The sequence below is a fragment of the Pseudomonas sp. CFBP 8772 genome, from assembly GCF_014841665.1.
In the GTDB taxonomy this organism is placed as follows: Bacteria; Pseudomonadota; Gammaproteobacteria; order Pseudomonadales; family Pseudomonadaceae; genus Aquipseudomonas; species Aquipseudomonas graminis_B.
On sequence record NZ_JACYUI010000003.1, the window covers coordinates 338,618 to 700,288 of the forward strand.

307 protein-coding genes, 3 tRNA genes, 8 pseudogenes and 1 riboswitch (1 of these 319 running past the window's edge) are annotated in these 361,671 nt (G+C 60.8%); of the genes and pseudogenes, 169 read left to right on the plus strand and 149 right to left on the minus strand.

What is annotated here, in order from left to right; all coding sequences use genetic code 11:
• From IFT99_RS08345 to IFT99_RS26730, 19 genes and pseudogenes are all read left to right on the plus strand, one after another.
• Nucleotides 1–997 carry the 3' end of an ATP-binding protein gene (locus tag IFT99_RS08345; RefSeq protein WP_192131503.1) on the plus strand. It extends 2,405 nt beyond the left edge of the window, so 997 of the gene's 3,402 nt are visible here — the last part of the coding sequence; its start codon lies beyond the left edge, outside the window; its stop codon occupies nt 995–997.
• Nucleotides 972–1,643, plus strand: coding sequence for a response regulator (locus IFT99_RS08350; protein ID WP_192131505.1), 672 nt, complete (start codon nt 972–974; stop codon nt 1,641–1,643). The genes IFT99_RS08345 and IFT99_RS08350 overlap by 26 nt, the downstream gene beginning before the upstream one ends.
• 602 nt (nt 1,644–2,245) lie before the next feature.
• Nucleotides 2,246–3,280 (plus strand): annotated as a pseudogene (locus IFT99_RS26715) (HAMP domain-containing protein); the annotation flags it as partial.
• Between the two features lie 93 nt (nt 3,281–3,373).
• Nucleotides 3,374–4,138, plus strand: a complete 765-nt coding sequence (locus IFT99_RS26720; RefSeq protein WP_410930093.1) for a methyl-accepting chemotaxis protein — start codon at nt 3,374–3,376, stop codon at nt 4,136–4,138.
• A 1,112-nt stretch (nt 4,139–5,250) separates the two neighbouring features.
• Entirely contained in the window at nt 5,251–6,084 is an 834-nt protein-coding gene (gene phnC, locus IFT99_RS08360; RefSeq protein ID WP_192131509.1) for a phosphonate ABC transporter ATP-binding protein, read from the plus strand.
• Nucleotides 6,085–6,157: 73 nt separating this feature from the next.
• A complete protein-coding gene (gene phnD / locus IFT99_RS08365; RefSeq protein WP_192131511.1) occupies nt 6,158–7,162 on the plus strand; it encodes a phosphonate ABC transporter substrate-binding protein in 1,005 nt (334 codons plus the stop codon).
• Nucleotides 7,163–7,252: 90 nt separating this feature from the next.
• On the plus strand, nt 7,253–8,041 hold the full coding sequence (gene phnE, locus IFT99_RS08370) for a phosphonate ABC transporter, permease protein PhnE (protein ID WP_074887601.1): 789 nt from the start codon (nt 7,253–7,255) through the stop codon (nt 8,039–8,041).
• A gap of 96 nt (nt 8,042–8,137) precedes the next feature.
• The gene (gene phnF, locus IFT99_RS08375) at nt 8,138–8,875 is read left to right on the plus strand and encodes a phosphonate metabolism transcriptional regulator PhnF (RefSeq protein ID WP_192131513.1); all 738 of its coding nucleotides are present in this window, start codon (nt 8,138–8,140) and stop codon (nt 8,873–8,875) included.
• A 14-nt stretch (nt 8,876–8,889) separates the two neighbouring features.
• Nucleotides 8,890–9,372: a phosphonate C-P lyase system protein PhnG gene (gene phnG / locus IFT99_RS08380; RefSeq protein WP_192131515.1), complete on the plus strand. Its 483-nt coding sequence runs from the start codon at nt 8,890–8,892 to the stop codon at nt 9,370–9,372.
• A gap of 26 nt (nt 9,373–9,398) precedes the next feature.
• A complete protein-coding gene (gene phnH, locus IFT99_RS08385) occupies nt 9,399–10,046 on the plus strand; it encodes a phosphonate C-P lyase system protein PhnH (RefSeq protein WP_192131975.1) in 648 nt (215 codons plus the stop codon).
• Complete coding sequence (locus tag IFT99_RS08390; protein WP_192131517.1) at nt 10,046–11,119, plus strand: carbon-phosphorus lyase complex subunit PhnI; 1,074 nt, start codon at nt 10,046–10,048, stop codon at nt 11,117–11,119. The genes phnH and IFT99_RS08390 overlap by 1 nt, the downstream gene beginning before the upstream one ends.
• Nucleotides 11,116–12,003 (plus strand): alpha-D-ribose 1-methylphosphonate 5-phosphate C-P-lyase PhnJ, encoded by an 888-nt coding sequence (locus IFT99_RS08395; protein WP_192131519.1) that lies wholly within the window; start codon nt 11,116–11,118, stop codon nt 12,001–12,003. Before IFT99_RS08390 ends, IFT99_RS08395 begins: the two co-directional genes overlap by 4 nt.
• On the plus strand, nt 12,000–12,830 hold the full coding sequence (gene phnK, locus IFT99_RS08400) for a phosphonate C-P lyase system protein PhnK (RefSeq protein ID WP_065991652.1): 831 nt from the start codon (nt 12,000–12,002) through the stop codon (nt 12,828–12,830). Before IFT99_RS08395 ends, phnK begins: the two co-directional genes overlap by 4 nt.
• A 22-nt stretch (nt 12,831–12,852) precedes the next feature.
• Nucleotides 12,853–13,593: a phosphonate C-P lyase system protein PhnL gene (gene phnL, locus IFT99_RS08405; RefSeq protein WP_192131520.1), complete on the plus strand. Its 741-nt coding sequence runs from the start codon at nt 12,853–12,855 to the stop codon at nt 13,591–13,593.
• Nucleotides 13,587–14,750 carry an alpha-D-ribose 1-methylphosphonate 5-triphosphate diphosphatase gene (locus IFT99_RS08410; RefSeq protein ID WP_192131522.1) on the plus strand — a complete coding sequence of 388 codons (1,164 nt, stop codon included), beginning with the start codon at nt 13,587–13,589 and terminating at the stop codon, nt 14,748–14,750. Before phnL ends, IFT99_RS08410 begins: the two co-directional genes overlap by 7 nt.
• The gene (gene phnN / locus IFT99_RS08415; protein ID WP_065991655.1) at nt 14,750–15,316 is read left to right on the plus strand and encodes a phosphonate metabolism protein/1,5-bisphosphokinase (PRPP-forming) PhnN; all 567 of its coding nucleotides are present in this window, start codon (nt 14,750–14,752) and stop codon (nt 15,314–15,316) included. The genes IFT99_RS08410 and phnN overlap by 1 nt, the downstream gene beginning before the upstream one ends.
• Complete coding sequence (gene phnP / locus IFT99_RS08420; RefSeq protein ID WP_192131524.1) at nt 15,307–16,056, plus strand: phosphonate metabolism protein PhnP; 750 nt, start codon at nt 15,307–15,309, stop codon at nt 16,054–16,056. Before phnN ends, phnP begins: the two co-directional genes overlap by 10 nt.
• Before the next feature lie 230 nt (nt 16,057–16,286).
• Nucleotides 16,287–17,078: pseudogene (locus IFT99_RS26725) on the plus strand (cache domain-containing protein); the annotation flags it as partial.
• A gap of 417 nt (nt 17,079–17,495) precedes the next feature.
• Nucleotides 17,496–18,203, plus strand: coding sequence for a methyl-accepting chemotaxis protein (locus tag IFT99_RS26730; protein WP_446731127.1), 708 nt, complete (start codon nt 17,496–17,498; stop codon nt 18,201–18,203).
• A gap of 229 nt (nt 18,204–18,432) precedes the next feature.
• Here IFT99_RS26730 and moaA read toward each other — a convergent pair whose 3' ends face one another.
• The 3 genes from moaA to IFT99_RS08440 form a co-directional block, all read right to left on the minus strand.
• Nucleotides 18,433–19,431, minus strand: coding sequence for a GTP 3',8-cyclase MoaA (gene moaA, locus IFT99_RS08430; RefSeq protein ID WP_065991658.1), 999 nt, complete (start codon nt 19,429–19,431; stop codon nt 18,433–18,435).
• 75 nt (nt 19,432–19,506) lie between these two features.
• Nucleotides 19,507–20,334 carry a formate/nitrite transporter family protein gene (locus tag IFT99_RS08435; protein WP_065991659.1) on the minus strand — a complete coding sequence of 276 codons (828 nt, stop codon included), beginning with the start codon at nt 20,332–20,334 and terminating at the stop codon, nt 19,507–19,509.
• Nucleotides 20,335–20,652: 318 nt separating this feature from the next.
• Complete coding sequence (locus IFT99_RS08440; protein ID WP_192131528.1) at nt 20,653–22,002, minus strand: cation:proton antiporter; 1,350 nt, start codon at nt 22,000–22,002, stop codon at nt 20,653–20,655.
• A 158-nt stretch (nt 22,003–22,160) separates the two neighbouring features.
• On the opposite strand from IFT99_RS08440, the gene IFT99_RS08445 reads away from it, so the two are divergent.
• Both IFT99_RS08445 and IFT99_RS08450 read left to right on the plus strand, forming a co-directional pair.
• Nucleotides 22,161–22,376 (plus strand): DUF6434 domain-containing protein, encoded by a 216-nt coding sequence (locus IFT99_RS08445; RefSeq protein ID WP_192131530.1) that lies wholly within the window; start codon nt 22,161–22,163, stop codon nt 22,374–22,376.
• 17 nt (nt 22,377–22,393) lie between these two features.
• Entirely contained in the window at nt 22,394–23,020 is a 627-nt protein-coding gene (locus IFT99_RS08450; RefSeq protein ID WP_192131532.1) for a glutathione S-transferase family protein, read from the plus strand.
• A 12-nt stretch (nt 23,021–23,032) separates the two neighbouring features.
• Here the strand turns inward: IFT99_RS08450 and IFT99_RS08455 are convergent, their stop codons facing one another.
• Complete coding sequence (locus IFT99_RS08455) at nt 23,033–23,842, minus strand: helix-turn-helix domain-containing protein (RefSeq protein ID WP_192131977.1); 810 nt, start codon at nt 23,840–23,842, stop codon at nt 23,033–23,035.
• 123 nt (nt 23,843–23,965) lie between these two features.
• On the opposite strand from IFT99_RS08455, the gene IFT99_RS08460 reads away from it, so the two are divergent.
• Nucleotides 23,966–24,922 (plus strand): threonine dehydratase, encoded by a 957-nt coding sequence (locus tag IFT99_RS08460; RefSeq protein ID WP_192131534.1) that lies wholly within the window; start codon nt 23,966–23,968, stop codon nt 24,920–24,922.
• Nucleotides 24,923–24,970: 48 nt separating this feature from the next.
• Here IFT99_RS08460 and IFT99_RS08465 read toward each other — a convergent pair whose 3' ends face one another.
• The 3 genes from IFT99_RS08465 to IFT99_RS08475 form a co-directional block, all read right to left on the minus strand.
• On the minus strand, nt 24,971–25,753 hold the full coding sequence (locus IFT99_RS08465; protein WP_192131536.1) for a YkgJ family cysteine cluster protein: 783 nt from the start codon (nt 25,751–25,753) through the stop codon (nt 24,971–24,973).
• 171 nt (nt 25,754–25,924) lie between these two features.
• Nucleotides 25,925–26,698 (minus strand): L-iditol 2-dehydrogenase, encoded by a 774-nt coding sequence (locus IFT99_RS08470; protein ID WP_192131538.1) that lies wholly within the window; start codon nt 26,696–26,698, stop codon nt 25,925–25,927.
• A 55-nt stretch (nt 26,699–26,753) separates the two neighbouring features.
• Nucleotides 26,754–28,067, minus strand: coding sequence for an ABC transporter substrate-binding protein (locus tag IFT99_RS08475; protein WP_192131540.1), 1,314 nt, complete (start codon nt 28,065–28,067; stop codon nt 26,754–26,756).
• Nucleotides 28,068–28,358: 291 nt separating this feature from the next.
• Here IFT99_RS08475 and IFT99_RS08480 point away from each other — a divergent pair, with 291 nt between their 5' ends.
• Nucleotides 28,359–29,288 (plus strand): helix-turn-helix domain-containing protein, encoded by a 930-nt coding sequence (locus IFT99_RS08480; protein WP_192131543.1) that lies wholly within the window; start codon nt 28,359–28,361, stop codon nt 29,286–29,288.
• A gap of 126 nt (nt 29,289–29,414) precedes the next feature.
• On the opposite strand, the gene IFT99_RS08485 is transcribed toward IFT99_RS08480, so the two are convergent.
• The 3 genes from IFT99_RS08485 to IFT99_RS08495 all read right to left on the minus strand — a co-directional run bounded on the left by IFT99_RS08485 (nt 29,415) and on the right by IFT99_RS08495 (nt 32,676).
• Nucleotides 29,415–29,576: a hypothetical protein gene (locus IFT99_RS08485; protein WP_141695236.1), complete on the minus strand. Its 162-nt coding sequence runs from the start codon at nt 29,574–29,576 to the stop codon at nt 29,415–29,417.
• Nucleotides 29,577–29,807: 231 nt separating this feature from the next.
• On the minus strand, nt 29,808–31,391 hold the full coding sequence (locus IFT99_RS08490) for a putative bifunctional diguanylate cyclase/phosphodiesterase (RefSeq protein ID WP_192131545.1): 1,584 nt from the start codon (nt 31,389–31,391) through the stop codon (nt 29,808–29,810).
• Between the two features lie 97 nt (nt 31,392–31,488).
• Nucleotides 31,489–32,676, minus strand: coding sequence for an MFS transporter (locus IFT99_RS08495; protein WP_192131547.1), 1,188 nt, complete (start codon nt 32,674–32,676; stop codon nt 31,489–31,491).
• A gap of 72 nt (nt 32,677–32,748) precedes the next feature.
• Here IFT99_RS08495 and IFT99_RS08500 point away from each other — a divergent pair, with 72 nt between their 5' ends.
• From IFT99_RS08500 to IFT99_RS08510, 3 genes are all read left to right on the plus strand, one after another.
• Nucleotides 32,749–33,354: a CGNR zinc finger domain-containing protein gene (locus IFT99_RS08500; RefSeq protein ID WP_192131549.1), complete on the plus strand. Its 606-nt coding sequence runs from the start codon at nt 32,749–32,751 to the stop codon at nt 33,352–33,354.
• A gap of 154 nt (nt 33,355–33,508) precedes the next feature.
• Nucleotides 33,509–34,054 carry a glutathione peroxidase gene (locus IFT99_RS08505; RefSeq protein ID WP_192131551.1) on the plus strand — a complete coding sequence of 182 codons (546 nt, stop codon included), beginning with the start codon at nt 33,509–33,511 and terminating at the stop codon, nt 34,052–34,054.
• Between the two features lie 3 nt (nt 34,055–34,057).
• The gene (locus tag IFT99_RS08510) at nt 34,058–34,666 is read left to right on the plus strand and encodes a dTMP kinase (protein ID WP_192131553.1); all 609 of its coding nucleotides are present in this window, start codon (nt 34,058–34,060) and stop codon (nt 34,664–34,666) included.
• Between the two features lie 146 nt (nt 34,667–34,812).
• Here IFT99_RS08510 and IFT99_RS08515 read toward each other — a convergent pair whose 3' ends face one another.
• Nucleotides 34,813–35,952: a glutathione-independent formaldehyde dehydrogenase gene (locus IFT99_RS08515; protein WP_192131554.1), complete on the minus strand. Its 1,140-nt coding sequence runs from the start codon at nt 35,950–35,952 to the stop codon at nt 34,813–34,815.
• A 355-nt stretch (nt 35,953–36,307) separates the two neighbouring features.
• On the minus strand, nt 36,308–38,554 hold the full coding sequence (locus tag IFT99_RS08520; RefSeq protein WP_192131557.1) for a putative bifunctional diguanylate cyclase/phosphodiesterase: 2,247 nt from the start codon (nt 38,552–38,554) through the stop codon (nt 36,308–36,310).
• A gap of 564 nt (nt 38,555–39,118) precedes the next feature.
• On the opposite strand from IFT99_RS08520, the gene IFT99_RS08525 reads away from it, so the two are divergent.
• Nucleotides 39,119–40,885, plus strand: coding sequence for a methyl-accepting chemotaxis protein (locus IFT99_RS08525; RefSeq protein ID WP_192131559.1), 1,767 nt, complete (start codon nt 39,119–39,121; stop codon nt 40,883–40,885).
• Nucleotides 40,882–42,381, plus strand: coding sequence for a chemotaxis protein CheW (locus IFT99_RS08530; protein WP_192131561.1), 1,500 nt, complete (start codon nt 40,882–40,884; stop codon nt 42,379–42,381). Before IFT99_RS08525 ends, IFT99_RS08530 begins: the two co-directional genes overlap by 4 nt.
• A gap of 27 nt (nt 42,382–42,408) precedes the next feature.
• On the opposite strand, the gene IFT99_RS08535 is transcribed toward IFT99_RS08530, so the two are convergent.
• Together IFT99_RS08535 and baeS are read right to left on the minus strand one after the other, a co-directional pair.
• On the minus strand, nt 42,409–43,092 hold the full coding sequence (locus tag IFT99_RS08535) for a response regulator (RefSeq protein WP_065991678.1): 684 nt from the start codon (nt 43,090–43,092) through the stop codon (nt 42,409–42,411).
• 3 nt (nt 43,093–43,095) lie between these two features.
• A complete protein-coding gene (gene baeS / locus IFT99_RS08540) occupies nt 43,096–44,481 on the minus strand; it encodes a sensor histidine kinase efflux regulator BaeS (RefSeq protein WP_192131563.1) in 1,386 nt (461 codons plus the stop codon).
• Nucleotides 44,482–44,624: 143 nt separating this feature from the next.
• Between baeS and IFT99_RS08545 the strand changes: the two genes are divergently transcribed.
• The 4 genes from IFT99_RS08545 (at nt 44,625) to IFT99_RS08560 (ending at nt 51,144) form a co-directional block, all read left to right on the plus strand.
• Nucleotides 44,625–45,809: an efflux RND transporter periplasmic adaptor subunit gene (locus tag IFT99_RS08545; RefSeq protein WP_192131565.1), complete on the plus strand. Its 1,185-nt coding sequence runs from the start codon at nt 44,625–44,627 to the stop codon at nt 45,807–45,809.
• A gap of 2 nt (nt 45,810–45,811) precedes the next feature.
• Entirely contained in the window at nt 45,812–48,946 is a 3,135-nt protein-coding gene (locus IFT99_RS08550) for an efflux RND transporter permease subunit (RefSeq protein WP_192131567.1), read from the plus strand.
• Nucleotides 48,943–50,337, plus strand: a complete 1,395-nt coding sequence (locus IFT99_RS08555; RefSeq protein WP_192131568.1) for an efflux transporter outer membrane subunit — start codon at nt 48,943–48,945, stop codon at nt 50,335–50,337. The genes IFT99_RS08550 and IFT99_RS08555 overlap by 4 nt, the downstream gene beginning before the upstream one ends.
• Before the next feature lie 105 nt (nt 50,338–50,442).
• Nucleotides 50,443–51,144 (plus strand): MlaA family lipoprotein, encoded by a 702-nt coding sequence (locus IFT99_RS08560; protein WP_244656929.1) that lies wholly within the window; start codon nt 50,443–50,445, stop codon nt 51,142–51,144.
• Nucleotides 51,145–51,251: 107 nt separating this feature from the next.
• Here IFT99_RS08560 and IFT99_RS08565 read toward each other — a convergent pair whose 3' ends face one another.
• Nucleotides 51,252–52,490: an acyl-CoA dehydrogenase family protein gene (locus tag IFT99_RS08565; protein WP_192131572.1), complete on the minus strand. Its 1,239-nt coding sequence runs from the start codon at nt 52,488–52,490 to the stop codon at nt 51,252–51,254.
• A gap of 14 nt (nt 52,491–52,504) precedes the next feature.
• Here IFT99_RS08565 and IFT99_RS08570 point away from each other — a divergent pair, with 14 nt between their 5' ends.
• Together IFT99_RS08570 and sfnG are read left to right on the plus strand one after the other, a co-directional pair.
• The gene (locus IFT99_RS08570; protein WP_192131574.1) at nt 52,505–52,765 is read left to right on the plus strand and encodes a hypothetical protein; all 261 of its coding nucleotides are present in this window, start codon (nt 52,505–52,507) and stop codon (nt 52,763–52,765) included.
• A gap of 124 nt (nt 52,766–52,889) precedes the next feature.
• Nucleotides 52,890–53,990, plus strand: coding sequence for a dimethylsulfone monooxygenase SfnG (gene sfnG, locus IFT99_RS08575; RefSeq protein ID WP_192131576.1), 1,101 nt, complete (start codon nt 52,890–52,892; stop codon nt 53,988–53,990).
• Here the strand turns inward: sfnG and IFT99_RS08580 are convergent.
• A complete protein-coding gene (locus IFT99_RS08580) occupies nt 53,955–55,238 on the minus strand; it encodes an MFS transporter (protein ID WP_192131578.1) in 1,284 nt (427 codons plus the stop codon). The genes sfnG and IFT99_RS08580 overlap by 36 nt on opposite strands.
• A gap of 142 nt (nt 55,239–55,380) precedes the next feature.
• Between IFT99_RS08580 and IFT99_RS08585 the strand changes: the two genes are divergently transcribed.
• The gene (locus tag IFT99_RS08585) at nt 55,381–55,839 is read left to right on the plus strand and encodes a winged helix-turn-helix transcriptional regulator (protein ID WP_192131580.1); all 459 of its coding nucleotides are present in this window, start codon (nt 55,381–55,383) and stop codon (nt 55,837–55,839) included.
• Nucleotides 55,840–55,935: 96 nt separating this feature from the next.
• On the opposite strand, the gene IFT99_RS08590 is transcribed toward IFT99_RS08585, so the two are convergent.
• The 4 genes from IFT99_RS08590 to araD1 all read right to left on the minus strand — a co-directional run bounded on the left by IFT99_RS08590 (nt 55,936) and on the right by araD1 (nt 61,623).
• Nucleotides 55,936–57,516 carry an aldehyde dehydrogenase (NADP(+)) gene (locus tag IFT99_RS08590; protein ID WP_192131582.1) on the minus strand — a complete coding sequence of 527 codons (1,581 nt, stop codon included), beginning with the start codon at nt 57,514–57,516 and terminating at the stop codon, nt 55,936–55,938.
• A 107-nt stretch (nt 57,517–57,623) separates the two neighbouring features.
• Complete coding sequence (locus IFT99_RS08595) at nt 57,624–59,180, minus strand: UxaA family hydrolase (protein ID WP_192131584.1); 1,557 nt, start codon at nt 59,178–59,180, stop codon at nt 57,624–57,626.
• A 55-nt stretch (nt 59,181–59,235) separates the two neighbouring features.
• Nucleotides 59,236–60,555: an MFS transporter gene (locus IFT99_RS08600; RefSeq protein ID WP_192131586.1), complete on the minus strand. Its 1,320-nt coding sequence runs from the start codon at nt 60,553–60,555 to the stop codon at nt 59,236–59,238.
• A 69-nt stretch (nt 60,556–60,624) separates the two neighbouring features.
• Nucleotides 60,625–61,623: an AraD1 family protein gene (gene araD1 / locus IFT99_RS08605; RefSeq protein ID WP_192131588.1), complete on the minus strand. Its 999-nt coding sequence runs from the start codon at nt 61,621–61,623 to the stop codon at nt 60,625–60,627.
• A 103-nt stretch (nt 61,624–61,726) separates the two neighbouring features.
• Here araD1 and IFT99_RS08610 point away from each other — a divergent pair, with 103 nt between their 5' ends.
• A complete protein-coding gene (locus tag IFT99_RS08610; protein ID WP_065991691.1) occupies nt 61,727–62,671 on the plus strand; it encodes a LysR family transcriptional regulator in 945 nt (314 codons plus the stop codon).
• Between the two features lie 98 nt (nt 62,672–62,769).
• On the opposite strand, the gene IFT99_RS08615 is transcribed toward IFT99_RS08610, so the two are convergent.
• Nucleotides 62,770–63,228, minus strand: coding sequence for a GNAT family N-acetyltransferase (locus IFT99_RS08615; RefSeq protein WP_192131590.1), 459 nt, complete (start codon nt 63,226–63,228; stop codon nt 62,770–62,772).
• Between the two features lie 167 nt (nt 63,229–63,395).
• Nucleotides 63,396–64,022, minus strand: coding sequence for a glutathione S-transferase family protein (locus tag IFT99_RS08620; protein ID WP_192131592.1), 627 nt, complete (start codon nt 64,020–64,022; stop codon nt 63,396–63,398).
• 255 nt (nt 64,023–64,277) lie between these two features.
• Between IFT99_RS08620 and IFT99_RS08625 the strand changes: the two genes are divergently transcribed.
• Nucleotides 64,278–64,526, plus strand: a complete 249-nt coding sequence (locus tag IFT99_RS08625; protein ID WP_192131594.1) for a CsbD family protein — start codon at nt 64,278–64,280, stop codon at nt 64,524–64,526.
• Nucleotides 64,527–64,734: 208 nt separating this feature from the next.
• On the opposite strand, the gene IFT99_RS08630 is transcribed toward IFT99_RS08625, so the two are convergent.
• Nucleotides 64,735–65,091, minus strand: coding sequence for a hypothetical protein (locus IFT99_RS08630; protein WP_192131596.1), 357 nt, complete (start codon nt 65,089–65,091; stop codon nt 64,735–64,737).
• A 598-nt stretch (nt 65,092–65,689) separates the two neighbouring features.
• Here IFT99_RS08630 and IFT99_RS08635 point away from each other — a divergent pair.
• From IFT99_RS08635 to IFT99_RS08660, 6 genes are all read left to right on the plus strand, one after another.
• On the plus strand, nt 65,690–66,316 hold the full coding sequence (locus IFT99_RS08635; protein WP_192131598.1) for a hypothetical protein: 627 nt from the start codon (nt 65,690–65,692) through the stop codon (nt 66,314–66,316).
• 184 nt (nt 66,317–66,500) lie between these two features.
• The gene (locus tag IFT99_RS08640; protein WP_192131600.1) at nt 66,501–68,327 is read left to right on the plus strand and encodes a Mu transposase C-terminal domain-containing protein; all 1,827 of its coding nucleotides are present in this window, start codon (nt 66,501–66,503) and stop codon (nt 68,325–68,327) included.
• Nucleotides 68,328–68,329: 2 nt separating this feature from the next.
• Complete coding sequence (locus IFT99_RS08645; protein WP_192131602.1) at nt 68,330–69,193, plus strand: TniB family NTP-binding protein; 864 nt, start codon at nt 68,330–68,332, stop codon at nt 69,191–69,193.
• A gap of 6 nt (nt 69,194–69,199) precedes the next feature.
• Complete coding sequence (locus tag IFT99_RS08650) at nt 69,200–71,842, plus strand: TniQ family protein (RefSeq protein ID WP_192131604.1); 2,643 nt, start codon at nt 69,200–69,202, stop codon at nt 71,840–71,842.
• Between the two features lie 971 nt (nt 71,843–72,813).
• On the plus strand, nt 72,814–73,191 hold the full coding sequence (locus IFT99_RS08655; protein WP_192131606.1) for a hypothetical protein: 378 nt from the start codon (nt 72,814–72,816) through the stop codon (nt 73,189–73,191).
• Nucleotides 73,192–73,294: 103 nt separating this feature from the next.
• Entirely contained in the window at nt 73,295–73,678 is a 384-nt protein-coding gene (locus tag IFT99_RS08660; RefSeq protein WP_060405751.1) for a histone-like nucleoid-structuring protein, MvaT/MvaU family, read from the plus strand.
• 528 nt (nt 73,679–74,206) lie between these two features.
• Here IFT99_RS08660 and IFT99_RS08665 read toward each other — a convergent pair.
• On the minus strand, nt 74,207–75,961 hold the full coding sequence (locus IFT99_RS08665; RefSeq protein WP_192131608.1) for a hypothetical protein: 1,755 nt from the start codon (nt 75,959–75,961) through the stop codon (nt 74,207–74,209).
• A 321-nt stretch (nt 75,962–76,282) separates the two neighbouring features.
• Between IFT99_RS08665 and IFT99_RS08670 the strand changes: the two genes are divergently transcribed.
• From IFT99_RS08670 to IFT99_RS08685, 4 genes and pseudogenes are all read left to right on the plus strand, one after another.
• Nucleotides 76,283–78,421, plus strand: a complete 2,139-nt coding sequence (locus IFT99_RS08670; RefSeq protein ID WP_192131610.1) for a KAP family P-loop NTPase fold protein — start codon at nt 76,283–76,285, stop codon at nt 78,419–78,421.
• A gap of 194 nt (nt 78,422–78,615) precedes the next feature.
• Nucleotides 78,616–79,377: a pentapeptide repeat-containing protein gene (locus IFT99_RS08675; RefSeq protein ID WP_192131612.1), complete on the plus strand. Its 762-nt coding sequence runs from the start codon at nt 78,616–78,618 to the stop codon at nt 79,375–79,377.
• A 287-nt stretch (nt 79,378–79,664) separates the two neighbouring features.
• A pseudogene (locus IFT99_RS08680) lies at nt 79,665–80,018 on the plus strand (transposase domain-containing protein); the annotation flags it as partial.
• Nucleotides 80,019–80,348: 330 nt separating this feature from the next.
• Complete coding sequence (locus IFT99_RS08685) at nt 80,349–82,403, plus strand: hypothetical protein (protein ID WP_192131614.1); 2,055 nt, start codon at nt 80,349–80,351, stop codon at nt 82,401–82,403.
• Between the two features lie 740 nt (nt 82,404–83,143).
• Here the strand turns inward: IFT99_RS08685 and IFT99_RS08690 are convergent.
• The 3 genes from IFT99_RS08690 to IFT99_RS08700 are packed head-to-tail and all read right to left on the minus strand — an operon-like array spanning nt 83,144 to nt 85,165.
• Nucleotides 83,144–83,971: a DUF6216 family protein gene (locus IFT99_RS08690; RefSeq protein ID WP_192131616.1), complete on the minus strand. Its 828-nt coding sequence runs from the start codon at nt 83,969–83,971 to the stop codon at nt 83,144–83,146.
• A gap of 57 nt (nt 83,972–84,028) precedes the next feature.
• Complete coding sequence (locus tag IFT99_RS08695) at nt 84,029–84,631, minus strand: hypothetical protein (RefSeq protein ID WP_192131618.1); 603 nt, start codon at nt 84,629–84,631, stop codon at nt 84,029–84,031.
• 54 nt (nt 84,632–84,685) lie between these two features.
• Nucleotides 84,686–85,165 (minus strand): helix-turn-helix domain-containing protein, encoded by a 480-nt coding sequence (locus IFT99_RS08700; protein ID WP_192131620.1) that lies wholly within the window; start codon nt 85,163–85,165, stop codon nt 84,686–84,688.
• 385 nt (nt 85,166–85,550) lie between these two features.
• On the opposite strand from IFT99_RS08700, the gene IFT99_RS26735 reads away from it, so the two are divergent.
• The 5 genes from IFT99_RS26735 (at nt 85,551) to IFT99_RS08720 (ending at nt 88,249) form a co-directional block, all read left to right on the plus strand.
• The gene (locus tag IFT99_RS26735; protein WP_446731128.1) at nt 85,551–85,889 is read left to right on the plus strand and encodes a DUF6957 family protein; all 339 of its coding nucleotides are present in this window, start codon (nt 85,551–85,553) and stop codon (nt 85,887–85,889) included.
• Between the two features lie 115 nt (nt 85,890–86,004).
• Entirely contained in the window at nt 86,005–86,742 is a 738-nt protein-coding gene (locus tag IFT99_RS08705) for a metallophosphoesterase (protein ID WP_244656930.1), read from the plus strand.
• Nucleotides 86,743–86,775: 33 nt separating this feature from the next.
• Nucleotides 86,776–87,102, plus strand: a complete 327-nt coding sequence (locus tag IFT99_RS08710; protein WP_192131621.1) for a hypothetical protein — start codon at nt 86,776–86,778, stop codon at nt 87,100–87,102.
• A gap of 53 nt (nt 87,103–87,155) precedes the next feature.
• A complete protein-coding gene (locus tag IFT99_RS08715; protein ID WP_192131623.1) occupies nt 87,156–87,548 on the plus strand; it encodes a DUF6957 family protein in 393 nt (130 codons plus the stop codon).
• Nucleotides 87,545–88,249: an HAD family hydrolase gene (locus tag IFT99_RS08720; RefSeq protein WP_244656931.1), complete on the plus strand. Its 705-nt coding sequence runs from the start codon at nt 87,545–87,547 to the stop codon at nt 88,247–88,249. The genes IFT99_RS08715 and IFT99_RS08720 overlap by 4 nt, the downstream gene beginning before the upstream one ends.
• Before the next feature lie 444 nt (nt 88,250–88,693).
• Here the strand turns inward: IFT99_RS08720 and IFT99_RS08725 are convergent, their stop codons facing one another.
• The 3 genes from IFT99_RS08725 to IFT99_RS26275 form a co-directional block, all read right to left on the minus strand.
• Nucleotides 88,694–89,782 (minus strand): reverse transcriptase family protein, encoded by a 1,089-nt coding sequence (locus IFT99_RS08725; protein WP_192131625.1) that lies wholly within the window; start codon nt 89,780–89,782, stop codon nt 88,694–88,696.
• A 72-nt stretch (nt 89,783–89,854) separates the two neighbouring features.
• Nucleotides 89,855–90,106, minus strand: coding sequence for a hypothetical protein (locus IFT99_RS08730; protein WP_192131627.1), 252 nt, complete (start codon nt 90,104–90,106; stop codon nt 89,855–89,857).
• 648 nt (nt 90,107–90,754) lie between these two features.
• Complete coding sequence (locus IFT99_RS26275) at nt 90,755–91,603, minus strand: hypothetical protein (RefSeq protein WP_244656932.1); 849 nt, start codon at nt 91,601–91,603, stop codon at nt 90,755–90,757.
• 1,443 nt (nt 91,604–93,046) lie between these two features.
• Here IFT99_RS26275 and IFT99_RS08740 point away from each other — a divergent pair.
• The gene (locus tag IFT99_RS08740; RefSeq protein WP_123531451.1) at nt 93,047–93,412 is read left to right on the plus strand and encodes a histone-like nucleoid-structuring protein, MvaT/MvaU family; all 366 of its coding nucleotides are present in this window, start codon (nt 93,047–93,049) and stop codon (nt 93,410–93,412) included.
• Nucleotides 93,413–93,818: 406 nt separating this feature from the next.
• On the opposite strand, the gene IFT99_RS08745 is transcribed toward IFT99_RS08740, so the two are convergent.
• Complete coding sequence (locus IFT99_RS08745; protein ID WP_192131629.1) at nt 93,819–94,817, minus strand: tyrosine-type recombinase/integrase; 999 nt, start codon at nt 94,815–94,817, stop codon at nt 93,819–93,821.
• Nucleotides 94,818–94,977: 160 nt separating this feature from the next.
• Here IFT99_RS08745 and IFT99_RS08750 point away from each other — a divergent pair, with 160 nt between their 5' ends.
• The 7 genes from IFT99_RS08750 (at nt 94,978) to IFT99_RS08780 (ending at nt 102,544) form a co-directional block, all read left to right on the plus strand.
• Entirely contained in the window at nt 94,978–96,039 is a 1,062-nt protein-coding gene (locus IFT99_RS08750; RefSeq protein WP_192131631.1) for a DNA-binding protein, read from the plus strand.
• Between the two features lie 2 nt (nt 96,040–96,041).
• Nucleotides 96,042–96,287, plus strand: a complete 246-nt coding sequence (locus tag IFT99_RS08755) for a hypothetical protein (RefSeq protein WP_192131633.1) — start codon at nt 96,042–96,044, stop codon at nt 96,285–96,287.
• Between the two features lie 934 nt (nt 96,288–97,221).
• Nucleotides 97,222–99,171, plus strand: coding sequence for a KAP family P-loop NTPase fold protein (locus IFT99_RS08760; RefSeq protein WP_192131635.1), 1,950 nt, complete (start codon nt 97,222–97,224; stop codon nt 99,169–99,171).
• The gene (locus IFT99_RS08765; RefSeq protein WP_192131637.1) at nt 99,171–100,010 is read left to right on the plus strand and encodes a hypothetical protein; all 840 of its coding nucleotides are present in this window, start codon (nt 99,171–99,173) and stop codon (nt 100,008–100,010) included. The genes IFT99_RS08760 and IFT99_RS08765 overlap by 1 nt, the downstream gene beginning before the upstream one ends.
• Complete coding sequence (gene qatC / locus IFT99_RS08770; protein ID WP_192131639.1) at nt 100,007–101,272, plus strand: Qat anti-phage system QueC-like protein QatC; 1,266 nt, start codon at nt 100,007–100,009, stop codon at nt 101,270–101,272. The genes IFT99_RS08765 and qatC overlap by 4 nt, the downstream gene beginning before the upstream one ends.
• A complete protein-coding gene (gene qatD / locus IFT99_RS08775; RefSeq protein WP_192131641.1) occupies nt 101,272–102,024 on the plus strand; it encodes a Qat anti-phage system TatD family nuclease QatD in 753 nt (250 codons plus the stop codon). Before qatC ends, qatD begins: the two co-directional genes overlap by 1 nt.
• Nucleotides 102,025–102,070: 46 nt before the next feature.
• A complete protein-coding gene (locus IFT99_RS08780; protein ID WP_192131643.1) occupies nt 102,071–102,544 on the plus strand; it encodes a hypothetical protein in 474 nt (157 codons plus the stop codon).
• A 382-nt stretch (nt 102,545–102,926) separates the two neighbouring features.
• On the opposite strand, the gene IFT99_RS08785 is transcribed toward IFT99_RS08780, so the two are convergent.
• A complete protein-coding gene (locus IFT99_RS08785) occupies nt 102,927–103,241 on the minus strand; it encodes a DUF7693 family protein (RefSeq protein WP_192131645.1) in 315 nt (104 codons plus the stop codon).
• A gap of 366 nt (nt 103,242–103,607) precedes the next feature.
• Between IFT99_RS08785 and IFT99_RS08790 the strand changes: the two genes are divergently transcribed.
• Entirely contained in the window at nt 103,608–103,835 is a 228-nt protein-coding gene (locus IFT99_RS08790) for a hypothetical protein (RefSeq protein WP_192131647.1), read from the plus strand.
• Between the two features lie 473 nt (nt 103,836–104,308).
• Here IFT99_RS08790 and IFT99_RS08795 read toward each other — a convergent pair whose 3' ends face one another.
• Both IFT99_RS08795 and IFT99_RS08800 read right to left on the minus strand, forming a co-directional pair.
• A complete protein-coding gene (locus IFT99_RS08795) occupies nt 104,309–105,061 on the minus strand; it encodes a hypothetical protein (RefSeq protein ID WP_192131649.1) in 753 nt (250 codons plus the stop codon).
• A 165-nt stretch (nt 105,062–105,226) separates the two neighbouring features.
• Complete coding sequence (locus IFT99_RS08800) at nt 105,227–105,394, minus strand: hypothetical protein (RefSeq protein WP_192131651.1); 168 nt, start codon at nt 105,392–105,394, stop codon at nt 105,227–105,229.
• A gap of 115 nt (nt 105,395–105,509) precedes the next feature.
• Here IFT99_RS08800 and IFT99_RS08805 point away from each other — a divergent pair, with 115 nt between their 5' ends.
• The 5 genes from IFT99_RS08805 (at nt 105,510) to IFT99_RS08825 (ending at nt 109,936) form a co-directional block, all read left to right on the plus strand.
• Nucleotides 105,510–105,845 (plus strand): hypothetical protein, encoded by a 336-nt coding sequence (locus IFT99_RS08805; protein WP_192131653.1) that lies wholly within the window; start codon nt 105,510–105,512, stop codon nt 105,843–105,845.
• 167 nt (nt 105,846–106,012) lie between these two features.
• On the plus strand, nt 106,013–106,843 hold the full coding sequence (locus tag IFT99_RS08810; RefSeq protein ID WP_192131654.1) for a hypothetical protein: 831 nt from the start codon (nt 106,013–106,015) through the stop codon (nt 106,841–106,843).
• Nucleotides 106,840–106,995 carry a hypothetical protein gene (locus IFT99_RS08815; protein WP_192131656.1) on the plus strand — a complete coding sequence of 52 codons (156 nt, stop codon included), beginning with the start codon at nt 106,840–106,842 and terminating at the stop codon, nt 106,993–106,995. Before IFT99_RS08810 ends, IFT99_RS08815 begins: the two co-directional genes overlap by 4 nt.
• Nucleotides 106,996–107,142: 147 nt before the next feature.
• The gene (locus tag IFT99_RS08820) at nt 107,143–109,536 is read left to right on the plus strand and encodes a hypothetical protein (protein WP_192131658.1); all 2,394 of its coding nucleotides are present in this window, start codon (nt 107,143–107,145) and stop codon (nt 109,534–109,536) included.
• Nucleotides 109,520–109,936 carry a hypothetical protein gene (locus tag IFT99_RS08825; protein ID WP_244656933.1) on the plus strand — a complete coding sequence of 139 codons (417 nt, stop codon included), beginning with the start codon at nt 109,520–109,522 and terminating at the stop codon, nt 109,934–109,936. The genes IFT99_RS08820 and IFT99_RS08825 overlap by 17 nt, the downstream gene beginning before the upstream one ends.
• A 685-nt stretch (nt 109,937–110,621) precedes the next feature.
• Here the strand turns inward: IFT99_RS08825 and IFT99_RS08830 are convergent.
• Both IFT99_RS08830 and IFT99_RS08835 read right to left on the minus strand, forming a co-directional pair.
• On the minus strand, nt 110,622–111,554 hold the full coding sequence (locus IFT99_RS08830; protein ID WP_192131660.1) for a hypothetical protein: 933 nt from the start codon (nt 111,552–111,554) through the stop codon (nt 110,622–110,624).
• Nucleotides 111,555–112,046: 492 nt separating this feature from the next.
• The gene (locus tag IFT99_RS08835; protein ID WP_192131662.1) at nt 112,047–113,441 is read right to left on the minus strand and encodes a hypothetical protein; all 1,395 of its coding nucleotides are present in this window, start codon (nt 113,439–113,441) and stop codon (nt 112,047–112,049) included.
• 1,423 nt (nt 113,442–114,864) lie between these two features.
• On the opposite strand from IFT99_RS08835, the gene IFT99_RS08840 reads away from it, so the two are divergent.
• On the plus strand, nt 114,865–116,169 hold the full coding sequence (locus IFT99_RS08840) for a tyrosine-type recombinase/integrase (protein WP_192131664.1): 1,305 nt from the start codon (nt 114,865–114,867) through the stop codon (nt 116,167–116,169).
• A 41-nt stretch (nt 116,170–116,210) separates the two neighbouring features.
• Here the strand turns inward: IFT99_RS08840 and IFT99_RS08845 are convergent, their stop codons facing one another.
• The 9 genes from IFT99_RS08845 to IFT99_RS08885 form a co-directional block, all read right to left on the minus strand.
• Nucleotides 116,211–117,293 (minus strand): protein-glutamate methylesterase/protein-glutamine glutaminase, encoded by a 1,083-nt coding sequence (locus IFT99_RS08845; protein ID WP_192131666.1) that lies wholly within the window; start codon nt 117,291–117,293, stop codon nt 116,211–116,213.
• Entirely contained in the window at nt 117,256–117,789 is a 534-nt protein-coding gene (cheD, locus tag IFT99_RS08850; RefSeq protein WP_192131668.1) for a chemoreceptor glutamine deamidase CheD, read from the minus strand. The genes IFT99_RS08845 and cheD overlap by 38 nt, the downstream gene beginning before the upstream one ends.
• Nucleotides 117,786–118,595 (minus strand): CheR family methyltransferase, encoded by an 810-nt coding sequence (locus IFT99_RS08855; protein ID WP_192131670.1) that lies wholly within the window; start codon nt 118,593–118,595, stop codon nt 117,786–117,788. Before IFT99_RS08855 ends, cheD begins: the two co-directional genes overlap by 4 nt.
• An 11-nt stretch (nt 118,596–118,606) precedes the next feature.
• Nucleotides 118,607–119,146, minus strand: coding sequence for a chemotaxis protein CheW (locus tag IFT99_RS08860; protein WP_065990844.1), 540 nt, complete (start codon nt 119,144–119,146; stop codon nt 118,607–118,609).
• Nucleotides 119,147–119,182: 36 nt separating this feature from the next.
• Nucleotides 119,183–120,841, minus strand: coding sequence for a methyl-accepting chemotaxis protein (locus tag IFT99_RS08865; RefSeq protein WP_192131672.1), 1,659 nt, complete (start codon nt 120,839–120,841; stop codon nt 119,183–119,185).
• Nucleotides 120,842–120,870: 29 nt separating this feature from the next.
• On the minus strand, nt 120,871–122,925 hold the full coding sequence (locus tag IFT99_RS08870; RefSeq protein WP_192131673.1) for a chemotaxis protein CheW: 2,055 nt from the start codon (nt 122,923–122,925) through the stop codon (nt 120,871–120,873).
• A 66-nt stretch (nt 122,926–122,991) separates the two neighbouring features.
• Nucleotides 122,992–123,279 carry an STAS domain-containing protein gene (locus IFT99_RS08875; protein WP_192131676.1) on the minus strand — a complete coding sequence of 96 codons (288 nt, stop codon included), beginning with the start codon at nt 123,277–123,279 and terminating at the stop codon, nt 122,992–122,994.
• A gap of 23 nt (nt 123,280–123,302) precedes the next feature.
• Nucleotides 123,303–123,671 (minus strand): response regulator, encoded by a 369-nt coding sequence (locus tag IFT99_RS08880; protein WP_065990830.1) that lies wholly within the window; start codon nt 123,669–123,671, stop codon nt 123,303–123,305.
• A 9-nt stretch (nt 123,672–123,680) separates the two neighbouring features.
• Nucleotides 123,681–124,895, minus strand: a complete 1,215-nt coding sequence (locus IFT99_RS08885; RefSeq protein ID WP_192131678.1) for a methyl-accepting chemotaxis protein — start codon at nt 124,893–124,895, stop codon at nt 123,681–123,683.
• 572 nt (nt 124,896–125,467) lie between these two features.
• Between IFT99_RS08885 and IFT99_RS08890 the strand changes: the two genes are divergently transcribed.
• Together IFT99_RS08890 and IFT99_RS26280 are read left to right on the plus strand one after the other, a co-directional pair.
• On the plus strand, nt 125,468–125,992 hold the full coding sequence (locus IFT99_RS08890) for a cyclophilin-like fold protein (protein WP_192131680.1): 525 nt from the start codon (nt 125,468–125,470) through the stop codon (nt 125,990–125,992).
• 187 nt (nt 125,993–126,179) lie between these two features.
• Entirely contained in the window at nt 126,180–126,575 is a 396-nt protein-coding gene (locus IFT99_RS26280; RefSeq protein WP_244656934.1) for a PA0061/PA0062 family lipoprotein, read from the plus strand.
• A gap of 79 nt (nt 126,576–126,654) precedes the next feature.
• On the opposite strand, the gene IFT99_RS08900 is transcribed toward IFT99_RS26280, so the two are convergent.
• From IFT99_RS08900 to IFT99_RS08920, 5 genes are all read right to left on the minus strand, one after another.
• Entirely contained in the window at nt 126,655–129,033 is a 2,379-nt protein-coding gene (locus IFT99_RS08900; RefSeq protein ID WP_192131681.1) for a membrane-bound PQQ-dependent dehydrogenase, glucose/quinate/shikimate family, read from the minus strand.
• 60 nt (nt 129,034–129,093) lie between these two features.
• A complete protein-coding gene (locus tag IFT99_RS08905; RefSeq protein ID WP_192131683.1) occupies nt 129,094–130,287 on the minus strand; it encodes an MFS transporter in 1,194 nt (397 codons plus the stop codon).
• 237 nt (nt 130,288–130,524) lie between these two features.
• Nucleotides 130,525–131,430, minus strand: coding sequence for a LysR family transcriptional regulator (locus IFT99_RS08910; protein WP_065990892.1), 906 nt, complete (start codon nt 131,428–131,430; stop codon nt 130,525–130,527).
• 163 nt (nt 131,431–131,593) lie between these two features.
• Nucleotides 131,594–132,040: a (R)-mandelonitrile lyase gene (locus IFT99_RS08915; protein WP_244656952.1), complete on the minus strand. Its 447-nt coding sequence runs from the start codon at nt 132,038–132,040 to the stop codon at nt 131,594–131,596.
• A 207-nt stretch (nt 132,041–132,247) separates the two neighbouring features.
• Nucleotides 132,248–132,775, minus strand: a complete 528-nt coding sequence (locus IFT99_RS08920; protein ID WP_192131685.1) for an AAA family ATPase — start codon at nt 132,773–132,775, stop codon at nt 132,248–132,250.
• A gap of 450 nt (nt 132,776–133,225) precedes the next feature.
• Between IFT99_RS08920 and IFT99_RS08925 the strand changes: the two genes are divergently transcribed.
• Nucleotides 133,226–133,468 carry a hypothetical protein gene (locus IFT99_RS08925; protein WP_065990812.1) on the plus strand — a complete coding sequence of 81 codons (243 nt, stop codon included), beginning with the start codon at nt 133,226–133,228 and terminating at the stop codon, nt 133,466–133,468.
• A gap of 60 nt (nt 133,469–133,528) precedes the next feature.
• Here IFT99_RS08925 and IFT99_RS08930 read toward each other — a convergent pair whose 3' ends face one another.
• The 9 genes from IFT99_RS08930 to IFT99_RS08970 all read right to left on the minus strand — a co-directional run bounded on the left by IFT99_RS08930 (nt 133,529) and on the right by IFT99_RS08970 (nt 141,918).
• A complete protein-coding gene (locus IFT99_RS08930; protein ID WP_407073248.1) occupies nt 133,529–133,879 on the minus strand; it encodes a RidA family protein in 351 nt (116 codons plus the stop codon).
• A 37-nt stretch (nt 133,880–133,916) separates the two neighbouring features.
• Entirely contained in the window at nt 133,917–135,077 is a 1,161-nt protein-coding gene (locus tag IFT99_RS08935; RefSeq protein ID WP_342214612.1) for an NAD(P)/FAD-dependent oxidoreductase, read from the minus strand.
• 22 nt (nt 135,078–135,099) lie between these two features.
• Nucleotides 135,100–136,494: an FAD/NAD(P)-dependent oxidoreductase gene (locus IFT99_RS08940; RefSeq protein ID WP_192131690.1), complete on the minus strand. Its 1,395-nt coding sequence runs from the start codon at nt 136,492–136,494 to the stop codon at nt 135,100–135,102.
• On the minus strand, nt 136,491–136,874 hold the full coding sequence (locus IFT99_RS08945; RefSeq protein WP_192131692.1) for a (2Fe-2S)-binding protein: 384 nt from the start codon (nt 136,872–136,874) through the stop codon (nt 136,491–136,493). The genes IFT99_RS08940 and IFT99_RS08945 overlap by 4 nt, the downstream gene beginning before the upstream one ends.
• Entirely contained in the window at nt 136,864–138,006 is a 1,143-nt protein-coding gene (locus IFT99_RS08950; protein ID WP_192131694.1) for an NAD(P)/FAD-dependent oxidoreductase, read from the minus strand. Before IFT99_RS08950 ends, IFT99_RS08945 begins: the two co-directional genes overlap by 11 nt.
• Complete coding sequence (locus IFT99_RS08955) at nt 138,003–138,800, minus strand: ABC transporter permease (protein ID WP_192131696.1); 798 nt, start codon at nt 138,798–138,800, stop codon at nt 138,003–138,005. Before IFT99_RS08955 ends, IFT99_RS08950 begins: the two co-directional genes overlap by 4 nt.
• Before the next feature lie 6 nt (nt 138,801–138,806).
• A complete protein-coding gene (locus IFT99_RS08960) occupies nt 138,807–139,679 on the minus strand; it encodes an ABC transporter permease (RefSeq protein WP_192131698.1) in 873 nt (290 codons plus the stop codon).
• Nucleotides 139,666–140,739 carry an ABC transporter ATP-binding protein gene (locus IFT99_RS08965; protein WP_192131700.1) on the minus strand — a complete coding sequence of 358 codons (1,074 nt, stop codon included), beginning with the start codon at nt 140,737–140,739 and terminating at the stop codon, nt 139,666–139,668. The genes IFT99_RS08960 and IFT99_RS08965 overlap by 14 nt, the downstream gene beginning before the upstream one ends.
• A gap of 102 nt (nt 140,740–140,841) precedes the next feature.
• A complete protein-coding gene (locus tag IFT99_RS08970) occupies nt 140,842–141,918 on the minus strand; it encodes an ABC transporter substrate-binding protein (protein WP_342214613.1) in 1,077 nt (358 codons plus the stop codon).
• A gap of 222 nt (nt 141,919–142,140) precedes the next feature.
• Between IFT99_RS08970 and IFT99_RS08975 the strand changes: the two genes are divergently transcribed.
• Nucleotides 142,141–143,031: a LysR substrate-binding domain-containing protein gene (locus IFT99_RS08975; RefSeq protein ID WP_192131702.1), complete on the plus strand. Its 891-nt coding sequence runs from the start codon at nt 142,141–142,143 to the stop codon at nt 143,029–143,031.
• Between the two features lie 310 nt (nt 143,032–143,341).
• On the opposite strand, the gene IFT99_RS08980 is transcribed toward IFT99_RS08975, so the two are convergent.
• Nucleotides 143,342–145,711, minus strand: coding sequence for a membrane-bound PQQ-dependent dehydrogenase, glucose/quinate/shikimate family (locus tag IFT99_RS08980; RefSeq protein ID WP_192131704.1), 2,370 nt, complete (start codon nt 145,709–145,711; stop codon nt 143,342–143,344).
• 775 nt (nt 145,712–146,486) lie between these two features.
• Between IFT99_RS08980 and IFT99_RS08985 the strand changes: the two genes are divergently transcribed.
• Entirely contained in the window at nt 146,487–146,738 is a 252-nt protein-coding gene (locus tag IFT99_RS08985) for a hypothetical protein (RefSeq protein WP_410930128.1), read from the plus strand.
• A 56-nt stretch (nt 146,739–146,794) separates the two neighbouring features.
• Nucleotides 146,795–149,488: a beta-glucosidase gene (locus IFT99_RS08990; RefSeq protein ID WP_192131990.1), complete on the plus strand. Its 2,694-nt coding sequence runs from the start codon at nt 146,795–146,797 to the stop codon at nt 149,486–149,488.
• A gap of 63 nt (nt 149,489–149,551) precedes the next feature.
• On the opposite strand, the gene IFT99_RS08995 is transcribed toward IFT99_RS08990, so the two are convergent.
• From IFT99_RS08995 to IFT99_RS09010, 4 genes are all read right to left on the minus strand, one after another.
• Nucleotides 149,552–150,202, minus strand: coding sequence for a TetR/AcrR family transcriptional regulator (locus IFT99_RS08995; protein WP_192131707.1), 651 nt, complete (start codon nt 150,200–150,202; stop codon nt 149,552–149,554).
• 55 nt (nt 150,203–150,257) lie between these two features.
• Nucleotides 150,258–151,613: an MATE family efflux transporter gene (locus IFT99_RS09000; RefSeq protein WP_192131709.1), complete on the minus strand. Its 1,356-nt coding sequence runs from the start codon at nt 151,611–151,613 to the stop codon at nt 150,258–150,260.
• A gap of 81 nt (nt 151,614–151,694) precedes the next feature.
• On the minus strand, nt 151,695–154,280 hold the full coding sequence (locus IFT99_RS09005; protein WP_192131711.1) for a bifunctional diguanylate cyclase/phosphodiesterase: 2,586 nt from the start codon (nt 154,278–154,280) through the stop codon (nt 151,695–151,697).
• A 32-nt stretch (nt 154,281–154,312) separates the two neighbouring features.
• Nucleotides 154,313–155,320 carry a DNA-binding protein gene (locus tag IFT99_RS09010; protein ID WP_192131713.1) on the minus strand — a complete coding sequence of 336 codons (1,008 nt, stop codon included), beginning with the start codon at nt 155,318–155,320 and terminating at the stop codon, nt 154,313–154,315.
• A 179-nt stretch (nt 155,321–155,499) separates the two neighbouring features.
• On the opposite strand from IFT99_RS09010, the gene IFT99_RS09015 reads away from it, so the two are divergent.
• From IFT99_RS09015 to IFT99_RS09025, 3 genes are all read left to right on the plus strand, one after another.
• The gene (locus IFT99_RS09015; protein WP_192131715.1) at nt 155,500–156,465 is read left to right on the plus strand and encodes a tyrosine-type recombinase/integrase; all 966 of its coding nucleotides are present in this window, start codon (nt 155,500–155,502) and stop codon (nt 156,463–156,465) included.
• A gap of 204 nt (nt 156,466–156,669) precedes the next feature.
• On the plus strand, nt 156,670–157,038 hold the full coding sequence (locus IFT99_RS09020) for a histone-like nucleoid-structuring protein, MvaT/MvaU family (RefSeq protein ID WP_065990779.1): 369 nt from the start codon (nt 156,670–156,672) through the stop codon (nt 157,036–157,038).
• Nucleotides 157,039–157,247: 209 nt separating this feature from the next.
• Nucleotides 157,248–158,138, plus strand: coding sequence for an alpha/beta fold hydrolase (locus tag IFT99_RS09025; protein ID WP_192131717.1), 891 nt, complete (start codon nt 157,248–157,250; stop codon nt 158,136–158,138).
• A gap of 27 nt (nt 158,139–158,165) precedes the next feature.
• Here the strand turns inward: IFT99_RS09025 and IFT99_RS09030 are convergent, their stop codons facing one another.
• The 11 genes from IFT99_RS09030 to vgrG all read right to left on the minus strand — a co-directional run bounded on the left by IFT99_RS09030 (nt 158,166) and on the right by vgrG (nt 168,962).
• On the minus strand, nt 158,166–158,339 hold the full coding sequence (locus tag IFT99_RS09030) for a hypothetical protein (RefSeq protein ID WP_167355811.1): 174 nt from the start codon (nt 158,337–158,339) through the stop codon (nt 158,166–158,168).
• Nucleotides 158,340–158,450: 111 nt separating this feature from the next.
• Nucleotides 158,451–158,780 (minus strand): hypothetical protein, encoded by a 330-nt coding sequence (locus tag IFT99_RS09035; protein WP_192131719.1) that lies wholly within the window; start codon nt 158,778–158,780, stop codon nt 158,451–158,453.
• A 99-nt stretch (nt 158,781–158,879) separates the two neighbouring features.
• Nucleotides 158,880–159,245, minus strand: a complete 366-nt coding sequence (locus tag IFT99_RS09040; protein WP_065990774.1) for a response regulator transcription factor — start codon at nt 159,243–159,245, stop codon at nt 158,880–158,882.
• Nucleotides 159,246–159,337: 92 nt separating this feature from the next.
• Nucleotides 159,338–160,726 carry an ATPase domain-containing protein gene (locus tag IFT99_RS09045; RefSeq protein ID WP_192131721.1) on the minus strand — a complete coding sequence of 463 codons (1,389 nt, stop codon included), beginning with the start codon at nt 160,724–160,726 and terminating at the stop codon, nt 159,338–159,340.
• 273 nt (nt 160,727–160,999) lie between these two features.
• Nucleotides 161,000–161,206 (minus strand): hypothetical protein, encoded by a 207-nt coding sequence (locus IFT99_RS09050; protein WP_192131723.1) that lies wholly within the window; start codon nt 161,204–161,206, stop codon nt 161,000–161,002.
• A 78-nt stretch (nt 161,207–161,284) separates the two neighbouring features.
• The gene (locus IFT99_RS09055) at nt 161,285–162,169 is read right to left on the minus strand and encodes a manganese catalase family protein (RefSeq protein ID WP_192131726.1); all 885 of its coding nucleotides are present in this window, start codon (nt 162,167–162,169) and stop codon (nt 161,285–161,287) included.
• A 355-nt stretch (nt 162,170–162,524) separates the two neighbouring features.
• Entirely contained in the window at nt 162,525–162,788 is a 264-nt protein-coding gene (locus IFT99_RS09060; protein ID WP_065990645.1) for a PAAR domain-containing protein, read from the minus strand.
• A gap of 217 nt (nt 162,789–163,005) precedes the next feature.
• Nucleotides 163,006–163,644 (minus strand): DUF2931 family protein, encoded by a 639-nt coding sequence (locus IFT99_RS09065; protein WP_192131728.1) that lies wholly within the window; start codon nt 163,642–163,644, stop codon nt 163,006–163,008.
• The gene (locus IFT99_RS09070; RefSeq protein ID WP_192131730.1) at nt 163,641–164,183 is read right to left on the minus strand and encodes a hypothetical protein; all 543 of its coding nucleotides are present in this window, start codon (nt 164,181–164,183) and stop codon (nt 163,641–163,643) included. The genes IFT99_RS09065 and IFT99_RS09070 overlap by 4 nt, the downstream gene beginning before the upstream one ends.
• Nucleotides 164,184–164,301: 118 nt before the next feature.
• Complete coding sequence (locus IFT99_RS09075; protein WP_065986138.1) at nt 164,302–164,940, minus strand: DUF2931 family protein; 639 nt, start codon at nt 164,938–164,940, stop codon at nt 164,302–164,304.
• Nucleotides 164,937–168,962, minus strand: coding sequence for a type VI secretion system tip protein VgrG (vgrG, locus tag IFT99_RS26740; RefSeq protein ID WP_192131732.1), 4,026 nt, complete (start codon nt 168,960–168,962; stop codon nt 164,937–164,939). The genes IFT99_RS09075 and vgrG overlap by 4 nt, the downstream gene beginning before the upstream one ends.
• A gap of 249 nt (nt 168,963–169,211) precedes the next feature.
• On the opposite strand from vgrG, the gene IFT99_RS09085 reads away from it, so the two are divergent.
• Nucleotides 169,212–170,354, plus strand: a complete 1,143-nt coding sequence (locus IFT99_RS09085) for a MalY/PatB family protein (protein WP_192131734.1) — start codon at nt 169,212–169,214, stop codon at nt 170,352–170,354.
• A 229-nt stretch (nt 170,355–170,583) separates the two neighbouring features.
• Here the strand turns inward: IFT99_RS09085 and IFT99_RS09090 are convergent, their stop codons facing one another.
• The 3 genes from IFT99_RS09090 to IFT99_RS09100 all read right to left on the minus strand — a co-directional run bounded on the left by IFT99_RS09090 (nt 170,584) and on the right by IFT99_RS09100 (nt 174,535).
• Nucleotides 170,584–171,768, minus strand: coding sequence for a DUF1624 domain-containing protein (locus tag IFT99_RS09090; protein WP_192131736.1), 1,185 nt, complete (start codon nt 171,766–171,768; stop codon nt 170,584–170,586).
• A gap of 193 nt (nt 171,769–171,961) precedes the next feature.
• Nucleotides 171,962–173,689: a gamma-glutamyltransferase gene (ggt, locus tag IFT99_RS09095; protein ID WP_192131739.1), complete on the minus strand. Its 1,728-nt coding sequence runs from the start codon at nt 173,687–173,689 to the stop codon at nt 171,962–171,964.
• 162 nt (nt 173,690–173,851) lie between these two features.
• On the minus strand, nt 173,852–174,535 hold the full coding sequence (locus IFT99_RS09100) for a TIGR04211 family SH3 domain-containing protein (RefSeq protein ID WP_192131741.1): 684 nt from the start codon (nt 174,533–174,535) through the stop codon (nt 173,852–173,854).
• On the opposite strand from IFT99_RS09100, the gene IFT99_RS09105 reads away from it, so the two are divergent.
• Nucleotides 174,534–174,725, plus strand: coding sequence for a hypothetical protein (locus IFT99_RS09105; RefSeq protein ID WP_192131742.1), 192 nt, complete (start codon nt 174,534–174,536; stop codon nt 174,723–174,725). The two genes, IFT99_RS09100 and IFT99_RS09105, sit on opposite strands and share 2 nt — an antisense overlap.
• A gap of 236 nt (nt 174,726–174,961) precedes the next feature.
• On the opposite strand, the gene glgB is transcribed toward IFT99_RS09105, so the two are convergent.
• From glgB to IFT99_RS09120, 3 genes are read right to left on the minus strand one after another with little or no spacing between them, the layout of a single operon-like run.
• Nucleotides 174,962–177,211, minus strand: a complete 2,250-nt coding sequence (gene glgB, locus IFT99_RS09110; protein WP_192131743.1) for a 1,4-alpha-glucan branching protein GlgB — start codon at nt 177,209–177,211, stop codon at nt 174,962–174,964.
• A 2-nt stretch (nt 177,212–177,213) separates the two neighbouring features.
• On the minus strand, nt 177,214–180,534 hold the full coding sequence (gene treS, locus IFT99_RS09115; RefSeq protein ID WP_192131744.1) for a maltose alpha-D-glucosyltransferase: 3,321 nt from the start codon (nt 180,532–180,534) through the stop codon (nt 177,214–177,216).
• 16 nt (nt 180,535–180,550) lie between these two features.
• Nucleotides 180,551–182,587 (minus strand): alpha-1,4-glucan--maltose-1-phosphate maltosyltransferase, encoded by a 2,037-nt coding sequence (locus IFT99_RS09120; RefSeq protein ID WP_192131746.1) that lies wholly within the window; start codon nt 182,585–182,587, stop codon nt 180,551–180,553.
• A 360-nt stretch (nt 182,588–182,947) separates the two neighbouring features.
• Here IFT99_RS09120 and IFT99_RS09125 point away from each other — a divergent pair, with 360 nt between their 5' ends.
• Nucleotides 182,948–183,124, plus strand: a complete 177-nt coding sequence (locus IFT99_RS09125; protein ID WP_167355807.1) for a hypothetical protein — start codon at nt 182,948–182,950, stop codon at nt 183,122–183,124.
• A 273-nt stretch (nt 183,125–183,397) separates the two neighbouring features.
• On the opposite strand, the gene IFT99_RS09130 is transcribed toward IFT99_RS09125, so the two are convergent.
• Nucleotides 183,398–183,943: an MgtC/SapB family protein gene (locus IFT99_RS09130; RefSeq protein ID WP_065990617.1), complete on the minus strand. Its 546-nt coding sequence runs from the start codon at nt 183,941–183,943 to the stop codon at nt 183,398–183,400.
• A gap of 228 nt (nt 183,944–184,171) precedes the next feature.
• On the opposite strand from IFT99_RS09130, the gene mapR reads away from it, so the two are divergent.
• Entirely contained in the window at nt 184,172–185,608 is a 1,437-nt protein-coding gene (mapR, locus tag IFT99_RS09135; RefSeq protein ID WP_192131748.1) for a GntR family transcriptional regulator MpaR, read from the plus strand.
• Between the two features lie 235 nt (nt 185,609–185,843).
• Here the strand turns inward: mapR and IFT99_RS09140 are convergent, their stop codons facing one another.
• The 8 genes from IFT99_RS09140 to IFT99_RS09175 form a co-directional block, all read right to left on the minus strand.
• Nucleotides 185,844–186,590 (minus strand): SDR family oxidoreductase, encoded by a 747-nt coding sequence (locus IFT99_RS09140; protein ID WP_065990613.1) that lies wholly within the window; start codon nt 186,588–186,590, stop codon nt 185,844–185,846.
• A gap of 48 nt (nt 186,591–186,638) precedes the next feature.
• Nucleotides 186,639–188,729 carry a putative bifunctional diguanylate cyclase/phosphodiesterase gene (locus IFT99_RS09145; protein ID WP_192131750.1) on the minus strand — a complete coding sequence of 697 codons (2,091 nt, stop codon included), beginning with the start codon at nt 188,727–188,729 and terminating at the stop codon, nt 186,639–186,641.
• Between the two features lie 126 nt (nt 188,730–188,855).
• Nucleotides 188,856–190,334 (minus strand): efflux transporter outer membrane subunit, encoded by a 1,479-nt coding sequence (locus IFT99_RS09150; protein WP_192131992.1) that lies wholly within the window; start codon nt 190,332–190,334, stop codon nt 188,856–188,858.
• Nucleotides 190,335–190,342: 8 nt separating this feature from the next.
• The gene (locus IFT99_RS09155) at nt 190,343–193,450 is read right to left on the minus strand and encodes an efflux RND transporter permease subunit (protein ID WP_192131752.1); all 3,108 of its coding nucleotides are present in this window, start codon (nt 193,448–193,450) and stop codon (nt 190,343–190,345) included.
• 112 nt (nt 193,451–193,562) lie between these two features.
• Nucleotides 193,563–196,658, minus strand: a complete 3,096-nt coding sequence (locus IFT99_RS09160; protein WP_192131754.1) for an MdtB/MuxB family multidrug efflux RND transporter permease subunit — start codon at nt 196,656–196,658, stop codon at nt 193,563–193,565.
• Nucleotides 196,655–197,995: an MdtA/MuxA family multidrug efflux RND transporter periplasmic adaptor subunit gene (locus IFT99_RS09165; RefSeq protein WP_192131994.1), complete on the minus strand. Its 1,341-nt coding sequence runs from the start codon at nt 197,993–197,995 to the stop codon at nt 196,655–196,657. Before IFT99_RS09165 ends, IFT99_RS09160 begins: the two co-directional genes overlap by 4 nt.
• 197 nt (nt 197,996–198,192) lie before the next feature.
• Nucleotides 198,193–198,693 (minus strand): thiol peroxidase, encoded by a 501-nt coding sequence (gene tpx / locus IFT99_RS09170; RefSeq protein WP_192131756.1) that lies wholly within the window; start codon nt 198,691–198,693, stop codon nt 198,193–198,195.
• A gap of 87 nt (nt 198,694–198,780) precedes the next feature.
• Nucleotides 198,781–199,710 carry a LysR family transcriptional regulator gene (locus IFT99_RS09175; protein WP_192131758.1) on the minus strand — a complete coding sequence of 310 codons (930 nt, stop codon included), beginning with the start codon at nt 199,708–199,710 and terminating at the stop codon, nt 198,781–198,783.
• A 126-nt stretch (nt 199,711–199,836) separates the two neighbouring features.
• Here IFT99_RS09175 and IFT99_RS09180 point away from each other — a divergent pair, with 126 nt between their 5' ends.
• On the plus strand, nt 199,837–200,832 hold the full coding sequence (locus tag IFT99_RS09180) for an aldo/keto reductase (protein ID WP_192131760.1): 996 nt from the start codon (nt 199,837–199,839) through the stop codon (nt 200,830–200,832).
• Nucleotides 200,833–200,938: 106 nt separating this feature from the next.
• Here the strand turns inward: IFT99_RS09180 and IFT99_RS09185 are convergent, their stop codons facing one another.
• The 3 genes from IFT99_RS09185 to IFT99_RS09195 all read right to left on the minus strand — a co-directional run bounded on the left by IFT99_RS09185 (nt 200,939) and on the right by IFT99_RS09195 (nt 207,075).
• On the minus strand, nt 200,939–204,559 hold the full coding sequence (locus tag IFT99_RS09185) for a translocation/assembly module TamB domain-containing protein (RefSeq protein ID WP_192131996.1): 3,621 nt from the start codon (nt 204,557–204,559) through the stop codon (nt 200,939–200,941).
• A 68-nt stretch (nt 204,560–204,627) separates the two neighbouring features.
• Nucleotides 204,628–206,358 carry an autotransporter assembly complex protein TamA gene (locus IFT99_RS09190; RefSeq protein ID WP_192131762.1) on the minus strand — a complete coding sequence of 577 codons (1,731 nt, stop codon included), beginning with the start codon at nt 206,356–206,358 and terminating at the stop codon, nt 204,628–204,630.
• A gap of 66 nt (nt 206,359–206,424) precedes the next feature.
• Nucleotides 206,425–207,075, minus strand: a complete 651-nt coding sequence (locus tag IFT99_RS09195) for a GNAT family N-acetyltransferase (RefSeq protein ID WP_065990601.1) — start codon at nt 207,073–207,075, stop codon at nt 206,425–206,427.
• A 221-nt stretch (nt 207,076–207,296) separates the two neighbouring features.
• Between IFT99_RS09195 and xthA the strand changes: the two genes are divergently transcribed.
• Together xthA and IFT99_RS09205 are read left to right on the plus strand one after the other, a co-directional pair.
• On the plus strand, nt 207,297–208,109 hold the full coding sequence (gene xthA / locus IFT99_RS09200; protein WP_192131764.1) for an exodeoxyribonuclease III: 813 nt from the start codon (nt 207,297–207,299) through the stop codon (nt 208,107–208,109).
• A 139-nt stretch (nt 208,110–208,248) separates the two neighbouring features.
• Nucleotides 208,249–209,595, plus strand: a complete 1,347-nt coding sequence (locus IFT99_RS09205; RefSeq protein WP_192131766.1) for a substrate-binding domain-containing protein — start codon at nt 208,249–208,251, stop codon at nt 209,593–209,595.
• A gap of 52 nt (nt 209,596–209,647) precedes the next feature.
• Here the strand turns inward: IFT99_RS09205 and IFT99_RS09210 are convergent, their stop codons facing one another.
• A complete protein-coding gene (locus IFT99_RS09210) occupies nt 209,648–210,880 on the minus strand; it encodes an acyl-CoA dehydrogenase (RefSeq protein WP_192131768.1) in 1,233 nt (410 codons plus the stop codon).
• A gap of 158 nt (nt 210,881–211,038) precedes the next feature.
• Between IFT99_RS09210 and IFT99_RS09215 the strand changes: the two genes are divergently transcribed.
• From IFT99_RS09215 to IFT99_RS09245, 7 genes are all read left to right on the plus strand, one after another.
• Complete coding sequence (locus IFT99_RS09215; protein ID WP_192131770.1) at nt 211,039–211,983, plus strand: LysR family transcriptional regulator; 945 nt, start codon at nt 211,039–211,041, stop codon at nt 211,981–211,983.
• A 232-nt stretch (nt 211,984–212,215) separates the two neighbouring features.
• Nucleotides 212,216–212,596 (plus strand): MerR family transcriptional regulator, encoded by a 381-nt coding sequence (locus IFT99_RS09220; protein WP_192131772.1) that lies wholly within the window; start codon nt 212,216–212,218, stop codon nt 212,594–212,596.
• Between the two features lie 54 nt (nt 212,597–212,650).
• Nucleotides 212,651–213,550, plus strand: coding sequence for a hydroxymethylglutaryl-CoA lyase (locus tag IFT99_RS09225; protein ID WP_192131775.1), 900 nt, complete (start codon nt 212,651–212,653; stop codon nt 213,548–213,550).
• A 689-nt stretch (nt 213,551–214,239) separates the two neighbouring features.
• A complete protein-coding gene (locus IFT99_RS09230) occupies nt 214,240–215,403 on the plus strand; it encodes an isovaleryl-CoA dehydrogenase (protein WP_065990591.1) in 1,164 nt (387 codons plus the stop codon).
• A gap of 16 nt (nt 215,404–215,419) precedes the next feature.
• On the plus strand, nt 215,420–217,027 hold the full coding sequence (locus IFT99_RS09235; RefSeq protein ID WP_192131776.1) for a carboxyl transferase domain-containing protein: 1,608 nt from the start codon (nt 215,420–215,422) through the stop codon (nt 217,025–217,027).
• A 17-nt stretch (nt 217,028–217,044) separates the two neighbouring features.
• The gene (locus IFT99_RS09240) at nt 217,045–217,896 is read left to right on the plus strand and encodes a gamma-carboxygeranoyl-CoA hydratase (protein WP_192131779.1); all 852 of its coding nucleotides are present in this window, start codon (nt 217,045–217,047) and stop codon (nt 217,894–217,896) included.
• Nucleotides 217,896–219,872: an acetyl/propionyl/methylcrotonyl-CoA carboxylase subunit alpha gene (locus tag IFT99_RS09245; protein ID WP_274605117.1), complete on the plus strand. Its 1,977-nt coding sequence runs from the start codon at nt 217,896–217,898 to the stop codon at nt 219,870–219,872. The genes IFT99_RS09240 and IFT99_RS09245 overlap by 1 nt, the downstream gene beginning before the upstream one ends.
• 173 nt (nt 219,873–220,045) lie before the next feature.
• Here IFT99_RS09245 and IFT99_RS09250 read toward each other — a convergent pair whose 3' ends face one another.
• Nucleotides 220,046–223,531 carry an indolepyruvate ferredoxin oxidoreductase family protein gene (locus IFT99_RS09250; RefSeq protein ID WP_192131781.1) on the minus strand — a complete coding sequence of 1,162 codons (3,486 nt, stop codon included), beginning with the start codon at nt 223,529–223,531 and terminating at the stop codon, nt 220,046–220,048.
• 211 nt (nt 223,532–223,742) lie between these two features.
• Between IFT99_RS09250 and IFT99_RS09255 the strand changes: the two genes are divergently transcribed.
• The 3 genes from IFT99_RS09255 (at nt 223,743) to IFT99_RS09265 (ending at nt 226,497) form a co-directional block, all read left to right on the plus strand.
• Complete coding sequence (locus tag IFT99_RS09255; RefSeq protein ID WP_074883228.1) at nt 223,743–224,210, plus strand: Lrp/AsnC family transcriptional regulator; 468 nt, start codon at nt 223,743–223,745, stop codon at nt 224,208–224,210.
• Nucleotides 224,211–224,685: 475 nt separating this feature from the next.
• Nucleotides 224,686–225,201 carry a DUF4880 domain-containing protein gene (locus IFT99_RS09260; RefSeq protein ID WP_244656954.1) on the plus strand — a complete coding sequence of 172 codons (516 nt, stop codon included), beginning with the start codon at nt 224,686–224,688 and terminating at the stop codon, nt 225,199–225,201.
• A 156-nt stretch (nt 225,202–225,357) separates the two neighbouring features.
• Nucleotides 225,358–226,497 (plus strand): M14-type cytosolic carboxypeptidase, encoded by a 1,140-nt coding sequence (locus tag IFT99_RS09265; RefSeq protein ID WP_192131785.1) that lies wholly within the window; start codon nt 225,358–225,360, stop codon nt 226,495–226,497.
• A 92-nt stretch (nt 226,498–226,589) separates the two neighbouring features.
• Here the strand turns inward: IFT99_RS09265 and IFT99_RS09270 are convergent, their stop codons facing one another.
• The 4 genes from IFT99_RS09270 to IFT99_RS09285 all read right to left on the minus strand — a co-directional run bounded on the left by IFT99_RS09270 (nt 226,590) and on the right by IFT99_RS09285 (nt 230,095).
• A complete protein-coding gene (locus tag IFT99_RS09270; RefSeq protein WP_192131786.1) occupies nt 226,590–227,135 on the minus strand; it encodes a cytochrome b in 546 nt (181 codons plus the stop codon).
• Nucleotides 227,132–228,217 (minus strand): catalase family peroxidase, encoded by a 1,086-nt coding sequence (locus IFT99_RS09275; protein ID WP_192131787.1) that lies wholly within the window; start codon nt 228,215–228,217, stop codon nt 227,132–227,134. The genes IFT99_RS09270 and IFT99_RS09275 overlap by 4 nt, the downstream gene beginning before the upstream one ends.
• A 282-nt stretch (nt 228,218–228,499) precedes the next feature.
• Entirely contained in the window at nt 228,500–229,582 is a 1,083-nt protein-coding gene (locus IFT99_RS09280; RefSeq protein WP_192131789.1) for a lactate dehydrogenase, read from the minus strand.
• A 129-nt stretch (nt 229,583–229,711) separates the two neighbouring features.
• Nucleotides 229,712–230,095 carry a hypothetical protein gene (locus IFT99_RS09285; RefSeq protein WP_192131790.1) on the minus strand — a complete coding sequence of 128 codons (384 nt, stop codon included), beginning with the start codon at nt 230,093–230,095 and terminating at the stop codon, nt 229,712–229,714.
• A 246-nt stretch (nt 230,096–230,341) separates the two neighbouring features.
• Between IFT99_RS09285 and IFT99_RS09290 the strand changes: the two genes are divergently transcribed.
• Nucleotides 230,342–230,587, plus strand: coding sequence for a hypothetical protein (locus tag IFT99_RS09290; RefSeq protein WP_065990575.1), 246 nt, complete (start codon nt 230,342–230,344; stop codon nt 230,585–230,587).
• A 95-nt stretch (nt 230,588–230,682) separates the two neighbouring features.
• Nucleotides 230,683–231,123 (plus strand): tryptophan-rich sensory protein TspO, encoded by a 441-nt coding sequence (gene tspO / locus IFT99_RS09295; RefSeq protein ID WP_065990573.1) that lies wholly within the window; start codon nt 230,683–230,685, stop codon nt 231,121–231,123.
• Between the two features lie 6 nt (nt 231,124–231,129).
• Here tspO and IFT99_RS09300 read toward each other — a convergent pair whose 3' ends face one another.
• Nucleotides 231,130–232,335: an MFS transporter gene (locus IFT99_RS09300; protein WP_192131792.1), complete on the minus strand. Its 1,206-nt coding sequence runs from the start codon at nt 232,333–232,335 to the stop codon at nt 231,130–231,132.
• Nucleotides 232,336–232,440: 105 nt separating this feature from the next.
• Between IFT99_RS09300 and IFT99_RS09305 the strand changes: the two genes are divergently transcribed.
• Nucleotides 232,441–232,989 (plus strand): TetR/AcrR family transcriptional regulator, encoded by a 549-nt coding sequence (locus IFT99_RS09305; protein WP_192131794.1) that lies wholly within the window; start codon nt 232,441–232,443, stop codon nt 232,987–232,989.
• A 91-nt stretch (nt 232,990–233,080) separates the two neighbouring features.
• Nucleotides 233,081–234,364 (plus strand): leucine-rich repeat-containing protein kinase family protein, encoded by a 1,284-nt coding sequence (locus tag IFT99_RS09310; RefSeq protein WP_192131796.1) that lies wholly within the window; start codon nt 233,081–233,083, stop codon nt 234,362–234,364.
• Nucleotides 234,365–234,618: 254 nt separating this feature from the next.
• Here the strand turns inward: IFT99_RS09310 and IFT99_RS09315 are convergent, their stop codons facing one another.
• From IFT99_RS09315 to IFT99_RS09340, 6 genes are all read right to left on the minus strand, one after another.
• Nucleotides 234,619–235,323 carry a YebC/PmpR family DNA-binding transcriptional regulator gene (locus tag IFT99_RS09315; protein WP_065990568.1) on the minus strand — a complete coding sequence of 235 codons (705 nt, stop codon included), beginning with the start codon at nt 235,321–235,323 and terminating at the stop codon, nt 234,619–234,621.
• Between the two features lie 191 nt (nt 235,324–235,514).
• Complete coding sequence (locus IFT99_RS09320; protein ID WP_192131798.1) at nt 235,515–236,288, minus strand: enoyl-CoA hydratase; 774 nt, start codon at nt 236,286–236,288, stop codon at nt 235,515–235,517.
• An 85-nt stretch (nt 236,289–236,373) separates the two neighbouring features.
• Nucleotides 236,374–237,585: an acetyl-CoA C-acyltransferase gene (locus IFT99_RS09325; RefSeq protein WP_192131800.1), complete on the minus strand. Its 1,212-nt coding sequence runs from the start codon at nt 237,583–237,585 to the stop codon at nt 236,374–236,376.
• 16 nt (nt 237,586–237,601) lie between these two features.
• Nucleotides 237,602–238,369, minus strand: a complete 768-nt coding sequence (locus IFT99_RS09330) for a 3-hydroxyacyl-CoA dehydrogenase (RefSeq protein ID WP_192131802.1) — start codon at nt 238,367–238,369, stop codon at nt 237,602–237,604.
• Between the two features lie 178 nt (nt 238,370–238,547).
• Nucleotides 238,548–239,231 (minus strand): TetR/AcrR family transcriptional regulator, encoded by a 684-nt coding sequence (locus IFT99_RS09335; protein ID WP_192131804.1) that lies wholly within the window; start codon nt 239,229–239,231, stop codon nt 238,548–238,550.
• A gap of 88 nt (nt 239,232–239,319) precedes the next feature.
• The gene (locus tag IFT99_RS09340) at nt 239,320–241,263 is read right to left on the minus strand and encodes a bifunctional sugar phosphate isomerase/epimerase/4-hydroxyphenylpyruvate dioxygenase family protein (RefSeq protein ID WP_192131806.1); all 1,944 of its coding nucleotides are present in this window, start codon (nt 241,261–241,263) and stop codon (nt 239,320–239,322) included.
• A 265-nt stretch (nt 241,264–241,528) separates the two neighbouring features.
• On the opposite strand from IFT99_RS09340, the gene IFT99_RS09345 reads away from it, so the two are divergent.
• The gene (locus IFT99_RS09345) at nt 241,529–242,806 is read left to right on the plus strand and encodes an MFS transporter (protein WP_192132000.1); all 1,278 of its coding nucleotides are present in this window, start codon (nt 241,529–241,531) and stop codon (nt 242,804–242,806) included.
• An 11-nt stretch (nt 242,807–242,817) separates the two neighbouring features.
• On the opposite strand, the gene IFT99_RS09350 is transcribed toward IFT99_RS09345, so the two are convergent.
• Entirely contained in the window at nt 242,818–243,705 is an 888-nt protein-coding gene (locus IFT99_RS09350; protein WP_065990546.1) for a DMT family transporter, read from the minus strand.
• A gap of 222 nt (nt 243,706–243,927) precedes the next feature.
• Here IFT99_RS09350 and IFT99_RS09355 point away from each other — a divergent pair, with 222 nt between their 5' ends.
• Nucleotides 243,928–244,839, plus strand: coding sequence for a LysR substrate-binding domain-containing protein (locus IFT99_RS09355; protein ID WP_192131809.1), 912 nt, complete (start codon nt 243,928–243,930; stop codon nt 244,837–244,839).
• A gap of 139 nt (nt 244,840–244,978) precedes the next feature.
• The gene (locus tag IFT99_RS09360; protein WP_192131810.1) at nt 244,979–245,743 is read left to right on the plus strand and encodes a 2-keto-4-pentenoate hydratase; all 765 of its coding nucleotides are present in this window, start codon (nt 244,979–244,981) and stop codon (nt 245,741–245,743) included.
• 341 nt (nt 245,744–246,084) lie between these two features.
• Here IFT99_RS09360 and IFT99_RS09365 read toward each other — a convergent pair whose 3' ends face one another.
• Entirely contained in the window at nt 246,085–246,993 is a 909-nt protein-coding gene (locus IFT99_RS09365; RefSeq protein ID WP_192131812.1) for a LysR family transcriptional regulator, read from the minus strand.
• Between the two features lie 108 nt (nt 246,994–247,101).
• Between IFT99_RS09365 and gcl the strand changes: the two genes are divergently transcribed.
• From gcl to IFT99_RS09380, 3 genes are all read left to right on the plus strand, one after another.
• Entirely contained in the window at nt 247,102–248,877 is a 1,776-nt protein-coding gene (gene gcl, locus IFT99_RS09370; protein WP_192131814.1) for a glyoxylate carboligase, read from the plus strand.
• A gap of 50 nt (nt 248,878–248,927) precedes the next feature.
• Complete coding sequence (gene hyi / locus IFT99_RS09375) at nt 248,928–249,710, plus strand: hydroxypyruvate isomerase (protein WP_192131816.1); 783 nt, start codon at nt 248,928–248,930, stop codon at nt 249,708–249,710.
• A gap of 130 nt (nt 249,711–249,840) precedes the next feature.
• A complete protein-coding gene (locus IFT99_RS09380) occupies nt 249,841–250,743 on the plus strand; it encodes a 2-hydroxy-3-oxopropionate reductase (protein ID WP_192131818.1) in 903 nt (300 codons plus the stop codon).
• A gap of 223 nt (nt 250,744–250,966) precedes the next feature.
• On the opposite strand, the gene IFT99_RS09385 is transcribed toward IFT99_RS09380, so the two are convergent.
• Entirely contained in the window at nt 250,967–252,289 is a 1,323-nt protein-coding gene (locus IFT99_RS09385; protein WP_192131820.1) for an OprD family porin, read from the minus strand.
• 636 nt (nt 252,290–252,925) lie between these two features.
• On the opposite strand from IFT99_RS09385, the pseudogene IFT99_RS26745 reads away from it, so the two are divergent.
• From IFT99_RS26745 to ada, 5 genes and pseudogenes are all read left to right on the plus strand, one after another.
• Nucleotides 252,926–253,435: pseudogene (locus IFT99_RS26745) on the plus strand (MCP four helix bundle domain-containing protein); the annotation flags it as partial.
• Nucleotides 253,436–253,858: 423 nt separating this feature from the next.
• Nucleotides 253,859–254,563 (plus strand): methyl-accepting chemotaxis protein, encoded by a 705-nt coding sequence (locus IFT99_RS26750; protein WP_410930013.1) that lies wholly within the window; start codon nt 253,859–253,861, stop codon nt 254,561–254,563.
• A 232-nt stretch (nt 254,564–254,795) separates the two neighbouring features.
• Complete coding sequence (gene copC / locus IFT99_RS09395) at nt 254,796–255,182, plus strand: copper homeostasis periplasmic binding protein CopC (RefSeq protein ID WP_065990527.1); 387 nt, start codon at nt 254,796–254,798, stop codon at nt 255,180–255,182.
• 4 nt (nt 255,183–255,186) lie between these two features.
• A complete protein-coding gene (gene copD, locus IFT99_RS09400; RefSeq protein ID WP_192131824.1) occupies nt 255,187–256,050 on the plus strand; it encodes a copper homeostasis membrane protein CopD in 864 nt (287 codons plus the stop codon).
• A gap of 107 nt (nt 256,051–256,157) precedes the next feature.
• Nucleotides 256,158–257,255 carry a bifunctional DNA-binding transcriptional regulator/O6-methylguanine-DNA methyltransferase Ada gene (gene ada, locus IFT99_RS09405; RefSeq protein WP_192131826.1) on the plus strand — a complete coding sequence of 366 codons (1,098 nt, stop codon included), beginning with the start codon at nt 256,158–256,160 and terminating at the stop codon, nt 257,253–257,255.
• 56 nt (nt 257,256–257,311) lie between these two features.
• Here the strand turns inward: ada and IFT99_RS09410 are convergent, their stop codons facing one another.
• A complete protein-coding gene (locus IFT99_RS09410; protein WP_065990514.1) occupies nt 257,312–257,587 on the minus strand; it encodes a type II toxin-antitoxin system RelE/ParE family toxin in 276 nt (91 codons plus the stop codon).
• The gene (locus tag IFT99_RS09415) at nt 257,587–257,859 is read right to left on the minus strand and encodes a CopG family ribbon-helix-helix protein (RefSeq protein WP_065990867.1); all 273 of its coding nucleotides are present in this window, start codon (nt 257,857–257,859) and stop codon (nt 257,587–257,589) included. Before IFT99_RS09415 ends, IFT99_RS09410 begins: the two co-directional genes overlap by 1 nt.
• 235 nt (nt 257,860–258,094) lie before the next feature.
• Between IFT99_RS09415 and parS the strand changes: the two genes are divergently transcribed.
• Complete coding sequence (gene parS / locus IFT99_RS09420) at nt 258,095–258,544, plus strand: type II RES/Xre toxin-antitoxin system antitoxin (RefSeq protein ID WP_244160384.1); 450 nt, start codon at nt 258,095–258,097, stop codon at nt 258,542–258,544.
• Entirely contained in the window at nt 258,544–258,987 is a 444-nt protein-coding gene (locus IFT99_RS09425; RefSeq protein ID WP_192131828.1) for an RES family NAD+ phosphorylase, read from the plus strand. Before parS ends, IFT99_RS09425 begins: the two co-directional genes overlap by 1 nt.
• Here the strand turns inward: IFT99_RS09425 and acuI are convergent, their stop codons facing one another.
• Complete coding sequence (acuI, locus tag IFT99_RS09430; RefSeq protein ID WP_192131829.1) at nt 258,988–259,971, minus strand: acrylyl-CoA reductase (NADPH); 984 nt, start codon at nt 259,969–259,971, stop codon at nt 258,988–258,990.
• A gap of 49 nt (nt 259,972–260,020) precedes the next feature.
• Nucleotides 260,021–260,659 (minus strand): acrylate utilization transcriptional regulator AcuR, encoded by a 639-nt coding sequence (gene acuR, locus IFT99_RS09435; protein ID WP_192131831.1) that lies wholly within the window; start codon nt 260,657–260,659, stop codon nt 260,021–260,023.
• A gap of 92 nt (nt 260,660–260,751) precedes the next feature.
• Here acuR and IFT99_RS09440 point away from each other — a divergent pair, with 92 nt between their 5' ends.
• The 7 genes from IFT99_RS09440 (at nt 260,752) to IFT99_RS09470 (ending at nt 268,562) form a co-directional block, all read left to right on the plus strand.
• On the plus strand, nt 260,752–261,828 hold the full coding sequence (locus IFT99_RS09440) for an NAD(P)H-dependent flavin oxidoreductase (RefSeq protein ID WP_192131833.1): 1,077 nt from the start codon (nt 260,752–260,754) through the stop codon (nt 261,826–261,828).
• Between the two features lie 149 nt (nt 261,829–261,977).
• Entirely contained in the window at nt 261,978–262,745 is a 768-nt protein-coding gene (modA, locus tag IFT99_RS09445; RefSeq protein ID WP_192131835.1) for a molybdate ABC transporter substrate-binding protein, read from the plus strand.
• A complete protein-coding gene (modB, locus tag IFT99_RS09450) occupies nt 262,746–263,432 on the plus strand; it encodes a molybdate ABC transporter permease subunit (RefSeq protein ID WP_192131837.1) in 687 nt (228 codons plus the stop codon). It begins immediately after the preceding gene.
• Nucleotides 263,429–264,517, plus strand: a complete 1,089-nt coding sequence (gene modC, locus IFT99_RS09455; protein WP_192131839.1) for a molybdenum ABC transporter ATP-binding protein — start codon at nt 263,429–263,431, stop codon at nt 264,515–264,517. Before modB ends, modC begins: the two co-directional genes overlap by 4 nt.
• Before the next feature lie 101 nt (nt 264,518–264,618).
• Nucleotides 264,619–265,689 carry a DNA topoisomerase IB gene (locus IFT99_RS09460; RefSeq protein WP_192131841.1) on the plus strand — a complete coding sequence of 357 codons (1,071 nt, stop codon included), beginning with the start codon at nt 264,619–264,621 and terminating at the stop codon, nt 265,687–265,689.
• Entirely contained in the window at nt 265,686–265,859 is a 174-nt protein-coding gene (locus IFT99_RS09465; RefSeq protein ID WP_192131843.1) for a hypothetical protein, read from the plus strand. Before IFT99_RS09460 ends, IFT99_RS09465 begins: the two co-directional genes overlap by 4 nt.
• A 36-nt stretch (nt 265,860–265,895) precedes the next feature.
• The gene (locus tag IFT99_RS09470; RefSeq protein ID WP_192131845.1) at nt 265,896–268,562 is read left to right on the plus strand and encodes an excinuclease ABC subunit UvrA; all 2,667 of its coding nucleotides are present in this window, start codon (nt 265,896–265,898) and stop codon (nt 268,560–268,562) included.
• 162 nt (nt 268,563–268,724) lie between these two features.
• On the opposite strand, the gene IFT99_RS09475 is transcribed toward IFT99_RS09470, so the two are convergent.
• Together IFT99_RS09475 and IFT99_RS09480 are read right to left on the minus strand one after the other, a co-directional pair.
• The gene (locus IFT99_RS09475; RefSeq protein WP_192131847.1) at nt 268,725–270,377 is read right to left on the minus strand and encodes a methyl-accepting chemotaxis protein; all 1,653 of its coding nucleotides are present in this window, start codon (nt 270,375–270,377) and stop codon (nt 268,725–268,727) included.
• Nucleotides 270,378–270,961: 584 nt separating this feature from the next.
• Nucleotides 270,962–271,147: pseudogene (locus tag IFT99_RS09480) on the minus strand (chemotaxis protein); the annotation flags it as partial.
• Nucleotides 271,148–271,262: 115 nt separating this feature from the next.
• Here IFT99_RS09480 and IFT99_RS09485 point away from each other — a divergent pair.
• Both IFT99_RS09485 and IFT99_RS09490 read left to right on the plus strand, forming a co-directional pair.
• Nucleotides 271,263–271,511, plus strand: a complete 249-nt coding sequence (locus IFT99_RS09485) for a hypothetical protein (protein ID WP_065990493.1) — start codon at nt 271,263–271,265, stop codon at nt 271,509–271,511.
• 47 nt (nt 271,512–271,558) lie between these two features.
• Nucleotides 271,559–272,230 (plus strand): annotated as a pseudogene (locus tag IFT99_RS09490) (Heme peroxidase); the annotation flags it as partial.
• A gap of 538 nt (nt 272,231–272,768) precedes the next feature.
• Here IFT99_RS09490 and IFT99_RS09495 read toward each other — a convergent pair.
• A complete protein-coding gene (locus tag IFT99_RS09495; RefSeq protein ID WP_141695208.1) occupies nt 272,769–273,515 on the minus strand; it encodes a hypothetical protein in 747 nt (248 codons plus the stop codon).
• A gap of 402 nt (nt 273,516–273,917) precedes the next feature.
• Here IFT99_RS09495 and yejK point away from each other — a divergent pair, with 402 nt between their 5' ends.
• Nucleotides 273,918–274,931 carry a nucleoid-associated protein YejK gene (yejK, locus tag IFT99_RS09500; protein ID WP_192131851.1) on the plus strand — a complete coding sequence of 338 codons (1,014 nt, stop codon included), beginning with the start codon at nt 273,918–273,920 and terminating at the stop codon, nt 274,929–274,931.
• Nucleotides 274,932–274,956: 25 nt separating this feature from the next.
• Nucleotides 274,957–275,811 (plus strand): DNA adenine methylase, encoded by an 855-nt coding sequence (locus IFT99_RS09505; RefSeq protein WP_192131853.1) that lies wholly within the window; start codon nt 274,957–274,959, stop codon nt 275,809–275,811.
• Here the strand turns inward: IFT99_RS09505 and IFT99_RS09510 are convergent.
• Together IFT99_RS09510 and IFT99_RS09515 are read right to left on the minus strand one after the other, a co-directional pair.
• Complete coding sequence (locus tag IFT99_RS09510) at nt 275,778–276,536, minus strand: DUF5677 domain-containing protein (protein WP_192131855.1); 759 nt, start codon at nt 276,534–276,536, stop codon at nt 275,778–275,780. The genes IFT99_RS09505 and IFT99_RS09510 overlap by 34 nt on opposite strands.
• A gap of 311 nt (nt 276,537–276,847) precedes the next feature.
• Nucleotides 276,848–277,738, minus strand: coding sequence for a hypothetical protein (locus tag IFT99_RS09515; protein WP_192131857.1), 891 nt, complete (start codon nt 277,736–277,738; stop codon nt 276,848–276,850).
• A 761-nt stretch (nt 277,739–278,499) separates the two neighbouring features.
• Here IFT99_RS09515 and IFT99_RS09520 point away from each other — a divergent pair.
• Nucleotides 278,500–280,689: a DNA cytosine methyltransferase gene (locus IFT99_RS09520; RefSeq protein ID WP_192131859.1), complete on the plus strand. Its 2,190-nt coding sequence runs from the start codon at nt 278,500–278,502 to the stop codon at nt 280,687–280,689.
• Here the strand turns inward: IFT99_RS09520 and IFT99_RS09525 are convergent.
• Together IFT99_RS09525 and IFT99_RS09530 are read right to left on the minus strand one after the other, a co-directional pair.
• Nucleotides 280,686–281,039, minus strand: coding sequence for a hypothetical protein (locus IFT99_RS09525; protein ID WP_192131861.1), 354 nt, complete (start codon nt 281,037–281,039; stop codon nt 280,686–280,688). The genes IFT99_RS09520 and IFT99_RS09525 overlap by 4 nt on opposite strands.
• Nucleotides 281,032–281,478 carry a hypothetical protein gene (locus IFT99_RS09530; RefSeq protein WP_192131863.1) on the minus strand — a complete coding sequence of 149 codons (447 nt, stop codon included), beginning with the start codon at nt 281,476–281,478 and terminating at the stop codon, nt 281,032–281,034. Before IFT99_RS09530 ends, IFT99_RS09525 begins: the two co-directional genes overlap by 8 nt.
• Before the next feature lie 75 nt (nt 281,479–281,553).
• On the opposite strand from IFT99_RS09530, the gene IFT99_RS09535 reads away from it, so the two are divergent.
• From IFT99_RS09535 to IFT99_RS09555, 5 genes are read left to right on the plus strand one after another with little or no spacing between them, the layout of a single operon-like run.
• Nucleotides 281,554–281,883: a hypothetical protein gene (locus IFT99_RS09535; protein WP_192131865.1), complete on the plus strand. Its 330-nt coding sequence runs from the start codon at nt 281,554–281,556 to the stop codon at nt 281,881–281,883.
• Nucleotides 281,880–282,623 (plus strand): morphogenetic protein, encoded by a 744-nt coding sequence (locus IFT99_RS09540; RefSeq protein WP_192131867.1) that lies wholly within the window; start codon nt 281,880–281,882, stop codon nt 282,621–282,623. Before IFT99_RS09535 ends, IFT99_RS09540 begins: the two co-directional genes overlap by 4 nt.
• Nucleotides 282,620–282,850, plus strand: coding sequence for a hypothetical protein (locus tag IFT99_RS09545; protein ID WP_192131869.1), 231 nt, complete (start codon nt 282,620–282,622; stop codon nt 282,848–282,850). Before IFT99_RS09540 ends, IFT99_RS09545 begins: the two co-directional genes overlap by 4 nt.
• Before the next feature lie 54 nt (nt 282,851–282,904).
• Nucleotides 282,905–283,162, plus strand: a complete 258-nt coding sequence (locus IFT99_RS09550; RefSeq protein ID WP_192131871.1) for a hypothetical protein — start codon at nt 282,905–282,907, stop codon at nt 283,160–283,162.
• Nucleotides 283,163–283,183: 21 nt separating this feature from the next.
• Nucleotides 283,184–283,399: a helix-turn-helix transcriptional regulator gene (locus IFT99_RS09555; RefSeq protein WP_172612002.1), complete on the plus strand. Its 216-nt coding sequence runs from the start codon at nt 283,184–283,186 to the stop codon at nt 283,397–283,399.
• On the opposite strand, the gene IFT99_RS09560 is transcribed toward IFT99_RS09555, so the two are convergent.
• Both IFT99_RS09560 and IFT99_RS09565 read right to left on the minus strand, forming a co-directional pair.
• A complete protein-coding gene (locus IFT99_RS09560) occupies nt 283,396–284,622 on the minus strand; it encodes a tyrosine-type recombinase/integrase (RefSeq protein WP_192131872.1) in 1,227 nt (408 codons plus the stop codon). The two genes, IFT99_RS09555 and IFT99_RS09560, sit on opposite strands and share 4 nt — an antisense overlap.
• Nucleotides 284,623–284,785: 163 nt before the next feature.
• Nucleotides 284,786–284,872 (minus strand) — tRNA-Leu (locus IFT99_RS09565).
• 232 nt (nt 284,873–285,104) lie between these two features.
• On the opposite strand from IFT99_RS09565, the gene sodC reads away from it, so the two are divergent.
• Nucleotides 285,105–285,623: a superoxide dismutase family protein gene (gene sodC, locus IFT99_RS09570; protein ID WP_192131874.1), complete on the plus strand. Its 519-nt coding sequence runs from the start codon at nt 285,105–285,107 to the stop codon at nt 285,621–285,623.
• Between the two features lie 785 nt (nt 285,624–286,408).
• Here sodC and IFT99_RS09575 read toward each other — a convergent pair.
• From IFT99_RS09575 to IFT99_RS09605, 7 genes are all read right to left on the minus strand, one after another.
• A complete protein-coding gene (locus IFT99_RS09575; RefSeq protein WP_192131876.1) occupies nt 286,409–287,062 on the minus strand; it encodes a DUF6036 family nucleotidyltransferase in 654 nt (217 codons plus the stop codon).
• A gap of 301 nt (nt 287,063–287,363) precedes the next feature.
• A tRNA-Cys gene (locus tag IFT99_RS09580) sits at nt 287,364–287,437 on the minus strand.
• Between the two features lie 45 nt (nt 287,438–287,482).
• A tRNA-Gly gene (locus tag IFT99_RS09585) sits at nt 287,483–287,558 on the minus strand.
• A 61-nt stretch (nt 287,559–287,619) separates the two neighbouring features.
• A complete protein-coding gene (pgsA, locus tag IFT99_RS09590) occupies nt 287,620–288,180 on the minus strand; it encodes a CDP-diacylglycerol--glycerol-3-phosphate 3-phosphatidyltransferase (RefSeq protein WP_065990459.1) in 561 nt (186 codons plus the stop codon).
• Between the two features lie 32 nt (nt 288,181–288,212).
• On the minus strand, nt 288,213–290,036 hold the full coding sequence (gene uvrC / locus IFT99_RS09595) for an excinuclease ABC subunit UvrC (RefSeq protein WP_192131878.1): 1,824 nt from the start codon (nt 290,034–290,036) through the stop codon (nt 288,213–288,215).
• Nucleotides 290,037–290,681 carry a response regulator transcription factor GacA gene (gene gacA, locus IFT99_RS09600; RefSeq protein ID WP_065990451.1) on the minus strand — a complete coding sequence of 215 codons (645 nt, stop codon included), beginning with the start codon at nt 290,679–290,681 and terminating at the stop codon, nt 290,037–290,039.
• Nucleotides 290,682–290,873: 192 nt separating this feature from the next.
• The gene (locus IFT99_RS09605) at nt 290,874–291,224 is read right to left on the minus strand and encodes a helix-turn-helix domain-containing protein (RefSeq protein WP_065990449.1); all 351 of its coding nucleotides are present in this window, start codon (nt 291,222–291,224) and stop codon (nt 290,874–290,876) included.
• Between the two features lie 81 nt (nt 291,225–291,305).
• Here IFT99_RS09605 and IFT99_RS09610 point away from each other — a divergent pair, with 81 nt between their 5' ends.
• The 11 genes from IFT99_RS09610 to IFT99_RS09660 all read left to right on the plus strand — a co-directional run bounded on the left by IFT99_RS09610 (nt 291,306) and on the right by IFT99_RS09660 (nt 304,439).
• Nucleotides 291,306–291,533, plus strand: coding sequence for a DNA-binding protein (locus IFT99_RS09610; protein WP_192131880.1), 228 nt, complete (start codon nt 291,306–291,308; stop codon nt 291,531–291,533).
• A gap of 587 nt (nt 291,534–292,120) precedes the next feature.
• Nucleotides 292,121–293,206, plus strand: a complete 1,086-nt coding sequence (locus IFT99_RS09615; protein WP_192131882.1) for a 3-deoxy-7-phosphoheptulonate synthase — start codon at nt 292,121–292,123, stop codon at nt 293,204–293,206.
• A gap of 301 nt (nt 293,207–293,507) precedes the next feature.
• Nucleotides 293,508–294,389, plus strand: a complete 882-nt coding sequence (locus tag IFT99_RS09620; protein WP_192131884.1) for an esterase/lipase family protein — start codon at nt 293,508–293,510, stop codon at nt 294,387–294,389.
• A gap of 108 nt (nt 294,390–294,497) precedes the next feature.
• Nucleotides 294,498–294,779 carry a peptidylprolyl isomerase gene (locus IFT99_RS09625; protein ID WP_065990442.1) on the plus strand — a complete coding sequence of 94 codons (282 nt, stop codon included), beginning with the start codon at nt 294,498–294,500 and terminating at the stop codon, nt 294,777–294,779.
• Between the two features lie 211 nt (nt 294,780–294,990).
• Entirely contained in the window at nt 294,991–296,859 is a 1,869-nt protein-coding gene (locus IFT99_RS09630; protein ID WP_192131886.1) for an extracellular solute-binding protein, read from the plus strand.
• Entirely contained in the window at nt 296,859–297,923 is a 1,065-nt protein-coding gene (locus IFT99_RS09635) for a microcin C ABC transporter permease YejB (RefSeq protein WP_192131888.1), read from the plus strand. The genes IFT99_RS09630 and IFT99_RS09635 overlap by 1 nt, the downstream gene beginning before the upstream one ends.
• Nucleotides 297,923–298,945 carry an ABC transporter permease gene (locus tag IFT99_RS09640; RefSeq protein WP_192131890.1) on the plus strand — a complete coding sequence of 341 codons (1,023 nt, stop codon included), beginning with the start codon at nt 297,923–297,925 and terminating at the stop codon, nt 298,943–298,945. Before IFT99_RS09635 ends, IFT99_RS09640 begins: the two co-directional genes overlap by 1 nt.
• Nucleotide 298,946: 1 nt before the next feature.
• Nucleotides 298,947–300,530 (plus strand): ABC transporter ATP-binding protein, encoded by a 1,584-nt coding sequence (locus IFT99_RS09645; protein ID WP_065990434.1) that lies wholly within the window; start codon nt 298,947–298,949, stop codon nt 300,528–300,530.
• A 63-nt stretch (nt 300,531–300,593) separates the two neighbouring features.
• A complete protein-coding gene (locus IFT99_RS09650) occupies nt 300,594–302,009 on the plus strand; it encodes a sigma-54 interaction domain-containing protein (RefSeq protein WP_192131892.1) in 1,416 nt (471 codons plus the stop codon).
• Nucleotides 302,010–302,266: 257 nt separating this feature from the next.
• Nucleotides 302,267–303,658 carry a GntP family permease gene (locus IFT99_RS09655; RefSeq protein ID WP_192131893.1) on the plus strand — a complete coding sequence of 464 codons (1,392 nt, stop codon included), beginning with the start codon at nt 302,267–302,269 and terminating at the stop codon, nt 303,656–303,658.
• Between the two features lie 10 nt (nt 303,659–303,668).
• On the plus strand, nt 303,669–304,439 hold the full coding sequence (locus IFT99_RS09660) for a 3-hydroxybutyrate dehydrogenase (RefSeq protein ID WP_065990430.1): 771 nt from the start codon (nt 303,669–303,671) through the stop codon (nt 304,437–304,439).
• 154 nt (nt 304,440–304,593) lie between these two features.
• On the opposite strand, the gene IFT99_RS09665 is transcribed toward IFT99_RS09660, so the two are convergent.
• Nucleotides 304,594–305,760 carry a PilT/PilU family type 4a pilus ATPase gene (locus IFT99_RS09665; RefSeq protein WP_065990428.1) on the minus strand — a complete coding sequence of 389 codons (1,167 nt, stop codon included), beginning with the start codon at nt 305,758–305,760 and terminating at the stop codon, nt 304,594–304,596.
• Between the two features lie 255 nt (nt 305,761–306,015).
• Here IFT99_RS09665 and IFT99_RS09670 point away from each other — a divergent pair, with 255 nt between their 5' ends.
• Entirely contained in the window at nt 306,016–306,291 is a 276-nt protein-coding gene (locus IFT99_RS09670; RefSeq protein ID WP_037009819.1) for a peptidylprolyl isomerase, read from the plus strand.
• Nucleotides 306,292–306,480: 189 nt separating this feature from the next.
• Here the strand turns inward: IFT99_RS09670 and IFT99_RS09675 are convergent, their stop codons facing one another.
• From IFT99_RS09675 to IFT99_RS09710, 8 genes are all read right to left on the minus strand, one after another.
• Nucleotides 306,481–307,422 (minus strand): sugar kinase, encoded by a 942-nt coding sequence (locus IFT99_RS09675; RefSeq protein ID WP_192131895.1) that lies wholly within the window; start codon nt 307,420–307,422, stop codon nt 306,481–306,483.
• Between the two features lie 12 nt (nt 307,423–307,434).
• A complete protein-coding gene (locus tag IFT99_RS09680) occupies nt 307,435–308,640 on the minus strand; it encodes an amino acid deaminase (protein WP_192131897.1) in 1,206 nt (401 codons plus the stop codon).
• A 40-nt stretch (nt 308,641–308,680) separates the two neighbouring features.
• Entirely contained in the window at nt 308,681–309,442 is a 762-nt protein-coding gene (locus tag IFT99_RS09685; protein WP_065990421.1) for an IclR family transcriptional regulator, read from the minus strand.
• 156 nt (nt 309,443–309,598) lie between these two features.
• A complete protein-coding gene (locus IFT99_RS09690; protein WP_065990419.1) occupies nt 309,599–309,985 on the minus strand; it encodes a RidA family protein in 387 nt (128 codons plus the stop codon).
• A gap of 24 nt (nt 309,986–310,009) precedes the next feature.
• Entirely contained in the window at nt 310,010–310,801 is a 792-nt protein-coding gene (locus IFT99_RS09695; RefSeq protein WP_065990418.1) for an amino acid ABC transporter ATP-binding protein, read from the minus strand.
• On the minus strand, nt 310,798–311,460 hold the full coding sequence (locus IFT99_RS09700) for an amino acid ABC transporter permease (RefSeq protein ID WP_065990416.1): 663 nt from the start codon (nt 311,458–311,460) through the stop codon (nt 310,798–310,800). The genes IFT99_RS09695 and IFT99_RS09700 overlap by 4 nt, the downstream gene beginning before the upstream one ends.
• 12 nt (nt 311,461–311,472) lie before the next feature.
• Nucleotides 311,473–312,135, minus strand: a complete 663-nt coding sequence (locus IFT99_RS09705; protein ID WP_065990414.1) for an amino acid ABC transporter permease — start codon at nt 312,133–312,135, stop codon at nt 311,473–311,475.
• 75 nt (nt 312,136–312,210) lie between these two features.
• Entirely contained in the window at nt 312,211–313,059 is an 849-nt protein-coding gene (locus tag IFT99_RS09710; RefSeq protein WP_192131899.1) for a transporter substrate-binding domain-containing protein, read from the minus strand.
• A 583-nt stretch (nt 313,060–313,642) separates the two neighbouring features.
• Here IFT99_RS09710 and IFT99_RS09715 point away from each other — a divergent pair.
• The 7 genes and pseudogenes from IFT99_RS09715 to IFT99_RS09740 all read left to right on the plus strand — a co-directional run bounded on the left by IFT99_RS09715 (nt 313,643) and on the right by IFT99_RS09740 (nt 320,608).
• Nucleotides 313,643–314,011 carry an NUDIX hydrolase gene (locus IFT99_RS09715; protein ID WP_192131901.1) on the plus strand — a complete coding sequence of 123 codons (369 nt, stop codon included), beginning with the start codon at nt 313,643–313,645 and terminating at the stop codon, nt 314,009–314,011.
• A 319-nt stretch (nt 314,012–314,330) separates the two neighbouring features.
• Nucleotides 314,331–315,017: pseudogene (locus IFT99_RS26755) on the plus strand (PAS domain-containing protein); the annotation flags it as partial.
• Nucleotides 315,018–315,119: 102 nt separating this feature from the next.
• A pseudogene (locus IFT99_RS26760) lies at nt 315,120–315,551 on the plus strand (methyl-accepting chemotaxis protein); the annotation flags it as partial.
• A gap of 152 nt (nt 315,552–315,703) precedes the next feature.
• On the plus strand, nt 315,704–316,234 hold the full coding sequence (locus IFT99_RS09725) for a GAF domain-containing protein (protein WP_065990408.1): 531 nt from the start codon (nt 315,704–315,706) through the stop codon (nt 316,232–316,234).
• A gap of 332 nt (nt 316,235–316,566) precedes the next feature.
• Nucleotides 316,567–318,153, plus strand: a complete 1,587-nt coding sequence (locus IFT99_RS09730; protein ID WP_074883050.1) for an ABC-F family ATPase — start codon at nt 316,567–316,569, stop codon at nt 318,151–318,153.
• Nucleotides 318,154–318,474: 321 nt separating this feature from the next.
• Nucleotides 318,475–319,701 carry an MFS transporter gene (locus tag IFT99_RS09735; RefSeq protein WP_192131903.1) on the plus strand — a complete coding sequence of 409 codons (1,227 nt, stop codon included), beginning with the start codon at nt 318,475–318,477 and terminating at the stop codon, nt 319,699–319,701.
• 157 nt (nt 319,702–319,858) lie between these two features.
• On the plus strand, nt 319,859–320,608 hold the full coding sequence (locus IFT99_RS09740; protein WP_197985933.1) for an endonuclease/exonuclease/phosphatase family protein: 750 nt from the start codon (nt 319,859–319,861) through the stop codon (nt 320,606–320,608).
• A 12-nt stretch (nt 320,609–320,620) separates the two neighbouring features.
• Here IFT99_RS09740 and IFT99_RS09745 read toward each other — a convergent pair whose 3' ends face one another.
• Nucleotides 320,621–320,785 carry a hypothetical protein gene (locus IFT99_RS09745; RefSeq protein ID WP_167355805.1) on the minus strand — a complete coding sequence of 55 codons (165 nt, stop codon included), beginning with the start codon at nt 320,783–320,785 and terminating at the stop codon, nt 320,621–320,623.
• A gap of 226 nt (nt 320,786–321,011) precedes the next feature.
• On the opposite strand from IFT99_RS09745, the gene IFT99_RS09750 reads away from it, so the two are divergent.
• The 5 genes from IFT99_RS09750 to IFT99_RS09770 all read left to right on the plus strand — a co-directional run bounded on the left by IFT99_RS09750 (nt 321,012) and on the right by IFT99_RS09770 (nt 326,196).
• Nucleotides 321,012–322,007 carry an aldo/keto reductase gene (locus tag IFT99_RS09750; RefSeq protein ID WP_192131907.1) on the plus strand — a complete coding sequence of 332 codons (996 nt, stop codon included), beginning with the start codon at nt 321,012–321,014 and terminating at the stop codon, nt 322,005–322,007.
• A 60-nt stretch (nt 322,008–322,067) separates the two neighbouring features.
• A complete protein-coding gene (locus IFT99_RS09755) occupies nt 322,068–322,790 on the plus strand; it encodes an aspartate/glutamate racemase family protein (protein WP_192131909.1) in 723 nt (240 codons plus the stop codon).
• A gap of 220 nt (nt 322,791–323,010) precedes the next feature.
• A riboswitch (cobalamin riboswitch) is annotated at nt 323,011–323,204 on the plus strand.
• A gap of 144 nt (nt 323,205–323,348) precedes the next feature.
• Nucleotides 323,349–324,350, plus strand: coding sequence for an ABC transporter substrate-binding protein (locus IFT99_RS09760; RefSeq protein WP_192131911.1), 1,002 nt, complete (start codon nt 323,349–323,351; stop codon nt 324,348–324,350).
• 11 nt (nt 324,351–324,361) lie between these two features.
• Nucleotides 324,362–325,393, plus strand: a complete 1,032-nt coding sequence (locus IFT99_RS09765; RefSeq protein WP_192131913.1) for a FecCD family ABC transporter permease — start codon at nt 324,362–324,364, stop codon at nt 325,391–325,393.
• Entirely contained in the window at nt 325,390–326,196 is an 807-nt protein-coding gene (locus IFT99_RS09770; RefSeq protein WP_192131915.1) for an ABC transporter ATP-binding protein, read from the plus strand. Before IFT99_RS09765 ends, IFT99_RS09770 begins: the two co-directional genes overlap by 4 nt.
• A 924-nt stretch (nt 326,197–327,120) precedes the next feature.
• Here the strand turns inward: IFT99_RS09770 and IFT99_RS09775 are convergent.
• Nucleotides 327,121–328,356: a M20/M25/M40 family metallo-hydrolase gene (locus IFT99_RS09775; protein WP_192131917.1), complete on the minus strand. Its 1,236-nt coding sequence runs from the start codon at nt 328,354–328,356 to the stop codon at nt 327,121–327,123.
• 132 nt (nt 328,357–328,488) lie between these two features.
• Between IFT99_RS09775 and IFT99_RS09780 the strand changes: the two genes are divergently transcribed.
• Nucleotides 328,489–330,858 carry a DNA polymerase II gene (locus IFT99_RS09780; RefSeq protein ID WP_192131919.1) on the plus strand — a complete coding sequence of 790 codons (2,370 nt, stop codon included), beginning with the start codon at nt 328,489–328,491 and terminating at the stop codon, nt 330,856–330,858.
• Nucleotides 330,859–330,882: 24 nt separating this feature from the next.
• Here the strand turns inward: IFT99_RS09780 and IFT99_RS09785 are convergent, their stop codons facing one another.
• Nucleotides 330,883–331,782 (minus strand): LysR family transcriptional regulator, encoded by a 900-nt coding sequence (locus IFT99_RS09785; RefSeq protein WP_192131921.1) that lies wholly within the window; start codon nt 331,780–331,782, stop codon nt 330,883–330,885.
• Between the two features lie 94 nt (nt 331,783–331,876).
• Between IFT99_RS09785 and IFT99_RS09790 the strand changes: the two genes are divergently transcribed.
• Nucleotides 331,877–332,332 carry a (R)-mandelonitrile lyase gene (locus IFT99_RS09790; RefSeq protein ID WP_244656938.1) on the plus strand — a complete coding sequence of 152 codons (456 nt, stop codon included), beginning with the start codon at nt 331,877–331,879 and terminating at the stop codon, nt 332,330–332,332.
• 21 nt (nt 332,333–332,353) lie between these two features.
• On the opposite strand, the gene IFT99_RS09795 is transcribed toward IFT99_RS09790, so the two are convergent.
• Nucleotides 332,354–333,292, minus strand: coding sequence for an AraC family transcriptional regulator (locus tag IFT99_RS09795; RefSeq protein ID WP_244656939.1), 939 nt, complete (start codon nt 333,290–333,292; stop codon nt 332,354–332,356).
• Nucleotides 333,293–333,514: 222 nt separating this feature from the next.
• On the opposite strand from IFT99_RS09795, the gene IFT99_RS09800 reads away from it, so the two are divergent.
• Nucleotides 333,515–334,543, plus strand: a complete 1,029-nt coding sequence (locus tag IFT99_RS09800) for an alpha/beta hydrolase (RefSeq protein WP_192131923.1) — start codon at nt 333,515–333,517, stop codon at nt 334,541–334,543.
• Between the two features lie 105 nt (nt 334,544–334,648).
• On the opposite strand, the gene IFT99_RS09805 is transcribed toward IFT99_RS09800, so the two are convergent.
• A complete protein-coding gene (locus IFT99_RS09805) occupies nt 334,649–335,518 on the minus strand; it encodes an isocitrate lyase/PEP mutase family protein (RefSeq protein WP_065986037.1) in 870 nt (289 codons plus the stop codon).
• A gap of 530 nt (nt 335,519–336,048) precedes the next feature.
• Between IFT99_RS09805 and IFT99_RS09810 the strand changes: the two genes are divergently transcribed.
• The 5 genes from IFT99_RS09810 to xylB all read left to right on the plus strand — a co-directional run bounded on the left by IFT99_RS09810 (nt 336,049) and on the right by xylB (nt 342,236).
• The gene (locus IFT99_RS09810; protein ID WP_192131925.1) at nt 336,049–337,626 is read left to right on the plus strand and encodes a sugar ABC transporter ATP-binding protein; all 1,578 of its coding nucleotides are present in this window, start codon (nt 336,049–336,051) and stop codon (nt 337,624–337,626) included.
• A gap of 15 nt (nt 337,627–337,641) precedes the next feature.
• Entirely contained in the window at nt 337,642–338,634 is a 993-nt protein-coding gene (locus IFT99_RS09815) for an ABC transporter permease subunit (protein ID WP_065987077.1), read from the plus strand.
• 64 nt (nt 338,635–338,698) lie between these two features.
• Complete coding sequence (locus IFT99_RS09820; RefSeq protein WP_192131927.1) at nt 338,699–339,640, plus strand: ABC transporter substrate-binding protein; 942 nt, start codon at nt 338,699–338,701, stop codon at nt 339,638–339,640.
• A gap of 26 nt (nt 339,641–339,666) precedes the next feature.
• Complete coding sequence (locus IFT99_RS09825; protein ID WP_192131929.1) at nt 339,667–340,665, plus strand: substrate-binding domain-containing protein; 999 nt, start codon at nt 339,667–339,669, stop codon at nt 340,663–340,665.
• 86 nt (nt 340,666–340,751) lie between these two features.
• Nucleotides 340,752–342,236: a xylulokinase gene (gene xylB, locus IFT99_RS09830; RefSeq protein WP_192131931.1), complete on the plus strand. Its 1,485-nt coding sequence runs from the start codon at nt 340,752–340,754 to the stop codon at nt 342,234–342,236.
• A gap of 262 nt (nt 342,237–342,498) precedes the next feature.
• Here xylB and IFT99_RS09835 read toward each other — a convergent pair whose 3' ends face one another.
• The 4 genes from IFT99_RS09835 to IFT99_RS09850 form a co-directional block, all read right to left on the minus strand.
• The gene (locus IFT99_RS09835) at nt 342,499–344,730 is read right to left on the minus strand and encodes a xanthine dehydrogenase family protein molybdopterin-binding subunit (RefSeq protein WP_192131933.1); all 2,232 of its coding nucleotides are present in this window, start codon (nt 344,728–344,730) and stop codon (nt 342,499–342,501) included.
• 14 nt (nt 344,731–344,744) lie between these two features.
• Nucleotides 344,745–345,728, minus strand: coding sequence for an FAD binding domain-containing protein (locus IFT99_RS09840; RefSeq protein ID WP_192131935.1), 984 nt, complete (start codon nt 345,726–345,728; stop codon nt 344,745–344,747).
• Nucleotides 345,728–346,399, minus strand: coding sequence for a (2Fe-2S)-binding protein (locus IFT99_RS09845; RefSeq protein ID WP_192131937.1), 672 nt, complete (start codon nt 346,397–346,399; stop codon nt 345,728–345,730). The genes IFT99_RS09840 and IFT99_RS09845 overlap by 1 nt, the downstream gene beginning before the upstream one ends.
• Nucleotides 346,400–346,789: 390 nt before the next feature.
• Nucleotides 346,790–347,854, minus strand: coding sequence for an NAD(P)-dependent alcohol dehydrogenase (locus IFT99_RS09850; protein ID WP_133771504.1), 1,065 nt, complete (start codon nt 347,852–347,854; stop codon nt 346,790–346,792).
• 377 nt (nt 347,855–348,231) lie between these two features.
• Between IFT99_RS09850 and IFT99_RS09855 the strand changes: the two genes are divergently transcribed.
• From IFT99_RS09855 to IFT99_RS09870, 4 genes are all read left to right on the plus strand, one after another.
• Nucleotides 348,232–351,063, plus strand: a complete 2,832-nt coding sequence (locus IFT99_RS09855; protein WP_244656956.1) for a sensor domain-containing phosphodiesterase — start codon at nt 348,232–348,234, stop codon at nt 351,061–351,063.
• A gap of 117 nt (nt 351,064–351,180) precedes the next feature.
• Nucleotides 351,181–352,365, plus strand: coding sequence for a DUF2252 domain-containing protein (locus tag IFT99_RS09860; RefSeq protein WP_065987092.1), 1,185 nt, complete (start codon nt 351,181–351,183; stop codon nt 352,363–352,365).
• A 96-nt stretch (nt 352,366–352,461) separates the two neighbouring features.
• Nucleotides 352,462–352,893, plus strand: a complete 432-nt coding sequence (locus IFT99_RS09865) for a RidA family protein (RefSeq protein WP_192131941.1) — start codon at nt 352,462–352,464, stop codon at nt 352,891–352,893.
• Between the two features lie 489 nt (nt 352,894–353,382).
• Nucleotides 353,383–353,859 carry a hypothetical protein gene (locus IFT99_RS09870; protein ID WP_065987095.1) on the plus strand — a complete coding sequence of 159 codons (477 nt, stop codon included), beginning with the start codon at nt 353,383–353,385 and terminating at the stop codon, nt 353,857–353,859.
• On the opposite strand, the gene IFT99_RS09875 is transcribed toward IFT99_RS09870, so the two are convergent.
• Nucleotides 353,849–354,778 (minus strand): polyprenyl synthetase family protein, encoded by a 930-nt coding sequence (locus IFT99_RS09875; protein WP_192131943.1) that lies wholly within the window; start codon nt 354,776–354,778, stop codon nt 353,849–353,851. The genes IFT99_RS09870 and IFT99_RS09875 overlap by 11 nt on opposite strands.
• Nucleotides 354,779–354,976: 198 nt before the next feature.
• Between IFT99_RS09875 and fni the strand changes: the two genes are divergently transcribed.
• Genes fni through IFT99_RS09900 form a run of 5 tightly spaced genes read left to right on the plus strand, consistent with a single transcriptional unit; the run spans nt 354,977 to nt 360,968 of the window.
• Nucleotides 354,977–356,032, plus strand: coding sequence for a type 2 isopentenyl-diphosphate Delta-isomerase (gene fni / locus IFT99_RS09880; protein ID WP_192131945.1), 1,056 nt, complete (start codon nt 354,977–354,979; stop codon nt 356,030–356,032).
• Nucleotides 356,029–357,303: a glycosyltransferase gene (locus IFT99_RS09885; RefSeq protein ID WP_192131947.1), complete on the plus strand. Its 1,275-nt coding sequence runs from the start codon at nt 356,029–356,031 to the stop codon at nt 357,301–357,303. Before fni ends, IFT99_RS09885 begins: the two co-directional genes overlap by 4 nt.
• Nucleotides 357,300–358,490, plus strand: a complete 1,191-nt coding sequence (gene crtY, locus IFT99_RS09890; protein ID WP_192131949.1) for a lycopene beta-cyclase CrtY — start codon at nt 357,300–357,302, stop codon at nt 358,488–358,490. Before IFT99_RS09885 ends, crtY begins: the two co-directional genes overlap by 4 nt.
• 1 nt (nt 358,491) lies before the next feature.
• Nucleotides 358,492–359,982: a phytoene desaturase gene (locus tag IFT99_RS09895; protein WP_192131951.1), complete on the plus strand. Its 1,491-nt coding sequence runs from the start codon at nt 358,492–358,494 to the stop codon at nt 359,980–359,982.
• Nucleotides 359,979–360,968, plus strand: a complete 990-nt coding sequence (locus tag IFT99_RS09900; RefSeq protein WP_197985907.1) for a phytoene/squalene synthase family protein — start codon at nt 359,979–359,981, stop codon at nt 360,966–360,968. Before IFT99_RS09895 ends, IFT99_RS09900 begins: the two co-directional genes overlap by 4 nt.
• On the opposite strand, the gene IFT99_RS09905 is transcribed toward IFT99_RS09900, so the two are convergent.
• Complete coding sequence (locus tag IFT99_RS09905; RefSeq protein WP_192131953.1) at nt 360,850–361,395, minus strand: sterol desaturase family protein; 546 nt, start codon at nt 361,393–361,395, stop codon at nt 360,850–360,852. The genes IFT99_RS09900 and IFT99_RS09905 overlap by 119 nt on opposite strands.
• Nucleotides 361,396–361,671 lie beyond the last annotated feature (276 nt).

Below are 361,671 nucleotides of genomic sequence, written 5' to 3' on the forward strand. Positions count from 1 at the left end.
TCTGATCAACCTGCTGGGCAACGCGATCAACTTCACTGACAGCGGGGAAGTCTGCCTGCGGGTCAGTTACCGGCGCGAAACCGCGACCTTCGACATCATCGACACCGGAATCGGCATCGCGCCGGATCAGATCGAACGGATTTTTCAGCCGTTCGAACGGGGCGGGCTGGTACGCCAGGACAACGGTGTGGGCCTGGGGCTGACCATCACGCGGATGCTCACGGCGCTGATGGGCGGCGCCTTGTCCGTCAGCAGTCAGCCGGAGGAAGGCACGCGGTTTCAGGTGCGGCTGTTCCTGTCCGAAGTGCGGGTGCCCAAGGCGATCATCGACGTCAACCACGACGTCATCGGTTACGACGGTCAACGGCGGCTGATTCTGGTGGTGGACGATCACATCGAGCACCGCAAGGTTATCAGCGGCATGCTCATGCCCCTGGGTTTTGACGTCGTGCAGGCGGCCAACGGGCAAGAGGCGGTCAGGCAGGTCTCGCTGTTGCACCCGGACCTGATCCTGATGGACCTGTCCATGCCGGACATGGACGGATGGGCGACCAGCCGTATGATCCGCCGCAACGCGCTGTCCCTGGCGCCGATCATCGTGCTGTCGGCCAACGCCAATGCCTTCGCCGATGACAAGGAACGCAGCCTGCAGGTGTGCAATGACTACCTGGCCAAACCCCTGCATTTGCCGCAACTGCTGGACCGGATTCAGCACCATCTGCAACTGACCTGGCAGCGGCGTTTGCGCAGCGCCCCGTTGCTCGTGCAAACGCCGGTGGTGTTGCCGTCGCGCGAAGATCTGGAAGAACTGTATGAGCTGTGCGGCCTGGGCTATATCCGCGGCATCCAACAAAAACTCGACGCCATCGAGCGCGAGAACACCCACAGCACCGGTTTTGTCACCCGCCTGCGAGCCCTGGCGTCAGGTTTTCGCCTGGATGAACTCAGTCTTCAATTGAAGGATGCCCTTAATGGACGCCATGACCCGAGCCGCTGAAAACGGCGTCATTCTGATCGTCGATGACGTACCCGATAACCTGGCACTGCTGTCCGATGCCCTGGACGAGGCGGGGTACATGGTGCTGGTGGCGCTGGACGGACAGAGCGCGTTGACCCGCATCCAGCGTCGGCGTCCGGACCTGATCCTGCTGGACGCGATGATGCCCGGCCTGAACGGCTTCGACACCTGCCGCCAGATCAAGGCACAACCGGACACCGCCAACATCCCCGTGCTGTTCATGACCGCGCTGACCGACAGTGAGCACGTGGTGCAGGGTTTCGAGGCTGGTGCCATCGACTACGTCACCAAGCCGATCGAGTGCGCTGAAATGCTGGCCCGGGTCGCGTCGCATTTGCGCACCGCGCGCATCCTGCACACCGCCCGCACGGCGTCGCAGCCGGTGACGTTCGAAGACAAATCCGCCTACGGCAAACTGTCCCGCCGCTTCCAGCTCACCGACCGGGAAATCGAAGTGCTGCGCTGGGTGTCCTTCGGCAAAACCAACAAAGACATCGCCGACATCCTGCAACTGAGCCCGCGAACGGTGAACAAACACCTGGAACACATCTACATCAAACTGGGCGTCGAAACCCGCACCGCCGCCACCTCCGTGGCCATGGCGGCAATGACCGAGCGGGTGTGATCCCCGGGATACGAAGATCAAAAGCAGATCAAGAGCTTCCCGGCTGAAGCCGGTCCTACAGTCAGAGCCAATCCCACTGGCTGCACCCGGTCTCCTTGTGGGACCGGCTTTAGCCGGGAAGAGGCCGGTTTGAGCGCTGCCAATTCTGCGGTATTGATTAATGGGGACTTGATTAATGGGGACTGATTTATTTACAGGGATTAATGGGGACTGATTTATTTACAGCGCTTCACCGTAAATTAATCTGTCCCCGTGTCCCCGTGTCCCCGTGTCCCCGTGTCCCCGCGCGTCACAGGTCTCACTGACGGGATGAGGTGCTTGTGCAGGACCGGCTTCAGCCGGGAAGGCGCCAGGCTGCACACCCTCAATCTTTGGATCCAGCCACGCCATAAACGCCCCGCGTTTGGATAGAAGCTGAATCGCTTAACCCCTCAAATAACCACTCCCGATCTTCATTACTCACCGGCCCTAAATTCCCCGTCTTCCCAGCCGAAACATGTTCAGGCCGTGCCTTCTCGTTCTTGCAGCCCTCGTGCAAAGCGCAGCGCACCTATCGGCATCGCACTCTCGTCGCTGTCATCTCTGGTTATGGACACACGCATATGATCAAACGTCTGGGTTTCAGCAAAAAGATCCTGCTGGCCGCTGCACTCATCGTGGTAGTTGCCTTCTCGTGTTTCATTCTGGTGAACGACTTTCGCCAGCGCGAAACCCTGAAGAACAGCGTCGCCTCCGAACTTCAACAGATGGGCAGCCTGACCACGCAAAACATTCAAACCTGGCTCGACAGCCGCACGCAGTTGCTCAACTCCATGGCCCAGCAGATCGCGGTTGACGGTCCGGCGGTGAGCAGCCTGCAACGGGCGATCGGTCTGCCGGTTTACCCGGACAACTTTCAGCTCAGTTATTTCGGCAGCAAGGACGGCGTGATGTTTTCCGTGCCCACGGGCAACCGCCCCGCCGACTATGACCCCCGTGCCCGTGGCTGGTACAAGGCGGCCGATGCGGCGCAGGGCATCATCGTGACTGAGCCGTACATCGCCGCCTCGTCGGGCAAGCTGGTGGTGACACTGGCCACGCCGGTGCGCCAGCAAGGGCAGATGATCGGCGTCGCGGGCGCGGACATTTCCCTGGACGCCATCAGCAAGACCATCAACTCGCTGAACTTCGGCGGCCATGGTTATGCGTACATTGTCAGTGCCGACGGCAAGATTCTGATCCACCCGGACACCAAGCTGATCCTGAAGAATGTCAGCGAGGCCTACCCGAGCGGCGCACCGACCATCGCGCCGGGCGTGGCGGAAATCGAGTCCGGCGGCAAGGCGCAGATCATCTCGTTCACCAAGGTAGAAGGGCTGTCGTCGGCCAACTGGTACGTGGCCCTGGTGCTCGACCGCGACGCGGCCTACTCGATGCTCAGCGAATTCCGCTCGTCGGCGATTCTCGCCATGGTCATTGCCGTGGCGATCATCATGGTGCTGCTGGGGCTGTTGATCCGCGTGCTGATGCAGCCGTTGCACCAGATGGGCCGGGCGATGCAGGACATTGCCGACGGCGAGGGTGACCTGACCATGCGTCTGGCCATCGTGTCCCAGGATGAGTTCGGCGCGCTGGCGCAGTCGTTCAACCGTTTCGTGGAGCGTATTCACAGCTCGATCCGCGAAGTAGCGTCGACCGCCGGGCAACTGGGGGAAGTCGCGGCGCGCGTGGTCGGGGCCTCGAACTCGTCGATGGGCAATTCCGATCAGCAGACCAGCCGCACCAGCAGCGTGGCCGCGGCGATCAATCAGCTCGGCGCCGCCGCCCAGGAAATCGCCCAGAACGCCGCGCTGGCGTCGCAGCATTCCAGCGACGCCACGCAACTGGCCAGCGAAGGCCAGGGCGTTGTCAGTCAGACGATCAAGGCGATGAACCAGCTGTCCGAGAAGATCAGCGAGTCGTGTGCCAACATCGAGACGCTGAACAACAAGACCGCGAACATCGGGCAGATTCTGGAAGTGATCACCGGTATCTCTCAGCAGACCAACTTGCTGGCGCTCAACGCCGCCATCGAAGCGGCGCGGGCAGGGGAAGCGGGTCGTGGCTTTGCGGTGGTGGCGGACGAGGTGAGGAACCTGGCGCACCGCACCCAGGATTCGGCGCAGCAGGTGCAGGGGATGATTGAGGAATTGCAGGTGGGCGCGCGGGACGCGGTGATCAACATGACCGAGAGCCAGCGTCAGAGCGAGAACAGTGTGACGATCGCCAATCAGGCGGGCGAACGGCTCAATAGCGTGACCCGCCGGATCAGTGAGATCGATGGGATGAATCAGTCGGTGGCGACGGCGACCGAGGAGCAGACGGCGGTGGTCGAGGCGATCAACGTGGACATTACCGAGATCAATACGCTGAATCAGGAGGGGGTCGATAACCTGAAGTCCACTCTTGATGCTTGTGCGCACTTGGAGCATCAGACGGCGCGGTTGCAGCATTTGGTGGGGACTTTCAGGATCTAAACGCAAGATCAAGATCAAGATCAAGATCAAGATCAAGATCTAGAGCGACGGCCTAACGGCCTCTGTTTCGCCTTCGGCGAGTTACTTGGAAAAGCACCCCAAGTAACCAAGGGTGCTTGCTCCTGGCTTGGTTCCTCCTTCGTCGGAATACCCTCACTCCGACGACGCTCCGTGGGCCCGCGCCGAACGGACATCCATGTCCTGACGGCGCTCTCGCCGCATCCCTGCGGCTCGGCCCACTACGCGTCGTCTACGTTCAGCCTGCACCCAAGTCGCGATGGGCGTCGTCTGAACTATTTGTGTTTCAAGATCAAAAGCAGATCAAAGCACGCGTAGTAGGACCGGCTTTAGCCGGGAAGAGGGTAGTTCAGGCGCCAACATTTGATCGTTCCCTACGCTCCGCGTGGGAATGCATCCCCTGACGCTCCGCGTCACAGGTCTCACTGACGGGATGCGGTGATCTTGTGGGACCGGCTTCAGCCGGGAAGAGACCAGTCTCCAAACCCTCAATTCTGCAGCGCGCCATCCGACGCCTTCCCAGCTAAAACCAGTTCTACGGTCGAAATGCATTTCCATAGTGGGACCGGCTTCAGCCGGGAAGGGGCCAGTCTCCACACCCTGGATCTTGAGGCGTGACACCCGACGTCTTCCCGGCTAAAGCCAGTCCTACGGTCGAAGTGCATTTCCATAGTGGGACCGGCTTCAGCCGGGAAGAGGCCAGCCTTTTACACCCTCAATCCCGCAGCGCGCCATCCGACGCTTTGCCCGCTAACGCTGGTACTGCTAACCCCATAGCGTTGTGCCAACGGACCAACGGCACGAATTATTTGTTTCAGTCTTGGCATTGACCCCGCTGTCCTGCCTTCAACATCCGCGTAACTTGTCTAGCCCGCACGGCGGCTAGACCGCCGTTGCACGTCGACCTGTCCACGAGTCCCGCGAAATATCTCCCCTCAAACCGTCTCCGAAGTGCAATCCCACAGTCATCGTCGGTTCATGGAACTGCCACAGGCTGCCCCTAATGTCACTCGCACCGAACGCGGCCATGGACGGTCGTGCGGCTGATCATTCACTCCCGGCAGGACGCTGGAATCACAAAACCAGAGAAGCCCATGACCGCAGCCATCCACGTCGACCGCCTCAACAAGACCTTCGCCCGAAAGACCGCTTTGGTTGACCTTGCATTGTCTATACAACACGGGGAGATGGTCGCGCTGATCGGCGCGTCCGGGTCCGGTAAATCCACGCTGTTGCGTCACCTGGCCGGGCTGGCCTGTTGCGACCGCAGCAATGGCGGCAGCGTCCAGGTGCTGGGTCGTGAAGTGCAGGCCTCGGGACGGCTCAACGGCAAGGTGCGTCGCCTGCGCGCGGATATCGGCTACATCTTTCAGCAATTCAATCTGGTCAATCGCCTCAGCGTACTCGACAACGTCCTGCTCGGCTGCCTGGGTCGCATGCCGCGCTGGCGTGGAAGCCTCGGCCTGTTCAACGCCGAGGAGAAAGCCCGGGCCATGGCCAACCTTGACCGCGTCGGCCTTGCCGATCTGGCGCCGCAGCGGGCCTCGACCCTGTCCGGCGGCCAGCAGCAGCGGGTGGCCATTGCCCGCGCGCTGACCCAGCAGGCCGAAGTGATTCTTGCCGACGAACCCATTGCCTCCCTCGACCCCGAGTCCGCGCGCAAGGTCATGGAAATCCTCGCCGACATCAATCGCCGGGACGGCAAGACCGTCGTTGTCACCCTGCATCAGGTGGATTACGCCGTGCGCTATTGCCCGCGTGCCGTGGCACTCAAGGGCGGGCGCATTCACTTCGACGGCAACGGCGCCGAGCTCAACAGCCAGTTTCTCAACGACCTGTACGGCGCCGACGCTGACACCAGCCTGATGTTCGACGGCAGCGCGCGGAACACCGAACGACCGCCCCAACTGCTGATGGCCCGCGCCTGATTCAGTTGCGGCACTGACAAACCACATAAACCAGACAACACCCCAACAACCAACCCAGCTCCGGGAGTTCCCCATGTTGAACCGTATCGGGCGCGTCTTCGCGTCTGCCGCTGTCGTCGCCGGTTGCCTGATGGGCACTGCGCAGGCTGATGACAACGTCATCAACTTCGGCATCATGTCCACTGAGTCGTCGCAGAACCTGAAGAGCGTCTGGCAGCCGTTCCTCGACGACATGACGAAAAAGACCGGGCTTAAAGTCAACGCCACCTTCGCCTCCGACTACGCCGGCCTGATCCAGGGCATGCGCTTCAACAAGGTCGATGTGGCCTGGCTCGGCAACAAGGCGGCCATGGAAGCGGTGGACCGTTCCGGCGGCGAGATCTTTGCCCAGACCGCTGCTGCCAACGGTGCGCCCGGGTACTGGAGCGTGATCATTGCGCGCAAGGACAGCCCGATCAATTCGGTCGAGGACATGCTCAAGCACGCCAAGGAACTGACCTTCGGCAACGGTGACCCGAACTCCACCTCGGGCTATCTTGTGCCGGGCTACTACGTCTTCGCGCAGAACCACGTAGACGCTGCCACCGCCTTCAAACGCACGCTGAACTCCAGCCATGAAGTCAACGCCCTCAGCGTAGCCAAAGGGCAACTGGACGTCGCCACCTTCAACACCGAGAGCTGGGACCGTCTGGCAGTCACCCAGCCGGACAAGGCCGCCATGCTCAAGGTCATCTGGAAATCGCCGCTGATCCCCGCCGACCCGATGGTCTGGCGCAAGGGCCTGTCGGACGCGGACAAGAACAAGATCCGCGATTTCTTCGCCAACTACGGCGACACCGACGAAGAAAAGGCCGTGCTGAAGAACATGCAGATGGGCAAGTTCCTCAAGTCCTCGGACGACCAGTTGCTGACCATCCGCCAGCTCGAGCTGTTCAAGCAGAAGACCGAAACCACGGCCAGCACCACCCTCAGCGCCGAAGAGAAGGCCACCCGCCTGAAAGACATCGACGCCGGGCTGACCAAGCTGCAGGACCGTATTTCCGAGCTGGAAAAACAAGGCACCGCCAAGGCGGGTTGATGCACGGGGCGCGCCTGCCTGTGGGGACCAACCCCGTGCAGGCACGGCGCGCCAGTCATGACGCTTCATCCGTTCGCAACCGGACTTTTTATGACCACTCACGCTGCTTACATCGAAGCCGCCGGCAAGCGCAGCTGGCCGCAATACCTGGGCTGGGGCCTGTTCCTGGCGATGATGGCCTGGGCCTGGCACGGCGCGGAAATGAACCCGCTGGCGCTGTACCGCGACTCCGGCAACATGGCGACCTTCGCCGCCGACTTCTTCCCGCCTGACTTCCACGAATGGCGCGCGTACCTCAAGGAAATGATCGTCACGGTGCAGATCGCCCTGTGGGGCACGCTGCTGGCGATCGTCTGCTCGGTACCGCTGGGCATTCTCTGCGCCGACAACATCACGCCGTGGTGGATTCACCAGCCATTGCGCCGGGTCATGGATGCGTTCCGCTCGATCAACGAAATGGTCTTCGCCATGCTCTTCGTGGTCGCTGTCGGCCTGGGCCCGTTTGCCGGTGTTCTGGCGTTGTGGATCAGCACCACCGGCGTGCTCGCCAAGCTGTTCGCCGAAGCGGTGGAAGCGATTGATCCGGGCCCGGTCGAGGGCGTGCGCGCCACCGGCGCCAGTGCGTTGCAGGAAGTGATCTTCGGGGTCATCCCCCAAGTCATGCCGCTGTGGATTTCCTACGCGCTGTACCGATTCGAATCCAACGTGCGCTCGGCGACGGTGGTGGGGATGGTCGGTGCCGGCGGGATCGGCGTGATCCTCTGGGAAAACATCCGCGCCTTCCAGTTCACCCAGACCTGCTCGGTGCTGCTGGTGATCATCGTGGTGGTGAGCGTCATCGACATTTTCTCCCAGCGCCTGCGCAAGCAGTTCATCTAACGACCACGACAGGAGAGGGTGCGAACCCTTTTTTTAGCCATGCAGTTGTCTAGACAAACCGACACGATGAACCGCGGGTCATTGCCCCGTGAATCCATGACCCGTGAGCCCCTGCAGCGTGAACCCCTGCACCGTGAACCCCTGCACCGTGAACCCAGGTACCGCGAACTGGCGCAGACCCTGCGCAGTGAACTCGACCGCTACACCGCCGGCGAATACCTGCCCGCCGAAGTCCAGCTGGCCGCGCGCTTCGAGGTCAACCGCCACACCGTGCGCCGGGCCATCGACGAACTGGTGCGCGAAGGCAGCCTGCTGCGCCGACAGGGCAAAGGCACCCAAGTGCTGGGCCGTCCGCTGGTGTACCCGGTCGCCGCTGGCAGTGCCTACAGCGAATCCCTCGCCGCGCTTGGCCACGGCGTCGAAGCGGTGCTGCTGCAACGCCGGCGTTGCACCGCGACGATGGAGGAGGCCGCGCATCTGGGCCTCGAACCCCACGCGCCGCTGATCGAACTGCAAACCCTGCGCCGCCTCGACGGCCAGCCGGTCTGCCTGATTCGCCACCGTTACTGCGCCACCCGCGCGTCGTTGATCGCCGACTACGTCAGCGGCTCGGTGCGCCAGTTCCTCACCGAAAGGCAGTTGCCGTTGACCCGGACCTTCAGCCTGATCGGCGCGCGCCTGCCCAGTCGCGAAGAGGCCAGCGTGCTGCTGATGCCGCGCCACTTGCCGGCGCTGACGGTGCTGACCCTTTCCCACGATGCGCACGGAAACCCGGTGGAGATTGCCCATTCCACCAGCCGCTCCGACCGCTTCCAGTATCAGATCGTCACCTGATGGAGATGCCCTCGATGACTGCCACACCCGTTTCCTCCAACGCGGCCGACGCCCCGGCACCCGACCATGCCGCTCGCCAGCACTGGATCGGCGTGCTGTCGCGCAGCCGCCGCGCCGAACTGCAGGCCCACGAAGCCGCCCTGCGTGACGCCGACTACCAACTGATCCGCGCGCCGGAAATCGGCATGACCCTGGTGCGGGGCCGCATGGGCGGCAGCGGCGCGCCGTTCAACGTCGGCGAGATGACCGTGACCCGCTGTGTGGTGCGCCTGGCCGATGGCCGCACCGGCTTCAGCTACCTGGCGGGGCGCGACAAGGCCCACGCCGAGCTCGCCGCCCTGGCCGACGCCCATTTGCAGGGCGCGCAACAGGCCCACTGGATCAGCGACCTGATCGACCCGCTGGCCCGCGCGCAAGACCTGCGCCGGGCCCAACAACAAGCCGAAACCGCCGCGACCAAAGTGGACTTCTTCACCCTGGTCAGAGGAGAAAACTGATGAGCACCTCTCTCGCCACTCAATCCTTGCCCGCCTCGCTGTTGCAGCCGGCATTCACCGATCCGGTGCTGGATGCCCAGCGCAGTTTTCGCGCCGCGCTCAAGGCCCTGGCCGGCCCCGGTGTCGCCCAAAGCCTGCTCGCCACGCAAACCCCGCCGCACCTTGAAGGCCTTGCCGCGGCCAGCCACGCCCTGTGCCTGGCCTTGCTGGACATCGACACGCCGCTGTGGCTCGCGCCGAAGTTCGACACCCAGGCCATCCGCGCCAACCTGACCTTCCATTGTGGCTGCCCCATCGTCAGCGACCGGCAGAACGCCCGCTTCGCGCTGCTCGACGACAGCCAGTTGCACGACCTCAGCGGTTTCGACCTGGGCAACGATCGATACCCCGACCAGTCCTGCACGCTGCTGGTTCAGTTGCCGAGTCTGCAGGGCGGTACGCAACTGGCCTGGCGCGGGCCGGGGATCGAAAGCAAAAACCACGTCAGCCTGCCGTTGCAGGAGGCGTTCTGGCAGGAGCGCGAAGCGCGCAATGACTTCCCGCGCGGGATCGACGTGTTCTTCGTCGCCGGCAGCGAATTGCTCGGTTTGCCGCGCAGCACCCAAGTGCTGTTCAAGCCGCAGCCGTCCAGTCTGCAGCCGTCCAGCCCTCAACCGTCGACAGGAGCCGTCTGATGTACGTTGCCGTCAAGGGTGGCGAACAGGCCATCGACAATGCCCACAAACTGCTGGCGAAACGACGCCGGGGCGACACGTCCGTCGCCGAACTGGGCGTGGAACAAATCCGTCAGCAATTGCCTTTGGCCGTCGCCCGGGTGATGACCGAAGGCTCGCTGTACGACGCCGAACTCGCCGCGCTGGCGATCAAGCAATCGGCCGGCGATCTGGTCGAAGCGATCTTCCTGCTGCGCGCCTACCGCACCACGCTGACCCGCTTCAGCGCCAGTCTGCCCATCGACACCTCGGCCATGCAGCTCAACCGGCGTCTGTCGGCCACGTTCAAGGACGTTCCCGGCGGGCAACTACTGGGCCCGACCTTCGACTACACCCACCGCTTGCTGGATTTCACCTTGCTGGCCGAGGGCGCATTCCCTGGCCCTGAAGGGCAGGCCGACGCGGCCGTTCAGGATTGTCCGCGGGTGCTGGGGCTGCTCGCCAAAGAAGGCCTGATCAAGGAAGAACAGGACACCGGCGCGCCGGTCGCTGACATCACCCGCGAGCCGCTGGAGTACCCGGCCAGCCGTGCCGAACGCCTGCAAGCGCTGGCCCGCGGCGATGAAGGCTTTCTCTTGGCGCTGGGCTATTCGACCCAGCGCGGCTACGGCCGCAACCACCCGTTTGCCGGCGAGATTCGCGTCGGTGACGTGGAGGTGTGGATCGAGCCGGAAGAGCTGGGCTTCCCGATCTCCATTGGCGCCATCGAGGTGACCGAGTGCGAAATGGTCAACCAGTTCGTCGGTTCCGCCACCGAGCTGCCGCAATTCACTCGCGGCTATGGCCTGGCCTTCGGGCACGCTGAACGCAAAGCCATGGGCATGGCGCTGGTGGACCGCTCGTTGCGCGCCGGGGAATACAGCGAGGAAATCGTCTCGCCGGCCCAGCAGGAAGAATTCGTCCTTGCCCACTGCGACAACGTCGAAGCCGCCGGTTTCGTTTCGCACTTGAAACTGCCGCACTACGTGGACTTCCAGTCGGAACTGGAACTGATCCGCACACTGCGCACGCCCTCCAAGGAGCAGGCCCAATGAACGCCGCCACGCCGCCACGTCTTCAGCCACAGGCCCCCCGAGACGAGGCCTACAACTTCGCGTATCTGGATGAACAGACCAAACGCATGATCCGTCGCGGCCTGCTCAAAGCCGTGGCCATTCCCGGCTATCAAGTGCCCTTCGGTGGCCGTGAAATGCCGCTGCCTTACGGCTGGGGCACCGGCGGCATGCAGCTGACCGCCGCGATCCTCGGCGCCGAGGACGTGCTCAAAGTCATCGATCAGGGCGCCGACGACACCACCAACGCCGTGTCGATTCGCCGCTTTTTCGCCCGCACCGCCGGCGTCGCCACCACCGAGCGCACACCCGAGGCGACGATCATCCAGACCCGTCACCGCATCCCGGAAACGCCGCTGCACGCCGACCAGATCATGGTCTATCAGGTGCCGATTCCGGAGCCGTTGCGCTTTATCGAGCCGTCGGAGACCGAGACCCGCACCATGCACGCGCTGAACGACTACGGCGTCATGCACGTCAAGCTCTACGAAGACATCGCCACCTTCGGCCACATCGCCACGGCCTACGCCTACCCGGTGACCGTCGATGAACGCTACGTCATGGACCCGTCGCCGATCCCCAAATTCGACAACCCGAAACTCGACATGAGCCCGGCATTGATGCTGTTCGGCGCCGGTCGCGAAAAGCGTCTGTATGCGGTACCGCCGTTCACTCGCGTCACCAGCCTGGACTTCGAGGATCACCCCTTCGAGGTGCAGAAATGGGCGCACAACTGCGCCATCTGCGGCAGCCACGAGTCGTTCCTCGACGAGCTGATCCTCGACGATCAGGGCACCCAGAGCTTCGTCTGCTCGGACACCGACTACTGCGCGCAACGGGTCAGTCAGGGGAGGGCCGCGCAATGAATGCTGCTCAACAGATCGACCGTGATGCCGTCAGCGACCGCACCCAGCCACTGCTGAAAGTGCGCGGACTGACCAAGTTGTACGGTCCGGAGAAAGGCTGCCAGGACGTCAGTTTCGAGCTGTACCCCGGCGAGGTGCTGGGCATCGTCGGCGAATCCGGCTCCGGCAAGTCGACGCTGCTGTCGCTGCTCAGCGGCCGTTGCCCGCCCGACCGGGGCGTCATCGATTACCGCCTCGCCGACACCCATAAAAATGCCGGCCAATGGTTGGACCTGTACAGCGCCAGCGAGGCCGAGCGCCGCACACTGCTACGTACGGAATGGGGCTTCGTCGAGCAGAACCCTCGGGACGGCCTGCGCATGGGCGTTTCAGCCGGTGCCAATATCGGCGAGCGGCTGATGGCCCAGGGCGTGCGCAATTATCAGGCGCTGCGGGCGGCGGGGCTGGACTGGCTCAACCAGGTGGAGATCGACCCGGCGCGCATCGACGACTTGCCACGGACCTTTTCCGGCGGCATGCAGCAGCGCCTGCAAATCGCCCGAAATCTGGTGTCCGGCCCACGGTTGGTGTTCATGGACGAGCCCACCGGCGGCCTTGACGTGTCTGTGCAGGCGCGTTTGCTCGACCTGATGCGCGGGCTGGTGCGCGAGCTGGACCTGGCGGTGGTGATCGTCACCCACGACCTGGCCGTGGCCCGTTTGCTCGCCGATCGGCTGATGGTCATGCGCCGTTCCCACGTGGTGGAAACCGGCCTGACCGATCAGATCCTCGACGACCCGCAACATCCGTATTCGCAGCTGCTGGTGTCTTCGGTGCTGCAGCCATGATCCGACTTTCGGGATGCCTTCAATGAACACGCTGATCGAGGTCCGTGACCTCTCGAAAACCTTCACCCTGCACCAGCAGAACGGCGTGGTGCTCAACGTGCTGCGCGGCCTGAATTTCTCCGTCAGCGGCGGCGAGTGCCTGGTGCTCCACGGCCATTCCGGCGCGGGCAAAAGCACGCTGCTGCGCACCCTCTACGGCAACTACTTGCCGGCCGGTGGCAGCATTCGCGTGCAGCATCAGGGCGAGTGGCTGGAACTGGTCGGCGCTGCGCCCCGGGAGGTGCTGCAAGTGCGGCAGCAAACCCTCGGCTACGTCAGCCAGTTTCTGCGGGTTATTCCCCGCGTCGCCACCGTCGAGGTGGTCATGGAACCGGCGCTGGCCCGTGGCTGGAAGCGCGAAGACGCCCAGGCCCACGCCGAGCATCTGCTCGCCCGGCTGAACATTCCCCAGCGCCTCTGGCAACTGGCGCCGGGGACGTTTTCCGGCGGCGAACAGCAGCGCGTCAACATCGCCCGCGGCTTCATGGTGCCGTGGCCGGTGATGCTGCTGGACGAGCCGACCGCGTCGCTGGACGACGGCAACCGTCAGGTGGTCCTCGAATTGATCAATGAGGCGAAGAGCGCCGGTGCTGCGGTGATCGGCATCTTCCACGACCGTCTGGCCCGGGAAGCGGTGTCCGACCGTCATCTGGACATGACCCCGCCCGATCTTGACCCGCAAGCCTCAATGGCATCGAGCCCGAAGGAGACCGAACAATGCTGAACGAACAGATCCTTACCCACGCCAAGGTCGTCACCGCCGGGCGCGTCTTCAGCGGCACCGTGGTGCTGCGTGACGGGTTGATCAGCGAAGTCGATGACAGCATCAGCCAGCTGCCCCAGGCGCAGAAACTTAACGGTGATTACCTGCTGCCGGGGCTGGTCGAGCTGCACACCGACAACCTGGAAAAACACCTGAGCCCGCGCCCCGGTGTGGACTGGCCGTCAGCTTCGGCGGTCATGAGCCACGACGCGCAAATCATCGCGGCGGGCATCACCACGGTGTTCGACGCGCTGTCCATCGGCGACGTCAACCCCAAGGGCAAGCGCATGCAGCAACTGCCGGGCATGGTCGAGGCGATCGCCAAGGCCAACGCCGCCGACATGACCCGCGCCGAGCACCGCCTGCACCTGCGCTGCGAGGTCTGTCACCCGGACACCCTCAGCGTGTTCCGCGACCTGGTCGAGCAGCCCCTGGTGCAGCTGGTGTCGGTCATGGACCATTCGCCGGGCCAGCGCCAGTTCGCCCTGGAATCCAAGTACCGTGAGTACTACATGGGCAAATACCACCTGAGCAGCGAGCAGATGGACGCCTTCATCGTCGAGCAGGTCGCCAACTCGAAGACCTACAGCGACCGTTATCGCCGGGCGATTGTCGATATCTGCCTGGCACGCGGGCTGTCGGTGGCCAGTCACGACGACGCGACACTGGCCCACGTCGAGGAATCGGCGGCCTACGGCATGAGCATCGCCGAGTTCCCGACCACCCTTGAAGCGGCCCAGGGCTGCCGGCGTCTGGGCATGAGCGTGTTGATGGGCGCGCCGAACATCGTCCGTGGCGGCTCGCACTCGGGCAACATCGCGGCGGCGACATTGGCCGAAGAAGGGCTACTGGATATTCTCTCCAGCGATTACTATCCGGCCAGCCTGTTGCAGGCGGCGTTCACCTTGGGCGCCCAGTTGGATGCAGCGGACGACTCGACAGGCGCCGGGCTGGCCCGGGCGGTGACCACGGTCAGCCTGGCGCCGGCCCGTTCGGCGGGCTTGCAGGATCGCGGCGAGATCCGCGTCGGCCTGCGCGCGGACCTGATCCACGCCCGGGCTGTGGGCACACTGCCGATCATTCAACAAGTCTGGCGACAAGCGAAGAGGGTGTTCTGATGGCAGGCAGGTTGATCTATCTCATCGGGCCGTCGGGTTCGGGCAAGGACAGCCTGCTGGACGCGGCCCGGGAGGCATTGGCCGCGCGGGACTGCCGCATCGTGCGGCGGGTCATCACCCGCTCGGCAGAAGCCAAGGGCGAAGCGGCCCAGGCCGTCAGTGTCGAGCGTTTCGAGGCCCTGCAGGCCCAGGGCGCGTTTGCCTTGAGCTGGTTCGCCAACGGCCTGCATTACGGCATCCCCAACGAGATCGACCAATGGCTGGCCGACGGGCACGACGTCCTGGTCAACGGCTCGCGCGGCCATCTGCCCCACGCGCGGGCGCGTTATCCGTCGCTGTGGGTGGTGTTGCTGACCGTGGATCAATCGGTGCTGCGGGATCGATTGCTCAGTCGGGCGCGGGAATCGGCGGATGAGATCGAAACCCGACTGGCGCGCAATGCCCAGTTCGCTGACGATTTGCAGATGAGTGACCCGTCAATGATCGTGCTGGACAACTCCGGCGCGCTGGATCAAACCGTCGCCCGACTGTTGCAGCGACTGGAGCGAACCCCCGCATGCGCCTGACCCTGCTCGGCACGGGGGATGCGCGGCAAGTGCCGGTCTACGGCTGCGAATGCCCGGCCTGTCGCGTCGCCCACGCCGACCACCGCCTGCGCCGCCGGCCCTGTTGCGCTCTGGTGGCACTGGGCGAGCAACGCTGGCTGATCGACAGCGGTTTGCCCGACCTGACCGAACGCTTCCCGCCGCGCAGCCTCAGCGGCATCCTGCAAACCCATTACCACGCCGATCACGCCCAAGGCCTGCTGCACCTGCGCTGGGGCCAGGGCTTGGTGATTCCGGTGCACGGCCCGGTCGACCCGGAAGGATTATCGGACCTGTACAAGCACCCGGGCATTCTCGATTTCAGCCAGCCTTTCATGCCCTTCGAAAGCCGCGCGCTGGGCGACCTGCAAGTCACCGCACTGCCGCTGCTGCACTCCAAGCCGACGCTGGGTTATCTGCTGGAAGGCGGGGGACGGCGCATCGCCTACCTCACCGACACCGTCGGCTTGCCCCATGACACCCAGGCCTTTCTGCAGCGCGAGGCGCTCGACGTGCTGGTCCTCGACTGCTCCATGCCCCCTCAGCCGCAGACGCCGCGCAACCACAACGATGTGAACCTGGCGCTGCAGATCATCGACGCGCTCAAGCCCGAACAGGCCGTGCTGACCCATGTCGGGCATACGCTGGATGCGTGGCTGATGGAACATGCCGCAGAACTGCCTGACCACGTTAGGGTGGCGCGGGACGCCATGGAAGTCTGACCGGGGCGGGGAAGGCTGACGTTAGGCGAGTCATCCTATGACCTCCTGTCGCTCAGGTCGCTTAAACACCTGTCCGGCTTCAACTTTTGCCTGTCACGGCCGTTGCAAATGTAGCCCTACATTTCCTTCGGAGCTTGACCATGTCGTTGATTCCTCGCCGCATCGCTGGACGAATGACCCTAGGGATCCTGACATTGCTGGTGCTGACGGCGGTGGCGATTTACGCGGTCATGACCCTGGGCGGCAAACCCCAGCTGGTGGCTGCCGGCACCGAGTCGGCGGAGCAGTCAGCCAGCGCCATCACCCGTCAGCTGGCGTTACCGTTGAGCCGCATCGAAGGGACGGCGGCGGCCATGGCGCTGCTGGCAGAGACGTTGCCCCACGACGAAACCCTATACATGAGCAATTTCCCCGGCCTGATCGACAGCCAGGGGGATTCCGCCATTGCCGGTGGCGGCGTGTGGCCGGAGCCCAACGCCTTTGCGGCAGGCACCGAGCGTCGCAGTTTTTTCTGGGCACGGGACAGCGGCAATCGGCTGGAATTTTCGGACGAATACAACCAGGCCAAAACGCCGCCTTATCAGGCTGAGTCCTGGTACACCGGGGCCAAGTCCTCACCGGCAGGGCGTTGCGTCTGGTCCGATGCGTATCAGGACCCGGTCAGCGGCGTGGCAATGACCACCTGCAGCGTGCCTTACCGGGCCCAGGGCGCGTTCGCCGGTGTCGCGACCATCGACCTGAAGCTGGACGGTCTGGCGGCGTTCCTTAAAGACAAAGGCGGCGTCACCGACGGCTACGCTTTCGCGGTCGATCCGTCAGGGAATCTGCTGTATTTCCCCGATGCGAAGGGCACCAAGGGCCTGTTGACCATTACCGGATTGAGCCAGGAGCAAACCTGGTTCAAGCCGGTGGCTGATCAGCTTGCGAGCAACACTTCGGCCCTCTCGACCCTGAGGATTGAGCACGACGGTCGGCTCAACGGCCCGGCCTACGTCACCCTGGCGACCATGGCCGGCACAGGCTGGCGCATTGGGCTTGTGACCCCGGAAGCCCGGGTTGTCGGCCTGGCCAACCGCCTCACCGGACAGATTCTGTTGTTCCTGTTGCCGCTTTTGGGCGTGCTGCTGGGTCTGGCCTGGCTGGCCGGCAAGCGGCTGCTGGCGCAACTGGAGGAAACCACTGCTCAGATCTCAAGCCTGGGCCAAGGCGGTCAGACTGACACTCAACTGGCGATTTTGCGCGCCGACGAGATCGGCGCGTTGCGTGAGTCGGTCAACCGCTATGCCGGTTCCCTGCGCGACATGCTGCACCGCATCGCCGAGGAATCGGTGTCTCTGGAGCACCAGGCCAACGAGCTGGCGCAGCTGTCCCAAGGCGTCGCCGAACGGGCCGAATCCCAGCGTCAGGACAATACGCTGCTGGCCACCGCGATCACCGAGATGTCGGCCAGTGCCAATGAAGTCGCCCAGAACACCACAGACTGCTCCGACACCGCACGCCGTTCCCTGGGCGATGCGCAGAAGAGCCAGGATCAGGTCAACAGCAACAGTCAGTCCATCGAAGTCCTGGCGACGGACATTGCCGGGGCGGCGGGCGCCATTACCCAGCTGGGCGATGACATCGAGCGCGTGGGCAGTGTGCTGGAGGTGATCAAGTCGATCTCCCAGCAGACCAACCTGCTGGCCCTGAACGCCGCCATTGAAGCGGCGCGGGCAGGGGAGCAGGGGCGTGGTTTTGCGGTGGTGGCTGATGAGGTGCGCACCCTCGCCGGGCGAACCCAGGCGTCGGCGAACGAGATTCAGGAGATGATCTCGCAACTGCGTCAGGCCTCCAGTGCGGCGGTCTCGACGATGCAAAACGGTGCCACGCGCACCCGCGAGTCGGTGCAGCAGGCGGTCAACGTCGCCGCCACGCTGGGCACGACCGTCTTCAGCTTCGACGACATCGTTCAGCGCGCCCATCAGATCGCCGTGGCCGCCCAGGAGCAAAGCCACGTCACCCACGAAATCAACGAACTGGCCGTGCGCATTCACGCCTCCAGCGAACAAGGCGCGCGGGACGCTGGCACCCTGCGCGAACTGGGCAAAGGCATGCAGTCGATCTCCGGTCGCCTGGGTGCACTGAGCCGCGGTGGCCGGGAGGGGTAAGGCACTTTGCGCGCTGTCCAGGCGGGGCGTGAGCACGATTAAATCTTCGGCGTCTGAAACGCCGTCTTCGTGAGCAAGCTCACTCCCACATGGGTTGTGTTGGCAAGAAATCGAGGGTGGTCAAGCCGACCTCTTCCCGGCTGAAGCCGGTCCTACTAAAGACACCGCGTGCCTGTAGGACCAGCTGAAGCCGGTCCCACTAAAAAAACCGCGTGCCGTAGGACCGGCTTCAGCCGCCGGTCATGTTCATGAAGCGCACCACCTGGACGTCATCGTTGAGCTCGAAGTTGTGCTTCCACGGCTTCAACTGCATGGCGTTGACGATGGCTTTTTCGAGCTTGTCCGGTTGACCCGGATTGGCCCGGAGCACGGCTTTCAGGTCGGCGGAATGCTCGTTACCCAGGCACAGCAACAGACGACCTTCCACCGTGACCCGAACCCGGTTGCAGGTCGCGCAGAAGTTATGGCTGTGGGGCGAGATGAAGCCGATGCGGATGTGCGGCGCCTCGGCCACCCGCCAGTAGCGCGAGGGGCCGGACGTGGACTCGGTGGAATGCACCAGGGTGTAGCGCTCGGCGATGCGTTCGCGCACCTGCTCGCTGGAGTAGAACGACTCGGCGCGGCTGTGCTCGCTGATGGTCCCGAGGGGCATCTCTTCGATAAACGTGATGTCGACGCCACGATCAATGGCGAAGGCCACCAGATCATTGATCTCGTGGTCGTTGCGGCCCTGCATCACCACGCAGTTGAGCTTGGTGCGCTCGAAACCGGCCGCGTTGGCGGCGTCGATCCCGGCGATGACCTTGCTCAGGTCACCGGTGCGGGTCAGTTCCTTGAAGCGCGCCGGGTCAAGGCTGTCGAGGCTGATGTTGAGGCGCTTGAGGCCGGCTTCGAACAGCGGCACGGCGAGTTTGTCGAGCTGCGAGCCGTTGGTGGTCATGCACAGTTCGCGCAGGCCGGGCAGGGCGGCGATGCTGCGAACCAGCCCAACGATGCCGGAGCGCACCAGTGGCTCACCGCCGGTCAGACGAATCTTCTTTGTGCCCAGCGCGACGAAGCGCTCGGCCAGTTGATGGATTTCTTCGAGGGAGAGAATCTGCTGACGGGGGAGGAACGTCATGTCCTCGGCCATGCAATACACGCAGCGGAAATCGCAGCGATCCGTCACCGACATGCGGACGTAATCGACCTTGCGTGAATAGCTGTCCATCAGGACTCGATCTGACATTGATTACTCTCGACAACGTGACGCGTGGCAGAAACAGGGTGCGCGCCTCGGGAAATGAGGCGCGCGGCTGCAGCGTTAAATCTGGCTACCGGTCTGCTGCTCGATGGACGCAGCAGTGACGCCGGTTGCCGAAGCCTGAATGGCTTTCGAATAGGACACGTAATACGCGAGCCCGACGAAAATTGCACCCCCCACGGCGTTGCCCAAGAACACCGCAACGAAGTTTTCAACGAATTCGGTCCAGCTCAATGCGTCGGCAAAGATCGCTGCCGGAATCACGAACATGTTGGCGACCACGTGCTGGAAGCCGATGGCGACGAAGGCCATGATCGGGAACCACATACCGAGGATCTTGCCGGTCACGTCTTTACTGGCATACGACAACCAGACCGCCAGACACACCAGCCAGTTGCAACCGATGCCGGAAATAAACGCCTGGGCAAAATCCGCGCTGGCCTTGGCCTTGGCGATGGCCAGGGTTTTGGCCAGATACGCGCCTTCGGTCAGCCCCAGCACATGGCCGAAGAAGTACGCGACGAACAGCGCGCCCAGCAGGTTGGCCAAGGTCACCAGCACCCAGTTGCGCGCCACCGCCGACAGCGGAATGCGCCCGGCGAACATGGCAGTGGGCAGGCTCATCATGTTGCCGGTCAGCAACTCACCGCCGGCCAGGATCACCAGAATCAGCCCGATCGGGAACACCGCAGCGCCCATCAGATTGCCCAGTGACGCCCAGGGCGCCGGGATCATCGTGCTGACATGGATGTCCAGCAAAAAGCCCAGGGCGATGAACGCGCCGGCGAGAAAGCCCAGCACCAGAATTGCCGCGGTCGGCATATGGGACTTTTTCACGCCGGCTTCAATGGTGATCTCGGCGATCTGCTGCGGTGTATTGATGGACATAGGCTTTCAGGCTCACAAGCAATGGACCGCACCGCGGCTGAACCCGCCGGCGGCACGAAAACGAAAGAGGGGTTCAAGCATCCAGTCTTGGTGCGCGGGGGTGTCAGCCGACACGGCGCCGATCCCTGTTGGGCGCTGCTGCGACGTTAAACCGCATTGCAGAGAACGCTCAAAAGACCTGATCAATTAGTGAGCACGCTACCGATCGCACCCTTGAGCGTCCAATCGCTTGTTCCGATAGGCTCATCGACGCTGTCTATCATGAGGCTTTTGATCGTGCAGCCGCTTCCATAAAGGGAAGCGGACGCGGTTTTGAGGTCAGTCTTTGGCGGCCCGGGTGATGCTGCGCTCGTAGCGCTCCAGCAGAGGCTGAATGCTGATGCCATGCAGCAGAATGCTCAGCGCCACCACGGACAATGTGAGGCTGATGGTGGTGTGGACTGATTCAGCCGGCAGACCGTGGGTCAGCGCATAGCAGAGGTAATACAGCGTGCCGATGCCGCGAATGCCGAACCAGCCCACCAGGGCTTTTTGCGGGCGGGTCAGCAGTTTGCCACTGATTAACAGCCAGACGCTCAGCGGCCGGATCACGCAGAACAGCGCCAGCCCCAGCCCGACCGCGCGCCAGTCCCAGTAACTGGCGAGGGCGGCGCCGAGGAGGGTGATCAGCAGCACCTCCATCGCGCGCTCTACCAGGCTGCCGAAGACCATCATGTCGCCCATCATCACGCCGGCGGCGAGCTGACTGTCGGACAGCGCATCGCGATCGCCCATGATTGCCGACTCCGGATCGCTGTGGGTGTGCCCTACCATCGGGATGGCCACGTGTTCCGACGGCACCTCCGATTGGGTGGCGTTGGATTCGGCGTGACGCACGCCAATGCCCGCCGCGAACACCGCCAGGAATCCGTAGGCGCCGAGGCCTTCGGCGGTGACGTAGGCAATGGCAATCAGCGCCAGGGCGAGGAAGTCGTTGGGCGACAGGGTGCTGTCGGCGTTCTTGATGCGCAGGTAGATCATCAGATGACCGACGCCTCGGCCCAGGCCGTAACCCAGCATCAGCCCGACGGGTACGCCCCAGACGATGTTTTTCAGCAGCCAGCCCTGGGTCCAGTCGAAATCCGAAAAACCGTGGGTGATGAACATCAGGGCGAAAATCACGAAGGGGAACGCAGTGCCGTCGTTGAGCCCGGCCTCACCGGACAGGCCGAAGCGCACCCGATCCAGGTCCTGGGCGCTGTTGACCTGCACCAGACCGGCCAGCACCGGGTCGGTGGGCGAGAGCATGGCACCGAGCAGCAAGGAGATGGGCCATGAAAGGCCGAACAGGTGATGGGCTACCAGGCTGACGCCGGCAATGGTCGCCAGCATCACTGGCCCTGCCAGCAGGTACGCCGAATACCAGCCGCTGCGGTGCAGGGGCAGGCGCAGCTTGATACCGGTATTGAACAGGGAGAACAACACGGCGATTTCAGTCAGCCGTTCCAGCCAGTGGCGCGCATCGCGAATGTCGAGCTGCGCGATGTCCAGGCCCCAGGGCCCGATCGCGGCGCCAAACGCCAGGCACACCGCCGACGTCGTGACCGGCAGCCAGCGCAGATAGGAAGAAGTCAGTGCCAGCAGCATCAGCAGGACACCGAAGACGGTCATGCAAAGAATGAAACTCATGCGGAAACATCATCAGTCAATGGGCGGGAATGAGTGTGTGACTGTAGGAGGGGGGGATAGTTGAAACTAATGTGGAATGGATCCCGCGACCGGTGAGGCGCGACAGCGCGCGTTTGCCGACTAGACTGTGCGCGACCCCCTCACCTGGATTGAGCCCCATGGCATTTGACTGGCACAGCGAAACGCTTTCCCGAGACACCCCGGTCACTCACGATTACCGAAACACCCAGAACGTGCGTCGTTTCATGACCGCGCAGTGCGGGCCGGCCTTCAAGTTCGACCGTGACTTCATGTCCTGGATACGCAACGACAGCGCCAAGACCCTGGGCGATGTGGTCGATGAGTGGCAACGACGCCACGGCAATAACGCCTGATGAAAACGGGGGACAGCATGTTCACATTATTCGGGGCCGACAGATCCGGCTCGGCCGCCATCGAGATGGCGCTCACGCTGTGCGGCGCTGATTACCGCCTGGTGGGCGCCAGTTCCGAGGCGGCCGGCGCTGGGCGCGATGAGCTCAAATGCCTGAACCCGTTGATGCAGGTGCCGACGCTGGTCATCCCCGGCGGCGGCGTGCTGACGGAGAGCGCGGCCATCCTCACCCACTTGGGCCTGGCCTTTCCGCTGTCCGGCCTCTTGTCTCACGACGTCCACGAACGTGCCCAGCAACTCCGGGCCCTGGCGTACCTCACCACCAACTGCTACGCGTCCATTGGACTGATCGACTACCCGGAACGGTGGCTGCCGGACGGCGAGCCTGACCATTTAGACCGCTTGGTCGCGGGGGCGACGCGCAAGCTGCACAGTCAGTGGGAGGTGTTCAGCGATGTGTTTGACAACCCGGTTGCCTGGCACCCACATGCGCCCGGGGCCGTTGAGGTCCTCGCTTGCGTGGTCAGCCACTGGAGTGGGGCGCGGGAGCATCTGGGAAGGTCGCGCCCCGAGTTTTACGCCGCCCTCGGGGTCATTGATCGACATCCCGTCATCCACGCGGTGCTGCAGCGGCACGGTTGGTGAACGCGAGGTCAGTCACGGCGACAACTGACTGCGCAGCTTCGCCGGGCTGATGCCCATGCGCTGGCGAAAGGCCGTCGCCATATGCGCCTGGGAGCTGAAGCCACAGCCGTGGGCGATCTCCGCCAGTCTCGCCGTTGAGTCACGCATCAGGGCTCTGGCCTTGGCTAGGCGTCGGTCGATCAGATAACTGTGGGGGCTTTTGCCGGTGGTGTGCTTGAAGGCCCGGATGAAATAGCCCTCGGACAACCCCAGCACCTGCGCCATCGCCTGCACCCCCAGCGGGCCGTCGAGACCGGCGTCGATGAACTCATCGAGTCTGCGCATCCGGCTGGCGTTTATCGACCCTTGCAGCGGCGCGTCGACAGCGCTTTTGTCGTCGATCCGGTCAGCCAGGGCCAGCGCCCAGCCCTCCCAATCGTCCGCCGCCGACGTCTGCAACAGCGCTGCGCGCATCTTCATGGCGAGGGCGATCGCCTGGGGGTCAATGCGGTTATTGAAGGCGTGGTCGCCCGCGAGCGCCAGCCCGTCCGTGCGCAGCAGCCGCAGGTATTCACCGCCCGTGGGCGACGCCGACAACACGTCGCAACCGGCAGGCACGAACGCCAATCCATTAGGCACCGCGTCGAAGGGCTGCACCCGGTCGCTGCCGATGGCGTGCAGGCCGCGCTGACTTTCGAAGGCAAAGCCGACCGCCGCCTGGGTCGCCACATAGCGTGTGGCGTAAGCGGCGGCAGGGAGCAATTCGATCATCCACGGGCCTGCCTCGACACGGCGAACCGGTTCAGACGGGAGCGGGTCAGAGGCGAGTTTTGTCGGGTTCATGGCCTTGATAGTAATCAAGTGATTCGGCAAAAGTCAGGTCAGTTTTCTGAAAGCCGGCGCGGCGCGGGTCTGCCTAGACTGGGCCACCTTTTGGCGGACACGATTTTGAGGAGTAGTCGCCCCATGCACGGACTGACCCGCAATGATATCGAACAGGCCGCTCGCCAGGTGTACGAGCTCATGCCGCCGACCGCTCAATATGCCTGGCCGTTACTGGCTCAGCGGCTGAACAGCACGGTGTGGGTCAAACACGAAAACCACACGCCCACCGGCGCCTTCAAAGTGCGCGGCGGGATTACCTACATGCACTGGCTCAAGCGTACCTACCCGAGCGTCAGGGGCATCGTCACGGCGACGCGCGGCAACCACGGTCAGAGCCTGGCGCTGGCCGCCACTGCGCTGGGCTTGAGTGCGTTGATCGTGGTGCCTGAAGGCAACTCCCCGGAAAAGAACAACGTCATGCGCGCGCTCGGCGCCAACGTGATCGAATGCGGCCGGGATTTCGACGAAGCGCGGGAGGAAGCCGCGCGGCTGGCGGACGTGCATGGGCACTATTTGGTCCCGCCTTTCCACATCGAGCTGCTCAAGGGCGTGGCCACGTATGCGCTGGAATTGTTCCTGGGAGCGCCGGATCTGCACACGGTTTACGTGCCTGTCGGGTGTGGGTCAGGGATTTGCGGGGTGATTGCCGCCCGCGACGCGCTGGGCCTGAAAACCCGGGTGGTCGGTGTGGTGTCCGCCGAGGCGGCGGCCGCCAAGTGGTCCTTCGAGGAAGGCACCATTTTGCAAACCCCGTCGGCGAACACCTTTGCCGACGGCCTCGCCGTGCGCCGACCCGTTCCGGCGGCCTTCGCCATTTACCGCGCAGGGGCGGAGCGCATCGTCGCCGTCAGCGAGGACGAGATTGCCGAGGCCATGCGCGTTTACTACACGGACACCCACAACCTCGCCGAAGGCGCAGGGGCCGCTGCACTGGCGGCGCTCATTCAGGAACGCAGGGCCATGGCAGGGAAAACGGTCGGGGTTATTCTGTCCGGCGGGAATGTGGACCGGTCGGTGTATGCGCGGGTAATTGCCTGAAGCGGTAAGCGGCAAGCCGACCGCTTCAAGCGGTTCAGCAGGGGCCGGTCAGCGGGGGATCGCGTGGAAGATGTAATCGTCGCTGGGTGAGTCGGCCATGGGCACGGACTGAGCGTTGAGATACGCCCTCAACGGCGGGTCTTCTGCCTTGATCTGCCAGGGTTGATCCGTGGGGTTGGCATCGACATCAGCGCTTTCGCAGGCGGCGAGCAGCGTTTCGACCGAGGGCTGGTGAATCACCAGACCGTTGCCTTTCCAGCCGGCGACGGTCAGGCCGAGGCTTTCGCACACCGCCACTTTACGCCGGGCATCATCGCGGTCGGTCTGGCGCGATTGCTGGACCAGCATCGCCAGCCCCTGATCCGATGCCAAGAGGCTGCCCTGCCGCCAGCTTTCCGGCGGGCAGTCCTTGGCTTGAGGTTTCAGCTCAATGAAAGGACTGATCTCCATCGGGTAGATCCGGCACACCATCGGGCGCTCCAGGTACACCGAGCAGAGACCGTCTTTTTGCAGGTTCGGGCATTCAGGGATCGCATTGGCCGCCAGAATCACCGTCACCCGCAGCGTGCCCGAACCGCCAATGACCGGCGCAGACCGCCCGGCGTTGTAGGCATACTCGGGGGAGTCGACGGGCCAGAGAGAATCGTCGAACGCCTCCAGCAAAACCCCTACGGGGTGGCCGCGTTTGAGCCAGGTCACGGCTTCGCCCAGGGTCAAAGGTACGAAACGGCCACGGCAGCACGCGCCACACCCGACGCATTCGAATTGCACGTCGGGATCCACGGCGAGGCCATGGGCGGTGGAGGGCGCTTCTGATTCGTTGATGTCCATGTGACCTGCATCCCTGTTCGTTGATCGCTGAATCATAACTGGATGTATGCGATCAGTCAGTGGGATCGGCTTCAGCCGGGAAGAGGCACGTTTCCGCACCTCAATGCCAGGGGTCGCGTAGGGTCCTATGCAAAAAAAACGCCCCGATGTCCTGCAGGTCACGCCTGGGTCTCAACTCATCCAGTTGCCGCCATCGACGTTGTAGGTCTGGGCGACGACATAATCGCTTTCCGCTGACGCGAGAAAGATCGCCATGCCGGTGAGGTCTTCGGCGGTGCCCATGCGGCCGTAGGGCACTTCCTCGCCGACGAGCCTTTTCTTCTCGCCCAACGGCCGGTTCTCGTGTTTGGCGAACAACGCATCCACGCCATCCCAGTGCTCGCCGTCGACGACCCCCGGTGCGATCGCATTGACGTTGATCCTGTGCTTGATCAGGTTCAGTCCGGCGGATTGGGTCAGGCTGATGACGGCGGCCTTGGTCGCGCAGTAGACGCCCACCAGTGCCTCGCCGCGACGCCCGGCCTGGCTCGCCATGTTGATGATCTTGCCGCCATGACCCTGGGCAATCATCTGCTTTGCCGCCGCTTGAAGGGTGAACAACGTGCCGGCGACATTGATCGAGAACAGCCGCTGGTAGCTCTCGCGGGTGATGTCGGTGATCGGTGCCAGATCAAACAGTGCGGCGTTGTTGATCAGGATATCCAGCTTGCCGGTGGTGGCGACGACGGCCGCAATCGCCGCGTCGATGGACGATTGATCCGTAACGTCCATCTTCACCGCGTAGGCGCTGGCGCCCAGTTCGTTGGCGGTCTGGGTCGCGCGCTGCAGATTGATGTCGGCGATGGCCACTGTCGCGCCTTCGCGGATATAGGCCTCGGCGTAGGCCCGCCCGATACCCCGGGCCGCGCCTGTGATCAGGGCGCTTTTACCTTCGAGTCGTTTCATTGAAAGAGTCATCCGTCATGGGGTGAGGTCCGGCCGACTTCCGTCGGCGGGGCGTTTATTGCTTCGGGTAACCGGCGCGCTTCATTTCCCGCTCCGTCGTCGACTGCGCGGCCGCCAGTGCCTGCTCGACGGAGGTCTGGCCGGTGAGCGCGGCCGAGAGGAGCTTGCCCACGGACGTGCCGATGGCCTGGAACTCCGGGATGGTCACGTACTGGATGCCGACATAGGGCACCGGCTTGGCCGAGGGGTGCGCCGGATCGGCGTGTTTCATCATTTCCAGTGTCACCCTGGCGAACGGCGCGGCCTTGAGATAGGCGTCGCTGTAGGTAGATGTGCGGGTGCCAGGCGGCACGTTGGTGATGCCATCCTTCTGCGCAACCAACTGGATGTATTCCTTGGACGTGGCCCAGGTGGTGAAGGTCTTGGCGGCGTCCTTGTGTTTAGAGGTCGCCGGAATCGCCAGGGACCAGGCGTACAGCCAGGACGACCCCTTGTCGGTCACTTCAACGGGCGCCGGGGCGAATCCCACGCTGTCCACGACCCTGCTTTGTTCTTTGTCGGTGGTGAACGAGCCTGCCACGCTGGCATCGACCCAGACCGCGCATTTGCCGCTGTTGAACAACGCGAGGGTTTCGTTGAAACCGTTGCTGGAAACACCCGGTGGCCCATAGTTTTTAAGGGTATTGACGTAGAAGTTGGCAGCGGCCGTCCACTCGGGGCTGGTCAGCTCGGGTCGCCATTGCTCGTCGAACCAGCGGGCGCCAAAGGCGTTGGCCATGGTCGTCAGCAAGGCCATGTTCTCGCCCCAGCCGGCCTTGCCCCGCAGGCACATGCCGTACTGGCCCTGGTCCGGGTGGTGCAGCTTGGCGGCAAACTCGCCGAGCTGGGTCCAGGTCGGGTGCTCGGGCATGCTCAGCCCGGCTTGTTTGAACAGGTCGGTGCGGTAGTAGGTCACCGTGCTCTCGCCATAGAAGGGCAACGCGTACAGGGTGTCCTTGACCGACAGGCCCTGGCGCACGGACGGGATGATGTCTTCGAGGTCGTAGCTGGCCGGCAGGTCCTTCATCGGCTCAAGCCAGCCTTTTGCGCCCCACAACGGCGTTTCATAGGTGCCGACGGTCAGCACATCAAACTGACCGCCCTGGGTGGCGATGTCGGTGGTCAGCCGCTGGCGCAGGACGTTTTCTTCAAGCACCACCCAGTTGAGCGTGATGTCGGGGTGCTGCTCTTCGAATACCTTGGACAGCCGCTGCATGCGGATCATGTCGTTGTTATTGACCGTAGCGATGGTGATCGTCTCGGCAGCCTGACTGATGCCCGCCAGTGACAGACCGGCAGACAGCAGCAGCGCGTGATGGGTGATCTTCATGGTGATCTCCAGTCCGCGCTGGCAGCGCGGAATCGTTATTGTTGTTTTGAGCCCTGCCGATCAATCTGACGTGTCACCTCGGGGCAGTGGCGTGTCGATTACAGCAGCTTGGACGGCCTGCAACAAACACGCTGAGGATGTGCCGCTGATGCTTTTTTAACCGCACAGCCCAGCCGTGCGCCAGGCTAAAAAAGTATCAGCGCGCAGTGACAGCCGAGGTGGAGCAGGGCGATGCAATGGGCGTATGGTGCTTCGATGCGTGCGCCAACAACGAAAAAAAAGGGGCAGACCATGCCTGCGAGCCGAACCGCCTTATTCGAGCAGTTGCCTGCCGAGCTGGAAATCATCCTGCCGGCGCCCCAGCAGAGTTTTCGCTGGTACGAGCACGACTATCCCTATGCGCTCGCGCGCTGGAATCACCATCCCGAGTACGAGATTCATCTGATCCGCAAAGGCAGCGGCAGACTGGTGGCGGGCGATTACATTGGCGCGTTCGGTCCTGGCCATGTCGCGCTGATCGGTCCCGATCTGCCCCATGACTGGATGGGCGATCTGGCACCGGGGGAATACCTGCAAGGCCGGGACGTCGTGCTTCAGTTTGACGGCGCGACGTTGCTGGCACTGCGCGAGTCGATGCCTGAGCTGGGTGAATTGCAGGGATTGTTCGACCGCGCCCGTCGCGGGCTGGAATTTACCGGCGAGACCGCCCTGCGGGCCGCCGACCTGCTCGAGCGCATAGGCTCGGCGAGCGGGTTACAGCGCTTGCTGCTGTTTCTTGAGCTGCTCAATACGCTGAGCGGAGCGTCTGACAGAGAAGCCCGTACGTTGGCGAGTGCGTGTTATGCGCCGACACTGGATGCCAAAAGCGCCGAGCGTGTACACCGGGCGTTCGACTACCTGCAGCGGGAGCTCACGGGGGATATCAGGCTGTCAGTGATCGCCGAGCGGCTGCACATGAGCGAGCCGGGGTTTTCACGGTTCTTCAAGCGCGCCACAGGCCACGGGTTCATCGACCTGATGCGCAAGCTGCGCATTCAGAAAGCCTGTCGGCTGTTGCTGCAGACACAGATGTCCATTGCCGATGTCTGTTTTGAGGTGGGTTACATTAACCTGTCGAATTTCAATCGACATTTTCGCTACGAGATGAAGCAGACGCCATCGGATTACCGAAGAGCCACGGCGGCGGCTTTATTCAGCTTGAACACGTTCAAGGCGTCGTAGGCGATCTTTACCGTGTTGAGATGAACCCATGCCACGTCCAAACGATGGCTGGGCGCCGATAGGGCGGCAGCTGACGGTCAGTCAGCGCCGCCCCCCGGTGATCTCACACTCAGGCCAGTGCCTGACTCACGCCTGTTCGTCGTGCTCGGTCGCATCGTCGTCGTGCTTGAGCGCCGGCTTCATGCCTGGCTGCGGCGCGTGCACGGCATCCGGCGCGACTTCTTCGCCGTGGTTCTTCTTCTCTTGCTGCACTTTTTTGTCGTGGGCGACGTTACGTGGATCGGTCATGGGAATTCCTTGATCTGGCAGATGATTCGAATGCCCGCCGACGCAACACGTTAGCCGTGAGTGTCGGGGCAAGGTTTGGAGTCAGTGCCGGCTTCAGCGTTCAGTGCATTTCAAACCGCGATCACCGAGCTGAAATACCTGACGCGAAATAGCTGATCGGCAATGGCCGACCCGCCATGACCGGGAAACCGCGCGCAAGAGGAGATTGCCAGCGCATGTGCCCGCGAACTTTCAGCCGGCTTGCTGCGCAAACGACGAATGGGTGTAGCAGAACAGGTTGGAAGCCGGCTTCGGACGGCCGTACAGATAGCCCTGGGCGTAGTTGCAGCCGCTGTTGGCGAGCCACGACGGCAGGTGAGGCAGGTGAAACTCCTCGACGCCTTCAGCCGTGACTTGCATTTTGAGGCTGCGCGCCATGCCCAGAATCGCTTCGACCATGGGCAGGTGATCGGTCTGCCCGGGCTCAAAGAACGACCGGTCTATTTTGATCTTGTCGATGGACAGGCGAGTCAGGTGATACAGGCTTGAATAACCAATCCCGAAGTCATCGAGCGCTACGGTAACGCCGTGGTCGTGCAATTTGCTCAGGTTCTGCCGCGCCACGTCCAGGTTGCCGACCAGGGCCTCCTCGGTGATTTCGACTTCGAAGCGATGAAACGCAAACTGCTCTTGCCGAAGCTGCTCCAGCAACTGATCGGGAAACAGCGCGTCGGTCACCATGCCGGCGCTGACGTTCATTGATAAGCGCAAGCGGTCATCCCAACGATTGGCCGCGCGACAGGCTTGCTTGATCAACGAACGGGTCATGGCCGGGATCAACCCCAGGCGCTCAAGCACCGGAATGAAGTCGGAAGGTACGGCGGTGCTGCCGTCGGGCTTGAGCCAGCGCGCGAGAACTTCAAAGCCCACTACCTCTTGAGAAGGAAGCGCGACGATCGGTTGAAAGTACGGCACGATTTCGTCTGCTTCCACCGCTCGTCTCATTGCCAGTTCAAGATCGGCCTGGGCCCGGCGCTGTTTTTCATATTGGCTGTCATAAAAGTTATAGGTCGAACGCCCGTCTTCCTTGCCCCGATACATTGCGGTGTCGGCACAGTGCAGCAATGCCGAAGCGTCCTGCGCGTCTGTCCACGACCGTGCAATGCCAATGGTGGCGCCCAACGCCGAAGGTTCGACGGCGCCGGACAATGGCGCGCCGAGCCGGGACACAGCCGCCTCGGCGATCTGGCACAGCTCGGACTGGTGTTTGAACGTGAGAAACAGCAGGCAGAACTCATCGCCGCCCAATCGCACCGCCACGCCGCCGTTATCGTCGGCGATGGCTTCGAGCCTGCGCGCGATTTCCACCAGCACAATGTCGCCGGCGGCGTGACCATGCTGATCATTGACCGCCTTGAAGTGGTCCAGATCGATGAGCATGACCGCCGCGGGCCGCTTCAAACCGAGCTGATTTCTCACCATGTCCATGAAGATGCGACGGTTGATCAGCCCGCTCAGCGAGTCATAGGTGGCCAGGGTTTCAGTCTGCGCCTGTGCCTGTTTCAGCCTGAGGTAGCTGGACCGGGTATTGGCGATCAGGCGTCTGAGCAGAATGGTCGGGATGATCAGTGAAATCAGAGAAAACCCCGTGACGGTCAGGACGAATCGCCATCTTTCGGCATCCTCAAAGTCAGCGTCATAGGGCAGGGCGAGCCAGTGCATCACCCAGGCTTCGAGCTCGAATTCCCACACAATGGAAAGTCCGATCACTGTGGACAGCGTGATCAGCAGCAGTACTGGCAGGCGACAGGGGTTGCGGCGGTGCAGGTCATTCATGTCAGGCCTCACTGGGCCGGAAGGATAATCGTGATGTCAGACTGCCATCTTCTCATATAGGTTCATACCGTTGATCGCAGAGTTCCTGAATAGCTGATCAGCCGACAGACGCTCTGGGCCCCGATCTGTGCAGTAGCAGCAAGGAGGCGAGAACGCCTGCGAGCCCTACGCTTCCGAGCGCTAACCAGGTCTCGACTGGGCTTCGGTTCAATATGAGCCAGCTTCCCACGTAATAACCCCCGGTGCCGCTGAGTGCCCCTATCGCACTCATCAGGCCAAAGAACGTTCCCTGGCTGCCATCCGGTGCCAGCGATGCGGTCATGCTTTCAAGCGTGGGCAACAGGATGGTCTCGACAACGGTGTAGGCCACGATAAACAGCAGAAACCATTCGATGCCGCGCAGCATGGCGACACTGGCGAACGTGACTGCCGCTCCCAGATACGCCCAGGTTGTCAGTGATGCCGGATTCACTTTCGTCAGCCAGCGCTTCGCCAAAAGGATGAACGCCAGACCGACGACCCCGTTTACGACGTAAATGGCGGAAGCTGCATGGGGGCCGGCTAATTGCCCCGCGTACATCGGGAATGCGACGTAGAGCTGCGGGAACAGGAAAAACCATGGCAATGAAACAACGATCAATCGCCACAGCCCGCCGTCTGTAGTCGCAGTTTTCAGGCTTTTAAGGACGGGCTGCCGGCTCAACCTCACTGATGATCCATACGTTGACCGGCAGGCAACGGCGCTGAGACTGATGAACACTACTGCGCTGATGCCGAAGGCCACGCGGATGTCAGCCAGGCCGGCAAGCCCACCGATAATGGGCCCCACCGCCGCTCCGGCGTTCAACATCTGGTTGTTGGAAGCGAAGAGGGCCGAGTGGCATTCTCTGGGTTGCCGGCCGAACACCCCATAAACGCCACCCTCGTAGCAGGCGACACCGGAACCTGCGATCACCGCACAGCCAATCCATGCGCTCACTCCATCGAACGCGCTGAACCCGAGAAATCCCAAGCCCCTCAGCAGCAGGCCCAGGGTAATGACCCAGTGCGAGCCGAACCGATCGGCGATCGCGCCCGCGGCAAGTGGCAGCACTTGTGCGCAAAGCAGATTGGCGGACATCACCGACGCCAGTGCAGCTGCGCCGAAATGGAGGTTGGCTGACATGTACAGCGCCAGCAGCGGTATCGTCATGAAATGGGAGGCGTTCATCAGCCCCTGCATCCACAGCAATCTGCGGATATCCGGGGGCCAGGACGGTTGTTCGGCTGGGTCTTCCTTGATCATATTGAGGACTCGTAACCATCAATGATAGTTTGATGGTTACTTACATCGACGGTCTTTGCAACAGGAGCGGGCATGCAGACTCAGAATCAAGCAGCACCGGGCGATCTCGAATGCGTTCGGCGCTTCATCAATACCTGGTTGATTCCCAACCAGACGCGTGTGGAGACGGACGAACTGCCGCAGCTATGCCATGACGCCGAGCGATGGCGCGACGAGCTTTCGCTTCGTCCCCCGGCCGCCAGCGATACGCTGGACAGACTGCTGACGTTGCGCTCGGACCTGCGCAAGTCCTGCGAGGGTCTGGATGACGGGGGGCATTTGCTTAACGCCTGGTTCTCGCGCGTGGCTCTGTCAGTGCAGGTCAAGTCGGTGAAGGGCGTGCCGCAGATAGTGGTGATGCCGGCCGACGACAGCTGCAGCGCCCACCTATTGGCGGCGGTGGCCAATGCCCTGTCATCAGGGACATGGTCTCGACTCAAGACCTGTGGCGATTGCCGTTGGGCTTTCTATGACAACACTCGCAACGTCAGTAAACGCTGGTGTGGGATGACCAAGGGCGGCGCGGAGGGCAGGGCGTGCGGGACAATTGCCAAGGTCAGCGCCTTCAGAGCGCGCGCTGCGGCGAAAAAGAGCCCGGTAGCGGCTAGCGGCCAGCTTGGCCTGGATGAGAACGTTTGAACTGCAGGACCTGGCTCTTTCAGAGTGGGCAGACGATCGGCCAACGCCTCGCAAAATATGACCGAATCATCGTCCGCATGCTTTAAGGTGTCCCTGAAGGCCGACCGATGAGGGTTGGCCCCAGACACGTCAAACCAACAAACAGGAGCCACCCATGACCGATTCTCTGTACGACATTCCCCTCAAGCAAATCGATGGCACGCCAGCCAATCTGGGCCAGTACAAGGGCAAAGTGCTGCTGGTGGTGAACGTGGCCTCCAAATGCGGGCTGACGCCGCAATACGAAGGGCTGGAAAGCCTTTACCAGGGCAAGAAGGACGCCGGACTTGAAGTGTTGGGCTTTCCGGCCAACAACTTCAAGGAGCAGGAGCCTGGCAGTGACAGCGACATTCAGTCCTTTTGCTCCACCACTTATGACGTGCACTTCCCGCTGTTCTCGAAGATCTCCGTCGCCGGCGACGACACCCATCCGCTCTACCGCGAACTGACCGCCGCCCAGCCCGCAGCCACCGGCGACGGACCGTTCCGTGAACGCCTCAAGGGCTACGGCATCGAAAGCGGCGCGGGCACCGACGTGCTGTGGAATTTCGAGAAATTCCTGATCGGGCGAGACGGCAAGGTGATTGGCCGCTTTGCGCCGGATGTGACCGCAGATGATCCACGGCTGACCGCGGCCATTGACGAAGCCCTTGCTGTTTGAAGGATGAATCGTCCGCTGTTCGTTTCGCTGGATGGGCCAAAGGGTGTCGGTAAAACCACTCTGCTGGAAGCCATCACCCAATCACTGAGGGCTGATAAGCACAAAGTGATCCGGCTGAGCGAAAGCAAAAGTGACCCTCACCGGCGTGAAACCATGGCCCTGGTTAACCAACTGGTCAGAGGGCCGGACCGGGATCTGGAGTGGGAGGTGTGCAAGCGTCTGGCCGCCAGCCGTGGCTGGATTTCACGGCACGTGCTGACCAGACAGCCACCTGACAGCATCATCCTGATCGACCGCTGGTACCCGTCCGATGCCGCGTTTCGCCGGACCGTGCCGTTTGCGGACATCCTGCAGTTGAACATCGACCAGGAGGTGCAGGTGCCGGATTTGCACGTCGGGGTCGTGACGGCGGCCGAGGTTTCATGGGCGAGGGCAGCCGCACGACGGCGTGGGTTGAGCAGCACGGTGATTCACAGGCTGGAGGAGCACGCGGCTTGCACTGAGGCGTTTGAGCGGGCGGTCTCTGATAACGGCTGGGTTTTGTGTCGAAACGAAGGGCGGATCGAAGACGCGACGATGCTGGTGGTCGCCGAGATACGCGAGGTGCTGTGATTTGCTTTGCCGTGGAAGGAACCGGGCTAAATGCCTCACATACGGCACGTTCCGGGCCTGTAAACGCAGTTCGGGACCGAAGGAGAAAATCCCCTCCGGTCCCGATCGCCTGTCAACGCGTGACGTCGACGGATTACCCTGCAGCGTTACGCCGAAGGCTTGAGCACCACTTTGGTCCAGCCGTCGTCGCGCTGATCAAAGTGCTTGTAGGCGTCCGGACCTTCGGACAGCTTCAGGCTATGGGAGATGATCTGCGACGGCTTGGCACGGTCGTGGTGAATCAGCTCGGCGAGGCGACGGTTGTACGCCTTGACGTTGGCCTGGCCGGTACGGATCTGCTGACCCTTGAACCAGAAGGAGCCGAAGTCGAAGGCCATTTTGCCTTCCTTCGCCAGATCGCTCGCAGCGTTCGGGTCCTGCGGCACGAAGACACCCACGACACCGATACCGCCGGTGGGCTTGGTGGAGGCCACCAGGTTGTTCATGGTTTCGTGATTGGCTTCATGACCGTGCTTGTCGCAGCACTGATAACCCACGCATTCGCAGCCACGGTCCGTGCCTTTGCCGTTGGTCAGGTTCATGATCTGCTCAACCGCCTGGGTCTGTGCCGTGTTGATCGGCGTGGCGCCCAGTTTGGCTGCCAGGGCGAGACGGTCTGGGTGGTTGTCGACCACAAAGACTTGTGAGGCACCTTTGATCATCGCGGCATGGGCCGCCATCAGCCCGACCGGGCCTGCGCCGTAAATGGCGATGCTCTCACCTGGCAGCAGGCCGGACAATTCAGTCGCGTGCCAGCCGGTAGGCAGGATGTCCGACAGCATGACGTAGTCGTCTTCTTTCTCCTTGGCATCATCAGGCAGCACCAGGCAGTTGAAGTCGCCATACGGCACGCGCAGCAGTTCGGCCTGGCCGCCCTCGTAAGGCCCCATCTCGGCAAAACCATACGCGCCCCCAGCACTGCCGGGGTTGACGGTCAGGCAGTAGCCGGTGAGACCACGCTCGCAGTTTTCGCAGAACCCACAGCCGATGTTGAACGGCAGGCAGACCATATCGCCCACTTTCACGCGATCGACCGCAGCGCCCACTTCGATGACTTCACCCAGGTTCTCGTGACCCAGAATCCGGCCCGTCTCGAAGCTGGTGCGGCCTTCGTACATGTGCAGGTCGGACCCACAAATGTTGGTCGTGGTAATGCGGACCAGGACATCGGTCGCTTTTTCGATTTTGGCATCGGGAACGTTCTGAACGCTGACGTCGTAAGGACCGTTGTAAATAATGGCTTTCATGGGTTCTCCAGAAGAATGAGGTGCAGATAGGGACATATATGCGCCAGATTTAGTACGACCGTGCCGGCCTGTCGTTCAAAGAGATTGGCCGGGAGTGACGAACGGTAAATGCTGGCAAAAGGCTCTGTGACGGGGTTTGTGGCCAGTCGATGGCCAAAAACATCACGGCGTCTATGCAAGCCGTGGCAGGTCCAACAGGTTGAGCTCGGTCTCCCCACCTGCCGTTGAAACCCTGCTGCGGGTCGACGGCGGTGTGGTCGACGACACCGTGTGAGAAGCCTGAGCGATTGTGCGGCTGAAACCGGTCCTGCGCAGACAGACTGCGGGCACTCAGGAGGTCAGCGCCGGCGCCCAGTCATCGCCTGCTCGCAACCAGCAATGCCAGAACTTCCTCGGGAAGCACCGGTGGGCTGAGCAGAAAACCCTGAGCATAAGGGCAGTCCAGCTCCCTGAGCTGATCGAGTTGGCCGAGGGTTTCGACGCCCTCGGCAACAATTGCCAGGTCCAGCGCCTCGCCCAGGGACAGGATACTTTTGACGATGGCGACGCTGCGCTCATGTTTCATCATGCGCGTGACGAATGACCGATCGATCTTGATGGCGTCAATGGGGTAGCGGTCGATGTAGCCCAGGGAGCTGTAGCCGGTGCCGAAATCGTCCAGCGCAATCCGGATACCCTGGGCGCGAAGGTCTTCGAGGGTCTTGGCGACCATCTCCGGTTCATGCAGGAACACTGACTCGGTGATCTCGATCTGCAAGGCACGGGCATCGAACCCGGTCTCTGCGATGATCTCGGCGACCTGAAGGGCGAAGTCTTTGCGGTTGAGCTCGACCCCTGACACGTTGACGTTCAGCTTGATGCCGCCCGAACCGGTGGCGGCAGCCCACTTCTTGACCTCGCGACAGGCGTTGCGCATGACCCACTGACCCAGATTGCAAATGACGCCAATGTCTTCGGCGACGCTGATGAACACATCAGGGGCGACAATCCCCAGGGTCGGGTGGCGCCACCTGACCAATGCTTCAACGCCCACAATCGTTTCAGTGGTGATGGAGAAGATCGGCTGGTAGACCAGATAGAACTCGTCCCGGGTTATCGCGTGCTTGAGCGCATTCTGCATCACCAGCAGGTCAATCGAGGCCTGGCGCATCGAAAGGTCGAAGACGGCCCAGCTGCCACGGCCTTTCTTTTTGGCGGCGTACATGGCCACGTCCGCGTCACGGATCAGGTCTTCGGCGGTGGTGTGCTGAACGTCCAGCGTCGCAATGCCAATGCTGCAGGAGATAAAGAGCTGTTGCCCGTCGATGGCGGTCGGCAGGCTCAGGGCGTGGGTCACGCGCTTGGCCGTCTCGATGGCCTGTTCCTGATGGCCTTCGTCGGTCAGCAGGATCGCGAACTCGTCGCCACCGATGCGGGCGATCACCGCCGAGGGATCAATGCACTCGCTCAGGCGTTCTGCAACGCTCTTGAGCAAGATGTCGCCCGCATGATGCCCCATACCGTCGTTGACGTATTTGAATCGGTCCAGATCCAGGTACACCACCGTGGCCGCGCCGGGTTGATCGGCGTTCCCCTTGCTCAAGGCCGAATGGATGCGGGCCATGAAATAGCCGCGGTTCTTGAGCCTCGTCAACTCGTCGTGGAACGCTGCGTAGGACAGTTCGTCCTGAATGCGCTCCCGCTCGATCAGCCGTGACTCGAGCGCCACGCGCTCCTCACGATCAAGCTGGGCCTGGCGAAAATTCTGCTCTGCGTCTTTACGTTCTGTGATGTCGCGCTGCACGGAAACCCAATGGGTGAACCAGCCTTTCTCGTTGGCGACCGGTACGATACTGAGCTGCACCCAGAACTTGGTGCCGTCACGACGGGTGTTGATCAGCTCGACCTCGACGGGATCCCAGCGCTGCAGCGCGTCCCTGATCTGCTGAAGCGTGGCGCGGTCAGTCTCGGCGCACTGCAGAATCCGGGGCGTCTTCCCCATGACTTCTTCCAGGCTGAACCCGGTGGTGGTGAGGAACGCCGGATTGCAATACACGATGCGCGGGCCGGGCAGATCGATGGGTTCGGCTTCGGTGATCAGGATGGCGTCCTTCGCGTTGACCACCACCGACTCCAGCAAGCGCAGGCGCTCGATGACCGCTGATCCGCCGACCGCCTGTGTCGGGGTCAACTTGAGGGAGTCGTAGAGATCGGCCGCATGGGTCTGCACGCCATAGATGTGCGCGGCGCTGAGACGTTTGTGGGGAAGGGGGATCGTCATCAAGACCGCGCCGGTCAGGGCGGCGTTGCCATCGCGAATGGCGACGCAGACCAGCGACTCGTTGACCACGCGATCCAGGCCGGCAGGCAGCGCGGCATCAGCGGGCATGGCCTCGCCAACGTCGACGACGTCGCCGTAGGACAACACCATCTTCAGCCATCCACCGGTGATTTCGTCTGCGCGCACCTCCGGTGCCGTGCCGTAGGTCGCCACGGTGCGCCACTGCTCTTGGTCTCGCACGATCAGGATGGCGCCGGTCGCCCCGGTCAGGTGGGAAGCCGCGTCCAGGAAATGACCCAACACTTCATGATTCTTCAAACCGAGATGAGCCTTGCCGGCCATATGCATTACCTGAAAGAGGGACGATGTACCAGGTGGACATTCGACACGCGTAGAGATCGGGAACCAGTAGCAGCCGCGCAGTAGAGCGTGTGCACCTGGCGCCGGTTAGCACTTTCGGTATCGGCGTGGCGACGAAGTTCAACAGGACCCTGTGGCAAACAATCTGCGCGAAATGAGGAAGTGACCAAGGGGTGGCCACTCCGCGATTTCACTATGACATCATCGTAGGCGGGCTCGATGGAAAATATCGCTCCATGCTTGATTGCAGCGAAGACACTACCACGCGCTGGACAGCTAAACGCTCCGTCTTTGGGACGGTCTTGTCATCCGCGACGAAGGTTCAAACCTATACAGCATTAAATAAATGTACAACCCTCGCTAAAGTTCATGGCATCCGCTGCCGATCGAATATCTGAAACGTTTAATCCAAGGCGAGCACCCGTAAGTCCGGCCTGAGCGCGCCTCTGTCCGAGGCGTTTCGCGGATAAAAAACAGCGGTCGCCTAACGCTTTTCAGGGAAGGAGCCCCGCCCACTCAACATCATTTAGCTAGCGGACCTGCGCCATGAACAATAAATCCAATGCCACTGCAGAACTCGCCCAAACCGGCGCCGACCTGAATTCTCTGCTGAGCGCGATTGACCGCTCCCAAGCCGTCATCGAATTCGATCTGCAGGGCAATGTGCTGTACGCCAACCAGAATTTTCTCGACTGCATGGGCTACGACCTCGATGAAATTCGCGGGCGCCATCACCGGCTGTTTTGCATGCCCGACTATGCGACCAGCAAGGAATACCTGATGTTCTGGGAGAAGCTGGGCACCGGCAAATTTGACGCCGGCCAGTACCAGCGTCAGGCCAAGGACGGGCGCCAGATCTGGCTGCAGGCCACTTACAATCCAGTGATGGACAATAACGGCAAGCCATTCAAGATCGTCAAATTCGCCAGCGACGTCACTGAAGTGCGCAATCGCAATGCCGAGTGGGAAGGCAAAATCGAGGCGATCGAGCGCTCCCAGGCGTTGATCGAGTTCTCCCCTGAGGGCTATGTATTGACCGCCAACAGCAAGTTTCTCTCGGCCATGGGCTACACGCTGGATGAAGTCGTGGGCCAGCACCACCGCATGTTTTGTGAGCCGGAATACGCAGCTTCTCTGGTGTACCGCGAATTTTGGGAGAAGCTGGGCAAAGGCGAGTACGACTCCAACGAGTACAAGCGCCTGAGCAAAGACGGTCGGGATGTCTGGATTCAAGCGTCCTATAATCCGATTCTCGATGCCCAGGGCCAGACCTACAAGATCGTCAAGTTCGCCACCGATGTGACCGAGACCAAACTTCGCACGATGGAGCACGAAGGCAAGGTCAACGCCATTAACCGCGCCCAGGGCGTGATCGAGTTCGACCTGAGCGGCAATATCCTCTCGGCCAACGCTAACTTTCTGGATCTGGTGGGGTACCGGATGGAGGAATTGAAGAACCGCCACCATTCGCTGTTTTGTGAACCCGAGTACGTCAAAACCACGCCTTACCGGGAATTCTGGGGCGCACTCAGCAGCGGCAAATTCTTCACCGGGCGCTTCATGCGCATCAGCAAGTACGGCCAGAAAATCTGGATTCAAGCGACCTATAACCCGGTGTTCAACGCGACGGGGCAACCCTACAAGGTGGTCAAGTTCGCCACCGACATTACCGCTCAGGTCGAGCTGGAAGAAGCCATTGAAGCCAAGACCCAGGCCATGGATGAGTCAGTCACCCGTCTGATGGACGCCATTGCCGAGGTGGTCAAAACCACCGGCGACGCCAACGATCAGGCACGCATTACCCAGGATGAAGCTCAGCGTGGTTCCCAGACCCTCAACGAGGCGTCCGCAGCGATGGACACCATCGGCAAATCGGCTGAGGACATCCAGGAAATCATTGAGGTGATCAGTACCATCGCCGGTCAGACCAACATGCTGGCGTTCAACGCCGCGATTGAGGCGGCACGGGCGGGTGAGCACGGTCTGGGCTTTTCAGTGGTGGCCGATGAGGTGCGCAAGCTGGCTGAAAAGTCTTCCCACGCCACCACCAAAATCAACAAATTGATCCAGGAGACGGTTCGCCGCATCAATTCCGGCAGCGAGATCTCCCGCAGCGCGGGCAGTGCGTTCGAGCGGATCGTGGCCGGGGTCGAAAAGACCAATGGTGCGATGAGTACCATCGGTGCCGCCACGCAGGAACAGCATCACCTGGCTGAGCGGGTATCGGAACTGATCGGCGAGCTCAACCGTATCAAGCTGGCGACCGGGTTGGGCAAGGGCTTGAGCGCCCCGGTCCAGGTTGAAAGCCTATGAGCGAGGCCCTTGCGTTTGGGGTAGTCAGGCTGGGCGGGCTGGAAGTCGCGATTGACGCCCAGGCACTGGAGCAGGTGATCAACTGGCCCGCGCGGCTGCAGCCTCATCCGCTGCAGGGCGGCGCCTTGCTTGGCATGTTCAGCCTGCGCGGCAAGGCCCTGCCACTGATTGAGCTGCGGTCGTTGCTGGGTGCGCATGACGTCTCCTGCCATGATCCGTTGGAGATGGTTGCCATCGTCAACCATCAAGGCCGGCGCCTGGGCATTGCGGTCAGCGGCGTCAGTGACGTGATGAAAGTCGAAGTGCGAAACCTGTGCCGTCTCGGCGGCGAGGGCACCGCGGTCGCGCTGCTGCCAGAACTCGTGCTGGTGGAAAATGAGCGAATGATTTACCGGCTCGACCTGGACGCGCTGTGCGGTTTGCCCCAGGTGTTGACTGCGCAGTCCAGGGACGTCTGCGACACGGTGGAGGTTCAGGATCCGTCCCGGGAGCTGCATCACTTGCTGTTGTTTGAGTGCGAAGGAAAGCGCTATGCGCTGGACGCGAGGGCGATTACCGAGCTGGTGGACCGCCCGGACATGCTGCCAAGCAAATTGGGTGGGGATTATTGCCTGGGCGTCGTCAACCGCCGTGGCATTGATGTGCCTGCCTTGAGCCTGAACCGGGTACTGGGCATTGATTCCCCGGCGACGGCGCAGGCGGCCCAGAACCAGAACCAGAACCAGTTGCTGGTGCTGACTTCGCGAGAAGGCTATCGCATCGGGCTGGTGTACGACCGGATGATTTCGATTGTGCGCAAGCGTGCTCACGAAATCCTGCCGTTGCCCCGCTATGGGTTACGGGAGCCGGGCCTGTTTGCCGGCGTTGTCGGGCTGGAGAACGGAGAGCAGGCGTTGTTGCTTGAGTACCGCGAGTTGCTCGAGCGCAAGGAGACGCTCAGTTTCGCCAGGATCTATCAGACCAGCCCGTCCAGCCAGGACGCGCCGGGTTCTCGTCTCATGCAGATGAACCAGACCTGCCTGGTGTTCCAGGCGGCCCAGCCGTTCGTGGTGCCCCTTGATCAAGTGCTGGAAATCCTCGACATGCCCGAGCACTTCGTGCGGTTTGCGCAAGAAGAGACGCATCTGCTGGGCAGTTTCAATTTGCGGGGCGAGCAGATCCCGCTGGTTTGCCTGAGCAGCTTGATTGAAGGCACAACACCTCCCGGCAATACGCTGGAGCGGGTGCTGCTGGTCAAGGGCGAACGTCATAGCTTCGGGCTGGTGGTCAACCGGACCGACTCCATCGAAACCTTCACCCATCCGGCCTCCGAGCACCCCGAGGGTTGGGAGCACGGCGCAAGCATCCGGGGTTCAGTCAATGACCGCATGCGCAGCCTGGTGAGTATCGGCAAGGGTGATCAGGTCCGCTGGATGACGCTGATCAATCTGAGCAACATCGTCAGAGGGTTGGAGATGACCGGGACTGAGGTGCAGACCCAGCGCCTCGCGGGGTAAGCCAGGGGCATTTGCCTCGCTGACGCTTCACGCATCAGTGAGCTGAAACCGGTAGCCCACGCCATACAACGATTCAATGGGCGTCTCACCAGGGCAGGCCTGCTCCAGCTTGCGCCGCAGGTTGCGTATATGGCTGTCCACCGTACGGTCAGTCACTACGCGGTGGTCGGAGTAGAGCTTGTCGAGCAGTTGATCCCGGGAAAAGACCCGGCCGGCCGAACGCGCAAACGTGCTGAGCAACCGCAGTTCAAGGCGTGTCAGGTCCAGCTCGACACCATTGAGTGACGCGCGGTGTTGTGCGTCATCAATGATCAGCCGCGGCGCAGCGCCGGTCAGCAGTTGCGGGCCGCGGCGCAGGATGGCTTTGACCCGGGCCACCACCTCGCGGGGGCTGAAAGGCTTGCAGATATAGTCGTCCGCGCCCAGGTCAAGGCCCCGGAGGCGGTCCACTTCTTCGACGCGAGCGGTGATCATGATGATCGGCACGGCGCTGAAACCGCGCAGGTCCTGGCAGACCTGCATACCGTCGCGCCCGGGCAGCATCAGGTCGAGCAGAATCAAGCGCGGTGTCTGGGCGCGCACGGTCGGCACCACTTGCAAGCCGTTATCCAGGCATCGAGTCGGGTAGCCCGCGGCGATCAGATAATCCTGCAGCAATGCGGCCAGCTTCGGTTCGTCTTCAACGATCAGGATCGGGCAGTCGTCGGTCATGGTTCAGATGTTCCGTGGCAGATGCAGGGTCAGCCAAAGCCCACCGAGGGGCGAGTGAGCGGCGCTGAGGCTGCCGCCGTGGGCGAGGGCGATGCTGTGACAGATCGCCAGCCCCAGGCCGGCCCCGCCACTGGCCCGGGCGCGGGACGATTCGCCCCGATAGAAACGTTCGAACAGGCGTGGCAGTTGCTCGTCCGACACCCCGGGACCGGAGTCGAGGAATTCGATGCATACGTTGTCGCGATCAAGGACGGCCCGGATGTGGATCAGCCCGTTCGGGTCGGTGTAGCGCACGGTGTTTTCCAGCAGGTTGGAAAACAGTTGCTGCAGGCGATTGGCATCGGCCGACAGTTCCAGGGGCTGGGACGGCAGGTCCAGTTCAACGCGCAAGTGCCGGGCGTTCAAGCGCTCCTGAAACATCGACACGCTGTCCTGCAACAGTTGATCGAGTGCGCAGGGCTGTTTTCGGTAGGTCAGCGCGCCGACATCCGCCAGGGACAGCTCGTATAAGTCGTCCACCAGTTTGCTGAGCATGCTGACCTCACCCTGCAATGACTTCATCGACCCCTGGTTGAGGGTGCGTACGCCATCTTCGATGGCCTCCAGCTCACCCCGCAATACCGACAGCGGGGTGCGCAACTCGTGGGACACATCCGCCATGAACTCGCGGCGCATCTGTTCGTTGCGTTCCAGGGTGTAGGCGAGCTGATTGAAGTCACGGGCCAGTTGGCCAACCTCGTCATTGGACGCCACCGCCACCCGCCCGCTGTAATCGCCGCTGGCCAGGCGATGCGTGGCAGCGGCCACCCGCTTGACCGGCTCCAGCAACGTGCGCGCGATCCACCAGGCAATCAGCATCGCCAGCAGCAGCGAAAAGGCCCCCATGACCAGGCTGGTGCGCAACTGGTATTGCTGGAACCGTTCGCCGCCGGCTTCCGTCACGCTCTGGAACGGGGTAACGGCCAGCCAGCCGACGGTTTCATCCGCCACCACAATGGGGCGTAACAGGGCGTCGTTTCCGATGTCCGGGTAGCCGTTCACGCGTTTTTTGTGTTGATCCAGCAACGCGATGCGAAACAGCGCGCCCGTCAGGTCCGAGGCCAGGGGTGTGCGCAAGTCGTTCTTCGACGGATCCTCGCCGAGTTCCGGCCGCATGATGTCAAACCAGCGGTCCGGCTGGTTGCGCAGGAATTCCCAGTTCCCCTCACGGGCGTAGGCACTGGCCAGGCGCGGTAACACCGGCGCCATGCGGTCCAGCGCCTGCTCATTGAGATAGCCCAGAAAGCCCCGCCCGAAACTCCAGCTCGCCGCCAGGCCCATGCTCAGGATGACCAGCAGCACGCCGGCCAGTACGGCGACAAACAACTTGGTGGAGATGCTCAACTTCATGGAGGCCGGCCGGTAAGAAGGGATGGGGCATTTAGGCCCTCACGAAAGAAAGATTCAAGCCGGCCGGGCAATCTTCAATTTTCCTGCACATTTGCCTTGCACGATGGCGCCGACTCAAGCCATTCCGTCTTGCAGAGGCAGCTATGTCGACGAAAATACTCGCCAAATTCCTGGTAACCGCCGCGGTTCTCCTGGCCCTGATCATTCTGGTTATCCTGGGCGGTTGCTCCGGCGGCGAACCTGCCCCTGAAGCGGTGATCCCGAAAGTCTCGGTGATCACCATCCAACCCCAGAGCCAGGTGCTGACCACCGAGCTGGCGGGGCGCACCCAGGCCTTCATGGTGGCGCAGATTCGTCCGCAGGTCGGTGGCATCGTCCAGCGGCGTCTGTTTGTCGAGGGCGCGGATGTGAAGGCCGGACAACCGCTGTACCAACTGGATCCGGCAACCTATACCGCCGCGCTGGCCCAGGCTCAGGCAAGTCTGGCCAAGTACCGGGCCACGCTCAACTCAGCCCAGGCCACGGCCAGGCGCAACGCCGGGCTGGTCAAAATCAACGCCATCAGCCAGCAAGACAACGAAGACGCTCAGGCGACCTTGCTGACGGCGGCCGCCGACGTAAAAGTCGCCGAGGCCGAAGTCCAGACCGCCCGGATTAATCTGGCTTACACCCGTATCACCTCGCCGTTCAGCGGCCGGATTGAAACCTCCACCGTGACCCCGGGGGCGTTGGTGGTGGCCAATCAGGACAGCGCATTGACCACGGTGCAGCAACTCGATCCGATCTATGTGGATGTGACTCAGTCGACCACCGAACTGCTGCGGCTCAAGCGTGACCTGGCCAGCGGCGCCTTACAGTCCACTGGCGAGGGCGAGGCACGCATCAGCCTGACACTCGACGATGGCAGCACCTACACCCACGAGGGGCGGCTCAAGGTCAGCGGCGTCAGTGTCAACGAGGGCACGGGCACCGTCACCCTTCGGGCTGAATTCGCCAACCCGGATCATCTGCTGTTGCCGGGCATGTATGTCCGCGGGGTGCTGGAGCAGGCGCGCAATGACCAGGCCATTCTGGTGCCGCAAAAAGCCGTGAACCGCAGCGCCAGCGGCCTGACCACGGCATTGCTGGTGGTGGACGGCAAGGTGCAACAGTGCGAGCTGACCATCGATCGGGCCGTCGGTAATCAGTGGTGGGTCACGGGCGGCTTGAAGGCGGGTGATCAATTGATCGTCGAAGGCGGACAAAAAGTGCGTGCCGGTGCCGCCGTCCAGGTGCAGGACGCGAGTGATCAGGCAGCCACACCGTCCACCCCCGTGAAGGAGGGTTGAACGTGGCGCACTTTTTCATTGATCGACCGATTTTCGCCTGGGTCATCGCCATCGTGATCATGCTCGGCGGCGGCCTGTCCATCAGCCAGTTGCCCCTTGAGCAATACCCGGATATCGCGCCGCCGACCGTCAAGATTTCCGCCACGTACACCGGGGCCTCGGCCAAAACCGTGGAAGACTCGGTGACCCAGGTCATCGAGCAGCAAATGAAGGGGCTGGATAACCTGACCTACATGTCGGCCACCAGCAGTTCGGCTGGCAGCGCCAGCATCAGTTTGACCTTTACCGCCGGCACCGACCCGGATGTCGCCCAGATGCAGGTGCAGAACAAGCTGCAACAAGCCGAATCAAGACTGCCGCAAACGGTGCAAAGCGAAGGGCTGACGGTGACCAAGGGCGGCTCGGACTTTTTGATGATTGTCGCGCTAGCGTCGGCCGACCCCAGTGTCACGGGCACCCAGATCGGTGATTACATCTCCACCACCTTGCTGGACTCGATCAGCCGGATAGACGGTGTCGGCGACGTGCAGACGCTGGGATCAGGCTACGCCATGCGTATCTGGCTGGACCCTGCGCTGCTGGAAAAATACGCGCTGATGCCTTCGGACGTCAGCAGTGCCCTGGAGGCGCAGAACACCGAAGTCTCTGCCGGCCAGCTCGGTGCCTTGCCGGCCGTCAAGGGGCAGCAGTTGAACGCCACCATCAGCGCCCGCAGCAAACTGCAAACCGTCGACGAGTTTCGCAACGTGGTGGTCAAGTCCGACAGCGATGGGGCCGTGGTCCTGCTGGGCGACGTCGCGACCCTGGAGTTGGGCAGTGAAAGCTACGACATCAGTACGGCGCTCAACGGCAAGCCCGCTGCGGCCATGGGCGTGCAACTGGCGGCAGGCGCCAACGCGCTGAGCGTCGGCGACGCGGTCAAGGCCAAGCTTCAGGAAATGGAGCCGTTCTACCCCACAGAAATGCAGTTGAAGAACGTGATTGCCTACGACACCACGCCCTTTGTGAGCCTGTCCATCGAGGAGGTGGTCAAGGCCCTGGGCGAGGCGATCGTGCTGGTGGTGTTGATCATGTTTCTGTTCCTGCAGAACCTGCGCGCCACGCTGATACCGGCGATTACCGTGCCGGTGGTGCTGTTGGGCACGTTCGGCGTGTTGTCGCTGTTCGGCTACTCGATCAACACCCTGACCATGTTCGCCATGGTCCTGGCGATCGGCTTGCTGGTGGACGACGCCATCGTGGTGGTGGAAAACGTCGAGCGGTTGATGGGCGAGGGGATGTCGCCCATGGCGGCCACGCGACAATCGATGAGTGAAATCAGCAGTGCACTGGTCGGCATTACCCTGGTGCTGAGTGCGGTGTTCATCCCCATGGCGTTTTTCGGCGGCTCCACCGGGATTATCTATCGGCAGTTTTCCGTGACGATCGTCTCGGCCATGGTTCTCTCGGTGTTGGTGGCCATGACCCTGACCCCCGCGTTGTGCGCTTCGCTGCTCAAAGCGCACGACGGTAAGACGCCGGGTGCTCAGCGCGGGTTCTTCGGCTGGTTCAACCGCACCTTTGAACGGGCCAGTGCCGGTTATGAGCGCTGGGTCGGTGTGGTGTTGCGGCGGTGGGGGCGCAGCTTGCTTCTCTATGGGCTGGTGCTGGTGGTCATGGCGGTGGGCTATATGAATCTGGCCACCTCGTTCCTGCCGGACGAAGACCAGGGAATTCTGCTGGCACAGATCCAGTTGCCGGTAGGCGCGACGGACAGCCGTACGCAAAGCGTGATCAAGCAGTTCGAGGACTACATTCTCAAACAGCCCGAAGTCGAATCGATGATCAGCATCAGCGGGCTGGGCATGGGCGGTAACAGCCAGAATACCGCGCGGGCCTTTATCCGCCTCAAGGACTGGGCCGAGCGTGGCAGCTCAGGCCAGGATGCGGCCTCGATTGCCCAGCGGGCGACCATGGCGCTGTCCAGCATCGGTGATGCCGACGCATTCGTCATGCAGCCTCCAACGGTGCGCGGCCTGGGCCAGAGCTCGGGCTTCGACCTGCAACTCAAGGACCTTGGCGGTCTCGGCCATGATGCGTTAGTGGCGGCTCGGGAAAAGTTGCTTGAACTGGCCCGAAAGGACCCGCGCCTGCAGGGGGTTCGCAGCAATGGCCTGGACGATGCGCCGCAGCTGAAGATCAGCATCGACGACCGCAAGGCTGGCGCCATGAGCCTGAGCACCAGCGACATCAACGCCACCTTGTCGACGGCCTTGGGCGGTACGTATGTGAACGACTTTCTCAACCAGGGCCGAGTGAAAAAAGTCTATGTGCAGGGGCAGGCCTCCTCACGCATGCAGGCGGCGGACCTTGATCATTGGTTTGTCCGCAACAGCAACGGCGACATGGTGCCGTTCTCATCGTTTGCCAGCAGCGCGTGGAGTTACGGCTCGCCGTTGCTGGAGCGCTACAACGGTAATGCGTCCCTGGAAATCGTCGGCGATCCCGCGCCAGGGGTCAGTTCCGGGGACGCGATGAACGCGGTGCAAGCCATCGTCGGGCAATTGCCCCAAGGCATCGGCTACGAGTGGACCGGGCAGTCCTATCAACTGCGGCTGTCCGGCTCCCAGGCACCGCTGCTCTACGGGATATCGGTGTTGTTTGTGTTCCTGTGCCTGGCCGCGCTGTACGAGAGCTGGTCGGTGCCGTTTTCGGTGATTCTGGTGGTGCCCCTGGGGGTGATCGGTGCAGTGCTGGCGACCCGCGTCGCCGGGTTGAGCAACGACGTGTATTTCCAGGTGGGTCTCTTGACCACCGTGGGGCTGGCCGCGAAAAACGCGATCCTCATCGTTGAGTTCGCCAAGCACCTGCAAGAGCAGGGCAACAGCGTCATCGACGCCACGCTGATCGCGGTGCGGCAACGCCTGCGGCCGATCCTGATGACGTCCCTGGCGTTCATGTTCGGCGTGTTGCCACTGGCCTTGAGTACCGGCGCAGGCTCCGCCGGGCGTCAGGCCATCGGCACGGGCGTGCTGGGCGGCATGTTCAGCGCCACGGCGTTGGGCATCTTCTTTGTACCGCTGTTCTTTTTGCTGATTCGCCGCCGTTTTGGCCGCGTACGCAACGCTAACCAATCTGCCCCGACAGGTGATGCATGATCAAATCACACTGGCCTCTGCTGGCCGCCCTGGCCCTGGGCGGCTGCGTGAATCTGGCGCCGCAGTATGAGCGGCCTGAAGCGCCCGTCTCCGAGCAATGGCTGCCAGCCGCCAGCCTGCCAAAAGGGCAGGTGAGCGCAGACATCAAATGGCAGCAGTTTTTCACTGACCGTCGCCTGGCACAGGTGCAGAGCCTGGCGCTGGCCAATAATCGCGACTTGCGCCTGGCCAGCCTGAACGTCGAAAAGGCCCGGGCGCAATACCGCATCAAGCGCGCGGACCTGTTTCCTGCCATTGACGCAAGCGTCAGCGGCACCCACAGCCGCACGCCGGGAGGGCTGTCCAATTCCGGCTCTGCGGTCACCACCCACGATTACAGCGCTGAACTGGGACTGAGCAGTTATGAGCTGGACGTGTTTGGCCGGGTACGCAACCTGCGTGACGAAGCGCTGGAAGACTACCTGGCGCTGACGGAGACCCGGCGCAGCACGCAAATCAGCCTGGTGGCCGAGGTCGCCACGGCCTGGCTGACATTGGCCGCCGACAACGAACGGTTGCTGTTGGCCCGGGAAACCCTCACCAGCCAGTTGGCCACCTACGACCTGACCCAGCGCAGCTATGCCTTGGGCGGGTCTGCGGAGTTGGCCGTGGCCCAGGCCCAGACCACGGTCGAAACGGCACGGGGCGATGTGGCCTTCTATGAGAGCGAGATTCTGCAGGACCGCAACGCCTTGCGCCTGCTGGTGGGCAGTGATGTGCCAGAAGCGCTCCTGCCGGGTACGCACCTGGGGTCGGCGGCGGTGTTGGTCGACATTCCGCCGGGCTTGCCCTCCAGCCTGTTGCAACAACGCCCGGATGTGTTGTCGGCGGAGCACACGCTCAGGTCCGCCAACATCGACATTGGCGCGGCCCGTGCGGCGTTCTACCCCAGCATCACCCTGACCGCCAGCGCCGGCTCATCGAGCGCTGCGCTGGCCGGCCTGTTTAAAGCCGGCAGCGGCGCCTGGACCTTCGCGCCGAGCATCAGCGTGCCCATTTTCAACGGGGGAAGTCACCGCGCGACCCTGGATTCGGCCAAGGTCGAACGTGACATTCAGGTGCAGACCTATCAGCAAACCCTGCAGACCGCGTTCCGTGAAGTGGCCGACGCATTGGCCGTGCGCAGTACCCTGGATCGCCGTATCGCCGCGCAACAGGCGCTGACCGACGCCAGCCGCAAAAGCTTCGAACTCTCGGATGCGCTGTATCGCGGTGGCTCGAAAAGCTACCTCGAAGCCCTGGATGCACAACGCTCGCTCTACAGCGCCCAGCAAGACCTGATCACGCTGCGCCTGACCGAGCAGAGCAACCGCATCACCTTGTACAAAGTGCTGGGGGGCGGCTGGTACTGAGGGTGACGGCGAAACGCCGCTGCCACGTGCACACACACAACAACCGCAGCGATGGAACGGCCTGCGCACCACAAATCGGGTTACTTCACTCACTGGGGAATAAATATGTGCGCTTTTCGTTCCGCACTGAGCCGTCGCCTTCAAGGGCTCACCTGCGCCTGCCTGATCACCGTTTCACCGCTTTGCCATGCGGATCCGGAAACGGACCCATGGGAAGGTTTCAACCGGCCTGTGTTTTCGTTCAACGACACCCTGGACAGGTATGCGCTCAAACCCCTGGCTCAAGGTTATCAATTCGTCACCCCGCACCTTGTCCAGGATGGGATTCACAACGTGTTGAACAATCTGGGTGAGGTGAAAAATCTGGCCAACAATCTGCTGCAAGCCCGGTTTCACAGCGCCGGCGTTGATACGAGTCGATTTTTGTTCAACAGCACGATTGGCCTGGCGGGCTTGATCGACGTTGCAACGCCGATGGGCTTGCCTCGCAGTGACGAGGACTTTGGCCAAACCCTCGGTCGCTGGGGTGTCGCGAGCGGCCCGTACCTGGTGCTGCCGTTGCTGGGGCCGAGCACACTGCGCGATGCACCGGCGATCCTCCCCGATGCCTACGCCAACCCGATTCGCTACATCGGCGACGTCCCAACGCGTAATAGCCTGTATGGCGCGAGCATCATCGACGGACGGGCTCAATACCTGAAGTCTGAAAAGCTCATCACCGGCGACAAGTACAACTTCATCCGAAGCGTCTATCTGCAAACCCGAGCGTTCAAGATCAACGGGGGAGAGGTGCAGGATGACTTTTGATCCGCTGGACGACCTGCAAAACGGCGCCTGCCACGATGAGGCACCGCGACGGGCTTGCCAGATTTATGGCCAGGGATCGAAATCCCTGGCTGGGCGGCACAACCCTTTCAACTGGCCTTCGGCTCTCCCTGCCCGATTTGCCAGACATAGGGTGGCTCGGTGCCGTTGATACTCCAGTCACCGACGATCTTGGCCTTATAAATAAGCGGGTTATGGGACGCGACGGTCCGCGCATTACGCCAGTGTCGATCCAGGGCTTTATTGACGCTGATGCCTGAGGCGCCAAGCGCATTGAACAGGTCGGTAGCGGCTCGCAGAATCAGGTCAGAGACGACGACCTGTGCTTTTGCCGTTTCGATTTCCGCTGCAATGTTCGCCGTCCGCTCCGCCTCGGCATTCCCCGAAAAGCGAGCCTCGTAGGCTTGCTGCAACGGCCTTGCAGAGCGAAGGGTGGTCGCCTGTGCAGCGTAGACCTGCGCGGAAATCTGACCGACCACCTGTTGGATCTGAACATCGGCGCTCACGCGGCTGGCATTGCCGTGGCTGTAAACACGTGTGCGCTCGCGGATCTGCTGGGTAATGTCGCGTTCTATCGCCCGGCCTGTGCCCGCCAATACGGCGAGCAACACCAGTTGGTAGAACGCGGTTTGATAGTTGAAACGGTTTTCAAAGGGGATGATGTGTGTAGCCGGAACCGGCACGTTATTGAACACTGTGGTCCCGCTGCCGGTAGTGCGTTGTCCGAAACCGTCCCAATCATCACTTTGTTGTACGCCGGCATGACGGGCATCCACGACCGCAATCACGTCCGCCCCAGTGTCGGAACGCTGCGCGTACACATCGATCCAGTCAGAAAACAGACTGCCGGTGCTGTAGTATTTTTTGCCGCTCAAAAGAAACTGCGCTCCGTCCGGAGTCGCTTTGGTGATGACTTCACCGAGCTTTACATCGCCTGTTTCTGTCCAGGCGTTGCCCACTAAATCGCCTTCAACGAAGCGCCGGAACCATGTGTCGCGTTCGGCCGTCGGGGGCGAATTCAGTTGATCATCGACGAAGGCAAAATGGCCGCGCAGGGACTGCGGAATATTGGAGTCGGCTTCGGCCAGTTCGATCAGCAACTGGAACAGCTGCTCAACAGAAGCGCCGGCGCCGCCATATTCCCTCGGCACGCGCACAGCACCGAACCCGGCCTGTTTGAGCCACTTGATGGGCTCGTATGGGAGAGTACGAGCGTTTTCTCGCTCAACGGTGCCCGCTGCAATATGCTGGAACAAAGGCCGAAAACGATTGGCGAGTGCTTCGTAGTCGGTGCCCAGAGAAAGCGGATTGTTTGGCGTGTCAGGCATGGGGAACTCCCGTGATGATGAAAGCCGCTGGTGGTAACGGCGTTAAATACATCCGATGTGCATGCACCATGCCGAAACATAAATGGCCGAGTCATCGCGGTGAATCTGTTGAGTCCACGGACGCTGCTGTTGATGCATCAACAGTTGTGCTGTTTCGCTGGCTGCCCCGCGACACCTTTTCACGGCGTGCGGTAAAGACAACTGTTTGCCTGGAAACACCTGTTCAGCAAAACGTTGTTTGCCAGACGTCGAATAAAGACATGGCCCGGTCGTAACGTATTGAAAAGGCTGGGTATAAACAGCTGGCACAGTTGCTGCTATTTCCTCATCAGGCAGGTAGACACACCGTACTTGGCGACCACGCCGGGCGGCTTCCTTGCTGTATTTGGAGATAGGCAGATGAGTCAGAACGCAATTAAATTCGCTTACTGGGTACCTAACGTCAGCGGCGGTTTGATCGTCAGTAAAATCGAGCAGCGCACCGACTGGGGCATCGAGTACAACCGCAAGCTGGCGCAGATTGCTGAAAAGTCGGGCTTTGAGTACGGGCTCACGCAAATCCGTTTCACAGCCGGCTACGGCGCCGACAACCAGCATGAGTCCGTTGCGTTCAGCCATGCGTTGTTGGCGGCGACCGAGAAACTCAAGGTGATCGCCGCCATCCTCCCCGGGCCCTGGACGCCCGCCGTCGTTGCCAAGCAACTGGCGACGATCGATCAACTCACGGCCGGCCGTGTGGCGATCAACATTGTCAGTGGCTGGTTCAAAGGTGAATTCCAAGCCATTGGCGAGCCATGGCTCGAGCATGACGAGCGCTACCGTCGTTCGGAAGAGTTCATCCAGGCGTTGAAAGGCATCTGGACAACCGACAATTTCACCTTCAAAGGCGATTTCTATCGCTTCCACAATTACACGCTGCGTCCGAAACCCATTCAGCAGCCCCACCCTGAAATCTTTCAGGGCGGCAGCTCCCGCGCCGCCCGCGACATGGCTGCACGCGTCTCCGACTGGTACTTCACCAATGGCAACACGGTAGAAGGCATCAAGGCGCAGGTGGATGATATTCGCGCGAAGGCAGCGGCCAATGGGCATTCAGTCAAGATCGGCGTGAACGCTTTCATCATCGCTCGCGAAACCGAAGAGCAAGCGCGCGCGGTGCTTCAGGAAATCATCGATCAGGCTGATCCTGAAGCGGTGAATGCGTTCGGCGATGCGGCAAAACAGGCCGGCAAGGCCAGCCCTGAAGGCGAGGGTAATTGGGCCAAGTCCACGTTTGAAGACCTGGTCCAATACAACGACGGGTTTAAAACCAATCTGATTGGAACGCCGAAACAGATTGCCGAGCGCATTGTGGCGTTGAAAGCCGTGGGCGTGGACCTGGTGCTCTCTGCCTTTCTGCACTTTCAGGAGGAAGTGGCGTATTTCGGTGAACACGTACTGCCGCTGGTACGGGAGCTGGAAGCGTCAGATCACACTGTTTCTGTGGCTCAAAGCGCTTGAGGTACGGGTCACAAACCACACAATCAGCGCAGCGGCGCTGATGCAGGCGCCCAGCAGGCTCACGGCAGACCATCCCCAGCGCGCATAAGCCTGGGTTGCAGCCATCGCGCCTGATGCGCTGCCTATCGAGTAGAAACACATGTACGCCCCGACCACTCGACTTTGAGCATCGGGGCGCGCCGCGAAGATCAGGTTCTGACTGGTGACATGGACTGCCTGGACGGCGAAGTCGAGCAGGATCACGCCGCAGACGAAGGCCAGCAGTGACGTCTGCGCAAAGCTGATGGGTAGCCAGGAAAACGTCAGCACGCCCAGCGCAACGCCGGTGACTCGTTGCCCCAGCCCCTGATCGGCCCAGCGTCCTGCTCGTCTGGCGGCCAGCGCACCTGCCACTCCGGCCAGACCGAACAGGCCAATGACCGTGTGCGAAAGCGAGAGCGGCGGGGCGCTCAAGGGCAGCACCATCGCCGTCCACAACACAGAAAACGCCGCGAAGATGAGCAGGGCCAGCACCCCGCGTATCCTCAACACCGGCTCACTGATCATCAGCTTGAAAACCGACCCGATCAGGTTCAGGTAGGTGCCTGAGCCGCGGGGCGATGGGGAGTCAGGCAAGCCTTGCCACAGCACTGCGCAGAGCGTGAGCATCAAGCCCGAGGACACGAAATACACCGCACGCCAGCCCGCCAGGTCCGCAACGAGGCCTGAGGCAAAACGCGCCATGAGAATCCCCAGCACAATGCCGCTGGTGACCGTGCCAACGATCTGCCCCCGTTGTGACGGCGCGGCAAGGACGGCGGCATAGGCGATTAGCACCTGAACCACCACGGCCATCAAACCCACGACGATCAAGGCCCCCAGTAGCGCCAGCCACGACGGCGCCGCGCCGACTGCTGCAAGCGCAATGGCCGATATGGCTGTCTGACCCAGCACCAGTCTTTTGCGGTTGACCCAATCACCCAATGGGACGATGAGCAGCAAACCCAGTGCATAACCGGCCTGAGTCGCCGTGACGACGCCGCCGATCAGTCCTGCGTCAACGGCCAGACTGTTGGCCATGGCGTCGAGCAGGGGCTGGGCGAAATAAACATTGGCAACCGCCAGCGCACAGGTGACCGATAACAAAAGCGTCAGCCACGGCGACAGCGCCGGTTCTTGGGGGATGACGTCCGGACTTCTGTGCGGCCTGGATGGCGGTGGACAAGATGGGGACAGTCGTCCCAGTCTCGAATCAGTACCCTCTGTCATAACCCGCTCCTTGCCGGTAGACTGGTTGCAATCTGCAACCTGCAACCTGCCTGGATTCTGGCTTAATCCTGTTTCAGTATGCAACCAGATTTTTCAGGTGTTGCGCAGGGCTCCACATGACTCACGGCTCGGAAGGTTAAAAATGCTCGACCACGATTCACCACACCGTCACGAGTGCCCGGTTGCCAGAGCATCGGAGGTCATCGGTGACCGATGGTCGTTGCTCATCGTCCGCGATGCGTTCGACGATATTCGTCGATTCAGCGAGTTTCAAAAGAGCCTGGGCGTGGCCAAGAATATTCTGGCTGCGCGCTTGAAGGCGTTGGTCGAGGTCGGGGTGTTCGAGATTTGCCCGGCGTCCGATGGCAGCGCCTACAAGGAATACGTCCTCACCGATAAAGGACGTGAACTATTTCCGATCGTGGTCAGCCTGCGTCAGTGGGGCGAACGTTTTCAGTTTGCACCCCATGAAACCCGCTCAGTGCTGATGGACAACGCAACCGGTCAGCCGGTGATGAGGATGGCGGTTCAATCTGCGAGTGGCGAGACGCTTGGGCCAGCGGATTGCCATCGCATCAGAGTCACGCCTGACGATGTTTGAATCTTGAAAACAGCGCGTGGCACCATCAGCTGGGCTGAATCGCTGACAGAAACCGCCCGAATCAGGCGGTTTTTCACTGCTCCCACGGCTTGACCGTCAAAGCGGCCCATTCGTATGTTGCCCATCCACCAGCCGCTGAATCCCCAACGGGTTAGCGTCTTGCAGCGCAGGGGGCAGCAAAGCATCGGGGTAATTCTGGAAGCACACCGGGCGCAGGAAGCGGTCAATGGCCAATGTCCCCACCGACGTCCCGCGTGCGTCCGACGTCGCCGGGTACGGGCCGCCATGCACCATGGTCTCGGTGACTTCCACCCCCGTCGGATAGCCATTCAACAGAATCCGGCCGACTTTTTCCTGCAAGAACTCGGTCAGCCAGCGGTATTCCAGCAGCTCACCCGCTTCGCCGAGGACGGTGGCCGTCAACTGCCCGCGCAGGCCATTGAGTGCTGCGGCCAGTTGCGCCTGGTCGGCAACTTCAATAACGATCGTGGACGGCCCGAATACCTCTTCCTGGAGCAATTCGTCACCCTTGAGCAGCAAGCTGACGTCGGCTTTGAACAACTGCGGTTGGGCTTGTTTACCCTGTTGCGGACGTCCCGCCAGATGCTGCACGCCCGGGTGCGCGAGCAAGTGTTGCAGCCCCTTGCTGTAGCTGGCGAGGGCGCCGACGTTGAGCATGGTCTGCGCCGGTTGATCGTTCATCTGTGCAGTGAAGCGCTCCAGGAACGCCGTGAAATCGGCCGACTGCACGCCGATGATCAGCCCGGGGTTGGTGCAAAACTGCCCGCAACCCAGGGTCACCGAGGCAGCGAGCTCGTTGGCGAGGGTGTCGCCACGCACCTTAAGGGCCTGGGGGAGAATGATCACCGGGTTGATGCTCGACATCTCGGCGAACACCGGAATCGGCTGGGGACGCTCCGCCGCCATCTTGCACAAGGCGTTGCCGCCTTTGAGAGAACCCGTGAACCCCACGGCTTGAATCGCTGGATGCTTGACCAGCCACTCGCCGACGCCCCCGCCATAGATCATGTTGAACACACCGTCGGGCATACCGGTGCGCGCCGCGGCACGCATGATCGCGTCCGCCACCCATTCGGCGGTGGCCATGTGGCCGCTGTGGGCTTTGAACACCACCGGGCAGCCCGCCGCCAAGGCAGAGACGGTATCGCCACCGGCAGTGGAAAACGCCAGCGGGAAGTTGCTCGCACCGAACACGGCCACCGGACCCACGGCGATCCGGAACTGACGCAAATCGGGGCGGGGCAGGGGTTTACGATCCGGCAAGGCGCGATCAATGCGTGCCCCGTAAAAGTCACCGCGCCGCAGCACGTTGGCGAACAGGCGCATTTGCCCGCTGGTGCGACCACGCTCGCCCTGGATACGCCCGGCAGGCAACGCCGTCTCACGGCAGACAGTGCTGACAAAATCGTCGCCCAAGGCATCCAGCTCGTCGGCGATGGTGTCGAGAAATTCGGCGCGGCACGAGGCGGGCAAATTGCGGTAAATCGGATAGGCACTAGCGGCCGCCTTGGCTGCCGCGTCGACTTCGTCTTGCGTCGCCTGGATGAAATGACCTGGGAGTGCCTCGTCTGTGGTCGCATCGAAGCTTTGCAACTGCACACTGCCGGCGCCGAGTCGCTGTCCACCGATGTAGTTCAGACCGAGAATCTGAGTCATGTCAGGGCTCCTGATTGATTGAGTAAATGTCGGGACTCCCGCTGAGCCAAGCGGCTCCCCATCGTGCCGGACGACGGAAGCCGGAGTGCTGGAGTGAATGAAAGGTCTTAGGTGATCGCACCGATCTGCCACGGCACGAACTCGTTCTGGCCGTAGCCATGCTGTTCGCTTTTACTTTTGTCACCCGAGGCGATGCGCAGCATCATGCGGAAGATGTATTCGCCGCGTTCCTCGATGGTCATGGTGCCGTCGGCAATCCCGCCGCAGTTGACGTCCATGTCTTCTTCCTGGGTCTCCCACAGGCGGGTGTTGGTGGCGAGCTTGATGGACGGCGAGGGCGCACAGCCATACGCCGAACCGCGCCCCGTAGTAAAGGCAATCAGGTTGGCCCCGCCCGCGACCTGGCCGGTGGCGGAGATCGGGTCGTAGCCCGGGGTGTCCATGAACACCAGGCCGTGTGCCCTGACGGTTTCAGCGTATTCGTAGACATCCACCAGATCGGTGGAGCCTGCCTTGGCGACGGCACCCAGAGATTTCTCCAGAATAGTGGTCAAGCCTCCGGCCTTGTTGCCCGCGGAAGGATTGTTGTTGAGCTCGGCATCCATACGCTTGCAATAGGCTTCCCACCAGTGGATACGGGCGATGAGTTTCTCACCGACGTTCTGGCTGACGGCGCGGCGGGTCAGCAAGTGCTCGGCGCCGTAGACCTCCGGCGTTTCCGACAGAATCGCGGTGCCGCCGGCCGCCACCAGACGATCGACTGCATTGCCCAATGCAGGGTTGGCCGTGATGCCCGAATAACCGTCGGATCCACCGCATTGCAGGCCGATGATCAGGTGTTTGGCGCTGACGGGTTCGCGTTTGACGTGGTTTGCCTCTGCCAGCAGGGACTTCACTTGCGCGATGCCGCTGGCAATGGTTTTCGACGTGCCGCCCGTGCCCTGGATGGTGAAGGTGCGCAGCGAATGGCTGCTGGTCAGGCCCTGGGCCACCAGCAGATCGGGGATCTGATTGGTCTCGCAACCCAGGCCGATCATCAGGACCGAGGCAAAGTTCGGGTGAACGGCATAGCCCCCCAGGGTCCTGCGCAACATGGCCAGCGCCTCACCCCCCGGATCGACGGCGCAGCCCACGCCGTGGGTGAGGGCAACGACACCGTCGACATTGGGGTATTCAATCAGCGCCTCAGGGTGAATGTCGCGGCGAAAGTAGTCGGCAATCGCCCGCGCCACCGTGGCCGAGCAATTGACCGACGTCAGAATGCCGATGTAATTGCGGGTCGCCACGCGGCCATCGGCGCGCACGATGCCCATGAACGTCTCTGCGGTGGGGGCAGGACTGCCTTTGGCGTCGACACCGAACGCGTAGTCCCGAGAGAAATCCCCCATGGCGACGTTGTGGACATGCACGTGCTGCCCCGCTTCGATGGGCTGGCTGGCGAAGCCGATGATCTGACCGTAGCGGCGCACGGGTTGGCCCACGTCGATATGACGGGCCGCGACTTTGTGACCGGAAGGCACAGGCTCAAGCACCTCGATACCTTCGGCTTTAAGCACCAGACCTTTGACCAGCGGTTGCCGTGCGATCAACACATCGTCCAACGCGTTGAGTCTGATCACGGCATGGGCAGCGGTTTCGCTGCCTGTTGTTGTTATGAGCTGCATGACGATTGCCTCGGTTATTCAGTGAGCGCAATGGGAATGGGGAGAGCAGGGCAGGTCAGGCCAATCCACGCTCGCGGTAATCAATCAGGCTGGAGAACAGCATCAAACCGGACGCCATGACGACGAAGAAAATCAGCGCCAGGAAGTACGAGCCGGTGTACTGCACGATCAGGCCAATCAGGATGGGCACAATCACACCGACCATGTTCCCGCAGAAGTTCATGCTGCCGCCCAACACACCGGCTTTGGACTGGCCGCCGAGGATCGCGGGCAGGCACCAGTACATGCCGCACCAGCGAATGAAAAACAGCGCGACACACAGCAGCGAGATAACAACGACGGCGTCACGGGTATAAGCCACAGCGAGAATGCAAATGGCGGCAATGGCCGCGGAGCCTGCGAACATGCTGCGCATGACGGTGTTGGGCTGGCCGCCGGCCGCTTTCCATTTGTCGGCCACCCAGCCGCCAAACAATTCGCCGATGAACCCGCACATGAAGATCAGAAAGGTCGCGCCGCCCATGGCCTTTATGTCCAGGTTATGGGCCTGGTGCAAGTAGCTCGGCATCCAGGTCAGCAGGCCGTAAAACACACTGTTGTAGCAAGCGAAGCCCGCGAACATGGCCAGCACGGAACGGCTCTTGAGCAATTCCTTGAGGATCGCCTTGCGCCCGCCCGTGGCTTTTCTGGCGGCCTCATTGGCGTCAGTGATGTACGCCAGCTCTGCCGCATTGACCTTGGGGTGTTCACTGGGGTGGTTTCTGATGTACCACCACGCCCAGACGCCTACGACCATGGTGCCCACGCCGGCGATGACGAAGGCGATCCGCCAGGAGTCAAACCAGGTGATCAATCCCGCAATGAGGATGGCGCCCAATGCAGTGCCCAGCGGTGCGCCGCCATCGACGAGGGTCGCACCGCGTCCGCGTTCATTGGGCGTGAGCCAGGCACCGTTGAGCTTGGCCCCGGCCGGCATGATCGGTGACTCTGCGACACCCAGGCCGATGCGCGTGATGAGCAGCGTGATCCAGTTGTGCGCGCCGCCCGCCAAGGCCTGAAACAGGCCCCAACCAATGGTGGCAATGCCGACAATGTTACGGGTCTGAAAACGGTCGAGCAGCATGCCGCCAGGGATCTGCATGAGCGCATACGACCAGAAGAACGCGCTGAGCATCAAACCTTCCAGCGCCGGCGTCATGTTGAAGTCAGTCGAGATCAGCGGCAGCGCAACGGACAAGGACGCCCGGTCGATGTAGTTGATGGCGGAGAGCAGCAGCAGGAGCAGGAAGATCCTCCACCGCACCGTGGTGGGGCGGGCGCTCGCGGCACTCGTGGAAGCAGCAGGCGTGACGACCTGTACATTGCCAGTGGTCATGTTCATCTCACTCTTATGTTTATTATGAAATGCATCCGTTGCTAAGGGCCCGGTGCAGGGCCTCACCCGTCAGAGCGATCTTGTTTCTCCAACATTGAACGCTGAGTCGACGACTTCGAAGGAGTTGCACAGGGGTTTTCCGAACTCCTCCATGCTGATCTCGAACCGATCACCCGGCTGAGTTTTGACGTTGTCTGCAACCGAAAGGGTGGCGGTGCCGAAGAAGTGCACATGCACATCGCCCGGGCGCAGGAACTGGGTGTACTTGAAGTGGTGATACTCCAGGTTCTCCAGGCTGTGGCACATGTTGTCCTCGCCGCTGAGAAACTCTTTCTCCCATAACAGGTTGCCGTCGCGCCAGATCCGGCTGGTGCCGGCCAGGTGCCGTGGCAATTCACCGACGCGCAGCTCTGGCCCGTAGGCGCAATTGCGCAGCTTGGAGTGGGCCAGATACAGGTAATTGCGCCGTTCCATGACATGGTCGGAGAACTCGTTGCCCAAGGCGAAGCCCAGGCGGTAGGGCGCGCCGTCATGGCCGATGACGTAGAGGCCGGTCAGCTCGGGTTCTTCGCCTGCATCTTCGGCGAAGTCCGGCGACTGGAACGCCTGGTTCGGGCGTACCACAATCGAGCCGTCGCCCTTGTAGAACCACTCTGGCTGAGCGCCCACGGTGCCGGCCACCGGACGGCCGCCGTCGATCCCCCACTGGAACATCCGCGCGGTGTCCGTCAGCGCATCCTGACTGTCGACGTTTTTCTGGTGCATCTTGTCGCGGGTCGAAGCACTGCCCAGGTGAGTCAGGCCGGTGCCGCTGATCAGGCAGTGAGCGGGGTCTTCATGGTCCAGTGGCGGCAGGACGCGGCCGGTGTCCAGCAGATGGGTATAACTGTCGGCACTCAGTACCGTGCCCACGCTCCGTACTTCCTGCTGCAGGCTGTGGCCATTGGCAATGGCGGCGAGGGCAAGGGTGCGGGTGCTGGCTGTACCGTTGACCACCTGAATCGAGTCGCCCTCGACCACGCCGACACGGCGCTGACCCGTGGCATCTTCAAACTGGATTAAACGCATGGTGAGGCCTCGACGTGTTGTTATCGTTGAGGTCACTTTAAATTTCCAGCCTGCTGCTGCCTAATGAGAGTTACGACCCAAGCGATAACCTTTAGGTATACCCATGCTGCCGTCCCTCTCATCCATGGTGTCTCGTCTGCGACTCAAGCAGCTGCGGCTATTGATAGCGCTCGACGAGCATGGCTCGGTGCGCAAGGCATCCGAGATCATGGCGTTGTCGCAACCGGGCGCCACCAAGGCATTGCAGGAAATCGAGACTGTTTTCGGTTCAAGCCTCTTCGAGCGCACCAGCAAGGGTCTGGAGGCCAACGATCTTGGCCGCTGTGTGATTCGTTATGCCCGCCTGATTCACACCGACCTTGAGCACCTTCGCGAAGAAATGGTCGGCATCCTCAAAGGACAAGGCGGGCGCCTGGCCATCGGCACCATCATGGGCGCCGTGCCGACGCTAGTGGACAGCCTGGCGCGACTGCGCGACAAACAGCCGGAGTTGTCGATCTCCATCGTCGAAGACACCAGTTCGCGGTTGTTGAGCTTGCTGGATCAGGGAAGGGTGGATGTCGCGATCTGCCGAACCAGCGTGAGCCCACGTCCGGGCGCGTATCAAACCCGCTTCCGCGCACAGGAACCGCTGGTGGTGGTGGCCAATCCTGCGCATCGCCTGGCCCATGCGCCGACGCTGCAACTGGACGACTTGATGGACAGCCGCTGGGTGGTGTTCCCGGTCAACATGCCCATGCGCTTGACGCTGGAGCGCGAGTTTCGCCAGGTGGGGTTGAGCTTTCCGCTTTATGCGATCGAAACCTCGTCGACGTTTACGACGTTGTCGTTGTTGCTGAAGGATCCGAATCTGGTGGCGGTGATGCCGAACGACGTCGCGCAGATGGCGCTGGACCACGGCATGTTGGTCAAACTGCCGCTGACGATTCAGTCCACCAGCGAGCCTTATGAAATCGTGACTCGATCGAATGTGGAGTACACGGCGTCGATGGTGTTGCTGATTGAGGAGATGACGGGGGTGGGTTTGGATTCAACAAGGGATGAGTAGGCTTGCCATCCATAAAGCATCAGCCTGGAAGGATGGCGTTTGGTCGGTCGCAACAGCTTGCAAGCTGAGCGGTGTCATCTGTGCGGTACAGGGTAGGCCTAAAGCCGGCGCTGCATCAGCGAATGCTCTTTGCCCCAAGCTTGAAATGACTCTAGATACTCCCATCCTCGCTTTGCGTAATAGTCACGTCGGTCATGTGTGTGCAAATAAAGTTTCTGATGTCCGACTTCTTTCGCGTTAGAGCAGACCTCTGTAATGAGTTGTTCGGCCAAGCCACGCCGCCTTGCCGACGGAGCAACAAGGACACACGCAAGCCACGGCCCGAGTTCTGGGTAATCAGGCGAATCGTGCTTGGCCAGGGCGGCCCCTCCGAGGAGCTGACCATTTTCCAGAGCGATCACAGTTCGCCAGTTCCCGTCATTCTGGCCATCTTTGAATTCTCGCTGCCAATCATGGAGCGCCTGTGCAGCGAACTCATACGCGAACTGTTCATGCAGCCACGATGCGAATGTGTCGCTATAGTCCATGTGATGGCACAGCAAGGCCGTCTGGAACATATGATTAATTCTCGAGATGAGCAGGTTGTTAGTGTCTGCAGGTGAGGTCGTAGAAACCAAGCGCGGCAACCATAAGCGTTTGAAAGCCGGGAATCGCGCTGACGTGATCAGTGGAGGCTTGGAGACGCTTTTCAGGGCAGGACCTACCAAGCCTGCGTGTTTACCACTCAGCCCGCGAACTTGTAATCACCGCCTTTTTTGATCGCATTGATATAGGCCGGCCGCGCCTGGAACCGGTCGATCCAGGCGGCTAGGCTAGGGTAGTTGTTCAGCATGCCTTGGGATTTTGCAAACTCGCCAATAAAGCTCATTTGGATATCCGCGCCGCTGATTTCTTCACCCAACAAATACGGGGTAAGTTTCAACGCGGTCTCCAGATAACCTAGATAGTTAGCCAGTTCAGATTCAATTCGCGGCTGCAGCGGCTTGCCAGCGTCCCCAAGACGCCCGACATAAAGGCTGAGCATCAGCGGCAGCATGGCCGACCCTTCTGCGAAATGCAGCCATTGCACGTATTCGTCGTAGGTCGCGGTGGCCGGGTCAGGCTGCAAGCGGCCATCGCCGTGCCGGCGGATCAGATAATCGACGATAGCACCGGACTCGATCAGCACATGAGGTCCGTCCTGAATAACCGGTGACTTGCCCAGCGGGTTAATGGCTTTCAGTTCAGGGGGCGCCAGGTTGGTCTTGGCGTCTCTTTGGTAGTGCTTGATTTCGTAGGGCAGGGCGAGCTCTTCGAGTAGCCAGAGGATGCGCTGCGAGCGGGAATTATTGAGATGGTGAACGATGATCATGAAGTTCCCTATAAGGTAGAAAGGTGTGTAGGGACAGACTGTCGTGGCCCACTGAGGTTCTAAATGGTTGCGAAATCAGCAGTCAGTAGCACCGTCCCGAAGGCGGCGCCTCGATCATGTTGCAAAACCTAATTCGCGGGGAATCCAGCGGCTCATCCTCGCTGAACTAATCACTGCGCCCGTCCCCTAATTCTGCGCACGTTGCCCAATCCCAGGCTGATCCTGGGTCACTCACACACGAAGGTTTGGTGAATCATGAAGAGCGAACAGGTAGAAGGCGTTGTAGAACAGGTTGCCGGCAAAGCACAGAGCGCAGTTGGGAAACTGTTTGGTGATTCGAAGCTGGAGGCGGAGGGTACCGGTCGCCAGGCTTCTGGTCAGTTGACCCAGGCCTATGGCGATGCGATGGACAGCATCTCTGCGTTTGTTAAAGAGAAACCAGTCGCTGCAGTTGCCATTGGTGGAATTGCGTTGCTGATTCTGGACCGTTTCTTCCGCCGCTGAGTGAGGAGCAAGGGAAGCTCCGCCTGGGGCGTCCCGCTTGAGTTTACATTTCCCCGCCTCCTTAAGGACTGTCTACCAGCAGCTTGAAGGAGGCGAGGTCAGGTACCTTCTGTTGATTCGCTGCCTCTTTTGAGCGCGCTGAGTGTTACCCCCGGCAGCAATAAGCAAATTATTCCCTTGCCCGTTCGATCAAGCCAGTTAGCGAAAGCTAGTGTGAAGGCCTGGATCGATCGCGTTCGGCCTTGCGCGCCGCTTTGACGATCAGCCAATAGAAAACCAAGAGCAAGGGCATCGGAAGGATCAGCGTCAGCAGGGCGCGGATGCCCTCGGGCATGTCACCGGTATCGAGATCTCCGAACACCTGGATTATCAAGATACATGTAACGAACCACGAGAAAAGGTTGCTCGCCAAGACGGCCATGACCCTGAAGAACACTCGCCAGAATCTTGAGGGGTGGTCCACGTTCCTTGATGCTGGCGGCATTGCGGTATTAGGGACCAGCACAAGTGCACCGACAATCCCCAAGCCCCATTGGAAGACCGTGATCCAGGCTGTGAGCGTCATGAGAGAGTAACCAAGCGAGCGAAGTTGCGTCGAAACGATTTAAAGACGCGGCCAAGACTGTATTTAGCTTTTGGCAATGGCGCTGTGGCAGCGCTGTGCAGTGACATGATTCATGCTCCATCCGTGAATACGTGCCCGGTCCTTGCGAAAGACGTTATGAGCTGATCGACATTTTGCTTATGAGCACGTTGGTATGACAAGGGTGAGGCCGATGTTAAAGGCCAGCTGTGACCAGCCCCTAAAAACCGATACCCCCTGAACGCCCCCATTTTCCGCCTCCACCCCCCCCTCCGAACAAAAAACACGAAAAAAAATCGCGTGTTTTCGTAATTTCATTTCCATACCAAGCAAAAATTTTCAGACCTAACCCTTTGAAATTCATGAGCTAGTTAATTTCACGAATTTATCCTGGTTTGACGCCAAAAATTTAGATGCTAGACCTCAAACATGGCTATGTAATTTGAGGTAGTTATGGCGTAAAGCCATTAATGGTTGGATGTACATAGCCTTGATCAGGAAGTTTGCTTAAACCGGATAGTGATGAATGCCGTAGCTAGGCAACTTCTTCTACCTAACAGCGAAACTGATGAGGCTTATCATGGCTAATGAACATCAACCGAAGCTGAGAATCGTGAAAACCGGAGGCCCTAAAGTTCTGAGCGTCAGCATGAGGACTGCGGGTAACCAGTATTTTCCAGACCTACCGGCTTCATGCCAACTGCTTCCCAAACTCAGATTCCTAAGAGTCGCCGATCAGCTCCTGCTCTGCGTTAAAACCCCAGGTGAATCAGAGTTCAAACCAGTCTCGATGACTGCGTACTCAGCCAAGCCGGTACTCACGCCTGTGTCGGTAGAGACACTCGCGCAAACTGACGAGGTGGAGCTTGGTAAGCCGTGGCCGCACAAAGTCCAGATGGACATGCAGTCCTTGGACGCCAGGTCGCTGCGCGGAATCATGGAACTTGCCCAAGATCCTCTGGAGTTCTCTCCTGACACGGAGGAGGTAGTGGAACGCGCATTCCAGGCCTCACTTAAGCAAAACATTGGCAAGCGGGCCTTTTGGGAGCTTGTCAGGTCAGAGTGCCAGGCAATCGGCATCAAAGCACCGTCATATCAGTTGGTGGCACGGCGGTTAGATTGCCTGTTCTCGCGTGAGGTGCTGCGGCATCACCCATTGACCCGCCAAGGTCATGTGAGTCACTCGGAGGGCTTTCCATCGGAATAGCCCAATACCACAAATCCCTGGCAGCGCAACATACCTTTGCATTGTCAGGGAATTATCGACCAGCACGCCGCTCCACTCGCAGCACGATATCAGCACGATATCAGCACGACACAGCGCGACAAAACGCGCCGATATCGCAACTCTTGCGCACTGAGAGCGTCGACGGGTCAATTGGAGGTGTGCCATGGGCACATATACCAACCCAGATGGCAGTAAACAACTTGTAAGCTTCGAAGGGCAACTTTGGGTCGTTGAAGATATCGACACGCCCACTCGCAAGTTGCACCTTAAAAATCTTCGCAATGACACATTGAGGCTAGTGAATCCGGCGCTAGTGGAATCGGTTGAGCATGACACGATAGTCAAGGCCGCTGAGGCCACCATTGCAGAGAAGTCTGCGAAGCGTGCATTGATACTCGGAGAGGACTTCACTCCAGAACAGAAAGAGAAGGCGCGCCATCGCTTCGAGGTTATCGAAAAGCAATTTGCCGGTACGCTGTCGGCCGAGGCGGCTGCAAAGGAGTGCGGTCTGAGTTTGCAGCGTTACTACGAAGTACGTCTGTTGTTCAATGCCGAGATCGGCCCAATCAGTCTTCTAGGCAAAAAGCGGGGCCGCAAAAAAGGTACCAAGACGATAGCTCCCGAAGTTGAGCAAATCATAGCGGATCAGGTATGGCTCTACCGAGGGCATGGCGCTTCATACCGTACGGTATGGAAGGGAGTGCAGACGGTTTGCGCTGAACTGAAGATCAAGGACGTGCCGTCGTATGAAACGGTATGTGATCGAATGAATAACCTTCCGGAGCATGGCAAGGACGTCCAGGTGCACGGCAAAAACCACGCCGACGACGTCTTCAAACTCCGGGGCGGGTTTCGGGAACTCAGCCGGCCACTTGAGCAGGTGCAGATCGATCACACCGTGGCCGACGTATTCCTTGCCAGCCGTTATGATCGCGAACACCCGGTGGGGCGGCCATGGATCACGATTGCCATTTGTGCCAAGACGAAGGTGATCCTCGGCTTCTATGTCAGCTTGCGTTACCCCAGCCTGTGCAGCGTTGCTCACACATTGAAGCATGCGGTATTGAGCAAAGACGCTTTCATGAAGGGCTTGGGGTTGGAGGATCACGATTACGAGTTCCACGGTGTCTTCAACGAGCTGCTGACTGATAATGCGAGGGAGTTTCGGTCAGCAAATCTCGTGGCTGCCTGCGCCCTAGAAGGCATCAAGCTGCGTCACCGCTCCCAAAAACAAGACGGCGGTATCTGTGAGCGTGCGCTCGGCACGCTGAACATCGGGTACGTTCAGATGTTACCTGGAGGAACGGCGTCCAGGACTCGAAAGGATCGAGACTACAACCCGGAGAAGCACAAAGTCCTGACGTTGGAGGAGTTCGTCCAATACTTCACGCTGGCGGTGTGTGAATACCACGACACCGCAGGCGAGGACGGTAAGACGCCTCGGGATCGTTGGCTTGAAGCCCTGCGCGATGAAAACGGCCGGCCTGTTGTTCCTCGCAACGTCCACGATGTGAAAAACTTCATCATCGAGGTCATGCCTGAAAAGCGCCCCGTGATGAGCAAGACTGGACTCAAGGTCAACGGCTTCCGCTACTCCAATAACCTGCTGCGCCACATGATCGGTAAACCTATTCGGGTCAAATACGACCCGGCGAACTTGTCGAGTATCCTGGCAAGGTTTGAGGGCCAGTGGATCGAAGTTCCTTGCTGCGAGAAGACCACTGGTACGCTGACGGCCAAGGCGATCCTACAGAAGTATTTAAAGCGGGCAGGCAAGCTGGGCGAACGTGCGGTGAAAGCTTTCTTGGCACGCTCTGAACAGCTGAGGCAAGCCATTCTGGCTGACATTCCTGCACTGCAAAAGCAGCGCGAGATCAACGAGGCTGACAAGAACGGTGCGCTCCTGATTCATCACGAGCGGTCAAAGAAAAAGCGTAAGGATGCCATCCGCAACTTCTCGGTTCCTGTTGAACCATTTGAGGGGGAGTAGCCATGGACTTATCGCACCTTGCTCCTAAGGTTCAACAGGTGGCAATGCTTGATTCATCGGAGCGCATCCAGCTATGCGACAGCCCGGTGTGGATCAAAACCAATACCAGCCAGACTTTTATCTCCGACATCGAGCGGATGGTCAAGGCGACCCGCATGGGCAGCCGAACCTGCATGGCGCTGATTGGGATCAGCGGGATCGGTAAAACGAAGATGATTGAGCAGGTTGAGGCACGGCTCAACGCGCCTGACTCCACCCAAATTCTCAATATTGATCTGTCTGAGTATGGCCGCTTCATTGACCTTCAGCAGATATTCTTGAGCCGGTTGGGGTTTACGGAATCAGTCAAATCGCTTTGCACTGCAAGCGGTATCAATCGCATCGCAGAAAGGATCAAGCAAATGCACCTTGCAGTTTGCATTCTTGATGAAGGTAATGCGTTGGCTGGCGTGAAAAACATGCTCCTGCAACCCAATTACACATACCTGCGCGCGATGGCCAATCGTGACTTTGGCATTAGCTTGGTCGTGGCTGGGACTGACGAGCTCAAGGCCTACTTGGGGATGGATCCCCAATTGCGCTCCCGGTTCGGGGTGTGGGAGGTACCCGAATGGAGCGCCAAAGGAGAAGACTTTTCTCGGTTTCTCAAGGCATTTGTTCGATTCATTCCACTGCGCAAGCCGTCCAAACTAGACACCCCGGAAATCCAGGAAATGCTCATCGTCAATTGCCAGGCGAGTACCCGGGATATTGTCCGGGCACTAATCAGTGCCGCTAAGCTGGCAATCGAACTGGAGCACGAATGCATCGACGAGGAGCTGCTGGACAGCTGTTTGGAAGCTCGGCTGTCCGGTTTCCTGGAGTAAATCGACATGGGTCGACGCTGGATTGGCAGTTCTGCAAACCAAGCGTCGCTCGACCGCGTTCTCGCGCTAATCAATCAGAACGGAAATAGGGCACAGGGTAGGTTGTTCATTGTTCGAGGCGAGGCGGGGGCGGGTACCAGTGCCTTCGCCTCACGTCTCCGAGCGCTGCTCGACAGCAGGCATGCGCGCACGCTTTACGTCCCGAGAATGCCATTCAATTCCGACTTTGTTTTTTCTTCCCATGTCTTGAAATCCTTGGGCTTGCCTCCTTCAGTCGCCCTCACGTCGGGCCGACGCGTTGAGCGCCACTACAAAGCTGCCATGCAGCTTAGGCGTTACGGGGCTGTCGTTTGCGAGGACGCTCATGACTTTTTTCATAAACACCAGCCCAAAGTTCAAGGGATTTACGATTCGATCCAGGCTTTGACGCAACCGCCTTACAGTCATTGTGTTGTGCTATGCGGCCTGTATGACACGCTGACGGCCGTGGGCCATAAAGCCACGGCTATGGGTATAGAAGTGACGTTCTTCGACCTTGAGGCAATGAGCTGCGATCTCTCATATCTTACTTTCGTCCGAGACGTGATCGTCGCAAATCAAGGACACCGCTTTCCTCCATATCTTCCAGAAGCTAATGCTACGGCACTCGCACGCACGTCTACCAAAACCGTCAACAACCCTGAAACCCCCGAAACGCCGCGAATGCCGGAAACCCACGAGAGACTCGATACTCCTAAAAGCCCATCTCTAGCCGCCGACACCAAGCTGAACGAACTCCCGATCCTTTCTTCCAGCGAGTCGGCGCTTGCTGCGGAGCAGGCTGTGCTCGGTGCGGCGTCCTTTATGGCACTCAATCAATCACCTCTGACGGCGCAGGGCATCGATGTTCGGATGTTGCATGAACATACCAAGGGGCTGATCGGGAATACCGTGTCAATGCTCAAAGGGCTTCTGGTGGATGCTGAAATAGCAGAGCAAGCCACTGCTGGAGATAAGGTTAGTCGGGACGTTGGAATGGAAACCGCGTTAACTGAGGCGGTGATCGGGGGGAATGGCTCAGCGTCGAAAGTCGATATCCCGGCCCTCCCATCGATGGATGACCATGCCGGCGACGGCACGCTCTATCCGGCCGAAACTCCTGGCGGGCTCCAACTGCTGCTGCCTATTGGCCCTCCAGCGGTGCACCAGATGGAGATTCAGCTAGAGCTTGCGCTTGATATGCCACTAAATGTGCACACTGGGCCCAAGGCATCGATTATCGCGCAGGGCGAGATGAACTCAGCCATACAGCAGAGCTCCACGAGGTCAATCAGGCAGCTGAAGCCCGCGAAGTCGATCGTCACGCCATCGGTGGGCGATACCTCGGGATCACCCGAGACACACGCTTGGGAAGCCGCCGCGATTCGGACTACCAGGATGTCGGCCGCATGCAACAAGACGCCCCAGGGCTCCATATACAAAAAGCGGAAGCTTTTTCAGGATCTTTTGACACCTATTTACGACGAAACATTAGGGTCGTGGCTCGATCGAAACGCGAATGCCGGTCAAGCTTCCATGATCCACCAAGGGTTTCTAGATTGGTGCATGGGACTGCTGCGGCTGGAAAATGAATCCTCAAAGCTGTCAGCTGGGGAGGGCGCCTACGAGGCTCCTTGGGTGAGACCAACAGCACTCGATGAACAAGATGGCCAGACGCGACCTTGGGATCCTAACGCGCTTCTGGGGACTTCACGATTACGAGCAATAGGCGTGACCGTCAAAGAGTTGGAGTACGACGACCTGTATCGATCAGAGTCGTTTCTGAACGTCTTTCCCAGACCTTTGGCTGTTCACCTGGCTGAGCGCTTTACGCTGCCGGTCAATGCAACGGCGCAGCACGATAATCGCCGCTATTGCGCTCAGTGCCTGGCAGGCGACGTCATGGGGATGAAAGCCCCAGCGCTAAGGCGGGCATGGCGTGACCGTGGCGCGGCGGTCTGCACGGAACATCGGCAACCTGTTCTTCTTCAACAGCTGGAAAAAGGGCATTTGAGCAAACCAGCGGGTGCTTGGCAGGCCTTTATACAGCAGACGTTGAACGGGCATTTTGATCATGGGGTTGGGTTAGTGTCTCGGCACAGCTCCGGTTACCAATCGGCTTCGAATGAAACTAGGGTTTGCCGGGCAGTGCGACGTATCCAAGACTGGGTAGCGAATTCACCCGCGATACCTTCTGTGCAGCATCCGTCGAAATATTGCTTGTACTTCATACTCGGTTTTTTCCTGTATCAGCCAAACCTCGTCAGTGATGGCGGAGTCGCTCGGTGGTTTTTCAAAGGAATGAGGGGAGATAGGCTAGACACTCCTAGGTACTGCAAGCCTACCGTGAGTCAGATGATCAAAAATATCGAGACGGCGGCGCCGCGCTCACTCGCAGTCGGGTATTTATTGCTCGGAACCTCCTTCAATCTTTTGGCAGAGAGCGAGACGGACTTGCTTCGTCGAGAGTTACATTTCACGGAAGCCCTGTTTCCAAAGAATCGCCACGAGCTCAAACTGATGGCCCTATGTTTCCAGCGCTACCATCTAACTGCTGTCTGGGAAAGCGCTGTAGCAAGTTTGCCTGCGGGAGATTTAATACATCTGGAATGGCTGTTTGATAAGAGTTGATGGGCACCGCTATCCGAGATCGAATTTGACGTATAAATCTCGCTCCACTCCAACTCTCCATCCCACTCGAAGTCAATCGCCAAATCCGAGATTCAAACTCCATCTCAACGTGCTACAGGTGTGGTGGATGTGCCGCGAGGGGCCTATAGCTAACCTAATGAGAATGCAATTCACGCAATCGCAGGCAGGTTTTTATAGATTCAGGACTTTGAGATCGCCAAGTGTTTAAAAAGCACGCAATCTGGGCACATTGCCCAGTAGCGAGTCGCAATTGGATTAGGTTACCTAAAAAGACTTAAATAATGAATTTATGGTGGAATGCTACGCTATCCATCAGTGTGTTTCGATGCATGGAATGATGGTCTCTGTAGGTCGCCGCGAGGATGCCCCCGTCCATCGGATCCGGTAGGGCTTGCCTCGGGTGAGATGATCGTGACCTCCGGCGGTCGGGTGACGGCATCAGCACAAGCCGCTGCATTGAGGCGGCGAGGTGTTGAGCACTGACAATATACGCAAAAATCGAAATTTCTCGACCGCCCCAAGATACCCAGTATAGAGCGGTTGCACACGCGCCATTCGCCTTTCTTACGTCACCAAAACGATGGGCGCGAAGTGTCTAAATCTTGAATCCGCATTTGCATGATTTTGCCATAAATTGACAACATGCGAGCTTGGCATAGGCTCCTATGCAACTCGTGAGATTGTTGCAAGAGACGAGTTAATGTCCCTATCCCTATGATTTTTATAGGGGATTTTAGTGCTTCCTCAGATTGCTTGGCGCCAAGGGGTTCATGATCAGTCCAGAATTCGCCACGTAGTGCGGGCAATACCTCGACAGAATGGCAGGCTTGCGATGCAACTGACTGATTTAATAGCCCTTATCGCTTCAACTTGGACAAAAGCCGTGAACGTCTTTAAGCAAGCGGGGCATTGCGCTACACTCAAATCAGGCCAAAAAATGGTGAGCAATCATGAGTCGACCACATCCGTTCGTGAAATACTTGCAGCTGCAGAGTCTGCTGACCCGTGTCGCGGATGAGATGCGCGAGCTCGAGACTAGCGATGTCAACTACCGTCTTGATCGGGAGTTTAGCGGCAAGCTCGACGACTTGATCCAGCGATATGGCTATACAGATGATGAAGTGGTACGGATTCTAAAGCTTATTCACGAACATGAAGCCCATGGTCACAAAGGTATTTTGCGACTCTTCGATCGTAAACAACCCGAGGACAAGCTTGTTCTCAGTTCGTCGGACGTCGGGATTGACCGCAATTCGCCAAAGACTCCACACGATCGTAGGCCGTCGGAGGTTTCTCAAACCGACAGAGTCAAAGACGAGGTGGCCTGAGCTATATCACGCATGATGGTAAATCGGACTTGAGCACTGGCTGGGTAAGTTATTATCAACACAGCGCGCATCTCAATGATGACTCCAGCAAGGGGGGGAACCAATGACGGCTATACTGGATTACATTTCCCACATTGAGCAGATCGAAAAACTCGAAAATAGCTCAGACCTCGAGAAAGACATGCGTTTTTATCAGGAGCTCGTGGCTCTTAAAGCTCAATACAACTACACTGCCGCCGATGTTCTGCGGTTGTTGAAGCCAGCTACATCAGTTGCCGCACCGTCTCTTGTAGATGAGTTGTTTGAAGTTCTGTTATCAGAAGATAAGTTGGCTTCAGTCGCGAATTCCACTGCTAAGACGCTAAGGCGCTATCGCAACCCTCATACAGGTGAGGTTGTAGAGACTCGGGGATCAAATCATAGTCGGTTGAAGGAATGGAAAAAAGAGTACGGAGCTGACGCTTTGGCTGCTTGGAGGGAGCTTTGAGGTACCAGTAGCTGCTCAATTTAGCCGGGCTAATATCGCGGGCTTACCGTTCAATGTTCTCCGGTGATGTCGAGTCGAGACATCACCTGAAGGTAGGGACATATCATCTCCAGCGCTCGTTATCTCCAGACGGCGCTTTCATGCCAATCTTGGACGCCCAGCATGCCCACGAGTGACGCTATGTCACTCCGATATGCCTAGTAAAGTGATTCTACCGCCTGCAGTAATGTTCGCCAGGAATGCTGAGTGCGAGCAAGCTGATTCCAATGCTTAGCCTCAGACTCGATCCAACCCACCTTTAAACCTAAGTCGCCCCTGCGGCACATACCCCATATCGAATACCGAATACGAGCCGTTGGTGCAGCCTGCTTTACGGTATGCCGCCTCAATCAACATCAGGTGAAAGGGTTGATCGGGGGCGGCCATGCGACGAGCGCTATGCGGGACGCCGGCTTTTCCGATGCCCCGGGCTTGTGAGACTAAGACCGTCGTACCAAGCATCACTGAGTCATGACGACGCATCTGCAATTATTCTTGAGGAATCCCGTTCTCCGTTGGGGCCTCTTGAGCATCTTCCCTTGGGACATCGACCGCATTCGGAAGCAGGATCTTGCGCCAACTCAAGGCTTCGTCCCCCGTAAACGAATGCTCGGCAGCGAGTAGTCCTGTATGACCAGGATAGTTGTTGACGGCGAAAGCGAGTAAAGCCCGGCTTTGCTCGATATCGCCCACGCTGCGGTAGCGCTCGGAGAGGGTGAGACTGATAGCTGCTTCGAAAAGCCTAGGTACTTGTAAGCCGCTGGGCTTTGATCGCTTTTTGAAAAAGTCGTCGTGGCCTTCGCGGTGCACTTGCAGATCCCACAGTTCTGCAGGATCGATGGCATAGCACAGCAGCACAAGGGCTTCGGCTGACAGCGTGTCTAAATACTGTTGTAGCGCTTCATGCACTGTGTCGCAGTTGGGCGATCGACACTCTTCAGGAACGCTGATGTTGAACAAAATGTGAAGGACTGCCATCGCATGGCGATCACGCTTGGGTGCCTGCGCAACGGTGCGTTCGATATCCGCCAGCAGTGGCCGCAGATCAGTCATTTGAGCATCTGCACTATGAGTTTCCACAGCTGCCAATTGCTGAAGGAAGCCTTCCAGACGTCTACGCGCCTCTTTGGGAGAGCTTAAAGGATGTCCTACCCAATACTGCGGTGCCAACTGCATCACCACGACGCCCGATTGTTCCAAGCTGTAGTCATAGGTCTCTTTTTCCAGCTTAGAGCCTCGATGTACGAAGGATCTGATTACATGACGAGTCAGGCGGGCGAGCCCTTGGAAAGTGAGTGTCGGCTGCCGGTTGACATAGCTCACCTCGGAATGGCCATGAGGAAGAGTCAGCTCGTGCGGAAGCGCCTGGATCTGATGGACGTACTTTGACCGCAAGGTGTAAGCCTGCCGCAAGGCTTCAACCAGCTCGCATTGAGCAATGGGATGACCAACCAGAGCGTCGCCCGTTCGGTAGTAGCTCTCGTCAACATGACTCAGCACGAACTCTCGATATCGGCGCCCGAGCGAAAGGTGCTCCGACGCCAAAATTGCGCCCCTGACAGCTTGTGCGGCGACGGGGTCTGCCGATTCAAGTGCCGCATCAATGGCGTCCCGTTTTCGCTCGTCGACATCGTTCCATGCCGAACTGTAGCCATCGAATTCTTGTGCTAGCGATTCTATGGCGGAGACCATCAAGGTGTAGGCAAGCCCGAGATCGTCTCGAATGCGATGGACGCCTGACACGTAGGTCTTGATTGCCCGCATCGCGCCGAGATACAGACGACGCTCAAGGCCAACCAATTGTTCACAAAAATCGACTAGCTCCTGCGCATCTGATTTGGGGACGTAGAGCTCAGAGTCGAAGCAACGTCGAAGGAACTGCGAAGGAGGGTGATAGGAGCTCAACCCCGGCGACCCGTTGGTCATTTGAGCCGTCAGTTCAGGATCGGGCGTTACGATCGCGTCGAGCGCAAACGAGGCTACGGCTGAAAAATCCTGCATGTAGGACTGGACGGTGTGGGACACCAAGATTCCCGGAGCATCCTCGCCCTGTTCAATATGCTCTTCCAGTTCATAGACCAAAGCCTGGCTGCCTTTCCTACCGTCGGTACTGCGCAGCGTGCCGACTTTCGTGACTATGTCATCGCGCCAAGGCAGCTTCAAATTTGTGTAGAGCACGCCCCTAAGCTGGTTGGTTCTTCCAATCCCTGTTGCATACAGCTTACCGGTATTGATCTGCAGCATGGACAGCTCCTGATAACCATAGGGGTCGCCGGCCCCAACAGTCCATCATGATACCTGACGGTAAGCCGTGAGCATCAAAGGACACACGGTGCCGCCTCGTATTCGTTGAAGGCTCGAATGACGCTATTTGATTCGAGGCCCACCGCTGGCGCTTCGTCCAGCCGCTGGCGCACGTGCTTCAGTGATCTCCAAGTGCAGTATTAGCTGGCAACTCATAATTCGATCCGGCCATGAAAATCACTTGGCATAGCGGGGTGAATCAGAGAACGTAGGTTCTTTTTTGCTGCGGCATCGTGTATGCGAGGGCTGGGAGAGAGACACATGGCAGGGGTTGATGAGGCAGTTTGTCCAAACGAGTCCGCGCAGCGCAGTCTTGACGCTGATCGCGCTGTCATTGCTCCTGATGACGACGCCTTTGGGTACTATCCATTCGCTAAAGCTCTCACCGATGCAATTCGCAAGACACCGAGCCCCACCGGCGTAGTAATGGCTCTAAACGGCCCTTGGGGCAGCGGAAAGTCCAGTCTCATGAATCTCATCAAGTTCAACTTGGCTGAGCAGAATGATCGTAAGACCCTGGTCGTGGAGTTCAACCCGTGGTGGTTCAACGGGCGGGATCAATTGGCTGGTCAGCTTCTTACTCAGTTTCACAAAGCGCTCAGCGGAGAAAGCGGAGCATTGCGTGATGCCGGAGACGCGTTGGCGAAATACGCGGGAATGCTCTCCAAGGCAGTTGCCTACTCGACGAGCATTCCTTGGCTAGACAAGGTACTCACGCCGCTTCTGAAACTCCTCGGGCGCAAGCCGGTAGATGTCCCTAAAACTAAAGCAAAGATCAGCGGGGCATTGGCGAAGGCGGATCGTCGCGTTCTCATCCTGGTTGACGATATCGACCGACTGACACCGTCAGAGATGATGGAGGTCTTTAAAGTGGTCAAGGCGTTGGGTGACTTCCCTAATGTCATCTATCTGCTTTCCTTCGACCGGGACGTTGTCGCTGAGGCCATTGGCAAGGCAGTGAGTGCGGACGGGCAGGCGTATCTGGAAAAAATCGTCCAGGCATCTTTCGATCTGCCCACCATCTCCCAGGCGCAGCTCAATGCACACTTTTCCCAAGAGCTCGATAAATTACTCAGTGCTATGGCGGTGCCCGCTGTTGCCCCTCGCTACTTCGAGAATGTTTTCTTTGACGGCCTCGAGCAGTATCTGCAAAAGCCGCGTGACATCGTGCGAATCCTCAACATCCTGCGCGTTACGTTTCCCGCTGTGGTCGGCGAAGTGAACTGGGTCGATTTCGTCGCTCTAGAATTCCTGCGTCTGTTCGAGCCAATCGCTTATCAGAAGATTCGACAACATCCCGGAATGTGCACTGGTGCACCTGGCATGAGTGAGGATCTGAGACCGGTATCCGCTTTTCATGAGGCATGGTTGGGAGAGGTCTGTGAGTTCAGGCGCTCAGGTGTGCGTGCCTTAATGTGCCGGATGTTTCCCAAAATTGACGCCGCATTCAACCGCCAGTACTACGGGGGTTACGATGGCTTTCGGTACATGAACCTTAGCTGCGCGGAGTTTCATCCGGTGTACTTCAGCTTCGGCGTCCCCGATACGATCCTCAGCCGAGCGCAAGCCGATGAGTTGATTGCGCTTGCACCTGACGTCGGGCGATTCGCTGATGCATGGCTGGATCTAAAAAAAATCCGACGCCAGGACGGGCATTCCAAAGCAAGGGAGCTCCTAGATTTCATCGCCAGGCTGCCCAGCGACACTGCCCATGAGCGTGCCGGTGAGCTGCTGTCCGCAATCCTCAGTGTCCCTGAAAGCTTGCTCACTGAAGCAGACGAAGCTGGCTCATTTTCGATGCCAAACAGTTGGCGGATCACAGGCACGCTTCAGCACCTACTAGGTATCATCCCGCCAGCCTTACGAGCAGAGGCTTTGCATTCAGCGGTAATTCAGGCAAGAGAAATCCCGGCTGCAAGCCATCTACTTAGAAGGCTTCGAACCGATTTGCCTCACGCAGTGGAGATGGAGGGGCTAGACGTCGCTGCGGTACAGCACTTGCAACAGCGCTTGGCGACGCAGGTGATGCAGATGAGCCTGCAGGACTTGCTCGATTTTGATGATCAGCAATTGCTGATCCACATATTGGTGGAGGTGATGGGGGAGCAGCATCTACGAGATCGATACCAGCCGATTCTCAGCGATCCGCCTCTGCTTCTAAGATTTCTGGAGGGATCTGTTTCCACAGGTTCCTTGGAAGTGCAGGGTGACAGGGTATCTAGACGGGTGCTTAATGTTCCCTCGGCAGCGTTAGACCGTATCACTGGTCGTGATCATGCACGGACACTCGTCGAAGCGCTACGCACTCAGCCCGGGATGTCTCCAAGTCAGACTCAAGTGATCGAAGCATATCTTCGGCTCGATTTTTTGGGTGCTGACGATGCTACCGCTATCGACTAATGTCGTCGCCGGGCAGTGGTATGCGTAGGATTGACTTTTGAAGGGTTTTTTCGGAGGATCCACGACGGGCCATCCTGGCGGCCTTCAGTCCTAGATCCTGTGAAGCAATCGCGCCAGCGCTGTGTGCAAGACCCTCACCCTTTCCTTTTTCAGGTGGTGGAGACTAGGACGCCATTACCTGATGAGGGATTGTCATGAAGTTTCTCGAATCTCAGCTTCACCAGCACATTCGATATATCGCTAAGCAGCGCTCCTCTCATCCAATACGGCCGGTGAGTTCTGCTGCGCTTTCGTTGCTCAAACGGCAGACTGCCGGTGAACTCAAGTTGAATCACTGGCTTCAAATCACGGCCCGAGAAATGGGGATCGACTATAACGATGTCTCGAAGGAGGGCAGGGCATGCGCGGCTTACTATGAAAGAAATTGTTCAAATGGCAGCTGGAAGCAGCCCGTCAGGCTTCTCTATACGCCTGAGCTTTTCCATGCCCAACTGAACGTTTTGATCGAGGCTGCGGACAAATGCCAGTCGATCGGCTTTGTAGCCCGCAAGCGAGGGGTTTCTTTCGAACAGTTTCACTTCAGCCAAGAACTGCATAACCATCTTTACACTGTAGTGGAATTTGAAAGTCTCAGCTTTGCAGGCCTGCACGCGCCCAACAGTGTCTTCAATTCCGTGTGGGCAGAGCTGACCACGGATTTCATTGGAGCAAATCTGGAGAATTGCCGGTTTATGCACATGGACGGTATGTACGCAACTTGGCCAGGCATCCATGTGTATGAAGGCGTTTTCACAAGGGCAAATCTCGCTGGGGCCGACATGCGCCGCTCTTACTTGCGTGGCTCAGATTTCTTTTCCTCAAGGCTTGAAGGCGCTGACCTGCGGCAGGCCAATCTTAGTGATTGCGGGCTGTCTGGTTCTTTCGGAAAATTTCTCACATCTGAACCTATAAGCTGATGTTTGCGGCGGGCATTAGCGCATCTCTCTAAGCGGGCTGCCCCTTCATTGAATCGATCTGAACATGGTCAATGCAGAATGTAGTCATGCGGTAAGCGTCTGCCGAACACGCTTCAGAATCCCCAGATCAAGGGTGATGGTGTCCACCTAAAATACGTGGGCACCATCGCCTTTGATTCGAGGAACACCCTGCGGCAGCGCACCACCTATCCCAAACCCTTCAAGGCCCAGGTTGTCCAGGAATGCCTGAGCTAATGTGTCGATTGCCAGCGTGGCCCTGCGGCACGGCATTAACGCCAACGTCATCCTTATGTGGCTGTCGACTTACCGCGACAAGGCGGTTGGGCGACATCGTGTATTCGAACTTGGATGATGGTGCGGTGCCCATCGACCATAACCCGGTCGAAAATACGATCAGGCCATGGGAGCCTAGCCGTTCCAACTGGCTCTTCGCTGGATCGCTGCGCAGCCGTAAACGGGCAGCGGCGATCATGAGCATGATCCAGTCGGCACGCATGAATGGGCATAATCCGTACGCGTATCTCAAGGATGTGCTGCTGCGGTTGCCGACGTAGAAGGGCAGCGAGATCGAGGCGTTGCCGCCGCATAGTGGATGGCTGACTGACCCGTGTAAGATGTAATCCCCGTGCGCTTACAGTAACGTGATCGTGACGACTGTTTGCAGCAACGCTGGGATGCAAAGGGTCGCAGATATGAGCATGCGCAGGGAAACGACTGAGTTGGGGCTGTGCTCCAGTTCTCCACACGGGGTACTCTCTGCAGGACATTTAGCGAGCATAAAGCTAAGTCGCGCATGCTGCTTCACAAGACACGCCGGAAAAGTGATTCCAGCCCAAGGGCTATACGCCACTGCACGTACCCGTTGTGTAAATTTATCGGAAACACCAAATGGCACGGGCTTTTACAGTGGTTGCGGCGTGCCCAGAATGATAGGAAGTTAAGGAAGACTCATGAGTGCCGAACAACACAATCCTCGTAAACAATTCAAAGATGCGCTAGACAAGCTTGATCTCAAAAGAGCGACTGAAGCGCTGCAAAACCTCGATTCAGATGACGTTACAGCAGGCTTCGCTAGCAAGATGGCACAGCCAGGTGGCTTCCAGATGCGGGCGGATCGCAAGAAGCGAAATCAGTTCTATTCCTCGCTTCTGAACGACACTTCCATGGATCGGCACCCTGAAGCACAATCGTATGCTCAAGACCTGAACGAAAAAATACAGATCATCGAGCAGTGCTTCGACCAGATACGTGCGAATCTACCTCTCTGTGAGATCTCCAGTTATCCGGCGGATATCCAGTTCTGGAGCCACATCGAACGCGCAGCTGGGGAGCTTAAAGAGCTGAAGGCTCTGAGCAAAAAAGCGATGGTAGCGTTGGAGGCCAAGGCCCGAGCCGAACGGCGATTTCTTATGCCCGAAGCGCTAATGGTCAAGACGCCAGAGGGTATAGAGGTAAATATTGATGCGGCCTACTCAAACGCTGCCACTACACTCAGCTTGACCCTGAAAATGATGGCCTTTGAGCACAAACTGTTGCTCAATGGCAAGCTCGCTGCCCCGACGAAAGTGCAGACCACCGATGAGCATCGGTATAAAGCGGGAAGCATCCAGCTTTTTGCGGTGTCATGGAACGCATTGGAGGATATCGGCAATAGGACACTTTTCTTCGGGGGACAAATCGGTGATATGAAAACCTTGGGCATCCCGCGTACCAAGCTGGATGAGGCCATTTATAAAAAGTTTCCAGACCCCATTTTCTTTCACCGCGCGCCTTCCGAAGATGAGGTGTATGATTTCCTGGCAAATCGGCGCCAGCATGCCTGGGCTGTCCAGAACTCTAATAGCCTTCTGCAAGGTAAAACCCTGCGAAAGGCTGTCATGGCCAAGGGGGCGAAAGTACCCGATCTTTCGGGGGCACCTTTCGTATCCGAGGATGAGGGCGTCACTCTAACGACGCTGTCGGAGATACTGTCGTTCGATGTTTTCTCTGACCAAGATCGCCATCATGGCCTTACTTTGCGTGAGTGGGTACGTGGCTACTGCGCGTTGAAACTCATGGCCAAAGCCAAGGAAAAAACGTCGGCTTCCGGCCTAGTCACCTTTGATAAAGCAGAGCTGGAACAAGGTCTGGTTGATTACCGGATTCCCCAATCAGTCGTTGCCACTTTGATTGACCACCTGACCTTCGGCACTGACAGCCGTGACCTGTATGACTCACCACTGATCCGATCGCAGGATGACCAATACTCTCTTCTGGCCGAAATCCTTGTCAGCTGCAATGTGCCCAACGTCCTGTTCTCTAGGCTGGGCTCCCTTGAAACTCAAGTCGACAAGAAAGGCAAAGGCTTTGAGGACAAGGTTGTGTCGTTCCTCGGGGATCTCGGCTACCCATGCAAACCCGCTAAATTCAACATCGACGGTGCTCAGTATGAGTACGATGCGCTGTTTATAATGGATGACACATTGTTTTTGGTTGAGTGCAAAAACAATCTGTTGTCCGGGAATCATGCAGTCCCGGCCCTGCGATACAGCAAATTCATCACCGACACCGTCAAGCAGGTTAAGCGTTTGGAGCAAGGTTTGCGAGCCCGTCCAGAGGTTATAGAGTCGCTGTTCGGCAAAAAACTTGAAGACTTAACTTTGGTTCCGATGATTTTGAACTCGCTCCCCTACTCTAGGGAGCCGATTGACGGTGTTCATATTTCCGATTACTCGGCGCTCAGCAAGTTCTTGACCGAAAGTACCATCTCCGAATCTCATAAAAAAAATGGCAAGAAAAAGATCAGGAAGGTCATTCATCGACTGTGGTCAGGCGAGCGTCCCACCGCTCAAGAGCTGCTCGACTATCTGGCTTTTCCACCTCAACTGAAGTTCATCGTCGATCACTTGAATTATCAACTTTTCCCAAGGCCAATGTCCGAGAGTACGATTTTTTTCTCTCGCGTATTGGAAGTAGATGAAACTGCAATGCAGCAAGCTAAACAAGACGCGCCACACGTCAAGTGAAAGAGTGGCTGATGCTAGCACGCTCTGGCTTCCCCATTATCTGGCTCAAGAATCGTCTCACCCCAGCCACGTCCCCCCCCCCCCCCCGAAGGCCGGCTTTCGAAATGCGACATGATCGGAGGCGGGGAGTGAAAAGCCTCTAGGCGTCCGGAGCACCAAAGCCTTGTAAGCGCCTGGAGAACGCACCTACCGAACTGCAGCATTAAGGGCGATCGCGTCCGCTTATATTCTAGCGGACGCGATCACTCTTATCGCCAGGGTTCACATGCGCCAACGAAGCTCTTACCGAAGCCCTTCAAAGCCCCATGCCGTGCAGGAATGCCTGCAACCGGGTACGTTAATTTCAAGTGTCGCCATCAGCCATGACATCAACACCAATTATTCGCAAGTGGCTGCCGATCTACCGCGACAACCCTGTCGCGTCACTTCCGGCGTTCGTACCACTGCAACCCACGCCCAAGGTACGGTTAACGGCGCGTCGAATAGTCTCTCGCCCCCAGTATTTGGCAGATGTCCGGGGGTACAAACCCTCTTCTCATCGAGTGGGTATTGCTTAGCTCTGTTTGAGGGTGCTGACGGCATGCTGTCTGCTTACTGGGCCAAGTATCGCACGATGACATCTTCGGACGCGGGCAGGTAGCCGGCCCACGTCCTCTCGGCTCGCACCGCGTGAGGAAATTCAACCAGCTCGCTTGCCAAACAGCTGACGGTGAAAGCGAACTGATCGGGTGGACGCAAATCTACCGAACGCCCCCCGCTGACTCGGCAACTCTTTTCTCCAGAGCCGTGGCGTTTGTCTCACGAACCATGATGAACACGAGAAAGAAGATACAGAGGATTGCGGCACCACCCGCCAACATCCCAATCGCCCACTGCTCCCCGATGATGTCTTCAATTTTTTGGTTGTAGGTGCCCAGCACCAGGCTGCAGACAACGTCTTTGTCCCACTGATCTTTGAACGGATCCAGGCCATCTGAGAATAGGCAGTATTGATTGTCTACCGTCCATTGGGCATCACTGTCCCACGGCAACCAAGTGCCAGCGCCATTGAAGGCCTCGTTTGGCTGAACCCAGAACGAGGTATGTGTCTTTTTGACCGTGAGCAGCGCATAGGGAGTTTGCGTGAACACGTAGGCCCAAAAGAGCAGAAATCCTGCTGTGCACTGCATCATGGTTCGCACAGCTCTGCGCCGGAGTTTTGAGGGAATTCTGAAGGCAAGCTCGTTTGCATCGAAGTAGCGACGTGCCCGGCACAGCTCTTCGATAGTTAGCTCATGTTGCTGCAGCCACGAAAGCAGCTTGGTCATGTGCTTGGAGGTCTTGAGTTGCAGTCCGAACCACAGATTGAAGCGCTGTAGGTCTTCATGATCTGCCCACACACGCTGCGCAAATTTGCTGTTGAAGTCTTTCGTCGCCCCGAGCAGCTGATGCCATCGGTAGACCACATAGAACATCGCATTGGTTCTTAGCATCACATAGGCCATCAGCGCTAACGCGCCGATGTAGGGGAGTAGCTTGATGGTTACGTCGATCCACTCAAGCGGAGATTTGACGAGCTGTTCAGACAATGGGGCGCTTCCAACAAAAACAACAGACGGGTAGGGTGGAGTGGCAGTGGGGCGCTGCTACCTCATGTACATCTGTTTGGTACGATTCATTTTGATGACAAAGCTGTCCGCGAGAAGACCACCTGTTTCCAGCACGACTTCGTCTTTTTTCGCGCTGCGAATGTCATAGCGCTGAGACCTGGCTAGCAGCAGACCTCGCTCAATCGCGGATTCTTCAGCACTGGGTGAGAGGCCATGGACGCTCATGTTGGTGAGCGATTTGTTGGCCACTCGAACCTGCACATCCAGCAACTTGATTTCCAATTCGTCATCAGTGGCTTGCCATTCTCCATTGCCATCGAATCTATAGCTTGTGGTTTCTGTGGTAGATGATGAAGGAGCAAAGACAGTGCTCTTCAGTAGGCCATTGATTCGGTATGTTTTGTTGCGAAAATATTCGATAGTGCCTTCGAAGCTGGCGACTCCATTGGGTTCGGGGTATTGGAATTTCTCATGCCACATGCCCAGCAGTTTTGGGTTCAGGCTATCGGATGACCTAGGGGCGAAGAAGTAAGCTGCCCAAGGCCCAACGATCGTCGAAAAACCCTGGAGCAGCGCGAATAGAAAGACTACCGCTGTGATAATTGCCCGCCAGCCAATCCGATACCTGCTCCATCTCATACTCTGCTATCCATGCTCTAGAAAATTCCCTCTTGGTTTGTATGACCAAGCGCCCTATGCATCGGATTCTCGATGCCACAAGTCGTGCACTGTCTGCTTGGGCAGCCCCAATTTTTCGGCGATCTGCTTCTGTGTCAAACCCTCGATCTTGAGAAGGCGCACTTGATCCAGTCTGGTTTCGTCGACTGGCTTGCCGGGCTTACGCACTACCAGAGCGTCATCCTTGAGTTGCGCTTTGAGCACTTCCAACAAACCGGCTTGCTGATGCTCTGAAAGCTCGGCGGTGAGCCGGCTCAGGATGGATTCAAGAGGCTCGTTTTCACGGATGGCTAGCGTGAGCGCAAGCAGAGTCAGAGGGCTGGTGCCGAGTGCCTTGCTGAGCAGGTCGAGCTTGTCCAGCGTGATACCAGACTCCCCTTTTTCGAGTTTTGCGAAGTAGGTACGAGTGCCTGCCTCGGACAACCCCTCCTGTGAGAGCCCTTTCCGATTGCGAAGAACTCGCAGCACAGCTGCAAACGCAAGCTTCAGGGTCATGGGCGATCCTCAAAGGGGAGGATAAAGCCACGTTGCATAGTCCGTTTCTACCGTATATAGTAATCATTGCCGGACTGGTGGGGTGCGGCTGTTTCACGGTGGTGTTGGCCCGTCCCATTTTCTTGGCTCTTCTGTCCAACGGATCTTGGAATTGGCGCTTTGCGGCGGCGGGGGAATGCCTCCCGCACCAGGATCAATTTACCCGTAAACCGTGCAGTCGGTGGATGTGTGTGACTGATTCAGCGCTGTGCTGTGGATGGCTTCGGGCGAGTCAATTCAGCAATAAATCGAAAGCTATGGCGCTATGACGCTTGGGTTTCGCCCCCCCCCTTCACAGCTGAGCTTGTAGATCGCGGGAGCATGAGATTTAGCTATTACCTAATTGTTGAGGTTTGGTGAACATGCAATAGGACAACAAGTCGCGAAGCCGTACTGCATCGTTAGGGAGTGGATGCTGATCGAGATAGAGGTGACCAACGAGTACCGCGAATCTGTTGCTGGCGACGGGTGCAACCATGCGTGCTCTACGCGTCCAGCGTCTTTGCCCATAGTGCGAACAGGTGGCAGATTGGAGATCTGGATTCGGTCAGCTTTCCAAAGGTCGTTCACCGACAGCTATGGGTTTGAAATGAGCAAGACCCTTTACATTTTGATGGGCCCTGGTCAGAGAAAGAGATCCAATCTTCAGGGGTCATGTCCATCGTTAATCTCCACTGAAAATTGAGGGTGAGATGCCTGTTTCTTTTTTCATGAGGATCATGCTCATTGTAGGCATGTGCTTAGACCAGCTATGTGGGCTAGGGCGTGCAGTTACATGCCATCAAGGCGGGGCCTGACTCATGCGACTTCTCGTAATGTCGGATCTCCATGTCGAGTTCCAGCCCATCGAGCTGCCCGACCCCGCCCTGTATGACGTTGCGATCTTGGCAGGGGACATCAACATCAAAGGCCGAAGTTCCAGTTGGGCTTGCGACCACTTTTCAAAAGAGACACTTCTCGTAGCCGGGAACCATGAATTTTACAAATCGAGTTGGAATAAAACGCTCAATCAGTTGAATAACCCTCAGGCTGCCCATGTTCAATTCCTGGAGCAGCGCACGCTTGTGATAGACGGTGTCCGCTTCTTGGGTTGTACCGGATGGGCTGATTTTGAAGGTACCGGGAATGCGCCATTGGCGATGCTTGAGGCTCGGGCGCTCATGAACGACTACAAAGTCATTCGTGTAGAGCCGCAGTATCGAAAGCTCGTGCCCCACCAGACTCGCAAGGTCGCGCAAGAATCTCGTATGTGGCTGCACCGCGAGCTCGCGCAACCGTTCGAGGGAAAAACGATTGTGGTGACTCACTTCCCGCCATTGATGCACTTTGTGCCGGACTACGGAAAGCATCCGCATCTGAGGGCAAGTTACGGCAACAACTGGCAGGAATTCCTGGATATGAAAATTGACCTCTGGATCTTTGGACATACTCACGTGGCTGTCGATGAGACGATCAACGGAATCAGATTTGTGTCCAATCCAAGAGGTTATCCAGGGGAAGAGGTCGATTTCAACAACCAGTTTGTGGTCACGCTTTGAATAGCTTGAAGCGGGCGAGTAGAGGTTTTTTCAGTGCATTTTCCAGCTTCATTGATCCAGGCCACAAAGCTCAGTTTCGAGGGCCAAGTTCACGGGTATTTGCTAGACGCCCGTCCCTGCGGTTTGGGTTTCAAAGCAGCAATTTTCTTCGACTCCCGAAAACGATTTGAAAACGGTGACACGATCGTCACCGATGACGCGGCAGCATTAGAAGAGCGGCATGGCTATTCCATAGTAGTCACCACTGCCGGCGACCGATACGTCATCGTGAGCTTTCTTATCTTCATGATTGAGGAGGTCGACGGGGTTGAACAGACCGTGGTGTTGTCGATGACCCGAGACGCTGTTGCGCGACCGTAATGCCTGACGAACCAGGCTCGTGAGGTAAGGCAATGGATGTGCAAGGAGTTCCCATGTCATACCACGATATTGAACAGATCATTGGCCCAAGCGCTGTAATGCCTGGGGTGGTAATTGATCTTCAAGAAGCAATCCGAATGACGCAGGCGAGGTTCCCGGACAGAAGCTTTTGCGTTGTCAATGAGTGGGTCTGGCTTGACCTAGATGCGCCGGAATTGGTTGTTCAGGAGTTGGCCTTGGAGGGAAAGAAGCCGGTGATGCTGCTGATGCTCAGTGTCATCTTCAATAACACCACCAAAAGCAGCATCGCCCAATGGCAACGCTCGTCACCGTTGGTTGATTTCAGCGACGGCATGTTTTTCGAGACGCAGAATAAGGTCTACGTTTTGATCAATCATGGTCGTAGAAAAACGATGTCGCTGTCGGCAGTGGTTCGCGCCTTATGAGTTTGGAAAGGGGGGGCCGTGATGATTGCAGCTGTGCTGTTCCAGATGAGCAAACCGTTGTGATTAGTGGAATCATCTTCGACGCTTTCGGTACCCTTGTGCGGATTGGTCAGCGGACGAATCCTTATCGAGAACTGATGCGTGAAGGGCGTCGACAGGGGCTCGCCCTGACCTCGGACACGATGCATTTCGCGATGACAACGAACCAGCCGCTGGACGCGGCGGCGTCGCAGCTGGGCATTGCACTTACTCCGTCAAAGCTCAATGAGTTGAGTCTCGTACTGGAAACGGAGTTGTCGTCGATTCAGCCTTTTCCCGATGCCGTCGAAGCCATAGGGTTGCTACGAAAAGCTGGGTTCCGAATCGGGATTTGCTCAAACCTTGCCTATCCATATGGCCCGATCGTGAAAAGCTTTTTCCCAAATTTGGACGGATATGCCTTCAGTTATCAGCTGGGATGCGTGAAGCCAGATCCTGTCCTCTACCAATCCGTTTGTAATCAAATGGGGGTGCAGCCTAGCCATTGCCTTACCGGTGGAGTAGGGCGGGTGCTGATGATTGGCGATTCTCAAAGGTGTGATCGCGACGGCCCACGGGCTGCGGGAATCATGGGATTCCATTTAGAGCGCAAACCCCACGGACAGATCCGAGACCTCAACCAGTTCGCGAGCCTGGTACTTGAACAATCCATGGACATTTGAAGTGGTAGGTCATTGCACGTATCGGCGCCGGGAAGTTATATCCCTCTATGCTGGGGATCTCGAACCGCCTGGCCGCAATGAGCTGGTTGTAGACGCAATGCTCTGCGTGACCTTCTGTGTCTCATTAAAAAGCCCCAATCGATTGTGGGCATCCTCCGGGTGAGAAGTATCAAAGGTGACACCCCATGAGCTTGGGAAGTCGGTTTTAGCGCAGCTTGGAACGTAGACCGACGGGTGATAATCAACCGGGCAAGGCTGGCTTGAACTGAGACGCGCTCTGGCATACTGGACGACCTGGGCTTCGAATAGTGTGGGATCAGAGCTCCGTTCGCGCATGGAAATCCTGGGGATGGGGCGATCACGTCCGCTTAGAAATATGCGGACACCATCGTCCTTTATGCTGGAGTTCGGTAGGTGACTTGGCCTGACGGTTCCCGGCTTCGATTACTGATCTGAAATTGTGGGAGTATCGGGATACGAGGAGGGTAATTTGGAGGCCGGTAACCGAGGCTGATGCTCGGCATCAGCTGCATAGCTCTCGAGAAGTGGTGCCCGCGTCAGTAGTACTCGAACCCGAGCCTTCAGGCGTTGCCCCTCTGGATGCCCGCAAGCGATCAATCTGCCGATGCGTCCCATCAACCGGCGCGCTTCTTTTTCATCCTCTGCTCTAAGCTGGCGCAGATCGCCTTTGACTCGATCCTCCAGTTGCTTCACAGCGGCGCGTATAGCCAGGCGTGCTTTCTTAGGAAGCCCCGGAATTGGCTTGTCCACGACCAGGCCAGTAACCGTCACTGCCTCTGCGCTTTCGCCTGAGAGTAAAGCCTGCCCGCGTTTTCGGACGTGCAACTTGCTTCGCTTCTGCAAGCAACCTTTCTGACTGAGCATCCACGTGACAGATGCAATGACTTGGGTGGTAACAGCTGCCGGGATAGGACTCCTGCTGGAGACAGTGATGTCATCCGCGAAGCGCGAGTAGGCCAGCCCTTGAGCCTCGAAGCGAGTGACTAGTGCCGGCTCAATATCCCAGAAAACCAGATTCGCCAAGTAACTACTTGTACTTGCCCCTTGTGGCACTTGTCCCTCTCGGGTGACTAGATTCGCAAGCAAGGAAGCTACGTCTGCGGAGAAGCGAAACAGGCCTACAAATAAACGCTGGATGTGCTCGGTGGTGATCGACGGGAAAAAATCGGAGATGTCCTGAAGGATTACCGTTTTGGCGCCGGTATGAACCCGAGCATTTGAGTAGATGCTGCGAGGGAGCTTCCGATCTCTAATACCGCCATGCAGATACCGTGGGTAGACAACCTTGCGGAGCATCCGATCTACGATCTTACGCTGGATGGTCTTCAGCGGCTCATGGGCATCATAAGTGTGTCGGGGAGTTATGCCGTCTTTCTTTGTTTGGGGCACGTAGCGATACAAGCGGGAGGCACGCTGAGCGAGCGCAAGAAGTCTCTCAGCAGGTTCTCCTAGAGCACGTGCCAATGCATTGATGCTGTGTATGGGGGAGTGTGGATAGAGCGGAGCATCCATGTCCAAGCTTCCGATGATAGGCCGGCTCTGAAGAACCGGCCCGTCTGAATTCGAATGATGTGGTTTGTTGTGTCATGGGAGGTTCTCTAGAAATGGAATTACCACCGTCTCGACAAAATCCCAACCCTCAACAGCCTTTTCCCATAACCAGATGCATAGACGAATACGTGCGATCCACTTCAGCAGCGTCACTGCCTTTGCTTTTACCCACGCAATCCGACCTGCTTTAGGTTGGGGTGCAGCTACCTCGACGACACGGGCATCTTCACTGTTGTGCATTGACTGACGAGCCTTGCGGCGCGCCAGGTTCTTTAAATTAACCATGACTGATGTTCCTAACGACAGGCGAAATTGCCCCGCCGCTAAGCATTCCGGGCCGAAAGGAACGCTGAAGATGCCACTACAAACCACAGTTCTGCTTATCAAGTCCCTTGATAAGCCGTCCGCCGCATTACCGCCGCATCGCATTTCGCCACAACGCATCAACGGATAAAGACAAACCCTCGGACAACCTTGGGATTGCTCTAGGCTGAGGAGCGATGGGCAGCGACAACCTGCGCGACGAAGAAAGCCAAGGAGAACACCAAGGCGACCAGTTTCCTGGTCAACAACCGCAAGCCCGAATATTGAGTCATGTTTAAAGAGCACCTGGGTGGTAACACCCAGCAGGGACAGTTTTTAGCAGAGTTTTCGAACCACCTACAACTCATATTTGTTGCGAAAATTGTGTTTCTTCAGGGTCGATTTTTTGACACCAAAAAATGCCAAATTTCAGTGGGTAAGCGCATAGTGTTGCGAGGCGCGAAGCGGGGCATCGAAGTGTACTGGGGCTCTCTCAAGCACCCTCCATGTGACGGATGCTTGTGAGACGGAACAGCCCAATCCACTTTGCGGCGACGCAGCTTCGCATACCATCGATGCAAGCAGCCGATGGGCTCGTCCAGTAGTTTGGGATCCTTCTATTTTCGCGCCTTACAGGTATTGCATCGCGAGGAGGCGTAGTCGCTCACGCCGCATGTACGTGTTGAAGAAATATTCACTATTGAACTCGATGGCCTTCGAGCAAATGATTGTCGACGTGCGAGTGGCGTTATGTATTTCTGCAACCACGAGATCGATAGAATCATTCCCCACCGACGAGTCCCCCAGTCGATGGTTATTGAAGTAGAAGCGCAGACTTGTCCCCTTCGAATCTTTCTTGCGCACTACTTTACGATACTGCCCGACCTCGAATCCGACGGAGTTCTCAGAGATCTGCTCGGCAAGATAATGGTCTACCTTCAATCCGTACATGTCCTGAGCTTCCGTCATGTAGGCAAAGCCGAACGGCAGATTGTAGAGATTAATTGCTTTGTACTGATGCCCTTCGTTGGCGCCGAAGTCTCGCAGCATAGCCTCCACCAGACCATCGCTGTATGCAATGCCTGTGGCCGTTTCCAGGATCTTGATCACCAGGTGAATGTGATTGATCAGGGCTTCCCGGATTTCGTCGTTGCGCACGGCGTTGGTTCGCCGTGCTTTGCTGTCAAAGCGTTCCGGGTTGTGGAAAGGGCAGTTCTCATAGGCTTGTTGATCATGATCAGCCAGGCCAGGAATGGAGCGTCCCGCATGTTTCGCATAGAGAACCTTGGCGTCGGTCTTCGACACATGGCGGTTCACAAGCAGGACTGGATTAACGCAGGCTGGGCAGAGCGCATACGACTTCACCTCTAGACCGTTGTTCCAAACATATGGCTTGGCGCGGCTCGTTTTCTTGTTGTAGTTATTTTCAGTTAAAGCGATCGGCACCCTTGGTTTTTCCAAAACGCTAAATACGTTCAAATTCTTCCCTTATCGGCTGTTGAGTTTTTGATTGCCTACCCTGCTGCCTAGGGTGACCTTCACGTCGGTGGATGCTTAGGCGTATTCGGCACGGGAGCTGAGTAGCAGCAAAACGTCATACTACGCACAAAACGCCGCGCTGAGGCCAGTTCGAACCGCTGCCTCGGCAATGACTTACCTGTTGAGAGACAAGACACCAGATCTGGCGACATTTTGATAAGACTGATGAGGCAGCTACAACTCATTTGCACGCCCATTCTGACTCAACCGTGGCTTCCTAGAGTGGGAATGGGGCAGCTGCTCATGGAGTCGTAGCTCGATAGCCATGCTGTAGTTGAGGCGGTCGTGGCCATGGATCGCTAGAAATTCGGCCTGAGATTTCGAGTGTTTGGCGAAGGCAGCAGACCCAGCGTTAATGCTCAAACTGACGATGGCTCAAATGACTCGCATGCCAATTGACCACGTCGATTTTTGGCTCCGCTAGAGTTGAGAGGGTCGAGGCTGTAAACCTACTTTTTGATCAGTAAACCGTCGTGGTTAACAGGTAAGAAAAGTGGTTAACAAGGTCATGAAACCTTCTGCAGCTGGACGCTTTAGCTGCTGGTCGGGACTCGGTTCACCGAGCTGGTCATGCTCGTAACGCGTCTTCTTACTTTCTGGCCAAGATTGGCTGAAAGGAGATGCCGTACTTAGGGGTTTACATCGTAGCAAACGCCTCTCGATGGCGCGGTGCATTCCCTGTTTTCTGTGTGTTTGAAGTCGCTGTCCGCAGCCATGCGACAAATTCGAGCTGCGTGCTATCAGGAAGTTTTCGCAGGAATTTTTCCTGTTTTATATCTGCTTCGCAGTGACTTTCTCCGTATTTTTACTATTTTCCTGCATCCCCCCTTGAAAAATTTTTCGCGAGACGGAGTTCTATATTTGAGAGCAAAGAATTTTTAAAAGTGTATGCCGCACGACCAATACCGGATCGAGCACTTGGTAACGGCGCAGCTTGCCGGTTTTGACTTCCGGTTTTTTTCAGCCCTTGATTGCCTTGCTGTAAGGCGAGGCAGGGGCTGTCAGCGGGATCGGTATTTTGGGCCGTTAGGCCCTGCTTACCCTTTGAAAACAAACCTCATGCTTTGAGCATTTTTTTTAAGCAGACGAGTACGCCTGTATTTGTACCCATTTCATCCAACCGCTCGTGGGCTTATGAGGTCGCCAAAAAAGGCTGCTGTTCAGGCGGCTACCCTTTGCCTAGCTTGCGATCCGTCTATCCGGGAATCGTGCTCTGATTATCGCGTCGTGTTGGCAAACCGCACCTCTTCGGGTGATTCGTCCTTCCCTCTGCGAAGGGCGAGCGCTTCTATGCCTGACAGATCGAAGGCCTTGATGAAAACCGAGTGCAATGCACGCGAATGCTTAAATTGCCGTTAATCACCACGCACCTAGGAGGTATCAATGTCACGTTTGGCAGAGTTTCGTGCCCTAGAGCAAAAATTGGCCGCGCAGCTCCAAGAGCTTGAAGCCCTCAAGGGCAGCTCTGAGCTGCAGAAAGAAATCGAGTTTGAGTCCAAGCTCCGCTCCCTGCTGGGCGAGTATGGCTTCAGCCTGCGAGACATCATCAACCTCTTGGATCCACAGTCCCAGCGTCGTGCTGAAGCTCCTGTAGCGTCTGGTAAATCACCGCGTCGTGCTCGGCAGGTAAAGCAGTACAAAAATCCGCACAGCGGCGAGATCATCGAAACTAAAGGTGGCAACCACAAGCTGTTAAAAGAATGGAAGGCCCAGTACGGAGCAGAGGTAGTGGAGTCTTGGCTTTCCTAGGCGTCCCACAACGCTCGGCATAGAACGGCCATCCTGGCCGTTTTTTTGTCTCCCCAATTCACCGACGAGCCTAGCCTACTTGCCAAGCCTCCAGCACGGAATCAGCGCACTGATAGGGATTGATGAAATCTTTGCCGCCATTTCGATTGAGAAAAACCCTTGAATGCCGACAGCGATCAGGCCTTCGTGATCACACTTTCCTCAGTCTCCAATCCGTGGCCGAGGCCCGTGAGTCTGGAAGCATGCCGTGAATCAGTCGAGGCGGTTTCCGCGTGAACATGGCATTGCTGTCGACACTTAAATCTGGCGGCATCCCAGGGGAGGAGAGGGCGGTTAGCCTGCAGGGAGGTGCCAGGAGCAGCCATTAGCGAACTGGCATGCCGATTATCTACAAGCCTTCCTGGCGTTAAGATGCTTGGGCATCATTAGATTTCAGCAACACAGGGCCTGCCCGCGCGGCCAAGCCGCCAAACGACATGCCCGCGTCCACGTAACGAAGCGCCGACTTCATGTCCTTCCATCCCACATAGCTCATCAATCCCTTGATGTCCCAGCCGTTGGCAGACGCCCAGGTCGCAAAACCTCGTCGCATTGAGTGGGCGCTATACAGCTCTTCAGGCAACCCGGCCTCCTTGAAGATGCGGCGCAACATGGGAATCAGGCTATGAGGTTGGATGGCCTTGTCCGCAAGATTTCCCCAGCGATCCAGTCGGCGAAAGACAGGGCCCTTCGCGAGGCCGGCAACGGTAATCCAGTTGATATAGGCCTCGACCGGACAGAGCATCGTCAGCGCCGGCGTCTGAAAGGTTGTCCCCTCATGCAGGCGATCACCCTTGGTGTGAGGTAGGAAGAACGTGATGCCTTCACCACTAAGGGCTTGTGTGTTCTCTACCGTGAGCCTGGCGAGCTCGTCCCCGCGAAATCCCCGCCAGAATCCGATCAGCACCATTGCAATCGAGCGTCGATGGCGCAGCAACGTCTTGTAGTCACCACGATCGAGTGCAGCAGCGGCTTCCGCTTCAAGCCATTTCACAGCCTGTTCGAGATGTCTAAGTAAAAGGGGAGCGGCTTGCTTGACCTGCGCGGGATGCACGACACGGATGCCCTTGATCATCTGGCGCACATTGGGCGTCTTAGTCGGGTCGGGAAATCCTTGGGTGATGTGCCATTGCGCCAGCGCGGCCAACCGTTGCTTGAGCGTACTGATGGCGTGCTTGTCGGCGTACTCGGCTAGGTAGCGAACGATACCGTCGCCGGTAGTGGGCAGGTAGCCGCCCCACGTCACTTCGAAGTGCTCGATCGCAGCCCGGTAGCTTTTGCGAGTGTTTTCCCGGGTGCCTGCGTTGAGGTACCGATCAGCTTTTTCCATCGCCTTTTGCCCCCAAAATCTGCGTGATTTCAGCATTCCACACTTTCAGCGATACCTAAAAGCCTTTTCGACGATGAGGAAGCTATAAACTTATATTATGGCTTTATACAGAATGAATTTTTTATTTATCATTCTAATGATAATGTGTCACGTAATTACATGACATGTAACACAGAATGAAATCGTAGGAAACTCCATGGCCCGTGGCGGCATAAACAAAGCGGTGGTGCAAAAAGCGAGGCAATCTCTACTCGCGAAGGGAGCGTACCCAAGCATTGATGCCGTGCGCGTGGAACTGGGGAATACCGGGTCGAAGACAACCATCGCCCGATATCTCAAAGAGATCGAATCCGTCGATCCGCGCCCGCCATCCTCTCGGGAGCGCATGAGCGAAGAGCTTTCAGCGATGGTTGGAAACCTTTTGGATCGGCTTATGGAGGAGGGTGGTGAGTCGATCGAGCAGGCTCGATCAGCCTTTGATTTGCAACGGGTAGGACTTGAGGGGCAGATCGCTAATTTACAGTCCGAGCTGACCGCAGCGCGCCGGCAGCTGGACACGCAGCAATCAGCGATTGAAACCCAAACCGCTGACCTTCAAACCACGCGATCTTCGCTCCAAGCCGAGCTGACGCGCAACGCGGGGATCAGCCAGCGCTGTAGTGATCTGGAAGCCTTGGTCGCTGATAGGGATAAACAGATCCAGTCCCTCGAAGAGAAGCATGTTCACGCGCGTGGCGCGCTGGAGCATTACCGGGAGTCTGTGAAGGAACAGCGCGATCAGGATCAGCGTCGGCACGAATCGCAGCTTCGCGAGGCACAGGTAGAGCAGCGCAAGCTTCAGCAAACCTTGGCCCTGAAACAGGACGACCTGACACGCCTGAATCGCGATAACGAGCGGTTACTGGGAGAGTCCCGTCAGCAGACCAAGACACTACATGCCCATGAGGCCCGCATTGAGGCTCTGACCGCCGAGATCCAAGGTTTGAAGATGGCCGAAGCGAAGTCCGCTGGCGTAACCGAGCAGCTTCAGGAGCAGTTAGCTGCACTTAGGCAGGACGCAAAGGCTCTCAATGAGGCCGCAGCCAAAAGTAGCGAGCGCGAATTAGAGGTAAGGCTGCTGCTTACGTCTGCTCAAGCCGAGAATCAACAACTGCGGTGTGATCTCTCCATTGCAGATGAAAGAAGCAAGATCGATGGCGCAGCCGCTTCTACACCTCCAAGCCCAGGTATTAGGCCCTCAAAGACGCCGAGGAAGTGAGCATGAATCTCTATACGTCTAATCTCAAACCCGCCGAAGCCATCGCACTGAAGCAAGCCCATCAGCAACTGGCTGGAATAATGGCAAATGGTAAAACTCCGGCGGCGCTCATGTGTCGCGCAAGCCGCATTCAAGCCGATGGCCAATGGCAAGCCTCCATTCGGTCAGCCGCGTATGAGGGTAACCATCTCTCCAGGCAGCAGCCTCGTCAATCCGCGCCAAGCCAGAGCGCTCATAAATCCGAATGAACGATTGCGTATCGCTGGTGCGGGAAAGCCTGACTTGTACATCCAGTCGTGCTCAGTCCGCGAGCACCTCTTCATGAGAATGGTGCTCCAAGCCCGGATCTGCCCAAACTCAGAATACTGCTCGACAATGTTGCATCCTCGCCTCCTGGTTAACTCTGCATCAGATCATGCGTGTGGGGTATCAATCCATGAACGCTAACTCAGCTCGCAGGATCGAGATGGGGGAACTCTGGGGCCTGCGCGGTTTGCGAGCAGGCAATGAGTTGGGCCTAGCTAACGGGCACTCTCACGCAGGGAAACGTAACTCGGACAGCCCACCACTTTGGTGAATGTCTTCCAACTCTGAACTTAACTTGACGACCATCTCTTGCGCCGGCTGACCGGTGCTCTCGCTCAGCGTCAGTGTGAGGAGGGTGATTGGGCTTAGTCCAAGGCGCGGGCTCAGCTGATCAAGCTTGTCTAGCGTAATGCTTGATTTCACGGTCTTGAGCTTGGACAGTTAGGCGCGACTCGTTACGTCACCAAACCCACGCTGACCGAGATTGCGGGTGCTTCGTACTGCCCCCCGCAATGCACTCGTGAATGATTTAAGTGACATCAATCCTTCATGAAATGAAATTTCCGGCCAACGTCATCCGTTGGATTCTATCGGCGTCACAAGATGTGCGCACGCAGGAGTACATTTGTGCTCTCGATGCTTTTCGAGCTCCGCTCTCTTAGCAAGGGAAGAGGTTTCAATACGAGCAACCACATTCCAGTGCACAAAGACGTTAAGTGGGTACCCATCAACTCGCTTTTTCATTGGAAGACTTTACTGGATGTCGCAAGTGGGTGGCACATAGCTATCTACTTGCCTACAATCCGGGCCTTGCCCCTTATCGCGATGGATCCGCGTAGCCGACGGTTCGATCGCCTCAGAAAATGGATTTAGCTCATGTGGCACGATAACGAAACCACGACGGACTACCTAAATTTTGGGGTAGTCGCAGATGCGTGCGCGAGTCTTCTAAAACAAAGTGCCGGCGAGCCCATCTCGATCGGCGTGTCAGGTGGCTGGGGCGCGGGTAAATCCTCCTTGGTGAAGATGATTGCTTCACGCCTGGCCGACCTGCCTACTGGTGCAGCGACACCGCCCACAGCCACCCAATCAGATCCTGCAGCCACCACCCAGAACACTCGCTACGTTGTCATCACGTTCAACCCTTGGCTTTATCAAGATTTTGAGAGCGCTCGCAGTGCGTTACTGCAGATCGTTGGCGATGAGGTGCTCAAACTAGCCAAAGGTGATCAGACACTATGGAACAAAGCTGTCGACCTGATGCGCAGGATCAACTTGCTCAAGCTGGTACAGGTCAGTACTGAGGCAGCGCTCACCATCAAGACCGGGCTGCCCATAGGCTCGGTGGGCAAGGCAGTCGTCAAAGCCATGGGCTGGTTCAAATCTTCAACAGGGGATGCTGGAGAAGACCAGGCGGCTGGCGCAAAAAGTGGCGACGCCGAGGGCAGTGATGACGAAGGGGCTGCAGATTACTTTGGTCTCAAATCGCTCGGTATCTTGAACCCGGCCAACCCCATGTCTCTTCCGAACGAGATCCAGGCATTCCGCGATGCGCTGGAGCAATTGCTCGGTGAGCTCGGGGTGACCTTGGTGGTATTTGTCGATGACCTCGACAGGTGCCTACCTGAAACGGCCATCTCGACGCTAGAGTCTATCCGCCTTCTGCTGTTCCTCAAGCGTACGGCATTCGTGATCGCTGCTGACAATGACTTCATTCGCGGTGCGGTCAAGAAGCACTTTGAAGGAACCGATATCAACGACGACATCGCGACTAACTACTTCGATAAGCTCATTCAAGTACCTCTGCACGTACCTCGTCTTGGCGTGAATGAGGCCAAGGCCTATCTGGTACTGCTCTTGCTGGAACGCGAGGCCAGAGCTGGAGCGTTCGCGCAAGACAAGTTTGAGAATGCCAAGCGGCTCATCCCCAAAAGGCTGAGTCAAAGTTGGCAGGGCGAGACCATCACCTCCCAATTCCTATTTGAGCTGGTCGATGGTGACCTGAGGCTTCAGGAGCTTATGCAGCTCGCCGAGGGGCTTGCGCCACTCATGTTCAACTCCACCGCAATCAGTGCCAACCCACGACTGATGAAGCGGTTCCTGAACACCGTGTTCTTGCGTCAGTCACTCGCCGCACCTCAAGGGATCAAATTGGATGTCCCTGCGCTAGCCAAATGGCACCTGCTTGAACGCTGCAACGAAGACCTCGCCAAGACGCTGTCCTCACTGGTGACTTCCGACAATGACGGCGAGGTATCCATTCTTCTCGAGGCTGAATCTCTTGCCGCCAGCGGAGCAGGGCTGCCCGATAACTTCCCGGATGAGTTTTTTGTGAGGGAGTGGCTGCAGCTAGCCCCTGCGCTGGGAGCTAGGGACTTGCGCCCATTGCTTCACCTCAGTCGCGACTCGGCTACTAGAGACTTTGGCGATGACAACATGACACCCGCTTCGCGACAGCTTCGGGACATGTTGAAGAAAGCGTCCAGCGGTAACGATCCACTGACCCAGGCCATCCGAGCCTTGGATACCACGCAGGCTGAGCTCGCCATGGTGAAGGCTTGGCAGGGCACCGTCACCTCCCGCTCTTGGAAGAATAAGACCGAGATGGTCATGCTAATTGAACCCTGCAAGGTGCACACATCCCTGGGTAAACGCGCCGCTGTCCTACTGGCCCAAGCGCCAGCGAAATCGGTAGGGCCGGGGATCATCCCCTCTCTCGCCAACCAGTCCTGGGCCACAGATGTTCTCAAGTCCTGGAAGGAACATTCGGAAATCGCGGGCAATACGAAGAAAGCAATCGATCTGGCGCTAAGGAATGCAAGCTGATGGGTACCTCAACTTCGAGCAGTGGTGGTAAAGCAGGCTCACCCTTCGATCCAGAGTGGCTGGATCAAGGGGAGGGCGGTGCAGCGGGAGCAGGGCCCGGCGACGGCGCACCGGAAACCGAAGGCACCGACGACATGCCTGGTGGGCAAGACGATAATGCCGAGACTGGTCAGGAGTGTGATGTAGCGCCTGATCGCCGGTTCATGCCGGCTCGCGCCAAGCTGGGTAAGTACCTCTCGGGTGGTGGCAGAGACGCGCTCCGTGGTGCCGCCAGCAGCATGATCAATAAGGGAATGGGCGGTTCGGCTCGAGCTGCGCGAACAATGCGCGGGGTTGCTCAGGGCGCCGGCCGTTTGGGTGAGTTCCTCGAAGCCGTCCGAGATGGCAGCACCCAGCAAGCGATCGACTGGCTGCAGCGCGTGCGTGGCCAGAATCTTTCGGCAGAAGACCTGGTGCTGGAACTCATCAAGGAAGTCATGCCTGACACCGGGAGCATCGATGATGAATCGATGCGCAACGCAGGGTCGGACGCGATGGCCTTGCTGTACCAGAAAGACCCAGACGTCGATGTCTTCATCCTGACCGATGAGCAAATCAACTCAGTCATCGGTTTCACAATCGGGAACGCTGTGTGCAACCGACTCGATGAGCAACTAGGCCAAACCTACGAAAAACTGAAGTATTCGCCCCTTCAGGTGCAAGAGCTTCGAAACGATGTTCAGGAATGGGTACACGGTGAGGTAGAGCGGATCATGGAAGGATTAGCAGGCCAACGATTGGATTGCCAGACCCTGGCGCAAACCGTCCTCCAGAACGCATTGGAGATCTTTGCAGAATGATCAAGGTAATTTGTGCCAGAGCTGAGCAGCTGCCCGCTGAACTTCAACCGGGCGAACGCGCCTTTTCGTACTTCAAATCCGCCCGGCGAGAGGGTGTTGGCACCATTGCCAAGGGCTGGCATGGATCTCTCAAGCGCAAAGGCTTCCGGCCTAGCCCGGCCACCTGGGATTTCGTTCAGTTTTGCCTGGCGGTGTGCGCAACCGATCTGTGTGGGATGCGCAAGACCAGCGCTGATGGTTGGACGCGTACGATTGAGCTCAGCGTCGGCTTGCATGAACCACTGCGATGGGAGCCTTACAGAGCCGACTTGGAACAGCTGCTCAAAGTTTTGACCGGGGATTACTGGACGCTGATCTTCACCGGCGCGGGCATGCCGCCACCTGAAGGAAAGTTCGTTGCCAAACCTCAGGACTGCGTGTCGTTGCTGTCGGGAGGCCTTGATAGCCTGATCGGAGGGCTCGATCTGGTAGCTCAAGGGCGGCGTCCCTTGTTTGTCTCGCAACTGGCGCATGAGGACTCGCAGCGCCAGCGAGATTACGCCCAACTGCTAGGCGGCGACGGAGCTCACTATCAGTGGAGTCACGGCATCAGCTTCAAGGGCCCCAAAGAACCTTCAACGCGTGCCCGATCCTTGGCGTTCTATGCGTTCGCGGTGCTGGCGACCTCGCGGCTGGCCGACCCTCGCCCCACGTTGTTCATTCCTGAGAACGGGTTCATCTGCGTGAATCCGCCGCTTGTCCCCGGGCGCGTATCGAGCTTGAGCACTCGCACGACGCACCCACTGTTCATAGCCAAGCTCCAGCAGGTGCTGGACGGTATTGGAGTGAATGTGCAGCTGGAATTACCCTATCGGTTCAAGACCAAGGGCGAAATGATGAACGACTGCCTTGATCCGGTGCGCCTGCAGCAGTTGGCGTGGCAGACGACCAGCTGTGGGCGTTTCCGCACCTATAACCGCACGCACTGCGGACGCTGCGTACCTTGTATGATTCGTCGCGCTGCGTTCAGAGCATGGACGGGAGGGAATGATGCCACCCAGTATGTGTATTCCAGCCTGGTCGGGAGCGATAAGTCCAGCGGCCCTGATGATCCAATGGCTGTGGCACAGGCTGTCTTGACGACCCGGTCTAAGGGTATCGACAGATTTCTGGGCGCCTCGCTCGCGTTTGCTCCAGTAGATGAGCGCCCACAGTATCGCTCAGTGCTCACGCATGGCATTCAAGAACTTGAAGCCTTGTTAACTGGAGATGGCGTACTTTGATGGACTTCCACTGCCACCTCGACCTATACCCCAATGCCCGTGACGTTTATGCGCAGGCACAGGAGAGGAACGAGTTCACGTGGCTTGTCACCACCAGCCCCCGTGCGTTCACCGCGACGTCCAGAGTGCTGGGTGGAAGCGACAAGGTGCTGATCACTCCCGGACTGCACCCGGAGATCGTTGGCGCCCGTCACGCTGAGCTCGACATGCTGCTTGAGCAGATCAGACAGGTGAAGGCAGTGGGCGAGGTCGGCCTGGATGGCTCAAAGCGCTTTCAGGCGAGTTACGACGTACAGCGCAGCGTGTTTATTGCCGTCGTTGCGCAGTGCGCAGCCCTCGGCGGTCGAGTGCTGAGCATCCATTCGCGTCAGGCCGTTAAGGATGTGCTGGCCGTGTTGCACGATCATCCGGGCTACGGTACTGCAGTGCTGCACTGGTTCACTGGAACCACCACGGAGCTCAACGCGGCAATAGCACAGGACTGCTGGTTCAGTATTGGCCCAGCAGCCTTCAATTCGGCAGCGGGGCAGGCCTTGGCCAAGAAACTCCCGCGCGATCAGGTCGTCCCTGAAAGCGATGGGCCATTTGCGCAGGTAGATGGTGCCAGTGTCATGCCGTGGAGTGCAGGTCAGACCGCGCAGTTTTTGGGAAAGGCATGGGACGTCACTCCTGCGGACGCCATGCATGTTCTGGAGTCGAATTCTCGTCGGCTTCTTGGCCTGATTCGGGGACAGGGCCGACCCGAGCCTTAAAGCCCGTACAGGTTAGCCAGGTGGGCGGTGAATTGAGGATGGATGCATGGAGCAACTGAACCGAGCCAAACGTTACCTCAAAAGGATCGAGAGGCTGTATGCAGGGGTATTTTCATCGATGGCACATGATGAGGAAGAATACTTCGATGATGTCCTATCGTTTTTCATCCACTGTTATCACGTCAGGGACTGGGCACTCCACCAAGCAGGGGCAGTCTTGCGAGCTCGGGAGATCGACGCGTTCATCGACCTGAACGAGCCCCTCAGAATTTGTACAGATCTCGCAAACGGTTCCAAGCACTGCAAGCTCATGCGCACACCGCGCTCCGGCCACCAGCCAACCATCTCACAACCACAGAAACTTTACTCCACGTGGTTTATAGGCGATGGCGGTGGAGAGGTACTCCAATGCAGCTACCGCGTCGAGAGCAATGGCAAGTCATTCGACGTTCGAGAGCTTGCCTGCGAATGCATCACCTTATGGGAAATGTTCCTGAATTGCCCAAGACTGACGGATTAATCCAAACCGCTCGTTGGCCGAGAAGGTGTGAGTCGGGGATGTAGGCGAGGACGAACAAAGCTCTAGAAACTGTCCACAACGCGCCGCTCTCGTTGATCAATCACGACCACTCCGAGCTCGATGGTTTCCATCTCTTCTGGGATAACAACCAGCCCTCGCGAGGGCTCGCCCGGCGTCAGGTCATCGCAGGTCGCTTCAAGGTCAAATAGAGATAACGGTACTGGCTGAGACTGAGCTGAATATTCTGAGGCTGGTGGTTGGACATGGCACGGTGCTCGGGCGGTCGGTTGTCTTCAGGCTATCGAGTTACTGGCCCCTGTGGCAATTCCAGCGCTCATGGGCAGGCGGGCTCAGAGCCTCAGCAGGGTTGATCGTCGCAGACTTACAGTGACGACAGCAGCCTCTGGAGCTGACCGTGCTCCCAGGTGCTGAGCAACTCCAGAGGATCGGTACCGAAACGCTGAGAGGAGTCGAAGGTGTATTCGCGACCATCCGGGCTGTAGCAGCTATTGCAGTAGTCCAGCTTGTTACTGTCGTTGGAGAAGGTCAGAACCCAGCCATTGGCCTCGACCGTCATGAGCCCGGTCTGCGTTTGAGTCCAGCCCAGATTACCCAAACGCTGCATCACTTGCTGTCCCAGCGCAATATCACGCAGAACCTGATACACCTCTCTCGGTGTGAGTGGCTGTGAATGCACGCGCGTTCTCCCTGAATAGGGCGTTAATTGTCCCTCATTCCTTACATCCAAGCCACTCATACGTTTCTACATAGAGGCCACGTTCTATGAGGAAGATAACTGGGCCTTTGGATTCAATGTCAGCCAACTCGACTGGTGATGAGGTCTTCCAGGCAGATCACCAACGAGCTGGTGCTCGGCCGGAGCAAAGCGATTGAAATAAGGAGGCGAGCTGTTCCCCCGCATCTTGGTATCCGTACGCACGCGGCGCAGCAAAACTGCTCCGACTGTAACGGAAAAGCGCAGTCGTCAGCGTTTTAACGAGCATTTAACCGACTGCATGTCGGCGCGCAGGTCTGACCGCCGCACTGAACCGGCGCCCGATCCATGACACGCCTTCAGACGGCCAGTGCCGGGCAGGGGGCTTTAGAGACAGAGGGTAGGGCGGCTGCCCTGCAAGGCACCGACATCAACCGGTTTCAGGACACCATTGAGAAAGTGCACGAAGTTGAGTTGAAATCAAAACAGCTTAAGGGCATTGATACATCACCGTTCATCAGTGAGGTACAACAATGCGTGGAAGTTACAGCAGCAGCTCGTCTGCCGGGATCTTGATCTTTTTGGCCGTGGTTTTGTGTTTCTGTGCCGTGGTCACCTTGGCTGCCCAGGTACATCCAGACATCGCCACGACCGGCGCTGTCGTGGGGAGGGTGGGTCTGGCCTGGTTCTTAGGATACTGCCTCGGCCAAGGGCTACTGGGCGTCGGCCTCAGCTACAGCTGGCCAGTGTGCCTGGGGCTCTCCTGGATCGCACTCATGCCTGCGTTCAGCGTTTGGCTTGACGAGGATACCTACGCCTGGCTCGAGCCTTTTTGGTCTCAATGTGCAAGTGTAGTAGCAGTAGCGCTTCTCGCGTTTCGCATCAGATCATTCGTAGCGTAAGTCGGATCAGGGCGTGACCATGAAGACCTCAGACTGAGGTCGAGGCGCGCCCTGCGATCGATGGCATCATTCATTCTTCTGGTGCACTCGACAGGTTCGAGAAGTACTAAATGAACCTTCTGACAAACCAATGCTCTTTTATCCTTCTCAGCAACCCCTAGCGCCGGATTTACTTGATTCACTCCCATATTCTGCATGATATCGCTGCACCGCCGCCTCCATTTCTCCAACGTACCTTTTAAAATCGGCGACGGCATACTCCAAAAAACGTTCGTCCATCAGGAAGTCGTCAATAAAGTTGACCGACACCCCCTCAGTTCTTCGAATAGCTGACAATACCCTTTTTTCCGAAGGGCTCTTTTTACCAATGCGCGTGCTTATCTCCCTGTAGCCCTTAGCAGTGCCGTCGCTGTGAGCCATTACGTTCCTGATAACAGTAAGATGATCCAGGTCTGTGATGTCTTTGCCACCAATGACTTTTTTGAGCATAGAGTGGGCCTTTTCTAGTGGCCCCATACCCTTGAGCTCCCCCTCAAACCCAGTGAGTTCAAGCATAAACTCTAGGCATTGACTCATACGGTGTTCGAACAACCCAAACATCGTAAGAAATGCTGAGCGTCGCGTGAGTTGGGTGATCACAAACTTGTGCGTCGATAGCACTTCTTCATGGTCATAACCGATAGAAGAGCCGCATGAGTAGAACGTCCGTTGCCGCATGTAGCTTTCACCGTACTGATCGTACGTTTCTTCTTCGTGCTCATGCTCCTTTATCGAATCGTCGGCTTCCTTGAGTGCAAGCGCTACATTTTTTTCTGCCTGCTCTGCGAGCATTCGCATGACAGAGATGGACTCGCTGAGGGCCCACATTTGAACACTGAAATTAAAGTCGAGCTTGGCCAAATTGCCTCCCTGCAGGCTCATTTTGAAGACACACGATTTCTCGGCAGATCTGATATCTGCTCAGCGTACATAATCCCTCCACGTCTCGATATCCCAGCTGGCGCCCACATAGACATCTGCGCATCAAGTGCACGCCATGGATCTCGGAGGGCAGGGCTCTTAGCTTCAGCTGTCAGGGGACTGATCTGACCCCCGCATGGCTTCCAACAGCGCTTCAAGCGCATCGAACAAGCGTTGATCTTCACGGGCATCCCCGGTTTCCGGCCTGTACGTTTGGCAATGCCGCATCAAAGCATCAAAATCGTTGCGGTTGAGGTCAAACTCAATAAACATCTAAACCCTCCAGGTGCTCGCTTCAGCGATCGCCGGTATAAGTATTTACCGCGACTTCCTTTCAGGCGAAATCTCGCGGGTGACGGTTAGGGAAGGGCAGTAGTTGGATACATGCTTGGAAATGGCTGTGTGGGCGCGGGCTACTGAGCACTATGGTGCTGATCTGGAACACATACTGGACTCAGCCCTTTCGAGCTACAAAAGAGCCCCGGGGCTTGAGTCGCCATCGCGCCTTTATACGCAAGACCTCGGTATCGAGGGACTGGAGGCGCTGCACAAAGCGTTGATTCGAGGCCGGGCTAGCCGCTTTCACGTGCTCAACCCTGGCATTGAAATTCGCCAATCCCTGCGATTACATCTGGTTCATAGCTTGCGTCGCCGTCTTCTCGATGATGGCCAGGCTTCAGAAGAAATGCGCGATCAGCACTTTGCTATCGACTTAGGCCTGTAGCTTGATGCGCACCAGTTAGTTGATCCGATACCCACCATTGCCGATCTATGCGCGGAAATTCGTGCGCACCGTATCAGCTGTCATGCCGATGCGGTGACTGCAGCAGCACGCCCCGACGATCGACTGCACACGACATCGACCGTAAGCAGTGAAACCAGGAGATAAGCTTGGATATCCCAGTTCCGTTCAACCTCGTCGTCAAGGCTGCAGAGTGGATTTGGCAGCGAGTTACCAAAGCCTTGCTGTACAAAACCTATGCTGCGTCACATGAAAAATGGGCTATTCGCCACCGGCTAGGGGCGCGATGGGATCCCTTGGGCAAGCACTTGGAGTATTCGGTGCGCCTTGCACTGCCTACAGATCCAGAGCCACGGATCTCGCGTTTGGCGCTGCGCGCAACTGGAGAAAGCCTTGCGAAAGTTGACTTGTATTTCGAAGCAATTGGGGCAGGCATTCGATATCAGGAGAAAGTATCGGTATGCGATGTGGACACTCGCCCAATCGTCTGGAACCTCACGAATGTCCCCGTCCAGGCATTCGTGGGCGGCGAGGAGTATGGCATTGCATTTTCGGTAGAGGAGATCCAGCTGCGGCAGTGTGTCATCCAGCGATCAACTGGTGCTGAATTACCTGCCCAGGACTCCGTAACGTCTTGCATGACCCAGAGCTGGCTCCTGAGCGATGAGTGGAGACTTCGCTGGGGAAATCGCTGGAATTGCAATGCGATCAAATTTGCCAAGAGCGAGATCGCGCTTTATTGGCGATTCAGGTTTGGCCTACCTGCGTACCGCGTTTACACACCCTGCGCTTCCTCAGAACGGAAATTGAGTATTCGCCCTGTATTGCAGGCGCTGGGACGGCTCATGGCCCTGCCAACCTTTGTGAGGGCCCAATTCTGGCTAGCTATTTGGTCTGGGCTCTGGGTAATGGACGAGGATGACAGAATTTGCTTCCGGTGGCGTGACAGTAGGATAGAGAGCGAGGCGCAGGACGGTTGAGTCTGCCTTTTGAAGCCGCTGTTCGCACACAGCAAGGCAATCAGGTTCTTCGGGAAATTGGTCGCGCCTCGCCAGACTATCGTCTGCTGATGCTGATCATGATGGAAAAACTCACTGCGACTCGAAAACAGCTAGAGGTGGCGCTAGGGTGATCACGCCTAGTGTTCTTTTGATGGGCCGGATAGCATCTCATCATTGGAGGCTGGAACGCTCTAGGCTGACCTCGCCAACCGTGATGACTCGCGCTGAAGTGTTGTGTCAGTGCTCTGCACGCCCGCTCTGGGTGATTTTTGAGGAAGATGGGTAAGATGGATCCCTACAAGCGCGCTCATTATGTCAGCAGGCTAGCCAGTGAAATTGGCGCGATAGGCCAATCCTTCGAGGCTTTCGGGGGGCTAGTGCTGACATTGGCATTGAATGTGCCGGTCAACACTCAAGGAATCAATCCCAGAGGCTTCCCCGTTGCAGGCGTGGTTGATGGAGTATCACCAGATGGCTTACAAGCTGCTGAGTACTCCGCGCTCGAAAAGTACTTCTCGCCGCCCATGGTCAAAGCTCAGTCGGACGTGCGCCATGCATTGAGCAAAGCACCACATGCTAGAGAAATCTACTTGCTCGCTGGCGCCAACAAAGCACCTCAAATCTCGCAGTCTTTTGAAATCAGTGTGCTGGGCTGGCCTGAGATGGCCGGCCGCTCCCTCAAGGTACTTGGTGCGGGCGAGATCGCCGCTGTGATCATCGATCACGCCCTGGACAATGAGGAGGCCGTACTCAAGCTAAGTCATTACCTTCCGTCTCTAGCGAGGCTCTCCGAAGAAGAGGCCGCGCAGGCTCTGGTGCCTCAGCCAGACCCACTGCGCATCCTCAGGCCAGAGGTTGACGGCTTGCTAGATGGCCTCTTTGTTGCGTGCAAGTGTGTGGTTTTAGCTGGCTTGGGAGGCAGTGGTAAATCCGATGCCGCCGCCGCTTATGCTTACCGTAACAGGCACCAATACCAGACCGTGCTTTGGCTTTCGGGAGGCGATATCAGAAAGGTTGAGGATCTCCATGCTGTGTCAATCACACGAATGGGAGAAGCGCGCAACGTGGCTGGCCTACTCAAAAGCCGTCCATGCTTGGTGATCATAGATGATGCAAACGATGCGCTTGATCCAAAATCCCTTTCACCATTGTGCGGCCCCGATTCCCGCGTGCTGTTGACACGCAGGGCGGTTACAGCCGATGCACACGAAATACCGCTGATGTCCAAATCCAATGCGCACCAATTGTTTAGCCGCGACGTGACAGGATGTCCCTCACGGACATGGGACAAGATATGGCAGTCAGTAGGAGGACATCCTCTTACCATCAGCCTGCTCAACGCAGCGGTTCGCGAAGGTACGACCTGGGACGAGATCGAGCAGGACTGCCAAATGCCTGGCGCGCTCGAATCCGATGGTCTTGCCTTGGCAGAACGGCTTCTAGGTCGGCTACGGAGTGCCTCTGAACAGGGGCTTGCGATCTTTGAGTGGGCAGGCGCTTCACAAGTGGACGCCAAGCTTGTGATGGCACTTTCATCTCCCGCGCTGGTGAGGACATTACGTAAGTATGGCCTCACTGCTCCGAGCCGACCGGGGCTTCTGAGGCTGCACGATATTGTGTATGCAAGCCTCTCAGGTCAACAGTGGTGGACACAGTCCAATCGAGACCTGATCACCAATAAGTTCGACGACTACATGAGTGCGGCGGCACTTCGCACCGATCTTGCGTTTTGGTCAGCAGCACTCAGCCTCAGCGCCAAGATCGAGCGACTGGTTGAGGGAGGCGACTGCCGACCTGCTTTCATCTACACCATGCTCTCTGTATGGGCACCTTCGAAGGTGCGACCAGAACTATTGGGTGATCCGTTGGTAGATGCAGAACTACTCAGTAACGGCGCCAAGCAACCGTCACCCATAGCCACGATGGCCTTGATCGAAACTGTCGAGAAGCTCTATCTTCACGATAAGAACACTTCGCTGAGCCATGCGCAGCAGATGCTTGATCAGCGGTTCGAGGTCTTTGACAGGCTGGCCATGGCGAAAGGGCTGACCCTCAAGCAACAATCCGAAATCCAGCATCACAAGGCAAAAGCGCTGGTTCGGCTGAACCGCGTTACTGAAGCACTGGCCATTTTCGATGTAGTGAGGGCTGGGCCTCATCCTCTGCCGGAAACTGAAATCCAGATCATGCGCCTTCTCAAAAGAGGTGATGTTGCTGATCAGGAGCGCGCGGCCGATATCGCCAAGAAGATTTTGACTGCTGCAGGAGCCAGTGAACTGGTCTCACATTCAGTATTTTTTGCAGCGGTTGAGTTGGCTACCTGGTTGCGCCGGTCTGACTTGATCATGCCGCTTGAGTCTCTCATCACAACGATGCTCGTTGAAGCTGCAGAGCTGGGCATCTCCCAGGCTCTTCAGACGATGTCTTCTGTATCCAGATTCCTCTCCCGGGAAGCCCCGGAATTCCTAAGCAGGCTGGTGACAGCGATGCCTGCCCACGTGATCGATGATCTGCCCCTACCGCAGGACAGATTTGCCTGGGCGGATATTCTCTTTGAGGTATCACGCATCGCTGGCGCATCTGCGGAATCAAAAAGGACAGAATCGCTGCGCCTGTTCGAGTCACTCCCGCCTCAGAGCTTCCACAGCCAGCGCCATGCTGAACTGCCCTGATTATCGGTTCGAAAACAGTCAGGTTTATGCACCGGTACCTGTTGAGCTGAAGCTGTCGCAAAACTGGAGTGGTACAGAGCACTTCGAGCGGTTCGAGAACCAGCTTTGTGGGGACTATCTGCGCGACATCAGCTCAAGCTGCGGCATTTTTTTGCTCGTGAGCAATGGTGCCCAGGCCACCTGGGCGACACCTAACAAGGGCCGACAACGGTTTGAGGGTCTAGTCACAGCACTGCAAGAGTACTGGCTGACTATTGCTCCGAAATTCCCCAACGTAGAGGACATCAAGGTTATCGGTATTGACCTCACCAAGAGAGGGGGGACGGCAGCGTTGAAAGCCATAGAAGCCAACCGAGCTCGAGTCGAAGCTAGCAGTGCAGGCAGTGGGCTAAAGCCTTGAGCTAAACGGGGCTTCAGAGTCCCTCTAGAGGAGGGCGGTTGGCTCATATGCTTGGAGCCGCATCAGTTGGTGAATTCTGTTCGTGTTGCTCTTACTCATCATCTCGCACTTCATAGCCGACTCCGCATTGATCGGCAGCCCGAAGCGCTTGGTCAGGCCCACGAGGCCATCGAGTGTTATCACCAGGCTGTGCTTTTGAATCCAACGATTAGGGTAGAGCGGATGTGCGATACGCTGGCGGTGCATGACCCTCGGTGATGGCCGGGTATAATCGAATGTCGGCCCCTTAGCACCATCGTGCTGTCACTCGGTGTCCAGTATGCCTCAACTGAAGCACTGTCACGAAGAATTCCGTCGCTGCATTCGCACAGCTGGCATCGTGGGCAATCATCCTGTCCAGGATCGAATAGGAGATCCCGATCGCCTGGAAGATGGATTCTCCTTGGCTATCCAGTTTCTTACCGTATGGCGCAGAATCCAAGTCTTGAGACTGCGGTGGAATGAAGGCGAAAACTGTTGCGGTTGGGAAGCTCATGGGTACTGCCTTTATAATTGTTGTTTTATTTCATGATGCCTATGGAGCAAGCGTCGCTGCAACATACTGAAAATATCTGCCTTCGCGCTCGACACCTGTCAGGCTGTCCCAATCAGCTTCCACAGTGCGACGCTCGCGCGAGTAGGGCGATCAACCATCTTGTGAGTCGAGCGTCGCTGTGAGGGCCCTCAGGAAGACTCGAACATCCTTGTCGTTTAGCTCGTTGTAGGCTGCCTTGCAGTTAGCATCGCTGTGCTCTATGTCGACGTAACTGTCAGGTCGGCTCGGCATAGCAAAGATGGCGGTTTTGTCCGCGCGCTCTCGTTGAGCAGCTTGCGTACGAATCCTCAAGTTGAACGCATCAAGCAGATCCGTTCTCTCTTGATCCGCGCCTCCTGCTGGGCTGAGTGCTCGAAACAGAGCAGAGACGTAGCTCATATAGATTTCTGCGTGGCCGTTAACGAATATTGAATCCGGCCTCTCACCCCATCGAGTATTTTCGAAAGCATGGCCTACGAACTCGCCGTAAGCGTGAAGCTGCCCATTTTTCGAGTAGACATGAGCATAGCTATCACCCAGAGCATGAATTAGAAACCCAGTCTGCCAATCAGGCTGCCCAGAGGTGAATGATTGATGCACGAGCGCCTCAAGCTTTTTTCTTCGAATGGCGACGGCCTGAGCATCGCCGCCATGCAGTGAATGCAGGCTATTCACTATGTCGTGCCTATAACCGGTGTAATCCGGCAAACCCCAGATGCCAACGGCAGGGGCTGAGTAACGAAGTGCCAGATCATCAGGCGCCTGACTGTAGCAAGACAGGCTTCCTATCCTTTTTCCCTCCAGACCCAGCATGTCTGCGATGTACCCCGATGTCGCGATGTGCCCGTCTTTTTCATAGTAAGGCACAACGTCGAGGAAGCGACCGTCTAGAGTGCTTAACTGACGTGATTGACCAATTTGCTGAGAACGTTCTGCGACGGAGACTCCCGTGAAGTCGTGCTGAGAAACACACCCCGAAAGGCTGATGGGCAGTAAAAGGACTCCAAGGGCAAAATACTTCCGGACGTTTCGGTAAAATTCCATGATCAGGTCTCTGTATTGATGGAGCGTGAAGGCCACCTTGAGGAGCTGAAGCAGATGGGATGTGGGTTGCGCTGATCTACCTGGCGTGCAGTTATCCGGGTGGCGGCTACACCGTTCTCCCGTTAGGAACGTCGCCGCCGACATTCTGCTTATGGCGGCCGTTCGAGGAGCCTAGCTGGGGCACAGTTGCGCACGCTCAATGCAGTGTGCGCGCTGGTCGTACCGCCCTCGAGGGGTTGGTTTAGAGCCCAGGCCTTCGTAGTGCGATCCGTTCTATGACCACTTCCTAGCAAACTCTGGCAAGCGGAGCGCGCAGGCGTGAGGATGGAAGCCCGCAGGGTCGAGACTACCGCTTCGCGGGAGGCTCGATTCACGACAGCCGAGCTCGTAGAGCCACGCCCTTGACCAATTATCTGTGCTTCTGGTTGTCCGGTGGCAGCAGCGTCCTAAGGGTAAAAACAGGCCAAAGGAGGAGGGCGGATCAAGCTTTTATCAGTCAGCGAAATTGAACACAATTCGGCGGGACAAGGCTCGCCGGATACCAATATCTGGCCAAACACTCGGATCCTCATCTGCAACACCTGAGGCGGTTGACTCGGGAATCATGCCCGCGCGCTTGGCTGATGCTCGCAGCTCATTGAATGTCAGCGACGCCTCAGGATCGAGCTTGTCCGAGCCTTTCCAGTTGGCGAGTGTTGCTTTGGGCCTAGACCTGAGCGTTGACAAAATGCTTGCGCAAAACTCGCTGAAAATCTCGATGAGGCTACCGTAGCCATAAGCATCCAGGCCATTCTCTTGCGGAAAGAGGAAGCTCTGAAAGCTCACGGCGGGTTCCTTTATATGCCTAAAGTGAGCATAGCGTTGAAAATAGCCCTCAAATCGGGGAGCCAGTGCGAAACCCCGGCTTAAGTAAAGCGGGCTCTCGAACAGACCCGGGCCTTTGGAGGAGACGCGGTGGGACTTGGAGTAATTCTTGGCAAAATCGGTTCTAGGACGGGCCTGAATCGCGTCGGGAGAATCCGGAGCCTGCGGTTTGAAATAGGAAAAGGTGGGCTTGATGGTCTGCGTCGCCGCGACAGCCCGCATAGGAATGTCCGAGTAGACTGCCAAGGCAGTAAGGAATAAGAGCGGCTCCCATTTCTCGTTGTAGCTTGCAAGCGATTCAGCAATATCCAGAAAATCACTGAGCTGGGTCGGCGAGAACACAGCCTGAGGTTTCTCGACGCGGAATTCGTAGTCTTTGGGCGCCATGTCCTGGAATGGATTTTTGGATTTATCCTGTTGCTGGAACGTGGCATCGGTAGTTGTATCAGCGGTATATGCTGCGGTGGTTGGGGCTGGAGCTGCGGAATTCGCGGGACGCGCTAGGAAGTCGAAGTACTCGCGCCCATGCGTCATGTACCAGTTGCGGTGATGCTTTGAGCTCAGCCCAAGGTCATCGCCTGTGAGCGTCGGGCGGATGATTGGACGCCATGTGGGGTCGATCGACTTGTTCGCAAAGTTTTGCTTGGTTTTCTTGGAATAACGACTGCACCCAGGGGTGGTTACCCAAGTAATCGGGGGTCGCATGATGAAAGTCATGAACGACTTGGCATCGGCACTGTTCCAGTCATGCAGAGGCTTGTCGCGGACTGTCCAGCTCCAATGCATCATGGACTCGAGAATCGGGCACAGTTTCTTGTAGTGACGCTCTTCGAATCCGGGCTTTGCCGACTCTCGCACGAGGAAATCTACCCCGGTTCGCCATGTTGCCAAGGCATGCAGGTGCTCGGGTGTTGCCTCCAAGCGTTGCAGCACCTCCAAATTGATTGGAAGCGCAGATCGTGCCTGGTCATTGAGCAGGCTTAGAGGTGGGAACAGAGGATATGGCGGTTGCTGCTCAGCCATGTAAAACCCGTCCTGATCGGATTAGGGGGCGCTTGGTGTTGTTCGGGCGGCGCTTGTCTGGACTCACGTTGTCAGCGTCCGTATTGGCGACGACGCGGGTGTTACGGTCGATGACTGTGGCGCATGCGAGTCTGAGCCTAGGTGTGTGCGAATCATCCAGGCAAGTTGAGGCGCCAAGCGGTCAGCCGTTCCATGACGAGAAGCGTAGACTGGATATGCACGTGTGGCGAACGTTCGGCGGTCTACTAGAGTGGTTGTTGTCGGCGTGAACGCAGTGACAGAACTGGCGGGCTGGAGAGATTTGGATTCTGGTTTTCAATTCTGCAGGATTTGGACGCTGGAGCCCCTGAAAGCTCGAAAAGTGCGAAGGAAGGGAATGCAAGGCCTTGATTTGGGTGGATTCTGGTAATTCAAGGCAAATCCCGGTTTTCAGGTACAGGTGACACCAGCTGTCAATAGGCGGCTGCGCGGATGCATGAGGTAAAGTGTTTCATAATTTAACATAATATACATTATGCGTAACAAGGCATTACTCCGCTGGGGGTGGTGTCAGAGAATCGAGCGTGGCGATTCTCCGCTTCCTGCTCCAGGTTCCAAGGCACCCAGTCTGATCCCGATACCAACGCTTGCCCTCGACGTTAACCACGCATCATCAGTTACCGCTCGCCACCCACGGCTGATAGCTTGCCGTTCACGTAAGCCCGACGATTCAACAATCGCGATCACCGCTTAACCCCAACGCAGCGCCCAACCCACTGCAGCGTTCAGCGGATCAATCACACAGACATCAAACAACCCAATCGCCGTCAGGCTTCACACCGAGCGCACGTCAGCATCTGGCCGGCACCAGCAACAAGCGCCGCCGATCAAGCACCACAGGCGCAGCGCCCAAGAGGTCGCAAAACCTATGGCAACGCCGTCCACCGACATCTGCCTGACCACCCGCAGTATGAACAGCGACTGCTTAATGCCAAGCTTCGAACTCGACCCGCAGATTAACCCGTGCCGATCCGATACCCGTGCAAGCCTTGTGGACAGTCAGCCAAACTGCGTATCGGCCAGCTCACCAACGGGGATTATCAAGGTCCGCGAACGCCTGACCTACCTCGAAAGCCCATAAGACAGGGCCTGCAGAGCAGCAATGCCCCGCAGTAGCGCCTGATCAGCCCGCGAAATCACCACTCCTGGAGCCCAAAACTCACCCAAAAAGCGCAAAATCACCGATCAACATACGAATACACCACCAGATTGCGCTAAGAAGGCGTAAATCAGCCCCAATAAGCCAAGTCGCTCCAGGCAACCCCGCTAACACACCCCAACCCACAAATGCAATATCCGATAACTGTCAGACCCGGATATTGCATCTGCACGCATCCTGCTGGATTATGCCGCCATCTTCCGCATTTCCAGTCAGCGAATTCAAATGCCCGCGCCCTCGTCACCTCATCCGCTGTTCGAAACTTATGCCAAGTTCGGCGAGCTTAATTTCAGCTCCTTAAAGGAAGAGCTTCCGGCGATCCGGGATTATCTCGAGCAGTTCCCCGCAGAAACCCAGGCCATCGAAGGCTACCGCGCCGTGCGCAGCTTTCTCAAGTCCTACGCCGGCAACGAATCCACGTTCAATTCCTACCGCACTCACGTCGAACGACTGCTGCTCTGGACGATGCTCAAATCCAGAACGCCCCTCCTCGCCATGCGCCGCACCCAGGCCGAAAGCTTCATGGAGTTCTGCCTGGCGCCTGACCCCGCCTGGGTCGGTCCGGTGGTGAAATCCCGCTTCACTCGCCTGGGTGCGCGCAAGAAAACCGCGACGGACACCTACGTGCTCAACCCCGATTGGCGGCCATTCAGCCAGACCGTCGCCAAGGAAGAACGCAAGCGCGCTGAAGAAGAAAACCGTCCCGCCCTTCAGGACACGTACCGGCTGGCCCAAGGTTCTATCGCGCAGATCTTCGCGGTGTGCGGCAGCTTTTTTCAGCACGCGATCGATGAAGGTTTTTGCGAGCAGAACCCGTTTCGCGCGGTAAAACAAAAGAGCAAATACAAAGAGCGCAACACCGATAACCAGGACACGCGCATCCTGACCTCCCTGCAGTGGGATTTCGTGCTGGAGACCGCTGAGCTGCTGGCCGCCGAAGACACCAAGTACGAGCGCACGCTGTTTATCGTGGCGACGATTTTTGCCATGTACCTGCGGGTGTCCGATCTGGTGGGCCGTGACAACTGGAAACCGACCATGGGCGATCTGCGCAAGGACAGCGCCGGCAACTGGTGGTACCACGTGGTGGGCAAAGGCAATAAAGCCGGCAAGATCAGCGTGCGGGACGACTACGTCGAGAACTACCTCAAGCGCTGGCGACTGCACCAAGGTCTGTCCCCCCTGCCCGGCTTCCGTGAAAGCACGCCGCTGATTGCCACCCAACGCGGGCGCGCTGGTTTGTCGGACCGGCATATCCGCGTGCTGCTGCAGGAAGTGTTTGATCGCGCGCTGCAGCGCATGCAGGCCGAGCACTGGCCGGATGAAGACGTCGGCCGCCTGCGCGCGGCGTCCTTGCACTGGCTGCGCCACACCTCGGCGACCTTCGATGCGCCGCACCGCGACATGAAGGATCTGCAGGTCGATCTGCGCCACAACAGCCTCAGCACGACACAGAACGTCTACTACAACTCCGAGGATGAAAAACGGGCTTACTCGGTCAAGCGTTTGCCCATGAAAGAGCGATCGTGATCGGTCATTGCCCGTTCAGATTCTGAAACTCGGCGGCCAGGCTAACCGTTGAGGATCGCCTGATGAATATGCTCCAGCGGCATGATCCGCTGGGCGGCGTTGAGCTTGATGGCCTCTTTGGGCATGCCGAAGACCACGCAGCTCGCCTCATCCTGGGCCACGGTGGCGGCGCCGGCGTCGAGCATCTCCTTGAGGCCGCGCGCGCCGTCGTCGCCCATGCCGGTCATGATAATCCCGGTGGCGTTCTTGCCGGCGAACTTGGCCACCGACCGAAACAGCACATCCACAGACGGCCGATGCCGGTTGACCTGGGGTCCGTCGATCACCTGGGCGTGATAGTAAGCACCACTGCGGGTGACCATCAGGTGCTTGCCACCGGGGGCGATCAGGGCCAGTCCGGGCAGGATGCGGTCGTTGTTGCGCGCCTCGCGTACCTCGATCGCACAGATGCTGTTGAGGCGCTCGGCAAAGGAGGCGGTGAACTTCTCGGGCATGTGCTGCACGATCACAATGCCCGGGCACACCCTTGGCAATGCCTTGAGCACTGCTTCCAGCGCCTGGGTTCCGCCCGTGGAAGTGCCGATCGCGACGATGCGTTCAGTGGTCTGCGCCATGGCGTGGCCACTGGCGGCAGGCAAGATGGCGTCCGCAGTCAACTTCCCGGCCGGGGCTGGCAACGGCGCCGGGCTGGCACTGCGCTTTCCCAGGTTTCTGACATTGGAGTTGGCCGCAGCGCGTATCGCCGCCACCAATTCTGCCGCCGATTCAATCAGGAAATTCTTTAACCCGGTCGTGGGCTTAGTGATGATTTCAACAGCGCCTGCCGACAGGGCCTGCAAGGAGGTTTCGGCGCCTTTCTGGGTCAGCGAGGAACAGATCACCACCGGCGTAGGTCGCTCGCTCATGATTTTCTTGAGAAAGGTGATCCCGTCCATCCGTGGCATTTCCACGTCCAGCACGATCACGTCGGGCCATTCCCGGGCGAGCTTGTCCATGGCGAAAATCGGGTCGGACGCGGCGCCCATGACGCGGATATCCGGCGTGTCGCTGAGAATGGCCATCAGCACCTGACGCACCACGGCCGAGTCATCGACCAGCAGTACGCTGATTTTTTTGGTAGGCATCGTGTTGAAGTGTTCCCATTGGTTGGTGCCGAACCCAGACGTTGCCGTTCCACACGTCGAACATGATCGTGCGGTGACCGGTGCTGCCCATGTCCTGAGCCGTCAAGTGCAGGTGGTAGCGCTCGGCCAGGGCCAGCGCCGCGCGAATATTCAGGCTGGCCACGTCCTCCGTGCGCAGGTCGCGCGGGTGGTCGGGAAACATCCTGCCGCCGCCGAACAGCTTGACCTGGTAATCCTGCACCTGAGTGCCGTTGATAAGGACGTGTCGAAGCAGCAATTCCATTGCCTCATCGCCATATCGGCCGTCCAGCGGCTGATCGTGACGCAGGCGTCCTGGCAGCATGAAGTGACACATGCCGCCGATCAGCCGTTGCGGGTGCCAGAACGTGATCGCCACGCAGGAACCGAGCAGTGTGCGCAAGCGCGTCGGCCGCGTCGCGAAACTGACCTGTCCCGGGGACAACACCACTTCGGCCGCGCCGACGGGCATTTTCATGGCTTGCGATAAATCGACGGCGCCACCAGCTTCAGGGTGTCGTTTACACCGTTGAGGCTTTCCGAGTGACTGATGATCAAGTAGCCGCCCGGTTTAAGCAGCGGCAGCATGCGTGCGACGACCTGGGTCTTGGTCGGCTGATCGAAATAAATCATCACATTGCGCAAGAAGATCACCTGGAACTCACCCAGGGCGGGCAGCGCTTCGTTGAGGTTGACCTGGACGAAATTGACGCGGCTGCGCAATGCCTTGTCCACCAGGAAGGTGCCCTCCTGGCGCCCGATGCCTTTCAGGCAGTACTTGACCAGCAGCGGCTGGGGCAACGTCTCGGCGCGACCCATGGCGTAATGGCCGCTGCGCGCTTTAGCGAGCACTTGGGTACTGATGTCCGAGCCGACGACTTCCCAGGGCGTGGTTCCAAGTCCCTCGGCCAGGGTCATCGCCAGGCTGTAGGGTTCTTCGCCCGAGGAACTGGCCGCGCTCCATACCCGAAACACCTTGCCCGGCGCAGCCTTGGGCAGCACCTGCTGACGCAGGAAGTCGAAGTGCTTGGGCTCGCGAAAGAAATAGGTCTCGTTGGTGGTCAGCAAATCCAGGGCGACCTGCAGCTCGCCCTTGCGCTCGTCCTTCATGATCAGCTTGAAGTACTCGCCATAGCTCTGCAGCTCGTAATGCTTGAGGCGCTTGAACAGGCGCCCGGCCACCAGCGCTTTCTTGGCGGGTGACAGGTTGATGCCGGCCGCGCGGTACAGCCAGCTCTGGAACTGACCGAACTCACTATCATCGATGGTCGCGTTGTCTGGCATAGGTTCGGGCCTCAACGCGGGTCGAGATCAAGGGCCGGCGCCTGACCGGCTTCGGCAAGGCTGGACATCTCGTCGATGGACAGCACGTTGTCCACGTCCAGCACGATCACGAACTTGCCATCGACCTTGGCCATGCCGCTGATGAAATCGGACCGAATCCGCGCGCCGAAGCTGGGCGGCGGCTCGATCTGTGAGGACGGAATCTCTTGCACCGCAGACACGGTGTCGACCAGCAAACCGATGTCCTGCGCCTGCCCCTCCTCGGTGCTCGCCTCAATGATGATGACGCAGGAGCGCCGGGTGATCGCCGAGTTGGCTCGCCCGAAGCGCGCCGACAGGTCGACCACCGGCACCACCGCACCGCGCAGATTGATCACCCCGCGCACAAACGCGGGCATCATGGGCACCACGGTCAGGCTGCCGTATTCGATAATTTCCTTGATCCCCAAGATGCCGATGGCAAACATCTCGCCGCCGAGCATGAAGGTCAGGTACTGCGCGTCCTCATCCACCGCAACTGCGGTCTGCCGAGTGGTCGTCACTGCGCCCATGTCGTTCTCCCTGTAGTCCCGCATCGATGCTTGTGATCAGAAGCGGGTGAATTCCGATTCGTCCGGGGCACTGGCCATGCTGTACGCGAACGCTTTGCGCGGCGGCTGCGGTTTCACCCGTGGCGGCTGATGGCCTGGCTTGCTGCCGGGGTTGTCCGCGCTGCTGCCTTGAGTGACGGGCCGCGGGGTTGAATCCAGCACGAAGAAGCTCATGGCCTGTTGCAGCTGTTCGGCCTGGCTGCTCATTTCTTCGGCGGTGGCGGCCAGCTCCTCGCTGCTCGACGCATTCTGCTGGGTCACCTGGTTGAGCTGGGTCATCGCCGTGTTGATCTGCGCGACGCCTGCGGCCTGCTCTTCGGATGCCGCGCTGATTTCCTGCACCAGATCGCTGGTCTTGTTGATGGACGGCACCATTTCGCCAAGCAACTTGCCGGCCTTCTCCGCCATGTCCACGCTGCTGGAAGACAGCTCGCCGATTTCCTGGGCGGCGACCTGGCTGCGTTCGGCCAGTTTGCGCACTTCGGCTGCGACCACCGCGAACCCCTTGCCATGCTCCCCGGCCCGAGCGGCCTCGATGGCGGCGTTGAGGGCCAGCAGGTTGGTCTGGTAAGCGATGTCATCAATGATGCTGATGCGCTGGGCGATTTTCTTCATCGCCACGACGGTTTGCTGGACCGAGTCGCCGCCCTCGGTGGCTTCCTTGGCGGCTTTGCTGGCCATGCCATCGGTGACTTTGGCGTTCTCGGTGTTCTGGTTGATGCTGGCGCTCATCTGCTCGATCGAGGCACTGGTTTCCTCGACGCTGGCCGCCTGTTCACTGGTGGCCTGGCTCATCGATTGCGCGGTGGCGCTGACCTGCTCGGAGGCGCTGGCCAGGTTGTCAGCGGCGTTGCGCACCTCGCCGATGATGTGTCCCAGCTTGCCGACCATGTTGCGCATGGCGTTGAGCACCATGCCGGTTTCATCTTTCGTGCCCGGTGCGATAGGTGCACTGAGGTTGCCTTCGGCCAACTGCTCGGCGGCGCTGGCGGCTTGTCTCAGCGGACGCGAAATGATCCGCGCGATGAACACGGCCAGGCCCAGGCCGATCAACAGGGCAGCGACCAGCGCCGCGATGATCGCCAGTCGGGCGCTTTCGTACAGCGCCGAGCCCTTGTCACCGGCAGCCGTCGCGCCGGCGTCATTGAGCTCGACCATTTTCTGCAAGCGGTTGGTCAAGTCTTCGAAACGCACCTTCGACTCACCCCTGAGCAGGCTGCGGGCCTGGTCCTCCTGGTTCTGCCGGGAGAGATCGAGCACCTGATTGCTGCTGGTCAGGTAGGAAGCCCATGCGCTTTTCGCCGCTGCCAGAAGCTGACGATCTTCGTCGTTCGACAGCAAGTTCTCATAGGTGCCCATGCGCGTTTCGAACTGCTGACGGGCCTCGGTGGCTTCCCGCTCGGCCTGGGCCTTCTCTTCAGCGGCATCGGTGCTGATGTGGCGGTTTTCTTTCAAGCGATAGTTGGCGGCAAAAAAACGCATGCCTGCCGCTGCACGCATGGAAGGCATCCAGTTACCCCGGATGTCCTGGGCCGCCTGGTTGACGGCCCCCAGCTGATGAATGGCGAAGACGCCCATCGCCGCAGTGAGGGCCAGGACAACCAGGAATGAGCTGATCAGCTTGGTGGAAATTTTAAGATCGTAGAACCATTTCATCGTGGAACCTCCAGGGTGTTGCAAATACGTCAGCGGGCGACGACGGTTGGCGAATAAGGCGCCTGGGTCGTGCGGGCTTCCAGTTGTACGATTTGATTGAGCAGTGCCGGTACGTCGAGGATCAGGGCCACCGCGCCACTGCCCAATATGGTCGAGCCGCTGATGCCGCGCAGTGCGCCAAACAACTTGCCCAACGGTTTGATCACGGTCTGGAACTCACCCAGCAGGTCGTCGACGACCAGCCCGGCCTTGTGCTCGGCGTAGCGCACCACCACCACATTCTGGCGTCGGCCGGCGCTGCCTTCGTGGCTGAAGTGCTCGCGCAGGTCCACCAGCGGCAACACCTCGCCTCGCAGGTCCAGGTAGCCCTTGTCACGGCTTGACTGGCGCTGGTGTTCGTCCAGTTCGATGCACTCCTGAACCATGTCCAGCGGAATCACGTAGGTGGAGGCATCGATCCCGACCAGAAACCCATTGATGATCGCCAGGGTCAGCGGCAAGCGAATACGCACCACGGTGCCCTGCCCCGGGTGACTGTCCAGATCGACGGTGCCGCGCAGCAGCGTGATGTTGCGCTTGACCACGTCCATGCCGACGCCACGGCCCGACAGGTTGGTCACCGCCTCAGCGGTAGAGAAACCCGGTTCGAAGATCAGGTTGTAGATCTCCTGATCGGAGAGCACCGCACCGCTCGCCACCAGGCCGCGCTCTTGAGCCTTCTCCAGGATCCGTTCGCGGTTGAGTCCGTTGCCATCGTCGGCGATTTCGATGACGATGCTGCCCGAGTCGTGGTAGGCGTTGAGGCTCAGATGACCCTTCCCCGCCTTACCGGCAGCACGCCGGGCATCGGCGCTTTCGATACCGTGGTCCATGGCGTTGCGCAGCAGGTGCATCAACGGGTCGCCGATCTTCTCAACGACGGTCTTGTCCAGTTCGGTTTCTGCACCGCTGATGGTCAGCTCGATGTCCTTGCCCAGCTCTTGGCTGATGTCCCGCACCACGCGGCGGAAGCGGTTAAACGTGTCGCCGATGGGAATCATGCGCAGGTGCAGTGCGCCGTCGAGGATTTCCTCCACCAGTCCCGAGACCGTCGACGTCGCTTCCTGCAGCGGGTCGTTGTTGCAGGAACGGGCCAACAAGCTGGCGCCGGCGCTCGCTATCACCAGTTCGCCGACCAGGTTGATCAGTTCGTCCAGCTTGTCCGCGTTGACGCGCACGTAGTTGCCGTCCCGGGTTTTCGGCTCACTGGCCGCCGGCAGACGCTGCACCGAAGCGGTCAGTGGGCCCTGCTCGGCCTGAGCAACCAGCTCGCTGCCGATGGCCACAGCGCTGTGGGGCGCTTCGTCGATGGCATCGATGCGCACGTCACAGTCGTCCCGCACGAAGTCGAAGACTTCATTGAGGGTGGCGTGGCTGGCCGTCGAGCGCAAATCGATCTCGAAACCCAGGTAGCAGCTTTCCGGGTCCCAGCTGTCCAGTGCCGGAATGCTGTCAGTGAGGGTCGTGACCTGGGCTATCTGACCCAGGGTTTCCAGGTAGCGCAGGAACGAGAGCGGGTCCATGCCATTGCGAAATACGTGCACACCGAAGCGCAGGGAGATATGCCAGAGCACCTCGGCCGGCGCGCCTGCACGGTCAGCAGCGCCGGCTTCTGTGTGTTGCGCGCCGGTGTCGGGGGTATGGTGCGACGCCTGATAGGTGCTCAACGCCTCGCGCAACGCCGCTTCACGCTCCAGGGCTGCCGGCTGGAGCGTCTCGCCACGACTGGCGACGACGTTGATCAGCTCCAGCATATGGTCGCCGCACTTGAGCAGCACCGCGATCAGCCGGGAGTCGACTGCCACACTGCCGTCGCGCAGTCGGTCGAGTACGTCCTCGACAATGTGCGTGAAGCTGACGACCGGGTTCAGGCCGAACAGGCCGGCGGACCCCTTGATGGTGTGGGCGGCACGAAAAATCGCGCCGATGGCATCCTGGTCGGCGGGCTCGGTTTCCAGTTGCAGGAGGGATTGCTCCATGACCTGCAACAGTTCGTGGGCCTCGACGATGAATGTCTGCAATGCCTGGTCGAGATTGATGCTCACCTGGACCTTCCTTGTCTATCAATGAACGTGCAATGAACGCGATTGGGGCACGCGTCGCTGGACTGGCTATGAAGCGGCTTTGCGACACAGCTCAAGGGCCTGCGTGACCGCCACGCTCTGGCCGGTGACGCTCAACGCTGTGCCAGCGCTGTCGGCTTCACGCTGGATGACCGCGAGCAACTGCAGCCCCGCGCCATCCATTTCGGTAACCTGCGAGAGGTCCAGCATCAGGCGTGGCGCGCCGCTTATCCGGGGCAACAGCTCGCCCGCCAGCTCGGCAACGGTGTAGATCGTCAGCTCGCCGTCAATGCTGACGCAGGTGCTGTCGTCGAGTGTTTCGATGGTGATCGGCATCGCAGCCTCCCTCGCGCAAGGATTCAGGGCAGGATCAGTTTCGACACCGCTGCCAGCATCTGTGCCGGCTGGAACGGCTTGACCACCCACGCTTTGGCGCCCGCAGCCTGCCCCTCGGCCTTTTTCGATTCCTGGGACTCGGTGGTCAGCATGATGATCGGGGTGAACTTGTAGCTGGCCAGTTTCTTGACCTCCTTGACGAAGGTGATGCCGTCCATGTTGGGCATGTTCACGTCGCTGATGATCAAGTGCACTTTCTGCCCGGTGAGCTTGCCCAGCGCATCCTTGCCGTCGCACGCTTCGATCACGTCGTAACCGGCGCTTTTCAAGGCAATGCCTACCACTTGCCGCACGCTGCTGGAGTCGTCGACCACTAATACATTCTTCGCCATGATGAGCTCCTAAAAGAAGGTGATGTCTTGAGAGTTCTGCTGCACAGGCGTCTCGCCACGATGGGTGCGCCGCTGCTCGTCGGTGGCGTAGGTAGCGTCCATTCGCGCCAGCCACTGGCGGGCGTCGATGGACGTTGCCTGGTCCGGGGCCTCGTTTGCCTGCCGCAGGTGGCCATGCAAATCTTCCATGTTGTCCCGCACGTGGCTGAGGATCTGGCTCACACGGTCCTGGAATTGCAGGTCGACCAGCACCTCCGTCATCTCATCACCAATGCCGCGGCTTTCCTGCTTGAGCAGGTCCGCGGATTCGGCCAGCCGGCCAGTGATGTTATGGAAGCGCTCGAGCACGACTTGAATGCTGTTTTCTGACGCGGCCACCGATTGGCTGTCCTGATCGGCGCTGCTGGAGGCGGCGTGCACCAATTGCGTGATGCCGTTATTGATGATGTCGACCTTGGCCGACATCTGCTGGCCGGTTTCACTGGATTTGCTCGACAGGCTGCGCACCGCGTCGGCCACCACGGCAAAGCCGCGACCGGCTTCACCTGCCCGTGCCGCCTCAATGGCCGCGTTCAGCGCCAGCAGGTTGGTCTGCGCGGCAATGGCTGCTACGTCGGCGGCCATGGTGCGCAGTTCGCCGGTATACGCGGTGAGGCCGCGCACCTGGGCCAGGGTTTGGTCGCGGCTGGTTTGAGCGGCCTTGAGCGAGTTGATCACCTGGCTCAAATCGCTTTCGCTGAGTGACAGCACTTCAAGCGCCCCGTCTGCGGTTTGCCCGTCGAGTTCGCCGGCAGCGCGCTGGGAAGCCTGAACCGTTTCCTGCAATCGCGCGGCGATCCCGATGAAACGGTTGGTCAGATTCACAATCGCTTCTTCGGTCTGATACCGAGAGCTTTCCACCTGCCGGGCCCAGATCGGCATGGCGCCCAGCAACACCTCATTGAGTTGTACGCCCGAGGTCATGCCGTTGCTCGCCGCGTCCGCCTCTGACTGCTCCGCCTGCGCCCGAGCCGTGGCTCGCAGCACCACGTCACGCTGGGAAGCTGCACTCCAGGCACCTGCGCCGAGGCCGATCAAAACCAGCGCTGCGCACGCGATGAGGTTGGGGAGAGAGGTTGACTGGGCGAGTATCCATGCAACGGCAGGCACGACCGGAATCAAAGCGAACCAGAGAACACGCGGATGAAGAGGAGGGGCAATGCGAATGGATTGACGCTGGGTCATGGGTTCGATCCTTGAACAAACTTGCGTATGTAACTGACATCACGGTTATCTGCCCAGTGCGTCACAACTTGAGTCATCCCCCTCTGCCTTCCGTCTGGTTTATGACTGTCGCGTGACGCTGAAGAGGCCTGCGCTCCTTGTAACCGCCGGCCACGATGACCCGATTGAGGGTCATTCCAACGTGCCAAATCGTAAACTTTTTTGTTGCGGCACGATGCGCAAAGTGTCCGAACCCCCTGCTATCGCATTGGCAGGATGGTGGGATCAGGGCTCGGCAAAGATCGACCATCGTCAACATCCTGATTAAGACTTATATAAAAGTCTGGAGATTGAAACGCCCTTCCCCGGGCAACTGGCGCGCCCTGCCCTGCAACTTTCCGGCATTGGTGAAGTTTGTTCATAAAAGCATTCTGGAGAGCCGTATGGTTCAGGCCAATTCCCCGACGTAGAGTGTTGTGACAGCAGGTATCCGATGGGGATTGGACGCGAAAGCAATGAGATCGCTGACCACTTACCCCATCACGGCTGATTAACATTTTCCGAATCACCCCACTGCATAAGGTGCCCACAGGATGCGCGACAAACGATTCGCCCTATTCACCCAAGCTCATGTCGGGGGCGCAAGGGGACTGACGCGGGCCTTCGGACTTCTGTTGGGCCTGACAGCCTTGAGCGAAAGCAATGCCTCGCCTGCGACCCCCGTGGGCCCTGCCCCCGCGGCCACGTCAGCCACCGCGCAGCTTCCAGAATCCCGTATCTGGATGACGGTTCGCGACACGCGCTTCGCGATCACCCTGGCGGATACACCAGCGGCGCGGGCATTTGCCGCCCTGCTCCCACTCTCCATCGACATGCCTGACCTGAACAATAACGAGAAGCACGCTGAACTGCCGACATCGCTGCCAACAAGTACGATTCGCCCCGGCACGATCCACAGCGGCGATCTGATGCTGTACGGACCACGCACGCTGGTCGCGTTCTACGCTACTTTCTCATCGCCCTATTCCTACACTCGTTTGGGCCGCATCGACAATGCCGCCGAACTGGCCCGCGTCTTTGGCAGCGATGCAGTACGCATCGCTTTTTCAAAACAATAACGTCAGACGATTTTTCTCAAAGGGCTGCGCTTTTTAACGGCCCGTTGGTGGACATCGTTTTTATAACGAAAGCACTCACGTTGCGATTCTTGAGTGACGGCGCCTGCCGTCGTGTCGAGCGCCGCGGGCGAAGCGTGGTGCGCGTTAAATATTTAAAGACATTAACCAATTAACGAACGGGCATCCCATGAAATTACGTACTTTTGCGACAACCTTAGTGTCTGTCGCGGTCATAGCCGGCTGTACCACTGGAACACCGCGCCCTGAACCTGGAAAGTCCATCGTCGACATTAAGGCCCACGCAGGAGATGACGTGATCGCGAGACGTCTCGACGGAAATCAGGCCAACAGTTTGAATCGCTTCATTGTTTCGCCAGGCAGGCATTCGATGGAACTGGGGATTGTGATGATCGGGTATCAGAACAGTCATCGTCGCTGCACGGCAACGCTGGACTACGACGGATTTGCGGCCGATGAGCGCTACACATTGGTACAGAGCCGAGCGGATGCAGAGGTCAAGGTGTCGCTGCTGGACAGTCGAGGCGTTGCGGTGGCTCAAGCCGGCAAGGTGCCTTGCCTTTAATCAGCCAATCGGCCCGGCAGGCATTGCGAACTGAAACGAGCGTGGCATCCAGCAAATGTGTGGATGCCACGCTGGCGTCTCAGGGTTTGGGCGCCGGCAACGCGAACGCCACGATCTTGTTGTTCAAGCGCGTTTTGAGCGCTTTCTTGCCCCCTGCCGCAATGACCACGAACTGCCTGCCGCTGTGGGGACCGATATAGGTCACGGGGCTGGCATTGCCGCCCCCTGGCAAACGCGCCGACCAGAGTTCTTCACCGCTGTGCACATCCAGTGCCCGAATCGTGCGCTCGGCGGTCGCCGCAATGAAGATCAGACCACTGCGGGTGCTGACCGAGCCGCCGGTCATTGGCGTCCCCACCGTCACGGGCAACATCGACGGGATGCCCAGCGGGCCGGTGTCTCTTGCCGTCCCCAGCGGTCTGGACCAGAGCAGTTTACCGCTGGCCAGATCCACCGCCGAAATCAGGCCCCATGGCGGCGCGTTGCAGGGCGTGCCGAGCACCGATAAGAAGGTTGTGCCGTAAGCGCCGTAAGGCGTGTTGAGCATGGGCCGCTGCGCATCACCCCCCGGGCTCTGACCGTCCGACAGCCTGAACTTGCGTTCAACCGCCTCCTCCCGGCTGACCAATTCGACGCGGTCCACCATCCGCAGCCAGTTGACGACCATCACGCCATGGTCAAGGTCCACCGACACACCGCCCCAATTGATCCCTCCGGCCGAACCCGGCGCGATCAGCACGGGCTTGCCCAAGGTAATCGGCGTCAGGTGCCCCTCGTAGCGTGACTGGCGAAACTGAATGCGGCACAGCATCTGGTCCAATGGGGTGATGCCCCACATGTCACGTTCCTGCAGCGTCGGCTGGCGAAACGCGGGCAAGCCGATCGACGCAGGCTGAGTCGCCGACAGCCGCTCGCCCTCCGCGATTCCGCCCTGAGGCACTGCCTGCTCTTGAACGGGCGCAATCGGTTTGCCCGTCTCCCGATCCAGGACGAAGACCTCGCCGCGCTTGGTCGCCTGAATCAGCGCATGGCGGATGACGCCGTCGACGGGCAGATCAACCAGCGTCGGCTGAGCCGGCACGTCGTAATCCCAGATGTCGTGATGGGTGGTCTGGAAATGCCAGCGCAACCGACCGGTTTCAGCGTCCAGCGCAATGACGGAGCTTGAGACCTCGTCGTCCCCCGGCCGGCGCAAACCGCCGAAGTTGTCAGGGGTTGCATTGCCCATGGGCAGATAGACCAGGCCGAGGGTTTCATCGGCGCTGATGGGTGCCCAGCTGTTGGGTGAGGAAGGTGAGTAAACCTCGCCACTGGGCGGAGCACCGGCACGATCAGGCTGCTCGGAGTCATAGGTCCAGGCCAGTTGGCCGGTCGCGGCGTCGAAGGCGCGGATGACCCCGGACGGGCCGCCCCAGTACTGACCGTCCGGAATGCCGCCACCGACGACCACCTTGCCGCGAATGATCTGCGGCGCCGAGCTGACGTAATACAGACCGTGCGGGTAGGCCTTGATGCCCTCTCGCAGGTCGACGAAGCCCTTGTCGCCGAATTGCTCGCAGAACTCGCCTGTGCGGGCATCAAGGGCCACCAGCCCGGGCATCTGATTGGGCGCGATGATCCGTTGGGCGCAGGGCCCCTCGGCATTGGGGACCTGGTAGAAGGCGACGCCTCGGCAGGGTTTGCCGGATGCCGCCGTGCCGCCTGAAATGTCCTGATGCCAGCGCTCTTTGCCGGTTTCCGCATTAAGGGCGGTGACGCGATTCTGATCGTTACAGGCATAAAGCGTGTCGCCGACCATAATCGGCACGACTTCAAGGCCACCCTCCGGTCCCGGCCCCATAGGGCCTGTCTCAGCTTCCCAGGCGACTTGCAATTGCTTGACGTTGTCGGGCGTGATCTGCGTCAGCGGGCTGAAACGTGTACCGCCCTGATCATTGCCGAAAGCGGGCCAATCCTGTCGAGCGGCCGCCTCAGTCATGCCGTTTGCCGGGGGATAACTGTTCGATACGCCTGCGCGCAGCAGCGGATCAGAGCCCTCGCCCGACTGGCCATGCAGCACCGCGCCCACCCCAACGCTCACCGTCAACACCGCCAGCGAGCCGAGCCATGCCGATCGGCGCGGAGTTCGAAGCCCCACGGTGCTGGCCACCAGCAGAACGGCCAGCAGCACAGGCAGTCCGAGCCGTGGCAGTAACTGCCAGCCCTCGAACCCGACCTCCCAGACACTCCATGCCACCGTCGCGGCTAACATCATTCCGTAAAGCGGGATAACGCGAGGGTCGCGCCGGAACACGCCGATGGCGCAGATAACCCAGACGATGCCTGCCACCCCGTACCAGGCAGATCCGCCGTCACTGAGCAATACCGCACCGCCTAGAGTCATGGCGACACCCAAAATGGCCAATACCCCGCCAACGCCCTGTCTGAAGAGCCGGGCTGTTCTGTTTTCCATGCGCATGATGTGCCTGTCTGTGAAGGTGTGTTGTGCTGCGGTCAGGGCTGGGCTTCGAAGCCGGATTCAGCCGCGCAAGCGACTGCCGTTCCCGACGATCAACGCACCGAGCACCAGCAATGCGGCGGCGCCCATGAACGTCGCGGCAATAGAGAGGTGATCCAGCAGCAGGCCACCGAGGGCGCCACCGACCATGATCGACAGCTGGATCGCCGCAACCAGCAAGCCGCCTCCGCTCTCCGGGTCATCACTGACGCTTTTGCTGAGCCAGGTGGACCACGCCACCGGAATGGCGGCGTTCAGCCCGCCCCAGCAGATCATCGCCACGGCGACGCCAGGCTTCAGGTGGCCGAACAGCAGCATCAACTGCGTCACCGTCGCCAGCAGCCATGGCAGCCAGCGCAACAGCGCATACATCCGGTCACTCACCAGCGCCGTCCCCGCATAGGTGCCGGCAAAACCCGCTACACCGAGCCCCAGCAAGAAGAGCGACAGCTGCGGGGTGGTCGCGTGCGTGTAGGTTTCAAGGAACGGCCGAAAGTAGGTGAAGGCCGAGAACGCACCGGCGAAGGTCAACATCACCGCGATCATGCCGAACGCCACGTGGCGACGACGCAGCAGCGCGAACAATTGACGGACCGAGCCCGCCGACTTGGGCGGCATGGACGGAAGACTGATCCATTGCCACAGCAGGTTGATCAGCACCAGCGGAACCAGTCCCCAGAATACGCCTCTCCACCCGATGATGCCGCCCAGGTAGCTGCCGATAGGTGCCGCAAATGCCGTGGCGATGGCATTGCCGGTGAAAATGATGCCGAGGGCTTTGGGCACGGTGTCGGATGGCACGAGCCGCATGACGGTCGCCGTGGACAGTGCCCAGAACCCGCCGATGGCAATCCCCAGCACGGCGCGTGCAATCATCAGGACCAGGAAGCTCGGCGCCTCGGCAATCAGGATCAGCGAGGCCAGCATCAGGCTGGTCAAGCCGATCAACACGTACCGACGATCAATGCGCCCGGCGATGACCGACATGAACAGGCTGGTGACGACGGCAAACAGTCCCGAAATGGAGATCGCCTGGCCGGCCATCCCCTGGGTCGCGCCGAGGTCCGAGGCAATCGGTGTCAGCAGGCTGACCGGCATGAATTCGGATGAGATGAGCATGGCCACGCACATGGCCATCGCACCCACGGCGCTCCACACACCTCGATCTGGCCTGGCAATTTCAGGCTCGGCTCTTTGTAGCTCAGCAGTACGCATTCATACCCTCGACACGTGTCCGGCCCGTGCAGTCGCCTCACGCCAGGGTGATGTGCAACAGACGCCGGTTTTGATGGATTGAGTGGCGTCACGGTACAGGCGCGCTCCGCCCTCGCCTATCGGGGGTACGTGTGATGCGGTGATGAGCAATGCTCACTAATGACGGGAAGCGGAGCACTCTGTGGGACCGGCTTTAGCCGGGAAAGCGTCAGGCGTCCCGGTTTGAGCCGTTGCGGATCACCCCAGCGGCGCGATATCCCGGATCATGTCGATCAGCAGACGCAGCCCCAGCGGTTGCTGGCGATAGCTGGAGTAGTAGATGTGGAACCCCGGGCTCACGCACGCCCAATCCTCAAGGACGAGCTTAAGGGAACCGCTCTTCACATAAGGTGCGAGGATCGGTTCAGCGGCGTAAATCAGTCCGCTCCCTTCACAGGCCAATGCAATCGCGATTCGGGTCTCGTCGAGAATCACGCCACCGAACACCGGGACCGCCAGCTGCACGCCTTCTTTCTCGAATTCCCAGTCGTAAAGTTTGCCGGTGCCGACCTTGAACTTGAGGCAGCGATGCTGCTTCAGGTCTTCAGGGTGAACGGGAGTGCCCCACTTGCGCAGATAGTCGGGCGTGCCGGCGACCAGCCAGCGCACATCCGGCGACAGCCGATGGGCAATCATCCCTTCCGGCACGGTCGCGCCAAAGCGCATGCCGGCGTCAAAGCCCCCCTCCACGACATCGACCATGCTGTTGGAGATCGAAATATCCACTTCGATGTCGGGGTAACGCTCACCGAACAGCGGCAGTACGGGCGCCAGCAGCAACAGGGCGGCGTCGCTGAACACATTCAGCCTGATCCTCCCCGTGGGCTCGTCCCGGTAACGGTTAAGCACCTCCATCGCCTGGTCGATGCGGTCGATGGGCTCACGAATCGACGCCAGCAACTCCTGACCGGCAGCGGTCAACGTGACATTGCGGGTGGTCCGGTTCAGCAAGCGCACGCCAAGCCTGGCTTCCAGCGCCTTGATGGCATGGCTGAGGGCCGACGGGCTGATGCCGACTTCCAATCCCGCACGGCTGAAACTCAAATGCCGGGCGACGGCCAGGAAGTACATGAAATCGGCGAGGTTGGCACGGGTGAGCTGCATCATCTACCTACGCTAGGTGTGAATCAGACCGGCAATGAACGGGTCGATCAACCCGAATGCGTGCGTTGCGCGGAGTATATCCGGGTTGACCGGCCGCTTTAGACGAGCTTGGCTCATTACTGCGCTGAGGGTCACTCAGCAGTCAACGCGTGTCGGGCAAGGATCATCGGGAGGCCTCGTACTGGGCATTGGAAACGGGCTCCATCCACTCCACATTCTGGCCATTGAGGGATTCCTGGATCGCCATGTGGGTCATGCCCGTGCGGGCCGTGGCCCCGTGCCAATGCTTGACGCCGGGCGGCGTCCAGATCACGTCTCCCGGACGAATCACCTGTTTCTCCCCGCCTTGTTGCTGCACCCAGCCCGTGCCTGCGGTCACCACCAGCGTTTGCCCCAACGGATGCGTGTGCCAGGCGGAACGCGCCCCCGGCTCGAACGTGACATAGGCCGCCGTGACCCGGGACGGCTCATGGGCGGATACCAAGGGATCGATGCGCACCGTGCCGACGAACATCGCCGGGCTCCCGAGAATCGAGGATTGGGAGCCGTTCGGGACGACGGTCATGGCGGGCGTGCTGTCGTCCGCCTGAACCTTGGCGAGCATCAGCATCATCCCCAGCGTGGTGATTGCTGCGACTGTGTGCATGGGCGAGCTCCTGGGTAAATGAGATGTCCTCATCAACCTAATTCACGCGGCAGCGATGTACTACAGGGCCCTGTGACAAACAGCAGTGAGCGATGCTCATGAATTCAGGCTGATCACCCCTCTCCTGAAACGCACAACACTGCGAAGGTGTTCAACGCCACCACGGCGCCGTTAGCCCTGCTCAGGGGTGAATAAATCAGACCGTTTCAAGTAATCGGCAATCGCCGCCAATGCCTGCGCCGGGGAATTGAGCGCGGTATCTACGGTGAAGGGTTCTGTGTCCCAAGATTCATACTCATGATTCAGCACGGATTGCCAGGTAGGAGGCGTCAGCCCCGGGATATCGACCTGCCTGGTCTCCACCCTGCGTCGATGCTCCATCCTGTCGGAACAGATGACCTGAAGATTCACCAATGGAGCACCGGATCGAGAGGATATGGCGCTCCATTCTCTTCGGCTTTCAAGCACGGGATTCACACAATCGACAACCACCGTGCCGCCCAAATCAAGGTTGCTGGCCGCCAACCCGTAGGCAATCAGATACCCCGTGCGGCCCACATCCCGCGCAAAATCCGGCGAATCACGAAGGGCTTGTTCAATCGTATCGATACGCACATAAACAGCACCCAGCGTTGCGGCCAGACCCTTGGCGAGGGTCGTCTTACCGGTACCGGGCAGACCACTGAAGACGATGAGCATTTGAGACTCCCCATAGGATGTGCTGTTCAAGCAGGCTAATTTACTCCTGTGAGGGATGCCAACGCCGCCGGTGGTGTTCAAGATCAAATAAATCAGACCCTTTGAATATTCCTGCTGCTGGAGTTGTTTCGCAAATAGGCGCAGAGCTATCAGGCACGCTGGAACTGGTTGCGCGTTGTTAAGCGAGCCCGATTGCGGTCTCTAAGAAGGTTTCAAAAGCCCCTGCCAGCGCGCTTAAGTGACGCCAGACTTAAGTAAACCGGCCCGCTTTAAAAAACGTGACGTCAATTTACCGACTGCAAATTTACCCTCTAATCCCTTGAAAACCCAAAACCGTCATATTCCCGACGAAACGCACTTTCACCGCATTGCCTTCTGCCATCACCTCCCCTCAGAATCGCCTCACACCCGCTGTCCCGCGCCGTGATTTGCCAGAAAGGAATGAGAGCAATGAAGAGCATCTTTGTGGTTGTAATGAGTATGTGTTCCGGTGCGGAAGGATGTGTGGACGAGAACCAGCCGACGGCGTATTCGACCCGCGCAGAATGCATGGAGAGCGTCGCGCTGATGCCGACGAGGAAAGGCATCAAATACCACTGTTCTTCGGTGCCTCAGGTGCTGATCACGCAGCAGCGTCGCACCACCAAAAACCACCTCGTGACCAACTCCGCCGAAGCGTCTGTCCGCCCTTGAGCGGCAACGCCGGGTCGGGATAAACCCGGCCCGGCGCAGTTCATTCCTGCAGCAGCTGATTCAGCCCGCGGCCACCACGGTGATTTCCACCAGCAAATCCGGCGCGGCCAGACGTGATTCCACGGTGGCCCGCGCGGGTGCGTGCCCTTCCGGTGCCCAGGCGTCCCAGACTTCATTCATGCCGGCGAAATTCGCCGCGATGTCCGAGAGCCAGACCTGTGCGGTGAGAATCCGCGTCTTGTCCAGGCCGGCCTTGGCCAGGTAGTTGTCGATCTTCTCCAGCACTTGCGCGGTCTGCCCTTTGATGTCGAGGGTGCGATCCGTCGCGGTCTGGCCGCCAAGGAAGGTAAAGCCATTGCACTGCACGACACGGCTCATGCGTTGGTTGGTTTCGATACGGTTGATTTCCAGCATGTGAACTCCTGATGGGTCGGTAGGGTGTACGGAATCAACGGGCCGCTGACGGTACGTTGATCGGGATGTGGGCGTCGTTGAGGCGTGTCTTATCAAAGCAGGCGGTATCAAAGCGTCCTATGTCGAACGCCTCCAGCGAGATGTCCGAATGCTCGCCAAGGATCTGCTGGGCCAGGCGCTTGCCGGTGCCGGGGCCCATCTGGAAACCGCTGCCGCAGAATCCAAACGAATAGCTGAGGTGACTGGCCTTGCGGCTGGCCCCTATCACCGGCAAGTCATCAGCGGTAAACGCTTCGACGCCGGCCCAGACCCGATTGACGCCCAAGTGCTTGAGGTGGGGAAACAGGTCGGTGACGGTCCTCGCGCTGATGCCCAGGCGCGCCAGATCCACTTCGCCGTGGCGGGCCGGGAAATCCACGCTGCCAATGAGCTTGCCACCAATCACCACGGTGCCGTTGGCGAATTGCTTGAACGACAGCGAGCGACCCGTTGCGCCCAGCACCGGCGCGCAAAACGGCGCGACGCGGTGGGTCACCATCAGCATCAGGCCCTCGGGATGAGCCGGCACCGATTCGCCGACCTGTTCTGCCAGCTCCCGCGCCCAGGCACCGGCGGTGATGACCAGATGCCCGGCGCTGAACACCCCGGCGGGCGTGGTGACCTGCCATCCACTGCCCCGTTGCTCGATGCGCTGCGCCGGCGTCGTTTCAAGCACTTTCACGCCGAGCTTTTCGGCCGCCAGCCGAAAGCTCGTCACCGTCTTATAGGGAATGGCGTAGCCGTCGTCCTTGACCCAGATGCCGCCGACCACATGCCGGGCGACAGTCGGGATGATCTCGAACACCTGTTGAGCGTCGATCAGCACTTCGTGGCTGAAACCCCGTTGCTGCAAGTGCTCGACGCGCTGGCGGCACTCGTCGAGTTCGGCGGGGGTTTCCGCGAGTTTGAGCTGGCCGCTGGGCACAAAGCCGCCGTCATCGCCCAGCGTCTGCGCCAAGTCATGCCAGAGGGCTCGGGAAGACAGCGCCAGCGGAATTTCCGCCTCGTGACGGCCCAGGGTTCGAACCCCGCCCGCGTTGACCCCGGAGGCATGACGGCCGCAGTAATCAGCCTCCAGCACCGTGACCTCAACGCCGCGCTGGGCCAGATGCAGTGCGGTGCTCAGGCCATGAATGCCGCCGCCTATCACCAGCACGTCGCTGTGCCTTGCCCGCGCCTCACTCACCGGCCAGTTCCCCCAGGGTGATGGGCTTGATCGGCGGGCGAATGCGGTAGTAGCCGACTTCCGCCGCCGACACGCCGCGGGCCTTGGCGATCACTTCGGTCACCGTCAGGCCGCACATCCGCCCCTGACAAGGGCCCATGCCGCAGCGGCCGAAGGATTTGGCCTGATTGGGGCCGGCGCAGCCCAAGGCGACGAACTTGCGCAGGTCCCCCGCAGTGACTTCCTCGCAGCGGCACACGATGACTTCATCGGCGGGAATGCGGTTCGCTTCCTTCGGCTGATAAAGCGCATCGAGAAACGGCCGAATGTGCAGGTTCAACGCCAGTTTCTCGCGCAATGCATCGGCTCGCTGATCACGCTGACCCGCATCCAGCGTGCCCAGCCGTTGGGCAATGCCCAGCGCTGCTAACTCGCCCTGCAGTGCCGCGGCCTGGGCACCGCCAATGCCGGCGCCGTCACCGGCGACGAACATCCCCGGCACGTCCAGCTCACCCCATGGGTCGATCACCGGGCTGAAGCACAGCTGGTCGACGTCCCAGTGATGGCGTGCGCGCAACGACTGACTGAATTGAATGTTCGGGACCACGCCCTGATGCAGCAGCACGCAGCGCGCCGCAATACGCTGAGCCTTGCCGCCGACGGTGAAGGTCAACGCGGTGGCGGCTTCGTCACCCTCGATCGCCAGATGCTCGGCGCCGGTGTGGTGCGCGATGCGGGCGCTGCGCAGGCTGCGCATCAACTCCACGCCCTTGCGCAAATACGGCCAGGCGCGCAACGCCGCGAACAGATGACGCCGGGCCCGCCAGTAATCTTCGGGGCGCGTGGTGTCGACCAAGGCCTTGATCGGCACGCCGGCGCGCAGGTATTGCCAGCCCAGCAGATACAGCAGCGGGCCGCAGCCGGCCAGGACCACCGGCTCGGTCGGGGCCAGGCCTGCGCTTTTCAGCAGAATCTGCGCAGCGCCTGCGCTCATGACGCCGGGCAAGGTCCAGCCCGGGATCGGAAACGGCCGTTCCATGGCGCCAGTGGCGAGCAACACGGCCTTGGCCTGCAGGGTGCGCAGACGCCCGTCGCGCAGGTAGCTGACCTGATGATCCCGGGTCACTTGCCAGACCGCCGCGCCGTGTTCATAGCGCACGGACGAAGACGCCAGGGCCTGGGCGAGCACGTTGCCATGGGCGTAGTCCGCGCCAAGAAGGTCCCGCCGCGACAGGGGCGCGAGGGTGATGCCGCGATAAATCTGCCCGCCCGGACTGCCCTGCTCGTCCAGTAACACCACCTGCAGGCCGAACCCGGCCAAGGCCACCGCGCCTGCCATACCGGCGGCACCTGCGCCCACGACGACCACGTCCACCGCTTCCACGACACCGCCAAAATGATCATTCATGACTGCGCCTCGACGGTCTGCACGCTGGCGGTCTGCACACTGGCGGTGTGCACATCGCCGGGTTGGAAAATCAGGTCGCGAGCGCCTTCCTGGGAACGGATGCGCATGCCGTCCGCCACTTCGATCAGGCAGCTCTGGCGATTGGGTACGCCGTCGATGTCCACCAGACACTCGAAGCACACGCCCATCATGCAATACGGCGCCCGGGGCGATTCGCTCACCGGCGTCGCGCGAAAGCGGTTGATGCCAGACATCAGCAGCGCCGCCGCCACGCTGATGCCCGCCGGCACTTCAAAGGATTGGTCGTTGAAGCTGAGGCTGACAGTCCGTGTCGACCTGACTTCACTCGTGACCGGTTGAAACAGCGAATCAGTGCGCATGGGAAAACACCTTGTCAGTCAGGAAACGCTCGCCGGCAAATACGCCGAGCTCGTCGGGCATCGCACCGCCCATCACCCACGGCGCGATGCGCAGGGCATGGGCGGCGGCCAGGGTCACGCCACTGTGGCAGGTGACCACGAAGGCGCCCGGGTGGCTGGCCGATTGCTGATAGATGGGGAAGCCGTCGGGGCTCAGGACCCGCAGCGCGGCCCAGGCACGAATCAGCCGCACCTCCCGCAGCAGCGGAAAGGTCGCCACGCCACGCCGGGCAATGGCTTCCAGCACCTGGGTGGAGGTGCTGTCGTCGTAGCCCACCTCCTCCATCGAATCGCCCAGCTGAACGGTGCCTTCGTCGGTCTGCCGAACATGGACCGTCGGGTGATCGAGAAACGGCCGCACCCGCTCGCTGACCAGCACTTGGCCGCGATTCGGCGCCACCGGCGCATGCAGGCCCACCTGCCGGGCCAGCCCCGGATTGCCCAGGCCGGCAGCGAGTACCACCCGTGGCGCGATGAAGCGTTGAGTGCCGGCGGTGACGCAAAACTCACCTGTCGCGCCGTCGATGCGATCCACCTGAATGCCGCCGTGAAACCGCGCGCCTTTGGCCTGGGCCGAGGTGTGCAGCGCGCGCAGCAGTTTCAGCGGATTAACGTGACCGTCCTGGGGCGTGTAGCTGGCGCCCACCACGGAGGGGCCGATCAACGGCAGGCGCGCTTTGAGGTCAGCGGCGTCGAGCATCTGGAACGGGTAATCGCCGAGGGCGTCCTGCAGGGTTTGCAGGCGCGATTGCCGCTCGATCAGTTCTTCGTCGCTGAAGCACATATGGAAGCCACCGGGCTGGTGGAGCTGCACGTCCACGCCGCTGTCGGCCATCAGCGCCCGAGCGAAGTCCGGCCAGCGGGTCGCTGACGACTGCGTCCAGCGCGAATAGTCCGGCAGGTCGTGGCCCTTGCCCTGGACCCAGACCAGCCCGAAATTGCCCCGCGAGGCGCGAAACGCATCGTCGCCCTGGTCCAGCACCACGGTGTCAGCGCCGCTGCGGGCCAGGCCGTAAGCGACTGCCGTCCCCACCAACCCGCCACCGATGACGATCACGTCCGACTGAATGTCCCTCTGTGTGCCCCGGCTCATTTGCCTTCTCCAATCAACACCCGGTCCAATCCGACCATTCGGTCCAATATCAGCATCAGCAGCAACGTGCCGACGATCAGCACCGTTGAAACCGCCGTGATCAGCGGGTCGATGGTCTGGGAAATCTGGTTGTACATCGCCACCGGCAGCGTGGTGGTGCCGGGGGTGGCGACGAACACGGTCATGGTCAGTTCGTCGAAGCTCTGGATGAACGCAAGCATCCAGCCGCCGACCACCCCGGTGCGAATCCTCGGCAGCACCACCCGGTAAAACGCCGTCCAGCGACTGGCACCGAGTGACAGCGCGGCGTGCTCGATGTCCCGCTCAAGGCCGATGGTCGAGGCCAGCGTCAGGCGCAACGCATAGGGCAGCACGACAATCACGTGGGTCAGGGTCAGCGCCCAGAACGAGCCGCCGATCTGCGCCAGGGAAAAGAAGCGCAGGAACGCGATGCCGAGGACCACCGACGGAATCATCAGCGGCGACAGCAGAAACCCGGTCACCGCGCCCCGGCCAGGAAAGTCATAACGGCTGATGGCCAGCGCCGCCGGAATCGCCAGCAACGCGGCGATGGTCGCCGACGCCAGGCCGAGCTTGATCGACAAAGCAAAGGCATCCAGCATTTCCTGATTGTCCGCCAGCGCACGGAACCAGCGCAGCGAAAGGCCGTCGGTGGGCAGCGACAGGTAGCCCTTGCTGGTGAACGCCATGGCCATCACCACCACCAGCGGCGCGACGATGAATGTGACGAACAGGGCATGGAACAGCAGCGAGAAAAATCCGTTCTTGTGCATGGTCGGCTACTCGAAGACTTGCTTGAACCGGCGCTCGGCCAGTTTGCTGCAACCCAGAATGATGATCAGATTCGCCAGCAGCAGAAGCATCGCGATGGCCGCACCGAGGGGCCAGTTGAGGGTGCCGAGGAACTCGTCGTACGCCGCCGTCGCCACCACTTTCAGGCGCCGCCCGCCGATGATCGCCGGGGTGGCGAAGGCCGAGGCAGCCAGGGCAAAGACGATGATCGAGCCGGACAGCACGCCGGGCATGATCTGCGGCAGGATGATCCGGCGGAACACCGTCAACCGCGACGCGCCAAGGGAAAGGCCCGCCCACTCCACTTGAAGGTCCAGCCGTTGCAGTGTGGCCCAGACGGCAATGACCATGAACGGCACCAGCACGTGGGTCAGGGCGATGACCACGCCCACTTGGGTAAACAGCATTTTCACCGGTTGGTCGGTGATGCCCACGGCTTGCAGGGCATCGTTGATCAGGCCGTTGTTGCCCAGCAGAATCGCCCAGCCCAGGGTCCGCACCACCACGGAAATCAGCAGCGGACCCAGCACCACCAGCAGGAACAGCGAACGCCAGCGCGGCGCCATGCGCGCAATGATGATGGTTTCCGGAATACCCAGCAGCACACACAACACCGTGACTGCGAGGGCCATGCCACCGGTGCGCAGGAGTATCTCGTGGAAGTAGTCGTCCTTGAACACCTCCAGGTAATTGCCAAGGCTGTAGCTCGGCACCACGCCGTCAGTGTCGCTGAACAGGTTCAACGACAGCACGGCGGTCAGCAACAAGGGCGCCAGCAACAGCGCGATGAACACCAGCAATGCCGGGCCGCTCAGCAGCCACGGCGCCACGCCTACCCGTTCGGCGTCATACCTGGCCATGGGCGACCTCCCGGTCCAGCAGGCGCAGGTCGTCGTCGGACCAGTCCAGCCCGACCTCGCTGCCCTCCTCCGGCGGCGGTGTGCCGAGGTTGGGCAGGGTCATGTGCACCAGCCCCAGGCGGCTTTCCACCGCCATCAACCACAGGTTGCCGAGAAACACCCGCAGCCTGACGCGCCCGGAAAACCGTCCGCTGCCCAGCGCCACCAAACGGATTTTTTCCGGACGGATGTAGACGTTGACGTCATTGCCCAGCGTGCGGTCTTCGTGGGGCACGTGCATCAGCGTGTCGTGGACCTGCACGTGGCAGCAGCGGTCGTTACGCAATTGCACCGCGCCAGCGAAGGCGTTGGTTTTGCCGAGAAACGCTGAAGCAAAGGGCGAATGCGGCCGCTCGTAGGCTTCGAACGGCGTGTCGATCTGCACGATGCGGCCCTTCTGCATCACCGCGATGCGGTCGCTCATGGTCATGGCTTCGACCTGATCGTGGGTGACCAGGATGGTGGTGATGCCCAGCTCGCGCTGAATCGCCCGCAGTTCGATGTGCATCTCTTCGCGCAGCTTGGCGTCAAGGTTGGACATCGGTTCGTCGAGCAGCAGAAGGTTCGGGCGGATCGCCAACGCGCGGGCGATCGCCACCCGCTGGCGCTGCCCGCCTGACAGGGCTTTCGGGTAACGCTCACCGAGGCCGGCGAGGCGTACCAGATCCAGCGCTTCATCGACGCGCTTGCCGCGCTCGGCCCTGGGCACGCCGCGCATCTCCAGGCCGAAGCTGATGTTCTGCGCCACGGTCATGTGCGGAAACAGCGCATAGCTCTGAAAGACGATGCCCAGCCCGCGCTGTTCGGGGCGCACGTGGGTAATGTCGCGGCCGTCCAGAACGATACGACCTTCCGTGGGCTGCACGAATCCGGCGATGGATTGCAGGGTGGTGGTCTTGCCGCACCCGGACGGGCCGAGCAAGGCGATGAACTCGCCGTGCCGGACTTCCAGGTTCAAACCGTCAATGGCCCTGAACGTGCCGTAGGTCTTGACGATGCCTTCGAGGGTGAGAAATGCCATGGGCGTGCCACGCAGGCGGACCTGCGTCTCCAGAAGGGTGCTGGGGAAGATCGGCGTGTACGTCGATCAGCGACTGTCGATCAGCGAGAGCGATCGGTGACGCTAGCGCTCGACGGTGCGGTTCCAGCGCGTGGTCCACTCGCTGCGTTGTGGGTTGATGGTTTCCCAATCGACCTTGATCAGCGCGTTGACCTTCTCCGGCCCGTATGGCATGCGCGCGGCGACATCATCCGGCAGCTTGACGGTCTGGTTCACCGGCGCGAAGCCGTTCTCCCGCGCCTGAATTTCCTGCACTTCAGGGGACAGCACGTACTGAATGAACGCCTGGGCCAGTTCGGATTGCGCGTTGGGGGTCACGCTGCACGCGGCGACCTGCAAGGCGATGCCGCCTTCCTTCGGGTAGATGAATTTGAGCGGAAAGCCGGTGCCCTGCAACGCCACGGCCCGACCGCTGCCGTACACCGCCATGACGATGTCGCCGTTCTGCATCATCCCGTCCATCTCGCCCGGCGCCGACACCCACGCGAGCACGTTAGGACCGATTTCGTCCTTCAGCGCCTTGAAGCCGGGGTCGATGTTTTTCTCGCCGCCGCCCCTCAGCCGGGCCATTTCCACCAGCGTGTGCAGGCCATAGGTGTTGGTCACCGGCGGCATGCCGAGCAATTGTTTGAAGCGTGGGTCAGTGAGGTTTTCCCAGGAATCCGGTGCCGCCCAGCCGCGCTTCTTGAACGCCTCTTCGTTGTAGCCGATGCCGGTGGCCACCACGCCGATCCCCGTGGCTTCAGGGCTCAGCCGTGCCAGCGGATAGAGGTCCTTGTAGATCGGCGCATCGCTGAGCTTTTCGCACAGGCCCATCTGCAACGCCTGGTACATCGGGCCGTCGTCCATCATCGCGACGTTGATCTGCTGACGACCTTTCTGCGCCTGGAGCTTGGCCAGGGTTTCCGTGGAGTTGCCGGCGACGTAGACGACTTTGACGTTGTGTTGTTTTTCGAAGGCGGGAATGACGCGGTTCTTGTACATCTGCTCGGTGGAGCCGCCGACGCCGGCCACGTACAGCGTGGTCTCGGCGAAGACGGGTGTGCTGCCAACGGCGGCAAGCGTCAGGGCAACGGCCATGGCACTGCGGTGGAAGGGACGAAACGGTCGTGCTGCTGAGGAAAGGTCGAGGCTATTCACAGACTATCTCCGAAGTGCATGGGGGCAGATCGAACAATGCGTCAGTCGCTTCGGTGTGAACCGAAGCCATGCATGCAGCGTGCATGGTCCCGGCGAATCCATCGCGGGGTGGCGCATCTTCATGTGCGCTATGGGTGGCTGGTTCGAGTATTGCGACGGGGCGTCCATATGGTCAAATACGGATATAGGCCTTAGTTATTCATATTTGATATGGAGCGCGACATGAACCTGAGACAGATCGAAGCCTTCCGCAGCGTCATGCGCCTGGGTTCCATGACCGCTGCCGCCGAGGTGCTGTTTACCTCGCAGCCCAACATCAGCCGGCTGATTGCCCAACTGGAACTCAGCACCGGGTTGACCCTGTTCAAGCGCGCCGGCGTCAGGCTGATGCCGACTCAGGAGGGTCAGGCCTTCTTTCAGGAAGTCGAGCGCGCCTACGTCGGGCTGGACAGCCTCAAGTTGTCGGCGAAGAACATCCGCAATCTGGGCACGGGCCGCTTGCGGGTGGCGGCAGTACCTTCCACCGGCATGAGCATGATGCCCCGGGTGCTCAAGGCGTTTACCGAGACGCGACCGGAGCTGACGGTGTCTCTGCACGTGAACTCCTCGCCCACCGTCGAGCAGTGGGTAAAGTCGCAGTTCTGTGATGTGGGGATTGTGGTGCACCCCGGCGATGTCGACAGTCAGCAGATCGAGTTGCTCAGCGAAGTGGCAGCGGTGTGCGTGTTGCCGGCGTCCCATCCCTTGGCAAGCCGAACGCAGATCACCTTCACCGATCTGGAGGCAGAGACCTTTGTGTCGCTGTGCCACGGCGACGGCACCCGGGCGCTGGTGGATGGTCTCTTCGAGCAGGCCGGCGTGGAGCGGGTCATGACCGTGGAGGCGCAGTACAGCGCGATCAATTGCGAGATGGTGGCGCTGGGCATGGGCATCACCCTCGCCCACCCGCTGGTGGCCCGGGATTATCGCCACCGCGATATTGTCATCCGCCCGTTTGTGCCGCAGATCCTCTTCCCCACCTACGTCATGTGGGCACCGGCCCAGGTGCGGACGAAATTGTCCGAAGAGTTCGTTGACACGCTGAAGGCGTTCTACCGGGACATCGTTTTTTAGGGCTGAATGCGGCTGCATGGCGCGAGCGCCACTGCTCGGTGATGCGACACATGCAGCATGGTAGGACCGCATATCCCTAGTAGGACCGGCTTCAGCCGGGAAAAGGCCAATGTGAGCGGCACATATTCAGCGGTGTGACATCCGCCGCCTTCCCGGCTAAAGCCAGTCCTACAGGGTGACCGCATACCGATAGTGGGACCGGCTTCAGCCGGGAAGACGCCGGTGTGAGCACCCTCGAATGTGCGGGATGCCATCACAAAAAAGGCCGTGACGCACAACGGCGTCACGGCCTTTTCCACACGTCAATCAATCAATCCAGACGGAACGCGATCACGCTGTCGCCCAACGTGGTGCCGAGCGAGCCGTGCCCGCCGGCGGAGATGACGACGTACTGCTTGCCGTCGCTGCCCATGTAGGTCGAAGGCGTCGCCTGACCGCCCGCCGGCAGCTCCTTCTCCCAGAGCACGTCACCGGTGTTGATGTCGTACGCGCGGATGAAGTTGTCCGCCGTGGCGCCATGGAACACCACGCCCCCCGCCGTCACCAGCGGACCGCCGTGGGCGACCATGCCCATCGGGAAGCCGATCGGGAAGCGGCCCGGCAGGAAGCTGGTTTTGAGGTTCTGGGTGGTGCCGGTGCGGCGCATCCACGCGGTTTTGCCGGTGGTCAGGTCCACCCCGACCATGCGGCCCCACGGCGGCGCAATGCACGGCACCCCCAGCGCCGAAGCGAACTGCTTGATCCGAATCGCGTAGTCGCCGTTGAAGTTCTCGTTCCAGTACGGCGTACCGTCCTGGGTGAACAGCCGCTTCTCGGCGGTTTCCGGGGTGCGCTTGATCAGGTGATAGGTGTAGGCCAGGCGTACTGGTGCGGCGATCAGAATCTGGCGATCCGGATCCACCGCCACCGAGCCCCAGTTGAACGCCCCGATGTTGCCGGGGAAAATCAACGAACCCTGCTCGGTGCTCGGCGTCCACGGGTTGCCGTCGTAGCGCAGCGTGTTGTAGGTCGTGCGGCAGGCCATCTGATCGAAGGGCGTCAGGCCCCACATCGATTTCTCGCTCAGGGGTTCCGGGATGAAGTTGATCTTCGACACCGGCTGGGTCGGCGCGAAATGCTCGCCCGGCACGCCGCCCTGGGTCGACACATTGACCTGATCGACCGGGACAATCGGTTCCCCGGTCAGGCGGTTGAGCACGAAAATATTGCCCACTTTGGTTGGCAACAGCAGCGCCGGTTGCTGGCTGCCCTCTTTGCCGACGTCCATCAGGGTCGGCTGCGACGGGTTATCGCGGTCCCACAGGTCGTTGTTCGAGGACTGGAATTTCCACTTGAACGCACCGGTGTTCAGGTCCAGCGCCACCAGCGTGTCTCGGAATTTTTCCGTGTTGCTGTTCGGGTCGCGGTTAATGCCCAGCTCGTCTGGCGAGGCATTGCCGAACGGCACGAACACCAAGCCGTTTTTCATGTCGGCGCTCAACGTGCCCCACGCCACGGGTGTGTCCTGCGGGTAGGTCTGTTCGGCGGCAATGGGCTGGGTCAAGTCCGGGTTGGCCGGGTCGAAGTTCCACACCAGCGTGCCGGTCACAGCGTTGTAGGCGCGGATCACACCCGACGGGTTGCCATCGTTGTAGCCGTTGTCCATCACCGAACCACCGACGATGACCAGATCACCGGCGATCAGCGGCGCAGCGGTCTGCATCAGCGCATGGGGACGGATCTCGCCCATGTTGGTGCTGAGATCGATCACCCCGTTGTCGCCAAAATCGCTGCACAGCGTGCCGGTGTCAGCGTCCAGGGCCACCAGTTTTGCGTCCGCGGTGGCCGTGATGATGCGCTTGGCGCACTGGCTCGATGGGGTGGCTGCAGCGGTTGCCGCCGGCGCGTAGTAACTGACCCCACGGCAGGTCTGATGCTGCTGCAGGTACGAACGGTTTTTCTCCGGCGCCCACTTCCAGTCCGGCTTGCCGGTTTCGGGGTTCAGCGCGTGCACTTCGTTGTGCGCCGTGCAGACGTACACCCGGTTGTTGACCTTCAACGGCGTGGCTTCGAAGGTGTACTCGCCGGCGTCTTTGGCGGCATCGCGCAGATCGCCGGTGTGGTATTCCCACGCCACGGTCAGTTTCTTCACGTTGCCGGCATTGATCTGGTCAAGGCTGGAGAAACGCTGACCGCTGTTGGTGCCGCCATAGGCCACCCAGTCATTACCGGCTTCACCCGTGCTGCGGGTCGCCAGCGGGGTGTCGATCTTGCCGGCCACCGGGTAAGGGTCGTAGAACATCACCGCCAGCACGATCAGCATCATCACGCCGACGGTGCCGCCCAGAAACGGATGGAAGCGGCGGGTATCGCCCGGGTTCTGCGCCTTGTACAGCGGGCGCACCACCCACGGCAGCGCCAGCCACAGACCCAGCAGCGCGAACAGGTCGCCGCGCGGAATCCACTGCCATTTGTCGAAGCCGACCTCGTAGACGATCCAGATCAGAATCGCCCACATCAGCAGCGCATACACCGTCAGCGCCGACTGCTTTTTCAGCATCAGCAGCACTGCCGAGGCCAGTACCGCGAGGGCGATCATCGAGTACGCCGCCGAGCCGCCGGCGGCCACCAGTTGCGCACCCATGTACAACAGGGCAATGGCGAAAATCGCCATCACCGCCCCAGTCACTCTCAAGATCATTGTTGGTTTTCCGTGTTGGGGCCGGTGATGGCTCCCGAGTGGGAAGTGGGCGAAAGCGGGAGGTCCGAGCCGCCCGTTCGCAAGCGTTCCCGACCATACTAGCGCCCACACCCTGCGCCACAAAAACCTTTGTGCCCCCTTTCCGAATGTCTGACGCAGGGCTTTTAGCGTTAGGGGTGGTTGCGGGTGTAAAGGGACGACGGCACTGGCGTGCTTATTAACTCATGAGAGAGGCGCACTTTTACATCGCTCACGGTTCAGCGGTCGCCAGTGTTTCTCCAGAGACTCCTGATCAGTTCAAATTAAACTTTGGGCGCAGTCACTCACATAATGAGCGACACAGAAGTGCTATTAACCGCCAAAGATGACGAATATGTATCCGCAACTAAGGCGGCTATGCAGTCGTCTGAATGGTCGAGGATTCCTCAGCGCGGAGAGAGCTTACCAGCAACCTAAACCTAATAGCAATTAGGTTTTCGATTCGGCAATTCAAGCTATGTTTCGCCTAGATTATTGGCAATAATCATCTCTTCAACTCGTATGTAGGGCGTTTTATTGCTGTGAATCAAGAATCTCGGTCTTCACCTCAGCACTGCACCGCCTTCGGGGACCTTCCTGAAAGCCCCTTTTTGATCACCGCTCGTCTAATTAAAAATTAATCTTGCAAACGCTGAACTAATCAGTAGATTCCGCAGACTTAACGTTCGTCCTGTTCTCACAGGGCGGGTTTGCGCGTTCATTTAATTTCCACACACCATCAATCGAGAAACAATCGATGAATAGAACCATGCTGTCTGTGTGCAGCGTCGTGCTTTTCGGCGCCTGCAGTTTTGCTGCTGTTGCGGCGGACTCCACGTCCACTCAAAACGCAACTTCTGCAGAAACAATTCGCGCCCAGGTTGAGAAACAGCGCGACCAGCTTTCCGGCGTTGACAAGGTTGCCGTGCCAGCTACCCAGACTTCGTCCGCCGTGCTCGATGCGCCGGTCGACACCGGTGACGCGCCGGTACTGGTGCAGAAGCCATGACCGAACCACGCACCCCGCCGTCCGGCCACCGTCAGCAACCCGTGAGCGCATTCCCGATGTCAGCTTTAAAACACACCCTGGCCTTGAGCCTGTTGTCCCTTGGCGTGCTGCAAGCCAACCTGGCCCTGGCGGAGGTCACCCCGGCCACCGGCAACGCCGTCGAAGCCCGGGTCAGTTCGATCCTCGACAACATGAGCCAGTCCGAGAAGATCAACTTCACCCGCGTCAACGACGGCCACATGATCCCGTCTTTGCTCAAATGGGGCATCAAGGGCACCGTGGCCTACGACTCCTCCATGGGCGTGCACGTCAACAACGCCACATTCGGCGCGCAGTACCCGTCACAGTCTGCTCTCGCGGCGACCTGGAGCATCAACCGCGCCAAGGAATTCGGCCTGGCAATCGCCTACGAGACGCGGATCTCCGGTGGTCAGCAAATGCTCTCCCCGGGCGTTAACCTGTACCGCACGCCGTACAACGGGCGCTCGGCGGAATACGCCAGCGGCGAAGACCCGTTCATCGGCGCCGTACTGGCGCCGGCCGTGGTCAACGGCATTCAGGCACAGGGCATTCAGGCGAGCGGCAAGCACTACCTGGCCAACGAACAGGAAGCCAACCGTCAGGCGCTGAGTGTCGTGGTGGACGAGCGCACCCTGCGTGAGCTGTATCTGCCGGGCTTTGAGTCGATGGTGAAGAACGCCAACGTCGCCTCGATCATGTGCGGCTTCAACAAGATCAATGGCGATTACGCCTGCGAAAACCATCACCTGATTACTGAAGTGCTCAAGGGTGAATGGGGCTATCAGGGTACCGTGATCAGTGACTTCAACGCGATCCATGACGCGTTCAAAGGCGCGTGGGCCGGCACCGACATCGACATGCCGTCGGGCCTGCAATTCACTGAAGCCAACCTGATGCCCTATGTCTGGAGCGGCCAGCTGAGCCAGAACGTCATCGACGACAAGGTCAAACGCAACCTGCGCGCCATTGTCAGCTATGACTTCCAGGAAAACCTCAACACCGCCAAGACCCTGGACCACCCCGAGTACGGCCAGCGCGCTTCGCTGAACACGGCGCGTGAGTCGATCGTGCTCCTGCGCAACGAGAACACCGCAGCGGGCAAACCGCTGCTGCCGCTGGCCCGAGACGCGAAGATCGCGGTCATCGGTGACTGGGCCTATCAGGCGCCGGCCTCGCCGTTCGGCACCGCGAACTCGCCGCCCAACAGCTACGTCACCGAGCTGAGCGGCCTGCAGCAATTGGCATCCAGCAGCGCCAACGTCACCTACCTGTCCGAGCTGAGCCTGAACCCTAAAGCCTCGGCCTGGTTTCAGCCTGCGGTTGGCAGCAATAACGTCAACAACGCCGGCGTGAAGGCAGAGTACTTCTCCAACACCAGTTTCTCCGGCAGTCCGGCCGTGACCCGCGTTGAACCCGGCGTGAACCTCAACTGGACCACCGGCACCAACGAAACCAACGCCGGCACCACCGCGGTGTCCGGTTTCAGCCCGACCCCGGGCGCGTTTTCGGCGCGTTACACGGCCACCATCAAGCCGACCGTTTCCGGCGCCCAGGTGTTCAAGGTGCGTGCGGACGGCCCGTACAAACTCTGGGTCAATGATGAGCTGGTCCTGCAGAGCGACGGTGCGCCGTACTCTGCCGACGTGGTCAACGCGCTGACGACATCGGGTAAAACCGCCGCACTGGTGGCTGGCAAGTCGTACTCGGTGAAGCTTGAGTACCAACGCATTCAGGGCAACTTCATCCCGGCACTGGGTGGCGTGACTGGCGTGCAGATGAGCTGGGCCGCGCTGCGTCCACCGAAGGACCTGTCGAAGTACGACGCGGTCGTCATCGCAACAGGTTCCAACTACGAGCATGAAGGTGAAGGTTCCGACCACGGTTTCGAGCTGCCTGACCAGCAAGCAGAGCTGATCAGCTTCGTCACCAAAGCCAACCCCAACACCATCGTGGTCATGCACGGCGGCGGTTCGGCGGACATGCAGCCGTGGGCGAGCAAGGTCGGCGCATCGCTGCAAGCCTGGTTCCCGGGTCAGCAAGGCGGCCAGGCCCTGGCCGAGATTCTGTTCGGCAAGGTCAACCCGTCGGGCAAGCTGCCGATCACCATCGACAAGAAGATCGAGGACAACCCGAGCTACGCGTCGTACCCGGATCCGGCTGCCTACCGTGGCGACAACGCGCTGACCGAAATGACCTACAGCGAAGGCCTGTACATGGGTTATCGCGGTTATGACAAGAAGCACGCCAAGCCGCTTTATCCGTTCGGTTACGGCCTGTCCTACACCACGTTTGGTTACAGCGACCTGAAGCTGTCGACCAACGTCATGGCGCCGGGCAGCACGGTCGATGTCACCTTCAAAGTGACCAACACCGGTGACAAAGCGGGCTTCGAAGTGGCGCAGCTGTACGTTCACCCGAACAACCCGGCGGTCGACCGTCCCGAGAAAGAGCTGAAGGGCTTCACCAAGGTTTACCTGCAACCGGGTGAAAGCAAGACCGTGAGCATCCCGATCGATTCGCGCTCCCTGGCGTACTACGTCGAGAAGACCGACAGCTGGGATGTGGACGCCGGCAAGTTCAAGATCCTCGTAGGGCCTGATTCCGAAGACCTGCCGCTGGATCGCACCTTGATCACGCTGTTCCCGGAACACCTGACCACCCGCGACAGCAACCCGCTGCCGCTGCCGCTGCGCAAGGCAGTGCAGGTCAGCGCTTCGCAAACCTACTAAGTGGGTAAGCCGGTCGGATTTCTGATCGCGTCTTAAATCTTGGCTAAAACGGCCACTTCAAGCTCAGGGACGAGCTTGAAGGTCGGCTTTCAAACGGCGCAGGTAGCCCTCGAACACCGCCATCACGTCCACATCTTCCGGGGCCCTGAGCCACTGAATCTGCACACCGTCCATGACCGAGAAGATCTCCTGAGCGAGTGCCTTCACGTCGATGTCCGGCCGCACCTCCCCCGCCTCGATCAACGCCTGTAGATGCCCGCGCGCATGCTCGTGGGTGACGTGAAAACGCGTCTTGTACCAGTCGAAGGCCGGATGTGCCTCTGACAGGCTTTCCGTATTGAGCACCATCGCCGCCTGACATTCGGCAGCGTCCTGGACGCTGAAACTCATGCTCATCCGCACGAATTTGATGAACCCCTCCAGCGTCATCTCCATAGTCAGTTCACTGAACCGCGACACCACTCGCTGATCCCGCCGCTCCAGCAGCGCATTGAGCAGCGCCTCCTTGTTCGGAAAATGATGCAGCAGGCCGACGGTGGTGATGCCGGCGAGCTGCGCGACATCTTTCATCGACGCACTGGAATAACCATTGCGGGCGAAGATCAGCGTCGCCGCGTCGAGCAAGGCGGCACGACGCATTTCACCCTTGGGTGCACGCCGCCGCTTCGGCGAGGCCATCTCGGGCGAGTCATTCCCTGATTCGTCGTCTGTCATAAGCCCTTGTCTCGCAGATTCAAATAAAGCCCGACCGAGCACGGCAACTGCCTGCTCACGCCACGGCCTGCGCGGCGCCCCGGCGCTGAAAAAACCGCCTGGCCGTCAGGGACGCGATTGTAATCGAAGTCACGGCAATCAATGCGTTACCGGTGAGCATGGCCGGGAACGCACCGGCCGCACCGAACAGGTGAATCCCGCCCAGCACGAACGGCACGGTCCCCAGCGTTGCCCGCAGCCAGGCGAACAGCGCCACCAGCCACGGCCGGCCCAGGGTCACAAACATCGCGATGGCGACGAAATCCAGCCCGATCAGCGCCCACAGCCCGCCGCCGATGTGGCAGAACGCTAAAAAGATCGCCCGCCCGGCGCCTTCGAGTTCGTAGGTGTCAGCCAGCGGAGTGGCCACCAGCAGCAGCACGGCCCAGACCAGCAGGCCATAGACGATCACCAGCCTGCGGCTGAACACGATGGCTGAGGCGACGCGAGCATCGCGATGGGCGCCGATGTTCTGCCCCAGCACCGGCGCCAGCGCGCTGGGCAGGGAGAAGAACACGCAGTAGGCAAACTGCATCACGCGGTCCATCACCGCCATGGCCGCCAGCGCCGACGTGCCATAGGCGCCGATCGACGAGACCAGATAGGTGAGGCCCACGGGCGTCGCCAGGTTGCCGACCATGGCGGGCAAGCCGACCTGCATGACCTTGCGCGTGTGCAGGCGCAGCAGGCGCCAGCGGAGGGTAAACGGCATCCCCAGCCGCGCCCGCAGCCAGTAAATGCCCAGTCCCAGGGACACCAGCGCCGACAGCGCATAGGAAATCCCCGCGCCTTCGAGCCCGAGGCCAAAGCCGAAAATGAACAAGGGGTCAGCCAGCGCCAGGGTCGCCGCACCTGACAATACGACCCACAGGGCGCGGCGGCTGTCGCCGGCGGTTCGCAGGATTTGCGCCGACATCTGCATGGCCGACTGCAACACGCTGAACGGCAGGGTCAGCCAGATGAAAATTCGCGCGGCTTCGTAGGTGCTGGCGTCCGCGCCGAGCCAATGGGTGAGCGGTACTAGCAGCGCCAGTTGCAACGCCGCCGCTGCGCCCGACGCGATCACCACCATCACCATCAAGTGGGTGACCAGACGCGATGACGCCTTCGCGGCGCGATGGCCGATCCGCTCCGACAGCACCGTTGCGGCGGCAATGATCAGCCCGCTGGACACGGCACTGTTGAGGAAGATCAACACCTTCGCCACCCCCGTCGCGGCGAGCAGCAACGGGTCGTGAAGCATCGAGACGTAGAGCAGCGTGAAGATGTCCACCAGGAACACCGCGAGCAGGCTCAAGGCGCTGGTGCTCGACATCACCAGCACGTGCCGGGCCACCGAGCCTTCGGTGAAAACAGCGCGCGGGTGAGTCATGAACACTCCAGAACTAAACAGTGGCCAGATGCGGCAACGGGTGTGATGGATGGAAGGCGCTGCCGGGACAGCGCGCGCACTTTATACGTTTGTGCCCAGCGCCGCCGTATTTCTCGCCGCCAGCAGCGCGTGAAAGTCCGAGGTGGTCAGCGGGAGACTGAGGAAATAGCCATGCCCCTCCTCGCACTGCACTGACTTGAGCAATTGCAGATCCTCGGCGGTTTCGATGCCCTCGGCCGTAACCGTGAGTGACAGCGCCCGGCCCAACCCGACGATGGCCTGCACGATGGAGCGATCGCCCTCGCTTTCGCTGAGGCGGGTCAGGAAGCTGCGGTCGATCTTCAGCCCGTCGAAGGGGAAGGTGCGCAAGTAACTCAACGACGAATACCCGGTGCCGAAGTCGTCCATGGCGATGCGCACCCCCAGCTGCTTGAGCGTTTGCATGACATCGAGCGCCCCGACGGCGTCATCGATCATCACCCCTTCGGTGATCTCCAGTTCGACCCGCGACGGCTCGATCCCGGTGGCCTTGAGGGCGGCCTGAATGCGCGCCGGCAGGTTGCCGCGCTTGAATTCGGCCGGCGACAGGTTGATGGAAATGAACAGGTGCTTCGGCCAGCCCGCGGCTTCACTGCAGGCCTGGGCCATGACCCAGTCGCCGAGGGGGATGATCAGCCCGCTTTCCTCGGCGATGGGGATGAAGGTGTCCGGGGGAATCAGGCCGCGCTGGGGATGCTGCCAACGCACCAGCGCTTCGGCGCCGACCATTTCCCCGTCGGAAATACGGAAGCGCGGCTGGAAATGCAGGCGCAGTTCATCGTGTTTGATGGCATAGCGCAGGTCACTCTCCAGCCGACGGCGCTCGATGATCTTCGCGTTCATGTCGCCTGCGTAAAACCGCCAGGTGCCGCGACCGCTGGCCTTGGCCTCGTACAGCGCAATGTCGGCGTACCGCAGCAGCTCGGCGGCCTCGCGCGCATCGGTGGGCGCCATGGCGACGCCGATGCTGGCGCTGACGAATATTTCCTGGTCGTCGATCTGCACCGGGCGTTCGATCGACTCGATCAGCCGTCGGCACAACGCCTCGACTTCGTCCTGGGTCTGGGGGTCGCTGAGGATCAGCACGAATTCGTCGCCGCCCACCCGCGCGACCAGATCGCCGTGGCGCACGCAATCGGACAGCCGACTGGACACGTCGTTGAGCACGCGGTCGCCGGCGGCGTGGCCGAGCAGGTCATTGACCGGTTTGAAGCGGTCCAGGTCAATGCTCAGCATCACCAGTGGCTGATCGAGGGTCGGCAACGCTTTCAGCTTGCCGTCCAGAAACTCCTGCAAGCGGACCCGATTGGGCAGCCCGGTCAGGGCGTCATGCTGGGAGAGAAACTCAATGCGCCGACGGGCTTCCACTTCTTCGGTGACATCGGTGGCCGTACCGCGGAATCCGCCGACCGCCATCGACCGCGCTGACAAGCGGCTGATGCGCTCGCGCCCGCAGGTCTCCAGGTAGCGGCACTGAATGGTGATGTCGGGGCGACGGTTGGGGATCGCCAGCCACTGCGACACCTGGCCGAGCTCGGTTTGCAGCAGATCGTCCATCAAGGCGCCGACCCACTGGGCGCGGTTCAGTCCGGTCACGATTTCAAAGCGGTCCGAAAGGTAAGTGAACCGCCCTGCGCTGTCGATTTCCCAGACCCAGTCCGAGCTGGCTTCCACCACGTCACGAAAGCGCGCTTCACTGGTGGCCAATGCGCTTTCACTTTTTTGCAGGGACGCGTAGCTGTCATCCAGGGAGCGCGCGGCGGCGGTGGCGCGACGCAGGATAGCCCAGGTCATCAGGCACACCAGCGCGGCGGCCAGACCGATCAGCGGCAGGCCGAGGGTCAGCAGGCGCAGGCCTGGCTTGGGGGGCGTCCAGTGCAGGGCGCCGGCAGTACCGCCTTCGCCCAGTGGAAAGATCGAGACTTGGTTGAGCTCGTCGGGCGTTGCAATGTGCAGGCCGTCTACGCCGTATTCCTTGCCCAGAACGGCCAGCTTGGCGTCGTCCAGCACGTCGACGAAGATCAGCACCGAAGGCGCCCGGCCATCGGCGGTCACACCCGGGTCGGTGCCAGGGGTGATAGCGGCTGCGGCAACCAGCGCGGGTGTGCCGTTCAGGTCGACGAAGGCGGTGACCGGCGTGCCTGTCTCGGCCCCTTCCCTGGCCTTGGCCAGCAGCCGGTCCTTAGCCTGTCCCAGCCACGGATCGGCATCGACCTTTTGCATCTGTCCTGCGATCACCGCATACACCGTACGACCGGCGTCATTGATGACGAACAAACCCTTAAACCCGAAATCGCTGTACAGCGTAGGTCCGATGTTCTGGCGGACGAACGCCCATTCCGTGTCCACCTGCAAATGCAGGTAGCGGTAGGCATCGCCCCAGTAGGCGTAGTCCCTGACCGTGACGGACAGCGATTTTTGAAGAGAGCGCATTGCCTTCTCGGTGTAGAACGCGCTTTCGATCTCCTCGTTGTGATCGAGGTCATGGGCGAGGAAGGCCAACAGATAGGCGGCCAGCAGAAAGACGCCTGCCAGCAGGAACACGAACTTGAACAACGAACCCCGCGCCAGGGCGACGGTCGAGGGGCTGGCGGGTTTGATGACATTGGGGATGGGCTGGTGTGACATGGCTTTCCGCAAGCTGAAGACCGGTGGGTCGCTTAGGTCTGTATCGGCGGCGCCGTGGCAATAATGAGCTGCACCTCAGCGCGCAGGCTTTCGTTGTCTTCGCTCAACACGGCCACACGCTGATTGGCCTGCGCCAGTTGCTCGTTGGCCTGTGACACCGCTTTCGCCAGGGATTTACTGTCCGCTTTTATAGCCACCAGTTGCTCTTGAAGCTGCTCACGGGCGCCGTCGGCTTTGGCGGTGGCCATCTGCGCGCTGCGAAGTTCTGTGGCGAGGCGCTGCGCCTGGTCTTGCTGATCGGACAACGCCCGGGCCTGTTGACGCATCTCCCCGAGCAAACGCTCGTTGTCGCGATTCAGGCGCGTGGATTCATCCTGCTTGACCACCAGCGTCTCCTGAAGCTTTCGCTGCTCCAGCTGGATCTGCTGAAGCTGCGCTTCGTGGCGACGCTGATCCTGCTCGCGCTGCTCCTTGATGGCCTCGCGGTAATGCTCCAGCGCGGCGCGGGCGTGCACGTGCTTTTCTTCGAGGGACTGAATTTGCACGTCCTTGTCCTGCACGCGCCTTTCAAGGTCCTGGCACTGCTGGCTCAGACCGGCGTTGCGCGTCAGTTCCGACTGCCAGGAGGAGTGGGTGGTGTGCAACTGGGCGCCCTGTTCGGTCAGCGCGGCGTGTTGCGATTCGCACTGGTGCCGGGCTGACTTCAGCTCCAGCTCAAGGGCTTCCAGCCGGGTTTCCCATGCTGATCGTTGTTGATCGAACGCCGCCTGCGCCTGGGCAACGACCTGCGCACCCTCCTCCGTCAGCCGATCAAGCAGGCTTTCAACCAGCGCCTTCAGCTCCTCACTCATACGCTCCCGCGACGACACCTCGGCCGGCGCCTGGGCGTCCAGTTCCTTTAAGTACCGCGCAATCGTGGTTTTCGACCCGGTGTTACCCAGTTCCACCCGTACCGCGTCGATGCTGGGGTAGGCGCCCTTGCTCAGCAACGCCTGTCGTGCGCGCTCTACCACCGCCTTGTTAATGCCTCCGCGTGCCATGTCCGCTCCTACTATTTCGTACCGTGTTACGTAACACGTTATTACAGGCTACATTAGCAGCTAAAACCTTGTGTGGAAATGTTTCTGCCAGCAGCCGATAATAGTGCTTTATCGCTTTTCAGACGGGTGAAAGGCGATCCCAGCCAGCAAAGCGCCCGTGTCACGCCGCCGAGGGACGTATGGAAAAGGCAGATCGATACCTGTCAGCAGGCACCCGCGCCAATACGCGGCGGAGCTATCGCGCCGCGATCGAGCATTTCGAAGTGGTCTGGGGCGGTTACTTGCCCACCACAGGCGACGGCATCGTCCGCTACCTCGCCGAGTACGCTGACAAGCACGCCATCAGTACGCTGAAGCAGCGGCTGGCGGCGCTGGCCCAGTGGCACGTCACCCAGGGGTTTCCGGACCCGACCAAAACACCCACCGTGCGGCAACTGCTCAAGGGCATTCGCGTCGTCCACCCGGCGCAGGCCAAACAGGCGGCGCCGTTGCTGTTGCGTCACCTCGAGCAAGCGGTGGCATGGCTGGAGAATGAGGCGAACGCCGCCTGGGCACGGGGCGACCACAAGACACTGATGCGTCATCGTCGCTCCATCGCGCTGGTGCTGATCGGCTTCTGGCGAGGGTTTCGCGGCGACGAACTGGCCCGGCTGGACATCGGCAACACCCAGGCCCAGGCCGGCGAAGGCATCAGCTTTTATCTGCCGTACACCAAAGGCGACCGCCAGCATGAGGGCACCACCTTTCGCACCCCGGCGCTGAAGACCCTCTGCCCGGTCAATGCGTACATCAACTGGATCACCGTGGCCGGGCTGACCCAGGGGCCGGTGTTCCGCCGGATAGACCGCTGGGGCAACCTGTCCATGGACGCCATCAACGCCCACAGCCTGGTGCCGATGTTGCGGCGCATCTTTAAAGACGCCGGGCTGCCCGACGACCTCTACAGCAGTCACTCGATGCGCCGAGGATTTGCAACGTGGGCGTCAGGCAACGGCTGGGATATTAAAAGCCTGATGAATTACGTCGGCTGGAAAGACATTAAATCAGCGCTGCGTTATGTAGACCCGACCACCTCGTTTGGCGGCCTGGCATTGAAACCCGCTTTGAACACAGCGTTGCAGCCTGCAGCGCTCGGCAACAGCTGACAGGCGTGCATGTTTTAAACCTCACCACAGCGCGTGAACTGGAAACCTTGCAGTCAAGGCAGAAAAGTTTGCTGTTAGTACTGGCATCCATGCACCCACTCGCACTACAGTGTCCACGGTTACACCAGTAATCACCGTGCGCTCCAATGTTCGCCAGTGCTAACGCCGCACGTCAGTATCAACAAACCGAAACATGGAGTTCCAATGTCTAAACTTGCTGAATACCGCCAACTCGAACGTCACCTTGCCGATCAGCTCGCTGCCCTCGAGGCCATGAAAGGCGATAAAGGCCTGGAACAGGAAATCGAATTCGAAGGCAAATTGCGTACGCTGCTCGGCGAATACAATAAGAGCCTTAAAGATATTATTTCGATTCTGGATCACCCGACCGGATCCAAACAGGGCAAGAACGCCAGCGCCCCCGAGAAAACCACTCGCAAAGCCCGCGCCGTTAAAGTGTATAAAAACCCGCACACCGGTGAAGTCGTTGAAACCAAAGGTGGCAACCACAAAACCTTGAAAGAATGGAAAGCCGAACACGGTTCCGACACGGTCGAATCCTGGGTTTCCTGATCGGCCTGGCTACGGGGCTGGCTCACTGACCACTGCCCCATTGCCGATCTCCCGATGCATGCGCCCGCGGCGCTGCATCGGTGATTCAAACGCTGCTCCCGTATTGATTTGCGCTTCGCCGTCGCACACGCTCATCAGATAGATCCTCCCTTATTTCAGCCCGGCATGTCCTCAGGGCTTCGCTACTACCTGTCTGTCGGAGCCATCCCGTGAAGAATATCGTTGCCGGCGTGCTGAATGTTTCATACCGCGACGTGGGACCCAGCGACGGCCCTGTTGTCATAGTGCTCCACGGATTTCCCTATGACATCCACGCCTATGACGAGGTGTCGGCGCGACTGGTTCAGGCTGGCTGCCGCTGCATCGTGCCTTATCTGAGGGGATACGGTCCCACCCGATTTGTCGATGCCGCCACACCCCGCTCGGGCGAGCAGGCGGCACTGGGCGCCGACCTCTTGGCACTCATGGACGCGCTGAACATTCCTCACGCCATTCTCGCCGGTTACGACTGGGGCGGACGCGCCGCATGTGTGGTCGCTGCGCTGTGGCCGGAACGGGTAACGGGACTGGTCAGTTGCGACCCCGGCTACAACATTCAGGACATCGCTGCTGCAAACACACCCGCCTCCCCCGAAACGGAACGGCGCCTGTGGTACCAGTATTACCTTCACGGCGAGCGCGGACGGGCAGGCCTTGCGGCCAATCGAACGGAGTTCTGCCGTTTGCTGTGGACGCTCTGGTCACCGACATGGGGATTCTCCGAATCCACGTTCACTGACACCGCTCAGTCGTTTGAAAACCCGGACTTTGTCGAGGTCGTGGTGCATTCCTACCGTCATCGTTACGGATTGGTTCCGGGCGATCCCGCCTATGCCTTTATTCAAGAGAAGCTCGCGCAAACGCCACTGATCAGGGTTCCGGCGGTGATCCTCGCTGGGGCAGACGATGGCGTCTCTTCAAAACGTGAGGGCGTTGCGGCGGTGCGGGGATTTGCAGGGCAAGTGCGGCGGCAGGTGATAGAGGGAGTGGGCCACAATGTGCCGCAAGAAGCACCGGCAGAGTTTACCGATGCAATACTGAGCCTGCTGGACGATCACTGAGTGCATATAAACTGAGCCACTAACGACTCAGGACTGCTCGGCATTGCTTAGCTCGACGGCTGACTTGGCCGCTTCAACTTCATCTTCAAAGTACAGTTCGGCGCCCTCCTCATCCTTGACGCGGAAGACCGCAGTTGCACCGGACTGCCGGTGTTCAAGTGGGATGTCTTCACCTTCCAGTCTGACGACGGCCACGGCCATTATGATTCTCCTGCGGGAAACACTGACAACCAACCGAGCTGTTCACACTGGAACCTGCTCACATTGATGATCAGTTTGAACATTCAAAGGCATGGTCATTACGCACGATAATCAGCGTAGAACCGAGGATTGTGTGTGGGTACGTGGGGTGCTGAAGATTTGTGCACTTTGCAGCGTGACAGGCAGCGGACTGTATTCAAGGTTGATCAGGCGAACCCCGTTGATGTGAGGCTGCCCACAAGGAAGCGCACCAAAGGCAGTGGCCAGCACCATCTGGTCGTGCTCAAACAAAACGATGGTTTCCGCGGTCACGGCGTCCATGTAAAGCGAATAAGGGCACGACGCATCAGGACAAATCTGATGGCGAAGCTCGTTTAACACGCGCAGGCGGCGGTAGACAACGGTGCCTTCACCCAACGATTTGCTGTACCAGGTATTCATTGCGCTGCCCATCTTGTAAGCGTTATCAGTATCGACCCTGCCCTGATCCGATTCGTTCAACGGTAATAACGATCGAGGGAGGCCAACTTATGGACGGGCTTACAGGCGGGCTTGAAACAGAGCGTGGATCTTGCCGATGACCTGATCGATGTCGAAGGGCTTTTCAATCACCTCATCAAACAAATCCGGCCGCTCGGTACCCATATAGGCCTGCGCGCCACTCATGAGCATGATCGGCGTCGCCATGTGCACTTGACGGGACTTGATTGTCTGGGCAAGTTCCAGACCGGTCATGCCCGGCATCATGAAATCGGTGATGATCAGGTCGGGGCGCTCGCGGTCAAGAATGGCCAGCGCTTTGCTTCCGCTGCCGGCGACGACCGTATGAAAGCCTTCGTCCTCCAGCGCAAAGCTAAGGATGTCGGCAATCAGGTATTCGTCGTCGATGATCAGAATGGTCGGCATCAGAGGGTCACTTCCCACGATGTCGCGAGGGTCTGGCGCCTGGTCAGGCAACTCAACGGCTCTGGCCACCCCCACGTTGCGAATCGCATATCTCAGACCTTCTTCATGGTGATTCCAGCGTTGCTCATCACGACTTCAAGTGGCGAGGGATCGTAGGCATTGTCTCTGATCTTCAGAATAGAAACCTGCCGCTGAAGTTCAGTCCGATGCTGCACGAATTGGACGAGCAGCAGGTTATCCACCACGCCGGAGACATCCGGTGTCGGGAGGTTTGCACGCTCGTCGAACAACCGATGGGCTTCCCATGCCGCCATCACCGTAACGCCCCGGCCGCGAAGTTCGCTGAGCAAGGTGTCTAGAACGTCCAGCACACGACTCTGATCGGCGGCCGTGCGGCTCAGGGCATTCAGGCTGTCGATGAACACACGCTTGATCTGCAGCCGCTCTACCCGGTCGAGCAAGTCGTAACAGACACGATCAATCAGACCCGCCGAGGCCGGCGTCCAGACGATGTGCAGCCCACCCGACGCTTCCAGCGCGGCGAAGTCCTTTCCGAGAGAACGCGCTTTGCTCATGGCCCGCTGCGGCGACTCGTGAAAGCCGAAGTACAGCCCGGGCTCCTGTGCCGAGCAGCCGCCCAGAAACTGAATGCCCAGGGACGTCTTTCCCGCGCCAGAAGGGCCCATGATCAGGGTCACCGAAGAGCGGACCAGACCGCCACCGATGTGGGCGTCCAGCCCGTCGATGCCGCTGCTCAGTAGGGAATGTGGATGTTCGGGCATGGCGCCGGTGCGGGTGAGCATGCATTCCAGGCGCGGGTAAATGGAAATGCCCTGCTCGTTGATCTCGAATTCATGGGCACCAGGGATCGCGCCACTGCCCCGGGTCTTGCGCATCTTGATCCGCCGCACCGTGCGCGAGCCGACCATGTCTTCGCCCATCTCGATCACGCCGTCGACCATCGTGTGCTCGGGACTGCCATCGTCGAGTTGCGAACTGGTGAGGAACAGCACCGTGCAACCGGCGAATGCGGCATGCCCCTGCAGCTCGGAGATGAACTGCTTGGTGTCCAGCGGCGTTTCTGCCCTGGAGCGCGCGTTGAGCAGCCCGTCCAGTATCAGCAGGCTGGAATGCTGGCGGCTGATCTCGCGGCGCAGCAACTTGACCACTTCGTGCAGCCCATCGTTCTCGAGGGTGTCGAACGCGCTGACGAACTGGATACTCTGGCCTACCGCGCCGCGATCAAAGAAGCTCAGGGTCGAGAGGAAATGAAACAGCCGGTCGTGGGGTTCGGCGAGCAACGTTGCGAACAGCACGCGGCCGTTTTGGCGGACGTGGTTGAACCCCACCTGGTTGGCGAGAATCGTCTTGCCCGACCCCGGCCGTCCTTGAATGATGTATGACGCGCCCGCAACAAGGCCTCCTTTGAGCACTGCGTCGAAGCCCTTGATCCCGCTTTCAAGGCGTTTTAGCTGATTCAAATCTGCTCCCTCTCCTGATGTGCATCAGGCCTGAAAATACGCATTGCTCACGCGCGAAGGCCAATACAGTGGCGTGTAATCGCGGATCAGTCCAGCCCGTCGCAACGTTGCGGATTGCGCGGCGTGCAGTTGCTGAGCAGGTATCCCATTCGGTCCCCTCGGCAGCGACAAAAAAAAGCCCGCTTTCGCGGGCAAAATCGATGGAGTTATAGCGAGATGGAACCGTCCAGCCAGCGGATGGTTCTGCGAAACCACCCACAGAAACCCCGAGCGTTAATGAAGTCTCTCAACCCCTTTGACGGATTTGGGCAGCAGTCCCGCCTTGAATTGCTGAACAAACAACGCCGTTCTGAACCCGCGCCCCAGCGTTGCCGCTTCTGCTTCAAAACGGGTTACACATGACGTGAAGTCGAGCTTGGCGTTGTCGTTGAACAACTCGCTGGGTTCGTTGAGGGTTGAATCTTCCAATGGCTTGTTCATCAGAGACCTCCATGCTGTACCTGGCATTGATGACACTGTCGGGCGGGGCCGCTACGTACCGGCCCAGCCCGTCTCGGTTTACTCGGCTTTGCCCTGAGCCAGGCCCGACCCGAGGTCAGCACCGGTCATAGGGTCGGCTTCCAGATCGGACTTCAGCCGCTCTTTCATCATGGTCAGCGTCACCGAATCGTCCTCGCTCAACGTGACAGAAGCGGTACCGTCGCCCCCATCGACTGCCGGCTTTGGATTCTCGACGTATTCGAAATCAGCGTCGCTGTTCCACGGCCCACGCACGTTCGGCTCGCCGTTGGACATGCTGAAGTAAGTCCGGGAGAACTCTGGCATGCCTGGCAGCTTGCCTTGGGGGAAGTTCGGCTGAATCGAATGCAACGCTTTCTCGAAGGAAATCTGATGCGCGATTTCACGGGTCATCAGGAAGCCCAGGGCGTCCTTGATGCCTGGATCGGTGGTCACGTTCATCAGGCGTTCGTAGACGATCTTCGCCCGTGCTTCGGCGGCGATGTTCGAACGGAAGTCCGCCGTCGGTTCACCGATGGTATCGATGTAGGCGGCTGTCCATGGCACGCCCGCGGAGTTGACCAGCGGAGCACCACCGCCGTACAGCAGGCTGGTGATGTGCGAATCATTGCCGGCACCGTTGATGTCACGGTACAGCTCGCCTTCGGCTTGCACGCCTTCGGCCAGTTTGCCTTTGGCGCCTTTGTTGAGCATCACGATGATCGAGCCAATGATCTCAAGGTGGCTCAATTCCTCGGTGGCGATGTCCAGCAACAGGTCCTTGCGACCTGGATCCTCTTCAGCCAACGCTTGCGTGAAGTAACGAGTGGCCGCGGCCAGCTCGCCCTGGGCGCCACCGAACTGCTCCAGAAGCAGATTGGCCAGACCCGGGTTAGGCTCGGCGACGCGAACCGTGTATTGGAGACGTTTATTGTGCAGGAACATAGTGTTACTCCCTTCTCAGGCTATTTTGATATCAGGATGTTTAACGACAAGTTCAGCTTTTTTAGTACGGCGATCGGTCAACTAAGCAGAACGCACAGATATAAAGAGAGATCGGGGGTGGTGTAATTCAGGAAAGCGAAAATAGGCCCGACCAATGGTGTGGCGCTTAAAGTTTAATAACGGTGGGCGTGTCCCGACAGGTGGTCTGTTATTTAACGACAGCCGAACGAATTGAATTTCGCGACCCTAAGCGATCTGAATGGAGAGTTGTCAGGAGTTGGATCGACGGCATTGCACCGTCGATGACCATGAAGATTTTTCGTGGGGACATGGAGCGGGTCGCGCAGGTGGATCATCAGCTGATGACGGCGGCTTTCGGTCCACTGGCGATCAGGGCCGCGCCACACGCTGTCTTCATTCCGTCCAGTGCAACCGGGACTCCATCCACGGCGTACGTGCTGCTGCCTTCGGCGATGGGGAAAATACCTTTGCATAACGGGCAGCTGACGTTGTGCCCTACCCCGGCGATGGGCTTGCCGTTGAGGTTAGTCTGCGGGAAGGCTTCAAGCACGACGCCGCCGTGGGTGGTGAGGTCGCCTAGGCGGATGATGTCTTTCATAGTTGTGAAGTCTCTCGGTTAGTTTGATTGAGTCACTATCTGTTTACGATGATTGCTTATAAGCGGCTGGGAACTGCTCACTCTTTGGAAGTGCATTCGGGTGTAGGCGCTTGTTTGCTGGCGAACGCGCTGTATCAGGCAACAGAATTGTTGTGCCATTTGACGGCCTGCACGATTCAACTGGAAATCGGCGCACATCGAACTTTGGCAGTTGAAATTACCAACTGCCATACGGAATGCCGTGTTGGTCGACGTAGGCTTTGTTCTCAGGTTCGAGATCGATGTACTTGCCCTTGCTTGCGCCACGGTACGGGCCGAGGGGCTCGACTTTGGCTTGGTAGCGGCCAACTTCTTTGAAGCTCAGGCATGGCGCACCGACCCACACTTTGACGATACCTCCCGGAGCCATTCCCAACGTAATCGCGAAACGGTAGTCGTTCATCCATTCTTTTGAACTGCGGCAATACACGCGCTGTGGCGTCACCATCTCATCGCGTACCCACTGCGGTATCCGGATGCTGATTTTGTAAGCCTGAGGCTCCACTAGTGACTGCCAGCGCAGAAGAAGTTGGTCTGGTAAGTCAACGTTGTTGATGGGTTTTCCGCCAGATGTGCCCTTGTGCCAGCCCTCGGGCTTTCGCGTGTAACCGGCGACTCCGGCGTGTACGTTAAAAAAAACGTATCCCCGCTGATCGAGCACATCGACGCTTTCAACCCACACTTCCATGTGTTTGGGCGCGGCGAAGCCGATATACCACGCCGGATATGGCAGCTTGACAGGTGGGGGTACTGAGCCACCCGTGGCACAGGCACTCAAGCTGAGTAGGAATCCGACTGCAAAACCCAGGCACCTCATTCCGGATAACCTTCTTGCGGACTATTGAGGTGCACGTTCCTGCGATTCAGCGGCGCCGGCTTGCTGAATAGAAAGGGACCCTCAGGGGTCCAGTGCGCGGACAGGTGGATGTAACGAACTCGCAGCAATGACTCTTGCGCAGGTTCAAGTCTTACGAGCCTATCCGTCATTACCTGCTGCAAGATTCGATTCGCGATAGGCATGAGCTCGTCCGGCATCGCGAGCTCAGGCCGCCCCTCCAGCCCCTTGAATGGAACGCCGTGACGCACCGCTAGTTCACGCATTACGCGCAATGCAATCAGGCTCAGTTCGCCATGCACGGGGCGTTCGAGCAGCACGGTTATCCAGTAGTCCTCCATGGCCGACGCAGCTTTGCCGCGAGGGTTAGTTGCTGCAGGCCAGGCTTTCACGGCAACGTAGCCATCGCGAGCCACGCCTGATTCGCGCAATACGTTGGCGTCCGCCTCTGCACGGGTCCACGCGGCATGGAATTCAACCTTTTGACCGGTCGGAACGCTGGCCTTGCAGGGCTGCGTCATCCACAACTTTTCTCGTGCTCGTGGGAGATAGCCCCCGCCGACATCGGAGTGAGCGCCGCACTGGATTCTGAGACGTTCATTTGTGCGGTGGCGCGATGGGTGCGGGGCCGCAGCAGCATTACCAGCTGCCATAGGGAATGCCGTGCTGGTCGATGTAGGCTTTGTTTTCAGGTTCGAGTGGGATGTACTTGCCCTTGCTCGCCCCACGATAGGGTCCGAGCGGTTCGATTTCAGCCTGAAAGCGGCCGACCTCCTTATGCTCTAAACACCCCGATCCGACCCAGACCTTTGCGATGCCTCCGGGCGCCATGCCCAGGCTTATGGTGTCCCGATATAGAGTGACAACTTCCTGATCCCAGCTACAAAACTCCCGCTGTGGCTTGATCATTTCATCGCGTACCCATTGGGGTATTTTGATCAAAACTTTATAGGTTTGTGGTTCAACTAAGGATTGCCAGCGCAGAAAAATTTGATCTGGTAAATCGACGTTATTGATGGGCTTGGACTTGCCTCCTCCTTCGTGCCAGCCATCCGGCTGACCCGTGTAGCTGGCGACGCCACCGTGCACGCGAAAAAAAGCAAGGCCGCGCTGATCCAGCACATCAACCGTCTCCACCCACACCTCCATATTTTGGGGCGCTGCCAACCCTACGTACCACGCCGGATACGGCAGCTCGGGCCTCGCTGGAAGTGGAGAGTTCGCTGCACAGGCACTCAGGCTGATTAGCAATCCCAGTGCATACGCCAAGCGCCTCATTCGGGATAACCTTCTTGCGGACGATTGAGGTGCACGTTCCTACGATTCAGCGGTGCCGGTTTGCTAAGTAAGAAGGGACCTTCAGGGGTCCAGTGCGCTGATATGTGGATGTAACGCGATCGTAGCAATGCCTCTTGCGCAGGTTCCAGGCGTACGAGCCGGTCCGTCATTACCTGCTGCAAGATTCGCTTAGCGATAGGCATAAGCTCCTCTGGCACTGCGAGTTCAGGCCGCGCTTCCAGACCCTTGAAGGGAACGCCGTGACGTATCCCCAGTTCACGCATAACACGCAGTGCAATCAAGCTCAGTTCGCCATGTACAGGGCGTTCGAGCAGTACGGTTATCCAGTAGTACTCCATGGCCGACGCAGCTTTGCCGCGAGAGTTAGTTGCTGCAGGCCAGGCTTTCACCGCAACGTAGCCATCGCGAGCCACGCCTGATTCGCGCAATACCTTGGCGTCCGCCTCCGCACGGGCCCAAGCGGCATGGGACTCAACTCTTTGACCCGACGGAACGCTGGCCTTGCAGGGCTGCGTCATCCACAACTTTTCTCGTGCTCGTGGGAGATAGCCCCCGCCGACATCCGAATGCGCGCCCGGCAGTCCGATTTGGAGGTGCGTGTGGTGGACGTTATTAAGAGAAAAGTCGGCGCGGTACTCGTCGAGCGCTTGAAGGTGAATGACCTGCCGCGCGCAGTCGGGTGGCAGATAGAGATTGACGCCCTGATTCAGGTCGTTGCCAGGACTGAAGTCCCCATTTAGAGGGTCTGAGATGGCCGCAACCGTATCGAACAGGCCAATCAGATTGATGCAAACATCAGCGGCGTTATCAAAGCTTTTCAGCAGACCGCCCCTCCCCCTTGCGAACATCTCGCTGAATATCCCGCGTCCGGGTTTAAGGACTTCGTTTGCGCAATGTCGTGCAGCAGCAGCTCCACGGCTGAAACCAAAGACGTCAAATTCGACTTTGCTTATCGCCACACTAGGATTTTTGGTAATGAATGCACGCAGGCGCTGCCTGATTGAGTCGGGTGCTTGTCTCACCCGCGCCACCACCCCAGTTTCACCCTGCCCGAGTCCTTGGCCGATCAGTCTGTCATCTTTGCCGCCACTACGTGTGCCGATGCCTTCCATGTAGACGGATAGGTAGGCGATCTTTTGGTCTTTATTAAGCGGCGTGGTGCTGTTATCCGGATACAAGTCATACAAATACGCCACATTGCTCGGCGCATTCCCGTAACTGTTGTTCGGCGCGCTGTTAAACGCACTCCCGTCAAACTCCCCAAACCCATACTGCTTGCACGTCGCTGCAATGCTCTCAAGCTCTTCAGCGCTAAAGCTGTCCAAGTCCTGCCGTCGGCACCGTTCAGTCGCCGCCGCATTGCTCTGGTTATTACCGGTCCCGTCAAAGAACAGCCCGATGCGCAGGGTGATGCCTTCGGTGGTTTCCTCTTCCTCTTCTTCCTCCTCAAGCTCAGGCGTGGGACGCGGTGTCAGCCATTCTTCAGGCTGAGGAAAGTCGATCGCGATGTTTCCAGGCAAAATCGTGTGGACGGGCATGGTCTTGCCGTCCTTGTCGGTCACGCCGTTGAACACTTCGCCGTTCTGCGTGGTGATCCGGTAACGGACGAAACGGGCAGCGGCCTGTTGCGCGTCGACCAGGGTGTACCCCGCCCCATAGCCATAAGGTATTGGCGTCACCGGGGTGGTCAGCGTGGTGGCACCGCCCTTTAGCACGTAAACGGCACGGTGATAGATATTCCCCGGCGCGCCCAGCTCGATCTCGCCATCCTTGATACGGATGAATGCGCCGCCGCAACTGAGGACGAGTTCCTTCGGCGCGCTGATTTCGATCCGGCCGGCCAGGCTTTCAATCTTGATGTCGTCTTGGGCGAGCGCGTGCAGTGCGGCACTTTGGGCGTGAAGCTTGACGTCGCCCTGAACCGCTTTTACTTGCAGACCCTTGGTGACGGCACACAGGCTGATCGCACCTTCGGCGGTGCCGGTGATGTTGCGTCCGGCGCTGAGGTCGGTTGAGCGTGATGAGGTGATGGCGACGCTTTCGCGACCGGAGGAAACGCAGATCGCTTCGGGGCTGACCATGCCGATGCCGGCCGGTGCGTGCAGCAGAAGCCCGGGCTCGCTGAGGTGAGTCAGCGCGTCGTTTAGTTGCGAGTGGCTGCGGGTGTCTGCGGCGATAGCACCCGCACTTCGCGCGGCCTGGGCCATGGTGCGGGCCAAGGAAAGCGCGGTTTCAAGCTGGTTGATCGCCGCGTCCATGTCGAGCTGCTGACCGTGGGCTTTGGTCTGTTCATCCGCACTGATAAACAGCCCGCGCCCCGCCCGAATCGCGCCCCAACCGTCCGTTCGCAACTCGAACCCTTCGCCGCGCTTATCCTTCTCGTTGTCGACCAGATGCCCAAGGTACAGCTGGCTCTTGCCGCTGTGTTCGGTGCTGAGTTTGATGTGTTCCTGGCCGCGATCGTCCTCCATCCGCAGCTTGTTCTTCGCCGGGGTGCGCAGGACATTGCGTTTGTAATCGCTGCGCAGCAGCGTCACATGATCGGGATGGCGACTGTCATGGAGCGCGTGAGCGATGTAGGGCCGGTCCGGGTCGCCTTGCTCAAACGCGATGGCTACTTCGGTGCCACAGATCAGCGGCAGGTGCAAGCCGTGGGTATCGCCCGCATAGGGTCGGGCCAATCTGAGCCACAGACTTTCTTCACCCAATTTCCAGCTGTTGCGGTCGAACAGAAAACTGACCTTGTAGCGGCCTTCGCTATCAATGTGGCTATAGGGATCGTTGGCCAGCGAGCTGGTGACACGGGCCGACACAGTGCCCACTATCTCAGGCTTGGCCAGCAACGGCGGCCGAAAGCACACGCTCTCCGAATAGGGAATCGCTTCAAAGCTCAGCTCGAAACTGCGGTCCCGCGCGGCACGCAGCTGCAATCGAGTGATCACCGCACCCGGTTCAAACGCTTGCGGCGCACCACCCGAGATCTGCTGCACCTGCGCCAATCCCAACGAAGCACTGCTGCTCACACCACTTAAGCGAGTCTGATTATTCAGATACCGCTCATGCCGCAACCGGGCGTAGAAAAACCCGCTTTCACCCTCTAAATCTTCATCCTGATCCAGCTTGTCGCCGAGCACCTTGTACGGCTCGGCATAGTGATACGCCTTGCCGTAAGTGGTGGAATCCCCACGCGTCTGATCAACATCCCCATCGAGCCATGCGTTCGCATCCCGATGGTGATAAGCCCGAAAGTGTACGTTCTTCTCCACCACCTCATGACTGACCTGCAGCCCCCAAACCCCGTCCTGACCACTGCTGCCCAACCCCGACCGCGGCCGAAACGGCAAGCTCACACGCGGCCGAACGTAATGCCGCTGGTCATCATGAAACTCAACGACCGCAATCCCCAATCGCTCATCGTTAGTGAAGCGGAACCAGATCCCCACCTCGGCTAATAAGCGTGAAATAAACGCCAGATCGCTCTCGCCGTACTGCATCACCTGCTCGCGCTTCGGATACTCCCTTACCAGCGAGAACAAAAAGTCCTGCCCCTCAAAGTCATGCCGAGTACGCAGAACGCTCTCGACAATCTGCGGCACCGACTGATGCTGATAGATCCGGAACTGCCGCCCACGGGCCAGCAACGCAAGGCGCGGTTCAAGCGTCACTTCATAACGCGCCTCGTCAGCCGAACCAGAGAGCCGTTTAAACCCCGTCACAACCCCATGCAAAGTTCGCAACGGTTTAACCGGAGGCACCGGCAAACCACGAATCGCCACCGGCAACGTATGCGCCGCAGCATGCAGACTGAACTGCGCATCCTGCCCCAGCATCCGCTCAGCGCCGATGTCCGGCTCAGCGGAAGTGAATTCCACCCGGTAACGAAACGGCTGACTCAGCTGTTCCTCGCCCTCGAAGGCAAGAACATCGTGTTCAATGGGCAGACGATGAACAACAAGCTTATGGCGACTGTGGTCGAAGAACGGCGGCAACACGGTGAGCATGAATGAGCGTCCCTGGCAGGAAAAATCCCCCCTGAGCAGCGCGTAAAGATCTGATCAACTCGTCCATGAGAGAGGGCTGAGGCCGGCGAAGATGAGGCATTTCAAAGTGTGACTCCAGAGGGCGAGACACGAAGGAGACGGTTCCAGCGGCATTTACGGACTAATCCTACAATCCGTAAATCGACAGCAAACCCGCCCGCCAATCTCTGGCACAATCCCCTCTTTTTTTCGAGCAGGACAGGCCAGCACATGGATCTGAATAACGTTTTTCAGCGCTTGAACACCGGCAGCAAAAAGTGGAGCCAGTACCCCGAGGACGTGCTGCCAATGTGGGTGGCGGACATGGATTTCCCGGTGGCCGCGCCCATTGTGCAGGCGCTGAAGAACCGTCTGGAGCATCCGCTGCTGGGCTATTCCGTGCCCCAGCAGGCGCTGCGTGAGACCCTGGTCAAGCATCTCGCCGAGCGTTACGGCTGGCAGATCGAGGCGCAGGACCTGGTGTTTCTGCCCGGGGTCGAGCCCGGCGTGAACATGGCGCTCCACGCACTGGTCTCGCCGTCCAGCGCGGTGCTGGTGCAGACGCCCAACTACTCGCCGCTTCTGCACGCGCCGGCCAACTGGAAGCTGCCGCGCATCGATCTGCCCTTCCATGCCAACCCCCAGGGCGAATACCCCACCGACATTGCGGCGCTGCAACGCGCCCTGCCTGACCATGGCGCACTGCTGCTGAGCAATCCCCACAACCCGCTGGGCAAGGTCTTCGAACGCGACGAACTGCTCGCCATCGGCGAAGCCTGCGTACGACGGGATGCGCTGATCATTTCCGATGAAATCCACGCCGACCTGCTGTTCGACGGCCGTCAGCACACGCCGATCGCTTCCCTGAGCCCGGAGATCGCAGCACGCAGCGTGACGCTGATGTCGGCGAGCAAAGCGTGGAACATTGCCGGTCTGAAAACTGCGTTCGCCGTGGTGCAGAACGCCGAGCTTCGCCAGCGTTTCAATGCCGGGCGGCTGGGGCTGGTCGACAGCGTGAACGCCCTGGGCCTGGAGGCGACTGAAGTGGCCTATCGCGAGGGCGGCTCGTGGCTGGCACAGGTAGTGGCGTATCTGCAGGACAACCGTGATTACCTCGCCGAGGCGATCAACACCCGTTTTCCGGGGATCACGATGCATTTGCCCCAGAGCACGTATCTGGCGTGGCTGGATTGCTCGGGCCTGGAACTAAAAAACCCACAACAGTTCTTCCTCGAACACGCCAAAGTCGCGCTCAGCGACGGGCTGGAATTCGGCGACGACTGCGGCCAGTTCGTGCGCCTGAACTTCGGCTGCCCGCGAGCGATGCTGAAAGAAGGCCTGGCGCGCATGGAACGCAGCCTGCGCGACGCCTGATGCCTTCCCGGCTAAAGCCGGTCTACGGCGGGTTCCACCACGATTTAGCGGCGTGACGACTGACGCTTTCCCGGCTAAAGCCGGTCCTACATGGGTTCCACCACCCGTCCCACTGGATGCATACGATGCTTTCAGTAGGACCGGCTTCAGCAGGGAAGAGGCCCGCGCCTGCACCGTAAGTTTTGCAGCGTGACGCCTGAAGCCCTGCGCAGCCCTGAAATGGGCGTGCTCAGAAATACTTCAGCCAGGCGATGTCCCGACGTCGCGCCTTGAGCGCGGCAAACCAGCTCACCGCCGGCAACAGCACAACGGTCAGCACCGCAGCGCAACCCCACAGGCCCAGTACCGAGGTGAAACCGAAGTACTGGCCTTGGGTGGTGCCCCAGATCGCCACCGCGCCGACATACAGCAGCTTGAGCACGTACAAGTGGAGCAGGTAGAAAAACATCGGCGCCGCGCCAAAGGTCACCAGCGGTCGCAGCCATGCCCGCCCCTGTTGACGCTCAAGCCAGGCCAGCACCAGCAAGCCAACCCCCAGGGTCAGACTGATAAACAGCAACGACGGCGGGTACTTGGTGACGTTGAGGACGCTCATCAGCGTCTGCGCGGTGGTGTCACCCTCCACCCACGGCTTCTCGCCATAGCCGTTGATGCCGCGCAACGCGAGAAACAGCGTCAACGCGCCAAAACCCCAGGCAATCAGGTTGATCTCGCGCTTGTCTCCATTCGCGCCTCGCCCAAACCACGGCCCGGCGGCGTAACCCACGGCGATCACGCCGATCCACGGCAGCAGCGGGTACGAGGTGCGCAGGCGCAAACTGTCGCCGACCTCGATCCAGCCGCGGTCATGGAGAATCGCCCACGGGATGTGCAAAGCCGAGCCCGCGGCAAAATGCACGTTGTCCAGCAAGTTGTGCCCGGCGATGATTGCCAGCCCCAGCGCCGCCAATACGCCGCGCGGCAAAACGACCATCGCTGACAGCGCGATCATGCTCAGGCCAATCGCCCAGATGACCTGTAAATAGATCACCGTCGGCGGAAACTGGAACGTCCAGGCGAAATTCACCAGCGTCAGTTCCAGCGCGATCAGCACCAGCCCGCGCTTGAACAGAAAGCCCGCCACCGCGCCTTTGCCCGCATGCCGTTCGCCGTACAGCCAGGCGGAAAGCCCCGTCAGAAACACGAACAGCGGCGCGCAGAAATGCGCGAGGGTGCGGCTGATGAACAGGTCAACGCTGGTGTGAGCGACATCCATCGGATCGCTGACCTGATGGTGCAGAAAGAAGGTCTCGCGCACGTGATCCAGCAGCATGAAGATGATGATCAGCCCACGCAGGGCATCGATCGATTGCAGGCGGCCGGGATGGGCGATGGACGTGGCGGGAGATTGCAGAGGGACAGACAGGGTTTGCATACGCGGTGGACTCTCGAAGCGCGATAACCGACAGGCCCGTGATCGACCTGAAAAACGGGTTATAACATAACACTTCGAAGGGGCCTGTGCGCAACCTGATTCACGCGCAGGGTCTGGCTTGGGAAGCGCTAAACCCTCCCGTCACCGGACAGGAGCACCCTGCCCCGTCCGATGAAGTCAGCTCCCTGGTGAATCAATAGCCCAAGGACAACCCCGTGCTACGACGCGGATCGTTGGCCCCGTAAAACCGGTTATTGCCCACCGGCTTGCCGCCCAGCGAAGGTGCGCCAACGAGGATCGCGGCCAGGTGGTTGGCGTCCTGGGGACCGGCAAACGTGTGACCCCAGCTTTCCAGGATCTTCCGGGTGTCAGGGCTGACGGCGAAGGCTTCCAGGTTGGTGGTTTCCGGCATCCACTGCTGGTGGAAGCGTGGCGCATCGACCGCTTCCTGAATATTCATGCCGTAGTCGATAACGTTGAGCATGGTCAGCAAGGTCGCGGTGATGATGCGGCTACCGCCCGGCGTGCCGACGACCATTACCGTCTTGCCGTCCTTGGTGACGATGGTCGGGCTCATCGATGACAACGGCGACTTGCCCGGTGCGATGGCGTTGGCTTCGCCCTGAATCAGGCCGTACATGTTCGGCACGCCGACCTTGGAGGTGAAGTCGTCCATCTCGTCGTTGAGGATCACGCCGGTGCTGCTCGCCATCACGCCTGCGCCGAACCAGTCGTTGAGGGTGTAGGTGACGGACACCGCGTTGCCCCATTTGTCGACGATGGAATAGTGCGTGGTGTTGTTGCCTTCGTGGGGCGCGACGCCGGGTTTGATGTTCTGGGAGATCCCGGCTTTCTGCGGTTCGATGGCGGCGCGCAGCTTGGCCGCGTAGTCGCGGTCGAGCAGATGGCTGATCGGGTTTTTGACGAAATCCGGATCGCCCAGGTAGCTGTTGCGGTCGACGTAGGCGTGACGCATGGCCTCGATCTGGTAATGCAGCCCCTGGGCGGAGTGATAGCCCAGTTCCTGCATCGGGTAGCCTTCGAGGATGTTCATGATCTCGCAAATCACTACCCCGCCGGAGCTCGGCGGCGGCGCCGAGACCACGTGGTAGCCGCGGTAATCACACTCGATCGGCGCCAGCTCTCGGGTTGCGTATTTGTCGAGATCCGCCTGGGTGATGATGCCCTTCCCTGCCTGGCTCGAATCGACGATCGCCTTGGCCACCCAGCCTTTGTAGAAGCCGTCGCGGCCTTTGGCGGAGATTTCCTTGAGGGTTTTGGCCAGGTCTTTCTGCACCAGGGTGTCACCCACTTGCAGCGGCTGGCCCTTGTTCAGAAAGATCGTGCCCAGGTCCTTCGCATCTGCCTTGAACTCGTCGGTGGCGGTGCCGAGCAAGTCGACATCGCCTTGCTCCAGGACGAAACCGCTTTCAGCGAGTTTGATCGCCGGCGCAATGACTTCCGCGCGCTTTTTGGTGCCGTATTTGCTCAGCGCCATTTCCATCCCGGACACGGTGCCGGGCACGCCGACGGCCAGGTGCCCCTTGGCACTCAGGTCCGGCACGACGTTGCCGTCCTTGTCCAGGTACATGTTGGCGGTGGCCGCGAGGGGCGCTTTTTCGCGGAAGTCGAGGAAGGTCTTCCGCCCGTCTGCCAGCTGGATGGTCATGAAACCACCGCCGCCCAAGTTGCCGGCGGCTGGATAGACCACGGCCAGCGCGTAGCCCACGGCAACGGCCGCATCCACTGCATTGCCACCGGACTTGAGCACGTCGACACCGACATGGGTCGCCAGGTGCTGGGCGGTAACGACCATGCCGTTTTCAGCGGCGGCCGGGGCCACGGAGGCGGCGTGAGCGCAGGACAGACCAAGGATAAGCGCCGTCGCAACGAGAAGCCGGGCAAAGGGTTCGAACTTCATGGGCGTTTCTCTTTTTCTTGTGAGGGAGGAGCAGCGGTGGGCAGAAGGCGCCCCGCACTAAACTAGCGCATGGGGGGAAAGTTGCCAGTGGGCGTTAAAAACCCGGCATGGAGAATGCCGGGCCCGGTCCGTGTTTAGGCGGACGGCAGAACTGGGTTTGCTTCAGAACCAGCGATCGTTGCGCTTGCGGCCCTTGGTCAGGGACGGCAGGATCAGGCCCAGCAGCAAGCCGGCGCCGGCAATGCTGCCGCCGTACACCATGTAGCGCATCAGCACCTGATTGTTCTCGTCACCCAGCTTTGCCTGGGTGGTGCGCAAATCCGACTGGGCGCTGGCCAACTGCGCGTTCAGGTCCTTGGTCCGGGCTTCGAGCTCGTCGACCAGCTTCTTGCGCGATTCCAGGGTTTCCTGCATGCCCTGAACCTTGGTCTTCCAGTCATCGTCGATAGTCTTGAGTTGCGCGCTGAGGTCCGCGGATTTCTGGGTCAATTGCGGCAAGCGCTCGGCCTGACCGGGTACTTCCTGCAGGTCAGCGGTGGGAATCCACACGTTGTCGCCGGCGCTGCCACGCACTTGGCTGTAATCGCCCTGGGTGTTGATCAGCTCGACCTTCTGGCCGGATTTCAGCGTGCCGACGATGCGGTAGCCATCGGTGGGGCCGCTGCGCACGTAGGTGCTGAGGGTATCGCTGACCCAGCGATCCTTGCTCGTGGTTTCGGCCAGTGCGAAGGGGCTGGCACAGCTCGCGGTTAAGACGGTAGTCAGCAGGCCGGCGTTGAGCAAACGGCGTCGAACGCCCGACACGGGGGTAAAGCGAAGGGAGGCATCGGAGGCAGAAATAGGCATGGATAATCTTCGACAAATTGAAAAGAAGGCCGATGGGCGGGCCGCATGCAAGGGAATCACGCCTGATCGGACAGCGACGAACAACGCGCTGCAACGGCTGGAAAAGGCATCTGGCGCGGGCGAAATTCAGCCGGACGCCGAAGGCCGTGACCCGGGCGTACTGCGCGCGCAGTGGTCAACAGACCATTGAAAAGAGGTCAGGTTCACTGGGGAGGGATGACATTCGTCCGGGAAAGGTCCCACAACGCTTGTCGAAGTGACTGATACAACTGGGGGAGCGGGTCCGCTGGCGAATGCTTCATCAGGCGACGATGTCGACTGATGGAAAGCTATTCGCGAGCAAGCTCGCTCCCACAGGTTTTCCGCTGAGAGACTACTCGGCGAGTGCACTGCGGCTACACGCGCACAACGCCAGAGCAGGAGGTGTCAGACCTCGTGGTGCAGCTGCTCCACGGTCGGCTTGAGGATCACCACACCCAACGGCGGCAGGTTCAGGGACAGCGAGAACGCCTGGCCGTGACTCTTGATCTCGTCGGTGCGCACGCCCCCGCCGTTGCCGAAGTTCGAACCGGCATAGATCCCCGCGTCGCTGTTGAACAGCTCGGCCCACTTGCCGCTGAACGGAACACCGACGCGATAGGCCTCACGCGGCACAGGCGTCAGGTTGGCGACCACCAGCAACGGCTCGCCCTCCTTGCTCCAGCGCAGGTAGGCATAGACGCTGTTGCCGGCATCGTCACCGATGACCCACTGGAAACCCTGGGGCTGGCAGTCTTGCTCGTACAGTGCCTTTTCGGTCCGATACAAACGGTTGAGGTCGCTGACCAGCGTGTGCACACCCTTGTGCTCGGCGTACTGCAGGAAATGCCAGTCCAGCTCGGTGTCGTGGTTCCACTCGCGCCACTGGCCGAACTCGCAGCCCATAAACAGCAGCTTCTTGCCCGGGTGGGTCCACATGAACGACAGGTACGCGCGCAGGTTGGCGAATTTCTGCCAGCGGTCGCCGGGCATCTTGTCGATCAGCGAATGCTTGCCGTGGACCACTTCGTCGTGGGAAATCGGCAGCACGAAACGCTCGGACCAGGCGTACACCAGACCGAAACTGAGACGATCATGGTGATGCTGGCGATTGATCGGGTCCTGCTCGACGTACTTGAGCGTGTCGTGCATCCAGCCCATGTTCCACTTGTAGGAGAAACCCAGCCCGCCCTGTTGGGTCGGCTGGGAAACGCCAGGCCACGAGGTGGATTCCTCGGCGATGACCAGCGCCCCTGGCGCTTCGATCGCGACCACGTCATTGAGGTGACGCAGGAAGTCGATGGCTTCCAGGTTCTCGCGGCCGCCGTAACGGTTCGGCACCCACTCCCCGGCGTTGCGGGAATAGTCGCGGTACAGCATCGACGCCACCGCATCCACGCGCAACGCATCGACGTGGAAGTTCTTCAGCCAGTGCAGCCCGGACGCGATCATGAAACCGTGGACTTCGGTGCGACCCAGGTTGTAGATCAGCGTGTTCCAGTCCTGATGGAAGCCTTCATGGGGGTTGGCGTATTCGTACAGCGCAGTGCCGTCGAATTGGGCCAGACCGTGTGCATCGGTCGGGAAGTGCGCAGGCACCCAGTCAAGAATCACGCCGATGTCGTTGCGGTGGCACGCGTCAACGAATGCGGCGAAATCCTCCGGTTTGCCGTAACGCGCACTTGGGGCGAATTGCGACAACACCTGATAGCCCCACGACCCGCCGAAGGGGTGTTCCATGATCGGCATCAGTTCGATGTGGGTGAAGCCCGTTTCCTTGATGTAAGGAATCAGATGCTCGGCCAGCTCGCGCCAGTTGTAAGGGCGATCGGGCTCATCATCGCCACCGTGGTGCCACTTCCACGACCCTGCGTGCAGCTCGTAGATCGACAGTGGCTGGTGGATGTCATGCTTCTCGCCCCGCGACTGCATCCAGTCGCTGTCCTGCCATTCGAAGGCGAGCGGCGCAGCGACTTTCGACGCCGTGGCCGGCGGCAGCTGGGTCGCCAGGGCCATCGGGTCGGCTTTCAGCGGCAAGACGCCGTGCTGGCCGAGGATCTCGTACTTATAGGCCTCGCCCGGGCCAATGCGCGGAATGAAGATTTCCCACACCCCGGTCGGGTGACGCAGGCGCATCGGATGACGACGGCCATCCCAGCTATTGAAGTCACCCACCACCGAGACGCGGCGGGCGTTCGGTGCCCACACCGAGAAACGCACACCGTCCACGCCGTCGACGTTCTTCACCTGTGCGCCCAGCGCGCTGCTCAGGTCACGGTGGTTACCCTCGGCGAACAGGTACAAATCCATCTCGCCCAGCTGCTCGCCGAAGCTATACGGGTCTTCGGTGATTTGCTCACCGGTTGCCCAGGAAATTTTCAGCAGATAGGGTTCACGCACCGCAAAGTGCCCGGCAAAGAAGCCCGGCTTGTCGGTCATGCTCAGTTCGCCAAGGTCACGTTCGCCATCGCGAGCGAGCACGCGCACCGCCAGCGCATTGGGCAGATAGGCGCGGATCACCTGGCCTTCAGCGCCATCGCTGTGGGGGCCCAGCATCGAAAACGGGTCGCGGTGCTCCGCACGGATCAACGCGTCCATGTCAACGGCGCTTGGCAATGCTGCGTGGTTGCCATTACCGAATTGGTCAGAGGCACTCATTTTCATTCTCCATCAGACAGGTCTAGAAGCCCGCGCAAGCCTTGAAGCGGAACCGACAACCAAGTCGGCCGATTCTCGGCCTCGTAGGCCACTTCATAAGCGGCTTTTTCCAGGGTGAACAGCGCCAGCGCGGCCGCCTCACCTTTGGCATCTTTCCAGTCGTGACCCACCTCGACGGTGGCCTTGCGGTAGCCCTCCAGGAAGGCTTCCCGCGCCTGCAGCAAATACGTCTCGGCCACTTGCTGGCGGGCGGTGTCGGCCTGCACCGAGGTGTCGGCACTCTGCGCGTTGCGCATGGCCATCGCCGCAGCGTAGTCGAACGAACGCAGCACGCCGCTGACATCTTTGAACGGGCTGTATTTGGCCCGACGCTCCTGCAGGGGGCGCGCCGGCTCGCCTTCGAAGTCGATCAGGTAAGCATCGCCCTTCACCACCAGCATCTGGCCGAGGTGCAGGTCGCCATGGACACGCATTCTCAACCCGCCGACCGACTGCTTCGCCAGGGTTTTGACCTGAGCCAGCAGCGCTTTGCGCTTGCCCAGCAGTTCGGTGATGAGCTGCTGATCCTGGGCTTCCAGAGAGTCACGGTGCTGTTCAAGCAGCTGCAAGGCACGCTCGATCTGCGCCGAAACGCTCTTCGCCGAGGCCTCGCTGTCCTTGACGCTGGTCACTTCGGTCTTGAAGTCGGGGTTGTCCGTCGGCGCACCGAGGATCACGTGCATCTCGCCCAGACGCTGACCCAGCAAGCCGGCGAAGTCTTTCAGCTCGATCAGCGCGTTGGCTTGCTGCTCCAGCGCCGATTGCCCATGGGCCATGTGATCACGCACCGCGCGTTCGAGGTTGTTCTGCGTCCATTCCCACGCATCGCCCTGATTGCTCAGGTAACCTTGGGCGATCATCAGCAGGTTCTTCTCGCCCTGCCCGTCCACGCGCACCACCGCACCCAACAGCGGCGAGATGTGCGGGTAACCGGCTTCGGTGAGGTACGCGCCCATTTCCAGCTCAGGGTGAGTACCGGCCGCGACACGGCGAATCATTTTCAGCACCAGCTTCTTGCCGACCACCACCGAGCTGTTGGACTGCTCGGCCGAGAGGTAACGCACTTCTGCGTCTTCATTCAGGCCCAGCGGTGCCAGTTGCGAGGTGCTCTGGAATTGCAGCTCGCCATCCGGCGTCGCCAGCACGGTGTTTTCCTGCATGCCGCGGATGACGCTGCGAATGAACGGCTCAAGGGTGAAGGCATCGGTAATCAAACCGACCTGACGGCCGCGACGTACGCGGGACAGGGCCAGCTGTTGCGGCAAGGCGCTGCTGATGTCGTCTTCCGGCAACAGGCCGAACGGCAACTGGTAGCGCACCGTTTCGCCGCCGGAAGTGACTTCGATTTCGCTCAGCAACACCGGACGCACCGTGGTGCCGAAGCGCACGGCGTAGGCGATGTGGATGTTGTCGATGGCCGTACCTTTGCCAGCGAACCAGCGGCGTTTCGGCAGATAGACCGACAGTGACTGCTGCTCCATGGTCTGGCGCAGGGGTTCTTCGAGCAGTTCTTCCAGGCGCTGCTTGAGCACCAGGGTCGGGAAGTCCGGCATGCTCTGGGCCGGTTCAACGTGCCAACTGGGCATTTGATTCTCCGCGGCCAGCAAGAACCAGTAGAAGCCATAGGGAGGCAACGTCAGCAGGTAATTGAGCTGGCCAATAGGTGGAAAGGCGCTGCCGCCAAGCATCTCGACCGGAACGGTCCCGGCGTACGGGGCCAGTTCCAGCTCGGCGGCCTGGGAGGCGGCCGAAACGTTGGCGACACACAGGATGATTTCAGTCTTGCCGTCCGGGCCGGTGTACTCGCGGGTGTAGGCCAAGATGCGGCGGTTGCTCGGCGAGAGCATCTTCAGGGTGCCGCGGCCGAAGGCTTTCTGCTGACGACGCACGGCAAGCATGCGGCGGGTCCAGTTAAGCAACGAGTGCGGGTCATGGTCCTGCGCCTCGACGTTGACCGACTGATAACCGTACAGCGGGTCCATGATCGGCGGCAGCACCAGGCTCGCCGGGTTGGCGCGGGAAAAGCCGCCGTTGCGGTCGATCGACCACTGCATCGGCGTGCGCACACCGTCGCGGTCGCCGAGGTAAATGTTGTCGCCCATGCCGATTTCGTCGCCGTAATACAGGGTCGGCGTGCCGGGCATAGACAGCAGCATGCTGTTGAGCAGTTCAACGCGGCGGCGGTCACGTTCCAGCAACGGCGCCAGGCGACGACGGATGCCCAGGTTGATCCGCGCGCGACGGTCCGAAGCGTAGTAATTCCACAGGTAATCACGCTCGCGGTCGGTGACCATCTCCAGCGTCAGTTCATCGTGGTTACGCAGGAAGATCGCCCACTGGCAGTTTTCCGGGATTTCCGGGGTCTGGCGCAGGATGTCGGTAATCGGAAAACGGTCTTCCTGGGCCACCGCCATGTACATGCGCGGCATCAGCGGAAAGTGAAACGCCATGTGGCATTCGTCGCCGTCCTTGCCCTTGCGATCTCCGAAATACAGCTGGGTGTCTTCAGGCCACTGGTTGGCTTCGGCCAGCAGCATGCGATCGGGGTAGTTGGCATCGATTTCAGCGCGAATCTGCTTGAGGACCTGGTGGGTCTCCGGCAGGTTCTCGTTGTTGGTGCCGTCGCGCTCGATCAGATACGGAATTGCGTCCAGGCGCAGGCCGTCGATGCCCATGTCCAGCCAGTAGCGCATGACCTCGATGACCGCCTTCATCACCTGCGGATTGTCGAAGTTCAAGTCCGGCTGGTGGGAATAGAAACGGTGCCAGAAGTACTGCTCGGCGACCGGGTCCCAGGTCCAGTTGGACTTCTCGGTATCGAGAAAGATGATCCGGGTGCCGTCGTATTTCTGCGGGTCATCGGACCAGACGTAGAAATCCCGGGCCTTGGAGCCTTTCTTGGCATGCCGCGCGCGCTGGAACCACGCGTGCTGGTCCGAGGTGTGGTTGATGACCAGTTCGGTGATCACCCGCAGGCCGCGGTTGTGCGCCTCGGCGATGAATTTCTTGGCATCGGCCATGGTGCCGTAGTCGCTGTGCACACCCCGGTATTCGGAGATGTCATAGCCATCGTCGCGGCGGGGCGACGGGTAGAACGGCAGCAGCCAGATGGTGTTGACGCCCAGCTCGGCAATGTAATCGAGCTTGGCAATCAGCCCCGGGAAGTCACCGATGCCATCGTCGTTGGAATCGAAAAACGACTTAACGTGGACCTGGTAAATCACCGCATCCTTGTACCAGAGCGGGTCTTCGATAAAGGCAGCGTTGCGGGGTTTCTTTGCCATGACCACATCCTTTGAATTATTGGTTTGTGGCTTTGATGCGCCAGATGCCGAACGGCTGGTAAGACGGGTCCAGACGCATGAACTGGGTCTTGCCGTACCAGGTCCAGGAATGCCCGGTCATCAAATCTTCCCCCAACGTCGCGGCGTCATCCGACAGGCCCATTTCCCACAGCGGCAGTTCGAAATGCGCTTCCTGCGCGTTGCGCGGGTCAAGGTTCACGGCCACCAGAATGAAGTTGCTGCCATCCGCCGTGCGCTTGCCGAAGTACAGGATGTTGTCGTTGTACGCGGTGTAGATCTTCAGGCCCAAGTGCGTCTGCAGCGCCGGGTTCTGGCGACGGATGCGGTTGAGCTGGGCGATCTCGGCAATGATGTTGCCAGGCGCGGTGAAGTCCCGGGGACGGATCTCGTACTTCTCGGAATCCAGGTATTCCTCTTTGCCCGGTACCGGCGCCGATTCACACAGTTCGAAGCCCGAGTACATGCCCCACAGGCCCGAACCCATGGTCGCCAGCGCCGCGCGGATCAGGAAACCGGGGCGCCCTGAATCGTGCAGGAACGGCGGATTGATGTCCGGCGTGTTGACGAAGAAGTTCGGCCGGTAGCATTCACGCCACGGCGACTCGTTGAGCTGGGTGAAATACTCGCTCAGTTCGGCCTTGTTATTGCGCCAGGTGAAATAGGTGTAGCTCTGGGAATAACCGACCTTGCCCAGGCGCGCCATCATCGCCGGCTTGGTGAAGGCTTCGGCGAGGAACATGACTTCCGGGTGCTGGCTGCGCACGTCGGCAATCATCCACTGCCAGAACGGCAGCGGTTTGGTGTGCGGGTTGTCGACGCGGAAGATCTTCACGCCCTCTTTGACCCAGCCGAGGATCACGTCACGCAACTCGGTCCACAGGCCTGGAATGGCGTCCGGCGCATAGAAATCGACGTTGACGATGTCCTGGTATTTCTTCGGCGGGTTTTCCGCATAGCGGATGGTGCCGTCCGGACGCCAGGAGAACCAGCCCGGGTGCTCCTTGAGCCACAGGTGATCCTGGGAGCACTGGATGGCGAAATCGAGGGCGATTTCAAGGCCATGCTCAGCTGCGGCGGCGACCAGCTCGCGGAAGTCTTCACGGGTGCCCAGTTGCGGGTGAATGGCGTCATGCCCGCCTTCAGCGCTGCCGATGGCGTAAGGGCTGCCCACATCATCCGGGCCTGCGGTGAGGGAGTTGTTCGGGCCTTTGCGGTGCGCGCGGCCGATCGGGTGGATCGGCGGGAAGTACAGCACGTCGAAGCCCATGTCGCGGATCATCGGCAGGCGCGTGTGAACGTCCTTGAAGGTGCCATGGCGCTTTTTGTCATCGGTGATCGAACGCGGAAACAGCTCGTACCAGCTGGCGAACTGGGCCAGCTCACGCTCGACGTCCAGCGGGAATTCCAGGCTCCGACTGAGGAACGCGTGGTTGTCCGCCTTGGCCATGACGGCGGCAGTTTCGCTGTTCAGCAGCAGTGCGACCTTGGCCTCGTTTTCGGTGGCCTCGCCCAGGCGCTTGATCAGGCTGTCGAGCTGACCGCGCAATTCCAGGGTGCTGCGCTCGGCGGCGTGCACCAGGTGCAGGCGCCCTTCTTCCAGCTCCAGGTCGATCGTCACGCCGGCGGCGTACTTCTTTTCCAGCTCGTAGCGGTAGCTGCCGAACTGATCGATCCAGGCTTCGAGGCGGTAGATATAGCGGGTGAAGGTCGGCGGGGTGAATTCGCCAATCCAGCTGTCGTTGCCCAGCTCGCGCATGGGCACGGACTGCCATTGTTCATCGTCAGCGGCCCGGTAGACGATACGTACGGCCATCTTGTCGTGGCCGTCCGCGTAGATTTTGCTGGTGACCGTGACCGGCTGACCGACAACGGCCTTGGCAGCCAGCTGACCGTTATCGATCACCGGTTGGGTGTCCTCGATCACGATCCGCGGAAGCTGCAAGGCTTGGGTCAGGGGGATAGGGTGGATAGAGTGGAGAACATCGTTGGCCAGGGAATCCGGGCCGTACGGCTGATCAGCAGTATCATTCATCGAGCATCACTCCTCACGCCCAGGGACGCCCGCTGTGGGGCGCCCATTGCTTCAGCGTCTTTGTCCATAACATAAGAGAGAGCCACGGGATCAACGCATCCGGACGTGGCAGCATAGGTTCCGAACGCCAGCCTCGGGCAAAAGTTCAAAGAGCTTGCGTGACGGTTGATCAACTCAGCGCACGGCACGCGGACTGGTTTTGCTCAGCACCGGGAAGGCAGCAGCGCAACGGTTGCAGTGAATCATTGGCAACGGGGAGCGGTCGTAACCTGGGAGTGCTGCGGCGTTGATGAACAGCCGCTCGACACGCTTGCCTCGATAACCTCACGCATGCCTCGATAACCAAAGGAAGGTAACACCATGAGCATTCCCGTTCCCGCAGAAACGCCCGATCCGAACATCGATGACCCCGAGCTGCCGGTGCCCAAGCCGGAAGAGCCGCCTTCCCCGCTTATGCCCCCGGTGATCGAACCGCCGGCCGGTGACCCGCCGAGCAGCGAGCCGCCGGCGATTCTGGATGAGAAGTTCCCTGAGTGATTGAATGCCCTCTCCGGAGAAGCCGGTCCCTGCTGACGCAACACGTTTTGTGGGACCGGCTTTAGCCGGGAAGCTTTTAGCGGGCCAGCTGCGATTTTGAGGGTGCGCCGACTGGCCTCTTCCCGGCTGAAGCCGGTCCTACTGCGCGTGTTTTCCGTAGGACCGGCTGCGCATGTTTTCCGTAGCACCGACTGCGCATGTTTTCCGTAGGACCGGCTTCAGCCGGGAACGCGTCAGCAGCCCCACCACCGATGTTGCCGAATGACCCCAGGCTCACGGCTCCTGCGCTTCCCCACCTGTGCTGCGAGCCGGGTCCCTGGCGCGCTCTTCCGGCGATTCAAAGCGCCTCACAATTCGCGGCATCAGACTGAAAATGCCCAACGCAAGCACAGTACTCAGCACCGCCGTCATCTCCCTGCCCATTCCCGCCGCGATACCGATCGCCGCCGTCATCCACAGACCGGCTGCCGTAGTCAGGCCCTTCACTTGCGTCGCGTTGAGCGCATCGCCCTTGAGGATGGTCCCGGCGCCGAGAAAGCCGATCCCCGCCACAATGCCCTGCACCACCCGGCTGAGTGCAGCGTCGTCGGCACCGGCCATACGCGGCACCAGCACAAACAGCGCAGCGCCCATGCACACCAGCATGTGAGTTCGAACCCCGGCCGCCTTGCCTTTGTGTTCCCGCTCGAAGCCCAGAATCCCGCCCAGCAGCGCCGCAATCACCAGGCGTATGGTCACGCGGGTGATCTGCCCGGCATCGGTGATGTCAGAGAACTCGGCCTGCAGTGTTTCCACCACTTCTTCCCACCAGGCATTCATCAGTGCATTCCCCTCATTCAGCGTCAGTGCCGTATGGACCGCAGCAGGGGCCGAGAGTGCGGGAGGAGCCCGACGACCCTCACCCCTGATCCGGTTCTCGGGTGCATATCTGCATCTGTACTAATTCGCAGACGACGCGCATATTCCGCCTGCACCGGGTCACCCGCCCTTCCCGCCGGCCACCCACTGGCGGCTGCGTCCCAGACGCCCCTCAGCACGAGCCCCGCCATGAAGCGTTATGAAAAGTTTGCCGATGACATTGCCGAGCTGATCCGCACCGGGGTGCTTGCTGCGGGGCAGCGTGTGCCGTCGGTGCGCTACGCCAGCCAAACCCACGGCATCAGTCCGTCGACGGTGTTCCAGGCCTACTACTTGCTGGAACGTCGAGGCCTGATCCGGGCGCGGCCGCGCTCCGGCTACTTCGTCAACGACAGCATTCGCCTGCAAGGCCTGAGTGACAACGCCATCGAGCAGGATGCGCGCCCCGCGCCACAGCTGAGCGAATCCACCGAAGTCGACGTCAGCGAACTGGTGTTCTCGGTGCTGGAATCGATCAAGGACCCGAACACCGTGCCATTCGGCTCCGCCTTCCCCAGCGCCGCGCTGTTCCCGTTGCAGCGCCTGGCCCGCTCCCTCGCCAGTGCCACCCGCGACATGGACCCGCGCATGGTCGTCAGCGACCTCTCGCCCGGCAATCCAGCCCTGCGCCGGCAGATCGCCCTGCGTTACATGGTCGCCGGGCAGATGCTGCCCATGGACGAGCTGCTGATCACCAACGGGGCCCTTGAAGCCCTGAACCTGTGCCTGCAAGCGGTGACCGAGCCCGGTGATCTGGTGGCCATCGAGGCACCGGCGTTCTACGCCTGCCTGCAGGTGCTCGAACGGCTGAAGCTCAAGGCGGTGGAAATCCCGGTGCACCCGCAACAGGGCATTGACCTGGCAGTGCTTGAGCAGGCGCTCGAGCGTTACCCGATCAAGGCCTGCTGGAGCATGACCAGCTTCCAGAACCCCACCGGCGCGACGGTGCCTGAGGCGCGCAAACGGGAGCTGGTGCAGCTGCTGCGCAAGCATGAGGTGCCGCTGATCGAGGATGACGTGTACGCCGAGCTGTATTACGGCCAGCACGCGCCGAAACCGGCGAAGGCGTTCGACACCGAAGGCCTGGTCCTGCATTGCGGCTCGTTCGCCAAGAGCCTGGCGCCCGGGTATCGGGTGGGCTGGGTCGCTGCCGGGCGTTATGCGCAGAAGGTCGAGCGGCTGAAGATCATGACCTCGCTGTGCGCCTCGATGCCGGCCCAGGCGGCCATTGCTGATTACCTGCAACACGGCGGCTACGACCGGCACCTGCGCAAGTTGCGCCACAGCCTGGAAGATCAGCAGCGTGCCATGCTCGGCGCCATCGCCCGGTATTTCCCCGCGCAGACCCGCGTCAGCCAGCCCACCGGCGGGTACTTCCTGTGGGTGGAGCTGCCGGAACAGATCGATTCGCTGAAAGTGTTCCAGGCCGCCCTCGCTCAGGGCATCAGCATCGCCCCCGGCCCGATGTTTTCGCCAACGCGGCGCTTCCAGCCCTTCATCCGCCTGAACTACGGCAGCCCGTGGGGTGAAGCGCCCGAGCAGGCGATGGAGACACTGGGGAAGATCATTCGCTCGATGATGGGTTAAAAAGTGCCGGGCGAAGGGGCAGCGCTGCAAATCTTAAGTGCCAGGACTGGCCCCTTCCCGGCTAAAGCCGGTCCTACAAGGGACCCCGTGCAGTCAGCGGAATTGACTGTGAACGCGGGTGTAGGACCGGTTTCAGCCGGTCCTACAAAGGACCGCGTGCAGTCAGCGGAATTGACTGTGAACGCGGATGTAGGACCGGCTTCAGCCGGGAAGACGGCGGCACATTCAGCGGTGACTACCGACCGCCGCCCAGATCAATGAACGACCCCGTCGAATAGGACGCCTTGTCCGACAGCAGCCACAGAATCGCTTCCGCCACTTCATCGGCCAGTCCGCCACGGCCCATGGGGATGGTCGGTTCCAGCTTGCTGACGCGGTGAGGGTCGCCGCTCAGGGCGTGGAATTCGGTGAAGATGTAACCGGGGCGCACGGCGTTGACCCGCACCCCCTCGCCCGCCACTTCCTTGGCCAGCCCGACGGTGAAGGTGTCCAGGGCGCCCTTGGACGCCGCGTAGTCGACGTATTCACCGGGTGATCCGAGCCGTGCCGCCACGGACGAGACATTGACGATGCTGCCGCCGCGCCCGCCATGACGGGGCAACATGCGCAGCAGCGCGTGCTTGCTGCAGAGCATGGGCCCGACTACGTTGCTCATCATGATCTTCAGCAGACGAAACTCGGACATCGTGTCCAGCCGCGAAGCCTCGCCCACCGTGCCGGCGTTGTTGACCAGCGCAGTGATTCGGCCCATGTCGGCATCGACCCGGGCAAAAAGACGAATGATCTCATCCTCGTTGCTGACGTCCGCCTGTACCGCAATGGCATGCCCGCCCGCCTCGCGAATCTGCCCGCACAACCGCTCGGCCGAAGCGTGATCGGACAGATAGTTGATGCACACGCGATATCCCTGCGCTGCGGCCAGCACCGCCGTGGCGGCCCCGATACCCCGGGAGCCGCCGGTGATGAGGAGATTTTTATCCATAAACGTTCCCAGTCGATCAATGCGTGGAGGTGGGGTGGGTGTTAACACTCAATCGGTGATTTCGCGGACACGACGCCGGGCAGCTTCAATGTCAGCCATGAAACCCTCGGCCGGCAATGGAGAACCCAGCAGGTTGCCCTGCAACGCGTCGCAGCCCAGCCGCGTCAGGAAACTCTGTTGGCTGGCGGTCTCGACCCCTTCGGCAACGATGCGCAGGTTCAGCGCCTGACCCAGCGCAACGATCGCCGACACGATGGCCGCATCGTCGCTGTCGGGCTCCAGGTCGCGCACGAAACCGCGGTCGATTTTCAATTCGTTGGCCGGCAGGCGTTTGAGGTACATCAGGCTGGAGTAGCCGGTGCCGAAGTCGTCGATGGACAGGTCCACGTCCATGTCCGAGAGCTTGCGCAGCACGGTCATGCTCGCGTCGGCATCGCTCATGGCGGTGGTTTCGGTGATTTCCAGGGTCAGGCAGTTGGCCGGCAGCCCGTGGGTCGTCAATGCATCCGCGACGGCTTCGATCAGCCCGACATGGCTGAATTGCAATGCCGACAGGTTCACGGCAACGCGCCAGTCAGTGTTGCCGGCGTCGTACCAGCACTTCATCTGCCGGCAGGCCTCGCTCATTACCCATTCGCCGACCGGAATGATCAAGCCGGTTTTTTCCGCCAGACCGATGAAGGTATCCGGCATCAGCAGCCCGAGCTGCGGATGGTTCCAGCGCAACAGTGCTTCGGCACCGACCGGCCGGTGGGAGCTTGTGCTGAACTTGGGCTGGTAATGCAGGCAGAATTGCCCGTCACGCAGCGCAAGGCGCAGGTCCTGCTGCAACTGCAGCTTGTTGCGCGCATTGGTGTTCATCGACGCGTCGAAGAAGCTGTAGCCGTTCTTGCCGGCGTTCTTGGCGTGGTACATCGCGGCGTCGGCGTTCATCAGCAATTCCTGCTGGGTTCGGCCGTTCCCCGGGTACAGGCTGATGCCGATGCTCACTGTCACCTGCAGATCGTGTTCCTGCACGCTGAACGGCTGGTTCACCAGCGAGACCTGACGCGACGCCACGCTGACCGCCTCTTCGCCATCGTCGAGTTCGACCAGCAACACGAATTCATCGCCGCCGATGCGCGCCAGGGTGTCATGGCGATGGAAGTTCTCGCGCAATCGGAAGGCCACGGCCCGCAAGAGCTGGTCGCCGACGTGATGGCCGAACGCATCGTTCACCGGTTTGAAGCCATCCAGATCCAGAAACATCAGGGCGAACATGCCGCCCTGGGCATCGACCTTGCGCATGGCCTGATCGATACGATCGGCCAGCAACATGCGGTTGGGGAGCCCGGTCAGGTTGTCGTGCAGGGCCAGTTGCGTGAGCTCGCGGTTGGCCTCTTTCAACGACAGTGACAGTTGGGCGGTACGCGCCGCCATGCGCGCGTCCAGCACCGACGTCAGCAAGGTGATGCCCAGCACCGCCAGACTGGTGACCAGGACCACCTTGTCCAGACCGTCGGTGCGCAGGCCATTGGAAAGCGCGCCGCAGAAACTGCCCTGTGGAAAGTTGGCGGCGGTCATGGCGGTGTAGTGCATGCCCAGGATCGCAAACCCCATGACCACCGCCGCGCCCCCGCGTGCCAGGCGAACGTAAGGGGTTTCCTTGCGCAGCCGCACGGCGATGCTCAGCGCGACGGCGGACGCGGTGACGGCAATGACCAACGACAACCCGAACAAGGTGGGGTCGTAGTCTATGCCCGGCTGCATGCGCATCGCCGCCATGCCGGTGTAATGCATGGCGCAGCTGCCCAGGCCCATGACCAGTGCGCCGAACAGCATATTCGACAACGGGACGCGGTCGTGACTGACCAGCCACAAGGCAAAACCCGAGGAGAAAATGGTCATCAGCAACGAGAGCAGTGTCAGCGGTATGTCGTACGCCAGCTCGATGGGCAGCGTGAACGCAAGCATGCCGATGAAGTGCATCGACCAGATGCCGATGCCCATGGAGAGCGCGCCGCCGCACACCCACAGCATCCTCGCCCGACCGCGGGCCGACGCAATGCGCCCGGCCAGATCAAGGGTCGTGTAAGACGCGAGAATCGCTACGAGGACTGAAATCAGAACCAGCGAATTGGTGTAATGGCCGATCAACATGGCTGGCTCTTGGCTCAACGGAGTGCGGCCTTTCAGCCCTGATCAATTCGGCCGCGATTGTACCGAAATTCCTGTGAAAGTCCCGTCACTCCGTTGCGAAGGTGGCACATCGCTATTTAATTCACATCAGCGGTCGGAGACTTCGGCGCCCGCTTTCAGCCCGGTGGCAGCGTCCCAACCGCCGCCCAATGCCGCGATCAATTGGGCGCTGGCAACCAACCGGCTTTCCAGCACATTCAGCACACTGCGTTCGTTGCTCAGTGCGGTGGTCTGCACGTTGACCACGTCCAGGTAGCCGATCAGCCCGGCCTTGTACTGGTTGTTGGTCAGGCGCAGGGAGTCGCGCGCCGATTGCAGCGCCTCGTCGCGCACCCCGGATTCCTGCTCATAAACGCGCAACTGGGCCATGTAGTCTTCGACTTCCTTGAAGCCGTCGAGCACGGTCTGGCGGTACTGGGCGACGGTCTGGTCGTAGACCGCTTCGGTGCGGTCCACTTCGGCCGCACGCTGGCCACCGTCGAAGAGGGTCATCGCCAATTGCGGGCCGACCGACCAGAAGCGGTTGGGCAGGGAAATCCAGTTGCTGACGGTGCTGCTGCTGTAGCCGCCGCTCATGCTCAGGGTCAGGTCCGGGTAATACGCGGCCTTGGCCACGCCGATATTGGCGTTGGCGGTCATCACCGATCGCTCGGCTGCGGCGATGTCCGGGCGGCGTTCGAGCAATTGCGACGGCAGCTGCGCCGGAATCTGCGGCACCGCCGGAATCGAGGTGGTCGCCGCGAGGCTGAAGTCCGCCGGCGCCTGCCCCATCAGCACGGCAATCGCGTTTTCGAACTGGGCGCGCTGCCATTGCAGGTCGATCAGGTCGGCCTGGGTGCTCTTGAGTTGCGTCTGCGCCTGGGCCGTGGCATCGCGGCCGGAAATCCCGGCGCGGTACTGGTTCTGGGTCATGGTCAGCGAGCGCTGATAGGCGTCGACGGTCGCTTCGAGCAAACGCTTCTGCTCATCGATCACCCGCAGTTGCAGGTAGTTCTGCACCAGCTGCGATTGCAGGCTCAGGCGCATCGACGCCAGGTCGGCGAGGCTGGCCTGGGCGCTGGCCTTATCGGCTTCCAGCCCGCGGCGCAACTTGCCCCACACGTCGGCCTCCCAGCTCACGCCCAGTTGCGCGTTGTAGGTGTCGCGAATGCCGCTGCTGGAACTGCTCAGGCTGGAACTGCTGCTGCCGGTGCCCTGGCTCGAGCGGTTCTTGCTGGTGGTCAGGTCCAGCGTCGGGAAAAACGCACCCCGCGCACTGCGCACCAGTGCCGCAGCCTGCCGGTACTGCGCCTCGTATTGCGCCACGGTCTGGTTGGACGTGTTGAGCTTCTCGACCAGGACGTTGAGCTGGGCGTCGCCATAAATTTCCCACCACGCGCCGCGCGCTATCGCATCACTTGGGTTGGCCTGGGTCCAGCCCTCGGCCTGCTTGAAGTGCGCCGGGGTCGGCATCTCCGGGGTCTTGTAATCCGGGCCGACGGCGCAGGCACTGAGCAGCAGCGCGCACAAGGCAACGCCGAAGGTCCTGTGAAACGGCAACGTCCGCTGTGGGCCAGGCGCTTTCATCGAGTCGTTCATAGCGGAGTGTCCAGGGCAGCATCCGTCTGCACACCGCGCCATTGGTTGAAACGATGGCGCAGACGGTCGAGATAAAGGTAAACCACGGGCGTGGTGTACAGCGTGAGGATTTGGCTGAGGATCAGGCCGCCGATGATGGTCAGGCCCAGTGGCCGACGCATTTCCGCCCCTTCGGCGCTGCTCAGCAGCAACGGCACGGCGCCGAGAATCGCCGCCAGCGTGGTCATCAGGATCGGTCGCAGGCGCTGCAGGCAGGCGTTGCGAATGGATTCCACCGGGGTCATGCCGCCCTGGCGCTCAAGCTGCAGGGCGAGGTCGATCATCAGAATCGCGTTCTTTTTCACCACGCCGATCAGCAGGAACAGCCCCAACAAAGAGATCAGGCTGAACTGCCCACCGGTGAGGTAGATGCTCAACAACGCCCCGACCCCCGCCGAGGGCAGCGTCGACAGAATGGTCAGTGGGTGGATGTAGCTTTCGTAGAGAATGCCCAGCACCAGGTACACCGCCACCAGCGCGCCAAGGATCATCCACGGCTGGCTCTTCTGGGTGGCGGCGAAAGCGTCGGAGGTCCCGGCCATCTTGGCGATCACGTCCTCGGGTAGGCCCACCGCCGCGACGGCGCGCTCGATGGCGGCGTTGGCCTGGTCGAGGGTGACGCCGTCGGACAGGTCAAAGGAGATGTTTTCCGAGGCGAACTGTCCGTCGTGGCTGACGCGGTCGTCTTCCAGACTGCGCTCGTAACGGGCAATGGTCGACAGCGGCACCCGCGCGCCGTCGGCAGTGATCACCTGGACCTGCTCCAGGGTGGTCGGGTCGAGGGCGTATTTCGGGTTGACCTCCATGACCACCTGATACTGGTTCAACGGGTCATAGATGGTCGACACCTGACGCTGGCTGTAGGCGTTGTTCAACACGGTGGTGACCATGTTCATGTCGATGCCCAGGCGCTTGGCCGCATCGCGGTCGACGATCAGCGTCACCTGCTGGGTGCCGCCGCCATCGTTAGCGTCGATGGCAGTCAGCTCCTTGAGCGACTTCAGTGCCGCGACGACCTTCGGATACCAAAGGCGCAGGGTTTCCAGGTCGCCACTTTGCAGGATGTACTGATATTGCGAGGTGGTCTGCTCGCGGCCGCCGCCCAGTTGCAGGTCCTGATCCGGCTGGAGGAACAGGCGCCCGCCCGGCACCAGCGGCATTTCCTTGCGCAGCCGCTCGACCACTTCCATGGCGCCGATGTTGCGTTCCTTGATCGGCTTCAGGCGCACGATGATGAACGCGTTGCCGGTGCCGCCGTTGCCGCCAATGAAGCCCGCGACACTCTCCACGGCCGGGTCCTTGAGGATCGCCGAGCGAAACGTGTCCATCTTCGGCTGCATCACGGAAAACGACAGGCCGTCATCCCCCCTTACAAACCCCATCAATTGGCCGGTGTCCTGCTGCGGCAGGAAGGTCTTGGGCACCACGACGTACAGGGCGATGTTGCCGACGATGGTCAGCAGCAGCGTCAGCAGGGTCAGGCGCCGATGGCGGAGCACCCAGCGCAGGCTGCGGTCATAACCGGCAACCATGCGGTCGTTGACCCGCTGACTCCAGCGCTGCAGGCGGTTTTCCGAGCCCGGCACATGGGGCTTGAGCCAGCGCGCGCACAGCATCGGCGTCAGGGTCAGCGAAACCACCAGGGAAACGACGATGGACACCGACAATGTGATGGAAAACTCGCGGAACAGACTCTCCACCAGCCCGCCCATGAACAGGATCGAGATGAACACCGCCACCAGCGACACGTTCATCGACAGCAGCGTAAAGCCGACTTCCCTGGCGCCGAGATAAGCCGCCTCCATGGGGGGCACGCCGTCGTCGATGTGCCGGGAAATGTTCTCCAGCACCACGATGGCATCGTCGACCACCAGGCCGGTGGCGAGAATCAGCGCCATCAGCGACAGGTTGTTCAGCGAGAACCCGTACAGGTACATGATCGCGAAGGTGCCCACCAGCGACACCGGCACGGCCAGGGTCGGGATCAGCGAGGCACGGAAATTCCCGAGAAACAGGAACACCACCAGAATCACCAGCACCACGGCGATCAGCAGGGTCATTTCGGCTTCGTGCAGGGTGGCCTTGATCACCGGCGAGCGGTCCATGGCCAGGTCGAGCTTGACGCTGGCGGGCAGCACGGCCTGCAACGCTGGCAACTGCGCCTTGATCGCCGCCACGGTTTCGATGATGTTGGCGCCGGCCTGGCGGTTGATCACCAGCAGCACGGCGGCCTTGTCATTGAAGAAGCCGCTGTTGTAGCGGTCTTCCACCGAATCCTTGACCTTGGCCACATCTTTGAGCCGCAACGCCGCGCCGTTGGCGTAATGGATGATCAGCGATTCGTAATCCTTGGCCTTCTCCAGCTGGTCGTTGGCCTGCACCTGCCAGTTGTGCTCGCTGTTCTCCACCGAGCCTTTCGGGCGGCGCACATTGGAATTGGAAATGGTCGTGCGCACTTCGTCCAGCGACACGCCGTACTGGGACAGCAGCTTGGGCTCCAGCTCCACGCGCACGGCGGGCAGCGAGCTGCCGCCGATCTGCACTTCGCCGACGCCGTTCACCTGGGACAGGCTCTGGGAAAGGATCGTCGACGCCATGTCGTACAGCTCGCCCTTCTCCAGCACGTCGGAGGTCAGCGACAGCACCATGATCGGCGCCTGGGACGGGTTGACCTTCTTGTAGGTCGGCATGCTGCGCATCCCGCTGGGCAGCAGGCTGCGCGACGCATTGATGGCCGCCTGCACTTCCCGGGCAGCACCGTTGATGTCGCGGTCCATGTCGAACTGCAGAATGATCCGCGTCGAGCCCTGACTCGATCGGCTGCTCATGGTATTGACCCCGGCGATCACCCCGAGGGAGCGCTCCAGCGGCGTCGCCACGCTCGACGCCATGATTTCCGGGCTGGCGCCGGGCAACGAAGCGCTGACCACGATCACCGGAAAATCCATGTTCGGCAGTGGCGACACTGGCAGCAGACCGAAGCTCATCCCGCCCAGCAGCATGATTGCCAGGCTCAAGAGCATGGTCGCTACGGGGCGTTTGATGAAGGGCCCGGACAGATTCATGGGCGGGAGCTCCAAGCGGCAAGCTTCAAGCTGCAAGGGAAGGCAAAAGCCCCGGCCTGCGTATGGCTGCTTCTAGCTTGCAGCTTGAAGCTTGAGGCTTGCAGCTGGCCGGTCATACCGCCACCTCGGTTTTCTCGTTGCGCTGGAACCGGCGCCCCAACCGATCAAAGTACAAATAGATGACCGGCGTGGTGAACAGCGTCAGGACCTGGCTGACCAGCAAGCCGCCGACCATCACCAGACCCAGGGGCTGGCGCAGCTCGGCCCCGGAGCCTGAGGCGAACATCAGCGGGATCGCACCGAACAGTGCCGCCAGGGTGGTCATCAGAATCGGGCGGAAACGCAGCAGGGCCGCTTCGTAGATCGCGGTCTCCGGGTCGATGCCGCGGTTGCGTTCGGCGTCGAGGGCGAAGTCGATCATCATGATCGCGTTCTTCTTGACGATGCCGATCAGCAGGATGATGCCGATGATGGCGATCATGCCCAGGTCATTGCCGCTGAGGATCAGCGCCAGCAGCGCACCGATGGCCGCCGACGGCAGGGTCGACAGAATGGTGATCGGGTGGATGTAGCTCTCATAGAGCACGCCCAGCACGATGTACATGGTGATCACCGCCGCCAGCACCAGCAGCAGCGTGCTGGACAGCGAGGCCTGGAAGGCTTCGGCTGCGCCCTGGAATTCCGTCTGCACGCCGATCGGCATGCCGATGTCTTTCTGCACCTGCTCGATGACTTCCACGGCCTTGCCCAGCGCGACGCCCGGCGCCAGGTTGAACGACATCATCACCGCCGGAAACTGGCCGATGTGGGCAATCGCCAACTGCGCCTGACGTTGTTCGACCCGGGCCAGGCTCGACAGCTTGACCTGCCCGCCGTCGGTGGTCTTGACGTGAATCTGTTCCAGCGCCTCGGGCCCCAGCTCACTGCGCGAGTCGGCCTGCAACACCACCCGGTACTGGCTGGCCTGGGTGTAGATGGTGGAAATCTGCCGCTGGCCGAAGGCGTCATACAGCGCGTCGGTGATGTTGGCGACGGTCACGCCCAGCCGACTGGCGGCATCGCGGTCGATGTTGAGAAACACCTGCAGACCCTTGTCCTGCAAGTCGCTGGCGACATCGGTCAACTCCGGCCGCTGAGCCAGCGCCTCCACCAGTTTGCCGCTCCACAGATTGAGCAGGTCGGCGTCCGGCGAGGACATGCTGAACTGGTACTGGGTGCGGCTGACCCGGTCCTCGATGGTGAGGTCCTGCACCGGCTGCATGAACAGGCGGATGTCCGACAGCTGATCGACTTCGGGCTGCAGGCGCTGGATCACTTCGGACGCCGTCACATCCCGCTCGCTGTGGGGTTTGAGGTTGATCAGCATGCGACCGCTGTTGAGGGTCGCATTGTCACCGTCGACGCCGATGTACGACGACAGACTGGCGACCGCAGGGTCCTTCAGGATGATTTTCGCCAGGGCCTGCTGGCGCTGGCTCATGGAGGCGAACGACACCGACTGGGGCGCTTCGGAAATGCCCTGAATCACACCGGTGTCCTGCACCGGAAAGAAGCCCTTGGGCACGGCCAGATACAGCAATACCGTGATTCCAAGGGTGGCGATGGCGACCAGCAGGGTCAGCGGCTGATGCTTGAGCACCCACTGCAACTTGCGCCCGTAGGCGGCCACCAGCCAGTCGATCCACGCGCCGCTGGCCCGGTAAAAACGGCCCTGCTCTTCTTCTTTCGGCTCACGCTTGAGCAAGCGCGCGCACATCATCGGCGTCAGCGTCAGGGACACGACGAGGGAAATCAGGATCGCCACGGCCAGGGTGATGGCGAACTCGCGGAACAGCCGCCCGACCACATCGGCCATGAACAGCAGCGGAATAAGCACGGCAATCAGTGAGATGGTCAGCGAGATCAGCGTGAAACCAATCTGCCGGGCGCCCTTGAGCGCCGCCTGCAACGGCGTCTCGCCCTCCTCCAGGTGCCGGGAAATATTCTCCAGCATGACGATGGCGTCATCGACCACGAAACCGGTGGCAATGGTCATCGCCATCAACGTCAGGTTGTTGACCGAAAAGCCGGCCAGGTACATCACGCCGAAGGTGCCGATCAGCGACAGCGGCACGGCCACCGAGGGAATGATCGTCGCGCTGAAGCGCCGCAGAAACAGGAAGGTCACCAGCACCACCAGCACGATGGAAATCATCAACTCGTGCTGCACGTCGCTGACCGACGCGCGAATGGTCTGGGTGCGGTCGGTGAGCACGGTGACGTCAAGCCCGGCGGGCAGATTCTCGGTGATGCTGGGCAGCAGCGCCTTGATCCGGTCGACCACGTCGATCACGTTGGCGCCTGGCTGACGCTGGATGTTCAGCAGCACGGCCCGGTTCTCATTGGCCCACGCGGCAAGGCGATCGTTTTCGGCGCCGTCGACGATCTCGGCGACGTCCTTGAGTCGCAGCGGGCCGCCGTTGTTGTACGCCAGAATCAGGTTGGCGTATTCCTCGGGGGATTTGAGCTGGTCATTGGCGTCGAGCATCGACACCCGCGTCGGGCCGTCGAAATTACCCTTGGGCGTGTTGACGTTGGAGGCGCTGACCAGCGTCCGGACGTCCGCGAGGTTCAGGCCGTTGGCCGCCAGTGCGTCGGCGTTGACCTTGATCCGCACCGCCTGACGCTGGCCGCCGGCGATGGTGACCATGCCCACCCCGCTGATCTGCGCGATCTTCTGCGCCATGCGCGTGTCGACCAGATCATTGAGTTTGGGCAGCAGCATGGTTTTCGACGTAATGGCCAGGGTCAGCACCGGCGTGTCGGCCGGGTTGACCTTGTTATACGTCGGGGGCGCCGGCAGGTCGCTCGGCAGCAGGTTGGTCGCGCCGTTGATAGCCGCCTGCACCTCCTGCTCGGCGACGTCCATGTTGATGTCGAGGCTGAAACGCAGGGTGATGACCGAGGCCCCGCCGGAACTGGTCGAGGCCATCTGGGTCAGGCCCGGCATCTGCCCGAACTGGCGCTCAAGGGGCGCGGTCACGGCACTGGTCATCACTTGCGGACTCGCGCCGGGGTACAGCGTCATCACCCGAATGGTCGGGTAATCCACCTGCGGCAGCGCCGACACCGGCAGCAGCGTGTACGCGATCAGACCGGCCAGCACGATGGCGAGCATGCTCAGCGTGGTGGCGACCGGCCTGAGGATGAACAGGCGTGACAGGTTCATACGTTGCCTTTCTTCGCGGTCTCGGTACCCGCTGACTCACCGGGCTCCTTCGAGGGCTTGCCCTGCAACTGCTGACCCGGCGAGGCCGGCACGTCCTTGCTGTCGTTGACCACGTCCACCGCACTGCCGTCTTTCAGGCGGTCGGTGCCTTCGAGCACCACACGGTCGCCGGCCGCCAGACCTTCGGTAATCACCGTGGCGTTCTCGTCGCTTGGCCCGGTCTTGAGGGCGCGAATGCGCACGGTCTTGTCGCCGTCCATCACGTACACGAAGGTGCCGTTAACGCCGAACTGCACCGCGGCCGACGGCACCAGCACCACGTTTTTCAGGGTATTGGCCAGCAGGCGTGCGTTCACGAACTGATTGGGGAACAGCGCTTCGTTGTCGTTATCAAACCGCGCCTTGAACTTCAACGTGCCGGTGGTGATGTCGATCTGGTTATCGATGCTGGCGAGCACGCCGGTGGCCTGGAGCTTCAGGTCGCCACGGTCCCACGCCTCGACCGGCAACTTGCCGCCGCTGCGGTAACGGCTCAGCACCTCGGCGAGGTCTTTTTCCGGAAGCGTGAAGTTGACAGTGATCGGTTTGGTCTGGGTGATCACCGCCAGGGCGGTGGTGTCGTTGGCAGCGACCAGATTGCCGACGTCCAGCTGGCGCAGGCCGATGCGGCCCGAGATCGGCGCCCGGATCTGCGAGAACTCCAGGTTGAGCTTCGCGTCGCCCACGGCTGCCTGATTGGTCTTGATCGTCCCCTGGTACTGGCCGACCAGGGATTCGGCGGTGTCCAGGGTTTGCTTGGCGATGCTGTCTTCTTTGTACAGGCCCCGATAACGCTGTACGTCGAGTTGAGCATTCTTGAGCAGCGCCTGGTTCTGCATCAGCGTGCCTTCAGCCTGTTGCAGCGCGATCTGGTAGCTGCGCGGGTCGATCACCGCCAGCAAATCGCCGGCCTTGACCTGCTGGCCTTCCTGGAAATTGATCTTCATCAATTCGCCTGCCACGCGGCTGCGCACGTTGATCGTGTTCAGCGCGGTCACAGTGCCAAGGGCTTTGTAGTAAATGGGGAAGTCGCCGGTGTTCGCGACTGCGACCCGCACCGGTACCGGGGCGGTGGAGCCGCCGAACCCGGGACGCTTGGCCACCGCCTTGCCGTTGCCGCCGCTGCGGCTTGCGCTGGCCTGGGCCTGATCGCCTTTCTGCGCCGTGGCGTTCGGTTGCGACGCGGATCCCGGCCAGAAGCGCCAGCACAGGCCAGCGACGATCAACAGAACCAACAGGCTTATCAGCCAGCGACGGGAATTACGGGGGCCAGACAATTGCATGGATAAATCAACCAGTGTGCGCGTGAGCGTCTTCGGGAGGCTGAACAATAAGCATAGAGTCCGGCAAGGCAAAGGGGCTTTACCGGCAATTTACCTAGTGCTTACTCGGAATAAGGTGCTGACGTACCCATAAAAAACGGCCTGAGGGTGTCAGGCCGCCTGGATGTTGCCGGGTAATGCCGTCGACTGATGGCAATACGCCGCTTGCCAGCTTACTTCAATACGGCCAGCGCCGCGTCGTAGTTCGGCTCCTGGCCGATCTCCGGTACCAGTTCGCTGTGCAGCACCGTGTCGTTTTCGTCCAGCACCACGACAGCACGGGTGGTCAGCCCCACCATCGGCCCGTCGGCGATGGCAACGCCATAGTCCTGCATGAACTGCGCGCCGCGCATGGTCGACAGGTTCTTCACGTTTTCCAGACCTTCGGCGCCGCAGAAACGCGCCTGGGCAAACGGCAGGTCGGCGGAGATGCACAGCACAACGGCGTTGTTCAGCTCGTTGGCCTGGGCATTGAACGTGCGGATGGAGGTGGCGCAGGTCGGGGTGTCGACGCTCGGGAAGATGTTCAGCACCTTGCGCTTGCCGGCGAAGGTTTCCAGGGTTGCGTCGGACAGATCGGCCGCCACCAGTTTGAAGGCCGGCGCCTTGCTGCCGACGGTCGGCAGTTCGCCGCTGATCTGTACCGGAGAGCCTCTACGAGTCACTTGTGGCATGAGCTGAGTCCTTGTTTGAGTGGCATTCAAGGGCGGAAGTTAACCATGAAAAAGCGTGGCAACCTACCGCCAGAAACGATTTTATTGTCAGGAAACGGGGTGCATTACCGGTTTGTCCATCAGCCCCGGGCGGGCGCAGACGTCCACTACCCAGTCGACGAATACCCTCACCCGCCGCGACGTCTGCCGGTGTGCCGGGTACAGCGCGGTCAGGGGCAACAGCGGTTGTTCGACATCGCCCAGCACTTCGATCAGCTCGCCGCGGCGCAACGATTCGGCGACGTGGTAGTACGGCGTCTGCACCAGTCCGTACCCTGCTCTGCACGCCGCGAGGTAGCCATCGGCGCTGTTGGTCGCCAGGGCCTTGGGCAGGTCGGGCGCCTGAACTCGGCCATCAATGACGAACTCAAGCCCATAGCGTTTGTGGGTGGTGGAAGAGAAGTATTCGATGATCTGGTGGTGCTGCAGATCGGCCAGGCAGAGCGGCGTGCCCCTGCGCTGCAGATACCCGGGACTGGCACACACCACCTGGCGCATGTGAGCCAGCGGTCGGGCCGCCAGGGAGTGATCGAGGGGCTGTCCGCCGCGGATCACGCAGTCGTAGCCCTCCCGGATAAGGTCCACGGGACGATCGTTCATGCCCACTTCCATTGCCAGCCGGGGATAACGCTCGGTGAACTCTGGCAGCAGCGGCATGATGATCAGTCGGCCGATGCCCGACGGCATGTCGACTCGCAGCACGCCTTCCGGGTCCCGGGCCACCGAAGAGAACAACGATTCGGCCGCTTCAAGCTCGTTCAGCACGCTGACGCAGCGGTGGTAATAGGCCTGACCGTCCGGCGTCGGCGTCACCTGCCGCGTGGTGCGCATCAACAACTGCACGCCCAACTGTGCCTCCAGCTGCTTGATCAGAATGGTCACCGACGCCCGGGGCATGTGCAGGCTGTCGGCGGCCCTGGCGAAACCGCCCAGCTCGACAATGCGCGTGAAGGCCCGCATCGCGTTGAATTTATCCATGGCTTGTCACGGTTCCGCTGAGAGATTGTTTAGAAATTACCAATAGTGAAAGCACTTTTAGCCGGTTTATCCCGACGCTGTCGAGGCGCAAGAATGGTGGTCCTCTTGATCGACAAGGCATCCATCATGCAAACGCGTCAACTTGGCAAAAACGGCCCGCAGGTCTCGGCCCTGGGCCTGGGCTGCATGGGCATGACCGACTTCTATACGACGGGCGGCAACGCCGACGAAGCCATCGCCACCCTGCACCGGGCGCTGGAGATGGGCGTCACCCTGCTGGACACCGCCGATATGTACGGCCCCTACACCAATGAGGAACTGCTGGGCAAGGCGCTGGCTGGCAAGCGGGATCAGGCGTTCATCGCCAGCAAGTTCGGCATCGTGCGTACGCCAGGCGACGCCGGCGCGCGCGGGGTCAATGGCAGCCCCGAATACATCCGCGCCGCGATCGATGGCACGTTGCAGCGTCTGAAAATCGACACCCTGGATCTGTATTACCAGCACCGCATTGATCCCGGCGTGGCGATCGAAGAGTCCGTTGGCGCCATGGCCGAGCTGGTCAAGGCAGGCAAGGTGCGCTTTCTCGGCTTGAGCGAGGCGTCGGCAAGCACCCTCGAACGCGCGCACAAGGTTCATCCCATTGCCGCCCTGCAGACCGAATATTCACTGTGGAGCCGCGAGCCGGAAGAAAACGGCGCGCTCGACACGTGCCGCCGGCTAGGCATTGCGTTTGTGCCGTACAGCCCGTTGGGGCGCGGTTTTCTGACCGGCGCACTGAAGAGCCCGGACGACTTCGCCGCCGATGACTATCGCCGCAGCAGTCCGAGGTTCCAGGGCGAGAACTTCGCCAAAAACCTGCTGCTGGTGAAGAAGGTGGAACAACTGGCGGCAGAAAAAGGCATTACCGCCGGCCAGCTGGCGTTGGCCTGGGTCCTCGCCCAGGGCAATGACGTGATTCCGATTCCCGGCACCAAGCAGCGCAAATACCTGGAAGAGAACGTCGCTGCGCTGGACGTGACCCTCAGCGCAGCAGAGTTGCAGGCGCTGAAAGACCTGTTCCCGGTTAACGCTGTCGCAGGCGGCCGTTATCCCGATGCGGCGATGAAGCTGGTCAACGGGTAAGCGGGTAACGCTCTCCAATCATCGCTGCGTCTTCGATGAACCCCGGCCTGTTGGCGGCGACACTCCGCCGCCAGCAGGCCCTGTCCCGCCCCGTTTCGCCGGGTTGTCAGAAGTCCCGCTTGTAGAAGATGTCCAGCGAACTCGCCACACCGCCCGCGACCTCCAGGTACACCTTCTTGCTCAGCAGGTAGCGCAAGGTCAGGGTGTTGGCCGGCTCGAACACCCCCACGCCGTAACGCAGGCTGAGCTTGTCGGTGATCTTGCCGCTGGCGACCACCGCCGTCTTGTCGCCGCTGCCCGAGGTGTCCAGATCGAAATCCTGAATCCCCAGCCCGGACGCCAGCTTGCCCGCCGTTGACGAACCGCCGGCCAGACCCAATGCCAGCGCCGCCTGGGCGACCATGTTGCTGTCTTCGCCGTTGGTGCTCAGCGGACGGCCCAGCACCAGATACGAGAGCGCCTGCTCCTGACTCATGGCAGGTTCGGAGAACACCGTGGTAGTCGGCTGCTCGGCGCTGCCGCTCAGGCGAATGCCGGCGATCACGTCGTCGGTCTGGCGGATGGCTTCGATGTCCAGATACGGCTGGTCGACCGGTCCTGCGAACAGCAGGCGCGCCTTGCGAATGGTCAGGCGCTGGCCGTAAGCGCGGTAGCGGCCGTCGTTGAGGTTCAGCTCGCCGCGGGTGTCCATGTTGTCGCCGATGTGCACGTGGCCGACGAGATTCGCAGTCAAACCGAAGCCGCTGAAACTCAAGGTCTCCTGGCCCACTTCGACGTTCACATCCATGGCGATGGCCAAGGGGGTTTTGCCCTGTTCGGTCTGCTGGCCCACGATCACGGTGTCATCAGAGACTTTCACCGTTGAAGGCGGCAGCTGGCGCACCGTGATCTCGCCTTTCGGGATCAGCACCTTGCCGGATACCGCGAGCCTGTCGCCCTGCAGGGTAATCTTCAGGTCCGGCGCCGCTTCCAGCTTTGCGTACGGTTCAACGGTGATCGGCAGGTGCGTGCCCTTCAGGTCAACGTCGACATCCAGCGCATTGGCCCAGGCCACATGCCCGCCAATGCTGCCTTGACCCGTCGTGCCGCTGCGCCAGTTGCCGGTCAGATCAACGCGCTCGCCGGCAATCAGGGCCTGCACATTGAGCTTTTCAAGACTCACCGGCAATTCGGGACCGGAGACTTCGGCGTCGTTGAGCGTCACGTTGCCGTTGACCTGAGGCGCCAGCAGGCCGCCCGAGATCCGCCCGCTGCCATTGAGCTTGCCGTTGAGCTTTTCCACCATGGGCACAAACGGCCTTACGACCGACACGTCCAGGCCGCTGAGGGTGAAGTCGCCGGTCACGGGCTTGTTCCTGGCGATCGGATCGATGCTCAGTCGCGCCAGCAGTTCACCGAGCTTGCCGCCACGAAAATTGAGGCTGGTGTCGACTTTCTTCGGGGTCAGGCTGCTGGTCAGCTTCAGCGTGTCGTAGGGGAAGTCCAGCCACTGGTTCTTGTCCTTGACCCGCAGCGTCCCGCCACTGGCGTCGATGACCACCTGGCCATTGGGGCCGGCAGCGGGAACGTCCAGCTGGATGTCGGCATTCAACGCGCCCTTCCAGGCGAAATCCTTGGGCAGCCACTGCGCCAGGCTTTCCAGCGGGAAGCGCTTGAGGTGGTAGCGCAGGCGCGGTTCGGGCATCAGGCGCTGATCTTCGCCGCACAGGCTCGCAGGCCCCGACACCCAGCAATGAGCACCAAAGTTGACCTTGCCGTCGGCCAGACGCTCCAGCTTGGCCGGCTGTTGCAGCTTCCAGTCCTGCCCGCCGCTCTGGATGTCGCCGCTGGCCAGACGCCCGCGCCAATTACCTTTGTCCAGATTGCCATCCAGCGCCAGGGCCAGTTTGAGCAGCGGCCCTTTGAGGTCGAGTTTGACTTGCTGACGCTTGATGTCGCCCTGACCATTAACCGTCAGCGCGCCCAGTGCCGTGTCGCCGGCCTGAATGCCGGAGGTCTTTAGGTCAAGGGTGGCGCGCTGGGCGCTGTCGAGCCTGGCGGCCAGGGTCAAGCTCTGCAGCGTGTTCGCCTGGAACGCCAGTTGCGTGCCTTGCAAGGCCAGTTGCCCCTGGGGCGCCTGTACCGTGCCGACGACGTCGAGGCGCCCTTTCATCTGGCCTTGCAGGCCAGGCCATAGCTGACCCAGTCGCGCCAGGTTGATGTCCAGCTGGCCGGCGATTTTCTGCTGAAGGCTGCCCGTGCCTTGAATCCGGTTGTCGCCCAGGCGGATGTCCAGGGCGTTGAGGTTCCATTTGTTGTCGGCGCCATCGGCCTTGGCCTGCAGCACCGTAGGCTGACCGCGCAGGCGCCCCTTCAGGTCCAGATCGGCGTTCAGGGTGAGTTGCTCGTTGCGCATTGAACCCTTGCTGCGCAGCGGACCCGCCAGGGAGCCCGGCAATTCCGAGACCCAGTAAGCGGGATCGATGGCGCTGAGATCCAGTGCCGTGTCCCAGGCGATGCCGTCGGCAAATTGCAGATTCAGGTGACCGCTGGCCTTGCCCTGCCCGGCTGCCAGCTCAAGTTGAGGCAGGAAGATCTCCTGCAAATCGCCGCTGAAGGGGCTCTGCAACGTGAATGGACCCGCCGGGCCCTTGAAGTCGCCGGCGAAATGGCCGAGGTATTTGCCGTCGGTGTAGGACACTTCCCCGGTGAACGTATGCACGCTGACCTGGGGCTCGTCGATCAACGGGTACAGGCGATGCCAGGGGAAATCCAGCCAGTCGATCTTCGCGTCGGCGCGCAGGCCCTGCTGCCAGTCCAGCTTGCCGCTCGCCTTGAGGCGCTGGTTGTCACTGGCGGTCAGATCAAGCGCCGTAATGTCCGCGCCCTTGGCGTCGACCCGGCCTTGTAATGCCAGCGCCACCGGGCCTTTTTCCGCCGGAAGGCTGGCGTTGCCGGTGATGGCGTAGCCTTGAGCAAGATCGCCCTTGGCGTTGAGCATCAGATGATTGAGCTGCAACGTGTCCGGCAGATCAGCACTTGGCTTGAAGTTGTCGCTGGTGATGGCGATGTCCGCCGGCAGGTTCTCCACCAGCGGTTGCAACTGCCCGACGAGCGTGGCGTCGATGTAGCCCTTGCTCTGCGCGTTGAGGGTCAAAGTCTTGAGCAGGTCCCCTTGGATGTTCAGCGCCAGTGACAACGGCTGACCACTGACGTCGGGTAGCTTCAGCTGTCCTTCGGCGGTCAACGGCCAGTCACCCTCGGGTTTGAGCAGGCCCGACAGATCAAGCGCGATGTCATCACGACCGGCGTGCAGCGAATCGATCTTCAACCCTTCAGCGGTCCAGTGCGCCGCCAGCTGCACGTCGCGAACCTGTTCGGTGCCGTCCAGATGAAGACTGCCGATCTGCACGCGCCCCAGTTGCAGGGCCAGCGGCAGCTTGAGGTCCGGCAGCGTGATCGGGCCGCTGGCTGCCTCGTCGCTGGAGGGCGGAAACTGCAGCCTGATGTCGCCCGTCTGCAGGTTGTCGATGCACAGCGTCATGCGCGCGAGGCACGCGGGTGACCAGTCGAAAACCGGTGCGTCGGCTTCGACTTTGCTCTGGCCTTGCTGCCAGACCAGGTGATCCGCCTGCCACGCGCCGCCCAGACGACCGGAAAACCCTTCGACCGTCAGGCCCGGCACCCACCCGAGGGCCCAACGGCTGCCACTTTGCGTACCGAGGAGGATGGTCGCCATCAGCACCATCAAAATGATCAGCGACAGCAGCGTAATCGCCGTGATTGCCGCGGTGCGTTTCAACAAAGCCAGCTTCGTCACAGTTCAGGTCCCATCGAGAAGTGCAGACGAATACCGCCGTCTTCATCCAGCGCGTGGGCGAGGTCGAGGCGCAGCGGCCCCACCGGCGACACCCAGCGCACGCCAATGCCGACGCCGGTTTTCAGGCTCGGCAGGTCCAGCGAATTGAACGAGTTGCCCTGATCGACGAACGCCGCCACCCGCCATTTTTCGGCGATCGAGTATTGGTACTCGGCGCTTCCGGCGATCATGTAACGGCCGCCGATCTTGTCACCGTCGGAGTTCTCCGGGGACAGCGATTGGTAGTCATAGCCGCGCACGCTCTGGTCGCCACCGGCAAAAAAGCGCAGGGATGGCGGGATCGACTTGTAGCCGTTGCTGGCGCTGCCCCCAACCTGCACACGCCCGAGGAAGCGATGGTTCTGCGCCACGGTGGTCAGCCCTTTGAGCATCACCGTGCCGTGCAGCAGGTTGGCGTCAGAACCCAGCCCTTCCTTGGCGACCTGGGTGTCGAACCGCAGCCGGTAGCCGTTGTGCGGGTCGATGCGGTTGTCGCTGCGCAGGTACGAATAGCTGACGCCGGGCATGAGCAAGGTGCTGAGGCCTTCGTCGTTGCCCAGCCGGTATTCTTCGCGCTGCCACTTCAGCGATATCACGCGCTCCCAGCCGCTGGGCAGTTTGCTGTGCCATTCGGGCCCGACGGTCAGCAGTTTGCTGAGGCTGTCGGTGTCGGCGATTTCCTCATATTGATAGCCACCGGCAAAACGCAATTTGTCGGTCAGGGGCGGGTCCAGCGGGATGTCGTAGAACAGGCCGACGTTCTGCCGAGGGGCGGAGATTTCCGCCTCAGCGCCATAACTGTGGCCCTGGGGATTGACCCAGTGGCGCGTCCAGTTGGCTTTTACCCGTGGGCCGACGTCGGTCGAATAGCCGACCCCGAGCCCCATGGTCCGCGGCTTGCGGGTCTGCAACTGCACGTCGACCGGAATGACCTGGGCCTGGGCATCGGTGGGCGACGCGTTGACCCGAACGCCTTCGAAATAGCCGCTCGACTGCATGGCCTGATTGAGTTCGGCGATCAGTTCGGAGTCGTAGGGCGTGTCTTGTTTGAACGGCACCATGCGCCGCAGCAAGTCTTCATCGAATGGCGCGTCGCCGCTGAAGGTCACTTTGCCAAGGGAGAAACGCGGCCCGCTGTCGTAGACCAGTTCGATGTCGGCGACACCGGCGCGCGGGTCGACGGAAAGGCGCTGGGTCACGAACCGGCCCTTGAAGAAGCCGTAGCGCGCCGCCTGGGTTTCAATCAGGTGCTTGGCGTCCTCGTAGACACCATGGTTGAGCACCGCGCCGGGCTTCAGGGCGTCACCCTTCGGCACCCGGAAGCTTTTAAGCTGGGTCGCCTGCCCGGTCACGCGGATGGATACGTTGCGCAGGTGCACAGGCTCGCCGGCCTGAACCTTCAACAGCAGTTGCAGGTTGTTGTCGACGTGGCGGACTTCGCTGTCAATCTGCGCCTGATAATAGCCAAGGGCCTGAGCGGCCTTTTGCGCCTGCTCGACGGCCCCGACGCTGAAGCGTTCGAGCGCTGGCTCGTCGCGCTCGCCGAGGCTGCCCACATACCCTTCGATGTTGGACTTGAGCGCGGCATTGGACGGCTTGACCCGGACTTCCAGCTGCGCATCGGCAAACGCCGCGCAACTGGACAACATCAGGAGAAAGCCACTGGTGTATCGATGGGGAAACTTCATAGGCGCGAATGCTACACGAGCGACGCGGGCTGCTGGAACCCGCGGAAATGGAGAAGCGTGCGCGGCTCAGGCCACAGAACCCAATGAAACCTGCGGATTTGGGTGGAAAAAGATGTGTTCGCGGACAGGTCCTACTGCCACCTCACCGATTTCCTCATAACCCTGTCGGTTATAGAACTCCAGATAATCGCCATTGCCGGTGTCGAGAACGATGCCCTGGGAATTCCTGTCCTGGGCACACCAGTCATGCAACGCCAGCAGCAACCGCTCGCCATAGTGCCGCCCCTGAAAGTCGGGATGCACGCCGAACAACGGCAGGACATGAACCGCTTCCGAAGGCACGCAGGCCAGCACGGCGTGGTAGTACTCCAGATAGCGCTGAGTGCAGCGCAGGCCGGTGGTCATCAACATGCGAATGCGCCAGGCCCAGCTTTCGGTGATGCCCAGCCGCCGCTGCGGAGGCGCAATCAGGGCAACGCCGACCAGGCGGTCCGCCACGAATAGCCCCAACGCCGGCAGGTCCTGCAGATAGTGCTGTTTGACCAGCGCCCGAATGGTCGCCTTGACCCGATGGTCGTAGCCGGAGCGGCCGGATTCGAAGAGGTAGGCAAAACTCGGCTCCTGGCGGTAGGCGAGGTACAGCAGCGCGCGGGTTTCGCGGGAGTAGCCGCTGTCGAGCTGACGGATCTCCGCCGTTTCGCTAGGCAGTTCAGGCATGGTGTGCGTCCTTTTGATGAGCCCCGGGGCGGCCGCTCGGGTGCTTGACTTCAAGGCTTCGAGTCGCCGCCCGCCAGCGCAGTTCCCGCGACGTGGCCGCCGATCAGAAATGCACACAGCGCAACCGCCATCGCACACAGCGCCTCTGACGCTGGCCGTGGCCGGGCAGGTCGGCTAGCATCGCCGTTTGTATTTGTAAGGAGCTGCCAGGAGCGCCGCCCATGAAAATTGTGTCTTTTAATATCAACGGCCTTCGCGCCCGACCGCATCAACTGGCGGCGTTGATCGAGAAACATCAGCCCGACGTCATTGGCCTGCAGGAAACCAAGGTCTCCGACGAGCAATTCCCCCAGGCCGAGATCGAAGCGCTGGGCTACCACGTTCATTTCCATGGCCAGAAGGGCCATTACGGCGTCGCACTGCTCTCCCGCCAGCCGCCGCTGTCGATCCACAAGGGCTTCGACAACGACGACGAAGAGGCCCAGCGCCGTTTCATCTGGGGCGCATTCGCTGATCGCAACGGCAATCCGGTCACGGTCATGAACGGCTATTTCCCACAAGGCGAAAGCCGTGATCACCCGACCAAGTTCCCGGCCAAGCTGCGCTTCTATGCAGATCTGCAGAACCTGCTGGAAACGAAATTCAGCAACGACCAGCCGCTGGTGGTGATGGGCGACGTCAACATCTCCCCGGAGGACAGCGACATCGGCATTGGCGCCGACAACGCCAAGCGCTGGTTGAAAACCGGCAAGTGCAGCTTCCTTCCGGAAGAGCGCGAGTGGCTCGGCAAGCTGAAGAACTGGGGCCTGGTGGACAGCTTCCGTCACTTGTACCCGGAAGTGGTCGATCAGTTCAGCTGGTTCGACTATCGCAGCCGCGGCTTTGAAGACGAGCCCAAGCGTGGCCTGCGCATCGACCTGATCCTCACGTCCCATGGCCTGCAACCGCGCATCAAGGCGGCGGGCGTGGACTACCATTTGCGGTCGATGGACAAGCCTTCCGACCACGCGCCGATCTGGCTTGAGCTGGAATAACCGAACCATCACAGTTCAGCCGCGCGGCGCCCTGCCCGCGGCTTCATCGTCCGAGGCGCTATAAGCCGCGGGCTGTCATCTGCGCGTCATTGGCCTGTCTTATTCTCCGGCCACCTCCACTCCTATAAAGATGCCGCACATGCTGCGCACCGGTGTTTTCATTTTCCTCGTTTCACTCTTCGCTTTTTCGGTAGATACCCACGCCGCTGCCCTGCCCGCGCCCAGTGACGGCTCGCCGGCCTTGCGCATTCAGGGCTCGAACACGATTGGCGCGCAACTGGGGCCGGCGCTGGTCAAAGGCCTGCTGGCGCAGCAAAGCGCACAGTCCATTCAGGAACAAGCGGGCGCGCACCCCAACGAGCGGCGTATCACCGCCCAGTTGCCGTCCGGCCAGAATGTCAGCATCGACATTGCGGCACACGGATCGAGCACAGGGTTCGCGGCCCTGAAGGACGGCTTGGCAGATGTAGCAGCCTCCTCGCGCCCCATCAAAAACAGTGAAGCCATGGAGCTGGCAGCCTTGGGCGACTTGCGCAGCCATCAGGCCGAGCAGGTCATCGCCATCGACGGCGTTGCGGTGATTCTCCATCCCGGCAACCCGCTGCGGGAGCTGAGCACGGTGCAACTGGCGGAGATCTTTGCCGGGGAGGTCCGCGACTGGGAGCAATTGGGCGGCACTGCCGGGGCCATTCATTTATATGCGCGGGATCAGCAGTCGGGCACCTTCGACACCTTCAACGAGCTGGTGCTGGCCAAGTCAGGCAAGACGTTGTCGAAGGAGGCCCGGCGGTTCGAGTCCAGCGAGGAATTGTCCGATCAGGTCAGCCAGGACCGCCAGGGCATCGGTTTCATCGGCCTGCCCTACGTCCGGCAGGCCAAGGCCGTGGCGATCATCGATGGCGAGTCCAAACCGATGCTGCCCACGGTCAGCCTGATCGCCACCGAAGACTATCCGCTGTCACGCCGTCTGTATTTCTACCTGCCGCCTGAGGCGAAGCAGCGCTGGGCCAAGGCGCTGGTGCGGTTCGCCCAGAGTCCGCAGGGACAGTCCATCGTGGCGCAAAACGGGTTTGTGGCGCAGACGGTGCAGGCGGTAAAAGTGCGGGCGACGACGCAGATGCCGCTGGCGTATCAAAATCTGGCGCGGGAGGCCGAGCGGCTGTCGGTGAATTTCCGTTTCGCCCAGGGCAGCGCGACCCTCGACACCAAGGCCATGCTTGATCTCAAGCGCGTGGTCGACTACCTGAAGGCCCATGACAAGCTGGATCAGAAGGTCACGCTGGTGGGATTTGGCGATGCCAAGAGCGACCCGGCGCGAGCGCAGTTGCTGTCCAGACTGCGCGCGATGGCAGTGCGCCGGGAGTTGCTGAAACATCAGGTGGTGCTGCGTGAAGTGCGCGGCTTCGGCGACGAAATGCCGGTGGCGACCAATGACGGCGATGAAGGCCGGATCAAGAACCGCCGGGTGGAGGTGTGGGTGGAGTGATGCGGTTCAAGCCCGCCAGCACTGTACGGCTTACTGGCGACGTCGTGGTCGGTCACCGATGTTCGCTGCGCATCATCTCCTTGGGCACGTACTTGCCAATCTCGAATTTGCCGATCGCCGCGCGGTGGACTTCGTCCGGGCCGTCGGCCAGGCGCAGGGTGCGCTGCATGGCGTACATGTAGGCCAGCGGGAAATCGCCGGACACCCCCGCACCGCCATGCATCTGGATCGCCCTGTCGATCACCCGCAGAGCGACGTTCGGCGCGACCACTTTGATCTGCGCGATCTCGCTCTTCGCCACCTTGTTGCCTACGGTGTCCATCATGTAGGCCGCTTTCAGGGTCAGCAGCCGGGCCATGTCGATTTCCATGCGCGAGTCGGCGATCTTGTCGATATTGCCCCCCAGTCGCGCCAGCGGCCGGCCAAACGCAGTGCGCTGCACCGAGCGTTTGCACATCAGTTCCAGCGCGCGCTCCGCCATCCCGACCGAGCGCATGCAATGGTGAATTCTGCCCGGGCCAAGGCGACCCTGGGCGATCTCGAAACCACGTCCTTCACCCAGCAGGACGTTTTCGTAAGGCACGCGCACGTTTTCGAACAGCACTTCGGCGTGACCGTGGGGCGCATCGTCGTAGCCGAACACCGGCAGCGGCCGCAGGATTTTTACCCCTGGCGTGTCAGTCGGCACCAGGATCATCGAATGCTGCTGATGACGCGGGCCGTCCGGGTTGCTCAGGCCCATGAACACCATGATCTTGCAGCGCGGGTCGCAGGCGCCGGAGGTCCACCATTTGCGGCCGTTGATGACCCACTCATCGCCATGACGCACTGCGGTCGCGGCCATATTGGTGGCATCCGAGGACGCCACATCGGGTTCGGTCATCGCAAACGCCGAGCGAATCTCGCCGCGCAGCAAAGGTTCCAGCCACCGTTCCTTCTGCGCCTCACTGGCGTAGCGCACCAGCACCTCCATGTTGCCGGTGTCCGGCGCCGAACAGTTGAACGGCTCCGGGCCGAGCAGCGAGCGGCCCATGATCTCCGCCAGCGGCGCGTACTCGAGATTCGACAGCCCTGCCCCGCATTCGGATTCCGGCAGGAACAGGTTCCACAGCCCCTCGGCCTTTGCCTTCGCCTTGAGCGCCTCCATGATCGCCGTCGGCTGCCAGCGGTCGCCTTCAGCCACTTGGCGCTCGAACACGGGCTCGGCGGGGTACACGTGAGTGTCCATGAAGGCCGTCACGCGCTCGCGCAGTGCCTGAACCTTGGGGGAGTAAGCGAAATCCATGGGGCGGCTGCCTTCTATGAGGTGTTGTCAGGTCGTGAGCCGATGCTAGATCAGCGCCCCCCCATTTATCTAACCTATTCTCGGCGTGTATAAACATTCATAACCGATATATGATTCGGCGCATTCCAAACAACAAGAACTGCACGAGGCGCACAGCAATGAACCTGAGCAAGGTCGATCTCAATCTCTTTATTGTGTTTGACGCCATCTACACCGAAGCCAATCTGACCCGCGCCGGTCAGATCGTCGGCATCACCCAGCCTGCGGTGTCCAACGCCCTGTCGCGCCTTCGCGAAACCTTCAACGATCCACTGTTCGTGCGCACCGCCCAGGGCATGGTGCCCACCCCGATGGCGCAGAACATCATCGGCCCGGTGCGCAACGCCCTGTCGCTGCTGCGGGTGTCGGTGCAGGAGAGCCGGATTTTCAATCCGCTGCAGGCCAACAAGAATTACCGCATCAGCATGACCGACCTCACCGAAGCGGTGATTCTGCCGGCACTGTTCCAGCGGCTGCGGCGCCTGGCGCCCGCCGTGACCATCGAAAGCTTTCTGTCCAAGCGCCGGGAGACGACCAAGGAACTCGCGGCGGGCCGACTGGATTTCGCCGTCGACGCGCCGCTGAATACCGACCCCCAGGTGCGCCACGTCAAGCTGATGGAAGACCGCTATGTGTGCGCCATGCGCCGGGGCCACCCGCTGGCGAACAAGGAGGCCATCAGCCTGGATGACTACCTCGGCGTCGCGCACATTCATATTTCCAGCCGGCGCAGTGGCTTGGGTTATGTGGATCTGGCGCTCGGAAAAATGGGTATCCAGCGTAAAGTGGCGTTGCGTTCGCAGCATTACCTGATGGCCTCGCAGGTGTTGCAGCAAACCGACATGGTGATGACCGTTCCCGAGCGCTTCGCCCGGCGCAATGACCTGCATTTCGTGTACCTGCCGGTCAACGACGTGCCGACCGTCGAAACCCACCTCTACTGGCACGAAAGCACCGATCAGGACCCGGCAAACCGCTGGATGCGTGAGCAGATCATCGAACTCTGCCAACTCGTTACCGCCCAGGAACGTAAATTGGGCAAGGCCCTTGAAGCAGTGAAGTGAAGGTTCAGCGGCGCCTGCAGTCAATGTAGGACCGGCTTTAGCCGGGAAGAGGCCCGTATGAACACCATCCATTTTGCGGTGTCGCTGCTAGCCCTTTCCCGGCTGAAGCCGGTCCTACATTCAAAACGCCATCCTACGATTGGCAAAAGCTGTCCAGTGTTTGATAACACCCTTGACGTTAACGTAAAGCCCCACTTACGTTACGCCCAGGCCTTCCGTATCGAGCACTGCCATGACCGCCACCACCTACAGCATTTCCGACCTCGCCCGCGAGCTGGACATCACCACCCGCACCATCCGTTTCTACGAAGAACAAGGCATGCTCAGCCCCGAACGCCGGGGGATGGAGCGGGTATATTCGGCCCGTGACAAGGTCACCCTCAAACTCATTCTGCGCGGCAAGCGCATCGGCTTCTCTCTCGCCGAATGCCGCGACCTCATCGGTCTGTACGACCCCCACGGCGGCAACCACAAACAATTGAGCACCATGCTGAAAAAAATCGCCGAGCGTCGCGCGCAGCTGGATCAGCAGCTTCTGGACATTCAACAAATGCAACTGGAGCTCGACACAGCAGAAGAACGCTGCAAGGCCGCACTGGAAATATCCAGCTGATTCAGTCGCATAGAACAACAACCTAAAGCCAAATCTTTCAGGAACGATGCCGCTATGTCTCTCCCTCAACGTGTGCGTCTGGTTGAAGTCGGCCCTCGGGATGGTCTGCAGAACGAATCCCGCCCGGTCAGCGTCAGCGACAAGCTGCAACTGGTGCACGACCTCGCCGACGCGGGCGTCAGCTGTATCGAAGCGGGCAGTTTCGTGTCGCCGAAATGGGTGCCGCAGATGGCCGGCTCCGCTGAACTGTTCGCCGGCATCCAGCCGAAGGAAGGCGTGACCTACGCCGCGCTGGCACCCAACCTGCGCGGATTCGAAGACGCGCTGGCAGCGGGCGTGAAAGAGGTCGCGGTATTCGCCGCCGCCTCGGAATCGTTCTCCCAGCGCAACATCAACTGCTCGATCAGCGAGAGCCTGGACCGGTTTGTGCCGATCATGGAAGCCGCGCGCCTGCACGGCATCAGCGTTCGCGGCTACGTGTCGTGCGTACTGGGTTGCCCCTATGAAGGTGACATTTCACCGAAGCAAGTGGCGTCAGTCGCCAACGAGCTGTTCGCCATGGGCTGCTACGAGGTGTCCCTGGGCGACACCATCGGCACTGGCACGCCGGGCGCCACCCGCACGCTGTTCGACGTGGTCGCCGGACAAATCCCCCGGGGCAAGCTGGCCGGGCATTTCCACGACACCTACGGCCAGGCGCTGGCCAACCTCTACGCCAGCCTGCTGGAAGGCATTCGTGTGTTCGACAGCTCCGTGGCCGGCCTCGGCGGGTGCCCCTACGCCAAAGGCGCGACCGGCAACGTGGCCAGCGAGGACGTGGTTTACCTGCTGAACGGCCTCGGCATTGAGACGGGTATCGATCTGGACAAGCTGATTGCAGCCGGTCAGCGCATCAGCGACACCCTCGGTCGGGCAAATGGGTCACGGGTGGCGAAGGCACGTCTGTCGGCCTGATGTGCGACAACTTGTCACACAGTGTTACCCTGCCCGCCATCGCGTTCAGGGAAACGGGTAACACGGAAACACCTGGCGACAGATTCAGCAGTGAATCCAGGCCGGTGAAATCCGCAAAGCCCCGCAAACCGGGAACTCTGAAAAGTTGGCATGGCTTCTGCTATGTCTTACGTACAACAAAAATAACAAATTCAATCACCCAATAAAAACAAGATGTATCGGCTCTGACATAACAAGAACAACACGGACAGAGACGCAGCTAACTGATTTTTTTGGAGTGGATCGCTCTACTTGAGGCCTTGGCCTCACGACCGGACTGAGAACAATAAAACTGCGTTCAGGCAGCTACCAGACGAGTCGGATCGAAAGATCGAAGCGGATCAGCGCTCAAAAAAATACGTTTGCTCTTGGCCCCGCTTGGGGGTCGCTCAGAAAAGCAAAAGAAGCTGGCTGCCAAAAACAACAACAGGCCACTTACTAATAAAAACGAGCATGCAATCGAACTTGAAGGGGAGCCCAGGCTCCCCTTCGTGCTATTCGTCATTCGTAAACCTCCCCTCCCGATTATCCCCAGCGATAGCACTTCATCGTCGTTGACATCACCACGACTGCAGGCTTACGTTAACGTAAAGGTGAGGCAGTTTCTTTTCCCCCTGTCAGCCCTCCAATAACAACACGGGATGCAGTCCATGAATTACCCCACGCTCAATTTCGGCCTCGGCGAAACCCTCGACATGCTGCGCGACCAGGTGCGCGCCTTCGTGGCCGCCGAGCTGGCTCCGCGTGCCGCACAGATCGACAAAGACAACCTCTTTCCCGCCGACATGTGGCGCAAGTTCGGCGACATGGGCCTGCTGGGCATCACCGTCGATGAGCAGTACGGCGGCGCAGGCCTGGGCTACCTGGCCCATGTCATCGCCATGGAAGAAATCAGCCGGGGTTCTGCCTCAGCGGCACTGTCCTACGGCGCCCATTCCAATCTCTGCGTCAACCAGATCAACCGCAACGGCACCCCCGAACAGAAAGCCCGCTACCTGCCCAAGCTGATCAGCGGCGAGCACGTGGGCGCCCTGGCGATGAGCGAACCCAACGCCGGCTCCGACGTGGTCTCGATGAAGCTGCGCGCCGACCGTCGGGGCGACCGCTTCGTGCTCAACGGCAGCAAGACCTGGATCACCAACGGCCCTGACGCCAACACTTACGTGATCTACGCCAAGACCGACCTGGAAAAAGGCGCCCACGGCATCAGCGCGTTCATCGTCGAACGCGACTGGCACGGCTTCTCCCGAGGCAACAAATTCGACAAGCTCGGCATGCGCGGCTCCAACACCTGCGAGCTGTTCTTCGATGACGTCGAAGTGCCGGAAGAAAACCTGCTCGGCGCGCTCAACGGCGGCGTGAAGGTGCTGATGAGCGGCCTGGATTACGAGCGAGTCGTGCTCTCGGGCGGGCCGGTCGGGATCATGCAGGCGTGCATGGACGTCGTCCTGCCTTACATTCACGACCGCAAACAATTCGGCCAGAGCATCGGCGAGTTCCAGCTGATCCAGGGCAAGGTCGCCGACATGTACACCCAGCTCAACGCCAGCCGCGCCTACCTGTACGCCGTGGCGCAGGCCTGCGAGCGCGGCGAGACCACGCGAAAGGACGCCGCCGGGGTGATCCTCTACGCCGCCGAGCGCGCCACGCAATTTGCCCTGGACACCATCCAGATTCTCGGCGGCAACGGCTACATCAACGAATTCCCCGCCGGACGACTGCTGCGCGACGCCAAGCTCTACGAGATCGGCGCCGGCACCAGCGAAATCCGCCGCATGCTGATCGGGCGTGAGCTGTTCAACGAAACCCGCTGACAGCGCCGGAGGCCCCATGACCACTCTGCACACCCAGATCAACCCGCGTTCGCCGGAATTCGCCGCCAACAGCGAGGCTATGCGCAAGCAGCTCGACGCGCTGCATAACCTGCTCGACCACGTTCAGCGCGGCGGCGGTGCCAAGGCGCAGGAACGCCACACCTCCCGGGGCAAACTGCTGCCCCGGGAGCGGATCAACCGCCTGCTGGATCTCGGCTCGCCCTTCCTCGAACTCAGCCAGCTCGCCGCCCATGACGTGTACGGCGAAGACGTCCCGGCTGCGGGGCTGATCGCCGGGATCGGTCGGGTCGAAGGCGTCGAATGCATGATCATCGCCAACGACGCCACGGTGAAAGGCGGCACCTACTACCCGCTGACCGTGAAAAAACACCTGCGCGCCCAGACCATCGCCCAACAGAATCGCTTGCCGTGCATTTACCTGGTGGACTCCGGCGGCGCCAACCTGCCCCGCCAGGACGAGGTGTTCCCCGATCGCGAGCACTTCGGCAGGATCTTCTTCAATCAGGCCAACCTGAGCGCCGAGGGCATCGCCCAGATCGCCGTGGTCATGGGTTCCTGCACTGCGGGCGGCGCCTATGTGCCGGCCATGGCCGACGAAACCATCATGGTCCGCGAACAAGCGACCATCTTTCTCGCCGGGCCGCCGCTGGTGAAAGCCGCCACAGGCGAAGTGGTCAGCGCCGAAGACCTCGGCGGGGCCGATGTGCACTGCAAGGTCTCCGGGGTGGCCGATCATTACGCCGACAGCGATGACCACGCCTTGGCGCTGGCACGGCGCTGTGTGGCCAACCTGAACTGGCGCAAGCTCGGCCAGTTGCAGACCCGCCCGCCTCAGGCGCCGTTATATGGGGATGACGAGCTGTACGGCGTGATCCCGGCAGACGCCAAGCAGCCGTTCGACGTGCGCGAAGTCATCGCGCGGCTGGTGGACGGTTCGGTGTTCGATGAATTCAAGGCGCTGTTCGGCACCACGCTGGTGTGCGGCTTCGCCCATCTGCACGGCTACCCGATCGCCATCCTCGCCAACAACGGCATTCTCTTCGCTGAAGCCGCGCAGAAAGGCGCGCACTTCATCGAACTGGCCTGCCAGCGCGGCATTCCGCTGTTGTTCCTGCAGAACATCACCGGCTTCATGGTCGGCCAGAAGTACGAGGCCGGGGGCATCGCCAAGCACGGCGCCAAGTTGGTGACTGCCGTGGCGTGCGCGAACGTGCCGAAGTTTACGGTGATCATCGGCGGCAGTTTTGGCGCGGGCAACTACGGCATGTGCGGCCGCGCTTATGACCCGCGCTTTCTGTGGATGTGGCCCAACGCGCGGATCGGCGTCATGGGCGGCGAACAGGCCGCAGGCGTGCTGGTGCAGGTCAAGCGTGAACAGGCCGAACGCAGCGGCCAGACGTTCAGCGCCGAGGAGGAAGCGGCGTTGCGCCAGCCGATCCTCGATCAGTACGAGCATCAGGGCCATCCCTGGTATTCCAGCGCCCGGCTGTGGGACGACGGTGTCATTGACCCCGCCCAGACCCGCGACATTCTCGGCCTGGCCATCAGCGCCTCGCTCAACGCCGCCATCGAACCGACCCGCTTCGGCGTGTTCCGGATGTGACCCGAGAGAATCGCCCCATGAATGATTTCGCCACCCTCGACATCGCCCTCGACCCACGCGGGTTCGCCACGCTCTGGCTCAACCGGCCGGAGAAAAACAACGCCTTCAACGCGCAGATGATTCGCGAGCTGATCATCGCCCTTGACCAGTTGCAGCGGGACGACAGCCTGCGGTTTCTGCTGGTGCGCGGACGCGGCCGGCACTTCAGCGCCGGTGCCGATCTGGCCTGGATGCAGGAGTCGGCCAATCTCGACTACAACACCAACCTGGGCGATGCCCGCGAGCTGGGTGAGTTGATGTACAACCTCGCCAAGTTCAAGGCGCCGACCCTCGCCGTGGTGCAAGGCGCGGCCTATGGCGGCGCACTGGGCCTGATCAGTTGCTGCGACATGGCCATCGGCGCCGATGACGCGCAGTTCTGCCTCTCGGAAGTGAAGATCGGCCTTGCTCCGGCGGTGATCAGCCCGTTCGTGGTGCAGGCGATTGGCGAACGTCACGCGCGACGCTACGCGCTGACCGCCGAACGTTTCGACGGCACCCGGGCGCGGGAGATCGGCCTGTTGGCCGAGTGTTACCCCGCTGCCGAGCTGGAACAGCACCTGGAACACTGGATCGCCAACCTGATGCTCAACAGCCCCCAGGCCATGCGCGTCAGCAAAGACCTGCTGCGCGAAGTCGCCGACGGTGAGCTGACCCCTGCCCTGCGCCGCTATTGCGAGAACGCCATTGCCCGCATTCGCGTCAGCGCCGAAGGCCAGGAAGGTCTGCGCGCGTTTCTGCAGAAGCGCGAACCGGCCTGGCGCGGCGAGCCGCGCACGCTATCCCAACCGCTGCAAGGCCCGCGGCCCCCACAAGGAGAGTCGCACTGATGAGCGTCCCGCACATGCAACCACTGAATTCGGTGCTGATCGCCAACCGTGGCGAAATCGCCTGCCGCGTCATGCGCACGGCCAAGGCCATGGGCCTGACCACCGTCGCCGTGCACAGCGCGACTGACGGCAACGCGCGGCACGTCCGTGAGGCGGACATCGCGGTGAATCTGGGTGGCAGCAAGCCCAGCGAAAGCTATCTGCAAATCGTCAAGCTGATCGAAGCAGCCAAAGCCAGCGGCGCCCAGGCCATCCATCCCGGTTATGGGTTTCTCTCGGAAAACGCAGGTTTTGCCCGCGCGGTGGAACAGGCCGGCCTGATTTTCCTTGGCCCGCCCGCCTCGGCCATTGACGCCATGGGCAGCAAATCAGCGGCCAAGTCGCTGATGGAAACCGCTGGCGTGCCACTGGTACCCGGCTACCACGGCGAGGCCCAAGACGCCGCGACCTTCCGCGAAGCGTCCGCCCGCATCGGCTACCCGGTGCTGCTCAAGGCCACCGCCGGCGGTGGCGGCAAGGGCATGAAGGTGGTCGAGCGCGACGAGGATCTGGCCGAAGCGCTGGCGTCCGCGCAACGTGAGGCGCAGTCGTCGTTCGGCGACTCGCGCATGCTCGTCGAAAAGTACGTGCTCAAGCCGCGCCATGTGGAGATTCAGGTGTTTGCCGACCAGCACGGCCACTGCCTGTACCTCAACGAGCGCGACTGCTCGATTCAGCGCCGTCACCAGAAAGTCGTCGAAGAAGCCCCGGCGCCGGGCCTGACACCGCACATGCGTCAGGCCATGGGCGAAGCGGCGGTGCGCGCGGCACAGGCGATCGGCTACGTCGGCGCCGGCACGGTGGAGTTTCTGCTGGACGCCCGGGGCGATTTCTTCTTCATGGAAATGAACACGCGCCTGCAGGTCGAGCACCCGGTGACCGAGGCAATTACCGGGCTGGACCTGGTGGCCTGGCAGATTCGCGTGGCCCAGGGCGAGCCGCTGCCGATCACCCAGGCCGAAGTGCCGCTGAACGGCCACGCGATTGAAGTGCGGCTGTATGCGGAAGATCCGGCCAACGACTTTTTGCCCGCCACCGGGACGCTGACGCTGTATCGCGAATCATCTGCGGGGCCGGGGCGTCGCGTCGACAGCGGCGTCGCGGAAGGCGACGAGGTCTCGCCGTTCTACGACCCGATGCTCGGCAAACTGATTGCCTGGGGCCAGACCCGCGAAGAAGCGCGCTTGCGATTGCTGGCGATGCTCGACGAATTCGCCATCGGCGGTTTGCGCACCAACCTCGGGTTTTTGCGCCGCATCATCGCCCACCCGGCCTTCGCCGACGCGGAGCTGGACACCGGCTTTATCCCTCGCTATCAAGAGGATCTGCTGCCAGCGGCCGAGGGTTTGACAGAGGAATTCTGGCAGGTGGCGGCGCAGGCATACCTGAGCACCGCGCCAGTGACGGTCAGAGCCGACGACGCCCATTCGCCCTGGTCGGCCCGCACCGGGCTGCGCCTGGGCGGCCCAAGCGAAGTGACGTTGCACCTGGCGTGTGGCGCAGAGTCTCGAAGCATGGTGTTGCGAAGTGACTCCCAGCAGGGCGTTCGGCTGAACGGCGAGCATTTGCTGATCGAGCAGGACGGCGTGCGCCGGCAGACCCTTGCGATCCGCCGGGCTGACACGCTTTACCTGCAATGGCAGGGCGATGTGCATGGGATCCGCCCGGTTGACCCGATTGCCGACATGGATTCAAACCACGGCCACCACGGCGGCCTCACCGCCCCCATGAACGGCAGCATCGTTCGGGTGTTGGTCGGCGTGGGCGAACAGGTGCAGGTCGGCACTCCGCTTGTGGTCTTGGAAGCGATGAAAATGGAACACAGCATCCGCGCGAACACCGCCGGCACCGTGACAGCGCTGTATTGCAGCGAAGGTGAGATGGTCAAGGAAGGGACAGTGCTGGTGGAACTGGAAGCTGTGGTACAGGCCGAATGATCGGCTGCTGGCCGGCTGCAGTTATGTAGGACCGGCTTCAGCCGGGAAAGCGGCAGTGGGTACACCACACAATTGAGGGTGTTAACACCGGCCTCTTCCCGGCTAAAGCCGGTCCTACTAAGCGATGCATCCAGTGCGATAGAAAGGAGGCCTGACCGGCCTCCTCCGTGTCTTTACGCCGCTACTTCATACAACTTCAGCACTTCAACCTCACCACTGACCAGGCTCTGGCGCATCCGTGCCGCCTGCAGTGCCGCCGCTTTCATCGCGCTTTCCTTGACGTGACCATAACCGCGAATCCGCTCCGGCAGGCGCGCCAGATTCAGCGCGGTGTGCCGATTGCCGGCACTCAGGTGGCCAAGGATCAGCTCGATGTCGCCCACATACGCATCAATCAACTCGCGCTCCTGTCGACGCTCGATGCTGCGGCCGAACGGATCGAGCACCGTGCCGCGCAGGAATTTGAAGCGAGCCAGCACGTCGAACGCCTTCAGCATCCACGGCCCGAAACTGCGTTTGCGGGGCACGCCACTCTTCGGATCACGCTTTGCCAGCCAGGACGGTGCCAGGTGAAACTCAATGCGGTAATCGCCTTCGAACTGCGCTTCCAACTGACGGGTGAAGTCGCCGTTGCTGTACAGCCGCGCCACTTCGTACTCGTCCTTGTAAGCCAGCAGCTTGAAGTAGTTGAACGCCACCGCCTCGGTCAATGCAGGCGGCTGGCCCGGGAACAGCCGCGCTTCGGCATCCCGCACACGGTTCACCAGCGTCAGGTAGCGCTCGCCCAACGCGCCATTCTGATAGGCGATCAAACCGTGAACATTGCGCGTGACACGCTCTTCCAGTGTCAAATGCTCAGGGTCCGGCGTTGGCTGGGTCTGCGGATTGGCGGCCGCTTGCACCGCTCGCAAGTCAAACGCTGCACGACGCCCCCACAGGAACGCTTGCTGGTTCAGATTGACCGCCACGCCGTTAAGCTCGATGGCTTTTTCGATGGCCGCGGAGGTCAACGGAATCAGCCCCAGCTGGAAGGCATAACCCAGCATGAAAAGGTTGCTGGCAATGCTGTCGCCCATCAGTTTGGTCGCCAGATCCGTCGCCTGCACAAAGTGGGTTTTTTCAGCGCCGACGGCTTCGCGGATGGTTTGCATCATCGCTTCGGCCGGGAACTCGGCGTCGGGATTACGGGTGAATTCAGCGGTCGGCGTCTGCTGGCTGTTGATCACCGCATGGGTTTTCGCACTGTTGAGCTTGGCGATGGCATCGGGACCTGAAGCCACCAACAGGTCACAACCCAGCAGCAGATGCGCCTCACCGGCGGCAATCCGCACGGCGAACAGATCTTCCTGCCGCGCGGCGATACGAATGTGACTGACCACTGGCCCAAACTTCTGCGCCAGACCGGCCTGGTCAAGCACGCTGCAGCCCTTGCCTTCCAGGTTGGCGGCGTAACCGAGCATCGCACCGACGGTTGTCACGCCCGTGCCGCCCACACCCGGCAGCAGAATGTTGTACGGCTGGGCGAGGCTCGGCAGCGTCGGCTGCGGCAGCTCCGCGAAGGCCTGGGCCTGCTTGGGCAACTGTGGCTTGCGCAGTTTGCCGCCGTGCACCGTCACGAAGCTGGGGCAAAAGCCCTCGACGCAGCTGAAATCCTTGTTGCACGCGCTCTGATCGATTTCGCGCTTGCGCCCTTCCGGTGTTTCCTTCGGCAGCACCGACAGGCAACCCGATTTGACGCCGCAATCGCCACAGCCTTCGCACACGGCCGGGTTGATAATGGCGCGTTTGTCCAGATCGACCATCGTGCCGCGTTTGCGGCGACGGCGTTTTTCCGTGGCGCAGGTCTGGTCGTAGATGATCACCGACACGCCCTTGAACTCACGCAGTTCGCGCTGCACGGCGTCCAGGTCGCTGCGGTGGTGGAAGGTGGTGATCGGTGCAAACTGCTCGCGGCTCGGGTATTTCTCCGGCTCATCCGAGACCAGCGCAATGCGCTGAACGCCTTCGTTGAACACCTGCCGGCTGAGCTGATCCACCCGCAACACGCCATCGATGGGCTGGCCACCGGTCATGGCGACGGCGTCGTTATAGAGAATCTTGTAGGTGATATTGACCTTCGACGCGACGGCCGCCCGCAGCGCCAGGTGCCCGGAGTGGAAGTACGTGCCGTCGCCAAGGTTCTGGAACACGTGGGGCGTTTCAGTGAAAGGCGCCTGGCCTATCCAGGTCACGCCCTCACCGCCCATCTGGGTGAACGTCTCGGTTTCCCGGTCCATCCAGATGGTCATGTAATGGCAGCCGATACCGGCCAGGGCGCGACTGCCCACGGGTACGCGGGTCGAGGTGTTGTGGGGGCAGCCGGAGCAGAAATGCGGGGTGCGCTGGGTGTTGAACAGCGGCGCGGCGAGGGCTTTTTCCTTGTCGGCCAGAAACTGCAGGCGTGCCTCGATTTTCGGGCTGCTGTAGATCGGCGCAAGGCGTTTGGCGATGACGCGGGCGATCATTGCCGGCGTCAGTTCAGCCAGGTTGGGCAACAGCGAGCGGCCTTCTTCATCGAACTCACCGACCACGCGAGGGCGCTGATCCACCGGCCAGTTGTACAGCTGACCGGTGAGCTGATCCTCGATCACGCTGCGTTTTTCCTCGACCACCAGGATTTCGTCCAGCCCTTCCGCGAAGCCGTGCACTGACACCGGTTCCAGCGGCCAGCTCATGCCGACCTTGAGCACGCGAATCCCCACCGAGGCGCAGAGGTCTTCGTCGATGCCCAGCTCTTCCAGGGCCTGACGTACGTCGAGGTACGACTTGCCGGTGGTGATGATGCCCAGCCGCGGCTGCGGCGAATCAATGACCACTTTGTTGAGGTGGTTGGCACGGGCGAACGCACGGGCGGCGTAGATTTTGTAGGTATTGAGCCGCGCCTCTTGAGCCAGCGGCGAGTCGGGCCAGCGAATGTGCAGGCCGCCTTCGGGAATCTGGAAGTCTTCGGGAATCTGGGTCTGGATGCGCAGCGGATCGACTTCGACCACGGCCGACGAATCGACGTTTTCGGCGATGGTTTTCATCGCCACCCAGCAACCGCTGTAGCGCGACAGCTCCCAGCCGATGATGCCGTAGTCGAGGATTTCCTGGACGTTGCTGGGGTTGAGCACCGGGATCATCGAGGCGATGAACGCGTGTTCGCTCTGGTGCGCGATGGTCGACGATTTGCAGCCATGGTCGTCGCCAGCGAGGATCAGGACGCCACCCTTTTCGGCGACGCCGGCCGAGTTGCCGTGCTTGAACACGTCGCCGCAGCGGTCAACGCCCGGGCCCTTGCCGTACCAGAGGGCGAAGACGCCATCGTACTTGCCGTGGGGGAACAGATTGACTTGCTGACTGCCCCAGACCGCCGTCGCGGCGAGTTCTTCGTTGACGCCCGGCTGGAAATGAATGGCGTTCTGCTGGAGATAATCCTTGGCGTCCCAGAGGCTCTTGTCGAGGTTGCCCAACGGCGAGCCGCGATAGCCGGAGATAAACCCGGCGGTGTTGAGCCCGCGGGCTTCATCGCGCTGCTTCTGCAGCATCGGCAGGCGGGTCAGCGCCTGGGTTCCGGTCAGGTACAGATTGCCGGTTGCGAGTCGGTACTTATCGTCCAGACGAATATCAGCCAGGGACATTCAGGCACTCCTTTGTTTTTATTAGTGCGTTTTGAATGCGGCGCCAGTGGCGTGTGCAGCCTTGCCAGCGCCTCGCCGTCAGGACGGTTCAGCCCGACGGTCACAGACAAAATACTGCCTGCGCGGCAGAGGCTTTTTCTTCCTAAATCGACGCGAATCTGCTCATATCGTGCATGGCCGTTCCCGTTCAAGAATGAAAAAGGGTCAATTCATGCAGGTCAAGCTCAGCCCCATCGATCGCAAGATCCTTCGTCTGTTGCAGCACGACGCCGATCTCTCCGCCGCCGAGATCGCCGAGCGCGTCGAACTCTCGCAATCACCCTGCTGGCGGCGCATCAATCGTCTGGAAGAAGAAGGCGTTATCGAGCGCAAGGTCGCCCTGCTCAACCCGGCCAAGCTAGGGCTGACCATGACCGTGTTCGTCGACGTCAAGCTGTCCGGGCACGGGCGCAAGTACCTGACGGAGTTCGAGGAAGCGATCACCGGATTTCGCGAAGTCCTGGAGTGCTACACCATGGCCGGCGACATGGATTTCCTGCTCAAGGTGGTGGTGCAGGACATCGCCAGCTACGAGCGTTTTCTGCGCGACCATCTGCTGCAAAGCCCCCATGTGCAGGAGGCGCATTCGAACATCGCGATGAGTGTGGTGAAGCGTACGACAGAACTGCCGATCGACTGAGCTGCCGATTGACTGAGGCGCAGGCAACGAGCGCCCACGCAGAAAAACTCTTTTCACCGGGGCGCGAAAAAAGCATTGACTCTCAAATGGGAATGATTATTATTGAGCGCAACCAGTCGCGAGACTGGCTGGTAACCCAGAAGCCTTAGGTCGGCTTCCGGATTATCTCCTCATCAGGCTAATCACGGTTTTTGACCCGGCTTATAGCCGGGTCTTTTTTTTATGCCCTTTTCGGGTCTGGGTTCGGTCGGGTGTTGCGTCTTCAGGCTAATGAAGAGGGTTCGACAGTGATCTGTCTTTTCGATGGCGCGCATCATAGCAAATGGAGCGAGCAATGCACCGTTGCCGCTGTCAAAAACTGACACATTCAGTAAAAAACACCCGTTAAAGATCCGAACGCACTCCCGTTGTTTTCCGCGACCGCCGCTATTCAAACAGTGAGCAATACGCCATGACTCAGCCGTTCGATTCGTTGATGACCGCCTCCACCGTGCCGCCTGCCCTGGGCGCGAGGGCTGAAACCGACCTGTACCGACGCCGTCTTCAGCGGTTGCCGCGCAGGGTTCAGCAGGTGTTTCTGCTGAGCCGCCTCGACGACTTTTCCTACACCGACATCGCCCAACTGCTTGATATCGACGCCACCGCCGTCGAACGCTGCATGACCGCAGCGCTCGAACGTTGCGTCAGCGAATCCGCCGAACATGACCCGGCCCGAGCCATTTTGCTTCAGGCCCTGCGCTGGTACGTGCACCTGCAAAGCCCCCAGGCCACCGCCAGTCAGCGCATCGAGTTCCGTCACTGGCTCGACGCCGATCCCCGACACCTGGCGGCCTTTCAAAACAGCGAGCAGTTCTGGCGCACGCTTCATGCCCCCGCCGCGATTCTGGGCGCCAGCGGCTGGCATCGGCGCAAACCCCGCGCCTATGTCGGCTGGTTGCTGATGACGGTGCTGCTGTGCGGTCTGCTGGTGACTGCCGAGGCGTACAGCTGAGTCAGGCTCCGACCCTTTGGCGAACGATTCTGTCGCCGTGCCCCCGCTGGTTGCGTGTAAAGTAATTGTCATAACAGCCCAGTGAGGGAATCAGGCGCGGCCTGCATTACCTCCCGATGGTCTCGTAATGGCAGATCATGCAATCAGGACGCTCCCGTGACTCAAACCGCCCTTAATATCTCCGCCGATTTCGACAGCGGCAACATCGTCGTGCTCGACGCCAGCAACCCGAAAACGGTGCAACTGGCGATTCGCCCTGACACCAAGAGCGCGCACTTCCAGTGGTTCCATTTCAAGGTCGACGGCCTGCAGATCGGCGAGCCCCACGGTTTCAGCCTGACCAATGCTGGCGAGTCGAGCTACAACGGCGCCTGGACCGGCTACAACGCGGTCGCCTCCTACGATCAGAAAACCTGGTTCCGCGTGCCGAGTCAGTTCGACGGCCGTGCGCTGAACTTCGAGCTGACGCCCAGCGAATCCCAGGTGTGGTTTGCCTACTTCGAACCCTACAGCCGCGAGCGCCACGACTGGCTGGTGAATGAAGCGCTGAACAACGGCACCGAGCTGCTGTCCACCGGCAAGAGCGTCGAAGGCCGGGACATCCCGCTGCTGCGCAAGGGCGACGGCGCGGCGGGCAAGCGCAACATCTGGATCATCGCGCAGCAGCACCCCGGCGAGCACATGGCCGAGTGGTTCATGGAAGGCATTATCGACCGGCTGCAGGAAAACGACCCTGAATTGCAGGCGTTGCTGGCGTCGGCGAACCTGTACCTGGTGCCGCACATGAACCCGGACGGCTCGTTCCACGGCCATCTGCGCACCAACGCCCAAGGCAAGGACCTCAACCGCGCCTGGCAGGACACGACCCCCGAGCTCAGCCCGGAAGTGTTCTTCGTCAAAACCCAGATGGAAAAATACGGCGTGGACATGTTCCTCGACGTCCACGGCGATGAAGAAATCCCCTATGTCTTCACCGCCGCCTGCGAAGGCAATCCGGGGTACACCGACCGGCAAGCCCGATTGGAAGCGGATTTCCGCGCCCGGTTGGGCGGCTTGACCCGGGACTTCCAGAGCAAATACGGCTATCCGAAATCGGCGCCGGGCCAGGCCAACATGAACCTGGCGTGCAACAGCGTCGGTGAGCGTTACAAGTGCTTGTCGCTGACGCTGGAAATGCCGTTCAAAGACAACGATGACGCACCGGATGTCATCACCGGCTGGTCGGGCCAGCGCTCGAAACAGCTCGCCCGCGATGTGCTGACCACGCTGGCGCAGATGGTGTCAGTGCTGCGCTGAGGCGTGAACTGACTTTAATTACGGTCCAGAAACGCCATCGCCAGCGGGTTCGCGCCTGCTGGCGATGGCGTCAATCGCGGTGACGACAAGCATCAATCCCGCGATTTCCCCCGCAGCATGCTGTCCAGCACTTCATCCCTCCGCACCCAGCCGTGAAACAGTGCGGCAGCCAGATGCGCGAGAATCGTCAGGAAGAACAGGTACGCCAGGTAGGCGTGGGCCTTGCGCAGCAGCGCGAAGGTGTCAGGGTTGGCGGCAACGATGGACGGCAGCCGTACTGAACTGCCGAGCATGACCGGATCCCCGGCGGCGGAAATCATCGCCCAGCCAATCAGCGGCATCGCCAGCATCAGCGCATACAGCAGGTAATGGGACAGCTTCGCCGCCAGCGCCTGCACGGCCGGCAAGTCAGCCGGTAACGGCGGCGTCACCGTGGTCACACGCACAATGATCCTGACGATGACCAGCAGCAGAATCGCAATGCCCAAAGGCTTGTGCAGGTTCAGCAGCCATTCATGGCGCTCGGACACCGACGCGACCATGCCGGCGCCGATGAACAGCATGGCGATGACCATCAGCGCCATCACCCAGTGCAGCAGGCGCGCCAGTGGGGCGAAATGCTTGACGGGCGTGCTCATGGCTGTTTCTCCAGGGCGGGTTCGGCTTTCAACTGATCGACTTCACTGGTGCGGCGCATGTAGGACGCGGCGTAGGCCGCCGATCGCGCGGCGAGCAACGGGTCATCCGAGCCTTCGATGCCACTGGGCAAAATCAGCGGGTCGTAATTGACGTCGCGGCAGTCGCCGTTCAACTGCGAGCTGTCGGCGTTGACCACCAAGGTCCCGGCGTCCACGGTCCTGTGCTCGCCGGACCAGGCTTTGGATGCGTCGTTGGTCGGGTCCTGGGGGTTGGCCAGGGTCAGCACCAGCTTCCAGCGTTGTGGGCCGCTGGCCAGTCTTTCGTTGAGGTCCTTGTTCAGGTACTCCTTGGCGTCGGGCGCAGGCGATGCATCGGTCGCCTCCGGCACCAGACTCCAGCGCACCGGCTGACGCTTGCCATCAGCGTTCACCAGCACGAAGGCGTTGACGCTGTTGTAGGTCTCGGTGACGAAACTGGCCGACGGCTTGGCGGTCTTGACCCACGCCAGAAACGGCTGGGCTTCCGGGTGCGCGGCGAAGAACGCCGGGGGTTTCGCCGGGTCGGGCTTGCCGGTCTTGGGGTCAGGTCCGGTGGCGATTTGCAGATCGATGAAGGCCTCAGGCGTGCCGACCGGGAACACCGGCATGCTGTTCATGCCGGTGCGCCATTGCTGCCCGTTGGGCTGGGTGAACTGCACTGCGAAACTGCGCAATGGCGCGGCGCTGTCGGGGGAATACGGATTGCCCGTGGGCACGGCCAGACGGCCGATCACCGGGGTGCGCCCGCTGGCGAAGACTTCGGCTTTGGAGAGGCTGGCAGCGGCGCCGTTGCTCTCGAACACGCCGGCGACGCAGATGCCTTTCGGGTGGTTGCGACGGTAACCGGGATGCACACCGTTGTTGCGTTCGAAGACGTCAACCACCCGCGCCGGTGTCAGTCGCTGTGGGTCGAGGCTGCCATTGACGTAGGCAAACGCGCCGGCGGCGATCAGCACGATCAGGCCAATGCCGGCCAGACGCGCCAGTTTTTCGGGATTACTCAGCGGGGGCTTACGGGGATACGGTGGCTCACGGTCAATCATCGATAACACTCCGGGCTTCTCGCCTCTGGGGACAGCAACATGCTTGGCACGCTTTGTTTATAGCCGGGTGCTCGAATTTTGCCAGGCCCAGGTCTTTGAGCGCCTGGTTGCCGGAGCACGGCCAAAATCGAAATGAGATCATGCTGGCCCCTTCCCGGCTGAAGCCGGTCCTACGAAGGCAGCTCATCCAGCCAGTGAGATCGGGTGCGAACTCGACTGTAGGAATGGCTTTAGCCGGGAAAGCGCCGGATGGCGCGCTGCGAAACCGAGGGTGTACCGCTATCAGCCGTTCAGCTTCGACGGATCACTCTGCAACAGGACCTTGGCATGAATCCCGGCCAGGGTGTCTTTCAGGGTCGACGTGCCACGGCCCTGCTTCGCCTCTTTGTCCTGTTGCAAGGCCTGCTGCAGCACGCTGAGGAAATTCTGGGTCTTGGAGGTGGAGATCGGCGTGTGAGTGTCTTTTTCCAGGCGGCCCATCACGTACTTGGCAATGCGCGTCGACTGACTGGCCGACTGGCTCACCGTCGCATCGATCAGTTCGCCTTTTTTATAGCCGATGCTGGCTTTGCTGCTCGCCTGATCGCTGACCTGGTAATACAGGTAGTTCTGGCTCGCGGGATCGGTGCTCAACGCCAGCTTCTGCCCGCCTGGCAGGGGCTTGTGATAACTGGCGGTGAGCTGAGATTGCTGGTCCTGAACGATGGTCCGGTTCAACTGGTCGCGTCCCTTGGATTGGGTGGTTTGCGACAGGGTGTAGGCGAAGGTGTCCAGTTCGCCGGGGCGTGCCGGGTTGCCTTCGACGCTCTTCTCGCTGACCGAGGCGCTGAAGTCGCCGAGGCCGGTCAACAGGCCGTGATCGGTGTCCGTCAGTTCGATCGAGCTCACCGTCTTCGCCGCCGTGGAGGCGCGGGTGTCAGGGTAATTGGAGTGCAGCGTTTTGAACGCGTCCTCGAACATCGACAGCAGCTGCGCGTCGCCGTCACCGCGTTTGCGCGCCGACTCGATCTGGCTGACATAGCCGTCCAGCGCTTTCGCCTGCTGAGCACTGTCACCCCGAATGGCCGCGTTTTTCAGGTCCACCGACAGCTCAAGATTCCCCAGCGCGCCACTCATGCGCACCGAACGCTGGTCGGCATCGGCGCGCAGTTCAAGGGTCTGGGCGCTGCCGTCTTCGAGTTTAAAACTGGTTTTCAAATCAACGGAAGCAAAGGCCTTCGAGTCGAAATGGGTCAAGGCGTCGAGCTTCAGGGTCGGCGGTTTGGCCGTCAGGCCGTCGATGGCCGACTGAAAACCGTCCGCCATGGCATTCAGCGCGTTGAGCTCGTCGTCGCTGAGGTCGCCCCCGCTCACCTGGGCCTGCACCGCCAGACCGTCGTCCTGACTGGAAAGGCTCAGCTCGATGGTTTTACCGCTGGCGGTTTTCAGCGTCAGGCTGATGCTGTTGGCCGGATTGCTGTGCAGGCGGTCCTGGGCGGCAGCGAGCTCTGCAGGCTACAATGCATTGCCGGTCGTCGAGCGCAGCACCGATTGGGAAATGTTCTGGCCGGTCTGGGCCAATTGACTGAGCAGCGTCGCGCCCAGGCCCTGGAAGCGACCGGCTGTGGCGGAGGTGCTGAAATTGCCCATCATCGCCAGCGAGACCTTGTCCTGCCGGGTGTACTCCCAGGCGGGCGGTACGTTGGCATCAGGCATCAGGCCACGGACGTTGTAGACCAACGGGGCGCTGACCTTGTCGTCCTGGCCGAGCATGACGACGGACGACGGCGTGGCGCTGGTGGTGGCAGCAGCGGCGTTGTCATTCAGCGCGACGGTGGCCGCCGGTTTGACCACTGGCATCAACTGGGCGGATGAGGTGACCGAAGCAATCGCTGACATGGCACTTCCCTGTTCAAGTGAGTAATAGACTTCCTGAACAGGGTGTCGGCGCGGGCTTTTGTAACTTGAGCGATACAAACATGGGGCAGTCCGTTAAAAGCGATTACGGTAAGCGCTGCCCTTTCACTATTTTGTTTCCGCTGGTGGGATCTGCGCCGTAACTCGGCCACAATACGCCCCGATCCCAGGCGCCAGGGCTTTATGCCTTTCGGTTCGCCGCACAACCCGCCACCCCAGGACTGAGCAATGCCCCAAGAGCGAATCGCTGCACTTCGGCTTCCCAAACCCATCCAGGGTGCGATTGACGATCTGGTGCGCGCGTTGAATGCCGCCACCACCAAGGAAGACCTCGAACGCGAGGCCTCCATGGAAATCAGTTTCATCCTCAGCCTGGAGACCAGCCGACGTCTTCGCCCGGCCGATGTAGAAACGCTGTACATGATCTTCGACGACGCCGTGCAAGAACGCCTCAGCCAATTGGGTCACGGCTGATCTGCACGCGCGCCGGATTTTTCCAGCGCATAAGCATCCAATGCCGAGACGGCCCCACGGCCCGCACTTCGAATGCTTTCAGCAAAGGACCCCCCATGACGTTTTACATCTTCCTCATCGCCTGCGCCGCGGCAGCCAGCACCGGCATCATTTTCAAACCGGGCAGCTGGTATGAATCGCTGCAAAAGCCACGCTTCACCCCGCCCAACTGGCTGTTTCCGGTGGCCTGGACGACGATTTATCTGCTGCTGGCCTGGGCCGGTTATCGCCTGACCCTGATCCCCGGCAGCGAAACCGTGCTGGCGTTATGGGCCGCTCAGATTGCCTTGAATACCCTGTGGACGCCGGTGTTCTTCGGCGCCCACCGCATCATGGCGGGCCTGATCATCATTTCGCTGCTGTGGCTGGTGGTAGCCGCCATGGTCGTGCTGGGGATCCAGCTGGACCTCATCACCGGGCTGATCCTGTTCCCGTACCTGGTCTGGCTGACCGTCGCTTCGGCGCTGAATTTTTCGATTCTGCGTCATAACCGGTAACGCGGCTCAGGCGGCCCTGGCCTGGCCGGCCTGCTGAATCAGCAGACCGGCCAGCGCCGACACCGCCAGCAAGACTACGACCCCGCCGTAGACATTGGTGGTGGTCACCAAGCCCGCCGTTTTGATCGACACGCCGGCCAGCAGCGCCGGAATGCAGAACGCCAGATAACTCAAGGCCAGAAAGGCCGCCATCAATGCGCCCCGCTCGTGGGCGTGGGTCAGGGGCAGCAACAGCCGCAGGGCGCCGAGAAAACTCGCACCGAAGCCGATCCCCGCCACCACCGCGCCGGTGAAGAACAGCCACAACCAGCCCAGATTCACCGCCGCCAGAATCACTGAAACCCCGATTGCCAGAAAACTGCAGCCCACCAACAAGGCCAGCCGGGGCGCGCGCAAGCGCAGGTTATGAATCGAAATCGCACCACTGATGGTCAGCGCTGCCACGGCAAAGCCGCCGTTGAGCACCGAGGTCGAGCCGGTCGCGGCAGTCAGCAGTGACGGTGCGAGAGACAGGAAAAATCCGCCCAGCGCCCAGGCGGCGATGTCCGCCGGCAGCACCAGCAGCAATGTCCCCCTGGCCTGTACAGGTACGGCGAGCCGCGGTCGCAGGGTTTTCAGCACGCCCGGCTGCGGGGTCACCGTTTCAGCGACCCGCAACAGATACACCGCCTGACCCGCGAACGCCGCGAGAAGCAAGCCATAGGCCAGGCCCATGGGCAGCGGCGCGTACTGCACCAGCGCACTGGTGCCGAGCGCCCCCAGTGCCATGCCGAACATCGGTGTGATGCTGTTGAGCAACGGCCCCTGCTGCGCATCGCTGTCGAGCATCGCGGCGCCCAACGCGCTGGTGGCAATGCCGGTCGCCACGCCCTGCAGCACCCGCGCAACGATCAGCCAACTGACGTCGGTGGCGGCGATGAACAGCAGCATCGCGACGATCTCCAGCAGCAGCCCGATGAATATCACCGGGCGGCGGCCGAGGTAATCCGACAGCGAGCCGAACACCATCAGCGTCGCCAGCAGGCTCATGGCGTAAACGGCGAAAATCACCGTCATTAATACCGATGAGAAGCCCCACGCCTGTTGATAGAGGTGGTAAAGCGGCGTGGGCGCGCTGGACGCGGCGAAGAAACACAGCAGCACGAAAGCCAGAAAACCCAAGTGGCTCCGCCCCCGACCATCGACTTGCGGGTTCTGCAAAGAATCAGACACGAGTACACTCTCCCGAAAAAGCACGCCACAAAAGCTATTAATTAGCTTTAGGAGTGTGCGAGCAGCGTCTGCTTAAAGCAAATACTTTGTGTTAGGGTCCGCAGCATGGCTATCAAAGAAGGCATTCGCACCGGCGGCCGCAGTGCCCGGGTGCAGACATCGATTCACGCAGCCGTTCGCGATCTGCTCCAGGAGCAGGAGCGTTCAGCCCTCAGCGTGCCCATGATTGCAGCCCGTGCCGGTGTCACGCCGTCCACCATTTACCGGCGCTGGGGCGACCTGACCTCACTGCTGGCCGATGCCGCTGTCGAGCGTCTGCGCCCCGACGAGCCGGTGGATTGCGGCAACCTGCGCGATGACCTGCGCACCTGGGTCGAGGTCTACCTCGAGGAGACCAACTCGGCCCCCGGCCGCGAGATGATGCGCGACGTGGTCTCCAGCAGCGCGACCCTGTGCTCGGGCAAGTGCCTGAACATGGTTCGCGATCAGCTGCAGATCATCATCGACCGCGCCCGGGACCGCGGCGAACAGAGTCCTTCGGCGGATGAACTGGTGGATGCCGTTGTCGCACCCATGGTCTACCGCATTCTGTACGCCGAATCGGCGCCGTCCCTCGATCGCATGCACCAATTGCTGGATCGCTGCCTGAGCTGAGCCTCTGCCCATGGTGCTTGCGGCCAAGCGAGCACAGGGCGCGACGACTGGGTATCATGGGCGCCCATTGACCACAGGCGCCCTTCCCCCCATGCACACCCTTGCAGACCTGCGTGCCGGCAAACTGGCAGGCATCACGCGGCTCAATCTCAGCGCCGACCTCGGCGAATTCCCCGAGGAGATTTTCAGCCTCGCCGATTCACTGGAAGTGCTGGACCTCAGCGGCAACCGGCTGACCGAATTGCCCGCCGACCTGCACCGGCTCAAGCGCCTGAAAATCCTGTTCTGCTCCAACAACCCGTTTACCCGCCTGCCGGAATGCCTGGGCCAGTGCGAGCAGCTGTTCTTCGTCGGTTTCAAGGCTTGCGATATCGCTGATGTACCGGCCGTCGCGTTGCCGCCCTCGCTGCGCTCGCTGGTGCTGACCGACAACCGCATCGAGACTTTGCCTGAAGCCATCGGCGACTGTGCGCAGCTGCAGAAGCTGATGCTCGCGGGTAACCGGCTTCGGCAATTACCGGAATCACTGGCCCGCTGTCAGCGCCTGGAACTGGTACGGATCGCGGTCAACGATTTCCATGAACTGCCGCGCTGGCTGCTGGAAATGCCCGCGCTGGCCTGGTTGGCGTTTGCCGGCAACCCGCTGAACGACATCCACACCGAAGAGCCGATCCGGCAAATTCCGTGGCCGCAACTGGCGCTGCAACAGGTGCTGGGCGAAGGCGCCTCCGGAGTGATTCAACAGGCGCAGTGGCGCGCTGATGCCGACGCGTCGGCGCTGGACGTTGCCGTGAAGCTGTACAAAGGCGATGTCACCAGCGACGGCTCGCCGTTGAACGAGATGCAGGCCTGCATTGCGGCCGGGCGGCATGCTCACCTGATTCCCGTGCTCGGGCAGATTCAGGATCACCCGCAGGGCGCTCGCGGTCTGGTGATGGAGCTGATTTCGCCGTCATTCGTGACTCTTGCGCGTCCTCCGACCCTGGAATCCTGCACCCGTGACACCTATGGCGGCACCCGGCTGAGCGTTTCGACCGTGAAGCGCATCGTTGCCGGGATCGCCGCGGCGTGCGCACATTTGCACGCCCATGGGATTAACCACGGGGACCTGTATAGCCACAACATCCTCTGGAACGAGGGTGGTGACAGCCTCCTGGGGGATTTCGGCGCAGCGGCGTTCTATCCGGATGAAGAAACGGGACAAAGGCTGGAACGCATTGAAGTCCGGGCGTTTGGTGTATTGCTGGGGGAATTGCTGGACTGCTGCGAAGCAAACGATGGGGGGACTGCCGGCCTGCGGGAACTGGAGCAGCGCTGCGTGCAGGCGGATGTGATGCAGCGGCCCGGATTTGCGGAGGTTGAGCGGCTGTTCTGAACGCTGGCGTTTTGCAGTGCGGCCTCTGACGCCTTCCCAGCTAAAGCCGGTCCCACTAAGCCTGCGGTGTGTCAGCGGGACTCAATCCAGAGGATGCCGCACAACTGTAGGACCGGCTTCAGCCGGGAAGAGGCCAGCATGGACACCGTCGATTTAGCAGTATGCCCACCGACGCCTTCCCGGCTAAAGCCGGTCTTACCATGTGCTCGCGATCATTCAGTGGGACCGAGTTCAGTCAGTTGGCGCAGCCAGCGTTAGCCTGCCAAACCGACGTAAACGTTCTGCACGTCATCGTGGCTGTCGATCGCTTCGAGGAAGGCTTCGACCTCGGCCATCTGCTCTTCGCTCAGGCCTTCAACCGGGTTTTTCGGGCGGTAGCCGATCTTGGCGGACTCGACGGTGAAGCCGAACTCAGGCAGCGCCTTGCACACGGCGTCGAGGTCGGTGGTGTCGGTGTAAAACGTTGCAACGCCTTCGTCGCCCTGTTCAACGTCTTGAGCACCGGCTTCGATGGCGGCTTCGTCGGCGTCTGCATCGTCTTTGGCGGCGACGGCGTCAATCATGCCCAGGTGGTCGAAATCCCAGGTGATCGAACCCTCGGCACCCAGCTGGCCCTTGCGGAACAGCACGCGGATCTCGGACACGGTACGGTTGATGTTGTCAGTCAGGCACTCGACGATGACCGGGACTTTGTGCGGGGCGAAGCCTTCGTAGGTCAATTTTTCGAAGTGCACGTGCTCGCCGAGCAAACCGGCGCCTTTCTTAATGGCGCGTTCCAGTGTCTCGCGGGGCATGGAGGCTTTCTTGGCCTGCTCGACCACTAGTCGCAGGCGCGCGTTCATGTCGGGGTCAGGGCCGGAGCGCGCGGCAATCATGATTTCCTTGGACAGCTTGCCGAAAATACGCCCCTTGGCGTTGGCTGCCGCTTCTTTGTGTTTGACCTTCCACTGTGCGCCCATGATTGCTCTCTTGTTCCGGTGGCGATGAATCGCTCGGATCCGACGTGTCTTGCACGCCGGGCCCATGACGATAAACGCTGAAAATAGGGTGATCGATAATGACAGGCCGAGGGTGAACCGCGGCGACCGGCGCATTTTATACACGCTGGCGCCAGAAGACACCCCTGAGACGCGCCAGCGCCTGACCTGGATCAGCGATGCTTGAACACCGGCTCGCGCTTCTCGATGAACGCCGCCATGCCTTCCTTCTGGTCCTCGCTGGCAAACGCCGCATGGAACACCCGGCGTTCGAAGCGAATCCCTTCGGCCAGGCTGACTTCAAAGGCGCGGTTCACGCTTTCCTTGACCATCATGGCTGCCGGCAGCGACTTCGCCGCGATACCGGCCGCGACGTTCATTGCCTCATCCAGCAGTTGGTCCTGCGGCACGATGCGCGCCACCAACCCGGCCCGCTCCGCTTCGACGGCGTCGATCAGGCGCCCGGTCAGGCACATTTCCATGGCCTTGGCCTTGCCCACCGCCCGGGTCAGACGCTGGGTGCCGCCCATGCCGGGCAGCACGCCCAGCTTGATTTCCGGCTGACCGAAGCGCGCGTTGTCGGCCGCCAGAATGAAGTCGCACATCAGCGCCAGTTCGCAGCCGCCACCGAGGGCAAACCCCGAGACGGCGGCGATGATCGGTTTGCGGCGACTGGCCACCCGATCGCTGTCGCTGAACAGGTCATCCAGATAGATCTGCGGGTATTTCAGCTCGGCCATTTCCTTGATGTCAGCCCCGGCGGCAAACGCTTTTGCCGAGCCGGTCAGAACAATGCAGCCGATGCCGTGATCGCCCTCCAGCTCGTCGAGGGCGTGGTTGAGTTCGCTGATGAGCTGCGCATTCAAGGCGTTAAGCGCCTCTGGGCGATTGAGGGTCAAGAGTGCAACCCGACCTCGAACCTCTTTGAGGATAGTCATGTAATTCATTGTTTTATCGACCTTTTCGTATCGCGGAAGAGAGTCAGCCGCTATCGTAGATTTAACATGCGAAACGCAGCTCAAGGCGTTGATATTAAAGAATAAGCTCAACGGCCATCGCGGTCGCTTCGCCACCGCCGATGCAAATGGCTGCTACCCCTCGCTTAAGACCCCGCTGCTTCAACGCCGACAGCAACGTCACCAGAATTCTCGCCCCTGATGCGCCAATGGGATGGCCCAATGCGCAGGCGCCGCCATGCACGTTGACCTTGTGATGGGGCAGTTCCAGGCGGGCCATGGTGACCAGCGCGACGACCGCGAACGCTTCGTTGATCTCGAACAGGTCCACGTCTGCAATGGACCAGCCGGTCTTGCTCATCAGCTTGTCGATGGCGCCCACCGGTGCGGTCGGAAACAACCCCGGCTCATTGGCATAAGCGGCGTGGCCATGGATGACCGCCAGCGGCGTGATCCCACGTCGTTGTGCTTCGGACTGGCGCATCAGGGTCAAGGCTGCGGCGCCGTCGGAGATCGAGCTTGAGTTGGCTGCTGTCACGGTGCCGCCTTCGCGGAACGCCGGTTTGAGCAGCGGGATCTTGTCCAGCTTCGCTTTGGGTGGCTGCTCGTCCTGGCGAAGGGTTTTGCGCTCCTTGCCCACCGTGACCTCCACCGGGACGATTTCAGCGTCGAACCAGCCGCGCATCATGGCTTCCTGCGCCCGGGTCAGCGAGGCGACCGCAAAACCGTCCTGGGCTTCCCGACTGAAATTTTCCAGCCCGGCGCACTCCTCGGCGAAGGTGCCCATCAGTCGACCACGGTCGTAGGCATCTTCAAGGCCGTCGAGAAACATGTGGTCGATGATCTGGCCGTGGCCCATGCGGTAACCGCTGCGGGCCTTCTCCAGCAAATACGGCGCGTTGGACATGCTCTCCATGCCACCGGCGATGACCACGTCGGCGCTGCCGGCCAGCAGCATGTCGTGGCCGAGGATGGCCGCCTGCATGCCCGACCCGCACATCTTGTTCAAGGTGGTGCAGGTGGTGGCGTCGCTGAGCCCGGCGCCCAATGCCGCCTGACGCGCAGGCGCCTGGCCCAGCCCGGCCGGCAACACACAACCGAACAGCACTTCATCGACCTGCGCTGGATCAATGCCCGCGCGCTCAACCGCGGCGCGGATGGCAGCGGCGCCCAATTGCGGCGCAGTCAGGCTTTTGAGATTACCCTGAAAGGCGCCCATGGGCGTGCGCGCAGCACTCACGATTACCACAGGGTCGTCGTTCAACGTCTGACGTTTGTTCAAAGACATGATGGAATTTCCTCGATTAGCGAGCCGCCATGCGCAAGGCGCCGTCCAGACGGATCACCTCGCCGTTGAGCATGCTGTTTTCGATGATGTGGCGTGCCAGCGCGGCGTATTCCTCGGGCTTGCCCAGGCGTGGCGGGAATGGCACGCCGGCGGACAGGCTCTCGCGCACCTGGGGGGTCATGCCGGCCATCATCGGCGTTTCGAAAACGCCCGGGGCGATGGTCATGACGCGGATGCCGTAACGCGCCAGTTCACGGGCAGCGGGCAGGGTCAGGCTGACAATGGCGCCCTTGGAGGCCGCATACGCCGCCTGGCCGATCTGGCCGTCATAGGCGGCGACCGATGCGGTGTTGATGATGACGCCACGCTCGCCGCCGGCGTCGGCCGTGCTTTCGGCGATGGCCACGGCAGCGAGGCGCAGCAGGTTGAAGCTGCCGATGAGGTTGACGTTGATCACCCGGCTGAAACTGTCGAGGCCGTGGGGGCCTTCTTTGCCAAGGATTTTCTCGGCGCCGACGATGCCGGCGCAGTTGATGACGCCATTGATCTGGCCAAACGCACTGAGCGCCGCATCCACTGCGGCCTGAACGTCGCTCTCCCGGGTGATGTCGCTGACGCTGGCCCGGGCATTGCCGCCCAGTTTTTCCACGTGCGCCGCGAGCGCCTCGGCGTTGACGTCCACCAGCATCACGCTGGCCCCGGCGTCGATGAGCATCTGTGCGCTGGCCGCACCCAGCCCGGACGCGCCGCCACTGACCAGGAATACCTTGCCGTCGATCTGCATGATTGTGTCGTCCTTACACTTTTATTGTTGGAGGGGCGAAATACTCCGCTCTGCCGCGTGGATGGGCAATAGTCAAAGCGCGCAGAACGCGTGGTGGTTTTGGCCAGTGGCGATCAGAGCAGACTGGCGTCGCGGCATCGTTCGGGTCTTCAGGCCGGCGTGGCGTTGAACTCGCCCGTCACGGCAGCAGGTAACGCATTACCGAATCACAGATCATCGCTTTCTGCCGCGCCTTGACCCCTTCGTCCTCCAGGTCGATCTGGAAAATCTCGGCAAACGTGTGACGGTTGGACACGCGGTAGAAACAGAACGAGCTCATCAGCATGTGCAGGTCAACGGCCTGTACGCCTGGCCGGAACACGCCGGCCTGCTCACCGCGCCGCAAGGTTTCGTCCAGCGCCTGCAAGACGTTCCGGCTCAGCTCGCGGATGGTCGCGGACTGTTTGACGTTGGCGCCGTTGTGGATGTTTTCGATGCAGACGATGCGCACGAAATCGACGTTGCGGTCGTGGTGATCGAAGGTGAATTCCACCAGCCGCCTGATCGCTGCTTCCGGTGCGAGCACGTCCAGGTCAAGGCTGCTTTCCGTGGTGCGGATGTCGCCGTAAAGTTTCTCCAGCACCTCGGTGTACAGCTGCTCTTTGCTGTTGAAGTAGTAATAGATCATCCGCTTGGAGGTTTGCGTGCGCTCGGCAATCGCATCGACGCGTGCGCCGGAGAGGCCCTGGGCGACGAACTCGGCGACGGCCGCCTGAAGGATGCCGTCACGGGTTTTTTCCGGATTGTTCTTGCGGGACTTGCGCGGCGACTGAGCGCGTTCATCTGGGCGCGCTTCGGCGAGGCTGTCGTCAACGGTTTTCATGCGGGGCTCACGACCACGGTGGAATCGCGGGATTATGGGCCGCACCGGTGCGTTACGGAAGCGGCTCGTCACCAGGCGCCATGGGCGATCACGCCCGTCCCGAGCCGCTGCGGGCCCGGGCCATCGCCGCCAGGCGTACCGCGGCGTTCGCCTCGCCATTACCCGCATAGCCGTTGCTGCGCTGGAGGATTTCAAAGAAAAAACGCTCGTCGAACGCTTGGGTGTAGGCGTGAAACAGCTCGCCACCGTCGGCGTCACGGTCATACAGCACGTGGTGCTGCGCCAGTTTGTCGAGGAACCCGTCGTCGAAACCGAAGCGCGCTCCCAAGTCGTCGTAGTAGTTCTGGGGAATATCCAGCCACTGCACGCCTGCCGCTTCGGCGCGGGCGACCTGGACAAAGATGTCGTCGCAGGCAAAGGCGACGTGATCAACGCCTGCGCCGCCGTGGCTCGCCAACCCGCGGGCGATGGCCGTGTCGCCATGATCCGGGGTGTTCAGCGACAGGCGCACGGTGCCGCAACGGCTGCGCAGCGCCCGGGTTTTCACCAGCCCGTAAGGGTCGGGCAGCAGCGCATCGGCATCGGCTTCGAAATCCAGCACGGCTTTGTAGAACAGCACCGCGCTGTCGAGCCTGTCGGCAGGCAAGGCCATGGCAACGTGATCGATGCGCTGCAAACCGCTTGGCGTGAAGGGTTGCGGGCTCAGGGTAAAGTCGCTGTCCCAGCTCGATTGCCCCGGTGCGGCGGCCTCAATCAGATACATCAGGCTGCCGTCCGGCGCGCGCACTGCCGGGACCGCTCGACCATCAGGGCCCACCGGGCCGCCATGGGTATCGGCATTGAGCTGACTCGCCCGCTCCAGCGCAGCAGCGCTGTCGTTCACCCGCAACGCCATGGCGCGCAGCGACGCGCCGGGAGTTTCGAGGGCGGAGTTCATGAAAGAAGGGGCAGCGAAAGAAGCCGCAGCGGAAGGCATCGGAGGTGAGGAGAAGCGCTCGGCGTTCAACAGGATATTGATATCGCCCTGCCCCAGCAGGGTCACGGCTTTGCTGCGGTGCTGACCCAAGGTGCCTAACCCCAGGCCATGCAGCCAGCTGCCCAACCGCGCACCCTGGGCATCATCCACGGCGAACTCGAGAAACGCCACGCCGTTGCAGGCGCTGGGTGCCGGCGGATGGAACAACAATGACGGTGCAGCGGGTTGAGACTGCTGCTCCAGCAGCGCGCGGGTTTGCTCCTCCAGGTGCAGCAACGAACGCAGGCCATCGGCGGCGTTGGCCCGAGTGGGTGCGGCGCGAAACACGTCATTGAAAATCTCCAGCGACAGCGGGCCGGTGTAACCGCTGCGCAGGACCGCCGCGAGGAAACCCGCACAATCGAATTCGCCCTGCCCCGGGAAACACCGGAAATGCCGACTCCACTCCAGCACGCCCATGTTCAGCAGCGGCGCGTCGGCCATTTGCACGAAGAAGATCTTGTCGCCGGGAATCTGCGCAATCCCGCTCGGATCCCCCTTGAGCGACAGCGTGTGGAAACTGTCGAGCAGCACGCCGAGGGCCGGATGGTCGACCTGCCGGACCAGATCCCAGACCTGCTGCCAGGTGTTGACGTGACGTCCCCATGCCAGGCCCTCATAGCCCACCCGCAGTTGACGCGCACCTGCCCGCTCGGCGATCGACCCAAGGTCATCGAGCAGAACGTTTCGCTCGCCCAGTGAGTCGCTGGCGGTGTTGCTGCAGACCAGCATCAGGTCAGTGCCGAGTGCCTGCATCAGGTCGAATTTGCGTTCGGCGCGGTCGAGGTTGCGCTGCAGGTGCTCGCGGCGACAGCCTTCGAAGTCACTGAACGGTTGAAACAGGGTGATAGCGATGCCCAGATCTGCGCACAGCTGCCGCACCTGACGCGGGCTGCCGTTGTGATTGAGCAAGTCGTTTTCAAAGATTTCTACGCCATCGAAACCTGCTGCAGCAATGGCTTCGAGCTTTTCCGGCAGGGTGCCGCTCAAGGAAACAGTGGCGATCGAGCGCTGCATGCGGGGGGAATCTCCTGAATAATCACATGGCCACCTGGCGTCGATGAGGCTCGAACCTGGCGGGCGTTCGTGGGATTATTCGCGCCGTTGGACATGACATCAAATGAAATGAACCATACGGTTAGTTGTATGACGCTTTGCAGGGCCACTGCCCTGGCCGCGCGGACACCACCATAACAATTTCAAAACAGGCTTGATGCTTATGCGTTCCCCTTCTGCTTCGCCTGCCCCGGTCGCCTCCCGCCCTGCGCCGCCCCATGCCGGCATGAACGACAAGATTCGCGGCGCCCTGGCCGTCGGCAAAACCCGTTGGGGCATGCTGGCACTGGTGTTCTTCGCCACCACCCTGAACTACATCGACCGCGCGGCACTGGGCGTCATGCAGCCGATTCTGGCGGAGCAGATGAGCTGGACGGCGATGGATTACGCCAACATCAACTTCTGGTTTCAGGTCGGTTACGCCATCGGTTTTCTGCTGCAGGGGCGTTTCATTGATCGGGTCGGCGTCAAGCGCGCGTTCTTCCTCGCGGTGCTGCTGTGGAGTCTCGCCACGGGCGCCCACGGTCTGGCGACATCAGCGGCGGGCTTCATGGTCTGCCGGTTTATTCTGGGCCTGACCGAAGCCGCCAATTACCCGGCCTGCGTCAAGGTCACCCGGGTGTGGTTCCCGGCCGGAGAACGCGCCGTGGCCACCGGTATTTTCAACGCCGGCACCAACGTCGGCGCGATGGTCACGCCTGCCTTGTTGCCGCTGATCCTGACCGTGTGGGGCTGGCAGGCGGCGTTTATCTGCATGGGCTCGCTGGGGCTGGTCTGGGTCATCACCTGGCGGCTGACGTATTTCAATCCCCACGACCATCCGACGGTACGTGCCAGTGAGCGCGCCTACATCGACAGCGATGCCGACCCTGAAACGGAGCCTGAAGGGGAAAAGGTACCGCTCTCGCGCATCCTGAAAATGCGCGGCACGTGGGCCTTTGCCCTCGCCTACGCCCTCACCGCGCCGGTGTTCTGGTTTTACCTGTACTGGCTGCCGCCGTTTCTGAATCAGCAATACAACCTCGGCATCAGCGTGACGCAGATGGGCATCCCGCTGATGCTGATCTGGCTGACCGCCGACTTCGGCAGTGTCGGGGGCGGGATCCTGTCTTCGTGGCTGATCGGCCGGGGCATGCGGCCGATGACCGCACGCTTTCTGTCGATGCTGGTGTTCGCGCTGACGATCATTGGCGTGGTGTTCGCCGCCAACGCCAGCGGTCTGTGGGTGGCCGTGACGGCGATCGCCCTGGCGGTGGGTGCGCATCAGGCCTGGACGGCGAACATCTGGAGCCTGGTCATGGATTACACGCCCCGGCACATGATCAGCACGGTGTTCGGCTTCGGCGGCATGTGCGCGGCCATCGGCGGCATGTTCATGACGCAGATCGTCGGCGCGGTCCTCACCGCGACGCACAATAACTACAGCGTGCTGTTCACCCTGATCCCGGTGATGTACTTCATTGCGTTGATCTGGATGTATTTCATGGCGCCGCGCAGGTCATGAACCCGCCGTCATCAACCGCCCTTCTTGCGCTGCTGCCACGCCGCCGCCAGGCCGCTGAGGCAGATGATCGCGATGCCGGCCTGGGCGACAAGGGATGGCGAATGGTTGAACACGATGTAGCCCCACAAGCCGGCGAAGACGATCTGACAGTACCCGAACGGCGCCAGCATGGCCGGTGCAGCGAAGCGGAAGGCCTGGGTCAGCATCAGGTGCGCGACCATGCCACAGGTGCCCAGCGCCAGCATGAACGGAATGTGCTTCCACTCCGGTGACTGCCAGAAGAACGGCACGATGGCGCTCATCAACAGGCTGTTGAACAGACCGGCGAAGAAGTTGCTGGTGGTCGGGCTGTCGTGGGCCGCGACCAGACGAGTCAGCAACTGGTAGCAGGCGAAGCAGAACGCCGAGCCCAGCGGCAGTAACACCGCCGGCCGAAACAGCTCGCCGCCGGGGTGCACGATCACCAGTACCCCGCTGAAACCCACCAGCACGGCGATCCATTGACCGCGACTGACCGTCTCTTTGAGCAGCGGCACCGACAAGGCCGTCACCAGCAGCGGCGCGAGAAAGTTGACCGCCGTCGCTTCGGCGATCGGGATGAACATCAGGCCACTGGTGAACAACAAGCTTGTGCCCAGCAGGCACACCGCGCGCAACGCCTGCAGCCCCGGGCGCTTGGTGCGCAGCACACGCAGGCCCGCCGAGGGCATGAAAATGCACGCCATCAGCCCGGTGTGCACCACATAGCGCACCCAGACCACCATCATGATCGGGTAGATGCCGGAGAGGTATTTGGACAGCGTGTCATGACTGGAAAACAGAAAGGTCGCAAACAGAATCAGTGCGATACCCTTCAATGGCTGGTTGACGCCGGAGAGCGGCGTGCTGGTGGTGCTCATCTGCGTTCCTTTGGCCGTGCGTGAATGCGGGTCTGTCCCTTGCCGTGTCGAGCGCCGGCTTTCGTTCGAGGCGTCCAGCGTCAGCAAGAATATAGAAGGCGTCGCCGGAGCACCAAGCAAACATGACCGCCCGGGTGTTTTTCTGACCGTCTGGATCAGGCCTTTCCGCTTGCCCGGATTTGCCGCAGACTGCCGCTCTCGTTGACTCGGAACGGACGCTCAGTGGACCGCATTCAGGAAATGACCCTTTTCGCCGCCGTTGCCGAAGGCCCCAGCTTCGCGGCGGTGTCGCGCAACCTGAACGTGTCCACGGCCACCGTCACCCGGGCCGTCGCGCAGCTGGAAGCACGGCTCGGCACCTTGCTGATCGTGCGCACCACCCGGCAGCTGCGCCTGACCGAAGCCGGCGTGCGTTTCGCCGACGACTGCCGGCGCTTGCTGGCCGATCTGCAGGAGGCCGAGAGCGCCGCCGCCGGCATTCATGGGACGCCGCGTGGGTTGCTGACCGTTACCGCGCCGCAAGTGTTCGGCGACCTGCACGTCACGCCGGTCATGACCGAGTACCTGAACCAGCATCCCCAAGTGCAGATCCGCGGCCTGTTAATGGACCGAATCGCCGGGCAGCTGGAAGAAGGTATCGACGTCTCGGTGCGCATCGGCGAGTTGCCCGACTCCACGATGACCGCCATTCAGGTCGGCAGCGTCCGGCGCATGGTCTGCGCCTCCCCCGCTTACCTCAAGGCCCATGGCACTCCCCGGCATCCCCACGAGCTCATCGAGCGCGAAACCGTTTCCGTGATGATTACCGGCCGCAGCCCCGCGTGGACCTTCCGCATCGACGGCCAGCACCAGGACGTGAAGGTGCAATCGCGGTTGGCAATGACCTCGTTCACGGCGTCCACTCATGCCGCCCTTGATGGCTGGGGCCTGACTCAGGTGCCGTCCTACCAGATTCGCCGACACCTGCAGGCGGGCACGTTGCGCGCCGTGCTCGAAGACTTCGAGGTCACGCCGATGCCGGTTTACGTGGTCTACGTCGAAGGCCGAAGAGGCTCATCCAAAGTGCGCTCGTTCGTTGATTTCTGCGTTCAGCGTCTGCGCGCGGACCTGGCGTACAGCGCCGGGCGAGTTTGAGTGCGGGCACGGGTCCGCAGCCCAGCCTCGGCCCACCGGCCGAAATAGGGTTAGAGTAGTCACGCTGGCTCCGCCGTCCCTCGCCTGACCGGCAACGGAATCGGGGCGCTTTCCATCAATTGTCTGAAGGAAGATCCGCGTGAATCCATCGTCTCACCCAGCGAACATTGCCCAATTGATCGTCGACGCCATGGGCGCCGGTCAGAAAATCACCGACATCCGCCCTGAGTACGTGCCCGCCGATGCGGCCAGTGCCTACGCGCTGCAACGCGAGATTCTGCGCCTGCGCGAGACCTCAGTGGGCGGCTGGAAGGTCGGCGCCAAATCGCCGACCGGGCCTATCAATGGCGCGCTCCTGCCGGACGACGGTATTTTTGCCAGCGGCAGCCAGGTGGAGTGCATCGACTACCCGTCGCCGATTCTGGAACTGGAGATCGCCTTTCGGCTGGGTCGCGAATTCGCCCCTCGCGATGAGGCGTATTCGGATGACGAAGTGCTGGGCAGCATCCAGACGATGGGCGCGACCATTGAAGTGGTGTCGAGCCGCTTTGCCGCCTGGCCGAAGATCGAACCGCTGCTGGCGTTGGGCGACCTGCTCAACCACGGCGCGCTAATTGTTGGCGAATTTGTTGACTACGATGCCAGCTTCCCGTTTGTCGAGCCTGCGCTGAGCTTTACCTATGGCGACGAAGACATCGTGCCGGGGGACGGGGCGAATCCGGCCGGCGACCCTCGGCGCTTGCTGCCGTGGCTGGTCAATCACCACACGCAGAACGGGCTGAGCGTGACGCCGGAGATGGTGATCACAACCGGTTCCTATACCGGGATGTACAAGACCCGCGGGCCGGGCCTGGCGGTTGGCGAGATTCGCGGGCTGCCGGTGGTGTCGGTGGAGTTGATTTAGGTTCCTGGGTCGCCAATGGCAGGACCGGCTTCGGCCGGGAAGACGTCTGAGCATTCAACCTGGCTTTAGCGCCAGTTACCGCCCCTTCCCGGCTGAAGCCGGTCCTACCAGAAATTTGCGTTACGGCACCTCGTTGCGTCGGGCGCGGAGTTGTAGGACCGGCTTCAGCCGGGAAGACGTCTGTGCATTCAACCTGTCTTTAGCGCCGGTTACGGCCCCTTCCCGGCGGAAGCCGGTCCTACCAGAAATTTGCGTTACGGCACCTCGTTGCGTCGGGCGCGGAGTTGTAGGACCGGCTTTAGCCGGGAAGCGTTTGATTGAGGTGCCAGGGGAATGACGGCTCACCCCTGCCGCCAATACCCCGGTCGGTTGTACACCTCTTTCAGAAACGCGATGAAAAACCGCACTTTCGCCGGCAGGTAATGCTGCTGCGGGTAAACGCCCTGGATGTCGTAACTGGGCAAGGCGAATTCATCCAGCACGGTGACTAGGGCGCCGCTCTCCACTGCGTTCTGAATCTCCCACGTCGAGCGCCAGCTCAGGCCCAGCCCGCGCTTGGCCCAGTCATACAACAGCTCGCCATCGTTGCAGTACAGATTGCCCGCGACCTTGATCGCCACCGGCCTGCCCTCGCGCTGGAAGGTCCAGCCGCGATGCTGCCCGCCCTGCAGGTTGAACGACAGGCAATTGTGCTGCGCCAGGTCCTCAAGCAGCCGGGGGAATCCGTGCTCCGCGAAATAGGCCGGTGAGCCACAGACCACGCGTTTGTTGGCGTACAGCTTGATGGCGACGTAGTTGGGGTCGAGCACCTCGCCGATGCGGATGCTCATGTCATAACCCTCACGCACCAGATCCACCACGTTGTCAGTCAGGTTGAAGGACAGCTGCAAATCCGGAAACCGCGCCTGGAATTCCGGCGCATGGGGCGCGACGTGCTGACGTCCAAACCCCGCCGGCGCCGAGACCACCAGATGGCCCCGCACGCTGCTTTCGTTCTCGCTGATGCTGGCGTCCAGTTCCTCGAATGATTGGAGCACCAGCTTGGCGTTCTCCAGGTACGACTCGCCCGCATCGGTCAGGGTCAGGCCCCGGGTCGAGCGATGAATCAGCTTCACGCCCAGCCGATCCTCCAGCGCACTCAGCCGCCGGCCCATGATCACCGGCGTCACGCCCTCCACCAGCGCAGCGGCGGCGAAACTGCCACGGGTGGCCACCAGGACGTAGCTGCGCAATTCCGTGTAGCGATCCATTCGATACTCCAGATACCGATAGAAGGGATAAAAACAGCCATTCACAAAACATCGGATTCAAATCAGGCTGTTTACGTACAAAAACTATCGAGTTCGGGAGACTAACAAATGACCGTCATGAGAGCCATCGAAGCCGCCGTTCTGGTGATGCGGCGCGAAGGCGTCGACACCGCCTTCGGAATTCCCGGCGCCGCGATCAACCCGCTGTACGCCGCCTTCAAGAAACTCGGCAGCATTGACCACGTGCTGGCGCGCCACGTCGAAGGCGCTTCGCACATGGCCGAGGGTTACACCCGTGCCATCGCCGGCAATATCGGCGTGTGCATCGGTACGTCGGGCCCGGCCGGCACCGACATGATCACCGGTCTCTATTCAGCCTCCGCCGACTCGATTCCGATTCTCTGCATCACCGGCCAGGCACCCCGTGCACGGATGCACAAGGAAGACTTCCAGGCCGTGGACATCGCCAGCATCGCAGCCCCGGTGGCCAAATGGGCAACCACCGTCATGGAACCCGGCCAGGTGCCGTATGTGTTCCAGAAAGCCTTCCAGTTGATGCGCAGCGGCCGGCCCGGCCCGGTATTGATCGACCTGCCCTTCGACGTGCAGATGGCCGAGATCGAATTCGACATCGACGCTTACGAACCGCTGCCGGTGGTCAAACCCCAGGCCAGCCGCAAGCAAATCGAAAAAGCCCTGGCGATGCTCAACGCGTCGGAGCGTCCGCTGATCGTGGCCGGTGGCGGCATTATCAACGCCGATGCGTCGGACGCGCTGGTGGAATTCGCCGAGCTGACCGGCATTCCGGTGATCCCGACCCTGATGGGCTGGGGCACGATCCCCGACGATCATCCGCAGATGGCCGGCATGGTCGGGCTGCAGACCTCCCACCGCTATGGCAACGCGACAATGCTGGCGTCCGATCTCGTCCTGGGCATCGGCAACCGCTGGGCCAACCGCCACACCGGCACCGTCTCGGTGTACAGCGAAGGGCGTACCTTCATCCACGTTGACATCGAGCCGACGCAGATCGGCCGCGTGCTGACGCCGGATCTGGGCATCGTTTCCGACGCCGGCGCAGCGCTGGCGATGTTCATCGAAGTGGCGCGCGAGTGGCACACCGCCGGCAAACTGAAGGACCGCAGCCACTGGCTCGCCAGCTGCCAGGAACGCAAGCGCACGCTGCAGCGCAAGACCCATTACGAGAACATCCCGGTCAAGCCCCAGCGCGTGTACGAGGAGATGAATCAGTACTTCGGCAAGGACACCTGCTACATCAGCACCATCGGCCTGTCGCAGATTGCCGGCGCGCAATTCCTCCACGTCTACAAGCCGCGTCACTGGATCAATTGCGGACAAGCCGGCCCCCTGGGCTGGACCCTTCCGGCGGCGCTGGGCGTGGTCAAGGCTGACCCGAATCGCCAGGTTGTCGCGCTGTCAGGGGACTACGACTTCCAGTTCATGATCGAAGAACTGGCCGTCGGTGCGCAGTTCAAGCTGCCGTACATCCATGTGGTGGTGAACAACTCCTACCTGGGCCTCATTCGTCAGGCCCAGCGCAACTTCGACATCGACTACTGCGTTCAGCTGGCGTTCGACAACATCAACGCGCCTGAGCTGGAAGGCTATGGCGTCGATCATGTTGCGGTTGCCGAAGGCCTGGGCTGCAAGGCGATCCGCGTGCTTGACCCGGCGCACCTGCAGGCCGCCTTCGCCGAGGCCACGAGGCTGATGCGGCAGCACCGCGTGCCGGTGGTGGTGGAGATCATTCTCGAGAGGGTCACCAACATTGCGATGGGCACCGAGATCAACGCTATCAACGAATTCGAGTCCCTGGCCGAAACCCGCGCCGACGCCCCTACCGCCATCAGCCTGCTGGATTGATCGCACCCGGTTATTCAAGAAACAGAGCCCAGCACAAGAAGGAGTACGTCATGCCACGTTTATGCGCCAACCTGTCGATGCTGTTCACCGAACTTGAGTTTCTGCACCGCTTCGAAGCCGCCGCCGACGCCGGTTTCAGCGGTGTCGAATACCTGTTTCCCTATGACTTCAGCTCTGCGCAGATCAAGGCCGAGCTGGACCGCAACCGACTCACCCAAGTGCTGTTCAACCTGCCGGCCGGGGACTGGGCCAAGGGTGAGCGCGGCATCGCCTGTCACCCCGATCGGGTCGAGGAGTTTTACGCCGGCGTTGACCTGGCGATCGCCTACGCCAAGGTCCTCGGCAACACCCAGATCAACTGCCTGGCGGGGATCAAGCCCCAAGGTTTCGACGACGGGCTGATCGAGAAGACTTTCGTCGACAACCTCAAGTACGCCGCCGACCGCCTGCAAGCCCAGGGCATCGATCTGGTCATGGAAATGATCAACACCCTGGACATTCCCCGGTTCTACCTGAACACCACCGCCCAGGCCCTGGCGATTCGCGAGAAGGTCGGCAGCCGCAATCTGTCGCTGCAATACGACATCTACCACATGCAAATCATGGAGGGCGACCTGGCCCGCACCCTCGAAAACCACCTGCCGGCGATCCGCCACGTGCAACTGGCGGACAACCCGGGCCGGCATGAACCGGGCACCGGCGAAATCAACTACGGCTTTCTGTTCAAGCACCTGGACCGGCTCGGCTATCGCGGCTGGGTCGGCTGTGAATACACGCCGCTGACCACCACCGAAGCGGGGCTTGGGTGGCTGAAAACCCATAATTTGATCTGAAGTCAGCGGCAAGCTTCAAGCTTCACGCATTGCCAGCCGGACGAACGCAGTCAGGCTTCTAGCTTGCGGCTTGAAGCTTGAAGCTTGCCGCTTGCCGCCCTCTCCCCAACAACAACCAGAGGCACCTTCTATGGCTAACATCGGATTCATCGGCACCGGCATCATGGGCCTGCCCATGGCAGAAAACCTGCAGAAGGCAGGTCATCAATTGATCCTTTCCCGGCATTTCAGTGCCCCGCCTGCGTCACTGGTGGACGGCGGCGCGACGGTGCTGGCCAACCCGCGGGAAGTGGCGCAAGAGGCGGAGTTCGTCATCGTCATGCTGCCGGACACGCCGCAGGTGAATGACGTGCTGTTCGGCGAAAACGGTCTGAGCGAAGGCACCGGAGCCGGCAAGGTGGTCATCGACATGAGTTCGATCTCACCTTCGGCGACCAAAGCGTTCGCCGAGAAAATCAACGCCACCGGCGCGCAGTACCTCGACGCCCCGGTGTCGGGCGGCGAAGTCGGCGCCAGGGCGGCCACGCTGAGTATCATGGTCGGCGGCGAGCAGGCGACCTTCGAACGCGCCCTGCCCCTGTTTCAGGCCATGGGCAAGAACATCACCCTGGTCGGTGGCAACGGTGACGGTCAGACCGCCAAGGTCGCCAACCAGATCATCGTCGCGCTGAACATTCAGGCGGTGGCTGAAGCCCTGCTGTTTGCGTCGAAAAACGGCGCTGATCCGGCCAAGGTGCGCGACGCATTGATGGGGGGCTTTGCCTCGTCGAAGATTCTGGAAGTCCATGGCGAGCGGATGATCAAAGGCACGTTCAACCCGGGTTTCAGGATTGCGCTGCATCAGAAGGATCTGAACCTGGCCCTGGAAGGCGCGCGGGAATTGGGGCTGAACCTGCCCAACACTGCCAATGCCCAGCAAGTGTTCAGCACCTGCGCGGCGCTGGGTGGGAGTGGCTGGGATCACTCGGGGCTGATCAAGGGCCTGGAGCACATGGCGAATTTTTCGATTCGCGGGGATCACAGGCCTGACTGACTGGCAGCGAGAGGTGTGTTGGCCATACCGGCCCCTTCCCGGCTAAAGCCGGTCCTACGACGCACACGCCGCTGATTCTGGTAGGACCGGCTTTAGCCGGGAAGAGGCCCGCCCTGCTCACACATCCGGCGCGGCAAAACACGTCAATAAAAAAAGCCAGGCCTCCTTTCGGACAGCCTGGCTTTCTTCTACAGCGGAGCTTCTAAATCATCCTGCAAAGCGATCAGAAAATATTGATCGGATAATCAGCAATCAAACGAAATTCCTTCACGTCGCCATCGGGCTGATCGCCGTTGGCGGTGTGCCAGGCCTGACGCATGCGCAAGGACAAGTCCTTGGCCGGGCCGGACTGTACGACATACTTCGCCTCCAGGTTGGTTTCGTGGTGGTCGCCGTCATCGCCATAACCGGTGTACGTGCTGTTCGACGGAATGTGGGACCCATCGATGTCATCACCGTGGATATAACGAACCATGAAGCTCAAACCCGGCGCACCGTAACTTGCCATGTTCAGGTCGTAGCGCGCCTGCCAGGACTTTTCACCCGGCCCGTTGAAGTCGGAGTACTGCACGGAGTTGGCCAACAGTATCGAATCGCCAGTGTCGCCCCCGCCGTTATTACCAAAGGCCACATAATCGAATGGTGTGTCGCCATGCACTTTCTGATACGCCAGCGTCACGGTATGAGCGGTCAGGAATGAATAAGCAGCCGCCAGCGACCAGGTCGTGTTGTTGATATCCCCGGCCTTGGCGGCACCGCTGTCGTTGGTGCGGTAGATATTGAAATCGACGTTCAACGACTGCTGATCAGAGATCGGCAAGGTGTAGTTGGCATTGGCGTAGTACTGATGCCAGACGTCCTTGAGGTCCGAACCGTAAAGGCTGACCGAAAGATTATCGCTGAGCGCATATTTACCGCCCGCGTAATCAATACTGCTGGCTTCAACGTTGGCATACGCCGCCCAGATGCCGTGATCATTGTTGGTCGTGACCGGGCCGTTGCTGCTGGTGAAATGACCGGCATCGAGGTCCAGATTGGCGATATCACTGCTCAGCAGGTTAAAACCGGTCGCGGTCTGCGGGAACAGGCGTGACCCCCCTGCGGCAAACACCGGCGCCTCGGGCTGCAGGTTGCCGTAGCGCAATTCGGTCTTCGAGATGCGCATCTTCAGCGCACCGCCGGCGGTGCCGAATTCATCCTGCGGATTGCCGTGGCTGTCCACGGGCAGGTTGCCGGTGCCGGTGGTCCCGCCACCGCCATCGAGCTTCAGGCCCCAATAACCGTAGGCGTCAACGCCAAAACCAACGGTGCCCTGGGTGAAGCCGGAACTGAAATTACCCAGCACGCCCTGGGTCCAGTCCTTGCTGTCGTCCTTGCCGTTCTTGTTGTCCCGATTGAAATAGTAGTTCTTGAGATGAACAGTCAGACTGCTGTCGTCGACGAAGCCCTTGGCCTCCGATTGATCACTGACAACCGCTGCCGTTGCCAATTGACTGACACCCAGCGAAACCGCCAGCGTCATCAGATTCCATTTTACGAAAGTCATTGTTGTCCCCTGTCTCGATTAAAGCCCAGCGCGGGCGCCGCCTGGATGCGGGTCGCTGTTTGAAATTCATACGGTTCAGCGCTGGAGCGGGCGTTGCGGCAGATGGAAACGAAACACATATGCCAGTGACTGGACGGCTGTTCCAGCCAAAGGAGCACATTGATTATTGTCGACGCACATTCTACACACGGTAAAACACGCACTTGAAGGCCGAAAATCTTGTAGCACTATCCAACCGGCGGGGTTCCCAACCCGTCTTGATAGTCACTATCAACCTTCGTAATAGTCGAAAACTTTGAACGGATGTTACCGTCGTCGGCGATGAAGAACACGACTCGATTGCCGGATGACTCCGCAGCGTCAGGCAATCGAATCATGCTCCGCTTCATCATTCCTTTGGTAAGACTTTTAGCCACCTCACGCCAGTGCGGTGGCTTTTTTTATTCCTGGCGGGTCGAGCGTTCAAACAATTCGCCGGGAACATGAAGCGGTCGAAAAATTCCCTCTGAAAGTATCAACGGACACTATTGATTCGATAGGTAAATTCTCTAGGCAACGTCGTAGAAAGTCCGATATAAAGCGCACCAAGTAATGGCGTTCCAATATCATTAACGCCCCCCATTTCAGGTGCCTTTTATGTTCAAAAATCTTTCGATCGCCAAGCGCCTGGGATTGGGCTTCGGGCTTGTTCTCGCGCTGATGATTCTGGTCACGCTGGTTGGCGTTAACCGGGTCCGGCTAATGGAATCCGCACTGACCGACGTCAGTGAGGACGCCACCATCAAACAGCGCTACGCGATCAATTTCCGGGGCAGCGTCCATGACCGCGCCATTGCCCTGCGCGACGCCGTGCTGGTGCGCAACGACGCCGGGCTGGCCACGCATTTGCGTGACATCGAGCGCCTCGACGGCCTTTATCAGGCCTCCGCGGCGCCCATGGACCGCATCTACCAGACCAAAGGCGCGTCGCCCCGTGAGCAAGAGCTGCTGGCCAACATCAAAGCGGCCGAACGCACCTCCCTGAGCGCCACTGAAAAACTGCTGAAGCTGCGCCAGCAAGGTGAAATCGACCAGGCCCAGACGCTGCTGATGGAGCAAGTGTCAGGCGCCTACAAGGACTGGCTCGCCCGCATCAACGCACTGATTGACCTCGAAGAAGCGGCCATCAGTGGACACATCACTTCGGTACGGGCCACCGCCTCGCAATTCGCTTCGCTGATGTTGCTGGCGACCGGCATCGCCGTGGTGTTGGGCATCATTGCCTCGCTGCTGATCATCCGCAGCCTCAAATCGACCCTGGGCGCTGAACCCCATCAAGTGGCGGCTTCGATCCGTCGTCTGGCGGCCGGCGAGCTGACCGACAAGATCGAAACGGCCTACCCCGACAGCGTCATGGGCGCGCTCAAGGCGACCAATGTGCACCTGTCGGCCACCATCACCGAAGTGCGTTCGGCTGCGGCGGCGTTGACCCACTCTTCCGCACAGCTGCTGTCCAGTTCCGACAGCAACAGCGAGCAGATGCGCCTCCAGGCCAGCGAAACCCAGCATATGGCCGCTGCAGTCAATCAGATGGCGACCACCGTAAAAGAAGTGGCGAGCTACGCCAATCAGGCCGCCAGTGCCACCCAGACCGCCGACGACGAAGTCGAGAACGGCAAGCGCGTGGTCGAAGGCACCGCCCAGGCGATGGACCAACTGGCGCGCAAGCTGGAAAGCGCCGCTGACTCGGTCGGCCAGGTGTCCAGCGACAGCCGCGCCATCGAGAATGTGGTGGCGGTGATCAACTCCATCGCCGAACGCACCAACCTGCTGGCGCTTAACGCTGCCATCGAGGCCGCCCGCGCCGGTGAGGCAGGCCGCGGGTTTGCAGTGGTCGCCGACGAGGTTCGCTCCCTGGCCAACCGCACCCAGGAATCGACCCAGGAAATCCGCGACATGGTCGGCCAATTGCAAAACGGGGCGGTGAAGACCGCCGACCTGATGCGCGAAAGCCGCGAGATGGCCCAGCGCACGGTCGAGCAGACCCACGAAGCGCAAACCGCGCTGGTCAGGATCCGCCACGAAGTGGGCGCGCTCAACGACATGAACGCGCAGATCGCCAGCGCCGCCGCGCAGCAACAGGCGGTGGCCGACGACGTCAGCGTCAACATCAACCGCATCCACGATGCGGCGCTGGAAACCGCCGTCGGCTCCAATCAAGTGGCCCGCTCCAGCCGCGAGCTGTCGACCCTGGCCGACGTGCTCACCGACCGCGTGAGCTTCTTCAAGGTCTGACCGCCCAGGGCTGCGTCGCGCAGGCGGCGCAGCCATTTGCTGCATGATCACTGCATCACTCGGCTCCCTTGCCTGCCCCCCCTACAGCGTCTCGATCCTGACGGCGCACCCGGCTTAATCGCTGGAGTCCTTCTGCACTTTCTGGTCTAGTAGCGATCCGGTCATCACGAGTCGACCGTCGTCGATTCCGTCATTCATTCGCTGCAACTGCCACCAAGCAAAGGTCCCGCCGATGTCTGCCCAACGTTTCAAACACGCCCTCTCCTGCCTGTCCCTGCTGGCCTGTCTGACCTCCACTGCAGCCTTCGCCCACGCCCATCTTGAAAGCCAGCAGCCCGCTGCCGACAGCGAAGTGAGCGCGCCCAAAGAGCTGCGCCTGGTCTTCTCCGAAGGCGTCGAAGCCACATTCACCAAAGTGGTCATCAGCCTGGACGCCCCCGATACGCCGACTGAAATCATCCAGACGCGTAATGTCGAAACCGATCCCAATAACCAGAAAGTTCTGATCGTGACCCCCGCCGTGCCGATGGTCCCGGGCAAATACAAGGTGGAATGGCACGCTGTGTCGGTGGACACCCACAAGAGCGAAGGCACCTACCGCTTTCAGGTGACGCCATAACCCCATGCACGAAGGACTGATCCTGTGCCGTTTCATCCACTTCGGCGCAGTGCTGTTGCTGTTCGGGGTCGGCGCGTTCCGCGGCCTGTTGTTTGGCCGGCATTTGCTGCCTTTTGAGGCCAGCCGGGCGGAACCTCGCCTGAGTCGACTGCTCGGCTGGCTCGCGGCCATCGCGCTGGTGAGCGCGATGGCCTGGTTGATGCTGACGGCTGCTTACCTGAGCAGCGACTGGAGCGGCGCGATCAATCCGTCCACCGTCGGGCTGGTGCTGGGCAGTACCTGGTTCGGTCATGTGTGGGTCGTTCATCTGCTGCTGAACGTGCTGGTTGTCAGCCTCAATCGCCGGGTGAACCCGGGCGCGCTGCTGGTCCTCAACACGCTGTTGCTGCTAACCCTGGCGCCGGTGGGTCACGGCGCCATGTTCGACGGTCTGAAAGGCCAGTTGCTGATCCTCAACCAAATGCTGCACCTGCTCGGCGTCGGCACCTGGCTCGGCGGTCTGTTGATGCTGGCCCTGCTGCTGAGGGCTGATGGTGGTGTCGATCTGGCCTGGGTGTTGCGGCGTTTCAGCGGCATCGGCTACGGGCTGGTGGCGGTGATCATCGCCACGGGCCTGATCAACGTTCGTGCCCTCAGCGGCGGGTTCTGGCCAGAACCGGCGTTTGCCGGGTTCGGCCTGGTGCTGGCCGTTAAAGTCACGATGGTTGCGGGGATGCTGGTGCTGGCAGCGCTGAACCGGCAGTTGGCCCAGGCCGCTGATTTGCCGGTGGCGCGGCTGCGGCTGAGCGTATTGCTGGAAGGCCTGTTTGGCGCGGGTGCGCTGGCGGCGGTGTCGTTGCTGGGCACCTTGCCGCCGATGCTGGGCTGATTGAACAGGTTGGCCTGAAGGCAAAAGTTTGAACGCAAGACTCGGAGTGTCGCCTTCCATCACTGCGGCTAACGTACAGTCCAGTGAACCGTCAGAGAGCCGCCGAAATGAGCCCCCAGCCGAGTAATCCGTCCACCCAACCCGTTGAGCTCGACCCGCGCTGGAACGCCGTGGTGTCCCGGGACGTCAGCGCCGACGGGCAGTTCGTCTACGGCGTGCGCACGACGGGGGTGTACTGCCGCCCGAGCAGCAGCGCACGCTTGCCACGCCCGGAAAACGTGGTGTTCTTTGACAGTCCCACCGAGGCCGAAGCCGCTGGGTTTCGCCCCAGCAAACGCGCCGCCGCCGACCGCACCGGCCTGGCTGAGCAGCACACCGCCGTGGTCGCTGGCGCCTGTCGTCTGATCGCCGACGCAGAGTTGTTGCCGACCCTCGCCGAGCTCGCTGCCCACGCGTCCATGAGCCCCTGGCATTTCCACCGCGTCTTCAAAGCCGTCACCGGCCTGACGCCCAAGGGCTACGCCAACGCCCACCGCGCCGACAAGGTACGCCACAAACTGACCGACAGCGGGCGTATCACCGACGCCCTGTACGATGCCGGTTTCAATTCCAACAGCCGTTTCTACGAGGCCAGCGCCGGACTGCTGGGCATGAGCCCCACCGACTACCGCAAGGGCGGCGCGGCGCTGGAGATCCGTTTTGCCGTCGGCGAGTGCTTTCTCGGTGCGATTCTGGTGGCCCGGAGCCCCCGGGGCGTGTGCGCCATTCTGCTCGGCGATGACCCCAATCGACTGGTGCAAGACCTGCAGGATCAGTTCCACAGCGCCACGCTGATCGGCGGCGACGCGGAGTTCGAGCGGCTCATGGCTGAGGTGGTGGGGTTTATCGAGGCGCCGAGGCTGGGCCTGAACCTGCCGCTGGATTTGCAGGGCACCGCTTTTCAGCAGCGGGTCTGGCAGGCCCTGGCGCAAATCCCGCCGGGCACGACCGCCAGCTATGCGCAGATCGCCCAACGGATCGGTGCGCCGACCGCCAGCCGCGCGGTCGCCTTGGCCTGCGGGGCAAACCGCATTGCCGTGGCGATTCCCTGCCATCGTGTGGTGCGCAGCGATGGCGCGTTGTCGGGCTATCGTTGGGGGGTGGAGCGCAAGCAGGCGTTGCTCACTCGTGAGGGTAAAGAAACGGAATCACAGTATTCACGCTGAGCTGTTTTGATCGGTTTCAGCCCAGCTCAAACGTCAGTTTCGCTGCTTTCGTAATGCTATCGATCCTCGCGGGTGTGCCACAGACGCAGCAAATAGATTGTGGAATTCGCTATCTCGTAGCGCATCTCGTAACAGCCGATCTGGATTCTGCGCACATCCCTCGGCTCAAATTCTTCCAAGCGTTCGCCTATGCGTGGGTTGGCGAGTAACGTAGTCGGTGCTGTCGTGAGTTGCTGCACGGTTCGTGCGGCGGCTGGCTGATTGACCGCTGCAAGAAACTCATACAGTCGGGCAATGTCGGAAAGCGCTTTGCTCGTCCACTTCAATTCCATCAGCGCGGGACCGGCAACGGCGTGTCGGTGCCAAGGCTATCAGCCCAGGCCTGAACGGCTTGGTGATCAATTACCCGGCCAGCATCAACGTCAGCCAATGCCTCGCGAGTCAGGCGACTCCGCTCTTCTTCCTGATCTATCCAGGCGGAAAGAGCCTGTTTGACGATCCAGTTTTTGGAGCGTTCCAGACGCTCTGCCATCAAATCGACTTTCTGTGCCAACGCCTCAGGAACGTGAGCCGTCACTGATCGGGTCTTTGCGGGGTTTGCCATGATGGGAGGCTCCTGACTAAAGAGTGATTCAAAGTTAATCATAGTGAGTCATTAAAAGTCGTCAAGAGTAGAGTCAGGTGTCGGAATGCGCTGTACGCCATCCACTAGAAGCTTCCCGGCTAAAGCCGGTCCTACCACTGAAGCCGGGCATGCAAACGCCGGTAACAGCTTCTCGCTTGAGAAACCCTGACAGCGGCGTAAGGTCCCTGCACCGGATCTCACAAGGAGCATGGACGTGCCTTCGACTCTTCAAGCAGCGATAACCGACAACGCCCCCTCATTCTGGTTGATCGCCGACCAGCTCAATGCACGCAACGAAACCGAACGACTTGACTACATCCGCTCGGGCTTCCCGCCCGGCTGGGTCAAGGTGCTGCGCAATGCCTTCCGCCTCAGCAACAGTCAGCTCGAAGCCTTGCTGGCGACCTCGGTCTCGACCCTGGAACGCCGCCAGCGTCAGCAACGGCCTCTGGACATCGTCGGCTCCGAGCGCCTCGATCGGGTTGCGGCCCTCGCCACCCACGCCGCCGAACTCTTCGAAGACCAGAACACCGCCCGCCGCTGGATGGTTGCCTCCAACCGCGCACTCAACGGCCAGACACCCATCGCCCTCTGCGAAACCGAGATCGGCGCGCGCCAGGCACGCCGCGTGCTCAGCGCACTGCAGCATGGCGGGGTCGTCTGATGCAGGCCTGGAGGATCAGCAAGGACAGTGCCGCGAACGATCTGTCCGGCCTGGGCGCCGCGCAGTTCGGCGGGCGCTGGAATCACGCCGACCAGCCTGCCATTTACCTCGCGCTGAGCGCGTCAGGCTGCGCCCTGGACACGCTCATTCAATGTGCGAGCCTTCCGCAGCCGGGTTTCCAGCTCGTTCACCTGCAGTTGCCGGATGACCCGGGGCTGTATTGGCAACCGGCGCTGACTCAGTTACCTCCGGGTTGGGACGTCACACCGGCGGACCGCCCCAGCATGGATTTCGGCAGCGCCTGGCTGGAGCGGCGCGAGCAACTTGGTCTGATCGTGCCGTCCGCGACCATCACCCATACGCGCAACCTGCTGCTCAATCCTCGGCACCCCGCCATGGCGCAGGTCAGGGTGCTCGAGGTGCGCCCCTTCACCTGCGGCTGATCAGCGCTGGGTATCGACCACGATGCGCCCGCGCACCTGACCGTTCATGAGCCGGTGCGCGGTCTCAATCACCTCACCCAAGCCGATCTCGCGGCTGATCAGCGGCAGCAGCGACACATCAAGATCCCGGGCCAGACGCGCCCAGGCGTCGATGCGGTCCTGGCGCGGGCGCATGACGCTGTCGATGCCTGCGAGGGTCACGCCGCGCAGAATGAAGGGCGCCACCGACGCCGGAAAGTCCATCCCCTGGGCCAGACCGCAGGTCGCCACCGTGCCCCAATAGCGGGTGCTGGCGCAGGTGTTGGCGAGGGTGTGGCTGCCCACCGAATCGATCGCCCCGGCCCAGCGCTCCTTCGCCAACGGGCGGCCGGGCTCGGCAAGGGTGGCGCGGTCGATGATTTCTGCGGCGCCGAGAGAGGTCAGGTAATCGCTCTCGCTCAAGCGGCCGGTAGAGGCCACGACGCGATAACCGAGTTTTGCCAGCAGCGCGATGGCGAAACTGCCGACACCGCCGTTGGCGCCAGTCACCAGCACATCGCCCTTGTCCGGCGTCACGCCGTTTTTCTCCAGCGCCATGATCGCCAGCATCGCCGTATAGCCCGCCGTGCCGATGGCCATGGCCTGTGCCGGCGTGAAGCCGCTTGGCAGCGGGATCAGCCATTTGCCCTGCAAGCGCGCCCTCTGCGCCAGCCCGCCCCAGTGCCCTTCGCCGACGCCCCAGCCATTGAGCAGCACCTGATCGCCCGGCTTGAAGTCCGTGTCGCTGCTGTCCTCGACCGTGCCGGCCAGGTCCACCCCGGGCACCATCGGAAACTGCCGCACGATCGGCCCTTTGCCGGTGAGCGCCAGGCCATCCTTATAATTCAGTGTGCTGTGACTGACGCGCACGGTGACGTCGCCTTCGGGCAACTGACTGTCGTCGATGTCCGTCAGCTCGGCGCGGTAGCCGTTGTCGTCTTTATTGATCAGGATGCCTTTTAACATGCCGCACACTCCTATTTAGACCGCTCGTCTATAACCAGGACCGAAGACATCAGCGCGGCAATCCGCGCAGAAATCCGATGATGAAGGTATTGAGCGGCTGCTCGTTCTGCACCAGTCGAGCCCGCAGCACGGCGCCCTCCCAGCCGATCCAGAAATACGCCGCCAGCTCTGAGCAATCGGTGCGTGCCGGCAGTTCGCACGCTGCAATCGCCGCCTTGAAGCACACCGTCAGGCGCGCCTGCCAATCGAGAAAAACCTTTTCCAGCGCCTCGCGGAAACCGGCTGGCAGGACGCTCACTTCCTGGCCCATGTTGCCCACCAGGCAGCCCCGCCGAAAATCGTGGCGGGCGATATTGACCTTCGATTCCTGAACGAAGCCGGCCAGCCGTTCCAGCGGCGAGAGCGATTCATCCAGCAGCCAGCGGTCCAGGCGCCGGGCGAAATAGCCGGCGTAGCTGTCGAGCACTGCGAGGCCGAACACCTCTTTGCTGGCGAAGTAATGATAGAAGGAGCCTTTGGGCACACCGACCCGCTTGAGGATGCCGTCGATGCCCGTGGCCATGAAGCCCTGCTCGGTCAGTACCTCAACGCCGCAGCGGATCAGCGCCTCGCGGGTGTCGAAGTCGTCAGGGCGTGCCACTTTGGGAGGGCGGCCGGGGCGTCTGGGTTTTGCAATGATGTCGTTCATGGGGTTGCATATTAGACCGAGCGTCTATTAAATCAACCGCAACTTTTCAAATGCTGCTTTTTAACAGCCTTTTCGCTATGGAGACTCTGCCGATGATCGCCTGGCCCGACACCCGCCTGCTCAAACTGCTGGACATCGAACTGCCCATCCTGCAAGCGCCCATGGCCGGTGCATCCGGCTCGGCGATGGCCGTCGCGGTGGGCAAAGCCGGCGGCCTGCCCTCGCTGCCCTGCGCCATGCTCACCCGCGCGCAGATTAGAGAGGAAGTCGCGCGGATACGCGCGGGCACCCATGCGCCGCTCAACCTGAATTTCTTCTGCCACTCGGCCCCGCCCGCCGACCCGCAGGCCGATGCAGACTGGAAACACCTGCTCAAGCCCTACTACGACGAACTGGGCGCCGACTTCGATGCGCCAACGCCCATGTCCAACCGGGCACCCTTCGACGAGGCCGCTTGCGCGCTGGTGGAGGAATTGAAACCTGAGGTGGTCAGCTTCCATTTCGGCCTGCCCGATCCCGCCTTGCTGGCGCGGGTAAAGGCCACCGGTGCGAAGGTGCTCTCCTCGGCGACCACCGTGGAAGAAGCCGTGTGGCTTGAGGCACGGGGTTGCGACGCGATCATCGCCATGGGCTACGAGGCTGGCGGGCATCGCGGGATGTTCCTCAGCGATCAGTTGCACACTCAGGTCGGCACGATGGCGCTGGTGCCGCAGATCGTCGATGCCGTGACGATTCCGGTCATCGCGGCCGGCGGCATTGCCGACAGTCGCGGGATCGCCGCCGCGTTCATGCTTGGCGCCTCCGCCGTGCTAGTGGGCACCGCCTACTTGTTCACCCCGGAAGCCAAGACTTCGGCGCTGCATCAGGCGGCACTGAGCCGCGCCCAGGACAGTCACACCGCCATCACCAATATCTTCACCGGCCGCCCGGCCCGGGGCATCGTCAACCGCATCATGAAAGAGATCGGACCCATGGCCGCTGCCGCGCCGGCCTTCCCCACCGCGGGCGGCGCACTGATGCCCCTGCGCAGCAAAGCCGAAGCCCGTGGCGACGACGGCTTCATGAATCTTTGGGCGGGTCAGGCGGTGGGCATCAAGCACTCGCTGTCCGCAGAAGAACTCACCCGGACGCTGGCCATCGGCGCCCTTGAGCGGCTGGCCGGGCGCTGAGCCGGTGATATAGACGTCGATTTAAAACGGAGCACGGCACGATCCCGCTTCCGCGCGGAGGAGACTCGCTATATATTTCGCTGCATAGCGTTTGACCGGCGTCCGGTTGGCGTTCCTCCTCATTCCGTTTGCTAGCCCGGAGCCTGTACATGCGCGCAGTTTCAAACCGCTTCACCGTCACCGCCCTGGTCATCGCCTGTGCCGCGCTGTCATCGGGCACAGCGTTCGCCGATGAGGTCCAAGTGGCCGTTGCCGCCAACTTCACGGCGCCGATCCAGGCCATCGCCCAGGACTTCGAAAAAGACACCGGTCACAAGTTGGTCGCTTCTTTCGGCGCGACCGGCCAGTTCTACACCCAGATCAAAAATGGCGCGCCGTTCGAATTGTTTCTCGCCGCCGATGACGCCACGCCCGCCAAACTTGAGAGCGAAAACGAGACGGTGAAAGGCTCGCGCTTTACCTACGCGGTGGGCACTTTGGCGCTGTGGTCGGCCAAAGACGGGTATGTGGACGACAAGGGTCAAGTGCTCAAGAACGGCAAATTCGAACACCTGTCCATTGCCAACCCGAAAGCCGCGCCCTATGGCCTCGCTGCCACCCAGACCCTGGACAAACTGGGCCTGACCGACGCAACCAAAAGCAAGGTCGTCGAAGGCCAGAGCATCGCCCAGGCCTATCAGTTCGTGCAGACCGGCAACGCCGAGCTGGGTTTCGTCGCCCTCTCCCAGGTGTTCAAGGACGGCAAGCTGACCGGTGGCTCGGCGTGGATCGTGCCGGCCAATCTGCATGAGCCGATCAAGCAGGACGCGGTGATCCTCAACAAGGGCAAAGACAACGCCGCCGCCAAGGCGCTGATGGACTACCTCAAAGGCCCGAAAGCCGCCGCCATCATCAAATCCTACGGGTACCAGCTGTAAATGCTGCTGGGCAGTGCCGACCTCGCGGCCATCTGGCTGACGCTGAAACTGGCGTCCCTGACCACCGTGATTCTGCTGATCGTCGGCACGCCCATCGCGCTGTGGTTGTCGCGCACCCGCTCTTGGCTGAAAGGCCCCATCGGCGCGGTCGTGGCCCTGCCTCTGGTGCTGCCACCCACGGTGATCGGCTTTTATCTGCTGCTGTTGCTTGGGCCGAACGGAGCGGTCGGGCAACTGACCCAGAGCCTGGGGCTTGGTACGCTGACCTTCAGTTTCAGCGGGTTGGTGATCGGCTCGGTGCTGTATTCCCTGCCGTTCGTGGTGCAGCCCTTGCAGAACGCCTTCGTCGCCATCGGTCCTCGCCCCCTTGAAGTGGCGGCCACGCTGCGCGCTAGTCCCTGGGACACGTTCTTCTCAGTGATTCTGCCGCTGGCGCGCCCCGGCTTTATCACCGGGGCGATTCTGGGTTTCGCCCACACCGTGGGTGAGTTTGGCGTGGTCCTGATGATCGGCGGCAACATCCCGGAGAGAACCCGCGTCGTGTCCACGCAGATCTACAACCACGTCGAAGCGATGGAATACGCCCAGGCCCATTGGCTGGCCGGGGCGATGCTGGTGTTTTCCTTTGTGGTGCTGCTGGTGCTGTATTCCAGCGGCAAGGCGCGTTCGGCGTGGAGCGGCGCATGAGTGCGAAGATTGAAGTGCGGCTGCAGGTGAATTACGCCGAGTTCGTTCTCGACGTCGACCTCCACTTGCCCGGTCGCGGCGTCTCGGCGTTGTATGGCCATTCCGGCTCCGGCAAAACCACCTGCCTGCGTTGCATCGCCGGGCTGGAAAAGGCGGCCGACGGCTATATCCGCGTCAACGGCGAGGTCTGGCAGGACAGCGCCAACAACATCTTTCTGCCCCCGCACAAACGTCCATTGGGCTACGTGTTTCAGGAAGCCAGCCTTTTTCCGCACCTCGACGTCGAGGGCAATCTGCGCTTTGGCCTCAAGCGCATCCCCGAGCGCGACAGGCGTATTACGTTGCAGCAGGCGACCTCGCTGCTGGGCATCGATCATTTGCTCCAGCGCGCGCCCGATAGGCTGTCCGGCGGCGAGCGTCAACGGGTCGGGATCGCCCGCGCGTTGCTGACCAGCCCGCGCCTGCTGCTGATGGACGAACCCCTGGCGGCGCTGGATGCGCAACGCAAAAGCGAAATCCTGCCGTACCTAGAGCGCCTCCACGACGAGCTGGATATTCCGGTGATTTACGTGAGTCACGCTCAGGATGAAGTGGCGCGTCTGGCTGATCATCTGGTGCTGCTCAGCGATGGGAAAGCGCTGGCCAGCGGCCCCATCGGCGAAACACTGGCGCGGCTGGATCTGCCGCTGGCGATGGGCGACGACGCGGGCGTGGTGATCGAGGGAAGCGTGCAGGCGTACGATGCGGCCTATCAACTCATCACCGTCCGTTTGCCGCGCAGCGAACTGAGTATCCGCGTCGCCCATTCCGCGTTGCTGCCCGGCAAACCCCTGCGCCTCAAGGTGCAGGCGCGGGACGTGAGCCTGAGCCTGCAACCCGACGCTCAAAGCAGCATCCTCAATCGCCTGCCGGTGACCGTCATCGAAGAGATCGCCGCCGACAACACCGCCCATGTGCTGGTCCGCCTCGATGCCGACGGCTCGCCGCTGCTGGCGCGGATCACCCGCTACTCCAGGGATCAGCTGCAGCTGGCGCCTGGGCAACGACTGTGGGCGCAGATCAAATCAGTCGCGCTGCTGGCGTAGGCGAGCAATCACCCGTCCGATTCATCAGGTATGCAATTAGTCGGCACGACTGCGCAGCGCCACGGTCAATGCAAAAAGACCCGCATTCAGGACTGCCTTTCATGCCGGACACAATCCACAGCGAAGACCTGCCCAAAGATCTGCATTACGTCGACGACAGCCAGCCCGGATTTACCCGCAAGATTCTGCGCGGCAAGTTCGCCTACTTCGACACCGACGGCCAGCGCATCCGCGACGAGAACGTGATCAAACGCATCAACGCGCTGGTGATCCCACCGGCATACACCGACGTGTGGATCTGTGCCGACCGCCAGGGCCATCTGCAAGCGACAGGCCGTGACGCTCGCGGACGCAAGCAGTACCGCTACCACCCGCGCTGGCGCGAGATTCGTGACGAGAACAAATACTCGCGGATGATTGCCTTCGGCCAGGCGTTGCCCAAGGTGCGCAAGCAGCTGGAAACGCAGCTGGCCAAACCCGGCATGGGCCGCGAGAAGGTCATGGCGGCGGTGCTGTCGTTGCTCGACCAGACGCTGATCCGCATCGGCAACAGCCAGTACGCCCGGGACAACCGCTCCTACGGCCTGACCACGCTGCGCAACAAACACGTCGACGTGAAGGGCAGCAAGATCTACTTCGAGTTTCGTGGCAAGAGCGGCGTCGAGCACCGGCTCAGCGTCACTGACCGGCGCTTGGCGAACATCATCAAGCGCTGCATGGAATTGCCCGGCCAGAACCTGTTCCAGTACCTGGATGACGACGGCCAGCGGCATACCGTGTCCTCCCACGACATCAACCAGTACTTGCACACCCTCACCGGCGCCGATTTCACAGCCAAGGACTACCGCACCTGGGCCGGCAGCGCGATGGCACTGGCGACCCTGCGCAAGCTGCACTGGGAGCCGGAGGCAGACGCGAAGAAACACGTCGTGTCCATGGTCAAGGAGGTCGCGCGGCTGCTGGGCAATACCCCAGCGGTCTGCCGCAAGTGCTACATCCACCCGGCCGTGCTGGAAGCCTTCGCGATGGGCGAACTGTCCAAGCTGCCGCGCATCCGCCAGCGCAAGGGCCTGCGTCTGGAGGAAGTGGCGCTGGCCGGCTTCCTCCAGGGCCTGCAGGCCGCCGAGGTCATTCGTGAAGCATCCGAAGAACTGACAGGAGAAACAGCATGACCACCCACAGCGCGCATATCCCCGGCGAAAAACTCAACGACCCGGACGCACGCCCGGCTGACGTCGCCGATGACCGCGAGCGCACCGACGACGTGCGTGAAGACGAGCCGCTGACCGGCGGTGATCACGACGACGCCGGGCACACCCCCAAAGTGCCCCTCGCCGAGTAAACCGCTCCCGCTTTCCAGGATTCAAAGGCCTCACCCATGACCACACCGCCGCACCTGCCAGACGACGCCCGCCCTTCTTCCTTCACCGTCGACGCCGACCGCCCCGGATTCGTCCGGGTTCGCGGCGCCCGAGAGCACAACCTCAAGGACGTGGACGTCGACATCCCCCGCGACGCACTGGTGGTGTTCACCGGCGTGTCGGGGTCAGGCAAATCATCGCTGGCCTTCTCCACCCTCTACGCCGAAGCCCAACGCCGCTATTTCGAATCCGTCGCGCCCTACGCCCGACGCCTCATCGATCAGGTGGGCGTGCCCGACGTTGACTCCATTGAGGGCCTGCCCCCGGCCGTCGCGCTGCAGCAGCAACGAGGGACGCCGAGTACGCGCTCATCGGTCGGCAGCGTGACCACTCTGTCCAGCCTGATCCGCATGCTCTATTCCCGCGCCGGCACCTATCCGCCGGGGCAACCGATGCTCTATGCCGAAGACTTTTCGCCCAACCTGCCCCAGGGCGCCTGCCCCGAGTGTCACGGCCTGGGCCGGGTCTATGAGATTCCTGAAGAACTGATGGTCCCGGACGACTCTTTGACCATCCGCCAACGCGCGATCGCGGCATGGCCCCTGGCATGGGGCGGCCAGAACCAGCGGGACATCCTCGTCACCCTGGGTTACGACGTCGACACCCCGTGGCGCGACCTGCCGAAAAAGGATCGCGACTGGATTCTGTTCACTGATGAGCAGCCTAACGTGCCGGTCTACGGAGGGCTGACCCCGGAAGAAACCCGTCTGGCGATCAAGCGCAAACTCGAACCCAGTTATCAGGGCACCTTCACCGGTGCCCGCCGCTACGTGCAGCACACCTTTGCCACCACCCAGAGCGCGTTGATGAAAAAACGCGTGTCGCGTTTCATGCGCGGCAGCCCCTGCCCGTTGTGCGATGGCAAACGCCTGAAGCGCGAGGCCCTGTCGGTGACGTTTGCCGGCCTCGATATCGGCGAATTGGCGCAGATGCCGCTGCTGCGGCTGGCTGAAGTCTTGCGTCCAGTGGCTGCGGGCGTTTTTGAAAATGAAGATCGCGGCAGCGCTGTGCTGGATCGCGAGCAGATGGCCAAGGCGAAAAAGAAGCGGGTCACTGCAGGCGGTTCGGCCCACGACGCAGCCCCCGATGTGCGCGCGACACCGAACCTGTCTGTCGAGAAGCGCCTCGCCGCCCAACGCATCGCCCAGGACTTGCTGGCGCGGGTCAGCACCCTCACCGAACTGGGGCTCGGCTACCTGGCGCTGGATCGCAGCACGCCGTCGCTGTCATCCGGTGAACTGCAGCGCCTGCGCCTGGCGACGCAATTGGGCTCGCAACTGTTCGGCGTGATCTACGTGCTGGACGAGCCTTCTGCCGGCTTGCACCCGGCGGACAGCGAAGCGCTGTTCACGGCGTTGCAGCAGCTGAAGGCTTCCGGCAACTCGCTGTTCGTCGTCGAGCATGACCTGGAAACCATGCGCCGCGCCGACTGGCTGATCGACGTCGGCCCTGCTGCCGGCGAGCATGGCGGGCACGTGCTGTACAGCGGCCCTCCCGCAGGTTTGGCCGAGATCGAATCCTCGCAAACGGGCCGTCATCTGTTCGCCGAGCATTCCGCGCTGAGTTCGGCAAGAAGACAGCCGACCGACTGGCTGCGCCTGGAAGGCATTACCCGCAACAACCTCAATTCACTGAGCGCTGAATTTCCGCTGGGCTGCTTCACCTCGGTGACCGGCATCTCCGGTTCGGGCAAATCCAGCCTCGTCAGCCAGGCATTGCTGGAGCTGGTGGGCGCCGAATTGGGACGCCCTGTTGCGGAGGCCGAGGCGGAAGAATCCAGCTTGGAAGACGATGCGCCGCAACCCACCGGCGGGCACATTGCGGGCGGAATGAGCGCGATCAAGCGGCTGGTGCAGGTTGACCAGAAACCCATCGGCCGCACCCCGCGTTCCAACCTGGCGACCTATACCGGCCTGTTCGACAACGTGCGCAAGCTGTTCGCCGCGACGCCCGACGCGCAGAAGGCCGGCTACGACGCCGGACAGTTCTCGTTCAACGTCGCCAAAGGCCGCTGCGCGGTGTGCGAGGGCGAAGGGTTTGTCAGCGTTGAATTGCTGTTCATGCCCAGCGTCTACGCGCCCTGCCCGACCTGCCATGGTGCGCGCTACAACCCGGACACCTTGGCGATCAAGTGGAATGGGTTGAGTATCGCCGACGTGTTGCAGCTGACGGTTGAACAGGCGGTGGATGTATTCGTCGATCAGCCAGGGGTTCTCCGCTCGCTGACGGTGCTGCGTGATATTGGTCTGGGCTATTTGCGTCTGGGTCAGCCTGCGACTGAGTTGTCCGGCGGTGAGGCTCAGCGCATCAAACTGGCGACGGAGCTACAGCGCAGTCAACGCGGCGCCACCTTGTATGTGCTCGATGAGCCGACCACGGGCCTGCACCCCACCGATGTGGATCGCCTGCTGACGCAGTTGAATGCGTTGGTGGATGCGGGGCACAGCGTGGTGGTGGTTGAGCATGAAATGCGAGTGGTGGCGCAGAGTGACTGGGTGATCGACATCGGCCCGGGCGCTGGGGACAAGGGCGGGAATGTTGTGGCGTGTGGGACGCCTGAGCAGGTTGCCGACGTGGAAGAGAGCCGGACGGCGCCGTTTTTGCGCAAGGTGTTGCGGGGCTGAGGAAGTTCGGTTACAGCGCTGAAACGAAACAGGCACTTGGGGCTGCCCCAAGTGCCTCTCGCTGGCGCTCATACACTCCGGGCTATTTGCTCCAGTGCCACGTAGTAGCGCCATTGAGTTCGTGCATCCTTCAACCCGACAGACACCGTATTAAGTATCTTGTCAGACCTTAAAGTGGCCTACTTGCCGCTGGAGTACGACCCCCAGCTCTGCCAGGTTATTACTCGAACTGGCCGTTCTCTCGCAAGATAAAGCTGAATCATCTGCAATATTACGAACCGACGTCACACTGCGGTTAATCTCCTCAGCGACACAGCTTTGCTCCTCACCGGCGGTTGCGATCTGCCTGACCATCTGCTGGATGTTATCAATCATCTCCACAATGGTTTCAACTGAATGCCCCGTGTTTGAAACCTGTATGACAGTTTCCTCCGTCAAACCACGGCAGACTTCCATCATCCCGGCAGCCTCTTCGGCTATTTTTTGCAGATTGGTGGTCAACGCGCCAATTTCCAGGGTTGCGCCCTGTGTCCGTTTGGCAAGTGTTCTCACTTCATCCGCCACCACCGCAAATCCTCGACCCGCATCGCCCGCCCTTGCCGCTTCGATAGCAGCATTCAGCGCCAACAAGTTGGTTTGATCTGCAACGGACGTTATGACTTGCAACACCCCACCTATATTTAAGCTCTCTTTTTTTAGTTGTGCCATGGCGGCGGAAGACTTTGACACCTCCGTAGCCAGACGTTTCATTTGGGCTATTGCGTCTTTTGCCATAGTGCCGCCGGTTTGCGCCTGAGCATTAGCGCTGAGTGCCGCATGGGCTGCTTCTTCCGAATTGCGCGCAACTTCAAGGGTCGTGGCTACCATTTCGTGGATGGCGGTGGCGACCTGGTCGATTTCGACTCTCTGATTGCCTACCCCGATGCGGGTCTGCTCTGTCGCAGCGGAAAGTTCCACTGCAGCAGCAGAGATCACCGCCGATGACGTGTTGACCTGGCTTATAAGCAGGCTCAGACGGGACTGCATCTCACTCAGGGAAGAGAGCACGCTACCGGCCACTGAGGTTTCTGCTTCGGGAATCGGGCGCAGGTCACCACTTGCAACGCGCTGAGCGATGGTTGACAAGAGGATGGGCTCTGCACCCAGGGCGCGTGACAGTCCCCGAACGATAAGAACGGTTAGCGCGACCCCTACGGCAATGGCCAATGCGCATATAAACATCAAGAAACGTTGATTGCTTCTATATTCGACTTGCGATTCATCAACGCTGGCCAGTGCAATCTTTGTATTAAAGCGTTTGTAATCAGTGACGCTGGCCACCAGCTTTTTCAAAAGCGGCAGGCATTCATTGTTCATCATAGTAATTGCGGTACTGCGATCACCACTCATGGCCAGCCGGGTAATCTCCAGGGCAACAGGACCATAGACTTTCTCGACCCCCTCAATCTCGGCAACCAACTTACGGGCGTTATCGTTATCGGCGGAGGCTGGCAACGCGCTGACGCCAGCGACCAATGCTGAGAGCAGACTTTTCACCTTCTGATGTTCGGCATTCAAGATGTCCGCTTCAGACTGTCGATCAGTGTCGGAAATGACCAGCACAAGGTTGCGGGCTGAAATAGCGCGCTGCTGCGCGGAAAGCAGCAAATCATTCATCAGCCCCATGCGCTTATTCAACCCTTCGACATAGTTTGAGAAGCGCAGGTTCGACTCATTTAAACTAATAACGGATAACGCAGAAATCAGAAAAATAATTAGCACCATCACGCCAAAACCCAGTACTAACTTTGCCTTTACCGACAAGGAAGCTAACATACAGAAACCCCTTTGACTTTCAGTATTGTGCAGCACGTCCAAGAATGTGGCACATTGACACTATGCGGCGAGCAACGACAATACTACAAGCAATAAATCACCACTTTTAAAGATATATAGGATCCAACTTACAACGGATTCAATCGAGTTGTTTGCGTAAGGTATTTTAATCTAAACGAATATTTAGACTTTCGTCGCATACCAACTTTAGATATGCGATTCTAAACGCGAAGCGTTCTGTACTTATTCCAACAGTCTTTAATCGGTCCGCGAGATGGGAGTTTCAACTGAAGGGAGGATCGGTATTGTGAAAAGCGGAGCTCCCGATAAGGGACACGCGTGCGAAGGCAGGTGCGGACAAGGCGGAAAGCAGCGGCGTTAGACCGCCGATGAACGACCCGCTTGGGCTTAGCGCTGTCGCCATGGGAGAACAACGCATCTGCAGACGGGCAGACAAGGACTATTATGAACGTCGCTCAACCCGCCATGCAGCTTCTCGTCCAGCAGGGCGCGTTTCTCGACCTGGCAGCCTTTTAGTTCGGTGGCAAGCTGAGCGTGTGCTGGCGCACCGAACATGCCCAGGCGGCGGAGCGTTCTGAATCGAGCATCTCAGCTAGGCGTCGGACAGTGCCGATGTCGGCGTTATCCATCGTTCCGTCTAAGACGTCCCAAGATAGGGATTTGCGAAGCCACGAGAATCCGCAAAGCAAGACAGTTCCGGTGCCGCCAAGCCAGGTGAGCGTGCCTGGGCCGAGGTCGGCTGGGTCCATATTTACTCCGAAGAGTTGTTGCTTGTTACCGGAAGCTTAATTTAGTGGATCCAAAAAAAACCTTGTGCTATGAACTGCATGTGGCATGCACGCCACATACAAATGGAGTCCAAAAATGGCTTGGAACCGTAGCGATAACAAGAAGTACAGGGGAAAGATCGACAGGATTTTCGTATCGCTGACTGAAAGTTGGGAAGTCGAGTATTTTATCGACCATTACTTGAAAACAAGGGGTAAGGACATAAGCGACTCCAATCGTGACCTCCTAGCTGCGAAGCTCGAAGACGCCCCGGGTCATGCGCCTCACAAAAGAGATGAACTGAACACGTGGCTCGATGGGCAGTACGGGGTCAAAACTAAGTAACAAAAAACCCGGCTTGGAGGCCGGGTTTTTTATGTGATCAAATCATACGTGTAGTGAAATGGTGCGGCGAAGTCGAAAGTCGCCTGGCAGCGGCGAACCACCACGCGCTGAGCCAGACCGAGAGCATCGACGCCCTCTTCCGCGCGATCGACGAGATCAGCAGCGAGGCGCGCGCTAAGCGACTGGAGCTCGACAAACTGGTCAAGGCACGCAAAGTCGCGATCAGGGAAGACATCGTGACGACCGCCGCGAAGTCGCTGCAGATCCACATCGACCAGATCAACAGCACCCTCGGCGGCAAGGCGCGGATGCCGAAGATCGTTGCTGACTTCGCCGGCGCCATCAAAGGCAAAAAGACCATCGCCAGCCTTCGCGATGCTGCGGACAGCGAACTGGCCCGGGCGAAAATCGAAGCCAGCCAAACCGGCGACAAAATGCGCACCAACCTGAACAGCTTCGCTGAGCTCGCTGCTGACTACGTGTTTTTGTTCAACGATCTGCAGCAACTGGTGCTGAAGGAGAACGAGGACCTGGTGCCGCTGATCAAGGTGCGGATCAGCGAGCACCAGCGCGCCGAAGAAATTCGCCTTGAGGCGCAGCGCGAGCAGATTCGTCAGCAAGAGGTCCAGCGATTGGAGCGGGAAGCGAACGAGCGCGCGGCAGCTGCGGAGGCTGTCGGCAAAGCGCCAGTGGCTACTCCTGCTGCCAACCCGGTTGAGCCACCCGCGCGGCGCGTCACCAACGCCGCGCCATCGGCGAAAGTGCCGCCGAAGCAGACCAAACTCGAGGCGAAGGTCACCGACTTGGAAGCGCTGGTGAAGGCGGTCTACGAAGGCCGCGCCCGCTGTCGGTGCAGACCGTGAACTGGGGGGCGCTGGACGACTTGGTCCTCATTGACGGCGATGATTTCAGCATGGACGGCGTCGAGCTGCAGCAGGTGGCGGCATGATCAGCTTCAGCCTTAATCCTGATGCGTAGAATCGTATCAGGTCCGCGGAACTGGCGGAGGCCGTGGCGGAGTTTGAAAGCCGGGGTGGTCAGATTTTGCAGGGTGAATGCTTTACCGGAAATCCGATCCCGCCGAAGCGGCGGGACTGGATTGATCCTGACACAGTGCTCAAGCGCAGGACTCGTGCGTTGTCGGCGGCGGAGCGTGGCCGGCTTCAGCGGAGGACGCGGGTGGTATGAGTCAGTGCTAGACCTGCTTCATGCACTAATGGCACCGGTATCTAGAGCTCGCATTTGGTATCTCTGCGTCTAGCAATATCGATGTTCATGCCACTGGTGCTCCAGCAGCAGGGTGACAAAATCGCTGAAGCTACACCTGAACTCGTCGGTCATTCCCCGGTATCCGGGACACCCATCTAAAAATGCGAAGTCGGACAGAGATGCCATAACCTTGCCCATTGTTAGAATTATTTTTTGATAATTTTCCAGGCAGACGCCTGTCGGACGGTCGCCCGATAGGCGTATTTGATCCGCAGCGGGGTTAAGCTGCGTGTATCTTAAGCGTTCTCTTAGAACGGTGTACCCGCCAACCCAGTCAACTATGTCTCGGCGGCTTTGCTCAGATGGCGCGCAAGTTTTATCAGCTAATCGGGCGAAAGAGTTCCACCAGGATTTGACTTCATCGTGACCTATTTCACTGAAAGAAAGGCGAGGATTCCGATTGCTCGGAAACATCGACTCGTATAGTTCATGACGACGATAGAAACTAATCTTCAAATCAGTTTCTAGAGCGTTAAGCCATTCGTTGAAAGATTCAAAATGCATGCGATACTGTTGTCTTCTTCCAGAAATTTCTGTACTGGAAGACTGTTTTTGCGCTGCACTAGCTGCCTTCCATGCAGCAAATGCTGCTGCGGCAGTGGCCACGGCTGAGATTATCGAAAATATGTCAACTAGCTTTAGGTCGTCCTGCGCTGTTACTCCCGAACCAAGATAGCTAGCTAGCCCCCCAGCAAAAATAAATCCTATACCCACAAACAAAATCACACGATTCATTGGCCGCATCTTTATAAACATTCACTTCCAGTTATCAAGTGATTCCGTTCGATAAGCGCAGCATCGACCGTCCCAGATCGGCTTGGACGCTCAAGCAGCTCCGCAGTTTTCCCACACAACTCCTCCAGTCGCGCCACTCTCCGAGCGACGCCATGCCGTTCGGCACGAAGTGCACTTAAATGTTGATATCTGTAAATCGCTGGATTTTGGCTGAGGAAAACCCTGCTCGAAAGCCCCAAGCTCACCATCAAGATCATAGGCCTCCATCGAATTCTCACAACAGTCGTTCACGTTCATTAAACGCTCCTTGATACGGCCACACGCCGGCCAACACATATAGCCCACCTCCAACCTAATCGCCATCGAATTCTCGGAGGCATCAACACGCCTGAGGTAATTGAAATGCCAATCCGCAAAATCATCATACACAGGATCGACAAAAATCCTGACGGAAGCCCGGCCGTGCTTCATACCGCGAGCGAACTGCTGCCCGACTCTCAAGCAAACGAAGACCTGTTATGGCGTCTGAACGAGAGCTACAACGCCAAGCAAGGTAAGGCTTGGGGCTTGTTCCACGCAGAGTCCGGCGTACACCCGCTGCGGGGCTGGCTAAGCAAGTACATTGCCGACGAGATCAGCTTCCACGAGTTGAGCCTGGTTGCCGTCGAGCATTTGCAGCACCTGATGGAAGAGTCAGACCTTGCAATCGGAGGGCACGTCCTGTTCGTGCACTATCAGCAGGGCATGACCGAGTACCTTTCCATTGCGGTTATTCAGCAATCGGAAGGCATCGCAGTTGGCGAAGATCTCCGGACCATCACAGCTAAATATCTCGACGTCGATCATCTCCACTTGGCTGGGCGGATCAACCTGTCCGAATGGCAGAACAATCCGGCGTCTCGGCAGTACATCTCGTTCATAAAAGGCAAAAACGGCAGGAAAGCGACGGAGTGCTTCCGTGACTTCATTGGCTGTCAGGAAGCCATCGACGCTCCTGGCGAAACCCGTACCTTGCTCAGGGCGTTCAGCGACTTTGTGGAAAACGAGGATCTGCCTGAGGAGGCGGCACGCGAGAAGACACGCACCCTAGTGGACTATGCGATGAGTCAGACCAAATTGGGCGAGCCAATCATCCTTGAGGAACTGTCCGGACTGGTGGATGAAGATCAACCCAGGTCTTTTTACGACCATATCCGCAACAAGGACTATGGGTTGTCCCCGGCGATCCCTGCCGATAAGCGAACGCTCAACCGATTCCAACGCTTCACCGGGCGCGTGGAAGGCCTGTCGATCAGCTTTGAAGCGCACCTGCTGGGCACGAAGGTGAAGTACGACAAGAACAATGACACGCTGGTCATTAACGGCGTGCCGACTCTACTGACCGATCAACTCAAGCGCGCCAGTGTAGAAAGGTAACCGTGGAGCAGCTTCAAGGATTGTCATGACCATTTCCGCTCCAGTCATCCGGTACCACGGCGCCAAGTTCAGACTCGCACCGTGGGTGCTGCAGCACTTCCCGCCCCACACCTGCTACGTCGAATCATTCGGCGGCGCTGCCGGCGTGCTCATGCAGAAACCCCGAGCCTACGCCGAGGTTTACAACGACCTGGATGGGGACATCGTGAACCTGTTCCGGATGCTTCAGGATCCGGCGACGCGGAAGGCGCTTGTCGAGCGACTGGTGCTGACGCCCTACTCGCGAGCCGAGTTCGAGCTTTCGTGGGAACCGGCAACTGATCCGATTGAACGAGCGCGGCGCACGATCATTCGCGCACAGATGGGCTTTGGCTCAGCCGGCGCGACGAAGGGCGTCACCGGCTTCCGAATAGACACGAAGCGTCAGTACGGTACCGCCCAGTCACTCTGGGCCGAATACCCCGACTCGCTCGCGGCGGTTGGTCAGAGGCTGTCCGGCGTCTTGATCGAGAACCGGCCTGCCATTGAGGTCATCACCGCACACGACGCAGCGACGACACTGCATTACGTCGACCCGCCGTATGTGCACGACACCAGGTATAAGGGCGCATCTACTGGACGTTATTACCGGCATGAGATCGACGACAAAGAACACCGGGAGCTGCTTGGCGTTTTGCTCGAGCTAGAAGGAATGGTCGTGCTGTCCGGTTACCCAAGCGAGCTGTACAGCGAACTGCTCCCTGACTGGAGCTGCCACAGCACGTCGGCGCGGATATCCGCAGGGCGCGGCACGGCAAGCCGGACCGAGCGCATCTGGTTGAACCCGGCCTGTGCAGAGCGAGTGAGTCAGATCGGATTGGACCTTGGCGAACTACCATGACCAGACGCAAGTGAAGATTGGATAATGCACTTCAGCGAGCGCACGGCGAAGCCGATACATTGCGCAGTTAAGCTTAAGGTGAAAACTAGCTGGTCTTCTGACGGCCCAATTCTGAGTTCGAAGCCCTCCTCGCCTTTGAGGAAGGAACGATCCAGCGAGCGGAAGGTTGCATGACCTGCTAAGGCAGATAGCCCCCGGTATGCGACGGCGTAGTGTTCGAGCATACCGGCCACTCGTGCTGACTCAAACACAGAGAAGTTGCCAGCTTTTCCCGTGTCGCGCATCGCCAACAACAATAGACGATCGTCATCCGAAATCTGGTCTTCGGGAATATGGGCAAGCATATCCCTTGCATGCTTTGCTTCTTCTTTTTCGGACTGAGCATCCAGAAGTCTGAATATCTCAGGTTTGACTAACAACGCCTGCGCGTGAAAGGACGTCTCGAACGCTGTCCTAAGCAATATCTGTGCTTCTTGAATTAGACCTAACTCACAAAGCCTGATGGCAGCCTGGCACGTCCTTAGGGTCCGTTCGCAAAACAGAAAAGCCGTGAGTGTGGGAGTATCCGATGGGTCAGCATCCGCACTTAGGAGCAACTGGTGAGCTATATCAGATATTTCTTCGCATTGCGAAAACGCATCTGAATAGCGATGTCTCACGTCCTTTTTATGTACGAATACAGAGGAAGACAAAAAACCTTTTTCCGAAAAATCTTCACTAGCCATTCGCCGAATCCGTGCTCCGAAGTTAGACCGTGATAGCTTGGCATCACACACCCATGCCGTCTACCGAGATCGGCCACGCCGCCAAGGCGATCATGGCGCAAAAGCGCTGGAGCTGCAGCCTGATCACTCATACCTGCAGTGCGCCAACCGCCACCTCAATTTCGTTGATAGCCATCGGGCTGCTGTCTCTGACCGCTCGTCGAGATTCCGCTCCTGCTTCCGGCCCACGTTCTAAACCGCCCCCCTTCCTGTGGAGCGGTAATCGCAGACTAGCCCCGAGCCTACACAGGATAAATTGCATCGCTGACCGCTTAGACTTCATCCTTCTTCGAAAATGCTTTATTACCGAACATATCTAGGTCGTGTTTAAATGCCTCATAAGTTCGTGAGGATCTAAAACGATCAGGATTATCCAAAATGGTTTTAGTAATCTTATCCTTCTGCGCCTGACTCATACTCGAATAAGTGGCCGTAATCTGCCTGGATTTCTCGAACATGTATTCCGCCAGACCTGTAGGCCATCGATAAGAGCGAGGAGATAACATGCCTTCACCCATGGTGACTCGACTTGACCTCATGCTATTCGACTCTTTGTGCCCTGTCAGACCTAAGAGCAAAAACCCTGGCAGCTTTGTGTAGATGATTGATCCTGACTCAGACTCAAGCAGATCCATCTGCATGGTCCTCAGAAAATATCTATTTAGGTTAGGCGGTGCCCCCCTAACGTTAGTCTCAGCGATGCTTTCCAAGGGGAAAAGGTGCTGCTCATACTTGCCTAAAACGGTGCTCTCCCCTAATAGATATCCCGCCAAGGTGTTCTCAGCGGCGTCAAGAGACCTGGAGACGTCATCAGACTTCTCAACATGCAGGCTCCTTACATAGGTCAGCGTTCGCCAAGTTAGAGAGGCGCAAAACTTAGACAGCCAAACATCATAACGGGCCCTGCTTTCTCCTTTATCCATGAACGGATAAAACACTTTTCTTGCGAACTCATGCTCCCAACTGGAAAACAATTGCTCGCAACACTCACAAAGCCAATATTCCTTAACAATGTCCTGAGCACGTTTATCAATGCTCTGATTAAATCTTATGTAGCCCGTGGCAGATGTATCCTTAACCCACTTGCCAACAAACTTAGGTATAAAGTGGCTTAACTTCAAATCTTGTGACTTTTTACAAAGCCTGCATATCCCTTGAGTCATACCCGCTCCGAGTAGCTATTAATAATTATCTATCTTAATCCTAGCCAGCAAGTTTGGAACCGCCTGAAAACTTACGACAACTGCCATCGATTTGTTCACCGGGCTCGGCTGATGCTCTACAGGTTCGCGAGACGCAGCACTGGAGTGCCGCGGCCCCCCAGTTAGCAGGATGCGGGAGCCGAGCACGAGACGATAAAGCTGGGCCCATCCCAGATTCTCAACCCATCAAAGTTGCGCGCCAGATTGAAGACCCTCTTATTCGGAGATATCCGCTCATCGTATTGGACGCGCCAATCGTGTAGAGCTAATGAGCATGCGATCCAGGCCTCATCTTTCGTGGAGTCAACGATCGGTACCCAGTGCTCTCCGTCGTCAATAGCCGTAATGATCACCTGGCCCTTCTGGACTGCTTTGGCAACCTCTGTCGGGGAGATATCCCCCTCATAGGGGGAAAAACTCAGCTGCGCACCCAGGTCAGTAAGGAACGCCTGGCCTGCGAGGGTGAGCGCAATCGCTGACCCGTCGAGACGCGCGGTCCCTCCGCCGCTTAGAAAGTCCTCAGTCCGGAACGGCGACTCAAGTATCGCGCGTCGCCACGCTTTGTCTGGTATCGCCTTGCCTGTTACGCATCGTGCGGCATTCGCCAAACTGTAGAAGAAGCAGGCTCCATCAAAGGACCCCTGCGAATAAATCACCCGTTTACTCCTTTGCCCCACCGTCATTTACCTATTCCCTTTCACGCCCTGAGGCGAGGATCTTACATGTCTGCTCAACAGAAGAAACATGCATTCGAGTTCAAAACCCAGTACGGCCTCGGCTTCGACCCGCAAGACGATGAGATCGTCGTGGACTTCTTCTGCGGTGGTGGCGGCGCCGGTACCGGGCTGGAAATGGGCCTCGGCCGCAAGGTCAGCGTTGCGAAGAACCACAGCGCCAAAGCGATCAGCATGCACACCATCAACCACCCGGGCGCCAAGCACTTTACCACCGACGTGTTCGATGGTGATCCGAACGCCGAGTGCGGCGGCAAGGCAGTCGGCTGGTTCCACATGTCGCCGGACTGCACCCACCACAGCCAGGCCGCCGGCGGACAGCCGCGCAAGCGCGAGATCCGCAACCTGTCGTGGATCGGTTTGAAGTGGGCCGGCAAGAAGCGGCCTCGAGTCATCAGCCTGGAAAACGTGAAGCAGATCCTGCAATGGGGTCCGCTGATCGCCAAGCGCGACAAAGAGACCGGCCGCATCATCAAGCTGGTGCCAGGCGTGAACAAAAAGGGCAAAGAAGTCCTGGTGAAGGTGGTTGCCGCGCCCGGCGAGATTGTTCCTGTCGGTGAGCAGTTCCTTGTCCCGAACCCCAAGCGCAAAGGCAGCACCTGGAAACGTTTTGTGGAGCTGCTGGAGCAGCACGGTTACGCCGTCGAATGGCGAGTCATCAAAGCGTGCGACTTCGGCGCGCCCACCAGCCGCGAACGCCTGTTCATGATCGCTCGTTGCGACGGACTGCCGATCGTCTGGCCGGAGCCGACCCACGCGAAGAAGCCCGGCAAGGGCCAGCTGAAGTACCGCACCGCCGCCGAGTGCATCGATTTCAGCGATTTGGGCAAGAGCATTTTCGGCCGCAAGGATGAGCTGGCAGACGCCACCAAACGCCGAATCGCCAAGGGCATGAGGAAGTTCGTCATCGACCACCCTGCCCCGTTTATTGTGCCGATCGCGAACTGGTCGACTGAGACGGTACAGTCGCTGAACGAGCCGCTGCGCACCGTGACGACTTACCCGAAAGGTGGTGCATTCTCGGTGGTGAGCCCAATCATCGCACCGGCCACGCATCAAGGCAGCGACCGTATCAACAACCCACTCGAACCTCTGCCGACGGTGACATGTGCCAATCGCGGCGAACTGACATTGATCAGCCCTACTCTCGTCCAGTCAGGATATGGGGAACGCGAGGGCCAGCAACCGCGCGTGCCGGGTTTGGATCAACCGCTGGGGACTGTCGTCGCTGGGGGCGTGAAGCACGCGCTCGCCGCTGCGCACCTGGTGAAGTTCAGGTTTAACGACGAAGGCAAAGCGTTGGACGAGCCGCTGCCGACCATCACCAGCGGCGGCAACTATCAGCGTCCTGCCGGCGCCGCGCACGCCATGGGCATCGCCACCGCGTTCATGGCGCAGATGAACGGCGGATTCAACACCACCGTAGCGAAAAGCCTCGAGGACCCGGTAACCACAGTCACGAATACCGGCAGTCAGCAACAGCTAGTGACGGCAACGCTGGTCACCAACACGACCGGCCACGCCCCGTCAGATATCGAAGGACCGGTACCGACGCTCACGACCGGGCAACACCAGATGCTCGCCACGGCGCATCTTCTCCACCTGCGCGGCAACTGCGACGCTCGGGCCGCTGCCGATCCGCTCAACACGGTCAGCGCCGGTGGGACACACCACGGGCTGGTCACCGCTTTCATGGAGCGTCAGTTTGGCGCCAGTGTTGGCCAGCACCTGGATGAACCCGCACCGACCATCACGGCCGGCGGCGCAGGCAAGAGTTCGTTGGTCAGCTTTGAGTTATCGCCAGAGCACGAAGAAGGCGCGTTGCGCGTTGCCGCTTTCCTGATCAGCTACTACGGCACCGAGAACGTGAGCGGCTGCGACCAGCCCGCTCCGACGATCACCACGAAGGATCGCCTCGGCCTCGTCACCGTGATGGTGAAGGGCACGCCGTACGTGATCGTCGATATCCGGCTGCGGATGCTGCAACCAGCTGAGCTGTACCGGGCGCAGGGCTTTCCGCCGGATTACATCATTACGCATGGTGCCGACGGGAAGGCGTTCACGAAGACGGAGCAGGTCCACATGTGCGGGAATAGTGTCAGCCCGCCGCCGATGGCCGCCCTCGCTCGGGCAAATGACCCATGGCTAAAGCGTAATATGCAATCGGTAGCCGCTTAAGTCAGATTGCCATCGCCTTCATCGTGAAACTTATGTTCATGCAATGACCATTGATGAAGCAGATAGGCGATCTTCGGATGTGATGCATTGGAGGTTCTTAGGACGTCCTCTTCAACGCTTCTGAACTGACTACTTATTTTCGAGCGTTCCCCTCTAAAACCGCGCATATCAACAAAACATGAAACCAGATCAAAATAAGGAACTCCGTCAAAACCCCGCTTTACGAATGGCAGATCGGAACCAGCCGCCGAGACCACCTGAGTTTTTTCGTAAAAACTGAAAGCCTGATCTGAAAAGACGACACGCGGATACACAGCAAGCTTGCTCTCTATAGCATAAGCTTCATTCATCGCAGGACCGAACAAAGCGCCCCCCCCTCTTATGGACTAGCTTGCCAACTGAAATCCCACCACGCATTAGCATTCCGATGCCGAAAAAGAACTGTACATTTATTAGTCTGAGAGCGCGAAACAATAAACTACATGACCCGGCATTATTAGCCGGCGCTGAAATTACGAAAGAATCAGAGAACTGCGTTACAACGAGGTCGAAATGCCTATCCATCTCATCGACAATGTTATCACCATGATGCTCAGTCGAACTGATTACTCCGGTTTCAGACAAGTGCGGCACGGTTCCGTAGACAACTCTTTCCAGCTCTGCGCCCCTGAACTGTTCAAAAATATCAAATAACGACTCTGCAATTCTAGGCTCAGTCAGAGACTGGTCGATTGCGCTTTTGAAGCCTAGAAGATCGATAAAACAAGTCAGACGTTCTTGATATTCCATACGCACCCCAAAAAAACTGCATCTCGTAGCGTATACCAACAACAAAGCGGTCGCTATAGCGACAAGGATGAAGTCATGCCTGAGGAAATCCAATTGATCCAGCCAGCACCGGTTGTACGCGATGAGAACGGCGGTTTCCAGCACCCCGACCTGCCCGATTTTGACGAGGGTGATGGTTATAAGCGCAAAGCGTGGATTGCCGAGCAGAAGCTGGAAGTTGCGATGGTTAGCCTGGAATACCACAGCGACGAAGGGATATCCGAGCGGTACTTCGAGGCCGGCGACCCGGACTGCAGCTGCTCGGAGCCGGACCGTCCAGAGAGTGACGGTTGGTTCTGCTTGGCGATTCATGAAACTGACGACGGCCACGGCTGCTGGTGGGCGCTCCCGGCGGTGACGCCATGACCGGCGCCAAAGAACGCCCCATCCTGTTCTCGGCGCCGATGGTGCGCGCCATCCTGGAAGGCAGGAAGACAGTCACGCGACGGTCCGTTAAAGCTTGGCAACAGCCTCAGATCGAAGATGACGGCTCGTGGTTCGCAGTCGCTCAACGTCATCCACGGTGGGGATTTGGAGTAAGCGGGGACGACGCGAAGGCGTGCGGTGCAGAACTGGCGCGCTCAGGCTGCTGCCCTTACGGCAGACCCGGCGACCGGCTGTGGGTCCGCGAGACTTTCGCCTTGCTCGGCAATGAGGACGGCTGCTGTATCGACTGGCAAGACAACTTGGTGAAAGGCGATGAGCGTGGTGCGGCTCGGATCTACCGGGCGAGCTGTCCGCCGGGCGACTACGGCCTGACCCAGATCCCAGCGAAAGCGGAATGGAAGCCAGATACCGAAGCCATGGAGTATGACGGTGCATGGCGCCCCAGTATCCACATGCCGCGTTGGGCCAGTCGCATCTTGCTGGAGATCACGGAAGTGTACGTCGAGCGGCTGCAGGACATAACCGGCGACCAGGCGGAAGCAGAGGGAGTTGACGTCGCGATGTGCCAGCTCTACCTCAAAAGCTCGCCTAGCAGGTTCGAATGCAAGGAAGCCGTGATTCACGGGTTCGCTGGACTGTGGGAATCAATCAACGGCGCTGGCGCTTGGGACAGCAACCCATGGGTCTGGGTAGTTGGGTTCAAGCGGGTGATGCCGTGACCTGGTACACCGAATGCTGGCAGCGAATGGAATCGATGTATTCGCGGTGCAAGGCTGAAGGACTGGATGCTTTGGCGACCAGCAAAGTTATCGACGAGTCATACCCCTATGGCTCGCGCAGTGGCTGGGGTTACAAGGCCTGGCTTGCAGCACGCCGCAACTTCTTTCCGAAACACAACCTTCCGCTTCGCCGGACCAAGCGCCCCAAACCTGACCTGTTTTCTTAACCCCTTCCCTATCTATCAACATGCCTGCTGATTCACGGCGGGCGAGGAATTTTCATGCCCATCGAAAACATGCCCGTCATGCGCGGCGTCAACATCAAGCAGATTCCGATGCGACTGCTGCAGCCCTTCGAAAAGCAGGCGCTGCGCAATCACAGCCAGTCTTTGCAGCGGCTGGCCGAACGCGGCGGGATGAATGCCTGCGAAATCCTCGGCATTATTCAAGGACTGAGCTGGAGCCAAATGAAGCATCACCAGGATGACGAGGCCCACCTGATCAAGTGGGTTGCCGCACAACCGCTGAATCCCGTATAGACCCCGGACGGAGTAGCCAACATGAACACAGCTCAAAAAGTCGAGCCTATCGAGTACATCCGCTTGCCAGAAGTGCGGCGCATCACCGGGCTCAGCACCGCAACCATTTACCGCATGGCCGTCGGCGGGAGATTCCCCCGCCAGGCGAAGGTCGGCGAACAGGCTGTTGCCTGGATACGCTCAGAGGTCGAGCAATGGGCCGCGAGCAAGGCTGAAGCGCGGAAACGCGTGCCTTAACTGGCCTCGACCTTGTCCAGGTAGTCAGCCCAGTTTTGCATCATCTCCCGCCGCTGTTCCACGTATTCGGCATGGTTGTACGTCTTCCGTATCTTGCTTGATCCGGCGTGCGACAGCTGCGCCTCGATCCAATCCTCGTTGTAACCCATCTCGTTCAGGGCAGTCGAAATCGTCGCGCGGATCCCGTGCCCGGTTAGTCGGCCCTCATATCCCATACGCTTCAACGCCATGTTGACCGTTCCGTCGCTTATCGGCCTTGCCGGGTCACTTCGGCCTGGCAGTAGCAGTGTGTAGGCGCCGGTCATTTCCATGACGTTGCGTATCTCCTCCACCGCCTGCCGCGACAGCGGCACCAGATAAGGCGGCACCTTTGCCCCATCTTTTCCTCGAATAAGCTTCTGCAACTGCTTCACGCCTGTCGGCGGAATCGTCCACAGCCCGCCGTCGAGGTCGAACTGATCGCGGGTGGCGAACCGAAGCTCGCCAGTGCGAACGCCGGTCAACAGCAATATCCTCACCGCGCTGCGCGTGTATTCGGCGCCGGTGAATGTCCGCAGCGAATTGAGAAACTCGGGAAGCTCAGCCAGCCGAAGCATCGGGTTGTGCTTCTCGGGCGGCTCCTTCACCGCGACGATGTCCAGGTCGGACGCAGGGTTGTGCTCTATGTAGCCGGAGGCGATCGCGAACCGGAAGATTTCGTTCAGCCACGAGCGGCACTTCCTCGCCACATTCAGCGCGCCCCGGGCCTCGACTCTTCGCATGGTCGACAGTACATTGCTGCGACGGATATCAGATATCGGCAGCTTGCCTAGCGACGGAATGAGGTCTTTGTCCAAGTACATGCGCGATTGAGTTGCACCGCCTTTCCGAGCCGCGGTCATGCGCGGTGACTTGAAGGCATGCCATTCTTCAGCGACAACTTCGAAGGTTTTCACTGCGCCGGTGCTGGCGGTCAGCTTTTCTTCACGCCGAGCGGATCGCGGGTCTACTCCTTTTGCTATGAGCGAGCGGGCTTGGTCCCGGCGTTCGCGAGCCTGCTTGAGGCTGACTTCAGGGTAGGTGCCGAGGGATATGCGCGGTTGGCGGCCGTGCCAGGAGAACCGGAAATGCCACGACTTCGCGCCCTTGGCAGCAACGAAGAGCGACAGCCCGGCCGAGTCAGTGAGGGTGTAGTCCTTGTCGCGGGGCTTTGCTTGCCGGACTGCCGTGTCAGTGAGGGGCATTAGTACATCACCAGATTAATCGAATTGAACATGTGCTGGTAAATGTACTAAAAATTCTGAGCAGGCGTGAGAAGAGTTGCGGAAGCTTAAGAACAGAAAACCCCGCGTAGCCTAGGCTAGCGGGGTCTTTTGAGCATGCCTGAGAGGGCATGAGAATCGAATATGGTGCCCCGAGCCGGAGTCGAACCGGCACATCCTTTCGGACGACGGATTTTAAGTCCGGTGTGTCTACCAATTTCACCATCAGGGCGGTAGCACATATCAACCTCGACCTTCGCGCGTCGTATCGCGAGGCCAGCTGACAAGAGTGGGGAATATATACACCCGCAGCCCTGGAGGCAAGTTCAAAGCTTTCGGATTCAATTGGTTACGTTTGTTTACCGTCGCAGGCTCGATACCTGTCTATGCTTTCTCGCAGCTTAGGGTGACTCGTTGTCGCAGCTGTGCTGCTCCTTTCTTTTGACGAACCAAATGAGGTGTCTATGAAATCCGCTTTATGGCTGGGCCTGATTGGAGCATTTACGGTGGGCGCTCAGGCGGCATCGCTCAATGTTCCGATGAACATGGTGAGCGCTGATGGCAGCCCGCAGCCTGTTGGCGAGGTCACCATCAGCGAGACCGCTTACGGGCTGGTGTTCACCCCCGAGCTAAAATCTCTACCCGCCGGCATTCATGGCTTTCATGCTCACGAAAATGCCAGTTGCGACCCAGGCATGAAAGACGGCAAAAAGGTCGCGGCACTTGCAGCAGGCGGCCACTTTGACCCGGCGCGCACCGGCAAGCACCTGGGCCCCTATGGCGAGGGCCACTTGGGTGACCTGCCGGCGGTCTACGTCAACGCCGATGGGGTGGCCAACTATCCCGTGCTCGCACCACGTCTGAAGAAGATTTCCGACATCAAGGGTCACGCGCTCATGATCCATGTCGGCGGCGACAACCACTCCGATATGCCCATGCCATTGGGCGGTGGCGGTGATCGCATAGCGTGCGGTGTTATCTGACGGCACTCAAACCTGCTTCACTAAACACCACCCACAAAAAAGCCCGTAAGACGTTGATCTTACGGGCTTTAAATGTGGAGGCAGAGGTCGGAATCGAATCGGCCTAAGCGGATTTGCAATCCAATCCTCTGGTGAATACTGATTATGCCTAATGCAAAGATTACATCTGAGTAAAACTAAACCCAAAAAAGAAACTTTGTTCCCCTGTAGGTACCATGCCAAAGGGCCCCTGGATGGTTATCACATCCAGGGGCCCTTTGGCATGGTACCTACAGCGCATTGTCTGTCAAGACATTTCTAACCTTAGAAGCTATTTCAAGCTAGGTTTCACGTTTGGCTGGATACGGTCAGATTTTGGCACTAAGTTTTATGCAGTGTGCAATTGCTGCTGAGTAGCTTCGAAGTGCCTAGTTTGGAATTGCATTAGCGCCTGAACCTTCAAACCCAGACCTTTATCCAAGCCCCATGAAAGAGCCAATCGATCTGCGCGCCCCTTCACAGTCACCTGATCAGCCTTATGGGCCACAACACGCTTGAGGGCCCGATTCGCTTCAAAGACGCGGGCCTCCGTAGCACACGTAAATTGAGTCAAGCGCTCCAACAAATACCCTGCTCTCCGCACCTCGACAGCGCTCCGCCTCACACGCAAAAATGAGTCAAGTGCTGAGTCTAAATTATCCGAGGAGTACCAAAAAGCGCGTGCAGCGCGAACGAGGACTGCATCATCAGCTTGATCAAGAGGTTGCTTTGTCAGCAGGTCCAAATCATCCGAGAGGACGGTGGCACTAGCGCGCTTCGTCGTCATCGTTCGTCTCCAGGTAGTCCGCAATAATATTACGAAGGATCGAGCTTGGTGGTTCCTTGTTGCCAACGTACACGTCAATAGCCTGTAAAGCTAGTCGATTGAGATCCGCGGCGGACATTAGGCCTCTTCGCAAAAGCTTTTCAATATCCTCGATGTCCTGTTCAGTGGCTCTTGCTAGCTTAGAGATAGCCAAATCCACCGGTGCAGCGATCATCACATGAATCGGCGAAGACTCACCAAAATCCCCAAGTCGTATCGCCCGCTCCAGATAGTCCTCGTGTAGAGGCCCCAGAGTGGTATTGAATGTTAGATCGTAGTTTAGAGCCAGCGTGCGACCTGTCGAAGGGTCTATAAACTCCTCGGGAGTCGCACCCAAGCTTGCGATTAGCTCATCCTTGCTGAGGGGGAGAGCATTATCAAAATAATACACCTCAGCATCAACATCTACAGAGACCCGATGACTCGTGTAAAGGTTAACCGCTACCCCGCCAAAGATAATGAGCTTGACTGAGCCCGGAGCAGCGCCCTCTACCTCTAGCTCCTCTTGGACTCCTTTGAACATAGCAACGACCGCCTGCCCCAGTGGTTGGGACGTGTCGACGTGTACGGGCAGTATATCTGGGATAGCTTTCATCAAAGGTCCGTCTTGGTGCGTTCAGATCCAATCGCGGTACTTGGCACGATACCGCTTAAGCGCACGAATGTACCTCGAAACGCTCTAAATTTCGAGGGCGCAGTCCTTTGCAAGGCGGAATTGCTGGAATGAAAATGATCAATCTAGGGGAAATTGAGATGACGTCGAGGAGCTCCACGACTGTCCAATGGTCGCCCGGCAGGCAGGGGATTGCGGAACGCCTGCCCAAAGTTGCGGAACGTTTACTTTTTCACGGCCCACAAAAAAGCCCGTAAGACGTTGATCTTACGGGCTTTAATAGTGGAGGCCGAGGTCGGAATCGAACCGGCGTAAGCGGATTTGCAATCCGCGGCATAACCATTTTGCTACTCGGCCTCAAACGCTCAACGATCCAACCACTACCGCTAAACGCATACAAACTGGAGCGGGAAACGAGACTCGAACTCGCGACCCCGACCTTGGCAAGGTCGTGCTCTACCAACTGAGCTATTCCCGCTTTGTGTGGGCGCCATTCTATACACTCAAATGACCCCGTCAACCCCTTGATTTAAAAAAACTTATTTTTCATCGGTGGTCGTGCGCAGATGCGGCCATGCGGCGCGAAGGTATTGCACCATCGACCACAGCGTAAGGCCCGCCGCGATCATCAGCAGCACGTAACCCAACACCACCCAGAAGGTAAACGCAGGGGGGTTGGCCAACAGGATGACCAGCGCGAGCATCTGCGCAGCGGTTTTCCATTTGCCCAGGTTCGATACGGCGACTTGGGCTCGCGCACCCAGCTCGGCCATCCACTCGCGCAACGCCGAGATAACGATCTCTCGACCGATGATCACAGCGGCCGGCAAGGTCAGCCAAAGGTTGGCGTGAGCCTGCACCAGCAACACCAGCGCAACGGCCACCATCAGTTTGTCAGCCACCGGGTCGAGAAAGGCCCCGAACGGTGTGCTTTGCTCCAGGCGTCTTGCCAGATATCCGTCCAGCCAGTCGGTCGCGGCTGCCAGGGCGAACACCGAACTGGCGGCCATGTAGCTCCAGTGGTACGGCAGATAGAACAACAGAATGAAGATCGGAATCAGCAGGACACGTAATACGGTGATCAGATTAGGGATATTCATCGGCACAACTGGCTACGAGGTGAGCGAGCATTCTACTCGCTGTGCAGGTTTGCATAAATCGACTCTGCGAGCTTTTTGCTGATTCCCGGCGCCTTGGCGATTTCTTCGATGCTGGCACGGGACAATTCCTGAAGGCCGCCGAAGTGCTTGAGCAGGTCGCGGCGCCGGGTCGGGCCCACCCCTGCGACGCCTTCCAGGGTTGACGTTCGCCGGGTTTTACCGCGTCGCGCACGGTGCCCGGTGATGGCAAACCGGTGGGCTTCGTCGCGGATCTGCTGGATCAGGTGCAGCGCCGGAGAGTCGCCCTTGAGGGTGAACTCATGGGCCGCGTCGTTCAAGTACAACGTCTCGAAACCGGCCTTGCGCGTAGCGCCCTTGGCGACACCCAACAGAATCAGGTCGGGGATGGCCAGTTCGTTCATGACGTCGCGGGCCATACTCAACTGGCCCTTGCCCCCGTCCACCAGCAAGATGTCCGGCAATTTGCCCTCGCCGTCCTTGATGCGGCTGAAGCGACGCGTCAGTGCCTGGTGCATCGCGGCGTAGTCGTCCCCCGCCGTGATGCCTTCGATGTTGTAGCGGCGGTAATCGGACTTAATCGGGCCCTCGGGACCGAACACTACACAAGACGCCACCGTCGCTTCGCCACTGGAATGGCTGATGTCGTAGCATTCCAGGCGCTGCGGTGGTTCATCCAGCTTGAGCACTTGCGCCAGCGCTTCAAAGCGCGCGGTGACGTGTTGACGATTGGCGAGCCGCGCCATCAGTGCCTGCTCGGCATTGGTCACGGCCAGTTGCTGCCAGCGCGCACGGGTGCCACGCACCCGATGGCTGATGATGATTTCGCGGCCCCGTGAAGCATCGATCGCGTCGATCAGCGCGGGGAAATCCTCGCTGACCACGTTAACGATGACCTCCCCCGGCAGTTCGCGCTCGCCCCCGCCCAAAAAGTATTGGGCCAGGAAGGCCGACATGACTTCGCCCACCTCCTCCTCGATCCCGACCTGGGGGAAGAAATTCTTGCTGCCCAATACCCGCCCGCCACGCACGCTGATCAAGTGCACGCACGCGCCGCCCGGATTGACGAACGCCGCCACGACGTCGACGTCGCCAGTGCCGCCGTCCATGCTCTGCTGGTCCTGCACGCGGCGCAGCAGGCCGATCTGATCACGCAGCTCGGCGGCGTGCTCGAAATCGAGGTTCATCGCAGACTTTTCCATCAGCGCGTTGAGCTCGTCAGTGAGGGCATTGCTGCGCCCCTCGAGGAACATCACCGAGTGACGCACATCCTCGTTGTAGATCTGCGGCTCGACCAAGTTCACACAGGGCGCCTTGCAGCGCTTGATCTGATACTGCAGGCAAGGCCGAGTGCGGTTTTTGTAGAAGCTGTCTTCACACTGACGAACGTGGAAGGTCTTCTGCAGGATGCTCAGGCTTTCGCGGATCGCACCGGCGCTGGGGTAAGGCCCGAAATAGCGGCCCTTGGCCTTCTTGGCGCCGCGATGAATGCTCAGCCGGGGAAATTCGCCGTCAGACAGGTGCACATACGGGTAGGACTTGTCGTCGCGCAACAGGATGTTGTACGGCGGACGCGACTCCTTGATCAGGGTTTGTTCCAGCAGCAGCGCCTCGGTTTCATTGGCGGTGATGGTGGTTTCAACCTGAGCGATCCGCGCGACCAGCGCACCGGTTTTCGGTGCATGGCCGGTCTTGCGGAAATAGCTGGCGAGGCGCTGCTTTAAATTCTTGGCCTTGCCGACGTACAGCAGCTTGCCGTCGATATCGAACATCCGATAGACGCCGGGGCGGCCACTGCAGGTGGACAGAAAAGCACTGGGATCAAACGGTTGGGTCATTTATGCGCTGGCGTCGACCATGCCATGACGGACGGCCAGCAGGGCCAGCTCCACGTCACTGCTAATCGACAGCTTCTCGAATATGCGGTACCGGTAGGTATTCACGGTTTTGGGGGACAGGCAAAGCTTGTCGGAAATCGTCTGCACTTTCTGGCAGCCGACAATCATAAGGGCAATCTGAATTTCCCGCTCGGACAAGAGGTCGAACGGCGAATTGCTGGTCTGGGGCTGGAAGGATTTGAGCGCCAGTTGCTGGGCGATCTGCGGGCTGATGTAGCGCTGCCCGGCGAACACCAGGCGAATGGCCTGAACCATCTCGGTCAGACCGGCGCCTTTGGTCATGTATCCCGCCGCGCCCGCTTGCAGCAGGCGCGTAGGGAACGGGTCTTCTTCGCACACCGTGACCGCCACCACCTTCATGTCGGGATGGCTGCGGATGAGTTTGCGCGTGGCTTCCAGCCCGCCGATGCCAGGCATCTTGACGTCCATCAGCACGACGTCGGGTTTCAGCTCGCGGGCCTTCTGCAACGACTCTTCGCCGGACTCGGCCTGTCCCACCACCTGCAAGCCTTCGATGTCGGCCAACATGCGCGTGATACCTGTCCGAACCAGATCATGGTCATCGACAACCAGCACCCTAATCAAGCAGACACCTCACCGAACAATGCGTGGCGACGACCCGCCACGTTAGCGAAAAGAAAGTAAGCGACCTGCTCTGGAGCACTGCGAGTGCATGTGTACCAGATGATCTACAAAGAGGTTCACACGCTATCATCATCGACCGCAAAACTTGATAAAAATCTTCAAACGCCCGACCGTTGCATCGCCCGGATTGCCTTATAACTTCCTGTCCGGGGCGTAACTGCTCTGATATTCCGCCAGGGTCGTGGTTAACCGGCAGATGGCATCCTGTTCCTCCTTTCCCAGGCTGCGGTAACTCCCCACCATCCATTCTTCGTTTTCGCTCAGGCCGACAATGGGCACCGGAGTGCGGGAACCTGTCAGCACGTACAACACGTCGACACCGCGAGGGGCGACGCGGGCGAGATAATCGGCCTTGGGGGTGCGTTCACCGTTTTCGTACTTGCCCTGCGCGTTGGCTTCCACGCCACCGATCTCACCGAATGCGCGTTGTGAAAGCCCCAAGCGCTCGCGCTCTTCCCTAATTCGGGCACCTATTCCACTCATTTGGATGCATAACCTTGTTGACATCACTCTTTTGAGTGATAGAATCGAAATAATTTGAACGAACTTGAACGGTTTTGAACTATGCCCGGAATCCGTACCGCCGCACAAGCCAAGGCTTGGCTGGAACAGCAAGGCAAATCGGTTCAAGAGTTTGCCAGGGAGCACAACGTGGACCCGGCGACGACCTATCAAGTGTTGTCCGGGCGAAAGAAGGGACGCCGGGGCGAGTCCCACAGAGTCGCGGTGCTGCTGGGAATGAAGATCGGCGTGATACCGACCGCCGGATCGTCGGAAGTACCCGAAGACTGATTCATTTTTTTGGCCGTGTTGTGGGTTGCTTAAAAGCGTGTTGTCCCCAATCAGCCTGATTGTAATTTCCAATTGAAGAACCCGATCGGTCTGAAGTAAGCTCGGCGGCATTCCACGGAGTCAGACCATGTTGCGTTCCCTTTCCTTACAGTCGTTCAGCGCCGCCGACGGTTCACGTCAGGCTGAGCGTGCGGCTGCCTGGAATGCGAACGCGTCTGCCGCTCCTGCATCTTATTTTTATGGGTATTGGTTTAGCCACTGGCGCGCCTGATACCCAAACGGCGCCCTGAACTTCGGGACGCCCACCAGAGATAACTCTCACCCCCGGTCGGCTTCCCGACCGGGGGTTTTGTTTTTCTGGGCCACACACTTCTGACTGATTGATTCAAGGAGCTGCACATGAACCACCACTATTACCGCCACGACACCGACTTCGCCTGGCGATTTAGCAACCTCCGTTCGGGACAGCCTGCCGCCTCCGATCGGTCACTGACAGGTGGCATCGCCCTGCTCACAGCCAACCCGGCCAATTGTCGAACACCCCAGTAGGTCCGCGCGGGCAAACCCGCCGACCAGGAAGCCAGCACATGAATTCGCCCGTCGTCAGCAACACCCTCATCGATTTGCCCTCCGGCGTCGTCACTCTGAATGACAGCCGCCCTGCCCCGACACGCTTGCCCACGCCCTTCCAGCTGAAACATCAGCTGCCGCTGGACGCTGCCCTGACCGCCCAGGTCGCCGCCCACCGCCAGTCGATTCGCGCCATTCTCAACGGTGAAGATTCGCGCCTGCTGGTCGTTGTCGGCCCGTGCTCGATCCACGATCCCCACGCCGCTGTGGAATACGCCGAACGCCTGGCGCATCTCGCCGGCGAAGTCAGCGACCAGATGCTGCTGGTGATGCGCGCCTACGTCGAGAAGCCGCGCACTACCGTCGGCTGGAAAGGCCTGGCGTACGATCCCGCGCTGGACGGCAGTGACAACATGGCCGAGGGCCTTGCCCTGTCGCGGCAGTTGATGCGTGAGATGGTCCGGCTCGGCTTGCCGATCGCCACGGAGTTGCTGCAGCCGATGGCGGCGGGTTACTTCGATGATGTGTTGAGCTGGGTGGCCATTGGCGCAAGAACCACTGAATCGCAGATCCATCGGGAAATGGCCAGCGGCCTCGGCGTGCCCACGGGTTTCAAGAACGGCACCGACGGCGGCATCTCCGTGGCCTGCGACGCCATCCGCTCGGCGGCCCACGCCCACCGGCATTTCGGTATGGACCCACAGGGCCACCCGGCGATTATTGAGACGTCGGGCAATCCCGACACCCACATCGTGCTGCGCGGCGGCCACGGCGGGCCCAACTATGACGCCGCCAGCGTTGCAGCGGTGAATGCCAGCCTGGCGAAGCACCGCATGGCCGCGCGCATCATGGTCGATTGCAGTCACGCCAACAGCGGCAAGGATCCGCTGCGTCAGCCCGCCGTTTTCAACGACGTGCTGCAGCAACGGCTGGCCGGTGACCGGACACTGATCGGCATGATGCTGGAGAGTCACCTGTTCGAAGGCTGCCAGCCATTGAGTGCTCCCCTCAAATACGGCGTGTCGGTGACGGACGCGTGCCTGGGCTGGGATTCAACGGAACGCCTGCTGCGCGATGGCGTGAACAAACTGCGCTACAGGTAACATTTGCAAACGGGAAGCCGGTCGCAGCCGTGCGTCCGGCTTCCCGCAGAAGCGTCGTCGCCGTCAACTGCGGCCCGTGGCAGCGAAGACGCCCCTCGTGGGAAAGCGCCCCGCGCCCTCGGCGTATTTGCACCGTAACGCCCGCGCCTTTTCCGGCCTCCCCGGCACGCAACGTCTGGAGCGATCAAACGCTCGCCACGACCTGCACTGACCGGCGCATGGCCATACTCCGCTGCGCCCTCCGCCCATGACCTTCGCTGGTTAAGCTCGATCCTTCTTTTATATCGAAGGAATGATCGACATGTACAAGGAAGTCACCACCAAATACCCCATCTTGCTGGTCCACGGGCTGTTTGGCTTTGACCGGATCGGCAAGGTCGAAATGTTCCACGCCATCCCCCAGGCGCTCGAGCAAGCCGGATGCAGGGTCCACGTGCCGGCGCTGTCCGGCGTCCACGACAACGAAATTCGCGGGGAGCAGTTGATTGATCAGATCGAACGCTTCCTGCGCCGCACCGGTTACCTGAAGGTCAACCTGATCGGGCACAGCCAGGGCGCGCTGACCTCCCGCTATGCCGCTGCGATGCGTCCGGATATCGTGACGTCGGTCACTTCCGTGAGCGGCCCCAATCACGGATCGGAGGTGGCCGACCGGGTACGTCGGGCGCTGACGCCCGGGCAGATGCCTGAAGCGGTGGCGTCGCGGCTGACCGCAGGTTTTGCCCACTTCCTGGCGCTGCTGAGTGGTAACTCGGACCTTCCCCAGGATCCGGTTCAGGCACTGGATGCGCTGACGACCGAGGGCGTCGCGGCCTTTAACCGCAGGTATTCCCAGGGACTGCCCGCAACATGGGGCGGCGAAGGCGCCGAACGGGTCAACGGCGTTCATTATTACTCGTGGAGCGGGTGCATCGATGGCTCGCTGTTTTCCGAGGGCCGCAATGCCCTGGACCCGCTGCACCTGGCGCTGCGCAGTTATGCACTGCTGTTCGAAAAGGAGGCTGCGTCCAATGACGGCCTGGTCGGCCGCTTCAGCTCTCACCTGGGCAAGGTGATCCGCTCCGACTATCCGATGGACCACGTGGATTCGATCAACCAGAGTGCCGGTCTGGTCCGCAAGCAGGTGGACCCGGTGAAGCTGTACGTGGATCACGCCGCTCTGCTGTTCCGCAAAGGGCTTTGACCGACGATGTCGTCTGTCACGGGCCGTCAAAGGCGCCTGAACTTTCTCGGGAAACGAGGCCCTTATTCCGGTACGCTTCGTTTCTTTTTTTCACAGGAGTCACCCAAAATGGCCAAAGCCACTGCCCGCCACATCCTCGTTTCCAGCGAAGACAAGTGCAACGAACTCAAAACGCAGATCGAAGGCGGCGCTGATTTTGCTGAAGTCGCAAAATCCAATTCCAGCTGCCCGTCCAGCCGTCAAGGCGGCGACCTCGGCTCCTTCGGCCCCGGTCAAATGGTCAAGGAATTCGACACCGTGGTGTTCAGCGCGCCGCTGAACGTTGTTCAGGGCCCGGTGAAAACCCAGTTCGGTTATCACCTGCTGGAAGTGACCAGCCGCCAGGACTGATCCTCCGCGCTGCTGCACCAACGGCCCGCCCTTGAAAGCGGGCCGTTTGTTTATCCGATGCCCGCTCGGCAATGCATTGTCCGGTTACAAACACGCCGGCTTTGCGGTACCTTGCCTGCGGGGCAATCAATAAAAAACCGGACCGGCCACCCCGCGCCGTCATGACCTTCAACCCAGATGTTGCTCGCCGATGTCAGTCAGGATTCGTGCAATGCGTTTTGTTTTGTCATCGCTGATGGTCGCAACACTCGTCCTCGTTTCTGGTTTTCAGGTTTTATCCGCCGCCCCTCAACACGCATTGACCGTTTACGGCGAGGCGCCGCGTTACCCGGCGAACTTCGGGCATTTCGATTACGTGAATGCCGACGCCCCCAAAGGCGGAAGCATGCGCCGCTCGGCCCAGGAAATCGGTCAGTTCGATCACATCATGCCGTACCTCGACAAAGGCACCGGCGTGGCCCAGGTCAACGGCTTGCTGTACTCGCCCCTGGCGGTCAGGTCGCTGGACGAGCCCTACACCGTTTATGGCCTGATCGCAGAGAAAATGGAGCGCGCCCCCGACGGCCTGTCATTGCGTTTCTACCTGAGCCCCAAGGCTAAGTTTTCCGACGGCTCGGCCATCACCGCCGAGGACGTGCGCTTCACCTACAACCTGCTGATGACCCAGGGCAGCCTGTCGTACCGCACCGAGTTTCAAGACGTCAAAGGCGTCGAAGTCGAGTCGCCGACGCAGATCCGCTTTGATTTCAAAAGCAGTGAGAGCCGCACTTTGCCGCTGGATCTGGCCTCGCTGCCGGTGTTTCCCGAGCATTGGTGGAAAGACCGCGATTTTGCCAACGGCGGGGGCTTCGAGATTCCGGTGGGCAGCGGCCCGTATCGCATCGGCAAGGTCGACCCCGGGCGCAGCATCACCCTCGAACGCAACCCGGACTGGTGGGGCAAGGACCTGCCGGTCAATCGCGGCCTGTACAACTTCGATCAGTTCAGCGTCGAGTATTTCGGCGACACCGACGTCGCCCGCCAAGTGCTGCGCGGTGGCGGTTATGACTACAACCGCGAATATTCCGCCACGGGTTACTCCATCGGCTACGACAGCCCGGCGTTGACCGAAGGCCGCTTGCAGCGGGCGCACCTGGCCAAGGGCGCGGTGCAGAGCTCTCAGGGTTTCATCTTCAATCTGGACCGTCCGAAATTTCAGGATCGCCGCGTGCGTCAGGCGCTGGCGATGCTGTGGGATTTCGAATGGACCAACAAACAGATGATGCGCAACGTGTACGTGCGCCAGAACAGCTACTTCTCCAACAGTGACCTGGCGGCAACGGCCCTGCCCACCGAGTCCGAGCTGAAGATCCTTGAACCGCTGCGCGGTCAGGTGCCGCCGGAAGTGTTCACCACCGTCTTCCAGACCCCGAAAACCGATGGCAGCGGCTTCATTCGCGACAAACAGCTGCAAGCCCTGGCGTTGCTCGAAGAAGCAGGCTGGATGCCCCGGGGGGACAAGCTGGTCAACGCCCAGGGCGAACCGTTGAGTTTTACCTTCCTCAACGGGCAGAGCGGCTTCGAGAAAATCCTGTTGCCGTACAAGCGCAATCTGGCGCAGATCGGCATTGATTTCGAAATCCGCCGCATCGACTCGGCGCAGTACCTGAACCGGGTCATGGCCCGGGATTACGACATGATCGTCACCGGCTACGGCGTTTCGACCTCCCCGGGCATGGAGCTGTACAACAACTTCGGCTCGAAAGTCGCCACCGATTCCGGCTCCAGCAACTACATGGTCTTGCGCAACCCGGCCGTCGACACCCTGATCGAAGGCCTGGCCAAAGCCGACAGCAAGCCGGCGATGGTGGATTACGCCCATGCCCTGGACCGGGTGCTGCAGTGGGGCTTCTACTGGATTCCCAACTATTACCCGCCCGGCTCGTCCACGGTGTGGTGGAACCGTTTCGGCATTCCCAAGGTGCAGGCCAGCAACAGCGAAGCCATCGATACCTGGTGGGAAGTCAGCCCCCAGGCACTGACCAACGAACAGTTCGCCCAGCAACGGGGCGCTTCGGCCATTCCCTCGGAGGTCAAGTAATGCTCGGCTACCTGATGAGGCGCCTGCTGCTGATCATTCCGACGCTGCTGTGCATTCTGCTGGTCAACTTCTTTATCGTGCAGGCGGCGCCCGGCGGCCCCGTCGAGCAAGCCATCGCCAAGCTGCAAGGCGTCGCGGGCGGCACCATCGGCGCAGGCCACACCGAAACCATGAACGCCGGGCAGTCCCGGGCCAGTCGCGGGCTCGACCCCAAGCTGATCAAGGAAATCGAGCACCAGTACGGTTTTGACAAGCCTCTGCATGAGCGCCTGTGGCTGATGCTGAAGAACTACGCGCAACTGGATTTCGGCAACAGCTTCTTTCGCGGCGCCAAGGTCACGGACCTGATCCTGCAAAAGATGCCCGTCTCCATCTCGCTGGGGCTGTGGGCAACGCTGATCACCTACCTGGTGTCGATCCCGCTGGGCATTCGGAAGGCGGTCAAGCACGGCAGTCACTTTGATATCTGGAGCAGCACGGCCATTATCATCGGTTACGCGATGCCGGCCTTTCTGTTCGCCATGCTGCTGGTGGTGCTGTTTGCCGGCGGCACGTCGCTGAGCTGGTTCCCGGTCCGCGGGCTGGTGTCCGAGAACTTTGATCAACTGAGCACTCTGGGCAAGATCGCCGACTACTTCTGGCACCTGGTGTTGCCGGTCACGTCGCTGGTCATTGGCGGTTTTGCAACGCTGACCATTCTGACCAAAAACTCCTTCCTGAACGAAGTCACCCGCCAGTACGTGGTGACCGCCCGGGCCAAGGGGCTGAGTGAGCGACGGGTCCTCTACGGCCATGTGTTCCGCAACGCCATGTTGCTGATCGTGGCGGGCATTCCCCAGGCGTTCATCAGTGTGTTCTTCGCCGGTTCGTTGATGATCGAAGTGATCTTCTCCCTCGATGGCCTCGGCCGCATGAGCTACGAAGCCGCGGTGTCGCGGGATTACCCGGTGGTGTTCGGCTCGCTGTTCATCTTCACGCTGTTCGGGTTGCTGATAAAGCTGGTCGGAGACATCTGCTACACCCTGGTCGACCCCCGGATCGACTTCAGCGCGAGGAATGCGTGATGCGCAGACTGTCTCCGGTGGCTCGCCGTCGTTTCGAGCGCTTTCGCAACAACCGCCGCGGCTGGTGGTCGCTGTGGCTGTTTTGCGGGCTGCTCGTGCTCAGCCTGTGCGGCGAGCTGATTGCCAACGACAAACCCCTGGTGCTGAGTTATCAGCATGAGCTGTACTTCCCCGCCTTCAAGCGCCACACCGAGCAGGAATTCGGCGGCCAACTGCCCTTTCAGCCGGACTACCGCAGCGACTACGTGCGCCAGCTGATCAGCAAGGGCGATGGCTGGATGCTGTTTCCGCCGATTCCGTTCAGTGATGACACACCCAACTATGACCTGAACAAACCGGCGCCGAGCCCGCCCTCCTCAATCAACTGGCTGGGCACCGACGATCAGGCCCGGGACGTGCTGGCCCGGGTCATTTTCGGCGCGCGGGTATCGATTCTGTTTGCCCTGGCGTTGACGTTCATCAGCGCGCTGATCGGCATCGCAGCCGGCGCGTTACAGGGCTATTACGGCGGCTGGGTGGATTTGATCGGACAGCGCCTGCTGGAAGTCTGGTCTGGCCTACCGGTGCTGTACCTGCTGATCATCCTGTCGGGCTTCGTCGAGCCAAACTTCTGGTGGCTGCTGGGGATCATGGCGCTGTTTTCATGGCTGGCGCTGGTAGACGTGGTGCGCGCCGAATTCCTGCGCGGGCGCAATCTGGAATACGTCAAAGCGGCGCGGGCGCTGGGGCTGAGTGATCGCAAGGTGATCCTGCGGCACATTCTGCCCAACGCGATGAACGCCACCCTGAGCTATCTGCCGTTCATCCTCACCGGGGCGATTTCCACGCTGACCGCGCTCGACTTCCTCGGCTTCGGCATGCCCGCCGGCAGCGCGTCACTGGGCGAGCTGATTGCCCAGGGCAAACAGAACCTGCAAGCGCCATGGCTCGGTTTCACGGCATTTTTCACACTGGCGCTGATACTGTCGCTGCTGGTGTTTATTGGCGAGGCCCTGCGGGATGCCTTCGACCCGAGGTCCTGAGATGTCCGAAAACCTGATCGAAATCCGCGACCTTTCGGTGTCGTTCAACGGGCACACCGTGGTCAAGCACCTCAGCCTGGACATCCCGGCCGGCGAGTGCCTGGCACTGGTCGGCGAGTCGGGCTCGGGCAAATCGGTGACCGCCCATTCGATCCTGCAACTGCTGCCCCAGGCCGGCACGCTGAGCACCGGCAGCATTCGCTATCGCGGCAAAGAGTTGCTCGGCGCCGATGGCAACGTCATGCGCGAGCTGCGCGGCAATCAGATCGCGATGATCTTTCAGGAGCCAATGACCTCGCTGAACCCTCTGCACACGGTGTCCCGGCAGATCGGCGAGACCTTGTTGCTGCACAAGGGCATGGCAGGCAAGGCGGCCCAGGCAAGGATCATCGAGCTGCTGGAGCTGGTCGGCATTCAGCATCCGAAGAAGCGCCTGAAGGCTTACCCCCACGAATTGTCCGGCGGCCAGCGCCAGCGGGTGATGATCGCCATGGCGCTGGCCTGCGAGCCGGAACTGCTGATTGCCGATGAGCCCACCACGGCGCTGGATGTGACGGTGCAGCGCAAGATCCTGCTGCTGCTCAAACAGCTCCAGCAACGGCTGAACATGTCGCTGTTGCTGATCAGCCACGACCTGAATCTGGTGCACAGCATCGCCCAGCGGGTGTGCGTGATGCGCGCCGGGGAAATCGTCGAGCAGTCCAACTGCCAGTCGCTGTTCAAAAACCCGCAACACGCCTACAGCCGCTTGCTGCTGGACGCCGAACCGGCGGGCGAGCCGTTACCCCGGGACACCCGCGAGAAGGTGCTGGAAGTCGATAACCTGCGCGTCTGGTTCTCCCTCGGCGGCGGGATTTTCAACCGGCACCACGAATACCTGAAAGCGGTCGATGACATCAGTCTCAGCATCGAGCGCGGCAAAACCCTGGGCATCGTTGGCGAATCCGGCTCGGGCAAGTCGACACTCGGTCAGGCCATCCTGCGCTTGCTCGAGTCCCGTGGCAGTATCCGCTTCAAGGGTCACGCGCTGGACAGCCTGAATCAAAAGCAGATGCGCCCATGGCGCAAGCAGATGCAGGTGGTTTTCCAGGACCCTTACGGCAGCCTCAGCCCGCGCATGTCGGTGGCACAGATCATCAGCGAAGGGCTGGAAGTCCACAGCGACCTGGACCAGGCCAGCTGTGAGGCCGAAGTGATCCGCGCGCTGGAAGAAGTCGGCATCGACCCGTCGAGCCGGCACCGTTACCCCCATGAGTTTTCCGGCGGGCAGCGGCAGCGGATCGCCATTGCCCGCGCGCTGGTGCTCAAACCTGCCCTGATACTGCTCGACGAACCGACGTCTGCGCTGGACCGCACGGTGCAGAAACAGGTCGTCGCGTTGTTGCGGCAATTGCAGGAGCGGCATGGCCTGACCTATCTGTTTATCAGCCACGACCTGGCCGTGGTCAAGGCGCTGGCCCATGACCTGATCGTGGTCAAGGACGGCAAAGTGGTCGAGCGCGGCGCGAGCCACGACGTGTTCGATGCGCCGCAGCACCCTTACACCCGGGAATTGCTGGCGGCGGCCCACCCCGGTTTCAATTGAAGCTCGCCCCAAACAGTAGTCTGTGCGGCCAGATGCCGAGGAACAGGATGGATGGAACCGCACATGAACGACAACGAAAGCCTGAAGGATTACCGGCGCGTTCGGCGGCTGGCGATCCGCTCGCTGTTTGAGATCATCGAGCAGTCCAGCGAGGGCACGGTCATCGTCGACCGCGACGCGCGCATCGTCTGGATCAACGAGCGCTACGCCCGCCGCTTTGGCCTGGAGGACCCGAGCCGCGCGGTGGGCCAGCCCTGTGAGCAGGTGATTCCCGGCAGCCTGCTGCGTCAGGTGGCGAGCAACGGCCAACCGATTCTGCTGGACATGATGGACACGGCGAAGGACCCGCTGGTGGTCATGCGCCTGCCGATCCATGACGACGGCGGCGCGGTGATCGGCGCCATCGGCTTCGCACTGTTCGATGAGCTACAGGCCCTGTCGCCGCTGCTCAAGCGCTATTCGAACATGCAGCAGGAGCTGGCCTCGACCCGCTCGCTGCTGCGCGCCCGGCAAGCTAAATACACCTTCACCCACTTTATCGGCACCAGCGCCGCCAGCCTGGAAGTCAAACGCCGCGCCCGTCGCAGTGCCAGTACCGATTCCCCGGTGTTGCTGCTTGGTGAGACCGGCACCGGCAAGGAGCTTCTGGCCCACGCCGTGCACAACAGCTCGCCTCGGGCGCACAAACCCTTCATCAGCATCAACAGCGCGGCGATTCCCGAGGCGTTGCTGGAGGCGGAATTCTTCGGCACGGCCCCGGGCGCGTTTACCGGCGCCGATCGCAAGGGGCGCCACGGCAAATTGCACCTGGCCGAGGGCGGCACGCTGTTTCTCGACGAAATCGGCGACATGCCCCTGCCATTGCAAAGCAAGTTGCTGCGGGTGCTGCAGGAAAAAGAATACGAGCCGGTGGGCTCCAACGCGATGATCAAAAGCGATGTGCGCGTGATCGCCGCGACCTCCACCGACCTTGAAGCGGCGATCAAGCGCGGCGAGTTTCGCGCCGACCTGTATTACCGGCTGAGTGTATTGCCCATAAAAGTGCCGCCGTTGCGCGAACGTCTGGATGACATCCCAGCGCTGGCCGAGGCGATCCTTGAGGACCTTCACAGCCATCACGAACTGGCCCCCGCGGCCTTGGTGGCCCTCGCGCAGCACGCCTGGCCCGGCAATATCCGCGAGCTGCGCAACGTGCTCGAACGTGCCGCGCTGCTCAGCGACGATCTGCAGCTCAGCCCCGGCGACATTCGCGCCGCCATCGGTACGCTGGTGCCGGTCGCCAGCCCGCCGGTGGCAGCGTGGTCCGCGTTCAATGACCAGACCTATAGCGAGGCGCGCCAGCATTTCGACCGGGAGCTGATTCAGGCAAAGCTGGCCCAGTGCGCGGGGAACGTGGTGCTCGCGGCACGGCAGCTAGGGTTGGGCCGTTCGACGCTGTACAAGAAGATGGCCGCGCTGGGCATCGCCGAGTCTCCATAAAGAGACTGGCTGTCTACCTTCCGGGATAACGGGCACAGGTTCCCGCACTAGAGCGGCTGCCACCCCGACACGATCGCTTTGGCGGTCCCCGTTCCGGCCTTAACCGTCCCATTATCGGGACGCACAGGACCCCCGCCATCACCCATTTCAGCTAAACCTCATCATAATCAGCCACTTAGCGCGATGGCATGAATGTAGCTATACCTCCTGTTGCGCGGCCTCGCCGCACCCAAAACAAAAACATCAGGAGACACTCGATGAGTGTGATCATCGCTTTAGCGGCGCTTACGCTGCTGATGCTGGCTGCCTACCGGGGTTACAGCGTTATCCTCTTTGCCCCCATCGCGGCCCTTGGCGCCGTACTGCTCACCGACCCCTCTGCCGTGGCCCCCGCCTTCACCGGCGTGTTCATGGACAAGATGGTCGGCTTCGTCAAACTCTACTTTCCGGTGTTTCTGCTCGGTGCCGTGTTCGGCAAGCTGATCGAGCTGTCGGGCTTTTCGCGCTCCATCGTGGCCGCCGCCATTCGCATGCTCGGCACCCGCCAGGCGATGCTGGTGATCGTGCTGGTCTGCGCGCTGCTGACCTACGGCGGCGTGTCGCTGTTCGTGGTGGTGTTCGCGGTCTACCCGTTCGCCGCCGAGATGTTCCGCCAGAGCAACATTCCCAAACGGCTGATTCCGGCGACCATCGCCCTGGGTGCGTTTTCGTTCACCATGGACGCCCTGCCCGGCACGCCGCAAATCCAGAACATCATCCCCTCGACCTTCTTCAACACCACGGCGTGGGCGGCGCCGTGGCTGGGGCTGATTGGCACGGCGTTCGTGTTCAGCGTCGGCATGCTGTTTCTGCAGCGCCAGCGCAACAAGGCCCAGCGTGCCGGCGAAGGCTACGGCACCGAGCTGCGCAACGAGCCGGACACCCCGGCCGATATCGCGCTGCCCAACCCGTGGATCGCGCTGGCGCCGCTGTTGCTGGTCGGGATCATGAACCTGCTGTTTACCCAGTGGATTCCCCAGTGGTACGGCAAGACTCACACCCTGGCGCTGCCGGGCATGGCCACGCCAGTGCAGACCGACATCGCCAAGATCACCGCGATCTGGGCCGTGGAAGCGGCGTTGCTGGCGGGCATTGTGTTTGTGCTGCTGTTCGCCTTCAGGACGGTGAAATCCAAGCTGGCCGAGGGCAGCAAGGGTGCGGTCAGTGGCGCACTCCTGGCGGCGATGAACACGGCGTCGGAATACGGTTTCGGCGCTGTGATTGCTTCGTTGCCCGGATTCCTCGTGCTGGCCGACGGACTGAAGAGCATTCCCAACCCGCTGGTCAACGAAGCGATTACCGTGACGCTGCTGGCCGGGATCACCGGGTCGGCGTCCGGGGGCATGAGCATTGCCCTGGCGGCGATGTCCGACAGCTTTATCGCGGCGGCCCATGCGGCGAACATTCCGCTGGAGGTGTTGCACCGCGTCGCGGCCATGGCCAGCGGCGGCATGGACACCCTGCCGCACAACGGCGCGGTCATCACCCTGCTGGCGGTCACCGGCCTGACCCACCGCGAGGCCTACAAGGACATCTTCGGCATCACGATTATCAAGACGCTGGCAGTGTTCGTGGTGATCGGCGTTTTCTATGCAACCGGCATCGTATGAGGAATTGAACATGAGTCTGCAAGGCAAAACCGCACTGGTCACCGGCTCTACCAGCGGCATCGGCCTGGGCATCGCGCTGACGCTGGCCAAGGCCGGCGCACATCTGGTGCTCAACGGCTTCGGCGATGCGTCGGCGGTGATCGAGCAGGTCAAGCAGTACGGCGGTAAGGTCGGCCACCACCCGGCGGACGTCAGCGATGTCGCGCAGATCGCCGACATGATTGCCTACGCCGAGCGCGAATTCGGCGGCGTCGACATTCTGGTCAACAACGCGGGCATTCAGCACGTCGACGCGGTGGAGGATTTCCCCGTCGAGAGCTGGGACAAGATTATCGCCATCAACCTGTCGTCGGTGTTTCACAGCACGCGGTTGTGCCTGCCGGGCATGCGTGCCAAGGGTTGGGGTCGGATCGTGAACATTGCCTCGGTGCATGGCCTTGTCGGTTCGACGGGCAAGGCGGCGTATGTGGCGGCCAAGCACGGCGTCATTGGCTTGACCAAGGTGGTCGGGCTGGAAACCGCGGCAAGCAATGTCACTTGCAACGCCATCTGCCCGGGCTGGGTGCTGACGCCGCTGGTGCAGAAGCAGATCGACGATCGCGCCGCGCAGACCGGCGATGTGGAAAAGGCCAAGCATGACCTGCTGGCGGAAAAGCAGCCATCGCTGGAATTCGTGACGCCTTCGCAGTTGGGGGAGCTGACGTTGTTTCTGTGCAGCGAAGCCGGCGCGCAGGTGCGTGGCGCGGCGTGGAATATCGATGGAGGGTGGCTGGCGCGATAAGGGCGGCAAGCCCTGTAGCACCGGCTTTAGCCGGGAAGACGTCGGTCGCTACACCTCAAATGTGTGGTGTTCATACCGACCTCTTCCCGGCTAAAGCCGGTCCTGCAAGGGAAGGCGTCAGTGATGACACCGCAAAATCCTCGCCGAGGAAACCTCAATTCCCCGGCTCGTCCCGCTCGTCCACCAGCCCCCAATCCTTCACATTCACCTGCGCGGCAGGCTGGGGCGCACGGGGGGCGCTGGCGATGGTCGATGGCCCGTCCTCGCTGTGCAGTTTCAACCGCAGGCGCACGTTGTTGGCCGAATCCGCGTTCTTCAGGGCTTCGTCTTCAGTGATTGCGCCTTCCACCGCCAGGTCATACAGCGCGTTGTCGAAGGTCTGCATGCCGAGGTTGGTGGACTTCTCCATGATGCCCTTAAGCTCGGTCAACTCGTTGCGGTGGATCAGGTCGCGAATCGTCGGCGTGCCCAGCATCACCTCCACTGCCGCACGGCGCTTGCCGTCAGTGGTCTTGACCAACCGCTGGGAGACGAACGCCTTGAGGTTGTTGCCCAAGTCATGCAACAGCTGGGGACGGCGTTCTTCAGGGAAGAAGTTGATGATGCGGTCCAGCGCCTGGTTGGCGTTGTTGGCGTGCAGCGTCGAAATCGCCAGGTGGCCGGTGTCGGCAAAGGCCAGCGCGTGCTCCATGGTTTCGCGGTCGCGGATCTCGCCGATGAGGATCACGTCCGGCGCCTGACGGAGGGTGTTCTTCAGCGCCGCATGGAAGCTGCGCGTGTCGACGCCCACTTCCCGCTGATTGATGATCGAGCGCTTGTGTTTGTGGATGAACTCCACCGGGTCTTCGATGGTGATGATGTGGCCGCTGGCGTGACGGTTGCGGTGGTCGATCAGCGCGGCCAGCGACGTCGATTTACCCGAACCGGTGGCGCCGACGAACAGCACCAGGCCGTGCTTTTCCATGATCACATCGAGCAGGACCGGCGGCAGGTGCAGGTCTTCGAATTTGGGGATGTCGAGCTTGATGTTGCGCGCCACGATTGACACTTCGTTGCGCTGCTTGAAGATGTTGATCCGGAATCGCCCGACACCGGACAGGGAAAACGCCAGGTTCATTTCCAGGTCGCGTTCGAAATCCACGCGCTGTTCGGCGTCCATGATGCCGTTGGCAATCACCGCGACGTCACCGGGCTTGAACGCTTCGGTGCCCAGCGGCTTGAGCACGCCATTGAACTTGGCGCAGGGGGGCGCGCCGGTGGACAGGTAAAGGTCCGATCCATCCTGGGTGGCAAGCACCTTCAACAACGCCGGAAAATCCATAAGGCAACACCGCACATGAGGTTTGAGGAGACTGCAGGCCTACAGGTTGTGGACCTTCGACCGGTTTTAACGTTCGGGCTGTTTGCTGGCCGGGGCAAGGCCCTTGAACAGCCGGGTCAGGGCCGTCTGAAAAGCCGGGTCAGGCCTGTCTCAGCGCCGAGCCACACGTTCGTCCGGTCAAGGTGTGGGAAATTACCCGAAATCGCGCAGCAAAGGCATAATGCGCGGCTTTTTTATCGAGACGTCCGGTACCCCATGAAAGCCCAAGCCCGCCACATTCTGGTCAAGACCGCTGAAGAAGCCGAGCAACTGAAGCAGCGCATTGCCAAGGGCGAAGCGTTTGACGTACTGGCGAAGAAGTATTCGACCTGCCCGAGCGGCAAGCGCGGCGGGGATCTGGGTGAAGTGCGACCGGGCCAGATGGTCGGCGCGATTGACCAGGTGATTTTCAAAAAACCGTTGCGGACCGTGCATGGTCCGGTCAAAAGCAAATTCGGGTATCACCTGGTGCAGGTGTTTTATCGGGATTGAGGGTTGGGGCCGGAATGTGTAGCGGTCGTTCTGGCCCCTTGCCTGACCCTTGCCTTAGTAGGACTGGCTTTAGCCGGGAACAGGCGGGATTGAGCACCCTCGATTTTGCGGTGTGTCGCCTGGCCCCTTCCCGGCTGAAGCCGGTACTACAGGGTGTGCGCGGCCCTACGCAGGGTTCTCGGCCCTGCCTCAAACCGGCATCACACTCCTCGGGATCAACGCCCCCGGGTGCTGAATCACCAGGCTCGCCAACTGATGCCCGGCGTTGGCCGCATCTTTCGGACCGCCGCCGCGCAAACGCCGAGCCAGATAGGCCGCGCTGAAGGAATCCCCCGCCGCCGTGGTATCGATGACTTTCTGCACGGCGTGCGCAGGCACTTCGTAACGCCGGTCGTCGACGCTCACGAGACAGCTCTGCGCCCCGCGCTTGACCACCACTTCGCTGACACCCAGGTCGCGGTAGGTCTGCAAAATTTCCTCGCCGTCGGCGTAATCGAACAGCGCCTGCTCGTCCTCCTCGGTCAGCAGGGCCAGATCCACTTCGTGCATGACCGCGCGATACGCCTGCCGCGCTTGCTCGACACTGCGCCAGAGGCGCGGGCGGTAGTTGTTGTCGAACACCACCCGCGCGCCACGGTCCCGGGCATCGGCGAGGGTCGACAGCAGCCGCGCCCGACCCGTCTCCCCCAGCACCGCCAGGGTGATGCCGCTGAAATACAGCACGTCGTAATCCGGCAGCGCGGCCAGCACCGGCTCCGCCGCCGGCGTGGTGAAGCATTCGCGCACCGCCGCCTCGTTGCGCCAGTACAGGAAACGCCGCTCGCCGTTGGCGTCGGTTTGAATGCAATACAGCCCCGGCAGCCGCCCCGGCAGACGCTGGACCCGACTCAGGCCAATGCCCTCCTCCGTCCAGACCTGGCACATGGCGTCGCTGAAACTGTCATCGCCCAGCGCCGTGACGTAATCCACCTGCGCCGCCGAACCCAGCAGCCGCGACAGGTACACCGCCGTATTCAGCGTGTCGCCGCCGAAGCTCTGCTTGAGCGTGCCGTTGGCGTGCTGTTGCAACTCGATCATGCATTCGCCGATCAGGGCGACGCGCGGGTAGCTGTGACTGACCATTTCACTCATTGCAGACTCCTGTCAGAAGCAGGTATCGAAGGATTCGATGACGCGCAGGTCATCGCCGACCAGGCACCCCGTGCGCCATTTGTCGAAGGTCAGGCACGGGTGCGAGGTGCCGAACGAAACGATATCGCCGACCTTCAACTCGCAGCCCGGCGCGACGGTCATGAACGCATGCTGATCCATCACCGCCGTGACGGTGCAGGCGCTGACGTCCTCGCCAGTCGCCGGCACCGCCCCTGGCGCATAGCGCTTGATCGGGTTGGGCATGCCGGCGTCGAACGCCACGTCGCGCTTGCCCATGGCAATCACCGCAAAACCCGGCTCGGGCATCGACTGCACGTGGGCCCAGACTTCCATCGCCGGCCGTAAGCCTTCGCTGAGGTCGTGGCGTCGGTCGAGCACGCAGCACTGCGCGTCTTTGTAGATGCCGTGGTCGTGGACCACGTAACTGCCGGGGCGCAGCACGCTGAGGAAACGCTCGCGCACCTGTTGCTTGTCGAATTCCTCGGCGATCAGGTCGTACCAGGCCGAACCCGAGGCAGTGACGATCGGGCGATCCAGGGCAAACGCGCCCTTGTCCTGCAGGGTCACGGCCAGCCGCACCAGCGATGTGGCGAACGCGCGAATGCCGCTCACCGCCTGGTCGCCATGGATCACGCCTTCGTAGCCCTCGATGCCGGTCAGCTTCAGCGCCGGTTGCGCCGCAATGGCGTCGGCCAGGGCCATGACCTCGGCTTCGCTGCGGCAGCCGCAACGCCCACCGACCACGCCGTACTCGATCATCACATTGAGGGTCAGGCCCTTGGCGGCGAAGAACTCGCCCAGCGCCTTGACGTTGTCCGGGTGGTCGACCATGCAATGAAAGTCGAACATCCCGTCCGTGAGCATCTCGGCGATGAGCGCCATGTTCGGCGCGCCGACCAACTGGTTAGCCATCAGCACCCGACGCACGCCGTGGGCATAGGCCGCGCGGGTCTGCACCGCCGTGGCGAGGGTCATGCCCCAGGCGCCGTGCTGCAACTGCCGCAGAAACAGCGCCGGCACCATGCTGGTCTTGCCGTGGGGCGCCAGTTCGGCGCCACTGTCGCTGACGAACTTCTGCATCCAGCGCAGGTTGTGCTCCAGCGCCGTGTCGTGGATGACCAGCGCGGGCAGGCTGACGTCGCGCACCAGGTGGTCGCCGGGTTGCGTGGCGCCTTTTTCGATCGCGGCAATGCTCATCTCTGTTCTCCTGAATTTTTTGTTCGTGTGTGCCGCGACGCTATTCGATGACGCGCCGGGCCAGGCCGTTGGCGCTGTCGATCAACACGCGCCGGTAATGATCGTAGTGGGCCGTGGCGTCGGCCCGCGGGGCGACGATGCACAGGGTCGCGATGCAGATGCCCTGTTTGTCCCGCACGGGTGCGGCGAAGCAATGGGTGAAGGTGTCGGCGATGCTGTCGAAGGAAAAGAAGCCGTCGTCGTGGGCCTTGCGGATCTCGGCGAGAAACGTCTCGACCGGCAGGCGCGTGCCGTCCGGGAGGATGAAGTCCTCGTCGTCGATCAGGTCGATGATCGCCTGATCCGTGAGGTGCCCGAGCAGCAGGCGTCCCGACGCGGTCCACGGGATCGGCGCGTCCTCGCCGATGTCGGACGAAATACGAAAATGCCGCGCGCCCTCTTTCATCAAGGCGACGGTGTATTTGCGGCCGTTGAGCAGGCACATCTGCGCGGTTTCCCGGGTCTGCTCGACGATTTCACCCAGGCTGACCTCGGCCTCGCGGGTGAAGTCGAAATGACGCAGATGCGCCTGCCCGAGGAAATACAACTGCCGCCCCAGGTAGACGTGGCCGTCCTTGCCGACGGTCTCGAGGATCCTTCGTTCCAGCAGCGAACTGACCAATTCGTACACCGTCGATTTCGGGCTGCCGATGCCGCTGGCGATCTCGTTCGGCCGCATAGGCGTGCCGGTTTCCTTGAGGAAATCGAGAATATCGAACGCTCGGTCTAAACCACGGGCCCGGCGTTTGATGTCTTCGGTCATGAGAGCGGCTCCAAGCTTAACGGCGCGGATGCAAAAACGCCTTCAGCCTTTGAATGTGGGGGTGGGCATGTTAGCTGCAAGCTTCAAGCGGCAAGTTGCATCAGCGCTCTCCCGACTTGCAGCTTGCAGCTTATAGCTTGCCGCTTTCAGCTCGCCTCACTTCTTCTTGTAGGCAATGCAATCGATCTCGACTTTGCAGTCGACCATCATGCTGGCCTGCACGCAGGCGCGGGCCGGTGCGTGTTCCGGGGAGAAGTACTCGCCGAAGACCTTGTTGAAGCTCCAGAAATCACGCGGGTCTTCCAGCCACACGCCGACGCGCACCACGTCCTCCAGGCCGTAGCCGGCCTCGGTCAGAATCGCCACCAGGTTCTGCAGGGTCTTGTGGGTCTGCTCGACGATCCCGCCGTTGATGATCTCACCGTTTTCGGCCGGCACCTGCCCTGACACATGCAGCCAGCCATCGGCTTCGACGGCGCGGGCGAATGGACGTGGCTGGCCGCCACCTGCGGTACTGCCGGCGCCGTAACGAGTAATGCTCATGAAAATCTCCTTTGAGTGAGCGTCTTAAAAACGAATGTTCTTGAGGAATTCAGCCAGACGCGCTGACTTGGGTTGTTCGAATAATGCCTTGGGTGGGCCCTGCTCTTCGATGCGGCCCTGATTCATGAACACGATCTGATCGGACACCTCATAGGCGAAGCGCATCTCGTGGGTCACCAGCAGCATGGTCATGCCCTCTTCCGCCAGGCCCTTGATCACGCTGAGCACCTCACCGACCAACTCCGGGTCCAGCGCTGAGGTGACTTCATCGAACAGCATCAGGCTCGGGTTCATGGCGATGGCCCGGGCAATCGCCACGCGCTGCTGCTGACCGCCGGAGAGCTGGCCGGGAAAGTGATTGCGCCGCTCCAGCAGGCCAACGCGGTCCAGCCACTTTTCGGCCAGGGCGATGGCTTGGTCCTTGGGCAGCTTCTTCACTTTGAGCAAGCCGAGGGTGACGTTCTGCAGCGCGGTCAGGTGCGGAAACAGGTTGAACTGCTGAAACGCCATCCCGGTCATCGCGCGGTGCCGGGCGATGAGCTTTTCCGGGTGGCGCACGCGCTTGCCACTGACGTCGCTGTAGCCGATGTCCTGACCTTCCAGACGAATGTGCCCGCCCTGAAACTCTTCCAGCAGATTGACGCAACGCAGCAGCGTGGTTTTGCCCGAGCCGCTGGAGCCGATCAGCGTGACCACGTTGCCCTTGTTCATCTTCAGGTCGACGCCCTTGAGCACTTCAACCGGGCCATAGGATTTGTGCAGCCCTTCGATGCTCAACAGAGCCGGGGCGGCAGGTGCGGTTTGAGTCTGTGTCATGGCAAGGCCACCCGTTTTTCGATTTGCCGCCCGAGAAGCTCGATGGCGTAGTTGATGACAAAGAAGAGAAATCCCGCGAACAGGTAAAACTCGAGGGTCATGAAGTTGCGCGCGATGACCTGCTGGGTGCTGAGCAGCAGCTCGGCCACGCCGATCACCGAGAGCAGGGTCGAGGCCTTGACGATCTCCGTCGAGGAATTAACCCAGGTCGGCAAGATCTGCCGCAATGCCTGGGGCAGCAACACATAGCTGAGGGACTGGGGGAACGTCAGGCCGATGGCCTTGCCGGCTTCCAGCTGCCCGCGCGGGATGGCCTGCAAGGCACCGCGCACGATCTCGGCGACGTGGGAGCCGCAAAACAGCGTCAACCCCAGCGCACCGGCCTGAAACGCGCCGATCTGCCAGCCCAACGCTGGCGCCATGTAAAAGCAGGCCAGCACCAGCACAAACACGGGCGTGCCGCGAATCAGATCCACGTAGGCGCGAAACGGCAGGCGCGCCCACCATTTGCCGTAGGTTAGGATCAGCCCGGCAAATACGCCGATCACCGTCCCGAACACGATCGCCAGGCCCGCGCATTGCACGCTAGTGAGAAACCCGGCCCACAGCGCCTCCCGCGCGACCCACAATTCATGCAACCAACTGGGTTGTTCGTACATGGTCCGGGCCTCCTAGCGGCGAATCGCCAGACGCTGCTCGAGGTAGCGCAGCAGCATGGCAATGAGGTAACAGGCCGCGACGTACAGCGCCGTGGTCACCAGCCAGGTTTCAATCACCCGGTAGCTCTCGACGTTGATCTTGCGCGCGTAATAGGTCAGTTCCGGCACCGCGATGGCAGCGGCCAGCGACGTGTCCTTGAACAGCGAAATGAAGTTGTTCGACAGCGCCGGCAGCACGTTGCGCAACATCACCGGCACGACGATGTACGCGCGCACCTGCCATTCGCCGAGGCCGATCGCCAGCCCCGCTTCGCGCTGGCCCTTGTGGATGCTCAGCAGGCCTGCGCGGAACACTTCGGTCAGGTACGCACCGGCGTACAGCGACAGGGTGACGATGAACGACGGGATCTTGTCCAGACGAATGCCCAGGCTGGGCATGGCAAAGTAAATCAACAGGATCAGCACCAGAATCGGCGTGTTGCGCACCACGGTCACGTAAATCGACGCGACGATCCGCAGGGCGCGGTAGCGGGACAGCATCGCGAATGCTGCCAGCATGCCGATGACGCAACCGATGGCGATGGAAATCAGGGCCAGTTCCAGGCCGAGCCCCAGCCCCGCCAGCAGACTGGGGAAATCCCGCCAGACCGCTGCAAAATTCAGCTGATAATTCATGGTCAGCAGTACCTGGGGCGGGACGGCATCGCGGCCGTCCCCGCCCCCTTCAGTGGGCGACGCGAGCGGCGCGGGTTATTTGTATTCCATCGGGAAACCGATCGCCGGGGTCGGCAGGTCCACGCCGAACCACTTCTTGAACGACTCGGCGTACATCGGGAATTCAACGCCGGTCATGGCTTCATGCAGGGCGGTGTTGACGAAGTTCAGCCAGTCCTGATCGCCACGTTTGACGGCGCACGCGTAGGTTTGCGGGCTCCAGGCGAACGCGGGCGAACGATAGCGACCGGGGTTCTGCACCATCAGGTATTTCACCGACGACTGATCGGTGGCCGCCGCATCGGCGCGACCGGAGTTGATGGCCTGGTACATCAAGTCGACGCTGTCGTACTGGTCGACCTTCGCCTTGGGCAGCGCCTGATGCACCAGCTCTTCGGCGTAGACGTTCTGCAGCACGGCAACGGTGACGCCATCACCCGCGCCTTTCAGGTCGTCGATTTCCTTGTACTTGCTGTTGGTCGGCAGCAGCAGCGCCACGCCTTCGCGGTAATAAGGCAGCGTGAACGCCACCTGCTGGGCGCGGCTGGCAGTCACCGTGATGAACTGGCAGCTCATGTCGACTTTATCCGTCAGCAGGTTCGGGATTCGCGCGTCGGAGGACTGCACGACAAACTCGACCTTGCTCGGATCATTAAACAAGCCCTTGGCGACGATGCGCGCGATGTCGATATCAAAACCCTGCAACTTGCCGTCCGCACCCTGAAAGTGCCAAGGGGCATTGGTGCTCCCGGTACCCACGATGAGATGGCCGCGCTGCAGGACGTTGTCCAGCTTGCTGTCGGCGGCATATGCCGTCGTTGCCAACGTTGCTGCCGTTATCAGGGCCAATGCAAAAGCTTTCAAAGAAAGGGATCCGCGCCGCATGAGAGAAACTCCGCCGGTTGTATTTATTCCGCTATAGCGGAACCTTGTTTGCCACAACGGAATAGACAGCAGAAAGTGTGCCACAGAGTCAGGCGGTAAAAGAAGCGGCGAGAATCACCGGTGTTTTCAATCACATGGGTTGAAATCCAGGTGCGTGCAGGTCGAAACGCCACGCGGGCTGACCAGACTCCGCGCTACGGATCACCCCACACAGTGCGCACAGGGCCCCATCGGCGTGCACTCCGCGCCAATAACGCGCATCACGGTTTGCGTGCCAAGACCGTTCATCGCGCCAAGGGCACGATCCGCCCGCCAAAGAACCCAATCAGCGCGTTGGTTAAGTAGTGGCATTTTGGTTCATGTTGGCACCCCGCCCATCAGGCTGAACAGGACACCGTCTGGCTGGTTATCCCGACACACCCCTCAATCGAGCTATGTTTTTCTTAATACCGGCCGATTCAGGAGGATGAAGGGAACATTGGCACCGTTACTGCTTCAAACGTCTTTATGAAGCTTTTATGACAGCCGCGTGAATACCCAGGGACGGCGGCACTTTTACGGGTTGTACGGTGGAGGAACCCCAATGAAACAGCGAGCCACAGTCATCTGCCGCAGGGACAACCAGATCCTTTACGTGCGCAAATCCAACGCCCGGTGGAACCTTCCCGGCGGCAAAGTCGAAGCCGATGAATCGCCTGCGCAGGCCGCTGCGCGCGAATTACGTGAAGAGACCGGTCTGATCCTGGAAGACCTGGCGTACATCACTCGCTATAAGGGCGGTGCCGTGTTGCATCACGTGTTCGAAGTGTCGGTGACGATGATCGCCACCCCTGCCCCCCACAACGAAATTGCCGACTGCAAGTGGTTCACCAGCAAAGAGCTGGGCGACCAGAAAGTCAGCCCAGCGGCGAAGTCCATCGTGAAGGCTTTTCTGACCAACGCCATTTATTAAGTGTTGTTGAGAGGCGTTCACAGGTTTTTCACATCGGGGGCGATACTCTTCACTTGCTCCTCCAAGACTGACTTTAAGCCCGCACCCCCCATCGCGGGCTTTTTCTTGCCCAAAATTCCTCCCGCCCCCCTCCTTTTCTCCCTGCCTGATCTATAAACATTCTGACGACCGGGCTTAATTTCGGCATCCGAACGCCGACAGTTAAGTGAGCATATCCAAGGAGCGGCAGATGTTTAATTCCAAAATCAAAAAGCAAATGTCCACTCTGAGCTCGGAGCTGGTCGCGCTGAAAAATTTTCACGACGCCCTCATGCAGCAAATGCTGTCGCTGACCGTGGATGCCGACCTGCGCATCACGGACGCAAACAGCAAATTCTGCGCAGCCATCGGTTACTCCCATGACGAGCTGGTTGGCCAGCCCATGGCGGCGTTCATTCCGACCTACGTCGCAACCCTGCCGTGCTTCCGCGACTTCAAGTTAGCGGCCGTCAACGGCACTGCGGTGACCGACGACTACCGCTTCATCAGCAAAGGCGGTTCGCTGATCTGGATTCACGCCACGTGGTCGCCGCTGAAGGATGATCAGGGCCGTGTGGCCGCCCTCAAGTGTCTGGCCACCAACGTTACCGCCGAAGTCAACAAGGCCCGGGAAAACGAGTCGTTCATCAACGCCCTGCTGCGCTCGACAGCGGTCATCGAATTCGACCTCGGCGGCCACGTGCTGAAGGCTAACCAGTCCTTCCTCCAGGAAATGGGCTACAGCCAGGATCAGATTCTCGGCAAGCACCACAGCCTGTTCTGTGACCCGAAATTCGCCGCCACCGAAGACTACAAAGCGTTCTGGAAACGCCTGAACAACGGCGACTTCGTGGCCGACCGGTTCAAACGCATCAACAGCCGTGGCGAGGACGTGTGGCTGGAAGCGACCTACAACCCGGTCCACGACACCCAGGGCAAGCTTTACAAGGTGGTGAAATTCGCCACTGTCATTACCGATCAGGTACGTCGCGAAGCCGAAATCAGCGTCGCGGCCGGCACGGCCTTCGAGATCTCCCAGCGCACCGACGTCTCGGCGCAGCGCGGGGCAGCGGTGATCAACAACACCGTGGAAACCATGAACGGCATCGCCGACCAGATGCTCTCTGCCTCCCATGGCATGGAAGCGCTGGGCAAGCAGTCGTTGCTGATCAGCACCATCGTGCAAACCATCGGCGGCATCGCCCAACAGACCAACTTGCTCGCCCTCAACGCCGCCATCGAAGCCGCCCGTGCCGGCGAACAGGGCCGGGGGTTCGCCGTGGTGGCCGATGAAGTGCGTCAGCTGGCCGGACGCACCAGCACGGCGACCGAAGAGATTGTCGCGGTGGTGCAGCAGAACCAGAAACTGGTGGATGATGTGGTCAAGGACATGGGCAGTACCCGCGCCCAGGCGGAGCAAGGCCTGTCGCTGGCCAACCAGGCCGGCAGCGTGATCGTTGAGATCCAGGAAGGCGCGCGTCAGGTGGTGGGTGCCGTCCAGCGGTTCAACCACCAGCTCTGACAGCGGCCGCACCCGCCTTTAACTCGGGGTCCCCCATGACAAATGGTCGCAGCGCGCCGAGCGGGAGATACGCTTGCCCTACAAAATGCTAATCTGCGCCACATATGTGGCCCCATCCGGGTATGCCACCCCACGTTGACATGGAGCCGACAATGGCTTTGGATTCCCTGCTCTGCCCGGATTTGCTGACCATCGCAGAGCGTTCTGCGATCGCCGAGGTTGAAGCGACGACGAATATCCTCAGGCTCGTGACGCGGCTGACCGGCATGCGCTTCGCCGGTATTGCCAAGTTCACCGACTCCGAGTGGGTCGCCTGCGCGGTTTATGACGAGATTCACATCGGCATCCAGGAAGGCGAAGTGCTGGAGCTGGAAACCACGCTGTGCAACGAACTGATCGCAAACCCGAAAGCGCTGATCATCCCCAGCATCAGCCAGAGCGAGCGCTATGCGGGTCGCCCGGTGGTCAAGCAATACGCCATCGAGAGCTACATCGGCGTGCCGATCAGCCTGCCCGACGGCCAGCTGTTCGGCGCCTTGTGCCTGCTCGATTCCAAAGCCAGCACCTTCGAAAGCCCGGACCTCGTCGAAACCCTGGGCCTGTTCTCCCGGCTGATCGGCTGCATCGTGTTCTCGCATTACTCCACGGTGAACAAGGTCAGGACGCAGGTCGAGCACGCCTGATCCGGTGATCCTCACCGGCGAGCGGCGGTAGGTGGATAACCAAGACGGTGTTACACTGCCGCGCCTTGAATTCGCATGCGCCGCTTGAGCCTTTCACGGGGTCGCGGCGCGCGCCCCAGACCTGTGCGTCTTCCGGCGCACAGCAAGCGTGGTCGATGCAGGTCGGTCACCCGCTGAACCCGTATCGGACGCTGCTCCCGTTCACCCATCTTCATCAGGTCATGTCGCCGTCATCGGTGACGTGCAGGCTGCTGGTTGGATCACGAGCAATCGCCACCAGGCGTCGAAGGCCATCGCCAATCAGCCCCTTGTAAACAATCCAGGATAAGCAATTGATTTCCACAGCTAACATCACCATGCAGTTTGGCGCCAAGCCGCTGTTCGAGAACGTTTCGGTCAAATTCGGCGGTGGCAACCGCTATGGCCTCATCGGCGCCAATGGCTGTGGCAAGTCCACCTTCATGAAGATCCTCGGCGGCGATCTGGAGCCGTCCGGCGGCCAGGTGATGCTCGAGCCGAACGTGCGCCTGGGTAAATTGCGCCAGGACCAGTTCGCGTACGAAGACTTCTCTGTCATCGACACCGTGATCATGGGTCACGAAGAGCTGTGGAAGGTCAAGGCCGAGCGCGATCGCATCTATTCGCTGCCGGAAATGACCGAAGAAGACGGCATGGCCGTGGCCGAGCTGGAAACCGAATTTGCTGAAATGGACGGCTACACCGCCGAATCCCGCGCCGGCGAGCTGTTGCTCGGTCTGGGCATCGGCATCGAGCAGCACTTCGGCCCGATGAGCGAGGTCTCCCCTGGCTGGAAACTGCGCGTATTGCTGGCCCAGGCGCTGTTCTCCGACCCTGAAGTGCTGTTGCTCGACGAACCAACCAACCACCTGGACATCAACACGATTCGCTGGCTGGAAAACATCCTGACCCAGCGCTCCAGCCTGATGATCATCATTTCTCACGACCGTCACTTCCTCAACAGCGTGTGCACCCACATGGCTGACCTGGATTACGGCGAGCTGCGTCTGTTCCCGGGCAACTACGACGAGTACATGACCGTGGCGACCCAGTCCCGCGAGCAGTTGCTGTCGGACAACGCCAAGAAGAAAGCCCAGATTTCAGAGCTGCAGTCGTTCGTCAGCCGCTTCTCGGCCAACGCCTCGAAAGCCAAGCAGGCCACCTCCCGTGCCAAGGCGATCGACAAGATCCAGCTGGCCGAGGTCAAGCCTTCGAGTCGCGTCAGCCCGTTCATCCGCTTTGATCAGAACAAGAAGCTGCACCGTCAGGCGGTCATCATTGACCAGATGGCCAAAGGCTTCGACGGCAAGCCACTGTTCAAGAACTTCAGCTTCCAGGTTGAAGCCGGCGAGCGCGTTGCGATCATCGGCCCGAACGGGATCGGTAAAACCACCCTGCTGCGCACCTTGGTCAATGAACTGACCCCGGATGCCGGCACGATCAAGTGGACCGATGCCGCAGAGCTGGGTTACTACGCCCAGGACCACGCCCACGACTTCGAAGACGATGTCACCCTCTTCGACTGGATGGGCCAATGGACTCAAGGTGAACAAGTCATTCGTGGCACCCTGGGCCGGATGCTGTTCTCTAACGACGAGATCCTCAAGTCGGTCAAGGTGATCTCCGGTGGTGAGCAAGGCCGCATGCTGTTCGGCAAGCTGATCCTGCAGAAGCCGAACGTGCTGATCATGGACGAGCCGACCAACCACCTGGACATGGAGTCGATCGAGGCGCTGAACCTGGCGCTGGAGAACTACCCGGGCACGCTGATCTTCGTCAGCCACGACCGCGAGTTCGTATCGTCCCTGGCCACTCGCATCATCGAGTTGAGTCCAAGTGGCGTGACCGACTTCAGCGGCACCTACGACGATTACCTGCGCAGCCAGGGCGTCGCGTTCTGATCAGGGCAATCCGCTGACAGAGTGAAGCTGACACCAAGGAGCCCCGTCCACCGTGACGGGGCTTTTTTGTGACAGTGGGACCGGCGTTGGCCGGGAAGACGCCAGGCCAGGCGCCCCCAATCCTGCGGTGTGACCTCCGACGCGTTCCCGGCTAAAGCCGGTCCTACGAAGGCAAATGCGAACACTCGTAGGACCGGCTTTAGCCGGGAACGGGCAAGTCCGGCCGCCGTCTGACCCCGGATAAAAACCGTTAGCCAGCTTTCATTTCCCGACCCCACGGGCGATGATGCGGCACTCCCACCGCTCCAGCGAAGAGTCCCCATGTCTGCCGCCCAGCCGCCTGTTTCGCCTGTCAACACGCCTGCCAGCGACGCCAGTTCGATGGCGATCACCCTGCAAATCATCTCCATCGTCGTCTACACCTTCATTGCCTTCCTGTGCATCGGTCTGCCCATCGCGGTGATGCCCGGTTACGTGCACAACCAGCTGGGTTTCAGCGCGGTGGTCGCGGGGCTGGTGATCGGTGCGCAGTACCTGGCGACGCTGTTGAGTCGCCCGGTGGCCGGGCGTATCTGCGACACCATCGGCACCAAGCGCGCCATCGTTTACGGGCTGTCCGGCATCGCGTTGAGCGGCGTGCTGACCCTGGCGGCGATCCTCCTGGAGCGTTTCGCAGACGTCAGCCTGACAATCCTGATCATCGCCCGCCTGTTTCTCGGCGCGTCCCAGGGCTTGATCGGCGTGGGCACCATCAGCTGGTGCATCGGCCAGGTCGGTTCGGAGCACACCGCCCGCTCGATTTCCTGGAATGGCATTGCGTCATACGGCGCCATCGCCATTGGCGCTCCCCTTGGCGTGGTGATGGTCGGAGCGCTGGGCTTTGCCAGCCTGGGGTTGGTGCTGTTCGTCCTGGCGGCCGGGGCGTTGCTGTTGATCCGCAACAAAACGGCGATCCCGGTGGTGCGCGGCGAGCGCCTGCCGTTCTTCTCGGTGTTCGGCCGGGTGGCGCCGTTTGGCCTGAGCCTGACCCTGTCCTCCATCGGCTACGGCACGCTGACGACGTTCATCACGTTGTTTTACGTGGCCCGTGGCTGGGAAGGCGCGGCCTGGTGCCTGACGGTGTTCGGCATCTGTTTCATCGTCGCGCGTTTGCTGTTCATCAACGCGATCAACCGCTTTGGCGGCTTTCGCTCGGCGATCGTCTGCATCACCGTGGAAACCCTGGGTCTGTTGCTGCTCTGGCTGGCACCCGACACCACCTTCGCCCTGATCGGCGCAGGGCTGACCGGTTTTGGTCTGTCGCTGGTCTATCCCGCGCTGGGCGTCGAAGCCATCAAGCAGGTGCCCAACAGCAGTCGCGGTGCCGGGCTCAGCGCTTACGCGGTGTTCTTCGACCTGGCGCTGGCCATTGCCGGACCGCTGATGGGTGCCGTGGCGCTGGGCATGGGCTATGGCTGGATTTTCTTCTTTGCGGCGTTGTTGTCGGTGGCGGCATTGACACTGGCAGTGGTGCTGTCACGCAGGGCGCCGATCGATACGCGGGTGTAGAGGACGCGCGGTACGGCTTCCCGGCTAGAGCCGGTCCCACCTAAAAGCTGAACTGCCGCCTCGCGTCCCGGTCGGAATAGCACATCCCCCGAACAGGAGTGAGGGCGTGACCCACGACCCCTCTGGCTCGAACGCTACCCCTCCGGACCCGGCCACGTTGCGCGAAGTCCACAAACTGCGCGTGCTGACCGTGAACACCCACAAGGGCTTCACCGCACTGAACCGGCGTTTCATCCTGCCGGAATTGCGTGAAGCCGTGCGCAGCACCGGTGCCGATCTGGTGTTTCTCCAGGAAGTCCTCGGCGGGCATGACCGCCATGCCGCCAAGTACGAAGACTGGCCCGACACGCCGCACTACGAATTTCTCGCCGACAGCATGTGGACGGACTTCGCCTATGGCCGCAACGCGGTTTACCCCGACGGTCATCACGGCAACGCGCTGCTGTCCAAATACCCGATCCTGCATTACCGCAATCTGGACATTTCCATCACCGGGCCGGAGCGCCGCGGACTCTTGCATTGCGTGCTGCAGGTGCCGGGGCATGCGGAAGTCCATGCGATTTGTGTGCACCTCAGCCTGTTGGAGAGCCATCGGCAATTGCAGCTGAACCTGCTCTGCGACCTGCTTGACTCCCTGCCCGAGGACGCCCCGGTGGTCATCGCCGGCGATTTCAACGATTGGCAGCTGCAAGGCAACAAGCGTCTTCAGCGCTGCGGCTATTTACACGAAGCCTTCGAGCGCAGTCAGGGCCGGCTGGCGAAAACGTACCCCGCGCGCTTTCCGATGCTGCGCCTTGACCGTATCTATTTGCGCAACGCCACCAGCCATGATCCGAAAATCCTCGGCACGCGGCCGTGGACGCATTTGTCCGATCACCTGCCGCTGGCGGTCGAAGTGCATCTGTAATGAGCTACGCCGTCATTTATCCGGATCGATCAGGGGAACCGTGGCGTCACGATCAAACTGGGAGCCCGGGTCTTCGTTCCCCGGATCCATATCGGCATCGAGTTCCGTTTCCGGCTCATCGGGCTGATGCCCGGGGTGCGGTGCAAGCGGCGCAGCATCGGGGGAGTGAGATTGCATGGCAGTTTCCTCGTTTCGGTAGGTTTGCTGAAGACTCTATTCAATGCGTGGAGCTTAGCAGGCGCCTCAGGTGCAACAAGACCTGTCGACACTATCAAGAACACCTATGGCAATCAGCAGTCAGTAAACAAGCCTCGCCGCTTTCCTCGCGCGGTTCCTTATCGGGCGAAGACGGCGTCATGAGCCGCGCATCCAGACACGCCTCACCGCACAGGAAATAATCCCCATGAGTCTGCACGACAAGATCATCGGCCGCCTCGGCTTTGGCTCCGCGCCCTTGGGCAATATGTTTCGCACCATTGACGAAGACGAAGCGGCAGCCACCGTTCAATCCGCCTGGGACCAGGGCATCCGCTATTTCGACACCGCACCCATCTACGGCGCCGGCCTGTCCGAGCAGCGGGTGGGCAAGGCACTGGCGGGCATCCCCCGCGACCAGTACACCTTGAGCACCAAAGTCGGCCGGCTGATTTCCGATGAGATCGACACCGAAACGCGCAGTGGTCCTTTCGCCGAAGGCCTGAAAAACAAGATTGTCACCGACTACTCCGCCGACGCCACGTTGCGTTCCATTGAAGCGAGCCTGAAACGGCTGAACACCGACCGACTGGATATCGTGTTTGTCCACGACGTCGCCCAGGACGCCCATGGCGATGCCTGGATCGAGCATTTCAACATCGGCCGCACCGGCGCTTTCCGCGCCCTCACCCGCCTGCGCGAAGAAGGCGTGATCAAGGCCTGGGGCCTGGGCGTTAACCGCGTCGAGCCGTGCGAACTGACCCTGGACCTGGAAGAAGCCCAGCCCGACGGCTTCCTGCTCGCTGGCCGTTATTCCCTGCTCGACCATGACCAGCCGCTGCAACGGCTGTTCGACAAGGCCCGTCAGCACAACGCCGAGTTCGTCGTCGGCGGGCCTTACAGCTCCGGCGTGCTGGTGGGCGGCAAGCATTTCGAGTACCAGGAAGCGTCCCAGGCGATGCTCGACAAGGTCGCGCACATTCAGGAAATCGCTCGGCAGTATCAGGTCGACATCAAGTCCGCAGCGCTGCAGTTCGTTCTCGCCAACCCCCTGGTGGCGGCGGTGATTCCGGGCGCGAGCCGGCCGTCGCGGATCATCGAAGACGTTACTGCGCTCAACGCACAGGTGCCGGATGGTTTCTGGCAAGCCATGCGCGATCAGGGCTTCATTGCCCTGCAGGCGCCGGTCCCCGGCAAAGACTGATATCGTGGCCAATGACGCCGGGCCAGACGCCCGGCTTTGTTCCCTGCGCGAGATCTGTCCATGCGAATTCTGATCGTCAACGTCAACACCACCGCATCCATGACCGAGACCATCGCCGAGCAGGCCCGCAGCGTGGCCTCGCCCGGCACCGAGATCATTGGTCTGACCCCGCGCTTCGGCGCCGAGTCGGTGGAAGGCAATTTTGAAAGTTACCTGGCGGCCATCGCGGTGATGGACCGGGTCATGTCCTACGAAGGGCCTTATGACGCGGTGATTCAGGCCGGTTACGGCGAGCATGGCCGCGAAGGCTTGCAGGAGCTGCTCGACGTGCCGGTGGTGGACATCACCGAAGCGGCGGCCAGCCTGGCGATGCTGCTGGGGCATAAATACGCGGTGGTCACCACGCTGGACCGCACCGTGCCGCTGATCGAAGACCGCCTGAAGCTGGCCGGGGTGTACGAGCGCTGCGCCTCGGTGCGGGCCAGCGGCATGAGCGTGCTGGAGCTGGAGGAATCGCCGGAGCGTGCGGTCAAGGCCATCGTCGAGCAGGCCATCGAAGCGGTGAACCGGGACAAGGCCGAGGTGATCTGCCTGGGCTGTGGCGGCATGGCCGGGCTGGATCAACTCATCCGCGAACGCGCTGGCGTGCCCGTGGTGGATGGCGTGACCGCGGCGGTGGCACTGGCGGAATCGCTGGTGCGCCTGGGACTGAAGACCTCCAAAGTGCGGACCTACGCCACGCCACGGCCGAAGAAGATCGTCGGTTGGCCGTTTAAGCTCTAAGCCGGTGGTGTTGAGCTCACGCCGATGGCGCTGCAAACACATACCTTGTGGGAGCGAGCTTGCTCGCGAAGACGGCATTCCAGCCGCTGAAGATCAAGTGAATGTACCGCCTCTTCGTGAGCAAGCTCACTCCCACAGGTGTTGCGTCCGTCCAGTTACTGCGAGGTGCCAATACATCTCCGGCGCACCACCGCTGCATTCGCCTCCACCCGCCGAATCGTTTAGTATCCCCGCCGCCGGTTTCCACTCGGAATTAATAGGGAATCCCGGGCGCGTCATCGCGCTTAAACGGAACTGTCCCCGCAACTGTAGGCGCCGAGCCCTGCTTCCTGTTTGCCACTGGGTCACCCCGGGAAGGCCGAAGCATGGCAATGAAGCGCCAGTCAGGAGACCTGCCGGCCAGCATATTCATTCACCGGCGGGGTGTCCGGGGAAGGACTCCCGTTCGTGCGTCGTTTCGCGCACGCTGTGCGCGCCCCCACTTTCAGGGCGCCTGCCGGGATGGACTTTCCAGCGCCTGCTTCGCCAAGCAATCAGGCTTTCTGGAGATCGCTGTTCATGCCGCTGCGCCGCCTCGCCGCCCTGTTCGTCACGCTGACCTTGCCCACCGCCGCGCTCGCGGCGTCGACGGCCTACCCCTTGACCGTGGACAACTGTGGCCAAGCGCTGACGTTCAACCACGCGCCGCAGAAAACCGTGACCATCGGCCAGGCCGCCACCGAAATGCTCTATGCCCTTGGCCTGGGCCCGAAGGTCGTGGGCACGTCACTGTGGTTCAACCCCGTCCTGCCCCAGTACCAAGCCCTCAACGACGGCATCGAGCGCCTGGCCGACAATGCGCCGAGCTTCGAATCGGTGATCGGCAAACGCCCGGATTTCGTCCCGGTGCAGTTTGAGTGGATGGTCGGCCCACAGGGCGCGGTCGGCACCCGCGAGCAGTTTCGCGACTTGGGCATCCCCACCTATATCCTGCCGTCCGACTGCGAGGGCAAGAACAACCGGGTCGGCGCCGACGGCACGCGCCTCGAAGCCTTCCGCATCGAAACGCTGTACAAAAGCCTCGGTCAGCTGGCGCAGATCTTCGATGTGCAAGACCGTGGCGAGCCCCTGATCGCGGATTATCAGGGGCGGCTGGCCAAAGCTGTGGCGCAGGCAAAAGCCCATGCCAACCCACCCGTCTCGGCGGTGTTCTGGTTTTCCAGCCCTGACATCAACGTCGATCCGTACGTGGCCGGGCGCAAGGGCATTCCCAACTTCATGCTCGACACCCTCGGCATGCGCAACGTCATCGACTCCGATGAGGAATGGCCGACCGTGGGCTGGGAAACCATCGCAAAGGCCAACCCGACCGTGCTGGTCATCGCGCGCATGGACCGCCGCCGCTTCCCGGCTGACGATCACGAGAAGAAGCTGGCCTTCCTCCGCTCTGATCCGGTCACCCGCAATATGGATGCAGTGAAAAACAATCGCATCGTGATCATGGACGCCAGCGCCATGGAGTCCAGCGTGCGGCTGTTTGACGGTATCGAACAGCTGGCCGGGGCCACTCTCGCGCCATGACGTCTGTCGGCATGCTCCGGTCGAGCGTCGTCCGCATCTTCGGGCATGGCGCTTGGGCCATCGCATTACTGGCGTTGGCGGTGCTCGCGGGCGTGGCGATTGGCGAGACGTCGATCAGCCTGCCGGTGATCGTTCAGGTAATGGCGAACAAGCTGTGGGCCGCGGGTTTTCCTCTGGACCCGATCGATGAGGGCATTGTCTGGAATTACCGGCTGACCCGGGCCATCGTTGCCGCCACCTGCGGCGCAGGGCTGGCGGTGTCGGGCGTGGTTTTGCAATCGCTGCTGCGCAACCCCCTGGCCGACCCCTACTTGCTGGGCATTTCTGCCGGTGCTTCAACCGGCGCGGTCTTGGTGGCGATCATCGGCATCGGTGCCGGGACGATCTCCCTGTCCACCGGCGCCTTTGCCGGGGCGATTGCCGCCTTTGCGCTGGTCGCCCTGCTCGCCCGCTCCTCTCGGGGGCAGACCGCTGCGGGCCAGATCATCCTGGCGGGCATTGCCGGGTCCCAGCTGTTCAACGCCCTGACGTCCTTCCTGATCACCAAGTCGGCCAATGCCGAGCAGGCCCGCGGGATCATGTTCTGGCTGCTGGGCAATCTCAGCGGCGTGCGCTGGTCGTCGGTGGCGCTGTCGGTGCCGGTCGTGGTCCTCGGCTTGCTGGTGTGCCTGTGGCATCGGCGCGCGCTGGATGCGTTCACGTTTGGCAGCGATTCGGCCGCGTCCCTGGGCATTCCGGTGCGCCGGGTGCAGGCGGTGCTGATCCTCACCGCCGCACTGATGACGGCGGTGATGGTGTCGATTGTCGGCTCCATCGGCTTCGTCGGTCTGGTGATTCCCCATGCGGTGCGCCTGGTGGCGGGCGTGCGCCATGCCCGGTTGCTGCCCTTGAGCGCCCTGATCGGCGCGCTGTTCATGATTGCCGCCGATGTGCTGTCGCGCACGTTGATCAAGGGTCAGGTGTTGCCGATCGGGGTCATCACGGCGCTGGTGGGCGCGCCGGTGTTTGCCATGATTCTGGTCCGCGGGAATCGTCCTCGATGAACGCGCGTCAGGAGGTGTCCGGCGCCATGCTCGAAGGCAGCGACCTGAGTTACTCGGTCAAGGGCGCGCCACTGCTCAGCGGGGTAAGCCTGGCGATTCGGCCGGGGGAAAACCTGGGGGTCGTCGGGCCCAATGGCTCGGGGAAGTCGACGCTGCTGAAGTTGCTGGCGGGGATTCAAACGCCGTCCCAGGGCGACGTTCGCCTGGGTGGGCAGCGCTTGTCGGCGTTGAGCCGGCGAGACATTGCGCGGCAGGTGGCGGTGGTGGAGCAGCATGCGCAGACGGGTGATTCGATCAGTCTGTTGCAGGCGGTTGAGCTGGGCCGTACGCCGTGGCTGTCGGCGCTGGCGCCGTGGGGTGAGCTTGATGACCGGATTGTGGCGCAGGCGCTGGCGGATGTGAGTGTGCAGCATCTGGCGCATCGGGCGTGGCATACGTTGTCGGGCGGGGAGCAGCAGCGGGGGCATATTGCGCGGGCGCTGGCGCAGCGGCCGCAGGTGTTGCTGCTGGATGAGCCGACGAATCATTTGGATATTCAGCAGCAGTTGTCGATTTTGCGGTTGGTTCAGCAGTTGCCGGTGACGACGGTGGTGGCGTTGCATGATTTGAATCAGGCGTTGGGGTGTGATCGTCTGGCGGTGATGGACGGGGGGCGTTTGGTGGCGCTGGGTTCGCCGTTTGATGTGTTGTCGCCGGAGCTATTGAGTGACGTGTTTGGGGTGCGGGGGCATTGGTTGGTTGATCCGTTTGATGGGGCACACGTGTTGAGGCTGAGGGCGCCAGGATCAACGGCGTCGGCCTAACGGCCTCGTTTTCGCCTTCGGCGAGTTACTTGGAAAAGCACCCCAAGTAACCAAGGGTGCTTGCTCCTGGTTGGGCCCTTCGTTCCTCAGGGTTCCCTCACTCCGGTCTCGCTCCGTGGGCCCGCGCCGAACGGGCATCCATGCCCTGACGGCGCTCTCGCCGCATCCATGCGGCTCGACCCACTGCGCGTCGTCTGCGTTCGGCCTGCACCCAAGTCGCGATTGGCGGTGACTGGGATTTTTGCGTATGAAGATCAAAAGCAGATCAAGATCAAAAGCAGATCAAGATCAAAAGCTTCCCGGCTGAAGCCGGTCCTACAGTCCGAGCCAATCCCACAGGCTGCACGCGCTGCTGTTAGTGGGACCGGCTTTAGCCGGGAAGGGGCCGGTTTGGGCACCATCAATCTTGCGGTTCTATGCCTGATCGTTCCCACGCTCCGCGTGGTGGTGACTGGGCTTTTTGCGCATGAAGATCAAAAGCAGATCAAGATCAAAAGCTTCCCGGCTGAAGCCGGTCCTACAGTCCGAGCCAATCCCACAGGCTGCACGCGCTGCTGTTAATGGGACCGGCTTTAGCCGGGAAGGGGCCGGTTTGGGCACCATCAATCTTGCGGTGCTATGCCTGATCGTTCCCAAGCTCCGCGTGGTGGTGACTGGGCTTTTTGCGCATGAAGATCAAAAGCAGATCAAGATCAAAAGCTTCCCGGCTGAAGCCGGTCCTACAGTCCGAGCCAATCCCACAGGCTGCACGCGCTGCTGTTAGTGGGACCGGCTTTAGCCGGGAAGGGGCCGGTTTGGGCACCATCAATCTTGCGGTTCTATGCCTGATCGTTCCCACGCTCCGCGTGGTAATGCCGCCTCTGACGCTCCGCGTCCCACCGGAACTGGCACTTTCAGTAAGCCCTGAGGAGCGTCAGCCCCGCTCTATTTCCCGGCCAATTCCATGATCATCGCTGCGGTGAGGTAGAGCCTCGGGGCGATGCTGGTGAGGTCGATGTATTCGTCGTCGGCGTGGAGGCCGGCGCCGACGACGCCCATGGTTTCGAGGACGGCGGGTTTCTGGCTGTTTGGGACGTAGGCGTAACCGGCGTCGGTGCCGAAGCGCATGGCGATGGGTTCGAGGGTGCGGCCGGTTTTGGCGTAGATCGCTTGCGCGGTTTTGGCGAGGTCGTCAGTGGCGGGGTTTTTCGCCAGCGGCGGGCGGCCTTTGTCGAGGCGGAAGGTGACGTCGGTGCCGTCGATCATTTTGCCTTGGACGATGCGTTGTCCGTCGGCGAGTACGCGGTCGGATTCGCTCAGGTCGGAGTAGCGCATGTCGCCTTCGGCCGCGGCGCTGGAGGGGATGATGTTGCGCTTCTCGCCGCCTTTGATCAGCGTCCAGTTGACCGTGGTGCCCTTGGCGGGGTCGCCCAGGTCCTTGAGCTGCACCAGTTGGTGGGCCAGTTCCATGGCGGCGTTGCGGCCGGCTTCCGGGGCCGAACCGGCGTGGGAAGACTTGCCTTTGACGTCGACGAACACGCCGTTGATGCCGTTGGTCGCGACCGTCACGGCGTCCTTGTCCGGTGGCTCGAACGAGAACACGTAGTCGTGCTTGCGGGCGAGTTCGGCGATGAGGGTTTTCGAGCCGGCCGAGCCCGTTTCTTCGTCAGGGTTGAACAGCACGGTGATCGTGCCGAAGTCCTTGAATTTCTCGTCCTCGAGCAGCTTCAAGGTATGCAGCACCATGGCCACGCCACCTTTGGCGTCGGCGACGCCGGGGCCGTACGCATGCTCTCCATCGACGCGGAAAGGTCGCTTGGCCGCAGTGCCCGGGCCGAACACGGTGTCGTAATGGATCATCAGCAGAAAGGATTTGCTGCCCGTGCCCTTGAGGGTGCCGACGATGTTATCGCCTGCCGAGGGTGTCGCCGGTGTGGTCTCGACTGATGCACCCAAGGCCTTAAGCCTTTCGACCAGCACCGCGCTGACCATTTTCAGGCCCGCCGCCTGACCCGTCCCGGTGTCGATGTTGACCAGTTGCTTGACCGTGGCCAGATAGGGTTTTTGCTCGGCTTCGGCCTTCTTCAATAACTGCTCGGGGGAGACATCGGCGGCGTAGGCGCTGCAGGCAAAAAGGGCGGCGAGGATGGAAGCGCTCAGGGCGGTACGTCGAACGTGCATGCTGGATCCCTCAGATGATGGTCGAGTTGTTGTGATGTCCATGGAACCACATCGTTCCGGCAGGCGCCGCGCTTTCCTGCATCATTCACCGTAGAATCCTCCTCTGAAATAAACAGTGACGAGGTTACAGCGGTGGATTTACAGCAGGGCTTCGTCCTGACCCGGCATTGGCGCGACACGGACGCCGGCACCGAGGTGGAATTCTGGCTGGCCACCGATGAGGGCCCGCGCCAGGTGCGCCTGCCGTACCAGACCTCCGTCGCGTTCATTCCGGAGCAGCACCGCGAGCGCGCTGAAGCCGTGTTGCGCAACGAGCGGCATGTCGAGCTCAAGCCGCTGGCGCTGTGTGATTTCCGCCACCGCCCGGTGCTCGGGCTGTACACCCGGCAGCATCGCCAGTTGATGAACCTGGAAGGTGACCTGCGCAAAGCCAGCGTCGACGTCTACGAAGCCGATATCCGCCCGCCCGAGCGTTACCTGATGGAGCGTTTCATCACCGCGCCGGTGCAATTCAGCGGTCGGGCCGACGTCAATGGCCTGCTGCTGGACGCGCAACTCAGGCCTGATCCCGGTTACCGACCGACCCTGAAACTGGTGTCCCTGGACATCGAGACCACCGAGCGCGGCGAGCTGTATTGCATCGGCCTGCATGGCTGCGGCGAGCGTCAGGTGTACATGCTCGGCCCGGCCAACGGCGGTGACGCCCAGGTGAATTTCAAGCTGGAGTACTGCGACACCCGCGTCGCGCTGCTGGAGAAACTCAACGAATGGATGGCCCGCCATGACCCGGACGGGATCATCGGCTGGAACGTGGTGCAGTTCGATCTGCGCGTGCTGCACGAGCACTCGCGGCGCCTGAACGTGCCGCTGCGCCTGGGTCGCGGCGGGGAGGTGATGACCTGGCGCGAACACGGCGCGCGCAACAATCACTTTTTCGCGGCGGCGGCCGGGCGTTTGATCATCGATGGCATCGAGGCGCTGCGTTCGGCGACCTGGAGCTTTCCCTCGTTCAGTCTGGAAAACGTGTCGCAAACGCTGCTCGGCGAAGGCAAGGCCATCGACAATCCGTATCAGCGCATGGACGAGATCAACCGCATGTTCGCCGAGGACAAGCCGGCGCTGGCGCGTTACAACCTCAAGGACTGCGAGCTGGTCACGCAGATTTTCGCCAAGACCGAGCTGCTGACGTTCCTCCTCGAACGCGCCACGGTGACCGGCCTGCCGGTGGACCGAAGTGGCGGTTCGGTGGCCGCGTTCGAGCATTTGTACATCCCGCTGATGCACCGCCAGGGCTTCGTCGCGCCGAACCTCGGCGAGCGCATGCCGGAAGCCAGCCCCGGCGGTTTTGTCATGGATTCCCGCCCCGGGCTGTACGAATCGGTGTTGGTCCTTGATTACAAAAGCCTGTATCCGTCGATCATCCGCACCTTTCTGATTGACCCCGTTGGCTTGATCGAGGGCCTCAAGCATCCCGATGACAGTGCGTCGGTGGAAGGCTTTCGTGGCGCGCGTTTTTCCCGGACGCGGCACTGTCTGCCAGCCATCGTCTCGCGAGTGGCCGAAGGGCGCGAAGTCGCTAAACGCGAGCGTAATGCGCCGCTGTCCCAGGCGCTGAAAATCATCATGAACGCCTTCTATGGCGTGCTGGGTTCCAGCGGCTGCCGTTTTTTCGACACGCGGCTGGCCTCGTCGATCACCCTGCGCGGGCACGAGATCATGCACCAGACCCGGCTGCTGATCGAAGCCCAGGGTTATGAAGTGATTTACGGCGACACCGACTCGACGTTTGTCTGGCTGAAAAAAGCCCACGCGCAGGACGATGCCGCGCAGATCGGCACCGCGCTGGTCCAGCAGGTCAACGTCTGGTGGCGTGCTCATGTGAAAGAGGCATACGGGCTGGAGAGTGCGCTCGAGCTGCAATTCGAAACCCACTTCAAGCGCTTCCTCATGCCGACGATTCGCGGTGCGGAGGAGGGCAGCAAGAAGCGTTATGCGGGTTTGGTGACCCGCGCCAATGGCGAAGACGAAATGGTCTACAAGGGCCTGGAGGTGGTGCGCACCGACTGGTCGCCGCTGGCCCGGACCTTTCAGCAGGAACTGTATCTGCGGATTTTCCAGCGTCAGCCATTTCAGGAATACATTCGGGAGTACGTGGGCCGAACCCTGGCCGGGGAACTCGACGGCCAGTTGATCTACCGCAAGCGCCTGCGCCGGGCCCTCGACGATTACGAACGCAACGTGCCGCCCCATGTGCGCGCCGCGCGGCTGGCCGATGAGTACAACCGCCAGCAGGGTCGGCCGTTGCAGTACCAGAATGGCGGCTGGATCAGCTACGTGATCACGGTGGCCGGCCCCGAGCCGCTGGAAGCGCGGACGGCCGCCATCGATTACGACCACTACATCAGCAAACAGCTGCAGCCGATCGCCGACGCGATCCTGCCGTTCGTGATCTCACGGACCATCGATCTGAGCTCCCAGGATCAGTTCAGCTTCGACTTCTGAACCCTTTTTTTCTGACCCGTCTTCTCAAACCAGCGGATTGATCCGCAGCGCCTCCAGCACCACGCGAAACGCTGCCGTGTGCTGGCGCCGGCTGGGGTAGTACAGGTGATAGCCCTCGAACGGCTCGCACCAATCGGCCAGCACTTCCACCAGTTCGCCCTGCTCGATATGCCCGGCCACCAGCCCCTCGGGGAGCTGCGCCAGACCGACGCCATCCAGGCACCCCTGCAGAATCTGAAACACACTGTTCATGATCAACGGGCCGTCGACGCGCACGCGGGTCTCGCGGCCGTTTTTGGCGTACTCCCATTGATACAGCGCGCCATGGGTCGGCAATCGCAGGTTGATGCAGCGATGGCCGGGCAGGTCTTCCGGCACCCGGGGCGTGGAATGCCGCGCCAGGTAATCGGGGGACGCCACGGTCATTAGCCGCAACGGCGGGGCAATCGGCGCGGCGATCATGTCCGCTGCGAGGGTGTCACCCAGGCGCACGCCGGCGTCGATGCGCTGGGCGACGATGTCGGTCAGGCCGTAGTCGGTGACCAGCTCGATGGTCATGTCAGGGTATTGATCGAGCAACGGTCTGAGTCGCGGCCAGAGCACGTAACGCGCGGCGAACTCGTCCGCCGTGATGCGCACCGTGCCGGAAGGCCGGGCGCTATGCTCGATGGCGGCGTTGACCTGTTCCGCGATGCCGTCAAGCAGTGGCGCCAGGCCCTTGAACAACTGCTCGCCGGCCTCGGTGCGGGTCACACTCCGTGTGGTGCGGGTGAGCAGGCGAACGCCTAGACGCTCCTCAAGCAGGCGTATGGTCTGGCCGACGGCGGAGGGTGAGATGCCCAGCGCGGCAGCGGCACGGGTGAAATTCCCTTCGCGGCCGACCGCAAGGAACACCGCCAGGTCATCGAGTTTGTAATCCGCCATTGCGAAGCATTCCTTCATTTTGATCAAAGCATTCTACGGATACTGTCGGGAATAAGCCCTTGTTACGCTGCCTGCACATTTTCTGGAGATCATTATGAATGCCACCGTGAGCGCCACTGATACCGCTAATGAAGACATGCAGATCCACCGCGCCGGCTCGGCCAAGGCCATCAAGGGGCCGGCAGACTGGTTCACCGGCGACGTAAGAATCGACCGGATTTTCAACGCCCCGGCACCGGCGCGGGTCGGCCTGGCTGTCGTCAATTTCCAGCCCGGCGCGCGCACTAACTGGCACACCCACCCGCTGGGGCAGATACTGCTGGTCACCGATGGCGTCGGCTGGACCCAATGCGAAGGCGGGCCGAAAACCGAAATCCGTCCGGGCGACCTGATCTGGTGCAATTGCGGCCGTCGTCACTGGCACGGCGCGACCGACACCACCGCCATGCAACACGTCGCGGTCAACGAAGCGCTGGACGGCAAGCCGGTTGACTGGCTGGAGCCGGTGACCGAGCAGACCTACCTGGCCGGGCCGGTAAAAAAAGACTAAGGGGCTGGCGAGGGTTGGTCTTCACCCCGCCGCAGCCTGGCTGCGCATCCGCGCGATGTCCTTTTTCGGCGGTGCGCCAAACAGCCGACCGTACTCGCGACTGAACTGCGACGGGCTTTCGTAACCGACCTTGAACGCGGCGCTGGCGGCGTCCTGGTGTTCGTTGAGCATCAGCCGTCGCGCCTCGTTCAGGCGCAGCCATTTCTGGTACTGCAGCGGGCTCATGGACGTGAGGTTGCGAAAGTGCAGGTGGAAGTTCGGCGCGCTCATCTGCACCCGCGCGGCCAGCTCTTCGACGCGCAAGGACGTCGTGTAATTGAGCTTCAGCCAGTCGATGGCCCTGGCAATGCGGTAACCCTGACTGTCGACCGAAGCAATATGCCTCAGCAGCGGCGCCCGATCGCCCTGGAGCAGCCGGAAGTGAATCTCGCGCTGCAACAGGGGCCAGAGCACCGGAATGGCGTCGGGCTCCTGCAACAGATTGACCAGTCGGGCGAGGGGATCGAGCAGCGCTGCGGTCAGGCTGGCAATGCCCGCGCTTTTGCGCACGGTGCGCTCCTTCGGTGCCGGGATGTCCCCTTGGGCGATCAGCTCGGTCAAGGTGCGCAGGTCCAGCTTGAAGACCAGTCCCAGACAGGGCACGTCCGCGCTGGCGAGGGTCACGGCGGAGTTGGCCGGTACGTCCAGCGAGGTGATCAGAAAGCGCGTCGTGTCGTAGGGATAGACATCGCTGCCGATGACCATTTCCTTGGCGCCCTGAACCACCAGCACGATGCTCGGGGCCAGGATGCAGGTGACCGGCGGCGAGGGTGCTTCGCGGCGAAACAGGCCGAGGCCGGTGATGACGGTGGGGAAATCACCGGAGGCCGGCGTCAGGCTGCCGATGATGCGCGTCAGCGATTGCAACTGGGCTCGGGTGTCGCTGCCTGTTGCCTGCATTGAAATCGCGGTGTCGCCCATGTTTTTCCCCCACCTGGTTTTGCCGCGGCGTTGCCGTGGTTTTGCTGTCCTGCCGAGCCGGAACTGTACGGGCCCGGTAAAACAGCCGTCCAGCCTCACCCCTGCGGATTGATCGGATCGGGCAAGAAAGCCACCGGATCGCTCTACTGCCTGCCCGGGCTGCCCCATGAATATGTGCATCGCACACTTCATTCGCGCCGCGCTCTTGCGCCGGAGACATTCATGAAACAGCTGATGATGGGGCTGGCCTTGCTGGCCAGCTCATTCGCAACAATGGGAGCCGATATGTCCAGCGGAGCTGACAATTTCTACACCAGTGAACAGGTCACCCGGCAGAAGGTGACGTTCAACAATCAATACCAGATGAAGACAGTGGGCAACCTGTTCGTGCCCAAGGACATGATCAGCGGCCGCAAGTACCCGGCGATCATCGTCGGTCACCCCATGGGCGCCGTGAAAGAACAGAGCTCGAACCTGTACGCGCAGAAACTCGCCGAGCAGGGGTTCATTACGCTGGCGATCGATCTGTCCTTCTGGGGCGAAAGTGAAGGCCGGCCGCGTAATCTGGTGTCCCCTGAGATCTACGCCGAAGACTTCAGTGCCGCCGTTGATTACCTCGGCAGCCAGGGTTTCGTCGACCGCGACCGCATCGGCGTGCTGGGCATCTGCGGCAGCGGCAGTTTCGCCATCAGCGCCGCGAAGATCGATCCGCGCATGAAGGCCGTCGCCACGGTGAGCATGTATGACATGGGCGGCGTCAATCGCAACGGCCTGCATCATTCGGTCAGTGTCGAGCAACGCAAAGAAACCATCGCGGCCGCCGCTGCACAACGCGACGTCGAATTCGCCGGCGGCAAAACCCAGTACACCAGCGGCACCGTGGACACACTCACCGAGCAGTCCAACCCGATCGAACGTGAGTTTTACGACTTCTACCGGACCCCACGGGGCGAGTTCACCCCCAAGGGCCAGTCGCCTGAATTGACCACGCACCCCACGCTGAGCAGCAACGTGAAGTTCATGAACTTCTATCCTTTCGCTGACATCGAGACGATTTCACCGCGGCCGATGCTGTTCATCGCTGGCGAGAATGCCCATTCCCGTGAGTTCAGCGAGGAGGCGTATCGCCTGGCCGGTCAGCCCAAGGAGTTGGTGATCATTCCGGGTGCCGGGCACGTGGACCTGTATGACCGGGTGAATCTGATCCCTTTCGACAGGCTGACGGCGTTCTTTCAGACCCACCTGAAGTAACCCCCAGGCTGTTTCAAGCCGCTTGATCCGGCGCGGTGTCGACGGATCGAAGGGGTAGATCAGGGGTTTACGTGGCGTGACGCACATTGGCGTCACGCCACAGCCTCATTCCTTCACATCCATGAAATCCTTGGCCCAGGCCACGTAATTTTCCGGGAAGGTGTAGGTGTGGGTCAGTTCGGTGGCGCTGTGGTTCGAGGTGCTGTGGGTGACCTGACGCTGGGCACGGAGGCTGTCGTAGGTGGCCTTGATCGCGGCAAAGTACGCCGCGTGACCGGCGACCACCACCCGCACCCCCAGATCAGCCAGGCGCTGCCGGTCATTCAGCTCGGGATTGCCGTAGGTCACCAGCATCAGCGGGACGGTGAGCTTTTCCGAAATCTGCTCCAGGTGCTCGAAGTCCTTGATGCCAACAATGCAGATGCCGTCGGCACCGGCCTTTTCGTAGGCCAGGGTGCGTTCGATGATGTCCTGGACCGGCAAGACCCCGGCGTTGGTCCGGGCGACGATCGTCAGTTCCGGGTCGACCCGGGCTTCAAGAGCGGCCTTGACCTTGCCGATGCCTTCTTCGATCGAGACCAGGTCGGTGGATTTACGGCCGAATTGCGCGGGCAGCAAGGTGTCTTCGATGGTCAGCGCCGCCACACCGGCGCGCTCCAGTTCTTCCACGGTGCGCATGACGTTCAGGGCGTTGCCGTAGCCGTGGTCGGCGTCGGCAATGAACGGCAGTTGCGCGACACGACCGATCCGGGTGGCCTGCTCGACGAACTCGCTCAGGGTAATCAGTGCAAAATCCGGCGCTGCCAACACCTGCAGCGACGCCACCGATCCGCCCAGAATACCGACCTCAAACCCCAGATCCGCCGCAATGCGCGCCGACATGGGATCGAACACTGAAGCCGTCTCGACGCAGTGCTGCGAAGCCAGCTGCTCACGGAATTTGCGACGCAAAGCGGAGTGGGAAATTCTGGACATAAGGCTTCCTGATTCAGGCCGTCATCGAAATGCCAGCAATGCTACCGCAAATTCAGGCTGAAACGTCTCACCTCGATGAGCGACGTGCATTGAATTGCCATTGCACCCCGACGGGACTGACCTCCACCGCGCCCAGTAGGACCGGCTTCAGCCGGGAAGGCGCCAGACCTCATACCGCAGAATCGAGGGTGATCACCCCGGCATCTTCCCGGCTGAAGCCGGTCCTACTGAAACACCGCGCAGTAGGACTGGCTTCAGCCGGGAAGGCGCCAGGCCTCACACCACACGACCTCAACTCCAAATAACAAAGCAAGCGCTTGCGTGAATCGATTCAGCTGTTCTAGGATTCAGCTGTTCCGAAATATTTCAAAGCAATTCCCGAGTGTCACCCGCAAAGAGGTGGCCCAGGCATAAAAACAAGAAACCTCGGAGATTCACATGATCAGCTCGTCTGCTCGATTGCCGCGTGTGCTGTCCGCGCTCGTCATTGCTGCTTCATCGGCCGCCCGGCCATGAGCGCCGTCCCCGCTATGTCTCCCCAGCCCGTGCTGGAAATGACCGCCATTTCCAAGACCTTCAACGGCCTGCGTGTGCTGAAAAATGTCGCCCTCAAGGTGTACGCCGGTGAAGTTCATGCCCTGATGGGCGAGAACGGCGCGGGCAAGTCGACGCTGATGAAGATCCTGTCCGGCGCTTACCAGGCCGACGCCGGTGGCGAGATCCGCATCGACGGCCAGGCCCTGAGCGCGTTCGACCCCTTGTCTGCCAAAGCGCGTGGCATCGCCGTGATCTATCAGGAGCTGAGTCTCTGCCCCAACCTCAGCGTCGCCGAGAACATTTACCTTGGCCGCGAATTGCGCCGTGGCTGGAGCATCGATCGCAAAGCGATGGAGGCCGGTTGCGTCGACGTCCTGGTGCGACTGGGCGCCGATTTCAAACCCTCCACCAAGGTCAGCGTGCTGTCCATTGCCGAGCGGCAACTGGTGGAGATTGCCCGGGCGCTGCACGCCAACGCGAAAATCCTGGTGATGGACGAGCCGACCACGCCGCTGTCGTCCCGGGAGACCGACCGCCTGTTTGCGCTGATCAAGCAGCTGCGTGACCAGGGCCTGGCGATCATTTACATCAGCCATCGCATGGCCGAAATCTACGAGCTGTCCGACCGGGTCTCAGTGCTGCGCGACGGCGAGTACGTCGGCATGCTGGAGCGCGACGCGCTGTCGGCCGAGGCGCTGGTGAAGATGATGGTCGGCCGCGACCTCTCCGGTTTCTACAAGAAAGAACATGCCGCCTACGACCCCGGCGCGGTGGTGATGCGCGTGCGCGACATGGCCGACGGCAAGCGCGTCAAACCGTGCAGCTTCGATCTCCATGCGGGCGAAGTGCTGGGCATCGCCGGGCTGGTCGGGGCAGGGCGCACGGAACTGGCGCGACTGATTTTCGCTGCCGATCCGCGCACCTCCGGCAGCCTTGAAGTGGCCGGCAAGGCGATCACCGATCTGCGCAACCCCACCGACGCCATCCGTGCGGGGGTGGTTTACCTGACTGAAGATCGCAAGGCCCAGGGCCTGTTTCTGGACATGAGCGTGCGCGACAACATCAACGTCTGCGCCTGCGTGCCCGACGCCCATGCCGGTGGCGTGCTGGATCGCGGCCGTGGCGCACAGCGGGCAATCGAGGCGATCCGTTCGCTGTCGATCCGCGTGGCGTCGGGCAAGGTCAATGTCGGCGCGCTGTCCGGCGGCAATCAGCAGAAAGTGCTGCTGGCGCGGCTGCTGGAGGTCAAGCCCCACGTGCTGATTCTCGATGAGCCCACCCGCGGCGTGGACATCGGCTCGAAGTCCGAGATCTACCGGATCATCAACGAGCTGGCCAAGGCCGGCGTCGGCATTGTGGTGATCTCCAGCGAGCTGCCGGAAATCATCGGCACCTGCGACCGCGTGCTGATCATGCGCGAAGGCGAGCTGGTGGCCGAAGTCGGCGGGGCGTCGGGGCAAGAGATCTCCCAGGAGCGGATCATCGATCTGGCGACGGGGAGCGAGAACGCCGCAGCCGCCGCGGCCCACGGCGCCCGCGATACTTTCGACCACCCCATTCAACAACAATAAAAAGGAACCCAGGCCATGAGTCTGCCCCTGGAAAACTCACCCACCGTTGCCGCCATCAGCAAGCGTGAACGGGTCCGCGAACTGATGCGCACCGTCGGCATGCTGCCGGTGCTGATCCTGTTGCTGATCGGCTTTTCGCTGATGACCGACACCTTCATGAGCTGGCAGAACCTGTCGATTATCACCCAGCAGGCTTCGGTCAACGTGGTGTTGGCGGCGGGCATGACCTTCGTCATTCTGACCGCCGGCATCGACCTGTCCGTGGGGGCGATTCTCGCGGCCTCTGCAGTGGTCGCCCTGCAAGCGTCGATGTCACCGCAGTTCGGCATGCTCGGCATCGCCGCCGGTGTCGGCTTCGGCCTGCTGCTGGGGCTGGTCAACGGTGGACTGATCGCGTTCATGCGCCTGCCGCCGTTCATCGTCACCCTCGGCGCACTCACCGCCATGCGCGGCCTGGCGCGTCTGCTGGCCGACGACAAAACCGTGTTCAACCCCGACCTGCCGTTCGCCTTCATCGGCAACGACTCGGTGCTCGGCGTGCCGTGGCTGGTGATCATCGCCGTCGCAGTCATCGCGGCGTCGTGGTTCATCCTGCGCCGCACGGTGATGGGCGTGCAGATCTACTCGGTGGGCGGCAATCCCGAAGCGGCGCGCCTGTCCGGGATCAAGGTGTGGAAGGTGTTGCTGTTCGTCTACGCGGTCTCCGGCGCGCTGGCCGGGCTCGGCGCGGTAATGAGCGCTTCCCGCCTGTTCGCTGCCAACGGCCTGCAGTTGGGCCAGTCCTACGAGCTCGACGCCATCGCGGCGGTGATCCTCGGCGGCACCAGTTTCACCGGCGGCGTCGGCACCATCGGCGGCACCCTGATTGGCGCGCTGATCATCGCCGTGTTGACCAACGGTCTGGTGCTGCTGGGCGTTTCCGATATCTGGCAATACATCATCAAAGGCATCGTCATCATCGGGGCGGTGGCCCTGGACCGCTATCGCCAATCCGGTGCGCGGACCTGATCCAACCTTGTATGGCTGCACGCGTTTCAACGAAGACTCCGACAATAATCACAAGAGAGAACCCATGAACGTCAAACGCAAATTCCCCGCTGTCGTGTCCCTGTGCCTGGCCGCGTTGCTGTCCCAGGGCGTTGAAGCCCGCGAGCTGAAATCCGTCGGCATCACCCTCGGTTCCCTGGGCAACCCGTATTTCGTCACCCTGGCCGACGGCGCCAGGGCCAAGGCCATGGAGCTCAACCCCGCTGTCAAAGTGACCTCCGTCTCCGCCGATTACGACCTGAGCAAGCAGTTCTCGCAGATCGACAACTTTATTGCCTCGGGCGTCGACCTGATCCTGATCAACGCGGTGGACCCGAAGGCCATTGCCTCGGCCGTCAAAAAGGCCCAGGCCGCCGGCATCAAGGTCGTGGCCGTCGACGTCAGCGCTGCCGGCGTCGATGCCACCGTGCAGACCGACAACGTCGAAGCGGGCAAGCTGGCCTGCCAGTTCATCGTCGACAAGCTGTCGGGCAAGGGTAACGTGATCATCCAGAACGGCCCGCAGGTGACCGCCGTCACCGATCGCGTCACCGGTTGCAAATCGGCCTTCGCCGCCGCGCCGGACATCAAGATTCTCTCCGACGATCAGGACGCCAAAGGCTCCCGCGAAGGTGGCCTTAACGCGATGCAGGGTTACCTGACGCGCTTCCCGAAAATCGACGGCCTGTTCGCGATCAACGACCCCCAGGCGATCGGCAGTGACCTGGCCGCCAAGCAACTGAAACGCAGCGGCATCGTCATCACCTCGGTGGACGGCGCGCCAGACATCGAGCAGGCCCTCAAGGCCGACACCTCGATTCAGGCCTCGGCCAGTCAGGACCCTTGGGCCATGGCGCAGCAAGCGGTGGTCATTGGTAACGATCTGCTCAACGACAAAAAGCCGGCTGAAGCGGTCACCCAACTCACGCCGAAACTGATCACTCGCGACAACGTCGGTTCCTACAGCGGCTGGTCCAGCAAGCACTGAGACGCAGGCCTGAAGGAGTCGTTGCCGTGATCAAAATGGAAGACGTGGCGAAGCGGGCGCGGGTGTCGACGTCGACCGTTTCACACGTGCTCAACGGCACGCGCAAGGTCAGCGCCAAGACGGTGGAAGCGGTGCAGCGGGCGGTTCAGGAGTTGGGCTACGTCCCCAACACCCTGGCGCGCTCGCTGGCCCGTTCGCGCACCAACACCATTGGCGTAGCGATCTCGGCGTTGTCAAATCACTATTTCAGCGAGACCGTGCACGCCATTGAAACCGAATGCGCGCGCCACGGCATCATGATGCTGTTCGTCGACACCCACGACGATCCCGCCCAGGAACTGCGCGTGGTTCAGGCGCTGCACCATCGTCGCGTCGACGGCATTCTGCTCGCGCCGTCCAGCGACCCGCAGCAGGCCGCGTTGGCCTACCTGCGCAGCAACGCGATTCCCAGCGTGCTGGTGGACCGGCTGGCGGTCGAGGGTTTCGATCAGGTCGGCGTCGAGAATCGCCAAGCCACCTGCGAGCTGGTCGCTCATCTGATCGGCCACGGTCACCGGCGCATCGGCATGATTGCCGGGCATCGCGGCCTGAGCACGACGGAGGAGCGGATCGAGGGCTACCGGCAGGCGCTGTTGGACGCTGACGTACCGTGGGATCCGCAGTTGCTGATCGACGGCGAGTCGAACAGCGAATCCGCACGGGTCGCCACTGCTCAGTTGTTGCGCTTGAACCCGCCGCCCACGGCGATTCTGGCGGCGAATAACCTGATGACCATTGGCGCGATGCACGCCTTGCGTGACGCCCACATCGACGTGCCCGAGCAAATGGCGCTGGTGGGTTTTGATGATTTCGACTGGGCGGATTTTTTCCTGCCGCGCTTGAGCGTGATTGCTCAGCCGGTGCAGGCCCTGGGCGCGCGGGCGGTGCAGTTGCTGTTGCAGCGCATTGATAAGCCCGAGGGCAAACGAGTGTCGGAGCGACTGGCGCCGACCTTACGGATTCGTAACTCGTGCGGGTGCCCTTGAGCGTCCGCTGCCAGTCACCGGATTTTCAGGCACTGAACTCTTAAGCACCGAACGCTCAAGCACCAACTTTCAGGAACCGAATTTTCATGAATCACCTTGTTTCCCTGGGCCTTGACCTCGGCACGTCCGAGCTCAAGGCCGTGCTGCTGGACGGCGAAGGCGTGGTGCTGGCCCAGGCCGGTGCGCGGGTGGAAGTCAGCCGCCGGCAGTCGGGCTGGTCGGAGCAGAACCCCGCCGATTGGTGGCAGGCCTGCCTGTCAGCGCTCGGGCAGTTGCGGGCAAGCGATCCCCAGGCATGGGCGCGGGTCGGCTGCATCGGCTTGTCGGGGCAGATGCACGGTGCCGTTCTGTTGGGTGCGGCGGAGCAGGTGCTGTACCCGGCGATTCTTTGGGACGACTCCCGCGCTGTGCTTCAGGCATCGCAGCTGAACAACGATTTTCCGGAGTACGCCGGCGTCACCGGCAGCCTGGCCATGGCCGGGCTCACCGCGCCGAAGCTTCTGTGGATGCAGCAGCACGAACCGCAGGTGTTTGCGCGTATCGCCAGCGTGCTGTCACCGAAGGATTACCTGCGCTTGCTGCTGACCGGCGAGCAGGTGAGCGACATGTCTGACGCCGCTGGCACGTTGTGGCTGGATGTGGCCAAGCGCGAGTGGTACGCGCCGATGCTTCACGCCACCGGGCTGACGATCGAGCAGATGCCCCGGTTGCTGGAGGCCGATCAACCGTCGGCCGGGCTGAGTGCCGAGGCGGCGGATGCCCTGGGGCTGCCGCTGGGTCTGCCCGTGGCCGCAGGCGGGGGTGACAACCCGGTTTCGGCGGTGGGCATCGGCGCGATCAACGCCGGTGATGCGTTCGTTACCCTCGGCACCAGTGCGGCCATCGTCGCGATCACCGACCATCCGGCGGGCAATCCGGGCAGCGCCGTGCACAGCTTCTGCCACGCGCTGCCGCAGCGGTGGTACACCATGGGCGCGATGCTGGCCGGGGCGAGTTGCCTGCGCTGGGTCACTCGGTTGCTGGGTCAGCCCAGTGAGCAGGCGTTGCTCGATCAGGTTCACGCTGAGTTGCCGGTCGATCAGCCGGTGGCGGTTTCCAGCCCACTGTTTCTGCCCTACCTCGCGGGCGAGCGCACGCCCCACAACGACCCGCTGTTGCGCGGTGGATTCATGAACCTGGCCCATGACTGCACGCCAGCGATGCTGGGTTATGCGGTACTGGAGGGCGTCGGTTTCGGGCTGCTGGACGCGATGAACGCCACGCTGTCCGCCGGCGCGACGGTTAACGCCTGCGCCCTGGTGGGCGGCGGTGCACGCAGCGAATACTGGGCGCAGTTACTCGCCAACATCCTGGATCGCGAGGTGTACACGTTGCACGGCAGCGAACTCAGCGCCTGCATTGGCGCGGCGAAGCTGGGGTTCCTTTCGATCGGGGAGGGGGCCGAGTGGCTGAAGCGGGGGATGGCGGTGAAGGCGCGGTATCAGCCGATGCCGGCGGTGCAGGAAGCTTTGAGCGCGCGTTATGGGAAATTCAAAGGCTTGCTGGGTGCGGCGCAGGGATTACGTGGGTGATGTTCGGAATGTGTGGGAGTGAGCTTGCTCACGAAGACTGCATTTCAGCCGCTGGAGGTTTAGCGGATGTGATACATCTTCGCGAGCAAGCTCGCTCCCACAGGTTTGGTGTTTCCACGCAGAGGGTGGGAACGATCAATCAACATCAAAGGCTTCCCGGCTAAAGCCGGTCCTACCATACAGCCGGTCCCACTGACGGCATGCGGTGCGTAGGACCGGCTTTAGCCGGGAAGAGGGCGGTTAGCGCACTGGGATTTCCGGCTCAGACCTTCATCGTCGGCGGCAACTCCATCAGCTTGTCCAACGTAATCGGCAAATCCCGAATGCGTTTGCCGGTGGCGTGTGAGACCGCATTGGCCACCGCCGCAGCCAGGCCGGTGATGCCGATTTCACCAATACCGCGAGCGCCGAACTCGTTGAGCTCGAAGTCCGGGTAGTCCAGCAAAATCACGTCTATCTCCGGCTGGTCGGCGTGCACCGGCACCACGTATTCGGCGTAGTTGTTGTTCACCGGCATGCCGTTGCGCTCGTCGAAGTCCGTCGCTTCAAACAGTGCCATGCCGACGCCCATGACGATGGCGCCCTCGACCTGGTTAAGCGCGGTTTTCTGATTGATCACCTTGCCCACATCAATCGCACTCACCACCCGCGACACGCGCAGCCGCGAGATGCCCGGGTCCCAGCGCACTTCGACGAAATGCACGCCGAACGAGCGGAACGAATGCTTGCTGGTGTCGTTCATGCCGGTCTTGGCTTCACCGAACGCGCTGGACTGCTTCTGCGCCTTGAGCACGTCGGCGATGGCAAAGGTCTTGTCGCCGCTTTTCAACTGGCCCTGCTCGAAGCTCACCTGGTCGGCCTTGACCCCGGCAAACACGCCCTTGGGCGCAGTCGCGAACGCCTTCAACTGGTCAACGGCCTGGCGGGTGGCCTCGGCAATGGCCGGCAGCACACTGGCGGTCGCCCATGATCCCCCCGACACCGGCGCCGGCGGGAACGACGAATTGCCCAGCTCGACCTCGATCTTGTCCAGCGGGATGCCGGTGATGCTGCTGACCACTTGAGCAACGATGGTGTAGGTGCCGGTGCCGATGTCCTGCACCCCGCAAATGGCCCAGGCCGTGCCGTCGGCGCGCAGCGCAACCTGCGCCTCTGCCGGCGTGCGATAGGCGTCCCAGTTACAGGCGGCCATCCCATACCCGATGATCTCGGTGCCGTCCTTCATCGAACCCGGCGCCGGGTTGCGTTTGCTCCAGCCAAAGCGCTCGGCAGCCTTGTCGATGCATTCCTGCAGATGATTGCTCGACCACGGCAGGTTCTGGCTCTCGTCGCGTTCGGAGACGTTGAGCTTGCGGAATGCCAGCGGGTCCATGCCGATCTTTTCCGCCATCTCGTCCATGGCCGACTCCAGGGCGAACAGCCCCGGCGCAGCACCTGGCGCACGCATGGAGGTCGGCGTGCCGCGATTGACCTCGATGATCTTGTGGGTGACCAGCACGTTCGCGCAGCTGTAGAGGCTCTTGGTCGAGGTGCCGCAGTTTTCCTTGTACGGGTCGGTAAAGGACGTGGTGTTGATGGATTCGTGGCGCACCGACAGCAGCTTGCCCTTGTCGTCGGTTGCCAGGCGCATGCGCTGACGGGTCTCCGGGCGATGGCCGGTGGTGGTGAACATTTGCTGGCGCGGCACGACCAGCTGCACGGGGCGCTTGAGCACCTTGGCGGCGGCGCAGGCGGCGACCGAGTGCGGCCAGATCCACAGCTTGCTGCCGAAACCCGAGCCAATGAACGGCGCACGCACCTCGACCTTCTCCGGGATCAGGCCGAAGATCTTCGCCAGGGAATTGCGGTGGGCGACCACGCCCTGGGTGGCTTCGTAGACGATCAGGCGCCCGTCTTCCCAACTGGCGACCGTGGCGTGCATTTCCATCGGGTTGTGGGTTTCGACGGGGGTCGAGTAGGTGGCGTCGATGCTGTGGGCCGCGCTGTCGAACGCAGCGGCGGCGTCACCCCGGGTGTGGTTCGGGCTGCCGTCCTGCAAGGGGCCGGCTTTCAAGCCTTGTTCGAGGTTGGCGACCGCGTCGGTCTTGCTGTAGCTGACTTTGATCTTGTAGGCCGCGGCCCGCGCGTGCTCGAAGGTATCGGCCACCACCAGGGCGACGAACTGCCCGGCGTAGTGCACGGTGTCGTCCTCGAACGGCAGGCGGCTTTCGTCGGACTTGGCTGCCTTGAGGATCTGCGCAAACGACATCGGCAGCGTCGAGTTGTGATAGAGCGGCGGGAAGTTGCCGTGATGCAGAATCTCCAGCACGCCCGGCGATTTACGCGCCGCGTCCAGTTCCAGGCCGGTGATCTTGCCGCTGGCGACGGTGCTGAATACACCGTAGCCGTAAGCCATATTGTTCAGGTGATGGTCGGACGCGTACATCGCGCTGCCGGTGACCTTACGCTGGCCATCGATGCGGCGGGGTGCCGAGCCAATCATTGCATCAGTCATGGTGAATCCTCCGGTCAGGCGTTCAAGGTGCCGAGATTGCGCACGATGGCCTGTTGCCCCAACGCGATCTTGTAGGCGTTATGGCGATAGGCTTTGGCGCCCTTGAGGGCGATGGCGGCGACTTTCTCGAGGGTCTGCGGCGTCAGGGTCTGGCCCTTCAACGCCTGCTCGGCTTCGATCGAACGCCAGGGTTTGGTGCCGACGCCGCCCAGTGCCACCCGCGCTTCGCGCACGGTCTGGCCGTCCATGACGACAATCACCGCGCTGGACGCCAGGGCGAATTGGTAGGAGGCGCGATCCCGCAGCTTCAGGTACGCGGACTTATTGCCGGCCAGCGGCGCGGCGAGCACCACGTGGGTGATCAACTCATCGTCCAGCAGCGCGTGTTCTTTCCACGGCGTCGAGCCGGGCAGCAGGTGGAAGTCAGCGAAGTCAACGCTGCGCTTGCCTTTCGGACCCTGCACCTCGACCGTCGCACCAATGGCGACCATCGCCACGCACATGTCTGAAGGGTGGCTGGCGATGCACTGGTCGCTGGTGCCGAGCACCGCGTGGACACTGCGATTATGGCCGTCGATGGCGGCGCAGCCCGAACCCGGTTCGCGCTTGTTGCAGGGCGAATAGCCGTCGCGGAAATAGTTGCAGCGCACCCGCTGCATCACGTTGCCAGCCGTGGTGGCCTTGTTGCGCAACTGAGTCGTGGCGCCGGAGAGCAGCGCCTGGGACAGCACGGCGTAGTGCTCGACGATGTGCGAGTGATGGGCCAGTTCGGTATTGCTGACCAGCGCACCGATGCGCACGCTGCCGTCCTTCTGCACCTCGATCTGCTTGAGGGACAGGTGGTTGACGTCGATCACCTGATCGGCCGGCATGATGTCGAGCTTGACCAGGTCAAGGAGCGTCGTGCCACCGGCGAGGAAGAAGGTCGTCGGGCTTTTTGCGTGGGTCGTCACAGCCTGTTCGACGCTGCTGGCGCGTACGTAATCAAAGGCTCTCATCAGCTCACCTCCTGGACTTTAATGCGCGCCGACTGGATCGCCGCGAGGATGTTCTTGTACGCGCCGCAGCGGCAAATGTTGCCGCTCATGGCTTCGCGCACGCTGTGGTCGTCGGTACCGATGTTCTTGTCTTTCATCAACGCCGCGGCGCTCATGATCTGCCCGGAAGTGCAATAGCCGCACTGGTAGGCATCGTGTTCCCAGAAAGCTTCCTGCACCGGGTGCAGCGTGCCGTTTTGCGCCAGGCCTTCGATGGTGGTGATGTCGTCGCCTTCGTGCATGGCTGCGAGGGACAGGCACGAATTGATCGCCACGCCATTCACGTGAACCGTGCAGGCGCCGCACTGGCCGTGGTCGCAGCCCTTCTTGGTGCCGGTGAGTTGCAGGCGATCGCGCAGTACATCCAGCAACGCAGCGTTGGCCGGCAGGTTCAGGGTGTGGGCCTGGCCGTTGACCTTCAGGGTCATGCGCCGCTCGTCGGCTGCCGGAGGGTCGAGGTCATCAGCGACGGCGGCCTGGGCTTCCAGCGCCTGGGTCCAGATCGGCGCCGTCGCGGCAGCAAGGCTGGACACGCCGATGGATTTCAGGAAATTGCGGCGAGAAGGGACAGTGAAGGCCTTGAGGTCACAAGCCAGTTCTTCTTTATTGGGGCGATCAGGCTGATCGGTCATGAAAGGGTTCCTCGTCAGCGTTGGGTCAGACCTGGCGGCCGACGGTGGGCGGACGCGCGGGCAGGGACGGCAGGTGGAGCGGCATGCAGTAGGGCTGGGGCAACGGCAGTTTTCAAAGTGACGGCAGGCGTTAACGATAACCAATGCTCAGGCATGGCATTTCGTTGAATCCGTGCATGCACTTGTGAGCTGTGCTTTCTAATCCGTGGCGTTTGTGTCAGCAACGAGGGCTGGCGCCTTGTCGGACTCAGTTAAAGCAGGCAGTGCTGGCCATGGCTCAAGGGTTGTGACCGAGGCACCGGGGGATGGTTGCGGATATTTCTCGAGTGGAAAAATCACAGGATGTTACAAGTGCCCGGGCCGCGGAATCCGGCCCGGGGACGTTCAGCGTCAGGCGGCCGACGCTTCTTCTTTCAATGTCGCCATGTCGATGACAAAGCGGTACTTCACGTCACCCTTGATCATGCGTTCGTAGGCTTCGTTGATGTCCTTCATGTGGATCATCTCGATGTCGGAGACGATGCCGTGCTTCGCACAGAAGTCCAGCATGTCCTGGGTTTCCTGAATCCCGCCGATGAGCGAGCCGGCGATGCTGCGGCGTTTGAAGATCAGGTTGAACACCCCTGGCGACGGGTGCGGCTGATCCGGCGCGCCCACCAGGGTCATGGTGCCGTCACGCTTGAGCAGGTTCAGGAACGGATCAAGGTTGTGTGGCGCCGCCACGGTGTTGAGGATGAAGTCGAGCTGATTGGTCTGGGTCGCCATTTCATCGGCGTTTTTCGACACGATGACTTCATCGGCGCCCAGGCGCAGGCCGTCTTCGCGCTTGTTCGGCGACGTGGTGAACAGCACCACGTGAGCGCCCATGGCATGGGCGATCTTCACCGCCATGTGACCGAGACCGCCCAGCCCGACGACGCCGACCTTCTTGCCCGGGCCGACTTTCCAGTGGTGCAGCGGCGAGTAAGTGGTGATCCCGGCGCAGAGCAGCGGGGCGACGGCGGCCAGATTGTCGCTGTGGGATATCTTCAGGACGAACTTCTCTTTCACCACGATCTTGTCGGAGTAACCGCCAAAGGTGTTCTCGCCGCCAAACACCGGGCCGTTGTAAGTGCCGGTGAAGCCGTTCTCGCAGTATTGCTCTTCGCCTTCCGCGCAGGACGCGCAGTGCTGGCAGCTGTCGACCATGCAGCCGACGCCGGCAAGGTCGCCGACCTTGAAGTGGGTGACGTTGGCGCCGACGGCCGTGACCTTGCCGACAATTTCGTGGCCCGGCACCGACGGATACAAGGTGTTGTTCCATTCGTTGCGTGCGGTGTGCAGGTCCGAGTGGCAGACGCCACAGAACAGGATGTCGATCTGCACATCGTCGGCCCCCGGCTCGCGGCGCTCGATCTGCAGCGGGGCCAGTTTGTCAGTGGGTTTTTGCGCGGCGTAGCTGTAAGTCTTTATCATTGGGTGATCATCTCCAGTGAGGCAAAAAGACGGGTGACAGTATTCAGTGACAGGCGAGGGCGCTCAAAGGTCAATGCCGAAACATGAAACCGTCGCCGCCGGGCTGTTTGGCGAGCTGTGTGAAGCGCACTGAGTCAACAGGGTGCCGGGTCAAATCTTTCAATTTGCAGGGCGCTACCGTGCCGTGCGGCGGGTAATTGCAATAAATGTCGTGGAAACCGGTTTTTTCGTCGCGAATAGACTGCAAATCCGAATATGCCGCTTGCAACCTTCTGTCACACCCCATGAAGATAGCGCAGTCCGACGCTGGCAATGGAGCGCCTATGAATTTCCCACTTTCGACCCCCTGCGGGTACACGTCCATTGCCGACGATTGTATGCCTGCGCCCGTCGATAACGACGCCCTGACCGCGGTCGGGTTGTCCGGGGAAAGTTCGTTGGACGCCTTGCTGCGCGCCGCCCGGCAGACTGCACCCACCTTGACCTGGGCCGCTTATCGTGCCGGCCAGCAAATGCACCTGCTGGGGCAGGGCTGTTCCGCCACGGACTGGCCAACGTTGATCCCCCGGGAGGAATTCGACGGCTACTGCCGCCAGCACCATCTGCAGCGTTGGGTGACCGGCCATGGCGAGTCCGCCCTGGGCTGGCTGTTGATGCCGGAGGCGCACTCCGACGATCCGTACTTCGCCGAGCTGGCCGGCCGCCTCGGCCTGCGCCTGCAAACCGATGCGCTGGCCCGGGCCCAGGCCACCCAGCGGGTGCTCTATGAAATCACTTACCTGGCCAGCTCCACCCGTGACCGCTCGGCGTTTTTGCAGGGCGTGCACCAGCAGCTCTCGACCCTGATCGACGCAGAAAACTTTTACCTCGCGCTCTACGAAAGCCACAGCGGCAAGATCACCTACCCTTATTACATCGACATCACTGACCTCGACGCCCTCGAAGCGGAAACCTACGAGTTTCTCGATCCCGAGCGGCTGTCCATGACCGGTTATGTGCTGACCACCGAGCAGGCGCTGTTCGTTGACGCCGCCGCCATCGAGCGGGCACGCGTGCTGGATCGGTTTCACTGCGTGGGCCATCGCCCCGAATTCTGGATGGGCGCGCCGCTGAAAAACGCCTCCGACGACGTGTTCGGCATGCTGGCGATGCAGGTCTACGATGTGGCCCGGGTCTACAGCGTCGAGGATCAGGAGCTGTTTCTGGTGGTGGCGCGCCACGTCGCGATGGCCCTGGACCGCATCCTGCACCGCGCGCAGCTGGAAGAAACCGTCGCCCGCCGCACCCTTGAGCTGTCCCGCCTGAACGACGCCCTGCGCAACGAAGTGGCCGACCGCGAACGCGCCGAGCACTTGCAGAGCGCGCTGTTCCAGATCACAGAGCTGTCCAGCCAACCCGGCGACATGACCGACCTGTTCAAAAGCCTGCACGGTATCGTTGGCGAACTGCTGTTTGCCCTTAATTTCTATATCGCGCTGTTCGACGACGCCACCGGCGAGGTGACGTTTCCCTACTACGTGGACGAACGCCTGACCCGCCGCCCCGATCCGCGCCGTGGCGAGCGGGGCTTTACCGAATACGTCATCCGCCAGCGCCGGCCGTGCCTGATCGACGGTGCCGAGGCGCGCTGGCTGGAAAGCATCGGTGAGATCACCCTGCAGAACGAGGTCAACCGGTCGAGTTCGTGGCTGGGCATTCCGTTGTTCGACGGCGACGTGGTGCGTGGCGTGCTGGCGGTGCAGAGCTACACCTCCCATGTCAGCTACTCGTTGCGCGATCAGGAGCTGCTGACGTTCGTGTCACGCCACATCGACACGGCCTTGTCCCGACGCAGCGCTGCCGAGGCCATTCATACCGCCAATCTGCGTCTGGAAGCGCGGGTTCAGGACCGCACCCGGGAGCTGGACTACGCCAACGCCAAGCTGCAACACGAAAACGCCCACGACGCGCTGACCGGCCTGCCCAACCGCAGCCATTTGCAGCAGCGCCTGAGGGACGCGTGGGAGAAATTCTGTGAGAAGGGCGAGGAACTGGCGGTGATGTTTATCGACCTCGACCGCTTCAAAATGGTCAACGACAGCCTCGGCCATCATTCAGGGGACTTGCTGCTGATCCAGGCAGCTGACCGGCTGCGCCAGTGCATGCGTGACAGTGATTTGCTGGCGCGGCTGGGCGGTGATGAATTCGCCGTGCTGGCCTACGCCGCGCCGCCGGACGTCACCGTGGCGATTGCCGAGCGCATTCTGCTGGCGTTCGACGTGCCGTTCTACATCGACGGCCATGCGGTGTTTTCGTCGTGCAGCATCGGAGTGGTCGGCGCTGACCTGCAGTTTCACAGCGAGCCGGCGGATTTGCTCCGCGACGCCGACACGGCCATGTACCGGGTGAAAAATGCCGGGCGCGACAGCTACGCCGTGTTCAACCAGGAAGTGCGCCGCGAGGTGTCCGACCAGATGGAGCAGGAGACCGCGCTGCGCAATGCCCTCAAGCGCACCGACGAACTGGTGCCATACTTCCAGCCAATCATCGATGTCGCCAGCGGCCGGATTCTGGCCCTCGAAGCCCTTATTCGCTGGCGTCAGGCCGATGGCCGGATCGTCGCACCGGGTCAGTTTCTGCCGGCGCTGGAAGGCCTGCGCCTGATCGGCCGGCTGGACCTGTACATGCTGCAGCAAGTGGTGGCGATCCTTGCCCATCCCGACCATACGCACTGGCCGACGGTGCACGTCAACTGCTCGAGCTACAGCATCACCCGGCCGGAATTTTCCAGCGAAGTGCTGGGTTTGCTCAACCAGCATGGCGTGGCGGCATCGCGTATCTGCCTGGAACTCACCGAAGGCGCGCTGGTGGCCGAGCCTGAGCTGGCACGCCAGGCCATGAAACACCTGGCGGACAACGGCGTGTCGGTGGTCCTTGATGACTTCGGCGCCGGGTTCTCCTCCCTCAGTTACGTGCATCAGTACCACTTCAGCGGGCTCAAGATCGACAAGTCGTTCACCCTGGAACTGACCACCAGCTCCCGCAGCCGGGCCATCGTTCGCGCCATTGTGCGGATGGCCGAATCCCTCGGGCTGACGGTGGTGGCGGAGGGCGTCGAGGATGCCGCGACCCTGGATCTGCTGCGGGAAATGGGCGCGGGTCAGGCGCAGGGTTACTACTTCTCGATGCCGGTGCCCCAGGACAAGCTGGATTTGAGCGCGTTGCTGTAACACAGGGCGGCCGGTCTGGAGAGATGACTCAGGTCGGCCGTCGCGATATCGTGAAACATTCCGCAACATTTCTCTTCAGGGCGAGTCAACGCTACATCTCCCTGCAAAGAATTGTTCATGAAAACGCCTCGACCCTCCGCACGTCTCAAGCCGCTCAACGAATTACGTAATCTGAAGATGGCCCGTTCTGCCCACGCCTATGTGCGCGGCAGCACGGTGCAGTTTTACGAATGGCTGCACAGCCAGTCTGGCCGACGTTTGCCCAGTGGCCCGCCGGTGTGGATCTGCGGCGACTGCCACGCGGGTAACCTCGGCCCGACCGGCGATTCGAAAGGGCGCATCGACATCCACATCCGCGACCTGGATCAGACCGTGATCGGTAACCCGGCCCACGATCTGGTGCGGCTGGCGCTTTCACTGGCCACCGCTGCCCGGGGTTCCGATCTGCCCGGCGTCGCCACCGCCAGAATGCTCGAAGAGATGATGCAGGGTTATGAGCTGGCGTTCGAAGACGGCGCCGACGAGGAGCCCGCACGTCCGGCACAGGTCAAGGCGGGGATGCGCAGCGCGGTTCAGAGGACCTGGAAGCACCTGGCTCAAGAGCGCATCGAAGACACCCGGCCGACCATTCCGCTGGGCAAGCATTTCTGGTCGTTGTCCCGGGATGAGCGTCATGGCCTGAAAGACCTGTGCTCGACGCCGGAGATTCATGCTCTGGTCACCTCGTTGAAAGGCCGATCCAAGGATGACCGCGTCGAGATGCTCGATTGTGCCTACTGGGTCAAGGGTTGCAGCTCCCTGGGCCTGCTGCGTTATGCGGTCCTGCTGAGCGTGGGCGACGATGAGGATCAGGAATATTGCCTGCTCGACGTCAAGGAAGCGGTCGCTGCCGCCGCGCCGCGCACTCCGCGCGCGGGCATGCCCCGGGACAACGGCAAGCGCGTGGTGGAAGGGGCCCGGCATCTTTCGCCGGGGCTCGGCAACCGGATGATCGCGACGCGCATGCTGGATCATGGCTTCTTCGTCCGCGAGCTGCTGCCCCAGGACATGAAGCTTGAACTCGATCAGCTGAGCGAACGCGAAGCCATGAAAGCCGCCGGTTATCTGGCCCGCGTCGTCGGACTGGCCCACGCCCGGCAGATGGACCTCTCCACGCGCTCGTCGTGGATGCGAGAACTGCAACTCAACCGTTCGCACACCCTGGATGCGCCGTCGTGGCTATGGAGCAACGTCGTGCATCTGGTGGGGAGCCATGAGCAGGGCTATCTCGAGCATTGCCGGCGGTATGCGCTGGAGAATTGATACCGGCTCAGGATTCGATTCGGACGGTGAGGCCCACTTGACCTCCACTTAGGTGGAGGTTCGAGACTGGGCGCCCTTACGTTCAGGATCACTCCCATGACGCCAACCCCCGCTGCTGCTCCCTTCACCTTGTACAACCCGGAAGGCTTGTACGATCCCGCCCCCAACGCCTATTCCCACCTTGCCGTCGTTGGCCCAGGCGCCGAGTGGCTGTTCGTCGCCGGCCAGGGCGGGGAGGACGCTCAAGGCCAGCTGTCCCCGGATTTTGCCGATCAGGCGGCCCACGCCATAGCTAACGTCCGCATCGCCCTGCAATCGCGTGGGGCCGACCTTCGGCATATCTTCAAACTGACGCTGCTGATGGTTGATCACTCCGAAGACCGGTTGCGCTTGTGGGTCGAGCAGGCGGATCTCGCATGGGCGGACAACATGAAGCCGGTGTGCACACTCATCCCCGTCCCACGCCTGGCGCTGGACGGCATGCTGATCGAGATCGAAGCAGTGGCGGCGCTTAGGCCCAGAGACTGACTGGTTTTTAGTGGGACCGGCTTCAGCCGGGAAGAGGCCAGTGTGAGCACCATCAATTCTGCAGCGTGACCGCCGATGCCTTCCCGGCTAAAGCCGGTCCTACAGTCGAGGTTTGCCAATCCCGTTGGGTGTACGCGGTCTCGTAATAGGACCCTTAGTAGGACCGGCTTCAGCCGGGAAGAGGCCAGTGTGAACACCATAAATTCTGCAGTGTGACTGCCGACGCTTTCCCGGCTGAAGCCGGTCCTACAGTCGAGGTTTGCCTGTACCCCAGGGAGTACGCGGTCGATTAGTGGGACCGGCTTCAGCCGGGAAATCACCTGCAAAACCCATAACAGGCGAACCGAGCGGACCGCTTGCTGGTAAATTGGCGCACGCGTCATTTGTTGAGCCATCATTGGCTCCAGAATGGCGGACAGGCGCGGGTCGACCAGCCCTGTCCCCGGCGCTTATCTTTATTCAATCTTTCCTGCTGAAGGGATTTAAACCATGCGGCAATTTGCGGCCCTCGCTCTGTTTCTCAGTCTCAATGCATTCGCCCAGGACGCGCCCCAGCCGATCGCCAAATGGACGCTGCTCGACCAGTTCGACAAGGCTTATACCCTGGACGATCAGGCCCAGGTGCTGTTGATCGCCCGCAGCATGGCGGCGGCGAAGATGGTCAACGCCGCACTGGAAGACAATCCCGAGGGATACCTGGAGCAGCGTCACGTTGTGTACGTGGCGGACATCGAGAAGATGCCGTCCCTGGTAAAGATGGTGGCTGTGCCTGCCATGCGTTCGGCCAAGTACCGCATCCTGCTGGACCGCGAAGCCCGGGTCGCCTCGGCCTACGACGGCGACCGCGACACCGTGCAGTGGCTGACCCTGAAAAACGGCGCGGTCGTCCGTCAGGAACGGTTCTCGGACGGCGAACAGCTCAAGCAAGCCATTGCCAAGCTGGGTTCGCAGTCGGCTAGCCGTTGAGCCCGGCCTTCTCGAAGATCAGCCGCAGGTAGCCGGCGATGGTCGACGCATCGCCGTAGACCTCGCGCAGCGCCTGCTCGGCGCTGGACAGGTGCAGCGCGAGTTGCCGCTTGACCTTGTCCTCGCCGTACAGCGAAACGAAGGTCGATTTGCCGTCGTCCTTGCCTTGATCCTTGTCGCTGTCAGCGCAGCGGTCGCGCAAATCGTCGTACATCTGGAACGCCTGGCCCAGCTCCATGGCGAAGTTCTGCAACAGCGGCCGCTGATCGTCCCGCGCGCCGCTGATGAGCCAGACCATGTCCATGATCGCGCCGAACAACACGCCGGTTTTCAGGTTGTTGGTCAGGGCGATCTCGTCCGCGTCACGGCTGCGCTGGCCGTCGCGCAAATCCTGAAACTGCCCGCGCACCAGCCCTTGCATGCCTACCGTATTGGCCAGCACCTCGACCAGTTCAGTGCGGGTGGTGGCGGCCAGATCGCTGATGCTGGCGACAACACCGAAGGCGCGGCTGAGCAGGGCGATGGCGGTCAGAATGGCCACGTCTTCACCGAACTTCAGGTGGACCGTGGGCTGGCCGCGACGCAGCGACGCGTTGTCCATGCACGGCATGTCGTCGAGCACCAGGGATGCGGCGTGAATCATCTCGACGGCGCAGCCCAGGTCCACGGCCTGTCGCCTGATCGTGCGACTGTTCTCATGGCTGGCCTCGACCAGCCCTTCGGCCGCCAGCACCAACAGCACCGGGCGCATCCGCTTGCCCGGCGCCAACGTCGATTCACGCATGGCCAGCGCCACCAGATCGCGCTCGTTGCCGGATTCGGGCAGCAGATCGGAGAGGCGCGTTTCGATTGCCGCCCGGACGTCTCCCAGTTGCCCGGCAAAGCCCGATTTGATTGTTGTGTCGACGTTACCTGCCATCGGTCTTTCCCTATGCTTTAGCGGTAAAACTGTTCGTCGCGGAGCGGTTCGGCGTGCGAGACCGGTCATCACGGAACGACTGCTGTTTCTAAATGCCTCAAGATACGGCAAAGTTGTACAGGAAAATCGGTTTTGTACAAGATTGCATCTGCAGAAGACCGTAGGGCCCGTTCAATAATTCAGCTGCATGGAGCGAGTATGACTCACAGCGATATGGGTCGTCGCAAAGACGATCACCTCGATATCGTGCTGGACAGGCGCGCCAGCGTGCGTACTTCCTTTTCCGGACTGGACGACATCCGCTTCGAACACTGTGCGCTGCCGGAATTGAATCTGGACGACATTGACGTGAGCAGCTCCCTGCTGGGCATCGCGTTGCGCGCGCCGTTGCTTATCAGCTCCATGACCGGCGGGGCCGAGCGGGCCACCGCGATCAACCGTCATCTGGCCGAAGCCGCTCAGGAACTGGGCATCGCCATGGGCGTCGGCTCGCAGCGGGTGGCCTTGCAGAACGGCGGAGATCAGGGGCTGACCCGCGAACTGCGGCGTCTGGCGCCGGACATCGCGCTGCTGGGCAACATCGGCGCCGCGCAGCTGATCGAGCCTGACGGCCTGGACATGGCCCGCCGTGCGGTCGACATGCTTCAGGCCAACGCGTTGATTATTCATCTAAACCCCTTGCAGGAAGCGGTGCAGGTCGGTGGCGACCGGCGCTGGCAGGGCATCCTCGACGCCATCCGGCGCGTGGTGCACAGCGTCGGCGTGCCGGTGGTGGTCAAGGAAGTGGGCGCAGGCCTGTCCGCCGATGTGGCAATGGCGCTGGTGAATGCCGGAGTGCAGGTGCTGGACATTGCCGGGCTCGGCGGCACCAGTTGGGCTGCGGTGGAAGCCGAGCGCGCCCAGAGCCCCGCCGATCGCGAGGTCGCCATGGCATTCGCGCAGTGGGGCATCCCGACCGCCGTCAGCCTGGCCATGGTTCGCCAGGCCTTGCCCGACACGCCGCTGATTGCCTCCGGCGGCATTCACAATGGCATCGACGTGGCCAAGGCCATTCGGCTGGGCGCGGATGTCGTCGGCCAGGCCGCAGGCGTGCTGCGCAATGCGACGCTGTCCACCGCTGCTGTCATCGAACACTTCGACATCGTCATCCGCCAGTTGCGCATCGCCTGTTTCTGCACCGGTTCAGAGGACCTGCGCGCGTTGCGCAGGGCCCGTTTGCTGGCGCCCAACACCCTGCAGTCGTTGCTGTCATGACCCATTTTGCGGTGGTGGCGCCGGCATTCTACAGCCACTTTCAGGCGTTTCAGGCCCTGGCCGGGACGCTGATCGACCGGGGTCATCAGGTCACCTTTTTCCAGCAGGCCGATGCCCGCCGCTGGCTGACCGATCCGCGCATCGGCTTTCACGCCCTCGGTGCCCTCAGTCATCCGCCGGGCAGTCTTGAAGCGGCGCTGCGCCGTGCCGCTTGTTCCAATAACCCGCTGCGCCTGCGCCGGGTGATCCGCGACCTGTGCGACACCACGCACATGCTCAGTGCCGAGCTGCCATCAGCGCTGGCGGTGCGGCAGATCGAGGCCTTGCTGTGCGATCAGATGGAAGCGGCGGGCGGCATGGTCGCCGAAGGGCTGGGCTTGCCGTATGTCTCGGTGGCCTGCGCCTTGCCGGTCAACCGCGAGCCGCAGTTGCCGCTGCCGGTGATGCCCTTTGCCTACGCCACCGATGAACGCAGTCAGCATATGTTCGAAGGCAGCCGCAAGGTGTACGACTGGCTGATGAGTCCGTTGAGCAAGGTGCTGCGTGATGCGTCACGGCGTCTGGCCATCGAGCCCCGCGACGGGCTGCATGAATGCCTCTCGCCGTATGCGCAGATCAGCCAGACGCTTCCCGGATTCGATTTCCCCCGTCAGCATCCACCGGCCAATTTTCACGCGGTCGGGCCACTGCGGGCGGCACAGACCGAACAGCCGGGCGAATGGCCGATTGACCCCGCCCGGCCATTTATCTTCGCCAGCCTCGGCACGCTGCAGGGCAGTCGCTATGACATGTTCAAGCGCATCGCCACGGCCAGCCGGCAATTGGATGCGCAGTTGCTGGTAGCCCATTGTGGCGGGCTCGATGCCCGGCAAGAGCAGCGGCTGATCAAGACCGGCGCGACCTGGGTGACCGATTTCGCACCGCAACAATGGGCGCTGCAACACGCCGATGCGGTGGTGACCCACGGCGGCTTGAACACCGTGATGGACGCTATCGTGGCGCGCACGCCGATGCTGGTGATGCCCATCGCGTTTGATCAGCCGGGCGTTGCTTCGCGCGTTACCCACGCCGGGATTGGCCTGCAACTGCGTCGCGGCGCCGGGGCAGGGCAGATTCGCGAGCGCCTTACGCAACTGCGCGGGCTGTCCGCAGAGCCTTTTGAGCGCCTGGCGACCGAACTGGCGAACGCTGGCGGCACCTCCCGTGCCGCCGACATTGTCGAAGCCGTGGTGCGCACGGGTGAGCCAGTGCTGGCGGGGTTGATGCCATGACGTACGATTTGATTCTTGCCGGCGGCGGCTTGGCCAACGGGCTGATCGCCTGGCGCCTCAAACAGCTGCGGCCGGAGCTGCGGGTGCTGTGCATCGAAGAGCAGACGCACCTGGGCGGCAATCACACCTGGTCCTACCACGAAGGCGACCTCACTGCTGAGCAGCATCAATGGCTGCAGCCCTTGGTGGTTCAGCGCTGGTCGGCCTATGACGTGCACTTCCCGCAACGCTCGCGACGGTTGAACAGTGGCTATGCCAGCATCACGTCGGAATGCTTTGCCGAGGTCATCGAGCCCGCTTTGGGCGATGCGCTCCTGACCGGCCGACGCATCACCGACCTCACTCCCAACGCCGTGGTGCTGGAAGGCGGCGAGCGGCTTCAGGCCCGCGCGGTAATCGATGGCCGTGGCGTGCAGGCCACGGCGCACATGGTGCTGGGGCAGCAGGCGTTTCTGGGTCAGTTGCTGCGTTTGCAGGCGCCCCATGGCCTGACCGCGCCGATCATCATGGATGCCCGCGTCGCGCAGGGGGAGGGTTACCGCTTCGTTTACGTGCTGCCTTTTTCAGCTGACACCCTGCTGATCGAGGACACCCATTACGTCGACCAGCATTCGTTTTCATCTGACCAGCTTCGTCAGCACATCGCCGACTACGCCGCCGCCCAGGGCTGGGAGATTGCCGAGTGCCTGCGCGAAGAGCAGGGCGTGTTGCCGATCACCCTGGCCGGGGATTTCGCCGGGTTCTGGCGCGAAGCGGCGGGCCAGCCACGATCCGGTTTGCGGGCCGGGCTGTTTCATTGCACCACCGGCTATTCGCTGCCCCATGCCGTGCGGCTGGCGGAGTGGATCGCCGTTCAGTCCAGGCTGGATGCCGAGTCGCTGGACGCCGGCATTCGCGCTATCGCGCAGCGCGCGTGGCACTCCCAGGGTTTCTATCGGCTGCTTAATCGCATGCTGTTCCTGGCCGGGCGTCCGTCCAATCGCTGGCAGGTGATGCAGCGGTTTTACGGGCTGTCCGAAGGCCTGATCAGCCGTTTCTACGCAGGGCGCAGTAGCCTGGCCGACAAGCTGCGCGTGCTCACCGGCAAACCGCCCGTACCGATCGACGAGGCGGTCAAGGCCGCTTTTCGTTACCTGCCCAAGCACTACCAGGCCAGGCATCACCCGCCTAAGCACAACGAGAATTGAAATGACCCAAGCAAAAACCGCAATTGTGATTGGTGCCGGTTTCGGCGGCCTGGCGTTGGCCATCCGGCTTCAGGCAGCGGGCGTGCAGACGACGCTGCTGGAAAAACGCGACAAGCCCGGTGGCCGCGCCTACGTCTACGAAGATCAGGGTTTTACCTTCGACGCGGGGCCGACGGTGATCACCGACCCGACGGCCATCGAAGAGCTGTTCACCGCCGCCGGCAAATCCATCAAGGATTACGTCGAGTTGCTGCCGGTGTCGCCGTTCTATCGCCTGTGCTGGGAAGACGGCACGAAGTTCGATTACGCCAACGATCAGCAGTCCCTCGACACCCAGATCGCGGCACTGAACCCCAAGGACGTCGCCGGTTATCAGCGCTTTCTGGCGTATTCCAAAGCGGTGTTTCAGGAAGGCTATCTGAAGCTCGGCGCCGTGCCGTTCCTGTCCTTCCGCGACATGGTTCAGGCCGGGCCGCAGCTGGCGAAGTTGCAGGCATGGCGCAGCGTGTATTCCATGGTGTCGGAGTTCATCGAGGACGACAAACTGCGTCAGGCGTTTTCGTTTCACTCGCTGCTGGTGGGGGGCAATCCGTTTGCAACGTCCTCCATTTACACGCTGATTCACGCCCTCGAACGCCAGTGGGGCGTGTGGTTTCCCAAGGGCGGGACCGGCGCGCTGGTGCAGGGCATGGTCAAGCTGTTCGAAGACATCGGCGGGCGTTTCGAGCTCAACGCCGATGTCGCCAGCATTGACACCAGTGGCCAGAGAGTGACCGGCGTGCGCCTCAAGGATGGCCGGCAGATCAGCGCCGATTGCGTGGCCTCCAACGCCGACGTGATGCACACCTACGCCGAACTGCTCGGCGGCCACCCGCGCGGGGTCAAGGAAGGCGTACGGCTGAAGGGCAAGCGCTTCAGCAACTCACTGTTCGTCATCCACTTCGGGCTCAAGCGTCCGCAGCCACAGTTGCAGCACCACACCGTGTGTTTCGGCCCGCGCTACAAGGCGCTTATTCAGGAGATTTTCAAGGGCGCGGCGCTGGCCGAGGATTTCTCGCTGTACCTGCACGCGCCGTGCATCACCGACCCGAGCCTGGCGCCGCCGGGGTGTTCGAGCCATTACGTGCTGTCACCGGTGCCGCACCTGGGCAACGCCGATATCGACTGGGAAGTGGAAGGGCCGCGCTACCGCGACCGCATCTTCGCGTACCTGGAGAAGTACTACATGCCGGGCCTGCGCGAGGATCTGGTCACCAGCCGCATCTTCACGCCCCAGGATTTCAAGGGCGAACTCAACGCGCACCTCGGCTCGGCGTTTTCCCTTGAGCCGATCCTGCGACAAAGCGCCTGGTTCCGCCCCCATAACCGCGACGCAAGCCTGAGCAATCTGTACCTGGTCGGCGCCGGCACTCACCCGGGCGCCGGTGTGCCGGGTGTCATCGGCTCCGCCAAGGCCACGGCCGGGCTGATGCTGGAGGACCTGCATTCATGAGCGTGGCCGATCAGGCGCTGCTCGACCACGCCACCCAGAGCATTGAAGTCGGCTCGAAAAGCTTCGCCGCCGCGTCGCGACTCTTCGATCCCGTGACCCGTCGCAGCGCGGTGATGCTCTATGCGTGGTGTCGGCATTGCGACGACGTCATTGACGGCCAGGAAGCGGGGCACTCGGCGACGGTGGTCAGTCAGCAGGAAGTGACCGAGCGGCTGCAACGGCTGATCGCCCAGACCCACGCCGTGTATGCCGGCACGCCGACCCACAGTCCGGCGTTCGAAGCGTTCCGGGAAGTTGTCCTGCGCCATGGCATCGAGCAGTGCTACGCCCTGCAGCATCTGGATGGCTTCGCGATGGACGTCAGCCAGCGCGAATACCGGCGCGTCGACGACACGCTGGAGTACTGCTATCACGTGGCCGGCGTTGTCGGCCTGATGATGGCGCAGATCATGGGCGTGAGTGACGAGGCGACCCTCGACCGCGCCTGTGATTTGGGGCTGGCGTTTCAGCTGACCAACATCGCCCGGGACATCGTCGAAGACGCTTCGGTTGGGCGTTGCTACCTGCCGGGCGACTGGCTGGATGAGTTGGGCATTCCCCACGGTCGCCTTGCATCTCCGGAATACCGTCCAGCGGTAGCCGTATTGGCAAAGCGGCTGGTGGACATGGCCGAGCCGTACTACGAGAGTGCCAATGCCGGCTTGACCGCGCTGCCATGGCGATCGGCCTGGGCAGTGGCGACGGCGGGGTGCGTCTACCGCGAGATCGGGGTGAAGGTCAGGGAGCGCGGCGCGCGGGCCTGGGATGCGCGGGTCTCGACCAGCAAGCTGGACAAGCTGCGACTGGTGTTGGCGGGGGCGTGGAAGGCTAGCGTGACTCGTGGTCGGCAGTGGCCGGCGCGGTCTGCGAACCTTTGGCAACGTCCGGGTCGGATTTGTGCAACGGGCCGTCATGCAAGCGTCGGAGCTGAGCGCGTAACCGAGTAACGCTCGGCGCGTAGAGAAAGCCGAACGACACGCAGCGCTCCTTGCCCGACACCGCGTGGTGCATCAGATGCGCCTGATACAGGCGTTTGAGGTAGCCATTGCGCGGCACGTACTTGAACGGCCAGCGCTTGTGCACTAGGCCGTCGTGGGCGACGAAATACAGAAAGCCGTAAGCGGTCATCCCTGCGCCGATCCACTCCAGCGGATGCGCCCCTGCAGTGCCCAGCGCGATCAGCACGATGGCGAACCCGGCGAACACCACGGCATACAGATCGTTCTTCTCGAACCAGCCGGTTCTCGGCTCGTGGTGCGACTTATGCCAGCCCCAGCCCCAACCGTGCATGATGTACTTGTGCGCAAACACGGCGAAGCCCTCCATGCCGATCACGGTTGCGAAAAAGACGAGGGCATTGATCATCGGGTTCATCCGCGCAAGTGTCTCAACGTCAGACCGTGAAAAGGCCGACGCTGTTCGGTGCGTGATTGTCGCATGCCGGTGGCTGAAGGCGGAGATCGGTTTGTCAGTTGCCGATTTGCGGTGTGAAGGTTCGGATTGGTGTGGCGTGACCCATGACGCCTTCCCGGCTGAAGCCGGTCCCACTATGAGTACGCGGTGTGCCAGTGGGACTGCAGTGGTCTAATTTCCCCGGACACCTCGATAAGTGGAAAATACATTTATCGAGGAGTTCTACATGACCAGAAA

What these genes read in the sequence shown, in the direction of transcription:
- phnC (WP_192131509.1), top strand. Translation starts at nt 5,251, where the DNA reads ATGACCGCAGCCATCCACGTCGACCGCCTCAACAAGACCTTCGCCCGA.
- IFT99_RS09065 (WP_192131728.1), bottom strand. Translation starts at nt 163,644, where the DNA reads ATGAGGTGCCTGGGTTTTGCAGTCGGATTCCTACTCAGCTTGAGTGCC.
- IFT99_RS08625 (WP_192131594.1), top strand. Translation starts at nt 64,278, where the DNA reads ATGAAGAGCGAACAGGTAGAAGGCGTTGTAGAACAGGTTGCCGGCAAA.
- IFT99_RS09220 (WP_192131772.1), top strand. Translation starts at nt 212,216, where the DNA reads ATGACCGCCACCACCTACAGCATTTCCGACCTCGCCCGCGAGCTGGAC.
- IFT99_RS08880 (WP_065990830.1), bottom strand. Translation starts at nt 123,671, where the DNA reads ATGGCGAAGAATGTATTAGTGGTCGACGACTCCAGCAGCGTGCGGCAA.
- IFT99_RS08820 (WP_192131658.1), top strand. Translation starts at nt 107,143, where the DNA reads ATGGGTAAGATGGATCCCTACAAGCGCGCTCATTATGTCAGCAGGCTA.
- IFT99_RS09470 (WP_192131845.1), top strand. Translation starts at nt 265,896, where the DNA reads ATGACCACACCGCCGCACCTGCCAGACGACGCCCGCCCTTCTTCCTTC.
- IFT99_RS09145 (WP_192131750.1), bottom strand. Translation starts at nt 188,729, where the DNA reads ATGTTGATCGGCCATTACACCAATTCGCTGGTTCTGATTTCAGTCCTC.
- IFT99_RS09235 (WP_192131776.1), top strand. Translation starts at nt 215,420, where the DNA reads ATGACCACTCTGCACACCCAGATCAACCCGCGTTCGCCGGAATTCGCC.
- glgB (WP_192131743.1), bottom strand. Translation starts at nt 177,211, where the DNA reads ATGAGTGCCTCTGACCAATTCGGTAATGGCAACCACGCAGCATTGCCA.
- IFT99_RS08640 (WP_192131600.1), top strand. Translation starts at nt 66,501, where the DNA reads ATGGGCACATATACCAACCCAGATGGCAGTAAACAACTTGTAAGCTTC.
- IFT99_RS08845 (WP_192131666.1), bottom strand. Translation starts at nt 117,293, where the DNA reads ATGCCTACCAAAAAAATCAGCGTACTGCTGGTCGATGACTCGGCCGTG.
- acuR (WP_192131831.1), bottom strand. Translation starts at nt 260,659, where the DNA reads ATGAACGACATCATTGCAAAACCCAGACGCCCCGGCCGCCCTCCCAAA.
- IFT99_RS09050 (WP_192131723.1), bottom strand. Translation starts at nt 161,206, where the DNA reads ATGAACAAGCCATTGGAAGATTCAACCCTCAACGAACCCAGCGAGTTG.
- treS (WP_192131744.1), bottom strand. Translation starts at nt 180,534, where the DNA reads ATGGCAAAGAAACCCCGCAACGCTGCCTTTATCGAAGACCCGCTCTGG.
- IFT99_RS08715 (WP_192131623.1), top strand. Translation starts at nt 87,156, where the DNA reads ATGTCATACCACGATATTGAACAGATCATTGGCCCAAGCGCTGTAATG.
- IFT99_RS08840 (WP_192131664.1), top strand. Translation starts at nt 114,865, where the DNA reads ATGCCCGCGCCCTCGTCACCTCATCCGCTGTTCGAAACTTATGCCAAG.
- IFT99_RS09520 (WP_192131859.1), top strand. Translation starts at nt 278,500, where the DNA reads ATGTCTGCTCAACAGAAGAAACATGCATTCGAGTTCAAAACCCAGTAC.
- IFT99_RS09640 (WP_192131890.1), top strand. Translation starts at nt 297,923, where the DNA reads ATGCGCAGACTGTCTCCGGTGGCTCGCCGTCGTTTCGAGCGCTTTCGC.
- yejK (WP_192131851.1), top strand. Translation starts at nt 273,918, where the DNA reads ATGCCAATCCGCAAAATCATCATACACAGGATCGACAAAAATCCTGAC.
- IFT99_RS09130 (WP_065990617.1), bottom strand. Translation starts at nt 183,943, where the DNA reads ATGAATGCCTGGTGGGAAGAAGTGGTGGAAACACTGCAGGCCGAGTTC.
- IFT99_RS09410 (WP_065990514.1), bottom strand. Translation starts at nt 257,587, where the DNA reads ATGGAATTGAAGTGGACGAGCAAAGCGCTTTCCGACATTGCCCGACTG.
- phnN (WP_065991655.1), top strand. Translation starts at nt 14,750, where the DNA reads ATGGCAGGCAGGTTGATCTATCTCATCGGGCCGTCGGGTTCGGGCAAG.
- IFT99_RS09290 (WP_065990575.1), top strand. Translation starts at nt 230,342, where the DNA reads ATGCCCCAAGAGCGAATCGCTGCACTTCGGCTTCCCAAACCCATCCAG.
- IFT99_RS09610 (WP_192131880.1), top strand. Translation starts at nt 291,306, where the DNA reads ATGCCCGGAATCCGTACCGCCGCACAAGCCAAGGCTTGGCTGGAACAG.
- IFT99_RS08510 (WP_192131553.1), top strand. Translation starts at nt 34,058, where the DNA reads ATGAATCGTCCGCTGTTCGTTTCGCTGGATGGGCCAAAGGGTGTCGGT.
- IFT99_RS09750 (WP_192131907.1), top strand. Translation starts at nt 321,012, where the DNA reads ATGAGTCTGCACGACAAGATCATCGGCCGCCTCGGCTTTGGCTCCGCG.
- IFT99_RS08755 (WP_192131633.1), top strand. Translation starts at nt 96,042, where the DNA reads ATGAATCTCTATACGTCTAATCTCAAACCCGCCGAAGCCATCGCACTG.
- IFT99_RS09085 (WP_192131734.1), top strand. Translation starts at nt 169,212, where the DNA reads ATGGATCTGAATAACGTTTTTCAGCGCTTGAACACCGGCAGCAAAAAG.
- IFT99_RS08670 (WP_192131610.1), top strand. Translation starts at nt 76,283, where the DNA reads ATGGCAGGGGTTGATGAGGCAGTTTGTCCAAACGAGTCCGCGCAGCGC.
- IFT99_RS09285 (WP_192131790.1), bottom strand. Translation starts at nt 230,095, where the DNA reads ATGTCAGCGATTGCTTCGGTCACCTCATCCGCCCAGTTGATGCCAGTG.
- IFT99_RS09245 (WP_274605117.1), top strand. Translation starts at nt 217,896, where the DNA reads ATGAGCGTCCCGCACATGCAACCACTGAATTCGGTGCTGATCGCCAAC.
- IFT99_RS09485 (WP_065990493.1), top strand. Translation starts at nt 271,263, where the DNA reads ATGGCTTGGAACCGTAGCGATAACAAGAAGTACAGGGGAAAGATCGAC.
- IFT99_RS26750 (WP_410930013.1), top strand. Translation starts at nt 253,859, where the DNA reads ATGGCGACCACCGTAAAAGAAGTGGCGAGCTACGCCAATCAGGCCGCC.
- IFT99_RS09650 (WP_192131892.1), top strand. Translation starts at nt 300,594, where the DNA reads ATGAACGACAACGAAAGCCTGAAGGATTACCGGCGCGTTCGGCGGCTG.
- IFT99_RS09630 (WP_192131886.1), top strand. Translation starts at nt 294,991, where the DNA reads ATGCGTTTTGTTTTGTCATCGCTGATGGTCGCAACACTCGTCCTCGTT.
- IFT99_RS09460 (WP_192131841.1), top strand. Translation starts at nt 264,619, where the DNA reads ATGCCGGACACAATCCACAGCGAAGACCTGCCCAAAGATCTGCATTAC.
- IFT99_RS09885 (WP_192131947.1), top strand. Translation starts at nt 356,029, where the DNA reads ATGACCCATTTTGCGGTGGTGGCGCCGGCATTCTACAGCCACTTTCAG.
- IFT99_RS08900 (WP_192131681.1), bottom strand. Translation starts at nt 129,033, where the DNA reads ATGCGCATGGAAAACAGAACAGCCCGGCTCTTCAGACAGGGCGTTGGC.
- IFT99_RS08445 (WP_192131530.1), top strand. Translation starts at nt 22,161, where the DNA reads ATGGCATTTGACTGGCACAGCGAAACGCTTTCCCGAGACACCCCGGTC.
- IFT99_RS09035 (WP_192131719.1), bottom strand. Translation starts at nt 158,780, where the DNA reads ATGAATACCTGGTACAGCAAATCGTTGGGTGAAGGCACCGTTGTCTAC.
- IFT99_RS08950 (WP_192131694.1), bottom strand. Translation starts at nt 138,006, where the DNA reads ATGAGCCGGGGCACACAGAGGGACATTCAGTCGGACGTGATCGTCATC.
- IFT99_RS09155 (WP_192131752.1), bottom strand. Translation starts at nt 193,450, where the DNA reads ATGAATCTGTCCGGGCCCTTCATCAAACGCCCCGTAGCGACCATGCTC.
- IFT99_RS09815 (WP_065987077.1), top strand. Translation starts at nt 337,642, where the DNA reads ATGAGTCTGCCCCTGGAAAACTCACCCACCGTTGCCGCCATCAGCAAG.
- fni (WP_192131945.1), top strand. Translation starts at nt 354,977, where the DNA reads ATGACTCACAGCGATATGGGTCGTCGCAAAGACGATCACCTCGATATC.
- IFT99_RS09665 (WP_065990428.1), bottom strand. Translation starts at nt 305,760, where the DNA reads ATGGATTTTCCGGCGTTGTTGAAGGTGCTTGCCACCCAGGATGGATCG.
- IFT99_RS08530 (WP_192131561.1), top strand. Translation starts at nt 40,882, where the DNA reads ATGAGCGAGGCCCTTGCGTTTGGGGTAGTCAGGCTGGGCGGGCTGGAA.
- IFT99_RS08490 (WP_192131545.1), bottom strand. Translation starts at nt 31,391, where the DNA reads ATGAATGACCTGCACCGCCGCAACCCCTGTCGCCTGCCAGTACTGCTG.
- IFT99_RS09745 (WP_167355805.1), bottom strand. Translation starts at nt 320,785, where the DNA reads ATGCAATCTCACTCCCCCGATGCTGCGCCGCTTGCACCGCACCCCGGG.
- IFT99_RS08980 (WP_192131704.1), bottom strand. Translation starts at nt 145,711, where the DNA reads ATGATCTTGAGAGTGACTGGGGCGGTGATGGCGATTTTCGCCATTGCC.
- moaA (WP_065991658.1), bottom strand. Translation starts at nt 19,431, where the DNA reads ATGTCAGATCGAGTCCTGATGGACAGCTATTCACGCAAGGTCGATTAC.
- IFT99_RS09335 (WP_192131804.1), bottom strand. Translation starts at nt 239,231, where the DNA reads ATGAAAACCGTTGACGACAGCCTCGCCGAAGCGCGCCCAGATGAACGC.
- IFT99_RS08495 (WP_192131547.1), bottom strand. Translation starts at nt 32,676, where the DNA reads ATGATCAAGGAAGACCCAGCCGAACAACCGTCCTGGCCCCCGGATATC.
- copC (WP_065990527.1), top strand. Translation starts at nt 254,796, where the DNA reads ATGTCTGCCCAACGTTTCAAACACGCCCTCTCCTGCCTGTCCCTGCTG.
- IFT99_RS09605 (WP_065990449.1), bottom strand. Translation starts at nt 291,224, where the DNA reads ATGAGTGGAATAGGTGCCCGAATTAGGGAAGAGCGCGAGCGCTTGGGG.
- IFT99_RS09495 (WP_141695208.1), bottom strand. Translation starts at nt 273,515, where the DNA reads ATGAATCGTGTGATTTTGTTTGTGGGTATAGGATTTATTTTTGCTGGG.
- IFT99_RS08440 (WP_192131528.1), bottom strand. Translation starts at nt 22,002, where the DNA reads ATGAGTTTCATTCTTTGCATGACCGTCTTCGGTGTCCTGCTGATGCTG.
- IFT99_RS08665 (WP_192131608.1), bottom strand. Translation starts at nt 75,961, where the DNA reads ATGCTGCAGATCAATACCGGTAAGCTGTATGCAACAGGGATTGGAAGA.
- pgsA (WP_065990459.1), bottom strand. Translation starts at nt 288,180, where the DNA reads ATGAATATCCCTAATCTGATCACCGTATTACGTGTCCTGCTGATTCCG.
- IFT99_RS09305 (WP_192131794.1), top strand. Translation starts at nt 232,441, where the DNA reads ATGGCTATCAAAGAAGGCATTCGCACCGGCGGCCGCAGTGCCCGGGTG.
- phnF (WP_192131513.1), top strand. Translation starts at nt 8,138, where the DNA reads ATGACCCGTGAGCCCCTGCAGCGTGAACCCCTGCACCGTGAACCCCTG.
- IFT99_RS09670 (WP_037009819.1), top strand. Translation starts at nt 306,016, where the DNA reads ATGAAAGCCCAAGCCCGCCACATTCTGGTCAAGACCGCTGAAGAAGCC.
- IFT99_RS08890 (WP_192131680.1), top strand. Translation starts at nt 125,468, where the DNA reads ATGCGCGACAAACGATTCGCCCTATTCACCCAAGCTCATGTCGGGGGC.
- IFT99_RS09240 (WP_192131779.1), top strand. Translation starts at nt 217,045, where the DNA reads ATGAATGATTTCGCCACCCTCGACATCGCCCTCGACCCACGCGGGTTC.
- IFT99_RS08655 (WP_192131606.1), top strand. Translation starts at nt 72,814, where the DNA reads ATGAGTCGACCACATCCGTTCGTGAAATACTTGCAGCTGCAGAGTCTG.
- IFT99_RS09120 (WP_192131746.1), bottom strand. Translation starts at nt 182,587, where the DNA reads ATGAATGATACTGCTGATCAGCCGTACGGCCCGGATTCCCTGGCCAAC.
- IFT99_RS09715 (WP_192131901.1), top strand. Translation starts at nt 313,643, where the DNA reads ATGAAACAGCGAGCCACAGTCATCTGCCGCAGGGACAACCAGATCCTT.
- IFT99_RS08645 (WP_192131602.1), top strand. Translation starts at nt 68,330, where the DNA reads ATGGACTTATCGCACCTTGCTCCTAAGGTTCAACAGGTGGCAATGCTT.
- IFT99_RS09820 (WP_192131927.1), top strand. Translation starts at nt 338,699, where the DNA reads ATGAACGTCAAACGCAAATTCCCCGCTGTCGTGTCCCTGTGCCTGGCC.
- IFT99_RS08410 (WP_192131522.1), top strand. Translation starts at nt 13,587, where the DNA reads ATGCTGAACGAACAGATCCTTACCCACGCCAAGGTCGTCACCGCCGGG.
- IFT99_RS08635 (WP_192131598.1), top strand. Translation starts at nt 65,690, where the DNA reads ATGGCTAATGAACATCAACCGAAGCTGAGAATCGTGAAAACCGGAGGC.
- IFT99_RS09905 (WP_192131953.1), bottom strand. Translation starts at nt 361,395, where the DNA reads ATGAACCCGATGATCAATGCCCTCGTCTTTTTCGCAACCGTGATCGGC.
- IFT99_RS09150 (WP_192131992.1), bottom strand. Translation starts at nt 190,334, where the DNA reads ATGAAAGCGCCTGGCCCACAGCGGACGTTGCCGTTTCACAGGACCTTC.
- IFT99_RS09850 (WP_133771504.1), bottom strand. Translation starts at nt 347,854, where the DNA reads ATGATAAAGACTTACAGCTACGCCGCGCAAAAACCCACTGACAAACTG.
- IFT99_RS09760 (WP_192131911.1), top strand. Translation starts at nt 323,349, where the DNA reads ATGCCGCTGCGCCGCCTCGCCGCCCTGTTCGTCACGCTGACCTTGCCC.
- IFT99_RS08780 (WP_192131643.1), top strand. Translation starts at nt 102,071, where the DNA reads ATGGAGCAACTGAACCGAGCCAAACGTTACCTCAAAAGGATCGAGAGG.
- IFT99_RS08675 (WP_192131612.1), top strand. Translation starts at nt 78,616, where the DNA reads ATGAAGTTTCTCGAATCTCAGCTTCACCAGCACATTCGATATATCGCT.
- phnL (WP_192131520.1), top strand. Translation starts at nt 12,853, where the DNA reads ATGAACACGCTGATCGAGGTCCGTGACCTCTCGAAAACCTTCACCCTG.
- acuI (WP_192131829.1), bottom strand. Translation starts at nt 259,971, where the DNA reads ATGTTAAAAGGCATCCTGATCAATAAAGACGACAACGGCTACCGCGCC.
- IFT99_RS09195 (WP_065990601.1), bottom strand. Translation starts at nt 207,075, where the DNA reads ATGCCTGAACTGCCTAGCGAAACGGCGGAGATCCGTCAGCTCGACAGC.
- ada (WP_192131826.1), top strand. Translation starts at nt 256,158, where the DNA reads ATGAGCCCCCAGCCGAGTAATCCGTCCACCCAACCCGTTGAGCTCGAC.
- IFT99_RS08990 (WP_192131990.1), top strand. Translation starts at nt 146,795, where the DNA reads ATGTCAGCTTTAAAACACACCCTGGCCTTGAGCCTGTTGTCCCTTGGC.
- IFT99_RS09765 (WP_192131913.1), top strand. Translation starts at nt 324,362, where the DNA reads ATGCTCCGGTCGAGCGTCGTCCGCATCTTCGGGCATGGCGCTTGGGCC.
- IFT99_RS09160 (WP_192131754.1), bottom strand. Translation starts at nt 196,658, where the DNA reads ATGAACCTGTCACGCCTGTTCATCCTCAGGCCGGTCGCCACCACGCTG.
- IFT99_RS09725 (WP_065990408.1), top strand. Translation starts at nt 315,704, where the DNA reads ATGGCTTTGGATTCCCTGCTCTGCCCGGATTTGCTGACCATCGCAGAG.
- IFT99_RS09645 (WP_065990434.1), top strand. Translation starts at nt 298,947, where the DNA reads ATGTCCGAAAACCTGATCGAAATCCGCGACCTTTCGGTGTCGTTCAAC.
- qatC (WP_192131639.1), top strand. Translation starts at nt 100,007, where the DNA reads ATGATCAAGGTAATTTGTGCCAGAGCTGAGCAGCTGCCCGCTGAACTT.
- IFT99_RS08585 (WP_192131580.1), top strand. Translation starts at nt 55,381, where the DNA reads ATGCTCGACCACGATTCACCACACCGTCACGAGTGCCCGGTTGCCAGA.
- IFT99_RS09020 (WP_065990779.1), top strand. Translation starts at nt 156,670, where the DNA reads ATGTCTAAACTTGCTGAATACCGCCAACTCGAACGTCACCTTGCCGAT.
- IFT99_RS08960 (WP_192131698.1), bottom strand. Translation starts at nt 139,679, where the DNA reads ATGGCCAGGTATGACGCCGAACGGGTAGGCGTGGCGCCGTGGCTGCTG.
- IFT99_RS08685 (WP_192131614.1), top strand. Translation starts at nt 80,349, where the DNA reads ATGAGTGCCGAACAACACAATCCTCGTAAACAATTCAAAGATGCGCTA.
- IFT99_RS09675 (WP_192131895.1), bottom strand. Translation starts at nt 307,422, where the DNA reads ATGAGTGAAATGGTCAGTCACAGCTACCCGCGCGTCGCCCTGATCGGC.
- IFT99_RS08920 (WP_192131685.1), bottom strand. Translation starts at nt 132,775, where the DNA reads ATGCTCATCGTCTTCAGTGGTCTGCCCGGTACCGGTAAGACGACCCTC.
- IFT99_RS08945 (WP_192131692.1), bottom strand. Translation starts at nt 136,874, where the DNA reads ATGCGCACTGATTCGCTGTTTCAACCGGTCACGAGTGAAGTCAGGTCG.
- IFT99_RS09275 (WP_192131787.1), bottom strand. Translation starts at nt 228,217, where the DNA reads ATGATTGACCGTGAGCCACCGTATCCCCGTAAGCCCCCGCTGAGTAAT.
- IFT99_RS09260 (WP_244656954.1), top strand. Translation starts at nt 224,686, where the DNA reads ATGACCGCCTCCACCGTGCCGCCTGCCCTGGGCGCGAGGGCTGAAACC.
- cheD (WP_192131668.1), bottom strand. Translation starts at nt 117,789, where the DNA reads ATGAAAATGCCCGTCGGCGCGGCCGAAGTGGTGTTGTCCCCGGGACAG.
- IFT99_RS09615 (WP_192131882.1), top strand. Translation starts at nt 292,121, where the DNA reads ATGAATTCGCCCGTCGTCAGCAACACCCTCATCGATTTGCCCTCCGGC.
- IFT99_RS09555 (WP_172612002.1), top strand. Translation starts at nt 283,184, where the DNA reads ATGAACACAGCTCAAAAAGTCGAGCCTATCGAGTACATCCGCTTGCCA.
- IFT99_RS09425 (WP_192131828.1), top strand. Translation starts at nt 258,544, where the DNA reads ATGCAGGCCTGGAGGATCAGCAAGGACAGTGCCGCGAACGATCTGTCC.
- IFT99_RS08610 (WP_065991691.1), top strand. Translation starts at nt 61,727, where the DNA reads ATGCTGCCGTCCCTCTCATCCATGGTGTCTCGTCTGCGACTCAAGCAG.
- IFT99_RS08570 (WP_192131574.1), top strand. Translation starts at nt 52,505, where the DNA reads ATGATGAAAGCCGCTGGTGGTAACGGCGTTAAATACATCCGATGTGCA.
- IFT99_RS09040 (WP_065990774.1), bottom strand. Translation starts at nt 159,245, where the DNA reads ATGCCGACCATTCTGATCATCGACGACGAATACCTGATTGCCGACATC.
- IFT99_RS09190 (WP_192131762.1), bottom strand. Translation starts at nt 206,358, where the DNA reads ATGAAGTTTCCCCATCGATACACCAGTGGCTTTCTCCTGATGTTGTCC.
- IFT99_RS08800 (WP_192131651.1), bottom strand. Translation starts at nt 105,394, where the DNA reads ATGTTTATTGAGTTTGACCTCAACCGCAACGATTTTGATGCTTTGATG.
- IFT99_RS26730 (WP_446731127.1), top strand. Translation starts at nt 17,496, where the DNA reads ATGTCGGCCAGTGCCAATGAAGTCGCCCAGAACACCACAGACTGCTCC.
- IFT99_RS09515 (WP_192131857.1), bottom strand. Translation starts at nt 277,738, where the DNA reads ATGACTCAAGGGATATGCAGGCTTTGTAAAAAGTCACAAGATTTGAAG.
- IFT99_RS08905 (WP_192131683.1), bottom strand. Translation starts at nt 130,287, where the DNA reads ATGCGTACTGCTGAGCTACAAAGAGCCGAGCCTGAAATTGCCAGGCCA.
- IFT99_RS08600 (WP_192131586.1), bottom strand. Translation starts at nt 60,555, where the DNA reads ATGACCACTGGCAATGTACAGGTCGTCACGCCTGCTGCTTCCACGAGT.
- IFT99_RS09800 (WP_192131923.1), top strand. Translation starts at nt 333,515, where the DNA reads ATGAAACAGCTGATGATGGGGCTGGCCTTGCTGGCCAGCTCATTCGCA.
- IFT99_RS09365 (WP_192131812.1), bottom strand. Translation starts at nt 246,993, where the DNA reads ATGGATCGCTACACGGAATTGCGCAGCTACGTCCTGGTGGCCACCCGT.
- IFT99_RS09210 (WP_192131768.1), bottom strand. Translation starts at nt 210,880, where the DNA reads ATGGATTTCGCTTACTCCCCCAAGGTTCAGGCACTGCGCGAGCGCGTG.
- IFT99_RS08955 (WP_192131696.1), bottom strand. Translation starts at nt 138,800, where the DNA reads ATGCACAAGAACGGATTTTTCTCGCTGCTGTTCCATGCCCTGTTCGTC.
- sodC (WP_192131874.1), top strand. Translation starts at nt 285,105, where the DNA reads ATGAAATCCGCTTTATGGCTGGGCCTGATTGGAGCATTTACGGTGGGC.
- phnD (WP_192131511.1), top strand. Translation starts at nt 6,158, where the DNA reads ATGTTGAACCGTATCGGGCGCGTCTTCGCGTCTGCCGCTGTCGTCGCC.
- IFT99_RS09000 (WP_192131709.1), bottom strand. Translation starts at nt 151,613, where the DNA reads ATGACTCACCCGCGCGCTGTTTTCACCGAAGGCTCGGTGGCCCGGCAC.
- crtY (WP_192131949.1), top strand. Translation starts at nt 357,300, where the DNA reads ATGACGTACGATTTGATTCTTGCCGGCGGCGGCTTGGCCAACGGGCTG.
- IFT99_RS08750 (WP_192131631.1), top strand. Translation starts at nt 94,978, where the DNA reads ATGGCCCGTGGCGGCATAAACAAAGCGGTGGTGCAAAAAGCGAGGCAA.
- IFT99_RS08515 (WP_192131554.1), bottom strand. Translation starts at nt 35,952, where the DNA reads ATGAAAGCCATTATTTACAACGGTCCTTACGACGTCAGCGTTCAGAAC.
- IFT99_RS08740 (WP_123531451.1), top strand. Translation starts at nt 93,047, where the DNA reads ATGTCACGTTTGGCAGAGTTTCGTGCCCTAGAGCAAAAATTGGCCGCG.
- IFT99_RS09340 (WP_192131806.1), bottom strand. Translation starts at nt 241,263, where the DNA reads ATGCAGCGCTCGATCGCCACTGTTTCCTTGAGCGGCACCCTGCCGGAA.
- IFT99_RS08940 (WP_192131690.1), bottom strand. Translation starts at nt 136,494, where the DNA reads ATGAATGATCATTTTGGCGGTGTCGTGGAAGCGGTGGACGTGGTCGTC.
- IFT99_RS09005 (WP_192131711.1), bottom strand. Translation starts at nt 154,280, where the DNA reads ATGTCACACCAGCCCATCCCCAATGTCATCAAACCCGCCAGCCCCTCG.
- IFT99_RS09310 (WP_192131796.1), top strand. Translation starts at nt 233,081, where the DNA reads ATGCACACCCTTGCAGACCTGCGTGCCGGCAAACTGGCAGGCATCACG.
- IFT99_RS09865 (WP_192131941.1), top strand. Translation starts at nt 352,462, where the DNA reads ATGACGCCAACCCCCGCTGCTGCTCCCTTCACCTTGTACAACCCGGAA.
- IFT99_RS09250 (WP_192131781.1), bottom strand. Translation starts at nt 223,531, where the DNA reads ATGTCCCTGGCTGATATTCGTCTGGACGATAAGTACCGACTCGCAACC.
- IFT99_RS09345 (WP_192132000.1), top strand. Translation starts at nt 241,529, where the DNA reads ATGAACGACAAGATTCGCGGCGCCCTGGCCGTCGGCAAAACCCGTTGG.
- uvrC (WP_192131878.1), bottom strand. Translation starts at nt 290,036, where the DNA reads ATGACCCAACCGTTTGATCCCAGTGCTTTTCTGTCCACCTGCAGTGGC.
- qatD (WP_192131641.1), top strand. Translation starts at nt 101,272, where the DNA reads ATGGACTTCCACTGCCACCTCGACCTATACCCCAATGCCCGTGACGTT.
- IFT99_RS09790 (WP_244656938.1), top strand. Translation starts at nt 331,877, where the DNA reads ATGAATGCCACCGTGAGCGCCACTGATACCGCTAATGAAGACATGCAG.
- IFT99_RS08865 (WP_192131672.1), bottom strand. Translation starts at nt 120,841, where the DNA reads ATGAAATGGTTCTACGATCTTAAAATTTCCACCAAGCTGATCAGCTCA.
- phnE (WP_074887601.1), top strand. Translation starts at nt 7,253, where the DNA reads ATGACCACTCACGCTGCTTACATCGAAGCCGCCGGCAAGCGCAGCTGG.
- xthA (WP_192131764.1), top strand. Translation starts at nt 207,297, where the DNA reads ATGAAAATTGTGTCTTTTAATATCAACGGCCTTCGCGCCCGACCGCAT.
- IFT99_RS09510 (WP_192131855.1), bottom strand. Translation starts at nt 276,536, where the DNA reads ATGGCTAGTGAAGATTTTTCGGAAAAAGGTTTTTTGTCTTCCTCTGTA.
- IFT99_RS08860 (WP_065990844.1), bottom strand. Translation starts at nt 119,146, where the DNA reads ATGGGCGCAGTGACGACCACTCGGCAGACCGCAGTTGCGGTGGATGAG.
- IFT99_RS09415 (WP_065990867.1), bottom strand. Translation starts at nt 257,859, where the DNA reads ATGGCAAACCCCGCAAAGACCCGATCAGTGACGGCTCACGTTCCTGAG.
- IFT99_RS09695 (WP_065990418.1), bottom strand. Translation starts at nt 310,801, where the DNA reads ATGACACAGACTCAAACCGCACCTGCCGCCCCGGCTCTGTTGAGCATC.
- IFT99_RS08985 (WP_410930128.1), top strand. Translation starts at nt 146,487, where the DNA reads ATGAATAGAACCATGCTGTCTGTGTGCAGCGTCGTGCTTTTCGGCGCC.
- IFT99_RS09900 (WP_197985907.1), top strand. Translation starts at nt 359,979, where the DNA reads ATGAGCGTGGCCGATCAGGCGCTGCTCGACCACGCCACCCAGAGCATT.
- IFT99_RS09225 (WP_192131775.1), top strand. Translation starts at nt 212,651, where the DNA reads ATGTCTCTCCCTCAACGTGTGCGTCTGGTTGAAGTCGGCCCTCGGGAT.
- IFT99_RS09550 (WP_192131871.1), top strand. Translation starts at nt 282,905, where the DNA reads ATGCCCATCGAAAACATGCCCGTCATGCGCGGCGTCAACATCAAGCAG.
- IFT99_RS08480 (WP_192131543.1), top strand. Translation starts at nt 28,359, where the DNA reads ATGCCTGCGAGCCGAACCGCCTTATTCGAGCAGTTGCCTGCCGAGCTG.
- IFT99_RS08555 (WP_192131568.1), top strand. Translation starts at nt 48,943, where the DNA reads ATGATCAAATCACACTGGCCTCTGCTGGCCGCCCTGGCCCTGGGCGGC.
- IFT99_RS09255 (WP_074883228.1), top strand. Translation starts at nt 223,743, where the DNA reads ATGCAGGTCAAGCTCAGCCCCATCGATCGCAAGATCCTTCGTCTGTTG.
- modB (WP_192131837.1), top strand. Translation starts at nt 262,746, where the DNA reads ATGCTGCTGGGCAGTGCCGACCTCGCGGCCATCTGGCTGACGCTGAAA.
- IFT99_RS08965 (WP_192131700.1), bottom strand. Translation starts at nt 140,739, where the DNA reads ATGGCATTTCTCACCCTCGAAGGCATCGTCAAGACCTACGGCACGTTC.
- IFT99_RS09505 (WP_192131853.1), top strand. Translation starts at nt 274,957, where the DNA reads ATGACCATTTCCGCTCCAGTCATCCGGTACCACGGCGCCAAGTTCAGA.
- IFT99_RS09230 (WP_065990591.1), top strand. Translation starts at nt 214,240, where the DNA reads ATGAATTACCCCACGCTCAATTTCGGCCTCGGCGAAACCCTCGACATG.
- IFT99_RS09030 (WP_167355811.1), bottom strand. Translation starts at nt 158,339, where the DNA reads ATGGCCGTGGCCGTCGTCAGACTGGAAGGTGAAGACATCCCACTTGAA.
- IFT99_RS08995 (WP_192131707.1), bottom strand. Translation starts at nt 150,202, where the DNA reads ATGACAGACGACGAATCAGGGAATGACTCGCCCGAGATGGCCTCGCCG.
- IFT99_RS08455 (WP_192131977.1), bottom strand. Translation starts at nt 23,842, where the DNA reads ATGAACCCGACAAAACTCGCCTCTGACCCGCTCCCGTCTGAACCGGTT.
- araD1 (WP_192131588.1), bottom strand. Translation starts at nt 61,623, where the DNA reads ATGCGTTTAATCCAGTTTGAAGATGCCACGGGTCAGCGCCGTGTCGGC.
- IFT99_RS09055 (WP_192131726.1), bottom strand. Translation starts at nt 162,169, where the DNA reads ATGTTCCTGCACAATAAACGTCTCCAATACACGGTTCGCGTCGCCGAG.
- IFT99_RS08390 (WP_192131517.1), top strand. Translation starts at nt 10,046, where the DNA reads ATGTACGTTGCCGTCAAGGGTGGCGAACAGGCCATCGACAATGCCCAC.
- IFT99_RS08695 (WP_192131618.1), bottom strand. Translation starts at nt 84,631, where the DNA reads ATGAGATGGAGCAGGTATCGGATTGGCTGGCGGGCAATTATCACAGCG.
- IFT99_RS08915 (WP_244656952.1), bottom strand. Translation starts at nt 132,040, where the DNA reads ATGCTGATGCTCGCCAAGGTTCAGGCGGACGACAGCACGCCCGCCATG.
- IFT99_RS09320 (WP_192131798.1), bottom strand. Translation starts at nt 236,288, where the DNA reads ATGAATTACATGACTATCCTCAAAGAGGTTCGAGGTCGGGTTGCACTC.
- IFT99_RS09075 (WP_065986138.1), bottom strand. Translation starts at nt 164,940, where the DNA reads ATGAGGCGCTTGGCGTATGCACTGGGATTGCTAATCAGCCTGAGTGCC.
- tspO (WP_065990573.1), top strand. Translation starts at nt 230,683, where the DNA reads ATGACGTTTTACATCTTCCTCATCGCCTGCGCCGCGGCAGCCAGCACC.
- IFT99_RS09140 (WP_065990613.1), bottom strand. Translation starts at nt 186,590, where the DNA reads ATGGATAAAAATCTCCTCATCACCGGCGGCTCCCGGGGTATCGGGGCC.
- IFT99_RS09060 (WP_065990645.1), bottom strand. Translation starts at nt 162,788, where the DNA reads ATGAAAGACATCATCCGCCTAGGCGACCTCACCACCCACGGCGGCGTC.
- IFT99_RS09625 (WP_065990442.1), top strand. Translation starts at nt 294,498, where the DNA reads ATGGCCAAAGCCACTGCCCGCCACATCCTCGTTTCCAGCGAAGACAAG.
- IFT99_RS09010 (WP_192131713.1), bottom strand. Translation starts at nt 155,320, where the DNA reads ATGGCACGCGGAGGCATTAACAAGGCGGTGGTAGAGCGCGCACGACAG.
- IFT99_RS09795 (WP_244656939.1), bottom strand. Translation starts at nt 333,292, where the DNA reads ATGGGCGACACCGCGATTTCAATGCAGGCAACAGGCAGCGACACCCGA.
- IFT99_RS08545 (WP_192131565.1), top strand. Translation starts at nt 44,625, where the DNA reads ATGTCGACGAAAATACTCGCCAAATTCCTGGTAACCGCCGCGGTTCTC.
- IFT99_RS09330 (WP_192131802.1), bottom strand. Translation starts at nt 238,369, where the DNA reads ATGCAGATCGACGGCAAGGTATTCCTGGTCAGTGGCGGCGCGTCCGGG.
- IFT99_RS09620 (WP_192131884.1), top strand. Translation starts at nt 293,508, where the DNA reads ATGTACAAGGAAGTCACCACCAAATACCCCATCTTGCTGGTCCACGGG.
- baeS (WP_192131563.1), bottom strand. Translation starts at nt 44,481, where the DNA reads ATGAAGTTGAGCATCTCCACCAAGTTGTTTGTCGCCGTACTGGCCGGC.
- sfnG (WP_192131576.1), top strand. Translation starts at nt 52,890, where the DNA reads ATGAGTCAGAACGCAATTAAATTCGCTTACTGGGTACCTAACGTCAGC.
- IFT99_RS08350 (WP_192131505.1), top strand. Translation starts at nt 972, where the DNA reads ATGGACGCCATGACCCGAGCCGCTGAAAACGGCGTCATTCTGATCGTC.
- IFT99_RS08435 (WP_065991659.1), bottom strand. Translation starts at nt 20,334, where the DNA reads ATGTCCATCAATACACCGCAGCAGATCGCCGAGATCACCATTGAAGCC.
- IFT99_RS08565 (WP_192131572.1), bottom strand. Translation starts at nt 52,490, where the DNA reads ATGCCTGACACGCCAAACAATCCGCTTTCTCTGGGCACCGACTACGAA.
- copD (WP_192131824.1), top strand. Translation starts at nt 255,187, where the DNA reads ATGCACGAAGGACTGATCCTGTGCCGTTTCATCCACTTCGGCGCAGTG.
- IFT99_RS09380 (WP_192131818.1), top strand. Translation starts at nt 249,841, where the DNA reads ATGGCTAACATCGGATTCATCGGCACCGGCATCATGGGCCTGCCCATG.
- IFT99_RS09835 (WP_192131933.1), bottom strand. Translation starts at nt 344,730, where the DNA reads ATGACTGATGCAATGATTGGCTCGGCACCCCGCCGCATCGATGGCCAG.
- IFT99_RS08745 (WP_192131629.1), bottom strand. Translation starts at nt 94,817, where the DNA reads ATGCTGAAATCACGCAGATTTTGGGGGCAAAAGGCGATGGAAAAAGCT.
- IFT99_RS08520 (WP_192131557.1), bottom strand. Translation starts at nt 38,554, where the DNA reads ATGGCCGGCAAGGCTCATCTCGGTTTGAAGAATCATGAAGTGTTGGGT.
- IFT99_RS08825 (WP_244656933.1), top strand. Translation starts at nt 109,520, where the DNA reads ATGCTGAACTGCCCTGATTATCGGTTCGAAAACAGTCAGGTTTATGCA.
- IFT99_RS08650 (WP_192131604.1), top strand. Translation starts at nt 69,200, where the DNA reads ATGGGTCGACGCTGGATTGGCAGTTCTGCAAACCAAGCGTCGCTCGAC.
- IFT99_RS09175 (WP_192131758.1), bottom strand. Translation starts at nt 199,710, where the DNA reads ATGGATAAATTCAACGCGATGCGGGCCTTCACGCGCATTGTCGAGCTG.
- IFT99_RS09770 (WP_192131915.1), top strand. Translation starts at nt 325,390, where the DNA reads ATGAACGCGCGTCAGGAGGTGTCCGGCGCCATGCTCGAAGGCAGCGAC.
- IFT99_RS08560 (WP_244656929.1), top strand. Translation starts at nt 50,443, where the DNA reads ATGTGCGCTTTTCGTTCCGCACTGAGCCGTCGCCTTCAAGGGCTCACC.
- phnK (WP_065991652.1), top strand. Translation starts at nt 12,000, where the DNA reads ATGAATGCTGCTCAACAGATCGACCGTGATGCCGTCAGCGACCGCACC.
- IFT99_RS09860 (WP_065987092.1), top strand. Translation starts at nt 351,181, where the DNA reads ATGAAAACGCCTCGACCCTCCGCACGTCTCAAGCCGCTCAACGAATTA.
- IFT99_RS08485 (WP_141695236.1), bottom strand. Translation starts at nt 29,576, where the DNA reads ATGACCGATCCACGTAACGTCGCCCACGACAAAAAAGTGCAGCAAGAG.
- IFT99_RS09895 (WP_192131951.1), top strand. Translation starts at nt 358,492, where the DNA reads ATGACCCAAGCAAAAACCGCAATTGTGATTGGTGCCGGTTTCGGCGGC.
- IFT99_RS08615 (WP_192131590.1), bottom strand. Translation starts at nt 63,228, where the DNA reads ATGTTCCAGACGGCCTTGCTGTGCCATCACATGGACTATAGCGACACA.
- xylB (WP_192131931.1), top strand. Translation starts at nt 340,752, where the DNA reads ATGAATCACCTTGTTTCCCTGGGCCTTGACCTCGGCACGTCCGAGCTC.
- ggt (WP_192131739.1), bottom strand. Translation starts at nt 173,689, where the DNA reads ATGAAGTTCGAACCCTTTGCCCGGCTTCTCGTTGCGACGGCGCTTATC.
- IFT99_RS09525 (WP_192131861.1), bottom strand. Translation starts at nt 281,039, where the DNA reads ATGAATGAAGCTTATGCTATAGAGAGCAAGCTTGCTGTGTATCCGCGT.
- IFT99_RS09870 (WP_065987095.1), top strand. Translation starts at nt 353,383, where the DNA reads ATGCGGCAATTTGCGGCCCTCGCTCTGTTTCTCAGTCTCAATGCATTC.
- IFT99_RS09315 (WP_065990568.1), bottom strand. Translation starts at nt 235,323, where the DNA reads ATGGGCGCACAGTGGAAGGTCAAACACAAAGAAGCGGCAGCCAACGCC.
- IFT99_RS09350 (WP_065990546.1), bottom strand. Translation starts at nt 243,705, where the DNA reads ATGAGCACCACCAGCACGCCGCTCTCCGGCGTCAACCAGCCATTGAAG.
- IFT99_RS09125 (WP_167355807.1), top strand. Translation starts at nt 182,948, where the DNA reads ATGAGCATTCCCGTTCCCGCAGAAACGCCCGATCCGAACATCGATGAC.
- IFT99_RS08660 (WP_060405751.1), top strand. Translation starts at nt 73,295, where the DNA reads ATGACGGCTATACTGGATTACATTTCCCACATTGAGCAGATCGAAAAA.
- modA (WP_192131835.1), top strand. Translation starts at nt 261,978, where the DNA reads ATGCGCGCAGTTTCAAACCGCTTCACCGTCACCGCCCTGGTCATCGCC.
- IFT99_RS09070 (WP_192131730.1), bottom strand. Translation starts at nt 164,183, where the DNA reads ATGACGCAGCCCTGCAAGGCCAGCGTTCCGACCGGTCAAAAGGTTGAA.
- IFT99_RS09710 (WP_192131899.1), bottom strand. Translation starts at nt 313,059, where the DNA reads ATGCGGCGCGGATCCCTTTCTTTGAAAGCTTTTGCATTGGCCCTGATA.
- IFT99_RS08925 (WP_065990812.1), top strand. Translation starts at nt 133,226, where the DNA reads ATGAAGAGCATCTTTGTGGTTGTAATGAGTATGTGTTCCGGTGCGGAA.
- IFT99_RS09575 (WP_192131876.1), bottom strand. Translation starts at nt 287,062, where the DNA reads ATGAAAGCTATCCCAGATATACTGCCCGTACACGTCGACACGTCCCAA.
- IFT99_RS09660 (WP_065990430.1), top strand. Translation starts at nt 303,669, where the DNA reads ATGAGTCTGCAAGGCAAAACCGCACTGGTCACCGGCTCTACCAGCGGC.
- IFT99_RS09855 (WP_244656956.1), top strand. Translation starts at nt 348,232, where the DNA reads ATGCCTGCGCCCGTCGATAACGACGCCCTGACCGCGGTCGGGTTGTCC.
- IFT99_RS09530 (WP_192131863.1), bottom strand. Translation starts at nt 281,478, where the DNA reads ATGGAATATCAAGAACGTCTGACTTGTTTTATCGATCTTCTAGGCTTC.
- IFT99_RS08725 (WP_192131625.1), bottom strand. Translation starts at nt 89,782, where the DNA reads ATGGATGCTCCGCTCTATCCACACTCCCCCATACACAGCATCAATGCA.
- IFT99_RS09635 (WP_192131888.1), top strand. Translation starts at nt 296,859, where the DNA reads ATGCTCGGCTACCTGATGAGGCGCCTGCTGCTGATCATTCCGACGCTG.
- IFT99_RS08765 (WP_192131637.1), top strand. Translation starts at nt 99,171, where the DNA reads ATGGGTACCTCAACTTCGAGCAGTGGTGGTAAAGCAGGCTCACCCTTC.
- IFT99_RS09465 (WP_192131843.1), top strand. Translation starts at nt 265,686, where the DNA reads ATGACCACCCACAGCGCGCATATCCCCGGCGAAAAACTCAACGACCCG.
- IFT99_RS08525 (WP_192131559.1), top strand. Translation starts at nt 39,119, where the DNA reads ATGAACAATAAATCCAATGCCACTGCAGAACTCGCCCAAACCGGCGCC.
- IFT99_RS09875 (WP_192131943.1), bottom strand. Translation starts at nt 354,778, where the DNA reads ATGGCAGGTAACGTCGACACAACAATCAAATCGGGCTTTGCCGGGCAA.
- IFT99_RS08395 (WP_192131519.1), top strand. Translation starts at nt 11,116, where the DNA reads ATGAACGCCGCCACGCCGCCACGTCTTCAGCCACAGGCCCCCCGAGAC.
- IFT99_RS08975 (WP_192131702.1), top strand. Translation starts at nt 142,141, where the DNA reads ATGAACCTGAGACAGATCGAAGCCTTCCGCAGCGTCATGCGCCTGGGT.
- IFT99_RS08595 (WP_192131584.1), bottom strand. Translation starts at nt 59,180, where the DNA reads ATGCAGCTCATAACAACAACAGGCAGCGAAACCGCTGCCCATGCCGTG.
- IFT99_RS09810 (WP_192131925.1), top strand. Translation starts at nt 336,049, where the DNA reads ATGTCTCCCCAGCCCGTGCTGGAAATGACCGCCATTTCCAAGACCTTC.
- IFT99_RS08535 (WP_065991678.1), bottom strand. Translation starts at nt 43,092, where the DNA reads ATGACCGACGACTGCCCGATCCTGATCGTTGAAGACGAACCGAAGCTG.
- IFT99_RS08470 (WP_192131538.1), bottom strand. Translation starts at nt 26,698, where the DNA reads ATGAAACGACTCGAAGGTAAAAGCGCCCTGATCACAGGCGCGGCCCGG.
- IFT99_RS09180 (WP_192131760.1), top strand. Translation starts at nt 199,837, where the DNA reads ATGCAAACGCGTCAACTTGGCAAAAACGGCCCGCAGGTCTCGGCCCTG.
- IFT99_RS09440 (WP_192131833.1), top strand. Translation starts at nt 260,752, where the DNA reads ATGATCGCCTGGCCCGACACCCGCCTGCTCAAACTGCTGGACATCGAA.
- IFT99_RS08875 (WP_192131676.1), bottom strand. Translation starts at nt 123,279, where the DNA reads ATGCCGATCACCATCGAAACACTCGACGACAGCACCTGCGTCAGCATT.
- IFT99_RS09535 (WP_192131865.1), top strand. Translation starts at nt 281,554, where the DNA reads ATGCCTGAGGAAATCCAATTGATCCAGCCAGCACCGGTTGTACGCGAT.
- IFT99_RS08630 (WP_192131596.1), bottom strand. Translation starts at nt 65,091, where the DNA reads ATGACGCTCACAGCCTGGATCACGGTCTTCCAATGGGGCTTGGGGATT.
- IFT99_RS09325 (WP_192131800.1), bottom strand. Translation starts at nt 237,585, where the DNA reads ATGTCTTTGAACAAACGTCAGACGTTGAACGACGACCCTGTGGTAATC.
- IFT99_RS08855 (WP_192131670.1), bottom strand. Translation starts at nt 118,595, where the DNA reads ATGCCAGACAACGCGACCATCGATGATAGTGAGTTCGGTCAGTTCCAG.
- phnG (WP_192131515.1), top strand. Translation starts at nt 8,890, where the DNA reads ATGACTGCCACACCCGTTTCCTCCAACGCGGCCGACGCCCCGGCACCC.
- IFT99_RS09100 (WP_192131741.1), bottom strand. Translation starts at nt 174,535, where the DNA reads ATGCCTATTTCTGCCTCCGATGCCTCCCTTCGCTTTACCCCCGTGTCG.
- IFT99_RS09690 (WP_065990419.1), bottom strand. Translation starts at nt 309,985, where the DNA reads ATGAGCATTACTCGTTACGGCGCCGGCAGTACCGCAGGTGGCGGCCAG.
- IFT99_RS08790 (WP_192131647.1), top strand. Translation starts at nt 103,608, where the DNA reads ATGACACGCCTTCAGACGGCCAGTGCCGGGCAGGGGGCTTTAGAGACA.
- IFT99_RS26280 (WP_244656934.1), top strand. Translation starts at nt 126,180, where the DNA reads ATGAAATTACGTACTTTTGCGACAACCTTAGTGTCTGTCGCGGTCATA.
- mapR (WP_192131748.1), top strand. Translation starts at nt 184,172, where the DNA reads ATGAAGCGTTATGAAAAGTTTGCCGATGACATTGCCGAGCTGATCCGC.
- IFT99_RS08580 (WP_192131578.1), bottom strand. Translation starts at nt 55,238, where the DNA reads ATGACAGAGGGTACTGATTCGAGACTGGGACGACTGTCCCCATCTTGT.
- IFT99_RS08500 (WP_192131549.1), top strand. Translation starts at nt 32,749, where the DNA reads ATGCAGACTCAGAATCAAGCAGCACCGGGCGATCTCGAATGCGTTCGG.
- IFT99_RS09385 (WP_192131820.1), bottom strand. Translation starts at nt 252,289, where the DNA reads ATGACTTTCGTAAAATGGAATCTGATGACGCTGGCGGTTTCGCTGGGT.
- IFT99_RS08465 (WP_192131536.1), bottom strand. Translation starts at nt 25,753, where the DNA reads ATGGACATCAACGAATCAGAAGCGCCCTCCACCGCCCATGGCCTCGCC.
- phnP (WP_192131524.1), top strand. Translation starts at nt 15,307, where the DNA reads ATGCGCCTGACCCTGCTCGGCACGGGGGATGCGCGGCAAGTGCCGGTC.
- IFT99_RS09840 (WP_192131935.1), bottom strand. Translation starts at nt 345,728, where the DNA reads ATGAGAGCCTTTGATTACGTACGCGCCAGCAGCGTCGAACAGGCTGTG.
- IFT99_RS09680 (WP_192131897.1), bottom strand. Translation starts at nt 308,640, where the DNA reads ATGAGCATTGCCGCGATCGAAAAAGGCGCCACGCAACCCGGCGACCAC.
- IFT99_RS09755 (WP_192131909.1), top strand. Translation starts at nt 322,068, where the DNA reads ATGCGAATTCTGATCGTCAACGTCAACACCACCGCATCCATGACCGAG.
- IFT99_RS09205 (WP_192131766.1), top strand. Translation starts at nt 208,249, where the DNA reads ATGCTGCGCACCGGTGTTTTCATTTTCCTCGTTTCACTCTTCGCTTTT.
- IFT99_RS09845 (WP_192131937.1), bottom strand. Translation starts at nt 346,399, where the DNA reads ATGACCGATCAGCCTGATCGCCCCAATAAAGAAGAACTGGCTTGTGAC.
- IFT99_RS09215 (WP_192131770.1), top strand. Translation starts at nt 211,039, where the DNA reads ATGAACCTGAGCAAGGTCGATCTCAATCTCTTTATTGTGTTTGACGCC.
- IFT99_RS09700 (WP_065990416.1), bottom strand. Translation starts at nt 311,460, where the DNA reads ATGTACGAACAACCCAGTTGGTTGCATGAATTGTGGGTCGCGCGGGAG.
- IFT99_RS08700 (WP_192131620.1), bottom strand. Translation starts at nt 85,165, where the DNA reads ATGACCCTGAAGCTTGCGTTTGCAGCTGTGCTGCGAGTTCTTCGCAAT.
- IFT99_RS09655 (WP_192131893.1), top strand. Translation starts at nt 302,267, where the DNA reads ATGAGTGTGATCATCGCTTTAGCGGCGCTTACGCTGCTGATGCTGGCT.
- hyi (WP_192131816.1), top strand. Translation starts at nt 248,928, where the DNA reads ATGCCACGTTTATGCGCCAACCTGTCGATGCTGTTCACCGAACTTGAG.
- IFT99_RS09735 (WP_192131903.1), top strand. Translation starts at nt 318,475, where the DNA reads ATGTCTGCCGCCCAGCCGCCTGTTTCGCCTGTCAACACGCCTGCCAGC.
- IFT99_RS08450 (WP_192131532.1), top strand. Translation starts at nt 22,394, where the DNA reads ATGTTCACATTATTCGGGGCCGACAGATCCGGCTCGGCCGCCATCGAG.
- IFT99_RS09805 (WP_065986037.1), bottom strand. Translation starts at nt 335,518, where the DNA reads ATGTCCAGAATTTCCCACTCCGCTTTGCGTCGCAAATTCCGTGAGCAG.
- IFT99_RS08760 (WP_192131635.1), top strand. Translation starts at nt 97,222, where the DNA reads ATGTGGCACGATAACGAAACCACGACGGACTACCTAAATTTTGGGGTA.
- IFT99_RS08505 (WP_192131551.1), top strand. Translation starts at nt 33,509, where the DNA reads ATGACCGATTCTCTGTACGACATTCCCCTCAAGCAAATCGATGGCACG.
- IFT99_RS08830 (WP_192131660.1), bottom strand. Translation starts at nt 111,554, where the DNA reads ATGGAATTTTACCGAAACGTCCGGAAGTATTTTGCCCTTGGAGTCCTT.
- tpx (WP_192131756.1), bottom strand. Translation starts at nt 198,693, where the DNA reads ATGCCACAAGTGACTCGTAGAGGCTCTCCGGTACAGATCAGCGGCGAA.
- IFT99_RS08590 (WP_192131582.1), bottom strand. Translation starts at nt 57,516, where the DNA reads ATGACTCAGATTCTCGGTCTGAACTACATCGGTGGACAGCGACTCGGC.
- IFT99_RS08460 (WP_192131534.1), top strand. Translation starts at nt 23,966, where the DNA reads ATGCACGGACTGACCCGCAATGATATCGAACAGGCCGCTCGCCAGGTG.
- IFT99_RS08910 (WP_065990892.1), bottom strand. Translation starts at nt 131,430, where the DNA reads ATGCAGCTCACCCGTGCCAACCTCGCCGATTTCATGTACTTCCTGGCC.
- IFT99_RS09560 (WP_192131872.1), bottom strand. Translation starts at nt 284,622, where the DNA reads ATGCCCCTCACTGACACGGCAGTCCGGCAAGCAAAGCCCCGCGACAAG.
- IFT99_RS08885 (WP_192131678.1), bottom strand. Translation starts at nt 124,895, where the DNA reads ATGACCCAGCGTCAATCCATTCGCATTGCCCCTCCTCTTCATCCGCGT.
- IFT99_RS09785 (WP_192131921.1), bottom strand. Translation starts at nt 331,782, where the DNA reads ATGGCGGATTACAAACTCGATGACCTGGCGGTGTTCCTTGCGGTCGGC.
- IFT99_RS09270 (WP_192131786.1), bottom strand. Translation starts at nt 227,135, where the DNA reads ATGAGCACGCCCGTCAAGCATTTCGCCCCACTGGCGCGCCTGCTGCAC.
- IFT99_RS09105 (WP_192131742.1), top strand. Translation starts at nt 174,534, where the DNA reads ATGGATAATCTTCGACAAATTGAAAAGAAGGCCGATGGGCGGGCCGCA.
- IFT99_RS09540 (WP_192131867.1), top strand. Translation starts at nt 281,880, where the DNA reads ATGACCGGCGCCAAAGAACGCCCCATCCTGTTCTCGGCGCCGATGGTG.
- IFT99_RS08835 (WP_192131662.1), bottom strand. Translation starts at nt 113,441, where the DNA reads ATGGCTGAGCAGCAACCGCCATATCCTCTGTTCCCACCTCTAAGCCTG.
- IFT99_RS26720 (WP_410930093.1), top strand. Translation starts at nt 3,374, where the DNA reads ATGGGCAATTCCGATCAGCAGACCAGCCGCACCAGCAGCGTGGCCGCG.
- modC (WP_192131839.1), top strand. Translation starts at nt 263,429, where the DNA reads ATGAGTGCGAAGATTGAAGTGCGGCTGCAGGTGAATTACGCCGAGTTC.
- IFT99_RS08730 (WP_192131627.1), bottom strand. Translation starts at nt 90,106, where the DNA reads ATGGTTAATTTAAAGAACCTGGCGCGCCGCAAGGCTCGTCAGTCAATG.
- IFT99_RS08620 (WP_192131592.1), bottom strand. Translation starts at nt 64,022, where the DNA reads ATGATCATCGTTCACCATCTCAATAATTCCCGCTCGCAGCGCATCCTC.
- IFT99_RS09475 (WP_192131847.1), bottom strand. Translation starts at nt 270,377, where the DNA reads ATGTTAGCTTCCTTGTCGGTAAAGGCAAAGTTAGTACTGGGTTTTGGC.
- IFT99_RS08475 (WP_192131540.1), bottom strand. Translation starts at nt 28,067, where the DNA reads ATGAAGATCACCCATCACGCGCTGCTGCTGTCTGCCGGTCTGTCACTG.
- IFT99_RS09015 (WP_192131715.1), top strand. Translation starts at nt 155,500, where the DNA reads ATGGAAAAGGCAGATCGATACCTGTCAGCAGGCACCCGCGCCAATACG.
- gcl (WP_192131814.1), top strand. Translation starts at nt 247,102, where the DNA reads ATGACCGTCATGAGAGCCATCGAAGCCGCCGTTCTGGTGATGCGGCGC.
- IFT99_RS09705 (WP_065990414.1), bottom strand. Translation starts at nt 312,135, where the DNA reads ATGAATTATCAGCTGAATTTTGCAGCGGTCTGGCGGGATTTCCCCAGT.
- IFT99_RS08720 (WP_244656931.1), top strand. Translation starts at nt 87,545, where the DNA reads ATGAGTTTGGAAAGGGGGGGCCGTGATGATTGCAGCTGTGCTGTTCCA.
- IFT99_RS09685 (WP_065990421.1), bottom strand. Translation starts at nt 309,442, where the DNA reads ATGACCGAAGACATCAAACGCCGGGCCCGTGGTTTAGACCGAGCGTTC.
- vgrG (WP_192131732.1), bottom strand. Translation starts at nt 168,962, where the DNA reads ATGCTCACCGTGTTGCCGCCGTTCTTCGACCACAGTCGCCATAAGCTT.
- IFT99_RS09090 (WP_192131736.1), bottom strand. Translation starts at nt 171,768, where the DNA reads ATGCAAACCCTGTCTGTCCCTCTGCAATCTCCCGCCACGTCCATCGCC.
- IFT99_RS08705 (WP_244656930.1), top strand. Translation starts at nt 86,005, where the DNA reads ATGCGACTTCTCGTAATGTCGGATCTCCATGTCGAGTTCCAGCCCATC.
- IFT99_RS09775 (WP_192131917.1), bottom strand. Translation starts at nt 328,356, where the DNA reads ATGCACGTTCGACGTACCGCCCTGAGCGCTTCCATCCTCGCCGCCCTT.
- IFT99_RS09185 (WP_192131996.1), bottom strand. Translation starts at nt 204,559, where the DNA reads ATGGTGCTGATGGCGACCATCCTCCTCGGTACGCAAAGTGGCAGCCGT.